This window comes from Tardiphaga sp. 841_E9_N1_2 (genome assembly GCF_051811065.1).
GTDB classification, from domain to species: domain Bacteria; phylum Pseudomonadota; class Alphaproteobacteria; order Rhizobiales; family Xanthobacteraceae; genus Tardiphaga; species Tardiphaga robiniae.
This window is the reverse complement of the sequence record NZ_JBPWQC010000001.1, coordinates 2,880,474-3,335,885: the sequence shown is the minus strand read 5'-3', so window position 1 is coordinate 3,335,885 and position 455,412 is coordinate 2,880,474. Positions and strand designations below refer to the sequence as shown.

Sequence of the window (455,412 nt, the reverse complement as noted above, 5' to 3'; positions counted from 1 at the left end):
TTCAATGTCGCACCGGCGAGTTTCACGGCTCTGCTCGGCCTCAATGGCGCGGGCAAGAGTACGCTGATAGCGCTGATCACCCGGCTGTTCGGCATTCAAACTGGACGGATCAGCGTATTCGGCCACGACATCTGTGATGCGCCGAGCGATGCCTTGCGGCTGCTGGGTGTGGTGTTTCAGCCGCGTACGCTCGATCTCGATCTGTCTGTCATGCAGAACCTGCTCTATCATGCGGCACTGCAAGGCATCGCGCGGCGCGAGGCTCGCGTGCGCGGCGACGAGGTGGTCGCGCGCATCGGCCTTGCCGACCGGGTGAACAGTCGGGTGCGCGATCTCTCCGGCGGACAGATGCGACGTCTCGAGATTGCCCGCGCATTGCTGCACCGGCCGCGGCTGCTGTTGCTGGACGAAGCGACCGTTGGCCTCGACGTGCAGGCGCGCGCCGATATTCTTGCACATGTCCGGATGCTGGTCGCCGAACAAGGCATCGGCGTGCTCTGGGCAACCCATCTGTTTGACGAGATCACCGCCAGCGACGATCTCGTCGTGTTGCATGGCGGTCACGTGCTCGCGCGCGGTTCCGTCACGCAGATCCTGGGCGAAACCGGCGCTCCCAATTTCGACATGGCTTTCCGGGGCATGACCGAGGCGGCCGATCGGGGCGGGAGGTCATCGTGAGTACGACATTCGTCACGCATGAGTGTCGCAAGCTGGGTTTCGGCAATTATGTCACCTGCCTCAACGGCATCCTGTGGCGCGAGGCGTTGCGCTTCCTGCATCAGCGCGAACGTTTCGTTTCGGCGCTGGTGCGTCCGCTGGTCTGGCTGTTCATTTTCGCCGCCGGCTTTCGGCAGGTGCTTGGTATCTCGATCATCCCGCCTTACGAGACCTATATTCTCTACGAGGTCTATATCGCGCCCGGCCTTATCGCGATGATCCAACTGTTCAATGGCATGCAGTCCTCGTTGTCGATGGTCTATGACCGCGAGATGGGGAACATGCGGACGCTTCTGGTCAGCCCGCTGCCGCGCTGGTTCCTGTTGGTCTGCAAATTGCTGGCCGGGACCGTCGTCTCCCTGCTGCAGGTCTATGCGTTTCTCCTGATCGCATGGTTCTGGGACATCGCTCCGCCGCTCATTGGCTATCTCACTGTTCTACCGGCACTGATCCTGTCCGGATTGATGCTGGGATCGCTGGGCATGCTGATCTCGTCGCGCATCAAGCAATTGGAGAATTTTGCGGGGGTCATGAACTTCGTGATCTTCCCGATGTTCTTTGCGTCGTCCGCACTCTATCCTTTGTGGCGCGTGCAGGAGGGCAGCCCGATGCTCTATTATCTCTGCCTGTTCAATCCCTTCACCCATGCGGTCGAACTGATCCGCTTCGCGCTCTATGACAAGGTCAACTGGGTCTCCCTTGCCGTTGTCGCGGGCTGTACCGCCGTATTCATGATCGGTGCAATCATTGCTTACGATCCCGGCCGCGGCCTTGCCCGCCGGGCACCAGCCGGGGGCGAGACATGAACAGACCGATCGGCATCATCACAGCACTCTTGTTGATCTGGTCGGGCACGGCGCAGGCCGCCGATCCGCGTTATCCCGACTGGCCGTGCGTTCAGGCTAAGGTGCCGGAAATCTCGCTGGCTGCCGTCTGGGCCGGACCGTCGATCGATGATGTCGCCAGCGCCTGGAAGGACGACGCGGAGGTCAGTGCGCTTGTCGAACGTCTGGCGACACGGCGCGTACCCGTTGAGGAAGCGCAGAAGGCGATCACGGATTTTCTCTCGCGATCGCCGGACAAGGCCAGGTCAGGCAAACTGGTCTTCGCCGGGCTGTTCGACAGTCTGAACGCGCAGCGCGCGACGGTGCTGGCCGGTCTCGAACGCGTCACGCGCAAACAGCGCGAAGCCGCCGATCGCGTCCGCGCCGACACGGCCATGCTGCAGTCGCTGCAGAGCGCATCGCCACCCGATCAGGCGAAGATCGACGAACTCAACAACAAGCTGCTATGGGAAGCCCGCATCTTCGACGACCGGCGCCGCGTCGTCACCTTCGTCTGCGAGGTGCCGACGCTGATCGACCAGCGGCTATTCGCGCTCAGCCGCACCATCCAGCAGGAGATGGAATAACATCGCGTGCCAGGGCGTGGACTCATTTGAGTGTAGCCAAATTCGGATTGATACGGGTTTGACGAACGCCAGATAGTTGGCTGTGAGTTCGTCGTATCAGGTCGCGACGCGCCGATATTGCTCCGGTTTGGACGCTCGAAGCACGTCTAAGCCGGTGCCTTCAACCGGCAAAGAACGGAGGACCGTACTTCCGCGATCACCCCGTAAGCGGACATATCCCGGACATGCCAAAATCGACGTGAATGACCGAACTCGGACATGGCGGCCTGTCCCTACAGCGACCAACGTGCTTTGATGATCACCATCGAAGCGTCGCGACTTCTTACCCTGCCCACACCGGCAATCCATGTCCCACAATCCAGCAGCTGAAAGCATGTCCAGGTCTCGTGTCCGGCGGCTTTGAGGGGGAGCGAGCTTGAAGCAGATCGGCCTTTTCGAAATGCGCCGATTGGAGGCGTTGAGCAACACCATCTTCGGCGTTGCGATGACGTTGCTCGCCTACGATCTGCCGAAGGCCAGCAGGTTCACAAAAGCGCCGGCCTGGATGGAGCTTGTCGGTGCCTACGCACAACCTGTCATCGCGCTGATGATCAGTTTCATCGTGGCCGGCGTGTTCTGGCTCAGCCATCATCGGCGACTCACTTTCGCGCCGGAAGGCAGCCGCGGCGAAGTCTTCCTCAATCTGGTCTTCCTGCTGTCGATTGTCATGCTTCCGGTGACGAATGGACTTTACGGCGCGTATCGGCTCGATAGTGTCGTCGCAGTAAGCTACGGCTTCCATCTGACAGTCATTGCCAGCTTGAACGCGCTGCTATGGGCTCTGGCGCTGCGAGGTCGCCGCAATTCCGAGTTGCTGGCAATCGCGGTCTTTCCGGTCTTTGCACTCGTGCTCGCAACGGTGATGGCCGCCGTCGCTCCGTTCGTTGCGCAATTCATGTGGTGCCTGGCCTTTGGCGCGCCTCTGGCGGGCTGGTTGGCGGCCCGGCGCTGGCCGCCGAGAACGAATTAGCCAGCTCGATCTCCGCCAAGGCTTCCTCGTATGCAATGGCTAACCGCCCTGCGATGGGCGTCTTCCGTTCGCTCCACGTTTATGAGTCCACGCCCTAGTTCGCCGGCGGCCGCGGTTCAGGCTGCGCATCCGCCAGCGGTAGATCCTCCAGCTCCCAACCATCGGTGCCTTCCGGATACCAGACGACATTGCTGTACCCGTAAGACACCGCGCGCTTTGCGGCATTCCACGACATCCAGCAATCGGCTTGACAATAGATCACGAGCAGCGCGTCTCGCCGGCCGGCAGATGCGCGCGCGAGACCATCCCGCAGATAGGCCTCAGTCTCGGTGGCCAGCCTGCCGTAGCCGGTGTCGGGCAGCCACAGGCTGCCCGGAATGTTGTGCCGCGGTTTGTCGCGCCAGACTGTTTCCGGCGGCAAATTGGCCGGCTTCGGTGGACGCGGCATGACATCAATGAAAGCGCCACGTTTGTCGCGCCAGATCGCCTCGGCGTCTTTCGTCGTGATGACGCGTCCGCCTTTCAGCGTCGCCGGCACCGGCGTGCGATAATTGTCGGTGCGATAGTCATCGGGCTCGGGGACGATATCCTGGGCCCGGGCCGACGTGACCATCACCAGTGCCATCGCGAGAAGGATGGCGTAACGCATGGTCACGGCGACTTGGCTGCCGCCTCCGGCCCGATCGGACGATTGTTCTCATCGAGAATGGGAACGCCGAAATCGAGCAGGACCTTGTTGATGGCCGGCTGGTTTTCCTGAATCAGCCGGTTGAGTTGCCGCTTCCAGTTCTGATCCGCGGAGCGCACGCCCATGCCGATGCGATAGACGAGGCGCGGCCCGGTGGTTTCCTTGACCAGCGGCGTGACATGAAGCGGAGGATTGGCGTTCTTGGCGTAGAAGCCCGCCATGGGCCCCCACAGAATCGCAGCGTCGATATCGCCGGATGTGAGGTCCTTGATCATGGCCAGTGCCGATGAATCAATGCGGGTATCGATCACCAACGGATAGGGCTTCGCATTCACCATCAGGCCGTTGACCGCCATATTGGTGGCCGGCGGCGTCCCAGCCACGATGCCGATATGTTTGCTCTTTAACCTGGCGTCATCCAGTGTCGTGACATCATCGAGACCGGTGCCGGTCTTCGACACCAGCGCATAGGCCGTCCGGTAATAGGGATTGGTCCCCTGGACGAGGTCGTCGCCCTGCGGGAAGCCCATGATGACATCGCAACGATGCGCGCCGAGAGTCATGCGAACGAAGCCCGTCGCCTGCGGGAAATAGACGTAATCGAGCTTCTTGTTCAGTTTGGCTGCGAACAGCTCGGCGAGCTTGTTCTCCAAGCCCTCGCCCTTCTCATTCGAGAACGGCATGTTACGCGGATCGGCGCAAACACGCAGCGACTGCGGATCGACCAGTTCAATCGAGAGATCGTCGGTCGCAGCAGTCTGGCCAAGCGCGGTGCATATGCCCTCAAGCAACAGCGTACCTGCAAAGAGCGACGTGAGTAGCGCGCGACGTGTTCCGGATCGTTCCGCTCGGTGCTGCATGCGCTACCTGCCGTTCACATTTGATGGGTGACACGACAAAAACCTAGGCCTCTCGTTTTAAGCGTGCAAGATGCAATGGAGCGCTTCCGATGTTGCGCCGCACTTTCCGGGTGATTGCAGGATCGCTGCTTGCCCCGGAGTGATATGGAGATGCAAATGACATCTCGCTTTGCGATGCATGCAGCGCTCATCATGCTGGCAATGCTCGCGTCTGCTCGCGCGCAACAACAGACTTTGGCGATCAGTGAAATCGCACCGGGCGTCTTCGTGCATCAGGGGCGCATCGCCTTGATGTCGTCGGACAATGACGGCGCCATCGCCAATATCGGCGTCGTGATCGGCGAGCAGGCTGTTGCCGTGATCGACACCGGGGGCAGCGTGCGGGAGGGGCGACAATTGCTGGCTTCTATCCGCGCGCGCACAGACAAGCCCATTCGCTACGTCATCAATACCCATGGTCATCCCGACCATATGTTCGGCAACGCCGCCTTCGTCGCTGACGGAACCGAGTTCGTCGGCCATATCAGGCTGCCGCAGGCACTGGCTGCACGCGGACAGTATTATCTCGACGCCTTCAGGCGCAGCATGGGTGATGCACTGATCGATGACGTCCGTATCGTACCGCCAACCCGACTCGTCGATGGAGAGCTCGTCCTCGATCTCGGCGGGCGCACACTTATCGTGAAAGCCTGGCCCACCGCCCATAGCGATAGCGACGTCACGGTATTCGACACGGCGACGAAGACGTTGTTCGCTGGAGATCTGGTCTTTCTCCGCCATATTCCGGTGCTCGATGGCAGCATCCAGGCGTGGCTCAAGCTGCTGGACGATCTCGCGGCGCTGCCGGCCGAACGCGTCGTTCCCGGCCATGGTCCAGTGAGCGATTGGCCGCAAGCCCTCGCGGGCGAACGCCGGTATCTCGAAACACTCGCGTCCGGTATCCGCAAGGACGTCATCGACGGCAAACCGATCGCGGTCGCTACGAAACATGCGGCAGAAGCCGAACGCGGCAAATGGGAGCTTTTTGACGACTATAACGTCCGCAACGCAACTGCAGCATACTCACAATTTGAATGGGAATGACCGCCGGTTGGGGTAGTATCAAGCGCGTCGCTTCTTCCCTTGCGAGGGCCGTACCATGCCGGAATTTGCAATCCGCAGCGTCTGTGCCGCCATCCTGCTGAGCGCCTTACTCAGTCCGCATTCTGTGTCCGCGGCCGGTCCGGAGCCTTACGATCCATGGCCGGGGCTGGTGCAGGATATTTTCGACGGCCGACCGATGGAAGACGGCAGCAACCTGATTGCACTCGAGATGCCGACGCGCGCGGAGGATGCCGCGATCGTGCCGGTGACGTTGCGCCTCAAGCCGATATTCGACGCGCGCCCGCGGGTGGTGACGATCACGCTGGTGATCGACCAGAATCCGGCGCCCATGGCGGCGAAATTCAAGCTCGGAGCGGACGCAAATGTCTCGGAGATTTCAACCCGTGTCCGGATCAACAATTACACCAACGTCCATGCCGTCGCTGAGACCGGTGACGGCAAGCTCTATGTGGTGCAAACCTATGTGAAGGCATCCGGTGGCTGCTCTGCGCCTGCGGCGAAGAATGCCGAAGAGGCCAAGGGCCGGTTGGGTCAGATGCGCTACAGGGAGTTTGCCGGAGCGCAAAACGAGGAAAAAAGCGGTACGCGCGAGGCGCAGGTTATGATCGGCCACCCCAATAATTCCGGCCTGCAGATGGATCAGGTCACGCAACTCTATATCCCGGCCCTCTATGTCGACCGGCTCCAGCTTTGGCAGGACAACAGCCCGGTCCTGTCGGTGGAGGGCGGGATCTCGATCTCCGAAGACCCGAATATTCGATTCACTTACGTCTCAAATGGCGCAAAGACGTTCCGCGCCGAGGCCAAGGACACCGATGGACATCAGTTCAGGCATGAGTGGAAGGTTAATGGCTCCGGCATGTAACGCAGCGCATCATGCAGAGCATAGCGCTAGAAGCAGCGCACCTCAGCCTCGGCCTGGGCGCGCCTGACATCATTGATGGCGCTGTTGGCCTGCTCCGAGGTCCGGAACTGGGCGCTCAGATTGCCGCGCACCTGCGACATGCTCAGCGCCGTTTCCGCCGTGATGTAGCGGGTATAGGGCACCAGCGACGCCACGACATCGATCGAGCATGAGCATTGTTCGATCGATTGTCGGGTCTCGCCATTCGCTTTCATGCAGCCAAACACATATTCGGCGCGGGCGGAGGTCGGATAGTCATTGACCTCCGCGGCTCTTGCCGACCCCGACAAAACGGTAACGGCCGCAAACGCGACGAGATATCCTGTCATTCGATCGGGTCCCACGAGAGCCTCGCAAAGCTGGCGAAGACGACTGGCAAACTATACTAAGAAAACGAAACGGCTCAATAAGCCGAACAGATATGGAGGGGACATGTCACGCGCATCTCTATCGATGGCTGTCATATTGTTGCTCATGGCAAGCCAAGCTCATGCTCAGGGCAAAGCCGGCAAGGGCATTCGGCTCTGGAACCTGACGACATCAACCATTACCGGGTTCCAGCTATCCCCAGCTGGAAAGCAGCAATGGAGCGCCAATCTGACATTGGCGGACAAGGATAAGGAAGTCGATCACGACGAGCGGCTGCGCATCACGGGGATAGAGCCCGGCAGTTACGACGCCAAGGTCAGCTATTCCGAGGCGCGCCAATGTCTGGTCAGGAATATCGAGATCAAGGCCGATGCGGTATTCTCGATTGCGGACAAGGACCTGCAGGACTGCAACAAGTAGCGATCATGCCTTGTCGTGGCTATGCGGATATTCGCAGCGCCACTTCACCGCGGTCCATTTCGGATGTTCGCCGATCCACTGGGCGATGTAGGGCGGCGCCGCCATCGCGCATTGATGCAGCGAGAAGTCCGCCGTGAACGACAGGTTCCGCTCTTCGCAGGTGTTTGGCGACATCACCGCGCAGACTGTCAGGACCAGATTGATCATATTCATGTCGGCATCCCAGATCGTTCACCGGACGATAACATCTGAAATACGCGCCCGTCAGCGCGAAGTTTCGGCGATTTCCAGGCTAAAAATTGATCCCGTAAACCAGACGGGCCTGGTGACGCTCAAAATTGACCAGATCCAGCGACGATCCCGGCACCTCGGAGCGGCCCCACACTTGCGTGCTCCAGCTTGCGGTCAGTCGTGATCGGTCCGAAAGCTGGACATAGGCGGTTGGCCCGACGAACAGCGCCTGACCGGACAGTTCGCCAAGACCGATCCCTTCATATCGGCGCATATAGCGCGCCTCGCCGCCGAGAAGGATGCCGGGGCGCACCTGCATCATGACGCCGAGCGCCGCTCCGATGCTCGCCTCGCGTTCCCGCGTTCCGGTATCGACATAGCGCGTCCATTCCGGCTGATAGATCAGATTGAGTGCCGCAACAGCAACGTCAGGGACGATCTCTCGATCGAAGGCCAGCGTCAGCCCGGTGCCGTAGCTCCTGACCCGCGCTGCGCTCGTCTCGTCGATCCCGTTGAACTGCGCGTCGATCGCCAGCGTCATGCCGACGGGGGCCGTGTCGCGATCGAGAAATCTGTAGCGAAAGTCCAGCGATGCCCCCTGCCAGGCCAGCGTGCGCTGATCGGCGAATCCGGGAACACCAGTGATCCGATGGGCCGAGAAACTGCTGCCGATCTCGATGCGGATGTCCTTGGCGGGAACGAACTCCAGTTCGAATTCCTGCTCGCCCGCGCGATAGCGACCGCCGGATTTGCCGAATCGCCCGGTCGTCTCGCTCTGGAATTCCCGCTCGCCCACCCGGCCGACGTCACTGCCGATCATGAAGCCGAAAATATGCTCGGTATCGATGTCACCGGCCTGTGCGCGCGGCACGGCCAGCGTGCTGAATGCAAGAATCGCCGCGTAGACTGTCCTGACGCCGCGCTGCACCTGCATCCAATCCTGTCATCGAAGAGAGGCGTATATATAGAGATAACGCACCGCGCGAGCCTAGCCGAAATTGGCTCAGCCGCGAAGACGCCCTGCGATTGACTTGAACATCGCACCAGGATCGGCTGCTATACGCATGCGGCGCGCCGTTAGTGCCAATAGTCAGGGAAGGATATGTCCATGGCGAGACTCCTGGTCCTCTACAAAACACCGAAGAAGCCCGCAGCCTTCGACAAATACTATCAATCTGTACATATCCCGCTGGCAAAGAAGATTCCGGGGCTGAGACACTATGGTGTCAGCACAGGGGGCGTCACAACGCCGACGGGAGACAGCGATATTCATCTGGTCGCGGCGCTGGATTTCGAAACGGTTGCGGCGCTCAAGCTTGGCCTCGCCTCGCCGGAAGGGCAGGCTGCAGCAGGCGACCTCGCGAATTTTGCGGATGGCGGCGTAGATCTTTTGATCTTCGATACGAAGGACGCCTGATAGCCGCAACGCGGGTTCAGCGGCCTCTGCCCGGCTCACAAACCGCAGTCTGCGAGCCGGGAGAGATCGATCAAGACGATCAATCTGTTACTTACGGGCCGCGCAGGCGTACATGTTGATTTCCATGCCGACCTGCACTTCCACGATCTTCGGAGTCTTCCAGCTCATCTTGGTCTCCTCAGAGTTTGCGCGATGATTGCGCCGTCGCACGATAAGCAGTGAGGCGACGTCTTTCAACTTAACTCATCAGGTTGCGGCGCGAAATGTGCACGTGCAACCGAAGTGAAACTACACTTCCTCGGTGAGCGCAGGCCTCTGATGGCCGTGATGCGCCTTGTGTATCGCGGATGGAGCCACGCCAAAATATTTCCGGAACACGCGACTGAAGTGCGAGGAACTTGAGAAGCCCCAGGAAAATGCGACGTCCGTGATCGTCTTTCCGTTCTGCGCTTCCAGCTCCTGCCGGCAATTCTGCAGCCGCGCCTGCCAGATATAGTCGCTGACGGTTATTCCGCGGTCGCTGAACAGCATATGCAGATAACGTTTGGTGCAGTGCAGTGCAGACGAAATCTGATCGATGCTGAGCTCGGGGTCCCGCAAGTGTTCCCGAATGAAACCCTGCGCACGGACATACATGGCTTCCGGCCCGACACGATCAAGCGTCATGTCGACTTCCCGCAGCGGCAACAGCAACAGATCAATCAGTGAATCGGCAACACCGATGGCACTGTTTGGCGATAGTCTGGTCGCTTCGTGGAAAGCGGCCTGTACGAATTCGTGTGCGATGCGCCCGGTGCCGGCGCGCGCCGACAGTTTGCAGGCGGCCAGATTTCCCGCACCGAGGCCGCGCTCATGCAGCAACTCCTTCGGTACGATCACGACGTCATGGCGTGTAAAGGCCGGGCTGACGATGGTATGCGGGCACGACACGTCATAGACGAGGCAATCGCCAGGCCCGATATCGATCCGGCGACTGTCCTGTTCGAAATGCGAAACGCCATAAGTTTGGAACACGATCTTCACGTAGGGATGGTCGCTTTGCCGAATTCGCGGGGCCGCGTGGCCGATTCGATGCTGGCTCGCCTCGATGTGACACAATTTCAGCCGCGAAACCGATGTGCAGCTGATCAGCGCATCGAATGTGGATGCTTCCAGCGGATCGATGTCAAAACGCCCGCACAGATCGGTCAGGGCATCTGACCAAACCTGGATCTGCCTTGTCGGCGTCAATCCGGATGTGCTGAGAGAACTAAGCGTATCGGACATGAACAATTCACCGATGAAAGGTCATCACGTAACAATTCGTCACGAGAAGAACTATACTTACAGAACGAAGCACATATCGAACGAAGCACATATGGAAAAATGTGCGAAACAATATGTAACGGCACAGCCCGCAGCTCGTGAATTGTGGTCAGAGTAACTCACTTCTCCTTGTCGATCCTCTGACTCGATACCAGCCCCGTCAAGTGAAACATCACCCTTAGGTCGCAGTGCGGCGATCCGTGTGCAGTGCGAAAGGCGCGGGCTTTCCAGATACCTTTCAGATTTTTCGTCAATGTACGAGAAAATTATCTTGCACGGGTTCTCTGTCGAGCAAGCCTGCTTCGCTCTTGGGCAAGTACGCAGCAGCGGATCTTGCTACTCATAGATACCAAAATGAAGCTGGGCCGCTTGACGAGACCCGGCATTATGTCTGGGAGGACATCACGATGCGAAAGGTGCTGCTTGCGACCTGTCTTGGCACAATGGCGGCCTCTGCCGCAGGCGTTGCCATCGCCAATGATGAACTGACAAAGATGGCGCAGAACCCGAAAGACTGGGTCATGCCAGCGGGCGACTACGCCAATACGCGCTATTCGAAGCTGAACCAGATCACGGCGGCTAATGTCGGCAAGCTGCAGGTGGCCTGGACCTTCTCTACCGGTGTTCTGCGCGGCCACGAAGGCGGTCCGCTGATCATCGGCAACATGATGTATGTGCATACGCCGTTCCCGAACAAGGTCTACGCAATGGACCTGTCGCAGGATAACAAGATCGTCTGGAAGTATGAACCGAAGCAGGATCCGAACGTCATTCCGGTGATGTGCTGCGACACCGTCAATCGCGGCGTCGCCTATGCGGACGGCAAGATCTTCCTGCACCAGGCCGATACCACGCTGGTCGCACTCGACGCCAAGACCGGCAAGGAAGTTTGGACCGTCAAGAACGGCGACCCTGGCAAGGGTGCAACGGGCACGTCGTCCCCGCTCGTGGTCAAGGATAAGGTCCTGATCGGCATCTCGGGCGGCGAATTCGGCGTTCAATGCCACATGACCGCCTATGACCTGAAGACCGGCAAGCTCGCTTGGCGCGCCTTCTCGGAAGGACCGGACGACCAGATCATGGTGGATCCGGAGAAGACCACCGCACTCGGCAAGCCCGTCGGCAAGGACTCCAGCATCAAGACGTGGCAAGGCGATCAGTGGAAGATCGGCGGCGGCTGCACTTGGGGCTGGACCTCCTACGATCCGGAGCTGAACCTTGTCTATTACGGCTCGGGCAATCCCTCGACCTGGAATCCGAAGCAACGGCCGGGCGACAACAAGTGGTCAATGACCATCTTCGCGCGCGATGCCGACACAGGCATGGCCAAGTGGGTCTATCAGATGACTCCGCATGACGAATGGGACTATGACGGCGTCAACGAAATGATCCTCAGCGATCAGCAGATGAACGGCCAAAACCGTAAGCTGCTGACGCATTTCGATCGTAACGGCCTCGCTTACACTATGGACCGTGTCACCGGCGAATTGCTGGTTGCCGAAAAATACGATCCGAAGGTGAACTGGACCACCGGTGTCGACATGAACAAGTCGTCGCCGACCTACGGCCGCCCGAAAGTGGTCGATCAGTACTCGACCGAGAAGCAAGGTGAAGACGTCAACACCAAGGGCGTCTGCCCGGCGGCACTCGGCACCAAGGATCAGCAACCCGGAGCCTATTCGCCGGATACCCAGCTGTTCTATGTGCCGACCAACCATGTCTGCATGGACTATGAGCCGTTCAAGGTGAACTACACCGCGGGCCAGCCTTATGTAGGTGCAACGCTGTCGATGTACCCGCCCCCAGGCGAAACCCATATGGGCAACTTCATTGCCTGGGACAACAAGACCGGCAAGATCGTCTGGTCCAACAAGGAACAGTTCTCGGTCTGGTCGGGAGCGCTCGCCACTGCCGGTGGCGTGGTGTTCTACGGGACGCTGGAAGGCTACCTGAAGGCGGTCGATGCCAAGACGGGTAAGGAACTCTACAAGTTCAAGACTCCGTCCGGCATCATCGGCAACGTCACCACTTACGAAAACAATGGCCGGCAGTATATCGCCGTCCTGTCAGGCGTCGGCGGCTGGGCCGGCATCGGTCTCGCAGCGGGTCTGACGGATCCGACTGCCGGTCTCGGTGCCGTCGGTGGTTACGCAGCCCTGACCAACTATACCGCACTCGGCGGCGCGCTGACGGTCTTTGCACTCCCACAGTGAACTGACGCATCAGTCACCGGCGCATGGCTTCGTCCATGCGCCGGTCTTTTCTGAAATCGAATGCCGAGGACAAGCTATTGCGTCACATCTGGTCTGTCATTGCCACGATTGTTGTCGTGGCCTCCGGGAATACGAGCTTCGCCGAGAATGCCGGCGATCCGAAAGCCGTTAAATCCGAAGACGGCAAGTATTTGGACAAGGAGGGCAATCCGACCTTCAACGTTTCCGCCGATGGCACCATCGACTGGTACACATATTCGGGTTACCGGCGCTATCACTCGGAATGCCACGTTTGTCATGGCCCGGATGGGATGGGATCGACCTACGCACCGGCACTGAAGGACTCGCTGAAAACGATGAGCTATGGCGACTTCCTCGGTGTTGTCGCCAGCGGTCGCAAGAATGTCAGTACGTCGCAGGAAAGCGTCATGCCGGCCTTTGGCGATAACACCAATGTCGCCTGCTATATGGACGATCTCTACGTCTATCTGCGTGCGCGCGCCAATGATGCAGTCGGCCGTGTGCGCCCGGGCAAGCGTGAGGAAAAACCCGCAGCCTATACCGAGGCCGAGAGCGCCTGCATGGGGAAACCACACTGATGCGGATCACAAGCGATCCGCTGACCTGCAGTCCCGGATGACGCGGGCTCGGACCGCACGGGACCGGATGACGCAAGATCAAATGACCGAGGGAGTTGAGAATGAAGACCCGCGCCGCAGTCGCCTTCGAAGCAAAGAAACCGCTTGAGATCGTCGATATCGATCTCGAAGGGCCGAAGGCAGGCGAAGTTCTGGTCGAGATCAAGGCGACCGGCATTTGCCACACCGATGCCTATACGCTCGATGGTTTCGACAGCGAAGGCATCTTTCCTTCCATCCTCGGCCATGAGGGCGCAGGTATCGTGCGTGAGGTCGGTCCCGGCGTCACCTCGGTCAAGCCCGGCGATCATGTCATTCCGCTTTACACGCCGGAATGCCGGCAATGCAAAAGCTGCCTGAGCCAGAAGACCAATCTCTGCACCGCGATCCGCGCCACCCAGGGCAAGGGCGTGATGCCGGACGGGACCTCGCGCTTCAGCTATCAGGGCAAGCCGATCTACCACTACATGGGCTGCTCGACCTTTTCGAACTTCACGGTGCTGCCGGAGATCGCGGTGGCGAAGATCCGCGACGACGCCCCGTTCGACAAGAGCTGCTATATCGGCTGCGGCGTCACCACGGGTGTCGGCGCCGTGGTCAATACGGCGAAGGTCACGCCGGGCTCCAATGTCGTCGTGTTCGGCCTCGGCGGCATCGGCCTCAACGTCATTCAGGGCGCACGGATGGTCGGAGCCGACAAGATCGTCGGCGTCGACATCAATGACGACAAGGAAGAATGGGGCCGCCGCTTCGGCATGACCCATTTCGTCAATCCGAAGAAGGTCGATGGCGACATTGTTCAGCATCTGGTGGGGCTGACCGATGGCGGCGCCGATTACACCTTCGACTGCACCGGCAATACCACGGTCATGCGCCAGGCGCTTGAAGCCTGCCACCGCGGCTGGGGTGTTTCCGTTGTCATTGGCGTCGCGGAATCAGGAAAAGAGATCGCGACCCGGCCATTTCAGCTCGTCACAGGTCGCGTCTGGAAAGGCACAGCCTTCGGCGGCGCGCGGGGTCGTACCGACGTGCCCAAGATCGTCGACTGGTACATGAACGGAAAGATCGAGATCGATCCGATGATTACGCATGTGCTCAAGCTGGAAGAGATCAATAGGGGATTCGATCTGATGCACGAAGGAAAATCGATCCGATCGGTGGTCGTGTTCTGAATGCAGGCTGCAACACCAGAGTGCCAATACAACAATGCTTCACACAAGTGACGCATCATACCAGGAGGATAGACTGATGACTGTTCATATCCACCCGTCCGTTGACGGCGGTGTCAAACAAGGTTCGGGCCATTTTGCCGGCGGAACGCTGGTCTGCAAATGTAGCGACAAGCCGGTCAAGGTTGGTGTCAAAGGCGACGTCGCTCATAACCACGCCTGCGGCTGCACCAAATGCTGGAAGCCGAGCGGCGCGACGTTCTCTGTCGTCGCGGTGGTTCCGCGCGAAAACGTCACGGTACTGCAAAACGGCGACAAGTTGCGCATCGTCGATCAGGCCGCAACCATTCAGCGCCATGCCTGCACCGGATGCGGCACCCACATGTTCGGCCGCATCGAGAACAAGGGACATGCGTTCTATGGCCTCGACTTCATTCATCCTGAATTATTCGAAGAATCCGGCTCGGCCGCACCGGGCTTCGCCGCCTTCGTCTCGTCGGTGATTGAATCCGGCGTGAAGCCGAGCGACATGACCGCAATACGGTCACGCCTCAAGGAACTGGGACTCGAGCCTTATGATTGCCTTTCGCCTGCGCTGATGGATGTCCTCGCCAATCACGTGGCAACGGCCAAAGCGGCCTGAGTCAACACAGGATATGAGCATCCGCCGGTAGCGACATGTCGCCACCGGCGTTGCTATTGGTGATTTGCTCCGGCAAGGGGCTTCGACTTTGTGGGTCACCCGAATAATCGCGCTTCGGCCTCGATCCGATCGGCCCGCTGCATTGTGCGACAATACTCACAGCATTTGACTGCACGGCGGAGTCGATGGCTCGACGACCGCTTCTGGCGGGCAGCCGACATGCGGCGGGCCTCGCCGCCCATTAATGTGGCAGCTCTGCCCAAATCATGGGAGCGGACGATCCAAATTATTGTACGTCCCGGGACAAGCTTTCTGCGGACATGCGCCCGTAGGCTTCTTCGAGGTTAGGAACATGGTTCAGGCCATGACAACGTCGAAGGAGCGATCGAATGGTCAAGTTGCATTTTGCTGACATCCGTAGGCTTTGGCCTGAAACGGGCGCGATGACCGGATGGCGTGCGGCGGCAGTGGGCGCGCTATTGGCGGTCGGCACCTTTGTTCCGATGTCCGCGCAGGCGGCCGTGCCGGCGGCTTGCGCGGAATTGCAGGCAAAATTTCCGGACTGGAAAGGCAAGACACTCGTCAACGCCATTAATCCGCATACACCGGGCTATGAATCGATCGACCCCAAGGATCCCAACAAATATATCGGTTTCGATATCGATCTCGGCGAGCAGATCGGCGAATGCCTTGGCTTCAAGCTGACCTACAAGGCTGTGACCTTCGCGGCCTTGCTGACCACGCTGGCATCGGGTCAGGCCGACATCGTGATTTCCGACATCTATGCCACCGAGGAGCGCGCCAAGGCCGCCGACTTCATCACCTATTCCAAGGTGTTCGACGGCGTGCTCGTCGCCAAGGGTAACCCCAAGAAGATCACCGGTATCAACACCTCGCTGTGCGGCACGGCTGCGGCGGAAAACACCGGCTATGTCGAAGTGCCGCTGATCCAGGCGCTGGGGCCGGAATGCAAGAAGGAAGGCAAGACGGAGCCGACCATCCAGCTCTATGACAACAATGCCAACTGCATCCAGGCGATCCTTGCTGGCCGCGCTGATACCTATATCAACGACGTCAACACCGTCGACAACGCGGTGAAAGCCTATCCGGACAAGCTCGAGAAGGCGGTCGCGGTGACGATCCCCTATCAGGTCGGCATCGCCGTGCCGAAGGACAAGCCCAAGTTCCGCGATGCAGTGAAGGCCGCACTCACCGAGATCTACAAGTCCGGTGATCAGCTCGCGCTGCTGAAGAAGTGGAAACTCGATCCGGAAAACCTGATGGAGCCCGGCCTGCTGACGGTGAAGTAACGCCGGCCCGCAAGCAAGGATCACTCTCACGTAAGGGCTTTCTGCCTCCATGGAGCTGTTCCTCCACTATCTCAGCATGCCGTATATGATCGAGGGTATCCAGGCGACCTTGCAGGTCACCGCCCTCGGTCTGTGCGGCGGGCTGATCCTCGGTGTGATCCTGGCATGGATGCAGCTCAGCAGGTTCAAGCCGCTGGCATCCTTCGCCCGGGTCTATGCCGTGATCTTTCGCGGCACCCCGCTGATCCTGCAGATGGTGTTTGCCTATAACGCCCTGCCGCAGATTGGCATCAAGCTTCCCGCCATTCTCGCCGCTGGCCTGGCGCTGGCCTGCAACGAAGCGCCGTTTATCGCCGAGATGCTGCGCTCCGGCGTGCTCGGTGTTGACCGCGGCCAGGTAGTGGCCGGCCAGGCGCTCGGCATGACTCCGGGCGTCCTGATGCGCCGGATCATCGCGCCGCAGGCGATCCGGTCGATGATCCCCGCTTTCGGCAACGAGGCTGTCAGCGCGCTGAAGAACTCGTCGCTGGCTTCCGTCATCGCTGTGCAGGAGCTGACGCTGCGCTCGACGCAACTGGCGTCCTCGACCTTCGATTTCTTTTCGATCTTCTTCGCGTCGGGTTTGATCTATCTGCTGCTCACAGCGGCGATCGCCGGAATCCAACTGCTTCTGGAATGGAAGTTCGACCTCGATCGCACGACCAGGCAGAACCAGTTCATGCGCTTCATGCCGTGGTATCGCGCGCCTGGCAGCGACGATCCGCTGGCGCCGCAGGCCGACATGTCGCCGGAAATCCTGCCCGACGGCGGTGTCGCCGAACTGCCGCCGCCGCGGATGCGGCCGGAACGCGCCGATCGCACCAAACGCACGGAGATGCTGGCGCGCAACAATGTCGCCGTCGAGGTCTCCGATCTCCGCAAGAGCTACGACAGGAACGTGGTGCTCGACGGCGTCGACATCACGGTCAGGATTGGCGAAGTGATCGCGCTGCTCGGACCAAGTGGCTCTGGCAAGAGCACGTTGCTCCGCTGCATCAACAATCTCGAACTGTGGAACGGCGGCGCCATCAAGGTCGCCGGCCGCCAGCTCGGCTTCAACGCGCATGGCAAGCCGCTGTCGCCGCGGCTGCTCGCGAATGCCCGCGCCGAGGTCGGCGTCGGCATGGTGTTCCAGCAGTTCAACCTGTTCGGCCACCTCACGGCCAAGGAGAACATCGCCGGCCCGCTGCGCTGGGTGCACGGCGTCGCGCGCGCCGATGCCGAGCGCCGTGCCGATGAACTCCTGGCGCGCGTCGGGCTCAGCCACCGCGCCGATGCGCTGCCGCGGCATCTGTCCGGCGGCCAGCAACAGCGCGTCGCCATCGCCCGGGCCATCGCGCCCAATCCAAGCGTGCTGTTGCTGGACGAGCCGACGTCGGCGCTCGATCCCGAATTGGTCAACGAGGTCCTCGAAGTGATCCGCAGGCTCGCCGTCGAGGACGGTCTGACCATGATCATCTCGACGCATCAGCTGCGCTTTGCCAGCGAAGTGGCCGACCGTGTGGTGCTGCTCGCCGGAGGCGCGATCATCGAAGAAGGCCCAGCCAGCGAAGTCCTGACCAATCCGCGCAATCCCGTCGCGCAGCGTTTCCTCAATGCGATGGAGGCGGAAGTCTCGTGATCGTGATGCGTCGCAAGTTCGTTCAATGTCTATGAGGGCCTCAGCATGAAGCATCATCTTCTTCCAGTGTCGCCGAAGACCGTTCACTGGGGCTATTTCAGCAAGATCGTGACGCCCGCGCTGACGCTGAAGTCGGGCGATCGCGCCACCATCGAGACGCTGACGCATCACGCCAATGATGATTACGAGCGCATGATCGAAGGCGATCCCGGCGCCGAAAGCGTGTTCAAATGGAGCCGCGAGCACAAGGCGGTGGTGCGGCGCGGCTCGGGCCCGACCGAAGGCCCGTTCATCCGCGGCTCCGGCGAAGGCGTCGGCGTGCATCTGCTCACCGGGCCGGTGGCCATCGAAGGCGCGGAGCCGGGCGACGTGCTGGAAGTGCGTATTCTCGACGTGCGCCCGCGGCCGGCCTGCAAGGCCTGTCATGCCGGCAAGTGCTTCGGCTCCAACGTCGCCGCGAATTGGGGCTTCCACTATCACGACCTGATCGAGGAACCGAAGCCGCGCGAGGTCGTGACGATCTTTGAGCTGGATACATCGGGCGAACCCTTCGCCAGGGCGGTCTATAATTATGTCTGGACGCCGCAGATTGATCCCGATGGCATCCTGCATCCGACCATCGATTATCCCGGCGTACGCGTCGATCACGCGACCATCAGGAAACGCGAAAACATTCTGCCCAATGTCAGGGTGCCGGCACGGCTGCATTTCGGTACCATGGGCCTCGCGCCATCCGAGGAGGATTTCGTGTCGTCGATCCCGCCGAGTTACACAGGCGGCAATATCGACGACTGGCGCGTCGGCAAGGGCGCCAAGATGTTCTATCCCGTGGCGGTGCCCGGCGCGTTCTTCTCGGTCGGCGATCCCCATGCCGCGCAGGGCGACAGCGAGCTCGGAGGCACGGCGATCGAGACGTCGCTGACCGGCGACTTCGAATTTATTCTGCACAAGCATCGCGACCTCGGTGGGACACCGCTGGAGGGCCTGACACACCCGATGCTGGAAACGCCCGATGCCTGGTCGGTCTATGGCTTTACGTTCCCGAACTATCTCGCCGAACTCGGCGCCAATGCGCAGCTCGACGTCGCCAATCATTCCAGCCTCGATCGGGCGATGCGCGATGCGTTCCGCAAGCTCAGGCGTTTCCTGATGACGGTGCACAAGATGAGCGAAGACGAGGCGATTTCGCTGATGTCGGTCGGTGCGGATTTCGGGGTGACGCAGGTGGTCGATGCCAATTGGGGCGTCCATGGCACAATCCGCAAGAACGTCTTCCGCTGCGACTAAGCGGATGAAATTGCACTGAATTCGGCTATGGGGATGATGGCGCGGTGATCGGGGAAGTTGCAGGGCAGGGCGCTGCGTCCTTCGGGATGGCACGGAGGTTGCTTCGCTTCGGCTATGAAGGTCGATGCATGAGCCTCCGTCCGTTCACCAGCGAATCCTACTCTGAAGACGACCGCCCCGAAGCATGGCGCGACGTCCTGAGTTCGATTGGCCTGCAGCCGACGGCTGCGACGGCCACGCATCACGGCCACGCCACTGCAGTTCGTCGCACCTTCGAAGGTATTGCACTGGCCAAATTGTCTGCTGGCGCACAGGCGATCTCGCCGCTGTCGGATCTGGCCAGCGACCATCCCCTGGTGCTCCTGCCGCTTGAGGATGGCGTCGCGCTAAAGACTGCAGCGGGACATCAAATCGTGGCCGCTGGACATCTGCTGCTGTTGCCGCGCAAAGGGGACTGGAGCGTCGCATTCCAGCGCGACATGCGCGCGGTGGTGCTCTCGGTGACGTCCGATCTGCTGCACAGCCGCCGCGCCAGTGCACCCGCCATCGCCGATGTCCAGATCGTAGGCCCCGGCGGCTTCGGCGACGTGTTCGCGCGTATGATGGAACAGGCGGCCCACAACCTTGAAACATTGTCCGATGCCGAATGGTTGGCGATCGCACAAAGTCTTGCCGATCTGTTGCCGACCTTTACACGTCAACTGGCCGAGCCGACGGCCGATCTCAACAGCGGCACGGCGACCAAGGCTGCGACCTTGCATCGGCTGTGCCAGACCATCGAGCGACGCCTCGACGATGCGGATCTGACCCCGGCCAAGGTGGCGCAGGCCGAGGGCATCTCCGAACGTTATCTGCAGAAACTGTTCGAAGGCACCGGCAGCAGCTTTACGCATTACCTGCGCGAACGCCGGCTGCAGCGCACCTGGGCCGATCTGTCGAATCCGTCCGAGGCGCATCACTCGATTTCCGAGATTGCCTTTCGTGCCGGCTTCAATGACTCCGCGCATTTCAGCCGCACGTTCCGTCACCGCTTCGGCCTGTCGCCGCGCGAATTCCGCCAGAATGAAGCCGAGCGCTTGACGGCGTCGGCCACGGCGGCGGGACAACGCGGATGGCCGCAGGAAGCGCTGGCGCAGTTGCGCAGCCAGCACGCGCCGTCGACCACGGGGAAGATTGCGCAGCCGGAGCCGGCCGAGACGATCACGCACGGCATCGCGGATGCTTCGAAGAATCTCCGGCACCATCATCTTGCCGCCGATGCATCTCGCGTGCACTGGGGCTATTTCAGCCGCTCGTTGCCGCCGCAGATCGAGATCAATTCCGGCGACACGATCACCATCGAAACACTGACGCAGCACGCATCCGACGATCCCGAGCGGATGATCAAGGGCGATATCGGCGCTGAGAGCGTGTTCTGCTGGACGCGCGATCAGAAGAATGTCGATCGCCGCGGGGCCGGTCCGATGGACGCCTCGATCTATGGCCGTGGGGCCGGTGAGGGCTTTGGCGTCCACATTTGCACCGGGCCGGTGGCGATCAGGGACGCGCAGCCCGGCGATGTGCTGGAAATTCGCATCCTCGACATCGTGCCGCGCGCCAGTCGCAATCCGGATTTCGACGGTCAGGTTTTCGGCAGTAGCGTCGCGGCGTGGTGGGGCTATCACTACAAGGAATTTCTCGCCGAGCAGAATGCGCGTGAGGCGGTGACGATCTACGAAATTCTCGATCACGACGACGTGCCATATGCGCGCGCGCTCTACTCGTATCGCTGGGAGCCGCAGACCGATCCGTTCGGCACCGTGCACAATACCTACGATTATCCGGGCATTCCGATTACGCCGGCCTCTGTGCGGCGTCGGCATGACGTGCTCGACGGCATTCGCATTCCTCTGCGTCCACATTTCGGTGTCATTGCCGTGGCGCCGCGAGAGGCCGATCTCGTCGATTCAGTGCCGCCAGCCTATTTTGGCGGTAATCTCGACAATTGGCGGCTCGGCAAGGGATCGACGGTCTATCTTCCGGTGTCGGTGCCCGGCGCATTGCTGTCGGTCGGCGATCCCCATGCCGCGCAGGGCGACGGCGAACTCGGTGGCACGGCGATCGAATGTTCGATGACCGGAACGTTCCAGGTGATCTTGCACAAGAAGGGCAATCTCGCCGGCCAGGCGTTCGCCGACCTCACTTATCCGCTGATCGAGACCGAGAGTGACTGGGTGTTGATGGGCTTCAGCCATCCGAACTATCTCGCTGAATTCGGCGCCAAGGGGCAGAGCGAGGTCTATGCGACCTCGTCGCTCGATCTCGCGATGAAGGACGCCTTTCGCAAGATGCGGCGCTTCCTGATGAACATCAAAGGTCTCACCGAAGATGAGGCGATCGCGTTGATGTCGGTCGCGGTCGACTTCGGCGTGACGCAGGTTGTCGACGGCAATTGGGGCGTTCATGCCATTCTGAGCAAGCGAGTGTTCGACCACACGTCAAAATCATAAGGTCCAGGAGACGCGCTGTTGCAATTTCACATGATCACCGGCGGGCCGAAGCCGGTCGCGCCGTTCAGCCATGCTGTGGAGACCGGCGGCTTCGTGTTCGTCACCGGGCAGATGCCGGACACGCCGGCGATGCCGGGCGTGCTGCCCGATGGCATCGTGGCTCAGACCGAAGCGGTGATGGAAAATCTGCGCGTGGTGCTCGCGGGGCTCGATCTCGGCTTCGAGCACATCACCATGACGCGGATCTATCTCACCGAATTCAAGCGCGACTACGTGGCGATGAACGAGACCTATCGCAGCTATTTTCCGCCGGATCGCCTGCCGGCGCGGACCTGTATCGGCGTCACGGGCCTCGCTTATGACGCTCTGATCGAAATCGACCTGGTCTGTCGACGGCCCATATAATGGTCGGTGCGAAGAGATGGAAAACCTAGTTCGCCTTTTCGATCAGGCTTTCCAGCAGGCGCTTCAGGTCGGCCGTTGCCTTGTTGCCGTAGTTCTCGGCGATATGGGCCTCCTGGCTCAGCGCCAGCGAGTTCAGCCGCTGGGTCAGAGTCTTGCCACGGTCGGAAATGAACATCACCACCTTGCGGCGGTCGTCGGGGTCCTGCACCCGGTAGACCAGTGCATCAGACACCATCCGATCGACCATCTTGGTCAGGGTCGGATGATTCAGCAGAACCGCATCGGCGAGGTCGCCCATGGAGTGGCCCTTGCCGTCGGACAGCACTTTCAGAATGCGCCACTGTTCGACCGGCACGCCTTCCTTCTTGAAGCGCGCATCGAGCTGGCGATTAATTTCCCGGTTCGCCTGCGCCAGCAGATAAGCGAGGTGTTCGGTGATGGGCGTGCTCGGCGTTCTGGCCACGGTTGGGAAACTTTGCTGGAAGGGGTGATGAATATTAAGCGACTTTGCCTGATCCATATGCACGGGAATCGTTGAATATTCAATATTTTCCTCTACGATATTTTCTTTCGCACGATTTTACTGCCGATAAATTGACGCCGCACCGCCGCTGACAACGTCGAAAGGAGAGCGACATGCTCTCGTCACTGCAGATTGCAACGACCGGCGCGCTGCCGATGCCGGCGCCATGGTTGCTGAAGGGCTTTCAGGACAGGGGAGGAGGTCGTGACGCGATTGCACGTCCCGATCTGTTTCCGCGGCGTCGCAATCGCGAAAAGCTGCGCGTCGTCAATTTTATCGGCCTGTCCGGCCCGGCCGGGATCTGGGGCCTGGCGGGCACCAATAGCATGATGCTCGCGGCATCGGAGATCAATCGGCGCGGCGGCATTCTCGGGCGCGAGATCGAGCCGGTGTTTCACGACGCCGGCGGCGATATCGATGGCGTTGCCCGCACGGCAGCCGACATGATCGCGGCTGGCGATGTCGATGTCATCATGGGCTCGCATATCAGCGCGGTCCGCGTCGCGTTGCGCAAGGTGATCGCCGGGCGCGTGCCCTATATCTACACGCCTGTCTATGAGGGCGGAGAACGCACGCCCGGCGTGATGGCGATCGGTGAGACGCCGCGCGATCAGTCGCGCCCGGCCATCGAATGGCTGGCGAATGAAAAGAAGGCGAAGCGCTGGTATCTGATCGGCAGCGATTACGTCTGGCCGTGGCTGGCCCACAAGGCCACCAAGACATACATCGCCGGCGCCGGAGGGCGCGTGGTCGGTGAGGAATTCGTGGCGCTTGGCGAGCAGAATCACGATGCCCAGATCGCCCGTATCCGGGCGGCCAAGCCGGATGTCGTAGTCATCTCGCTGATCGGCACCGACAGCATCGTGTTCAACCGCGCCTTCGCCGAACATGGTCTGTCTTCGAAGGTTCTCCGACTGGCGGGGGCCATGGATGAAACGCTGCTGCTCGGCATGGGCGCGGATAGCTCCGAGGGGCTCTATTGTGCATCGGGCTATTTCGTCGACCGTGCGTCGGCGGCGAATGATGCATTCCGTGCGCAATATGAAGCATCGTTCGGACGCTGTGCGCCTGTGCCGGGATCGGTCGCGCAGTCGAACTACGAGGGGCTTCGGTTTCTCGAATCCGTGGCGACCAAGGCAGGCTCATTCGACGTCCGGCCGATGCTGAACGCGGCGTCCAGCGTGGCCTATCACGGCGCCCGCGGTGAGGTCAGCATGCGCGGCGGGCGGGCGAAAATGCCGATCTATCTTGCTGAAGCAGACGGTCTGGATTTCAGGCTCATCCGGACATTCTAGGTCAGTCGCAGACTCGATCAGGACGACCCTGAAAAATAATACTTGAAAAGGAAAATATTTCTCTTTCTAATGATGCGCGAAAGGCGACACCGTCGTCGCCTTGACGGCATGGGCATCCCGAAGAAATGCCGCGCCGGTTGCATCAGGAGAAATCATCGTGGCCGTTTCACTTCCCACTCCCGATCAACTCCTCGCCGTCGCAGATCAGTGCGGCCTCGCACTATCCGCGGAGGACGTCACCTCGTTCCGCGCGCTGATGCAGGGATCCGTCGATGCCTACAACGTCGTGGCGGCGATGCCCGACGAAGTACCCGAGGTGAAATATCCGCGTACGCCTGGCTATCGGCCCGCGCCGGAAGAGAACACGCGCAACGCCTGGTATCGGAAGTCCGTGGTGAAGGGTGCGCCCAGCGGCAAGCTCAAGGGCAAGACCGTCGCGCTGAAGGACAACATCATGCTGGCCGGCGTGCCGATGATGAACGGCTCCTCCACGCTGGAAGGCTATGTGCCGGATTTCGACGCCACCATCGTCACGCGCATGCTGGACGCCGGCGCCGAGATCATGGGCAAGGTGCATTGCGAATCCTTCTGCATGTCCGGCGGCAGCCACACCAATTCGACGGGCAACGTGCATAACCCGCACAAGATGGGCTATTCCGCCGGCGGGTCGTCGTCCGGCAGTGCGGTCGTTGTCGCGCTCGGCGAAGTCGACATGGCGATTGGCGGTGACCAGGGCGGTTCGATCCGCATGCCGTCGTCCTTCTCGGGCACCTATGGCATGAAGCCGACCTGGGGTCTGGTGCCTTATACGGGCATCATGCCGATCGAGATATTCGTCGATCACACTGGCCCGATGACATCCAATGTCGCTGACAATGCGCTGCTGCTGGAAGTGCTTGCCGGCGATGACGGCTATGATCCGCGGATCAAGTCGCCGGAAGTGCCGGAATACACCAAGGCGCTCGGCACCGGCGTCAAGGGCATGAAGATCGCCATCGTCAAGGAAGGTTTCGAGCAGCTCGGCGCCGAAGACGCGGTCAATCGCAGCGTTCGCGAAGCCGCTAAGCGCTTCGCCGATCTCGGCGCGACAGTGGAGACGATCTCGATCCCGATGCATCTCACCGCGGCGGCGGTGTGGACCCCGATCGGCACCGAAGGCATGACGCAGACCATGATGGTGGGCGACGGCTATGGCCTCAGCCGGTCGGATCTCTATTCGACGTCGCTGATGGACGCCCATCGTGGCTGGCGCGGGCAGGCGGACTCGCTGTCCGAAACCACCAAGCTGCTGCTGCTGTTCGGCACCTATATCAACAATAATTTCGGACCGCGCTTCTATGGCAAGGCGCTGAACATCTCGCGTCGCGTCACGGCTGCCTATGACAAGGCGCTGGCGAGCTATGATCTGTTGCTGATGCCGACTACGCCGATGAAAGCGACACCGCTGCCGGCGCCCGGCGCGCCGCGTGAAGAAGTCGTCGGCCGCGCCTTCGAGATGATCTCCAACACCTCGCCCTTCGACATCTCGCATCATCCGGCGATGTCGATCCCCTGCGGCATGGTCGATGGCCTGCCCGTCGGGTTGATGCTGGTCGGCAAGCATTTCGACGAGATGACCGTCTATCGCGCGGCTCATGCCTTCGAGCAGTCCGCTGATTGGAAGACGATGTGAGGCATCCATGCAGAAGCGAGGATCGGTGATCACGCATGGATAATCTGATCATGGCGGTCTTCGAGATCGCCAGTTTCGGGGCGATCGTCGTGCTGGTCGTGCTGGGGCTGGGGATCATCGCCAGCATGATGGGTATCTTCAATTTCGCGCAGGGCGAGTTCGTTCTGCTCGGGGCCTATGTCACCTACATTGTTCACACCGCGGGTTTGCCGGTGTGGGTCGGTATGGTTGCGGCGCCATTTGTCGTCGGCGCGCTAGGCTTCGTGCTGGAACGGCTCATCGTCCGGCGATTCTATGCTGCGCCGATCGTGGCCATGCTCGGCACCTATGCGCTTGGGCTGATCATCCGCGAGATCGTGCGTGGCCTGATCGGCGGACTGTATTTGTCGGTGCCGGAGCCGGTCGGCGGTTCGGTGACCATCGGCGGCATGCATTTCTCAACCTGGCGTCTGGTGATCATCGTGATCACCGCGCTGGTGATGGCAGGGAGCTATCTGCTGCTGGCGCGCACCGCGTTCGGCCTGCGCATCCGCGCTTCGCTGGAGAACCCGGCGCTGGCGCGGGCCTCCGGCATTTCGACCAACGCAATCTATGGCGCAACCTTCGCCTTTGGTGCCGCGCTCGCAGGTCTGGCCGGCGCACTGATCGTGCCGGTGTTCACGCTGTTCGCCGATCTCGGCATTCGCTTTCTGATTCAGGGCTTCGTGGCCGTCATGGTCGGCGGCATCGGCTCTTTTGCAGGTCCGGTCGCCGGCGCCGGCCTGATCGGCACGCTGAGTGCGGCGCTGCCTTGGGTCATCTCGCCCGTTATCGCCGATGTCGCCGTATTCGTGCTCGCCATCATCTTCATCAAATTCCGGCCGCAGGGCCTCGTTGCAGGAAAAGGGGTTTAGTCCGATGTCTCAAGACGCCAACACTCTCAGCCGTCGCCGCTTTCTCGGCAATGCGGCGCTGTTCGGTACGGCCATCGCCACTGGTGTCGGCAGTTGGGTGATCCGGCCGGACTGGGCCAACGCGGCTGCCGGACCGATCAAGGTCGGCGTCGGCACCGATCTCACCGGGCCGATGGGCTATGCCGGCAATGCTGACGCCAATGTGGCCAGGATGGTGATCAAGGACATCAACGATGCCGGCGGTTTGCTTGGCCGACCGCTGGAACTGTATATCGAGGACACCGCGTCCAATGAATCCGTCGCGGTCGGCAATGTCCGTAAGCTGATCCAGCGCGAAAAGGTCGATCTGGTCATAGGCGGCATCACCTCGTCGATGCGCAACGCCATCAAGGACGTCATCGTCTCCCGCGGCAAGACGCTCTACATCTATCCGCAGCTCTATGAAGGCAAGGAATGCACGCCCTATCTGTTCTGCACCGGGCCGACGCCGGCGCAGCAATGCGATGAATTCATCCCCTGGCTGATCAAGAATGGCGGCAAGAAGTTTGCGTTGCCCAGTGCCAATTATGTCTGGCCGCATACGCTGAACGTCTATGCCCGCAAGGTGATCGAGGCCAATGGCGGCGAGGTCGTGTTCGAGGAGTACTACCCGCTCGACCAGATCGATTTTTCGTCGACCGTGAACCGCATCATTTCGAACAAGGTGGATGTCGTCTTCAACACCGTCATTCCGCCAGGTGTAGGGCCGTTCTTCAAGCAGCTCTCCGAAGCAGGCTTCCTCAAGAATGGCGGGCGGCTCGCCTGCGTCTATTATGACGAGAACACGCTCAGCATCAATCAGCCTGCCGAGATCGAGGGCCTCGCAAGCTGCCTCGATTACTTCAAAGCGCTGACGCCGGAAGATCCGTTCAGCGCCAAGCTGCAAGCCGCCTATGAGAAGCAGTTTCCCGGCAACTTCCTGTTTGCGGCTGGTAGCGCCGCGACCGGCACCTATCGCGGCCTGAAACTGTGGGAGGCGGCCGTCAAGGAAGCCGGTAGTGTCGATCGTGATGCAGTTGCCAAGGCGCTCGACCATGCCAAGATCGCCGAAGGCCCGGGCGGCCCGGCCGAGATGGTCCCCGGTCAGCGGCACTGCAAGATGAAGATGTACACGGCGGTGGCCAAGGGCGGCAAATATGAGGTCGTCGCGCGCAGCGCCGGTCTCGTCGATCCCAAGGAATGCTAAGTCGATAACCGAACCTCGCGGGAGTGGCCGATATCACTCCCGCTTCTCTTTCTCTCATGCCGGCGACCTGATGACCGAGACGACGCCACTCTCTGCCGTATCTCTGACGCGAGGCATCAGCGCATCGCGCCAATGGCGCGTGCTGCCGATGATCGAGATCGCAGTGCTGGTCATCGGCCTGCTGCTGCCGCTGGTGCTGCAGGACTATCTCACCGTCTATGCCACGCGCGTGCTGATCCTCTGCCTGTTCGCGCTGTCATTCGATCTGGTCTGGGGCTATGCCGGCATCATGAGTTTCGGCCAGGCCGTGTTTTTCGGCTCTGCCGGGTATGGCGTGGCGCTGCTGGCGCGCGATCTCGGCATCACTTCGATCCTGCTCGTCCTGCCTGCCGGCCTTCTGATCGGCTTCGCCTTCGCGCTGCTGCTCGGCGGCTTTCTGCTGCTTGGTCGCCATCCCGCCAGCGTCATCTTCGTGGCACTGGGCACACTGACCGGCTCCTATGCCTGCGATCGTCTGGCGCGGGGGTGGTACTATCTTGGCGGCCAGAACGGCATTCCCTCGATCCCGCCGATGACAATCGGCAGCTATGAGCTCACAGAGGGACCTGCCTATTACTACATGGCCATCGGTTTCCTGATCGTGGTCTATCTGCTCTGTCGTTTCCTGATGCGCTCGCAATTCGGCCTCGCGCTGGCCGGCCTGCGCGAGAACGAACAGCGCATCGCCTTCTTCGGCTACAAGGTGCAGCACCTCAAGGCGATGATCTTCTCGCTGAGCGGGGCTATCGCCGGGCTCGCCGGCAGTCTCTATGCGTTTCACGAAGGCTTCGTCTGGCCCAACATGCTGGGCGTCGTGATTTCCACCCAGGTCGTGCTCTATGTGTTGTTCGGCGGCTCCGGCACACTGATCGGCGCCGTGATCGGCACGGTCGTCATTGAGGCTGTCAGCTTCTGGCTGTCGAACAGCTATCAGGACATCTGGCCGATCATTCTTGGCGTATTGCTGCTGCTGGTCATCCTGTTCCGTCCCGCAGGACTGGTCAGCCTGTTGTTGTCAGAGCGCGAGCGCGTCGGCAGCTTCGGCCGTCCGGGGAAGCGATAGTCATGGCGCTTCTGGAAGCAAAAGGCCTCGTCAAGATATTCGGCAAGCTCACGGCGCTGAACGGCGCCGATCTCACCATCGCTGCCAATGAATTCCACGGCCTGATCGGACCCAATGGTTCCGGCAAGAGCACGCTGATGAAATGTATCGCCGGCGCCGAGACGCCGACGCAGGGCACCGTCACTTTCGGCGGCCACGATATCACGCAGGCCTCGCCGGCCGAGCGCGCCCGTGCCGGCATGAGCCTGAAATTCCAGATCACCAGCGTGCTGCCGGCGCTGACGCTGTACGACAACATCCTGCTGGCGCTGCAGGCGCAGACATCGCTGCTCAATCTGGCGCTGTCGCGCACCCGTGGCGTGCTGCACGACAAGGTCATGACGATGCTCGAACAATTTCGCCTTGTCGATCGCGCCCACGAGCCGGCCTCCGCGCTGTCGCACGGCCAGCAGCAATGGCTCGAGATCGCCATGGCGCTGGCGCCGGAGCCGAAACTGTTGCTGCTCGACGAGCCGACCGGCGGCATGAGCCTGGAAGAACGCCGCGTCACCGGCGAATTGCTGCAGCCGATCAAGGCGCGCTGTTCGCTCGTCATCGTCGAGCACGATCTCGATTTCATCCGCGACATCTGCGACCGCCTCACAGTGCTGGATCAGGGCCAAATCCTGCAGACCGGCACGGTGCAGCATGTGCAGTCGTGCCCCAGGGTCCAGGAGGTCTATCTCCGCCGTGCCTGACGATAAATTGCTCGATATCCAGTCGCTGGATGCCGGTTACGGCCGCAGCCAGGTGCTGTTCGGCGTTACGGTCAGCGTGCCGTGGCGCGGCGGCGTCGCCATTCTCGGCCGCAACGGCGCCGGCAAAACCACGCTGATGAAGGCTATTGTGGGTGAGTTGCCGGTGCTCGGCGGTGCGGTGAGCCTCGATGGCCGCGATGTCGGCAAACTGCCGACCGAGCAGCGCATCCGCCGCGGCGTCGGCTATGTCCCGCAGGAACATTCGGTGTTCGCGAAACTCTCGGTGCGGGACAATCTCGCCGTCGGCGCGCTGACCAATCGCGACAGCGGGGCAGTCAACCGGGTCCTGGAGATTTTCCCCAAGCTCGGCCAGCGGCTCGACCAGTTTGCCGGCACATTGTCCGGCGGTGAGCGCAAGATGCTGGCGATCGGGCGCGCCATGCTGTCCGATCCCAAAATCCTGCTGCTGGATGAGCCGACTGAAGGCGTCTGGATCGGTGTCATCGAGGAAATCACCGAGCGCCTGATCCTGCTGGCGAAGGACATTGCCGTCGTCATCGTCGAGCAGCATCTGGATCTCGCGCTTCGGGTCGCGAGCCGCGCTTACGTGCTGGATCGCGGCCGGGTTGCGCTGACAGGTTCGGCGCAGGAAATCCGCAACGATCCACGATTGTTGCAGTATCTAGCGCCCTAGAACTGAGTGAGATCGTTGGCGCACGCCTTTGCAGCCCTTGCTTCAGAGTGAACGCTTTTGGCGTCTCGCATATTGCGGGGGCCGGTATTTCGATCGGGATTTTAACGCGCTGGAAGCGTCTTGGCTCGGATCTCAAACCGTGTGCAGGGCGCGTGGCAAGCTCCGCCATTTGGGCTGTACGCTGCGATGTGGACGTCCAGCCTTCCGTGCTGTTACGTGTTCGGTCGCATTCATCTCGATCGTTTGTCCGGGCCCCGTTTCGCATGCAGAATTCCACTGGCCAGAGGAGACGGGTGTCGCTCGCGGGCATCCGTCTTGACCGGGCTTCGTCAGTGGCATTGCCCCAGCAGATCGCGGCGCAGATGCGCGAGGGGATTCTGCACGGGACGCTGCCGGCGGGCACCCAGTTTCTCGGTTCGCGGGAGATTGCGCGCGAACTCGGTTGCTCGCGTATGGTGGTGCTGAGTGCCTGGGACATCCTCTACGCCGAAGGCTATCTGGAATCGATGCCGCGCGGCGGTGTCTCGGTCGCCGCAGTCAGCCGCAGCGCGGCATCGCCGGCGGGCGCGTCTGCGGATACGTCTCGTATCGCCGGTCCCATCTCTCAGCGCTGGCAGTCGCTGATTGGCTTCACCTACGAGACTAATTGGGCGTCCGATTTCAGCCCCGGTGCGCCCGATATCTCGACCTTTCCGTTCGGCGACTGGGCTCGGTTGCTGCGTCAGACGTCGCTGCACCCCGACAAGGAGGAATGCCTCGATTTGTCCCCCGCCGGGCTTCCCGAGCTTCGGCGCGAGATCGCGGACTTCCTCGGCGCGGTACGTGGTCTCGTCTGCACGCCCGAGCAGATCGTCGTGACCTCGGGCACTTCCAGCGCGCTCGACCTGTGCAGCCGCATGATCCTCGATCATGGCGACGAAGTCTGGGTGGAGGAACCGGGCTTCGTCGAGGCGCAGTGGTCGCTGACAGCGGCGGGCGGTAAATTGGTGCCGATACCGGTGGACGACAAGGGGCTATGCGTCACCGAGGGCATTCGCCGCGCGCCGAATGCGAAGCTGATCGTGGTGACGCCGTCGCATCAGTATCCGCTCGGCGTCAGCATGGGGTTGGAGCGGAGGCTGGAATTGCTTGACTGGGCCAATCGCAACGACGTCTGGATTGTCGAGGACGACTACAATTCCGAGTTCCGGCATCAGGACAGTATGATCGCGTCGCTGAAGTCGCTCGACCGCGAGCAGCGCGTGATCTATCTCGGCACTTTCTCCAAGATCATGATGCCGAGCTTGCGCCTGGGCTATATCGTCGCGCCGGAGCGCTTCGTCGAGATCTTCACCAAGGGCCGTGCGCGTATCGACGTGCACAGTTCCGGTATCGGTCAGCGCGCGCTCGCTGAATTCATGCGCGAGGGCCATCTGCTGCGCCATCTCCGCCGCATGCGAAAAGTTTATGCGGAGCGGCAGAAGGCCCTGATGGATGCGATCCGTCAGTATTTGCCTGATGATCTCACCGTCGCTCCCTGCGCAACCGGTCTTCATCTCGTCGCTCTGTTCACCGAGCGCCTGAAGGCGCGGATGAGCGATGTGGAGGCCGCCCGGCTGTTGAAGCAAGCGGGTCTCCACGTGCAGCCGCTATCGCAGAATCATCTGGAGACGCCGATCTATGCCGGCCTCGTATTGGGTTATGGTCGCCTCAAGCCCACCGATGCGACGCGTCTGATCGCGAAAATGGCGCAGATTCTCGGTGTGGAGCCATCTGCGGCAAAAAAATAATTCGATCCGCCATATGCGTTTCCCGGCAATGGCCGCGCGCCTGCGAATTGATCAATCGTCGGCGGGGAGCCCCCCGCCGCCGCCAAGGCGCGATCTCGTCGACCCATCGACGGCGCGACAACTGCCGCACATCCTGCATCTGAGCGCATAGGCGCGTCGATGAAATCTTTGCTGCATTTGCGTGCAGCGCTTGCACTGTAACAAAGCACCTTGGCGCCTCGCTCGCGCGTTACCCTGCGTCCAGCAATCTGGCCTAGTCGTTTCCAGTGAGTCTGGCTCTATCCGGATGCGCGCGATGCGCCAAGATTTTGCAGAACGAGGTTCGACAGGGGACGGTGGCAGATGACGGCTGATCGCGGGCGTTTGTTGAGATTGACGGGCAGCGTACTGCTGATGGCGCTCACGCCAGCGGCGGCACAGGCGCAGACGCGGGCCGAGACCCTGCGCCAGGTGACCGGCAACAATATCCCGACGCTAGACCCCACCACGCCGGGCGCGACACGTGAGGCCTTTGGCGTCTCGACCAGCATCTATGACCGCCTTGTGGCCTTCGACCGCAAGCGCGACGAAAACGGCGTCTGGGTATTCGACCGCAGCAAGATCCGCGGCGAACTGGCCGAGAGCTATGAGGTCAGCCCGGACGGGCTGAAGATCACCTTCAAGCTGCGCGATACCAAGTGGCACGATGGCACGCCCGTCACCGCAGAAGACGTGAAATGGTCGCTCGATCGTGCGGTCACGGCCAAATCCATTGCCGCAGGGCAAATGGGCACGGGATCGCTGACCAAGGCCGAGCAGTTCGCGATTGTCGATGATCGCACGATCACTGTAACACTACCCAAAGCGGATCGTCTGGCGCTGGCCAATCTCGCCACGCCGCTGGCGCCGATCTTCAACAGCAAGCTCGCGAAGCAGCATGCCACCGCCGAGGATCCCTGGGCTCAGGAATGGCTGAAGACCAGCACCGCCGGCTCGGGCGCCTACACGGTCGAGATGTTCAAGCCGGGTGAACAGTTGATCCTGAAACGCAACGACAACTGGAAGAGCGGTCGTGACGGCAAGCTGCCTTACTTCAAGCGCGTCATCGAACAGACCATCGGCGATCCCGCCACGCGCGCCAATCTGATCGAGAAGGGCGATGCCGACATCGCCATCGATCTGCAGGCCAGCGACGTGCCGTCGCTGCAGCAGCGCGGCAAGGTCAAGGTGGAGTCGTCACCGCAGACCAACGGCTTCACCATGATTGCCTTCAACACGCAGATGGCGCCATTCGACAATCTCAAGGTCCGTCAGGCCATCGCCATGGCGCTGCCCTATAACGATATGTTCAGCGCAGCAATCTTCAAACGTGGCTTTCCGCTGTTCGGTGCATCGTGGACGTCGCCGCCGAATGGCGACTTCCCGCAGCCGATGCCGGCAAAGACCGATATGGCCAAGGCCAAACAGCTCCTGACCGACGCCGGCTTTCCGAACGGCTTCAAGACCACTTTCAGCATCAATGTCGGCTCCGCCGCGGTCACCGAGCCGATGGCTGCGCTGCTGAAGGAGGCGCTGGCGAAGCTCAACATTGAGGTCGACGTGCAGAAGCTTCCGGACTCGCAGATGTCGACGCAGATCACCGAGAAGAAGTTGCCGTTCTTCACCGAAGGTTCCACCGCCTGGCTGCCGACCACCGATTACTTCTTCCGCAATTTCTTCACCGGTAACCAGCGCTGGAATTACAGCTCCTGGAATGACGAGCTGGTGGTGAAACTGGCCAATCAGGCTCGGTTCGAGCAGGATCAGGCCAAATATGACGAGATGGGCAAGCAGATGATTGCGGAATACGTCAAGGAAGTGCCGCTGGTTCTGCTGTGGCAGGCCAATCAGGACGCCGTGATGATCCCGCAACTCGATGGCTACACCTACTGGTTTCACCGCCAGGTCGACTTCCGCGATCTCGCCCGCAAGTAAGCGAAGACGAACGACCCGACGATGTAGCCCTTGTGCTGCATCGCCGGCCCTGAACGAAAGCGGGACCAACGCGCGTGACGAATATCTGGGAAATCGGAACCGACATCGGTGGCACCTTCACCGATATCATCGCCATCCGGCGCGACACGTCAGAGACGCGGATCGCCAAAGTGCCGTCGCGCCCACATGCGCCGGTCCAGGCGATGCTGGAAGCGATCGAGGCGGTCGGCCTGCGCAAGAGCGATGTGAAGCGTTTCATTCATGGCACCACCCGGATCACCAATGCGATCGTCGAGGAGCGTCTGCCCAGGATCGCCCTGATCGCGACCAAGGGGTTCGAGGACGTTCTGGAGATCGCCAGATATCGCCGCCGCGATCTCTATCGTCTGGACATCGCGCCAAAGGCCAAGGCGCTGGTGCCGCGTGAATTGTGTTTCGCGCTCGATGAGCGCCTTGATCACGAGGGCCAAGTGCTGAGGCCGCTGGCCGAAGCCGAAATCAAGCGCCTGATCGCTTGGCTGAAGGAGACCGGCGTGGAAAGCGTCGCCGTCTCGCTGCTGCACGCCTATGCAAATCCCGTCCATGAACAGATGCTGGCCGAACGGTTGAAGGATGTCGTTCCGCATGTCTCGCTGTCGCATGAGATCAATCCCGAAGCGCGCGAATATGAGCGCACGTCGTCGACGGCGTTCAATGCGGCGGCGATGCCGATTGCGGTGGAATATCTGAGCGAGCTTGAAGAGCGTCTGCCCATCGGTCCGGGCCTGCAGGTGTTTCACTCTGCCGGCGCGATGATCCCGATTTCAGCCGTCAAGCGCCGCCCGCTGGTGATGGCCATGTCCGGCCCGGCCGCCGGCGTCGCGGCCTCGGTCAGCATCGCGCGCCAGCTCAAGAAATCCCGCGTGCTCACTTTCGATATGGGCGGCACGACGACTGACGTCTGTCTGATCGTCGATGGCCAGGCGGAGATGGCCGACGGCAAGATGCTTGGCGATCGTCCGCTGCGTCAGCCGATGCTGGCGGTGCATTCCATTGGCGCTGGCGGTGGCTCCATCGTGCGCGCCGGCGCAGGCGGTCTGACCGTCGGGCCGGAAAGTGCCGGCTCGGAGCCGGGCCCAGCCTGCTATGGCCGTGGCGGCACCAAGCCGACCATCACCGATGCCAATGCGCTGCTCGGCTATCTCAACCCTGAAACCAAGCTCGGCGACCGCATCGGTATCGACGTCGATGCTGCAGCCCGCGTCATCGAGCCGATCGCGCAGGGTCTCGGGCTCAGCCTTACCGAGACTGCGCTCGGCATCATTCGCGTCGCGAATGCCACCATGGCTCGCGCGCTGCGCCGCGTGACGGTGGAGCGCGGCATCGATGGTCGCGACTGCACGCTGCTGGCGTTTGGCGGTGGCGGCCCGATGCATGCGGCGGGTCTCGCCGAACTCTACGGGATCACGGAGATCGTGGTGCCCGCTGCGTCCAGCGCCTTCTCCGCGCTGGGATGTCTGACTGCGGATTTCAGCTTCCTGCAGCAGCAGACGTTGCGCGTGGCGCTGGACGGCATCGATCTGGCCAAGGTCACGCAGCGCATCGAAGCGCTGGTCGAGCAGACCCTCGTGCCTCTGCTCGCCAATGCGATCCCGCGCGACTCCATCCAGATCGAACTGGTCGCGCTGATGCGCTATGCCGCGCAGGCCGATGCGATCCCCGTGCCTTTCACGATGCCGCTCGATGTCGATAGACTTCGGCAGGACTTTCTCGTCAAGCATCGCGAACTGTTCGGCTATGCGACCAACGAAAGCTGCGTGATCGAATCCGTGCGTGCGCAGGCGCGGCAGCCCTCGACCACCGAAGTCAGTCGCCCGTCAACAGTGTTGCGCGCCGAATCTGCTCCGAAGCGCCGTTGCTCGTTCGATGGCGCGCTGGATGTGATGACCGATGTGATCGATCGGAGCGCCATGACTTCCGTCGTGTTTGGTCCGGCGATCATCGAAGACGCCTGGTCCACCGTGGTGCTGCCGCCGCAATGGCAGGCGACGCCGGACAGCAACGGCAATCTTTATCTCGCGAAGGTGGCATCATGAAGCTCGACCCCTTTGCCGTCGAAGTGATCCGCCATGGCCTGTCGGCCGCGGCGGAAGAGATGAGCCTGGTGATGACACGCTCGGCGCGTTCGCCGCTGCTCCGCGAAGCCGGCGATCTATCCTCGGCGATCACCGACGCGCAGGGCGAACTGGTCGGGCAGGGCCGTGACATCCCCGTGCATCTCGGCGCCATGGCCTATACGATCCGCGAATTACTGAAAGTCGTGCCGGCTGCGACGCTGAGCGAAGGCGATGTGCTGATCTACAATCTCGGCGCGCTCGGCGGCAATCACCTTAACGACGTCAAGGTCGTCCGTCCGGTATTCTTCGAGGGTGACATCGTTGCCTTCGCCGTCAGCCTCGCGCATTGGCCCGATATCGGTGGCTCATGGCCGGGCAGCTATCTCGCCAAGGCTATCGATACCTTCCAGGAAGCGCTGCGCGTTCCACCGATCAAGATCGCCACCGCGGCGGGTGTCAGCGATGCCATCGTCCAGTTCCTCAAGGTCAATGTCCGCGATCCGGAATCCTGCGAGGGTGATTTGCTCGGCCAGATCGCCTGCACACTGGCCGGCGAAAAGCGCATCGTCGAATTGTGCAAGCAGCACGGCAAGGCAATGTTCGTGGCGGCGCTGTCGCGGCTGCACGATCTCTCCGAAGCCGAGATGCGCGAAGCCATTCTCGGGCTACCTGACGGCGTCTATGAAGGCGAGGATTTTCTCGACGACGGCGGCCCCAATGATGAGCCGGCCCGCATCCATGTCAAGATCACCATCAAGGGCGACGAAGCGACGTTCGATCTGTCCGGCAGTTGCGACCGGGTCTCGAATTTCTGTAACACCACGTCCTTCATCGCGAAATCCGCGGTGGCCTATAGCGCGCGCATCATGAGCGGGCGCGATATGCAGCAGAATGGCGGCGCGTTGCGTCCGCTCACCATCATCACTCGGCCGGGCTCGATCTTTGAACCCGGTCTCACCGCACCGGTGGCGGCAGGCAATCACGAGACGTCGCTGCGCATCGTCGATGCGATCTTCCTGGCCATGCAGGATGTGATACCGGAGCGGCTGTCGTCGGGCGGCGCCACCACGTCCGGCATGCTCTCTTTCGCCGAGCCGCGGCAGGATGGCTCCTGGAAGATGCTGTACGAGGTCCATGCCGGCGGCGAGGGTGCGCGGCACAATCGCGCCGGCTGCGCCGCAACCCGCGTGCACCTGACCAACACCTCCAACACGCCGGCCGAGGCCATCGAGGCCAACTACAATATTCGCGTCGAGCAGCAGGCGATCCGCTGGGGCTCCGGCGGGGCAGGCGCCTATCCGGGCGGTGACGGTGTCGTGCGCAGCTACCGGATTCTCGCACCCAGCATGCATCTGACCAGTTGTGTCGAGCGCAAGATTATTCCCCCGTTTGGCTTGAAGGGCGGTGCACCCGGTAAGACCGCACGCCTCACGCTCACGCGCGGCGACGAGGTGATCGATGTCGAGGGCAAGTCGAACCTCGTGCTGCAACGGGACGATGTCATCACCATCGAGATGTGCGGCGGCGGCGGCTATGGCCGCGCGTGATGCACCTCCGCAAGGACAAAAAGGATAATCGATGAGCAGACTTTTGCGGACGGGCCTCAATGCCGGCGATAGCGCACCCCTGACCGTGGTTGGCGGCGAAGGCGTGTATTTCCATCTGCAGGATGGGCGTCGCCTGATCGACGGCAGCAACACCGGCGGCGGGCTCGGCCATCGCCACCCGAAAATGGTGGAAGCCATTCGTGCAGCCGCGGATACGCCGGTCGTCAACGAAGGCTGGACCTGGATCGGCCGCGAGAAAGCCGCCGATGATCTGATCGGCACCGCCTTTGCGGGCGAAGAGGATTGGGTCGGCGGGGTACGCTTCTGCATCAGCGGCAGCGAGGCCAACGACATGGCGTTATCGCTGTGTCAGGCGCTGTCGCAGAAGACGGCATTGGCGACGCGCGAGCGCGCCTATCATGGCCTCGTCGGTCTGTCGCGCAGCATGACCGTGCAGCCGCACTGGCATGGTGGGCTTGCCGTGCAGGCCGGCGGTTCGCGTCTGCCGGCCCCGATGGCGCCGGTGAAGATCCTGCCTGCACCTGACGGGGCGATCTATGGCGCGCCGCTGAGCAACCAGCCAGTCAAGGACGTGCTCGCCGATGCTGGCACTATTCTGGCGGATACGGCGGCGACCATCATCGACTACACGCAGGGCGGCAATTACTACGACGGCGACTATCAGGACGAAGTCGCCGATCACGCCGCGAAAGCAAATTCGATCTGGATTGCCGACGAAGTCGTCACGGGCGCCGGACGCTCCGGCCGCTGGTTCGCTTTCCAGGGTGCGCAGAGCCGTCCGGATATCGTGACCATGGGCAAGTCGCTTGGCGGCGGGGCTGCGGCGGTCGCGGCCGTGGTCGTGTCCAAGAAGATCGTCGAGCAGCTCAAGGGATCGAGCTGGCAGAATTACGGCACGCTGCGCGGCCATCCGATCAGCATGGCCGCCATCAGTGCCTATCTCAATGTGGTGACGGAAGAGGATATTCTGGCGCGCGTGCGCGCCATGGAAGTGTTCTTCACCAAGCGCCTGCTGGAAATCGCCCGTCGCCATCCGAGCGTCAGCCGCGTTGCAGGCCGGGGCCTGCACTGGACCGTCGAACTACACGGGCCCGACTGGCGTTCATGGGCTGCCGACACCACGGAAAATCCGATTGCCTCGCGTGTTGCCGCGCGGGCGATGGAAGCCGGAGCCGTGATCGGCACCAGCGGCGAGCAGACCTCACTGTTCCTGGCGCCGCCGCTGATCATCAGCGAGCAGGATGCCGAGCGGCTGCTCGAAGCGCTCGACCACGGACTCGAACTTGCCGACCAGGAACATGCGCGTTCCGGCGGCCTCAACTGACATACGCGACAACCGAGACTTGAAGATGCAAGACGAACAGGACATCCGCGCCGTCATCGCCGGCTATTTCGAAGCGCTGTATCACGGTGATGTCGCCGGCTTCCGTCGGGTGTTGCACCCGCAGGTGCGGCTATCCTCGGCAACCGATGGCACGCTCGTCAATCTCGATCTCGAAACCTATATGGGCATGGTTGCCGCGCGGCCGTCATCGGCGTCGCGGGGCGACCCGCGCGAGGACGAGATCGTGAGCGTGTCGGTGGCATCGCCGACAACGGCCCATGCCCGCGTCAGGGACATGTATCTGCCGAAGCGCTTCGTCAACGAACTCTCCTTCATCAAGATCGATGGCCGCTGGCAGATCATTGCCAAGGTCTGGCACTTCTTCGCCTGATTAATTGCTGAAATGTACCTGTCAGGAGGCTTGCCGTGAGTGACGTCTCTCCGTTCTGGCCACCCGACGAGCCGCACACGCTGCCGTTGCCCGAGGGCGTCCTCTACAACGCGCTGGTGCGGGCCGCGACCGCACGGCCGGATCACCCGGCCACACTGTTCTATGGCGGTGTTGTCACCTATGCGGAATTGCTGCGGCAGGTCGACGCACTCGCCGGCTATCTGCAGAACATCTGCGGCGTGAAGCGCGGTGACCGCGTCATGGTCGCGCTTCAGAATTCGCCGCAATATGTGATCTCGTACTACGCCGTCATGCGGGCCGACGCGGTCGTGGTGCCGATCAACCCGATGAACAAGACCGCCGAACTCGACTACATGGCGTCCGACAGCGGCGCGAGCGTGGCGATCATCGGTAGCGATCTTGTCGATGTCTTCGCGCCGCTGGTCGGACAAGCCATCAACAGCATCATCGTCGCACACTATCGCGACTACGTTCCCGAAACCACGCCTTACGCGTTGCCGGCCTGCGTAACGCAGAACGGATCATGCCCCACCGTACCGGGCTGGCGTGCATGGGACTACGTGTTGTCCCGCAACGAAGTGCCGACGCCGATGACCGCGACGTCCGCCGACCTCTGCCTATTCCCTTACACATCCGGCACGACAGGCAAGCCGAAGGCCTGCATGCATCTGCACAGCAGCGTCCTGTTCACGGCGGTGTTGCAAGCGCGCTGGTACCGGCTCGGTGGCGACGACGTGCTGACTGGCGTGCAGCCGTTCTTTCATGTGGCGGGCATGCAGGGCTCGATGAATGCGGCGATCTCGATCGGCGCGACGCTGATGCTGATGGCGCGCTGGGATAAGGACCTGATCCCGCCATTGTTCGAAGCCCATGGCGTGACGTTCTGGAACGCGGCGCCGACCATGATCGTCGACGTGCTCTCCAGCCCGACATTCCGCGAAGAATGTTTTACAAAGCTCAAGGTCATCACCGGAGGTGGCGCGGCGATGCCGGTGGCGGTGGCCGAGCGGCTGAAGACCCGCTTTAGCCTCGAATTCGTCGAAGGCTACGGCATGACCGAGACCATGTCGCCGACCCACATCAATCCGATGGAAGCGCCAAGGCGCCAGTGCCTCGGCATCGCCGTGCACCAGACCGACGCGCGGATCATCGATCCCGACACGCTGACCGAGCTCGGCAGCGACGCAATTGGCGAGATCGTGGTCAACGGCCCGCAGGTGCTGCAGAACTACTGGAACAAGCCCGAAGCGAACGAGGCCGCATTCGTCACGCTGGGTGGCAAGCGCTTTCTACGTACGGGCGATCTCGGCTATCGCGACCGCGACGGCTATTTCTTCGCTGTCGACCGGCTGAAGCGGATGATCAATGTCAGTGGCTTCAAGGTTTGGCCGGCGGAAGTCGAATCCATCATGTATGGCCATCCCGCCATCAAGGAGTGCTGCATCATTTCGACGCCGGACAGCTATCGCGGCGAGTCGGTGAAGGCGCTGGTGGTCCTGCATGATGCGGCCAAAGCGTCGACAACGGCAGACGACATCATCGGCTGGGCGCGTGGGGCCATGGCCAACTACAAGACGCCACGCTCGGTGGTGCTGGTCGATAACCTGCCGCGCTCGGAGAGCAACAAGATCAACTGGCGGTCGCTGCAGGAAGCGGAGTGGACATGACGACAGCAACCTCGCCGGCGACCGGGCTTGGTCCCGAAGGACAGTTCTGGGCCCATCTGCGCGCGGGCAGACTGATGATCCAGCGTTCGCGCTCGACCGGCGAATATGTGTTCTATCCGCGCTTGATCGCGCCCCGCAGCGGCGCAGACGATCTCGAATTCGTCGAAGTTAGTGGCTTCGGCACGGTCTATTCGACCACCATCATGCGGCGGCCCGCGAAGCACGGCGGCGACACCAACGCCTGCGTCGTCGAACTCGATGAGGGCGTCCGCATGCTTAGCCGCGTCATCGCGTGCGCGCCGGATGAGGTTCATATCGGCATGCGCCTGCAGGCGGTGATCGCGCCGGTGGATTTCGGCACCTATGCCAATAGCGAGCAGCCCATCGTGCTGTTTCGTCCCGTGGGAGCCGCGCCATGACCGCATCCTCGTTGCGTGGCAAGAGCGCCATCTTCGGTATCGGCACCTACGGCCTCGGCCGTGCGCCGGGGGATGTCGGCGATGGATCTGATGGCCGGCGCCACTGCGCGCGCGGTCGCCGATGCGGGTCTGCAGTTGAAGGACATCGATGGTATCTGCGGTGGCACGCTGTATCACATGTTCCCGACGCTCTCGATGGGTGAGTATCTCGGCATCCGCCCGAAATGGGCCTGCTCCGACATGACCGGCGGCTCGTCCTTCCTGTCACATCTCCTGCAGGCGACCATGGCCATCGAGGCAGGGCTCTGCACCACGGTGCTGATCGCCTATGGCTCCAACCTCAAACAAGCCGGCACCTTCGGCATCCACGAACTGCCGACCTTCGAGAAAGTCTACGGCCTGATGTCGCCGCTGCCCGGCTACGCGATGTGCGCCGCGCGGCACATGTATGAATATGGCACCACGCGCGCGCAGATGGCGGAAGTTGCCGTGGCCGCGCGGCAATGGGCACAGCTGCATCCCGATGCGACGATGAAGGCACCGCTGACCATCGAAGACGTGCTGGCATCGCCGCTGGTGGCCGATCCGCTCTCGCGGCTGGATTGCTGTCTGATGAGTGATGGCGGTGCGGCGGTCATCGTCACCAGTCCCGATCGAGCGAAAGCGCTGAAGCACAAGCCGGTCTATTTCCTCGGCGGCGCCGGGGCGAGCTGGAGCCGCGAGGTCTCGCAGATCCCGGATTTCTGTACGACGCCGACGGCCGAATGCGCGCCGCGCGCGTTTGAGATGGCGGGCATCACCACGGCTGATGTCGATGTGTTGCAGCTCTACGACGCCTTCACCATCAATGTCATCATGTTCCTGGAAGACATGAGATTCTGCAAGAAAGGCGAGGGCGGCGCGTTTGTCTCCGGCGGTCGGATCGCGCCGGGTGGCGCTCTGCCGGTCAATACCAATGGCGGTGGATTGTCGTTTGCACATCCAGGCATGTATGGGCTGTTCACGCTCATCGAAGCGACGGAGCAATTGCGCGGCAATGCCGGCGCACGGCAGATCGCGGGTGCCGAGATCGCGATCGCTCATGGCAATGGCTGCACCTTCTCGCATGAATTTACGGCCGTGCTTGGCGGCGCCAACACGCTGTAATGACAGATCTGTTGATGTTCACACTTTGTGGATAATGGGCGATCATGTGTGACCACACGCGGTGTCGCCGATAGTGCCCTTAGTTCTTCCTATCGATCGTGAAGTCGAAATTACAGTCTTCATCGGCTTGCGTCGCCGTCTGGCGAAACAGGTACACGTGGCGTTCAAACGGGCCGAGCCATCGCATGTTTAGCCGTTATGGAATTGACGAAAAAGCGCCCTCGCAGGCGCTCTTTTTTGGCTCAATCCGAGAACGTTCTGACAACAGTTTTCCGGAATGGGCAGGGACCACTTTCCGGAATGGAATAGCTCTAAAACTCAGGTGGTTGATTTTATTGTTGAATTTGGCTGGGGCGGGAGTGCCGTTCGCACCTGTCTCCGTGTCAATTCCCTGCAAACAGGGTATTTTACAGGGAATTTGCGATTTTCGACACCGGTGTTCATTTTCGACCCATCCATTCAGCGGATTAAAGGGGAAAATCGTCGAATTCCCTGTGCCATCGAACAGGGAATTCATTTCGAATTGCAGGCAATAATGAAAATGGATCAGGGAAGACAAAAGCTGCTCTTCATGCGAGGGCTAGCTTGAACCTTTTATTGGGAGTGCTCGGACCAGGGCGACGCATACGACGATGAGATTGCATCGTTGCGGGACTACAGTCGAACCGACCGAACGTTGGCGTCGCCGTCTTGGATAGCCAGTCTGTTGCGTTTCGCGTGCGTGAACCCAGGACATAGTCGTTCCAGAATAGCCAAATGGCAGCTTTCGGCGCAAAGCGGACACGATGTGAGTTGGCAGTGCCTGTGCCACTTCGGGAGCCAACATGCTTGTTGTGAGCCATTAGAAAAGCGCACCGCCATGTGGGCCGTTGTCCACATGGTGCTATTTGACTTCGGAACGCTGTCGCGAGAGAGATTTTATCTAACCGCGGCGCGAATTTCGGCGGCGACCCGTTTGGGGTCCTGGAGATGGGCGTAGTGGCCAATGCCAGAGAGCACGGTGAAGTCGGCCTTTGCTTTCGTCGCAAACTCGATACCCATCTGCTTGCCGATGTAGATGTCCTTCTCACCCCAAACGACTTTCACCGGGGTTGTGAGCCGTGAAATATTGGCCTCAAGATATTCCTCGTCGCGCGTGAAGTGCGAATAATAATGATAGAAGGCATCGCCAGAGGTCAGCGCGCCCTGACTCCACCCCGTCAGCATATCCTGCTTGAAAGTCGTTGAGATGAAGAACTGCGATTCAATGGGCAGTCCGCCCTTGAAGGCGTTCTCGATAACCTGGCCGCTATTCTGGTAATATCGAGTACGGATCTGGTCCGACGTCGCGGGCGCCTTCAGGTCGCGCAGGCGTTCATGCATATATTGTGGGCGATTGAACGGGGCGAAATCCCCGACAATGATCGTACGTGCAATGCCGGGCTCTTCAAGCGCCGCGAGAAGTGCGGGCAGGGCCCCGATGTCGGTCGCATAAATGATTAGCTTCGACGATTCGATGCCCGCCTTAACGATATATTCCTTCAGTACGCGCGCGTAGTCGCTGGGCGCGTAGGAGAACTTGTCGGTCGACGGCCGTGAAGACTGACCATAGCCTGGCCAATCGAATGCATGGACTTCGTATTCATCAGAAAGGGACTCGGCAACGGGTTGCCAGGTGTGGAGCGTTTCGGGAAAGCCATGCAGCAAAAGCACGACGCCCTTTGATCGTGGGTTGCGGATCAGCATCTGTCGCACTGTGATGTCCTTGTTGAGTGTGACAAAGCCGATCTCGGCTATTGGTCGAGCTACATCTTCATGTGTGGCCGCGGGAGAGATCGAAGCGCCAAGCGTGAGGGTCGCTGCGGTGATCATTGGGAGCAATTTCGACATGGTTCATTCCTTTCATGGTTTCGCGTCAAGACGCTCGATGTGTTGCCATTCGGCTTCATTCGTAAGAACCAAGAACTGCCTTGTGCACTGGGCCATGACCGCTCCGCGGTGCATGGATCACACGACCATCGGCGCGTGTGTCGGCACACTGCCTGACTGGGCAAAGTAGCTCTGAAGCGCCTGATCAGTTGTGGTCCTGGCGTCGGCCAAAGTATCCGGCGCGAGTGCCGTGCCTTCGATGGCAAAGAAGACAAGGTCGCGCAGCCCAATGGTACCGAGGCTCGCTCGAAGATAAGGCGTTAAAAAATCCGGCTGATGCGCCCTTTGACCTGAATATCGTCCGCCTGACGATACGGCCACGAAGACCGGGCGGTCCCGGAGCAGCCCGACATATCCATCTGGGGTCGCCCGGAACGTGCGACGGACGCGCACGACATGATCGATCCACGCCTTCAGCGTTGAGGGTACGGTGAAGTTATGCATTGGTGTCGCAATGACCACGCAATCCGAACTCTCGAGCTCGCGAATGAGCTCATCGGATTGCGATATCGATCCGCTCGGATCCCTTTCGGCGGAGGATTCTTGCGTAGAGCCAAGAGCCGTCGCGTAACAGCTGTCGATGTGCGGCAACCCGCCGCCGCCAATCTCGCGATTGACAACCATCGCGGTTGGATCGCGTTTCAATAGGAAATCGATAATCCTGCGCGAAAGCTTGCGGCTCTCGGAGGCATGCCCGCGCGGACTGCAAATCACATGAAGGATTTTCATCTTCCGTTTCTTTCGGTGTTGGAGAAATGCGGTCTGGGATGTCGCGATCATTGCAGGCCGCTCGCCCCGCATCCAAGGTCCATGAAACAATCGCGTGACTAGGCCATGATTGTCGTTCGGACTAATGCTATCGTCGAGCAAACGCATCCGCAGAGTCGGCGCCATGACCATTTTGAAGGCCGGCAAGTTCTCGCCGCTGGATCCAGCCGCGGCGGAGCCGTTCTATCGCCAAATCTACAATCGGGTCCGCAATGCAATTGCTAGCGGTTCATTGAAGCCGGGCGACCGCATTCCTTCTGCTCGGGCTCTGACCAAGGAACTTGGGTTGGCGCGCGGGACGATCGAGACCGCCTATTCGCTATTGGCCGCCGAGGGCTACATTCAGGCCAAGGGACAGGCCGGCACCATCGTTACGCCCGGGCTCAAGCTGCAAGCCCCCGTTCCGAGCCCAATCCGTCAGGTTGATACTAGCCTCGCTGCAACGAGCTTTCGCCCGGATACGATTTTGCCGTTTCAGATGGGTCTGCCGGCACTGGACATGTTTCCACGCAAGATCTGGGCTCGTCTCGGCGCACGCTGCGTACGCGCGATGCAGCCATCCGCGATGGTGCATCCCGCGATCTACGGGCTGCCGCCCCTGCGTGCCGAGATCGCAGCGTATCTCCAGGTCTCGCGCGGGATCGACTGCTCGCCCTCCCAAATATTCCTGACATCGGGATATCGCCACACCATTGAACTGATCGGGCATGCCTTGTTGAAGGCAGGCGATCGCGTCTGGGTCGAAGACCCCGGCTATCCGCCGACGCGCGAGATCCTACGTCATATGAACACGACGACGGTGCCGATCCCAGTGGATCGCGACGGCATGATGGTTTCCGATGGCATCAGGCTCGCACCGCGCGCGCGCGCAGCAGTAGTTACGCCGGCGCATCAGAGTCCTCTATGCGTGTCCTTAACACTGCCACGGCGAATGGCGTTGCTAGACTGGGCGACACGGAACAACGCGTGGATCGTTGAGGACGACTATGACGGCGAGTATCGCTATGTGAGCCGTCCTTTGCCCGCATTGAAGAGCCTCGATCGGGACGGGCGCGTTCTTTATGCAGGAACCTTCAGCAAGGTGCTGTTCCCCAGCCTTAGGCTCGCCTATCTGGTCGTGCCGCCGTCACAGGTCGAACGCTTCGAACAGATCAGTCAGGTGTTGGCTGCTGGCAATCCGGAGCTGACACAGACGATCGTCACGGCTTTTATCACCGAAGGCCATTTCGCCCGCCATATTCAGCGGATGCGCAAGCTCTATGCCGAAAGGCGTGAAGCAACAAAAGCCGGTTTGGAGGGCGTGCTGGGGAAATACGTGCGGATCGACTCATCGCCTGGCGGAATGCATCTGATCCTGCGTCTACAGGGCCAGCGCTCTGACAGTCGGCTTGTTACGCGCATGCGAAAGGATGGGCTGTATGCAGAGGCGCTGACGGACTGGATCTCCGGCGAGCAGACCGCCTCGGCGCTGCTTCTCAATTTTACGAATATTGATTCACAGCGCACCGCCGAAAACTTCGGCAAGCGTATCCTGACCTTGATGTGATCGTCATGAAAACCGTCTCTGATACGTGTGGGACGCATCGGCCGGGCGACGATCTTGGCCCAGGCCGTAAGCCATAATATGGACCTTCTGACATAGGCCACGATAACGCACGATGGAATCCTTCAACCAACACTTGAAAGGAATTCATCATGACCGACCGTATCGACTACGCAAAAGCCTCGCCTGAGGGGTACCGGGCATTCGGAGGCGTCTATATCTATATTCAGAAAAGCGGCCTTCCGACGGAATTGATCAATCTCGTCTATCTCAGGGTCTCGCAGATCAATGGCTGCGCCTATTGCGTCGACATGCATACCCGCGACTTACTCAAATCCAGCATTGCGATCGAGAAGCTCGTGCTGGTGCCAGTATGGCGCGACGCTTCAGCGTTGTTTACACAGCGTGAACAGGCCGCGCTTGCGTGGGCGGAAACCGTGACGCGCGTGGCTGAGACCGGCATTCCACAGTCCGACTATGAGGCTGTCGCCGCGGAGTTTAGCGACAAGGAAATCGCCGATCTCAGCTATGCGATCGGTCTGATGAATGCCTTTAACCGCTTCGGCGTCGGTTTCCGCTCTATTCCCGCCGCAGTGGCTGCTGTCGCCGGAGCCTGAATCCGTATCGCCAGCGCGGGGCCGCTATCTGCGCCGCAGCGCTGGCGATTGATCACCGAACCTTGCTTGGCCGGAGTGGCTGGCAAATCAATCAACGGAGTATCCGCCATGGCATGGGCCATTCTCGGGGTCGCCGGCGTTCTCGAAATCGCTTTCGCTATCTGCATGAAATGGTCTGACGGCTTCACACGGCTCGTACCCAGCGCGCTGACCGTCGCGACCGGTCTATCCAGCGTCATTCTGCTGTCAATGTCGCTCCGGGCATTGCCAATGGGGACGGCCTACGCGGTCTGGACGGGCATTGGCGCTGCCGGCACTGCGGTATTGGGTATCGTGCTGCTCGACGAATCCGCCTCGCCGACGCGGCTGCTGTGCATCACGCTCATTCTGGCGGGTGTGATCGGGCTCAGATGGGTATCAGAGGCCTGAGGATTGGGTGCGGAATTCAACGACGTCGAGCTCGGGTATCGGCGACGGTGTTAATGAGCTGCCACGAAGGCTCGGCGGCTCGCAGCCTCCACGGATCGCCCAAGATATTTTCAAATGACAAGACTAGCCACAATGCACGGACGCCTTCTAAAGGTGCAGTTCTTGCGGTCGGCGGAGAGCTATAGAATCGTAGATCCGCTTGTAGCGTGGTAAAGCGGACCTTGGATTGAGAAGGCGTCTGAACAGCAACGTTGGCTATGGCCTGTGAGGCTACTCAACGACATCATCGGCGCCGATGGCAAGCGACAACGGAAACTCGCGGCCAAGCTGGACGGCAGTCCTGAGGTTGATCACAAGCTCGACTTTGGTGACCAGTTGGACGGGAAGGTCGTGAGGCTGCTCACCTTTGAGAACGCGTCCGGCATAGACTCCTGCCCGTCGATGGGATTGAGCAAAGTCGCCTCCGTAGCTCATCAGGCCGCCCGCGATTGGGAAGTCGCGCGATTGGGTGATCGCCGGTATGCGATACTTGAGCGCAAGATGTGCGATGGGGCGACTCCTGAAGGCAAAGTATGGATCCGAGGTGAAAACGACACCGCTGATTGCGTTCTTCGCCAAAGTCGCAAAAAGAGGATCGAAATCGCTCTCTGTTTTGGCCTGAACGACATGAAGCTTGATATCGAGCGTGTCCGCGGCAGCGGTCATGTTCTGTAACTGCGAGGCTGCTGTCGGGCTGGCTGGATTCACCGCAACAGCTAGCGTACGGGCATTGCGATCCATATCATGCATCAGTTCGAGGCGTTTAGGCGACACATCTACGCTCAGGCTGGAAATGCCTGTTATGTTTCCACCAGGTCGGGAAAGACTATCAACGACACCGATTTGCACAGGATCTCCACCCATTTCGAACACAATGGTCTTCGTCGTGGTGGCCCCTTTGGCTGCAAGGGCTGCTTGCGCGCCTCCTGCCGCGACGATCGCATCGACCTGTCGGTTCACCAAGTCGGCCGCAAGTCTGGGCAGATGCTCGTACTGGCCGTTTGCCCACGCATAGTCGATCCGAACGTTTTCGCCCTCGACAAAGCCTGCCTCCTGCAACCCGGCCCGGAATGCAGCGAGTCGACTGGCGAACAACTCCGGCGTTTCGGGGCAAAGATATCCAATGGCAGGAAGAGGGGAGGCATTCGCAGGCTTCGGGCGACCCACAAGTGCCGAACATGCAAGAAGGCCCAGGACGTCTCGCCGGCGAAGGAGCCTTGTTGCGCCATCCGGTGTCTGTCGAAGACCGGGGGAAAGCGAAGCGGTGATTGTGCGGGTCATGCATCACCGTTCGGTGTGATGGAGGCGCATAATTCGTGACATTCGTCGTTCCGTCGACCAGCTTTGTTCATGGCAGGTTTGCCGCGGGGGAAGGCCACGTTGAATACCGGGACAGCGTCCCCGAATCCCTTCAGTCGTCGATTGCCTCGCGCTGAGATCGCGCGCCGGCACCCTATCGCTTCGGCCAACTCGGCATTCAGCAGGATTTCTCCATCAGCCGCCGATGCGCACAGCCGCGATGCCAGATTAACGACACTGCCGATAGCCGTGTAATCGAACCGATCCTGGTAGCCGATACGGCCGACCGTGGCCGCCCCACTCGCGAGGCCGACGCCGAACCCGATATTGAATCCACAAATCCGCCAGTCGTTCATCAGCAGCTGCACGGTGTTTTGCATCTCGATTGAGATATCGAGCGCCTTTAGCTCCGGCTCGGAAACAGCGACCGGGGCGTTGACGAGCACCATCAGTCCGTCACCCGTGAAGTTGATGAGTGTTGCCTCATGTTGAGTGATTACACGCCCAACGGCTTCGTAATAGTCCGATAGCACCTGAATAACCTGTTCAGGAGCCGCCTCGGCGGAGAACGCTGTGAACCCGCGAAGATCGCAAAAGATCACAACTACTTCGGTCCGCCGGCCATCCAGCACGCTATCGTCGCCGGATTTGTCGATGAGATCGGCAACCTGGGGCGCGAAAAAACGCTTCAATCGCTCGATTTGCTGTTGATGCTGTTGCGCCAGCGCGAGCTGCGATGACATCTGATTAAAGGCATTTGCGAGACGCTGGAATTCGTCACCGGTTTGGATGGAAATGCGATGACCGAAATCGCCGGAACCAATCCGTTTGGTGCCCTCCTCGAGAATCCTGATAGGTGAGGTCATCTTTCGGGCAAGTGCGTAGGCGAGCAGACCGGCAAATAGCGTGCCTATCACGAGGAGACTGATCGTCCTCCAGAACGCGCGATAGATCGGCGCGAAGGCCTCGGATAGCGGCTGTTGCACGACCACCGTCCAGTCTGGCCCGGCGACCTCAGCTGCCACGGCGGCGACTGCGTCGCCGCGCAGATCGACACCGGTTGCCAGACTCGGGCCCGCATTGCTGATCTTATCGCGAATGGCGCGAAAAGGCCTGGAGGTGGCTTCCTCTGCACCGCGGAGTACCAGGCTTATGTCAGGGTGGGCGATCAACCATCCTGCGCGGTCCAGGACAAACGCGTGGCCGGCATTTCCGACCTTGATCGCAGCGATGACGTTCCAGATGAGTTTGAGGTTGACCTCAGCAATGATCCCGCCGACCGCGCGGCGATTGCCGACAACAGCGATTGTCATGTACGGCTCCGAGCCCCGATTGAGGCTGATGGCGCTGAACGCGATCCTGTTGGATTGCGCCGTCCTGACTAATGGATCGTCAGAGCGATCTATCTGGCTATCGATGCGATTGAGGCCGATACGGGCGACATGTAAGCGCTCTTTGAAATTGTTGTCCAAGAGGGTCAAGCTTACAACAGCCGGTGCTTGGCGAAACAACCGTAGCGCGTCGGTCTTGCGACCCTCATCGGGTTGGCTCGTCCATGGCGTCTGGATTAGCCAACCGAGCTGATCTGCAATACCGAAGATGAAATCGTGTATCTCGGATGCGGCACTGGCGGCCTGCACGCCTAAAAGCTGGTCTAGCCGTGCGCGCTGATCCCAGTAACTGAACCGCGCCTCGACGAGCCCGCTGATGGCCACGGGCGCAGAGACCGCGACAAACAGGATCAGAAAATACTTTCTGAAAAGTCCGCTGAGTCTGTCCCGGACAATCATGCCTCCGCATCCTGTCAAATGTCGTGTAGGCCATTCTCGGCGATCACGCGCGTCGAACCCCGGTGATGCCGCGCTTTACGCGCTGCGCCTCTGCTGTCTCTAAATGCTCAGCAGCCTTCAGCGAAGATGCGCTGTGCTATCCTGGCTCGCGTAATCCGGTGAGGAGCGGCATTGGCCGCCGGGCCATAGCTCTGTGTGTTAGTCCGATCGTGTTTCATGCCGGTTGCGTCGCTTGAAAGAATGGTTTCGTCAGCGGGAACAATTGTTTCGTGCAGCCCCTTGGCACGAAACAACCGTACGTCTTCATGGGACATGCGGTCGTCTCACCAAGGTCGCCAAGCGGAATAGCCCTGACAACGTTACCGAAATCGCTGAACGCGACGGCGGAACTGGAAACAATATTTTCGATTGCGCTAGAAAGAAGCCGTTCTCAATCCAACCGTCCAAATTTGCAATGACTGCACGTAGCGCAAAGCGGAAAATCGCCTATCGCTATCGTGGAATAAGACGATCAATCAGTTTTTCTTCGCGATCATGAAATCGAAGTCGCAGCCTTCGTCGGCTTGGGTCACCGTCTGTTGAAACAGGCGAGCGTATCCGCGGTCAGGCAGATTTGCATGAACCGTTGACCGTGCCGCGCGGCGCCTGTCGAGTTCGGCTTCATCGACCAGGAGCCTGATGGACCGCCCATCGACGTCTAGCTTGATCTGATCACCGTCGCGGACCAGCCCGAGCGGGCCGCCCACCGCGGATTCGGGCGTGATATGTAGCACGATGGTGCCAAATGCAGTGCCGCTCATGCGGGCATCTGAAATGCGCACCATGTCCTTCACACCCTGTCGGCCGAGCTTTTTTGGGATCGGCAGGTAGCCCGCTTCCGGCATGCCCGGTGCGCCTTTGGGTCCGGTGTTCAGCAGCACCAGAACGTCGTCGGCCGTTACGTCGAGATCGGGATCGTCGATCCGCAGTGCCATGTCCTCGACAGAGGTAAACACCACGGCGCGGCCGGTATGCTGCAACAGTCGCGGCGTCGCGGCCGAGCGCTTGATGATCGCGCCGCCTGGTGCGAGGTTGCCGTACAGCACGGCCATGGAGCCTTCGGCCTTGATCGGATTGCTGCGCGGCCGGATGACGTCCTGACCAGGGACGATCTCAGCTTCGGCCGCGATCTCGCCGAGCGATTTGCCTGCGATCGTCGGCGCACTGCCATCGATGAGATCGCCGAGCTCAGCGAGCAATTTCGGAACGCCGCCAGCATGATGGAAATGTTCCATATAGTGAGCGCCCGAGGGTTTCAAATCGATCAGTACAGGTGCAATGCGACCGATCTCGTCGAGCATGTCGAGATCGTAACCATAGGGCGTTCGGTTGGCGATCGCGGTGAGATGAATGATGCCGTTGGTGGAGCCGCCGATCGCTTGCATGACAACGGTGGCATTACGGAAAGCTGCAGGTGTCAGCAATTCCGAGGGGCGTGGTCCGCCGCTTACCGCCATTTCGGCCGCGCGCTTGCCGCTTGCTTCGGCGAGACGGAAACGTTCGGCGTGCGGGGCAGGGATGGTCGCGCTCATCGGCAGCGACAGGCCCAGTACTTCCGTGACGCAGGCCATCGTGCTGGCGGTACCCATCACCATGCAGGTTCCGACGGAGGGCGCGAGGCGTTCGTTGACTATCTCGATTTCCTCGGCGTCGATCTCGCCGGCGCGGTGCGCGCTCCAGAGGCGGCGACAATCGGTACAGGCGCCGAGCACCTCACCCTTGTGATGACCGACGACCATGGGGCCGACAGGGATCACCACCGTCGGCAGATTGACGGATGCCGCGGCCATGATCTGGGCCGGCAGCGTCTTGTCACAGCCGCCGATGACCACGATGGCGTCCATCGGCTGCGCGCGGATCATCTCCTCGGTGTCCATGGCCATCAGGTTGCGCAGGAACATCGAGGTGGGGTGCGCAAAACTTTCGTGGATCGAGATGGTCGGGAACACCATGGGCATCGCGCCGGCCAGCATCACGCCGCGCTTCACCGCCTCGATGATGGCAGGGACGTTACCGTGGCACGGATTGTAGTCGCTGTAGGTGTTGGTGATTCCAACGATCGGGCGCTCCAGCGCATCGTCGGAATAGCCCATCGCCTTGATGAACGCCTTGCGCAGAAATAGCGCAAATCCCGCGTCGCCATAGTTTGTCAGCCCTTTGCGAAGCCCTTTGGACATGTCGTTTCCCCTGCGGCCACCAAAGCCGATTTTCTTCGTTACATCGCCGGCGCCGTTGGAATTGTCAATAATCCTATTCGATACAGCGGATATAATCGCTGATAACGCGGAATTTGATATTTATTATTGACAATATACCTGGACCTGTTCCAGGGTCCGGCCCAATAAAAAACAGACATCCGGAGGAGATCACCATGACGGCACGGAGAATTGGACTGGCTGCGGTTGTCGCGGCGGCCACCATCGCGAGCGCTGCTCCCGCTTTTGCGCAGGCCACGCAGATCACGATGTGGAGCAACTGGCCCGACGAGCCCGCCAAGAAGGATTGGGTGACGACGCGGGTGAAGGACTTTGAGGCTGCGAACAAGCAGTGTTCGGTCAAGCTCAGCTTCATCCCGAAAGCGGATCTCTACACCCAGGCCAAATCAGCGGTGCGGACCGGGCAGGCGCCCGACATCTTCTACATGGAGCCGGATCAGCCGGAATTTCTCGCCGGAGGCTTCCTCGAACCGCTGGATAGCTATGTCGATCTGGCGCAATACGAGGACTGGTCGAAACCAGCCTGGACATCGAAGGGCAAAGTCTACGGCCTGCCGGTCGAGGCCTATACGGTCGAGCTCTACTACAACAAGGACGCGGTCAAGAAGGTCGGCGTGGATGTACCGGCGTCGTTCCAGCTAACGCAGGAGCAGTTCACCGATCTGGTGAAGAAGGGCGTTGCCGCCGGCATCACCCCGGTGTCGCAGGGCGTCGGCGATCGTCCGTTCCCGGGTGGCTTGCTTCTGTTCGAGTCGCTGCTGCGTAAGCTCGGTATCGAGGACTATGGCAAGCTGCTCAATGGTGGGCTGTCGTTCAAGGATCCGCGCGTCGTTGAAGTCATGACCTGGATGAAGGGGCTGGTCGATGCCGGTGCCTATCCGAAGAGTTTTTCCACGCTGAAGCTCGGTGAGTCCCACTTCTATTTCTACAACACGCCGGGCGCGCTGACCTTCCCGGATCCGAGCTGGTTCACGGGTCGCGCCTTTGCGCCACCGGAAGGTGGTGGCATGCCGGCCAATTTCCCGCTCGGCATCATGCAATTTCCGGCAATGGACAAGGGCGCTTGTCCGGACTGCAAGACGCTCGCCGTCGCCGGCAGCTTCGTGATGTATTCAAAGAGCAAGAACAAGGATTGCGCCGGTGCGCTGATGAAATCCATGGCCACCGTCGAGAATGGCACCAAGTGGATGGAGCAGGTCTCGCTGCAGACCGGTCTGAAATCCGACCCGGCCAAGATCAACAGCCCGCGCAAGGACTACTTTGCGGAGCTCAACGCACGCAACAAGAACGTCAAATACTTCTTCGGCACGCCGCTGCTGTATTACCGCGCCAAGTGTGCGGAGACCTACACCCAGGTGATGAACAACGCTTTTCCGGCTGGCCTTCTGAGCGTTCAGGAAGCCGCGGAGAAGATGGACAGCGCCTGCTTCAAGAGCTGAGTACTAACAATGACATCGATCAGCATTCCATCCGCTGCCGAGGAGGGGGCTCAGCACGCAGCCCCCTCGCTGGCCGATCCGCGCCGGGCGAGCTGGTGGGTGCTGGCCGTCTTTCTGGCGCCGGCTTTGGCGGTGTATATCGGACTGACCGCCTATCCGGCGTTTCGAACCTTCTATGACAGCTTCTTCACCATTGAAGGTCTCGATGCGACCTTCGTCGGCCTGGATAACTATCGCGCGCTGATGTCCGACGAGACGTTCTGGGTGTCGGTGCGGAACACATTCATCTGGTCGTTCATCGCGCCCGTGCTCGATGTTGTGACAGGCCTGCTGCTCGCACTGGCGCTATATGCGGGCGTTCCTGCCGCGCGCTTCCTGCGGGTCGCGTGGTTCACTCCGGTCCTTCTATCCTATGTCGTCGTCGCGATCCTCTGGATGTGGATATTCAACTACGACTGGGGAATCCTCAATGCCATGCTGCGCGCCGTCGGGCTTGGGGCACTGGCGTCGTCCTGGCTCGGTGATCCAAATTTGGCGCTCGGCGCACTCATCGTGACCCATGCCTGGAAATGGGCAGGCTTCAACATGGTGGTCTGTCTCGCCGCGATCCATTCGCTGCCCCGTGAGGTGCTGGAAGCATCCGAACTCGACAATTGCGGCTGGGGCGCGAAGTTGCGCTACGTCATTGTGCCGATGCTGCGGCCGACCTTGCTGAACCTCTATATTCTTGCCTTCATCGGCAAGATGAAGATCTTCGACCTGGTCTGGATCATGACCCAGGGCGGTCCGCTATGGGCGACCGAAACCGTGTCCACCTACGTCTATAAGCGCGCTTTCAACTGGAACACCTTTGATCTCGGATATCCTTCCGCCATCGCGTCGGTGTGGTTCGTGGTGGTCTGCGCCGCTGTCATCATCCTCAATCGCCTTCTGGCGACCCGCGAACGTCTGGAGTACTGATCGTGGCTGCCATGCTTGCGGAGCGCGCGCCATTGCCGCGTTTCTTCAGCCGCGGAGCGCTCGCTCTCGTGCTGGGCCTCTACACCATCTACACGCTGGGCCCGTTCTTATGGCTGGCAACGATGTCGGTACGGACCACCGCCGAAATCAGCGCCGACCACTATGCGTGGCCCAAAGTGTTCCACTGGGAGCAGTTCCGGATCGCCTGGGTCGATTCCGATTTTGCGACCTATTTCTGGAATTCGACGATCGTCGTGGTGGGCGCCGTCGCCGTTGTGACGCTGCTTGGCGCCGCAGCAGCGCATGCGCTGGCGCGCTATCGTTTCCGGGGCAACCGGCTGGTCTACGGCATCCTGTTCTCGTCGATCATTTTCCCGCCGCAGATTACGTTGATCTCGCTGTATCAGATCCTGGTCGACTACAATCTTTACAACAGCCTGCTCGGGCTGACGCTGGTCTATGTATCGCTGCAGCTGCCGCTGACAGTCTATCTGCTGGAAGGGTTCTTTGCGCGCATTCCGCAGGATCTATTCGACGCTGCCAAGATCGATGGCTACGGCGATCTCGAAATTTTCCGGCGCATCGTGCTGCCCATCGGCATGCCGGCGATTGCCACCACGCTGATCCTGAACTTTATCCAGCTCTGGAACGAGTTTCTGTTTGCCGTCGTGCTGATCACCGATCCTGACAAGCGCACGCTGCCGGTCGGCATTCGCGCCTTCATGGGCGATCATTTCCAGGACATCGGCATGATCGCCACCGGCGTCATGATCTCCGTCATTCCGGTGATCATCGTCTACGTCTTCTTCTCCGAGAAACTCATTCGCGGCATGACTGCCGGCGCAATCAAGTAAGAGGCAGCCATGGCCGTTGTCACCCTCGACAAACTCTCCAAACAGTATGGGCCGACCGGTCCGGTGGTCGTTGACAAGGTCGATCTTCATATCGGCGACGGCGAATTCATGGTTCTGCTCGGGCCCTCAGGCTGTGGCAAGTCGACGACACTGCGCATGATCGCGGGCCTGGAAGAGATCAGCTCCGGCAAGCTCTCGATCGGCGATCGCGTGGTCAATCAGGTGCCGGCCAAGGACCGCGACATCGCGATGGTGTTTCAGTCCTATGCGCTCTATCCGCATATGAGCGTTGCGGACAATCTCGCCTTCGGTCTGCGCCGGCGCAATTTCGCCGCTGCCGAGATCGAACGCCGGGTGCAGGATGCGGCGAATATTCTTGGTCTGACGCCGCTGCTGACGCGCAAGCCCAGCGCGCTGTCCGGCGGCCAGCGCCAGCGTGTCGCACTCGGGCGCGCCATGGTGCGCGAGCCGATGGTGTTCCTATTCGACGAACCGCTGTCCAACCTCGACGCTGCGTTACGCGTCAACACCCGCAGCGAGATCATCAAGCAGCACAAGCGGCTGGGATCGACGATGATCTATGTGACCCACGACCAGGTCGAGGCCATGACCATGGGAACGCGGATCTGCGTCATGAATGCCGGTCGCGTTGCTCAGATCGGCGCGCCGCTCGACGTCTATTGGGAGCCGGCGGACACGTTCGTCGCCCGATTCCTGGGATCGCCACCGATGAATCTGGCGACGGCGGTTGTCGCTTCGGCCAATGAAAGCTCTGTGGCACGAAGCCAGAGCCTTGAGACGGCGCTGACGCGCTGGACGCCTCAGTTATTGGGAAAGCTGGTAGATCAAAAAGTGACAATCGGCGTGCGCGCCGAGGATTTGCATATCAACAAGGCGGCGTTGGGCAGCGAGCCTGCGGGCCATGTGCGGGGGCGTACGATCGCGGTGGAGCCGTTGGGCGCGGAAACCTTGCTGTTGGTCGAAATCGAACCCGGCGTGGAGTGGACGGCGCGATTGCCGCGTCATGTGCCTGTCGCCATCGACGAGACCGTCGATCTGTATTTCCCGGTCAATGCGGTCTTCGTGTTTGACGCAACGACGGGCCGGGCCGTCATCGGCGAGAAGCGTCGGGATATCGGGCAATGAGCAAGCCGTTGCGGATCGGATTGATTGGTGCGGGGTGGGTCACGCAATATCATCTGCTGGCATGGCAGAAGCTCGAGGGGCGTGCCGCGGTCGTCGCGATCGCCGATCCCTCGTCGGAGAATGCTGCTGCGCGCGCCCGGCAGTTCGGTATCGGGCAATGCTTTTCGCGCGCGGAAGACATGCTGGCGGCATGTGAACTCGATGCGGTCGATATTGCTGCGCCGCGTGCCTTCCATGCGCCTTTGGTACGCCTCGTCGCCGATCGTGGTCTGCCGGTGCTTTGCCAGAAGCCGCTCGCCCCGACACTCGCAGAAGCCGAGGCGTTGGCGCGTGATGTCGAGGGTCGCATCCGGTTGATGGTGCATGAGAACTGGCGCTTTCGTGCATACTATCGCGATGCCGCATCCTGGATCAGGGACGGTCGTATCGGGGCGGTGACAGCCGCCCGTCTGACGCTGCTGACATCGGGCACGATTCCCGATGCAAACGGCCAATATCCTGCGATCGAGCGCCAGCCGTTCATGCGCGGCGAGTCCCGCATGCTGGTGGCTGAAGTGCTAATTCACCATCTCGATGCTTTGCGCATGCTGCTAGGCCCGCTGGATGTGATCGCGGCGGCGCTGACCCAAACATGTCCGGATATTGCGGGTGAAGACGGTGCCGTGATCCAGATGCGATCCCGCGGCGGCGCCGGTGTGTCGTTGTTCGCGAGCTTTGCAGCTCATGGCGCGCCGATATCGCAGGCCGATCAACTCGAAATCCTTGGCACGATTGGCTCAATTCGGCTCGAAGGTACGCAGCTGAAGCTGACGGGCGCGCAAAGCGAGATCCGCGCCTACGATCTAGCTGCGACCTATCAGGGTTCCTACGATGCGACCATCGCGCATTTCATCGATGCGCTGCAAAGCAGCGCGCCTTTCGAGACCTCTCCCGCGGACAATCTGCAAACCCTGCGCCTTGTCGAGGATTGCTACCGGTTGTCAGGGCGCGAAGCATCTCGAGGCAATGCCAGATGACCGTCACCAAAATTGCGTCACGCGCCGATGAACAGGCCGAGATCATCCGACGTGTCGAAGAGGATATCATCTTTGGCCGATTACCGCCCGGCGCGCGGCTGATCGAAGACAACCTGATGGAACGCTATGGCGCCTCGCGGCACTTCGTGCGCCAGGCGCTGGTGCATCTCGAGCATACCGGCATCGTCCAGAGGGAGAAGAATGTGGGCGCGACGGTGCGTTCCTATTCGACGGCCGAGGTGAAGCAGATCTATGAAGTGCGCGAGATGCTCACGCGCCAGGCCGCACTGATGATCCCGTTGCCAGCCAAGGCGTCGCTGATCATGGAGCTCGAAGCCATTCAAGCAGAATATGTGCGGTATGCCGAGCGCGGCGATTTGCGCGGCATTCACGACACCAATGACGCGTTCCACATCGCTCTGTTTGCGGCGTGCGGAAACCCGTATCTGGTGCGATCGCTGCAGGATTACATGGGCCTGACACTGCCCATGCGTGCCAAAAACCTTGCCGATCACAACGGGCTGCAGGTGTCGATCCAGCAGCACGATATGATGATTTCACTGCTGCGTGGCAACGACAATTGGGCGCTGTCGCAGCTCTGCGTCGAGCACATGCACTCCAGCAAGGCCGATTACCTGCAACGCGTGGCCGTGCCCGGCCCAAATCTAGGGCCGGACTGACAGGCCAACACGCATATCGATTCAGCATTTCGACAAAGGACAGGACATGGATCTCGGACTTCAGGGCAAGGTCGCGCTGGTGCTTGGCGCCGGCGGCGGCCTTGGAAGCGCTATCGCGAAGGCGCTGGCGAGTGAAGGCGCGCGTGTCGCGCTTGCCGACATCGACGCGGCCGCGCTCGATCGTGTCGTCGCGGAGATCAAGCAGGATGGAGGCGACGCGATGGTCGCCGCTTTCGATCTGGCCGATCGTGCCGCGATGGATGCGCGCGTCAGTGCCATCGAGACAGCGTTCGGCCCCATCGACATCCTTGTCAACAATACCGGTGGGCCGCCGCCGACGCCTGCTGCGGGGCAGGACCCGGAACTGTGGAGCAGGAGCTTCGAGCAGATGGTGCTGTCGGTCATCACGCTGACCGATCGTGTATTGCCCGGCATGCGCGCCCGCAAATGGGGACGTATCGTGACATCGACATCGTCTGGCGTGGTGTCGCCGATTCCCAATCTCGGCATTTCGAATGCACTGCGATTGTCGCTCGTGGGCTGGTCGAAGACGCTGGCCCGCGAAGTTGGTCGTGACGGCATCACAGCCAATATCGTGCTTCCAGGCCGGGTTGCCACCAGTCGCATCCGTTTCCTGGACGAGCAGAAGGCAAAGCGTGAAAGCCGCTCGGTCGAAGACGTGTCTGCGGAGAGCACCGCCAGTATTCCGGCCGGCCGTTACGGCGAGCCGCAGGAATATGCAGACGTCGTCGCCTTCCTCGCCAGCACCCGCGCATCTTACGTCAACGGCTCGGTCATCCGCGTCGATGGTGGTCTCATTACTAGCATCTGAAGGATCAAATCATGGCTCTCGACGCAACCGCCTCTGGCGTCTTCCCAATCGCCCCCACCCCGTTTCATCCCGATGGTCGTCTTGATGAGGCCTCGCTCGGCACATTGATCGACGGATACCTCAAGGCTGGCTCAACCGGCGTCACGGTGCTTGGCATCATGGGTGAGGCGCCGAAGCTCGAGCCCGAGGAATCGATCGCGATTGCCAAGCATTTCGTGAAGGGCTTCGGAAAACTGCCGGTGATCGTCGGCGTTTCGGCGCCCGGTTTCGCAGCGATGCGTGCGCTGTCGCGGACCGTGATGGAGAACGGTGCGGCGGGTGTGATGATTGCTCCGGTGCCGAGCCTGCGCACGGACGATCAGATCATAGGTTATTATCGTCAGGCTATTGAGGCAATCGGCGCCGACATTCCGTTCGTGATCCAGGACTATCCTTTGACACTGTCGGTGCAGATGACGCCGAAAGTCATCCGCCAGATCGTCCAGGAGAACCCGTCCTGCGTCATGCTCAAGCATGAAGATTGGCCGGGTCTTGAAAAGATATCGACGCTGCGTGCGTTTCAGGCTGAAGGGTCGTTGCGGCCGATCTCGATTCTGACCGGGAATGGCGGACTGTTCCTCGATTTTGAAATGGAGCGCGGCGCAGACGGCGCGATGACCGGCTACGCGTTCCCGGACATGCTCGTCGAGCTGGTCAAGCTGCAGAAGGCCGGCAAGCGCGACAAGGCGCATGATCTGTTCGATGCGCACTTGCCGCTCTTGCGATACGAACAGCAGCAGGGCGTTGGCCTTGCCGTGCGGAAATATGTGATGATGAAGCGCGGGTTTCTGGCGTCGGACGCCCAACGCAAGCCCGGTTCCGCACTGTCAGCGAAGGCGCGCGAGGAGATCGATTACATGCTGCATCGCCTACAGCGCGGGGTAGCGTAAAGCGCCCACGAGCGAACGTCAGCTCCCGGCGCAAAGCGGACGTCTATTGGTCCCGCCAATACCGCCAAGGCGGCGGATCGGGTAGTTTCGTCTTGAGGAAGTCTAAGAAGACCCTGACACGGTTACTTACCAGTCGGCGGCTCTGATACACCGCATAGATGGGATGTTCCTCCGGGCACTGATGTTCCGGAAAGAGCTCGACCAAGCGGCCTTGGGCGAGATCGTCGGCGATTTGGACTTCGACCAATCGCACGATGCCGAGGCCAGCGCGCGCGAACTCGATAAGGATCGAAGCCTGGTTCGAGCGTACACGGCTCTTGACGGCGAGCGGTGTGGACAAGCCATCGGCACCGCGAACGGTCCATGTGCTGGCGGCAATGGACGAATGAAAATTGAGACAGGCGTGGTCCGTCAACTCGTCGGGATGTGAAGGCGCGCCATGCTCGGCCAGATAGCTCGGCGACGCACAAATGATCCATCGCGTGCTCGTAAATCGCGTGGCCACGAGCGAGGAGTCATGGAGGTGGCCAACATGAATCGCGACGTCCGTTCCCTCGTCGAGTAGCGGCCCGGGATCGATCCGCAGCTGAAGTTCGACCTGAAGGTCGGGATGCTGCCGGCAGAACTCCGGGAGCTTCTTGGCGAGGATGACCTGCCCGAAGATCGGCATTGAGCGAATGCGCAGGGTTTCGCGACCGAGCTTGCCGCTGAAGATCGTCGCGTCAGCGGCCTCGACGGCTTCGATGGCTGCAAGCGCCGCCCGATAGAAGACCTCTCCCTCCGGCGTCATGACGATGTTGCGGTGCGCACGGCGGAATAGCAGCGCGCCCAACCGTTCTTCCATCCGCGTAATCAGCTTGCTGACTGCGGACGGCGTGATGGCAAGGTTTCGGGCCGCTGCAGAGAAGCTGCCGTCTTCCGCGGCCCTGACGAAAACCTGCATCTCTGTGTAGCGGTTCACGTTTTTCTCTTGTGACGGAAATTCACATCAGGTTTGAACGATAGAGTATGGAAAGCAATCCGGCAAATCTCTAGCCTTCGAGGCAATAGCGCGGCATGCGAAGCCGCACATGAACGAACGGGGAGACGGTCGTTGGCGAGCAATGAGAGCACTGCTTTTGCAGTGAACGAACAATCGAGCCATGCCTGTGACGCGATCATCATCGGCGCCGGATTTTCAGGCCTTTACCAGTTGCACAAATTACGGGACGAACTCGGCCTCGACGTTGTCGTGCTCGAAAAAGGCGATGGCATCGGCGGTACCTGGTTCTGGAACCGCTATCCGGGCGCCCGCTGCGATTCCGAGAGCTATTACTACTGCTACTCCTTCAACAAGGAGATCGAGCAGGAATGGAGCTGGAGCGAGCGTTATCCCGAACATCCGGAGATCCGAAAGTATCTGAATTTCGTCGCCGACAAGCTCGATCTCAAGCCCGATGTCCGACTGAACACTGAAGTCACCTCGGCCGCGTTCGATGACGATGCCAATCTCTGGACGGTACAGACGAAGAACGGACAATCCTTTGCCGCTCGATTCCTGATCACGGCAGTGGGCTGTCTCTCGACCGCCAATGTGCCTGATATCAAGGGCCTCGATAGCTTCAAGGGCCAATGGTATCATACTGGCCTGTGGCCGCATGAGGGCGTCGATTTCAGCGGCAAGCGTGTGGGCCAGATCGGAACCGGATCGACCGGGATTCAGACCGCACCTGTTATTGCCGAGCAGGCAAAACATCTCACGGTTTTCCAGCGTACGGCAAATTACAGCATTCCGGCGCGTAACGGCCCGGTGACGGCGGACGACATCAAGCATACAAGGGACAATTACGACGAGATCTGGCGGCTGGCACGCGCCGGTACCAACGGACATCCGTTCACGATCTCGACGCGTTCCGCGTTGTCGGTGTCCGATGCGGAGCGGGAGGAGATCTATGAAAAGGCGTGGGAGCGCGGCGGATTGCGCTTCCGTGCATCGTTTTCCGATGTCCTGCAGAATGTCGAGGCAAACCTCACGGCCTCAGACTTCCTCCGCGACAAGATTAAGACCGTCGTCAAGAATCCGGTGGTCGCAGAGATGTTGACGCCACGCGATCATGGATTCGCGACCAAGCGTCCGCCGATCGACAGCGGCTATTTCGAAACGTTCAATCGGGACAATGTGCTGCTGGTGGATCTCAAGGCAGAACCGATCGTCGAGGTGACGGCGAACGGCATCCGCACGACGAAGCAGGACTACGTGCTCGACATCATCGTGTTCGCGACAGGCTTCGACGCACTGACGGGACCACTCGTCAATCTAAACATCAGCGGCAGCCAGGGTATCAAGCTGAAGGATGCCTGGGCGGCCGGCCCGCGCACTTACCTTGGCCTGCAGTCGCCGAAATTCCCGAATCTGTTCACCATCACCGGTCCTGGCAGCCCGTCGGTGTTGTGCAATATGCCGATTGCCATCGAGCAGCATGTAGACTGGATCACCAATTGCATCCGCGACATGCGCGCGAACGGCCAAAAGCGGATCGAGGCCAATACCGACTCGACCGAAAAGTGGGTCGCGCATGTCAACGAAGCCGCGGATGCGACGCTGCTGCCCATGGCAAGTTCGTCCTGGTATCTTGGCGCCAATGTACCGGGCAAGCCGCGTGTCTTCATGCCCTACGCCGGTGGATTGGCGCGCTACACCTCGATCTGTGACGACGTTGCGCAAAGCGGTTATCGCGGCTTCGCGCTGAGCTAACTGCCCATGCCGCGGCCGACGGAGCGAAAGCCGTGGGCAAAAAGCCGCGGGCAAGAGGAGTCGGCGCCGCAGCATTCCCGACCTCGCTGCGGCGAATTTACGCGAGGCATTCGGAAAGTCCGTTGGACAGCGCGCCGTTCCTGCTGCACGATCTTCGTATTGCGCTGATCGACCAAAGGACCGAGTGAGGAGCGTAAGCCACCAAGACGACGCTGATCTGGAAATAATAAAATCTGTACCGGCAAAGCCGGACATCAAAATCAGGGAGGGTTCAATGACCAAGACGACCAAGGGCATTTCACGCCGACGCGTCCTCAAGGGCGCTGGCGCCATGGCAGGCCTTGCCGCATTCGGCGCGCCGCATATCGCCGGTGCACAGGCGAAAGTCATCAAGATCGGCCTGCCGACGATCCTGTCGGGACGCGTTGCAATCCTCGGCACGTCCAGTCGGTTTGCAGTCCAGCTCGCTTTCAATCAGATAAACGAAGCCGGCGGCATCAATGGCCGCAAATTCGAAGTGGTCGACCGCGACTCCAAGGGGCGTCCCGACGAAGCCGCCAAGGTCACGCGTGATCTCATCAATAATGACGGTTGCGATATCATCGTCGATGGCGAGGCGTCGTCAGGCAGCTTCGCGGTGCATGAGGTCGTGCGCGATCTCGGCATCCTCTGCCTCCATACCTGCAGCGAAACCTCGTCGCTGACGGCAGACCCCAAGCAGTTCAGCAAGAATGTGTTCAGATGCGCCCGACAGGGCATCCATGATGCCGTCGCAGGTGGTAGCTACGCAGCGAAGATTGCCAAGGAGAAGGGGCTCAAGAAGTGGGCGACCTGTTCGCCCGATTACGCCTATGGCCGCGACAACACCGCGGAATTTCTGCAATACGCCAAGGTGTTTGAGCCGTCGATCGAAGTGGTCGATCAGCTCTGGCCGAAACTGTTTGCGCCCGATTACACCGAGAGCATCACCAAGCTGATGCAGGTGAAGCCGCAGGCGGTCTATTCGGCGCTGTGGGGCGGCGATCTCGTCGCGTTTATCGAGCAGTCGAACCTGTATCGCCTGTTCCAGAACACCGCCTATTTCTCCGGTGGTCTTGGCGATCCGCCGATCCTGACGGCCATCAAGAACCTGCCGCAGGGACTCAACACGGCCTATCGGTATAACAACGGATTTCCGAGCTCACCCGAGAACACCGCCTTCTGCGATGCCTATGTCAAGGTGGCGCCGCACGAGCCGACCAACTGGGCGTGGCAGAACTACGCGGCGTCGCAATTCATTATCGAGGCGCTGCGTCGCACGAACGGCAATACCGACAGTTCTGCGCTGGCGAAGGAAATCTCCGGCATGACGGTGAAGAAGCCGTTTGGCGGTGCCGGCATCACCATGCGTGACAGCGATCATACGATCATCAATTACCCCGTCGCATGGGGCAAGACGGTCAGCAAGTCACCCTGGGTGGTCGATTACGTCGATACGGAATGGTCGAAGATCGTCGAGCTCGAGAAGGAGTGGAAGAAGGAAAAGGGTTACGCCTGAGCTGTCTGCGGGCATCGTCGCTAGATGACGTGGCCCGTCGCATGGCGACGGGCTCGGCCGCTCCGTCGCACATCCGGCCTGCCGTTCGCGTCGGCCGGAACAGGCTCGTTCAGACCATCGAAGGTCAGACCATCAAAGGACTGCGCTGTGAACCTCGAAGCCCTTGCCTCCTGCCTGTCATCGTCAGCCTGCGCCGTGACGCAGATATCGACGGCGCTCATCATCGGCATGCTGCTGTTCATGGTGGCGTCCGGCCTGTCGCTGATCTTCGGCGTGCTCGGCGTCATCAATTTCGCCCATGGCGCGTTCTATATGGCTGGCGCCTATATCGCCTTCTTCACCTATCAGGCGACATCGAGCTTTTTACTGGCATTCCTGGCCGGCGCGCTCGGGGCAGGCCTGATCGGGGTCATCTTTGAGCGGTTCATCATCAGCAAGGTGTATGGCAAGGACATCCTGATGCAGTTGCTGGTTTGCTACGCCATCATCCTGATCTTCGACGATCTGGTGAAGATCATTGCCGGCCCGGAATACAAGATGATGGGCATGCCCGACGTGTTCGCGCTCCCGCCGCTTGAATTCGCCGGCGGCTTCGTTCCGGCCTATTACGTCTTCATGATCGTCGCGAGCCTGTCGATCGGCGCGATGCTCTGGCTCGCAATCGAGAAGACCCGGATCGGCAAGATCATCCGCGCCCTCGCCATCAATCCGCAGATGGTCGGCGCACTCGGGATCAACACGACGCTGCTCTACGCGGCCGTGTTTGGCGTCGGCAGCATGCTGGCGGGTATCGCCGGCTCCCTCGCGGCGCCGACACGCACATTGACGCCGGGTATGGGTCTATCGATCCTGATCGAAAGCTTCATCGTCACCGTGATCGGCGGGATGGGATCGATTGTCGGCGCGCTGATCGCAGCGTTACTCATCGGCTTCACGCGGGCCTTCGGAGCGATCGGCTTCCCGCTCTTCGTTGACGGGATCATGTTCGGCATGATGGCCGTCGTTCTGATCGTCAAGCCCAGCGGTCTGCTCGGCCGGGAGATCGCGCGATGATGAAAGCGGGGTTCCTGCGCGATCTGCTCTTTGCGGCTGCCGTGCTGATCGTTTTGATTGTCGTACCGTTCATCTTCACCAAGCCATCGCTGCGCGACTTCCTCATCTATGTGATGGCCTATGGCCTGCTGGCGATGTCGCTGAATCTCCTCGTGGGGCTCACGGGGCTGGTCTCGTTCGGACATGCGGCCTTCTTCGTGTCCGGCGCCTATATGTTCGGTCTGCTGATGCAGTCGGGCCGCGTGTCGATCCCCGTTGCAATTCTCGTCACGGTGCTCGGCACTGCGACGCTTGCGCTGGTGATCGGTGCGATCTGCGTGCGACTCAAGGAAATCTATTTCTCCTTCATCACGCTGGCCTTCCAGATGTTCATCCACTCGATCATCCTGACATGGGTCAGCTTGACCGGCGGGGATCAGGGCTTGCGCGGCGGCATTCCGCGGCCCCCGTTCTTCGGCATCGATCTCAGCAGCGGTGTGTCGCTTTATATCTTCTCGGCTTGCGTCTTCGTCGTCTGTATCCTGATCATGCGTCAGGTCTGGCAGTCGCCGTTCGGCTACACGCTGCGCTTGATCCGCGACAATCCGAACCGGGCCAATTACCTCGGCGTCGATATCGTTCGCATGAAGCTCGGCGTGTTCATCCTGGCCGGTGCGATGGCCAGCGTTGCCGGCATCCTGCTGTCGCTGTTCGTCTCCGGCGCCTATCCGGAATTCGGCTTCTGGACGACCTCGGGCGAGGCCATCTTCATGATCATGCTCGGCGGCTCGCAACTGTTCGTCGGGCCGATCATCGGCGCCATCCTGCTGCGCCTGCTCGAGCATTTCGTATCCATCTACACAGAATATCACGGCCTGGTGCTGGGCATCGTCATTCTGGCCATCGTGCTCGGTCTGCGGCAGGGCATCGCCGATTACATCGTCGAATTTCTGCAGCGACGCAAAGAGGCCAGGGCGGCTCCTGCCCAGGACGCTTCCGCCAAGGATGCCGCCTTCGCCAGGGAGAGGATTGCCTGATGCTCTCGGTGCAGAACCTCGACAAACGCTTTGGCGGTGTTCACGCCACGCGCAATGTCTCGATCGATTTTCCCGACGGCTCGCTCACGGCGATCATCGGACCGAATGGCGCAGGCAAGACCACTTTCTTCAACCTGATCTCGGGCGCGTTCCGGCCGAATTCGGGGAAGGTCATTTTCGACGGTCAGGATATCGTTGGTAAATCGAGCCTCGAGGTCGTGCGGCTTGGCATGACGCGGGCGTTCCAGGTCGCCGAGATCTTCCCCAGCCTGACCGTCACCGAGGCGATCATGGCGACGGTGATCTCTCATTTGCGCAAGTCATGGACCTTTCTGCGGCGGTTTCCTGTCGCGGAAGCCAAGGCGCGGACGGAAGAGATCATCGAACTGCTCGGGCTCGCGGACAAGGCGGGGACGCTCTCGCGCAATCTCTCCCATGGCGACCAGAAGCTGCTCGATATCGGCCTTGCGCTCGCCATGGAGCCAAAGGTGCTGCTGCTCGACGAGCCGACCGCGGGCATGGGGCCGGACGAGCGCTGGCGCATGATCGGCAAGGTGCAGCATCTGTGGCAGGTCAAGAAGATGACGGTGCTGTTCATCGAGCATGACATGGATATCGTCTTCAAGATCGCCCAGAAAATCCATGTGCTGAAATACGGCGCCGTGCTCGCGCAGGGCACGGCCAACGAGATCCGGCGCAATCAGGATGTCATCGACGCCTATCTCGGTGCCGATCACCATCTCTCCGCAGCAGTGGGAGAGGCATGATGACCAACCCGTTCCTCCATGTCGAAGCGGCAGACGTCTATTACGGTGCCAGCCAGATCCTGTTCGGCGTCGATCTCGCGGTCGAGCAGGGGCAAACCATGGCGCTGCTCGGCCGTAACGGCGCCGGCAAGTCGACCACGTTCAAGATGATCGCCGGCCTTGCGCCGCCACGCCGCGGCAAGATTGCGCTCGCAGGGCAGGGGCTGGCTGGTCGGCCGTCGTACAGGATCGCGCGCGCGGGGATCGGCTACGTTCCGGAGAACCGGCAGGTGTTCCCCGACCACACGGTCGATGACAATCTCATCGTCGCCGCCAAGAAGGGGCCGCGCGGCGACCATCACTGGAATCGCGAGCGCATCTATGAGGTGTTTCCGATCCTCGCCTCGATGAAGGACCGCCTGGCCGGCCGGCTGTCGGGTGGCGAGCAGCAGATGCTGACCATCGCCCGCACGCTGATGGGCAATCCCGATGTGTTGTTGCTCGACGAGCCCAGTGAGGGCCTCGCGCCGATCATCGTCCAGGCCATCGGCGAACTTATCAAGACGCTGCGCGGCATGGGCGTCACCATTCTGCTGGCCGAACAGAACATGCATTTCTGCCTGGGTATCGCGACCCATGCCACGGTGATCGACAAGGGCCAGATCGTGTATCGCGCGACCATAGATGAACTCAGGCACAACGAGGACATCAAGCAACGCTATCTTGCGGTCTAGCGCCGTCGCCATCGTCAAACGCGCAGCTTTGCTGCGTGCAACAAGAAACGGACAACGGGAGTGCAGGATGAAACGAGACGAGGGGCGCGGCCGCATCGCCGTGGTGACGGGCGGAGCAAGCGGAATCGGCCTAGCCACAGCCGGTATCTTGATCGAGCGCGGATGGCGCGTCGTCATTTCCGACATCAATGCGAAGGCCAATCAGGAATCTGCAGCGAAGATCCGCGCCGATTCAGTGCCGTTCGACGTGACTGATGAACAAGCGACCGAAACGGCTTTCGCGGATATCGAGGCGCGGCTGGGGCCGATCGAGGCGCTGTTCGCCAATGCCGGCGTGATCCAGTCCGGCGGCCGCGCGGAGAACCTGCCGCTCGCCGAATTCGACAAGGTGATCGCCGCAAATCTGCGCGGCGTCTACGTGTCCTGCCTCGCGGCCGGCAAGCGGATGGTCACGCGCGGCCGCGGAGGCATCGTGATCACCGGCTCGGTCACCGCGTCGCGCACAGCGCCGTTACACGCCTATGCGCCCTCAAAGGCTGCGGCCGTTCATATGGCGGCGTGCCTCGCGGCCGATTGGGGCCGTTCGGGTGTGCGCGTCAACGCAGTGTCGCCCGGCTATGTGGGAACGCCACCGGTGCTCGCCAACATCGAACGCGGGACGCGCGATCCGAAACTGCTGATCGAAGGCTCCGCGCTGGGACGCATGGTCGATCCGGAAGAAATCGGACGCGGCGTCGCGTTTCTACTGTCCGACGATGCGTCGGCGGTCACCGGGATCAATCTTCCGATCGATGCCGGCTGGCTCGCGAGTTCGCATCTGACGACCTATGGCGGCGTGCCGCCGGCGCGCTGATCGCCGTTACGTCAACCGAATTGAACACCGTACCCTGCGTGGGTTTGCAGAGGTGTGGCATCACAAACGGGAATTATCGTCATGCCGTCTTCTGAAAAATCCCCATTCGATCTCACCGGACAGCGCATTGTGATCGCGGGCGCGGCCGGCGGCATCGGCAGCGCCACGGCGAAGCTATGCGCACAGCAAGGCGCGACGCTTGTGCTGGTCGATATCGCGGGAAAAGATCGCATCCGCGAACGCGTCGGTGCCGAGCTTGCGGACCGCTCTGACATTCACAGCCTCGATACCGGCTCGCGCGCGGACGTCACCGCGCTCGCGAAGCAGACGGGCTCCGTCTATGGACTGATCGATACCGCAGCGATCGCGCCGCATGACGACTGGATGGCGGAAGACTGGGACGAGTCGCTTGATCGCGTCATTCGCGCCAATGCGAAGGGGCCGATCAATCTAACCCGCGCCTTCCTGCCCGGCATGATGGAGGCGGGCGAAGGCCGCATTGTGCTATGCGGATCGGTCGCCGGCTGGATGGGCGGCCTGCGCACCGGGCCGCATTATGCCTTTGCCAAAGGCGGCATCCATTCCTTCGTGCGCTGGCTGGCGAGCAAGGCCGCACCGCGCAACGTCCTCGTGAACGGCATTGCGCCGGGGCCGGTAGAGACCGCGATGACCGAGGGCAAAGGCTATGACACGTCGCTTTATCCGTTGAAGCGCATGGCGAAGGCGGAAGAGATCGCCGCGACCGCGGTGTTTCTGTGTGGCGCTGGCAGTGGTTACGCCTCCGGTGCGATTTTCGATATTAACGGGGCGACCCACTTCCATTGACTGCTGCGGGCGCTGATCGCCTGCAGGACGCGGCGGATCTGCGCGCTGCGCCACCCACGATAACGCGGCCTGGCGTGTCATCAAGAAGATAGGGCGGCACGCATTGTTTCGCCGCAATAGGTGCGGTCACATCCGCCGATCCGCCGGCTTGCGAGACAAAGGGATGTCACCTATTCGCTTGCAAGGTCTATGTCCGCTCATGGCGCAAAGCGGACATAAGCTTTCTATGCGGTCGCCGAACTCGCACCTTTTAGTCACATTCGTTCATCGTTGCTTCTTTGGCTGAAGTGAGCCTTCCCGATCGGCGCACGACATCCACCAACAGCTGACATTCCATATCGCCCATTGTGCGAATACGGTGAGAATATCTCTTCAGTTGTCTTCTTCAGAATGTCCGGTTAGTCTGCTATTAGCAAACGCGCTTTGGCTTGCCCTTGCGCTGACTTCGCTAACCGAGTCTTGCCGGCGATGCCGGCCTTTCAAGTCTAGAGCGGATCGCTCGGCTTGCGAGAATCTATCAGCACACGCGATGCGGTGCAGATGTGAGTGACTTGCTTCTACCTCCCCTCAATTTATAGCGCGCAGAGAGCCTTTCTCTGCCGAAGGAGAAGCTATGTCTTCCGAACGCAAAACTATGTCTACTATCGGCCCGTGCATCGATATGCCCGTTGCCAGTCTCAAACCAAATGGTCACAATGCACGAACGCACTCCAGGAAGCAGGTCAAGCAGATTGCGCGGAGCATCCAGGAGTTCGGTTTCACAAATCCGATCATCGCTGACGAAAGTGGAACCATTATTGCTGGACATGGGCGGCTTGCGGCCGCGCAGACTCTCGGCCTGAACCAGCTCCCTGTCATCACGGTCTCCGGGTTGTCCGAAGCTCGTAAACGAGCCTTGATTCTGGCGGACAACAAAATCGCCAGCAATGCTGGCTGGGATCGCGAGAAGCTCGCGATCGAGATTCCAGAACTGACTGCGCTGCTCCAAGCCGAAGAAATCGAGATCACTGTGACTGGCTTTGAAGCCCCGGAAATTGACCAACTGTTGGTCGATTTCGACGAAAACGGAAGCGATCCGATCGACAACATCGAGGCAGAACTCGGCAAGCCAGTTAGTCGAGAAGGAGATCTGTGGACCCTCGGATGCCACCGTTTGCTCTGCGGAAATGCCCGGAGTGAAGACGACATCGATCGATTGATGGCCGGCGACCTCGCCTCCATGGCATTTTTGGATCCACCATATAACGTTGCCGTTCACAGCGTTGTTGGGCGGGGCCAGACAAAGCACAGAGAATTTGCCGAGGCCTCGGGCGAACAGAGCTCGAGCGAATTTATTGCTTTTCTCCAGACGGCTTTGAACAACGCCAAACGAGTTTCGCGCGGCGGCGCTCTCCACTACGTATGCATGGACTGGCGGCATATCGGCGAGCTCATCACAGCCGGCGCCCTCACTTACGACGAGCACGTGAACACCGCGATTTGGGTCAAAACGAATGCCGGCCAGGGCAGCTTCTATCGCAGTCAGCACGAAGAAGTGCTGGTGTTTCGCGTGGGAGAAACGCCGCATCTCAACAACGTTGAACTCGGACGTCACGGCCGTTCGCGCAGCAACGTGTGGACATATCCCGGCGCGAACACTTTCCGCAAAGGGCGCATGGATGATTTGCGAAGTCATCCGACTGTGAAACCCGTTCAACTGATCAGCGATGCCATGCGAGATTGTACGAAGCGGCGCGACATTGTGCTCGATACGTTCTGCGGGTCGGGAACGACTATCTTGGCGGCTGAACGGGTGGGGCGGCTCGCTTACGCGATGGAGATCGATCCCATTTACGTGGATGTCGCCATCCGTCGCTGGCAAGCCCTCACCGGTAAGGATGCGGTACACCACGACACCGGCCGGACTTTCTATGAACTGACCGTCGACGATAGTTGTGATCTGAAGGTTAAATAAGGAACCGATCATGAGCGAACAAGACAATGATGGGCCGTTCGGTGACGACGACAGCAAAGCCGGATACGGGAGGCCGCCGAAGCATTCGCGATTCAAAAAGGGGCAATCGGGAAACACCCGTGGCCGCCCCAAAGGGGCAAAGAACAAGCCGCCCGCCCCGGATGATCTCGCCAAGATTGTCGCCGAAGAAGGTTCTCGGCTCATGAAGGTCAAACGAGATGGCGAGAGTGAAATGATGTCTACTGCTCGGCTCATCACTCGAAAGGTTATGATGGACGCGGCGGCCGGCAATCATCGCTCACAAAAGCTCGCACTCACTTTGATGGCGCAGTCACGGGATAAGCGGCTCGATAGAGATGCGGCCACATTCGCCGAGGCATTCAAATACAAGACTTTCTGTCAAGAACGGATCGCGGAGGCTCAGAGATCAGGAAAGCCGTCCCCCCATTTTTCCCCGCATCCCGATTCAATTGTTTTGGACTTCGAAACTCAAGAGGTACGCTGCCTTGAGTTGATGCCGGATGCCTACGAACTGATGCGCGGTTACGAGCATTCGCTCGCGTACTTTCAGACAGCGGCCTACGATATTTGCAAAGGTGGTTACGACGCGGACCACGGTCAGATTCTCTTCGAAGAACTGGTGCACGTCTTTGAACAAATGAAAATCGTTTCGAAGGCACTCGGCATTCCCTGGAGCGAGAACGAACGCAGAGGCCCCGACTTCAAGCGCCTTCGACGGCTCAAAGACAAAGTGCTGGCTGACGTTACGTAAAGTGGACAAAAGGGCGGCGGACGGTCGTTCACCGCCCTTCAACGTTCCAAATTGACGGGGTTTTTGAAGAGCTCGGCCTGCCAAATATCGCTCTGCTGCATACCTGACGATAGTCCGCTCCTATCGTCATCAGTAGGTGATCCGATTGCCGTTCGGCAGAGTGAACGAAAATATATAGCCCCAGAGTGTCGCTCCGGTTCCATTCGGAAGACGCAGACGAACCTTCCAAGGCTCCGTCTGGCTGTTCTCGACAGGCTCGATTTTGATCACATCGATTCCAGCCGGGACGCTCCAGCAGTTCAAGCTTTTTAGCCAGGCCTCATCCGTTAAAGCTGCCACAGCTTCTTTCAGATCGAAGGGGTTCACGCAAAGGACCGCCGCCGTTGACGTCTTGAATTTCACACTGAAATAGCCGTCCTCGTTGCCTGCAATCAGAACAACGCTAGCCCTTCTTTCCGTCAGATAATCTGGATGCTGGAGAAGAGAAGACTGGCCAGATCGAATACAGATGACGCCCAGGCCGATCCCGGCCTTTTTCAATCCATCGATGTACGCAGCGACGAATGAGTTTTCGTCTCCGCTATAAGTAAATTCCTTGTCAGTCTTTGTATGCAGGTGGAAATCTGCCCGCAGCCATGTGCTGCCGTTTGCAAAGGGACCAAGATCGTCCATTGCCATGTAAATCCTCATTTAAGTATACACGCAGGGGTAGCATGGAACTGCCTAAAGACCAAAATCTCTGAGCATGGTGCACTGCGGCGAGAGGGGAAATCTCTACATCTCGCGCCTGGTTTAGTAGCCAAACGCTGACCAGCTCACGGGTAGGGGGCTTCCTCTCACCCGCAAACGCTAGTCCATGGTTCGATGCCGGCGGAGCGGGAAGGCATCAAGCTCGGCTCGTGGATGTCAAAGGGCGGCGAAACGCCCTTCGGTCGATGGGTACACGGAGAGCGGAAGTCTCCCGCGCGTGGTTCGGGCGGCATTGGCGATCGAACGGGTCTCCAACCGCAATCTTCCCAAAATGGTAATTTTCAAACTGTCGGCCGGAGACTTTGGGGAGTTTGGCGGTGCGCAGGGTCGATCGCGCCAGCCAGAGACTTATCCAAATGCATCAAAGCCGGCCAAATACCGGCCTTTCTCGTCAAATCCGGCGATCTGGCTAAACGCCCGGACTGCTTGGCTGGGGCGGGAGGATTCGAACCTCCGCATGGGGGAATCAAAATCCCCTGCCTTACCACTTGGCGACGCCCCAAAGGCCAAGGCGGTAAAGGGCCGGCTGGGCCCACGGATCGCTTTGGCTCCGCCGGTCTATAGAGAGAGCTCCGCAATTTCAACCACCTGACAGCGGTGTTCCCCGCTTCTGGAAGCGACTGACTTTTGTGCAATTGGGGTGTCGGCGTCTGCCGGCGCGCGTGAGCCCCTGACGCACTGAATTTTCCGATTTTCGCGGTCGCATATTGGGCGATAGGGCCTGTGAGCTGGCGCGAAGCGAAGTTCCCAAAGCTTGTCCGCGGGCGGGCTCTCGCCCAACACGCTATAGAATGTGTTCGGAACGACCGTTCTAGAGTTGTATATGCGGGATGTGCTTGAGCGAGACCTCGTCGACGGCCTCGCCATACCCCGCATCCGCGTAGCGGATGACGCCGAGGCCGGTGTCGTTGTCGAGGCTCATGGCGAGTCGTTCTGCCGCGGCGGCCGTGCCGTCGGCGATCAGGGTGACGCCGGCGCTGGTCATGTAGCCGGCATAGCCGCCGCCGCCGGAATGAACGGCGACGAGATCGGCCTGGGATGAACACAGCGCCATCGCGTCGAGCAGCGGCCAGTCAGCGATGGCATCCGAGCCGTCGCGCATGTTCTCGGTCATGATGTTCGGATGCGCCATGCCGGCGGCGTCGAGATGATCGCGCGAGAAGGCGACCGGTCCCTTGAGCGTGCCATTGGCAACGAGTTCATTCACGCCCAGCGCCAGTTCACTGCGCTCGCCATGACCGAGCCAGGCGATGCGTGCCGGCAGGCCTTCGAAAGGCACATACTGGCGAGCGAGCTTGATCCAGTTCGAGACGATCTGATTGTTGCCGAACAGGCGCAGCACGAGATCGTCGATGGCAGCGATATCCTTGGGGTCGCCCGAAAGCGCCATCCAGCGGAACGGACCGATGGCGCGCGCAAAGAGCGGGCGCAGATAGGCTTCCGTGAAAATGGGGATATCAAAGGCATTTGCGACGCCGCCTTCCTTGGCGTGAGTGCGAATGAGATTGCCGTTGTCGAACACTTCCGCGCCGCGCGCCTGAAAGGTCAGCATGGCGCGCACATGGTCGACAATCGACGCGCGGCTCTCCGCCATCAACTGTTCGGGCGCGGTCTTGCGCATGGCACGCGCCTCGTCGAGCGATCGGGTCCGAGGTACATAGCCGAACACCAGATCGTGGGCCGCGGTCTGGTCGGTCACCACATCGGGGGTGATGCCGCGCTGGGCGATTTCCGGATAGATATCGGCGGCATTGCCGACAAGGCCGACCGACAATGCGCGACGCTTGGCCTTCGCGACGGCGATCATGTCCAGCGCAGAATCAAGATCCGGCGCGATCACTTCGAGATAACCGATCTCCTTGCGCTTGCGCGCGCACTCCGGATCGATGTCGACGGTGAGGATCGCCGCACCGGCCATGCGGCCTGCGAGCGGCTGCGAACCGCCCATGCCACCGAGCCCGGCGGTGAGGATGAAGCGCCCCGCGAGCGTGCCGCCAAAACGGCGCTCAGCGATACGCATGAAAATCTCGTAGGTGCCCTGAATGACGCCCTGCGAGCCGATATATTGCCAGGCGCCGGCGGTGAGTCCGCCCCAGCAGATCAGACCCTTGCGTTCGAGTTCGTAGAAGATCTCGGCCTTGGCCCATTGTCCCACGATGTTGCAATTCGCCATGATGACCAGCGGCGCCTTGGCGTGCGTGCGCAGCAGGCCGACCGGCTTGCCGGACTGGATGACGAGCGTCTGGTCTTCCTCCATGGTCGTCAGCTCCTGCACGATCGCCTTGTGTGCTGGCCAGTTACGGGCCGCGCGCCCCAGCGCCGCATAGACGACGAGGTTCGACGGATCCTCACCGACCGCGAGCACGTTTTCCAGAAGGCGCAACAGACCTTCCTGCCGCCAGCCCTTGGCGCGCAGCTTTGGGCCGCCAGGAATCGGAAAATCGGGGTGCCGTGGATTCGCTGATGTCATGGCGGACTCCTGTCGTGTCTCAGGCCAGTGCGTAGCGTGCGATCTCGATGCCCATGGCGCGTTCGACGGAGGGATAGACCGCCGGATCCTTGACGCTGGAGGCAAGCGGAATGATCGTCTTCGGCACATGGAACAGATGCACGTTCATGCCGACTTCGAGATGGCCGACGCTCATCGGCTCGGCCTCGTCGGACAGCGTGGCGATGATGTCCGGGAAGGTCGCGAGACGCTTACCATTTGCATCGACGATGGCCATGTATTCGTTCATCACATGCAGCGTGATGGCGCGGTCGCCTTCGCCGATGGTCAGGGTGCCGATGTCGAAGGCTTCCGGTGTGTAGACCACATTCTTTGCGGTGATCTTGCCGCTGCCGAGGATGGAGCCGCCGGTGTCCTTGCAGATCGCGTCGATCACGGCAGTCGCTCCTTTCGGCTCGGCGGCGAGGATGGCTTCACCGAGGCGCAGCGCTAGCGAGATGCCGCCGAGAGCAGCGTTGTCGCGCACATAGGACGCGCGCACCGGATTGCGGCAGGAGGCAATGAAGCCGCCAGACATGTCGCCGGCCGTACGCAGGATCGGCGACACCTTGGCGGTGGCGCCGCGCACTGTGAGTTCGATATAGCGGTTCTCGGCGCGGTTGCCGCCGGCGGCTGTCTGGATCATCGGCTCGGGCGAGCCGGCAAGGCCGATCGATCCCATGTCGCCGGTCGGATGCGCGCGCATGTCGCCGACGGCATCGACCACCTTGGTGCCGAGCAGTGCCGATGGTAGCCACGCATTCATGGTGGACGACTTGCCATTCTGGCCGATGATGAGGCCTTTCAGCGGTTCACCCAGCGCGTCCTGCAGCAGTTGCACCGCGCGGACGTAATCCTTGCCCTGCATCTCCCAGGCGGTGGTCGATGCCGGCGCGCCGATCGCAGCGGCTGTGGCGACCCAGTCGTCATCGTCGAGTTCGTCGATCGACACGAGTTCGGGCTTGCCGACGAGAATCGCAGCGCGGCCGAGCATGCGCCCGTGATCCGCCCAGCCGCCGCCACCGGCAGCGTAGACACCGCCGCCGCGCACGGCGGCTTCAATATCGCGTTCGGTCAGAATACGTCCCATCGGAATGTCTCCTCGGCAGATGTTCTTGTGTTCGATACGTGGTCGGTGATCGGAACGGCGGGCGTCACGCCACCGGCAGTCGCTCTGAGAGAAGCAGCGGTGGCCGCACGAATTGTCCGCTGCCAGGTTCGGCGAGAACCTTGCTGCCATCGAAAGCAAGCTGGCCGCGCACGTAGGTCGCAGCCACGGTCCACGGCAGCGTGATACCGTTATAGGGGGACCAGCCGACCACGTTGTTGCCGCTTGCGGCACCGTCATAGACGATGGGCTTGTCCACCAGCACGGTGATGTCGGCGTCTAGGTCAGGCGCCAGCGCGCCCTTGCGATCGTCGATGCGGAAGTGCCGCGCCGGATTGAACGACATCAGCTTCGCGGCATGGGTCAGCGGCAATTTGCGTTCGACGAGGCCCTTTACCAGCAGCGGTACCATGGCTTCGAGGCCGGGGACGCCGGACGCGTTGGCGAGCATGTCCGGATTCACCTTGCGGTCCTCCGACCAACTCACGTGATCGGTCGAGACCAGCGAGACGCGTCCGGCTGCAAGCTCTGCCCACAGCGCCTCGACATCGGCGCGGGGGCGCACCGGCGGATTGATCTTGGCCTTGCCGCCGAGGCGGGAGACGTCGTTCTCCTCGTCGAGCACGAGATAGTGGATGCAGCATTCCACCGTGGCGTGATGACCCTCGGAGCGATACCACGCCGCAATGTCATAACCGCGTGCGACAGAGCAATGCACCACATGGGCGGGACAACCGGTCTCGGCGCCGGTCTCATAGATCTGCAGCATCGCGAGGATTTCGGCGAGCGGCGGGCGCGACATGGCATGGGCGCGCCAGTCGGTGACGCCCTTGGCCTTCACCTTGACGACGGCATCGCGGATGAATTCGTCGTCCTCGTTGTGAACGCCGGCGGCGAGGCCGGTCGGCGCAATGGCGGCGAAGCAGTCGGCGAGCAGCGGCGCGGGGATGCGTGGAAAGCGCTTGGGGTCAGTGCCGAAGGTGGAGAACTTGAAGGCGGCGACGCCGGCCTTCGCCTGTTCGGCGATGCGTGCCGGACCCTCTTCGGGGTCGATGGTGCCATAGAGCGCGAAATCCACGCGCGCCTGTTTGCTCGCATGGGTGATCTTGCGCTCGACCGCAGCAGCGGAACAAACCAGATCGCCTTCGTCATAGGGCATGTCGACGATAGTGGTCACACCGCCGGCTGCGGCGGAGCGCGTCGACCAGACGAAGTCTTCCTGGTTGCGCTGTGACAGCGAGTGGACCTGTGCGTCGATGGCGCCGGGCAGGATCATGCCTGACTTGAAATCCTGCCGCTCGCGCGCGGCCGGCGGCGTACCTTCACCGACGGCGCCGACGCGCCCGTCGCGGACCGCGACCCAGCCGTTCTCGATGATGCTGTCGTGACCGATCACCTTGCCGGTAAGAACCAGATCGAAATCCATGTGCAACTCCACATTCGCCGCCGGCGAGCCGGCTTGTCGTGATGGCCCTGCCGGACCGTATGTTCTAGAGCCTGTGTTCCAACCGCGCGATCAGGCGCACGACCGGCAACAGCAAGAGCAGATAGATGATGGCCGCGAGGATCAGCGGCGATGAGTTGTAAGTGAGCGAGCGCGCCAGATTGGCGGAATGCAGCAGCTCCGGCACCGAGATGACGCTGGCCAGCGTCGTGAGCTTCACCAGCTCGACCGTGTTCGAGAGCAAATCGGGTAGCACGTTGCGGATCGCCTGCGGCAGCGTCACGTAAAGCAATGTCTGTGTGGCGGAGAGTCCGGTCGACCGCGCGGCCTCGCGCTGGCCCTTCGGCACGCTAACCATGCCGGCGCGATAGATCTCACCGTAGTAACTTGCCGAATTGATCAGGAAGGCAACGGCGACTGCTACCAGCGCGGGCACGCGCAGTCCAATGAAGGGCAAGCCTGCATAGACGAAGACCAGCAGCACGAGCGGCGGAAAGGCGCGGAAGAAATCGACGGCGGCGATCGCCGGCCAACGCAGCAGGCGATAGGGGCTGGTGGTCAGCAACATCACGAGGATACCGCTGACGAGGCCGATCGGGATCAGGAACGAGCACAGCAGAAGCGTCTGCAGCAAGCCCTGCAGCAGGAACGGTGCCACCTTCGCCATGACGTCGAGATTGAAGAATTCCTGCGTGAACTGTTCCATCAGTGCTCACCCCACCGATAGTTGCGTTCGAGCGTGCGAGAGGCGATCACCAGTGGAATGAAGACCAGCACGTAAAGTAGCGCGCCCATGGTCAGCGGCGTCGCATTGGCGGACATCGACAGTGCGGAATTGGCGCGGCCAAGAATCTCGTTGACACCGATGGCGCTGCCAAGCGCGAGGTTCTTGGTGATGGAGATCGCGCGGTTGGTGAGCGGCGGAATGCCGAGGCGGACCGCCTGCGGCAGGATCACATAGCGCAGCGTCTGAGCGAAGGTGAGCCCTGTTGAGCGCGCGGCCAACCACTGGCCCTTCGGCACTGAGGTAATGCCGGCCCAGAAGATCTCTTCGGCAAAGGCCGCAAGCACCGCGCCGAGGGACATCCACAGCACGATGAGGCTGGGCAGGACGATGCCGATATTTGGGAAGCCGAAGAATAATACCAGGATGATTGCGAGCGGCGGCAGGGAGCGGAAGATATCGACGAACACGATGATGAGAAAATTGACCGGCTTCCAGCCGATCGCCCGGAGCGCCGCGAGGCCGAAGCCGGCGCCGATACCGGTGATGACCACTGCGAGACCGGCAAGAATGGTAACGCCGGCGCCCTGCAAAATCTCCCAGCCGTACTTCATCGCGATATCCGCATTGAAGAAGGTGAAGACGAAACGGTCCCAGTTGCTCATCGCGTCGGCGGCGGTCATGACCTAGTGCCTGATCTGCGCGAGGAAACGTTTGGTGCGATCTTCCTGCGGCCGGAGGAAAACGTCTTCGGCACTGCCTTGCTCGATGACGAGACCGCCATCGAGGAACACGACCTTGTCGGCGGCCTCGCGGGCGAAATTCATCTCGTGGCTGGCGATCACCATGGTGATGCCGCGGGCACGCAGATCCTTGACGACGGCGAGCACGCTGCCGACGAGTTCAGGGTCGAGTGCCGAGGTCGGCTCATCCATCAGGATGATCTTGGGATTGAGCGCGAGCGAGCGCGCAATGCCGATGCGTTGCTGTTGGCCGCCGGAGAGCTGCGCGGGATAGGACGCGGCCTTGTCAGGCAGGCCCACCAGCGCCAGCATCTCCGCGGCACGGGCATTGGCGTCGGCTGTGCTCATGCCGGCGACCTTGCGCAGGGCCAGCGTGATGTTCTTCTGCACGGTGAGGTGCGGATAAAGGTTGAAGCTCTGGAATACCATGCCGATCTGTCGCCGTGCGGCATTGATATCGGTGCGCGGCGACAAAAGGTCGACATTGTCCATGATGATGGAGCCGCCATCCGGCTCCTCCAGACGATTGCAGCAGCGCAGCAAAGTGCTCTTGCCCGAACCGGATGGGCCGATCAGAAAGACCAGCTTGCCCGGCTCAACCAGAAGATCGACGCCCTTCAGGACTTCGGTGGTGCCGAAGCTCTTCCGGACGCCGCGTGCTTCAAGCAGATAGCGGGGTACAGGCGCTGCTGCTGCCGAACTCATGAACAGGTCGGCTTCTGCTCGGTCGCGTCATAGCCGGCAACGCCTGGTGCGCCATAGCCGGGATAGATGGTGGTGGTCGCTGAACCGGCCTCTGGCTCGACACCGAACCACTTCACGTAGAGTTTCTTCAACGTGCCATCCTGCTTCATGCAGACCAGTGCGTCTTCGAGTTTGTTGCGCAATTCAGTATTGCCGTTGCGCAGCGGCATGCTCCAGACGAGGCCCGTCTTGTAGAGAAAGGCATTCTTCAGCCGCGGATTGTTCTTCACGATCCAGGCGACGACGGTGGCGGCCGAGATGTTGGCGTCGGCACGGCCGGCGAGCACGGCCTGCGCCGCGTCGGTGCTGGTGGCGAAGGATTCCGACTTCCAGCCATATTTGGCGGCGTTGTCGTTGACCCATTTCTCGTAGATCGCGCCTTTCTGCACGGCGATGGTCTTGCCGGAGAGATCTTCGAGCTTGGTGATGGGAGGTGCCGAAGCGAGCGTCATGAAACGATAGTCGGCGTCGACGAAGCCTTCCATGAACAGCAACTGCTGCGCGCGCTCGGGCGTGACGGTCACCACAGCGGCGAGGAAGTCGTAGGTGCCGGCCTGAAGTGCCGGAAGGAGGCCTGCGAACTGCGCGCCTTCCACCGTGATCGGGCGTTTGATGCGCTTCGACATTTCATCAACGACGTCGATATTGAAGCCTTCAAGGCCGCCTGACAGTTTGGGCATGGCATGCGGCGCGAAGGTCGAGTCGATCGCGGACTTCAGTTCCTGCGTCTGAGCGAATGCGGGGCTGGCCAAAGCCAGAAGCCCGGCGGCAAGGATCATTGCTTTCATCGAACACCTCCATTGGTGCGGCCAGGCCAAGCCGGCAGCTGGCTCCGCGGTCCTTGTCATGAAGGCTAACGCAATTGCGCATCGGGGGGATATCCCATTTGATGGACATCCTATACGCTCTCGCTGCAGCGCGGAAAAATCGACTACAGACCCGGATGACAATGGAATGGACATTGCGACCTTGGTGATGACAGCCGTGGTACTTCGTTGCGGCAATGTGCGCGAAGCCGCGCGTCAACTTGGACGCGCACCCAGTACGCTCTCGGCAGCGGTGAAACGGTTCGAGCGCTCCATTGCGGCGCCGTTGTTGAATCGCGTGGGTGCCGCGAGCTTTCTCACGCTCGAGGCACGGCGAATGCTGGATGAGATTGAAGCCGCAGCGGATATCGCGATGGGGATGATCGCGCCCGATAAGGCAGGCGATGCAGCACGGGCTTTCTGCGCCGAGTGTGATGTCAGTCTCACGGCCTTGCAGCGTGTCGCATTGGTTGCGGAAACCGGCAGCGTTCGTCGTGCCGCACGCATCATCCGTCTCGGTCAGCCGCAACTCGCGCGACAGATTGCACGCGTTGAAGATGAACTCGGCAGCGTGTTGTTTCATCGCTCCCGTATCGGTGTCACGCCGACGCCGGCATGCCAGTTGCTGGTCACGTCGCTGGCTGAACTTGAAAAAACCATGCAGCGACTGTCACGGCGCGCGCGTGAGCGTTTTCGTTCGACCAATGCCACCATCAGGCTCGGGGCGGTGATGCCGCTCGGCCATGAAAGCAATGTCGCGCGGCTGCTGGCCTTTCTCGTCGCCGCCTGGCAGCGGGATCGGCCGACGCAGCCGCTGTTTGTCACCAATGGTACGGCCGAGGATCTGCTGACCGGCCTGAAAGACAAACGGTGCGACGTCGCGTTGATCGACAGCGACACGATCCCCGCGGATGTCTCGTCCCGCGCGCTGGTGCGATCGAAACTTGTGGTCGTTGGCGCGCGCGAGGTGCTGGGTGACCAGCCCGATGTCATGCAGGTGCTTCGGCAACAGCCGCTAGCGCTACCCAGCCGACGCACCGGGCTCGGCCAAGCCGCGCACAAACTGCTGGCGCAATTGCTGCCTCAGGCAGAGATCGATGCGCTGACAATCACGGAAATCGACTCGATCCCGATCATTGCCAACCTGATGCTGGATTTCGGCTTCGTGTCAGTACTCCCTGAAAGCGCGCTCGTCTCGTTCGATGCACGCCTCGTGGCGCTGCCGGTTGATCCCGGGCTTGAGCTTATCCTGTCGCTGGTCTGGGTACAGACCGAAGGCGCGCGGCGCGGCGCCCGCTCCATTCTTGCTGCCCTGCGCAACTATGCGCCGGCAACGCCAGCAGCCGCCATGATGGTCAACAGCGATTGATTTGAATGAGCGTGGCTACTCCGTTGCAGCTGATCATGAATTATAATTCTTGATTTTTTCCAATTTCGTGCATTATGCTGCAGAGATGCGAGCGCGGGTAAAGGGCAATGCTCCCACCTGGCGTCAATTTGCATTGGTAGGCCGGATCAACCGGTCATCAATTATTCCGAGGGGAGACGAGCCGATGACCACCAAGGGGTTTCTGCGTCCGTTGACGCGGCGCGCGATGCTGTCCGGGACCGCCGGTGCAGCAACATTCGTTGCGACGTCGCCGCTTCATAGCCCGGCCATCGCGCAGAACGCGCCATTGAAGGTGGGGATGATGCTTCCCTACACCGGGACCTATGCGAAGCTCGGCCAATTCATCGATGACGGCTTCCGTCTTTATGTCGAGCAGAAGGGTGGCAAGCTCGGCGGGCGCGACATTGCGTTCGTGCAGGTGGACGATGAATCGAAGCCGGAAGCAGCCACCGACAACATGAACCGGCTGGTCGGCCGCGAGAAGGCTGACGTCGTTGTCGGCACCGTTCATTCCGGCGTGGCCATGGCGATGGTCAAGGTCGCGCGCGACACCAAGACGCTGCTGATCATTCCGAATGCCGGCGCCAATGATGCGACTGGTCCTGCTTGCGCGCCGAACATCTTCCGCACGTCGTTCTCGAACTGGCAGAGCACCTACCCGATTGGCAAGGTGATGGCCGATGCCGGCATCAAAAACGTGGTCACGATCACATGGCGTTACACGGCCGGTGCCGAGATGATCGGCGCCTTCGCTGAAAACTTCACCAAGAACGGTGGCAAGATCGTCGCGGACCTGACGGTGCCATTTCCGGAGGTGGAATTTCAGGCACTGATCACGCAGATCGCGCAGCTGAAGCCCGATGCCGTGTTCAGCTTCTTTGCAGGCGGTGGTGCGGTGAAGTTCGTCAAGGACTATGCGGCGGCGGGCCTGAACAAGACCATTCCGCTTTATGGCGCGGGCTTTCTGACCGACGGTACTATCGAAGCGCAGGGTGAAGCCGCCAAGGGCATCAGGACGACGCTGCATTACGCGGACAATCTCGATAATCCCGCCAATCTCGCCTTCCTCAAAGCCTTCAAGGCCAAGACAGGCAAGGACGGCGATATCTACGCCGTACAGGGCTATGACGGCGCGGCGCTGCTGGATATCGGGCTGACCGCCGTCGGAGGCGACTTCAATGCGCGCGACAAGATGATCGCGGCGATGGGGGCTGCGAAGATCGACAGCCCGCGCGGGCCGCTGTCCTTCAACAAGGCGCATAACCCGATCCAGAACATCTATCTGCGCGAGGTCCGCAACGGGCGTAACGAGATGATCTCGGTCGCCCAGGCCGATGTCGACGATCCCGCGCGGGGCTGCAAGATGACCTGACGCATCGTTGCGCGGTCTTTTGATGGAGATCGAATCGTCGAAGCCTGTTGCGTGCAAGGCCGTCCGTGAAGGAGGTGGCGCAGCGCAGCCAGGTCCGGCCTCATGCTTGATTGCGCCGGCGACTGAAGGTGGCCCGCCGTGGTTGGATTGATCTGATGGACCTCATCACACTAGGCGTTCAGTTGCTGAATGCGGTTCAGTATGGCGCAGTCCTGTTCCTTGTCGCGAGCGGCCTGACATTGGTGTTCGGCATCCTGGGGGTCATCAATCTCGCCCATGGCGCGTTCTATATGCTCGGCGCCTATCTGGCTTACTGGATCACGTTGATGACCGGCAGTTTTGCCGTCGCCCTGCTTGGCGGCGTGCTGATTGCCTTTGTCGTCGGCATTCTGCTTGAGACCGTCTTCGTTCGTCTTCTCTATGGCCGGGATCATCTGGCACAGGTGCTGCTCAGCTTCGGTCTCATTCTGGTCATCGACGAAATCAGGCAGTTGCTGTTCGGCAAGGACGTGCATGCGGTTGCTCCACCCGCATGGCTGTCGGGATCGATCCAGCTTACCGACAACTTGTCCTATCCGGTTTACCGGCTGGCGATCTGTGTGTTCTGCCTGATGGCGGCACTCGTCATCTTCTTCGTGATCACGCGCACCAAAATCGGCATGATCGTGCGGGCAGGTTCGGAAAATCGCGAGATGGCGCGCGTGCTCGGCATCAAGTTCGACCGGGTCAATCGCTACGTCTTTGCCGCCGGCATTGCACTGGCGGCGCTCGGCGGGATCCTGATCGCGCCAATCTCAACAGTGTTTCCCGGCATGGGGGATGGCATGCTGATCCTGTCCTTTGTCGTGGTCGTGCTCGGCGGCATCGGTTCGGTCGCTGGCGCAGCCGTCGGCGCACTGCTGATCGGCCTCACGGATACGTTCGGAAAGGTGTTCTTTCCCAGTGTGTCCAGCATTCTGATCTATGTGGTGATGGCAGCCGTGTTGCTGTGGCGGCCCAGCGGAATTCTCGGACGCCAGGATGCTTGATATGAGCATGCCCAATCTGCGGGTCCGATTGTTCGGCATCGCCTGCCTGGCTATGGCGATTGCGCTGCCATTCTGCGTATCGACCTATTACACGCAGTTTTTTGCCAAGGCGCTCATCATGGGCATGCTGGCCATGTCACTGAATCTCGTGGTCGGCCATGGCGGCTTGGTGAGCCTGTGTCATGCCGCCTTTTTCGGTCTCGCAGGATACGTGCTTGCGCTATTGTCGCCTCGTTATGATGCGGCGTCGCTGTTAACGACGCTTCCAATTGCGATCCTGTGCTCCGGCACTGCGGCCCTGCTGATAGGCGCACTGGTACTGCGCACCCGCGGCGTCTATTTCATCATGGTGACGCTCGCCTTCGGCGAGATGCTGTTCTTCTTCTTCCACGATACCAAATTCGCGGGTGGATCGGACGGTATCTCCATCAATATCCGGCCCGAGATCGCCATTGCCGGCCGCCAATTGCTCGATCTCGACAAGCCCATGACTTTCTACTTTGTCGTGCTGGGTTTCCTGGTGGGCGTGATCGCTTTGCTCACGATGGTGGTCCGCTCAGCGTTCGGGCGGGCGCTGGCGGCAGCCCGGGACAATGAGCGCCGGGCACGGTCGCTCGGCTTTCCGATCTTCCGCCTCCGCCTGACGGCGTTCACCCTGTCTGGCGCGCTGGCGGGCGTTGCCGGTTATCTGGCCGCGGCCCAGTTCGGCTTCGTCGCGCCGCAGATGCTGGGATGGCACCAGTCGGCGACAATCCTGGTCATGGTGCTGATCGGTGGCCTGCGCTCGGTCACCGGGCCGCTGGTCGGTGCGCTGGTTCTGATCGGTATGGAAGAGGTGCTGAAGGCGCATCTCGACAACTGGAAGCTTGTCGAAGGCTTGATCATCATCGGCATCGTTATCCTGCTACCCAACGGTGTCCGGCAGATTTGGTTGATGGTGTTCGGGGCGTCGCCGCAACGCGCGGCCGAAATCAAGCCTGCAGCTGCGGAAGCTCGTCATGCATAACATTGCGCTGCGTGCCGTTGGATTGCAGAAGCGCTTCGGAGGCCTGCTGGCCGTTTCCGATGTGTCGATCGACATTCGCGCCGGCGAGATCCATGCGGTGATCGGCCCGAACGGTGCCGGAAAATCCACACTGATCAATCTGCTGGCCGGCGAGCTTCTGCCAACCTCGGGTGAGGTCTTGCTGAATGGCGTGGATATCACCTCCTTATCGCCGGACCGCCGCGCACGCGCCGGCCTCGGCCGCGCCTATCAGAAGACGACCTTGTTTGCGCAATTCAGTGTGCATGAGAATGTGCGTCTTGCGGCGCAGGCCCGTTCAACCGCGCCGCTCCGGATGTTTGGCGGCACGCGGTGCGACCGGCCATATCTCCAGTTGGTCACCGACGCGATCGACCGGGTCGGGTTGTCCGCACGGTCGCAGATCATTGCCGATAAACTAAGTCACGGCGAACAGCGCCAGCTCGAAATCGCGATGGTGCTGGCGACCAATCCGCAGGTCATTCTGCTCGACGAGCCGCTGGCCGGCATGGGACCATCGGAAGCGCGAGGCATCATTGGATTGATCGCGTCGCTGAAGGCAGATCGTGCGCTGCTGGTGGTGGAGCACGACATGGATGCGGTGTTCGAACTCGCGGACCGGTTGACGGTGATGCAGGACGGTCGTGTCATCGCCACAGGTTTGCCGCAGGGCGTGCGCGTGGATCCCGGCGTGCGCGCCGCCTATCTCGGTGCTGATGGAGGCATCGCATGACGGCCTTACTGCAGGTGGAAAAGCTCGATGCGTTTTATGGCGCCAGCCAGATTCTGCACGGCATCGACCTGACCTTCGCGCCGGGCGAGCAGGTCGCGCTGATCGGCCGCAACGGCATGGGCAAGACCACGCTGCTGCGTTCGCTGATGGGATTGATGCCGCTTTGCCGCGGCAGCTTGCGTTTCCACGGCCGCGATATCCGCAATGCAGCGCCTGAAACGATCGCGCGATGCGGCATGGCGCTGGTGCCGGAGGGGAGGGGCATTTTCGGCTCGCTGTCGGTCACCGAAAATCTGGTGATGGCTGCGCGACCGGGAAATCACGGCCGGCAGTCCTGGACGCTACCAAAAATCTTCGAACTGTTTCCGCGACTGCATGAACGCCGCAATAATGGAGGGCATCAATTGTCGGGCGGCGAGCAGCAGATGCTGACTATCGGTCGCGCACTGATGACCAATCCCGATATGATCATGATCGACGAAGCCACGGAAGGTCTGGCGCCGCTGGTGGCGCAGTCGATCTGGCAAACGCTGGCGATCGTCCGGGGCGAGGGCATAGCGACCATCGTCGTCGACAAGGATTTTCGGAGTCTGGCGAAAGTCGCCGACCGAATGGTGATCCTGTCGAAGGGCTGCGTGGTGTTCGACGGAACGCCGGCGGCATTGGCCGCGCAGCCGGACGTGCTGGAGCGCCATCTCGGCGTTTGAGCGATCAGGCCACGACGACGGTCAACGCATCGTTATTGGCCGCAAGAATATTGTCGGAAAGCGGCTCCGGCCATTGCACGACCAGACGGCCGAACAGATCGTTGAGTTCTTCCCGTTCAATGGCGTCGTAAAAACAGGGCGTCGTTGCGCGCGCGATGAAGCTGTGCAGCAGGTGCGCGGCGTCGTAGTCATAGACGATGTCGCCGGGAACGCTTCCCGGCTTGCGCAGCAGAAAGGTTCGCAGGCCTGTCAGGCGTGCCTGCCCGCCGTCTGTTGCGGCAAAGGAGAGCACGGCTGCCTGATGCGCAATGCGTGGGCCGTCCTGCATCCGGTCATACATCGGCAGCGCATTGGCACTGATGACATCGGCGAGATCGCGGAAATCGTTTGAGACGTCTTCGGCATGCAGGGTATTGCGGATCGCCATGACGCCGACGGGATCGAAGCCGCGTGCTTGCAGAAGCTCGCCCAATGTCACGACGCAGCGCTTCTCAGCCCGAAAGCCTGGGCATTGCTGTTCAACACGCGCGACACCGCGCCGACCAGTTGCGCGGCAGCCTTGTCCTTGCTGAGGCCGGCCGTATCGACAATGGCGGATGCGCGGGAATAAAGCGGTTCGCGGCTCAGCAGGATTGTGCGCAATTCCTGCATGGCGGAGCGGTCGTCGGCCATCGGGCGCAAGTCACCCTGGCGGCGGACGCGCGCCATATGCTCTTCGGGCTTGGCCTTGAGCCAGATTGTGTAGAACGACGACAATACGCGATCGAAGGTCACGGGTTCCGAGACGATGCCGCCGCCGGTCGCAAGGACGATGGGCTCCTTGCGTCCCAGCAGGCCGTTCAGCGCGGCCTGTTCCATGCGGCGAAAGCCCTCCTGCCCGTAGAGCGCGATGATCTCGGCGACCGATAGTCCGTTGTGCTGCTCGATCTCCTTGTTGAGCTCGACGAAGCTCCAGCCGATCTTGTCCGCCAGCAATTTCCCAAGCGTCGATTTTCCGGCGCCGCGCAGCCCGATTAGGGCGATGCCGCTGAATGACATATAATTCTGGAACTGACCGTTCCCGCGTCCGACGAGAACGTCCTTTGCCTGGGCGATCTGGTTCGGTGTCGCGTTGCGAACGAGGTCGCGAATGACCGGCCACTCCGTTGTCGGTTCGTCCGCCGGAATCAGATCTTCGAGATGGGCACCCATGGCGCCGGACACCCGGCGCAGCAGCACGATAGACACGTTGCCCTTGCCGCTTTCCAGTTGCGCGATGTAGCGCTCCGAAATCCCGGACACTTTTGCCAGCACCTTTCGCGACATGCCGCGCAGGCCGCGCATGGTGCGGACACGCTGACCGAGCTGTTCAAGAAAGGCGGTTTCGGGATCGGCCTGGTCGATCATGTGGCGTGCGTGCTCGCAGAGGATTTCAGGAAAGATAATTCCGGATGCGATTGACAGCAACCGGAGTTGGTGACTTTATATGAATTATAATTCAAAAAAGACGATAGGGAGAGCACCGTGAGCAACGGTTGTGGAATCGCCCAAGGTGCAGACGCATCATGAGTGGGCCGTCCAGTTCTTACAATGCGGTGACCTGGCTTCTCGACCGCAACATCGATGAGGGCCGTGGCAGCAAGCTCGCCTTCACCGATACCGTGACCGAACTGACCTATGGCGACCTGCAGGTAAAAAGCTGCCAACTGGCCAATTTACTGAAGCGGCTCGGTGTCCGGCGCGAAGAACGCGTCGCGATGATTATGCTCGACACCGTCGACTTTCCTGTGGTGTTCCTCGGCGCGATCCGGGCCGGCATCGTCCCGGTGCCGCTCAACACTCTGCTGACCTCGGACCAATATGCCTATGTGCTGGCCGATTGCCGGGCGCGCGTGTTGTTCATTTCCGCGGCGTTGTTGCCGGCGGTCGACGAGATGCTCGGTCGTTTGCCGGATCTTGAGCATGTGATTGTGGTCGGTGGCGCTGGCAATGGCCGCAAGAGTCTGGCTGACGAAGTCAGGAATGAGAGCACAAGCTTCGCCACGGTCGCGACCCATGCGGACGAACCTGCCTTCTGGTTGTATTCGTCCGGATCCACGGGCATGCCGAAAGGCGTTCGCCATCTGCACGCCAGCCTGGAAGCAACGGCGACCACCTATGGCAAGCAGGTTCTCGGCATCCGCGAGGACGATGTCGGACTGTCTGCGGCCAAATTGTTCTTCGCCTACGGCCTCGGCAACGCCATGACATTTCCCATGTCGGTTGGCGCCACGACGGTGCTCAATCCGGAGCGACCCACGCCGGCCACCATGTTTGGCCTGATGCGCCGATATCAGCCGAGCATCTTTTTCGGGGTGCCGACATTGTTCGCAGCGATGCTGAACGATGAGGGGTTCAAAACGGAGGCTCGCCTCCCGCGCCTGCGCATTTGTACCTCGGCTGGCGAAGCACTTCCGGAGCCGGTGGGGAACGGCTGGAAGAGCCGCTTCGGCGTAGATATTCTCGATGGCGTCGGCTCAACCGAACTGCTGCATATCTTTCTGTCGAATGCTCCCGGCGATATCAAATACGGCACGTCCGGCCGGCCGGTGCCAGGCTATCGTGTGCGGCTCGTCGATGATGCGGGCCTCGATATTGCCGATGGAGAAATCGGCGAGTTGCTCGTCGATGCTCCGTCTGCCGGTGAGGGATACTGGAATCAACGCAGCAAGAGTCGTCGCACCTTCGAGGGGCATTGGACACGCACCGGTGACAAATATGTCCGCGATGCCGACGGGCGCTATACGTTCTGCGGACGTGCCGATGACATGTTCAAGGTGTCCGGCATCTGGGTGTCCCCTTTCGAGGTCGAGAGCGCGCTGATCGCGCATCCCGCCGTATCCGAAGCGGCGGTCGTACCGGAGGCCGACGCCGAGGGGCTGTTGAAGCCGAAGGCCTTCGTGGTGCTGAAGCCGAATGCCGTGGTCGAGGGCCTACGCGAATCCTTGAAGGATCACGTCAAGCAACGGATCGGTCCGTGGAAATATCCACGCTGGATCGAGGTTGTCGATTCCCTTCCCAAAACAGCCACCGGAAAAATCCAGCGCTACAAATTGCGCGACGGAGCGGCGGTCTGAAACCGAGAGATGGATGACAAGATGAGCGCATTGCAATCTGCGGGACGGCTGACCATCGGTGCGTCCGAACTCGAATATCGCATGATCGGTCCGCAACCCGACGCGGCGCCGACAATCGTGCTGCTGCATGAAGGGCTGGGCTCGGTCGCGCTGTGGGGCGACTTCCCGGACAAGCTTCAGGCGGCGACCGGCGCAGGCGTCTTCGTCTATTCACGCGCCGGCTACGGGTCCTCGACATCGGTGACGTTGCCGCGGCCACTCGATTACATGCATGTGGAAGCGCTGGAGGTGTTGCCGCGACTGCTCGATGTCATCGGCTTTCGCCGCGGCTTGCTGGCCGGTCATTCCGATGGCGGATCCATCGCGACAATCTATGCCGGCGGCATTCAGGACCATCGCATCCGCGGCGTCTCGATGATCGCGCCGCATTTCGTCGTCGAGGATATTTCCGTAGCGTCCATCGCCGATATCAAGAGGGCGTACGAACAGGACGACCTGAAAGCCAAGCTCGCGCGCTGGCACGATGACGTCGACAACGCGTTTTATGGCTGGAACGGCGCATGGCTCGATCCGCAGTTCCGCGACTGGGATATTTCCGACTATCTCGCTTATGTGCGCGTGCCCGTGCAGATTTTGCAGGGAGCCGACGATCAGTACGGCACCAGGAAGCAGATCGAGATAGCCGAGGTCGAATGCTATTGCCCGGTGGATGTCGAGATCATTCCCGGCGCTGCGCATTCGCCCCATCGCGAGGCCCCCGAGGTCACGCTGAATGCCGTGGCGGATTTCGCCAATCGCTTGCTGCATTTTCACGGCGAGGGTGAATTACGCGCTGCGTAAGCGGGCACGATCGTGACTGTCACTCCTTCTCTTGCGATGCCGCGCTGGCCCTATCGGCTCGGCAAGCAGACGAAGGCTGATCACGACACGCTGACGCAGGCCAAGGCGCTGGTCCCGCTGCGCTATGCCCGGTTCGTCCCGGCGGATGATCCGGCGTTGCGCTACGGGCTCGCGCTCAACGATGCCGGCTTCTTCTGGGAGGCTCACGAAATTCTCGAGGCTGTTTGGAAGGTCGCGCCGCAAAGAGGGCGCGACCGGATTCTGCTTCGCGCCTGTATTCAGGTTGCCAATGCCAATCTGAAACTCAGTCTGCAGCGGCCGCGCGCGGCACATCGATTGCTACAGGACGCACTGTCCGAACTCGATGAACTCGCCATGCGCCCGCCGGCGGGTATTGCCGGACGCTTTTCCGAGCACTTTCCGGTCGCGATGCTGGCGTCTGCGCTCGCGCATCAACTGGCGGTCGACGAGGCCGAGCGGGGTCCGGTCAAGATCACCGGGGCATGAAAGAAAATGCATAATTCTATGGGATTTCCCTAGACGCCCCCAATATCATGAATTATTGTGCATATAACCAAGGCGCACGGCGCATAAATCAAGACTGTCAAAGGGTGGAGCATGGCCGCAGAGCAACGCGTTCTCTCGAACGGCGCCAAATTTATCGACTTCCAAACCGATCCGTCGCGCTACCGCCACTGGAAGCTCAGTGTTGATAACGACGTGGCGACGCTCACCATGGATGTCGATGAGAATGGCGGTCTGTTCGAGGGCTATCAGCTCAAACTGAATTCCTACGATCTTGGCGTCGATATCGAACTGGCGGATGCCGTGCAGCGGCTTCGTTTTGAGTATCCCGAGGTCAAGGTCGTGCTGCTGCGCTCTGGCAAGAACCGCGTGTTCTGCGCTGGCGCCAATATCCGCATGCTGGCCGGCGCTACTCATGCTCACAAAGTCAATTTTTGCAAATTCACCAATGAGACTCGCAACGGCTTTGAAGACTCGAGCGAAAATTCCGGCCAGCGCTTCATTTCGGTGATCAACGGGACAGCTGCAGGCGGCGGCTATGAACTGGCGCTGGCCACCGATCACATTATCATGGCAGACGATGGATCGGCGGCGGTGGCGCTGCCGGAAGTGCCGTTGCTGGCGGTGCTGCCGGGCACTGGCGGTCTGACGCGCGTGGTCGACAAGCGCAAGGTGCGCCGCGATCACGCAGATTACTTCTGCACGATCGAGGAAGGCATCAAAGGCAAGCGCGCAGTGGCGTGGCGGCTGGTCGATGACATCATTCCGAACAGCAAGCTTGAAGCCAAGGTCGCGGAGCGGGCCAAAGAGTTTCTGGCGACGTCGAAACGCAGTGGCGCCGGCGATGGTCTCAAGCTGGCACCGCTGAATCGCCGCTTCGATGACAGCGGTATTCGTTACGGTCTGGTCAATGTCGATATCAATCGCGCAGAGCGAATTGCTACCATCTCGATTAAAGCGCCCGAAGGCTCGGCGCCGGCAGATATCGAAGGGCTGATCGCGCAGGGTGACAGTTTCTGGCTGCTGCAGGTGGCGCGCGAGCTGGACGACGCCATCCTGCATCTGCGGATCAATGAACTTGAGACAGCCATGCTCGTGTTCAAGTCGCATGGCGAAGGCGCCAATGTGCTGGCTCATGACGCCTTCCTCGAAACGCACAAGGCGCATTGGCTGGTCAACGAGATCCGGCAATACTGGAAGCGGGTGTTGAAGCGCATCGATGTGACCTCGCGCACGCTGGTGACGCTGGTCGAGCCGGACTCGTGCTTTGTCGGCACGCTGGCCGAACTCGTCTTCGCTGCGGACCGCTCCTACATGCTGGTCGGCCAAAAGCAGGGCGACAATCGCGCGCCGCCAGCTATCGTGCTGAGCGCGATGAATTTCGGGCCTTACCCGATGAGCCACGGGCTGACGCGGCTGCAGTCGCGCTTCCAGGCCGATCCGGAGGATGTCACCCGCGCGGAAGCGCGGATTGGTGAGCCGCTGGATGCGGAAACCGCCGAGCAGCTCGGGCTCGTCACCTTCGCGCTCGATGACATCGACTGGGATGACGAGGTGCGTGTGTTCTTCGAAGAACGCTGCAGCTTCTCACCCGATAGCCTCACGGGCATGGAAGCCAATCTGCGATTTGTCGGGCCGGAGACGATGGAATCGAAAATCTTCTCGCGGCTGACCGCCTGGCAGAACTGGATCTTCCAGCGGCCCAATGCGGTCGGTGAGAACGGCGCGCTTGGACGTTACGGCACCGGCCAGAAGGCGCAGTTCGACATGACACGCGTGTAGCGTCCGCAACTGGAACAGCGCGGCCATGTGTCACTCTTTGGATAAATGCAAGTCGGTGGCTTGCCCAATTCGAACGATGAGAAATACAGCGGGAGATCCCAGCCATGAACATCATGAATGTCGACTACAGCACGAAGATTCCGAACAATGTGAATCTGGCCGAGGATCGCCAGGTGCTCAAGGCGCTGGAGGGATGGCATCCCGGCTACCTCGATTGGTGGAACGACATGGGGCCTGAAGGTTTTCAGGAATCCCTCGTCTATTTGCGCACCGCGATATCGGTCGATCCCAAAGGCTGGGCCAAGTTCGACTATGTGAAGATGCCTGAATATCGCTGGGGCGTGTTGCTGGCGCCTCAGGATACTGAGCGCAAGGTGAACTTCGGACGACACATGGGCGAACCCGCCTGGCAGGAAGTGCCCGGCGAATATCGAGCGATGCTCCGTCGTCTCGTGGTGATCCAGGGCGACACCGAACCGGCCTCGGTCGAACAGCAGCGTCATCTCGGTCAGACCGCGCCGTCGCTCTATGACTTGCGCAACCTGTTCCAGGTCAATGTGGAGGAGGGGCGCCATCTCTGGGCGATGGTCTATCTGCTGCAGAAATATTTCGGTCGCGACGGCCGCGAGGAGGCCGACGATCTTCTCCGCCGCCGCTCGGGCGATGCCGATGCGCCGCGCATGCTCGGTGCGTTCAATGAGGCGACGCCGGACTGGCTGTCCTTCTTCATGTTCACCTTCTTCACCGACCGCGACGGCAAGATGCAGTTGGAGAGTCTGGCGCAATCCGGCTTCGACCCGCTGTCGCGCACCTGCCGCTTCATGCTGACGGAGGAGGCGCATCATATGTTCGTCGGCGAGACCGGCGTCGGGCGCGTGTTGCAGCGAACCTGTGAAGCGATGAAGGCGGCGGGGATCGAGGATCCCAACGCCATCGAGAAAATCCGTGCGCTCGGCGTGATCGACCTGCCGACCATGCAGAAGAAGATCAACCTGCACTATTCGCTGTCGCTCGATCTGTTCGGCTCGGAAGTCTCGACCAATGCCGCGAATTTCTACAATTCCGGACTGAAGGGCCGCTTCCAAGAGACCAAGATCGAGGACGATCACCAGCTCACCAACGACATCTATCAGGTCCTGAAATTCGTCGATGGCGAAATCAAGCTGGTCGACGAGCCGGCGCTGACCGCGCTCAACATGCGTCTACGCGACGATTACACCGCGGATTGTGCCAAGGGCGTCGAGCGCTGGAACAAGATCATCGAGAAAGCCGGCGTCAATTTCCGTTTCGATTTGCCTCACACCGCATTCCATCGCCAGATCGGTGAATTCCGCGATGTGAACGCCTCGCCGAAGGGCATCATCATGAGCGATGCCGCCTGGGCGAAAGCCAGGAACGACTATCTACCGTCCGTTGACGACGGTGATTTCATCGCGTCGTTGATGACGGCGGTCAGCGAGCCGGGCAAGTTCGCCAGCTGGATATCGGCGCCGAAGGTCGGCATCGATAACAAGCCGGGCGACTTCGAATACGTAAAGATTGCGGCCTGAAACGAGCGGACGCGGCGGAGGGATTTCCAGCTCCCCCCGTCGCTGTCAGTCCTCGATGGCACGTGCGGGATTTGCCATGAACGCCCCTTTCAAACAGCATCTGATCGATCCGGAAATCTGCATCAGGTGCAACACCTGCGAAGAGAGCTGCCCGGTGGGTGCGGTGACGCATGACGACAACAACTATGTCGTCAACGCAGAGATCTGCAATTACTGCATGGATTGCATCTCGCCATGTCCGACCGGCGCGATCGACAATTGGCGCGTCGTCGCGGCGCCATATTCGCTCGACGAGCAGTTCTCCTGGAGTGACCTGCCGGCGCAGGAAGAGATCGCGGACAACGGCGCTGGCGCCATCGAGGCGCTCGAGGATGAGATCGGCGCGTTGCTCGAAGAAGCACGCAAAGGGCTAGGCGGTAAGCCCGTCGCGCCGTTGTCATCGAGCAAGGCGTCGGTCAATCTTTATAACCGCGGCAAGCCCGCACTGGCCACGGTGACCGGCAATTTCCGGCTCACCCACGCGACGGCCGACTCCGACGTGCGCCATATCATCTTGGATTTCGGCGAACAGCCGTTTCCCATCCTCGAAGGCCAGAGCATCGGCATCGTCGTGCCGGGCCTGGGCGCGGACGGCAAGCCGCATCAGGTGCGACTCTATTCGATCGCCAGTTCGCGCGATGGCGAGAAGCCGAACACCAACAATCTCGCGCTAACCGTGAAACGTGAGTCCGGCGGGCTGTGTTCGAATTACCTGTGCGATCTGCCGCGTGGCGCAAAGGTCGAAGTCACTGGACCGTTCGGTGCCACCTTCCTGCTGCCGAACGATCCTTCGGCGAATGTTCTCATGGTCTGCACTGGCACGGGCTCTGCGCCATTCCGCGGCTTCACGGAGCGCCGCCGGCGCGCGATGCCTGGCGCGCCCGGGCGGCTGCTCCTGTTCTTCGGTGCGCGCCGTCCTGAGGAACTGCCCTATTTCGGTCCGCTGCAGAAGGTTCCGGAGGAGTTGCTGGGCAAGCACTTCTGCTACTCGCGCGTGCCGGGCGAGCCGCGGATCTATGTGCAGGATCGTATCCGCAGCGAAGCTGCTGCGATCACGTCGCTGCTGCGCGACGTGCAGACCCACGTCTATATCTGCGGGTTGAAAGGCATGGAAAGTGGCGTTGAAGAGGCCTTCGCCGATATTTGCCGCGCCGCATCGATGGATTGGTCGGATCTGAAAGCGGCGATGCGCGGCGGTGGAAGATATCACGTCGAGACTTACTGATCGATGTTGCATCCGATCCGAGCCGGCAACGACCGTTTCGATTGAATAGCCCGAATAAGAACAAAGACGGGTACGTTATGGGGGAGAGAAGCGATGGTTCTGGACCGCGACAATGCGGCTGGCTCAGGCAGTCCATTTTTTCTGACGCCGTCGGTTGACGCAGAACAGCGATCCGACGGTACGATCCTTCTTCGATCCGATACAGCACTGCGCCCTTATGCGCGTTGTGTCGGGGACTGGCTGGAACATTGGGCGCAACGGGCGCCGGAGCGGATCTTTCTGGCGGAGCGGTCCAGTCCGGATGTGCCTTGGGTGACGCTAAGCTATGCCGAGACGCTTCGACGGGTGCGCGGCGCGGGTAGCTGGATTCTTGCACAGGAGATGAGTGCGCAGCGGCCCCTCGCAGTGCTGTCGGACAACGGCATCGAGCATGCGGTTCTGGCCCTGGCAGCGATGCATGTCGGTGTGCCCGTTGCCGCGATTTCCCCGGCCTATTCGCTGATGTCGAAGGATTTCGAAAAGCTGCGTGGCGCGATCCAGCTTCTTGATCCCGGTGCCATCTACGTCTCGAACTTGCATCAGTTCGGTCCGGCCCTCGCTGCGATAGGCCCGTTTCACACTGCCGCCATCATCGGCGGTGGCGCGGCTGCCGGAGCGGGATACTCATATGCCGATGTGATCACGACGCCGGTGAGCGCAGCGATCTATCATGCCTTCGCAGCGGTCGATGCCGATACGATCGCCAAGTTCCTGTTCACGTCGGGATCGACCGGCGCGCCGAAGGCGGTCATCAATACCCAGCGCATGCTGACCGCAAGCCAGCAGGCCAAGGCACAGACCTGGCCGTTTCTCGAAACTCAGCAGAGCGAACTCGTTCTTCTCGACTGGCTGCCCTGGAGTCATACCTTCGGCGGAAATCACAATTTCAATATGGTGCTTCGCAATGGCGGAACGCTGTACATCGACAGCGGCAAGCCCGCGCCCGGACTGTTCGCGACGTCCATTGCCAATCTGCGCAGCATCATGCCGACGGTCTATTTCAACGTGCCGCGCGGCTTCGATATGCTTATCGCCGCCCTGCGGAAAGACGACCAGTTGCGAGAGCGATTCTTCAACGAGGTGAAGTTCGTCTTCTATGCCGGTGCGGCTCTGCCGCAGAGCACGTGGTCGGCGTTGGAGACACTTTCCATCGAGACAATCGGGCGTCCGTTGCCGATGGTTTCCGCCTGGGGATCGACGGAAACATCGCCGCTTGCGACCGATTGTCATTTTCAGGCGCCAAGATCAGGCAATATCGGCGTGCCGATTCCCGGTACGGAGCTAAAGCTCGTACCATCTGACGGCAAGTTCGAGGTGCGGGTGCGCGGGCCCAATGTGACGCCGGGCTACTGGAAGGCGCCGGACCTCACCGCGAAAGCTTTTGATGCGGACGGCTTCTATCTGATCGGCGATGCCGTTGCATTTGCAGATCCGGCTCATCCCGAGCAGGGCTTGCTGTTCGACGGGCGCATCGCCGAGGATTTCAAGCTGACATCAGGCACATGGGTCAACGTCGGAACGCTGCGCGTGGCGGGAATCTCTGCATTGGCGCCGCTGGTTCAGGATATTGTCGTGGCCGGCCATGGCGGCGAGGATGTGCGCTTTCTTCTTGTTCCCAATCTGGCTGCCTGCCGCGCGGTGTCCGGCCTGCCGGAATCAGCGAGCATCGATGTCGTGCTTGACTGTGAAAATGTGCGTTCGTCCATAGGGGAAGGGCTCGCAAGACTGAAGGCGGCAGGCGGAGGGTCTTCCACCTATGCAACTTGCGCGCTTTTGCTGGCAGAGCCGCTATCTGTCGATGGCGGCGAGATTACTGACAAGGGCTACGTCAACCAGCGCGCCGTTCTTGCGCGCCGTGCAGTCGACGTCGAAGATCTGAACAGAGGGGTCTCGGGTCGCCTGATAATCTGCGCGAGTGTCGAGCAATACGCCCGTCATGCCTAGGACGTTCAGAATCCCAACGATGCATCGGGATAAAAAATATTGCGTTGATGGAAGGCATCAGGTCGAACGACCACACGCAAGACTCAGCCGATGCGATCAACTGTCACATGCCGTGTCATGCCGTCGTCACACACGAGCGCGAGCGCCGTGGTCAAATATGGCGCTCTTCCCCAGAGCACATGGACCGGCGCGAGGGCATTCGCGCGCTCCACGAGGTCGCCTTTCCCTCCAGGAGGCGACCTCGTTTGTTTCCGATGAACGGCTCATGCGGATTGTTCGCGAAACGTGTCCGATCCGCATGCGTGTTAAATTGCACTGAGTTCTACTCCTGGTGCAGACCGGACTCTTCTCACACAGTGAGATTTCACACGACACACACGGCGACTCCCGGCGCTGCACGTCGTTGCATCATTCTGGTCTGTCAGGACCCAACGAAGAAACGTTGATGCGACGGATCGGAAAATTTGAAATCCTATTCCGCCGATCGCTCGAACTATGAAGTTTCTTCTCAGGCAAACTGAGTATGATGACCGCGATCCGCAATCGGATTGCGCGGTGCCGATGCTATCGTTCCGTCAAGCACATCGACTGGACAGAGCGAGCAATAGTAATGCGGACGATTGGTTTGATTGGTGGAATGAGCTGGGAAAGTACTGCTGTTTACTATCGCCGGCTGAATGAGCAAGTCCGCGCCGAACTCGGTGGGCTCCACTCCGCGGATATTCTGATGCGTTCGATCAACTTCGACGCGATTGTCAGCTTGCAGAAACAAGGGCGTTGGGACGAGGCCTGTCAGGTTCTCGCTGACATCGCACGCGATCTGGAAGGAGGCGGTGCTGGTTGCATTCTGATCTGCACGAATACAATGCACAAGCTTGCCGACGAAGTGCAGCAGGCAGTGTCGATCCCGCTTCTTCACATTGCCGACGTTACCGGCGCTGCCGTGAAGGCTGCAGGGCTGCAGCGGCCGCTACTTCTGGCAACGCGCTACACGATGGAACAGGACTTCTATGTGACGCGATTGCGCGAGGGGTTCGGGCTAGATCCCGTTATTCCGGCTGAGGCCGATCGTGTGTTCATTCACGACATCATCTTCGATGAACTATGCCAAGGCGTTGTTCGCGAGGATTCGCGCCGTCTCTATCTCGATGCGATTGCACGAGGAAAAGAGCGTGGCGCTGACGGCGTAATTCTTGGTTGTACCGAGATCTGTCTCCTGGTCGGCCCCGAGCACATCGATCTTCCAGTCTTCGATTCAACGATTCTTCATGCGGATGCGGCGCTCGCCTTTTCCATGGCGAAGGAAGAACCGCGACCACGTGCTGCATGACATCGGCGTGATTGTTCTTTGGATTGGCATCGATCTTGCTGGTCTCCCTAACCTGGAAGGCAATGAGGCTTTCGTATGAGTGATATGCGTGCCGTGCAACGGAAGATCTCGCCGGTCCTCGATCACGTTGTCATTAACGTGATGGGCCAGCTTGATGAGGCTGCTGCGCAATATACTCGCCTCGGCTTTCAGTTGACGGAGCGCGGTCACCATACGCTCGGCTCCAGTAATAACCTGGCAATCTTCGGCACGAACTATCTCGAATTGCTTGGCTACCTGCCGGGGCGCGAAACGATGCGTGCTGATCTCTGGGCGCATCCACCAGGATTGAGCGGTCTGGTTTTCAAGTCTGTCGATGCCGATCTGGTTTATGCGACACTGAAGGACAACGCCGTTCCCGTCATGGAGCCAATGAGCTTCGCGCGGCCGGTCGAATTGCCGGGCGGCGCCCAAGACGCGCGTTTCAAGGTCATCCGCGTGGCGGGCGACGAAGTGCAAAACGGCCGCACGTTCTTCTGCCATCATGATACGCCGGAACTGGTGTGGCGCCCCGAATGGCAGACGCATGCCAATGGTGCCACTGAAATCGTCGAATTTGTCATCGCCTCGCAGCAGCCGGCGCGAACTGCAGCGCTCTATGAACGCATGTTCGGCGCACCGCTTCTGACGCCGACGGATGGCGGCTTTTCGTTCAATGCCGGCGCCGCAACGATTGTCGTGCTCGATCCTGCAGCGGTCGCGGATCGCTATGCCGGTGCGGCGCTTGCCAGCGAGGATGGCACTGATCGCATGGTCGCGCTGGTGTTCAAGGTCGCGTCGCTCGACACGCCGCGCGCCGTGTTCGATGCGGCCGGCGTTTCCTTCAAGCCCTATGCTGACGGAATCATTGTGTCGCATGCCGACGCAGCCAATGTCGCTCTGGGGTTCACGGCGTGATGGTAGCGCTCCCCAATGATTTCACTCGGAGTTTTGCGCTCGACTATGACGGCGCGCGCGTGAAGTTTCGCAACGCTGCGAATGACATCGGCGCTGCGTTGACCACCTACACCCATCCGGCGCTCAAGGGTCCGAATGGCCAGGATCTGTGCATCGATGTGGCGCGGCTCGGCGATCCGCGCGCAGCTTCGCAACTGGTGATCCTCAGCGGTACGCACGGCCTCGAAGGCCTCAGCGGTTCGGCGGCGCAGATCGGCTGGTTGCAGAGCAATTTTGCACGCGCTCTTCCGCGCGGCGTGTCGATTCTCTTCGTTCACGCGATCAATCCCTACGGCTTTGCCTGGGGTACGCGGACCACTGAAAACAATGTCGATCTCAATCGCAACTTCATCGATTTCGCCGCTCCCCGTCCGGCCAATCCGGGCTATGCAAAGCTCTATCCGCACCTGCTTCCGGAGGACTGGACGCCGGCAGCCCTGCAGATCTACGCCGAGGCCGTCGAAGCTTTCAAGGACGCGCATGGTGACGACGGTCTATTCGACACGCTGGCGCGCGGGCAGTACGACTTCCCGGATGGTTCCAATTATGGCGGCTCCGGGCGTGAGTGGTCCAATCTGACTCTGGAGACCATCGTTGCCGATCATCTCGGCGCGGCCGAGCGTGTCGGCTTCGTCGATTGGCATACTGGCATCGGTGATTTCGGCGAGTCCTTCTTTCTGTGTTTCAACCCTGAAGGTGGCGCGCTTCATGCGGAAGCTGTGCGCTGGTGGGGGCGTGACCGCATCGTCGGCCAGAAGCCGAACAATTTTGCACGGCCCAATTATCAGGGACTCGTGTTTCACGGCATGACCAGGTTTCTCGGCGCGCGACCGATGGTCGGCGCTGTGATCGAATTTGGCACGCGTGGTACCAAGGTCCGCCGCGCCTTGCAGCTCGATCTCTGGCTGAAGTTCAAGGCCGAGAAAGATAGCGAGCGCGTTCGCATGCTGCGCGCAGACCTGCACGATTGCTTTGTCCCGGTGTCGTCGCACTGGCGCGAAGAAACCACCGAACAAGCCATTTCCATCACTCAACAGGCGGTGGAGGGGCTGGCAAGCTGGTCCCTCTCCGTCGCAGCCTGAATCAACGGAGCGAGATAGATCATGCGAGCAGTTGTCCTTTACGAACACGGCGATAACGATAAGCTGCAATTCACGGCGGATTATCCGACGCCGAAGGCCGGCGAGGGCGACGTTGTCATCCGCGTGCGGGCATCGTCGATCAACTATCACGACGTTTTCACCCGCCGCGGTATGCCCGGCATCAAGGTGCCGCTGCCTGTCATCATTGGCCTCGACGTGGTCGGCGAGATTTCGGAACTCGGCGCCGGCGTCACCGGCTGGAACATCGGTGATCGCGTGCTGATCGATCCGGTCAACCGCGTCGAAGGCGGCCTGATGGGCGAGACCCAGGACGGCGGCCTCGCCGAATTCTGCCGCGCCAAGGCGCATCAGCTCGTCAAGATTCCGGAAGGTGTCAGCTTTGAGCAGGCGGCCGCGCTGCCGGTCGCCTATGGCACCGCAATCCGCATGATGAACACCATCGGACAGATCAAGGCCGGCGAGAAGGTTCTGATTTTGGGCGCCAGCGGCGGCGTCGGCGTGTGTTGTGTTCAGCTCGCCAAGCTGGCCGGCGCCTACGTGATCGCCTGCGCCGGCAGCGAGGAGAAGGGCAAGAGGCTCACGGAGCTCGGCGCGGACGAGATCATCCTCTACACCCAGTCCGATTTCATGAAGACGATCTATGAGCGCCACGGCAAGCCGCATCGTCGTCGCTTCGTCGAAGGCGGCGGTGTCGATGTGGTCGTCAACTTCACCGGCGGCGACACCTGGGTCAAATCGCTGCGTTGCCTCAAGCTTGGTGGCCGCATCCTGACCTGCGGTGCCACGGCCGGCTACTCGCCTACTGAAGATCTTCGCTTCATTTGGACCTTCGAACTGGAGATCAAGGGCTCCAACGGCTGGGAACGTGACGATATCACAAAACTGTTCGATCTCGTCGCAGCCAAGAAGCTGCAGGTACTGATCGACAAGACCTATCCGCTGGAAGAAGCGAAGGAGGCTGTGCGCGTCATCGAGGACCGTGCAGTATTCGGCAAAGTCGTGGTGACGCCGTGAGCAAGCCCGACGTCAAGATTCTGACGGCTGCCGAGATTCAGCAGATGCTGGACGTGTCGCCGTTCAATCTGTTCCTCGGCCTTGAGGTGATCAAGGCCGATCCGGCAACGCAGGAAGTGACGATGCGGTCGCCGATGCGGCCGGAATTCGAACGTCGGCCGGGCTCCAAGCAATGGCATGGCGGCGTCATTGCCTCGGTCATCGACACCGTTGGCGATTTCGCCGTCGGCATGATGGTCGGGCGCGGCCTTCCGACCGTGAATTTCCGGGTCGATTACCTGAAGCCGGCTGTCGATACCGCCTTGGTTGCCGTGTCGCGGGTGCGCCGTGCCGGCAAGAGCGTCGGCGTCGCCGACGTCGATGTGTTTGACGAGAAGGGGGCGCTGCTCGCCATCGGTCGCGGCACCTATTCGACGCTTGAAGCAAAATAATAGCAGGACCGGGCGGCGCACGATGGCGGACCGGTTCCTGTCTGCAACAAAGGAAGAACAATGAGCGGTTTTAGCAGACGTGATTTTTTGATGACGACGGCCGGTGCTGCTTTAGCCTCCGGCCTTGCCGGGTCTTCCAAGGCGGCAACCGGAGCGCCGAAGCGCGGCGGCACGCTGGTCGGCACATGGGGTGGATTTGAGCCGCAATCCCTGTTCGTTCCAGCGGGTGGCGGCTCCAGTCCGTATTTCACGTCGACCAAGGTGTTCGAGCGGCTGATCCGCCTGACCGCCGATCTCAAATTCGAACCGGTGCTAGCTCTCGGGATCGAACCGGCAGAGGATTTTCGCAGCTACACGATCAAGCTACGTCCGAACGTCACTTGGCATGATGGCAAGCCGCTGACCTCGGACGATCTCGTCTTCAATGCGATCCAATATTGGAAGCCGATCTCCGCTGGCGTCACCCTCGATGCGCTGCAGACTGCAGAGGCCGTCGATCCGCTGACCGTGGTGCTGAAATTCAAAGTGCCGGTGCCAGAGTTCTTCCTCAAGTCCGTGCTGGCCGGCAAAGCCGGTCTCGTCATACCCAAGCATATCTATGACGGGTCGAACATCATTACCAATCCGATCAACAATACGCCGATCGGCACCGGTCCTTTCAAGGTCAAGGAGTGGGTGCGCGGCAGCCATGTCGAATATGCCCGCAATGACACCTATTGGAATGCTGGCAAGCCCTATCTCGACAAGCTGGTGATCCGCTGGTGGCGAGATCCGGCGTCGCGGTCGGCTGCGTTCGAGGCTGGCCAGCTTGATATAGGCACATTCAATCCGATTCCTGCGCCGGACATCGCGCGCCTGACGGCCACCAAGAAGTTCGTTGCCGAGACCAAGGGCTATTCGAATTCGGCGTGGATCACGAGTGTCGAGTTCAACCAGCGTCGCGAGATCTTCAAGAAGCGCGAGGTGCGTCAGGCCCTGCTTCATGCGATCGACCGCAGCTTCATCGCGGATACGGTTTTCTTCGGTCGCGCGCGTCCCTCGCTTGGTGCTCTCCACTTCTCGAATTCGATCTTCTTCACCAAGGACGTTCAGGATTATCCGTTCGACGTTAAAAAGGCGGCCGCGTTGCTCGATGCTGCCGGCTATCCGGTGAAGGCCGGTTCGCGCTTCAAGATGAGCCTGGTATCGGCCGGGTGGTTCGAGGAAAACGTCAAGATCGGTCAGTATCTGAAGCAGGCCTTCGAGGACGTCGACATCACCGTCGATCTGGCGATCCCCGATCGCGCGACCTCGCTGAAACGCATCTACACCGACTATGACTATGACGTCGCGGTGTCGAACAATTCAGCCAGCATCGAGCCGATCCCGCAGACAACGCAATACTACACCACCGACGGTATCGTGAAGGGGGCGGCCTTCCGCAACGCCACGGGCTATTCCAATCCGAAGATGGACGAAACCGTCAGCAAGATGGCGATCGAGACCGATGAGAAGAAGCGCGTATCCTTGGTGCACGAGTTTGACAAACTCGCAGCGAGCGACGCGCCGGTCCTTCCGATGGTCGACCTTGAACCCGTGACGATCGCTCGTTCTGATGTTCGCGATCATTCGCTGACCGCTGACTTCATGGGTGAAAGCTGGGCCGAGGTCTGGCTGGACCGCTGAGAGCGGAGGCAAACGTGCGTCGCATCATCATCCGCAGGCTCGTGCAAATCATTCCGCTGATCTTCGCGGTCATTGTGATGAATTTTGTTCTAATCCATCTGGCGCCTGGGAGTCTGTTCGACGTCATGACGTCCGAACAGCAGATCACCGACCCGAAGATGCTGGATCAACTGCGTCACACCTACGGCGTCGATCAGCCGGTGTCGGTGCAGCTTGCCAAATATATCTGGTCGGTGATGCGGCTCGATCTCGGCTATTCGTACCGGCAGAACGCGCCGGTGTTTGATGTGATCATGCAGCAGCTTCCGGCGACCTTGATCCTGATGCTGGCGGCAATCGGAATTGCTTTGCTCGTTGGCGTCACGGCCGGCGTGCTGGCGTCGATCAAGGTCAACACAATCTGGGATAATCTGATCTCGCTCGGTGCGGTATTCTTCTTCGCTGCACCGAGCTTCTGGCTTGGCATCATGATGACGGTGATGTTTGCGGTGAAGCTCGGCTGGTTTCCGGTGGGCGGCATGCGCACCATCGGCGTCGACGAAAGTGCCTTCGGTGCCGTTCTGGATGTGATGCATCATCTCGTCCTTCCCGCAACGGCACTAGGACTGTTCTACGCTGCGACCTTCGCGCGCGTGATGCGGGCCTCAATGTTGGAGGTGGCCCGGCTGGATTTCGTGCGGACGGCGCGTGCCAAAGGCCTGTCGGGCGGTCGTGTGGTCATGGCACATGTGATGCGCAACGCGATGTTGCCGATCGTCACGCTGCTCGGATTGCAGCTTGGCACCATGCTTGGCGGCAGCGTCGTTATCGAAGCGGTCTTTAGCTGGCCCGGCATCGGCAGCCTGCTGTTCGACAGCGTGATGAGTCGCAATTTTCCCATGGTGCTCGGTGTGCTCGTCCTCGGTTCGCTGCTGGTCGCGGTCTGCAACGCGACCGTCGATCTGCTGTATCTGCGGCTCGATCCCCGGATCAAGGCGAGGTAGATCATGCTGACATTGTTCTTCGACTTCGCCCGGCGCTTCGCCCGCAACCGCGCGGCGCTGGTCGGTCTGTTTCTCGTCCTGGTCGTCGTCGGTGTTGCTATTGCCGCGCCATGGTGGTTCCCGCGCAACCCGCTTCGTATTGTCGGGCGGCCGGAGATCTGGCCCTTCATGTCGTCGCGTTATCCGCTTGGCACGGATTCTCTGGGTCGTGACATTGCAGCGATGATTGCCCACGGCGCCCGCACCACGCTTCTAATCGGCCTCTGCGCCAGCCTGACCGCCACTATCATCGGCATCACTGTTGGCGCCACTGCGGCTTATGTCGGCGGCTGGGTCGACGAGCTATTGATGCGCCTGACCGAATTGTTCCAGACCATCCCCAACCTGATCTTCGTGCTGACCATCGTGTCGATCCTCGGGCAAAAGATCGAATATGTCACCATCGCCGTGGGCGTCGTGACCTGGACGCCGATCGCACGGCTGACGCGCGCCGAGTTCATGTCGCTGCGCGATCGCGAATTCGTGCAGGCCTGCCGCGCCATGGGGATGGGCAGTCTGCGGATCATGTTCGGCGAGATACTGCCGAATGCACTGCCGCCGGTGATTGTGCTGTCGTCGCTGGTCGTTGCGGGCGCCGTTCTGTTCGAGTCCGCTGTGGCATTCCTCGGGCTCGGCGATCCCAATGTCACCAGTTGGGGACAGCTGATCGGGGACGGCAGGACGCTCATCCGCTCGTCCTGGTACATCTGCGCGGTGCCGGGTCTCGCGATCATGCTCACTGTGCTGGCGCTCAACCTTGTGGGCGATGGCCTCAACGATGCGCTCAACCCCAAACTGCGGGACCGCTGAGATGATCATGGGCAGCAAAGCCGGTCCAGCGCCGATCCTCTCCATTGAGAACCTGCAGGTGTCGTTGTTCACGCGCCGTGGCGTGTTGCCTGCGGTCGATGGTCTGTCGCTGACAGTCTCGGCCGGCGAGACTCTGGCCATCGTCGGTGAATCCGGCTGTGGCAAGTCGTTGACGGCGCTGGCGATCATGCGGTTGTTGCCGAACCCGCCGGCAAAGATCGTCGGTGGCGCCGTCCGCTTCATGGGGCGTGATCTCGCTGCCTTGTCCGAGCGCGAGATGCAGCGGGTCCGCGGCAAGGACATCTCGATGATCTTCCAGGATCCGATGACATCGCTGAACCCTGTGGTCGCGGTTGGGGATCAGCTGATCGAGGCAATCAGGCGCCACAATGACGTGTCGCGTCACGAGGCGAGAGACCGCGCGGTCGAGTTGCTGCGCCGGGTGCGTATCCCGGATGCGGAACGCCGCTTCAACGATTATCCGCACCAGATGTCCGGCGGCATGAGCCAGCGCGTCATGATCGCGATGGCGATTGCTTGTGGGCCGAAGCTCCTGATCGCCGACGAGCCGACGACTGCGCTCGACGTCACGATCCAGGCGCAGATCATCGAACTGATGAAGGAGCTGCAGTCCTCATCCGATATGGGCCTTATCATTATCACCCATGATCTCGGCGTGGTTGCCGAAGTCGCCGACCGGGTGGCCGTGATGTATGCCGGCCGCAAGGTCGAGGAAGCGCCGGTGGAGGCATTGTTCGAGCGGCCGCTGCATCGCTACACGCGTGGGCTGCTGGGGGCGACGCCGTCGGCACAGCGCCGACGTGGCAGTCGTCTCGTCGAAATTACGGGCAACGTGCCGGCGCTGTCCGATTTGCCGCAGGGCTGCGCCTTCCAGAACCGTTGTCCCGATGTACTCGATCGCTGCCGTGCCGAGCGACCACAGCTGGCGCCGTTGCTGCCGCACCGTTCCGCTGCCTGTTTTGCTGCCGAGAAGGAGTTATCGCGCGATGCCGCTGCTATCGGTGCTTAGTCTATGTGTTCAATACCAGAGCGCACAGGGCGTCGTGCGGGCGGTCGACGATGTGAGTTTCGACCTGGAGCCCGGCGAGACTGTGGGGCTGGTCGGGGAATCCGGCTGCGGCAAGTCCACGCTCGGCAAGGCGATCATGCGCCTGGTGCCGACGTCCGACGGACGCGTCTTCCTCGATGGTGACGATGTCACGCGGATGCAGGCAGGCGCGTTGAAGGCCTCGCGGAAGTCGATGCAGATGATCTTCCAGGATCCTTATGGATCGCTCAATCCGCGCCATGACGTCGGCACCATTGTCGGGCAACCGCTCAGCGTCGCCGGCTGGTCGCGCCGTGATATCAAGGATCGTGTCATCGAGCTGATGGGACAGGTGGGCCTGCCGGCCGATGCGATGCGGCGCTATCCGCATGAGTTCTCTGGCGGCCAGCGCCAGCGTCTCGGCATTGCGCGTGCACTTGCGCTCAAGCCCAAGGTCATCATCTGCGACGAGCCGGTATCTGCGCTGGACGTTTCGGTGCGCGCGCAGGTCATCAATCTGCTCGAGGACCTGCAGCAGGCAACGGGCGTGTCGTATCTGTTCATCTCGCACGATCTTTCGGTCGTCGAGCATATTTCGGACCGGCTGATCGTGATGTATCTCGGTCGGATCGTCGAAACAGGCCGCAGTGAGGATGTCTGGGATAGACCGGTGCATCCTTATACGGAGGCATTGCTCGCCGCCGCGCCGATCGCCGATCCGCGCACCGCGCGGAGTCGCACCCGCAGCGTGCTGCAGGGTGAGTTGCCCAGCCCGCTCAATCCGCCGCCAGGCTGCAGCTTCAGTACGCGCTGCCCCTACGCTCAGACGCTTTGCCGCGAGGAGCGACCGATGCTGCGCGATGTCTCCGATGGCCGCAAGGTGGCCTGTCACTACGATCTGCTTGAACAACCCGCGGCGCTGCCGCGTGTCGCGCGAGTGGCCAATTGAGTTCTCAGAAGTGGAGTATTGCCAATGCGATGGAATAATCTCGGTGACCTGATCGATCGCAGCGGTGACCTTGATCGGGAGGCGGTCATCGATCTGATCGATCCCGCGCATCCCAGGCGCTACACGCACCGCCAGATCGACGAGATGGCAAACGGGGTCGCCCAGTATCTTGTCGATAGTGGTTACAAGCGCGGCACGCATGTCGCGATTCTGTCGTTTAACCGCGCCGAATACATCATTTGCTATTTCGGCATTATGCGCGCCGGATGCATCGCTGTTCCGGTCAATATCAAGGCTGCGCGCGACACCGTCGATTTTGTGATGGACGACGCGAAGATCGCGCTGGCATTTGTCGACAATGCCAACCGACCGATGGTGCGCGACGGCATTCCCGTCATCAATTTCGACGACAGCGGCCCAAGCGGCTTTACTGCGACGATCAAGCCCGCAGCGTTCACCGCGGTCGAGACGACGCGGGAAGAGGTCGGGCAAATGCTCTACACCTCCGGCTCCACCGGCCGGCCCAAAGGCGTACCGCTATCGCATTACGGACAACTCTGGGCGATCTCGACACGGACCAGCGGTGCGCTCAATCAGGATGATCGCTACATCATCGCGCAGCCACTGTTTCACATGAATGGCCTGTTCGCCATCAAGACGATTTTCGCTCAGAATGCGTCTGTGGTGGTGCTGCCGTCGTTCGAGACCCGCAGTTATATTGAGGCCATCGCCAAGTACAAGGTGACCGCCGCCACGGCCGTTCCCACCATGTGGGCTCGTGTCGTCAAGGAAACGGAACTGCTAGCGAAGAATGATATCACCTCGGTTCGTCGCCTGATGCTTGGGTCGGCGCCGATGACCATGGGTCTGTGGGACAGGATCAAGCAGGCGCTGCCCAACGTCGTAATGACGATGGGCTACGGCACCACGGAAGCGGGGCCGGCTGTGTTCGGCCCGCATCCCGACAAGATCCCGACGCCGCCGTTAGGGTTGGGCTATCCGATCCGCGTGGAGGACGTCCGTCTCGTTAATGGAACCGAGAATGAAGGTGTGCTGTTGATGCGCAATCCGGCGGTGCTGGATCACTATCACAATCTGCCGCAGCAGACCGCCAAGGTGCTGACCGATGGTTGGTATTACAGTGGCGATGTGATGCGCCGCGATGCCAACGGCTTCTATTTCTTCGTGGGCCGTGCGGATGACATGTTCGTCTGCTCCGGCGAAAACATCTATCCGGGCGAAGTCGAAAAGCTGTTGGAGCGTCACCCGCAGGTCCAGCAGGCGGCGGTGGTGCCGTTGCCCGACGAGGAACGGAGCCACGTGCCGGTTGCGTTTATTGTCACGCGGGAGCAGCCTACGCCGAGCTTCGACGATATCCGTCAGTTCGCCATCGCCAATGGTCCGGCATATCAGCACCCGCGCCGCGTTGAGTTCGTCCATGAATTGCCTTGGGCGGGCACTAACAAGATCGACCGCAAGGCGCTGATCGACCGGGCGCGAAGCCTGGAAGCCAGTCACGGCTGGTCCGCATGAGCGGGCTAACAGGGAAGATCGCGCTGGTCACCGGTGCAAGCCGGGGGATCGGTCAGGCTATCGCGCTTCGCCTAGCGAAGGACGGCGCAACCGTCGCGATCCATTACAACGCCTCGGTCGATGCGGCGAATGAGACTGTGGCGGCCATTGTCGCTGCTGGGGGCAATGCCTTTGCCATCAAGGCCGATCTCTCGGAACGCAGTGGCGCAACTTCCCTGGCCGCTGGTCTAGGTGCCGAACTGACCAAGCGTTATGGCAGCCCTGCATTCGATATTCTCGTCAACAACGCCGGCGTCGGAAAACGCGCGACCATTGAGGATGTTTCCGAGGACGACTTCGATCTTCTGCTGCAGACCAATCTGAAATCGCCGTTCTTTCTGATCAAGGCACTGATGCCACATCTTCGCAATGGCGGACGTATCATCAATATCTCGTCGATGGGGACGCGTTCGGCCTATCCGACCATGGCCGCCTATGCGCCCGCCAAAGCGGGTCTGGAAGCGCTGAGCCGCTTGCTGGCCGTTCATCTCGGTGGTCGACAGATCACGGTGAATTCCGTGATGCCCGGTGCGACCGCGACGGACATGAACATCGTCGCGCGCGATCCGGTGGCCAGCCGCGCAGTGGCTGAGACAATCGCGCTCGGCCGGGTCGGGCAACCCGACGATATCGCAAGGGTCGTCGCCTTTCTCGCGTCGGACGAAGCGGGCTGGGTCACGGGCCAGCAGATCGATGCCAGCGGTGGCCAGCGACTGTAACGGGCCACGCGTTCAATCAACAAACCGGTATGCGCGACGCGCGGTGGCGGATTCACCTTAGTGCCGCGTCAGCGAAGGCGTCGCTTTTGACGCCAGGCTGCTGCTCGAATGCGCAGCGGTGACAATTGTTTATGCTCGCGAACTTCCAAATCTCGCAATACCATTGCGTCACGATGGCAATGAACGGCAGAAATATTCTGCGTGCACCCTTCATCGGAGGCCAACATGCTCGACGAGCTCGACCGCAAAATTCTCGCGGCACTCCAGGTAGACAGTAGCCTTTCCATGCAGGACCTCGCCGATCGCGTAGGTCTGAGTTCCACGCCGTGTTGGCGTCGCATCCAGAAGCTCGAAAGCTCTGGCTACATCAAGCGACGCGTTGCACTTCTCGATGCAGACAAGTTGAATCTGGGTGTCAGCGTTTTCATCGCTGTGCGAACGAACCAGCATAACGCGGAGTGGGTTCAGCGTTTCCGGAAAATCGTCGTCAGCTTCCCCGAGGTGGTCGATTTCTATCGCCTGAGCGGCGACGTGGACTATCTGATCCGGGCTGTGGTCTCGGACATCCGGGCCTACGACGATCTTTATCAGCGGCTGATCGCCAAGATTGATCTGCATGACGTGTCGTCGATGTTCACGATGGAGCAGATCAAGTCGACGACCGAATTGCCGCTCATGAATGCTTTAGTGAAGCAGGGGCGGGGCGATATATCTTCGGCGGCGCATTCCCTGTCGCATTGAGAGGCCGCGGCTCCGAAGCTGCCGCATGGAGTGTAATCGTTCGTGTGCTGCGGGCAGCACCGTTCCACGATTTCCGGCTAGAGCGGTACGTGCCGGCTGATCGCATCTGCGTCTTCTAGGGTGCGACGGGGGTCGGCAGAGGCATTATGTGCGCCAAACGAAAAACCCGCCGGTTAGGGCGGAATTCAGCGGTCATCTCGATTTTGGTCCATCATTCAAAGCCACAAGCGTAGCGCCCCCGCGAAGGGGGCTGTTTCAAGTTCGTTTGAGTCCGGTGATACGTCTGCTTATGCCGGGCGATTGGAACGGGCAGGGAACAGAGCCCCGGATATTCCCGTATTGAACCGCGATTTCGCGTTCTGTTCTCCCGTGAGCCGCCTGATTGTCAGGTGCTGCGGTCGGGAGAACTTATTGATTTAACAGGGGAAAATGGTGCTGCCAGACAGGATTGAACTGTCGACCTCTCCATTACCAATGGAGTGCTCTACCACTGAGCTACGGCAGCATGCTGGGTGCAGGAATCAGCCTCGAGGGCGCCTACCAAGCGGGGCGATCCTTGCCACAAGGTCACGGGCGGCGCAAGCGCGGGTGGCACTTAGAATGCATCATTATAACAGGGGTGTGGTCGGCCTGTTGCGGTTGCAGCCACCTTGCGCTTCGCCATTGGCGAGTCGATCCGGTTCCCCATGGCCTCGATAACCGCCGGCAGAGCCTTCATTGGCCGGATCATCACCTCGAAGTCGATATCTCGCGTGATCCGTTGAAGGCGGTTATGTATGGGGTCACAGGATCCAATCTGGCGCATCTGTGCACGCCATTCGATCGACCATGACCGCCATGACCGATACGCCGAGCAAACCCGCCAAGGAAAGTGCAGCTGCCCGTCAGGACAGGCTGCGCCAGGCGCTGCGTGAAAATCTCAAGCGCCGGAAGGTGCAAATGCGCGGGCGCGCCAGTCAGGCCGGCGATGCCGTCGCAGTCGAGGCGTCATCGGATGCCGATAAGATACAGGACTTCTGTTCAAGACCCGTCGATCCCGATCGGGATTGATGGCACCTGTCCGCCGCGTGAGCATGCGAGTTTAAATGTCGTCAGAATCCCAGGCATCATCCAGCGCCGAGTTGCCGGCCTACGCGCCGCGGGCGGCGCTGCCGCGCCACGATCAGACCTTTCCTGTGCTGACGGCGGCGGAGATCGAGCGGATGCGCCGCTTCGGTGAGATCCGACATTACAAGGATGGCGATTGCCTGTTCGAGACCGGCAAGCCCGGTCCCGGCATGTTCGTGGTGTTGTCCGGACATGTGGCGATCACCCAGCGCGACGGCTTTGGCCGCATCACGCCGGTGGCCGATCAGTGCACCGGACAGTTCGTGGCCGAGATCGCGCAACTGTCGGGCCGCGTCGCGCTGGTTGACGGTCATGCTGAAGGCGATATCGAGACACTGCTGATTCCGCCGGAACGGCTGCGCGCGCTGTTGATCGCGGAAGCGGATCTGGGCGAGCGCATCATGCGTGCGCTGATCCTGCGTCGGGTGAACCTCCTGCAGGGCAGCGCTGGCGGTCCGGCTTTCATCGGCGCGGCCAATTCCAGCGATGTCATCCGCCTGCAGGGCTTCCTCTCCCGCAACGGCTATCCGCATCATCTGCTCGACCCCGCAACGGACAAGGACGCCGCCGATCTGATCGCGCGCTATACGCCGTCGCCGGAGGATCTGCCGCTGGTGGTGGTGGCCGACGGCACGGTGCTGCGCAATCCGTCATTCTCCGAACTCGCCCGCGCGATGGGCATGATCAGCCATATCGCCAAGGGCAAGACCTATGACGTCGCTATCGTTGGCAGCGGGCCTGCGGGCTTGTCCACCGCGGTGTATGGTGCGTCCGAAGGTCTCTCGATTGCGGTGTGCGATGCCAAATCGTTCGGCGGGCAGGCCGGTGCCAGCGCGCGGATCGAGAACTATCTCGGTTTCCCCACCGGCATCTCCGGGATGGCACTCACGGCGCGTGCCTTCAACCAGGCGCAGAAGTTCGGCGCCGATATCATGATCCCGGCGGCCGTGAAGTCGCTGGACTGTTCACGCAAGGACGGACTGTTCGCTCTTGAACTTGACGACGGCGATGTCATGCGTGCCAAGGCTATCGTAGTGGCATCGGGCGCACGCTATCGCCGGCCGGATATCGAGCGGCTCGCCGATTTCGAAGGTCGCGGCGTCTGGTACTGGGCATCTCCGATCGAGGCCCGGCTCTGCAGGGAGCAGGAAATCTACCTGGTCGGCGGTGGCAATTCGGCAGGTCAGGCGGCGGTGTTTCTCGCGAGCCATGCCAACAAGGTGCATATGGTGATCCGCGGTGGCGGCCTCGGCGCCAGCATGTCGCGCTATCTGATCGAGCGCATCGAGGCGACACCGAATATCGAGCTGGTCTTCAACACTGAAGTCGTGGCGCTGGAGGGGACGCAGGAAGTGGGGCTCGAACGGATCTGTACCCGTAGTCGGCTGTCCGGCGAGGAGTCCTGCGCTGACATCCGCAATCTGTTCCTGTTCGTTGGCGCCGATCCCGCCACCGAATGGCTGGCGGATTGCGGCGTCACCCTCGATCGTCATGGCTTCATCATCACCGGCATTCCCGCCAATGGTCGCAGCGTGCAGGCACTGGAGACGTCGGTGTCCGGTGTCTTTGCGGTCGGTGATGTGCGCTCGGGTTCGGTCAAGCGCGTCGGCGGCGCGATCGGCGAGGGCGCCCAGGTGGTAGCGGCGCTGCATGGTTTTCTCGGCGATACGGCCACGCCGACCCTTTGAGCCGATAACGGGAGATCATCATGCCCAAAGGCTGCACGCATATTTCCGGCATTCGCGACGTTACGCCGAGCGCACTCGGTTGCGAGGAATGCCTGAAGACGGGCAGTATATGGCTGCACTTGCGGATCTGCCGGACCTGCGGTCACGTCGGCTGTTGCGACGATTCCCCGAACAAGCACGCGACCAAGCATTTCCATGCCACGAAGCATCCGATCATCGAGGGCTACGATCCGCCGGAAGGTTGGGGCTGGTGCTATGTCGATGAAGTGATGTTCGATTTGTCGGATCGAAAGACTCCGCACAACGGGCCGATTCCGCGCTACTACTGAGACAATCGTCCCGACGCGGGCGACGTTCAGTGGGGACTTCATGCACATTTTTACGATCGGACGCCGGGCTTTGTTGGGTGTGCTGCTGGCCGTCCTGGCAGCGCCGTTTCTCCCCGTATCCGCTTCAGCGCAAGCTCCGCAAAGCCGCTTCGCCACCATCAACGGCGTCAAGCTGCATTATCTCATTGCGGGCAAGGGCGATCCGATCGTGCTGCTGCATGGCTATGCCGAGACCAGCCATATGTGGCGCCCGCTGATCGCGAAACTTGCGGCCAGTCATACGGTGATCGCGCCAGATCTGCGTGGCTTCGGCGATTCCGACGCGCCGGCTGATGGCTACACCAAAGCGGCGATGGCACGCGATATCCATGCGCTGGTGGCCGGCTTGAAATATCCCAAGGTGAAAATTGTCGGCCACGACATCGGTCTGATGGTCGCCTATGTCTATGCTGCGCAATATCCGAGCGAAGTCGATCGTATCGCGTTGATGGATGCCTTTTTGCCTGGTGTTGGCGACTGGACGCATGTCTGGCTGTTGCGCGACCTCTGGCACTTCCATTTCTACGGCAAGACGCCGCTGGCGCTGGTCGCGGGCCGCGAGCGCATTTACCTTGAGCACTTCTGGAATGATTTCGCCGCGAACCCGAAGAAGTCGGTACCGGAAAAGGACCGTGTGTTTTACGCCAAGGTCTATGCGAAGCCCGGCCATATGGCAGCCGGTTTCGAGGTCTTCCGCGCTTTTGAGAAAGATGCCGCCGAGTTTGCCGAACTTGCCAAGACCAAACTGCCGATGCCGATGCTGGTTCTCTCCGGTGAGAAGGCCGGTGGATCCTTCCTGATCGAGCAGGGGCGCCTCGTCGCCAGCAATGTGGACGGCGTTATCGTCAAAGGCTCAGGCCATTGGCTGATGGAAGAAGCCCCCGATCAGGTGATCCCGAAACTGGTTGAGTTTCTCAACAAGTAGGATTTCGCGGCTCTATCGATCGAACGCGAAAGTCTTGAACGAAACGGCGCCTTGCACGCAAATGTATATGATGACTATCAGCCAAAAACTATTGGCAAGTTCCCGCGCTGCACCCTAAGATTTGAAAAGTTCCAAAGCAGGGGTGCATCATGGTCCTAGGAATGAGCTTGGCAACGTTCACGTTGCTTCATGTGGTGGTCAGCCTGATCGGCATCGTCGCGGGCCTAGTCGCAATGGTCGGCCTGCTGAAGTCAAAGTCGCTGCCCGGCTGGACCGGTCTGTTTCTGCTGACGACGATCCTGACCAGCGTGACCGGCTTCTTCTTCCCGGTCGAGAAATTGCTGCCGTCGCATGTCATCGGCATCATTTCGCTGGTGCTGCTGGCGATCGCCTGCCTGGCGCTCTATGGCCAGAAGCTGGCGGGGCGCTGGCGCTGGATTTACGTGCTGACTGCGATGATCTCGCTTTATCTCAATGTGTTCGTGCTGGTGATCCAGAGCTTCCTGAAGGTGCCGCCCCTGCACGCGCTGGCGCCGAGCGTGCCGCCGAGTGAGCCGCCTTTTGCGATCGTTCAGGGCATCGTGCTGGTGTTCTTCGTCGTCACGACCTTCCTTGCGATCAGGAAGTTTCGCCCGCTGCCGGGCGGCTTCGCCTGATCGCCGGGCGGCGATCTCCCGCCGATAGCCGCTAGGCTTTGCCTTTTCGGGCGGGCGATTCCCGAAGGATCGCCCGTATCTCGCCGAAGGTGCGCTTCACAAGCGCCTCGGGTCTTTCGCCTGCGTCCTGCGCCAGCCAGATCTCGCCGCCGATCCGCATCGCGCCTGTCGTGATCATGGCGACCAGCCGCGCCTGCAATTGCCCGGATTTGTCTTTGGCGCGGTTGCCGAGCGCGGCAGCGATGGCGCGCTCCATCTTCTCGTATTTCACGTGGTCGCGCGCGCGCAGCGCGGGATTGCCGTGCTTCAATCGCGCAATGGCGATTGCTTCGGAGCTCTCGAGCTGCTGTGCCATCGAGAGCAAAGCATTTTCCGCGGCCAGCAGCATCGGCTCGTCAGCGGGCCTTGCGGTGATCGCGGCCACAAGGAAATCTGTGCTGGCATCCTGCCACGCCAGAACGAGGTCTTCCTTCGACGCGAAATAATGGAAGAAGCTGCGGCGCGAGATCTCTGCGGCGGCCGCAATGTCGTCCAGCGTCGTTTCCTCGAAACCGCGCTTAAGAAACAGCTCCATCGCGACCTTGGTGAGCCGCTCTCGCGTCTGCTGGCGCTTCCGTTCGCGCAGGCCGGTCGGCGGCGCAGCAGGAAGCGCCGCAACCAAATCCGCGTCTGTTTTCCTCGGCTTAGCAGGTATCCTGGCGGTCACAACAATCCTCGATCTGCACCTATTGCAAGTTTGCACTGAGTGCACATTTATCTCCAGCGGCCGCGCCGCGCAACGATTCTCGATCCTGGGGAGATATAAGCATGACGGACTGGAGCATCGACCATATTCCGCCCATGACCGGCAAACTGGCCGTGGTGACCGGAGCGACAGGCGGCCTCGGCTTCGAGACGGCAATGGCGCTTGCGGGAGCCGGCGCCGAAGTGGTGCTGACCGGCCGTAGCGACGCCAAGGGGAGTGCTGCGATCGAGCGCATCTGCGAGCGACATCCCGACGCTATCATCAGCTATGAGCACCTCGATCTCGCCAGCCTGGACTCGGTCGCTACTTTCGCGCGCCGTTTCGATGCGATGTACGCGTCGCTCGATCTCCTGATTAACAACGCCGGCGTGATGGCGCTGCCGACGCGCCAGACCACCGCCGACGGCTTCGAGATGCAGCTCGGTACCAATTATCTCGGTCACTATGCGCTCACGGCGCGTCTGCTCCCGGTGCTTCGCCGCAACAAGGCGCCGCGTGTGGTCAATCTCAGCAGTCTTGCGCATCGTTCGGGCCTCATCGATTTCGACGATCTCCAGGGCGCGACATTCTACAAGCCGTGGAAAGCCTATCAGCAGTCGAAGCTCGCGATGCTGATCTTCGCGATCGAGTTGCAGCGGCGCAGCGATGCCGCAGGCTGGGGTCTGATGAGCAATGCCGCGCATCCCGGTTTCGCGCTCACCGATCTCATTCCGAACGGCCCCGGCAGCGGTGGCTTGATGGGGCTCGGAAGCCGGTTGCTGCGTCCGCTGAGCCATTCAGCCGCCGCCGGTGCCTTGCCGACATTGTTTGCAGCCACCTCACCCGATGCGAAGCCAGCTGGCTATTACGGCCCGAACGGCGTCTACGAAATGAAGGGGCCGCCGGCTCCCGCGAAGATCATGCCGCGAGCTCAGGATGCTGCCGTCGGCGCGCGGCTGTGGGAGGTCTCAGCTGCGCTCACCGGCATGTCGTTTGATCAGGTCGCAATTGCCGCCTGATTGCGTCGCGCGATCGACTGTCAGTCATCCAAAGGAAGTCTCATGAAAGTCATTCTGTTCGGTGCGACCGGCATGGTCGGGCAAGGCGCGCTGCGCGAATGCCTGCTTGATCCCGATGTCGAGGCCGTGCTCGTGGTCGGCCGCAGTCCTACCGGGCAATGTGATGCCAAGTTGCGTGAGATCACGCATACGGATTTTTTCGATCTGTCGGCCATCGCGCCCGACTTGACGGGCTATGGCGCCTGCCTGTTCTGCCTTGGCGTCTCGTCGCTGGGCATGAGCGAGCCGGACTATCGCCGGATCACCTACGACATCACCCTCGCGGTGGCGAACACGCTGGCGCGGCTCAATCCTGGCATGACCTTCGTCTACGTGACCGGCCAGAGCACCGACAGCACCGAGCAGGGCAGCGTGATGTGGGCGCGGGTCAAGGGCAAAACCGAGAACGACTTGCTCAAGCTGCCGTTCAAGGCGGCCTATATGTTTCGCCCCGGTGGCATCCAGCCGCTGCACGGTGTGCGCTCGAAGACGGCGTGGGTTCAGGCGATCTACACCGCGACCGCGCCCCTCTGGGCGCTGCTGGTCCGGATCGCGCCAAAATACGTCACCACGACAGAGAAAGTCGGCCGCGCCATGATCCGGGTGGTTCGTAACGGTTATTCCAAGCCAATCCTGGAAACTCCGGATATCAATCAGGTCGGTGCGTAAATGGGCCGATTCGGCCCTTTTCAGATTTACTGCCGGCCTCATCGAAAAACCGCAAATTTCGACGCTTTTGCTTTAAAGAGGCCATCCGCCCTATAGTCGGGGCACAGCAATCAGCGGGAATCGGTATGGATCGCATTCGCATCGTCGGCGGCAGCAAACTCAATGGCACGATCCCGATTTCGGGCGCCAAAAACGCGGCGCTGCCATTGATGATCGCCGGTCTGCTGACCGACGAGACGCTGATTCTCGACAACGTGCCGCGTCTGGCCGACGTCGCGCAGTTGCAGCGCATTCTCGGCAATCACGGCGTGGACATCATGTCGGCCGGCAAGCGCCCGGGCGACCATGAATATCAGGGCCAGACCCTGCATATCTCCGCCGCCAACATCATCGACACGACAGCGCCCTACGAACTGGTCTCGAAGATGCGCGCGTCCTTCTGGGTGATCGCGCCGCTGCTGGCGCGTATGCACGAAGCCAAGGTATCTCTGCCCGGCGGCTGCGCCATCGGCACCCGTCCGGTGGATCTCTTGATCATGGCGCTGGAGAAGCTCGGCGCCGAGCTGACTATCGACGGCGGCTACGTGATCGCCAAAGCCCCCGGCGGCCTGAAAGGCGCCGAGATCGATTTCGCCAAGGTCACCGTGTCCGGCACCCATGTAGCGTTGATGGCTGCGACGCTGGCCAAGGGCACGACCGTCATCAACAATGCGGCGTGCGAGCCGGAAATCGTCGACGTCGCCGACTGCCTGAACAAGATGGGCGCGCGCATCTCCGGCGCCGGCACCCCGACGATCACGATCGAGGGCGTGGCCAAGCTGAATGGCACGCGCCACACCGTGCTGCCGGATCGCATCGAGACTGGTACCTATGCCATGGCCGTGGCCATGACCGGCGGCGATGTGCAACTTTCAGGCGCACGGCCTGAATTGCTACAGTCGGCGCTCGACGTACTGGTCGAGGCCGGCGCGACGGTGACGCCGAACAACGACGGCATCCGCATCTCGCGCAACGGCGCGGGTATCAAGCCGGTGAACGTGTCGACGGCACCATTCCCCGGCTTTCCGACCGATCTGCAGGCGCAACTGATGGCGCTGATGACGACAGCCACGGGCTCCTCGCGTATCACCGAAACGATCTTCGAAAACCGCTTCATGCATGTGCAGGAGCTGGCCCGCTTCGGCGCGCGCATTCATCTCGACGGTGAAACCGCGACCATCGACGGTACGGCCAAGCTGCGCGGTGCGCCCGTGATGGCGACCGACCTGCGCGCCTCGGTCTCTCTGGTGATCGCCGGCCTCGTCGCGGAAGGCGAGACCATGGTCAACCGCATCTATCATCTCGATCGCGGCTTCGAGCGGCTCGAGGAAAAGCTGTCCGCCTGCGGTGCCACCATCGAGCGCATCAGCGGATAGGATTCTCTCAAAGGGGTCGCCGTGACGGGTCAACGCAAGCTGATTGCACTGGATGCCGACGACCTCGCGGTGATTTCCGCGCATGTTCAGGATGCGGCTGTCAATGTCGGCGACATTATCTGGCGGCAGAGCGAGAAGCGGCTCGTGGTCGGCATGAGCCGGCTCGACTGGGATCAGACGATTTCAGGGGAAGTCACGCCGCGCCGGCTGGTCTCGGCGCTGCGCTTCGACCGCGTGCTGGCCTGCAAGTCCCGCGATATCGATCTCGAAACGCCCGACATCGCGCTGGAACTGTTCGGCATCGAATTCCATGCCGCCGAGCCTCCTGGCGGTAGCGTCGTCCTGATCTTCGCCGGTGGGGGCGCACTCCGGCTGGATGTCGAGTGTCTCGAGGTCGAACTGGCCGATCTCGGCCCGGACGATCTGACCAGCGATGCCGGCACCGAGGCCTCCGGTCTGGACGCCTGATCCGCTATTCATCCTTTCCATGGCAGCACAGGGTTGACGGCCCTTTGCCGCCGCGCCATTGAGCAGGGGGCCTTGGCCGGCAAGGCCCCGCCGGAACACCAGAATGCCAATTCGTATCGATACCGCCAGCGCCGATTTCACCCAGCGCTTCAATGCCTTCCTGACCATGAAGCGCGAAGTCGCGGCCGATATCGAGGCTGCCACGCGCGCCATTGTCGATGACGTCGCCGCTCACGGCGACGATGCGCTGTTGGAGGCGACCCGCAAGTTCGACCGGTTGGACCTCAAGGCCTCCGGCCTGCGCGTGACCGCGGCCGAAGTCGATGCCGCCGTGGCTGCCTGCGATGCAGAGACAGTGGATGCCCTGACATTCGCTCGCGACCGCATCGAGCTGTTCCACAAGCGCCAGCTCCCCAAGGACGACCGTTTCACCGATGCGCTGGGCGTCGAGCTCGGCTGGCGCTGGAGCGCCATCGAGGCTGTTGGCCTCTATGTGCCCGGTGGGACTGCTGCCTATCCCTCGTCGGTCTTGATGAATGCCGTGCCGGCCAGGGTCGCCGGCGTCGAGCGCGTGGTGATGGTGGTGCCGTCGCCGGACGGCAAGCTCAACCCGCTGGTGCTGGCCGCGGCGAAGCTCGGCGGCGTGTCCGAGATCTATCGCGTCGGTGGCGCGCAGGCCGTGGCCGCTTTGGCTTATGGTACCGCGACCATCGCGCCGGTGGCCAAGATCGTCGGTCCCGGCAATGCCTATGTGGCCGCTGCCAAGCGCCAGGTGTTCGGCAAGGTCGGCATCGACATGATCGCCGGTCCGTCGGAAGTCCTGGTCATCGCCGACGATACCGCCAATGCCGACTGGATCGCCGCAGACTTGCTGGCGCAGGCTGAGCACGACGTCAATGCGCAGTCGATCCTGATCACAGACAGTGAGCGCCTTGCGGACGATGTTATCCTTGCCGTCGAGGCCCAGCTCACCACACTGCCGCGCGCCGAGATCGCGCGTGCGTCGTGGGAGAATTTCGGCGCTGTCATTCTGGTCGATAATCTCGATAACGCCGTGCCGCTCGCCAACGCCATCGCCGCCGAGCATCTCGAAATCATGACGGCCGATCCTGAGGCGTTCTCGCTCAAGATACGCAATGCCGGCGCCATCTTCCTCGGTGGTCATACGCCGGAAGCGATCGGCGACTATGTCGGCGGCTCGAACCACGTGCTGCCGACGGCGCGCTCGGCGCGGTTCTCCTCGGGCCTCGGCGTACTTGACTTCATGAAGCGAACATCGATCCTGAAGTGCGGGCCGGATCAGCTGCGGGCGCTGGGACCGGCTGCGATGACGCTGGGCAAGGCTGAAGGCCTCGATGCCCACGCACGTTCGGTCGGATTGCGCCTCAATTTGCGATGAGTAATGCCCCTCCACCAGAGGATGACAGCAACAACCGCATCGTCGCGGTGACACTCGATGAGGAATCGATCGGCCGTTCCGGGCCGGATATCGAGCATGAGCGCGCGATCGCGATCTACGACCTGATCGAGCAGAACCTGTTCGCGCCGGAAGGCGCGCATGTCGGCCCGTTTACGCTGCATATCGGCATCACCGGCAGCCGGCTGATGTTCGACATCCGCCGCGAGGACGGCACGCCTGTCGTCGCGCACCTTCTGTCGCTGGGGCCGTTCCGCCGCATTGTGAAGGACTACTTCATGATCTGCGACAGCTACTATCAGGCGATCCGCACCGCTACGCCGGACAAGATCGAAGCCATCGATATGGGCCGCCGCGGCATCCATGACGAAGGCTCGCGGACGCTGCAGGAACGCTTGGCCGGCAAGGTGCGGGTCGACTTCGAGACGTCGCGACGGCTGTTTACGTTGATCTCCGTCCTTCACTGGAAAGGCTAGTCGCTGATGGCCGCGCCGCCACGCGCGCGTACGCCGCAGGCGGTGTTGTTTGCCTGTGGCCAGAACAGCGTGCGTTCGCCGATGGCCGCCAGCCTGCTGCAGCAGATGTTTCCGCAGGCGCTGTATGTGAAATCCGCCGGGGTGAAGAAGGGCGAGCTCGATCCTTTCGCAGTGGCCGTGATGGCCGAACTCGGCCAGGACATCTCCAGACACAAGCCCATGACCTTCGAGGAACTCGAAGACTGGGAAGGGCTCAATTTCGATCTCATCATCACGTTGTCGCCGGAGGCGCATCACAAGGCGCTGGATCTGACACGCACCGATGCCGCCGAGGTCGAATACTGGCCGACGGTGGATCCCACGGGAACCGAAGGTAACCGCGACCAGAAACTGGCGGCCTATCGCGAGGTCTGCGATGGGCTGCTGCTGCGGATTCGCAAACGTTTCGCGAAAGGCGGCGCCGCCAGCGGCTAAATAACCGCACCGCGGTTGTCGAAGCAGGGGGCTTCCGATAGGTTCCGGCCGCATTTCCAGGATCATCAGCCCGCATGCTCGGCCGTCCCAAATTCGTTCTCGCCTCCGGTTCGCCCCGCCGCCTCAGCCTGCTCAACCAGGCCGGCATTGAGCCCGATGCGCTGCGTCCCGCCGATGTCGACGAGACCCCGAAGCGGGGCGAGCTGCCGCGCGCCTGCGCCAATCGGCTGGCGCGCGCCAAGGCGGAAGCGGCGCTGAAGTCGGTCCAGCTCGACGACGAACTCCGCGGCGCGTTTATTCTCGCGGCGGATACCGTGGTCGCCGTCGGCCGCCGCATCCTGCCCAAGGCGGAACTGGTCGATGAAGCCTCGCAGTGTCTGCGGCTGTTGTCGGGCCGCAACCACCGTGTCTATACGGCGGTCTGCATCGTCACCCCCAAGGAAAGCTTCCGGCAGCGGCTGATCGAGACCAAGGTGCGCTTCAAGCGCCTCAATGAAGAAGACATCTCGACCTATATCGGCTCCGGCGAGTGGCGCGGCAAAGCCGGTGGCTATGCCGTGCAGGGCATTGCCGGCTCCTTCGTGGTCAAGATGGTCGGCTCCTACTCCAATATCGTCGGCCTGCCGCTCTATGAGACAGTCTCCCTGCTGGGCGGCGAAGGCTTCCCGATCCGTTTCGGTTGGTTGAATGCAAGCTAAAGTGTCCAAATCCGGCGAAAAACCGTGCCCGATCTGCGGCAAGCCCGCGGTGGAGGCCTCCAAGCCGTTCTGCTCCGAGCGTTGCCGCGACGTCGATCTCAATCGCTGGCTGTCGGGTTCCTACGCGATTCCCGGCAAACCGACGGATGACGAGGACGCCGAATAGGCTTGACGGGCATTCGCGCTGTCCAAGCCGGTCCGAAGCGATCATTTCCTATTGTTTTGACGGGAAAATCTTCGTTCACAGAAATGCCGTCGGGCGGGTGGACAGGGCCGATTTGCCTGACTATAAACCGGCGCTCCCTGGACCTGATCCGGGGCAGCGCCCAGGTAGCTCAGTTGGTAGAGCATGCGACTGAAAATCGCAGTGTCGGTGGTTCGATCCCGCCCCTGGGCACCATTTGTTGTCCCCCAGCTTCCTCCTCTGTCCGTTGATGTGCTATAAGTGCTTGAATTAGAGCGCTTTCGCGTTCGCTGACATTCGCGATCGTCCGCCGGCAGCCGGTGTTTTTGTTGGTATCGCTGTTGGTATCCCGTCGATCGTGTGTTGGTAGATTGACTGCGGGGACCTAATCGATGCCGCTTTCGGATGCCGCCTGCCGTGCCGCCAAATCCGCCACGAAGCCCTACAAAATCAGCGACGGAGGCGGGCTGCATTTGCTTGTTGAAAAGAACGGGTCGCGGCTTTGGCGGCAGGCGTATCGGTTCGACGGAAAGCAGAAGCTGATCGCGCTGGGCGCCTATCCGGCGGTCAGTCTCGCCGACGCCCGCGCCGGTCGGGACGCGAACAAGACGCTTCTGGCCAAGGGCATCGATCCGTCCGCGCAGCGCAAGTTGGATCGCAGCGCGGCGCGCATCGCGCGCAGCAATACGTTCCGGATCGTCGCGGACGAACTGATCACGAAGTTCGAAGCCGAGGGCGACGACCCAAAGACAATTGAGAAGAAAAAATGGCTTCTCGGCTTCATCAACGCCGATTTGGGCGATCGACCGATCGCCGAAATCAAGGCGTCGGAATTGCTTGATGTACTTCGAAAGATCGAGAGGCGAGGGCGATATGACACGGCCCGACGCGCCCGCAGCATTAGCGGTCGTGTCTTCAAATATGCGATCAGCACCAATCGCGCCGAGCGCGACCCATCGGCTGACCTAACGGGGGCCCTCATAGCGCCAAAGGTCAATCACCGGGCCGCCATCACCGAGCCGAAGGCCGTCGGCGCGCTTCTCCGCGCGATCGACGACATGGACGGTCAGATCACAACACGCGCAGCGTTGCAGCTGATCGCCCTTACCTTCGTTCGGCCGGGCGAACTGCGGCACGCGGAATGGAAGGAATTCGATCTGCGGGACGCCGTCTGGAACATTCCGAAGGAAAAAATGAAGATGCCGCGGCCACACAAAGTGCCGCTGCCTCGACAGGCGATTGCGATCATCAATGACCTTCGCGAAGTCACAGGCACGTCGCCCTACTTGTTTCCGCAGATCCGCTCGTGGCATCGTCCGATTTCCGATGGGACGCTAAACGCTGCGCTTCGCCGGCTTGGGTACACGAAAGCGCAAGTGACCGCGCATGGCTTCCGGTCGACGGCATCGACACTGCTGAACGAAAGCCGCCGCTCGGATGGCAGGCGCCGTTGGGATAGCGATGCTATCGAGCGTCAACTAGCGCACCAAGAGGAAGACGAGGTTCGTGGTGCCTATAATGGCGCCGAATATTGGGAAGAACGCGTCCCGATGATGCAGTGGTACGCAGATTACCTGGATGACCTCCGCAGGTCCGGAACCGTTCTGTCGACCGCGAAGGCCCGGCGATCCCGATCGTCGTCAGCATCCTAGCCGTCGAACCTACCGTACTAGCTAGACAACGCCGCTTCAATCGGTCGCGGCGCCGCTTTGCTGTACCGGCGCACTGGATACGCGCCGTGATGACCGTCGAAAGTGCCGGTGACCCGCGGGCCAGATCGCCAAAAGGTGCGATGGGATTGATGCAGATCATGCCCGAGACCTGGGCGGACCTGCGCGCACATCGCCGCTTCGGCAACGATCCCTACGATCCCCATGACAGCATCCTGGCCGGTGCTGTGTACCTCCGCAACTGCACGACCGCTATGGCTCGCCCGGTTTCCTCGCCGCGTACAATGCGGGCCCGTGCCGCTACGAACACTATCTCGCGGGCCGTCCACTGCCGGCGGAGACCCGCGCCTATGTGGCAAAGATTACTCTTTTGTTGGGTGGCGGTGAACTCGCCGGTCCGCTCTCCGTCGCTGCTGTTCATTCGAAGTCATGGACCGAGGCGCCGCTGTTCGTCGGGCGATCCGAACGCGCAACCGCTGCCGATCAGGTGTCGGCTGAGCGTCGATCGAACCGCGCTTCGACGAGTGATCCGATGCGCGATCTCCCAGCAATCGTGCCGCAAGCGCGCAGCCTGTTTGTTGCTCGATCCAATGCCGGTGGCCAGTCATGACGGGATGTGCAGTCTCGCGCGCCATAGCGTGCTTCGGGATAGAACGGCTGGGGGGCGAGAGCAGCAGGGAAACACGACGACGGCTCTTCAAATCGGGCTTCGAGAAACCGGTGCACGAGAATAGCACGGCCGTGGCGGAATCCGAAGCGTGGTGCAACGACTTATGTGGTCGTTCACACAACGGAGAGCTCCAATGAAACTGTATGTTGGATTGGACGTCGGCCTTGAGGAAACCAGCCTTTGCATCGTCGATAGTGAGGGTCTTACGGTGCGCGAGGTAAAGATCAACACGGAGCCGGCGGCGATCCGCTTCGCTCTTGAAAGCTACGCGGATCGCCTCGATAAGGTCGGTGTCGAAGCGTCGTCGCTCGGCATCTGGTTGTACCGTGAACTTTCAGCCGGCCGGGGTCCCGATCATTGTTGTCGAAGCGCGCCATATGCGTGTCTCGCTGTCGACGATGCGCAATAAGACGGACCGTGACGACGCCCGAGGCATTGCGCAGATGATGCGCCTGGCCTGGTACCGCGCGGTCCATGTCAAGAACATCGAGATGCAGAAGATGCGCTCGTTATTAGCCAACAGGAAGCTCCTCAAGCGCAAGCTGATCGACATTGAAAACCGCATTCGTGGTACGCTTAGGGCTTACGGTCTGATGGTTGGAGCAGTCGGCCGCGGGGGATACGAAGCGCGAGTCCGCGAGTTGATCGAGCACGGCGATCCGGTATTTACCATGATGATTGAAGCTATGCTGGAGGTGCGGCGAGCGATCTTCGAAGGCTACGAACGATTGCATAAGGTGCTCCTGCAGGTAGTCCAGCATGATGCGATTTGTCGTCGGTTAATGACCGTACCCGGCGTCGGTCTCGTTGCGGCCCTTTCGTTCAAGGTCGGTGTTGATGGTCCTCTTCGTTTTGCGCGATCTCGGACACTTGGTGCGCATTTTGGCCTGACGCCGAGACGGCACCAGTCTGGAACCTCCATCGACTATGAAGGCCGAATTACGAAGCAGGGTGACGTCGCGGTTCGCGAGGCGCTCTGCGAGGCGGCCGCAAGTCTTCTGCTGCGGGTCAGGAAATGGTCGGCGTTGCGGGCGTGGGGCCTGCGGATAGCCAAGCGGTCAAGCATGCTGTGCGCGATCGTCGCGGTCGCGCGCAAGCTCGCGGGCATCCTGCATCGAATGTGGGTCGGCGAAACGGATTTCCATGTCGGCTTTGGTGCAAAGGCGACGCAGCGACTGCGATTGAAGCCTGCAAAGTAACTGCTGCAGGAGCACGAAAGCTTAGCGCTGGTGTTGCACCCGGCATGTTGAGGAGGAGCAAAGATTAGAGATCCGCGCGCGCGTTGAGCGTCCGCTGGCGGGGCCGTGAAACGGGGAATGTCCGCTATCTCTTGCCTGCTTCCGTCCACGTGAGGAGAGCGCCGGACTGCTTGGACAGCCCTGTTTACGAACCTGATGAAGAGCGTGCGACAGCCAAGTGCTGAACGCGAAGGAACGCATGGACCCCGCCTGGAGAATGCAGATCGTGCACGTGGTTGTGGCGGACTCTGCTCACCATCAGCGCAGAGAGAAAGGAATTGGTGATATGCGGAAAATCGCGAAAAAGCGTAGCGAAGTGTTGACTTTGACCGCCCGATTAGGAAGGCGAGATAAAAGAGGCTCGCCGCTTAAACCACAAGCCATTGGAATGGCTTGGGTTCGGGCGTGCCGTCGGTCGGGGCGCGTGCCGCGCCTGATGCTTTCGCCAATGAATTCAACAGTGTTTTCGGCACTGCCCGGCATTCCCTGTTCGTGGAGCCTTTGCGATGAGCGCGGGCGACAGCGATTTACGCATCCGGGCTGGCCGCATTCGCGGCACGCGAGCGCCGAAGCCGAAGAGCTTCATCAACTAGGTGCTGCCTGCGCCGGCCGGAGGCTTCAACCTGACAATGCGGTTGTACGGTTCCCAAACTCCGATACGGATCGTACCGGCTCCTGCGGTCAGTAAAGTGAACTAGCGAAGGCGGCATGAGCGGCTACGACGTTTTCGCTGCGCTGGTGAGACAGCATACGCACGGCTTATCGCGATCTGCGGGAAGGTGAGAACGACCGCTTCTGGCGCTAAGGCGCCATTTAGCCCTATAGCGTAGATTCCTCTTGCTCGATGGGAGCGGTGGGGCTGGGACGGGTGGCATGGAGCCTGGCTATGCCTGTCTGGAATAAGGGGCAGATCGTTGGTCAAAAACTTCCGTTAAAACCGAAAGAAGTCTGGGGAATACGAACCAGATTGGAGGTTGCCTCGAATCTCCGAGAGCTTGCTCTCTTCAACCTTGCGATCGACAGTAAGCTTCGCGCTTGCGATTTGACGTCGATCAAAGTGAGCAATTTGACGATATCGGGCGTCCTACGCGATCGGGCGACGGTCATCCAAAGAAAGACCGGACGGCCGGTCCAGTTCGAACTCTCCGAGCACACAAGGTCCGCATTGGAGAAATGGATCGTTGAACGAGAACTGACATCGGCAGACCACCTGTTTCCAAGTCGGATGTGCTCAAAACTTCATTTGTCCACCCGACAATACGGGAGAATCGTAGATCGATGGGTCACCAGTATCGGGTTGGACCGAAGACGCTATGGGACGCATTCGATGCGTCGGACAAAAGCATCTCAGATTTATAAGAAAACCGGAAATCTTCGAGCGGTGCAATTGCTCTTAGGCCACACAAAACTCGAAAGTACGGTGCGGTATCTTGGAATTGAGGTAGATGATGCACTTGTCATGTCTGAGCAGGTGGACCTCTAAAGGAATCTAAGGCGCATCATGCAGTGACGCGCCTTTTTTGGCGCGAAGCAGCCACTACGAAATAGTCGCTTGTGAATCAAGACGGGGATGCAGCTCAATCCGTCTTGAATTCATTTGAAGGAAGCGGAGGCCTCGGCGCGAGGTTCGAGCTGTCCTGGAGTTGGCACAACTTCGGTCGGTAATTGTTCGCGCGGTTTGGCGAGACACGATAGACCGCAGTAAGTCGCCTACGACATAGTGCCGTGACCGATCATTCAAAGTCGATGACTTCCAGACAAGACGCTGTCCGCCATTCTCGCGCACATAGCGTGGAGACTTCGCGCTCCAGACCGGTCGCTCGTAAAACCAGAAGTAGCGCCCGTCATCAGCTGAAGAACATTCGCCTGCGGCGTGCGCGAGTTTGAAATCGTCACAATCCTTTCACGGAGAACCAGAATGTCATTTCAGGAAATGCTGACCTCGCAGAATAGCGCCATCGCGCTGATCGATTTTCAGCCCGCGATGTTCCAGGGCGTCCAGTCGCACGATCGCCTTGTCACATTGAACAACGTCCAGATTCTTGCAAAAGCCGCGAAGCTATTCAAGATTCCGACCGTTCTGACAACCGTTGCGGCAGAGTCGTTTTCCGGCCCGTTCATCCCCGAGGTGGTGTCGCTGTTTCCAGGACAGGAGATCATCGATCGCACCTCAATGAATTCGTGGCTCGATCCGAACTTCCGCAAGGCCGTCGCCGCCACCGGCCGCAAGAAATTCGTGATCGCCGGTCTGTGGACCGAAGCCTGCGTGATCTTCCCGACCCTAGACATGCTGCGCGAAGGCTTTGAAATCTACATTGCTGCCGACGCCTGCGGCGATCTCTCGCCGGAAGCGCATGAGCGCGCCATGCAGCGCGCCATCCAGGCTGGCGCGGTGCCGATCACGTCCTCGCAATACGCTTATGAGCTGCAGCAGGATTGGGCGCGCAGCGAGACCTATGAGGGCATGATGGACATCCAGCGCGCGCATTCGCCTTACGGCATCCAGATCCGCTTCTCGAAGTGGGCGCTCGGCGAGCACGCTTCCGAAGGCGGCCCGGCCAAGTAAACCATCACGTCACACAACCGAGGACAACGACATGAAAGCACACATGATCTCGCTGGGCGCAGGCCTGCTGGTGGGCGTCATCTACAGTCTGATCAATGTGCGCTCTCCGGCGCCACCGGTGGTGGCGCTGGTCGGCCTGCTCGGCATTCTCGTCGGCGAGCAATTGCCGCCGTTGGTACGCAGCCTCTGGCAGAAGGAGCCGGTGGTGCAGTCCTGGCTCGAACAGGTGAAGCCACACATGTTCGGCCATCTGCCGAAGGGCCAGCGCTCCGATACGCGTGTCGTGGCCGAGAAGGCGCCGCAGCCGCCCGCCGGCGGTTAGTCTCCGGCACCCGCCTCACGATCACATCGCCTGTTCAATTCACTATCGCCGAAGGAACTTCCCATGACCGAGCCGCAGACCCCCGATCTCATTCTCCATCGTGGCCTGTTCACGACGCTCGATCGCTCCAATCCCGTCGCCAGCGCGGTGGCCATCAAGGATGGTCGCTTCACCCATGTCGGCCATAACGCGGACATCCTGCCCCTGGCGGGACCGAAGACGAGGGTCGTCGACCTCAAGGGCAAGCGCGTGCTGCCCGGCCTGATCGACAATCACTTGCACATCATTCGCGGCGGCCTGAACTTCAACATGGAGCTACGCTGGGATGGAGTGCGCTCGCTTTCCGACGCCATGAACATGCTGAAACGTCAGGTCGCCATCACCCCGCCGCCGCAATGGGTGCGCGTTGTCGGTGGCTTCACCGAGCATCAGTTTGTCGAGAAGCGGTTGCCGACAATCGACGAGTTGAATGCCGTCGCGCCGGATACGCCGGTATTCCTGCTGCATCTCTATGATCGCGCACTGCTCAATGGCGCCGCGCTGCGCGCCGTCGGCTATACGAAGGACACGCCAAACCCGCCAGGCGGTGAGATCATTCGCGACGCTAACGGCAATCCGAACGGGCTGCTGCTGGCCAAGCCCAATGCCGGCATTCTCTATGCGACGCTGGCCAAGGGGCCGAAGCTGCCATTCGACTATCAGGTCAACTCCACCCGCCATTTCATGCGCGAGCTCAACCGCCTCGGTGTCACCGGCGCCATCGATGCCGGCGGCGGTTTCCAGAACTATCCCGAGGATTATGCCGTCATCCAGAAGCTGCATGACGAGAATCAGTTGACGATCCGTCTCGCCTATAACCTCTTCACCCAAAAGCCGAAGGGCGAGAAGGACGACTTCCTGAACTGGACCAAGACGTCCAAATACAAGCAGGGCGACGACTATTTCCGCCATAACGGCGCTGGCGAAATGCTGGTGTTCTCTGCTGCCGATTTCGAGGATTTCCGCCAGCCGCGCCCGGATATGGAGCCGGAAATGGAAGGCGAGCTCGAGGATGTTGTGCGCGTTCTGGTCCAGAACAAATGGCCGTGGCGTATGCACGCGACCTATGACGAGACCATCAGCCGTGCGCTGGATGTGTTCGAGCGCGTCAATCAGGAGATGCCGCTGGAAGGGCTAAACTGGTTCTTCGACCACGCTGAAACGATTTCGGATCAGTCCATCGACCGTATCGCGGCCCTCGGCGGCGGCATCGCCGTGCAGCACCGCATGGCCTATCAGGGCGAATATTTCGTCGAGCGTTACGGCCATGGCGCCGCTGAAGCGACACCGCCGGTGTCGAAGATGCTCGCCAAGGGCGTCAAGGTTTCCGCCGGCACCGATGCGACGCGCGTCGCGTCTTATAATCCCTGGGTATCGCTGTCCTGGCTGGTCACCGGCCGCACTGTCGGCGGGATGCAGCTGTATCCGCAGCGCAACTGCCTCGATCGCGAGACGGCGTTGCGGATGTGGACCGAAAACGTGACGTGGTTCTCGAATGAAGAAGGCAAAAAAGGCCGCATCCAGGTCGGCCAGCTCGCCGATATCGTCGTACCCGATCGTGACTTCTTCTCCTGCGCGGAGAATGAGATCGCCGACACGAGCGCAGTACTGACAATCGTCGGCGGCAAGGTTGTCTATGCCGTCGGTGATTTCGCCAAGCTCGACGAGAATGCGCCGCCGCCTGCCATGCCGGACTGGTCGCCGGTGCGCACCTTTGGTGGCTATGGCGCGTGGGCCGCTCCCGATGCGAATGGACAGGTCGTCGCGCAGAAGATGGCGATGAGCTGCGGCTGCGCGAATTCATGCGGCGTGCATGGCCATGATCATGCCACGGCATGGTCCAGCAAGCTGCCGATCGCCGATCTCAAAAGCTTCTGGGGCGCTCTCGGCTGCGCGTGCTGGGCGGTATGATCACGAATCTCGCACGTCGCGTGATCGGGGCGCCCATTATGCATTGGCTGGGTTTGCTCTGCCTGTGTGCAGCCTATCTGCAGGGCGGGCTCGTCAAGGCGTTCGACCTTCCGGGGGCGATTGCCGAGATGAACCATTTCGGACTGCAGCCGGCGGCGCCCTTCGCGCTGGCGACGATCGGGCTCGAACTGGTTGCCTCGCTATTGATTCTTGGTGGCGTGTGGCGCTGGCTCGGTGCACTCTCGCTGGCAGGCTTTACGCTGATGGCGACATTTCTGGCGAATCGGTTCTGGGGGCTGGCTCCGCCAGAGCGCTTTATGAGCGCCAATTCGTTTTTCGAACATATCGGCCTGTGCGGCGGCTTCCTGCTCGTCGCATGGCATGACCTTAATGACCGGGCCAGGAAGGCAAAACCATGAGCGGAGCCGCCGAGCCGGCCAAGGCAACCAGCGCCTTCGCGCCATTCCGCCAATCCATCTTCGCGGTGATCTGGGTCGCGACGGTGATGGGCAATACCGGCAGCTTCATGCGCGACGTGGCGAGCTCCTGGCTCGTCACAGACCTGTCGGCGGCGCCCGCAGCGGTCACCATGATCCAGGCCGCGGGCACGCTTCCGATCTTCCTGTTTGCGATCCCCGCCGGGGTGCTGTCCGATATTCTCGATCGCCGCAAATTCCTGATCGCGGTGCAGGTGCTGCTCGCCTTGGTGAGCGCGACGCTGATGATGCTGTCCTATTACGGGCTGCTGACGGTCAATCTGCTGATCGGGCTGACCTTCATCGGCGGCATCGGCGCCGCACTGGTCGGGCCGACATGGCAGGCGATCGTGCCGGAGCTCGTGCCGCGGCAGGACATCAAGAGCGCGGTCGCGCTGAATTCACTGGGCATCAATGTCTCGCGCTCGATCGGCCCGGCCGCCGGCGGCATCCTGCTGGCGACATTCGGCGCCGCCGTCACCTATGGCGCCGATGTCGCCAGCTACATGTTCGTCATCGCAGCACTGCTGTGGTGGCCGCGCGCCAAGGCCGACAAAGACGTGTTGTCAGAGAAGTTCTTCGGCGCGTTCCGGGCCGGATTGCGCTACACGCGCTCTAGCCGTGAACTGCACATCGTGCTGCTGCGGGCAACGATCTTCTTTGCATTCTCCAGCTCGATCTGGGCTCTGCTGCCGCTGGTGGCGCGTAATCTGCTGGGTGGCGATGCCAGTTTTTACGGCGTGCTGCTTGGTGCGGTTGGTGCAGGCGCGATCGGTGGCGCGCTGGTGCTGCCGCGGCTCCGCGCGAAGCTCGACTCCGACGCGCTGCTGCTGATCGCCGCGCTGTTGTCGGCGTGTGTGATGGCTGTACTGTCCTTCGCGCCGCCGAAATGGGTTGCGCTGCCGGTTCTGCTGCTGCTCGGTTCTGCGTGGATCACGGCGCTGACGACGTTCAGTGGCGTCGCGCAGGCGGTGCTGCCGAACTGGGTGCGTGGTCGCGGTCTCGCTGTCTATCTGATGGTGTTCAACGGTGCCATGGCTGCTGGAAGCCTCGGCTGGGGCGCGGTGGCCCAAGCGCTGAGCCTGCCGGCGACGCTGCTGGTTAGCGCATGCGGTCTCGCCGTCGCCGCCTTCATCATGCACCGGGTGAAGCTGCCGACAGGCGAAGCCGATCTCGCGCCGTCCAATTACTGGCCGGAGCCGCTGACGTCGGACGAGGTCGAACATGACCGCGGGCCCGTCCTGATCCTGATTGAATATCGAATCGCGCGTCAAAACCGCGCGCCGTTCTTCACCGGGCTCAAGCGCCTCTCCGAAGCGCGTCGTCGCGATGGCGCTTATGGCTGGGGCATCACCGAGGATGCCGCCGATCCGGAGAAGATCGTCGAATGGTTCCTGGTGGAATCATGGGCGGAGCATCTGCGGCAGCATCACCGCGTCTCGAAGGCTGATGCCGATGTGCAGCGCGAGATGACGCAATATCACATCGGGCCCGACGCCCCCGTGGTCCGGCATTTTCTGACGCTGGATCTGAAAAACCCGACGTCGAAGCCCGAACTGGTCAACCAGCACTAGTCGCCACAAGGACTGCCATGATGCGTTTGTTCAAATTCACCGCCGCCATTCTTTCCATCGCGTTGCTATCGGCCGCGCCGCAAGATGCATGGTCGCGCGAGGCGCCGGCGAAGGTCGGCTTTGCTGTCGGCGCGCAATATGACACGACGCACGTCTATGTTGCGCCGGACGAGGTCGATCGCTTTGTCGAAAGCTTCATCGCGACTTTTGGTGGCAAGAGCACCAAACAGGTAGTCGCGACAGTGACGCCGACACCGAGCAGCACGACGTCGCAGCTTCTGCTGACCCCGGCAGGGTCGGTCTCGGTGTTTGGCTTCAAGACTCCGATTCCCTATCCATTCGGCCATGAGCGCACCGGCTATCTCGTTACAGATATCGATGCCGCCGTCAGAGCCGCGCAAGGCGCGGGCGCCGACGTGCTGGTCAAGACGTTTCCCGATCCGATCGGCCGCGACGTCGTTGTGCAATGGCCGGGCGGCATCAACATGCAGCTCTATTGGCACACGACGGCGCCGTCCTATCCGGAACTGCAGACGGTCCCGGAAAACCGCGTCTACGTGCCGGCCGGCCGGGCCGACCAGTTCGTGAAGAGCTTTGTCGCTTTCTCGAAAGGCAACGTTGTCTCCGACACGGCGAAGGCGCCGGGCATCGAGATCGGCCGCCCCAGCGATACCTACCGTCGGGTTCGCATCACGTCGAAGTTTGGCAAGATGACTGTGCTGGTGACCGACGGCGTGCTTCGTTATCCTTATGGCCATGAGCTGACCGGCTATGAAGTGCCGTCGCTCGACGAGACGCTGGCCAAGGCGAAGACGGTCGGTGCCACGGTGCTGGTCGAGCCCTATGTCGCGGATGCGCGCCGCGCAGCGCTGGTAAAATTCCCCGGAGGCTATGTTGCCGAGATTCACTCTGCCGTCGGCAAGTAAGGCTTGGATAGCCGCGACCGCGCTGGCCTTTAGCGCGGTCCTGCTGCCGCCTGCGCATGCGGACGATTCAGCGGTAACGCCAGCGCGCCCGAAGCTTCTAACCAATCGCTGGCAGGAAGACTGGTCTGCGCTCGCCACTTCGGCGTTGCGCACCGAGCCATTCGACGCTCTGAAATATATCCCGCTCTTTGTCACCGATCCGAAAAGCTATATCTCGCTAGGTGCTAGTCTGCGCGAGCGATTTGAGTTCAACGACGCTCCGAATTTCGGCGTCGGCAATACGCGCGGCGATTCCTATCTGCTGCAACGGCTGCAGATACATGTCGACATCCGGCTGAACGAGAACTGGCAGATCTTCACGCAGCTGGAGGATGTCCGCACCATTGACAAGGCGAGCGTCTCGCCGGCCGACCAGAACCAGCTCGATCTGAGACTGGCATTTATCGCCTATAGCGGTGCGCTGGGTGACGGCATCTTCAAGGCGCGCGTCGGCCGGCAGGATTTTGCCTTCGATCTGCAACGCTTTGTGTCCTCGCGCGACGGGCCGAATGTGCGGCAGTCCTTCGATGCGGTGTGGGCGGATTACGAGACCGGGTTGTGGCGTTTCATCGGCTTTGTCAGCCAGCCGGTGCAATATCGCTTTGGCGATGTGTTCGACGACTTCTCCGGCCAGAATTTCCGCTTCAGCACTGCGCGTATCGAACGCAAGGTGTTCGGCGACAACGAACTCTCCGGCTATTACTCCCTGTTCGAGCGGTCGTCTGCGCGTTATCTCGACGCCCTGGGCGAAGAGACGCGGCACATCTTCGACGTCCGCTTTGCCGGTAATGCCAATGGCTTCGATTGGGATCTCGAGGCGATGGGGCAGACAGGGCATGTCGGGCCTAAGGAGATCGAGGCCTGGGCACTGGGCGGCCGCACCGGTTACACATTCTCTAACGCCGCATGGACGCCAAGGATCGGCTTGCAGGCGGATGCGGCGTCAGGTGACGGGCGTGCGGGTGACAACACGATCGCTACGTTCAATCCGCTGTTCCCGAACGGCTACTATTTCTCGCTGGCAGGCTATACCGGCTACGCCAACCTGATCCATCTCAAGCCGACACTGACGGTGAAGCCCATTGCCAATCTGACGGTGACCGCCGGGCTCGGCATGCAGTGGCGCCAGACGGTTGCCGATGCCGTTTATGTTCAGCCCAACGTTGCCGTCGCGGGCACGGCTGGGCAGGGCAGCCGCTGGACGGGGGTCTATTCGCAGCTTCGAGCGGATTACGTCTTCAACGCCAACCTGACCGGAGCCGTCGAGGCGGTGCATTACGCCATTGGCGACACGGTGCGGAACGCCGGCGGGCACGACAGCAATTATCTGGGTTTGGAGCTCAAATATGGGTGGTAACCGCACGTCCGGAGGCCATGGGGCGTGGTTTCATTTTGTGCCGCGGCGGAATAGGTTACACGCTCGCCCGCCATCGGTCCCGTTTTGGCGTGATGGTTCGGATGACGCCGACATAAGTGCCTGACATGTGGAATGAACGCGATCGCATCGCGGCCTTGCATCGATACGATATTCTCGATTCTGCATCTGATGTGGATTTCGCAGACTTCGTGCAGATCGCGTCGGATATCTGCGATGCGCCGATCGCGGCCATCAATCTGATAGATGGCGACCGGCACTGGACCCTTACCGGTATCGGGCACGGCGATCGGGAACTGCCGCTCGATCATTCGATCTGCGCGCAGGCGATCCGCCAGACGGATCTTTTCGTGATCCCCGATCTGTCTTCGGATACACGCTTCCAGCATAATCCATTGGTGAGCGGGGGTCCCAGGCTCCGCTTCTATGCCAGCGCGCTGCTGGAAACACAGAACGGACTGCCGATCGGTACCGTTTGTGTGTTGGATCACACGCCGCGCCCGGATGGTCTGTCGACACGCCAGCGCTTCACGCTGCAGGCGCTCGCGCGGCAGATCATGAACCAGCTCGAGCTCCGCCGCGCGATGATGGACATCACAACCGGAAACGCTGCACGGGAAAGACTGGAAGCATCGCTGAACGAAAAGGAAGCGCTGCTCAAGGAAGTGCATCACCGCGTCAAGAACAACCTGCAGCTTATCAGTAGTCTCCTGAACCTGCAGGCGTCGCGCATCACCGACCCGATCACCGCGGCGCTGTTTGCGGATAGCCGCAACCGCGTGCGGTCGATGGCGCTGGTGCATGAAAATCTGTATCGTGCCGGCAACTTCGCTGAGATCCAGATGCAGACCCATGTGCTCAGTCTGTGCACGCATCTGCGCCGCGCCTATGGGCGGGCTCGCGTCGAGATCACGGCCGAAAGCGATGACGTCACACTGGATATGGATCGCGCTGTCTCCTGCGGCCTCATCATCAACGAGCTCGTCTCCAATGCGTTCAAACACGCCTTTCCCGGCGAACGCAGCGGATATATCAGGGTCAGGTTCGGCCGCAGCGACAACGGGACATGTATTCTGACCGTCGCGGATGACGGCATCGGGATGCCCGAGCAGTTCGACTTCATCGAAACCAGATCACTCGGTCTGCAGCTGGTGCGCGATCTCGTCGAGCAGTTGCATGGCACGTTCTCTGTCGATCGCACCGGCGGCACCACTTGCACCCTTACATTCCAGGCTGGCCGTAGCGCGAGCCTCGCGCCATGACAACGCGCGCCCGCGTGATGGTGGTCGAGGATGATCGCATCGTTGCCCGCGATATTAGCGAGCAGCTCGGCCGGATCGGTCATTCCGTGATCGGGGTGACCGCCCGCGGCGAGGCGGCCGTTGAGCTTGCGATCAGCAATCGTCCCGATCTGGTGCTGATGGACATCCGTCTGGAAGGCGAGATAGACGGCATCGATGCCGCCCGGCAGATCCGCGCCAGATGCCAGATCCCGGTAGTGTTCCTCACGGCCTATGCCGATGACGAGACGGTCAGGCGCGCCAGTCAGGCCGAGCCGTTCGGCTATCTGCTCAAGCCGTTCGAGGATCTGCAACTGCGCACTGTGATCGAAATGGCCCTATACAAGGACCGCGCCGACCGCAAGCTGCGCGAGAGCACGGCGGCGCTTCAGGTGGCGCATGCGGAGCTGGCGCGCATGTCGCGGATTACCACGATGGGGCAGCTCACCGCGTCTATTGCGCATGAAGTTAATCAGCCGCTGATGGCCGTTGTCATGAATGCCGAGGCCTGCGTGCAATGGCTCAAAGGCGAGAAGCCCAATGTTGGCGAAGCCCGCGCCGCCGCGGAACGGGCAATCGCGGAGGGGCATCGCGCCGGAGCGATCATCCAGCGCGTCCGCGCGATTGCGCGCAACGCGCCGGTGGTGTTCGAAGAGCTCGACCTGAACGAGATGATCGAAGGCGTCCTATCGATCGTGCAGCCGGAACTGTCGCGGCAGGGGATTGCGCTGGGAGCCGATCTTCAGCCCGACCAGCCATCGATCGTTGGTGATCGGGTGCAGCTGCAACAGGTGATGTTGAACCTAGTGTCCAACGCGGCGGATGCCATCAATTCATCGGAGAATCAACAACGGCGCGTGACTGTCGTGTCGGCGATGGATCCACTGGGAGAGGTCTGCGTCACCGTCGAAGATGCGGGGGTGGGTATTAACCCCGATCATCTCGATATGATCTTCAATCCGTTCTTCACGACCAAGCGGGATGGCATTGGCATGGGGCTGTCGATCTGCCGTTCCATCATCGATGCCCACGGCGGAAGGCTCTGGGCGGAGTCACGCGTGCCCACTGGCACGCGCCTTCGCTTCACGCTGCCGCCACGTACGCTGCAGGTGACACCGTGATCGCAAATTCGGAGCCAGTCACCGCAGTTGTCGCCGTCATTGACGATGACAAGGGTATTCGCGAGGCCCTGGACGGCATGCTGCGCTCTGTCGGTCTTCAGGTCGAGTGCTTTGCCTCGGCGCAGGAGTTCCTGGCCAAAGACGACCGGGACAAATTCGGCTGCATCGTTCTCGACGTGCATCTACCCGGCCGCAATGGTCTCGATTTTCTCGACGATCTGGCTGCCCTGCATGTCACGACGTCGGTAATCGTGATTAGCGGCTTTGCCGATGTGCCGATGTCGGTGCGGGCAATGAAGGCCGGCGCCATCGAATTCCTGACCAAGCCCGTTCGCGCGATGGATCTTCTTGCTGCGGTTGAGACGGCCGTGAAACGCGACCGTGCGACGAAGCAGGCGGCCGAGAAAATCGCTGGCCTCAAGGCGGATTTCGAGACCTTGACGGTGAGGGAGCGCGAGGTGTTCGCGTATGTCGCCGCCGGCTTGATGAACAAGCAGATTGCGGCTGCGCTGGACCTGAGCGAAGCCACGATCAAGCTCCACCGCGGCACGATGATGCGTAAGATGCGGGCGAACTCGCTCGCTGACATCGTGCGGATGGCCGACCGGTTGGGATATGAGCCGCCGTCGCTCGCCTAGACCAAGGTCTAGTCAGCCTCCACCATGCTCCAATTGTCTGTCCGCATACAATTCCGCATTCTGGAAATCATGGAGCCGCAGCCATGTGCAACCATGTGCGTGGCTAAACTGAAATCTGAGGTAGTTCGTTGGGACGCATGAGAACGTCCGGGCGATCTGCAGCGTGCAGCGATGGGGGTATATGATGGCGGGTACCCGAATTCCCGACGGTGCATCATATGCGGGACCGGTCCACATGCTTGAGCCGCTGCCTGTTTCGCCGAAGCCGAAATCGAAGATCGATGTGTTCGGCTGTCCTGCCAGCAAGCTCCACAAGGATCAAGAACTGCGCGGCGCCGGGATCAAGTTTTTCCGCAAAGGGAGCGACGATCCGCATCTTGGCCAGGTCTTGACCGCAGCCGACGATCGCGGTTTCCTGATCGGCATCTCGCAAAGTGGTGGTCATCGGCGGCGTATTTTTCACGAACATCGCGCCACGAGCCATGAATTCGAAGAAGGCTCGATCTATATTCGCAACCTCGCGGATGATTATCGTGCCGATCTGCGCGGTGCGTTCGATTTTCTCCTGATGGAGGTGTCGCGCCCGTTCCTGATCGAATTGGCGCAGGAGCACGGGTGGCGCGGCGCGGTCGACCTTGCGTGCCGCGCCGGTGACACCGATCCCGTCTTGTTGCGGCTCGTCAGCGTGGTCGAGCCCTTGCTGCAGAAAAGTAGCGAGGCGAGCCCGTTGTTCCTCGACCAGCTTGGAACGACGATCGGCATACATCTGATCGAGCGATACAACCGCGCGACCAACCTTGAATCCGCATCGCAAGGCGCCGCGCTGTCGCGGCCGCAACTGGCGCTCGCCGTCGACATGCTGAGCAGCAATACTGCAGGCAATGTACGGGTTGCAGATGTCGCACAGGCCTGCGGGTTGTCGCGCGGCTATTTCATCCGCGGCTTCAAGAAGGCGACGGGCAAGGCGCCTCACCAGTGGATCCTGTCCCAGCGCGTCGAACAGGCCCGTGGCCTTCTCATGAAGACCGGTATGTCGTTGGCCGATATCGCACTGATTTGTGGCTTTGCAGATCAAAGCCACTTCACCCGCGTCTTTTCCGCTTCGACTGGGCTACCGCCGGGGGCCTGGCGCCGCGCAACTGGCAATGCAGGTTCTTCAGCGCGATTTTCTGAATGTGAGAAATAGTTTGAGTGAGGCGGCGTGCCGCGCGTCCATGCTACGCGCCACCGACAATGTCAGCTCCTGGCGCAAAGCGGACATGGATGAGTTTTGCGGAAGTTCCGCTTGGGGGGCGGTGCGGAGGCGTGGATGCTCTTAAACCTGCTTCTTTGTATGGTTGTCGCGAGCGCCACGATCGTCGGGGGCGGCGCGTAGGCATCAAGATCCGGAAGGAAGGCCGCGGCCGGCGCGTCACCTGCACGCGCGGCCGTAGCGTTCTACAGGTCTACGATCTCGGTGCGAGCTGAGGCGCGCAGGCTGGGGTGACCTTTCCCCACTCGCAGGCCCGGCGCTCGCCGAAGCTTCCGTTTGCATGACAACTTCTCGCCACTGACCCACTTCGCGGACGATGTATTTTTGGGAGCGGTACCGTCGCTTAAACCAATCGCACGAGAGCAGATCGTGTCGGTAAATTGCACCCGTGCGACTCTGGTTCTTCAAAAGTCGTTTGAAGAACCAGAGTGCTTCCCAGCCTCCACCAATGTCTCACGCAAATTTATGCGACACGTTCTTCGTCACCGTGTAGCAGGCGAGGCCCTCGGTACCGCCTTCGCGGCCATAGCCTGAGTCCTTGACGCCGCCGAACGGGGTCTCCGCTGTGGATGCGACGAAGTGGTTGATAGTGAGGTTACCGGTTTCCACGTCGTTGGAGATCCGCTGCACGTTGTCGGCTGACTTCGTGAAGGCATAGGCGGCAAGGCCGAACGGCAATGCATTCGCCTTGGCGATGGCTTCGTCGAGATCGCGCACCGGATTGACGAGAGCGAGCGGACCGAACGGCTCCTCGTTCATCGCCAATGCATCGTCGGGCACGTCGGCGAGCACGGTGAGTGGATAGAAGTAACCGCGATTGTTGATGCGCTGGCCACCCGCGAGCACGCGCGCGCCGTGGTCCTTGGCGTCCGACACGAGCCGTTCCATGGCGTTGACGCGTCGTGAATTCGCTAAAGGCCCGAGCTGCGTGGATGGATCCATGCCATTGCCGATCTTCAGCTTGGCGGCGCCTTCGGCAAAACTCTTTGCGAAGATCTCAAAGTTCTTCTCGTGCACGAAGAAACGCGTCGGCGCGACGCAAACCTGACCGGCATTGCGTGACTTGGTGACGACCGAAGCCTGGGCGGTGGTGACGGGATCAGCATCGTCGCAGACGATCACCGGGCCATGTCCGCCGAGCTCCATGATCGCCGGCTTCATGTGCTGACCGGCCATGGCGGCGAGATGTTTGCCGACCGGCACCGAGCCGGTGAAGGTGATCAGGCGGATGGCCTGATGCGGCACCAGATAGCCGGAGATTTCGGCAGGATCGCCGAACACGAGATTGAGTACGCCCGCGGGCAAGCCTGCATCATGGAACGCGCGCGCCAGCTGCAGCGCGCCGGCCGGGGTTTCTTCCGAAGCTTTCAGGATGATCGAACAGCCCGACGACAGCGCGCCGGCCACCTTGCGCGCCGGTGAGCTCATTGGGAAATTCCACGGCGAGAATGCTGCAACGGGGCCGATCGGCTGGCGATACACGGTGTGTTGCAGACCGGGACCGGCCGAGATCACGCGGCCATACATGCGCATGCCTTCGGTTGCATCCCATTCGATGATCTCGCAGCCGCGCAGGATTTCGAGCTTCGCCTGATCGAGCGGCTTGCCTTGCTCCAGCACCATCGCCGTCGCCATCTCGTCGACGCGCGAGCGGATCAACGTCGCAGCCTTCAGAATGATTTGCGCGCGCGCGTTCGGTGCCGTCTTGCGCCAAACATTGAAGCCGCGCACCGCCGCATCGAGCGCATCGTCGAGATCGGCTTTCGTCGCATGCGGCACCGTCCCTAGTACGCTCTCGTCGGCGGGATTGATGATCGGCGTGCCGGAGGCCCGGCGCCAGTGTCCGTCCACGTAAAGCTCGATGTTGGGATAGGTCATGTCGAAGTGCACTTTCTTGGTCGTCGGAAGCGGTTGACTCAGCCTCACTTGCGCGGCATCCAATCATATGTTGATATAATAGAACAATAGTTCTGTCAGGCAGAACGTTCTGGGATTGAATGAGATCGAAGATGCGTACGATTGGACGATGCGAGATGGCGGAGAACGCAGCGGCAGATGCCGCGGCGCGCGCCACTTGCGTGTCGGTCATCACGCGTCGGGCGCGCTGAACAACAAAATCATCAAGAATATCGATTGGGAGTTGAAACATGAGAGAGCAGTGGGCTGCGGCGTGGTCGCTCACGCGGCGCGTCGCGATGGCAGGCATGCTGGCGGCGACGGCAGCGGTGTTCACACCGGCGCAGGCGCAGGACGTCTATCCGAGCAAGATGATCCGGCTGCTGGTGCCGTTCCCGGCCGGCAGCGCCACCGATGTGGAAGCGCGCTTCCTCGCCGAAAAAGTCGGCGCCGTGCTGGGCCAGAAGATCCTCGTCGACAACAAGCCGGGCGCCAACGCCAATATCGGCGCGGCCGAAGTCGCGCGCGCGCCGGGCGACGGCTATACGCTGTATCTCGCGACCAATTCGACCCATTCGGCCAATTTGCATCTCTACAACAAGATGCCTTTCGATCCCGTCGCTGACTTCACGCCGATCGCGCGGTTGACGCGCAACCCGCTGGTGATGGTGGTCGCCAAGGATTTTCCGGCGAAGGACCTCAAGGAGTTCATCGCTTACGCCAAGGCCAATCCAGGCAAGCTGAGCTATGGCAGCGGCAACACCGGCAGCATGGCGGCGGCGCAGCTCGTCAAATCGATGGCGAGCATCGACGCCGTGCGCATCTCCTATCCCGGCACGCCGCAGGCGATCACCGATCTGCTCGGGGGGCGCATCGAATTCGTCATCACCGACGTCGCCGTGACGCGCGAATTCATCAACAATGGCAGCCTGCGCGCGCTTGGCGTGACGACGGCGCAGAAGGTCGCCTCGCTGCCCGGCGTAGCGCCAATGGCGGATGTTGGTCTGCCCGGCTATGACTTCGCCGCCTGGAGCGGGTTGTTCGCGCCGAAGAACGTCCCTGCCGACATTGTGCAGAAGCTCAACAAGGCGTTCCTTGAGGTGATGGCGACCGACGAAGCCAAGAAGTTCTTCGCCGATATCGGTCTCGAGCCGGATGTCAGCACGCCCGAAGGCCTCGCTGAACACGTGGCCAAGCAGACCGAATTGTGGGGCCGCATCATCAAGGAGTCCGGTCTTGAAAAAATCTGACCCCGTCAGCGACCTGTTCTCGCAGCTCCCGGCACTGCTGGAGAGTGACACTGCGCTGATCCAGCGCGGCCGCTTTCTCGATGTCGATTGTCTGCTTGGCTCGACCGAGCAGGCGTTTCACGTCGCCATCCGGGCCGGCCGCATCATCGACATGGTGCCGGCGCCGGTGCTGATGCGGTCGTGGACTTTCGGCTATCGCGCAACGCCTGACGCCTGGACCGCATTCTGGCAGCCGATGCCGAAGGCGGAGTGGCACGATCTTCTGTCGCTGACCAAGCGCGGCGAAGCCAAGCTCGAAGGTGACATCAAGCCCTTCATGACCAACCTTCAGTATTTCAAGGATCTGCTGGCACTGCCGCGCAAGTCGGGAGCTGCATCATGACCGGATATATCGAACCGATGATCGGGCGTTACGTGCATATCGATATCGACGGCATCACGCACCGGATCTATTTCGAGGAAGCCGGCCAAGGCATTCCGCTGGTCTGCCTGCACACCGCCGGCTCGGACAACCGGCAATGGCGCTATCTCCTTGCGGATGAACAGTTCACCAAACACTTCCGCATCATCGCCTTCGACATGCCCTGGCATGGCAAGTCGAATCCGCCAGCGAATTGGGACGGCAGCGAATATCAGCTCACCACCGCGCGCTATACGCAGACGATCCGCGCATTCAGTGCGGCACTCGATCTCGACAAGCCCGTCGTGATGGGCTGTTCGATCGGCGGCCGCATCGTGCTCAATCTCGCCATCGATCACGCCAGCGAATTCCGCGCCTTGATCGGCCTCGAAGCCGCGGACTTCCAGGCGCCGTGGTACGACACCACCTGGCTTAATCGGCCGGATATCCATGGCGGCGAAGTCTGTGCCGCGCTGGTATCCGGTCTCGTTGCGCCGCAGTCTCCTGCGGAGGCGCGGATGGAAACCCTGTGGGCCTACAAGCAGGGCGGCCCCGGCGTGTTCAAGGGCGATCTGTATTTCTATCGCGTCGACGGCGACCTGCGCGGTCGCACCAAGGCGATCGATACCAAGATCTGTCCGCTCTATCTGCTCACCGGCGAGTACGACTTCTCCTGCATGCCCGAAGACACCGTGCGAACGGCCTCCGGCATCGCGGGCACGGAAGTCACCGTGATGGAGCAGCTGGGCCATTTCCCGATGAGCGAGAATCCCGCGCAATTCCGGCGTTACATCGCGCCGGTGCTTGAGAAAATCAAACAACAACAGAAAATCTGAGGAGAGGGCATCACATGACAACCAGGGCATTCACGAAAAGTCTTTATCTATCCGCCGCACTCTTTCTGTCGGCGCAGGTCGCCAGCGCTGCCGAGACCATCAAGATCGGCGTGTTGAACGACCAGTCAGGCGTGTTCGCCGACAATGGCGGCGTCGGCTCGGTGGCCGCGGCCAAGCTTGCAGCTGAAGATTTCGGCGGTGAGATCAACGGCCAGAAGATCGAGGTGGTCACCGCCGATCACCAGAACAAGCCGGACGTGGCTGCGGCCACCGCGCGCCGCTGGTTCGATACCGAAAACGTCGACATGATCGCCGACGGCGCCGCATCGTCGGCCGGCTTCGCCATCCTCGAAGTGGCAAAGCAGAAGGGCAAGATCTTCACCATCAGCGGCCCGGGATCGTCGGACTTCACCGGCAAGGCCTGCTCGCCGGTGAGCTTCCATTTCAACTACGACACCTATGCGCTGTCGAAGCTGACCTCTGAGGCCATCACCAAGGCCGGTGGCAACACCTGGTACTTCATCTCGGCCGACTATGCTTTCGGCCATGCCTTGCAGCGTGATGCGACGAAGTTCATCGAGGGCGCTGGCGGCAAGGTGATCGGTTCCTCCGCACATCCGCTGGGGACCACCGACATGGCGTCGTTCCTGCTGCAGGCGCAGGGCTCCAAGGCCAAGGTCGTCGGTCTCGCCACCTCGGGCGCCGACGTGCAGACCGCGATCAAGCAGGCCGGCGAGTTCGGCATTGTCGAGAGCGGCCAACAGCTTGCCGGTCTCCTCGTGTTCATCACCGACGTCAATGCGCTCGGTCTCAAGGCGACGCAGGGCCTGCAGGTCACGACCTCGTTCTACTGGGACCTCAATGACGAGACCCGCGCCTGGACCAAGCGCTATTTCGCGATGACCAACAACAGGGTCCCCAGCATGGTGCAGGCCGGTGTGTATAGCGGCGTGCATCACTATCTCGCCGCCGTGAAGGCCGCGGGCACCAAGGAACCGGCCGTGGTCGCCAAGAAGATGCACGAGATGAAGGTCAACGACATGTACAACAAGGACGTCACTGTGCGTCCCGATGGCCGCGTGTTGCACAACATGTATCTGGTGCAGGTGAAGAAGCCGGAAGAATCGAAGTACAAGTTCGATTACTACAAGGTCATCACCACCTCACCCGGCGAACAGGCGTTCCGGCCGATGAGCGAAGGCAACTGCCCGCTGGTCAAGGGCTAGGCGAACCACGACATCGCGGGTGTAGCCCTGGCTGCGTCCGCTTCTCGATCTCTCTTGGAATGAAGACGAAGGAGTCCGGCATGGTGACTGCCATTGGTTTTATCGGTCTTGGCGTGATGGGCGAGCCGATGTGCCGCAATCTGGCCCGCAAGTCGGGCGTGCCGGTGTTCGGCTTCGACCGCGCCGCTGCGCCGCTGCAGCGTCTCGCGGAAGCAGGCGTCAAACGCGCAAACTCGCTGGCCGAACTCGCCAAGCAGTGCGACGTCATCTTCATGGCGCTGCCCAGCGGCAAGCATGTGCAGGCCGTGTGCGAGGGCGATGACGGGCTGCTCGCGCATGCCGATGGGCGCCACACCGTCGTCGATCTCGGCACCTCGCCGGTCGAAGCCAGCCGCGAACTCGCCGAGCGCTTCGCCGCCAAGGGCGCGGCCTATGCCGATGCGCCGATCGCGCGGACGCGACAGGCCGCGGAAGAGGGCACGCTGAGCGTCATGGTCGGCGCCAGCGCGCCGATCTTCGCCAAGCTGCAGCCGCTGATCGCCACTTTCGCCACCGACATCACCCATTGCGGCGATATCGGCGCCGGCCAGGTGGTCAAGATCCTCAACAATATGGTGCTGATGGAAACCGTCGTCGCGCTCGGCGAGGCGCTGGAAACGGCCAAACGGGCCGGGCTCGATCCCAAGCTGGTGTTTGAGACGCTCGCCAAGGGCTCGGCTGACAGCTTTGCGCTGCGCAATCACGGCATGAAGGCGATGCTGCCCGACACCTTCCCGGAGCGGGCCTTCTCGACTGAATATGCTCGCAAGGACATCTCCTACGCGCTCGATCTTGCCAAGTCGGTGAACATCAAGCTGCAAGGCGCGGAACTTGCCGACAAGATCCTGGGCGAGGCGATTGACGCCGGTGATGGCGACCTCTACTGGCCGGTTTTGGCGCGCGTCATCAAGGCGTCGCGTACGGCCTGATCGGAAGCTCCCATGAAGAAGCCTGCGACCAAACCTGCAACGACGGACGTCCCGGTGCGAGAAGCCGGCGAGGGCGTCGCAGCCGTCGAGCGGGCTTTGTCCATTGTGGCGGCGCTCGAAACCGCTGACCAACCGATGATGCTGGCCGAACTCGCTGCTCGTACCGGCTTCTACAAGAGCACCATCCTGCGCCTTTTGAGCTCGCTGATCCCGACCGGTTATGTCACGCGGCTGCCGGATGGTAGCTACGACCTCGGGCCGACCGCATTTCGGCTTGGCGTCGCTTTCACACGCAAGAATGCGCTCGGCCATCATGTGGTGCCGGCGTTGCAGGAGCTGGTCGATCGCGGCACCGAGAGCGCGTCGTTCCATGTGCGGCAGGACGCCGACAACCGCGTCTGCCTGTTTCGGGTGAATTCGCGTCACGCGACGCTTGACCGCGTCGAGGCCGGTCACAGCTATGCACTACTTCGCGGCGCGGCCGGACACATCATTCTCGCTTATGCTGGCAGCACCGGCAAACGCTATGACGCCGTTCGCGCCACTGGTTTTGATGTCTCGCTCGGCGAACGCGATCCGAGCTGCGCGGCGGTGGCCGCACCTGTGTTCGGGCCGCGCGGCATGCTCGTCGGCGTGATCTCGCTGTCGGGGCCGCGCGAGCGCTTCGGCGAGGTAGAGATCGCTGAGATGAAACGCGTACTGGGCCCCGTTGCCAAAAAGCTCACAATCAATCTGGGTGGCGAATGGCCGGCCTATCGACGCTGACAATTTTACACGCGGCGCGAAGCTGCGCAGGAATGGCCTGATCCATGGCAACATCTTCATCCCCACCCGACGTGCTCGTCATCGGTGGCGGTAATGCGGCTCTCTGCTCGGCGCTGATGGCGCGTGAAGCGGGCGCATCGGTACTGATGCTGGAATCCGCACCGCAGACGTGGCGCGGCGGCAATTCCATGCATGTGCGCAACCTGCGCTGCATGCATGACGAACCGCAGGATGTGTTGGTCGAGGCCTATCCCGAGGAAGAATATTGGCAGGATCTCCTCAAGGTCACGGGTGGACTGACCGACGAATCGCTGGCGCGCATGGTGATCCGCCATTCGTCGCGCTGCCGGCCGTGGATGCGCAAGCACGGCGTGCATTTCCAGCCGCCTCTGTCGGGCGCGCTGCATGTGGCGCGCACCAATGCCTTCTTCATGGGCGGCGGCAAGGCGCTGGTGAATGCCTATTACCGGTCAGCCGGGGCGCTCGGCGTCGCGATCCGCTACGATACGCCGGTGAAGAGTCTCGAACTCAGGGACGGCGAATTCGTCGCCGCTGTCACCGAGTCGGGCGAGCGCATCACTGCCAAGAGCTGCGTGCTCGGTTGCGGCGGCTTCGAGTCCAATCTGGAATGGCAACGCGAGGCCTGGGGCCAGAACGAGCGCGGCGAATGGACGGCGGAGAACTTCCTGATCCGCGGCACTCGCTTCAATCAGGGCGTGTTGCTGAAATTCATGATCGATGCTGGTGCCGACAGCATCGGCGATCCGACCCAGGCGCATTGCGTCGCCATCGACGCGCGCGCCCCGCTCTATGACGGCGGCATCTGCACGCGCATCGATTGTGTCTCGCTTGGTGTCGTCGTCAATCGCGAGGCCAAGCGATTCTATGACGAGGGCGAGGACTTTTGGCCCAAGCGCTATGCGATCTGGGGCCGTCTCGTCGCCCAGCAGCCGGGCCAGACCGCATGGTCGATCATTGACCAGAAGGCCATCGGTCGCTTTATGCCGCCCGTGTTCGACGGCACCAAGGCCAATACGCTGGAAGAACTCGCCGTGAAGATCGGCGTCGATCCCGCCACCTTTATGGAAACGCTGAACGCCTATAATGCGGCTTGCCAGCCCGGCACCTTCGATCACACCGCGCTCGATGATTGCCGCACCGATGGTGTCGTGCCCGCCAAGACCCATTGGGCGCGCGTGATCGACACAGCACCTTTCTATGCCTATCCGCTCAAGCCCGGCATCACTTTCACTTATCTCGGCATGAAGACCGATGCGACGGCGGCCTGCCGCGTCAAGGGCGTTGCGAGCAGCAACCTGTTTGCCGCCGGCGAGATGGTGGCCGGCAATGTGCTCGGCAAGGGCTACACCGCCGGCGTCGGCATGAGCATCGGCACCGCGTTCGGCCGCATCGCCGGCGTCAATGCGGCGGCTGCGACCGGGCATCGCCATCCGACATTCCACGAGGAGCTTCGCTATGCCGCCGGTCACTGAGTTGGAAGCGCCCGTCGCCGGCGGCGCCTGCGAAGGCGGCGTGAACTTTGCCGATGCGATGACTGTGGGCGAGGCGGAGATCGCCCGCGTCATGCAGATCTGCAACGCATGCCGTTATTGCGAAGGATTTTGCGCCGTCTTCCCGGCGATGACGCGTCGGCTCGAATTCAACGCGGCCGATACGCATTACCTTGCGAATCTCTGTCACAACTGCGGCTCGTGCCTTTATGCGTGCCAATATGCGCCGCCGCATGAGTTTGCAGTCAATGTTCCGCAGGCGATGGCGAAGGTGCGGGTGCGCACCTATCAGGACTATGCATGGCCGCGCGCGTTCGGCCGGCTCTATGAGCGCGCCGGGCTGACGGTGGCCTTCGCGCTGTCGGGTGGTCTGGCTCTGTTCATGATCCTTGCGGTTGCGATGAACGGCCGGCTTATCCATGAGCCGCTGGCGGGCCAGTTCTATGCGATCTTCCCACACAACTTCCTGGCGCTCTTGTTCGGCGCCGTGTTCCTGTTCGCAATGCTGGCGCTCGCCATCGGCGTGGTCAAATTCTGGCGCGAGGTCTCGCCGACGAAGGACGGCAATCCCGCCGACATCAAGGCGGCCGCGCAGGCGCGCGTTCCTGCGGTGGCCGAAGCCGTCCACGACGTCGCGCGGCTGAAGTATCTCGGCGGCGGCCATGGCGAGGGCTGCAACGAGGACGATGATGCCTTCACGCCGTGGCGGCGGCGCTTCCACCATTTCACGCTCTATGGCTTCCTGCTGTGTTTCGCGGCGACCTGCGTGGCGACGCTCTATCACTATCTGTGGAACCTGCACGCACCCTATGCCTTCACCAGCGCGCCGGTGATTCTCGGCTCACTCGGCGGCATCGGCCTGATCGTCGGGCCGGCCGGCCTGCTGTGGCTGAACCTGAAGCGCGATGCGCTGCGCGCCGACGTCAAACAGAACGCCATGGACCGCGGCTTCATCATGCTGCTGCTGCTGGTCAGCGCCACCGGCTTCGCGCTGCTGCTGCTGCGGGATACCCGCTTCATGGCGCTGTGGCTCGCGATCCATCTCGGCACCGTAATGGCGCTGTTCCTAACGCTGCCTTACGGCAAATTCGCCCACGGCATTTTCCGTTCCGCGGCATTGCTCAAGTTCAACATTGAGAAGCGCATGCCGAACCGGCTGGGGCTTGGCGGAGAGTAGGCAGAATGTCTGAATGTCGGCTTCTGGTGCAAAGCGGACGTTGATGGTGTCACAATGCGGACAGTAATTTTCATCGACCGCTCGATCCCGCGTCAAACTGTCGCGACGTTGAGCGCAGCTCGCTGGAATCTTCAGTAGAATACGCAATGCCGCGCATCTATTCACGTACGTGAATTCATTCTGGTCAAATTCTAAATCGCCTCCGTTGCCTCCACACTTTCGTTTTCCTAGTCAAACAGCGTCAGACATAGACTGGGTGAACTGGGGACGTTTGTGAGCAACTCGAAGAAGTATAAGAGCCATTTGTATGCTGGCGTTGCGGCGAGTGCTGTGTTGCTGGGCCTAACAGGTTTGGGATCTTCTCGAAGTTGGGCGCAAACAGCCTTGCCTCCCGTGTCCGTCGATGCGCCACAGCAGCGCGCGCGAGTTGCTCCCATCGCGCGGACTCGCGCTACACCTCAGCGCTCTACCCGTTTAGCTCCTCGGCAAGCCGAACAGACTCCTGCGCCGACTGCGCCCGTCACCACAATGGGTTCGACCCGGACGATCGGAACTCCGGCGCCGGCCTATGCCGGCGGTCAGGTGGCAACGGGCGGTACGCTTGGCTTGCTTGGCAGCACGAGCGTGATGAATACGCCGTTCAGCACAGTCAATTACACGGCGCAATTGATCGAGAACCAACAGGCGCGGACGATCGCCGATACGCTGATCAACGATTCCTCGGTGCGGCTGACCACGGCCGGCAACGGCTTTAGCGACGATTTTACGATCCGTGGCCTGCCGGTGGCATCCACCGACGTCGGATTCAACGGCCTTTATGGGTTGGTGTCCTCCAGCCGCGTTCCTGCCGAAATCATCGAGCGGATCGAGGTTCTCAAGGGGCCGGGCGCACTCATCAACGGTATTGCGCCGGGCAGCAGCGTCGGCGGCGCCATCAACATCGCCAGCAAGCGGGCGGGCGAGGTGCCCTTTGCTCGGCTGACGCCGTTCTTCATGAGCGCCGGCAATTACGGTCTGCATCTCGAGACCAGCCAGCGCTACGGCGACAACAAGGAGTGGGGCGTTCGCTTCAACGGCGTCGGCCGCAATGGTGAAGCCACCATTGATGGCGGCAACTGGCGTACGGGTCTCGGTGCGCTCGGCATCGATTATCGCGGCGAGCGGCTGCGATGGACCGTCGATGCGATCTCGCAGAATGACGACACCAAGAACTTCCGCCCTCAGATCGGCATTCAGGCGACGGTGCCCTTCATTCCCGCACCGCCCGACGCGCGTGGCAATTGGTATCCGGGCACGCAACTCACGCAGCGTGACAACACGATTGCCTCGGGCCTCGAATATGATCTCACCGACTCGCTGACCGCCTATGCGGGCATCGGCTATCGTGAAGGTACCAACTATCAGACCTTCCCGGATTCGCGCGTCACCGGATTCACCAGCGGTGTCGATCAGCTCGGCAATTTCCGGCTCATCAACGCCTATTACGATTCCTACAGCAAGACTGTCAGCGGCAATGTCGGCCTGCGCTCGAAGTTCGACACCGGTTTCATCAGCCATGCGGTGAACGTCGCTTATACCGGCTACAATCAGGAAAACGGCAACGCTTACGTCGCCAACACGCCGGCGCAGTCGTTGCCGTCGAATATCTATAACCCGACTCCGTTGCAGACGGTGACGGGCGTGCGCAACGGGCCGAACAAAGCGGCCGATATCACGCTGCAGAGCGTCGCGATCGCCGACACGATGTCGTTCCTGAACGACCGGGTGCTGCTCACTGTCGGTGTCCGCCAGCAGAACGTGAAACAGGACAGCTTCAGTACCGCGACAGGCGCGCTGACCGGCGGCTATGATGCTTCCGCGACGACGCCACTGGCCGGCATCGTCGTCAAGCCGTGGCAGAACGTATCGCTCTACGCGAACTATGCGGAAGGTCTGAGCCAGGGGCTTGTCGTTCCGGCTGGCTTCGCGAATTCGGGCGCCGTGCTCGCGCCGTTCAAGTCGAAGCAGCAGGAAGCAGGCGTCAAAGTCGACTGGGGCACCATCACGACAACGGCTGCGGTGTTCCAGATCATGCGTCCGAGCATCATCACGACCATCACAAATGAGCGCGCCTATGATGGCGAGCAGCGTAACCGCGGCGTTGAACTCAATGCCTATGGCCTGTTGCTGCCCGGCCTACGCGGTCTGGCTAGCGTCACCTACATAAAGCCGGAATTGACGAACCCAGCCGTCGCGGCGCAACGTGGCAACGACGCTGCCGGCATCCCGAACTGGACAGCATCCGCCGGCCTCGATTGGGATACGCCGTGGGTCTACGGCCTGTCGCTCAACGGACGCGTGATCTATACTGGTGGCTCCTACCTCACGACTGCCAACCTGCCGAACCAGAGATTCGACGACTGGACCCGCCTTGATATCGGAGCGCGCTATGTGACCACGGCGCTCACCGGCAAGCCTGTCACGTTCCGTGCCAACATCGAGAACGTGACTGGCGAGAACTACTGGATCACCAGCGGCGGCTTCCAGACCGTTGGCAATCCGCGCACCTACATCGTGTCGGCTGCATTCGATTTCTGATCGAACGTAACGATACGCAGTCAAATCGTCCGACGCGCGCTATGTCGATCGACTGACAGCGCACGCGTCGGACTACGTGTTTGTGAAACCCATTGAGGTGTTCGTCATGACGAAGCTCCCGCTTGCCTTTATTTCCTTGCTTGCATCGATCGTGTCCGCACAGGCGCACCAGATCTGGATTGAGCAGGCCGACGGTCAAAATGCCGTCATTCGCTTTGGCGAGTTCGGCGAGAACCTCCGCGAGACGTCGCCGGGGCTGCTCGACAAATTCGGCAAGCCGACAGGAACGCTAGTCTCAGCCAAGGGCGAACAGAAGTCTGATGCCGCCAAGGCCGCGAACGGCTTCACGCTTCCCTTTAAAGCGGCTGGCGGCGACAGCGTGGTGGCAGAGGATGCGAGCTACCCGGTCTATACATCCAAACAGCAAGATAAGCAGATAACCGGCTGGTACTATCCAGCCGCGCGCTTAATCACGAGTTTTGCAGAGCAGAAGCCAAGGCTTGTTCTCGATCTCGTGCCGACCGGTCAGGAGGGTCAGTTCAAGCTTGTTTTCAAGGACAAGCCCAAGGCCAAAACGAAAGTGACGCTGGTCACGGAGTCCGGTTGGTCCAAGGATGCGCACACGGATGAGCATGGCCTCGTCAAATTCGAGATGCCCTGGAAGGGTACCTATGTCGCTGAAGTCAGCTTCAACGACCGTAACGCAGGTGAGCGCGCGGGCGCGAATGGCGCCGAGAAGTACGACGCCGTGAGCTACGCCACCACGGTGACCTATGTGAATGCCAATGGCCTGCCGCCGCTTCCTGCCGGCCCGCCGGCAACGCCGGGCAAATGAACGCCATGATGCATCGGGTCCGCGCCACGGGCCCGCTGATTTCGCGCATCATCGCTGCCCTGTTCGGCGGCTATGTGCTGGCTGCGCTCAGCAGTGTCGCCGTGCTCGCTTTGCCCATGAGCAAGCCCCAGGCTGTCCTCACCGGCATGCTGGCCAGTTTTGCCGTCTATACCGGTGCCGTCGTCTGGGTCTTTGCCGCGCGCAGCGCACTGAAGGCTTGGGCGGGTCTGATCATCGTGGCTGTGCCGTTGTTGCTGGCAGCCTGGTCTGTTTCCTGACGAAGGGCTGACGCGTGACAACGGACAACGATGTGCGAGCTGCTGGCCAGGGCATTCGGCAAAGCATGTCGAGCCTCCATACATGGGTCGGCCTTCTGCTCGGCTGGGTTCTCTATGCCATGTTCCTCACGGGCACAGTGTCCTATTTCAAGGACGAGCTCTCTCAATGGATGCGACCGGAGCTGGCACGCCTCGTCGAAGTTCCCGATCAGGCCGTGGTGGCCCAGCGGATTGCAAACGAACTCGGCGACATCGCGGCAGGTACCTCGCAGTGGAGCATACGGCTGCCTGACGCGCGCAATAACAGTGCCTACGCGTTCTGGCGCACAGCGCCACGCGGCACGGGCCAGCGCGCATTCGGCGAAGGCAATTTCGATCCGGCGACCGGGCAGAAAGTCACCTCGCGCGAGACACTGGGCGGAGAGTTCTTTTACCGCTTTCACTTTCAGTTCCACTATATGCCGGTGCTTTGGGGCCGGTGGCTCGCGGGCGCAGCGGCGATGTTCATGCTCATCGCTATTGTGAGCGGTGTCATTACGCACAAGAAGATCTTCGTCGATTTCTTCACCTTCCGCTGGGGCAAGGGGCAGCGCTCGTGGCTCGACGCGCATAACATCCTGTCGGTGTTTGGGCTGCCGTTCCATCTGATGATCACCTATACCGGCCTGGTGACGTTGATGGCGCTGTATATGCCCTGGGGCGAGCGCGCGGCATTGAAGACGTCGGCGGAACGCCAGCAACTTGCAGCCGAGCTCAGTCCTTTCATCCAGCCGGGTAAGCCAAGCGGCCAGAAAGTGCCGCTAGCCTCGGTCGAAGACATGGTGCGGCAGGCCCAGGAGCGCTGGGGCCGGGACAACGTAGGGCGCGTCAACGCCGCCAATCCCGGAGATGCGACAGCGCGCGTGGCCGTGACGCGCGGAGATCCGGGCCGCGTGTCCATGAGTCCGCAATATATGGAATTCGATGGGGCCACCGGCAAACTGCTGACGGTTCGGGACGGCGTCGGCGCCGCGGCTGAGACGCGCGGCGTCCTTTATGCGCTTCACCTCGGACGCTTCAGTGACACTGTCACGCGCTGGCTCTACTTTCTTGTCAGCTTCATGGGTACGGCAATGGTGGGCACAGGCCTCGTCATGTGGACCGTGAAGAGGCGACAAAAGCTGCGAGATCCCGATCGTCCCTATTTCGGCTTCCAACTTGTTGAGCGGCTGAACATTGCGAGCATCGCTGGCCTATCAGTTGCCATGACCGCGTTTCTATGGGGCAATCGCCTTCTGCCATTCCCGATGGAAGGCCGTGCTGATCTAGAGATCAACCTCTTCTTCAGTGTCTGGGCCTTCACGCTCCTGCACGCCTTGGTACGTCCATCTAAGGCGGCCTGGGTCGAGCAACTATGGGCGGCGTCCGTGCTGTTGCTCCTCCTGCCGATCCTCAACGTTTTGACGACGCAACGTCCGCTATGGCACAGCCTGGTCGAGGGCGATTGGGTCTTTGCCGGTGTTGATATCATGTGCTGGGCGCTCGCTTTGCTCCATGCCGTCTTAGCGATACGGACCTGGCGCGGGCGACGCGTTCGGTCCAAGCGTACGACAAATCGACGGGTTTCGATCGCGGTCGCGTCCCGTGAGGAGGCGGTGTGAATCATCTTCTCGCATTCGGGCTGTGTCTGGCAGGTTTTGCTGCACTGGCGTTTGCCATGCATCGCCACCAGCGCGATATCATGGGCAGGCCGCTACCCGTAACCACAACGCGAGTGCTTCGCATTGTCGGCGCCTGCGCTCTGCTTTTCGTGCTCGGCGTTCTTGTCACTGCGTATGGCTGGGGCTTAGGCCTTGTAATGTTTAGCGGCCATACCAGCATCGCTGCGGGTGCCGTCTGTAGCGTGCTTATCGTCTTTACGGCAATAAATACGCGCAGATTGCGGCACCGATAGCCTTCTCGCGTATTAAGCACGAAGCCTGGCATTCCCCTCGTTAGCATCTTTCACAATCCGAAGAGCATTTGGCGTAGCCTAGGATGCGCTGATAACGATTTCCGCAGTGACGGCTCGACGTCGATATCTAGCGCAAAGCTGACCTTTGCTAGCAGTGCCGCAGTCTTCATCTTGAGTCCTGCATTATTCAGCTCGCGCTGTCTCGATACTATTGATGGTCCCGCCAACTGCGCGACAGTACAGTGAAGGGATGCACGTGACTGGCACGTTTTCGGAGAACTCGGATCAACCCAACGAGGACCAGTGGATCGCCCAATTGCGATGTTGAGATCTAGTTCATGACGAGCATGATGCGATGTCGTCATTAAGTGACGTTGCAGTCGAAGTCGGAAGCATAGCGGAATCCGTCCAATTAACCTTCTTCTAGTGGAACATGGCCGTTATTCCAGCTAGACACCGGGTCCGCGATCGAAGGCTGCCATCCTGCATCAGGTCTCACGTATGGAAAACAGATCTGCTCCCGTAGCGCACATACTACGCACCTATTCTCATTCGGACTGGAAATCTCTCTCAGCCGTTGCGATCGCGACGCTGATCTCCGGAGTCGCCGCCGTGGCGGCTCCATATCTGTTTTCCCGCTCCATAGATGCCTTGACCCAGCGGCGGGAAGTCGAGGAAATCCTGTACGGGCTCCTTTGCTACGCTCTGCTAATCGGCTTCGCATCCGCCTTGACTAGGGTCGTTCAATTTCTCTCCGTCGTGGCGGCGGAGAATCTTGGCTACATCGTCAGCACCGAGCTGTTCACGCGGATCTTGACGAAGCGGGCTGAATTCTTCGTCGAGCACAATCCGGCGGAGATACAGAACGCGGCCGCTCAAGGACGCGGCGCGTTCACGACCATCTTGCAGATTGTGCTGATCGCCTGGGTTCCGGGCGCAACCCAGGTTGGGCTCACTCTCTTTACGCTCGGTTATCTACTGAATCTGCAAATCGTTGCCGCTGTCGTCGCGTACGGTACCGTCGTAATTGTCGTGACCGTGCTGTCGACGAGGCGCTCGCAGCAGCTTCTGGAGACGGCGATGTCTGCGAGCCAAGACAACGCTCGTTTCGTCGGTAATGCCATGAATGCGATGGAGACGCTGCGGCATCTCAGGGGATCGGAGTGGATGAGCAAGCGCTTCGCCGCGCGTGCCCACGCGGTTAAGAACGGATGGCGGAGCTACATGCTACGAAGAGCTCAATCGGCAGGTTTGCTTGGTTTCGGACTGGCCGCTCAATTCGCAATCAACTTTACACTTCTGCTGCCGAAATATCGGATGGGCGCAGTGAGTATCGGAGACATTGTGTTGTTCAATGCCCTTCTTCTGCAATTGAACGCCCCGTTCGATATGATTGCTCAGACCATGGACAGCTTCGCGAGGTCGCGGGCGCAGCTTCAGCCGTTGTCGAAAATTTGGTGCGCCCCGGAGGAGGACGAAGATCCCTCGGTCGCTTCGTTCACCATCGCAGCTGGTGAGATGATATTTGAGGACATCAGCTATGATTACGGCAACGGTCGCGGGATCACGGGAATCACCTTCGCCGCCCGGCGCGGCGCCATTACGTACATCGTCGGTGAGACAGGATCGGGAAAGTCAACAATTTTCAAGCTCGCCTTACGATCCATCAACCCGCGGCGCGGCAGGATCACCGTCGATGGAGTTGACATCCGGGCTATGCCACGCGCCGTTTGGTGCAAGACGATCGCTGTTGTTCCTCAGGACGTGGTCCTGCTGAACGAGAGTTTGGCCGACAACATCCTGCTCGGACGAGACAGGGATGAGGCACGTCTGCGCGACGTCGCCGCCAAAGCAGCCATACTCCCATTCATCGAATCCTTGCCTGATGGATTCGGGACAACGGTCGGAGAGCGAGGATTAAAGTTGTCCGGCGGCGAGCGGCAGCGGATAGCGATTGCCCGTGCGCTCTACGGCGATCCGGCCATCCTGCTTCTCGACGAGGCAAGCTCCGCGCTGGACGCCGCCACGGAGCGCGATATTATGGACCATATCCGCACGCTTGCTGGCGAAGTCACGATTTTGGCGATAACGCACCGCCGTTCGTTCTTGTCGACAGGCGACAATATTGTGGATCTGCCGCGAATGCGCTGAGACTTTGGCAGCCTCGAAGCATGACTCAGTTGGCCCACTTTCGGCCGCGTACGTGTTTATGAATCCTTTGCGGGATCACTACGGCCAGCGATCCCAATGCGGCAACTTAAATTTCCTGAATGGCGGCTCATGGCGCAAAACAGTCGTTCATGCTCGCGCTCGTGTGTGAATTGTGAAAACCTCCTGGGGCGAAGCGATTGACACATCTCCAGCGCCGGCGCGGCGCGTACAGGAATTTCGGATTTGTGCTCAGTTACAGACTTCGAAGTTTCCGGCGTATCCGTTGCGCGTCTGCACTAGTTTGCATCCCTTGCCGATTGGGCGGCAGCCACCATTACCACAAATGATTTGCGCGGACGGCGCTGCGGGCGCCGCTGCCTGGGTCGTTGAAGGGGCGCGCTTAGTCGGCGGCTTCTTGACTTCGATTTTTTCGCAAGCGTTGTTGTCTCCAACCTCATAGCCGGCGCGGCATGTTACTTTCGTGCAGCGATCGCCATCGGCCTTGTAGCCGCTTTCGCAGACCAACGGGCAGATGCGGCCTGTTTTACTTTTGACTAGATCGAGCGCATCAAGACTTGCAAGTTTCACATCTAGGGTGGTGCCGGCGTGCTTGTTAAAGAGACCGAGTGCGCGCTGGGCGGCGCCGTTCCACTCGCTGGTAACGGCTCCGGTGTTGCAACCAACTCTACGCAGCTCTGCTTGTACTTGACGAGGTATATCAATTGCATTTTCGGGAGATCGTGATGAAGTTTCGAACTTCGAGTCGGATGCAACGCTGGCCACCGGCCCAGTAGGTCTGTCCGTATCCAAATTCGGCGAGATCGCCTGGCGTCCGTCGGCCTCGCGCTTCTTCTCCGATAGATTCGGGCCATCGGTAGCGTTTTTCTTCTCCGCCGCAACGCGTGCTTCTTCCGCAGCCTTCGCTACCGCGGCGATCTTGGCGCGCTCTGCTTCGGCCAACTTGGCGTCTTCCGCCGCTTTTTTCTTTTCCGCTGCAACGCGCGCCTCTTCTGCAGCCTTCGCTACGGCGGCGGTCTTGGCACGCTCTGCTTCGGCTAGCTTGGCGTCTTCCGCTGCTTTTTTCTTTTCTGCAGCGATCCGAACCTCGTCGGCTGCCTTCGCGGCTTTCGCTGCTTTCGCTTGTTCCGCCGCACGCGCACCGTCGGCAGCGAGCCGGGCTTTCTCTTCGTCAGCAATACGTGATCGCTCGGCCGCGGCGCTGCGAGCTTCCTCGGCCAATAACTTTGCGCGCTGCGCCTTGGCGAGCTCCGTGTATAGGCCTCTCGGATAATCGACAATAAACGCCTCCCAAACTGCTTGGGTACCGATCGTCACTGCGGCGTCGTAATCACGCCGGGCATCGGCATTGGTGGAGCCTGGCAATGAAGATGGGGGGGCAACTACAGTCGGTAGAACCGCACCCGACGGCACTAGCGACACGTCGTTGCCACCGAGGGACCCGTAAACATAGGGCTCTTGCTTGTTGTCGGTAGCTTTCATCACATCGTCGCGAATGAAGCCGAAAGCCTTACGCAGGTCCAGTCCGGGTTTAGGCAGGTGATCCACGAGTGCGGTGGCGAACGGGCTATTGCGGCTCGTGCCGTCTGAAGCGGTCGAACCTGCTTTGGCGGCGAACGCAATCATGGTATTGGGCGTGGTAGGCTCAACCTTTGCCAAGCCTCGGCCAATCGCGCGAGAACCCAACGTACGCTTCATGGTCTTGGCGAACGGGTTGTCGCGACAAGCATCAAGGATTACCAGCCGCAGCTTTTTGGCGGGCTCAACAGCGACAAGGATACGGTCGAGCGAGACCGCTTCATCGTAGATATCCGTATCCTGCTCAAGAGTCGCGTCGATCGGAATAATGTAATTGATGCCGTCGACTTCAATACCGTGTCCCGCGTAATAGATAACGGCTACGTCTGCATCACGCGTCTTTGCCGTGAAGTCCCGCAGTACTTTTCTCGTGTCACTTATGGAAAGATCACGACGCGAATCGACCGTATCGAAACCGGCTTTTCTCAACACTGTTTCGATGGCGGCCGCGTCATTCGCCGGATTCGCAAGTCTTCCGACATGACTGTAGGCGGAGTTTCCCACGATCAACGCGACTCGTTTTTCTGCCGCCGCCGCTGTAACCAACGTGCAGTAGAGCCCAGCCGCGATCAAAAGGCGTATGACGATCACTATCAAAATTCCAAAAAGTATAACTTAGATTGCTACAGAAGCCCCCTGTTGGGTAGCGTAAAATTCGTCTGGTTAGCTTGGACTACCTGGCAGGCAACAAAAAAGATGGCGACGGTCGTTACTGCGTTCACCATCAACCTCCGTGGCGATCGCCGCTAATGGGATTAACCAGATACCGCTGTAATTTACCGTACCGGAACTGCCCCGCCAGAGCGGGTAGGGTCCTTAAGATCCGATTGTATTGAAAGGAAATCGTTCGAACTACCACCTCTCGCCAATCCTGAACGGTTGCAGTCAGGGCGCCTCGCAGATGCAAGTCCTTCAGTGTCGGAGGAGCGGGGGGCAATTCCTGTGGAGAGAGTCTGTCACCACAGTTATTTGCCCCGGTGCGGAGCGGCTAGGAATTGAAATAACCGCTTGGATGAGTCTGTCGTGACGTCCTGTCTAAACTTATAAGAAACTAGGTTCCCGCGTAAATCCGTCTTGCTACGACCGTCGAGTTGCCGGCAGTCCCAGCAGTGGCCAGTGTCAGGGTAGACATGCCATTCTACGGCTGAGCCAGCCGACTTGGCTTCATGTAGTTTTTCAACGCATTCGCTGGCGGGGGTTTCATTGTCGGTGGCGCCCATGAGAACCAGTGTCGGCTGCTTCATGTCATCGCTGACGATGTCAAAGCTCGGCGTATTTGGCCGCGAAACGCGGAAGCACCCGGGATAGAAACTTGCAACGGATGCGAACGGGCGACCGCCCAGCGCTTCCGCGTACCTTGCGCTGGAGACGATAAGGCCAACCATCGCTCCCCAAGAGAACCCGACGAATGATAGCCGAGTCGGGTCCACGAACGGATATTGACGGAGATGGTCCGCCGCTTGAAATGCGTCCTTTGCTCCGCGGAATAGATTGACGCCGTTTCGCGGCCCGAAGCACAACGTGCTAACCTGCCGAGGCGTCAGACTGTCGATCAGGAGAACGACATAGCCAAGGCTGACAGCTTCGCGCGCCCAGAGGACGATCGCTTGGTTCACGCCTGCGCACTGATGGACCATCACCAGCGCAGGAAACGGGCCATCGCCGTCAGGCTTCAGAAACGCAGCTTGGGACGAAGTCAGTTCATCTCCCGCCTTGACCGGCTGCGGAAAGGTGAGATCCTTCGCGAATGACGCGGCGCGGCTGGCGATTTCAGAAGGAAGCATACGTAACGGCGGGACAAAATCTTCCGCCAGAGAGCTCGTCAACAGCCCGGCGGTACCTGCGATCAACACTAGTGCAACGTAAGACACTCGGCAAATGGTCGCCATCTCGTCTCCGAGCGTTACTACAATGAACCTGGTTCCATGCGGAACCTGTCTCAACGCGCTTGTCGATCAAATTGGTTTGCGGCTAGGATCACGTCATATTTTGATAAGTTATTTTGGAGCCGTGATCATGCAAGCGGTCATTTCCAAGCGATTGATAATTCGGCATGTGGCTTTATGCGCATCGGCGACGCTCTTCATCAGCGCGGCGCTCGCGCTGTTGTCGCAGGCGGCATTTGCGCTCACGCAGGAAGCTGCGATCGAGCAGTGCCGGATGTCGGTTGGAAAGCCAATTGTGATGTCCTGCATGCGCGGTGGCGGCGGCAGCCTAGAGGCATGCCGGACGAAGGCCACTCCCGCAGTACGCTCTTGTGTGATGTCGAGACTGAACGCGGCAAACGGGCGTGCCAATGTCGCCGTCGCCGTCCCCGCCGATGTCACGCCGAAGATCGCACCGGAAACGGCATTGCCGGTCGGCTTTGTCGCACCGCCGCGCTCGATCTCCGATATCACGGCGATCCTCGATACCGAGAAGCCGGACGAGAAAAAGATCGAGCAACTAAGGGCCGACGCAGACGTGAAGCCTCCCGGCGGAGCTTCGCGCGTCTCGCTTGCGCAGTTCTATCTCGACCGTGCGGGCGCAAGAAGCCAGCTCGGTCGGCTAACGGATTCCATCTCCGATCTTGAAAAAGGGATTGAGGCGGGCCGCGGTGCTGCTCCGCCCGGACTGATGGCGCGCCTGGTTCAACTAGTGGCTGTCCAGTACGGCAGTGCGGGCGATCCGAAGAAGGCGCTCGAAACATATCAGCGGCTACTGCGCGACACCGCGAACACGCCGGGTGCGAAGGGGTTCGTACATACAGCTAATCGCTCGATTGCCAATTCGCTGATCCAGATGGGCGATATCGTTCAGGCAGAAGGCTACATGCGCCGCAGCCGCCCGGCGATCGAGGAGGCGCGAACGAGTGGCCATCCTTCCATGCGCGCAGCGTATGCGCGTTACGGCCAGAATTGGGAGGCGGAGATCGAGCTCGGGAATGCTGCCATTTTCGAGGCACGTGGACAGTTTAAGGAGGCTGAGGCTTCGCTTCGCATTGCGGAAGCCCGCAAGCGCGCAGGCATGAAGGGCCTTCTCAGTGGCGAGAATCCGCCGACGGAGTCGGCATTGCTTCAATCCATCGATTTTATCACGCTCAGTCTTGCACGGACGAAGGCCCGGCAGGGCCGTCTTGCGGAGGCCGAATCCGATGCACGTCGCGCGCTGTTGTCCCGGTTGAAGGACCAAGGCAAATATCATTACGCGACGCCGCGTTTCATTGCAGGTCTTGCGGGCATCCTGGTCGAACAGGGGCGCCATTCCGACGCCGAAAAGCTGCTGCGCGTGGCACTCGATATCGGCAAGACGACGGGCGTTCCGGATGAAGCGCCACAAACCGTACAGATGCTTTCACAGCTTGGCGGCGTCCTTAACTTGCAGCGCAAGAGCCGTGACGCCGTCGCGGTTTATGCCCAGATCGACAGGGCAATCGCCAACTGGGAGCCGATGCGGCGTCAGGTATTCGAACTGAACGGCTCGCGTATCGCATCGCTCTATGCTTCGGGCCAGATCGAGGCGGGCATTTCCGCGGCTGACCAGTTGGTCAAGAAGCAGATCGCACGCGTAGGCGAGAGCCATTTTGATACGGCGTCGGCGCGCGGAACCCTTGCTATCGGCTTGATGCGAGCAGGACGCGATGAGGAAGCTATCCGCGAATTCAAGACCGCAATACCAATCCTAGTCGCATCGTCGCGAGAGAATGCAGACGGTGACGACACAACCGTCGTTGCGGCCAAGAATCAACGCTTCCAGGCGATCATAGAAGCCTATTTCAGAATGTTGGCCAGGCAGAAGAGCCGGTCCGCAGATATCGGTGTCGAAACATTCAGCTTGGCGGACGCCGTCCGTGGCAGCTCGGTGCAGCAGGCCTTGGCGGCTTCGAGCGCGCGTAGTTCAGTCAAGGATCCCGCGCTGGCCGAGCTGGTGCGCAAGGAGCAGGATCTGTCGAAACAGATCAATGCGCAAATCGGTACGCTGAACAATGTGTTGTCCTTGTCATCGGCTGAGCGAGATGAGAAGGGCGTGCAGACGCTGAATGTGTCGATCGCCAATCTGCGCAGCGCGCGGACCACGGCGCGACAAGAGATCAATCGGCTTTTTCCGGCTTATGCAGATCTGGTCGCGCCAAGAGCGCCATCCGTGGACGAGATTCGCGATACGCTGGCGCCCGACGAGGCGATGCTATCATTTTACTTTGGTCAGGACGCGAGTTTCGTCTGGGCGGTTCCGAAGACCGGTGCGGTTGCCTTTGCTTCAATCGGGTCCAATGCAGCGGATGTCCAGACCAAGGTAGCTCAGTTGCGCGAAGCGCTCGAGCCGCAGGCGGCTATGATTTCCGATATTCCCGCTTTCGATGTGGCATTGGGATATGACCTGTATTCGTCGCTCCTTAAGCCCGTAGAAGCCGGCTGGAAGCCGGCCAGGAAACTGATCGTCGTCACCAACGGCGCGCTGGGTCTGCTGCCACTCTCACTACTGCCGACGCAGCCGTCGGTGATCAAGAAGAATGAGGAGGTTCTGTTTGCGAGCTACAGGGATGTGCCCTGGCTGGCGCGCACCCATGCGGTCGCCATGGTTCCGTCCGCAGCCGCATTGCGCACTTTGCGGCAGCTACCGCCCGGCAAGTCCGACCGTAGCGAGATAATCGCGTTCGGAGATCCGTATTTCAACACCGAGCAGCAGGCCGAGGCCGAGCAGATCGATGCAAAAATACGAATCGCCGATGCCGCCGACGCCAATACCATGCGCGGTGTGCCGCTGAAGCGGCGCAACAGTCCGAAGCTTGACGGCGTGGATAGCGCGGAGCTTGGCTTGTTGCCGCGGCTTCCGGATACGGCCGACGAATTGCGCTCGATCGCCTTGGCGCTGCGGGCCGACCCGTCGAAAGTCTTGAATCTAGGCAAGGGAGCGACGGAGAAAGCCGTTAAGTCGATAAATCTGTCCGGCTTCAAGATTATCGCGTTTGCAACGCATGGCCTCGTGCCTGGCGAATTGAATGGGCTGACCCAGCCGGCGCTTGCATTGTCCTCGCCGACTGTGACCGGTGAAGAGGGCGACGGCCTATTGACGATGGAGGAGATACTCGGTCTCAAACTCGACGCGGACTGGGTCATTCTTTCGGCCTGCAACACCGGTGCGGGCGCCGGCGCCGGCGCAGAAGCCGCCTCGGGCCTTGGCCGGGCGTTCTTTTACGCGGGCACCCGCGCTCTTCTGGTCACCAACTGGTCGGTGCATTCACAGTCCGCGCGAGAGTTGATGACAGATCTGTTTAAGCGGCAGGCCGACGATCCAAAGCTGGCACGCGGCGAAGCTCAGCGTCAGGCCATGATGGCTTTGGCTGACGGACCCGGCTATCTGAATGCCGATGGAAAGACAGAGTTCGCTTACGCACATCCGTTATTCTGGGCGCCCTACTCCATTATAGGGGATGGGGGCACCAGATAAGTTTATAGATCGCGTTGGGGGGAATGATGCGACGTCGTATAGGAATTTGCTTTACGTTCGCCTGCCTGATCGTGCTGTGTCAATCCGTGCCGTCGCGGGCCGCGGGGGTATTAATCACACAAGAGGAGGCCTCCTTGCCGCCGCCGAAAGGTGCAGTGGTCGTCGATCGGCGCGGTGTCACGCGTGGCCCGAAGATCGAGCTCCTTTCCGGCAGCGATAACATCCAATCGCCGACTCACTTTCAGCTCAAGTTCCTGTCATTTGGTGGAGCGACGATCGATGTTACCTCCGTAAAGGTCATTTATCTTCGTACGCCGAATGTGGACTTGACGGAACGGTTGAAGGTGTTCGTTCAACCGGCTGGCATCGATATGCCGGATGCGTCTCTACCTCCCGGCGAGCACATGCTGCGCGTGGATCTCAAGGATTCTGATGGGCGCCCCGGCAGCACGAGTTTCGTCCTCAAGGTCGCGCGCTGACGCGATGGCAATCATTTGTCCGTACTGTCTTCGAGAGAACAGCGATCTCGTACTGGTCTGTGGCTGGTGTTCCAGAGACATCGCCGTTCCCGAAGCACTGGCGAGGGAACGCAAGGACCTGATTGCCAAGCGTGATGCAGCAGTGGCTAAACTTTCCCGGATCAGAACCGAGATCGCGTCCATCCGTGCGAAGCGGAAGGGCTGAGGCGTCTTATGGAATGCCCGTTCTGCACAGAGACAATCAGGGATGAAGCCATCGCGTGCAAGAACTGCTCGCGTGACCTGCGTTTCGTCCGTCCGATCCTGCTCGAGGTCCAGGACCTTGTCAGTGAAATCGACAATCTAACGCACGCGCTGGATCGGGCCGAGGTTGCGCTGGCGCGGCTGACCAGTCCGCTCCGCTACTACGTAATTCACTTTGCGGTCTATGTACTGCTGCCAGCCGTGTTACTTGTAGCCGCCCACATTGTAATCACCATCGTCCTCAATGTTGCACCGCTATATCTGCGTCTTGCATCGATCGTGATCCCGTTGCTGTTCGGAATTGCTTCGATGCCCTTCAATAAGCTTGGGCCACTCGGCGCTTGGCTGGTGGGGTTGATCACGGCCATCCTGAGTGTAGGGTGCATGTTGGTTGTTACCGGAATCAACGACAGCGTGCCGATTGTCCCGGCATCGGTCGTCGAGTGGCGTGAGGTCGGAGAATATGTAGCCAGCATCAGTTTGGCATTCCTGTCCGGCAATGTCCTCGGGATGGTTATTTTTCGAATTTTGCCGAACACATTGGCGCAGGGTGGCAAACCCAATGCCATTGCCTTTAAGGCTGCCCGCCTGCTCGGAGAGCACGTTGGCGGAGAGCAGATGAGACGTCGTGCAAGATTGATTCAGGAGTTTGCGCAGACCGCGGGACCACTGCTCGGCGCAGGTGCCGGCGTGGCTGGGTCTCTTTATACCGGACTCAAAGGTGTGATTGGATCCTAACTTCCACAAGCCAACGTGTGTTCCGTGCCGTTGGCCAAACGCGCGCCAACTCCGTCAGCTGAACAATGTTTGTTGGCCGCTCCGCAACCGTCCGCTTCTGGCGCAAAGCCGCCGTTCATAGGGCTCGCTGTCGGGGAGCGAGGACTTCTATTTCACCACGCGATAGGCCGCTCCGGCCAAATCCGTCTGGTGGCTCGCGTCGCCTAATTTTTAAATGGAGAAGCTCCGCCGGGTCTGACGTTTATGTTTTTTCCCCGTCCGTATTTGGGTTAGTGGTGCTCAATATCCTGAGGAGATAGAGCCTCCAGTGCTCCTAAGACCGCTACCAGTTTCGGCAGCGTTCGTTTCGAGCGCGGTGTCTACGTCCAAATGACGGCGATCGATGGTTCGTGGCGCCGCTCATGCGTCATGAGGGATGTATCGACATACGGAGCCACGCTGACGACTAAGGCGTCGATCGAAGGCCTTAACCTCTGCGAATTCTTCCTCCTATTATCCACTACCGGACTCGCTTCTCGCAGGTGCGAATTAGCTGGCGTCAAAGGCGATGTTTTCGAAAGGGGCGAAGAAGAAGCCTCAGTCGGTTAAAGCGGAATGGCGCCAGCAACCGATCGACCACGATGGCGCGCAGGATGGCCGCGCCCGACCAATTGCAAAGGCTTGAATAAGGATCAACTCCGGGGCGATGAAGTATGTAGTCGCTATGACAAACAATGCTACCGGCCGGAAGCTCCGTGTGGGGAACGGAACTCGTCCGCCAAAGTTTCATCTGCGGTTGATATCACACGCCAATTTGCGCGGAAGGGCAAGATGCACGCAGGAAGAGGTGGTTCGTACGGTGCCGACTCGGCCGTCGATGAGGGCTTCGTGCGTGTTCGCGGAGCTCGCGAGCACAATCTGAAGAATATCGACGTCGACATTCCCCGCAATGCACTTGTCGTTTTTACAGGGGTGTCGGGATCGGGCAAGTCCTCGCTGGCCTTCGGCACGCTCTATGCCGAGGCGCAGCGGCGTTATCTTGAGTCGGTGTCCCCTTACGCGAGAAGATTGTTCAATCAGATGTCCATTCCTGAGGTGGACGAAATCGAAGGTCTACCACCAGCCGTGGCTTTACAGCAGCAACGCGGATCTCCGACGACACGCTCGTCGGTCGGCAGCGTGACCACATTGTCGAACCTGCTGCGCATGCTGTATTCGCGCGCCGGCGACTACCCGCGTGGACAACCACTGCTCTATGCCGAGTCATTTTCGCCCAACACTCCCGAAGGAGCTTGTCCTCACTGTCACGGAATCGGTCGGATCCACGATATTACCGAGGCCTCGATGGTCCCCGATGACAAGCTCACCATACGGGAGCGAGCCGTGGCGGCTTGGCCGAGTGCCTGGCAGGGACAAAATCTGAGGGACATCCTGGTAACTCTCGGTCATGACGTAGACACGCCCTGGCGCAAACTGCCGAAGAAGACCCGCGACTGGATACTCTTTACCGAGGAACAGCCCACCGTCCCGGTATATGCAGGCTACACGCCAGCTGAGGTGAGGCGAGCCCTCAAACGCAAGGAAGAGCCGAGTTATCACGGCACCTTCACCGGCGCGCGCAAATACGTCTTGCAGACGTTCGCAACAACGCAGAGCGCGATGATGAAGAGGCGGGTTTCGCAATTCATGCTGAGCGGCCGTTGCCCGGTATGTCGGGGAAAACGGCTTAAGCCCGAAGCTCTCTCGGTCAAATTCGCAGGCTTGGATATTGCGGAACTGTCTGAGCTTCCTTTAAGGGGCGTTCGCGAATTGATCGTGCCGTATCTCGAAGGCAAAGCTCATACGCCCAAAGACCATCCGGAAAAAGCTCTCGTGGTCCAGCGCATCCTGGAAGATCTGAACGGGAGATTGGCGGTTCTGCTCGATCTCGGCCTGGGATATCTCGCCCTCGAGCGTAGCACGCCGACACTGTCCCCCGGCGAATTGCAGCGGCTCCGGCTGGCGACCCAAGTCAGGTCGAACCTGTTTGGCGTGGTGTATGTTCTGGATGAGCCCTCCGCTGGGCTTCATCCAGCCGACACCGAAGCTCTCCTGCGAGCGCTGGACCGGCTCAAGGCAGCAGGCAATTCGCTTTTCGTCGTCGAACATGAATTGGATGTCGTCCGCCACGCGGACTGGATAGTCGATGTCGGCCCCGCCGCGGGCGTTCACGGGGGCGAGGTGCTTTACAGCGGTATCCCTAAAGGACTTGCCGGCGTCGAGGCGTCTCAAACAAGGCGCCATCTGTTCGGAAACGCGACGGCCATCGACCGCACGCGCCGTCTCCCGCGAGGTCAGCTACAACTTCGCGGTGTCACCCGCAACAATCTCAACGACCTCGACGTCGACATTCCTGTCGGTGTGTTTACCGCGGTGACCGGCATCTCGGGGTCGGGCAAGTCCAGCTTGATCACTCAATTTCTGGTCGAGAAGGTTGGGGAAATATTGGGGCACAAGAGCGGCGAAGAGGACCGGGGCGCTCCGGACGAAGGAGACCTTCTGGAAACCGCCATTCAAACGCTTGGCGGCAACATCGTCGGGGGCATGGAGCACGTAAAACGTCTCGTTGTCGTCGATCAAAAGCCGATCGGGCGCACCCCGCGGTCGAATCTCGCCACCTATACAGGGCTTTTCGATCACGTCAGAAAGCTGTTCGCGGCCACGAAGCAGGCCAAGACACGGCACTATGATGCCGGCCGCTTTTCTTTCAATGTCGCCAAAGGACGTTGCGAAACCTGTCAGGGGGAAGGCTTCGTCACCGTCGAATTGCTTTTCCTCCCGTCAGTCTACGCGCCATGTCCGACCTGTCATGGGTCGCGCTACAACGCGAAGACGTTGGAAATCAAGATCCGGGACAAATCCATTGCCGACGTGTTGGGCATGACGGTGGACGATGCGCTCGCGTTTTTCGAGAAAGATGCGCTACTCGCACGTTCGCTCGGTGTCATTCGAGAGGTCGGCCTCGGTTATATCAAACTCGGTCAGTCCGCAACGGAACTCAGTGGCGGCGAAGCCCAACGGATCAAGCTCGCTACCGAATTGCAACGAGCTCAGCGGGGGGCGGCACTATATGTACTGGATGAGCCGACGACTGGATTGCATCCCTCAGACATCGAAAAGCTAATGCTGCAGCTTCAAGGCCTGGTGGATGCCGGTAACACGGTGGTCGTCGTCGAACACGATATGGCAGTGGTCGCCGAAAGTGATTGGGTAATCGATATGGGCCCCGGCGCAGGCAATGAGGGCGGATCCGTCGTGACCGCTGGCGAACCGCAACATGTTGCGCGCAACGCCGAAAGCCGCACGGCCAAATTTCTGGAAGCCTCAATCGGTTAGAGACCCGATCAACTTACTCCCGTCTTTCTGAAGAAGCCGGCGCCAGACATGGCTTATCGCAACGTCACCGGGATCGTACCGTAAAATGGGGTGATGCGGGCATTGAAGCCGCCGTGGTCATGGACAAGTCGGCGGGCCAACCGTCAAACTTGATGACACCTGTTCCGGTGAGCTCAGGGGCGCGGCCGGTCAGGGGAGGCGTGATCGTCTACGGCACGATTGAACTCTTTTTGGAACCCGGCGTTGACGGGTATGGAGGTCGTTCGTGTTTCGAATTTTGTATCTTAGCACTGCAAATGAGCCATTTTCATCCGGGGATCTTTCCGAGCTACTGCAAAAGGCAAGGGCCCGGAATGATGCGGCGCATATAACAGGCATGCTTGTCCATTCGGACGGCGACTTTCTTCAGGTGCTTGAGGGAGAGCCGGATAATGTAATCGAAGTTTACAGCCGCATCAGCGTCGATCCGCGGCATCGAGATATCAGCTTGCTCCAGCGCGGCCTTGCATATGGTGATCGACTGTTTCCGAACTGGGCAATGGGCTTCAAGCGGGTGCCGGATCAGACATTAGTTAACGAGGCCGTTGGGTTGAACGGCCGTGTGAAATTGCGATATCTAGATGCTATGTCGGCTCTGGATTTCCTGTTGGCGTGCAGCCAAAACCAGACCTAAACAATCCCTCAGATGGGCGCCCTGAACTTGAGATGGACCTCCAACCTGATGTCTGGCACCTGAGGGGAAGCGCCGAAGCCGCGTGCGTCTCCACGAATGATGGTCCCGGCGAAGCTCAGCGTCGCCTCGTCCAGCCCGAACAGGGACGGGATTTCGTTGGCGTGACGCGATGTCCGCACAGTCGCTTCGAACTTCCCGTCTCGTTGCGAGTAAGCGCCTTTGTACAGCAGAGAAGAATCGCCCCCAAGCAAAACGCCGTCACAGAGCACGACGACGCCGGCACCTCCGGACCCACCGAGACCGGCATTGAACGCAATGCTATAGAGCCCATTTTGTAGCAACGACCTACGCCCTTTGGCCGCGGTGGATAGCTACTTGCAATCGCTCAACTCGCTGTCTGGTTCCATCGACCCGAGGCTTTAGAACACGCCTTCGAAAGTCCGGCGACCGCCGGTATCGCCGATTGGTGGCGGAAGCTCTGACGCAAGGCATGGTGAATGCCTTTCCGACCGAGAAGGAACTCAAGAATAGCTTAGCTGTTTTCAAGCCGTGCCCGACGATGACAACATTCTCGAATGTCAAAACACCGAAACGGCATGTCTGATTTCCGGTCAACGCCAAATCCCATTCTCGGGACGAAATTCCCTAGAGAGACGCGACTATGTCGAAGAACACGAACGACGCCGAGACTCTATCCATATGGGCGACGGATATCCTCCTTGAGGCCCACGCCATCGCGCCCTGTCCGGATCACGGCTATCTGCGCCTTCGTCACAGCCACCATGCCGTGGATTATGCAAGATCGATCGCCGAACATCGAAAGTTCTCCGGTAAGAACAAGGAGCAACGGGTGAAAGCCATCGAGAAAGTACTCGATGGCCTAGCGGACACCTGTCCGGCCTGCGAGTGATGGCCCGGAAGCTCAAGACCTACCAGACATCGATCGGCTTTTTCGACCTGGCCGTTGCCGCGCCGTCCATGAAGGCCGCGCTCGAGATCTGGGGCGCCGACAGCAACCTGTTTCACCAGGGCTTCGCCGAGGAGACCGACGACCCTGCAATCGTCTCGGCAACAATCGCGCATCCCGGCATCGTTTTGCGGAGAGCAGTCGGCACCAATGGCGCGTTCAAGGAGACGAGCGAACTTCCGAAAGGCCTTGTGGCCGGCAAGAAAGTGTCAATTCCGCGGAAGCGGGTGGCTCCTCAGGCCAAAGCGACCAAAGTCGACAACGCGGAAGCACGTAGAGCCGCGGCCATCTTCGACAAACAGCAGCGGAAACGCGAAGCCGACCAGCGCAAGGAAGAGCGAGCCAGGATCAAGGAGCGAGACCGGAAAGCAGCGCAGGTTGCAAGCGCACAAGTAGCCTTTGATGCCGCTGAACAGGAGCACGACGCGAGAGATGCCGCGATACAGGCGGAACGCGACGAAATCGACAATCGCACGGAGGCCGAACGACGGCGCTGGGAGCAGCAACGGGAGAAGCTGGGCGCCGCGCTACGTCGGGCCAAGAAGGGCGGCGACTGAGGCGGGAATTGGAACGGAACTCAGATTGTTCGGTTTCGTAACCATGCAGCCTCGCAACATGGATACAATCTTCATTGCAACGGCTTTTCCACTGGCGCTTATTCTCCTCGCGATCGCGTACGCCCCGTTCTTATTTGGTTGGTTATGATGTGCGGGATCCCCCTGACCTTTGACTTTGCGCTGCGGCTCCATAAGTAGGTCGTAGATCCACAGCCTTGGTAGAATCCACTGTCCGACCAATTCAGTTTGTTTGCGGAAAACACGCCAGGTCCCGATGGACTCCGGTATGCCGAAGACTTCGTTTCGGCAGCGGAAGCGCTCGACCTTATAGCCCAAGTGGCCGACTTGCCCCTCCAGCCGTTTCAGTTCGGCCAGTATGAGGGCAAGCGTCGCGTAGCCTCCTTCGGGTTCAGCTACGACTATACGGCACGCCACCTCGTTGAAGCCGAGCCAATTCCTCAATGGCTCTCCGATGTCTCACATCGCGTCGAGACTTTCGGTGGACCCAGTACGCGAATACAGCAAGTCCTCTGCACCGAATACGACGTCGGCGTCGGGATCGGTTGGCACAGGGACAAGCCGCACTTCGACCGGATCTTCGGCCTGTCGCTGGGCGCGATATGCAAGTTCGGATTTCGCAGGCCCGCTTCGACCAAGTTCGAGCGTTTCACCCTCGAAGCGAAGTCTCGTTCGATCTACATGATGTCCGGCGAGGCGCGGTCGGTATGGGAACACAGCATTCCGGCCGTCGAAGCCAAACGCTACTCCATCACCTTCCGGACGATGGTCGAGCGTAGCCCCTAAATGGCAAAGAATCGGATATCGAGGACGAATGGCGAAACGGACCGGCAGCGCCGATCTTCCTTTGCATGGTGGACGGGTTCCGCCATGGCTGGCCTCGCGCATGTCAGCGCTCGGTGCCATCGTCACCCAGGCGATCGTCCACCATTACGGTCGCGACGAATTTTTGCGGCGGCTGTCCCATCCGTTCTGGTTTCAATCCTTCGGTGCCGTGATGGGAATGGACTGGCATTCGTCCGGGATCACGACCAGCGTCATCGGTGCTCTCAAGCGCGGCCTAGGTCCGCTGCAGGACGAACTCGGCATCCACGTCTGCGGAGGTCGGGGCCAGCATTCGCGGAAAACTCCTGACGAACTTCACGCGCTCGGCGACCGCATCGGATTCGACGGGGCCGCCCTGACGCGCGCGAGCCGTCTCGTCGCCAAGGTCGATAGCGCAGCGGTCCAGGATGGCTTCGATCTCTACCTGCACGGCTTCTTCGTCACCGACGAGGGCAAATGGACGGTGGTCCAGCAGGGCATGAACGGCGACAAGAAACAGGCCCGTCGCTATCATTGGCATTCCGAGAACCTGACGAGTTTCGTCGATGAACCGCACAGCGCCATCGATGGTCCGTTTCAAGGAAACGTCGTCAATCTGACGGATGGGCGCGCCGCGCCTTCCCGAACAGCGCAACTGGACCTGCTGATGGCTTTGGGGCCCGACGGCATCGTCGACGAGTTCGCGGCGCTGACTGGCAGCGCGCCTGCCCAGCCCCTCCTGCCGCATCTCGTCATGCCGGCGCATCACGATGTCCGCTCGAGCGATGTGTTCACCCGGCGCCTTCATGGCACGCTCGCCGCGGCTTCCGAGCGCGGGCCGCTCGACTTTCCCGAGCTACTGCTCACGCCGGGCGTCGGCGCACGGACGGTCCGCTCGCTTGCGATGGTGGCCGAGGTCGTCCATGGCGCGCCGTACCGCTTCCGCGACCCGGCGCGGTTTTCACTCGCCCATGGAGGCAAGGATCGTCACCCGTACCCGGTGCCGATCAAGGTCTACGACGAGACCATCCGCGTGCTGAAGACAGCCGTCCAGAACGCCAAGCTCGGCCGAGACGAGGAGATGCAGACTCTGAAACGGCTCGACGACCAGGCTCGCCGCCTCGAACAAACGGCAAGCGGTCCGTCCTTCGAGGATTTCGTGGATGGCGAATTACAGGCATCCTCCGCGCTCGGCGGTCGCTCGGTCTTCGGCTTGGAGGAGGAGCGATTCGGCGAGCGCTCGACAGCGAAATGAACACCCGGCTGCCGCGCGTAACGCCCCTGACGCTGAAGAGCAAGGACGCGCTCGCGCTTTCAGCCCTCCTGATGAACCCGCGGAACGCGCAAGCCTGTTTCGTCTTCGCCCACGGTGCAGGCGCAGGCATGACGCACCCGTTCATGGAAGATGTCGCTGCAAGGCTTTATGGCCATGGCATCGCGACCTTGCGCTTCCAGTTCCCGTTCATGGAGAAGGGCAGCAAACGCCCCGACACTCCGGCTGTTGCGCATGCGGCCATACGATTGGCCGTGGCGGACGCCCGCCGTCGATGCCGCGGCATGCCTATTATCGCGGGTGGCAAGTCATTCGGCGGGCGCATGACCTCGCAGGCGCAAGCAGAAGATCCGATCGAAGATGTGCGCGGGCTGGCCTTTGTCGGTTTCCCCCTACATCCGACCGGTAAACCTTCGATCACAAGGGCCGAACACCTTGCAGGCATTCGGATCCCCATGCTCTTCATCCAGGGAACGCGTGATAAGTTGGCGGAGCCCGTGCTCCTTCGCCAAGTTTGCAAGGGACTGAGATCGAGGGCAACCTCTCACCTAATCGATGGCGCCGATCACGGCTTTCATATCCCGGCCCGCAGCGGACGGACCGACCAGGACGTAGTGGCGGAAATTGCGCTCACCATCTCCCAATGGGTGGAGCGCTTGGAAAGCTAATGTCGCCCCCGTCGAGCCCGCTCGGATCGAATTACTTCGCGCCCATGTCTCCGGCCAGCAAAGCTGCATACGCCCGGGCCTTTTCGAGTGCCCTGACTTCCACCTGCCGCACACGCTCGCGTGACACGCCCAGTTCTGCGGCCAGGTCGTCAAGTGTAAGAGGGGTATCCGACAGCCATCGTGCTTCGATGATACGCTGCTCTCTCGGTTTCAGATGGGCGAGCGCTTGCCCGAGGATCTGCCGCCTCCAGTTAAGTTCGCTGCGTTCCGCGACGTCGTCTTCAAAATTCGACGTTGGGTCGGCCAAGCGCTCCTGCCACTCAGCGCCTTCTTCTTCGTCCACTCGTGAAGCCGCATTGAGCGACATGTCTCCGAGGAACCGCCGGTTCATCTCAATGACCTCGCGTTCAGGCACATTCAAGCGGCGCGCTATCGTTGCTACGTGGTCGGGCTGCATATCGCCTTCTTCGAGCGCTGCGATCTTGCTCTTCAAGCGACGCAGGTTAAAGAACAGCCGCTTTTGGGTGGACTTGGCGCTAATCTGGACGATCGACCACGACCGCAGGATGTAATCTTGGATCGTTGCCTTGATCCACCAGGTGGCGTAGGTCGCAAGCTTGAAACCTTTAGACGGATCAAATCGCTTCACGGCTTGCATCAGGCCGATGTTGCCTTCCGAAATGACATCAGCGATGGGCAGCCCATAGCCGCGATAGCGCATCGCCAATTTGGCGACCAGCCGGAGATGGCTGGTCACAAGATGATAGGCAGCGTTCCTGTCGCCGTGTTCGCGTAAGCGCCTGGCGTAGGCGAGCTCCTCTTCAGGTTTGAGGAGAGGAAACTGCTTGATCGCGGTGAGATAGTTTGTAAGGCCTTCTCCAGCGGCCAAGGCTGGAAGTGCGAACTGGGTCATCCCTGCCTCCTGTCGATTTCGCGAGTGATCAACGCGCCATGCCAAATGTCGCGCAAATCCGCGACGGCCGAAGCCATCGCGGAACGATTGCACGAAGTGATCGAATAGGCGTCAGGCCGCCTTGGCTTCAAGTTGCTCGACGTTTGAGCGCGGACCTGCGTTGATGGCGATCTTTCGCGGCTTCATGGCCTCGGGAATCTCGCGGATCAGGTTGATCTGCAGAAGGCCGTTCTCGAAAGTCGCGCCGGTTACCTGGACATGGTCGGCGAGGTTGAATTGCCGCTTGAACGCGCGACCAGAAATGCCCTGGAACAGGAAGTCGCGCTTCTGTTCGCCTTTGCGGCCCTCGACCGTCAGAACGTTCTGCTCTGCCGTCAAGCTGATCTCGTCCGGCGAAAAACCCGCCAGAGCAAGCGAGATGAGGTATCGGTCATCCCCGACACGTTCGATATTGTATGGGGGGAAACTGTCCTCGTTCGCGCGCTGAGCGGCATCCACGAGGTCAAACAGGCGGTCGAAGCCAATGCTTGAGCGCCAAAGCGGAGCAAAGTCGTAAGTCTTCATAGCCAAATCCTCCAATGAGCAAGATGGGTATGAGCGGGCGCCGGACACCCCCGGCGTCCGCCTCACGCTGGACCCAACCTCTGGCGTCCAGCGCACCTAAAATAAAAAAAACTGGCGGAAAGTTTCAAGGGGGTGGGGCAAATTTTTTTGGCTTCCGCGCGGGCGAATTCTTGACCGCCCAGTCGACCGCTCTACATCGCTGATCGCCGTCTCAAACAGAAAGGAGTGAAGGAGGCGACCACTAAGCTTACGTCGATCCATGACGCCTAGTAAGGGGCGATTAGCCGATCGCGGTCGAGACGACTGATCCCGCCAGATGCGGCGGGCTCCTAGCGCCGACGGGGGCGTTTCACCACTGGCTTTCCTTCTTCGACGGCAATGCCATCCGATGCCCAAGCGGTATGAACGCATTCCTTGTCTGGGATGAACGGACTCCTCAACTCTCTGACAGCCGCAAACCCTATCAGCTGAATATTTGGCAATCGCGGCGGTCAGCTAACCTGGCCAAACGGATAATTGGAACCTGACGGCCGGCAACGAATTGACCAAATTCCGAATTTTATTGAATTTATGGGGTCACGTGAGCCTTTTTCTCAGTCCCGTTCGAAACGCTTCGAGTCGTCGCGACCTTGTACAGCTGCCGCCAGCTGAGGCCTTCGCATGACGGCAATGATGGCTTCGGGGCTGCGCAGTGATGTGCTATCCGCATTGGGCGATCATATCCGCCAGATATCAGACCCTGACGATCTTGCGTACTCCGCCGCGGAGACCTTGGGGCGGGCTCTCGGTGTCAGCCGCGCGGGCTACGGCACGATCGACCTTTCCGCTGAAACCATTACGATAAGCCGGGACTGGAATGCGCCGGGCATAAAAAGCCTGGCTGGGGTTCTGCAATTCCGGGATTACGGCAGCTACATTGAGGACTTGAAGCGCGGCGTAACCGTGGTGTTCGCCGACGCCGAAAAAGATGGTCGGGTAGGACATCAGGCGAAGGCCCTTGAGCTTATTTCGGCACGCGCCTTGGTGAACATGCCCATCCTTGAGCCAAACGGCGTGGTGGCATTGCTCTATCTCAACAATGCCGAAGCACGAGAATGGTCAGACGCCGAACTTGACCTCATGCGGGAGGTCGCTGACCGGACCCGGACTGCGGTAGAACGGCGTAGGGCAGAGGCAACTATTCGGGCGAATGAAGCCCGTCTTGTCTTTCTGGATGACCTCGGCAAAGAAACTGCGAAGTGCCGGAGGGCCGACGAGATTCTATCAGTCACGACCCGGATGCTAGGCCAGCACCTCAATGTGTCTAACTGCGCCTATGCCGACATGGATGAAGATCAGGATGGCTTTACTATTCGCGGCGACTGGGCAGCACCTGGCGCGAAACACATCTTAGGTCACTACAGCCTTGCTGACTTCGGCAGAAAAGCTGTTCAGGAGCTGGGTAACGGCCGACCGCTGATCATCAATGACAATCTTGAAGACTTGGAGCCGGAAGAAGCCCGAACCTTCCAAGATATTGGGATCGGATCCACTATTTGCATGCCCTTCGTGAAAGAGGACCGCTTAACGGCATTGATGGCAATACATCATCAGGCCGCCCATCGCTGGGCGGCTGGCGAGCTGGCCCTGCTTGCGGAGGTTACCGAAAGGTCGTGGGCTCATATCGAGCGAGTCCGTTCAGAAGAAGCCGCGCGAGAAGCCGCAGAACGCCTCAGCCTAGCTAACAACGCAGCCGGTATCGGAACGTGGGACTTTGACCCGGTAAATAACGTCCTTCGCTGGGACGCGAGATGCAAAGCTCTGTTTGGCCTTTCATCCGAAGCCGAGATTTCATATGAAAAATCGTTTCTTGCGGGGCTGCATCCTGACGATCGCGAACGCGTTCATCGCGCGGTGACCAACACCTTGGACCCCTCCTCCTCGGCTGCATATCGCATCGAGTATCGGACGATTGGAATCGAGGACCGGATCGAACGATGGCTCGCCGCAACGGGTGACGCAATATTCGTCAATCACAACGCAGTGCGCTTTGTTGGCACTGTCATCGATATCACGGCGCGCAAGAAATCCGAACGACATCTCAGGATCTTGAATGACACGGGGGCAACCGTCGCCAGGGAACGCAATCTCGAGACCATCGTCCAGACCGTTACGGATGCCGGCCTGGAGCTCTGCGGTGCGGAATTTGGCGCGTTCTTCTACAATGTTCTCTCGCCCGAGGGCGAGAGCTACATGCTCTACGCGCTCTCCGGCGCGCCCCGGTCTGCATTCGCGAATTTTCCGATGCCGCGGAATACAGCAGTGTTTGAGCCGACGTTTCTTGGCACGGCGGTTGTACGATCAGAAAACATCCTCGCCGACCCGCGATACGGCAAGAACGCTCCCCGCAAAGGAATGCCCGAAGGCCACCTTCCGGTGCGCTCGTACCTTGCGGTACCGGTCATCTCACGCACCGGTGACGTTTTGGGGGGGCTGTTCTTCGGCCATCAGGAAATCGGCAAGTTCCAAGAAGAGCATGAGGCTGCTCTCTTGGGGATTGCGGGACACGCGGCGACGGCCATCGACAATGCGAGGCTGTTTGCGGCTGTCGAAAGGGAGCTCGCCGAGCGAAAACGGGCCGAGGCGGAGCTGCAGGCGCTCAATATCGATCTCGAGCAGCGCGTGGCCACAGAGATTGCCGAACGTTCGAAGGCGGAGGAGCAGCTGCGACAGGCCCAAAAGATGGAGGCGGTTGGCCAATTGACTGGCGGGATAGCTCACGACTTTAACAACATGCTCGCCGTGATCATCGGAGGCTTGAATCTAGCCCGCCGGAAGCTGGCAAAGGGTGACATTGACATCACCCGCTTCATTGACGGAGCCTTGGACGGCGCTAACCGGGCCGCTACCTTAACCCAGCGCTTGCTGGCTTTCTCCCGCCTGCAGCCCTTAGCTCCAGAAGTCATCGTAGTGAATCGTATGATCGCGGGTATGAGCGAGCTTCTCGATCGGTCGCTGGGCGAGACCATTGCAATCGAGACAGTGCTCGCAGCGGGGGTGTGGAACGTCCAAGCCGATCCGGCTCAACTTGAGAGCGCTTTACTCAACCTCGCGGTCAATGCGCGGGACGCGATGCCTCAAGGAGGAAAACTCACGATCGAAACGATGAACGCGTCTGTGGATGCGGCGTATGCCCGACAATACTCAATTGAACCGGGACAGTTCGTTCTCATCGCAGTGACCGACAGCGGTACCGGTATCAACAGCGATGTGCTGAGCAAAGTTTTTGATCCGTTCTACACGACCAAAGAAGTCGGAAAAGGCACGGGCCTTGGCCTTAGTCAAGTATACGGCTTCGTGCGTCAGTCGGGCGGTCATGTGAAGATTTATTCGGAACTTGATGTTGGCACCACCGTAAAAATCTACCTGCCGCGTTTCTACGGCGAGGTTACGACCGATGCTTCGACTGGCGCGGTGCGCGCAGACGTGGGGCAGCATCAAGAGCTGGTCCTGGTGGTTGAGGACGAAGAACGCGTGCGAGCGATCTCTGTCGAGACGCTTCGAGAACTTGGCTATTCGGTCATAGAAGCTGCAAGCGCGCGAGAAGCCATTCACCTCATTGAGAACGGCTCACGGCCCGATTTGGTTTTCACGGACGTTGTGATGCCCGAAATGACAGGCAGTGAGCTCGCAAAAGTCCTCCAACCGCTGTTGCCCGACGCCAAGATTTTGTTCACCACGGGCTATACGCGAAACGCCATAGTCCATAATGGCGTTCTGGATGCGGGTACGCATCTCATCTCAAAGCCTTATACAATCAACGATCTTGCAGAAAAGGTCAGGGCGTTGCTTGACGGCCTCTAAAACCAAAGCTGCGGCGTCTTAAGCTGAACGAAAACAACAGATACAGGAGCTCCGGCAGCCGACGTATTCCCCTCGATCGACGCGATCAATTGACGCTCCTCGGCTAATGCCCATCGGCCAGATCGAAGGTGCACGGAAGCCTCAATATCGGGAACAGACAGGAAATCGATTGGGATATCGCACTTGGATTATGTAAACAGAAGTGGTTGATTTGGTTCCGCTCCAAGATTGATGAGTGCAGATCAACAGGTCTCGCCGCGTCAGGTTTTTCGACGATTCCCCAATTTATTGCATCTTGACAGTGCAAGTCAGATCGAGGAAATGCGGCCTCCCGCCAAATTTCCGACGTCACGATGGTCAAATCCGAACTTGTTCCACGCATCGCTAAACATAACCCGCGCCTCTACCAGCGGGACCTTGAGAACATCGTGAACGCGATTCTCGATGAGATCGTCGCTGCGCTGGCGCGCGGTGATCGGGCTGAGCTTCGCGGTTTCGGCGCATTCTCGGTAAGGCATCGCCCCGCTCGTGCAGGCCGCAACCCACGTACTGGAAAACATGTTACCGTGCACCAAAAGAGCCTTCCGTTCTTCAAGGCCGGAAAGGAAATGCGCGAGCGCCTGAATCGCGAAAATGCTGCGCCGGAAATGAGCGCTGCCTCAAGACCGGCCGCCGGTTTTTCGGGGAGCTAAACCAGCTTTGTCTAATCGTAGGGGAAAGTCTGAAAGCATTTTAGGCGCAATCGCCAAGGACCGGCGCTCTCCTCACGCGCAGATTTTTTCCTGTCTGGGGAAAATGCATACTGCGTATCACAAAACGAGTAGGCGGAAACCTCAACGACATCCGCCACTTGAGCTATTTTTCGGACGGCGAGGTACGCATCACAGATACGCAACTGCGTACCGCGTACCGTAGGGTAAAGGTCTGGCGCCGGATGCCTTAGCGGCGCGTGCCTTTAATGAAGTTTTTAAGACGAGCTTCGAAAAAGGCCGTTCCGATACAGAAGCTACAGCTCACGAGATGTCTTTTGCTGTTTGCTATCGGACGCGTCCGTTTCTCCGCATTCCGCGCGCACGATGCCTATTGATCGTGAACGTTTAGCCACAACTGGATTGCTCGCGCGGCACGCATCCACTCGCTGGAGCTTTGGGGGACGCTTCGGCTGTGCTGATATCCAGCCAGATCGCGGATCGCAGTCAAAGCTACTCGTTCAGCCTCGGCCATCGCGGGAGAGGTGTTCGTGGTAACCTGCTCGGTGGCCAGGCCGTTCAGCAAAATGCGGGCTTCCTGCTCGGTGCTGATCGCGGCGACCTTCAGGATCGATCTGCAGTAACGGGCCTTGATCAGGCTTTGGTCGTCGCTCATTCGAGAGCGCTCGGCGGCTTGGGCATGTGGCAGCGTAGGAAGGTCAAACTGGTTGGTCTTGTTCAAGATGCAGCCTTGGTCGATGGGACCATAGAACAGGCAATCGCCGGCTTAGTTCCCGCCCGTGAAGGGAGGTCAAACTTCTTTCAGGAGGTAGCGAGCGCGGAGCTGCTTCTCTATTCGCACCACAGTCTTTGCCAGATCGGGATAGTGCCGGCGTTCGGTGGCATTCGTCAGCGCGGACCAATTGCCGTTACCGATTGGAATAATCGCAATCCCGGCATTGGGAAAGTTGGAGCCTGCAAGCTTCTCGTGAAAGAGCCAGATCAGCTCGTTGGCGGTCGCTTTCTTTTTAAGCATGGAGGTCAGACTTCAGGACGAGGTGGGAGTCTGACTTCCTGTAAGGGATCACTCCGGGGCGCGCAATTCATATTGATGGCGCAGTTTGTTTACGGTCATTTCCAGCGCACTATGCAAAGCACCCGGATCAATTCGGCCTTCTGTGAAGGCATACAGAGTCCAATTCGTATCGGCTCGAAGGTCACTGTATTGGACGTCGACTGCCTTCAGCGTCTCGCAACCTGGGCGTTTTCTCATCTCCGCGAGGGCTTCGCGCTCCAGCTCCTTTTTAGAAAGTATCACTTTCATCGATTGGCTCCGGCGAGTTTTCCAGAAAACAGCCGCTGTGGCGGATCGTTCCCGGTCGCGAAGGTTCAGCAATGAATGATCACTCTGTCGCCATGTTTCACGCCGCCCTTAAGGTGGTCATCAAACGTGCAATCATCGTGCTCGATGCGCTCGGCGACTCCGAGATGAGGTGTCAGAACCAGGGGCAGGTCTGGATAGGGCGATCAACGATGTGCGCTGGCTGAGGGTATATTGACTGACAACTCTCACCTTGATTGAAGAAATGCGCCCGCCACGGAGATGTCCGCGGCGGCCGTAATTGTTCTGATTGTCTCGCCAATCGTCTGGCAAATAGAAAAGGCCGGCATTCATTTGCCGGCCTCTCACTGACGTCAGTGTTTAGAAGGTGCCGGTGCCGAAGTTGCCCAGATTGAAGCGGTAGTTCAGGCCCGCTTTAATCGTGTGCTCGTCGTTTCGGAAGCCGCCGATAGCAAACGTCGGAGTGACGAAACTAGTCGTCCCGAAATCGTAGTACTGATATTCCACCTTGCCCGACCAATTCTGGCTGAACAGATATTCGAGACCGCCGCCAACTGTGTAGCCATCCCGGCCACCATCGCCGGTGAAGCCGTTGGTGAAGCGCGAGTCGGCCCAGGCGTAACCGCCCTTTACGTAAAGAAGGGACGGGCCCCATGTGTAACCGAGACGGCCGGTAACCGAACCGAGACCGCGGTTTGCAAAGCTGCTGCTGGTGTCGATGAAGCTGTAGTTCGCTTCCAGACCAAACACCCAGTTAGGCGCGAACTGCGTGTCCCAACCGATCTGACCGCCGCCCATGAAGCGACCGTCGTCACCGCCGCCGAGAACGTTGTTCGAATTGCCGCGGAAGGCGCCGCCGACGTGACCGCCGATATAGAAGCCGGTCCAATTGTAGATTATCGCGGGCGCCATTGCGGGCGCCTTGGTATAGGGACGTGCAGCCATGTCGGCAGCCGAGGCCGACGTTGCAGCGAAAAGTAGCGCGGCCGTTGCGAGTAAATACTTTTTCATGTGTCGCTCCATTTTGAATCTGTAGCGAGATCGTATGAACTAATACGCCCCACTACCGTCTCTCAAAAGGCACACACGGGGACGATCGCGCTGAAGTTGTGAGCGGCAGGCGGGAACAAATTAAAGCGTGCGGCACCCGCTACCGTCTGGTTCCATACGCAGGAAGAGCGACGTTGAGCATCCCGCTGATCAAGCAAGCCTTGATGGAACATGCCGGCGTGACAGGCCTGATCATGGGCACGGATCGAGGCGGGACACCGCCGGTATCCAGACTTCGGTATTGAAGCTGTCCGCCCGCTGCACCGGAGCGAGGCGGGTTTCGCATTCAATGGGCGAGTGATGTCGCTGCGGAGCATTTTTCTAACCCGTACTCTCGTTCTTCTGTCTATCGTCCTCGATTTTCGCGCTGCAGCGATCATGTCCTGTTGTTGCGAGTGTCGGCGATCCGCACCTGGATGCACTCGAAGTCCGTTTCTTCGGAATGTGGGCAACAAGCTCTACTGACCAATGGCAATCTGACTATTCGTTACGTTCGACCAGAGACGGGCTATCGCCTCGGAGAAGAGCTCGTGCTTCTTGGACCAGTTCGTTGGCGATCTGTTCGTTGATCAGAAAATCGTAGTGCCCATCTCGGGTGACTAACGTCAGAGTACCAAGGAGCGGGGAATCGTGTATCGACATCACGCCCACATCGAGGGCCAGCAGCGCTTCGAGGTCATCCTCGGCGGGCATGTTGAGTGGTTTGTCATGCAGGGAAGCCGCTGGTTTCTTTGTCATGCTTTGAGCTTACCCGAGCGCGGTACGACATTTGGAAAGTCGATGAGATCTGGCAAGCTGGGTGTCAGCATGCGGGACACTCATCACTCAGCCCATCGAGCACGCTCTCGACCGCCGCGATCCGCTCCTTTTTGCCCGAGGATGTTCGGTGTTCTGCCAGCGACAGAGCGTAGTCCACAGCGTGATGGCTGTGTCGCAAACGCATATAGCCGTGGTGGGGCATGGAGCGATCGCGTGCGCTTCCATCAGTAGATCTGCGGCCCACATCTCGAGTTCATGCTCAGTCATTCTCTTGGGCATGGTTAGGCCTTCTTGGTTCGTTTCGGCTTTGGAGGAGGCTGCTGCGGGATAGATCGAAATATTACGTCGCCGATGACGTGCCGCTCGGTCGTCTCGATGCTATCCGCTGCGAACGAGACGCGATCACGCCAATCCCGTCCCATGGGATCTGCTCTCGTCGCAATGGCGCGAGCCACCCCCTCGGTCTCGGCGGGGACGATGGCAATCTGTCTGCTCTTCTCAAGCAGATTCAATGCAGGCGTTAACCGCCACAATCGATTGGTTTCGGGGACCAAAACGGGCGGAGCGGCGATCTCGGTGACGGGCTCGTCTTCGTCGGACATAAGGGGAAAACGACAACCAGCGCGCCATATTCCTTGGAGAGATGGGGAGCAGCCGGGCGTGCGCTTGCTACCGGGATCGATGATCTGCGTAACCAGCAATCACGGCCCCTACGGCGATGCCGATAATGATGCCAGCGGTCACGTTCCTGATGGCAATGCCGAGGACAGCTCCAAGGCACACCCCTAACGCAATGCCTAGCCCCATCCTCGAAGGATGTTGTTTCATCGGATTCCAAACCAGTTGGGATAAGATAGCTTAGGGAATCGGCGCGCTGTAAGTCCAGATGTTTAGGGCCCCGGTCGGGTCTCTTCGTGGAAAAGGCAAACGCGGGGTCGAACCGGAGCGCAAATCTAACATCAGGCCTTGTGCGCCATCACCGCCACAAAGGAAGCGCCGTCCTCGAAGAACAAATCCTTCATCATCGAGGAGAAGGCCCCGAGATCGTGCGCCGCTATTGGGACTGGCATCACGTTCGCCTTGACAGGTTTTTGGAGAGCCGAATTCGTCCGAGCGCGCACGCTTAAAGAGGCGGCCCAGCGCCCGTTTGGACTCAGGCGCCGAGCCTAACCAACAGCCGCTGAGGAAAGCTGCCGGCTTCGTAAAAAATCAACGCAAACCTAATTCGTTCCTCGGGGAAGATCGGCCCGACGGCGGATGGGATCGGCCGCCGGGCCGCCTCACTGAACTCGGTGCGGAATGATCCCGAGCCCGGTGATGGAAATTTAGAGAGGCCCGGCGGCGGTCGAGTTGGGTGCAAGGGTACGCCGCCGAGCCCGGAAGGCAGCCCACGACAGAAACTGCCGACCGCGGAAAAAATTGGCAAAAACGGATTTAGTTCCAACCAAGCCCGGCAGCGAAATGGCCCGACCTCAACCGAATCCATGAGCGCCGGGCCTGGCCTAAGCGTGGCTTCTAGGGTCACGCCGACCATCGACCTCTAGCATCGCAACCCAAGGAAACTCATTGATCCGCCTGTTCTCCGCGTGCGTTTTGCTGTGCGCATTTTTTTCAATTCACCGGCGTTTGCCCAGAATTTTCTCGAAGGCGTTGTCTCGATTGGCGTCAAGTTGACCAAGGAAGAAACGTGCGTCGCCAGCCAGTACGGCGTTGGGGATGGCTACCACGGCCGTAGGACGGCTTCGGGCGAACGGTTCAATGCTTGCGCCCTGATGGCCGCGCACAAGAGCCGGCGCTTCGGTAGCCACGTCACGGTCACGAACAAGAACAACGGCAGATCGGTGCGGGTCCGCATCACGGACCGGCCCGTTCATCGAGGGGCTGCATCGACCCGTCTCGAGCAGCAGCCAACGCAATCGGCATGGGCGGGATCGCGCGCGTAACCGTTCAGTAGCCCACGAGGCCCGAGAGGGCGACCCGGATGACCCGGTCTTGTTTACGGAGCGATTCTCAGCCGGCGAGAAACTAAGCGACTTGAGACAGAAATCCGGTTATCATTGACGTCGCCGGCTGCGGGCGGGGAGAATACCGTTTCGACGTCGAAGCTCGTGTACATGCGGCGAAGAGCTAAGGTCCATGAAGCATGGAGGCCCTGCGATGTGGATAACATTAATGGCTTGCTTCGCTTGTTTTCTGATCGGCGGATATGCGGGCCTCTGCCTTGGTTACTACTCGGGTACGGAAGTGGTCCGGCAAGAGGTGCGAGAGTTGTTGGACAGACGGTGGCCGATCGCAGAAGGTCAGTCGGCAGTCATTCAGGACAACGGCGGCGCCTTCTCCGCAAACTGAACGACGGCCTGTCGTCAGGCGTGCCCCCATTTAAGTACACTCCGGCGCGTTCCTCAACTCTCCGCGCTCGTTCCTGGTATTTCACCGCCAGAGCATTTAGCCGGTCGGACACTGATCGATACCCGCCGAATTTCGCAAACTCTTCGCACCTTCGAGATATCGCTCTCAGTCGTGCAGCCGTTGCGATCGCTTCTCGTTGGGGCGTCGTCAGAGCCATCGACGCACTCGGCACAGCGCTACTAATCGATCCACAATCTCGAAAGTGGTCTTTTGCGCAATTCGATGCGCTCTCCACCTTTGGCAGACGTGAGTCTGGCCCTCAGCAAGCAAGACCGAAAATATGATTGAACCGCCATGTTGCGGCGCATAATCTTTTTTTGCCGGGAAGGTAGCGTCGGTATGGAGGATGGAAATGCCGCACGAATATCGGGTGTGGACCGATGATGATATTGCAAAGTTACGAGATCCGGCTGGCAGCCGATCTCCTGACGATATTTCCAGAGAGTTGGGACGGACGCGAGCGGCAACTGTGTGCAAAGCTCACCTGCTTGGTATTTCAATGCGTAGGCCTGCAAATGCAGGACTTCCACGAAATTGGTATAAGCAGCCGCAGGAACGTTCACCTAGACTTTAGTTTACTATGGCCGGACTTATCCTGAGGGACAGCTGGCCATTTTTATTCCACGAGCCGAAGGCGCCCGTAGCCCTTGCGCAGCCGCTCCTGTGCAGCGCTCACGTCTTCGTGGTCAAGTATTTCGAGCATGCGTTGTAAGACGAATTGCGGGCTCCGCGGTCCCGGCCACATGAGCTGTGTAAGACGGCCCGAGCGTCATCCATGGCGTCGTTGATGGTGTCGATGTCGCGCATCATTGATCCCTCACGAGCTTGTAGCGGTTGCGCCACTTCGGATCCTTGTCGACGGAGTGGTAAACCGGCGTGCCTCCTGGAAAGAGTGCTTGCAACATGCCGAGGCGTGCGAACTCGATCGGCCCGTCGTACTCGGCGGCCTGTATCAACACGTGCATTGCGTTCTGCCACGGTGGGGCGTCGTGCATCTGCTTCGGCAGGCGGGTGATGTATTCGCCGGCATCCTGCAGGGTGGCCAGTTTACCGCCAGCGGGGAGGGCAATGGGGTCTGGAAAACGCGTCGACCATGGCATAACTCAAATCCGCAACTGAACGGCAGATTCAAACGTCCTGTTGCGGATTAGTTCCGGTCAAGCGCTCAGGCTTCTCCCACAGACTATCGGTGTCGAAGGTCTTCGATAGCGCCTTTGGCTCGCAGGTCCGCCCTTACCTTGCGGACGCTTGGCAGCGAAATCCCCAGATCGCACGCCTTCCTTTTGACTGACGTAATGGGCCGGCCGAGCGCCGCTGCGGCACGTAGAGCAGACGCTCCGCTGTCGACTAGCTCTTTCAGCTTGGCGACGTCTTCCGTATCCCATGGTTTCGCAAGCAGGCGCCTTGTCACGGTTATTTCTCCAGCGGTCGCAGCTCGCCGTTCAACCAGCCCTCGGCCTGGATCACTGGATCTGGCCCAACAGCGGCATGGATGAAGCTGCACTTTGGACATTCGTAGGCATGGATGACCATGCCCTTGTCCGCCGGAGTAGACCGCAGCCAAGCAGTGACAGATCCGCATTTCGGACAGATCGGCGTTTGGGTCTGTGGCATAGCGGTGACAAATTATCAGAAATGGTCAGTCTGAAAAGTGAATTGCGCTTGAGATCAATCGAGCAGCGGGGGTACCTCGCAATAATTCGGCCCGACGTCATCGGGGGCAATGTCGTCGGGCCTCACCGGATTATCGACCTTGGAGAGATGGTGTCCGGCTGCTCCAACAAGCAACGTCAGGGAACATCGTTCCTTAAAGGGCGCGCCGCGATATAATGTGGGATGAAACCAACGAAGTCGCTCAGGAAGCAGGCTAAGAAAGCCGAGGCTGTAGCTCTGCGCTCGGAAGACACCGAGCACGCTGAACGCATGCACAATCTAGCCGAAGCGTTCCGAGCTCAAGCTGAGGCGCTGAAACCTAAAAAGAAAGGGAAAGCGAAGAACAGCAGCGGAGATTAGTCGGCCAGCTTCTGGCAATGATTACGTCACTCTTCGGGCCGGCTGAAAGTTCGTCCTCTTGCCGTTCTTGATGCCTTCAACTTCCCATCGGCCATCGTCGGCCTCGAGCTTGGAAATCAGCGAGTAGCCGGACTGCAGCACCTTCGCGATCACTTGCTCCACTGGCATGCCAAAGCGTGCGAGACCTTACCTCGTTGCCTTGACAGTCACGAAAACCGATGCGTCATCGCCAAGCGGATTCTGCACCGCGTCAATGAGGGAGAGCGGACCTTCGTCGGCATGGCAGTTGCGGGGATAGCGGCGGTTGAAGGGCTACGGCGCGGCACCAACAGGTTTGAGCTACAGCATACCCAGAGCGGCTGGCTTTGTCGGTCTATAACCGTGGCTCTCTGGGCTTCGCTAAATCACACTGGAGCCACTCCGGAACGAATGACAGATTCTCCCGTTTTTATCGAGACTCAAACGAGGGAGAGCCGTTATGGCAAACGAAACGAGCAATCTGATCAGCAGCGAGAAGGTTGAAGGCACCGCCGTCTATGGTCCCGACAGCGAAAAGGTCGGCTCGATTGAAAGCGTGATGATCGACAAAGTCAGCGGCAAAGTTGCCTATGCAGTGCTGAGCTTCGGCGGCTTCCTTGGGATGGGCGATGAGCATTATCCGCTCCCTTGGCAGACGCTGAAGTACGACACCAATCTTGAGGGTTACGTTACCAACGTGACGAAGGCTCAGCTCGAGGGCGCGCCGAAATACGCCAATGACAGCGACTGGGACTGGTCGGACACCAACCGGGCTCGCTCGCTCAATGATTACTACGGCACTCCTTGGGTCTAGCTCCTCGATCGCGGCAAGTCGTGGCTCTTTGATCTTAAAGCAAGAAACTATTCTACTTTGGCTGAATTGTCTGACGCATACGCCGGGTGACAACCGGCCAAAACGGGGATGATGGACGCGGCGGTTTTGCCGGTTTCTCGTCACGACAGCAACGCATTGGTACGCGCGGCCATCTAACCCGTTCCCGGCATATGCGCTTAAGTACTTCGCTCGGTTCGCGGCAGAAGCGTAATGCTCATAGTCGTACTAGAAAAATGCCAGCAGCCGCGACGGCGATGATCCAGGCAACCAGCACAGCGATTGGCGCGATCCTTGAGGTGGGCATTAGAATTCTGCATGAGCGGAGCTCACAGAAACGCAAGTACGTTTGCGCTGGAGGCCTTTGAGGGAGCCGACGACCCTCAGTACCTTGCCGTAACTACAGCTGTTGTTCTGGACATAGACGACAGCAAAGGGGGGCAGGGTGTGGGGCTCACGGGCAAGGATGGGCTGAGCCGACGCGTCCGCGTCAAACAACAATGCGATACCGAAAATGAGCATACGCATAACACATCCCATCATCCAATAACCGCGTACAATACTTCTATTGAGATTTAGTTCGCTTTGCGAAAACGTCGCACCGCCCGTGGCACAGGGGGTAGCCACAATGGGGTACGAGTGTGCATGAGCCTTCTAGCCCGACGCCTAGCGCAGAAGGGAGCAAGGTTCTGCATCGCTCTTCCTATTTTTCTGTGTCAGTCGGAGCACTAGATTGCGAGGCTTCGGGGAGGTGTGCAGTCGGATTACTCCGTGCGGGGCATTTACACGGCTCGTTGACGTCGGAATGCTCTTGGCTCGATCAAGCCTTGTCATTCAAACGACGTAATAGGCAAAGGGAAAGACGCAATGTTGAACTTGACCCAGAGTGCCGCATTGCCTGCCGCAATTGCATCCCTTCATCCATGCAGGGAATCAATCTTCAACATTTCCAATCGCGCATCCCTCGTCAGGTCGGATGCTGATCCAGACAAGAAGCCTGACCTAGCTGGACAACGTGACGTACTACACGCGGTCCTGGCGCGAATTGGCTGCGGGCAAGTTCTACTCAAACGAGGCGGTTTGCTTGACGTGAGCGCAATCGGTCGTGCGATATTGGAACGCGAATGTGGCGCCGCGAGCGGGGAAACACTCTATCGCGCCGTCAAGCAACTCGTGAATCGCGCGGGAGCGCAAATTCCCGTTGGCTCGACATCATGGCTCGCGACTTCCTTCAGGGAAGGCGTCACCAGGCTTGTAAGCCAGATGATCAATGTTTGGACCGATGAAACCAGCACCATCATTCTGCTCGATCTTGACGCTCATCCAGAGCCGACGCCTGAGGCGCTGCGGCGCTTGTTCGGCCTTACAGCCGCGGAAAGCCAGCTTGCAGTCGAATTGGCGCGTGGTCATAATTTGCTTGACATTTCTCGCTCCCGGCGTCTGAGCCGGACGACAATCCGCTCACACCTGGCCTCTCTGTTCGTCAAAACTCAAACAAGGCGGCAGGCGGAGCTGGTTGCATTACTCGGGCGTGTCGCCGTCCTCCCGTCTCATGGCAATTGAGGTCGGCGATAGGCAGCCAGAAAGCCGGAGTGCGGTGCGATCGATGGAGAGATGTTGGAGCTGAAGGGCGTAGCTCCGCTTTGCGCGCACTAAGGGGATCAATCGCTATGGCTAACCTGGGGAAACCTATAAAGCCACGAAAGCAAACTTTCACCCAAACTAACGGGACGTCAACGAGCGTTAGCCTCGAGGATGCCTTTTGGGACGCGTTGACAGAGATTGCGAGCGAAGAAGGTATCTCTCGGTTAACACTGACTAGGCGGATAGATCGCGACCGAGTCCACTCCAACCTTACGTCAGCTATCCGAGTTTCTGTTGTGGAGCGTTTTATTGCTAAGTACCGCTCGGCAACTGGCGCCGATGCGGATAGGCAGCAAAAAGCCCGCCCCGGAGAGGGCGGGCTTTCTCGATAATTGCCGACATTATTTTTCCGGATGACCGGAGCCGGGCGGTGTCGTCTTCGGAGCCTTGCCATCTTCGACACGGCCTTCGTTGCGGAGGTCGCGACCTTGCTGGGCCTTCTTCTTGCTCTCCGCGTCCTTGCCGTGTTCGTTCAGCTCTTCCTTGACGAAGCCGGCACCTTCTTTGATTTTACCTTCCACGCTCATATTCATCTCCTGTGCTGTTAGCCATAAAAAACTCAGCTGGGGCAGTTTTGATCCGTCGCAAAAGCGATCTTCCGCAAGACGCCGGATAGGCACCGACGCCGAACCAGTCCGCAATTGTCACCGACACAGCCGAGCGCCCGGTGCAGGACCGGGGAGAAGCGATCACATTCACCGGCTCTTTCTGCTACCGCCGCCCTTGGAAACCAGGCCATCGCTTCCGCCGTCACCTGAAACAAAACAGCCCGAACTGCGTCATTGTCCCGGGAGCGACCATGACCGGGAAAGGACAGGCGATGTTACGGAAAACAGTAATCCTTGCAGTTGCTGTTGCCGCCATGAGCCTGCTTCCACTAACCGATGCTTCGGCTCGCGGCGGTTTCGGCGGCGGTGGGTTTCATGGTGGCGGCGGCTGGCACGGAGGTGAATGGCATGGAGGTGAGTGGCGCGGCGGTGGATGGCGCGGCGGCTGGGGGGGGCCGGCGTTCGTCGGCGCGGGATTTGGTCTGGGCCTGGCGAGCGCTGGCTGGGGCATTGGCGGTTGGGGTCCGGGTTGGCGTGACCCGTGTCTTCGTCATCGACAGGTTTGGACCCGTTGGGGTTGGCGGATTGTGCCCGTGAATGTTTGCTGGTGAATCCTGGTCGGCGCTGGGAATTTCGCCTGCTAGCGGCCGACTGCCATCACCACGTCGATTAAGCGCTGGGTATGACTGCTACCGCGCATGGTCTGAACTGAAACTTCGGAAACAGGCGGCTGCTGGTGCGCGGCCTCACTTCGCATCTTGGCTCGGAGTTTTGTCCCCAACCCGGCCGGCCGGAGCGACGCTGGCGCCGCTATTTCTCAAAGAAGGCGGCCCAGCGTTCGGATTGGCCATCACGCCCGTGTTGGTGCTGCTCAGCGAGTTCGTCGCAGCCGCGCCAGCCGGCGACTGTCCGTAGGTTTGCGAGCTGGTTGAGGACGATGGCGCCGCGGTGACGCTGTTGATGTTGCCGGTCCCGATGTTGCCGGAGTTGGCAGCGCCCGTAGCTCCGCCGGCACCAGCGCCAGACGATCCTGCGCCGCCAGCTGAAGACGCGCTGCCACCCGCCGAGCCGCCGCTAGATCCTCCCCCGCCGCCACCTCCACCACCTTGGGCGAAAGCAGGCGCTGAAATTGCGACAATTGCCGAGATTAATATCGCGACGGCTGTGGATGACATGATCGAGCTCCCTGTTGAGCCGGTTCAAAGCGAATGTTGGAGAACAGTTCCGAGACTGTTTGGAACGATATGCCGGATCGCAAGCTTGTGCTGCTGCAGCGAGGAGATCACGACATGACTGACAAAACGCTACCACCTGCAGAGCCGGCCGAAGATTTGAAAGATGTCGTCATCGACGGCGTCAAAGACGCCGCCGACCGGGTCAGCACAGCGATCGACGAGGGTCGCAAGCCCGGCAGACCGTTAGACATTCTGGCAAAGGTCACACGGGACGCGCCATTGGGGACCCTCTTAGTTGCTTTTCTTTTCGGAGCAGCAACGGCGCGGCGGCGCCATTGCTAGACAGATGAGTTACGATCCTGCTCGCAATATTGTCGACGGTTTGTTGAAACTAAGCGCGCTGAGCGTCCAGATAGGTGTCTTGATGGCTGAGGCGCTCCTCGCTGCGGGTGGTTCCACCAAAACGTTGCCAGCCGATGACGTTCCAGATCCGCCGCCTTCCCCCGCTCAGATTGAAGCGATTGCGCTAGCGCTCGAGCGGGAGATCCTTGGCAACTACGAACTCGGCTTCCAGGCTATGCTTCGGCTGAACTTTCCCCGGGATCGACTTCGAGAAATCGCCGTCACAGCGCTGAATGCGGCGCGCGGCGCCGGCCGCACGACCACCGGTGCAACTGCAGGGAACGATGCTGAATAGGAGATGTTCCAACGTAGTCCCGTCCCGTTTGAACGGGAGCTCATAAGCTGGGAGCCAACATGTTTGCATCTACTCTCGTCGCAATGACCGAAGCTTCCCTTCTCGGCTTCGAAGCAAGCCGGGTCGTCGCATTGCGTATGCAAGTTTTTATGCTGGGCGGGACGGCCGCATGGAATGAGGCTGATCTGATGGTCCGTGAAAAGACGAAAGCCTTCAGTCAGGCGTTCCGTGATCTTGCGGCTGGGTCATCCCGATCAGACGTCTACTCTGACCTCAGAGCGATAGTGAAAGAAAATTACGATCGGCTCTCCGAGCGGCATTAAGCCCTATGAGCAATGCCGTGTTCCAGAAAACAAGTGCTCCGACGATAGTAGGCATCGTGAACTCACCACCTTTTGGTCAGGAGCGCGGAAGCCTCTCGGCTTCCGTTGCTTGGGCCGGGCGTCACTCCAGCAATTCTTGCCGATGCAAGAAGGCGTCGATCAGGACAACTGCATGGTAGCGGATGGCGAATACCACAGCCGGCCTGTGTCGCGAAACGCGCGGTCCAAACCATCGACCGCATCATCACCGCACTGCGGTCGGGATCCTTCTTTAAGGTTCCTCCGATAGCTTCATCTCAAGCGGCACTGTAATGCCTACTGCTAGCTGGTAGACGAAACGACAGAGCCGCCGGAGCGACCCGGCGGGTTTTCTTTGGAGGCGGCAGTGGCACCAGCAATCGAGCTTATCGTCAGCGCATACATCCAGGTTGGTGATCGGGCGGCGCTGGTCGGTCTGCTGGATCATCGAAAGCGCATCGCTAAGGACCTGCGAAGCCGGACCGGTTTCGATTTTCGCGTGCCGCTGGATGCTGTCGAGAATGAAATCGAGGTCATAGAGGCAGGCGTGGCCACATTCGATAACTCGCCGTCCTAGTCTCTCGTGCGTGCTCTTCTTGACTCTCGGTGGCTTCATGCGACGTTGTGCCGATAGCCGTAGGGAGAGCGATGTGGCGACTGGTACCGTAAAGTGGTTTAACGCGACCAAGGGCTTCGGCTTCATTCAGCCGGACACAGGTGGCAAGGACGTGTTTGTGCATATTTCGGCCGTGGAACGGGCGGGGCTGAGCACGCTCAACGAGGGTGCCAAGGTCAGCTACGAAGAGCAGGAAAACCGCGGAAAGACGTCGGCAGAAAACCTGCGCGTCGGCTGATTGCGGCGAACTGACTGAAATATCGATCCGCCGGTTTCCCAGTCCCCCGGCGGTTCTCCTTTGCTCAGAAGAAACCCGGGCTGAGATCCAAGCCGTAGGTCATTGCAAGGATCGATACGAACAGTCCGGCCGCCCCGAACCAGACAAGATGCATCCAAGGCGACGTTGTGGGTGCTGTGACGATCGAGGGCGTTGGCTGCTTCAGTGCGACTGGCATGATGGCCTCCTGTGTTGCTGGCCTTCATAGGTGCGGCGAGCTGTCGCAGAGGTTCAGTTCTATTTTGCTGACGAGACGATAGCGGCCGCGCACGAACAGCGGGACCGTCGACAACCACGAAGACGGCCCCGCCACGCGCTCGAACCCTAGCCTTGGGGGGCATCGGGCCGTTCGGCGAACCTCAGGATGGATTGGTTTTCAGGAGGTGTCGTCACAGCATTTTGCCGCATCGACGGCGTTACCGCGCATAGAGCGATTCGCTAATACCGTATTGCGTGCACTCATCGTGACTAAAAGGGAAAGCCCGAATCGAAGGGGTTTAGCAGATACGAGATGCAGCACGTAAATCTGCAAAAGAACGAAGCCGATACCGAGCGAAGTAGCTGAATTTTGCTGGGCAATTCATGTTGGCCTCGGAGCGATTCGAACGTCCGCCCCTCAGAATCGAAATCCGGTGCTCGTTCATGGCATTGCAACATTTTCCCGATTGGAACTGAACGACAGTCTTTTTTGTTCTTCCCCGATAAACGGGGGCGTGATGGATGGTAGAAAAGGCCGGAACGGAAGCGTTGCGCAAGCGACGGATGGTGCACATCGAACAAGCGTCACCCAAAGCAGAGCGAAAGCCGCTACCTTTAGGAGCTGACGCGCGTAGGAACTCCCGGGTCGTGCTTGCCCTGGTCCTTTTCGGCCTCGGGACATGGACCGCCTCAGCTTTTCTGCCGGCCCTGATATGGGCCACCATTCTCGCAGTTGCCCTGTGGCCGCTGTATCTTAAGTTTGCGGCGCGCTTTTCGTCAGGTCATTCAAGTCTGGCAGCGTTCATCTTCACCGCAATCGTGGCTTTGGTGCTGTTCACCCCGCTGTCACTTGCCATCTACCAAATCGCGCAGCAAGGCGACGTTCTTGTGAGGTGGCTAAAGCAAGCCCGCGAGAGCGGTGTTGAGGTGCCGGATTGGGTCGCGCGTCTACCGCTCGTTGCGGAAACTCTGCAAACTTGGTGGCGCGCCAACCTCTCGGATCCAAAAGCTGCAGCGGCATGGCTTCAAACTGTTAACGCGGATAATGCGTCGGAGTTGTTTAAAACATTCGGCTCACAGCTGCTTCATCGTCTTTTTCTGTTGCTGTTCTCGCTTCTGACCTTGTATTTCCTCCTCCGTAATGGTCGCGCTGTCACGAGCCGTTTCCTCGAGACGTGCGACCGCCTTATCGGCGATCCAGGAGAGGGACTCGTCGAGAAAATGGTCGAAGCGACGCGCGGCACGGTCAACGGTACAATTCTCGTCGCTGTGGGCGAAGGATTGCTTATTGGTATCGGATTCTTGGTCGCCGGCGTACCGACCCCCGTGATGTTTACTATAATAACCATAGCATTCGCGATGTTACCGTTCGGAGCCTGGTTGGCTTTCACCGCGGCGGCATTAGTTTTGCTCTCCGGGGAAGGCAGTGGGTTTGCGGCCGCTGGGGTGTTTCTATGGGGTGCGATCGTTATGCTTGCTGGCGATCACTTCGTATGGCCCACTCTGGTCGGTGGTTCGGCGCGACTTCCCTTTCTTCTAGCATTTGTTGGTATCTTCGGAGGTATTGCTGCGTTTGGCCTGTTCGGCTTATTCCTAGGGCCTGTCATTATGGCAGCACTACTGACCGTGTGGCGCGAGTGGATCTTCCGGCCAGTGCCGCAGTAACTTTGTGATCCTTCTTGAAGGGCTCCGCAAAATGAAAGATTTCCATATGAACAACGCTAGCTACTAACAACCGAGGAGGTGCCTTTGCCGTCACAACATCAGTAATGGTCCAAAGATCGTGGTCCGCGGGAGGGGCCCATACGGCAGAAATCATTTTTAAGTCAAGGCGTTCTGCGCTGGAGTTAATTAACCTCTAGCCAATCCCCGGCATTGATGTAGTTCACCTTCAGCGCCGCGAAGCTCGCGCGCAGGCAACGAAATAATGAGTTGAGCCGCGTCTAAGCAAGAATTACTCGATTAGAGGGTTCACCAGATCGCGCCCGTCAGCAGTGGCGAATCCACGCGGCAACGAAAGGCAACTCGTCGTCTTACAACACCCGACCGGCGAAACGGCCGGTCTTGGCGCAAGGCCATTGTGAGGTTGAGGGCCTTGCTGTGTGTGACCTCCAGCCCGCATGTGGCTCGCGTAGACGGCTTGCTTCAGGTTTCGCCCACAGGCGTCATACGCGCCATCGAACGGCTTGGCCTAATAAATCCAAGCGAAATCTAAAGCCCCCGTCGTCCGCCTTAGCCGCTGTTCAGTACAAGACTTGCGGCAGCCAAGGTTAGCGAGAAGATCGGCGCATTCAATTCGATCTACTACGTTCCACCTAACTCACGCGACCTCACGTCGATAGGCAGCTCCAGATCCGCGAGCACCCATCCAATGCGGCATCGCTGCACCGTCGCGGTGGCTGCCGCCGACGCTGCCGGCGGCCACCGCGATCACCGCGCCCAGCAATATGGCCGCCGCGACGGAGAAGGCCAGGATCACTGAACTCCGTCGAGATTTGGCTATCGACGCTTGAGAGGTTGCAATCGCGGCATCGACCCGTTTTTCCGCCTCTGCGCCGGCGAGACCGGTGTTCGCGGCAACGAGTTGAGCAAGATAAGATCGATCCTCGCTGCTCATTCCCGAGTGGCTCGACGAGGTCAAGAGAATTCTTCCCGCCTCCGCACGTTCCTGCAGAAGGTCTACGTTTGCGGCGCGACGCAAGGGCCTGAACAGGCGGTCGATCTCGTAGCTTAGCAAAGGCTCCGCAGCGCTGGTGCGTGCTGACGATGAGTTACTGTTCGGCCGCGTTAGTGTCGCGCTTCCAATGAAGGCCGCAAGCGCTACGCCGAGAACAACGGCAAGCGCCCACGCAGCGAGTCCATGTAGACCATCGCGCTGTTCAATTTCGGCGGTATCCAAAGCAGCCAGACCGACATTTGTCCGCCCTGCAATATAGCCTCCCACTCCGAAACTCAGCGCGGCTTGGAGAATGAGATAAAGTCCCGACAATATCCAAAGCGCAGCGGAGGCGTCCCGCCAAGTCGGAGCCGTCGATGAAACGCCAAGTCCGATCGTTACGCCAAAGGCCAGCAGAATTGACGAAAGCGCGGTCGCTATGAGGGCACCGAGGATTACGGGCGTCCAGCTCAAATACCTTGAGGGGACTTCAACGGAAGCTGCGCCAGGTTCAATCGATTCAACCATCTCAGCGCAACCCGAAGAATGACAACACGGCCAAGATGACGACGATTAATCCCACCAGATAAATCAAACCATTCATCGTTCTTCTCCTCGTTTTGTTACCGTCAGAGCCTGCAGTCCTCACCGCTGTATTCAAAAGCATCGCTCGGCCGTCTGCTGCATGAATCGACTTTTTTGCCCTGCGTTTTCAAACTCTCGAATATTGCTTATTGTTCCCGACGCGTTGAGGCTCGCGGCCTTAAGTGACGGTGGCTCTACCTGCCGCCAGGGGCTGCGGCGCATCCTCATCGCTCGCTTGTGTCTTCTCGGCCTCCAACGTATTCCCCAACCGGGAAAAAGATGATTGTGGCCGAAGGCGCCCGTCGGGATGGCCTTCGGGCGGTAAAAACGACCTCGCGTCCAAACGGCGAATAGGCCTGCTAGCTCCTTGATTGATCGTTCGCGGCGGTCCTTAGCCTCCAGCACCACGGCGGCGCTTCCGGGCCGTCGAGGAGCAAAACGATGAGCTACCATCTTTCAAATGGATGCCCAGTCCGGGCTGCGGGACAAAAATGTACTGATCTATTGAACGTCAATTTACGGCGACACACCGCGCGCTTCTCCGCTATGGCCGACGTTTCGGGAAGAACTGGCAACTTTCGCCGTCGTGCTGAGTTGGCACCGACTGTAAGCAATCGCCGGAGCGAGAATGGTTGACGAAGTGGCGGTGAGAAGGGCGGCAGAGACAGCATGGACGGTGTACAGGGCGGCGCATCCCGACGTCGATACACAGGACAGCCGCCGCTGCCTGCTGGAGCGCTATCTGCACAGGAGTGGTGAAACGCGAGAAAGCGATACCGAAGAACTCGCCAGCTTCGGCATAGCGCACCTGCGCCGGCTTCCCCAAGACGAATGTTGACGGGCATGAAAATGCTCGCTGGATGGGCTCAAGGAAGCACAAGGCCGAATTGGACACTGCTCGCGATTTCATTCCTCATTTCCGCGACCATCGTGACAGTCCTGCGGTTCGTGTTCGGAGGCTAGCCGATGCGGATTGACCAACTTGCTTCGTTGTAGGTTGCGGCGAACTTGACACCCCGGCCCGTGAACGGGTCGGCAGGATGCCGAGCGTCGTCTAGTCCTGAGCCGGCGCATGGACATGCCGACGACGAAAGTTACGATGAGGGGGATTGCGAAGCCAGGACGGAACCCGCATCATCCGTCCATCAGGACCCGGCGGCGTCCGCGGCTTCGCGAGCTTTCTCGCCCATGCGTTGCACAGTCCTTTCACCGACCTTCTCGGCAGCAGCGCGTGCCTCGCACTTGGTCCGGATATCCTCTAATTCCTCGTCGGTCAGATGCTCGATGCCGACGAATGAGTTATGAGCGGCACTCGTTCGGATGAGTTCGTCTAGCTTCACCTGAATGGCGGCGCTGTCTCGGTTCTGAGAGTTCTGGATGAGAAAGACCATCAAGAACGTCACAATCGTCGTCCCCGTGTTGATGACAAGCTGCCACGTGTCCGAGTAACCGAACAGAGGACCGGTCACGGCCCAGATGATCACGACGGCGGCTGCGACGATGAACGTCGTGGCTCGACCCGCGAGTTGAGAAGTCTTGTTAGCAAGGTCTCCAAAAAAGCGGGAAAATCCGCTGCGACGTTCGTTGTTTGACACTATTGAATCCATTTGCCGGTGCGACCTTCCACAACATGCCGTGCAAATTCAAGGCGATGGTAATTTATTGCTCGAGCGCTCGGGCACGCCAGGCGCGACATTTCTTGGCACCCATGGATAACGTGACGCTCAATAGCCCAACAATCATTACGCGCAAACGCTGTAGCAAGCTCACCAGGTCAAGGGTAGTTGCTCGGAATCCTCACGTTGCATCACTTGTGGCCTTGAAATGCGCCGGCTTGCATAGTGCGGCGTCTGGCGCATCTTACGCCGGCGGGGCGTTTCTGTGACTTGGCGGAACTCAGTTGGCTTGCGCTCGGCGGTGTTTGTAGAGGCGAGGATAGGTGTCGGCTTCGCCGGCTCGACAGCAGCCGGTTGTAGGTGAACTTGACGCGGAGCGGATCCGCCGCCTTCGCCGCGCAGGCATTCTTCGGAGTAGTATGGCCAGTTTTGCTTTTCGCACACGCTATCGGCAGCAGTTTGCGAAACCCGTGCGGCGTCTTGGTCCATAGGCGCTCTGCCTAATGCGATTAGCGCGTCAGAAGCTCCTGCGGGGGCATTAGGCACCGCGGAGCCCTGGGTCGCAAATGCTAACGTGATGGAACCAGCGAAAATTATTAAGCCAGCTGCACGTCGATCGAATGTCTTTAGAAAAGTCATGCGGATAACCTTGTCAGAAAAGGAGGAGGTGGCCCATGCGGGCCACTTCCTAGGATCAATCCCAACGATGACGGCGCTGCTTAATCACTACCACCCGGTCGCGATTGCGCCAGCCGCGGTGCCATCCATGATCGCGGCGATATTCCGCGCGAGGGCCGCGGTAGCCGCGGTCATAGTCGCGGGACATTCCGTGATCCTCGCCGATGCGAACGCGCACGTCCTGCGCACTTGCAAAGGTCGGGGTAGTTATGGTCGCCACGACGGCAGCGGCAAATGCGTAAGTTGATAACTTCATCTTCAAGCTCCCTTGTTCAACCGAGACGCCAACGGGATAAAGTGGCAATCGTTCCGCTGTAGCTGCATTGATCCGCACAAGGCCAAAAAAAACTGCCCGCGGATGTGGACCCGGGGCAGTAGAGTGAACGAGGAACGAGTGTCTAGCGCCACAAGGCGGCGCCGGGCCTAACCTTCGATGATGTAGACGATCTCATGCGTCTGCGGTCGAAGGATAACGTAACGACCATTGACCAGAATGAAGTCGTATCCGCGCCATTCTGGATAGATTTCGATCACTCGCGTTGGGAGCGGGTGCACGCGCACTGTAGACGGTACCGTCACGCCTACTGAGATGTTGAAGTTCACATTGCGAACTTCCTCGACCTTTTCTTGCCGGATCGCACTAGTGATCTGCGTGCGCTTTTCAGCAGGAAGGGCAACGGTTGCAGACGTCGCGGCATTGCCCGTCGTAGACGCGGAGCCGGCCTTGCCGTCGCCGGTCTTAGCGTCAGTGGCAGCCTTGGTATCAGTTGTCGACTTGGTGTCCGTCGCGGACTTCGCGCCCTTTGTGTCGGTGCGCTCTTGCGCAGAGGTCCCGGCTTTATCCGACGGAGCGACGGCAGGCTTATCCTGGGCGGTCGTTGCTGGTTTGGTAGGCGCGGCTTTCTGGTCGGAGGCGGCCTTGGCATCAGGTGCAGACCTGGAATCGGTCATCGACTTGCCGTCACTTGCCGTCCCCTTTGCAGCGGGCATGTTGGTCGAAGGAGCCTCGCCGGCCCGCGGTGCTGATGCGGCAGGTGCATCGCCGCCCTTTGATCCGCTCGCGCCGCCGCCCTGCGCCAGAGCGAAAGCAGTCGTGGCAATCAAGGCAATGGCCGCAGCCGATCCCATCAATCTCCTATTCATTTTATGACCTCCACTGTCGAGACCGCTCATTCGGTCTTGCGCAACAGCAGCGAAAGCAGTTTCTTGGTTCCGTTCTTGGATGACGATTCCGGGTAAAAGAAGCAATACGGGCGGCGCCATATTCCAAAAAGATGCGCTGATGCCAGCTGTTGTCTTCGTAACGCCGAGCTCAGGAACCCATCGCAGCCCGGGAATTTGTGTCAACGGCCGCATGGTGCGGTCAAAGGAGAGCAATATGAAACGGATGATAATCGCCGGGGTCGCGGCCCTTTTGCTGACGGCGGGAAGTGGAGCGGCCGTGGCCGCTATGCCGCTAGCGCCGATGACAGCTTCGGGCGATGCGATCGAGATAAAGGGCGGCCACGGTCATGGTCATGGCCACATGCATCGTGGTGGACGCGGACATCATTACGGCTGGTCCCGCGGGCGCGGGCATCATTACGGCTGGAGCCGCGGCCGCGGTCATCGTCATCATTGGTGATAAGTCCGGCGGACGCGATTAAGCGTCCGCCACTCGTTCCGCGCCTGGCGCTGTTGTTGCGCTGCGCCCACGCACGCAATGCAGCAGCGTTTCCGCAATTTCGCGCGGATCCGGCGACAGGCGTCGCGCCTCCCTAAGACTGTGGCGGCACTTTCTCCCATGTCATAGGAACGCTAGCCACTTGTCGATCCACGTCCTTAGGCTTTAAGCCTGCGGCTGATGGGAGCTGTGCCGAAAGAAGCGGCCAAGACTTGATCGTGAAGAACTCTAATTTAAGCCCATCTCGACGGCTATACGGATAAGATCGGAGTGGTTCCGTGCGCCCAGCTTCTGCTTCAGTAGGGACGTGGTATTTGCTACCGTCTTGTAGGAGATGCCGAGCGCGTCGGCGACCTCAACGATCTTGTCGCCCCGGCCGAGGAGCCGAAGAATTTCCAGTTCCCGGGCCGACATGCTGGTGGCCGGATTTGCCCGGATAGCAGCGCCTGAGAACGTTACTGTCTTGGCGAGATGCGGAGAAATGAAGTTCTCACCCGCGGCCACTTTGCGTACTGCCTTGATGAGCAGGCGCGGATCGTCGCCCTTAGAGACATAGCCTTGGGCACCGAGCTCGATGGCTCGGACTACAAAGGCTGGATCGTCATTCATGCTGAACATGATAATACGCGCGTCGGGATCATCCTTGCGGATACGACGCATCAACTCGAAGCCGGAAAGATCCGGCAGATTGATGTCGATGATCGTCACGTCGGGTCGTTTAGATAGATAGGCGCGGTGCCCCGATTTCTCATCGACCGCCTCATCGATGGATATTGTAGGGTCCGACGCAAACAGCGAACGGCAGCCCGACACCACGACGGGGTGGTCATCGACAATCAGGAGCTTCACAGGCTGTGCCATCGGCGGGACAATCTCGCAATTATGCTATGCATATTGGATTTCAACGCTTTGACCAGAGGAATGGTGCCGGGTTGACCAATTTAATGATTCCAATGTGGACGACTTTGTCGCTGCGTGCACGCATTTGCGTGCTGCTGGGCGGCATGTTTCTGAGCGCCCTGATTGCCGGCCTCGCTTTGCTATGGATTTTCTCCTCGGATCAAATTTTGGAGGAAAACGAGCCATCGGCGCGGTCGGCGATCACCGTCGCGGCGGGTTTGAACGCCGCTCTCGCGGCCTCCACAAGACCCGACGCAATCCTCGCGGCGTTCGTCGATCAGCTCGGTTCGACACCTGCGGATGCGATCCGGTTTCGCCGTGATGGCGAGGTGCATGCACCGGAGCAGGGCAAGACGTCCGGCAGGGTCCCGGAATGGTTCGTGAAAGCGCTGTTCGTGCCTGACCTTGCGCAGCATATTCCCGTCCTGGTCCAAGGTCGCCGGGTCGGCGATCTTATTTTCGAACCAGATCTCTCTGCGCAGATCTACGAGAAATGGATCGGCTTTCTCTCGCTTCTCGGGTCACTCGTCGGCATGGCATTGCTTGCCGGCCTCTTGTCGTTTGTGACGATTGGCGCAGCGCTGCAGCCCTTACGCGATCTCGCTGAGGGGCTGGCACGGCTCCGCACTGGTGACTTCTCGAAGAAAGTCGATTGTTCCGGCCCCCCTGAAGTTCGGGAAAGCTGCTTGTCCGTGAACGAGCTTGCTTTGACTCTCGGTCGCCTCAGTTCAGAGAACCGAAGTCTATTACGAAAGATGATCTCCATCCAAGATGAGGAGCGACGTGACATCTCGCGTGAGTTGCACGATGAACTTGGTCCACTTCTGTTTGCTATCCGGGCTAACGTTACTGCTATGATCGACGACCGCGGCAGCGGCACCAACCGGTCTATGGGAGAGGAGCGCGTGCTGCAGGCGGTAGAGGCTTTGCAAATCGCCAACCGCCGCATTCTTGAGCGGCTGCGACCAATGCTCATCGAAGAGCTGGGTCTCGATGCTAGCATCCAAAAGCTTTTGCGTGACGTACACACGCAGGTGCCTGAAATGGCCGTGACATTCGAGATCGATCCCCGGATCGTCACGGCGGACAGTGTGGTCGCTCAGACCGTATACCGTTTGCTGCAGGAAGGCATCACCAACGTCCTGAAACATGCCGGTGCGTCTAAGATGAGCGTGAAGACCGAGGTGACGAACGAAGCTATTCTGGTCGAGGTTGCCGATAATGGTGCGAGGGCGCCCCTAGAGCCGAAATTCGGCCGGGGCCTGACGGGGATGCAGGAGCGCCTCCGCGCCTTAGAAGGAAAGTTTGACTACATCCGTGCCGACGGATGGACAACAATCCGGTGTAGCCTACCGCTGGCAGCGCCGGATTAGGTTGGACCGGCCGTCTTTGCCATCGGCGTGATCTCAAAACCGGCCAGCGAGAGAGCCGTGATCACTACCTTTGCAACGCAGGTCGCTTGCTCGCTCGTTATCGGCAATTTTTCTCCGTTGCGGTTCTCGATAGCACAAGTGCTAATAGCCTCGGCTATGATCGTCATTAGCTGGAAGTCATCCACCTCTAGCAACTCCTGAACAAAGCAACGACCTGCTTAAGTCTCTAGGAACGGCACGTTGAATAGACAGGGCTTGGGGCCTCCGATCTATTATTTGACGATGCGAAACGCCGCGTCCCGGGCACGTGGCGGGTCTTCCGGCTGACGATGATGCGCCATGCTGCGCAGTGAATCGGTGGGCCTCCAGCCCTTTGCGGAGGAGCTTTTTGTCGGAGAGCTGTCGCTTTCGCCGATGGCAAATAGAACTCCCAGCAGTACGGCGCCGACCCACACGAAATATTGAAATATGGGCAAGATGATCCTCCCACAAAGACGCGTCGAACTGGTCGAGGCGGCCCTTTCGGCCCGCCTCGAAAAGCGCGCTTAGTCGATCACTTCGACAATACGATGGGTGCCCGGGTCGACCAGTACGGTCCGATCGTTGACCACCGTGTAGCGATAGGCAGTGGAACCGTACTCTCGCGGAACTTCATAATAGGTGACGCCGCTGTCGGGCAATACGGCACCGACGCGTAGCTCGCGGTCATACCGGTATGACGGGTGACGACGCTCGGTGACGTAGCTGTGGAAGCGGGGACGGTTGGCCTCGGAAATGCCGCCTGCCGTGGCGCCGGCGGCAGCGCCAACGGCGGCACCGACAGGGCCGCCGACGGCGCCACCGACGATTGCGCCGCCGACGGCTCCGCCCGCCGCTCCATTCTGAGCGAGGGCAGGCGAGAAGTAGGCCAGCGAAGCGATTGCAATGGCAGCCGTGGAAATGAATTTCATGATCGTCCTCCTGGTGTGTTGGCGGAGTGAAAACTGCCAACGCTTAAGGTCGTTCCGTCGAATTGCCGCTTTATCCCGACATTTTCCATCGCCGTGTGGAAGGCGGGGAAACGGCTTCTAACCGAGTGATCGAGGACCGCGCGCCACGTTTGTACCCGTTAGTACATTGACTTATATGACCTATCATAACTATTGGATGTGATTCAGAAAGCGTGGTGCTGACTATTATGAGCCCTGGCGGAAATAGACGAGCGGGAAATCCTGGTATCTCGATTGCTGCCGAGGAGGAAGACAGCTGCATATAGAGCGCGGGGATTTGGACGCGCATCCGGCGTCGGAGGAATTGTTTGTCGACATCGCCGAGGCGGCTGACGCTCCATGCCGGGATTGACCGCTATGAGCTGGTGGAAGGTCAGATTTTCTGACGTTAGAAAATAGTGGGATCGATAGCCGACTAATGCATGACCGAACTATAAACAGAAATCCTAGGCGCGAAATGAACACAGACAATGGTGCGGACGAACACGTCATCTACCAAACGAGATTTCAGGGAAGGGTACTGGATTTCCGCGGGCGTCCCGTTTTCCTGAGATACGACTGCTGTGAGTTCGTCAAATGCCAGATACTGCTCGATGAGGGGACCACCAGCGTCGCTTTCACGTACTGCACGTTCGAAGATTGCAACATCGATGCAATCCAAGCCGACGAGCATCGAGGCGTGGTCGCTCGCGATAATATTTTCAAGCCGCCAATAGAAGATCGCAGGCTTAACTTAGAACGACGCTTAGCGTTGGCGCTCGCTGCGAGGGATGTGTCACGCGGACGGAGGTTCCCTTAATCGATCGATGTGCTCCTGAAATTGCAACAGAGGCGTGATGCCCACTCGATTAGCATTCGGCAACGGGACCCATTGAGTGATCGATTCATGCGTGTCCCGCTTTCCGCTACGCGCGAAGGCTGGCACTGCCATTCGCTAAGGCTCGAGCCGCGCCGACATGTGCTGCAAGCGCGAGACGTCGTGGAGCGCTGGACATGCGATTGCGCATCCTTGCGATTAGTCGCGTCGACTCTCGCTAATCGGAACCGCGATACCGTGACCGGTCGGCACAAGCACCCGTCACCGATCGAAGTGACGGGTGCTGACGCGCGTCAGTTCTCTGTGCAGACCTTCATGGTCTTCATGCCGGTTTCGGCTTCCGTTCTGGTCTTGAACGTTCCGTTGTCGACAATCGTCGTTGTCGTGGTCGTTGGCTTCTTATCAACGATCGTGCACTTCTTGGTGGTGGCATCGCGCACCACGTAGTAGTCGCTGGAAACCGTCGTCGTTTGAGCGAAGGCCGAGGTACAAGCGAAAGCAGCTAGCGTTCCGGCGAGATAAAGTGTTTTCATGGTGTATCCTCCAATTGCAAAATTTGCGAGACGCAAACGCGTCAATCAATCCGCGCAATTGCCGAAAGTTCCCGATCATGGTGTGGCGGTGGGTCAAACACAGGCACGCAAGCCGGCCATATGATCCGCCGTTACGGGAAAGAATGGCATAAGCAAGGGATGTCGCGCCGCTATCGTAGGTCCAGGCCTTTTTTCGGCAATCAATGGAACGCGTCAGCTAACAGCTTGTTGGAGGATCCCAAACACCAACCTATGAGGGACCTATGAAACGCGTTTCGACTATCTGTGTCGCCGCTCTCCTGATCTCGGGAGTAGCCCATGCCCAGAGCCCGGCGGCAAAAGATCGTCCGGGCAACAATGCCGTCAACAGCGAGCAGAAGAACTCCAATGCGCCGGTCGCCGGACGCAACTCCTTCACCGAGGGGCAGGCCAAGAGTGCCATCGAAAAGGCTGGCTACACGAACGTCACCGAACTGAAAAAAGACGACAACGGCGTATGGCGCGGCAAAGCGACCAAGGGTGGCTCGACCAGTGCGATCAGCGTCGATTTCCAGGGCAACGTCAACGCAGCAAAGTAACCGGAAGGTAATCTCATGACCGTGACCATTTCACGTTTGTACGACTCGTATACGGAAGCGCAGAAAGCTGTCGGAAGCCTTGAGGCCGCCGGCGTTCCTCATGGGGACATCAGTATCGTGGCCAACAACTCCGAGGGCTGGTTCGACGGCAAGAAGGACCGCGACGGTGATGGCGTCGATGATCGCGCCGAAGCAGCCGGCACCGGTGCGGGAATCGGTGCAGGGATCGGCGGCGCTGCGGGCCTTCTAGCCGGACTAGGGCTGCTTGCAATTCCTGGCCTTGGACCAGTTGTCGCGGCAGGATGGCTTGCCGCCACGGCAGTCGGCGCTGCCGCCGGAGCAGCAACCGGCGGCATTGTTGGTGCTCTGACCGAGGCTGGCGTCTCCAAGGAAGATGCACCGCTTTACGCGGAAGGCGTTCGCCGCGGCGGCACGTTGGTCTCGGCAAAGGTCAGCGAGGCCGATCGCGCGCGCCTCGAGGCGCTGATGAGCCCATCGTCAGTCAATCTCAATGATCGCCGTGTGGCCTGGGAGAAGTCGGGCTGGAGCGGGTATGACCCGGCAAGCCCGCCCTACGATGCGGGGCAGGTGCGCAAGGAGCGAGAATTGTACGGTCGTTCCCGATAACAACGATGGCCCGCTTCGGCGGGCCATTTTTTTCACCGGAGGTCAAGCTCAGCAGTCAGGGCGGAGTGGTGTGGCGTGTCAGGCGGCCGAGCGAGAAACCGGGCTACGCGACGGGGAATTATGAACAACCGGCGGGATAAATTGGCAGCACTAATGCGGATCAATGCAGCATCGTCGAAGCGCTGCGTCCGTCGTTGAAAGCTGATCTTGAGGGTTTTCGTGAGTCATCCGGCAGGGGGCGTATTGGCTGCCGCATTGAATGGTGACTTAGCGCCGTCGCACGGCGTGGACCGAGTGATTCAACGTCTATCGACAACCGGACAGCGCTATTTTTACTCGTTCTATGGTCAGTTCGCGCGCCGTCGACTGGCATTTGACACCGGCCGAGCGCGGGTTGGGAAACGCCAGCGTTTAGTGAGCTAGAGTCGGGAAACACCGGCAATCAAGGCAAGCGCAGAGCGCTGAATGTTCCAGCTCGCGGAACTCGATGGTGCAGCGCGTGTTATTGCCTATCACTCTGGCGTTTGGAGACACCTTGAACCGCAGACAACTTCTCGGCGCTTCGGCCGCTTTGCCATTGATGACGATTATCCCGCGCAGCGCCCGCGCAGCTCCCGGGCCTGTGCCGTTCGACGCCGCCGTGGTGCGGCAAATGGCGCGGGAAGCCGCCGCCAAGGCGTTCAAGGCGCCAGACAACAAGCTGCCAGACTCCCTCAAGGATCTGGACTACGACCGATACCGCGCGCTGCGCTTTAATCCGGAGAAGGCTTTGTGGCGCGGCGAGAAGCTGCCCTTCGAGGTGCAGTTCTTTCATCGTGGCTCGTTCTACACCAATCGCGTCGATATCTATGAAGTGGCCAATGGCCAGGCGACCCAAGTCCCTTATCAACCTGAGCATTTCTCCTTTGGCGCTACGCCGCCCCCGCCGGCCGGCGCCGACTTAGGCTTCGGCGGCTTCCGGCTGCATGCCCCGATCAACAAGCCCGATTACTATGACGAGGTCTGCGTTTTTCTCGGCGCCAGCTATTTCCGCGCGGTGGCCAAAGGCCAAGTATACGGCTTGTCCGCGCGGGGCCTGTCCATCAACACCGGCGAGGCGGCCGGCGAGGAATTCCCACAGTTCAAGTCCTTCTGGATCGAGAAGCCGGCGTCCAACGCCAACTCGATCGTAGTGCATGCGTTGCTCGACAGTGAAAGTGCCGCGGCCGCCTATCGGTTCACCATCCGGCCAGGCGATACGACCATTTTCGATGTAGAAATGGTCATTTACCCGCGGGTGGAAATAAAAAACACTGGCCTCGCGGCGATCACGAGCATGTTCTTCTTCGGTCCGAACGACCGTAAGGAAGTGGACGATTTCCGCCCTGCCGTGCACGATTCCGACGGTCTGGCAATTTTCAACGGGCGAGGCGAGCAGCTCTGGCGACCCCTGCATAACCCGCGCGATCTGCAGATCAGCTCTTTCGGAGACCGAAATCCGCGCGGCTTTGGACTGATGCAACGGCAGAAGGACTTCTCCGACTACCAGGATCTCGAATCAAGTTTCGAACGGCGCCCCAGTCTCTGGGTGGAGCCGATTGGCGATTGGGGCGAGGGATCGGTGCAACTGCTGGAAATTCCAACCAAGGAAGAGATTCACGACAATATCGGTACCTTTTGGCGTCCGAAAAACCCGCTTCCAGCAAAGGGCGAGCTCGCGTTTACCTACCGCCTGCATTGGGGGCCCGATCAACCGAAGCCGTCGGCGCTGGCGATCTTTTCACGCAGCGGCATCGGTGCGCGCGGGGACGATACCAAGCTATTTGTGCTCGATCTGATTGGCGACAAGCTCAAATCCATCGATCCCACCAAGATCAAAGGTGTTGTCACGGCCGAAAAGGCTGAAATCCGCAATATCGTAACACAGCGGAATCCGCAAAACGGCGGCTGGCGCCTGAGTTTCGAGATGCCGGTCAAGAGTAAGGCGCCGGTCGAATTGCGCGCTTCTTTGATGCAGGACGATCAGGCGATCTCCGAAGTTTGGGTCTATCGATGGACACCATGAATGTGAAGAAACAAATGCCGTTGGTTACCGTGCCTGCGGCTACGTTGCCGGCCGGCGCGGGCGAGAGGTTTCTACCGCCAGAGATGCCGTTGACGATGATATCGGATGGGCTCGCAGGGCCAGCTTCCTCCCAACGACGCGCGCAGTTCAGGCCCATGCCGACTGTTCTGCGGCGCGCTTACATCCTCCTCGGCACCGTGGCCCTGACCGCGGCCGGCGGCTACGAGATGTTCGAGGTGCTGAAGGTCGGCGGCGTGACCATCCTCGAAGGCATGGTACTGGCGCTCTTCGTACTGCTGTTCGCCTGGGTCGCGTTCTCGTTCATGTCGGCACTGGCCGGCTTCGTCCTACTGTTGATGCGCGCACGGGATCCGCTCGCCATAGAACCGCTTACGCCACTTGCGATGATCTCAAGCCGCAACGCGATGCTGTTACCGACCTATAACGAAGATCCCCATCAGATCACGGCGCGGTTGCGGGCGATGTGGGAATCTATATCGGAGACCGGTTACGCCGCGCAGTTCGACTGGTACGTGCTGAGTGACAGCACTGACCCTGCAATCTGGGTGGCCGAGGAAAAAGCCATTTTGAAACTGCGCCGCGAGACTGCCAGCGATCGCATCTTTTATCGCCATAGGATGCGCAACACCGCGCGCAAATCGGGAAATATTGAGGATTGGGTCAAGCGGTTCGGCGCTGGGTATGATCACATGATCATCCTGGACGCCGACAGCCTCATGACTGGTGACACGATCGTGCGCCTGGTCGCCGGCATGGAGCAGCATCCCGGCGTCGGTCTGATCCAGACGCTGCCTATCGTTGTCAATGCGCGGTCGCTATTCGCACGGATGCAGCAATTCGCTGGCAGGCTTTACGGCCCGGTAATCGCCTCCGGAATCGCTTGGTGGCACGGCTCGGAAGGCAATTACTGGGGACACAACGCCATCATCCGCGTGCGCGCCTTTGCAGAACATGCCAGCCTGCCCGAACTTCCCGGGCGCAAGCCGTTCGGCGGCCATATTCTCAGCCATGACTTCATTGAAGCAGCTTTCATGCGGCGCGCCGGATGGGCGATCCACATGGCACCGAAACTGGGCGGCAGTTTCGAGGAATGTCCGCCGTCGCTCCTCGATTTTGCAGCGCGCGACCGCCGATGGTGTCAGGGCAATCTGCAGCACCTGGCTGTGCTGGCAGCGCCGCGGCTTCATTGGGTCTCGCGGTTGCATCTCCTGACCGGCATCGGTTCTTATTTAACTGCGCCGCTGTGGCTCATGTTTCTGGTGCTCGGGATTCTCATCTCGCTGCAGGCCCAGTTCGTGCGTCCGGAATATTTCGCAAAGGGATTTTCGCTGTTTCCGCAGTGGCCAGCCCAAGATCCGGTTCGCGCGGCCTGGGTCTTCGCCGGCACGATGGGTCTTCTGATCGTACCAAAACTGCTTGCCTACGTTTTGCTGCTCACCCAGGCCGAAAATCGAGCGCGGTTCGGCGGCGGCTTTCTTGCTTTGTCCGGCATCATCGTCGAGACTTTGCTGTCCGGCCTGATCGCGCCAGTGATGATGATCTTCCAATCGTCGGCGGTAGGCGAGATTCTGCTTGGTCGGGATGCCGGCTGGCAGGTCCAGCGCCGCGACGACGGCGTCGTCCCGATCCGCGAAGTGGTCAGAAAGTACGCGGTACCGACCGTGTTCGGTGTACTGATGGCGATTAGCGCTTATGCGGTGTCGCTACCGCTATTCCTGTGGATGACGCCGGTAATCGTAGGTCTGTGGCTGTCGATGCCGCTGGCCATCGTGTCGTCGCGCGCTCTGCAGCCAGGCCAGCACGCCGGCTTATTCGGAACTCCCGAACAGAATCTACCGCCGAAAGTACTGATTCGCGCAAAAGAGTTGGCCTTGGCGGCACCGATCTACGGCGCAAGCTCGCTGCACGAATTGCGTAAGGACATGGATCTGTGCGCGGCCCATTTGAGATCGCTGGTTGATGAGCCACGCAGCCGTGGCCAGATCGATTCCGACCTCGCCATCGCGCGAGCAAAAATTGTAGAAGCTGAGGATTTTGACGAAGCCGTCAGTTTTTTCAGTACGCGCGAGACTTTTGCGGCGCTGAACAGTCGGGTCGCGCTTCAGCAATTGGCTGCACTGCCCGATAAGGCACACGCCACGAAGTCTGAGTAGGACCTGCCAAAATATAATACGGAAAAGTGCGCGAGCCCCCATATGACAGCCATCGCACCCGAGGTTTCGGCCTTTGTAATGACATTGCGAAAAAGAGGCGGCCCGTTGGCCGCCTCGATTCACTTTGTGAAGTCGTGTCAGTCAATTTCGTCGATCACCACGCGCTCTCCGGGGTCGACCAGATAGGTGCGATTTTCGCGGTGGATGTAGCGGTAGTCGCGCAGTGAAGGAGCTTCTCGGTAAACGACGTCGGGAAATTCTTCAATCTCGACCGTTTCCGGTAGACGCTCGCCGCGGCGGATAACCGTCTTGGCCGTACTGCCGGTCGTTTGGCGCTCGGTTGTCCTCGTCTTGACGTGCTTGCGCACAACGTCCCGGTCCTTGTCGGTAAACGAGACCTTGGAGCGGGCCGGTGCAGGCGCGGCGGCCGTTGATCCACCGGAGCGCGGCAGCACAGTTACGATTTGCAAGGTCGAAGGTTCGACGATGACGATTTCGTCGCGCACCACAAAGAAGCTGTAGCCTCGATATTGCGGTACGACTTCGACGACCTCAGAGGGAAGCGTCTGCAGACGGGTGTCGCGGGGAACAGAGGTGCCCACGGTCAGGGAAAAATTAACGTTGTTAAGAGGCTGCACGTTGAGCCGAGAAATCGACTGGGTAACACGCGTGCGCTGCTGGTCATTGATATTGACGGAAGCATTGACGCTGGTCGATTGCGACTGCGCATTGTTGTTCGTCGAGGGAGCTTGCGCCGCGTTGTTAGAAGGAGACTGCGCCGTACTACTCGTTGTCGTTGGCTGCGCTGCAGCGTTAGTACCGCCGCTGGTCGGAGCCTGCATCTGGCCGCCGGCCGTTGCGGGCGGCGTGTTGGTCTGCGCCTGCGGGGGCTGCGATGTCGAAGACCCGGCCGCCGACGATGGAGCAGTCGTCTGCGCCTGCGAAGAGCTGGTGGATGTGCTTGGTGAGGTGGACGTGGACCGATCGTTGGTCGTATCGGGCGCCTTCTGAGTCGTAGGCGAAGAGGTGCTCGGGGACTGCGTTTGTTGTGTGCTAGGGGAGGTTGCTGTCGCGCTTGGCGACTGAGCAATTGCTGCGGTGGCGAACACCAAGCCGACCGCCGTGCTAAATAAGAAACGCGCCTTCATGATCAATTCCTCCATTTTTTGTAGTCATCGTGAACGAGGAAGACACACGGTAGTTCCGATAGAAGTCGGGAATAAGTGGCAAATTCTAATGACAAGGGGTCTCTTCTCGGTCGCGTAGGCACTGATGGCCGCGTGGCAGAGCCGGAGAGCGAGGGCCTGGTGCAATTGCACGGCGCCTGCTGATCTTAATGCGAGCTGCGGCATCGTTCTGCTCAACGCCGTCCCTGCGAGTTCAAGTCTGCTAACCGGCTCCCTCCTTGTATTCTCGCAAAATTCGCCGGACTGCTCCGGCAATCAAGCAACCATTGTAATTGGGGAGTACGTCAAGGCAGACACATGCTCGCGGCGCACCCGCGACGCTCGCAACGTGACGGGAACCGTATGGTGTTTTAGCGGGACCAAAATTATTTGTAGGCGGGACGCATTGCGGGCCTACCGGGAACGGCGTCTCAACGACTACCCGGCTTCGGAATTAGACGACCTTCAGCCGGTCCGCAGCGGGGTCGCAATTGCATACCTTTCCCACCACCAGTCGCTTGGAACAACGCTCAATTAGAGCTCTTGATCCCACGTCCTTGCATGCACGCAAACTCTTGCATAGACGAACTCGCCGCGCGGGCCTTTGGGTTGGCGCGGCTCCTTTATGTGATCGTAACGTTTTACAGAGCGCTAACCTGCGCGACTGGCGCCAGATGTGTCTGTAGCGGTCTTGGCGGGAACTTGATGCCGCTGTCCGCCGTTTAACACGCGAATCGAGGCTGTTATGGACGATCTTAAAAAAAACTCCGCAAGGTCGCAGCAAGAGTTCGATACTGGACCAAGCACCTCAAGGTTACGAAGGAGGAGTTGCAAAGCGTTGTCGAAAAAGTTGGCAACTCTGCCGCGACCGTGCGTAAAGAGCTCGCAATTTCATAACGGGAGGCGACCCTGACTACTGGCTCGCTCGCTGCGCTTCTTGATGAGTCCGTCGATATCGCTTTCGATTTTCTGCGGCGCTCGGGAGACTTGGAAGATGTTCGTGAGGCTAACCAGTTCCTCACATTTCACGTAGCCAGACTGATGCGAGAGGGCATCACGAGCCGTCTTCTGTTGTCCAATCGGGCTATCGCGGCATATCGATCCCGAGCGGCCAATGGCCCGCCAAGGGATGTCAAGCGCTCAGCGGGCTAGCGTGGAGTTTTACCGGTCCTACTTTCGCGCGTCGCCGAAGGTTTGACGCCGACTTGGCCTTCGCCAACTGGGAGATCCCCGGCTAAGTCCTCAGGCCAAGTCTGCGCTCATTCTGGCCGCAACGCTCGTTGGATGGGCCCTCATTCAACGTCGAGGCCAAGCTCACGCAACGCTCGGGCTGGCTCAACCGAACCGAATGCGTCTCGGCGCTCCTCGGGATCATAGCGTCCCAACCGAAATGGAGAGCGGCGACGCTTTTGTACCGCAGTATCCGGAATCCTATCGCCCAGATGAGATGGGAATGCCGTTCGACGAGGGGCCGAGGAAAGCTTCCGGCTCCGTGAAAAGTCAGCACAAACTAATTCGTTCCTCGGGAAGGATCGGCCCGGCGGCGGAGGGATTTCGCCGCCGGCCGCCTCACTGAACTCGGTGCGGAATGCCGCTCAGCTCGGCCAACAGCTTCTGCAAAAGCTGCCGGCTCGTGAAAATTGGATCAAATGGTTTCGTTCCGGCGGCGCTTCATCAAGCCCCCAATAATATAATGGAAGGCCCGGCCGCCTGAGGTTGAGGGACATGGTGAGCCGCCGAGCCCGGCGACAGCTTAAGGGATCATCTGCCAGCTGCCGGAAAGAACAAACTTCTTGGAATCCTTCCTGGGCCGACGGAAACCGGAGTGTATGACCTTGGAAGAACGACCATCGGCTCCTCAAATAATCAGATCTGATCGACAACGTTCCGGTCAACATCCGCCTAGCTTAGTGGGGCCGCTCATATTGCAATTGAGCGACCCCGTGCCACGCAATTGAAATGTTGCCGGTACGAACGACAAGTCCGGCAACGTCACGCGACACTTTTGACGCTAAGCCCTTCGTTCATGTGCACAACACAAGCCGCTCCTTAACCTAACTACTCAACCTTACCGGCGAAATTCGTTAGCTGCTTCTCACGGCTTGCGGAGCGGATTTCGCCATCGCCTGTCACCGGCGGCGCAGGGCACATCAGCTGAGTACAATCATAGGAGGCTCGGCGGCGTTGGGTTTTGGGGGTGGGGAAGCCGCCGAGCCCGGCCGACAGCACCATACAACTGCCGACCGCAGGAAAAAGCGGCAATAATAGATTTCGTTCCATCAAATAGCAGCCAATGAAATGGCCCGACGCTCAGCCGAATCCTTGAGCGGCGGGCCGACCGTCGCGTGTGCTTCCTGGGATCGCTCCGGCCGGGAAAATCTAGCATCAACACAAATGGAAACTCAATGACCCGCCTTTTAGCGGCAGCCTGGCTGTGCGTGCTCTCCGTCAGGCCTGCTGCTGCTCAGAACTTCCTCGAAGGCGTCGTATCCCTCAACCTCACCATGACCAAGGAGGAAACTGCATCGCTAGCCATACGGCGTAGGAGATGGCTATCACGGCCGCGGGACGGCCTCGGGCGAACGGTTCGACTTACGCCCTGGCGGCCGCACACCGCACCACGCGCTTCGGCAGCCACGTCACGATGATAACGCCAATGATCGGTCGGTAAAAGTTCGGATCACGGCTCGCGGCCCGTTTATCAAGGGTCGTTGCATCGATCTGTCTCGAGCAGCAGCCAATGCAATCGGCGTGGGTGGTATCGCGCGCGTCACCGTCCGGGTAGCCCCACGAGCGGGTGACCCGGTCGTGTTTGCCTCCGGAACTTGCCCGGCTGTCGAACGGAGGCCGGGCTTTTTGTAATCCGTCGCGATGGAGTGTCTAATAGCCGGACAGGCACGGTGCCGACAGGGAGGTTGCAATGCGCGAGCAAAATCCATCCCGGACGATTAACTTTGGTCAGGCCATCGTTTTAATCGTTCTGTTCGCCATGCTGCTCTTCGCAATTGTCTGGTCGATGATGGCATGGACGTCAGCTGAGGACGCTGAGATGTCGATCCATGGTTGGATCGCCTTGGCGCTCGGGACGGTTTTCTCACTCGTTATTGGATGCGGCCTGATGGCCTTGATGTTCTACAGTAATAGAAGCGGCTACGACGACACGGCAAACACCGATTGGCGCAGCGAAAAAAAACCGCCAGATGATGAAGTCGGGTAGGTACCCGCGATTAGCCTGCAGCCGCTCTTGCTCGGCGCCGGTGACCGGGCTTTTTATTCGACTAGCCTGATGACCCTCAGCGCGTTTGCGCGGTCAAGTGGCCCTAATTTGGCGGGCCGCATTTTTGGAAGGTGATCTGGCCAGCAGCATCAAATTCAAAGTCAGCCCGGATATTTGAGCCGTGGCAAACGTAAGTAATGGCAACGCCATCACGGGCCGGTTCGAGATTGTCCAAGTCCGCGGCCGGAGAATCTTTTAGGCGCTGCTCCCAATATGCACGTAAAGCCTCGCGACCATTTATCGTCGTGGCGCCGCCGCAACCACATTCGATCGTAGCGGCTTCGGCATAAAGGCCGAGAATACTTTCAAGGTCGCCTGAGCGATAGGCATCTAGCCAATCAACTACCGCGGCCATCGGGTCAAAGGACATTTTCTCACCTACTTGCCAAACGTATGCGTCTAACAAGCGATTTAGAAGTAGTCTAATGAATGCGTCCTGAATGGTTTATTCAGGGAAGTGGCCTGAAACCCACCGTGGACGGTATACCAGTATGTTAGTGGTGTTTGGTGATCGCCGTCCTCTTAGCACTTTGGAATCTGGGGATTGCTCCATGGTCGGATCGACAGCACGAGCGAGCGCATTAACGATGCGCTAACCAAGCTCGATCAGCCTATCCAAGAATGCGGCGGCACCGGACGGGGAGCCGGCAGCCCCATCAGGATGCCGGCCGGTGTCATGCCCGGGCGGCTTTTTCGTCATTCGATCAATCGGATCACTTTGCGCCGATTGAGCCGATCCAGCGTGGCAACGAAGTCCCGATCGTCGAGCACGTCGATCAGCCGATCGACTAGATCAACGGCACTTCGCGAGCCCGGCCCGATGTAGTCTTTCAAAAGATTTCTCGCCGCGGTCACAGAACGTATCAGATGATCGATCTCATCTCGCTCACTCATTGGTCCCTCGCCAGCTTGGTCGCGCCACGCCGGCTCCTTCTTGCCCTAGTGATAGACGGGTTCATCCATCGGAAAAGGTTTGCATCGAGCCAAGCCGAGCGAACATTTGCGGTCTAGAAACTGGCCCCCGACACCAACAGAACCGCACCAATTACCATTAGGAGAATGCCCGGCCAGTTGGTTCCGAGCCCCAAGAATCTCATGCCCCGCCGCGGTGGCTCCAGAGTGTCGCGAACTGGCCGGGAGGAATCTGGGCCGCTAAGCGATCCCCGCCAAATAGCGGCGCGTGCCATGTACAAGACGCCGCCTAGGACTAGCAGCGCGCCAAGGCCCATCAGGAACATTCTCGGCTCCGCATTCATCGCTGACACACGCACGGACCGGGATTTTAAGAGCCGGCGGAATAATTCGTTCCGGGCTGGCCGATCGACAGGCGAGGCAGATTGCTGACGAAGTATACGCTAACAAAAAAAGCCCGCCGAAGCGGGCCTTTTCTCAATCAGAGAGAACCATACAGCTGGCGCTCTCTGCGCATCTCGTCCGCATCGAAGGTTTGCTCGCAGGATCGTAGCCAGTCCAGCCGCTTTTCTGCCAGGCGGGCTCCTTAGAAAGTAGAGAGCGAAGACGCTCATCGATGCAATACGTTTCATGTTCTTCACGAGCAGGGGGCCCGTCCAACTCGCACGTGCGAATGGTGTTCCAATCCCATCGCGCTCGATGGTGCGGTGCGATCCGACCAAGTGGCCAGCCAGATGATGTTTCCAATTGGTGAGCCGTGGAGGAACAGAGCAAGGCGAAGAGCTGTTATCAAGGGCAAATAGGAGTTACTGATGACACGTTCGATCCTGTTAATAGCTGCGGCAATCGTATTCTCCGGCACAGCCCTTGCGCAAAGCAGCGGAACGCTGGAGGAGCAGGCTGCGTGCCGTGCCAGCGTGAAGCGCTATTGCGCACAAGCGATTCAGGGCGGGGATATGATAGTGCTTTCCTGCCTTCAGCAGAATAGGCCGCGCATTTCGAAAGCATGTCGGCAAGTGTTATTGAAGCATGGCCAATAGGCGTGCTCAGGCGAAGGGCCCCGGCACTTGCTCCGGGGCCCCAGCTGTCCAGTAGAGTACATCCGTCCAGCTGGACAATTAGTTCCCGCCGCCCGCGCCACCCCCGGCACCGCCGCCTGCGCCACCACCTGCGCCGCCTGCACCACCGCCCGCGCCGCCGCCGCTAGTGCGGCCTTGGTCAACGTTGTTCATTGAGTTGGCGCCGCCGGCTTTTCCTGCAGCTGCGTTCGAACCGCTGAGAGAGCTGGCGTTGTTGCCGCGTTCCGAGCCAACTGCGCCGGTCGTCCGGTCCGACGTTGTTGGTGCAGTGGGCGAGCTCGGCGTCGTCTGGGCGAGCGCCGGCGCTGCAATAAGTGTCAGTGCTGCACTTGCAATAAGAAGTTTTCGCATGTCGTTTCCTCTCGTGACGCCCCAACCGAGAAATGCAAACTAACAAAACCTGTTCCCGAACGACTTCACTTTTAGATGGGAACAATTTCTGGTTCTCGCATTTCTCAGAATGCCTCGCATGAGTGTGTCTTCGTAAGGCGTTCAATTTTCTGGTTGCCTCGCCGCGGCGCCTCGAACACCGGGGGACCCTTGAAAGTAGCCTCTATGTTGAAGAGTCCGCGACGATCCATCCGACCGATTTACGGCTACGCGCTCGGCTTCATCTTGTTGCTGGGTCTCATTGGAGGCGCGGTCTCGGTCATCAGAAACGAAGGTAAGGCACCTGTCGATCAGCAAACCAAAACGGTGAAATAGCGTGCCTCAGCCGAAAAGGAGAAAGCAGGGACTCGTTAAAGCCGACGGATCGAAGTCGAGCGTCAGCCTTGAGCCTGAGTTTTGGAGCGCTTTAAAGGAAATTGCCAGTGAACGAGGGACGAGCCCAGCAGCCCTTGTCAGACTGGTCGACCGCAACGGGCCTCAGGTGAACTTAACCTCGGCCGTCCGTCTGTTCGTCTTGCATCATTTCAAAGCCAAAATAAAGGACGGGTCTCCCGCGTAACTTAGCCGGCTGTTGGCAACGTTCGCATTGTGAAATTCAATGCGGTCATCAGCAACCGGCCGGTAATGCTCAATCATCGTCATGTATGCCTCCGCTGGAAAATCCGCGAAATAAGCGCGCGCTCGTTGTCTGGCGGCAAGACGGGGCCGGGTAAATGTCTCGGGGACGGACCCACTGTTAAGTCGAAGCTTTTCACGTCGTGATCGAAGCCGTTCGCTCAACGACCGGGGCTTCGTTTACGATCCTCAACTGGCCATAGCCCTTCTGCAAACTCTCCAGAGCGGCGATTTGCATCGTCACGGTCAGGTATTTCAGGCATGCACTGGAGAACCGACTGCGGGTGGCGACGCCTAGGCTCGATGTAGTCCCATAGAAGCCGCAGGTCCATTTTCAGATGCCAGACCTTTCCGGGTTCGCATTCCAGTCTTGCTGAGCGATGGTGCCGACGTCTACGTCGCCGTACCGGATGTCCATGTCTCGAGCAGGGCGGGAGAGCGATGGCGGGAGAGTTCGGGCGGGCATCACAGCGCCTTTGTGGCGTGCCGCCGTCCGGCGGCGACGATTTCGATGAGCGTCGGGATGGGCAAGCGGAACAATAGGCGCGAGTTGGCATTGCAACACAATGGAAGACAGACTCTACCGAGTCCTTCTCGCGTTAGGCATAGCCGGGCTGATTACTGCATTCGTGGTTTTGGTCCTCCTACTGCTTTATTGGGCAGTAGGTAGTATTTGAGCGGCCGCCTCAGTTGGCGGCCTCTTTCATTATGACTCGATGCGACGTCTGCGGATCGCGCCAAATCAAAACGCGGCTCCTACCTCTTTAGACGATGGCCGGTGGGTGTCGCCCTCGCGCATCAGAACGAGCCGTCATTTGGCTCCTGGTGTGTCTGAAGGATCAGCGCTATGCCGAAGAGTAAGATGCCCAACATTAGAAGATCGAAAATATGGTCCTGCATATCCCCATTTTATCCGATGGCGGGGAGGGCGTCACGTGCTGATGGGCGCCGCGTTCTGCGTCCCCGTTAGCTTGTTCGAAATCGTCGCGGGCTCGCGCATAAAAAACCGCCCGCATTTTCGCGCGGCGGCTACCGGAACTGCTCAAAATGGATCGGTAATAAAAACCTTTCCTCCTCCGGTCGGATGAGCAGATCAGATGCGAGAAACATACCGTTGATTCGTCGGGTCCCTTCTACAAGTTCACATCGGATGTTCGCGACGCTTGATTGGTTGAGCCTGCGTTTTAATAGCCTTTCAAACGTCTGATCAGAAGTTGCGCGTCAGTGGCACCCACTTCATAGGGAATCCTCGTGACGTTTCATTGAGTTCGTTCACTCAACCCAGAAATAAAATAAGCGTCAGCAAAGGGCATTATAAATTGCCGCTTGTTCCCGAATTGGAATCCTCGACACGATCGGACTGTTGTGGGTAACGGCCGGTGCCATGCTGCACGGCGTGCATCCCAGGTTTTTTTTGCCCGGTCGGCAATCTTTGCCGGCGCGCCGCGACGTCCCGGATGCCGCTGGGCTGAAACTCGTCGACTTCCGCGCCGTCCAGTTGCTAGCATTCTGTCATAGTCGACACTGACACCAAACGACAACTCCGCTTTATTCGCACATGCTGTTTATAAGGATCGCTGTGTTGACGGGAACCATTGATAGCACCAGCAGTTTAATCGACTTCATCCGCACGGCCAAAGTAATTGCGGCTCGTGTAGTCGATGGATCTTTCCTTCGCGTCGAGCTCTCATGGTTCAGGACTGAAAATGGCGTTGCGATTTTGGACGTGTGCGCCGTCGGCAAGCTCCAACGATTCCGAGTGAGTCCCGGCTGATCGACGCGACCCGGTTGCGACACAACCACGGACCAAAGGGCCACATGATCGACGACCTCTGGTACAAGAACGCCGTCTTCTACTGCCTCTCCGTAGGCAGTTTTATGGATGCTGATGGCGACGGTTGCGGCGACTTCAAGGGCCTGACGCGGCGGCTCGACTACATTCACGGCCTCGGCATCACCGCGATCTGGCTGATGCCCTTCCAGCCCTCGCCCGGCAAGGACGACGGCTACGACATCTCCGACTACTACGGCGTCGATCCGCGCTACGGCACGCTAGGCGACTTCGTCGAATTCACCCATGGCTGCCACCAGCGCGGCATCCGCATCATCATCGACCTTGTGGTCAATCACACCTCGGACCAGCACGCCTGGTTCAAGGACGCGCGCAGCGCCAGGGATTCGCGCTATCGCGACTGGTATGTGTGGTCGGACAAGAAGCCGCCCAATGCCAACAAGGGTATGGTGTTTCCCGGCGTGCAGAAATCGACCTGGACGCATGACACGACCTCGAAGTCCTGGTTCTTCCACCGGTTCTATGACTTCCAGCCAGACCTCAACACATCCAATCCCTATGTGCAGGCCGAGATCCTGAAGATCATGGGGTTCTGGCTGCAGCTTGGCGTCTCCGGCTTCCGCATGGATGCGGTGCCCTTCGTGATCGCCACCAAGGGACCGAAGGTCAACAAGCCCACCGAACAATACGACATGCTGCGCGCCTTCCGCGAATTCCTGCAATGGCGCAAGGGCGACGCCATCATTCTCGCCGAAGCCAATGTGCTGCCGGAAACCGACATGGAATATTTCGGCAGCGACGGCGACCGCATGCAGATGATGTTCAACTTTCACGTCAACCAGAACCTGTTCTATGCGCTGGCCTCCGGCGACGTGCGCCCACTGGCTGCGGCGATGAAGGTGACCAAGCCACGCCCGGCGACGGCGCAATGGGGCCTGTTCCTGCGCAATCATGACGAGCTCGATCTCGGCCGGCTGACCGAGGAGCAACGCCAGACGGTGTTCGCGAAATTCGGCCCGGACAAGGACATGCAGCTTTACGATCGCGGCATCCGACGTCGGCTGGCGCCAATGCTCGGCGGCGACCGACGCAGGCTCGAGCTTGCTTACAGTCTGATGTACACGCTGCCGGGTACGCCGGTGCTGCGCTATGGCGACGAGATCGCCATGGGTGATGATCTCACGCTGCCTGAACGCAACTGCGCGCGGACGCCGATGCAATGGTCGAACGAACCCCGTGCCGGCTTCACCAAGAGCGAGAAGTCAAAGAATCCTGTGATCGACAAGGGCCCCTACGGCTACAATCACGTCAATGTCGCCAAGCAGCGCCGCGATCCCAATTCGATGCTGAACTGGACCGAGCGCATGATCCGGATGCGCAAGGAGGTCCCCGAAATTGGCTGGGGCGACTTCACCATCATCGCCACGCGCAACCCTGCCGTGCTGGCGATCCGCTACGACTGGCGCAACAACTCCGTGCTGTTCGTGCATAATCTCGACGAACAGCCACGCGAAGTGTCATTTGCACTCGGCCTCGATGGCAAGCAGGGCGACCACCTGATCAATCTTCTGACGGAAGACCATAACCGCGCCGATGCCCAGGGCAAGCACCACCTGATGCTGGAAGCATATGCCTATCGCTGGTACCGCGTCGGCGGTCTAGATTATCTGCTCCGGCGCAGTGACATCGACAGTGATACGGATGCGCATCCGGCGTGAGGGTGCCTGCGCCCGGATCGCGGGACCAAGCCTGCGGCCATCAGCAAGTACGCCGACATCAGCGGAAGGCAGATGAAGAAGCTTCGCTCTAAAACCTGGAGAGCGATACGACCTGGAACATGGACAGGCCTTCGCGCCAGTCTCTTGATAGAGTAGCCGCTGCGGCCCAGCTGAGGGAACATGCATCGAACCTGGCGATTAGCAGGCGCACCTACGCCAGGACGCTCCGCCTTATGAATACGAACATCGAGCCTTTCGCGATCGTCACCATTCCGGCATGCAACGAAGCCGACCGGATCGAGCGGTGTATCGCTGCGCTGGCCGTCCAGCGCGACCGTTTCGGCGCGCCCCTTGCCGCGGACGCGTTCGAGATCCTGGTGTTCGCCAACAATTGCACTGACGGTACCTCGGGAGTCGCCAGACGTTTCGCCGACTCGGTCCCGCAGAGGGTGGTGGTCATAGAGGAGGAATTGCCGTCGGAGATGGCCAACGCCGGCTGGGCGCGGAAGCGTGCAATGGACCTTGCGGCCGACCGCCTCGATGCGCTCGGCCCGGGCGGTGTAATTATGAGCACGGATGCCGATAGCTGCGTCGGCCCCGCGTGGTTTTCGTCTAACCTCCATGAGTTGGCGAACGGTGTGGAGTGCGTGGCAGGCTACATCGATGCAGAACCGCTCGAGATCGTTTCGCTTGGACGGGATTTCCTGTCCCGCGGTAGGCTCGAAGATACTTACCTCAGCCTTGCCGCGGAAATCATCGCGCGCTGTGATCCGCGAGCCCATGATCCCTGGCCGAACCATCGTGTCTCTTCGGGCGCGAGCCTGGCCGTAGCCGTGGCGGCCTATCGGGCCATCGGAGGACTTCCTGCACGCGCTCTCGGCGAAGACGCCGCCCTTACGGCTGCGTTGGACGAGGCGGGATTCAAGGTTCGTCACTCGCTCGACGTCGTCGTCCAGACGTCCTGTCGGATCTTGGGGCGGGCGCCTGGCGGAGCGGCCGACACCATGCAACGCCGGCTCGCCGATTTGAATGCTCCTTGCGACGACGATCTTGAGCCCGCCTTGCAGATCGCCCGTCGCGCCATGTACCGATCGCTTTTCCGCCGGGCGTGGCAGAGTGCGCTCGAAGACGGTCCGATGTCCGCCCGGTTGTGCATTCCCTCCGACTTCGTTCGTCACCTCCGTGCAGAGGAGGCGACGCTTCGTGAGGCATGGGAAGCCGTATCGGGCAGAAGTCCTGTTCTCACGGTTCACCGGACGCTGCGCCCCTCGGAGCTGCCTCGGCAGATCGCGATCGCCAGAATGATCGTCGCAAGCCTGAGGGCCGCCGCAATCACGCGGACAGCCGCTCCAGGCGGTAGACTTCATCGCGAAGGATCCGGCGAGCCGGAACTCGCTTGACGACGGCGTCGGCGAAAGCGTCGCTGGCCTCCGTTCCCCTCAGCGGATAGTCAGTCTCGCCCAGCCAGTGGCAGAGGACGATCTCTCCGTCGGGAGCGAGGACCCTGCAGCAGTTTTCGGCCACCGAAAGGAGATCGGCCCGGCTGAAGTAGTACAGCACTTCAGACAGCACGATGAGGTCGAAGGCGCCGTCCGGGAATTCGGTCGGCAGCACACATTCCTCGAAGGCGACGTTCGGCGGCGCGTCCTTTCGCGCAGCTTCCAGCGCCGTGCGGGACGCGTCGATCGCCAGCAGTTCTCCGCCTCGCTGCGCGAGCCTTGCCGTCAGGACCCCGATCGAGCAGCCAACTTCGAGGATACGATCGTAATGGGCGCGCGTAAGAGCCGACAGAGTGCGGTCATATTTCTCCCGCTCGTAGGCGCTGGTTCGAAATCCCCAGGGGTCGATATCCTGCCGGTACCGTTCCTCGAAGTATGAAGCGGGCAAACTCTCTATGTGCCTCCTCATCGGGAGACCTCGTAAACGTACTCGTGCTCGCCAAGGAACGGCGCCAACGTCTCTTCGGTGAACCGGAAGCCCGTTGGATCGTCTTCGATAAGCGTGGACATCTGCGAAGCGTGGGCCGCGATAGCACGGTGCTTGAGATCACGTTCTCCAGCGATATCCAGCCGGTGGCCCCGCGGGAAGCCTGGGACATCGTCGTCCTGATCGAGGTGCCACCCCCAGATGGGGTAGGCCCAGAGCCTGACAGCTGGGTTGGCGACTCCGGCCGCCTTGGCGATGGCAGCGGCCGCCTGATGATCGCAATGCGGATCCCGATCCCACGTCACAAACAAGGCCTTTGCGCCCGTCTCCTGAAGAAGGTCGGACACGGCGCGGACCGCCGCGTCGAACTGGGGTCCCTCCAGAGGAGCTTGCGTGTCGGGGAGGTCGAGATGGCGTACGAACGCCGGATGGAGGCCCAGAATTTCGCCTGCCGCCCTGACTTCCGCCTTCCGGAGATCGACCAGCCGTTCCGGAGGGTACTGGACCGACCGGGGGTGCGAACCCGCACCATCGGTCAAAACCACGACGTGAACCTTCTGGCCTGCTTGGCAGGCCTGAGCGATCAGACCGCCAAGACCTAACGTCTCGTCGTCCGGGTGCGGCGAGAGAATTAAGAAGGGCGCACCCTCCGTCAGCGCCTCGCGCGAGATGATAGGAAGCGCCTTCGTCACTTCGAGATATTCCGAAACCTTCACTAAAAGTCTCCTGCCGACCGCGACGAACTCAGAAAGACCTGAGCCCCATCGCTCATGGCGCGGTCCGGCACCGGTTGCCGCAGATACGTCGCCAAGTCGCGGCAGATGCGCTCAACGTCGTGAGGACGCACAAACGCCCGAAGCCCGATGCCCCTCTGGACGGTCTCCATGACAGTCAGGGCGGATCGTTCGACAACCATCCGGGTGAGGTTGGCGAAAGCCACGATGCTTTCTGGATCATCTTCGACCGCCAGACGGCGCGCGGCGTCCTCCACCCAAAAGCGCGCCGTCGTCGCGTCGGCGACACAAGTCGCAAGGCGCTCGAGCTGATACGCGTCTTCGCCCCTTGCTGAGGAATTAAGGTGCTCTCGGAACAGGTCGACTAGCCGTTCCGTTGCGCCGGTATGGACGGCGCAGAAGCGCCATGCGCCGCCCGAGAAGTGCGGCTGTCGCATGAAGTCGCCGGGAGCGCCGATCCGCTCACGATCCGTGATGCGTCGCCCGGTGAAGTCGACCGTCCCGGTCGCCGTCGCGCGCATGCCTTGCGCCTGCCAGCTGGACGTGTCGTGCGCATATCCGATCTCGAGGTCGAGCAGGCACATCTGCTGCCCCTCCGGTGCTGATGCGGTAACCAGGGGACGCGTCACGAACCCGGCGCCCGACGCCAGGATCTTGCGGCCTTTGAGGACGTTGCCATCCCGCTCCGGGGTGATCCTCAGGCCCTGCGCGTCGTCGGCGCCCCATACTGCGGACAGCGCACCATCACGCACGCTTCCCGCGAGACCTTCGATCTGCGCTTGTGTTCCGTAACGGCAGACCAGCCCCACCGCGTTGACGTGGCCCTCAAATATACGGGCAAGCGAGAGGTCCGCTGCGCCGAGTAGACGCAGGATGGTGCAGAGTTCGGCGCCGAACCGCGGGTCCCAGAGACTGCTGCCGCCGAGCTCATGAGGCAGTGGGCTCATGGCCAATCCGCTGAAGCGGAAGTCCGTCCAGACGTCCGGTGCGATGTGAGCAGTTCTGTCCGTATCAAAGGCGCGGCTTGAGAGCTTCGCGGCGAAGGCCTGCGCATTCTCCAGCAGCTTATGACATTCGGAAGGGGCGAGAATGACGGTGTCCTCACGACAGTTGGCGAGCATGCGATGAAGTCCGCAGCGCACCGATAGTTCCGATCTGCTGGAACGACTCCTAATCTTGGCGTTGTCCTCGGGCACTCCTTTTGGACGAACTATATGGCGACCATCGAGCTGCAGCCACACAACGAGAACTCCCAGACGTGGCTGCTCGTCTGGGCCGAGCGTCAGGAGATCGTCGGACGCGTCCGACGGGGGGAGGATGGGTGGTTCCATATCACCGCTCACGGACCGCACTGGAGCCCCATGAAGAGTTTCGCCGGCGACAAGTTCGACGACCCGTCCGAGGCTCTGAAGCAGGCTCAGGCGTATTTCGGAAACCGGTAGGGCACTGTCCTACAATAAGCAGATAGGACAAAGGCCACGTCGTCATGGGCGATGCGGCCTTTCTTTTTAAGCATTATCTAGTCGATCGTTCGAAGGACCAACCGCACATGCGAAGGGCCGTAGGCGCCAGCGGGCCGCGGCCATCCTAATGCGGTTTGAATAAACTCACGACGAAGTCGTCGCCGACAAGGCGAAACGACGTTAGGTCCGTTCCAGTCCGGTCCATTTCCTCGATTGGAATCCGTAATGGACCGCCGCCAAGCCGCTTCAACATGACGATCAGCAACTGATCTTTGAAACGATCGACGAGACCATCGCCGTTAAGTCTCGGATCACTTCCTAGTGCAGTCTTCATGAAACGCTCCGCGGCCGCTTAACGGCCTTTGCTGGTGAATCGTGGGCAAAGACGCTGCCTCCAAGGAGATCCAAGCGAGTCATCGCCCAGGCGCAAGCACGCCGGAAAAGGTCGTTAGATAGCCAAGGCTCAAGGCGCGGAGAGCTAGGCGACCTTGATCGTTGAGACTGCGAAAGCGAGTTCAAGCGTCCGGCGACTTCACTGTATGACCAAGTGAAAATTGTTAGCGTTGTTCCCAAGATGTACCGCTGACATTGGTCCATCCACCGAGCAGAGCCGCCTGCCATGCAAATTATTACTACTGCCGCGGCGGCAATCAGGCCGACAGCGTCAACGTCACCAAGATCCGAAGTCCCGCCCCATTAAGGCAATCCGCTGGGCCCGCTGGCGTCCCGTTGCCGACCGCCGGCCGCAAGATGAGCGCAACCGGGCAGGCCGTGAAGGAGGGAGCGAGGCCTAGTCCTTCGCCGCCTTTGCTAGGATAGCCCGTGCCTGCTCCAAAATCCGACGTGCAATTTCAAGCTTGGCCACCTGCTCGGCGTCTATCCCGGGGATTGTGGTTCCGTCCCTTGTGACCATGGCAAACACTTCCACGCTGACGAACGCGAAAACAGTTTGATCTTCAAAAGCACGTTCCAAAGCTGGCGCGAAACGGCGCCGCGGCCCTCAAGGACAACGAACAAGGCGGCAAGCAAGACGATCTGCAACGTGGAGTCTGACAGAAGGGACATGGCGCCCTTACTACGTTCATTTCGCAGATGCGTTCCAATCTAAACTGCGTTCTCAACACTCTGCATTTAGATAAAATTACGGCCACGCAATCGAAGGCATCGTCGCATCGCGAACCCATGAGGGACCTTCGCCTTGCTCCATCGGCTCTCGCCATGGCAGGCAAAGTGTCATGAGCCGATGAGGCTGACGCTAGTCAAGACAGGTGGGCGTAAGATCCGGTGCATTGTTTGTGGTTCAATTTAATAGAGCGCCCTTCGATCTTTGGTGAAGGGCTGTCTGTAAGGCACTACTCAGCTCATGAAGCTCGTAAGGTTTTCGCAACAGCAAAAATTCAGAGCCCAGTTTCCGCGCTGCCTCACTGTAGCCCGTTGCGAGAACGACGGGGATGTTCGGGTAATTCTGCCTAAGATGTCGGGCCAGGCCGAGACCATCCATTTTTCCAGGCATCACGACATCGCTGAAAACGAGGTCGATGCCGTCGTGCTCGATCTCGCGCAATGCGGACTCCGCGTCCGGTACGCATTTCACGCGATATCCCAACTCTTCCAGAAATACGGCGCTGGCGGTGGCAACATCCGGATTGTCTTCAACAAGAAGGACATTGCCGGCGCCTTTGGCCAGAACCTCTGCTTCGTGCGCACCTGCATGGCCTTCGCCACGCGGAAGCCGAATGGTGATTTCCGTACCAGCGCCGAGCTTGCTTTGGATTTCGACACGACCGCCGGCCTGGTTGGCAAAGCCATGCACCTGTGAGAGTCCCAATCCTGTTCCTTTGCCGACGGGTTTGGTCGTGAAAAACGGATCGAACACCTTCGCAATGACGTCCTCGGGAATACCTGCGCCGGTATCAGCCACCTTGATCTGCACGTACTCGCCTTTATCCTCTCCATCCCTGACCCGGTAATTTGCTGCCGTAATCGTCAAGGTGCCCCCGTCGGGCATGGCGTCACGAGAGTTGATGCTGAGATTGATGAGTGCAGTTTCGAGTTCGGTTGGATCCGCGAAGATTGGCCAAACTCCGGCCGGTACGGAGATTTCGAGCTTGATCGCGCTACCCAGAACGGTAGCCAAGACCTCGCGTACAGCTTGCACGGTCTCTTCAAGATTGAGCAGCGTCGGAGCGACTTGCTGACGCCGCGCAAACGTCAGCAACTGACGAGTAAGTGCCGCGCCGCGACGAACGCTTGCCTCAATCGCTCCTGCTGCCTCGATCACGCGGGGGACAATGGCATGCCGTTTGATCAGCCGAACGTTACCCGTGATTGCCATAAGGAGGTTGTTGAAGTCATGAGCCACTCCGCCGGTCAGCTGACCGAGCGCATCCATTTTCTGCGCTTCCGCCAGCTGCTTTTGCATACGTTCAAGTTGCTGCGTTGCTTGACGTCGCTCTGTGATGTCGCGCGTGATCTTGGCAAACCCGATCAGCTCGCCTGCGTCATTGCGGACGGGATCAATGACCACACTCGCCCAAAAGAACGTGCCGTCTTTGCGGACGCGCAAGCCTTCTTCTTCGTAACGGCCCTTTTCACGTGCAATGCTGAGAGCACGCGCTGGTTTTCCAGCGTCCCGGTCGCCGGGGGTATAAAAGCGCGAAAAGTGCTGACCGATAATCTCGTCAGGAAGATAGCCTTTGATCCGCTGACCGCCGAGGTTCCAGCTGGTGACATGACCTTCCGGATCAAGCATGTATAACGCATAGTCCGTGACATTGCTCACCAACAGGCGAAAAAGATTTTCGCTTTCGCTCAATGCGGAGCGGGCTTGCATCCGTTCGGTGATGTCCCGCGTGATCTTGGCAAAGCCGACAAGGACATCGTTTTCATAGATGGCGTCGATAACCACGGACGCGAAAAACCGCGTACCGTCTTTCCGCATCCGCCAGCCTTCCGCTTCGAAGCGCTTATTCCGGCGTGCGGCCTCCAATGCGGTGGCGGGAAGTCCGGCTTCGCGATCCTCCGGCGGATAGAACACCGAGAAGTGCTGGCCCACGATTTCGTCGGCGCCATACCCTTTGATCGTCTCGGCGCCTGCATTCCAGTTTGATACGATGCCGTTGGGGTCGAGCAGATAAATCGCATAATCTGTGACGCCTTGAACGAGAAGTCGGAAGGCGCGTTCGCTTTCTAAAAGATTGCGGTCGTTTTTTGTTTTTGGCATCATTCACTTTCCGCGAACCAATCCCTCTGGTAGAGGCGATAACTGCCATCGTTTAGCGGCACGGGAGTCGCAGGTCAGAGTAGGCTCCCCCACATACGCGGCACAAGAACACTTTTACCGTCAGATTTGGAACCAAAGTTTGCTTTAAGGATTGTCTCTGCCTTCTCAGATTAGCCGCTCGTTACGGCGATAAATTCAAATTTCTAGAAGAGGGCAAGGCGACCGGCCGGAGGATCGCCTAAGCCGCGACCTTGTGCGGGCACGGGCTCTGTCGATGAGGATCAGGCTTGGGTCTGAGAACGGCGCTCAGTTCAGCTAGTTGGTCTGAAGGGCGGCCCGCTCGCAGTGCCTTTTGCTGCACGGACAAATCTGTTGTGCCGTCCCCAACGGGACGATTCGCCGTCGATAATCGCTGACTTGGTTTTTAAATGCCACGCGTCGGTTGCGATCTTCTTAAAGCGTCCCCGCCAGTCGTGAAGAAGTAAGGCGATGCTCCCTAGGCCCAACATTCTCGGCGCTGTAGCCCTGCCGTTGCTACCCGGCAGAGCGCTTATTCTGCGTGACGCCGGCTCGCGCGAACCGCCCGACCAGGTTTTCAAAGCGCAACGGGAATGATCTTGGACCGGGAAGAACCGTCTTGCCCGGAACAATACTCATAGTGAGTGCTTGTGCAACGACCCGATGAGGACGCGCCATGACCGATCAAGAGACGCCATGTGTAAGTGACCAATGGTCTGATCTGAAGGCCACCGTGGCGGATGGTGTCAAAGCCGTCGCATCAACAATGGGAGAAGCAATCGAGGAAGGCAAAAAGCCCGGCAAGCCGCTCGACATACTAAGCAAGCTTACGCGTGAAGCTCCGCTCGGTATGTTGTTGGCAGCATTTCTCATTGGCCGGGCACTGGCACGGCGGCAATGATTAGGCCCGTTGCCTTTTGAGATCGCCGAGCACGACGCTTTTGGCAGACATGAATCTAGCAGTGGCTTGTGACCGACAGTTATTCCGGAGGACACTATGGGTTTAGCAACTTATGCCGTCATCGAATCTAACGATGGCTGGGGCGTTCTGCACGATGGAGACGTGGAAGGGAAATTCCTGACCAAAGAGTCTGCTTTCGAAGCAGCCGTGGCTGCAGCGTCTCTTGCGATCCGCCAGGGACACGAAGTCCATGTCAGCGCCCCGAGCAGCGAAGCCGGAAACAAGACAGCGCTTGGCGGTCCAACAAATTGACGGGGGCTCAAGCTGCGTGAAAGGATATGAATTGGGACGAGATGATGATGGCGCCGAAGTAAAGTCAGCGCGCAAAGCACGCGGCGCCGAGCCAGGGCCGTCGGTTCGCAACGTTTTAATTTGGAGCCTTGGCTTAGTTGTGGCCGCCTTTGCCGTTGTATATTTCCTGTTTTTCAAAACCTAGCCGACCGTCAGCTGGTGGCGACGTACCCGCTTGGAGACGCCGATCAGGTTGCCGCCTGTTACTTAGAAACGACTTACATTCCTTCCTCTTTTGAGGTTGAGCGTCCTGTTCGCATGGTGGCCGTTCCGATGGCCCTGCCATCGCTCCAAACGTGGCGGAGCTTTTGCTGTCATAGCCGTTGGTATGCAGTAGCCGGATGAACTCGTCCATCGAGGCATTAACTGTTGGTACGCTCGGCAGCTTCCGGTGTGAGGGTGAGGCCAAAAAGCCGGCTGATGGATTCGCGAAAAGCCATGCGAGTCCCCTTTTTTCGTGACAGCGCTTTGCTGCGCGGACGAGAGAAAGGTTCATTCGGGAGCGACAGTCCTAACGGAATATTCTTGGACGGGGAACTGGTCGCATAGTGGCGTCTTAAGCGCACAAGCAATTATAGCGATCGATGCGCTCGCCTGCATGACTGTACCAAAGCGATTCGCCGCCGCAATTATCCGTTTTTGAGGAGAGGCCGATGCCCCGATACTCTGAAGAACAGATCCGAGAGTACGCTCACAAACTTTGGGAAAGGGAAGGTCGCCCGGAAGGTAAGGCCGATGACTTCTGGCACCAGGCCAAAAGCGAGCTCGAAAGCGATGCGCCTGGCGACGAAGACCCGAAACCGGTGCCAGAGTAGGAAAAAGCGCTGCCCAAGCGCCCCTTCGTCATTGGGCGGGCGATGTCGCCACCGGCGGAACGCTGCATCCGATCAAGCGTTTTCGATTGGCACTTATCTAGGAGCTGGTTCATGCCCCATTCTTATCCCGCGCCTCCGTTTGCTGCCCAGAAACAACCGATGCCCGGCCGAACGGAGGCCATGCAGCCTCGTCCCGATCATGGCGAGAGCAGTTACAAGGGGGGTGGTCGATTGCAGGGCATGAGAGCGGTAATTACCGGTGGCGACAGCGGGATCGGCCGCGCTGTCGCGTTGGCCTACGCACGCGAAGGTGCCGACGTCTTGATTTCTTATCTCGATGAGACCGAGGATGCCCTCGAAGCTAAAGCTTTAATCGAGCGCGAAGGCCGCAAGGCCATAATGGTCCCAGGTGACATCCAGCATCGGCGCCATTGCGACGTGATTATCGATAAGGCGGTAAGGGAATTGGGCGGGATCGACATCCTCGTTAACAACGCCGCGCATCAAGCGACCTTCAAGGACATCGGCGACATTTCCGATGACGAGTGGGATTTGACGTTTAGGACAAATATCTATGCAATGTTCTACCTGACAAGGGCCGCCGTGCCTCACATGAAGCCGGGAAGTGCGATCATCAATACCGCGTCGGTCAATTCGGATATGCCGAACCCCACCTTGCTGGCCTATGCAACGACGAAGGGGGCCATTCAGAATTTCACCGGCGGCTTGGCGCAGATGTTGGCCGATAAGGGCATCCGCGCAAACGCGGTGGCACCGGGACCGATTTGGACGCCGCTCATTCCATCCACTATGCCAGACGAAGCCGTTAGAAATTTCGGCAAGCAGACGCCGATGCAACGTCCCGGACAGCCCGCAGAGCTTGCAACCGCCTACGTGATGCTCGCAGATCCACTCTCAAGCTACGTTTCCGGGGCCACGATCGCCGTTACAGGCGGCAAACCTTTCATCTAATCGGATCGAGCGTTTCGCGGCAAAGCAGTGGGGTCTCATCGGTGTCCAGCATTTTGCCGTGGGTGGGAGGGTTCGCCGCTGTCCTGACTTCGCTGTCGTACATTCCCCAGGTCCGGAAAGCATTGCACCGGAGCTCAACCAAAGATCTGTCGCTCAAGATGCTTGTGGTGCTGACATCAGGCCTGGGTCTGTGGATCGGCTACGGTCTACTCAAGGGCGACTGGATCATCGTTCTGGCGAACAGTATCGGCTGTGCGCTGACAGCAACCGTGCTCGGCTGTAAAATACGAGACATTCGCGGGGAGGACTCTGCATAGGGAGCGGAACCTGGCTGCATGATCAGGGTTTAGAGTGCGTGTTATCTAGGTGTCATACGGAGATGCCATGCGGCCAATAATGGTACCACCCACTCTCCTTGATCGCGAGGTCGCAGCAACCGCCGTTCGGCACGCACATGCCGCAAGCGAACAAGTGGCCGAAGCTCTGACGTGGGGCGCGGACGAGCATGTTCTCGTTGTTGCTGCAGCGGCCTTCTGGCTCCTGTCGCGTAGCGGCTCCCCCCGGAAGCGAACTGTCGGTACGCATTTTCTGGCGGCCTCGTTGGCCACGGCCGTTGTGCCGCATGCACTGAAGCATGTTTTCAATCAACGTCGACCGGATAGGCTCACCATTCTTGGCCATCTACACGGAGTACCGATCTCAGGCCGCCCGAATGATGCGTTCCCCTCGGGGCACGCGATGCATATGGGGGCTCTCGCGAGCGCAGCATCCTCATTCGATCGGCCGTATCGCGAGCTGACCTGGACGGCTGCGGTCGGTATCTCGCTGACGAGGATCTATGTTCTCGCGCACTGGACGAGCGATGTGGTCGCGGGCTTCGCCAGCGGATATCTGATTGATCGGCTATTGAGACGCTGGACCGGCTACGGCAATGGGACGACGACGCCATGACGGATTACGCCTTCCGATTTTTCGTTGGAGGGGCAGTCGTCTCGATATTCGCGCTGCTCGGAGACGTGTTACGGCCTAAGTCCTTCGCGGGACTGTTCGGCGCCGCGCCATCGGTGGCCCTGGTTTCGCTCGCGCTCGCAATCTCCAGGCACGGACCGGACTACGTCTCTACGCTGGCTGCTTCGATGATGGCCGGCGCGACCGCTCTTCTCGTGCTCAGCTTCGTGACGTGCCGTTTACTCAAACGCACGGGGTTGTCAGTTCTATCTGTTACCCTGCTCGGGTTTCCCCTGTGGCTGGTAGTCGCGTTTGGCCTCTATGGGATGGTGGGCTGAATGTTTGTTCGAGCCTCATTCTCGTCGTTGAGCGATGGTCGCTGGTACGAATACATCGTCCGGTTCCTGCTGGGCGGAGCATCGACTGCAATAACTGGCCTGATCGGCACACGTTGGGGTCCGGGCGTCGGAGGTCTGTTCCTGGCATTTCCAGCCATGCTCTGCGCCAGTGCCACGCTGGTCGAGGCGCACGAAAGGCGCCGCAAAAGGGAAATTGGCCTGCAGGGCAAGAGACGTGGTGAAGACGCCGCTGCGCTCGAGGCCGCTGGAGCGGCTCTGGGAAGCATGGGCCTCGTTGCGTTCGCTCTCACAGTCTTCCTCGTAAATGCCGCGGCTCCCTGGAGCAGCTTGGCGCTGGCATCTCTGGTATGGGCGGCGACCGCAGGTTCTTGCTGGTGGACTTACAAGAGACTTCGCAGGACGTGGACCTGAGATGGGCGAGCTCCGATCAAGAATAGACACCAGTCGGGCAGTGCACTTGTGTCTGGACATGCAGAGGCTGTTCGGTCCCGAAGGGCCTTGGCCGACACCTTGGCTCGAACGTGTCATGCCGGCGGTGGAAAGCCTCGTCCAACGTGACCCGGCACGGACTGTCTTTACGCGCTTTATTCCCCCGGCGTCGCCCGAGCATGCAAATGGGATGTGGCAGAGCTACTTCCGAAAATGGCGGTTGGTCACGCGCGAACGTCTGGACCCGCACCTCCTCGAGCTTATGCCGCCTTTGCAGCGACATGTCCCACCGGCGATTGTCTTCGACAAGTCTGCGTATTCTGCGTTCTCGAACGGAAGGCTTCACGATATTCTGCAAGACGGTAACGTCAATACCTTGATTGTGAGCGGCGCGGAGACTGACGTCTGCGTTCTCTCAACCATCTTGAGTGCTGTTGATCTGGGCTATCGCATCGTCGTTGCGCAAGATGCGATGTGCAGCTCAGCTGACGAAACTCACGATGCCTTACTTGGCTTGTACGCCCGGCGTTTCGACCTACAGATCGAACTGGCAGATTGTGCCGAGATCCTTGAAAGATGGTCGCAGGCTTGAATGCAGTCAGGGCTAGGCTGGGCGGGCGAAGTGTTTGGCGCGCGCGCCACAGGCGCGGGCGACCAAGACCCACAAAGAGGAGACCCCGATCATCGGGGTCTCCTTCTGGTTGGCATCACGCGCTAGTTGCCGCCGCCGGCACCACCACCAGCGCCACCACCACCACCACCAGCACCGCCGCCCGAAGTGCGACCTTCGGCAGAGCTGTTAGACCCGGTAGTTCCAGTCGCTGCATTCGATCCACTAAGGGAGCTGGCATTGTTGCCAGTCTGCGATCCTGCAGCGTGCGGCGCCGCGTGTGGAGTGCTCGAGGTCGGGCGATCGACTGCCGTCCCCGTACTGGTAGTGCCGGGCTGTGTAACGCCATTGCCTGCGGAATTGACCTGAGGCGCGCTCGGATTTGCACCGCTCTGCGCGAATGCGGCAGGAGCAGTCATCAGTGCCGCTGCCGCAACTGCTATCAACGTCTTCTTCATATTGTCCTCGTTCGTTGTCATGCCCCGAGCTGGATGAATTAACTTGCTCGCTTGTTGTTCCTGGCGAGAAATCGCGCAACAGTGGAACAACACTCGCTTCTCCTCACCCATTTGCCCGAGGCGGTTCCCCGACAGCATCCTGGCGGCCTTCCGACGGCGCGCCTGAGACGCCAGAAGCGGGAAGGTTGGCCTCGCCGATCGGTGCGGGCAAGCCGATCCTGAGGGCGGAAGAAAACGGAACATCCTACGATTAGAATGGTTCTGATGGCGAACGCATAGCGAGGCGCCCCGTGAACCAGATCCCACATCACCCACAGATCCCAATTTGCCTGACGATCAACGGAACGTTGCACGAACTCAAAGTAGAGCCGTGGGTGACGCTGCTGGACCTGTTGCGCGAGCGCCTCTCGCTCACCGGGACTAAGAAGGGATGCGATCAGGGACAATGCGGCGCCTGTACCGTGCTCGTCGATGGCAAACGCGTCAATTCGTGCCTGGCACTCGCGGTGTCGCGCGACGGCGCCGAGATCACCACTATCGAAGGGTTGGCTCAGAATGGCGAACTGCATCCGCTGCAGGTCGCCTTCATGGAGCGCGACGCGTTTCAATGCGGCTACTGTACGCCTGGCCAAATTTGCTCAGCGGCGGGTCTGCTGGCGGAAGGCCACACCCGTAGTCGGGCCGAGATACGCGAGCATATGAGCGGCAATCTGTGCCGCTGCGGCGCCTATACCAATATCGCCGACGCGGTCGAGGACGTGCTGATGCCGCGCATCGCGGCGAAGGAGGCCGCCGAATGAACCGGTTCGAATATATCCGCCCGGCCACAGTGGCCGATGCCATCGCGGCGCTGAATGAACCTGCAGCGCGCGCGCTGGCGGGTGGCACCAATCTCGTCGACCTCATGAAATATGATGTGGCGCAGCCGTCGCGGCTGGTCGACATCAACCGGCTTCCGCTCAAATCGATCGAAATCACTCCCAGTGGAGCGCTGCGCATCGGCGCGCTGGTCACCAATACCGATCTGGCGTGGCATCGAGACGTTCGGGAAAAGTGGCCGATACTGTCAAGCGCCATTCTTGCCGGCGCATCGCCGCAATTGCGAAACGCAGCTACAGCCGGGGGAAACCTGATGCAGCGAACCCGCTGTTATTATTTTTATGATCCGTCGACAGCCTGCAACAAGCGACAGCCCGGAAGTGGCTGCTCCGCCATTGGCGGCGTCAATCGCATTCACGCCATTCTCGGCGCCAGCGATAGCTGCATTGCAGTCCATCCGTCGGACATGTGCGTCGCGATGGCTGCACTCGATGCATCCGTCGAAGTCGAGGGGCCGGACGGCAAGCGATCGATTCCGATGTCTGGTTTCCACCGCCTCCCCGGCGGAGAGCCCGAACGCGACAACACGCTGAAGGGCGGCGAGCTCATTACATCGATCATTATCCCCAAGCCCGACTTCGGTGCCCATCACACCTATCTCAAGATCCGGGACCGGCTCTCCTATGCCTTCGCGCTGATCTCCGTCGCCGCCGCGCTGCGTGTGGAGGAGGGCATCATCCAGGACGTCCGGATCGCGCTCGGCGGGGTCGCGCATAAGCCGTGGCGGGATTTTGACGCAGAAAGATCGCTGAAAGGCGAGCGAGTCGGGACCCAGAGCTTTAAGCAGGTCGCTGATTTCATTCTTCGTGATGCGAAGGGGCAGGGCGACAACGACTTCAAGATCGAGCTTGCTCGCCGCGCTATCGTTCGTGCGCTGGAGCAGGCGGCTGCGGGCACACCGCAGGATCAGGCCGACAAATCGATCCACTAGAAAGTTAACGGGACCATCGCATGTCAGTTGGTGAAATCACGCATATCGGACGTCCGACCAACCGGGTCGACGGTAAACTGAAGGTGACCGGCCAAGCGCACTACGCGGCGGAGTATCCTGCTGACGATCTGCTCTATAGCTACATCGTTGGTAGTACGACCGCCGCTGGACGGATCGCGGCGATGGACTTGGATGCAGCAAGGCAGTTTCCAGGCGTCGTCGAAATCTTCACGCACGAAAATCGCAGCAAGGCGGCATGGCTTGATCGTAGCTGGCGGGACGAAGTCGCGCCTCCTGGCCATCCGTTCCGGCCGCTGAATTCGGACCGTATCCTGTTTGACGGTCAGCCGGTCGCGTTGATTGTCGCCGAAACGTTCGAGGCCGCGCGCGATGCGGCCTCCCTGGTTCGCATTGCCTATGATGTCGATGCGCATTGTACCGAGCTTGAGGCGAAGCGGGCAGAGGCCTATGTGCCTCCGAAGAAGCGTAGCGGTATTCCGCCGCCACCGGACCCGCGCGGCGATGCCGAGCAGGCGTTTCAAGATGCGCCCGTCAAGATCAGCCGCGATTACCGGATCAATGCCGAGCACCACAATCCGATGGAGATGTTCGCCACCACCTGCGTGTTCGAGGGCGACGGCAAGCTGACGATCTATGACAAGACGCAGGGCTCCCAGAATGCGCAGGGCTATGTCACCTCAGTGTTCGGCCTGCGCAGCAAGGATGTCCGCCTGGTCAATCAATATGTGGGCGGGGCATTCGGCGCCGGCTTGCGGCCGCAGCACCAATTGTTCTTCGCCGTCATGGCCAGTCTCGAACTCGAACGCTCGGTGCGGGTGTCGCTGACGCGTGCTCAGATGTTTCATATCGGCTACCGGCCGGACAGTTACCACACCGTCTCGCTCGCCGCCGATCGCGATGGGCGGCTGCAGTCGATCATGCATGATGCCGTTGCCTCGACCTCCCATTACGAGGATTATCAGGAGGCTGTCGTCAATTGGTCGGGCATGATGTATCACTGCGACAACGTCAAGCTGACCTATCAGCTTGCCAAGCTCGATACGGCCACGCCGTGTGACATGCGCGCACCCGGCGCAGCCATCGGCGTGACAGCGCTCGAATGCGCGCTCGATGAACTTTCATACGAACTCGGTATCGGTCCGCTCGAAATCCGGCGGATCAATTTCGCCTCGAAGGACGAAAACACCAACAAGCAGTTCACATCCAAGGCGCTTCTGGAATGCTACAGCGAGGGCGCTGCGGCATTTGGATGGGAGAAGCGAAGCCCCAAGCCGCGTGCCATGAAGGAGGGTCGCGAGCTGATTGGATGGGGCGTCTCAACGGGAATGTGGGACGCCTTCCTGCAAAAGGCCCAGGCCACTGCGACTCTCAAGGTGGACGGGACGCTGGAGGTGGCAACGGCGGCGTCCGATATTGGCACTGGGACCTGGACAATCCTGACGCAGATCGGCGCCGAAGCGTTCGGATTACCACTCGAAGACGTTCAGGCCAGGATCGGCGATTCGACTCTGCCGATGTCGCCGGTCGAAGGAGGTTCGTGGACCGCAGCGTCGAACGGCTCGGCAGTTCAGGCCGCATGTGAGGCGGTCAAGCATTCTCTGTTCAAGCAAGCCAGGAAGATGGCCAATTCGCCTCTTGCGGATGCAAGTTTCGAAGACGTCGAGGTTCGGGATCGACGCATCTTCCGGAAGGATGATCCGGCGCGCGGGCTTTCCGTTTTCGAAGTCATGCACGCCGCCGAACTCACGGAAATCACCGAGCAGGGCAAAGTCAGCCCGAACCTGCGACAGATGCTGAAATATATCAGCTACACGAATTCCGCGGTGTTCGCGGAAGTGCGCGTGGATGAAGATCTGGGGGTCGTTCGCGTGACGCGCGTCGTGTGCGCGGCGGCGGCGGGCAAGATCCTTAATCCCAAGACGGCCCGCAGCCAGATCCTAGGCGGTGTGGTGATGGGAATCGGCATGGCGCTTCACGAGGAAGCCATGACGGATCATCGCCTCGGCAAGATTATGAATGCCAATCTCGGCGAATATCACGTTCCGGCCCATGCCGACATCGAGGATATTGAAGTGATCTTCGTCGATGAAAAGGACGACAAGGTCAGCCCTCTTGGCGTCAAGGGCCTGGGCGAGATCGGCATCGTGGGAACCGCGTCTGCCGTCGCTAATGCGATCTTTCACGCAACTGGTGTGCGGGTGCGTGATTTTCCCATCACGATTGACAAGATTTTGAATGCTCCACGACCGTCCTGAGTTCATCTCGTACAGACCCAACGGTGGCATACGCCGATGGGGCTTCACTTGTCGGCTTTGGAGCCCGGGCCTCTGCATGACTGAGCTAAATGTCCGTAAGCCTCGGATCAGGAGAGCGCGTGAAGATCGCTACCTTCAACGTGAACAATATCAACAAGCGATTGCCCAATCTGCTGGCATGGTTGAAGTCGTCGAAACCGGATGTGGCCTGTCTTCAGGAGTTGAAGGCCGCCAATTCCGAATTCCCGGAAAGTGCGTTGCGTAAGGCGGGCTATTTTGCCGAGTGGGTTGGGCAGAAGACTTGGAATGGCGTCGCAATCCTCGCTAGAGAATCCAAGATCGTGGTAACGCGCAGGCGGTTGCCTGGTGACGAGAGCGACGAGCAAAGCCGATACATCGAGGCTGCCGTCGACGGCGTTCTCGTTGGCTGCGTCTACGCACCCAACGGCAATCCGCAGCCGGGACCGAAGTTCGATTACAAGCTCACCTGGCTGAAGCGTCTGAACGCCCACGCCGGCAAGCTGCTCAAGTCCGGTGCTCCTGCCGTTATCGCCGGCGACTTCAACATCGTGCCAACGCCCTTCGACATCTACCCGACCAAGTCGTGGGACAAGGATGCGCTCGTGCAGCCGGAAAGTAGGGCGGCGTTCGGCAAGCTCCTCAAGAAGGGGTGGATCGATGCACTGCGCGAACAGCATCCGGATGAGCCGATGTATACGTTCTGGTCGTATTGGCGGAACCGCTACGAGCGTGACGCTGGCCTTCGCATTGACCATCTGCTTCTCAGTCCTGCGCTGAGCCCGCGGCTTGCGCAGGCCGGTGTCGACCGAAAGGTGCGCGGCAAGCTGGATCCAAGCGACCATGCTCCAGCGTGGATAGTGCTGAAGTAGCGCTACGCCTTACTTTTTTGCTTTCCGATCGACCCGGACGTCGCGGAATTCCTCGGGCCCTTTGAGCAGGCGCCGCTTCCGACTGGCCTGATCGTCCGCACTGGCGCCCTTGTCCGTCAGCTTGTCAATTGCGCCGGCGGCCATCTCACTGGCACGGGCTCTATGAGCGACGTTCTTTCTGCGAGACGGTTTAACGGTAAGGCCCAGTTCGACAAGGCGGCGCACAGCTTCTGAGAGTTTCGGAGTGTCCGGCTGAAACTCGGCCCAATGAACAATCCTGCCGCGTAGTTCGTCTGCGGCGCGAAAGCCGAGCATTGGCGTTTGGCCGGTCGCAGGTCGGCCTTTTGATTTTTGCTTTGCTACTGTCGTTTTCTTCATAAGATAATGTTTAGCATAAATGCCAGACCGCGAGAAGTTGGAACTCTGCGTCATGTTATTGAGTTGCGATCTCCGAGGGCACGCTGTTTTAGCGGACTTTCCCCCTGCGCCTTGCTAAACAGTGTGAGAGCGGCCGACCGCCGCATGATGGCGAGGAAGCCGTGGCGAAAGAACTGACAGCGTCCGAACAGGCCCTGCGCGATCGGGAAAGCGAACTCGCGGAGGTCCAACGGATCGCGAAAGTCGGCGGTGTGATCGTCGACCTGCGCGATGGATTTCAGAACCGACGATCACCTGAATATCTCGCCATACACGGGTTACCCCCTGAAGCTGCAAACGAGACACATGAAGACTGGGTCGCCAGGCTTCATCCGGACGACCGGGAGCGCGCTGAGCGGCAATTTCTGGACCTTCTGAATAGCGATGCGGAACGTTATTCTTCGGAGTATCGCATCATTCGGCCCAGCGACGGGGAAATTCGCTGGATCGTAGCAGAGGCGCGTATCGAGCGTGATCCAGAAGGCCGACCGCTGCGGATGATCGGCGCTCATATCGATATCACGGAACGTGCGATCGCCAGAGAGGCGCTACGCGAGAGTGAAGAGCGGTTCCGATTGATCGCCGACAGTGCGCCAGTCCCGATGTGGGTGACACGTCTTGATCGGACGCGGTCCTTCGCAAACAAAGCCTACCTGGAATTTCTTGGCCTTGAATATGAAGAAGCGTTGGCTTTCGATTGGAGGACCATCCTTCACCCGGACGATATGGCGCGCGTCGTGCGCGAGAGCATTGCAGGTGAGGCATCCCTAAAGCCGTTCGTGCTGGAAAGCAGATATCGACGTGCGGATGGCGTGTGGCGTTGGGTCAGATCCGAATCGCAACCCCGATGGGACCCGGCGGGTAAGCATATCGGCTTTATTGGGGTTGCCCACGACATCACGATTGCAAAAGAAGCAGAGATCGAACTGCGTGGGTTGAATGAGGTGCTTGAACGGCGGGTTGAAGAGCGAACCGCGCAACTTCATACCCACGAGGCTCATTTACGAGCCATTTTGGAGACGACCAACCAGTATCAGGGATTGCTCGCGCTGGATGGTACGCTCGTTTTCGCCAATGCGGTCGCACTTGCCGCCATCGCGGTCGAAGCGAAGACAGTGCTCGGGATGCCGTTCTGGGATACGCCCTGGTTTACTGCGACGCCCCGTATGCCCGAACGAGTTCTCAGCGCGTTTAAAACCGCACTGAGCGGCGATGCGTGGCGCGCCGAAGTTCAATTGAACCTATCCGGCGCGGGGCGGCATCTCGACCTCGCCATGCGCCCAGTATTTGGCAGTGGAGGTAGGATTACAGCCGTCTTGGCAGAGGCCGTCGATGTGACCGAGCGTCGCCGGAACGAGGACGCTCTGCGCCAGGCTCAGAAGATGGAGGCGGTCGGACAACTCACCGGAGGCGTGGCGCACGACTTCAATAATCTCCTGACGATTATCAGGTCAGCCACAGATTTTCTTCGTCGGCGCGATCTTCCAGAGGAGAGACGAGGGCGGTATATCGACGCGATTTCCGATACAGTTGACCGTGCGGCCAAGCTGACCGGACAGTTGCTTGCATTCGCTCGCCGACAGCCGCTTGCTCCGCGCGTCTTCAATGTTTGTACGCAGGTCGCGAGCGTGGCGAATCTGATCCGACCACTGGTCGGCGGCCGGATTCAGATTGATCTGGAAGTTCAGACTGCCGACCAGTTCGCCATGGCCGATATAACGCAGTTCGAAACCGCGTTGGTCAATCTCGCTGTTAATGCACGCGACGCCATGAACGGCGAAGGGCGCCTCGTCATTGGTGTCGCGGCAGTGGGTTCGATCCCGGGGATGCGTTCTCATCCTTTGAGGGAGGGCGACTTCATCGCGGTTTCCGTAACTGACTCTGGCGTCGGCATAGCTAGCGAGTACCTGGATGCGATCTTCGAACCATTTTTCACGACCAAGGACGTGGGAAAAGGAACGGGCCTCGGCTTGAGTCAGGCCTTCGGGTTCGCCAAACAGACGGGCGGCGAGATCGGCGTCAGCAGCACGCTTGGAGCGGGCGCGACGTTCACAATTTATCTGCCGCGGGCCGAAACTGGCGCCGAAGTCGAAAGCAGCGCGCCGCCATTAGCAAGCGCAGCGACAAGCGGGCGGGGGCACCGCGTTCTTGTTGTCGAGGATAATACGGATGTCGGGGGATTCTCGACAGAGCTTCTGCAGGATCTCGGATACGCAACCGACTGGGTGACGTCAGCTTCCGCGGCACTGGACGTTCTAGCCAAGGATGAATTCGCATTCGACCTCGTGTTTTCGGACGTCATCATGCCCGGCATGAACGGGGTGGAGATGGCCACGATTATCCGCGACCAATACCCTGGATTGCCGGTCGTTCTGACAAGTGGCTACAGCCACGTTCTAGCCGAAAACGCCCATACAGGCTTTGAACTCATCCAGAAGCCGTATTCGGTTGAGCTTTTGTCGCGCACGCTGCGCAAGGCGATCACTGATCGACGGACTGAATCGGCTTAGCGCTGCTAGATTGGTAATTGGAACTGGGATTGCGCGTCGTCCCCCTTCGTCTGAAGTGTCGATAGCGAAACACCGAGAAGCCGCACGGCTTTCGGCAGTGGCATCGAGCGTTCGAGAAGTGATGCCGCGACCCGTTCGAGCTCTTCGCGGTTTGATACGGCTGTCGGCATTGATTGGCTTCGTGACATGATCTCGAAGTCAGCGTACTTCACCTTCAGCGTGACGGTTCGTCCGCGGTTCCCTGTGTTCGCACAGTGTTGCCACACTTTGTCGACGAGGGGCTGCAGCGCGGCAATCATGGCGTCGAACTCGGTGAGGTCGTCGGAGAAAGTGTTCTCGGCGCCGACGGATTTCCGCATGCGGTTGGCGCGGACAGGACGCTCTTCGATGCCGCGTGATATCCAGTAGTAATAGGTCCCGGCTTTGCCGAAGTGTGCCTCCAGGAACGTCAGCGACTGGTTCCGGATGTTTAGTCCTGTCTGGATACCCAATGCGTTGAATTTAGCCGCAGTCGCCGGTCCGATGCCGTGGAACTTGCCGACGGGCAGGGTCTCCACGAAGGCCGGGCCCATCTCCGGAGAGATGACGTACTGACCGTTTGGCTTGCGATGGTCGGAGGCGAGTTTGGCCAGGAACTTGTTGTAAGAGATGCCGGCGGAGGCATTGAGCCCTGTCTCGGCTTTGATTTTAGTGCGGATCGCCAGAGCGATGTCGCGCGCCAGTGGGATGCTCTGAAGGTTCTCGGTAACATCCAGATAAGCCTCGTCCAGCGACAGCGGTTCGATGATCGGCGTGTGCTCGGCGAAGATCTCTCGGATCTGCTGGCTAATAGCCTTGTAGACCTCGAAGCGCGGTTTCACGAAGATTAGATCTGGACACTGACGTTTGGCTATAACGGACGGCATCGCCGAGTGGACGCCGAACTTGCGGGCTTCGTAACTCGCTGCTGCCACGACCCCGCGCTCCTGAGAGCCGCCGACGGCGACAGGTTTGCCGCGAAGCTCTGGATTATCCCGCTGTTCGACTGACGCGTAGAAGGCATCCATGTCGATATGGATGATCTTACGCTGTCGGATTTCCGGCGCGACGTCGTTCGTCACCGGGCCATCGGTTTCCATTTGCCATCTCTGATCGCCAGCATCGCCTTCGCGACCGGAGTGGATGCGCGATCGGCCGCTCCATCGGCCGCCGCCTCGACGGCGCGCCAGTCGATCAGAACGGTGCCGTCCGGAGCGACCTCATAGAGGCCGACGCCCACTGGAGTGCCTGAGATGCGCTCGGTTCGGACGGGGCGCTGCGTGATGTCTTGCGCCAGCGCGGCAGCGGGCAGCACGATGGCAAGTAAGGCGATCCACATTTTGCGCATTTGGTGCATCCTTCTTTGGGCCTTGGACTACGATCTTTCAGGGCAAGCAGATCGGATCGCCAACGGCCAAGGATATGGCGTCTCGAACGCGGGTCAGCAACCATTGTCCTCTCGGCTGCCGGTCGGTTCCTGGCAGGTGCAGGAGGCGCATATCCGGGCAATCTGGGAAGGGCGCGCTCCGACGCCTAGTCCACCAAACGTTTCATTAAATGGACCTGTTTGTCCAATACGGTGCTGGGCAAACGGAGGAGCTTACGATGAACAACGAGGAACGGGAAATGAAAGGCTCCGATCTGCTAGTGGCGGCTCTCGAAAACGAGGGCGTCGACCGCATCTTTGGCGTTCCCGGCGAGGAGAACCTCGACGTCGTCGAGAGCCTGCGCAAGTCTTCCATCGAGCTGGTCGTCACGCGTCACGAGCAGCCCGCCGCCTTCATGGCTGCGACCCACGGGCGTCTCACAGGGAGGCCTGGTGTCGCGCTCAGCACTTTGGGGCCCGGAGCCCTGAATCTCTCTACAGGGGCTGCTTATGGACTCCTGGGAGGCATGCCGATGGTCCTGATCACTGGCCAAAAGGCGATCCACGCCAGCCGACAGGCGCACTTCCAGATCGTGGACGTCGTCGCGAGCATGAAGCCGCTCACGAAACTGTCGCAGCAGATCGTAAGTGCGTCTTCCATCGCGACTGTCGTCCGGAACGCTTTCCGGATTGCGATGGAGGAGCGTCCCGGACCCGTGCACCTGGAGCTTCCGGAAGATGTCGCGGCGGAGAAGGTGTCCGGCGTTTCGGCCGTCCCGGTCCACCCGACCGATCTCCCGGCGCCCTCGATGGACGCCGTCCGGAAGGCGGCTGAGCTCATCCTCTCGGCAAAATGCCCGTTGCTCATGTTCGGTGCCGGTGCCAGCAGGCCCAGGCTGGCGCCCGCGCTCTCCGAATTCGTCCGCCGGGTGAAGATCCCATTCTTCAACACGCAGATGGGGAAGGGGGCCGTCGGCGGGGCGTCCGACTACTATGTCGGCACGGCGGCGCTGAGCGAACGCGACTACGTCCATCGCGCGATCGACTGCGCCGACCTGATCATCACCATCGGCCACGACACCATCGAAAAGCCGCCATTCATCATGGGGCGTGGCCGCCATCAGGTGCTCCACATCGGCTTTACGCCGGCGGCGGTCGAGGAGGTTTACTACCCGCAAGCTGAACTTATCGGCGACATTGCGAAAGGTCTCGACATGCTGGCGGCCGAGCTCGATGGGAAGCTCAAGCAGACCACGCAGTGGGACGGCGTGCGCGCGGATATCCTGCGCCACATCGGCGACCGGGCCAACGAAGACCGCTTTCCGCTGACCCCGCAGCGGATCGTCCACGACGTCCGCCAGGTCATGCCACTCGACGGCATCGTCGCGTTGGACAACGGGATGTACAAGATATGGTTCGCGCGTAACTACCGCACGGACGTCGCCAACACGCTGCTGCTCGACAATGCGCTTGCGACGATGGGAGCGGGGCTTCCGTCGGGCATGATGGCGGCGTTGCTGAATCCGAAGCGCCGTGTGCTCGTTGTCGCCGGCGACGGCGGTTTTATGATGAATTCGCAGGAACTGGAGACCGCGCAGCGTCTGAAGCTCGATCTGGTCGTGCTCGTCATCGAGGATCACGCCTACGGGATGATCAGGTGGAAGCAGGCCGTCGACGGTTTCGCCGATGCGGGGATGACTTTCGGCAATCCGGATTTCGTTGCCTACGCGCAGTCCTACGGTGCCCAGGGTCATCGCGTGACAGAGGCGGGCGGTCTGGCACCGACACTGGAGAAGGCCTTCGCGGCTGGTGGCCTTCACCTCGTAGTGGTGCCGGTGGACTACAGCGAGAATGTTCGTGTTTTGGTGGATGAACTGGCCGACATGCAGCAACAAGAATGAAAAACCATTCGACAACTGAAACGGGTTAGGCATTTGCAGTGCGAAGGGACATCAGGCCAATTCGTTCCCCTATTCGTTTGAACCCAGTTTTGGTGCTGGCCTGTTTTTGGCCGCAGTGGCCTATTCTGGCCGCGCCCTTATTTCGGAGGTTCTAGAGAACCAATTTCTCCGTCCCGCGTAACGATATCGGCGGAGGGTGGAATGCATACACGACGTACAGTCGGGGAGCTTCGAGAGAAGGTAGATAAGTATCGGGCCATGGCCCGGATGACGACCGATCCTGAAACGGCCAGACGTATTATCGAGCTTACTGACGAATTGGAACAACAGGCCCGCGATATCGAGCGAGGAAAGTAAGGCCTCAATGGGCGGCCTCTTTCGTCAATGCGGTCTCATGCCACGTTGTCGCTAATTCATTGTAAGAATGCGAGCATTGAGTGCAGCCGCAAAAAGTATCCAAGCGAGATAGGGCAAAAGCAGCAAGGCGGCGGTGCTGTCGACGCCCAAGCCTATGATGACGGTCACTCCTATTGCCGCGAACAACAGCGAAATAACAATCATGCCAGACCGCAGATCGTGGCGACCGAAGAAGAGCGGCGACCATATCGCGTTCAGGGCGAGCTGGATGCCGAATGCGCCAAGAGCTGCGGTTCGAGCGGGCGAAGGAGGCGCCTCCCAGAACATCCACACGGACAGCGCCATGAGGAAATACAGGATGGGCCAGACGATGGGAAACGCGATGCGCGGTGGTGTCCACGATGGTTTCGCCAAACTCGCGTACCAAGTCGGAATCTCAGGCGTCGTAACCCGAGCGCCGATAAACGCGACGCTATAACAAATCCCAAGTGAGCAGAGTAAGGACGCGACCGAACTGTTAGTCATGCACCGTTAAGTCCTTGCGTTCTCGCCAGTTCCCCGGCCTCAGACGACTTCCACATTAACGTGGCGCCGCGCTCGTGCATTTCGATGATGCCGTCGGAGACGTCTTGTCGCGGTCGGCCGTGTAACTCCGACACTCCCGGCCTTCAGGAGTGTGCCGTTCCACTCGCCAACGGGCATGCGGCCAGCCATCGCGTCCAGTGCTTGCTTTCAGGTCGCAGAATGTTGGTAGTGCATTGTCCGGCTTTTTCCGGAGTTATTCCCCGGTGGCGTACTGCTTGCCCTAGGCGTCCGGCTTGTCGGTGCGCTCCTTTGCCTTCTTGGAGAAGGCATCGCTCGACGACGGCATCCCCAGCGTAGCACGGCCAACTCACGCCATCTTCCTTTCGGCGGATGAGGTAACGCTCTCCCAGATTTGGCTATCGGAGGACATTTGTCGTGTCCTTCGTCAAATGGGGGGCTGCTTCGAGATCGCGGCCGAGTGTTATCGGTCGATCGGGGGGAGAAGGGTGGTGATGCCGGCGAATGCCCTTGAGCCAAATCAGCAGTGCTTCCCAGTGGATGCCTGCGATCACCTTCAAGGTCAGCAGGGGGTAAACGCAGAAGGCGTGCGCTAGAGCTGCGTCGGTCAGATTCTGGCGGGTTGCAGCGAGCTTGGCGATGAGCAGCGGCCCTTGTGCATCGTGACCGATGACCGAAACCGTCAAATTCTTTCCCGGAGGGACGACAGAAAACGAATAGACCATGTCGGTGCTCATGAAGGGGGAAACGTAGAAGGACTTCTGGCTTTTCTGGCGGATTGGCACTTTCGTGTCGCGGGCAACGGGAATGAGATAATTGTGACGCTCACCGAACGTATTGCTGACCTCGTATAAGATCGCCGAAATCGAGTTGTCTCGCCTGTAGCAGAAATAGATGCTCAGCGGATTGAAGGCGTATCCCAGGATGCGCGGCATGGTGAGAAGCCGGAGCGGGCCGCCGGCTTCGATGCCGGCCTCTTGCAAATGCCGCTCGATCCTGGCCCGCGGCGACGTGGTCTCTCCCTCGCCGTGATCCCGATCATGGAAGCTGAAGAGGTTGAAGCGGTTGTGCGAGAAGAGGTGCAGCCTGCCTGCCAGCATATCGACTTCATCAAGATCGAGAAGCATGTAGAAAATGCTGTAGCGCAGCCGATGCTCTCTTGGCCGCAATCGGTGATGCATCACTGAGCCGGAGTAGAGGGCCGAACGAAAGCCCGACATCAGGCAGCCTCCGTTTCAGGCGTGGCGAGCACAGTCTCATGAACATGGATGCGGCCGGATTCGTCAGCGACTGTCCAGGGGCGCCGCAGGTCCCCGAGGGCTTCAGCGACGGCAAGCCCGGCTTGTAATCCATCCTCGTGGAAGCCGGCGCCGAAGTAAGCCCCGCAAAACCATGTATTGCGCTTGCCCTGCAACGACCAAAGCTCTCTCTGCGCTTGCATCGCCTGCGCATCGAAACGGGGATGGCTGTAGCGCATTTCCCTGAGAATAGCGTTGGGTGCGATCTCCCGGTGGGGATTGAGCGTGACGAAAAGCGGTCGCTCGCTTTCGATTTCCTGAAGACGGTTCATCCAATACGTCACGGCGAGCTTGCGACCGCCATCGTCGTCCCTCGCCATGTAGTTCCAGCTCGACCAGACCCGGCGGCGGCGCGGCATCAAGCGAGGGTCCGAATGAAGGACTGCATCGTTGTCGATATAGTCGAACGCGCCGAGCAATCGCCGTTCCTCGCTGCTCGGATCAGCAAGCACTTGGAGCGCTTGATCCGCGTGAGTGGCAATCACCACCTGATCGAAACGGCGACGATCACCGTCATATCCGACGACCTCGGAACCGTTCGTGGTGCGAACGATTGTACGGATCGGATAGTCAGACACCACTTCGGCTATGGCGTCAGTAAGCACTCGCACATAGGAGCGGCTGCCGCCGCACACGGTGCGCCAGATCGGGCGACTAGACAGTTTCAGGAGGCCGTGGGTGTCGCAAAATTTGATAAATGAAGCCGCTGGATAGGCCCCGATCTTTGCAGCAGGCGTGGACCAAATGGCCGCCGCCATCGGATAGAGATGATCGTTGCGGAATCCTTCTCCATAACCGGCGGCGTCGAGATACTCATCGAGCGTAATCAGGCCCAAGGCCGCCACATTGCGTGGCGCCTCGCGATAGAAGCGCACGAGGTCGCGCAGCATCCGCCAGAATCGTGGGCTGATGGCGTTTCGACCCTGCGCGAACAGGCCCAGAAGGCCGGTTCCGGAGTATTCGAGCCTGCCATCGTCGAGCGAGACGGCAAATGACATGTCGGATCGCTTCGTGGCGACGCCGATATGCTCAAAGAGTGATGTCAGGTTTGGATAGGTGGATTCGTTGAAGACGATAAAGCCGGTATCGATCGCGGCGCCCGCGGCATCGACCGTGTGGCTGTGCCCACCCAGGCGGCTATCGGCTTCATATAGAACAACCCGATGTCGTTTTGAAAGCAGCCACGCTGCGGACAGGCCGGAAATACCACTCCCAACAACGGCTATGTCGAGGCTTCCGCTATGTGCCGCGGCGTTAAGGCTGTTCATTCTATCACTCCCAGCAATCTTTCTCGTCAAAAGACTTCCCTCCACGCGCCAAGCTGCCAATATTTACGGAACCCAGCGCGCATTGGATCACTTGAGGCGTGATCCAATTAGGGGGAGGGCGCGTATGAAGGGCAAATGGATGCTGCAAGATTACATCTCGACATCAGGCGCACGCGGGATGTCGGTCCGGCGGCGAGGCTCATTGTTTTGAACGAGGGCATTCAAAAAGAGGTGCTGCCCTCTCCTGTTGAGTTGATCCGCCTGATAGATGCCGTTGCACAGGCGCAGGATCGCAAGGCGTTCGCGCAGCTCTTCGCCTATTTCGCGCCGCGTGTGAAAGGCTTCCTTATTCGGACCGGTCTCGCGGAGTCGGTTGCCGAGGAGGTGACACAGGAAGTCATGATCGCGGTATGGAGAAAGGCGTCCTATTTCGATCCCAGCCGGGCGGGCGCGTCGACATGGGTGTTTACGATTGCTCGTAACCAGAGGATCGACAGGCTGCGCCGCTCGCGCTCCCGTACGGCCGATCATCTCTTGGATCTGAGTGACGAACCGGACACGCCACCGTCGGGCGAAGATATCGTGATCATGGCAGAGCGGGAAGAAGAGGTCCGGAAAGCGCTGGCGACCCTATCAAATGAACAGGCAACCATCGTGAAACTCTCTTTCTTCTCCGAAGCGCCGCATGCGGAGATCGCTCGTGAGCTGGGCATCCCGCTCGGCACCGTAAAATCCCGCGTCCGGCTCGCATTGAACCGGCTGCGAACGCTATTGGACCGCGATATATGACGATTAACCATCACCCCAGCGACGAAACGCTTCTGCGTCTTGCGACCGGAGCATTGGGCGCCGGCCCGGCGCTAGTCATTCGCGTCCACCTCGAAGGATGTGCCGTTTGCCGCGAGCGCTTAACCCGGTTCGAGGCTGTGGGCGGGGCGATCCTCGACGAGATGCGCTTGGCTCCGCTTGCTGAGGATTTGTTCGGACGGACCATGGAGCGGCTGGAAAGCATTCCATCCACGTTAGTGAAAGAACCCAGGCCGAGGAAACAGCCGGACCTGGGCATCGAGCTCCCTCATGCGATGCGCCACTGCGAAATTGGTCCCTGGCGATGGCTTGGCCCCGGCTTCAGATGGAGCAAGGTCCAAATTGCCGGAAGTCCAGATGCCAAAGTCATGATGATTAAGGGTAAAGCGGGGCTTCATCTGCCTGCCCATGGACACACCGGCATGGAGTTTATGCAGATTCTATCTGGATCTCTGTCGGACGAGCGCAGTCAATATTTTCCCGGCGATCTCGACGAAGCCGATGATGAAGTCAATCACCGGCCCCTTGTCGGCGAGAAGTCGGATTGCGTCTGTCTCGCTGCTTTGGAAGGAGATACGCGCCTTCATGGATTTCTGGGGCGTCTCCTACGTCCGATCGTGGGATTTTGAACGATGGCGGCGGCACAGCCGATCAGATTCCTTTGGCTAGCCTCGGTCGGCCTATGAAGATGTTTCATGAGGTCGTGTAATTGGCCTTGCGAGAAAGCCGTCGCGAAAATTGTGCCAGTTTGGACGGTACGGGACAGAATCGCATGACACTGGTCATCGCAGTCGTTGCGCTTGCGATTTTCCTTTCACTGACCATGGCGGGAGCATGGTTGGTCGCGCTTCGAACCGGCCAGTCAGGATGGATCGACGCGATATGGTCGTTTGCCACCGGCGTGTTCGGCGCTGCCGCCGCTCTTCTCCCTTTCGCCGGGGGGGAAATTTCATCGCGTCAGATACTCGTGGCAGTGCTGGCGCTCTTGTGGGCACTGCGTCTCGGCATCCACATCGTGGCGCGCACCGCGCGGGGCGGTGATGATCCGCGCTACCGGCACTTGCGCGAGCAGTGGGGAAGTGCCTTCAGATCGCACCTGTTCTGGTTCCTGCAAATCCAGGCATTGGCTGCGCTGGTACTCGTCCTCTCTATCATGATCGCGGCGCAAAATCCGACTCCTGGCCTGAGGGTCCTAGACTGGCTCGGAATTGCCATCCTGATTGCGGCCGTTGTCGGGGAAACGATCGCGGATCGCCAGCTGTCCACCTTTCGCCTAGACCCCGGAAACCAGGGAAATGTTTGCGACGTCGGGCTTTGGGGTAGGTCACGCCACCCAAACTATTTTTTTGAATGGTTGGGATGGCTGGCTTATGCCGTGATCGCGGTCGATCTCACAGGCGCCTATCCGCAGGGGTGGCTGGCTTTCGCCGGGCCATTGCTGATGTATTGGCTCCTCGTCCACGCCTCCGGCATTCCGCCCCTGGAAGGGCACATGTTGCGCTCGCGCGGCAAGGCCTTCCGAGAATACCAGCACCGCGTCAACGCATTCTGGCCCGGCCCGCAGAGCGGCGCTGGCGCCGCCGGCAACAAAGAAGACCTTTGATGAGCCTGATTTCCTCGGCGATACGCGTCGCGGAGTGCCGTCCGCTTCCCGACCCAATGACGCGAATGGGCATCGAGTTTCTGGTCGGGCGCACGAGAAGTAAACTTGCCGCTGCAAGCGATCGCGAGGAAGGCGATTTCGCGCGCGCCATGGCAGAGTACCCGATCGCAGAACATGCGAACGCCGCCAACGCACAGCACTACGAATTGCCGCCCGAATTCTTTGCCCTTACGGTCGGCCCACGTCGCAAATATTCCTGTTGCCTCTATTCGACGGGTCACGAATCGCTGGCCGATGCCGAGCGCTTGGCGCTTGAGGAAACGGTTGCGCATGCCGGTATCGCCGACGGACAGTCGCTCCTGGAACTCGGCTGCGGCTGGGGCTCGCTGACGCTGTTCATGGCTGAGCGGTTCCCTCGCACTAATATCACCGCGGTTTCGAATTCGACCCCGCAACGGCTTCACATCGAGGCGGAGGCCGTGGCCCGCGGTTTGGGAAATATCCGCGTCGTCACTGCCGACATGAACGCTTTCGAACCGGACAGCACATACGATCGGGTCGTGTCGGTCGAAATGTTCGAGCACATGTCCAACTGGCGGAGTTTACTCGCGCGCATCAAGACATGGCTTGTACCCCAACAGGGGCGGGTTTTCGTTCACGTCTTCAGCCACAGGCGCAGTCCCTATCGCTTCGATCATAACAACGATGCCGATTGGATCGGGCAGCATTTCTTCACTGGCGGAATCATGCCGAGCCATGGCCTTATCCGGCATTTTCCGGACTGCTTTGCCGTTGAACAAGACTGGCGCTGGAACGGCCTTCATTATCAGAAAACCGCGATCGACTGGCTGGCTCGCTTCGATGCAAACCGCCCTCACATTGATAGCATTCTGAGTAGAGTCTATGGACCGGACGCGGCGCTTTGGCATCAACGCTGGCGGCTTTTCTACCTGGCGACGGCAGGGCTCTTCGGGCATGCCGGCGGTGAAGAATGGGGTGTGAGCCACTACCTCCTGCGCCCGGCATAACGCATGGCGTTCGTGATTCTAGTCCGGAACATCTGGCGGCGAGTTGCCGCTTATGCCGCTCACGATGATCCGATGGTCGCGACCTGCAACTTGGTCGCGCTTGTCGTCGCCTCCAACCAGCCCTTCTATCCGCTCTATGTCTATTGGGCCGTCAGCGAACACATTTGGCCGACCTTCTTCACGTTCCTGTCGACGCCATTTTTCCTCGCGGTACCCGCACTGGCTAGGCGATTGCCAACGGCAGGCCGTGCGCTTCTCCCACTTACCGGCATCGCCAATACGGTTTTGAGCGCAAAAGTGTTCGGGCAGGCATCGGGCGTGGAGATTTTTCTCATCCCTTGTGCGCTGATTGCCGCGACCTTCTTTCGACCATCTGAAAGGTTGACCGCCCTCATTCTGGTTGGGCTGGCGATAATGGCTTACCTTGGACTCGATGGCGCGTATGGCGCCCCCGTCCACCTCTACGCGGTCTCAGAATACCGTGCTTTCCTCAGATTGAACGTCATGAGCGCTGGCATCCTCACCGTGTTCATCGGACTTGTCGCATCGGAAATGTTAAGCCGACGTGCTTAAGCTCGTCAGGATGAAGCTGTGAAGGCGCGCGTGATCAGAAAGCCGATGGTTGCGGCAGAGGCCGTCAGCAACGTTCCCCAGCATAGATCTGCGATCGTCACCGCCACCGGCCAGTTCCGCAACGTCGCCTGGTTGGTCAGATCGTAGGTCGCATACGCAACGAACCCGAGGAAAGCACCGTTGAGCGTGGCCGTTGTCAAACGCTCGCTGGCAATGGCCGGTGCAATGGCGAGCACCACGATGCCGGCAACGTAAATCAGATAGAAGAGCATCGCCGGTACCAGCCGGAAGCTATCAAGCAGCATCTCGCCCATCAGCGGTCGATACAGCCGCTGCGACGCAAGCGTAAGCCAGATCGCGTCCATTCCGAGAAATACCAGACCCGTCGCGACATAGGCGATGCCATAAGTTTTCAATGTAATTTCCTTTACCGAGTCGACGCTGAAGATTTTACGCGCGAGCGAGATGGTCGGATCACTCTGCCGCATGACGGCAATGTCCAACATCAGAAACAGATTGATTTCCCGTAGAAGGAATCAAAGCCGGCGCGTGCTGCGTCGAGGTCCGGGGCCACTCTGAAACATTTGTCGGGATTGAGCGTAAAAGCCGCAAGGCCATTTCCAGACGCCAGACCGCTCCGGGTTCGGATCCCAATCCTGCTGAGCGATAGTACCGACGTCAACGTCGCCGTACCGGATTGGATGATGGGCGATCGTCTTGAGTTGGCTGATCGTTGCTCGAGGGGCTTAGCGTCTTTCTATCAAGCTCGTCGTCCGCCCACCTTTGCGCAATCGCTGAAGACAGGCGAATTCGCCTTCGCGGGCGGAACCATACTATTGAATGCACATTGTGTGGGCATCGGTATCTATTCCGGAGCCGCTCCAAGGGGAATTTCAGAATGATTGATACTGTTGTCGTGCAGCCAGCTTCCCCTGGCGTAGACGAGCCTTCGGTTGCGGGTGTCTCGTGGGCTGCAGTCGCGGCTGGTGCCGTCGTCTCGCTCGCGTTGACACTCGTTCTTATTGCTTTCGGGGCAGGGCTTGGTTTGTCAGTCGTGTCGCCCTGGTCGTCCAGCGTATCGGCTACGACATTCAAAATCACGACGGGAATCTATCTGATCGTCATCGCCATGATCTCGTCGTCGATCGGCGGATATCTCGCTGGTCGTCTGCGGTCGCGCTGGATTGGCGTTCATGCAGATGAGGTCTATTTCCGCGACACCGCGCATGGGTTTCTGGCATGGGCATTTGCAACGGTGCTCGGTGCTGTACTCCTAGCTTCGCCCGCGACGACCGTTTTAAGCGGCGCGACGTCGGGAGTCTCTGCTGGTGCGACGGCGTCTGCGGCGCAGGCGGGACCGGTCGAAGGCTTCATCGACGCACTATTGCGTCCATCGACACCATCTGGCGATGGCAACAGTGCTGACGCGCGCGGTGAACTGTCCCGCATAATGGCCTCTAGCCTCCGAGCCGGTGAGCTGAAGCCAGCCGATCGCGCTTACGTCAATAAAGTCGTGGCCGCTCGCACCGGTTTGAGCGAACCTGATGCTGACAAGCGCGTTACCGAAGTCACCAATGATGCAAAGGCCGCTGCCGATAATGCTCGAAAGGCTGCAATGCAGCTCGCCTTTTGGCTCACGGCATCACTTTTGATTGGCGCCTTTTCTGCGAGCCTGGCGGCGACCGAGGGCGGTGGACTTCGAGACGGAACTTGGAAAGCGCGTCGCACGCGATAAGGAGAGAACAATGCCTATTCTGCTATGGCTACTTGGAATTCCACTGCCGCTGATCATTCTGGTCCTGCTGCTTCGATGAATAAAGGCCCCGCGGTGCGGGGCCTTTATTCATTGCGTAGGAGTGCAGGGAACAAGAGCCGGGCGCATTACTTGACCTTCATCGCTGCTCGGATTTTGGCTAATAATCAGTGATGAGAGCATAGCTCCAGCCTGAAATGGGAGCGCAATATGTGTACCAAGTGCATCGGACTGGAAGATCAGATCGCCCGATATCTTGGTTTTGCCAGGCGCGTAAACGCTTTGACGAGGGGGCGCATCTACGATCTGGTTTTGCATCTCCAGAATGATAAAGAAGCGATTGTACACGGCCAGGATGCTCTTCGGCCGCGCCTTCTTGTGTAGCTCACCTTGCCTGCACGCTTCTCGTTAGTTTATCTGACCGCCACGAGAAGAGCTTGGCGGGCCGGTTCGGGGATTGCCACGAGGCTGTTAGTGGGGGCCCGGCGCGGAACGAGTCAGGCAGCGCCACGTTCGACTGACAAGGGCTTCATGAACAGATTGGCTTTGGTTCAATGCAAAAGATTATAACGATCAGCGCTACAGCGCTTCTCCTCGTCGGTGCCACGATGTCGTCGGCGTCCGCCGAAAAGTCCCGCCGGCACCACACTCAGCAGGGCGTCACCTCCGGTCAAGGCATGACCACCGGTACCGGCCGCACATATACTGGCGGCAATACCGCTCTGAAGGGCAACAGCGGCAATTCGGGGCAAGGGGACAACTCGCTGGGCAACATCAAGGGCGGCAACATCGGCGCCGGCAAGTAGCATTTCGGAGGGACCATGAGCAAAGAAAATCCCAAAGATGATCCCCGCACGGAGTCAGATTGGGCTCCGACGAAACAGACCGACAAGCCCTGGAAAGGCGTGCCGGAAAAGGAACAGTTTGCTCAGGACCGGGAAAAGCCGGACCTTGAAAAGTGGAAAAGGACCGACACTCATTGACGTTGCGGCGGACGTGCATCGATCTTTTCGATGGGTCGACGATTGAGCCGTCCGAGCAATATGCTCGGGCGGCTTCTTTGCGAAAATGTTTTCGCGTCTTATGGATGGATGTCCGCTAAACGGCGGCGTCGATCCTCTCCTACGGTCTGGCCCACGGCTCGGACACGTATGGGTGCTTTCGGCAACGGCATTCGCGACGTCTTCGGTGGGGGACCGTCATCCTCATCAAGGGATCGGAGAGCTGCGAGAATATCACCGATCCTAACAGTCTCATGGGAGCCTGGAATTTGGCGTAGCCATGGCTTCCCTTCGACAGTAAACGCATCCGATGCCCAAACGGCTAGGATGCATCGCTTTTGCAGCGTGTCTAAGAAGGGATTGGCAAGAACCTCCCGCGGGTGCGAGAAGGTGCTGGCGAGTAGAGAATTTGCGTGGATTTCATTCATCGACATGGCAGCGCTTGTCATGCTGGGCCTCCTAACTCCTTTCGTTTAAAGGCGATTATCGATGTAGATTTTCGCTGCTTTCGGTCAAGGGGTGACGCTAAAAATTTTCGGGGCGCTTCTCAGACTGCCGGGCGCTGTCTTAGTGTCGCACGGGAAACAAAGACCTGATCACGACGTTCATCCCACTAACAAGGGAGAGAAAAAATGGATTGGAACAGGGTCGAAGGAAATTGGAAACAGATGAAGGGCAAGGTCAAGGAGCAGTGGGGCAAGCTCACTGACGATGACCTCGACGTCATCAACGGCAAACGGGAGCAACTCGAGGGTCGTCTTCAAGAGCGTTATGGCTACGCCAAGGACCAGACCACGAAGGAAGTCGACGACTGGTATGGACGTCAGAGTTGGTAATCAGAACGTACTTCGCTCCAAAGTTGTTCCACGCTTTTCGAGAACAGGATTGAGCGAGTTGCCTCAATCTAACGGCTGATGGATTTGCGGTCGGAGTTAACGCAGGATGACAGCGACCGAATCTTGACCCCAGAAGCCTCGCTTCGGTCGGCCCGGCGGTAGAGCGACCTACCCGCCAGGCCTTTAAGCAGCAATGTTCCCTAACGTTGCTGTTCGAGCAACCAGACAACACCCTCCAGTATCGACAAGCCGGTCAGGCCCGACGCGCACTTGCCTAGCTCCCAAGGACGTCAATCTTCGATCGCAGGCTTCTGCTGCCTCAACTTGCGCGTTGAGCCTCGGTCGATGACACTTCGGAAGTCTGACATGGAAGGCACCAGACGCGATTACATCGCCAGCATGGTGGAGACGACGCCGTGGGTGGCAAGGATCCGGGTGCCAAAACGGCGAAGGTGCACCGCAAAAAAACATTGAGATCCGCTCTCGGTAAATTCGTCTCAAATGAGACGATGTCACCTCCTGGCTTGTGGTTCCATCCCGAGGAACCGTTGAAGGAACCGACATGAATGAGCGTCAGCTGATAACCCGCGCATGGCAAGATGCGGACTTGGAGAAGCTCAAACAGTTGCATGCAGAGGGGGCTACGCTCCTACGAGCATGTGCGGCTATGAAGCGACCAATGGCTTCCGTCAAAAAACGTGCTCGTGAACTTGGCCTGCATTTCGCAAGTGTTCGAGAAGTTCGGCGAGAGATCAGCGCTCGCGAGCAAACCCAATGACAGTTATTGGGTCTTCAGCGCCGAAATGCCCAAAGTGCAATCGCAAGATGACGTCATCTGAAAAGGGAGATTCGGAGTTTAGATGCGCGAGGTGCGAGGTCGATCCGATGGAGCGCAGCAAGGGTTGGCTTTCGAGCGAGTTGAAGCCACCGTCAAGATGACTAGGATGCTGAGCGCAGCCGAACAGGTTCAGCCGCGTAGGAGGCTACAATCGACCCTCTAGTCGTCCTTATAAAAAAACTGAAAGAGCACTCGCACCTGAGCCAAGAGGACCTTTTGGAGGTCCGCCGCCTGCCGTGCTCTGTCCGCGAATTGGATAGTCATGAGGACTTCATTCGGCAAGGCGATCGACCCAAGGTGTCCGCAATCGTCGTCGAAGGAATGCTGGCTCGCTATCATCTCCTGCCGAACGGCGCACGCCAGTATTTGTCCTTTCATCTCGCTGGCGACATGCCGGATTCACAGTGTCTGTTCATCGAGGTGATGGATCATGCCGTCTGCGCGATCGGCAAGGCCGTCGTCGCCTCGGTCCCGCATCGGGACTTGATGAAGTTATTCGATAGTAGACCAAAGGTTGGCGCTGCAATCTGGCGTGAAACCCTGATCGACGCAGCCATCTTCCGTGAAGCGATCACGAACAATAGCGCGCGGTCCGCCCCTGCCCGCATGGCTCATCTCTTCTGCGAACTCTTCTACCGATCGCGGGCTTCCGGCTTGACGCGTGACGATACGTGTATTCTGCCGATAGGTCTTAATCAGCTGGGAGAGGCTCTCGGGCTGTCGCTAGCTACCGTAAACCGCGCTTTGGCCAACCTTCGAGACACCGATCTTGCCGACTTCAAGAGCGGGTCTCTCACCATCAGAAATTGGGCGGGTCTGGCGGACTGCGGCGAGTTCAATCCTCGCTACTTGCATCTGCGACGCGAGCCGTTCTGACATCGCGAATGTCAACGAACAGCACAATAGCGGCACCTATGCCAATCTCAAGACCGCTGTCGAGTTTGTAGAGAGGCTGCACAACGCGATCACGGTTCTTAGCATCTCGGCGGTCGTCGCGGTCTGACCGACACTAGCCTCTGACCAAATCCCGGTAACGCCTTCCCGGCATTGGCGGAGATTATGCGTAGGCAGGGAAAAGGCCCGGCTTTCGCCGGGCCCCGGTCTGTTGAATTCAGTGTTGGGACTTAGAAGTTTGAGCCGCCCCAGTTGAAGTGATAGTTGATGCCGCCCTTCACAGTGTGGGTGGTGGCACCAAGCTCCAGACCGCCCGGAGCAAATGCAGTCAGATAACGTTCGCTGCCATAGTCGGCGTACATGTACTCACCCTTGAGCGACCAGTTGGGGGCGAACATGTATTCCACGCCAGCGCCGACGGTCCAGCCCGACAGCACTTTGCTCTCGCTGAAGCTGCCGCCCAGGCCGGCGATCGAAAAGCGATTATCGGCCCATGCGTAACCGCCCTTGGCGTAGAACAGCGCTGCGCCTGACGTCACACCGATGCGACCGGTGACACTCCCGAATGAACGAATCTTATCCTCAAGCGTGACCGGAAAAATGCCGAACAAGCCGGTCTGGCTATATGAGATGTCTGACGCTGCCGCGTCTGCTTCAAGACCCCAGACCCAAATGCTACCGGGCGTCTGCCAGTTATAGCCTATAGTGCCGCCGCCGAAGCCGCCCTGCAGGTCGCTGCTCGTGGTCGTGACACCGCCGACGTTGACGCGATCCGACCAGCCGTAACCACCCATGACACCGAGATAGAAGCCCGACCAGTTGTAGCCTACCGGAATCGGAGCGGGCGGGGCTTTAGTGTAGGGACGAGCTGCCAGATCGGCGGCAGAAGCCGAAGCTGCGCCCAAGGTTAGAATGACAGCGGCCATCAGAATCTGTTTCATGCGGACTCCCCTGTGAAAGTTCGGTGATCACAATCCTATGTGCACGCGCATCTCGAAGCTGTCACCGTTTCGCCACACGCGCGAGTTTTTACCGCACCACAACCTCACCCCGATACCAGCCGATATGCTAAGTCGACTGCGGCAATAACCGATAACAATGTCTCCACGCTGCAGGGTAGCCATCCCTTGAAGCGAGAGTTCTTTGAGAAACTGGAAGGACGATTTCGAGCTCGACTGGACGCTCCGCGACATCCACGGCGGCAGGCTGAAGCTGTCACCGATCGCGGAAGACCAACTGAGCGAGCTATTGGAGATGGGCCTCGTGAGGTAGTGAACGATCAAGTGAAGCTCACCGAGACGGGATACCAGAAGATCCACTAGTGGAGCCATGGCAAGACGCCGATTAACAGGACCTGGACTCCAGAAGTCATTGCTCGATTGATCAGCCTTGCCGACAGCGGCGCAACGGTGTTGCGAGCCGCTGCCGCCCTCGGGCGGCCGGCGACAGCGGTGCAAACAAGGCCCGCGAACGAGGGAAGCCGTTGGTAGGTGTTCGGGACTCCAGGGCGGCAATACGAGCCCATATCGAGGCCAAGTGAATGTGGAGAATGTTCATCGCAAGCTACCTTGTTCTGTGTGAGCCAAATCAGAACACCAGAAGATCGTCCTTCGGTAGGAAGGCTTCACTGGATCTTCCGATTTCCGGCCTCCGTCAGTTTGACCTGGTCGTCCACGATTTCGACGAGGCCCATCTCCAGGAGTTCGCTGAGTTGGTCTTCCGTGATCGGGGACAGCTTCAGCCGGCCGCCACCGATATCGCGGAGCGTCCAGTTGAGCTCGAAATCGTCTCTCCAGTATTTCATCTGATGGGGCCGTCGCCGGCAGAGGTTGAAAAATTAAAAGCCCGCCGGATCGTCCACGGGGGCTTTCACTATCTAATGCCGAAAACCAACGTAGAGACCAATCATGGTAATGGCCGATACCAAGATGAAGCAAAAAAGCCCCCACGCAATAATAGTGGCTTCATCTGGGGTATTCCGATTCGTCTTCTGAAGAACGTTCAATGGTCTCTCCCTGTAATCTCTGTCATCGGCGCTCGCATCTTGAGGCGAACTTGTGCAAAGCGTAGCGACGGTAGATCGCAGGGTCCAGAATGAATTGATGGTGCGCTGCAGCGCGGCGCGTCACAGCGGGTTGCCCATTTCGGTAGCTGCCGTAAGCACCGCAGCTCCCATTGAAGGAACTAAAACACCAAATGCACGATATAGGAGAAAACAAGGGAGGTCGTCATGTTGATGGAAGATGGAATTGCAGGACGGCCAGTCGCCAGCGCACCGCCATTGGTCGCGCAGATGGTCGACAAGCGAACAATTCTTGAGATGGAGATAGCCCTTACCAAAGCGTGCGAGGTCTTGCCGCGCGAGTTGGACAACCACAAGAACCGCTGTTTCGTCGCCAAGAAAATACTGAAGCGCGTGAATGCGGGTGAGCGCACGTTCGGCGGCATGATGTCCGCGGGGATGGCGGCAGTGGAGACGCTACGGCGCAGGCAAGAGCAGGTTTGACGGCGTTTCCTGAACAATCATTCAGGAAATTTATCCTGAGACGACGGAACGGCCCCTATAGTCGCGCATTCAATCTCCGCTCATTCAAAGGAGAAGATAATGCGCAAAGTTCTTTTGGCTATCGCTGCCTTCGCTACCATCGGCATCGCTGTTCCTGCCGCTACTTCACAGGCTGATGCTCAGACCGTAGTGGTGCGGCATGGCGGCGGCCATCACGGCGGCTACCATCGCGGTCATCGTGCCAACAAGGTTGTTATCGTGAAGCGCGGTCATGGTCACATGCATCGTGGAATCCACCACGGCCATCGCTGAACGCGTTGCTCTTCAAAACAAAAGGCTCCCTCCCGGGGGCCTTTTTCGTTGGGCGCTATCAAGGGCAACTGAACAGAGGCCATCGCGTTTTGGAAAGAAGAGCGCAGCTCCTCATCGGAACTTAAGTTCCAGCGGTCTGTTGGGCTGGCGTGATAAGCCGCCCCAGCTCACCGGCTACTGGAGGAAATTTCCCATGGCCAAAAAGCCGAAGCTTCTTGCCGACCTTTTCCATGACACGCTCAAGGATGTCTATTTCGCCGAGAAGAAGATTCTCGCCACGCTGCCGAAGATGGCAAAAGCCGCACAATCGAAAGAACTCAAGGCCGCCTTTCTGAAGCATCAGAAGGAGACCGTTGGTCAGATCAAGCGGCTCGAAGGCGTGTTCAAGATATTCGGCAAGAAGCCGACCGCCAAGAAGTGTGAAGCCATCATGGGTATTACCAAGGAAGGCGCAGAGATCATGACCGAATACAAGGGCATGCCTGCTCTCGATGCCGGTCTTGCTGCCGCGGCACAGGCGGTGGAGCACTATGAGATCTCCCGCTACGGAACGCTGGCGACTTGGGCGAAGGAGCTGGGGATGCCTGAAGCTGTCTCGCTTCTCGATGCCACGTTGAAGGAAGAGAAGGCCACCGACGTTGCGTTGACCGCGCTGGCCAAATCTGTCGTCAACGTCGAAGCAGAGCAAGATCTCTAAGGCTAAATGTCCGGCTCCGTCACTGGAGCCGGACTACGTAAGTCCTCCCACCCGTCGAAGAAACCTTTAGCGCAACAGTGGCTTATGTTTTCGCTGAAATGGAGAGCGAAAATGCGCCAAGGTACGTCGTTTCGGTTGATGGCATCCGATGCAGCGAGACAGGCAAAAGAAGCCACGGACCAGGCTGAAGCTCTCCGGCTTTTACAGATGGCACACTACTGGATCTCAGCTGCAGACAACGAGGACTGGCTGAATGCCAACTCGATCCATCATCCGGTAAGATCACCTAGCTCCGACTGAAAACTGAGAAATTTCGGAACGATAGGAAGTAGCGGGACTTGACTTCGACAACTGTCGCACATGGCGACGGTGAACGGGTGGCTGTGGCCATCAGAAAGCTCGCCATGAACATCCCGGCCGTCGACCGCGCCATCGATATTTATGGCGCCCTCTCAGGACATTCGGAAGCACCGGGCGTCCGCGCGCAGCTTGCCCAGCATCTTGACCAACTGCACAATGAGGGGGAGACCGATCATCACCGCCTTACGGTGCATGGCCTCTCGTTCCTTCGGCAAAACGATCTTCAGCGCAACAGCTAGCCGCGCTGCATAGCTCGCTGCTTCTGCAATGATTTACGGAGCGTCGCTTTCGCAGAGTGAGCACGTTCCTTGTCGCTCGCCGATTTCTTGATCGGACGAAATGGGCCGGTCTTGGAATTTCCGGCCATCGGCATTGCCGGCATCATCTGCGAGCAGGATTCCGACTGGGAAGGTTGAAGGCCCATAGGGGCCGATGTCCGTGTGCGTTTGGGCATATTTCTCAACCCGCCACTCAACCCAAAGTTCATTCGTGCAGATCAAGCGGCGGCAAAAAGACACCTCGTCCCTTTAGAAGGCCGGCATCAGTACCGCGAAGAGGCGCGGCGACCTACCGCGGCGGCTGCCTCACTGGCCGCGCCGGAACAAGAAAGTCAGAAATGCGTTCCTTTAGGCATCAAACACTGGAGGATGCCATGGACGATCTGAAGAACAAGGGGCAGCCGGATCGCAGCAAGATCAACATGCACGAGGCGCATGAGGTCAAGTATTGGACCAAGGAGCTCGGCGTGGATAAAGGCAAGCTGCAGAAGACGGTCGCCAAGGTCGGCAACTCAGCCGCCGCAGTTCGCAAGGAGTTGGCAGCCTGAGCCAGTCAACGGAATCCCTGCACGAGCAATCTGTAAAGATCGCGCTGGATTACCTGGCGGGGGTTGGCCGCTTGCGCGACCTGCAAGAAGCGTTTGAATTTATTGGAAAGCATGTCGCGTACCAGATCGGGCAGGGAGTCGTCAGTCCTCTGCTGCTGTCGAACCAGGCGATTGCAGCCTACGAGCGCCACAGGGAAAAGACGCCGCTTCGGTTGGTGGAGTATGAGTGATGATGCCACTAATCCGGCCTTGGTCGGCCGAAGAAAGTGAAAAACTTAAAGCCATGGCTGAAGCGGGTGCATCGCCGATCAAAATTGCTGCGGCCATGAAACGTAATGTGCAGGCCGTCAGACGTCAGGCGAATCGATTGGGGATCTCTTTGCCCACAACGCGAGAGACGCGCAAACGACAGCGTGCGTTAGAGGCGGAAGCCACAAGGTCTTCAGCATGACATCGCAAATGGGAACAAGCTGCGCGTTCCGTAGTTGCTAGGGAAATGGAGGTTCCCATGCTTACAGACGATCAACTGATGGTTCTGCGGGAAATCGATAACGCCTTTGCTTTTGACGATACAGCGAAGGCAGAAGAGTTGGTGCTGGACGGCTATGTCCAGAAGGACGGCGACCTTTATCAGCTCACGCCGAAGGGTGAGAAAAGCCTGCTCGACAATGGCGTCTCGGCATAGACTGCATCGTGAAGGGATTCCAGACCTCACATAGAAGCTCAGGGAGGACGACGAGGCGCTCCGGGACCGGTCGTCGCTCCAGAGGCGTCAAATTACATCGCACAATTGAGGGACATTGAGCCAACTGAAAGCTGCCGGGTTCTGCGACTATGGCTAAGCACGATGTTGCCGACGATAGGTTTAGTTTGCCCCCTGCACCGTATCGGTCACAACTAGCCCTCCGCAACTTCACAGGAGGCTGTGAGATAGCATAGATCTCGGTAAGCAAGCATGGCAGCCGCCATGCCCGCCGCGACTCATTGTTGTGGCTGATGCGGTCAGTGAAAATTCACCTCACCGCCGTTGATGTCCGGATATGCTCGAAAAGTCCGTCGAAGCACGCTGTTGTACGCAAGGGCCCTCGCTTGCTCGCATTGACGTTGCTCGTCGCGCGGTCAACTCTCGCCATCGAACGCTTTGCGATTGGGAGGCTTCGTGAGATACAGACGTCGAGAGAAGAACGGAGGACAGCAGCCACAGGCTACTCCATGCCTTCCAAAATCTGCTGAACCGCAGACGATTGCATTCTCCCAGCGGTTCACCTGTACGATCGACGAAGCATGTGAGGCGACCGGTTTGGGGCGCACGAAGCTTTACGAACTGATAGGAGCGGGACATCTCGCGACCACAACGGTCGGACGTCGGCGACTTGTGGCAGTACAATCACTTCTGTCGCTTCTTAAAGCGAACATGTCGACGTGATGAGGCTACTTAAGTGGCGCGGCTACATTTCGGTTCGTGTTTTCCTTCACACTCTCACTCTGAGGACGCGACCGTTCTCCCTCAACAGGTCAAGCGCGTCGGCCCAAAAACGCATCATCCGAACACGCTCCTGCCAGAATTCGACGGCGTGGGTATAGGCGCTACGGATTTCGTTCGCGCGGCAGAGCCAAATTTGTAGAGGTCGATTCTCGCCTATTTTAAATCAGCGTCGCGGGTGCTCGGCCAGGATGGGTATTAGGGCGTGGACTCATAAGCGCGTAGCCAAATCCGAATGGCTGCGAGCTTTATGAAGGCTAGGTAGTTTGCGGCGAGTTTGTCATACCGGGTAGCGACGCGCCGGCATTGCTTGATCCTGTTAAAGAAGCGCTCTACCAAATTGCGCGCCCGGTACAGACATGGGCTAAAACAAATTGGGTCTTTGCGATTTCGCTTCGGAGGAATGCAGGCCCACGCACCGTGTTCACCGGCGAATGCTCTGATCCAGTCGGCATCGTATCCTCGATCAGCAAGCAACATCGCGCCTGGTTTTAGATCAGACAACAGCTCGGTGACGAGTCGATTATCGTGGGCCTCACCAGTGGTCAATTCAAGGCGGACGGGCATACCGTTGGTATCGACGCAAGCGTGTATTTTGGTCGTTAGCCCGCCTCTCGACCGCCCCATCAACCTCGTTTCGGCTCCTCCCGCGGAGCCGCCGTGCTGATGGACGCGGACAATGGAAGTGTCGATCATCTGGATGGAACTGTCATGGGTTTCGGCGAGCGCCTCCATAATCAAGTCCCAGATGCCAGCCATCCGCCAACGAACAAACCGATTGTAGCAGGTCGTGTAGGGCCCAAAGCTATCCGGCAGATCACGCCATGGTGCGCCTGACCGCAATATCCAGAAGATGCCGTTGAGGACACGTCGGTCGTTGACCCTCGGCACGCCGCGCGGCTTGGTCGGAAGGAATGGTTTGATGGCAGTCCACTCAAAGTCCGTGAGTTCGTATCTCATGATTCGAGGCCCCGGTTCGAAAGCTTGAATCATCCCAGTATCGGTGTTCGTAACGCGAATTGCAGGTTTGAGATGGGCCGGACAGCGGACATGCCGGAGATATGTCAAAAACGACGCGAATGGCCCAAGCGCACCATCGGGGCTGACAAAGACCCGGTCTGGTTGTATGCTATCCGCACTCGCCGTACCGTAGGCCCGCCAGTGTAGAGTGCGCCATGACGTTGATGCCAGCCGACACGGGGCAAAGCCATCGGTCATCGCAAGATGATGCGAACAAAACCACGGTTTGGATTCCCACTGGCACTTTCCGCATGGGCTCCAACGACCACTATCCCGAAGAAGCGCCGACGCATCGGGTGACGGTGGACGGTTTCTGGATCGACCGCCCCCCGCAACCAACCGCCAGTTCAAGGAGTTCGTAAACGCGACTGGTCACATCACGTTCACGCAGCGTTTATGGACTATTGCGAGTAGCGCGGGCTGCGCGATGATCCTCGAAGAAGAAGCTGCAGTGCCTCTCTGGGCCAGTCGGCCTCCGTCGAAGTCGAAAGGGTTGGCCGGATGAAACTCTATGAAACGGCATGCAGCCGGATCGTCGTCGCCGCAACCACCGTCTCTCTCGCGTGCGCTCCTGCGGCATCGCGCGCTGACGATAGCGGGCTCTCGTTCTGGCTTCCCGGCCAGTACGGCAGCCAAGCGGCGACGCCTTCGACGCCGGGCTGGTCCTTGGGCACGATCTACTACCACACCAGCGTGGACGCGTCGGGCGCCGCCGCCGCCGCGCGCGAGGCACAGGTCGGCAGGTTCTCTCCGACCGTGAACGTCAACCTGAACCTGTCGCTGAGCGGCCAGGGCGATCTGATCTTCGTCGCGCCGACCTACACATTTGCGACGCCCGTGTTCGGCGGCCAGCTATCTGCGACATTGGCAAGCGTCTATGGGAGGAGCAGCGCCAGCATCGCCGGCACACTGACGGCTGCGGCCGGTCCGCTCTTCACTACCAGGCAAGGATTCCTCGAGGACACGCTTGTCTCCTACGGCGACCTCTATCCGACGCTGAAGCTGAAATGGAATAGCGGCGTCCACAACTACATGGTCTACGCCGCCGGCGACATTCCGGTGGGAGACTACGACCCCGGCCGCCTCTCCAACGTAGGCATGGGGCACGGCGCAATCGACCTCGGTGGCGGTTACACCTACTTCAACCCGGCGGCGGGCATCGAATTTTCGGGGGTCGCGGGGGTCACCTACAACTTCAAGAACCCGGATACGCAGTACCAAAGCGGGATCGATTTCCACTTCGACTGGGGCGCCTCGAAGTTCCTGTCGAAGCAGGTTTTCGTGGGCGTCGTCGGATACGCATACCAGCAGGTGACGGACGATTTCGGCCAGCCAACGGTGCTCGGCGGATTCCGATCGCGCGTTCTCGGCGTCGGCCCCCAGCTCGGATACGTGTTCCCCGTTGCCGAGATGCAGGGATTTCTCGGCGTGAAGGCCTACGGAGAGTTCGCTCAGGCCAACAGGCCGGCGGGTTGGAATACGTGGTTGACCTTCTCGATCTCGGAAGAAGCGCCGAAAGCCGTGACGCCGACGAAACATCTGGTGACGAAGTAAGCATGAAGATTCCGCGCCGAAATCCTCGCCGTATCCGTTCTTAACGCCTCAGGAGCCATCAGGATGATTTCCAACGCCAGACTGTCACTAGCCGTCTTGTTGAGCCTTTCCGGACAGGCGTTCGCGCAGTCGCAAACGGGCAATCCCGTTCCGGTCACGGTAGAGAATTTCACCCGCGCCGAGAGCGACGTCTATTTCGCAAAGCTGGTCAAGGAAAGCGGCGGACTGAGCAAGTATCACCATGCCCGCGAGCCGGCCTCGATCGATAACCAGACCGTGATCCGGATGAACCGCGACACGCTGTATTCGACCGCGGTGTTCGACCTCGATGCAGGACCGGTAACGATCACGCTGCCTAATTCGGGCAAGCGCTTCATGTCGATGCAGGTGGTCAATGAGGATCAGTACACGGTAGAGGTCGTATATGGCGCCGGGTCCTACAAACTAACCAGGCAGAAGGTCGGCACGCGCTACGCCGCGACCTTCCTTCGAACTCTGGTCGATCCTGCCAACCCCAAGGATGTGGAACAGGTCCAGGCCCTGCAGGACGGCGTCAAGATCAGACAAAAGGACGTGGGCAAATTTGAAATTCCCAACTGGGAGCCTGACAGCCACAAGAAGGTGCGCGAGGCCTTGCTGGTACTTGCCGCGACCCTGCCTGATTACAAGAGGGCTTTCGGCACCAAGCAGTCCGTGGACCCGATCCGCTTCATACTCGGAGCCGCCTCGGGTTGGGGAGGTAATCCTGACAAGGACGCAACCTATGTCTCGATCATACCACCCAAGAACGACGGCGAGGGTGTCTATAAGCTCACTGTCAAGGACGTCCCGGTGAACGGCTTCTGGTCCGTCAGCGTCTATAACGGCCAAGGCTACTTCGAGAAGAACCCGTACAACGCCTATTCGATCAACAACATCACCGGACAGAAAAACCCTGACGGCTCGATAACCATTCAGTTCGGCGGTTGTGACGGCAAGGTCCCGAACTGCTTGCCGATCATGAAAGGCTGGAATACCGCCGCGAGACTCTACCGGCCGCGCGACGAGATATTGAAGGGAACGTGGAAGTTTCCAGAGATGAAGCCGGCGAGCTAGAGGGAGACCGGGGACCGGAGATCCAGCATGGCAATCATCGCGATCGTGTATGCACTGATCGTCTGGCTCGTCTTTGCCAAGCTGAAATGGCTTCGCTGGGGATGGGGGATTGGAACGGCGACCGTGCTGGTAGGGCTGTTCATTGCGGCGCTCTTCGCGGGCTGTTTGAACTACCTGGCACCCACCGGCCGGGTCGTCGTGATCAGCCGCGTGGTCGAGGTGACGCCGAACGTCACCGGCCAAATCACGGAGATCTCGGTGAAGCCGAACGCGCCCGTGAAGGCCGGGGCGGTGCTGTTCAGGATCGACCCGGCTCCCTACGAAGCCCAGGTCCGTCTCGTCGAGGCCCAGCTCGGATTTCAGGAGCTTCGGCTCTCCCAGATGAAGGATCTCCAGGCCAGCAGTGCCGGCCGGGCGTTCGACGTGCAGGAGCGCCAGTCCGAGGTCGACCAGCTAAAGGCGCAACTGGACAAGGCGAAGTACGACCTCGCGCAGACGACTGTCAGCGCACCCGCCGACGGCTCCGTCGCCAACCTCGCTTTGAGCAAGGGCGACCGGGCAACGTCCTCGAAGGCGGTCCTGTCGTTCCTCGTCGCCGACGCAGTGCAACTGGTCGGCATCTTCTCGCAGAACGGATACCAGGCCATCCGGCCGGGGGCGCGGGTCCAGTTCGCGCTCTCGAACAATCCCGGCCATCTCTACACCTCGACCATCGGCGAGATCGTCAGCGGCGTCGGTGAGGGGCAGATTGCCTCGTCAGGAGAACTCACCCGCGTAACGTCGCTCCCGATGACGGCCGAGTACCCCGCGCTGATCGATCGGCCCAAGGAGATCGATGCGGCGGCGCTGCGGCCCGGGATGTCCGGCACCGCGACCGCCTATGCAGCAAATTCTGCACCCTTTGATTTCTTTGGTTGGGTGCTGCTCTACGGTAGAGCCTTGGCGCTTTATCTCTAGACTTTGCAAGGAATGGACATTTCCGATCAATCTGAGGAGCAAACGAATGTACAAACTTATGCTTGCTGCTATCGTATGCCTCGTCTCTTTTGCCGCGACAGCAGAAGAGGAATCAAAAATCGCAGTCAGGAAGTGGCGGACCTGCGCCGACGCCTCAGCGACACGATACGCAAAAACTACAGAACCCGCTCTGGTGGTCTCACGCCTGGCAATATTGTCCTGTCGTGACGAGAAGCAAGCGGCCTGGCAAGCACTGTCACAGGAAAGCGGGGCACACTTTGCGGACGATTGGGTTGAAACGATGGAACGTCGCTACACCGATTTGCTGGCAATCCAGGTCATAGAATTGCGGCTGAAACATTGAATTGAACGCGGGAATGAAAGTACGTCCGTTATTGCAATTGACGCATCTAAGGCGAATTCCGGATGCAGTCTGCAATACGCCGGATAGCGGAAATAGTTCGAGCGCTCCGAACCTCAATTTATGAGTACACGCCCTAGTTGATCAAGATATCGGGCAATGTTCACAGGCCCGTCGTGTCCGAAGCTGCGAAGTATGCTATCCTACCGAAGCCAGTTGGTGGGTCTGAGCCTGTCCAACGCTTCGAGTATGCCACGAGCGCTACTGGACGCGGCGGTGATCGGGGGGCGCCACGCCTCCCCTTCGAAGTGCTGGTCCACCTTGTTACTGAAGCCGTCCCAAGTGACCTGATCGGCCTCCTTTAACTGTTCGCTGCTATCCATATCGAAGCGGTTTTTGGCGAAGCACGCTCCCAGGTGATCGGTCTCATCGAAAAGCAACGCCCTACCCATATCGGGAATGGTGCCGTAGTCTGCCTGCCGGTGGTGCTGGTCGACGATATCCGCCCGCTGGCGGCCGGGCATTCGTTGTCCCGGCAAAACTCAGTCAACATTCGCAAATTGTTGGTATCGACGTTGGTAGCGTCTCGGATCAACCAAAAAAATCATGTGTCTTGTCAATATTATAGCTTTGCAATGCGGAGCCGCCCCTGGGCACCAAAGGTCCCGGGCCAGCCGATGGTGCTGGCAAAGCCAGCGAGCAATGTAATTCCCGTAATCGCACGGCACGCTTGCCGAGTTTGACCGTCTAGGCCCTCTCCCGTCGGGCGGCGAGCGCTTTGACCGTTCTCGCTCAGGTCGTCCATTTCGGATATTTGAGAAAAGCGAGTAGTGGGACGTCCGCTCCCCGCGGTAGAACGTCTCGCTGTTGTGCTGGGAAATTCCTCATGCGGAAGACTATGGCGCTCGATCGACGAAGTGTTCTTGCGTTTGCTGCGATCTTGGCCCTGCCGCGCCTGGCAGTCGCGCAGGTGGCGCCCGAGCGGCGGCGCGTCTCATTCCTACTGAGCACCGCCTATGACGAGCCTATGACCGTTGCACGCCTGGCAGCGATGAAGGCCCGACTTGCCGAGCTTGGATGGGTCGATGGGCGTGTGATCGAGTATGAAGCGCTGTCGTGTCTGAACGATCCGGTCCAACGCAAGGCGATGGCCAAGCAGATCGTGGCACGGACGCCGGATCTCATCATCACGGGTGGCGTGCTCGACGCCCAAGCCATTCTGAGCGAGACCCAGACCATTCCGCTCGTCTTCTCGACGGCCGCGGATCCGGTTAGCAGTGGATTTGTGCAGAGCCTGGTGCGCCCGGGGGGAAATGCCACAGGCTTCACGACCAGCCACCCATCTATGGGCAGCAAATGGCTGGAGATCCTTTTGGAGCTTGCACCTCGCGTCAAGCGCGTCGGTGTGATCTTCAATCCGCTCTCCGCGCCCCGCAATGGCGACTACTATCTCGATCCGTTGAGGGAGATGGCATCATCTTTCGGCGTTGACATCATCCCGCTTCCGATTTCGGATTCGGACAACATATCCGCGCAAATTGCCCGGCTCGGCGGTGCACCGGCCGGCGGGCTTGTCGTGACGCCGGATGCGTTCACCGTCCTCAACCGCAAGGCGATCGTATCCGCTGTCGCGGCAAATGCGGTCCCGGCGGTCTATTCCTATCACTTCTTTATGACCGAAGGTGGCCTGGTCTCCTACGGGTTCAAGTATGAATCGGCGGCGTCGGAGCGCTCGGAGCTGGTGGAGGCGATGGTCGAATATATCGACCTGATCTTGCGCGGCGCCAAGCCCGCGGAGCTGCCGGTGCGATCGCCGCGCACCTATCAGCTGATCATCAATCTCAAGACTGCGAAGTCACTGAACCTGACGGTGCCGCCGGTGCTGCTGGCCCGCGCGGACAAGATCATCGAATGAGCGCGATCGGCGCCGATCGCGATACACGACCACCGGTACGCGGCGGTCTGTTCCGCAAGTATCTCGTTTCCTTTCTGGTGGTCGTTTCGGCAGCGCTGATCGCCAACAATGTGATCGATGCGATATTCTCCTATCGCGAGCAGCAACGCCTGCTGATCGCCGTGCAACGCGAGCAGGCCGGTGCCGCGGCGGACAAGATCGATCAGTTTCTCAAGGAGATCGAGCGGCAGCTCGTCTGGTTGTCCCAGCTCTCGCTACAGATGCTTCCGCCAGAAGAGATGCGCGTCACCGGCATTCGTCTGCTACGCCTGACGCCGGCGATCTCCGAGATCGCTCAGCTCGATCCGCAAGGTCGCGAGCAATTGCGGGTATCGCGCTATGTGCGTGACATGGTCCGCAGCAATACGGATCTTTCGCAGTCTCCCGCATTTGTCGATGCGAAGGCGCGCGGCATCTACTATGGGCCGATCTTCTTTTTCCGCGAGACCGAGCCCTATATCACGGTTGCCGTGAGCGGCGCGGATGGCGGCGTGATTATCGCCGATGTCAATCTGCGCTTCATGTGGGATCTCGTCTCGCAGATTAAGGTTGGCAATGAGGGGAATGCCTTCGTCGTCGATACGAGGGGGCGCCTGATAGCCCATCCCGATCTCCGCCTTGTGCTGAAGAACACCGATCTGTCGGGGCTTCCGCAGGTTGCGTCCGCTCTCGCCGGTAACGCCGACAGTGACGCAGGTTCCGTCGTCACCGATCTCGCGGGGAAACGCGTTCTGTCCGTTCACACATCCATCGCGCCGATCGGCTGGAAGGTGTTCGTCGAACTGCCAACTCACGAAGCCTATGCGTCGCTTTACGCGTCGATGCTCAATTCGGCACTGCTGCTGCTTGTCTCGCTATTCTGTGCGTTTCTCGCGGCGCTGTTGCTCAGCCGCCGTATGGCAGATCCCATTCGTGCGCTGACGGAAGGCGCTGAACGCATCGGAAGTGGTGATCTCGATCAGAGACTCGTCATTCGGACGGGTGACGAACTGCAGACCCTGGGCGAGCAATTCAACCAGATGGCAGAGCGCCTGCGGGAGTCATACCTGACCCTCGAAGGACGGGTTGCGGCGCGGACGACCGAACTTGCACAGGCGCGCGATCAAGCGATCGAGGAACGGGCAGAAGCGCATCACGCGCGACAGGCGGCCGAACTGGCCAATGAAACCAAGTCGCGCTTCCTCGCCGTGGTCAGCCATGAACTGCGGACTCCACTCAACGGCGTGATAGGCGTGCTGCAATTGCTCGATAATAGCCGCCTGGACGAGCGTCAGATCCGCTTGCTCACGGCCGCCAAGGTCTCGGGCGATACCCTGCTCGCACTGATCGAATCGATTCTCGACTATGCCCGCCTCGAAGCAGGCGCCGACAAGCTCGAATTCCGCAGTTTTCGCCTGGATCAACTGATCGAAGCAGATCTGGATCTGTTGAGGGAGGAGGCGGAGGCGAAGGGATTGACGTTGAGCCTGTCGATGCGAGGCGATGTGGCCGCGGATGTCGCCGGCGACCCGATCAAGCTGAATCGATTGGTGCTCAATTTACTCGGCAACGCTGTCAAATTCACCGCGCGAGGTAGCGTCCAGGTCGATCTCGCATTCGATACACTGGATGCTCCCGGCATGCTCCATCTGTCGGTTACGGATACGGGTATCGGAATCGCGCCGGATATTCAGGAGCGCATCTTCGAAGACTTCGTGCAGGCTGACAGCGATATCGAGCGTCGGTTCGGCGGGACGGGGCTTGGCCTCGCCATTTCCCGCCGGTTGGCGCGGCTGATGGCCGGCAATCTCTCGGTCCGCAGCGAACTCGGCAAGGGAAGCACGTTTACTCTGTCCATTCCCCTCGATCGGGCGCAACTGGTGCCGGCCGTTGTCGAGACGAGACCTCCGGCGACGAAGCTGTCCGTGCTGCTCGTCGATGACGATCCGGTCAATCGCGACGTGGGGCATGCCCTCCTTGTTCGTCTCGGTCACGAGCCAGTCGTAGCATCGAGTGGGGCCATGGCTCTGGAGCTCGTTCGCTCAGGTGCCTTCGACGTCGTACTCATGGATGTGCATATGCCGGAGATGGACGGCATTGCCACGGCCAGGCTCATTCGGAAACTGCAGCTTGATCGATCGCCACGGATTATCGCACTGACAGCCGACTTGTCGGATCGCACACAGGGACGGCTCACTGCCAATGGCATCCGCGCGCGCGTCGGCAAGCCGATCACGCTACAGGCGCTGCAATCAGCCTTGCAGGCGGGTGTCGACGATCTGCCAGGCGCCCCGGTTGGTGCGTCCGAGCTAACCGCTGGTTCTCTCATCGATGACGATTTCTTTAACGATCAGGAAGAACTGCTAGGGGTGCCCCGGTTGCGTGGTCTGCGCACCATCTTCCTTGACACCTGCCTTCCGCTGACGCGGAGCATGGTGGAAGCGGCCAGCATGGGGGATCGGCATCACATGCAACGCCTGGCGCATCGGATCGGCAGTGCGGCCAGTGCGCTCGGTCTCGAACGTCTGTTCTTCCAATGCAACGGGATCGAGGCTGATGCGGCGCGATTGCCGGCAGATGCGCTTGAAGCTGTTGCCGTCCAGCTGGAGGCAACCTGCCGTGAATCTATCGCTGCGCTCAATGAACGGTTGCGAGAGTCCGAACAGGCCTAGCGCTTTGATTCGAGCATGAGTTTGTAACCTATGCCCGTCACGGTCGTGATCAGGGGCTGGTTGCTGCCGCTGGCGAGTTTGCGTCGGAGTCTGGCAACGAGGGCGTCGACGGTACGTATATCGACATCGGTCTGCCGATTGCTGACGACTTCGATCAGATACTCCCGGCTGAGCGGCCTTCCGTCGGCGCCGACCAGCGCTGCGAGCAGATCAAATTCGGCGCGCGTGAGATGCACCAGCTCGCCGCCGAGCGTGGACAGTTCGCGTCGCACGAGATCGATGATCCAGCGTCCGAAGACGATCGTGGTGCCGGCGGTCGCGGCGTCACGCTCGATCGCGCGGCGCCTGAGGACCGAGCGAGCGCGCGCGAGCAGGTCGCGCAGGTTAATCGGCTTCGTGACGTAGTGATCGCCAGCCACCTCGAGGCCAAGGATCCGATCAACTTCGGTATCGCGGCGCGTGACGAATATGATGCCGGCCTGGCTTACGCTCTGGATCTCTCTCGCGAGTTCGAACCCATCGCCGTCCGGAAGCTGAACGTCGATGAAAACGAGCTCGGCGCCGTTCTTCCTGATCTTCTGACGGCACTCAGCGCAATTTGCCGCTTCGGCGACGTCAAAGTTGTGATCGGTGAAGTAACCGGCCAGCATGGCCCGCGTCACGGGGTCGTCCTCGACGATCAGGAGCCGGTCGCGGCGCTGCGAATCTCGGTTAAATGAAGGGACCGGCGCCGACATCTTGTGCTCCTGCCGTATCAATGGAATGGCATCTGACCGAAAGCAAGTGATCTGTCCGTTGTTGCCATCTCTGGAGTCTAGTAGCGGATCGAGCCGCCGGCGAACACCATCCAGCCGTCGAGGCTGGAAGCGCTGGCGCGTCGTTCGCTCAGCTCCACGAAGCCGGACAGCGACGGGGCGTCGGGTGCCTGCGGCGCGAGCTGGAAGCGCATACCGCCACCATAGTTGTTCGCGCGAATGACGGGGATTTCCAATACGGTCGGCATTTCATAGCGGCGCTCGCCAGTAGCTGCAAAGACGTAAGGTACGATTGCATGCGGTTCGGCGATGAACGGGAGCTGGGTGCTCCAGCCGAACTCTCCGCGTCCCACCCAGCCTGTATCGCCGGCGAGCGTGCCGGCGGCGAAGCCGGACAGCATGTTGGTGCCAATGATCGGAAACTGCTCGGATGTGAGCATCGGGCGACCGAATGATGTCTGGCCTGCGAGTCCTGCCGAGAGAAAGAGATTCTCGGGAAACGTTTGCATGACGTCGATGCGACCGTCGAGCTTGCTGAATTCGGCGTCTGCGCCTTGCCGCGAAAGTGGGAGCAACGGCGTTGCATCGGCTATGGAGCGGGCCCCAAGCGCATTGATGCCGTGAGAATAGGTTGCCGTGTAGTTGAGGGTGGTTCCGCTTTCGCGTAGTCGCAGGATGCCGTCGAGGCCGACGCGTGGCACGCGCGTACGGTCAAGCGATAGCGGCGTGGCCGGTGTCGTAATCAGCGTGCTGACCTGTTCCTCTGTGAGATCAAATCGCGCATTGAAGCTCAGTTCGGTGTCGCGGCGTTTGACAATATCGTAGGCGAGTTTTGCGCGCCCTTGCCGGAAAACACCCTGTGATGCGAATATCGCATCAACCCGCGGGGTCGTGCGACCATCGGTGACGCCGAGTTCGAACCGCCAGCCGTCGATACCGAGTGGGACGGCGAGGTTTGCACCGAGATAGCGGCGCGTAGGATAGGGCGTCACGAAATCACTGTCGGGCAGTCCGGCGATGGAGATCGAGATCTGTTCGCCAAATCCCGTCAGATTGTTGAGCGAGAAATACGTTGCCGCCTGCCACTCGCCAAAGGATTTGGGCATGCCATTGTCGAGATAGAGGCTCGCCGAGACTGGCCTGTACCGGCCGCTAAGCACCAGAACAGAGCTGCCGACGGCCGAGCCGGAAGCAAAAGTGGCATTGAGAACGAGACCCGGTGTATCGCCCGCAATCAGCAATTGCCGTTCGAGTTCGCTCTGCGTGAGGCGTCGCTTGTTGAGCAACGGCGCCAGCACGGCTGCAACGCGAGCAGCCGATGTTCCGGACAGGGTGCTGGTATCGAATTTCTCGACATAGCCGTCAATGACGCGCAGCTTTACACGTGCGCGCCGATCAAGTTCCTGGGGCAGGATGACGACGCGCACGAGCGGGTAGCCTGCGCGCACATAGGCTTGCTGCAACTTGTCGGCAAGGCCGAACAGATCTGCGACCGTAACGGACCTTCCCAGCAACGTCGCCGCGGCTTCTTTTCTCGCTATGGCGATCTCATCAAATTCGCCTTCGATGTCGATCCCGGTTAGGATGAAAGTCAGCTTTTTGGCAGCGTCCGGCACGGTTGAGCCGGCGGCGATTTGCGGCAAGGTAATACGCGTCGATGCGGGCGGCGTGGCAATCGTGGGTGGTTGTACGAGGCTTGGTGCGGGAGCGGGGGATTGAGCGAGCGCGCCGCTGCACGGCGATCCCAAGGCGATTGCGATCAACGCTAAGGATTTCTTTGTCGAACGAATAGACATCAAGACAGCCCCAGAACTTCCCACGTGCAGTGCGCATGCATCCGTCGGTCATGCGCAATCCGACGACTGGCATCGTCAGGCTGCAGCGACGCGGCGCATATATGCATGGATAGTTTGGGCATGCATCAACCATAACGGTCGTTGATGGCCGATGTGAACGAGCGTTCACACGGTGTTCGAAACTGATTGCATCCAGCCCCTAATAAGACGCTGGTATCATGGGCATCGGCCGCGTTTGCGCAGCCCGGGGCGGTTCTGCGCTCAACCGATGCAATTGATCGCTTAGGAGTTGAGCAGGTGAGAGATCGTTTCGGCACTTCCATTCGTTGTGATTCCGCTTCGCATGCGCTCAAGCGCGCGATGGCACGGTTGATCCTCGTTGCCGCGATTGTCGCGGGCGTGGTCGATGTTTTGCCGGCCCGGGCGCAGCAGGAAGCACCGAAATATGAAGTCACCGGATTCCGCGATGCCCGTTTCGGCATGACGGAGGCGGAGGTGCGGGCCATCGTGACGAAGGCATTCAATGTCAAGGGGACCGACATCGCGAGCAGCGTGAACAGCATCGAGGGCACGAATGTCCTGACCGTCGCTGTGCCGTCGCTCGATCCTGGTCCGGGCGCTGCACGGGTCGCCTACATCTTCGGCAACAAGTCGAAGAAGCTCATTCAGGTCAATGTCGTCTGGGGCGAGGTCGCCTCCACGCCGCCGGTCGATCCCAATGCGATGATCACTGCCGGCACGCGTCTTGAGCGCTATCTCGCAGGCTTTGTCTGGAAGAAGGACACGCTCCGCTCCGGCATTCCCGTTGGCGACAATACGATTGTGCTGTTCGCCGGCGAGGATGAGAAGAAGGGGGCGGTCCGGCTGATCGCCGATGGCGTCAAATACCAGATGCAGCGCGAAGGCAATCAGACCACGTCGCCGGACCCGAAGGGGCCGCCGAAGCTGATCATCAACTACATCGCTGAACGCGACGATCCCGACATTGCGCGGATCGAGCGCGGCAAATTCTAAACAGGGCAGACAAGACGACCTCGGGAGCGCCGGTCAACGGCGCCCGTGCAGGTGACAGGAGCTGGGCATGACACAGACATATGACGTGACGCCGATCCGCGGCAGCGTGAGGGCGGCTTTCGCACCGCTGGTGTTCGGCTGCGTGGTGTTCAGTGGCAGCATTGCACTGGCGCAGACGCTGCCGGGCGGAGGCACCGTGACCCATGGCGCCGCGAGTATCGCCGCGCCGTCGAACGGGACGCTGAACGTCAACCAATCCTCGAACAGCGCCATCATCAACTGGAATTCGTTCTCGATCGGTGCCGGTGGCACCGTCAACTTCAACCAGCCGAGCGCGGCGGCTGCCACCCTCAACCGCGTTACGGGTACCACGCCCTCCAGCATCGCCGGCACGATCAACGCGCCCGGCACCGTGCTGCTGGTTAATCCGAACGGTATCGCGATCACTAATACGGGTGTCGTCAATACTGGCTCTTTCGCGGCCTCAACGCTCGACATCAGGAACGAGGACTTCCTATCGGGCAAATACAAGTTTACCGGTAACGGCTCGTCGGCTGTTGTCACCAATGCCGGCCGCATCAACGTGTCCGACGGCGGCTTCGCAGCGTTGCTCGGTGGCCGCGTCGCCAATGACGGCGTCATTTCGGCGCGGCTCGGCAAGGTCGGTCTCGGCTCCGGCGAGATGATTACGCTCGATCTGTCCGGCGACGGCTTCCTGTCGGTCGCTGTACCGTCCAACCAGCTTGGCAATCTCGTCGATGGCACCGGCAAGGCGCTGGTGACCAATAGCGGAAGGATCCGTGCCGATGGCGGACAGGTGTTCCTCAGCGCCGCCACGGCGAACAACATCCTGCGCGATGCGGTGAACGTCCCGGGCACGATCCGCGCCAATTCGGTCGGCACCCGCGCCGGGCGCATCGTGCTCGGTGGCGGCGAGGGTGGCCGCGTCAACGTGTCCGGCCGTGTCACGGCGACCGGCAAGTCGCGCGATCAGGTGGCTGCCAAAAAGACAGGCGGCCAGATCGACATCAGCGGCGCCGAGATCGCGCTGGCCGGTGCGCGCATCGACGCGTCGGGCGCGGCCGGCGGCGGCGGCGTTCGCATCGGTGGCGATGCCTATGGTCGCGGCGATTTCCAGCATGCCGTCAAGGTTACGGCGGATTCGGCGACGGTGATCCGCGCCGACGCGCTGGACAGCGGCAAGGGCGGCAAGATCGTGCTGTGGTCGGACGGTCTCACCAGCGTGCGCAGTACGTTGTCGGCGCGCGGCGGTGTCAATGGCGGCGACGGCGGCCTCATTGAGACCTCGGGCAAGCAGCTTGATTTCGCTGGCATCCGCGTCGATGCGTCAGCGCCGAAGGGCCGCACCGGCGACTGGCTGCTCGATCCGGTCACACTGACCATCGATTCCGCGGCGGCGGCGACCATCGGCGCCAATCTCGGCGCGGCCAATGTCACGCTGATCACCACGGCATCGTCCGCGAGCGGCCCGGGCAACCAGACGCAGGGCGCCGGCGATATCATCATCAATGCGCCGATCTCCTGGACATCGGCCAATACGCTGTATCTCAATGCCTATCGCGACATCCAGATCAACGGCACGATATCCGGCCGCAACGGGACGCTGTGGCTGACGTCGCCCGGCAGCATCTCGCAGACCGCGCCGATCATGGTGTCTAACCTGGTGCTCCCGATGACGTTCACGTCGGTATCACTGACCAGCGCCGGTAATGTCGTCGGCCGGCTGTCGAGCGATACAGCGAGTGTGGGCTGGGGGAACGAAGACCCGCAGCCGTTTACTCCCGGTTCGGTGGCCTTCACCAACAACGGCAATCTGGTAACCGGCGACCTCATTGGGCGCGATATATCGCTGGTGATCGGCGGCTCGCTCACTTTCGAAGGCAGCATTCGCGCAACAGGGACGGCGGCCTCGACCTCGACATCGATCGTGGCGTCGGGCGACGTCACTGCCGGAAGGATCGGCAGCATTGTCGGCGGCAATATATCGATCACGTCGGGTGGTGCGATCACCACCAACTCGCTGGGCTCGTTCGGCACGATCAATCTGCGGTCGGCCGGAAATATCCAGATCAACGATCACATTTCCAACTTCAACAGTGCGCTGACTTCGGTGACGCTCCGCTCCGACAACGGCCTCGTCAACTTCGCGTCCAATGCGCGGGTGAATACGGCCACGCCCGTCGAAATCTTTTACAATCCCTATGCGGCAACCGGCAGCTACGCCAATACGATCAACTATTCCAGCATCACGCAGAGCGGCTACGGCGCGACCGTGGCAGCGTATATGCTGGTGAATGATGTCTACCAATTGAAGGGAATCGAATCCAATCTCGGCGGTAACTACGCGCTGGGCCGGGACATCGATGCCAGCGTGACGTCGACCTGGACCTGTCTGAGCGGCATCTGTCGCGGCTTCGATCCGATCGGTGCGTTTGGAGATGGTCGCCCCTATCAGGGCTTCACCGGTACGCTCGATGGCCGCGGCTATGCGATCCTGAACATGTACCAACGCCGCGGCGAAGGGCAGGTCGGCGGTGGCGATGTCGGCGTGTTCTACCGGAACAATGGCACGATCCGGAATGTCGGTATCATCGGCGGTTCGTTCAGTGGCAATGCCAGCTATGTCGGTTCGATCGCCGCAGAGAACAATGGCACGCTGACGAATGTTTATTCGACGGCGAGCGTGACCAACATCGCCAGTTCGCTGGGCGCGGGCGGTCTGGTGGCACGCAATAATGGCATCATCAATGGCGGCTCCTATTCGACCGGTGCCATCCGCGGCTATGTTGTTGGCGGCATCGCCGGCTACAATTACGGTACCATCCAGGACTCCTATTCGGCCGGCTCGGTCACCGGCGCGACGGCAGGTGGCATTGCCGGCATCAATGGCGAAGGCGCCATGGTCCGCTGGACTTATTCGCTTGCCAGCGTGAACGGCACGAGCTGGACCGGCGGTCTTGTTGGCGAAAATCAATGGAGCGTGATGGGCTTCGCGTCGCTTCAAGATTCGTATTTCGCGGGCGTGGTGTCCGGCACCAATGTGGGTGGCATCGTCGGGCGCAACCAGTTCCGCGACTGGGATACGATGGAAAGCTTCAATTCCCAGCACAGCCAGTCAGCACGCATCTGGCATGTTTACTGGGATCAGGCCACGTCCGGCACCAGCCGCGCCTTCGGTCGCTCCTATCACGACATGCCCGGCGGCTGGACGTCGGAGCAGATTCAATATGTTGCTGCGCTGAACACGAATTCCGACAACAGCCCGTATTCGCTTAACTCCTACAGCAATTTCAACGACCCGAACTATCTCAATGGATACCAGGAAGGCAACTTTCACTCCCACTGGTACATGGTGGACGGCTATACGCGCCCGTTCCTGAAGGCCGAATATTCGACCAACATCCAGAACCTGCACCAGTTGCAACTGGTGAATATGAACGGTGCTGCCAGTTACAAGCTTGCGCGCGACATCAACGCGTCGGCAGACTTGTCCACCGGGATGTGGAAGGGCAACGCCTTCTCGCCGATCTCGCCGATCAGCTATAGCGGTTACACGACGAAGTACTTCATGCGCCTGCAATTTGGCGAGAATCGACCGTCCGATTCGTATGAGGTCTGGAACAATGGAGTGCGCGAGGTCTACACGACTGTTTATACGCTGGGCGAGACAGGATATTCGCAGTCGGGACAGTTCGCCGACTACGCGAAAACAGCAGCCTCGTTCACCGGAACATTGGACGGCCAGGGTCACGCGATCAGAAACCTCTTCGTGAATATGACCGACGGCAATCATGCGGGCGTGTTTGCCTATCTGGCATCCGGCAGCGTGGTGAAGAATCTCGGCGTCGTCGATAGCAGGATCATAGCCGACTGGGGATCTGCCGGCTCGATCGCTGGCGTGAGCGACGGCACGATCTTCCGCTCATGGGCGTCGCGCAGCGATGACGCGAGCGGGGTCTATTCGAACTGGGCCGCCGGCGGCCTGGTCGGCTACAATCGCGGCACGATCGAAGAGTCCTACAGCACAGTCGCGGTCGAGGCTGTTGGCCAGCAGTCTGATTACGTCACCTTTGTCGGCCAAGGGGGCGGCCTCGCCGGCGTCAACGTGAACGAAAACGGCGGACCCGGGCGGATCGTCAATTCCTATGCGACGGGCCTCGTGCGCGGCAATGGCACGATCGGCGGTCTCGTCGGTACCAATGCGACCAATGACGGCACGGGCACCATCATTAATTCCTATACGACCGGGCGGCTCGACCGAGCCTGGAACTATGGGGTGCACTTTGTCGGCTCGGTCGTCGGGCGCAATGTAAGCGACAACGGGCGGACGGGAACGGTCACCAATACGTATTACGATTCCAGCGTCTCGAATCCGTCCTGGCTCAATCCCAATCGTGGCCAGACCTTCGTCGGCACCGGCCTGACCACGGCGCAGATGCAGGATCTCAACACGTTCCGCACCGTCTATACCGGCTGGGATTATCGCAATGTCTGGATTCCGTCGAACAGCGCGGGCCAGTCGGATGGCGTCGCGCGCTATCCGGAATTCTACTGGGCGAATCACGTCGCCGTCGTCGAGACGTCGAACGCCACGCGTATGTATGGCGATGCCAATACGACGCTGGCGGCGATGATCTACGGCCTCAAAAACTATGATACGTCGAATGTGATGCCGATCACTGTGAGCTCGACCGCCAACCAGTCGTCCGGCGTCGGCACCTATGCCGTGTCGGCAGGCTTGACCGTATTGCCGCCGCAGGTTGTTGGCGGCGGCGCTCCTGGTCAAACGGGCATCTATCAGCAGTACGTGGGTATGCGGATCAATAACGGGTCCGACATTATCTGGGATCGGGCCTCGACAGCACAACAGATCGCAGACCGCATCAACCAGTTCACTGGGCAGAATGGCGTCACAGCGGCAGTCAATGGAAATGGCGCCGTCGTTCTCACTGGTACCAGCACGTTCTCGCTGGTTCCGATGGGGGTGACGATTGGCGATGGCGTGGCCTGGCTGCATCTGACGCCATATGTCCAGATCACATCGACCCAGCTTCAACCCGTCAGCACCGACGGGGCGCGCTACCGCATTGTCAACCTGCCGAGCGGGCAATTGACGGTGACGCAACGTGCGATCACGGTGGCCGCCGATGCCGGTCAGGGCAAGACCTATGGCGACACAGGTTCTGCCCTCACTTGGCAGGTGACCAGTGGATCGTTGGTGAATGGCGACAGTCTCACCGGCACGATCGGCCGCGCCGCGGGCGAGAATGCCGGCAACTATGCCATCAATCAGGGCTCGCTCGCCGCATCCTCGAACTATCGGGTGAGCTTCGTCGGGACCGATTACAGTATAGCCAAGCGCACCGTCACGCTGTCGCTCACCGGCACGGTGGAGAAGCAGTATGACGGCACCAACACCGCCGCGCTCGGCACCAGCAATTTCACGCTGAGCAATGTGGTTGCGGGCGATGCCGGGCTGCTATCGGTGGCGAACCTGCCGACCTCGGGCAGCTATGACAATGCCAATGCCGGAAGCGGCAAGACCGTCACCTTCAATCTCGGTTCCGGCGGCCTCGCCGGCAGCGCGGCCGGCAATTACACGCTAGTCGTCACGAACAGCCGCAATATTGGCAGTGTCACCAAGGCAGCGCTGACCATCACGGCGAACGACCAGTCCAAGACCTATGGCGATACGCTCGCCCTCGGCAGCACCGGTTACAGTGTCGGCGGCACGCTCTATGGCACCGACCGTGTGACGGGTGTGACACTGGCGAGCCTCGGCGCGGACGCACTGGCGAATGTGACCGGCGCGCCTTACGGGATCACGGCCAGCAATGCACTCGGCAATGGCCTCGGCAATTACACCATCAGCTATGTCGGCGGTTCGCTGTCGGTCGCTGCGGCGGACATCATCGTGTCGGCGAATGGTGGCAGCTCGGTCTATGGCCAGTTGCCGTCCAATCCGGGCCTCTCGGCGAATGGTTTGAAGAACGGTCAGGATGTCGATGTCCTGACCGGCCTGAGCAATTCATTCGGCATCCTGCCGACGACGGGCGTGGCTGGCGGTCCGTATACGCTCAGCGTGGCGGGAACACTGACCAATGCGAATTATCGTGTGGCGGCGCGCAACGACGCCAGCTGGACCGTCACACCGGCGTCTATCGTGGTCACGGCCAATGGCGGCACATCGGTCTATGGCAGCTCGCCGCTCAATCCTGGTCTGTCGGCCACCGGCTTGCAGAATAACGAGGGCGTCGACGTTCTGGCGGGCCTTCGCAACTCGTTCGGCATTACTGCGACCAGCGGCGTGGCTCATGGGCCATATGCGCTCAGTGTGCTCGGCACGCTGGCCAATCCAAACTATCAGGTCTCCGCATTCAATCCGGGCAGTTGGACCGTCACGCCGGCCTCCATTGTTGTCACGGCCAATGGCGGCACATCGGTCTATGGCAGTTCGCCGCTCAATCCCGGCTTGTCGGCCATCGGTTTGCAGAACGGTCAGGGGATTGAGGTTCTGACCGGGCTCGTCAATTCGTTCGGCATCACCGGCCGGACCGGCGTCGCGGGCAATCCCTATTTGCTCGACGTAGCCGGAACGCTGACCAATCCGAACTATGCGATCTCGGCCCGCAACAGTGGCGTCTGGATCGTGACGGCCGCGCCGCTGACAGTCACCGCAGATCCCCAGAGCAAGATGTTCGCAGAGCTTGATCCGGCGCTGACCTATCGTCTCACCGGCGGCACGCTGTTCAACGGCGATCGCTTCTCCGGCTCGCTGGAGCGCGCGCTGGGTGATGTGGTGGGCGACTATGCCATTCGGCTAGGCTCGCTCGGCGTTTCGCCTAACTATGCGCTGAGCTATGACGGGGCAGTTTTCACAATCAAGTCGTTCAACGTCTCGCTCGCGCCGAGCCCCGGTCTGATCGCCGTGGTCAACCCGGCGGCGCCAACGACCAATACGATGTCGCCGTCTCCTGTCGGCAGTCCGAAGTCCTCCTTCGATAACCTCTTCCAGGAGCCGCCGAGATCGCCGGCTCCAACCGGAATCGTCGCCGGCAGTGCTGGCGGGAGAACCAACACTAACGGATCGTCCAACGATGACGTGACGAACTCCATCGGTGGTGAGCGCGGCGGCGACAGAAAGCGGAGGAACGGTCGGTGAAACAACTTTCGCCGGCAGCTCAGCGTCTCTGAATTGCTCTCAAATAAACGGATAGTTGTGATGAGAGACGTGTGCTGAAAGAAAGGATTGGAACTCTTGGCGCCGCGCGATCGCTCTTAGCTCACGCCAAGCTTAAAAGCACTAGAGTTGCCTATGCGTGCGGATACGACAGCATCGCAACATTCTATCGCGTGTTCCGAAATGCGACGGCGATGACGCCCAACGACTGGCGTGCGATGCATCGCAAGATCTAACCCGCAGTTGCTCTAAGAACGATCATGCCATGGGATGACCGCTTGTGGCGCAAAGTCGTCCTTCGATCCCTTTGCCATTCCATAAGGGGAGTGTCGGGGATGCGCATATGACTCGCATTCCGCCGACCTAGTACGCGAGATGACGCCGCGTCTGACAGCAACGCTGTCAATTCTCGTCCTCAACGAGCTATTGCAAGCCATCCAACGATGCAGCAACGCGTGTTTGCGAGAAGCAAGCGCGAGCGAACCGGGCCCAGTCCTTTATGACGCAAAGCGAAGGATGCGCTCGGCCATTCTCACATTGGCGAGATCGAGCATCCGGCCGTCCAGTGTCACGGCGCCGTGCCCGTCCCGTTCGGCGGCGCGCATCGCTTTGATGACACGTTTCGCCGATGCGATGTCGCTGGCTGACGGGACGAATGCGGACCGCGTCGGCTCGATCTGGTCGGGATGGATCACCTGCTTGCCGTCATAGCCCATGCTTGCCGCCTTGACCGCGGAGCCGAGCGTGCCTTGGTTGTCCCGGAATGCGCCAAAAGGCCCGTCGATCGCCCTCAGCTGGAAGGCGCGCGCCGCGATCAGAATCCGCATCATCGGATAGGCGAAGAGGTCGAGCGCTGTTTCCCGGTGCTCCTCCGCTGAGGAGGCGACGTGCCTGTAGTCGCGCGGGGACAATCCGATCTCGTCGCTGCGCGCGCCGATCGAGGCGCTGAAATCGCCGACACCGAAATGCAGCGCGGCGACCGTCGCATGCGCAGCGGCGAGGGCATCGACATTGACCACGCCGAGCGCGGTTTCGATCAGGAGCTCAAGCTCCAGCGGATGGCTTCGGTCTTCGCGATGCTGCGACAGCCGCTCGCCGATGCCGATCACATCGGTCACGCGTTCCGCTTTCGGCAGCAAGACGGCGTCCAGCCGTGCGAGGCCGGACAGTTTTTCGACTTCCTCCGCGATGGACGGGCTGTTGATCGCATTGATGCGAACCGTGACGGTCTTCTGCCCCCAGTCCAGCCGCGTGATGGCATCGATCGCCGTCCGCAGGGCGGCGTTCTTTTCGCCGACGGGAACAGCGTCTTCGAGGTCGAGAAACACGGCGTCCGCTGCAGATCCCGCGGCGCGCTCGATCATGCGTTCGCGATGCGCCGGCACGGCAAGATAGGTCCGCGTCAGTCGAGGGGCGGTCATAAGCGGGCTCGTTCTCGGAGTTCAGAGAGGATCGCGTCGGTGTGCTGCCCGACCGCGGGGACCGGACCCATCTGCGGCGTCAGGCCGGGGATCGTGATGGCCGGGAGATAGCTGGTGACAGCGCCATTCGGCGTACCGACATTGACGACGCGATGACGACTATGCAGTTGCGGGTGATCGAGAAATTCCTCGACGCTGTTGAGGCGCGCATTGGCGATCGAGGCCTGCTCTAACTGGGCCAGCAACTGGTCGCTGGTGGTGCCGGCAATGCGGCTTTCGATCAGACGTTCGAGCTCGTCGCGGTTGATCATACGATCCGGATTGGTCACGAATCGCGGATCGATGGCGAGATCGGCATCGTCCAGCACGTTCGTGCAGAGCGAGAGCCATTCGCGTTCGTTCTGGATTCCGAAAAACACCGTCTTGCCGTCGCCGGCGCGAAACGGACCGTAGGGCGCGATCGTGGCGTGGCGCATGCCGGTCCGTTTCAGCGGCTTTCCGGCGCCCGCTGTATAGAGCGAGGGATAGCTCATCCATTCGGTCATCGCATCGAACAGCGACACCTCGAAGGCGGTGCCGCGCCCGGTGCGTTCGCGCGCATAGAGCGCCATCAGAACGCCGTTCAGCACATACATGCCGGTGGCGATATCCGCGATGGCGATGGCGCCCTTGGCGGGATGGTCTTCTGAACCGTTGATCGAGAGCAGGCCGGTCTCGCATTGCACCAGCAGGTCATATGCCTTTTTGTCGCTATACGGCCCGCCCGATCCGTAGCCGGAGATGTCGCAGGCGATCAGGCGGGGAAAGCGCTCAACCAGCGCCTTGGCATCCAGCCCGAGCCGCTGCGCCGCTCCCGGCGCCAGGTTCTGCAGAAAGACGTCGGCACCGGCGAGCAGGCTTTCCAGCGCGGCGCGGTCCTGCGGCTGCTTGATGTCGAGCGCCAGACTTTCCTTCGACCGGTTGGTCCAGACGAACTGGCTCGACATGCCATTCAGGACGAAGTCGTAATCCCTGCAGAAATCGCCGCGTCCCGGCCGCTCGATCTTGATAACGCGGGCGCCCCAATCCGCCAGATGTCGGCTGGCCAAGGGCGCAGCAATCGCCTGTTCGAGCGATACCACGGTGACGCCCGACAGGGGCAAAGCGCGCTTTTCTTGGTCCATCTGCTGTCCCGACAGTTTTGCTCCGCGCACTCTTAGCCGCGTCGGTGCACGCAGGGGGCATACTGGTTTGCCATCGCAGGTATAGGCTGAACCAATGGCGAGTCAGTCGGTGGCCTTGTCCCAGATCGCCGCATGTTCGCGCGCCAGTGTGCGGATGGTCTCCTCCGCAGCCAGTGCGGCCGCGGTCTGCGGAATGCCGGTGGGCAGGCAGAGCCCCACTGTGCGATTGATGGCGGGGTTCACCAGCCGTCTCGACAGGATGGGTGTTTCCGCGACCCTGGCGACCCCGGAGGAGTTGATCGTCGCCGCGGTGCCGTTGCGCACGAGTTTCATCATAACGGGCAGGGAGTCGATGTCGGACATCACATTCAGCGGTACGCCGGCTTCCAAGAAAGCTTGCTCGACCAGCAGGCGCAGCCCGTTGGTTCTGTCCGGAAGGACCATTGGGACATCGGCCAGGGATGCGAGATCGCAGGTCGTCGCTTCGGGATCGCCTATGCCTGGGGCGCCGAATACGGACAATTGCTCGGTAAACAGCGGCCTGACGGTCATGCCCGGCGCGTCGGAGCCGCGAAACAGGATGGCCATGTCGAGGCGGCCATTGGCCAGCAGCTCGTTGAGATAGCCGCTGAAGCTCTCGAAGAGCTGGAGCTTCACGCCGGGATGGTCGTGCCGCAGGCGCTCCACCAGCGGCACGGCGAGCACTGAAGCGATGCTGGTGGGAAGGCCGACGGCCACGGGTCCGACGGCGCCGCTGCCCTCGTCAGCAATGTCGGCCGTGAGCTCCTGCATCTGCCGCAATACGATGCGGGCATGACGATACAGTTTGGCGCCCGCATCGGTCGGCTTCACGCCCGTCGCGCTCCGCAGCAGAAGCGGCACGCCCAGATCGTGCTCCATCGCGGCGATCTGCTGGCTCAGCGAGGGCTGCGACACCGCGAGCAGCACCGCAGCCTTCGACAGGCTGCCCATGTCGACCACGTTGACGAAATAGCGAAGCTGTCTCAGTTCCAAGGCATCGATCCAGTGAAGATGCGGGCAAGCTCATTTGCTTACACCGAACCGCACTTCGCTGGCCATTGCCAGCGGTGGCGATGGGGCCGGCGCCTGATCTTATACCCCTCAGAGCAACAGCCTATGGGACGGAGCCCCGGCGAGTATGCCAGAAGGACAACAAAGGCGCGCGAAGCGCTGCATCGACAAATATCAAGGGGAGGCTCCACGTGCGCCGTCTGTTTATTGCACTGCTCTGGATCGCAGCTTCGCTTACGTCTGCACGGGCGGACAACTATCCGGACCGCCCAATCACGCTGGTCGTGCCCTATGCGGCCGGTGGCACCACGGACGTGCTGGCTCGCATTCTCGCCAAGGCGCTCGGCGCCGAACTCAAACAGACGGTGATCGTCGAGAATGTCGGCGGCGCCGGCGGCACGATCGGCACCCAGCGCGTGGTTCGGGCCAAACCCGATGGCTACACGCTCAATTTCGGCAATATGGGCTCGATGGCGGCGATCGTGCCACTGTACCCGAATCTGGGCTTCGATCCGCGCAAGGACCTGACCGGCATCGGCGTGTTCGCGAATGTCCCGATGATGCTTTCGGTCAGCAAAAAGAGCGGCATCGAGAATCTGAGCCAACTGATCGAGCGCCTCAAGGTGCCGAATAACCGCATCACCTTCGGGCAATCCGGGGCGGGCTCGACCGCGCAGCTCGCCGCAGCGATGTTACTCTATCTGACGCAGACCAACGCGATGCTGGTGCCCTATCGTGGCTCGGGGCCTGCCATCCAGGATTTGATCGCTGGCAATATCGATGCGGTGATCGACCAAACCGTCACGATGATTCCGGCGCATCAGAACGGGCTGGTGCGGGCCATCGGCGTCACCGGGCCGCAGCGACTGGTGCAGGCGCCCGACGTGCCGACCTTCGTCGAAAGCAATCTGCCGAAATTCGATCTGCAAGTGTGGAATGCGCTGGCGGCCCCTGCCGGCACGCCACCCGAAGTGATCGCCAGATTGGAAGTTGCGCTCGCCAAGTCGCTCGAGAATGAAGACGTTAAGGCGCGCTTCGCCGAACTGGCGGCGCAGGCGCCATCTGCGCAAGGCCGCACGGCCTTGCAGCAACTTATCAACTCGGAGGTCGACCGCTGGTCGATCATCGTGAAGGAAGCGAAGCTCGAACCCTGACACGCGCGAGATGAATTTATCTCTCGCGAGATCGCCGCGCGGCTAGGCGGGATCGATGACTATCTCAAGGTTAAGTGTCTTTGCATGGGCGGGATCTGATTGGCACCGTTGAGCCCGAATGCGCGTCCGCGAGCAACTTAACGTCACGCTTAGGCACTAAGTTATTTTGAATTGGATAGGCTTATTGTGGCGCAGAGCGGATATCAAAAACGTCAAGCCGGAGTATTCGCGTTACGCTTCATCAGCAGATTAGGCGAGCTCAGTTGGTCTTGAGGTTGTAGAGCTTGCGCAATCTTTCTTGCGTGCCGTCAATCGCGCGGACTGTATTGAGCTCTGCAGTGAGCCTCAATTGCACGTCGGCTGCGCGGTGAAGTGAGAGAATGCCCCAATTCGTCTCAAAGCGAGGGTCTGCGATCTCGTCAATGATCACGGCCGTGACATCTTCGCACCCGTAGCAGCTGCGGATTTGCAGCAATGCCGCATGTTCGAGGTCGTGTCTGGAAAGCAGCGACTTCGCCATAGTGGGTATTCCCTTGCGTCCAACCCTGAAGATCAGATCAGGCCTTTAGTTTCGCAGAAACGGCAAGTATGGCGGGCGACTCTTAAATCATCACCAGCTTGATCTCACCGTCGTTGGCTGCAACCAGTTCCATCTGCTCGCGCGCCAGTTTTTCGATCAGCGGCCTGTTGGCGTGGAAGTACCTTTTGGCCTGATCTTTGGTTGGAAACTTGGTCGTCAGGGTACACGCAATTCGGCGGTTGCCGTGTCTTATGTCGAACGCCACGCGCTGAAAGTCATCAGGCGCCTGAACCTGTGTCGAAATAGCAATCATGTTTGGATCCATAAAGCTCGGCGAAAGCCCGAACTCCAGGAACATTACGACGTCTATGTGTTCAATATATGTGGACGAGGGCGGCAAACAGCCTGAAGGCGATCTCGCTCTCGCTGCGGTTCTCCATCGGTTAGCCCAGGATAGATTGGTATAGAGCCAGGTAGCGATCTGCCATTCTATCGAAGGTAAAGTGCTCAGAAACCGCCGCCCGGCAGGCGCGTCTATCCAGTTCACCAATGCGCTCAACGGCTTGAACAGCTTCGGGGGCGCTATTGACCAGGAAACCTGTCACGCCATCTGTGATCAATTCGGGCATCGATCCGCGGTTACGCGCGATCACCGGTGTTCCGCAAGCAAGCGCCTCAACAACTGATAACCCGAATGGTTCGTCGAAATTGATCAGGTGAAGCAATGCCCGTGCGGATCCCAGAACACGTGTCCGCTCCAGACCTCCGACCGGACCGAGATAAGTCGCGGACCTTCCCAGTGCTGGCACCACATGACGTCGATGATAGTCCGCATCCTGAACGATACCGGCCATGATGAGGTGGCGGCCAACCGCTTCGGCAGTTGCTATCGCTTCCGCAGCCCCTTTATCGGGATGAATGCGACCGAAGAATAGAAGATCGTCGCTGCCAAGCGGATCGAAGGGAAAATCGTCGATTGGAATGCCGTGATGGATCGTTGCCGCATAGCGAAGGTCGGGATGGCGATTGGCATCGCTGATTGCGACATAATGGACACGATCCTCATACTCCTTGAAAACCGGAACAATACGGGCTGATGAAAAGCCGTGAATGGTTGTGACGACTGGCGTGTCCACAAGGCGAGAGAAGCCCAGCGGTACAAAATCTGCCTGATTGTGGATGATGTCGAATTCGCCGGCCCGCTCGAAGACATTTGCAACATGCAGGAGTTCCCACGCCTTGGCGTCGAGCGACGAGTCTTCAGAGTATGGTGCCGGGACGACACCGGCGAGATTTCCCGACGTCAAACTGTCCTTGGTGGCAAACAGTGTGACGTCAACTCCCCGCAAGAGCAGTGCCTCCGTAAGCAAGCTCGTCACGAGTTCCCACGGGCCGTAGTGTCGGGGAGGAGTTCGCCAGGATATAGGCGCTAACATCGCGACGCGCATCGTGTTTAGCCTCGCAGGATGGATGGCGGATAATCAGCTACGTCAATCCGGGCACGGCGGATATATGGCCGACGGATTGGTGGATTGGATTGACGCGACGACTCAGGAGCGCATGGTGAATGTCATCGATGCTGGTTCGATGGTGTCATCATCACTGCAGAATGAGAGGCGCTCCGCCCGTCATCTGTCAAGAGCAAGCGCCCCGATCGCTGCAGAACGGCGCGCGGCGCCTTCGATAAACAGGCGGGAAGCGACCTTTTGTAAATGCTGTTTCGAAAGTGAGGCTCGATATGGTGGCTATGTATCGCCAACCAAACCTAGAAGTCACAGTCACTCCACATCCCCTGCTTTTCTGGGAATGGCAGGTGCAGGACGATGGTGATCTGTTCAACAGTGGCTTCAGCAGCACGCGATGGAAGGCTCGGTATGATGGAAACGCAGCGCTTTTCGAGGTCCTGGCAGCCGGATTTTACTCTGAGCCTCTGTTTGACTGATTGTTAAAAGTGCCGCAACGCGGTCTTGCCCGCAAGGCAATCCGATCTTGCTGGGCTAGCGCGGTTCTTCAATAGGCGCCCAGTGCGTGGGATCAATCCGGGTGACGTTGACGCATCCTGCCTCAGCCAGGGTAATAATCCAATCGCCGTCGTTCCACCACGCGCGGCAGGCGGTTCGCATTTTTTCCGCCTCGGATTCCATGGCATGATCCGAATTATCATCGTATCCGCCAGCCAGGAATATTGGCGTTCCGTCCTGTGGTGCGGTGTCTATAGGTAGCCAATTCAACGGTTCATGTCCTTGCAGTGGTGGAAGAAATAAAGCTGATGTTTGTCCGACGCGATGACTATGTGCCGCGCACGCGTTTCACGTTGATTTTGCGACAATGTGGGGTGGACGTCGGTGTTTGAAGGCTGAGATGCAGAGGATTCCTTTCTCGGCTTCGTCGGCAAGAAGCATAAGTAGCCGGTACACCTCGGGACTGCTTTGGGCGGCTGCCAAACGTCTGTACCGAGCAGCATACGCGCCGTTCATGGAAAGGCCGTCGTCAGATGCTGCGTGTCTGCCAGCTTGATGGAGGTCATGTGGTCGTTCGAGTGACTGGTTGCGAAGCGATAATGGCATCGAGTGCTGCTCTACCGAGTTGCCGCGCTTCATCTTCGTAAAGCGGTGATGGCATGTCGCCCATCGTATCCCAGGTCTTTCTGAGTGCCTTCGCAGCAACCTCGACTGCAGCATCATATTCGGACTGCTCGTTACATCTGGCGTGCTGCGGCGTGTGTTGAAGGTCATTCACGGCACTGAATTCCAGCTCTGACATTGAGAAACCCTCTCAAGTTGAGATCGTGCAAGATCTGCTTCCGTTCAATCGAGGAGTTGGCGTCACGCAGATTATGACGCGTTCTGACCGGAGGTGATTTAGCCCTGCTGAATAACGACGGCGGCAACAATTAAGAAGAGCTAAGAGGAGGGACAGTAATACCAAAGGCAGAGGCCGATTGATCGTCCAACGCTCTGATATGGCCAACCCTTGTTAAGGGGGAAACAGTGCTCACAGACGCCGGTAGAAGCCGTGGTTCTTGCGATGATCTTCAGATCTTACGCTTCCAGTCGGAAATTACGAATGGAAGATATTATTTTGGAAGCACGAATTGTGTCGCCGCCAAAGCGCCGATCGCGAGTTAGTAGCTGGATTACTGGATAGGTCTTCACACTTCCGGTGTTTGTAGCCGATGCTTCTTCGCATCGGCGATTAGTTGCAGTTGTCCAGCTTTTCGCATGGCAAGCGTTCGCTCGTCTCCGTGAGGGAGTTGAGCAGCTATCGCAAGCGCGATCATCGCGGCGTGCTCAGCTTCGAGGTGAGAAGCTTTCACTGTCCGGACCTGTGTTGTTGCGATTCCAAAGTACATTCGGAGGTAGGCATGGCAGTCCCGAGACTTGGGCGGGAGCGCGACCGAACTCTCTGTCACCGGTGAATGCCAAGGGCGGTCGATGATGCGGTGCAGTAGATTCCCTTTATGTTCGGGAGTCGACCTAATTTGAAGGTTCTGATTTGTCGCCGGAATCGCTGAGGTCAATCCACTGGACTGCCCGTGCCTTGGGTGGCTGGCTCAGGAGAATAGGAGGGGCCTACGGATACATACGGCTGCGGTATGGCGGGGTTGAAAAAAGCCGGATGTCGTCGTGCGGGTCTGCGTCCGGCTCTAGGCGGAGCGGCGCAGGCGATATTTTCTGTCGACGACAGGTGGCGTTGCAACGAGCTTTACAGTCCACTTTGCTGCGGATGCATCCATCACGACGGATCTCACCGATCCCGTGACTGTTTGACCGTTCAGCTGAAGTGCGCGCGGCAGCCCGTGATATTGAGCCAGACGAGCGCGCCTGGCCTCGACGAGGTCCGTGATTTCGATGACCTGCATCTGCGACTCCAGAGTTGGCGCGGTGCGCTCGACAAGACCCGCGCTACAGGACGGGTAGCATCGTATGGTTAATGAAATGCGTCAGATCGTCTTCAGCAATTCCGATGCTGAAGGCAAGTCAGCGGGCGGGATTGCCATCCAGATTTTGGGACCCCGTATGAGCGCTCGCGGCCCTTCATTGTCGCAAATGAGCCACTCGGTTTCGTCCCAGATGACGAGGCATGGAAATGTCTGAGGCAGCTTGTCCTTGTTTCCGCGTATCCATGTTCCACCCGCAACGATGATCCTTTCATCGTCCTTCGGTGCGGTGCTGATTGGTTGCCACCCGTCGCCCATTTGATCGCCCCTTTGTCTGCGCCTCAGTGCGACTCAAACGCGAGGCCGCAACGTCCAGTTAAAGCGTGCAGACCTTGGCTGCCACATGAAACTTGCTCCCGATTGGCAGGCAGCTAGGCGATTACGGAAGGGCTGTGCATCAAGTCGCATAGTGTCGCGACGAATTTGATTGACCGTCACGGGCATAGGCGCATGGTTCCACCATGGCCTTCAATTTCACCTCCGACGTCAAATCCAAGCAAAAAGATTGCTGGCTAATTTTGAACTTCAGCGGAGAGGAGATTTCTCTGTCGTTCGACGATGCAATCGAGCTTAAGATCCAAATCAATCACGTCCTGGAAACGGGAACTCCCAACGAACGGAAGATCGTGAGCGAAGCTGACAGCTGGTCGGCGCTGTGTGTGCCAAATGCGGGCGGTTTCGGGGTTGCCTTTGTCCTGTCGGCGACGTCGACGATAAAACTATGGCTGGATGCCAGGCAGGCCGAGCGCTTTTCTGCAGAGCTTCAGACGTTTATCGATCTGGTTGGGAGTCGGAGTTGAAGGGCTTCTGGCATGGCTATGTCGAACTGGTATTGGCCGGTGTGACGTACGAAGCCGGTTACGACATCCTGGATGGCATGGTTCAATTGACCATTGGCCAGTTGATCGTAGTCGCAGAACCGCTGCCGGGTGCGACGTATGAGGAAAGTGCGCTCTACGCTTTGGAACAGTTCGCGACCGGAAAAATCGTCGCGCGGGGCTAGAGCCGCTCCCCGGGTGCTGGGTCAGCTCGCTGCCACTTCGCCTGCTTTTGTCGTCTCATAGGCAATGTCTGTCTTGTTCATGATGAGGGGCGATAGCCACCCGAGATCGACAAGGCGCTGGTATTTGCTGCGATCGATATTGCCAGCCGTATATTTTGCGCCGCCGTGCAGGACGATCTCACGGATCAGTTCCAGGTCTTCATGTGTCATGATTGCTCCATCTGGCATGATCGCCGATGCGCGTCGGAGCGCCCCGGAAGGGGATTGGACATTTTGATTGAATTTTCTGGTTCTCGATCACTGCGAACGCGGTAGCGCTATCGAGCGCATGGATCATGCGTCGGGTGCCCGTGACCTCAGATGCTGCAGCTATGCTGGCGATGCGCTCTGTTCGACTATTTCTTTCGGGGCTTTTCCGCCTCGGGGTGCATCAGGCCCTTCATGGTCGGAGCTGCTGCGATCGTCTTGGCCTTGTCCTTCTTGGGCTTCTTTACTTCGCGATTGTTCCGTTGTTCGCCTTTGGCCATGGTTTGGTCCTCCGCCCGCACTGGGCTTCGGTGACATTAGCACGTCGGTTGGGTCTCCCGGAGATTATGTTGCCTAAAGCCGCTGTCGCACCGCGGCAGTGCGGGCGGACGACCGCCACCCGTCGTCCTAGCAGCCGACAGCCGCATCAATTCAGGAGATGGAAGTTTGCTTGATTGACTCCTCCTTGAATTCAGGGTTGCTATCGTTGAGAGACAACCGGGAGAACTGAAGTGACCACTGGCGTAGTAAAATGGTTCAATGCGACGAAGGGCTTCGGCTTTATCCAGCCGGACGATGGCAGCAAAGACGTCTTTGTTCACATCTCGGCCGTCGAGAAGGCGGGGCTGAGCACTTTGAATGAAGGGGCCAAGGTCAGCTTTGAGGAAGTGGCCAACCGTGGCAAGACGTCGGCAGAAAACCTTCGGGTTGGCTGATCGGGCCTCTTTTGCCTGGCGCCGCAAGTCTGGTGGCGCCCGGCTGTCGGCCAAATGACCACATAACTGGCAGCCCGTCGGACTTGTCCCGGCGGGCGTTTCGCGATGATTTCAGCGGCCGGTTGGTGTCGCGTCGGCTTTCGCGAATGATGGTCAGGAATGCTCGTTTGGGCCAAGTAAATTCAGGCTGCCGTGCAGCTATCCATATCGTTGTGCATGATTGTCTGACTGGCGCGGCTATCCCATTTGACCGTGACGCTACTCCAGTCCTTGGCGATGACGGTGCCAAAGTCATTTTTATCGTTCTTCCAAAAGACTGTCGTTCCGAGAACGAGCGCCCTTGATTTTTCACCGGTCACTGTGCGTCTCCCAAAAGTTCTACTTGCCGTTTGGTAAAAGGTGCCAACCACGGACGAGCTGGGCGTGCTGAGAAGCCACGTCCGATTGCCTCTACGGTAAAGCTAAGTCAGCTCTTATTTGTCCATCGCTGCGAGCAGGCTTCTTATATCGATCGTCGCGATGTTCGAGTAACTGTCCGAAATCGCATACGGGAAGATAATTTGATCGCCATGCCGCATTGCGCCGCATGTATAGACGACGTTCGGCACATATCCTTCGCGCTCGGACGGCGCAGGCCGAAGGAGCGGTTCGTCCAGGCGCCCCAGCACCTTCGTCGGGTCGTTTTTGTCGAGCAGTGCTGCTCCTATCGAATACTTGCGGACCGGGCCGACACCGTGGGTCAGCAATAGCCAGCCCTCATCTAATTCGATAGGTGAGCCGCAGTTGCCGATTTGAATGAACTCCCAAGGGGCGGCCGGCTTCAGGATCGGCGTGCCGCCATCCCATGTATAAAGATCATCCGAATAGATCAGGTAGAGGTTTTCATTGTCTTGCCGCGCGATCATCGCGAACCGCCCGTCGATTTTCCGGGGGAAAAGTGCCATGCCCTTGTTATGTGATGCGCTGCCTCTGAGGGCTGAAAAGCGAAACGTGACGAAGTCGGACGTCTCGATGATCTCCGAGCGGATCGCCCTGCCGCTATAGGCCGTGTACGTCGCGTAATAGACCGTTCGCTCGGAATGCTCGAATTTCACGAAGCGCGCATCCTCGATGCCGTTCGATTGCGAATCCGTAATCGGAAAAATGACCCGCTCGCTGATATCCTCGCTGCTACGAAACGTGACGGCGACATCCTCGCCGCCAGGCCCAGACCCGAGGTGTTGAACTGCTGGATTTGATGCGAGGCGTGCGGTCGGATCGATGCTCACGGTCCCGTCGGTATCTACAAGGCCGGTGCGAAATGTCAGGGATGACACATGGCCTTCTCCGACGGCGCGCAGGCTGAGGATGAAGCGCAGGGCGCCGGCTGTCGTTCCCGATTGATCGGGGTGAGGCACGATGCTCGGATTGAAGAGTGCCGATGCTTCAAACGAGTATTCACCCAGGAAATAGGCGCCGACTAGCTGACGCTGAATCGTCGTGAACCGGCTATGGCCGTGGAATGCATCTTCCATTTCGTCAGCGCGGGCCTCGAATGTCTGAAGCAGATTCCGGTGGCGACCCAGAAAGTTTTCAAGCACGTCGGCCAACTGATGCTCTGCCTGCTCGGGACTGAGCGCAAGAATCCGGTCGACAATATGATTGGCGCGCGTCTTATCTGTCGGATTGAGATCGCGTGGCTCCGTCGCAGGTTTAAACGGCCGTACGATGACTCGGGACGCGTCGGGCCGGAGATAGAGCGCCTGGCGATTCAGTATCGGAGATGAGGGCAAAAGGAATCTCAATGGTCTGCTGAGAGGGGGAGCGCAACGTGATCAGGCCACGCGGGTCGCGGATTTGGATTGATCCTCGGCGATACGTGCCATGTGCCGAATTTCGGATAGTCCGAGCAGGTAGGATACGACTGACTCGCCGCCGCGGTTCTCATTAGCACGGTCTGGATGCAGTCCGTCACGACAGCTTCCTGTCTCCAGATCGACGAGCGGGATAGAAAGGTCATTGCTGCCGAGGAACCATGCGAAGACCCGGGCGGCTTCGCTCTTCCATTCAATGTTCTGGTCGGCGCGCCACGCTGCAAGGCTGGCCGCGATGGTGGCAGCAGCCTCGACAGGCTGTTGGTCGAAGCTGCGTGGCTGGCGCCGGATGTCGTGAAATCCCTCCGTGCCCACCGGCCTGAACTGACCGCTGGCTGAGGTCTGCTGTGTCAGCAGCCAGCGCAGGCTTCTCAGCCCGGCATTGAGATAGTCCGGCCGTTTGATCGCAGTGCCGGTGAGAATCAAAGCCTGGCAGAGTCTAGCGTTGTCATAGGAAAGTCCGTTTTCGAACCACACCCAATCGCTCGTCTCGACTTTCTCAAGAAGCGAGACGAGCCTGTCGGCCAGAGCCGTCCGGATTGCATTGGCACGGCTATTGTCGGTGACGGTCGTGCAATACGCATCGAGTCCCAGCAATACGAACGCCCAGGCACGGGGCGAGAGGAAATCGCCGACCTTTGGTAAGGCCTCCGCAAAGAGTGCTGCGGCCCAGGTCCGCCGAGAGGGGGTCGCATCCGAAAGAGCGCAAACGCCCAGTGCCCAAAGCGTGCGCCCATGACTGTCTTCCGATCCGCTTTCTTCCAGCCAGCTGCGATCGAAAGCCATGAAATTTCGAAACCGGTGCGTTTCGGGATTCCACGCATGCTGGACGAAAGCTGCAAAGCGGGAGGTCAGGACCTCCGACAGACGTAGTTCCCCGGGCGTGTTCAACGCGCATGCCAGCAGTAGCGCGCGGGCATTGTCGTCGATGCAATAGCCATGCAAGCGATCCGGAACACTGTGAACCGCATGCTGGAACAGTCCGGTGTCGTCGCACATCGACAGGAAGTGACCAATCTGCATCTCGGGAGGCGCGCGACTATCTCGCAGGAGCGTACTCGTATCCGACTTTGCAATGGTCTTGAGCCGGTGGCGACGACCCGCGTTCTCGAAAACGGACATGTATCGCTCGGCCGTCCGTTCCCAGGTCATGGAGCGGCTGCTGGCATAGGCGCGCTTGCGCATCGCCTGGCGCAGTGGTGCGTTGATCAGAAGCTTTTCGATCTCAGTGCCGATCGCATTCGCATCCGCGAACGGGACGATAATGCCGCGGCCGTCGGCGAGCAATTCGCGAGCATGCCAATAGGGAGTCGATACCACGGCCTTTCCCAAGCCAAAACTATAGGCCAGGGTGCCTGACGTCATCTGAGATTCATTCAGATAAGGCGTGACGTAGACATCGCACATCGAGATGAAATCGAGCAAGGTCTCCTGATCAACGAAGCGATCAAGGAAGACAACGTGATCTGCGACGCCAGCTTCGCGGGCCCTTGCAATGAGGGATTCGCGATAGGTCTCGCCTTCGTCATGTACTAGATTTGGATGGGTTGCACCCAATACGACATAGACCGCACCCGGACAGGTGCTCAGAATGGACGGCATCGCATCGATCATGAATTCGATGCCTTTATTGGGCGAAAGCAGGCCGAACGTCAGAATGACAGACCTGCCGGCAAAGCCGAGCCTCGTTTTTGCATCGTCGGGCTCCACAAAAGCGAATTCCGGAATTCCATGTGGGATGATCTCGATCTTCTCTTCGGCGACCTGATAGATGGTCCGAAGCAGTTCCCGACCTTTCTCCGCCATCACCACCACTTTCGACGACATCTCGACAACGCGTGTGAAGACATCTTTTTGTGCGGCGGTGGGCTCTGCAAGAACGGTATGGAGTGTCGTCACGATCGGCATCTTGAGCAGCGAGAGAAGCTGGATGATATCGCTTCCGGCTTCGCCGCCGAAGATACCGAATTCATGTTGAAGTGACACCACGTCGAAATGACCGTTGTTCAGGAATTCCGCTGCACGTATGTAGTCGTTGATCAGCTCGTCATTGATCTGAATGCCAACGGTGGCTGGATAGTCATAGAAATGACCATGATCAGTCATCGCCACGATGACGGTTTTGGAGTCTGCGCGGGCGGCTGCTACTGCGCTTTGCAGATCGGTAGTGAACGTGGCGATCCCACATCGGCGTGGAAGTGAATTGCCAATGAATGCAATGCGGCTGAACACCGTCAATCTGCTGCCTCGCGATTCCAATGTTGAAAGGGCAATCGCTCAAAATTGGCAATGCTGCGCCAGCCGCGGCATATCGGACAATTTCGTGACAAAAGCAGCGCGCGCTCGGCAGGGACCATCAGGGTCATCAATGCGCGCGAGCGCAGGGTGCGCTCTTTCTTCGCGAATAGCCATCAGTATCTTCGAGGGCTGGGAGTTGGAACAAGTCGGTGGGAGGTTGGCGAGAGAGCGGTGATAATAAATCGGTCTTTCAGTGCCAGCCGTGGTAACGCTCGGGCTCACATAGCGGGAGTACGATATGGCCAAGGGAAATCGCGAAACCAAGAAACCGAAGAAGGTGCCGGTCAAGACGATCGCTGCTGCAGAGAGCCTCAAGGGCGGCGGTCCCAAGATCATGCCGGCACTGGGGGCGGTCAGAAAGAAATAGTACCACTCCTCGCGCGGTAGCACTGCACGCTTCCCATCCGGCGTTGAACAGAGGGCTCGCTCACGCGGCGACGATGCGCCAACGTTACGTCATCGAAATGTTCACAGATCGAGGAAAGACATGTCGATCAAGACGGCCATTCGAGATGCGTACGGCACACCAGCGATGTTCGCCGGCTCCAAGACAGGGCAGGAAGATGCACCGTTTGTTTTCATCAATGTTGGCGGCGAGGAACGTCGGATGAGATCTGCCGAGTGGGAAGCGCTGCCGCCATGGCTAGGCGAGCGCCCGGCCTGGGCAGGCAAAGGCTGACATTCGAGGTCTTTCCTCGCCTGCTGGAACATAAATCCTTACGGCGACTTGTCGGGCGTGAATAACCTCAACCAGAGAATGCGAGGCCCCTGCATCAGCGGGGGCTTTTTATTGGAGAAACCCCATGGCCAAAAAGCCCAAGCTGCTCGCCGACCTTTTCCACGACACCCTCAAGGATGTGTATTTCGCTGAGAAGAAGATCTTCGCAACTCTGCCGAAGATGGCGAAGGCCGCTCATGACAAGGGTCTGAAAGCGGCCTTCCTGAAACATCAGAAGGAAACCGCAGGTCAGATCAAGCGCCTTGAGAGCGTGTTCAAGATTGCAGGCAAGAAGCCCGTCGCGAAGACCTGTGCAGCCATCATGGGCATCACGAAGGAGGGTACCGAGATCATGACCGAGTACAAGGGCATGCCCGCGCTCGATGCCGGCCTCCTTGCTGTCGCTCAGGCGGTGGAGCATTACGAGATGTCTCGCTACGGCACGCTTCGTACATGGGCGCAAGAACTTGGCATGTCGGATGCGGCCTCTTTGCTCGACGCGACGCTGAAGGAAGAAAAGGCTACGGACGCTGCGCTGACCAGTCTGGCAAAGTCGGTCGTCAACGTCGAAGCTGAAGCCGAGATGTGACACAGATACCCGGCTGCTTCGGCGACCGGGATCTACCGGTGTTTGAGAAAATCTGGAACATTTGGCGCTGGCGAGCTTTACATTGGACAAACGCCGCACTGCGCGTCAGATACAGATGGCCTCTGCCATCATAAAGGCCAGCCATGAACATCCAGGCCGTCGATCGCGCCCTCGACATTTACGGGGCGCTCTCAGGTCATCCCGAGGCGCCCGGGGTTCGGCAAAAGCTTTCCATGCACCTGGACGAGCTGGTGGGCAGCGGCGAGAAAGATCACCACCGTTTGACGGTGCACGGTCTGACATTCCTTCGCGAGTTCGACCGACGGCGCAACAGCTAGCTTGTCTGAAAAGCTGCGATGATTGTAGCCGCTATCGTCGAGATGATGATCGCGGCGATATCCATAGGGCTTAACATGCGCCATGCGGACACTCTGCGTGATCTGCAGTCGGTCAGACCAATACAGAAGATGCGCCCAGGACTTAAACGGTCTGCAGAAGTTGCGGGCCCAGCCGAACTGCGAACTTAGAAATTGGAGACTGCTTTGCAGTCTCGTCAGTTGGCTTGCTCGAGTCTTGAGCGTCGACGGCTAGCCCAGCATTTGGGTGTCGCCGCAGATCGAAATAGCCTGGCCCGAGATCGTGCGCCCGCGCGGGCTGGCCAGGAACAGGATCTGGTCGGCGATCTGCTCTGGCGTGACGTAATCCTTGATCGACGTATAGGAGAACGCCGTTTTCTCCATCTCCGCAAAGGAAATGCCGCGCTGCTGCGCCTTGGCTTCCAGCACGCGTCGCTGGCGATCGCCGGCGACGAGGCCAGGCAGGATCGCGTTGACGCGGATGTTGTCGGGGCCGAGCTCGATGGAGAGCGACTTCGTGAAACCGATGACGCCCCATTTCGCTGCGGCATAGGGCGAGCGCATCGCGAAGCCCACGCGGCCAGCCGCCGAGGACAGGTTGACGATGGAGCCGTTGCTGCTCTGGCGTAGCAGCGGCACGGCGAGGCGCGTGCAGTTGAACTGGCCGGTCAGGCAGATGTTCAGGCAACGATCCCAGTCATCGGGATGCATCTCTTCGACCTTGGCGGTGGGGCCTGCAATGCCGGCATTGTTGACGAGGACATCGAGGCCGCCGAGTTTGGCTGTTGCCTCATCGAACAGCCTTTGAACTGACGCACGATCAGCAACGTCGCAATGGGTCTGGGTGATTGTGGGATCACTCGCTGTGAGTGTGGCAAGAGCAGCCTGGTCCACATCGCAGACATGAACGCGTGCGCCTTCACCGGCAAAGGCGCGTGCGATGGCCAGGCCGATTCCGTTGGCGCCCGCGGTAACGATGACGCGCAAACCCTTGATGTTGAGATCCATGGTGGCTCCGGGGACTTTGTGAGGACTAGGCGGCGAGGCCGCCGCGCGACAGGATGAAATTGGCAGCGCTGGTGATATCGGCAGCGATCCCGACTTTGGCAGCTTCGGCATCACCGATCTCGATCGCCTTGCGAACGTCCGCATGAAACCGGATGGCTTCACCCTTGGCGAGACGATCGGGATTGCCGCGCAGATCGAGATTGATGACGGGGCCAGCCTTGAGCCAGAGCGCACGGATGATCTCGACCAAGATCGGCGATTGCGCGGCCTCGTAAACGGCAAAGTGAAATGTCTTGTTGAGTTCGACGGCGCGCGGCAGGTCGGGTGCCTTCATTTCGCTTTCTGCGCGCATGGCTGCTTCTGCGATCGCGATGGAAGCGAGATTGCTGTCGCCACGTAGTCGCGCTGCTTCTGTTGCGGCATGACCCTCGATAGCGATACGTACCTTCGTCAGATCGCGAAACTGCATGGCCGACATCACGGGCACGCGCACGGCACGGTTTGCCGCGACTTCCAGCGCCTTGTCGGCGACGAGGCGGGACACCGCTTCGCGCACCGGCATGATCGACACGCCGAGCACTTCGGCGGCCGTACGCAGCGACAGCTTTTCGCCAGGCGCGAGCCTGCCCGAGATGAGCAGATCCGCCAGTTGCGCATAAGCGCGCTCGCCCAGGGTCTGGCGGTCGAGCGGCTCCACAAGGGTCAGCGCAGTCGGCAGGTTCAACGCGGTCTCCGGGTATCGTCGCGAAATTGCAGGGAGGGACTCGACAAAGTCCCTGTCTTTTGCAACTATAACTGTGATCACAGATCACGGCAAGCGGACAAAGCCCTCTCAACAGAAGAGCGCAGCGCCTGCCGGAGGGGAAACAGCCGCGCCGCGCGGCCGTATCAGGGAGACGAATCTGATGTCGAACACCAATCAATTCACGCGCCGCAGTCTGCTGAAGACTGCGGGCGGTCTCGCACTTGCTTCCGGCCTCTCTGCACCATCGGTCCTGAGCGCGCAGACCTCCGACGTCATCCGCATCGGCCATCTCACGCCGCGTACCGGCTTTCTCGGCCCACTCGGCGAATATGGCGTGATGGCCATCGATCTCGCTGTTGAGGAGATCAATGCCGCTGGCGGCCTGATGGGGCGCAAGGTTGAACTGCTCAAGGAGGACTCGATCAATCCTCAGACGGCCTCGACCAAGGCGGAGCGCATGATCGAGCGCGACAAGGTCGCCTGTATCATCGGCGAAATTTCTTCGGCATCGTGTTTGACCATCGCGCAGGTCGCTACGCGCAACAAGACGCTGTTCATCAACACCGGCGGAAATTCGGATGCGCTACGCGGCAAGGACTGCCAGCGCTATATGTTCCACGTCGAGTCGCAGAACTCGATGTATGTAAAGACGGTCGGCCGCTCGTTCCTGCGCGATGGTCTCGTGAAGGGCAAGAAGTGGTACTCGCTCACGGCCGACTATGCCTTCGGCCATGACCTGCTAAGCGTATCGAAGCGCTTCATGCAGGCCAATGGCGGTAATTTCGCGGGCGACGACCTAGTGCCCACCGACGCCACGGACTTTTCTGCCTATCTCCTCAAGATCCGCGAGGCCAAGCCCGATCTCGTGGTGATCAATCTTGCGGGCAACCAGATCACCAACTTCCTCAAGCAATATGCCGAATTCGGTCTGACTTTCCCGGTCGGCGGTTTCGGCTTTGACACGGCTCTGGCCTGGGCTGCAGGGAAGGGCAATTTCGTCGGCACCTGGCCTGTGGTCTGGCACCATCTGCTGGACACGCCCGGCAGCAAGGCCTTCGTCGCGGCCTTCACCAAGAAGTACAACAAGCCGCCGGAGAACCAGGCCTGGGGCGACTACATCGCCACCAAGATCGTGGCGCAGAGCATCAACGAGCTGAAATCGGCCGAGTCGCCGAAGATCATCGAGCATTTCGAGAAGGGCGCGAAGTTCGATCTGCTGAAGACGCGTCCCGGCTACTTCCGCGCATCAGATCATCAGCTGATGCACGAAATGTATGCGGTGACGGCGCTGCCTGCGGACAAGATCAAGAACCAGTGGGACATCTTCTCATCGAGCCCGGCCGTCCCGGGGCCGGATGAACCGCTCGAAGTGATTGCGTCCACCGCGGAAGAGAACGTCTGCAAATTCCCGAGCTAGCAACAATGTCGGCGTTTCGCCTTCGGGCGAGACGCCGACATTCTGCTCGCGAATTTGCTTTCGTCTCGTCCTTCCGACCCCTGTCAGATGCGCATCAGCGCGCGACTGCGGAGCCCATATCATGTCCGCCATGTTGCTCACCCAGCAGATCCTCAACGGACTGCTTGATGGTGTCTATTATCTTCTGATTGCGCTCGGCCTGTCGCTGATCTTTTCGCTCGGCGGCATCGTGAATCTCGCGCATGGCGCGTTCTATGCGATCGGCGCCTATCTTACCCTCGTCATTTCGCCCTATCTCGGCTTCGGTGGCGCATTCGTCGTGGCCCCCGTTGTCGTTGCGCTGCTCGGTGTTGTCATCGAGCGGACGTTGTTCCGGCGCTTCTATCGGTCAGATCCCATTCTCTCGCTGTTGCTGACTTTCGGGCTCGCGATGGTCGCCGAGCAGGCCTTGCGCATGATCTTCGGCGCGCCGCCTTTGTCCTATTCGATCCCGCCAGGGCTGCGAGGTCAGGTCGCGATTGGAAGCTTCATCTATTCGTTCTATCGCGTGGTGTTGCTCGGCATTGCCGTGGCCTGTGTGGTCGGGCTCTGGGTGCTGCTGCAGAAGACCTCATTCGGCCGTGTGGTCCGGGCCGGCGTGCAAAATCCGGACATGGTCGGAGCGCTCGGTATCTCGCTGCAGCCCTATATGTCGGTCGTCGCAGCCCTGGGTATTGGTCTGGCGGGACTCGCGGGCGTGTTGCTGGCGCCGATCTATTCGATCCATCCGGCGATGGGGCAGGAGATCATCACCCCCGCCTTCGTGGTGGTCGTGATCGGTGGCCTCGGCTCGTTCTGGGGCGTGGTAATCGCTGCGCTGCTGGTCGGATTGGTCAAGGGCGTCATGGTCGGCATCGGCTATTCGGCGGCGTCCACGGCGGCGATCTATTTGTTGATGCTTCTGGTGCTGCTGTTCCGGCCGCGCGGCTTGTTCGGCGAACGCATCATGCGGTTCGAGTAAGGCGATGCCAATGTTGAATCGTCTTCCCGTTCCATTGCTGATCGCGGGCGTCGGCTTGCTCATCCTGCCGCCGATCTTGCTGGCGCTCGGATTGACTGTGACGTCGGCGACGGAGATCGTCGTCTTCGCACTGGCCTGCATGGCCCTGAATATCCTGGTGGGGCACACCGGTCTCGTCTCGTTCGGTCATGGCGCCTGGTTCGGCCTTGCCGCCTATGCTGCAGCGCTGATCCAGCGCAACTGGATGCCGAATTCATTCGTCGGGCCGACGCTGCTTGCGCTTGTCGTGGTGGCCATCACGGCGGCTGCCTTCGGCTACCTGATCCTGCGCCGCCGCGGCGTGTATTTCTCGCTGCTGACGCTGGCGCTCGCGGCCATGCTCTACAGCGTCTCGTTCCGCTGGACTGACGTCACCGGTGGCGAGAACGGCCTTGGCGGCATCACCCGGCCGATGCTGCTCGGCTTCGACCTCGATGCGGGTGCGACCTATTATTGGTTCGTGGCGCTGATCGCGTTTCTCGTGCTGATCCTGCTGTGGCGCTTCCACAATTCCACGGTCGGTTCGGTGCTGGTGGCGATCCGCGAGAACGAACAGCGCGCGCGCTTCCTCGGCTATCCCACCAATCGCTACAAGCTCGCCGCCTTCGTGCTGTCGGCTACCATCACCGGGCTGGCCGGCATTCTGCTGCTCTACAAGAACCGTATGACGTCGGCGGATCCCATTTCGGTGGCGTTCTCTGGCGAGCTTCTGGCCATGGTCGTGATCGGCGGCATGCGCAGTTTCCTCGGGCCGGCGCTCGGTGCGCTGTTTTTCATTCTGTTTCGTGAGTTTCTCGGCATCTATTCCGAGAACTGGTTGTTCTGGTTCGGTCTGGTTTTCGTTGGCTTCATCATCTTCTCGCCTACCGGCCTAATCGGTATGGGCGAGCGGCTGATCGCGCCATTCCGCAAGAAAGTGGAAGAAGACGCGGCAATGTCGGCGCGGCGCATCGAAGTGCTACCACTGCCGGAGTTTTTGCGACCGAAGTCGTCAGTCGACGGAGCGGTACTCGCTGCCAGCCATATCGTGAAAAGTTTCGGTGGCATCAAGGCCGTGCAGGGCGTCGATATCGCCATCGCCGATCGCACGCTGCATGCGCTGATCGGCCCGAACGGTGCCGGCAAGACCACGGCGTTCAATTTGCTGTCGGGTATGTACAAGCCGGATCAGGGAAGCGTGTCGCTGATGGGCATGCCTATCGCAGGCCATACACCGGAAGATATTGCCAGGGCCGGCATTGGGCGTTCGTTCCAGATTACCAACCTGTTTCCCGTGCTCAGTGTTGGCGAAAATATCCGCCTCGCGGTGCAAGCACGGCATCCGCGGCGCTTCGATCCCGTGACCAACGCGCTATCGATTAGCGCAATCAACGCGGAGACCGATGCGGTGATCCGCTATCTCGGCCTCGCTGGAATCGAGAAGGCAGAGGCAGGCATGCTGTCTTACGGCGGCCAACGCCTGCTCGATATGGGCGTCGCGCTGGCTACAGCGCCGCGCGTCCTGTTGCTTGACGAACCGCTTGCGGGCCTCGCTGCTGCCGAACGTGAACGTATCGGTGCGATCATCAAGCGCATCTCGACCGATTTACCGGTCCTGCTGGTCGAGCATGACATCGATCGGGTGTTCCAGCTGGCCGACCACGTCACCGTCATGAATGAGGGACGCGTATTGCTGGATGGCTCCGTCGAAGAGGCGCGGTCCAGCCCGAAGGTGCAGGAAGTCTATATCGGGTCGGGCACGACGGCTGTGGCTGCGCGCCCCCGCGAGACCGCGGCGGGGGCGAAGCCGCTGCTGACGGTGAAGAATGTCGATACGTTTTATGGCAAGAGCCATATTCTCAACGACGTCAATTTTACCCTGCACGAGAACGAGATCATCGCACTGCTCGGGCGCAATGGCGCGGGTAAATCGACCTTGCTCAAGTCGTTGATCGGGATCGCGCCTGCATCGAATGGCTCTATTCAACTGGCAGGCAGCGAGTTGATCGGCCTGTCGTCTGCGGAAGCTGCGCGGCTCGGCATCGGCTACGTACCACAGGGACGCGCCTTGTTCGCAGGCATGACCGTCGAGCAGAATCTCGAACTTGGTGGTCTCAAGCGGCAGACTGGCAATGGTGTGCATTGGACCCGCGAGCGCATCTACGACTATTTCCCCCGCATTCGTGAGCGTCTCGACAGTCCCGCCGATTATCTGTCAGGCGGCGAGCAGCAGATGGTAGCCGTGGCGCGCGCATTGTCGGGCGACGTCCGCGTCTTGTTGCTGGATGAGCCATTCGAAGGATTGGCGCCCGCGGTCGTGGAGCAGTTGTTTGAAACCTTTGACCGGCTCCGCAAGGAAATTGCCATCATCATCGTCGACCATAATCTCGATCTGGCTTTGGCTTTGTCCGATTCGACGGTGGCGCTGGAACGGGGCAAGGTCATTCATCAGGGGCCGTCGAAGGCCCTGCGTGACGATCTCGATCTGCGCCGCAAGGTGCTGTGGCTGTGAGAACATCAATGACACTAAACAATCGACATGTAGCGATCGTCGGCGTTGGCTTGATCGGACGCGCCTGGGCCGCGATTTTCGCGCGCGCAGGATGGACCGTGCGGCTGACAGATCCGCATCGCCCGACGCTGGATGCTGCGCCCGGGCTTATTCGCGATGAGCTGCATGCGCTCGCCCGCCACGGACTTGCCAATGACCCCGACGGCGCCGCCGCGCGCATCTCGATAGCGGCAAGTCTGGCCGATGCGGTGAAGAACGTTTCCTTCGTACAGGAGAACGGCCCGGAGAACGTCGATCAGAAGATCGCCATTTTTTCCGAGCTGGATCTTCTCACGCCTCCGGATGCACTGCTCGCGTCATCCACCTCGGCCATCGTCGCCTCTCGCTTCACTGAAATGCTTCCGGGACGTGCGCGATGCCTTGTCGGTCATCCCGTCAACCCGCCGCATCTGGTGCCGCTGGTCGAACTATGCGGCGCATCCTGGACCTCGCACGAGACTATCGACCGCGCGCGTGAGATCTATCGCGAGATTGGGCAGGTCCCCGTGACCGTCAACCGCGAGATCAACGGTTTTATCCTCAATCGGCTGCAGGGCGCCTTGCTGGCGGAAGCGTTCCGTCTGGTCGGCGAAGGCTATGTCTCCGCGGAGGATCTCGATCACACTGTGAAGGACGGTCTCGGTCTGCGCTGGTCGTTCCTGGGCCCGCTGGAGACCATCGAGCTCAATGCGCCCGGCGGCATCCCCGATTACTGCGCGCGCTACACCGGTTTCTACAAGGAGCTGGCCGCTGCATCGGCAGGGCCCGAGGTTTATCAAAGCCCGAATGTCGACCGGGTGATAGCGGCCTGGCCACATCAGCCGTCGCCCGACCGGATTGCGGCGCTCACACAGCAACGAAACGAACGCCTCGCTGCGCTGGCGGCCCACAAGGCCGCGCAGGGCGGCAAGTCCTGACTACACCATCTCTTAACAGCAAGACGGAGACTGACATGAGCCGCAAAGTCATCATCACCTGCGCCGTGACGGGCGCTATTCATACGCCCTCGATGTCCAAGGCATTGCCGGTGACGCCGCAGGAAATCGCCGACGCTGCCGTGGATGCGGCGGAAGCCGGCGCCGCCATCGTGCATCTGCATGCGCGCAACCCGAAGACCGGGCAACCCGATCAAAGTCCCGAAGCCTTTGCGCCGTTCCTGAAGATCATCAAGCAGCGCACCAATGCGGTGATTAACCTGACTACCGGCGGTGCGCCCACCATGACGGTGGATGAACGCGTACGGCCTGCCGCGGTCTACAAGCCGGAAGTGGCGTCGCTCAATATGGGCTCAATGAATTTCGGGTTCTTCGGCATGCTGAACCGCTTCAAGAAGTTCGAACATGATTGGGAATTGAAGCACCTGCAGAACAAGGACATCGTGTTCCGCAACACGTTTCAGGACATCGAGTACGTCCTGAAAACACTGGCCGAGACGGGCACACGCTTCGAGTTCGAATGCTACGACACGGCGCATCTCTATAATCTGGCCTACTTCCTCGAACAGGGGCTGGTGAAGCCGCCATTGTTTATCCAGACGGTGTTCGGCCTGCAGGGCGGCACAGGTGCACATCCCGAAGACGTGCTGCACATGAAGCGCACGGCGGATCGGTTGTTCGGCGACAAGTATGTCTGGTCGGTGCTCGGTGCCGGTCGCAATCAACTGCCGATCGCGGCGATGGCTGCGGCCATGGGCGGCAATATCCGCGTCGGTCTGGAAGACTCGCTGTGGGCGGCGCCAGGTCGCATGGCCTCTTCGAATGCCGAGCAGGTCACCCTTGCGCGCAAGATCGTCGAAGGCCTCGGCCTTGAAATTGCAACCCCGGATGAAGCGCGCGAGATGCTTGATCTGAAGGGTGGAGACAAGCTGGAGGTCTAAGCTATCCCTGGAGGAGGCGGACAGTGCAAGAGATGTCCGCCTGCTCTGCTTTAGGGGAACCCTGCTGGCGAATGCCGCTTCTGACACAAAGTCGATGGGTTACCGCTCCTGGCGCAAGGCGGACATTTGGCGCGCTGGACGTTGCGCGGATCGCATACTTTATCATTCATGAATTTGGCATTTCTCAACCAAATCTCTCCGTATGGTTCTGTTCACCATCCGCTTTAGGGAAGCGAAGAGCCGCATAAGAGATGCTGTGCCATGTTCGAAGATCAACTTCGACAAGGAGGCGTCAATGGCCCTTATCATTATGCCGTTTTTGGTGACCGCAGCGGCTGTCGGTATGTTTGTCCTGGCGACCGAGCGCACCGATGACAAACAATGCTGTTAGGCGCGGGGCTGGTCAGATTTAGAAACTTCCGGCTGATCGGAGAGCAGCTGAACAGCCTGCGAGATCAACAAGGCTACATCGCTTAGATCCAGGCGTTGGGCCCGGCCTCGCATGATGTGCAGATCGTTTTTCAACAGAATAAGTTGAGCGCGGCGAGAAACATCATGCATCTTGGGTTCCCTAGCGTGGGAACCGCCCAGCTTCATTATATGGAATGTGGAATAGCGCCGAATTACTGCACATGAATGTTCAATGCATCCCATATGACGTCAGATCTGTCATGCAACTCGCTCCGGTCTGATCACTCGCTTGTTATCGTTTGGGCGTAGTCGCTTCTGGATTTGCCCGAATTAATAAGGAACGTCGGGGCGTTTGCCGGTATGCGAGTCCGCCCTTGTTCAAAGCGAAGGGGCGCAAACCAGAATCACGCTGGCTCAATTAATCAGATCCAACGCTGGCTTATCGCGAGATCCTTGGTGGCTGTGTCGAGCGGCGCACGACGAGCAGGGGCGCTGTGACAACATAAGGCGCATCGCCGCGGACGCCTTCGATCAGGTCGAGCAGGAGTTGGCCGGTCTGTTCACCCATCTCGCGGTGGCTGATGCGGATCGTGGACAGCGGCGGATCCACCAGATCCACCAGCGGCATGTCGTTGTGACCGATCACTGACAGATCTTCCGGACATCGCCGGCCCGTTTCGCGCAACGCTTCATAGATGCCGAGCGCGAGGAGATCGTTGGCTGCGACGATGGCGGTGGCCTCAGGCTGTCGTGCGAGCAGTCTGAGTGCGGCAGCGCGTCCTGCCTCGCGCGTGAATGCTTCAGCCTCTTCGATATCATTGTCGGCCGGCGCGAAACCGGCTTCGTGCATTGCCTCCAAGAAACCGCGGCGGCGAAGCGATCCGGTCGATAGCATTTGCGGGCCGGCGAGGTGGAGGATGTGGCGATGTCCAAGTTCGAGAAGATGCGCAACCGCGAGCCGCATGCCGGCCACATCGTCCGAGACCACCGAAGGCACACGCGCCTCAGCTTCCGCGCGATTGACAAGCACGACAGGGACTTTCCAACTCAGACAACGCTCGATCGAATTATCCTTGAGCGCGACATTCGCCAGCACGAGGCCATCCACGCGGCGCGCCACGAGCCGTTGAACGATGTCGTCGGTGCCCGTCCGTTGCGGTTGCGGGTCGGCGACAATCAGCGCGTAGCCGCGCGCCGATAGCACGTCTTCGAGGCCGCCGATGATCGGCGAGAAGACGGGGTTCGCGATGTCCGGGACGATGATGCCGACCATGTTCGAACGGCCACTGCGCAGACTAGCGGCCACCGTGTCCGGGCGGTAACCCAGCCGCTCCGCTGCTTCCAGAATCCGGCGCACGACCGGCTCGCCGATCCGTCCGCGGCGGGCTGGGTCGAGCGCGCGCGACACGGTGGAGGGGTGCACTCCCACCTCGCGCGCCACGTCTTTGATTGTCGTCATCCCTGCCACGATCTCCAAACTAGCTGGTGCGGTTGACTTGCGCAATCGATTGCACTAAATGTGCAATCGATTGCGCAACATGATAACCGAAAAATCGCAATATGAGGGAGTGTCGATGATCATCACGCGTCAGGAGGATGTGACCGACGTTGTGCTTGCCGCGATGAGCGGTGCGCCGAACGAGCGGTTGCGCACGGTCATGGCCGCTTTCGTTCGTCATCTGCACGAATTTGCCCGCGAGGTCCGGCTGACCGAGGCGGAGTTCGAATTCGCCATCGATTTCCTCAACCGGATCGGCCAGACCACCAACGACAGCCATAACGAGGGCGTGTTGTTCAGCGATGCAGTCGGGCTCTCGACATTGGTCTGCCTGTTGAACAATGGTCAGGACGGAGCGAGCGAGACCGCCGCAGCTTTGCTAGGGCCGTTCTGGCGGGCGAACGCTCCGCGCGTGGAGAATGGTGCCTCGATCTTGCGTTCGCCGACGCCCGGTGCACCACTGTTCGTCGATTGCCGCATCACCGACGCGCTGGGAGCGCCGCTCCCGGGTGTCAGCGTTGATGTCTGGCAGGCCTCGCCATCGGGAATGTACGAAAACCAGGACGCGGGTCAGGCTGACATGAATTTGCGCGGCGTGTTTGAGACCGATGCGAATGGCCGTTTCGCGTTCCGCTCGGTCAAGCCTGCTGGCTATCCGGTGCCGACCCATGGTCCGACCGGGGAGATGCTGGCCGCGCAGCGCCGGCATCCGTTCCGGCCGGCGCATCTGCATGTGCTTGCCTTCAAGCCAGGCTTCAAGACGCTGATCACGCAGATCTTTGTCGATGACGACGAGCATCTGGAGAGCGACGTCGTATTCGGCGTGACGCGTGCGCTGATTGGCGATTTCCGCAAGGGCGAAGGCGCGTCGCCAGCGCCGGATGTCGCTGGCGAATGGTTCAGCCTCAACTACACATTCGTCATGGAGCCCGGCGAAGCCGTGCTCCCGCATCCTCCCATCAAGTGAGCTGTCGATGTCGGATATTCTCGCGAACAAGATAGCCGTGGTGATCGGCGGTTCGGGCGGCATCGGGGCCGCGGCCGCGCAAGCCTTGGCAGCCGAAGGCGCCCGTGTCATCGTGACCTGGCGCTCCGGCGAGGCAGCCGCCAACGCGTTGCTGGCTGGCCTTCCGGGCGAGGGCCATCTCGCCAGACGCGCGGTAATCGAAGATAGCACAACGCTGACGGCGCTCGCCGGCGAAGTGGAGCGAGCGTTCGGTCGCTGCGATATTCTCGTCAATACCGCGGGCTACACCAAGCCGATCCCGATCGGCGATCTCGACGCGCTGACCGACGAGTTCATCGACGACATGTTCAAGGTGAACTGGCGCGGCCAGTTCGCGGCCATCCGCGCTTTCACGCCGCTACTCAAGGCGAGCGGCGACGGGCTCATCGTCAACGTTTCCTCGATTGCGGGGCTGAATGGCGTCGGCTCCAATCTGGCTTACGCTGCGATCAAGGCGGGCATCGACACCATGACCAAGTCGCTCGCGCGGGCGTTGGCGCCGGCAGTGCGCGTGATGGCGGTGTCGCCGGGCGTGGTGGCCACTGACTTTGTGCCGGGCCGTGATGCGGCCGCGCTTGAAAAGGTCGCGGGGACCATTCCGCTCAAGCGTGTTGCGACGGCCGAGGATGTCGGCCGCGCAATCGCGGCCTGCGCCACCCACCTGACCTATTCCACCGGCTCGCTGATCGTCGTTGACGGCGGCCGAGCGTTATAAGGAGAGATTGATGCGCCCGATGCTCGACAAGATCGTCATCACTTGCGCCGTCACCGGCAATCTGACGCGGCCGGACCAGACCCCGCATCTGCCTATCACGCCGGAAGAAATCGCCGACGCCTGCCTCGGTGCCGCAGAAGCCGGCGCGGCAGTCGCGCATATCCATGTCCGCGAGCCCGGCACCGGCGCGCCGTCAATGAAGCTCGAATATTATCAGGACGTCGTGGCGCGCATTCGCGCGCGCAATCGCAACCTGATCCTGAATATCACCACCGGTCCCGGCGGTCGCTTCGTGCCTTCGCAGGACGATCCCAAGGTCGCCGCCGCCGGTACTACGCTGATGAACCCGGAAGAACGCGTTGCCCATATCACGGCGCTGAAGCCTGACATCTGCACGCTCGATCTCAACACCATGAATTCCGGCGGGCAGGTGGTGATCAACACGCCCGGCAATGTGCGCCGCATGGCCAAGGTCATCCGCGAGGCCGGCGTGAAACCCGAGATCGAACTGTTCGATTCCGGTGATATCGCGCTGCTGCACGATCTCCTCGTCGACGGTACGCTCAGCGGCCCGGCGCTCACCTCCTTCGTGATGGGGGTGAAATACGGCTTCCAGCCGTCGCCGGAAACGGTGCTGTATGCGCGCGGTCTGCTGCCGCGGGATGCGCATTTCACGGCCATTGGCATCGGCCGTTCCACATTTCCCATGGTGGCACAATCGGTGCTCGCCGGCGGTCATGCCCGCACTGGTCTGGAAGATGCGGTGATGCTCGGCCGCGGCGTACTGGCGCCGTCGAACGCCGTGATGGTGGACAAGGCACGCCGCATCATCGAGGAACTCGGCGCGCAGATCGCGACGCCTGCTGAAGCACGCGCACTGTTCGATTTGCCGGGCGCCGCATAACACAGCATTCGAGGACTGAAATGACTGCAGCCGCCAAGAACTCCTCCAGCGTCACCGCAACATGCCTGCGGGTCGCCGCCAAGGCTGATCGCATCGAGAATGTGGCGCTCGGCATCGAGCAACGCACACTCGCCTGCGCCAGGTCAGGCGATGCGCTGGTCGAGATAAGGGCCGCCGCGATCAATCCGTCGGACGCCAAGGCGACGCTCGGTTTGATGCCGCATGCGGTCTTCCCCCGCACGCCCGGCCGTGACTTCGCCGGAGTCGTGATCGATGGGCCGACCGACCTGATCGGCAAGGAAGTATTCGGCTCGTCCGGCCAACTCGGGATCGGCCGCGACGGCACCCATGCCACGCATCTGGTGGTGGAAGCGTCTGCGCTGGTCGAGAAGCCGATCAATATCAGCCTCGCGGAGGCGGCCGGCATCGGCGTGCCCTTTGTCACCGCGCAAGAAGGCTTTCGCCGCAGCGGCATGCCGAAGCCCGGCGAGACGGTGTTGATCCTCGGTCTGAACGGCAAGGTCGGTCAGGCGGCGACGCAGATCGCGTCATGGCAGGGCGCTCGCGTGATCGGCGTCGTCCGCAAGGACGAGCTATATGCTGGCCATGCCCATGGCGAGGTGACCGTCGTCGATTCCAGCCGCAATGACGTCGCTGCGACGGTGCGCGAACTCACCGGCGGCAAGGGCGCGGATATCGTCTACAACACCGTCGGCGAACCCTATTACGACGCCGGCACGAAATCGCTCGCGCATCTCGGCCGTCAGATCTTCATTGCCTCCACCAAGGCCACCGTGCCGTTCGACATCTTCGCGTTCTATCGCGGCAAGCACACCTTCTTTGGTGTCGACTCGCTGTCGCTGTCATCGCCGGAAGCCGGCGAGATCCTGCGCGAATTGGTGCCGGGTTTCGCCAGCGGCGCGTTGAAGCCGTTTCCGATCAAGCCGGACGCGATCTACCCGCTGGAGCGCGCTGCAGAGGCCTACGTCGCCGTGCTCGGCTCCTCGCGCGATCGTCTTGTTTTTCAGCCTAACGGGTGAAGCCATGCATGTTGTCCGCCTGAACGATGCCCCGCGCTACGAAGCCCCTGGCCACAATGACATGCGGATGTTCCGCCTGCAGGGCCGCGACGCCGGGCCAGGCGATGTGATGTGGCTCGGCATGAGCCAGATCCTGCCGGGCGGCGGCATTACGCCCTCGGTCTCGCCGGAGGAGAAGTTTTATGTCGTCCTCGAAGGCGAAGTAACCTTCGAGACGCCGTATGGCATCGCCACTCTCGGCATCTGGGATTCCTGCCGCATCGCGCCCAACGAGACGCGCGCGCTGCGCAACGAGACGAAACGACCGGCGGTGGTGTTGCTTGCAATGCCGCTGCCCAACACCGCCAGAGGCTGAAAGCCCGGCACTTGGTTCTTTAAGGGAGAAAATGATGGATCGCCGACACTTCATGATCGGCTCTGGCCTCGCCGCGACTGCGGCGCTGATGGGCAGCGGAGCCATTGCACAGACTTATCCGAACCAGCTCGTGCGTATTATCGTGCCGTTTTCGGGTGGCAGCCTCACCGACATCCTTGCCCGTTCGGTGGCCGAGAAGCTTGCTGCGAAGTGGAAGCAGCAGGTCATCGTCGAGAACAGGCCCGGCATCGCCGGTGTCAGCAGCGTCGCCAAAGGCCCGACCGATGGCTCGCAGATCATGCTGACCTCGAACGGCCACAGCGTGATCGGCGTGGTCAACAAGAACCTCAACTTCGATCCGATCAAGGATTTCGCTGCGATCAGCCGCGTCGGATCGACGCCGTCCATCCTGATCGTGCCGCCGGATGCGCCGTTCAAGACGCTGGCCGAACTGATCGTTGCGGCAAAGGCCAAGCCGGATTCGCTGAGCTACAGCTCTGCCGGCGTCGGTAGTTCCACCGGTATCGCCGCCGAACTGTTCAGGCATCTCACGCAGACCAAGATGGTGCTGATTCCGCATCGCGGACTGCCGGAATCCCAGATCAGCATTATGCGCGGCGACACCTCGGTTGCCTTCACTTTCTTCGGCGTCGGTGGCGACCTGATCCAGTCGGGAAAGTTGCGCGCACTGGCAGTCACCGGCAAGAGCCGCATGGCGCAACTGCCTGATGTACCAACCTTCGCCGAGGCAGGGCTCCCCGAATTCACCTACGATAGCTGGTTCGGCATGCTCGCCGCCGCGGCGGTGCCGAAGCCCATCGTCAGCCAGATCGCGCGCGATCTCGCCGAGGCGCTCAGCGATCCGGCCCTGATCAAGCAGTTCGCCGCGCAGGGCGCCGACATCGCCAGCTCGACGCCGGAAGCGTTCGAGGCCGAATTGCGCAGCGATGCGGAGCGTTATGGCAAGCTCATCGCGATGTCGACGGACGGGGCGGCCAAGTAGGAAGGCAGGCCTGCAGCACGCGACGCGTCTGCAGGCCCGTTAGCGCTACTTCGCGATATACGCGTCCGGCGTCGGGCAAGTCCGGTCCTTGTAGGGGATGAGCCAGGGCGCATAATTGGCCTTGGTGATGATCGCACCGGGGATCGTGATCTGCTTCGGCGCACTCTGGCCGCGAATGGCATTCAGGCCGACAGCGGTGGCGACGCAGCCGATCTTGAAGCCGTCGAACTCCGCGATTGCCAGCAGGCTGCCGGCCTTCACGGCTTCGACAGCCTCCGGCACGCCATTGATCGAGACTACCGCGACGTTCTTGCGGCCGGCTGCATTGAGCGCCTCGATCGCGCCGAGCGCGGACGCGTCGGCAGCGGCGATCACGCCGTCGATGGTGCTGAACTGCTGGATCAGGTTCTCCATCGTCTGCATGCCGAGCAGGCGCTGGAAGTTGGCGGGCTGCGAGGCCAGTACTTTGATATTCGGATAGTCCTTGGCCGCAGCGTCGAAGCCGCGCTTGCGCTCGTCGCCCGTGGTCGAGCCCTTGACGCCTTCGAGGATCACCACATTGCCCTTGCCGCCGAGGTGGTCGAACAGGGTCTTGGCAATGTCATAGCCGAGCTTGTAATCGTCCTGGCCGACAAAGGAGAGATAGGGGGCGTCGCCGCCGCGGTCGTTGTAGTTGATGATCGGCAGGCCGGATTCGATCAGGCGCTTGATCGTCGGCAATTGCGCCTTGGCATCGATCGGCATGAACAGCATCAGATTGGGCTTGGTCACGCCGACGTCTTCGAGCTGCGACATGCCTTCGGTGATATTGTTCGGCTTGGTCGGCGTGTAATATTTGACCGTCGCGCGCATTTTCTCCGCCATCTGCGCGACGCCGGCGCGCACACCCTCGAAATGCGGGTCCACCTGGTTCTTCGTGAAGGCTGCAATCACTTCGCCATCGGCGCGCACCGCCGAATTGAACAGGGTGCCGCAAATGACGGCGGCAAGAACGCATCGGATAGATCGGGTGGTTCGCATGATGGCCCCTCTGGTTGTGAATGACGAGACGTGTGGTGAACTGGTGATGCCGGGTCTATCCGCTCCCTGATCGGCGTCGGCTGATGACGAGATCCGCAATGATGGCGACCAGGACGACGGCGCCGTTGACGAAGGGATGCCAGGTCGCTGCAACATTCAGCAGATTGAGCCCGTTGACGATGATGGTGAGCAGGATGGCGCCAAGCACGGTGCCGACGATGTTGCCGTTGCCACCGAACAGGGATGTGCCGCCGACCAGAACTGCGGCGATAGCAGGAAGCAGCAACGGCTCGCCGATTCCGGGCTCGGCGGCATTGAGGCGTGCGAGATAGACGAGAGACGCGATGCCCGCCGTCAAGCCGCTGAGCACGTAGAGCAGCAGCCGACGACGCTCGACCGGGACGCCGGACAGCAGCGCGGCGGTCTGATTGGCGCCCATGAAATACGCCTCGCGGCCGAAGGTCGTGCGGTGCAGGAGGATGCTGCAGGCGAGACAGACCACAAGCGTGATCCAGATCGGCAGCGGAACGCCGAGGAAGAAGCCAGTGCCGAAATAGCGAAACGACATCGGCATGCCGTAGATCGTCTGCCCGGCCATGAACCAGTAGGCGATGCCCTGCGCCACCCACAGCATGCCGAAAGTCGCAAGGAAAGGCGGCAGCTGCAGGCGGTTGATCATCAGCCCGTTAGCGTAACCGATCAGCGTACCGGCGCCGATGGCGACCGCGACGCCGTACCACGGATTGCCGGTGGTCTTGATCGCGGCTGCGGCGAGACAGGCCGACAGCGTCAGATTGGCGCCCACCGACAGATCGAGCCCACCGCCGATGATGACGAGTGTGAGGCCGGACGCGACGAGAAACAGCAGGCTCGCCTGCCGCAGCATGTTCAGCAGATTGCTCACCGACGCGAATCCCGGATCGACCGCGGTCAATGCGCCGGCGATCAGAACGATCAGCACGAACCGGCCGAGCAGGGCCGCAGCGTCGGGCGACAGGGACGATGGGCGGATATCGAGCGTTGCCGTGATCGTCATGCCGTACGCCTCACGAATTGCTTGCGCGCCTGGTCGATCAGCAACGCGAGGATGAGCAGGATGCCGATGCACACGACCTGCAGCGATGAGTCGATGGACAGAATGTTGAGTCCATTGCGCAGCACGGTGATGGCAAGCGCGCCGAGCACGGCACCGAACAGCCAGCCCTGTCCTTTTTCGAAGGAGGTGCCGCCGAGCACGACTGCGGCGATCGCCTCGAACTCCATGCCGATGCCGACGGTCGGATGCGCTGAATTGGTGCGTCCGATCAGCAACACCGCCGAAAGGCCGATGATCGTGCTGCCGAGCACATAGACGGCGAGGTGGACGAGATTGGCGCGAATGCCGGCGAGACGCAGCGCGTCCTTGTTGCCCCCGATGGCGATCACGTAGTTGCCGAGCCGAGTGCGATAGAGCAGTAGCCACAGCGTGGCATAAAGGGCGGCCGCGATCACGATCGGCGTCGGAATGAACCAAAGCTGGGAGCGATAGAAGGTTTCGATGGCAGGCGTGAAACCGCCGACGGGATCTCCATTGGTGAGCACCAGCGCAATCCCCTGCATCAGCCCCATGGTGCCGAGGGTGACGACGAAAGCGGGCAGCGTCAGATAGGCGATCAGGACGCCGTTGAGGGCGCCAAAGGCGGTGCTGATCGCGAGTGCCGTCGCGCAGGCAGCGAATACGCCCCATCCGGCGAGAAGCGCCTCGGCGACGATGACGCCGCTCAGCCCGAGCAGAGCTCCGGCCGACAGGTCGAGGCCCTCGGTCATAATGATGAGCGTCATCGGCAGGGCGAGCATCAGCAGTAGCGAGGTCTGCAAGCCAACATTGATGAGGTTGGTCTGGGACACGAATCTCGGATTGACGATCGTGAACAGCACCAGCATCAGGATCAGCAGGAGGCCGGCGCCGGGGATTGCGCTGAGGAACTGGCCCATGCCGGACCTGCGTTGCAGCTGGATCGTCATGCTCATTGATGCACCGCCAGTTCGAGGATGGCCCGCTCGGTTAGCTGGTCGCCGGCGAGATGCCCGACGATGCGATGGTCGCGCATGACATAGGCGCGGTCGCAGAGCTGAACGAGCTCCGGCAGTTCCGAACTGATGACGACAACACCGGCCCCGCCATCGACCAGTTGATCGATCAGGCGATAGATTTCGGCCTTGGCGCCGACATCGACACCGCGCGTCGGTTCGTCCAGCAGAAACAGTTTGGCTCCCGCGGCCAGCCATTTGGCCAGCACGACCTTCTGCTGATTGCCGCCGCTGAGGGTGTGGACGCTCTGGCGCGTGCCATGGGCGGCAATGCCGAGCTGTGCGATCAGCCCGCGTGTGTCCCGCTCGGCTTTGGCCGGTGAGAACCAGCCGGAGGCGAAGCTGCGCCACAACGAGGCGACCGTCGCATTGTCGCGGACATCGAGTGGCAGCGCCAATCCCTCCCGTTTGCGATCTTCAGGGAGCAGGGCCATGCCCGCACGCACCCGTCTGTCCAGTGTGGCCGGCGCGCGCGATCCGAACAGAGCGATCTCGCCGCTGGCGATTGGATCCGCGCCGAACAAGGCGCGGACCACTTCAGTCCGGCCGGACCCGACGAGGCCGGCAAGCCCCACCACCTCGCCGGCGAGAATTTCGATGGAGATGTCCGACAGTTTGGCCGTGTTCACATCCCTGGCGAGCAGGACAGGCTCGCCGGGCGGGCGCGGCGTCCGTGCGAGTTGCGATCCCGATGGCCGTCCGATCATCGCGCCGACCATCTCGGCCTGGCTTTTCTGATCGCGCAGCACGCTGGTCACGACGGCCCCGTCGCGCAGGATGGTGATGCGATCGCCGAGCATCTGCACCTCCTTCATACGATGGGAGATGTAGACGATGGCGACGCGCTTTTCCGTCAATCGCGCGATGGTTTGAAACAGGCGATCTGATTCACGCTCGGAGATCGCCGCTGTCGGCTCGTCCATCACGAGCACCCGCGCGTTCTGCGAAAGCGCCTTGGCGATCTCCACCATCTGCTGCTGGGCTACGCCGAGATCGGCGGCGTATGCGTGGGTGTCGTAGTCGAGGCCGAGATCGTCGAGGATGGTGCGTGCGGCTGCATGCATGGCCGCGGAATCGACGAGGCCGAAGCGACTGAATGCGGCTTCGCGACCGAGAAAGATGTTCTGCGCGATGTCCAGATACGGGATCAGCGAGAATTCCTGGAAGATGACGGCGATACCAAGCGCGCTGGCATCGGCGGGGCGGGCGACGGCGACCCGCCGGCCCTCGATCTCGATATAGCCGCGATCGGCCGCATAGGCGCCGTACAGCGTCTTGATCAGCGTCGACTTTCCCGCGCCATTCTGACCGAGGATGACATGGACCTCGCCGGCATAGACGTCGAGCGATACGTTCTTGAGCGCATGCACACCGGGAAAGGATTTGTCGATGCCGACCAGACGCAGCAGCGGTGCATCGGCCTCACTTCCGGGCGCCCGCGACGCAGACCCCTTTGGGGTGTGCAGCGAGCGGTCCCCTTGCTCATCTTGATTTTCAGTGCCGTGCATCATTGTCGGCCTCGTTCGGCCCGATGACCCGGGGCCGGCGGGAGGTCACATCCGGTCTATTTTTGCACGGGAATGGCGGCGATCATGTCCAGCTCGACACGGGCGCCCTGGGTCGAGAGCTGGTTGATGCAGATGGTGGTGCTGGCCGGCGTCCAGTCGCCGAAATATTCCTTCATCACCTTCACCATACCGTCCTGGTCCCGGATGTCGGTCAGGTACTTCGTCACCTTGACGATGTCGGTCCAGGTCAGCCCTTCGTGATCCAGGATCGACTGGATCGTCTGCATGGCGCGGTGGGTCTGGTCCTCGATCGAATTCGGATGATCGTGCTCCTCCAGAACGTGGGGATGCTTGTGATAGAGCGGCGAGGGCGTTGCTCCGGAAATGAACAACATCCCGCAGGGCACTTCGACACGGATCGCTGGCGCATAAGGCATGTCCGGCTTCCGCTCCGGCATCGTCTGGATTTCCTTGACGTGCGGATTGGTGGGCGAGGTCGCAAAGGCCGGCTTGGCTGTCATGATCATTTCCTCGATGGCGGGCGTTGGTAAACCTCGTGACCTTCTCGCGAGGTGGCATCCGGTCAACCCGTCACGAAGCGTGAGGTCAAACTATCTTTGAGTCAAGATAAAATATCTTGGCGCAAAGATAGATGAATTTGCATATATTCGGTGCCCCGTGCCTATATGCTGATCAGCATGACTACCGATTCGATTGATGAGATCATTGCCGGCTGGAGCCGGCGGCGGCCCGACCTCGACGCCGGTCACCTCGACGTCGTCGGCCGGATTGTCCGGCTGTCCGTGCATATGCGCAGCGCCATCGAGCCCGCACTCGAGGAGCAGGGCTTCAATTGGGAATTGTTCGACCTGCTCCTGACGGTCTACCGCCGCGAGGCGGATAGCAGTACCGGTGTTCGACCGACTGACCTCTATGCGGAGTGCCTGCTGTCGTCGGGCGGGCTCACCGCGCGGCTGCGGCGTGCCGAGCAGGACGGCTTCATCGTCAGGCGCCAGGATCCTGAAGATGGCCGCGGCGCGCGGATCACGCTTACGGCCAAGGGGCGCAATTCCGTCGACAAGGCGATTGCCCAGCACTTCAAGCTGTCCCGGTCGGTCGACGAGGTGCTGACGGCCAACGAACGTCAAACGCTCACGCGGCTGCTGCGGAAACTTCTGATTTCGGTCGAGAAGCCAGATCTGTAACGGATCGCGTCTGAGCGCCCCGTTCTCGGCAAACTCGGATCAGTCGCCGACACTTTTCCATGTCACCGCCGCAGCGTGCGTCAGGTTTGGCTTAGCTTTGTCGGTGCTGTATTCTGACTTCTCTTTTGGCCGCGTCAGAAAAATCTGACGAACGTGTCCTGGTCGGCAGCTTGATCGCGGCGACAGAATCCCGCGCAAGCAAAACCGGCTTCAGTACGATCCGATCGTTTTGAACCGGCGTTCCCTTGATCATCGCAATAAGAATGTGAGACGCCTGCGTTCCCAGTTCCGCAGTCGGTGTACTGATGGTCGTCAGCGCCGGTGCTATCGCATCCATGAACAGCATGTCGTTCATGCCGACCAGCGAGATGTTGCCGGGACATGAAATGCCTTTGTTTCTCAGGTGCCGAAGGCAGCCTACGGCCAGCATGTCGTTGCCGGCCACAATCGCCGTAATATTGGGGTTCTCCGTCAGCAAACGCTCGCAAGCGAACTCGCCTTCCTCGACCGTAAAGGCCTCACCGAAGACGGCAGTGGGCGCAACTCCGTCTTGAGCCAGGGCTTTGCAAGCGCGCCGGAAGCCGCGATAGCGGTGGTAACCCGTCGACACGTTTTGCGGGCCGCCAACATGAGCAATTTGCCTGTGCCCACACTCGGCGAGATGATGAACCGCCAGTTCCATTGCCTTCGCGTCGTCGACCCGGACGCTCGGAATGAATTCGCTTTCAGGATCGCGAAACACCGCGACGACTGGAATGTTCGCCTCGACGCAGGCTGCGATGCCGGGATCGTTTCGCTCGAAGGTCGCGACGATCAGCCCCTCGACGCCTTGCTGGATGAACCGTTCGATCAGCGCGGCCTGCCTGAGCGGATGGTTGTCGGTGTTGCCGACAATGGTGACGTATCCAATCTCGGCGAAACTGTCTTCGATCGCGCGGACAATCGGCGGATGCACGGGGTCACCCAGATTTGAAACGATGACGCCAACGGTACGAGAGCGCTGCGTGCGAAGCGCCGACGCCATCGCGTTCGCGCGATAACCGAGTTTCTTCGCGCAAGCCTCGACGCGCTCGATCATTTCTGGGGAGATCAGGTGGCGCTTCTCGGGATTGAGCCCGCGCGACACCGTTGACCAATGGACGCCAGCACACTTCGCGACATCAATGATTGTTTTACGCGACGACCGCTCCTGAAGCGCGGGTGACGTCTTCTTGGTGTTCTTGGTTTTTTTGGGCATCGCCATCCAGCCTGCTCGCGCGCGTCGTCGTATCCGCTAACGATCACGTGAGAATGCCTCATCTTGCACAAATTGACAAACGTGTGCAGAGTTTCTTGACAAACGTGTGCACGGGAATGATGGTAGCGAAAATCCGCTGCATGCCTTGGTGCTATGCAGCAGAAGCGCCCTAACGGCGTCGACGATCAGGGATGGAATGATGGAGAGCTTCGTCTATCAGGCGGCGCCCATGCGGGTCGTCTTCGGCTCGGGACGGCTGGCAGATCTGGCCGCCGAGCTCGACCGACTCGGCGTTAAGCACGCACTCGTTCTGACGACAGCCCAGCAGAAATCTCACGGCGAGCAGATTGCCGCCCTGATCGGTGACAGAGCGGCGGGCGTCTATGCCGGTGCGGTGATGCATACGCCGGTTGATGTGACCGAACTTGCGATGCAGCAGGTCAAGGCTCTGCAGGCCGACGGCATCGTCGCGGTGGGCGGTGGTTCGACCATCGGGCTAGGCAAGGCGATCGCGCTACGGACCGACCTGCCGCAAATCGTCGTACCGACCAGCTATGCCGGGTCCGAAATGACGCCGATCCTGGGTGAGACCCGCGAGGGACTGAAGACCACGCAATCGAGCCCGAAGATACTCCCCGAAACGGTCATCTACGACGTCGACCTGACGTGCACATTGCCGCCTGCGTTTGCCGTGACATCGGGCGTCAATGCAATCGCTCACGCTGTCGAAGCGCTCTATGCGCGCGACGCCAATCCGGTCGTGTCGTTGATGGCGGAAGAGGGCATTCGCCTGTTCGCCGGCGCGCTGCCGAAGCTTGCGGCTGGCGAGGACAACGCGGCGGCACGCGATGATGCCCTGCGCGCTGCCTGGTTGTGCGGCGCCTGTCTCGGCGCCGTCGGCATGGGTCTGCATCACAAGCTCTGCCATACGCTGGGTGGCACGTTCAATTTGCCGCATGCCGAAACCCACACGGTGATCCTGCCGCATGCGATGGCCTATAATGCTCCCGCAGTGCCGGTCGCGGCGGCTCGCGTCGCGCGCGCGCTCGGCGCCGGACAGGCGGCGCAGGGACTGTTCGATCTCACGCAGCGCCTTGGCGCCAAAGTCGCGCTACGCGATCTGGGAATGCCGAAGGACGGCATAGAACACGCCGCCGACCTTGCCGTCAGCAATGCCTACTGGAATCCGCGGCCGCTGGAACACGATGCCATCCGCGATCTGATCGCGCGGGCCTGGGCGGGCGATCCTCCGGTCATGGCGGAGGCGTTGCGATGACGGCGATGCGCACGCTCATCAAATCCGCCACCATCCTGACGATGGATGACACGATCGGCGACCTCGCGCAGGCTGACCTGCTGGTTGATGGCGATCGCATCGTGGACATCCGGCCAGGCCTAGATGCCGCTGATGCAGAGATCGTTGATGGTCGTGGCCGCATCGTCATTCCCGGCCTCGTCAACGCGCATATGCACACGTGGCAGACCGCCTTGCGCGGCTTCTCCGCGAACTGGACGCTTCCCGAATACTTCCGCCGGATGCATGCGGGACTGGCCACGGTCTTCCGTCCCGAGGATATTCATATCGGCACGCTGATGGGCGCGCTGAACCAGATCAATTGCGGCACCACCACGCTGGTTGACTGGTGTCACAACAACCCAACGCCTACGCACAGTGATAGCGCCGTCGCGGCGCTGAAAGAGAGCGGCATCCGTGCCGCCTTCTTCCACGGCTCGCCGAAACCGGAGGCGGCGCCGGGGCAGCCGCACTTCTCTGAAGTTCCGCATCCGCGCCATGAAGTCGAGCGCTTTCTGGCAGGGGCACTGTCTAGCCGCAGTGATCGCGTCACGCTCGGGCTCGCGATTCTCGGCCCGCATTATTCGACTATGGATGTTGCCATCCATGATTTCGAACTGGCGCGTGAGTTCGATCTGATTGCCTCGATGCATCAGGGTGGAGGCCCGGCCAAGACGCCGGGTGGCTGGGCGAAGCTGATTGCAGCCGGTCTGGTCGGTCCCGGCATCAACATCGTGCACGGCAACGATCTTCCCGACGATCTGCTGCATCAGCTTGTCGATCTCGGCGTGTCGTTCTCGGTCACGCCAGAAAATGAAATGAATCAGGGCCACGGCTACCCGATCACCGGGCGGCTGTTGAAGCTGGGATCGCGGCCATCGCTCGGGGTCGATCTGGAATCCGTGCTGCCTGGCGACATGTTCAACGTTGGCCGCATCGCACTGTCGATGCAACGCGCGCTGGACAACGCCGAGAGTCGGCAGGCCACGGGCGCCATTCCAGCGGTGACGACAATCACGACGCGTGAGGCCTTGCGCTGGATCACCATCGAGGGCGCGCGCATGCTCGGAAGTGAAAGCAGCGTCGGCTCGCTCACGCCGGGCAAGAAGGCGGATCTGGTCGTCATCAATGCCACGGACCTTAACCTCTGTCCGGTCCATGATCCGGTTTCCACGGTCCTGATGCAGTCCAGCATTGCCAATATCGAGGCGGTCATGATTGACGGCATCTGGCGCAAGCGAGGCGGACGCCTGCTGGCGGAGAACCTCGACCACAAAAAGAATGAACTCGAGCGATCAGGCATGCGCATCGTCTCCGAGATCGAACGTCAGGAGAAAGCGGCATGACAACCCCGTCGAGAGATCAAGCACAGGCCGTGGCCTGGATCGGTGTTGGCAAGATGGGCTTGCCGATTGCCGGGCGCATGGTGGAGGCGGGTATCCGCGTCACCGGCTACGACCCGGGCCAGCAGCGCATGGCGTTGGCGCAGCAGCTTGGGCTTCAGACGGCTAACTCCGCGGCGGACGCCGCTGCAAACCACTCGATCATCTTCACATCGTTGCCCGACGATGCGGCGCTGCGTTCCGTGGTGCTCGGACCAGACGGCTTGCTGAACAAGCTGACACGTGGTGCGGTTCTGATCGAGACGAGCACTGTCAGCGCCGAAATATCAGCGGAGGTTGGTGTCGCGGCGGAGGCAACGGGTATTGCCTATCTGCGCGCTCCGGTGTCCGGCAATGCAGCGATCGCGCATACCGGCGCGCTGACCTGCTTCGTGTCGGGGCCGCGCGAAGCGTTCGATGCGGTTCAGCCGGTGCTGGCGACGTTCACACGCGCGCAAACCTATCTCGGCGTGGCTGAAGAGGCGCGATTTGCCAAGCTCGCGGTCAACCTGATGATCGCGGTGTCCGCCGGAATGATGGCCGAAAGCCTCGCGCTGGCGCGCAAGGGCGGAATCTCCTGGCCGGATATCCTCAAGGTCCTGGACGATAGCGCGATCGCCTCGCCGATGGTCAAGTACAAGACGCCGCCGCTTGCCACGCGCAACTTCGAGTCCACTTTCTCGTGCCGGCAGATGGCCAAGGATCTCGACCTCATCATCGGGGCGGGCCATCACGTCGGCGTGCCGCTGCAACTCGCAGCGCAGGTGCGGGAAATCTACGGATCACTTATCGCACAGGGCGATGGCGAATCCGACTTCATCGCCACCGTGCGCCATGTCGAGCGACTGTCGGGTCTCGGCGAGCCGAAGCTTGGGTGAGGGAAGGCCATGCGGAATTTCAACGCGAACACCATCACCGACGCCGTGCTCGATCGCATCACGGATGCTGGCCAGCCGCGGATCAGGCAGATCAGCGAGGCGCTGGTACGCCATCTGCATGCCTTCGTCCGGGAGATTCGGCCGACCCAGAGGGAGTGGGAGCAGGGCATCGAATTCCTGACGCGTACCGGTCACATGTGCGACGATAAGCGCCAGGAGTTCATCCAGCTTTCGGATACGCTCGGGGTGTCGATGTTGGTCGATGCTATCAATCATGGTGCCGAAAAAGGTGTGACGGACACGACCGTGCTCGGGCCGTTCTTCGTCCAGGCGGCCCCGGAGAAGAAGCTTGGCGAAGACATCTCCGGTGGCATGGAGGGCGATCCGATGATCGTGACGGGATCGGTCTCGACGCCGGATGGCAAGCCGATCGCAAATGCGACAATCGACGTCTGGCACTCCGACGACGACGGGTATTACGATGTTCAGCAGCTCGACAAGATCGGTGATCTAGCGATGCGTGCGCGGTTTCATGCCGATGCTGAGGGCCGTTTCCGGTTCTGGTCGATCAAGCCAGCGGCCTATCCGATCCCGCATGACGGGCCGGTCGGCGATATGCTCACGGCTCAGGGGCGTCATCCGTGGCGGCCCGCCCATGTTCACTTCATGATCTCGGCGCCTGACTTCGAACAACTGGTGACGCATGTGTTCGTCGCGGGCGACAAGTATCTCGACTCCGACGTCGTCTTCGGCGTCAAAGATACGCTCATTCGCGAATTCGCCCGGAAAGATGCCGGCGAAGCTCCCGACGGGCAGATGCAGAACACGCCTTACTATCATTTGAATTACGATTTCGGTTTGAAGCCAGACGCCAACAAGGCGCATGCTGTCTAGCTAACAATGCGCATCACGGGCCGCAGAGCCTGAGCGCTGATATGGAAGGGGAGGATGCTATGGGAGCGCCAGTGAGCGCCGAGACGGCCGTGGTCCGTCTGAACGAGATCATTGGGGCGCGCGCGACGATCGCGCGCGGCGTGCTCGATGATCACGGCCGCAGCGAGGCCTATCACGCCAGTCGTCCGCCGGATGTCGTGGTGTTTCCGGAGACCACGCAGGAAGTCGCTGAGATCGTGAAGCTCTGCGGCGAACTCCGCATGCCGGTCGTTCCATTCGGCGCGGGTACTTCACTCGAAGGCAATGCAGCATCGGTGGCTGGCGGTGTCTGTATCGATTTTGCGCGGATGAACCGCGTGCTCCGGGTGCATGACAAGGACCTCGACGTCGTCGTGCAGCCTGGCATCACCCGCAAGCAGCTCAACGCGCATCTGCGCGACACCGGATTGTTCTTTCCGATCGATCCCGGCGCCGATGCGTCGATCGGCGGCATGACCTCGACGCGCGCGTCAGGGACCATGGCCGTCCGCTACGGCACCATGAAGGATAATGTGCTGGCGCTCGAAGTCGTGTTGCCGGATGGGCGGGTGATCCGCACCAGCCAGCGCGCCCGTAAATCGTCAGCCGGTTACGATCTCACCCGGCTGTTCGTCGGCTCCGAGGGTACCCTCGGCGTGATCACCGAAATCACGCTGAAACTTCATCCCTGGCCGCAGGCGATCTCGTCCGCGGTCTGCAGTTTCGGGCGGCTCGATCAAGCCATCGATGCCGCGATCGAAGTGATCCAGTCGGGCATTCCCGTCGCGCGGATGGAACTGCTGGATGAAGTCATGATGCGCGGCATCAATGGTTATTCCAAACTTGGCTATCGCGAGGCGCCGACGCTGTTCTTTGAATTCCACGGCACCGAGGCGAGTGTCGCGGAGCAGGCCGAACTGGCGGAGGCGATCGCCGCCGAACATGACGGCCAGGGCTTCCAATGGGCGCGTGCGGCGGAAGACCGGACGAAGCTGTGGCATGCCCGCGATAACACGCTTTATGCGGGTCTCAGCCTGAAGCCGGGCGCCAAGGCCATGATTACGGATGTCTGCGTGCCGATCTCACGGCTGACGGAATGTCTGACCGAAACCCGCCGCGACATCGATGCCAACGGGCTGATCGCGCCCGTGGTGGGCCATGTCGGCGACGGGAATTTCCATCTGCTGATCCTGATCAATCAGGATAATGCCGACGAGGTCGCGCGTGCCAAGGCGCTGCACGCGCGGTTGGTGGCGCGGGCGATCGCGATGGAGGGCACCTGCACCGGCGAGCATGGCATCGGCACCGGCAAGATCGGTTTCCTCCAGGACGAGCTCGGCGACGCCGTCAATATCATGCGTGGCATCAAGGCGTCGATCGATCCGAAAGGCATGATGAACCCCGGCAAGATCTTCTTGCCCAATGCAGCGGTGCTGGCATGACGCAACTTGCACAGTCCAAGGCTGCCGTGTCGATCGTTCAGGCGGCGCCGCCGCTGTTCGAACTGCGCGGCATCTCCAAGGAATTCCCGGGAGTGAAGGCGCTCGACGATGTGTCGTTCTCGGTCTGGCCAGGCGAGGTGCATATGCTGCTCGGTGAGAACGGAGCAGGAAAATCGAGTCTGATGAAAGTGCTGTGCGGGGCCTATCGCGCCGATAGCGGCTCGTTCCACTACAACGGCGAGACAGTTGAGATCGCGTCGCCGGCCGATGCGCAGAAGCTCGGCATTGCCGTCATCTTCCAGGAATTCTCGCTGGTCCCCTATCTCGATATCGCGCAGAACATCTTCCTTGGACGCGAGCCGGCAGGACGTGTTCCCGGCACGATCGATCGCAAGAAAATTCTGGCTGATGCCAAGCGCGTGCTTGCTTCGATCGGATTCGACATCGATCCGTCGATCCGGATCGAGAAGCTGGGCGTCGCCCAGCAGCAGATGGTGGAAATTGCGAAGGCCATCAGCCAGAACGCGCGAATTCTCGTGATGGATGAGCCGACGGCGGCGCTGTCCGATCGCGAGACGGAATTGCTGTTTGCACTGATCGCGCGGCTCAAGGCGGACGGCGTCGCCATCATCTACATCTCGCACCGCATGGCGGAGGTGTTCTCGCTCGGCGACCGCATTACGGTGCTGCGCGATGGGCGCCGTATCGATGAGGTGCAACCCGGGGCCGTGTCATCGGACGATCTGGTCCGGATGATGGTCGGTCGCAGCGTCGATATGAGCTATCCACGGACCTTCGCCCAGGCCCCCGGCAAGGTCATGCTCGAGGTGAAGGGTCTCTCCTCTGCCTCCGGCATTGCGGGCATCGACCTGGTGGTGCGGCAAGGCGAGATCGTCGGGCTGTGCGGGCTGGTCGGCTCGGGGCGCACCGAAGTGGTGCGGGCCATTTTCGGAGCCGACAGGGCGACCGCGGGACAGATCCTGTTCGACGGTCAGGAGAAATCCGGTGGTCCGGACGAAGCTGCCAGACTGGGGCTCGCGCTGATTCCGGAAAGCCGCAAAGCCGAAGGTCTGGCTCTGATCCGCTCCGTCGGAGACAACCTGATCGTTTCCGCGCTACGCAAGATCTTTCCGCGTGGCTTCTTCGATCAGGGGAAATCCAGGCAGGTTGCCAATGATCTGATCCGGCAGTTGAGGATCGCGACCCCATCGGACAAGCAGGCCGTCGGCCTTCTATCCGGCGGCAACCAGCAGAAAGTCGTCATCGGCAAATGGCTGGCCGCTGGCGCCAAGCTGTTCATCTTCGACGAACCGACACGCGGCATCGACGTCGGAGCCAAAGCCGAGATCTTCGCGCTCATCGACCGACTGGTCGCGGATGGTGCCGCTGCGCTGATGATCTCGTCGGAGCAGGCGGAAATCTGCCACGTCTGCGATCGCGCCTATGTCATGTGCGACGGGCGGATCGCGGGTGAACTGGCTCGTCACGAACTGAGTGAGGAAAACATCGTGAAGTTGGGGATGCATCATGCGTGAACAAGCGATGGTATTGAACACCAATCCGTTTCAGCGGATTCCCGGCGTTGCCGTCATGCTGGTGCTGCTATGTGTCGTCTTCAGCCTGATGACGCCGGGCTTCCTGACGGTGCCGAATATTTCCAACGTGCTCGTCCAATCGACGATCCTGCTGATGCTGGCGCTGCCGATGACGCTGATCATCATGACCGAAGGTCTCGACCTGTCGATGGGCGCGGTCTTGACGCTGACCTCGCTGATCGTCGCCATCGTCGCTTTGGCCACAGGCTCGTTGCTGCTCGGCCTGCTTGCGGCTCTGGTCGTCGGAATCGTGTTCGGGACGGTCAATGGCTGGCTGGTGGCCGTTGTCGGTATTCCTCCTTTTGTTGCCACGCTGGGCACGCTCGGGATGGCGCAGGGGCTCTCGCTGATCGTCAGCGATGGCCAGAGCGTCGTCGGCATGCCGGCCGCCGTTCGTGGCGTCTATTCCGGAACGCTCGGCGGCGTCCCGCTTCCGATCGTGTTGGGGCTGGGAAGCTACCTTGGCTTCCACGGATTGCTCTACCACACGCGTTTCGGGACTTATATTTTCGCGCTCGGCGGCAACCGTGAAGCGCTGAAATTCGCCGGCATCTCGGCCCGACGCTTGCTGATCCTCGTCTACGCGCTCGGCGGCGCCATGGTCGGTCTGGCCGGTCTCCTGATGACCGCGCGCATGAACTCCGGGCATCCAACCGCTGGTCTCGGTCTTGAGTTCGATGCCATTGCAGCGGTTGCCGTCGGCGGCACGTCGTTCGAACGCGGCAATGGCTGGCTGCTCGGCACCTTGCTCGGCGTGGTCACCGTGGGCGTGTTGCGCAACGGATTGAATCTGCTGGCGCTGCCGTCTTCGATCCAGGTGGCAAGCGTCGGCTTGCTGGTGATTGCAGCCTTGTTCGTCGATGGATTGCGGAGCCGATCATGACCGATATCTCAAAGCCGATCTCAGGCGGCAGAATGTTGCTTTCTGACGAGATGATCCAGGTGTTCTATCGCCTGCTCGCTGCGTTTCTGATCTGTGCGGCGCTGACCATCCTGACCAACTCGTTCTTCAGTCTCGGCAACATCCTCAACGTCCTGCGTCAGGCGAGTCTGCTGTTCTTCATTGCGTCGGGTCTGACTTTGGTGGTGCTGACAGGTGGCCTCGACCTTTCGATTGGTGCCAATGTCGCCATTTCCGCCTGTATTGCCGGAACGGTGATTCATCAGACGGGCTCGCCGACCTTGGGGGTACTGACAGGCATCGGCGTCGGGGGGGCGGTGGGGATGCTGAACGGCGTGATGGTGACGGCGCTTCGAATCCCATCCTTCATTGCGACCTACGGGATGCTGTGGGTGCTGCATGGCATCACCTACTGGTACATGGGCGGAGAGACCATGCACGGCTTCCCGGCTGGCTTTCGTCAGATCGGCAGTGGCTATTTTCTCGGTCTTCCGATCCCGGTCTATCTGTTGCTGGTCTTCCTCGCCATCGGAACCATTTTCGCGCAGCGCACCACGTGGGGACAGGAAATCTATGCCATCGGCGCCAACCCGGTTGCGGCGCGGTTGTCGGGTATTCCCGTCGCTCGCCGGCTTCTGCTGGTCTACACAGTGTCCGGCGCGATGGCCGGGCTCGCCTCGATCATCTTTCTTGCGCGACTGAACTCTGCCGAAGCCGACATCGGAGAAAGCCTGACACTGCCGGCGATCGCGGCGGTTCTGATCGGGGGCACCTCGCTGTTCGGCGGTCTCGGAACGGTGTTTGGCACGTTCGTCGGTGCACTCATTTTGACCCTGGTCCTCAATGGCATGAACCTTTTGTCAGTCAACGCGAGTTGGCAGCCACTGGTAACCGGCGTCATCGTCATTCTGGCAGTATGGCTGGATATGAAAACACGGCGCCGTGCGGCGTAAGTGTTCGATCTTAAAAAACAAACGGAGGGAACGACTATGAAGAAGGCCTATGGCGCGCTTGCTGCACTGCTTCTGACGACATCACTCTCATCCCACGCGTTCGCTGACGGCGAGACGATCGCGGTGTTTACAAAAAACCAGACCAATCCGTACTTCCAAACAGTACGAGTTGGGTCCGACGCAGCCGCCAAGGCGATGAAGGCAAAGACGCTGCATTATATCCCGACCAAGCCGGACAGCATCCCGGAGCAGCTCAGCCAGATTGAGGACGTGGTGGTGAAGAAGCCGTCGGCGATCGTCTTCATCCCGGTCGACTACAAGGCGATGGTCCCCGGCGTCGAGAAGATCAATGACGCAAAGATCCCGGTTGTGAACGTGACGGATCGTTCCGCCGGCGGCAAGTTTGTCGCCTTTGTCGGTGCCGACGATTATAGTCTGGGTCTCGAGACCGGGCGCTATCTGCTGAAGACGCTTGGCGGCAAGGGCAATTTCGTGATCATTGAGGGCGTCAAAGGGTCCTTGACGAGCATCGACCGCGTCCGCGGCTTCAACGACGCCCTGAAGGAAAACCCGGGGGCCAAACTGCTTGCGTCGCAACCAGGCAACTATCAACGGCTGCAGGCGCTTCAGGTCATGGAGAATCTCATGCAGTCGAATACTCAGATCGACGGTGTGTTGGCTGCCAATGATGCGATGGCGATCGGTGCGATCGAGGCGCTCGATGGTGCCAATCGCAAAGCCCAGGTCATCGGCGTCAATGGCACCAAGGAGGCAATCGACGCGATTAAGTCCGGGAAATTGCTGGCGAGCGGCGACTACAATGGCTTCATGCAGGGATGCCTCGGCATGATGATCGCCATTCGTTCGCTGCGTAACGAGCCGGTGATCACCGAGATCGTTCTCAAGCCCACGGTGATCGGCAAGGAGAACTATCAGCCCTACGACGTGCCGCTGGAATCGCGGACCTGCCCGAGCTGGGACGAGGCTGCTAAGCTCGGCACCAAGTAATATCTTCGACACTTCAGGCGGTCGTCGCAGGTCGGCGGCCGTCTTCTGTCTTTCAGGAGCTACGCATGCTGTTTGCCATCCATGCCGTCGATCATGCCGGGGCGCTCGACAAACGCTTGTCTCACTACGAGGCTCACAAGGCCTTTTTGTCCGACACCTCGGCCTATGACGTGACGATCGTTATGTCCGGTCCGCTGACAGCCGATGACGGCCAGACCATGATTGGCAGTCTGTTTCTCGTCGAGGCCGCCGACCGCGCGGTGGTCGAAAGATTTCATCACGCCGATCCGTTCTTTGCCGCCGGCATTTGGCAGACGGTCACGATTACCGGCTTCCTGCGCCGACAGGGATAACCGGAATGGAGGCCGGCGCCCTGCCTGTCGGTGAGGCAGTCGTTCGGCATTTGTACACCGACAACGACATCAGCCCGGGGTCTGATGAGACCCCGGGCTGGTTTTACGATGAGCTGAACCGTAACGATTAGCCGAACTGGTTCATCGTGTTGTGCGCGCCGCCCGCCTTCAGGGCTGCTTCACCGGCGAAGTATTCCTTGTGCTCGTCGCCGATGTCCGAACCAGCCATGTTCTGATGCTTCGCGCAGGCGATGCCTTGACGGATTTCCGCGCGCTGGACGTTCTTGACGTAGCCCAGCATGCCCTGTTCGCCGAAATACTCCCTGGCGAGGTTGTCGGTGGACAGCGCAGCCGTGTGATAGGTCGGCAGCGTGATCAGGTGATGGAAGATGCCGGCACGCTTGGCTGAATCAGCCTGGAATGTTCGGATGAGTTCGTCGGCTTCGACCGCCAGCGGCGTGCTGTCGTACTCCACCTTCATCAGCTCGGCGCGGTTGTACTTGCTGACATCCTTGCCGGCTTCCTTCATCGCGTCATAGACCTGCCAACGAAAGTTCAGCGTCCAGTTGAACGACGGCGAGTTGTTGTAGGCCAGCTTCGCATTCGGGATCACCTCACGAACGCGATCAACCATCTTGGCGATCTGCTCGATGTTCGGCTTCTCGGTTTCGATCCACAGCAGATCGGCGCCGTTCTGCAGCGAGGTAATGCAGTCGAGCACGCAGCGGTCCTGACCGGTGCCTTCGCGGAACTGGTACAGGTTGCTGGCAAGACGCTTCGGGCGCATCAGCTTTCCATTACGCGTAATGACGACGTCGCCGTTGCCGATCTTTGAAGCATCGATTTCTTCGCAATCCAGGAAGCTGTTGTACTGGTCGCCGAGGTCACCGGGCTTGTGGCTGACGGCGATCTGCTGGGTCAGGCCAGCGCCGAGCGAGTCGGTGCGGGTGACGATGACGCCGTCTTCGACGCCCATTTCGAGGAAGGCGTGCCGGCAGGCGCGGATCTTCGCGAGGAAGACTTCGTGCGGCACGGTAACCTTGCCGTCCTGATGGCCGCACTGCTTCTCGTCCGAGACCTGGTTCTCGATCTGCAGCGCACAGGCGCCGGCTTCGATCATCTTCTTGGCGAGCAGATAGGTTGCTTCCGCATTGCCGAAGCCGGCATCGATATCGGCGATGACGGGTACGACGTGGGTCTGGAAGTTGTCGATCTTGTTGATCAGTTCTTCTTCCTTTGCCTTGTCGCCAGCCTTGCGAGCGGCGTCGAGGCTGCGGAAGATGTCGTTGAGCTCGCGCGAGTCAGCCTGACGCAGGAAGGTGTAGAGCTCCTCGATCAGAGCCGGGACCGAAGTCTTCTCGTGCATCGACTGATCCGGCAGCGGGCCGAATTCCGAGCGCAGCGCCGCGATCATCCAGCCCGACAGATACAGATAGGTGCGATCGGTGGTGCCGAAATGCTTCTTGACCGAGATCAGCTTCTGCTGCGCGATAAAGCCGTGCCAGCAGCCGAGCGACTGGGTGTACTTGGTGGTGTCTGCATCATAGGCGGCCATGTCGGCACGCATCAGCGATGCCGTGTAGCGTGCAACGTCGAGACCGGTCTTGAAGCGGTTCTGCAGGCGCATGCGTGCGACCGCTTCGGCGGTCACGCCGTTCCAGGTGTCCTTGGTCTTGAGCAGCGCCGACGCCGCCTCGACTTCGCTCCGATAGGAGCCGGTGCCGAGGATGGTCTGGTTGCTGATCCCGCGTGGCTGGAAGTTCATTGTCTCGATCCCTTTGGCTGACGAAAACCTGTCCTTGGTTGTAATCGCGGGATCGCCAGCCGCTAGACGGAACGCAGATAACTTGTCATACTTTACAAACTGAACGTGTAAGGCTGTAAAGTAGTTACAAGGTATTGGAGTGTGCGATGGCCGCCTCGGCAGGTCGTTCGGTGTTCATGGGGCCGCGAATCCGGCGGCTTCGGCGCGATCTGGGCCTGACCCAGGCCGATATGGCGGCCGATCTCGAGATTTCCGCGCCTTACGTCGCGCTGCTGGAGCGCAACCAGCGGCCGATGACGGCGGACATGCTGCTGCGCCTGGCGCGCACCTACACCATCGATCTGGCCGATCTCGCCGGCGATGGCGGCGCCGACAATACGGCGCGGATGCAGTCGATCCTGAAAGAGCCGATGTTCTCGGACATCGATATCCCCGCGCTCGAAATCAGCGATCTCGCGGTGAGCTATCCCGGCATGGCCGAGGCTTTTCTGCGCCTCTACACGGCCTATCGCGAGGAGCAACTCGCGCTGGCGGACCGACGCGCGCCGGCGCTCGCGGGCGGTGCATTGCAAGCGGGTAGCGAGAGCTATGATGCCAACGATCCCGTCGCCGAGGTCCGGCGTTTTCTCGCCGCACGTCGCAACAATTTCGCGGGTCTCGACGACGCGGCCGAGCGTCTCGTGCAGGCGACGTCGGGCCCGAGCGGTTTCGTCGAGCGTCTCAAGACCCGACACAGGCTGCAAGTGCGCTATCTGCCGCCGGACGTCATGCTCGGCTCGGTGCGACGATTGGATCTGCATCGGAAACAATTACTACTTGAGGACTCGCTCGACACCGCAAGTCTCAATTTCCAGCTGGCGCAGCAACTCGTCTATCTCGAAATGGAAAACGAGATCGGCACCGCGCTCGAAGACGGCCAGTTCACCACCAAGAGTGCCGAACTGCTGGCGCGCCGGGCGCTCGCAGGCTACGCCGCGGCTGCGCTCATCATGCCCTATGCAGCCTTCGCGCGTGCAGCCGAGACACGGCGCTACGATCTAGAAGCGCTGGCGCGCCAATTCGGTGCCAGCTTCGAACAGACCGCGCATCGCATCACGACCTTGCAGCGGCCGGGTGCCGAAAAAGTCCCGTTCTTTCTCATCCGCGTCGATCCCGCCGGCAATATTTCCAAACTGCTCGACGGTGCAGGCTTTCCGTTCGCGAAGCACGGCGGTGCGTGTCCACTGTGGTCGGTGCACGACGTTTTCAAAACGCCGCGCCAGATCGTCACGCAGTGGCTGGAATTGCCGGATGGCCAGCGCTTCTTTTCGATTGCCCGTACCGTCACGGCTGGCGGTGGTGGTTACGGCGCACAACGCGTCGAGCGCGCCATCGCGATCGGTTGCGCAGCCGAACATGCCGGCCAGTTGATCTATACGCGCGATGCGTCGGCACCGCGTGCGGATGCGCCCACGCCGATCGGCGTCGCATGCCGTGTCTGTCACCGTCCAAGATGTGCTGCGCGCTCGGCGCTTCCGATCGGGCGCGAGCTGCTGCCGGATGATTTCAGGACGCTGAACGTTCCGTTCGGCTTCTCGGCGGACTGAAACGGCTCAGGCCTGCTCGGCCGCAGCTTCCTCGGCATTGGGATCGCCGGGTGCCGTCGCCCAGGCCAGTTCAACGAGCGTCACGATGCGCCGACCGGCGCCATCAAGCTGGCACACGATGAGACCTTGCTCCTCGATATAGTTCAGCAGGCGCTGTGCGCGGCGTAGCGAATGCGAGCCGTAGGCGCGGGCGATCGCGGCATTGCTTGGGCAGGGCCAGCCTTCCTTGGCGGCGCGGGCGATCATCATGAAAACGCCCTGCATATCCTCCGGCAGAATCGAGGCGCGGACCGAGACGTCTTGCCAGCCGTCATCGTTGGTCATGTCGGAGCCGAGCCCGGCGCGGGCGCGGGTCAGCATGCGGCGGAAGTCGTCGAGGTCCGGCACGGCGGCACCGAGACCCTCGATGCGGCAGCGGACCACGAATTCCTGATAGAGCACGCCGACCACCCGGAAGCCTGCATCGGGCTCCGCCATCAGGGCCTGCAACACGCGGTCGACGCGCATGCGCCGCTCCGCCAGTTCCTCGGCGCTGATCGGCGTCTCCGCCACGTCCGGCCGAATTTCCAGCGCTGCGGACTTCGCCGCCATGAGCTGGCCAAGCAGATCCGGCGATGACGGTGCGCGGCGCTGCGGCCGGACCGGCTCCGGCGGGGGCGCTGCGAGAATCGTGGCGCGGACGTCGTCGAGTGTCGCTTCCGGCAGCGGTATCAGGCGTGGGGTCGCATTGCGCGGACTTGTTTCGGTGACACCGATGCGCAGGCCCAGCGGACGACGGGAGAGGGCGGGACCCAGCGCCATGAACTGGCCGCGCTCGAGGTCGCGGAAGGATTCGGCCTGCCGTCGCTCCATGCCGAGAAGATCGGCGGCGCGTGCCATATCGATATCGAGGAAGGTGCGGCCCATCAGGAAATTCGATGCTTCGGCCGCGACATTCTTGGCGAGCTTCGCCAGTCGCTGTGTCGCGATGACGCCGGCAAGGCCACGTTTGCGGCCGCGGCACATCAGGTTGGTCATGGCGCCGAGCGATAGTTTGCGCGCTTCGTCGGACACCTCGCCGGCAACGGCCGGGGCGAACAGCTGTGCCTCGTCCACCACCACGAGCATCGGATACCAATGGTCGCGAGGCGCGTCGAACAGCCCGCCCAGAAAGGCGGCGGCGCGGCGCATTTGATTCTCGGCATCCAGCCCTTCGAGATTGAGCACTGTGGAGACGCGGTGCATGCGCGCGCGCTCGCCGGCCACCTGCAACCCGCGTTCGGTATGCGCCTCGGCATCGATCACCAGATGACCGAATCGCTCCGCCAGCGAGACGAAATCGCCTTCAGGGTCGATGATGGTTTGTTGCACCCATGGGGCGCTCTGTTCGAGCAGCCGGCGCAGCAGATGCGATTTTCCGGAACCCGAATTGCCCTGTACGAGCAGACGCGTCGCCAGCAGTTCCTCAAGGTCCAGAGCCGCCGGGGCGCCTGACGTCGTATGCCCCATCTCGATCGCAACGGTCATGTCTCGACTCAGGTCTCCTTGTAGAGAGGGCTTACCAACCCGGCCACAGCGCGTCGAGCGGCGCACGGCTATCATCCCGTGTTCCGCGCAACTCTCACCAAGTAAATCGCGACAGCGAATCGGCGATGTTCTGCACACGGCGGTGCCCGGTTTTGCCAATGGCAATCTCAGGCGGTTTCCTTGCATGATCGCATTGTGTTCGACCCGCGGTGATAGAGCGTCAGCAAACAGAAAATCCCGCGTGACGTAACTGTGACGTCAGCAAGGCAGGGACATCGCTGGAATCTTCGGGCGCCGCAGTCACCAAACATTTGATTTGGAATTCTTCCAGTTTCAGGGGAGGTTGCTGCAACGGCGATATGCGCCACGACCCGGGGAAATGCGATGGCAAGCCTCACGATCAATGGACGAACCTACGAGATCGATGCAGAACCGGACACGCCATTGCTATGGGCGATCCGCGAAAATGCCGGGCTGACAGGGACAAAATACGGATGTGGCGTCGCCCAATGCGGCGCCTGCACCGTTCATGTCGATGGCCAGCAGGTCCGTTCCTGCAGCATGGCGCTCAGTGAGGCGATCGGAAAGCAGATCACGACGATCGAGGGCCTTGCGTCCGAGGGGGCCGTGCACAAGGTGCAGCAGGCCTGGATCGATCATGATGTGCCGCAATGTGGTTACTGCCAGAGCGGCATGATCATGGCAGTTGCAGCGCTGCTGGAGACAGTGCCGCAGCCGACCGATGAGGATATCGACCTCGCCATCACCAATATCTGCCGTTGCGGCACGTTCCAGCAGGTCCGTGAAGCGATTCACGCCGCTGCAAGCGCTTGAGGAAGATGGTCATGGGTCATGCTCCGCAACTCAATCGCCGTTCGTTTGTCCTGGGAACTGCTGCTATCGGCAGTGGCCTCGCGCTCGGTATTCCCTTTGGCGGGCCGACCGCAGTCTATGCGGCCGATGGTACGCCTGAGGTCAATGCCTGGGTGGTGATCCGGCCTGATGAGACCGTTGTCGTGCGTATCGCGCGGTCCGAGATGGGGCAGGGAACGCTCACGGGTCTGGCGCAATTGGTCGCTGAAGAACTTGAATGCGACTGGTCCAAGGTGACGACGGAATATCCTACGCCCGGGCAAAGTGTCGCACGCAAGCGCATCTGGGGGGACTTTTCCACCGGCGGCAGCCGCGGAGTTCGCACTTCGCATGAATACGTCCGCAAAGGCGGCGCGGCTGCGCGCCTGATGCTGATCCAGGCTGCTGCCAATGAGTGGGCCGCGCCCGTGTCGGAATGTGCCACCAGCAAGGGCGTCATCACCCATGTCCCGTCGGGGCGCACCATCACTTACGGCAAGGTCGCGGAAGCGGCCGCCAAGCTGCAGCCGCCGGCCGACGTCAAGCTGAAGGATCCCAAGGACTGGACCATCGCCGGCAAACCGCTGAAGCGGCTCGATACGGTCGAGAAAACCAACGGCAAGATGGTCTACGGCGCCGATATCAAGCTGCCGGGAATGCTGAATGCCGCGATCAAGGATTGCCCGGTGTTCGGCGGCACGCTGAAGAGCTTCGACGACAGCAAGATCCTTGGCATGAAAGGCGTCAAGAAGGTCGTGCGCGTCGGCGAGAGTGCCGTGGCTGTGGTCGCCGATACGTGGTGGCACGCCAAGTCGGCGCTGGAGGCGATGCCAGTCGTCTGGGACGATGGCAAGAACGCCAGCGTGTCCAGCGAGTCCATCGGCAAGTGGCTGCAGGAAGGCCTGGACGCTGCGCAGCCCGCTTTTGTCGGCAACAAGGCTGGCGATGTCAAAGCAGCGTTTGCGGGTGCTGCGAAGACGGTGGAAGCGGTCTACGCCTATCCCTATCAGAACCACGCCACCATGGAGCCGATGAACGCGACGGTGCTCTATACGCCAGAGAAGTGCGAGGTCTGGACCGGGACGCAGAACGGCGAAGCCGTGTTTGCGGCCGCAGTCGAAGCGTCAGGCCTGCCGAGCGACAAATGCGAGGTCTACAAGATCATGCCGGGCGGCGGCTTCGGTCGGCGCGGCATGACCGATTACGTCCGTCAGGCGGTGGCCATCGCCAAGCAGATGCCCGGTACGCCGATCAAGCTGATGTGGTCGCGCGAAGAAGACATGCTGCACGGCCGCTATCATCCGATTACGCAAAGCAAGCTGGTCGGCGCCTTCGATGTCGATAACAATCTGATCGGTTTGCACATGCGGATCTCAGGCCAGTCGATCCTGGCCAGTGTGCGTCCCGAGGGTATGCAGAACGGGATGGATCCCGTCACTTTCCAGGGTCTGAATGCCAGCGGTGAGGCAGCGATCGGCTACACCGTTCCGAATTTGCTGATCGACCATTCCATGCGCAATCCGCATGTGCCGCCGGGCTTCTGGCGCGGCGTCAACGTCAACCAGAATGCGATCTATCTTGAGAGCTTCATGGATGAGCTCGCGCATTCGGTCGGTCAGGATCCGCTCGAATTCCGCCGCAAGCTGATGACCAAGCATCCGAAGCATCTCGCGGTGCTCAATGCCGTCGCAGAGAGGATCGGCTGGACGACGCCGGCGCCGCAAGGCGTGTTCCGCGGCATCTGCCAGCACATGGGCTTCGGCAGCTATGTCGCGGCCGCGACGGAAATTTCGGTGACGGGCGGCAACAAGATCAAGATCCATCGCATCGTTGCCGCCACGGATCCCGGTTACGCGGTGAATCCTTGGCAGATCGATCGACAGATCGCCGGCTCGTTCGTCTATGGCCTCTCGGCACTGTTCTATGGCGAATGCACTGTGAAGGGTGGTCGCATCGAGCAGGAAAACTTCGACACCTATCAGTCGATGACCATGAAGGAGATGCCGAAGGTCGAGTCGATCCTGATGCCATCGGGCGGCTTCTGGGGCGGCGTCGGCGAACCGACGATCTGCGTGGCCGCGCCGGCCGTGCTGAATGCCTATTTTGCCGCGACCGGCAAGCGCATCCGTTCCGTGCCGCTGAAGAATCACGACATCATCTTTGCGTAACCGACGCGTCGCCATGCTTGCTGCCCATCACTGGATTTCGCTCATGAAGGCACTGCGTACCTCACTTGCGATCGGGCTGATCGTCGCCTCGGCGGCGCCGGTCCGGGCGGCATCGGCGCTGCCGCCTGGCGCGGCGTCGTGCTCCGGCTGCCATGCGGCGACATCGCAGGCCATCCCGAACATCTATGGGCGCGATGCCGATGCGACGCGCTCCACATTGCTGGCCTTTCGCAATGGATCGATGCCGGCCACGGTGATGACGCGGATCGCCAAGGGCTTCTCCGAAGACGAAATCGGGTCGATTGCGGCCTGGCTGGCAACGCAGAAATAGCATGACCCACAAAAATCATACCTCACGACGGGAGTTTCTTCGCACTGCCGCTGCCGCGACGGCATCCCTTGCGCTGGCATCGCCAAGCCTGGCGCAATCGCCTGCGCGGGTCGTTGTAATCGGCGGCGGCTTCGGTGGCGCCAGTTGCGCCCGCGCGCTTCGGCAGCTCGATCCGTCGCTGGATGTCACGCTGGTGACGGCCGATCGCCAATATGTCGCGTGCCCATTCAGTAATGAGGTCATCGCCGGCGACCGCGCCATTGAAGCCCAGCAATTCGCCTACGAGAAAACCGCTGCCGCCGGCATCAAAGTCGTCGCGCAAATGGCGCGGACGATCGACCCGCAGGCGCGCACGATCGGTCTCGCCGATGGATCGACGTTGCGCTACGACCGGCTGGTTCTGTCGCCCGGAATCGATCTGCGCTTCGATGCGCTACCGGGCTATGACGAGTCTGCAGCGTCGCGCATGCCGCATGCCTGGAAGGCCGGTGAGCAGACGCTGCTGCTGCGACGCCAGTTGGAAGCGATGGACGATGGCGGCGTGGTTGCGATCGTCGTTCCCGCCAACCCCTTTAGGTGTCCGCCGGGCCCGTACGAGCGCGCGAGCCTGATTGCGCACTACCTCAAGACTCGCAAGCCGCGGTCGAAGCTCATCATTCTCGACTCGAAAGACGCGTTCTCGAAGCAGCGGCTGTTTCAGGCCGCGTGGCAGGAGCTGTATCCGGGATTGATCGAATGGGTCGCGCTGTCGCAGGGCGGCAAGGTCACGTCGGTCGATCCGGCGACCAATACGCTGGTGACCGATTTCGCGACACATCACGTTCAGGTGGCCAATGTCATTCCACCGCAGCGCGCCGGACGCATCGCGGAGATTGCCGGCGTCACCGATAAATCCGGCTGGTGTCCGATCAATCCCGTCAGCCTCGAGTCCACACAGGTGCCGAACATCCATGTGATCGGCGATGCCTGCATTGCCGGTGCCATGCCCAAATCTGCATTCTCGGCGAATGCGCAGGCGAAGACCTGTGCCGGCGCGATCGTGGCGTTGCTGGCGGGGGCGACGCCGACGTCGCCGAAGCTGATCAACACTTGCTACAGCCTAGTCGCGCCCGACTACGGCATTTCCATCGCGGGCGTCTACCAGCCCCGCAACGGCCTGTTTGCGGATATCGAAGGCGCGGGCGGTACGAGTCCGCTGGATGCGCCACGTGATGTCCGGGCCCGCGAAGCGATCTATGCACGGTCCTGGTTCGAGACGATCGGAGCAGAGGTCTTTGGTTAGTCGCCGCCGCGCATCGACACTGTTGTCGGCGAGCGTGGCGACGCTGCTGCTGACTGCTCCGGTCCGCGCGGGTGAACTTGTCCCTTATGCGGTGGTTGGCGATGCGATTCCGCTCCCCTTGGCGGGCGCGGTTGGTGACGCATCGGCGGGCAGGGCGATCGTCGTCAACCGGATCTATACGTGCCTGCTCTGTCACAGCGGTCCATTTACCGAACAGAGATTCCAGGGCGATCTTGCGCCAAGCCTTGCCGGCACCGGCAGCCGCTGGTCGGAAGGCCAGTTGCGGCTGCGGCTGGTGGATGCCTCCCGCCTCAATGCCGCGACCATCATGCCGTCCTATTATCGTGTAGATGACTTGCAGCGTGTCGGTGACGCATGGCTTGGCAAGCCGATCCTGTCGGCGCAACAAATCGAGGACGTCGTCGCTTACCTGACAACGCTGCAGAACCCATCATGACGAAAGCAATCCATGGCTGAGCCCGATCGAACGACGCGTCGCCAGTTCCTGGCGACCGCCGGCGGCGCAGCGCTCGGCGCGGTGTCACTCGTGCATGTCGGCCCGGCCCATGCGACGCCGGACACCATGAAGGCGGCCATCCGCGATATCGTCAACGGCGCCGGCGTGCGCCCCGGCAAAGTGAAGCTCGACGTCCCGCCGCTGGTCGAGAACGGCAACACGGTGCCGCTCACGGTCACGGTGACGAGTCCGATGAGTGATGCGGATCACGTGGTCAGTATCCACATTTTCAACGAGAAGAACCCGCAGCCCAATGTCGGTAATTTCTATATCTCCCCACGTGCAGGCCGTGCGCAGATATCGACGCGCATCCGGCTCGCCGACACGCAGACACTGACGGCCATCGCGAAACTCTCCGATGGTTCGTTCTGGTCGGCGACCGCCGACGTCGTGGTCACGCTCGCCGCATGTACCGAGGAGGCAACCTGATGGCGTCCGCGCTGATCAACGTTCCGTCTACGGCCAAGCGTGGCGACATCATCGAGATCAAGACGCTGATGTCCCACATCATGGAGACCGGCTTTCGCCATACCGTGACCGGCGAGGTTATCCCGCGCAACATCATCACCAATTTCACCTGCCGCTATAATGGCGAGGAAGTGTTCCGGGCCGATCTGTTTCCCGCGTTCTCCGCCAATCCTTTCATCTCCTTCTTTACGGTCGCCACCGAGAGCGGAAAATTCGAATTCCAATGGATCGGCGACAACGGATTTCAGGAAACTGCGTCGGCCAGCATCACGGTCACATGAGGCGACTGCGAAATATCAGCCTGTCGTTGCTGGCAACCGTCGCCTTCACGTCGCTTATCGAAGCGGCGGAGATCGCGCCGGGCGAACGACGCTCCGGTGCCAGTTTCATGTCCGTCGAAACCCAGGCCATGCAGAACGACGCCACGGCCAATCCCGGCATGCTGGGGGTGCTGGATGGCGAGGCGCTGTGGACCCGAAAGCCTGTTGCCGGCCGTGCTTGCGCGGATTGCCACGGTGATGCCAGCAGCATGCGCGGCGTCGCTGTGCGATACCCGGCATTCGATGACAAGCTCAATCGCCCGGTCGATCTCGAACAGCGCGTCAATCTCTGCCGTGTCGATCATCAACAATTGCCGCCGCTCGCCGATGAAAGCCGTGATCTGCTGGCGCTGACCGCATTGATCGGCCGGCAATCACAGGGGATGCCGATCGAGACGGGCGCCGATTCACGTCTGCAAGCATTCATCGACAAAGGCCGCGATGCCTTCATGCGGCGTCAGGGGCAGTTGAATCTGGCATGCACGAACTGTCACGACGACAACTGGGACAAACGTCTCGCCGGCTCCGCGATCACGCAGGCCCATCCAACGGGCTATCCCGTCTATCGGCTGGAGTGGCAGGGGCTTGGCTCTCTCAAGCGCCGCCTGCGCAATTGCATGATCGGCGTGCGGGCGCAGCCTTATAGCGCCGACGCGCCTGAGATGGTCGAGCTTGAGCTCTACCTGATGTCGCGCGCGCGGGGCATGGCAAGCGAAACTCCCGCTGTCAGGCCGTGACGTGTCGAATTTCCGTCAGAGTGCCCGCGGGCTCCAGGTCAGGCCGCGTCCTTCGGAATCTCGAACACCAGACACGTCGTGGTGGCATGGGCGATGAGTCGGCCCTTGGAATCCGTGATGCGCGCTTCGGCGGTGGCGGCTCGGCGGCCGACATTCAGCGTCTTGCCTTCGGTGCGAACGGCGCCAGAATCCTTGCTCATCCCGCGGATGAAGCTGATCTTGAATTCCAGCGTGGTGTAGCCGGTGCCGACAGGCAGCATCGAATGCACAGCCAGTCCCATCGCCGAATCCAGCAGGATCGCGGCGTAACCGCCGTGCACCGAGCCGATCGGATTGTAGTGCCGGAAGCCGGGGACGCTGTGAAACACGACAACGCCAGGTTCTGCGGTCGAGTCGAACGGCTCGACATTCTCCATGATCGGCGGCTGCGGCAGCTCGCCGGCGAACATCTTGCGCACGAAATCGAGCCCGGACATCGAGGCCATCAGGCTGGTGGGCACGACGTCGTAACGGGGTGTGGGTGCGTCGGTCATGGATCATTCCCGGCAATTTTGATGATGATCATCATACAAAAGGTGGCGCCGTGTGTCATCTTCTCTGCGTCCAGAACGAAAATGGCCGGGATGATCCCGGCCATGGCGTCTTGATTCCGCAAACTGAAATGAGAGCTACGACGCCTTGTTCGCCCGCATCAAATCCGCGAACCGCTTGAACAAGTAGTGCGAGTCGCGCGGACCGGGGGAAGCCTCCGGGTGATACTGCACCGAGAATACCGGCTTGCCGTCGAGCTGGATGCCGCAATTGGATCCGTCGAACAGCGAGATATGGGTCTGCGTCGCGCCCTTGGGCAGCGTCGCTTCATCCACCGCGAAGCCGTGGTTCATCGAGGTGATTTCCACCTTGCCGGTGGTCTCGTCCTTGACCGGATGATTGGCGCCGTGATGGCCCTGATGCATCTTCTTGGTCTTGGCGCCCACTGCAAGGCCGAGCATCTGGTGACCGAGGCAGATGCCGAATGTGGGCACGCCGGAATCGATCACCTGCTTGATGACAGGCACGGCATATTTGCCGGTCTCGGCGGGATCGCCTGGGCCATTCGACAGGAACACACCGTCCGGCTTCAGCGCCATGATCTCTTCGGCCGAAGTCGTGGCTGGAACGACCGTGACCTTGCAGCCTTCGCCGGCCAGCAGGCGCAGGATGTTGCGCTTGATGCCGTAATCGATAGCGACGACGTTGAATTCAGGGGTGGTCTGGCGGCCGAAGCCCTTTTCCCATTCCCAGGGAGTCTCGTCCCACGTGAAGCGCTGGGCCGACGTCACCATCGGCACCAGGTCCATGCCTTCGAGACCCGGCCATTCGCGCGCTTCTTCCTTCAGGCCATGCAGGTCGAATTGGCCGTCCTTCGCATGCACAAGCACCGCATTGGGCATGCCCTTGTTGCGGATCAGCGCGGTCAGGGCGCGGGTGTCGATGCCGGAAATGCCGATGATGCCGCGGGCCTTCAGCCAGGCGTCGAGATGCCGGGAAGAGCGGTAATTCGACGGGTCGGTGATCGCCGAGCGCAGGATCACGCCGCGGGCGCCTGGCGTCGCCGCCATGTTCACCGTCTCGATATCCTCGTCGTTGGTGCCGACATTGCCAATATGCGGGAAGGTGAAGGTGATCAGCTGCCCGGCATAGGATGGATCGGTGAGGATTTCCTCATAACCGGTCATCGCCGTGTTGAAGCAGACTTCGCCCACGGCCTGGCCTTCCGCGCCGAGGCCGAAGCCCTCCAGCACGGTGCCATCGGCGAGCACGAGGAGCGCGGTCGGTTTGTGGTCCGGCCAGGCTGAAGATGTTTCTGAGGGGGTCATGAGGGGACTACATAGTCCGCGCATCCGCCGCCGTCAAAGCCGGAAAGGCCGGATTCACACGTCAACCATGGCCTGGCAGGTTCGCAATCGGCGCTTTGCCCGATCAATGGGCCCGGACAGAGCTTCATTAAGGAATAATATCTTATCTGGCAGAATTGTGGTGTTCCGGTTGTCCGGCGAAACCTGCACGCCGATAGCGCGTAATTTGCAGAATGAGATGTAAAATCAACTAATTATAATTACGGATGCTTGCCGGAACTCACTTTCGCCGGTAGCAAGCTACGACTTCCCGTATTTCCGGATATTTCAGTGCAGTTGGACTATTTCGCCAAGATGGCCGCGCGCTCGGCCGTCGCGCCTGCGCGATGGCGCAGGCCTTTTCTGACCTTCCTCGATGGGATCGAGAAGGGCTGGACGATTCCTGTGCTGATCGTCGGCTTCGCGGGAATCTGGCTGCTGTTTCTGGTGATCGCCTATCAGAGCGGCGATCTACATGCGGATGCGCTGGAAACCTGGACGCTTGGGCGCGAATTCGCATGGGGTAATCCCAAACATCCGCCCTTGATGGGCTGGGTCGCGCGGCTGTGGACGCTGGTTTTCCCGCTGACCGACTGGTCGTTCCAGTTGCTGTCGATGACCAATGCCGCGGTGGCGCTCTGGGCCGTCGATCTGATTGCGCGCCGCTTCGTGCGCGGCGATTCGCGAGCCGTCGTGCTGCTGCTGCTGATGCTGCTTCCGGCCTACCAGTTCCATGCCCAGCGCTTCAACGCGAACACGGTGCTGCTCGCGGTCTGGCCGCTGGCGACCTATTGCTTCCTGCGCTCCTTTGAAACGCGCGCTATCGGCTGGGCTGCCGCCGCCGGCGTCCTGTCCGCGCTGGCGATGCTCGGCAAATATTATTCGATCTTCCTGATCGCCAGCTTCGCGCTGGCAGCGATCGTGCATCCGCAGCGGGCGGTCTATTTCAGGTCCTGGGCACCGTGGGTCTCGACACTTGCCGGGCTCATTGTCCTTGGGCCGCACATCCATTGGCTCGTGACGACCGGTGCTGCGCCGTTCACCTATGCCATGCAGGTTCACGGCGGCATCGACTTCGGTCAGTCACTGATCGAAGCCAGCATGTTTTTGCTCGGTCTCGCGGCGACGCTGGCGCTCCCGGCCATTGTCTGGGTTTTATCGGCCGAGCTGCGCCTGAAGTACTTTTCGGCCGATTTCCGTGCCATGGGTCCAGGATTGCTGCTGCTGTTCTGGGTGTTTATCGGCACCGTGCTGCTGCCCGTTATGACAACCGTCACGCTTGGCACCGACATGCCTTCGCTATGGGCGCTCCAGGGCTTGTTCCTGCCTGCCGTTTTGATCGTCTGCGGTGCCCGCTTCACGCTCGAACGCCTGTATGTGGTCAATATGGTGGTGTTCGTTGCCGGCATCGCCATCATCGCAACCGTTGTGGCTGCTCCGATCCATGCGATTTACCGCAACAGCATCAATCCTAACGAGCGGACTTACTATCGGCTGGCCGCTCAAGAGCTGACTGACCGGTGGCACCAGATGACAGGCCGGCCGATGCCACGGATCAGTGGCGACGACGGACTGGCATTCGCGACGGCCTTTTACAGCCCTGACCATCCCGTCTACAGCCGCCCGTTCCAGTTCCAGTACACTTGGGGCATGCCGCGCGCGACGACGCTGCAGAAGGGGTGGGCTTCGATGTGCTTTGCGACAGATAGCGATTGCCTGATGTGGATGGGCAAGGTCGCGATGCTCGAGCCGCGGCACGTCAGGTTTGATTTCGAGGTTCAGCCCCGGCTATGGGGCCATGCCGGTATTCCGGCCACCATATCGGCGTTGATGGTTCTGCCATACGTCGCTGGAGCCGGCGCGCCCGGGCCGCTATCTGCAGGCGTGGAGGATTTCAGCTCCAGCCATCGGCAATAGGTTTGGGCAGTAGGTCGGGCAATAGCTCCGGGCGGCGTCCCCGAGAATTGGCGGGTGCAGTTGTGCATACCCCTTAAAACGCTTAGATCGGGGCCAACCGAGTTCCGGCGCTGCGATTGGCGGCCGCAAGAGGAGACGCAGATGCTGCGCGATGACATCAACAACGCCGTCAAGGACGCCATGCGGGCCAAGGACGAGCGCAAGCTTTCGACGCTTCGCATGGTCAATTCGACCATCAAGAATGCCGATATCGAAGCGCGCGGCCAGAGCAAGCCGCCGCTGTCGGATGCCGACCTGCTGAGCCTGCTGCAGAAGATGATCAAGCAGCGCCAGGAATCGGTGGAGCTCTATGACAAGGGCGGCCGCGCGGAGCTCGCGACCCAGGAGCGCGAGGAAATCGCGATCATCTCCGCCTATCTGCCGCAGCAGATGTCGGAGGACGAGACCAAGTCCGCCATCGCAGCCGAGATCGCAGCGACCGGTGCGGCCGGCATGAAAGACATGGGCAAGGTGATCGCCGCGCTGAAAGCGAAATATGCCGGCCAGATGGACTTCGGCAAGGCCAGCGGTCTGGTCAAGGCTGCGCTCAACGGCTGAGGCTCTCTTTAACCTCTCCCCGCCCTTTGCGGGGAGAGGTCGCGCGCACCTGGCGCGCGGGTGAGGGGCCAAGCACGCTGCTTCAACGCACGCAATCTATCGGTTCGGATCAATCCGAGGTCTTGCGCAATTCCTCATCGATGAGCGACAGCACGCCTTCGATATTTGACAGCACATCGTTGTTCCAGAAGCGAAGCACGCAATAACCTTGCTCGCGCAGATATCGATCGCGCATGGCGTCCCGTTGCGACTCCAGATGCTGCCCGCCATCGACCTCGATAACGATCATCTTCTCCCGACAAACGAAGTCGCAGATATATCGCACGATCGGCTCTTGGCGAATAAATTTGCAGCCGGCAATCTGCCTGTTGCGCAGACGATTCCACAGTTTCGTTTCGGCGTCGGTGGAGTTGGCGCGTAATTCGCGCGATCTGTTGGCAATGCGAATGTGGCCACGCATGTGCCATGCCCCTCACCCGACCGGCTTCGCCGGTCGACCTCTCCCCGCGAAGGGCGGGGAGAGGTTAGGAACGCTGTCGCTCTTGTCAGCTAAGCCGCCGCCGTCGGCAGGCTATACGTCTTGAACTGATCGCGCAGGGCGGTCTTCAGGATCTTGCCGGTGGCCGTGTGCGGGATCGCATCGACGAACACCACATCGTCCGGCATCCACCACTTGGCGATCTTGCCATCCATATATTTCAGGATGTCTTCGCGCGTGGCGGTTTGATCCTGCTTCAGTTGTACGATCAGCAGCGGGCGCTCGTCCCACTTCGGATGATAGACGCCGATGACGGCGGCTTCCGCCACCTGCGGATGACCGACGGCAAGGTTTTCCAGATCGATCGACGAGATCCATTCGCCGCCGGACTTGATGACGTCCTTGGAGCGGTCGGTGATCCGCATATAGCCATGGGCGTCGATGGTCGCGACGTCGCCGGTGTCGAAATAGCCTTCCTCGTCGAGGATCTCGTCCTCGACGCGGAAATAAGCTGATGATACTGACGGGCCGCGCACCTTGAGACGGCCGAAGGTCTTGCCGTCCCATGGCAGGTTCTTGCCGGCGTCGTCGGTGATCTTCATCTGGACGCCGAACGGCGGATAGCCCTGGGTCTGCAGGATATCCAGCCGCTCGTCGCCTTCGAGCTGGTCGAACGGCGGCTTCAACGCGGCCAGCGTGCCGATCGGGCTCATTTCGGTCATGCCCCAGGCATGACGTGCACCGATGCCCATATCGACGAACGCCTTGATCATCGAGCGCGGCATCGCCGATCCGCCGCATACCACCATGCGCAGGTCGGGCAGTTTCAGATTGTTCTGCGACATGTAGTTGAGCAGCATCAGCCATACCGTCGGCACGCCCGCGGTATGCGTCACCCTCTCGGTGGAGAGCAATTCGTAGATCGAAGCGCCGTCCATCTTGGCGCCTGGCAGCACGAGCTTGGTGCCCATCGACGGCGCGGAGAACGCGATGCCCCAGCTATTGGCATGGAACAGCGGGACTACCGGCAGCATGGTGTCGGCGGCATTGGCGCCGAGCGAGTCACCGGTATTGGCCATCAGCGCGTGCATCACGTTGGAGCGGTGAGAATACAGCACGCCCTTCGGATCGCCTGTTGTTCCCGATGTGTAGCACATCGCCGCTGCGGTGTTCTCGTCGAACTCCTTCCATTTGAAGTTGCCGTCGACCTCAGCGATCCAGTCCTCATAGGCCACGGCGTTTTTCAGCGTGGTCTGCGGCATGTGTGCCTTGTCGGTGTAGATGATGTAGCGCTCTACTGATGGCAGCTGGTCGGCGAGTTTCTCGAGGATCGGGACGAAGGTGAGGTCGGTCATCACGATGCGATCTTGCGCATGGTTGATGATCCACGCGATCTGATCCGGGAATAGACGTGGATTGACGGTGTGGCAGATGGCGCCGATGCCCATGATGCCGTACCACGTTTCCAGGTGCCGCCACGTGTTCCACGCGATGGTGGCGACGCGGTCGCCCATCTTGATGCCCTCGCGGTCGAGACGCTGTGCGACCTTCAGGGCACGGGTACGAATTTCGGCGTAATTGGTGCGGTGGATGGGACCTTCGACTGATCTGGTCACGACCTCGCGCTCGCCGTGGACTTGGGCCGCATGATCGATGATCCGATGACACAGCAAAGGCCAGTCTTGCATCAAGCCACGCATTTGATCGTTCCTCCGTCTTGTGATTGGCGTGCCGGCTCCCCGATCGTTGCCGGGGAACTTCGACCCTGTTCTTGCTTTAGGTCTTGGCATGAAGTTTAGCGCGGGGAAAGCGGCCCGGAAATGGACTTTTGGCCTATCCGGCTGCGACCAAAGGACAATTGGGGTGGTTCTGGCGTTGCTGCTGGTTGCCGCGCCGGCGCAGGCCTATCTGACGACATCGCGTGTGCCGCTGCCAAAGCCCCGCCCGGCAGAGGCGCCGGCGATCGAGCCGGCGCAAAATCCCGGTGAGGAGCCTGCGAGATCGGAGCAACCCGCTGAGCCTGAGAAGCCTGCTGCGGAAGCGCGTCCGCCGGAGCCGCCGCCGCCTTCAGCCTGCCGCTTGGCGCTTACCGATGCCATCGCTGTTGCGCCGAGTATTCCCGACATCAAGGGGCCGGGCGCCTGCGGCGGACCCGACATGGTGCGGCTGGAAGCGGTTGTGCTGCCGGACAAGACGCGCGTGCCGCTGAAGCCGGCAGGAACGATGCGCTGCGCCATGGCAACGGCGGTGGCCGAATGGATTCGCGCCGACATGGCACCGCTCGCGACCAACCTCGGCACCAAGCTTCTTGAGCTCGATAATTTCGACTCCTTCGATTGCCGTGGTCGCAACCGTGTCGTCGGGGCGAAACTGTCAGAGCATGGCCGCGCCAATGCGCTGGATGTGCGCGGGCTGAAACTCGCCAATGGCCGCTCGATCGCGCTCACCGAGCGCAACACGCCGCGTGAGCAGCGCGAGGCCGTGCTGCATTCGGTCTGTACGAGGTTCACCACCGTATTGGGGCCGGGCTCCGACGGCTACCACGAGGATCATATCCATCTCGATATCGCCGAGCGGCGCGGCAACTACCGGATCTGCCAGTGGGACGTCTGGGACGAGTGGCCGCGCATCGCACCGCTGATGCCGGCCGTGCGTCCGGACGAAGCACCGCCGCGCGAAGTGGCCGAGGGCAAGCCGGGGGAGGCGAAGCCTGAGACGGCGAAGCCTGCAGAGCCTGCGGCGGCTCGACCGGCTGCGACGGAGCCCGAACCGGAGCCCGAAGCAGAAGCCGCGCCTCCACAAGAACAGCCCAAGCCGAAGCCAAAACCCAAGCCGAAGAAGCGCCGCGCGCCGCCATCGCCGTTCAGCTTTTTGCGGTGATCTGAAAAGGAGTGGGAGAGCAGGCGTGAGGCTGCAATAGCCTCTCAGCTGTCATCCCCGCGAAGGCGGGGATCCATAACCGCTATCGGGTGTAGTGGGGGCGGTCACGGAGCCGCATCTGCTGTGCTTCGTCAGTTCTCGGGAGTGTATGGATCCCCGCCTTCGCGGGGATGACACCGGTGTTTGGGGTAATAGCCGGGCAACCCGATATCCACCCAACAAAAAAGCGCCGGATCAACCGGCGCTTTTTCCATCTCATAAAACCTCAGCTCAGTATGGCGTTCCGCCGCCGCCCTGCAGGGCCAGCTTCGAATTATACGGCGAGTCGCCGGCCTTCGGCTCGAGCACGACGACCACAGCGCCGGGCTTGACGCGGCTATAGAGGTCGATGACGTCTTCGTTGGTCATGCGGATGCAGCCCGACGAGATCGAGGCGCCGATATATTCCGGCTGATTGGTGCCGTGAATGCGGAACAGCGTGTCCTTGTTGCCCTGATAGAGATAGAGGGCGCGGGCACCGAGCGGATTATCGACGCCGCCGGGCACCTGGGCCGGCAGGCCTTCGATGCGGGCGTGAATGTCCTTGGTCGGGGTCCACTTCGGCCATTCGGCCATGTTGCCGACGCGCGCGACGCCCGAGAAGGCCAGCGCTTCTTCGCCGACGGTCACGCCATAGCGGATCGCCTTGCCGCCGTCCTGGACGAAATAGAGATAGTGGTTGTCGGAATCGACCACGATCGAGCCCGGCGCTTCCTTGCGGTGGAAGTCGACGATGGCGCGGCGGAACGGCTCGGCGACGGCAACCTTGGCGTAACGTGCCTTGGCGAGCTGTGCCTTGTCATTCGGCTTGAGGCTGGCTTCCGGGGCGGCCTGGAATTGCGTTGCGGTCTGCATGCAGCCCGACAGCATCAGGCCGGCGGCGACAATCAATCCAAGCTTAATCTTGAGCGGCGACATGTCATTGTTCCAATTGCGTGAGGTCCGAATTCAGACAGGCTGGTGCAAGGAAACGCACCCAAAATAGCCCGCGAACGCCACGATTCCGTTAAAGCTACTATCGCTGAAATCCGCTGCAATTCCAGCGGTTAGATGCGCTGCGCATCATGCAGCGCACAACCTGTGTCATATTTGCCGCAGAATTTTCGACCCTCCGGCCAAATCCTGTGCAGAACCGCAACGCCTCGCGAAGCCGTGATGCGCGCGTGACAATTTTGTCAGATCGAGACCATGGAACGCGCGATCTTGCGGGAAAAATTCCCCGGGTTCGGGTGGGGTTGGCGCGCCGCACAAAGGCTGTCATGACGGCTGCATCCGCATCGGTCATGGTCGGTCGCCCCTGCCGATTCTGTCCGGATCGTCCGTATTGCAGTGTCCCGCCTTTTCAATGTCCCGGAGTTGCCATGCTCGCTGTCTTCACCCCTGCCGACCACGCCTTGAGAAAATCCGAGCCAACCGATCTCGAAGCGTTGCCGGACAATGCGGTGTGGATCGACATGGTGAAGCCGTCGCCAGCCGAAGACAAGGCGGTGGAGAAACTGGCGGGGGTGGAAATTCCGACCCGCGAAGACATGCAGGAGATCGAAATCTCCAGCCGTCTCTATATCGAGAACGGCGCCCGCTATATGACCGCGAGCTTGATGTGCGGCTCCGACACGGAGTCGCCGCGGATCACGGCGGTAACTTTCATCCTCACCCGGCAACGGCTGGTGACGGTGCGCTACGACACACCGCGTCCGTTCGCGTCCGTCGAACTGAAGCTTGGCCGCAACGCGCCGCCCGGCGCCAATGGTGAAACCATTCTGCTCGAACTGCTCGACGCGGTGATCGATCGGTGCGCCGACATTCTCGAACGCGTCGGCGCCGACGTCGATCAGGTCAGCCACGACATCTTCGAGCCGGATGAGTCGCTGCGGACCGGCCATGCCAAGCGTTATTCCGAAATTCTGATCACCATCGGTCGCAAGGGCGACCTGACCTCGAAAGTACGTGAAAGCCTCGTCTCGATCGGCCGCGTCGTCACCTTCATCACGGCGGAAGCCGAAGGCGTGAAGTGGTCGAAGGACATGCGCGCGCAGCTCAAGACCATGCAGCGCGACGTGGTGTCCCTGACCGATCACGCCTCCTATCTGTCGAACAAGATCACCTTCACGCTCGATGCGATGCTCGGTGTCGTCAATCTCGAACAGAACAACATCATCAAGCTGTTCTCGGTCATGGCCGTCGTGCTGATGCCGCCGACATTGATCGCCTCGGTCTATGGCATGAATTTCAAGGCGATGCCGGAACTGCAATGGGATGTCGGTTACCCCATGGCGCTGATCATGATGCTGTTCGCCGCGGTGCTGCCTTATATGTTCTTCAAGTGGAAGAAGTGGCTGTAGGGCACGTAGGGCGGCACTAACCTCTCATTTGTCATTCCGGGATGCGTCACGCCGGCGAAGCCGGCGGGGTGCAGGCCCGGAATCCATAAGTTCGATCGTGGTTATGGATTCCGGGTTCGCGCAAGGGCGCGCCCCGGAATGACAAATGAGGGATAGCAGCGCCCAAACATTTTTTCCTAGCTACTATTGACAATATACCCATAAGGATTATCCTCCGTTCATCCGGTTCACGAGGGGCGCTTCATGAGGCGTCTTGAAGTGGGACAGGGATGCGGCGCCTGCGGGTGTGGGGTGACGTACCCCGCGCACTCGGGAGGCCTTGGGTCACCGTCCGGCCCCACTACGGGGGTCTGCCACTCATGCTGGCTGGACGTGGCATTGGTGAACGGCGGGAAACCGTCGGGATCAGCGGAGTGCGGAGCTCTGCGCCTTTGCCCGGAAGAACGGTCCCGGGGACAGAAATCGCCGCGGTGGCGCGCCGGATGGCGTTGCGCGGTTGCAGCTTGCCGGCGTTCCGGCGGAGCGGATCGCGAAAATTACCACCATTTCGCGTCGTCAGGCGCGCTGCCACCCCTCATGTTTCACGAGGGGACACCGCTTAGACAACCCCGAGCATGCGCTCGCGGGATCATAAAGGCGCGGGTGTCTGAATCTTTTTCCAACTATCAAAACGCATTCATGATGCGTGTTCGAAAAGCCCAATGATCATAGGCTTCGCGCGATTCTCGCCACAATTTATCCGGTAAAATTCGAGCGTTCCGCTGAACGGTTGCGCTAATGGTTGCTGTCATAACGCTGTCAGAAGCGATGAGGACAGCAATGGTTGACAAAACAGAAACATCGGGACGGAACGTCGTCGATCTCAGGTCCTATCAACAGGCGCGCATGGCCAACGGTCGGGCGCAGGCGATGTCTGCGCGTACCTGCCGGCATTGTGGTGCCGGGTTGATGGACGGCGAATCCGAAGACGATTGTTCCAGCGCGGGGATCAGCGCGGCTGCGCCGATGCCGCGGAAATTTTACGCGGACTAGAAAATCCCGCGCTTTTCGAGGAGCGCCAGAATGGCGCGGTCCTCAGCATGACTATTCCCCACCCGTTACCGCTGATCAGACGTGCTGGCCGCCATTGATGTGGATCTCGGCGCCGTTCACGTATGAACTCGTTTCCGTACACAGCACATAGATGATCTTGGCGACTTCGTCGGGCGTGCCGAGCCGATGCAGCGGGATCTGCTGATCGACGATGGTCTGCGTGCCCGGCGAGAGGATCGAGGTGTCGATCTCGCCCGGCGCGATGGCGTTGACGCGGATGCCGAGGCGGCCGAAATCCGACGCCATTTCGCGGGTCAGCGACGCCAGCGCCGCTTTCGATGTGGCATAGGCCGCACCGGCAAACGGATGCACGCGCGAGCCGGCGATCGAGGTGACATTCACCACTGAGCCCTTCGCAGCCTTCAACTGTTCGATCAGCCCGCGGGCCATCATGATCGGTGCGAAGAAGTTGACGTTGAAGACATGGCTCCAGGTCGCGACGTCAGTATCGATCGAGCCCATGCGCGCGCCACCTTCGGCCTTCGGCGAGATGGCGGCATTGTTCACCAGCGCATGCAGCGCGCCGCCGTTCAGCCGTTCCTTGATGTCGTCGATGGCGCGGACGGTGTCGTCATGGTCGGCGAGGTCGACCTGGATGTGATCTTCGGGGCCGGCATCCCATGGGCAGACTTCCGGAAACGGATGCCGCGAACAGGTCAGCACACGCCAGCCGGCGCTTGAAAAGCGCATCACGGTGGCATGACCGATGCCGCGGCTTGCGCCGGTGAGCAGCATGGTGCGCTTGGGCGCGTTCGATCCTGGATGGCTCACGGGTCTGGTTCTCGTCTCGTTGTCGGCGTTCACGGATACAGTCTCACCTTGGTCCAGGACGTATCTGGTGCCGCGGTGTCGCGGCGGAATTCGATGCGGTCGTGCAGGCGATACGGGCGGTCGTGCCAGAACTCGAACCGCTGTGGCGTAATGCGCCATCCGCTCCAGCCTGGCGGACGTGGCACGCTGCCGATCAGGTGCTTGGCGCCTTCCTTGGCGATGGCCTGTTCAAAGGCAAAACGGCTTTCCAGCGGCTGCGACTGCTTGCTCGCCCAGGCGCCGATCTGCGCCTGTTTCGGGCGGGTTGCGAAATACTCGTCGGCCTCGGCATCGGTCACGCGGGTGACGGGACCGCGAATGCGGACCTGCCGGCGCAGCGACTTCCAGTGAAACAGTAGCGCTGCCTTGGGATTGGCGGCGAGCTCCTGACCCTTCTGGCTGGCGATGTGGCTGTAGAACACGAAGCCGTCGGTGTCGTAGCCCTTCATCAGCACCATGCGGACATCCGGCAGGCCGTCGGCGTCGACGGTGGCCAGCGCCATCGCGTTCGGATCGTTGGGCTCGGACGCCTTCGCCTCGGTAAACCACTCGGAAAACAGCGCAAATGGTTCCGCAGCGGCCGTAAAATCACCTGACGTTAACGGAGTTGAGTCTTTGATGGGGGAGGTCGTGTCGGTCATGTCTGGAGTTCCGCTTGCGTTGGCCTGTTGTAGAGAGCTCGCTGCTGCCCCTGCATAGGCAAGACCTATATAGGATACGGCAACGCATTGGCCTATCGGCCATCTGCCCGCTCGGTGCGGCTTTGACAGCAATTCTTATCGGCAGCACCCTCGGTGGTTGCAGTATGGGCCGAAACGAGTCCGCGCTGGCCAGGATGGAGGGCGGCGATGTCACCGGTTCGATTTCGCCGGCATCCGTCCAGGCCACCAATTACGAGCCTACCGAAGCCGATCTGGTCCTGACGCGTACGGCTGCCTCGGATGTGCTCACCAAGGGCAGCAAGGATTCCAGCCAGCCGTGGGAAAACCCGTCGACCGGCGCGCGCGGATCGGTAACGCCTCTGTCCAGTGCCTATGTCGCGGAAGGTCGCACCTGCAGGGATTTTCTGGCCAGCTATGTCAACGGCACCAGCGAAAGCTGGATGCAAGGTGCGGCCTGTAAGGGTGACCGCGGCAGCTGGGACGTGCATACGCTGAAGCCGTGGAAACGGAGCTAGTTTTCACCGGCGGGCCGCTTGCGGCCGAGTTGCAAAAATGACACGAAGTCACCAGATGAAGAAGCAGGCGGGCCCTGGCCCGCAAACCCAACATGCGGGCCGATTGCCCGCCTTTTAGTTACCTGAAGGAGAGACGACGGATGCGCGACCCCTATGAGGTCTTGGGGGTGCAGCGGGGCGCCAGCGCTGCGGCGATCAAGAGTGCCTATCGCAAGCTCGCCAAGAAGCATCATCCCGACAGCAACAAGGACGATCCGAAAGCCGCCGACCGGTTTTCGGAATTGAATGCGGCCAACGAGATCATCGGCGACGAGGACAAGCGCAAGCAGTTCGACCGCGGCGAGATCGATGCCGAGGGTAAAGCACGCTTCCAGGGATTTCCGGGCGGCGGCCGCGCCGGCGCGTCGCAGCGCGGCTTCGAGCACGCCTTTCGGGGCGGTCCCGGTGCGCAGCAGGGCTTTCCCGGCGGTGCCGGTGGCGGTTTCGAGGATATCCTCAACAGCATGTTCGGCGGCGCCAGCCCGCGCGGCGCGCGGCCGGGCGCGCAGGGCTTTGAGTTCGATACCGGTGGCTATGCCGGCGGGATGCCCGATCTGGATTTGAACGTCGCCATGACGGTGACGCTGGAAGAATCCGTGAAGGGCGCCGAGAAGCGCGTGCGTCTGCCATCCGGCAAGGAATTGAACGTCAAGATACCGGCCGGCGTCACGTCGGGCCAGCAGATCCGGCTCCGCGGGCAGGGCGAAAGCGCGCCAGGACATCGTCCCGGCGATCTGATGATCACCGTCACCATCGCTCCCCACGCCCACTTCAAGGTGGATGGCAACGACCTGCGCGTCGATCTGCCGATCACGCTGTACGAAGCCGTGCTGGGGGCCAAGGTGCGCGCGCCGACACTCACCGGCGCCGTGGAGCTTTCAATTCCGAAGAACACGTCGAGCGGACGGGTGTTTCGCCTGAAGGGCAAGGGCCTGCCGCTGGCCGGAGGCGCCGCGGGCGATCTCTACTTCACCACCAGGATCATGCTGCCGGACGGCAACGATGCCGAGCTGGAAGCCCTGATGGAAAAGTGGCGAGACGGGCATCCGTATAATCCGCGGAGTGATTTGGGGTAGGTTCGGATGAGCGGTGCGGTATTGGCCGCGCCGCTCTCGATCAATCTGCTGCTAACCTTGCGGGCAGATCAATTCGGTCAACGTTTGATTGTGTCGATGCTGATGCACTATAAAACCGTGCATGGTCATCACCTATCCAACCGCCAGACTGGTTTTTCACTCTGTATGGGATGGCGGGCGTCTCGTCTTTCGCCAAGCGCCGTATTTGGTCCTGATCGCGTTTTCGATCTATGTGCTGATCGATCTCTCCAAGCTCGTAGTCGCATCCAGCGACATCGGCAGTAAAACATTTCGCCTCTTGCTCGACGGCATGTCGACGATCCTGCTGGTGCCCTTTCAGGTCGGCGCATATCGTCTGATCATTCTGGGCGAGCAGCCCGCGCACTATCTCGCGTATTTTTGCGATCGGTTCCGCCGCTATTTTAAATGGGTGGCCGTGCTCTGGGTACCGACGCTGGTCGGCGAGATCATGCCTGAGTCCGGTTTGATGAGTATTCTCTTGCCGATCGGTTTGGCGATTATCGTCATCATTGTGTCGGTCCGCCTGGTGTTGCTGTTTCCTGCTTTGGCCGCGGGCCCGGTCAATGTGACGGCTGCAGATGCATGGCACGATAGTCGAGGACGGATCTGGCTGATCGTTCGGACCATATTGGCAATCGTCATTCCGTTCACGGCGGCGCTGGTGGTGTGGATTGCTTGCATCATGATGTTGGGCCTGATGGGAAGCACGGCTGATCTTCCATTCTGGAAAGCGATGTTGCGGGCCGTTACGGACAGCACGATGGGAGTTATCGCAACCATTGTAATGATCGCGAATACGGCACTGTTATTCGATGTGATAGGTGACCGCGTCAAACGCGAAAGTTCTTTCTTGCCGGAGGCAATGCCAAACGCCTGACAGCCCGGATTCTGCTTCGCTCCATCCGGGCTACAGTGTAGCTATCCCCCGATCTTCTCCGTCTGGTCATAGATCTGGCGCGCGACCTGGTTGAGCCGGTCTTTGTCGGTCGGGCCTGACACGACATAGCCGACGCCCTTGTCAGCCCAGAACATGGCGCCGTCCTTGTCCTGCGCGGCATAGCGCATCTGGGTCGCGTCAGCCTTTGCCGCCCGCGATGTGTAGAGCGTGTAGCGCTCGCCCGACGGGCTCTCATACATGAAGAAGGCCGCAGGCGCTTCGGGGCCGGGCAGCAAGCGTCCGCCGACCAGCTTCAATCCGGCCGCATCGAGTTCGGGCGCCTTGATCTCGTAGCCGACGCGCTTCGACAGCCACTGCTGCAGGTGTGCACGTTCATTGGCTGCGACTTCGACCGGATGACGGACTTCGACCACATAGGTCCGGTGCGCACCGAGTGCGTCCACCGTGAAACTCCGGAATATCGACGGCGTGGTCGCTGCGCCGCGTGCGACCCAGCCCGCGCTGCCACCTGCAATGAAGGCGACAAGCGTGGCCGCGACGGCGCCGTAGATCCAGCGCCGCGGCTGCTGAACCAGTCGCTCGATTTCCAGCCGCTGCGGCACGGCTTCGTCGGCAATCGCATCGTAGCGGGCATGCAGCAACTCGGCCATCGCGCGCCATGATGCGACGCGCTCGGCATCGTCGGGATGTGTCGTAAGCCATGCCTCGACATCGGCGCGGCGCTCAGCCGGCAATTCATTGTCGACGAAGGCGTGCAATTCGTCTTCGGTCACGGGAATGTTCGGTCCGGTCATTATCATCTTCCCTTTAAATCATTTGACTGCGCGCAGCGCCGGGCGCTCGCCGTCGAGATAGGCTTTGACATGGGCGCGGGCGCGGGCGAGGCGCGACATCACGGTGCCGATCGGCACGCCCTGGATGTCGGCGACTTCGCGGTAGCTCAGGCCTTCGAGCATCACGAGCAGCAGCACCGAGCGCTGCTCTTCGACGAGGGCGGCAAGGGCGCGCGAGATGTCGCGCCCTTCGGCTTCGGTCCCGCTGGCATCCGGATTGTTGTCGAACAGCTCGGTGAAGACTGGTTTGCGTGCCAGCGACCGCCGGCGGTTGCGGTTCAGATTGGTCAGGATCGTATAGAGCCAGCTTCTGAGATCGCCGCCGATGAACAACTTCTCTGAGCGCAGCGCGCGCACCAGCGTGTCCTGAACCAGGTCGTCTGCGATGTCGGTGTCACGCGCCAGCGCCCGCGCATAACGGCGCAGCGCCGGAATCATGCTCTCAACGCTCTCGCGAAAGGCGCTCATGGGGCTCGTGCCATCCGTTGCAATCCTGACGGTATCTTGGGCGGTCCGCAATTGCGCCGCATCTATCATAACACCTTGGCGGACCGTCTATTCCGGCGTTAAGCCCGGACGGTAAACAGCCACATAACCGGGCTTTTGGACTGTACCGGACGCAAGTGCTGGTGTACCCCCAAGGTCAGATCGGCATGGACTGCCAAGTTATCAGCCAAGCAAATAGGATGTGATATGAGTGAAGTTTCAGGCCTGATGAAGGGCAAGCGCGGCGTCATTCTCGGCGTCGCCAATAACCGTTCCATCGCCTGGGGCATTGCCAAGGCGTGCCAGGCGCAGGGCGCCGAGATCGCGCTGACCTATCAGGGCGATGCGCTGAAGAAGCGCGTGGAGCCGCTGGCGGCGGAACTGGGCGCGCTCGTGCTTGGTCATTGCGACGTCACGGATGCCGCGACCATCGATGCGGTGTTCGACGAGCTCAAGGCGAAGTGGGGCAAGATCGACTTCGTCGTCCATGCCATTGCGTTTTCCGACAAGAACGAGCTCGAGGGCCGCTATGTCGACACCACGGCGGAGAACTTCAGCAAGAGCATGCTCATCTCCTGCTATTCGCTGACCGCGGTTGCGCAGCGCGCCGAGAAACTAATGACCGACGGTGGTTCGATCATCACGCTGACTTATTACGGCGCCGAGAAGTGGATGCCGAACTACAACGTGATGGGCGTCGCCAAGGCCGCGCTCGAAGCCAGCGTGCGCTATCTGGCGGCTGACCTGGGCGAGAAGGGCATCCGCGTCAATGCGATCTCCGCCGGCCCGATCAAGACGCTGGCCTTCGCAGGGATTGCCGACTCCCGCTATCTGCTGAAATACAACGAGGTCAATGCGCCGCTGCGCAAGAACGTCTCGATCGACGAAGTCGGCCAGAGCTCGATGTATTTCCTGTCTGACCTGTCCTCTGGCGTCACCGGCGAAGTGCATCACGTCGATGCTGGCTATCACGTGCTCGGCACCAAGGTGCCGGATGCGCCGGATATCTCGATGGGCGGCAAGGACTGATCGCTTAGTCCATGCCGAAACCAACGATCTATTATATTCGCCACGGTCAGACCGAATGGAATGCCGCCGGTCGCTTTCAGGGCTCGAAGGACATTCCGCTCAACGATCTCGGTCGTGAGCAGGCGGCGCATGCCGGTGGTGTCCTTAAAGATCTGCTGGCGCGCGACGGGCGCACCAACGGCGATGTCGCATTCGTCTCCAGTCCGCTCGGCCGCGCGCGCAACACCATGGAACTGGTGCGCGGCAAGCTGGATCTGCCGCATGACGACTACGGCCTCGACGATCGTCTGCGTGAGATCGGCTTCGGCCACTGGGAAGGATTCACGTTGGCCGAGCAGGAAGCTGCGCATCCCGACATCTTTGCGGCACGTCTTCTGGACAAATGGAGCCTGCCGGCGCCGGGCGGCGAGAGCTACGCTGAGGTGCAACTCCGGATGCGCGAATGGGTTGACGGCCTGACGGGCGATACCGTTGCCGTTGCCCATGGCGGTACGGCGCGGGCGCTAATGGTGGCGCTGGGCCTTGAGACTCCGGACGGGGTCAGTGAGCTGCCGATCGAGCAGGGCGCGGTCTACGTGTTCAACGCCGACGGGATGGACAAGTTTAGTTAAGCATTGCGGCTGACCGGGCGATTTGACCCCTCGGACGGCCCGCGTTACGACATCTGCTCAAGCAGCGAGCGCCCCATGTCCCACAACACCTTCGGCCACATGTTCCGCGTCACGACCTTTGGCGAGAGCCACGGGGTGGCGATTGGCTGCGTGGTCGATGGCTGTCCGCCGCTGATTCCGCTGGATGTTGCCGAGATCCAGGCCGATCTCGATCGCCGCCGTCCCGGCCAGTCGCGCTTCACCACGCAGCGCCAGGAGGCCGATGCGGTCAAGATCCTGTCCGGGGTCATGGCGCATCCGGAAACCGGTGTGCAGGTCACGACGGGGACGCCGATCGCGCTCTTGATCGAGAACACCGACCAGCGCTCGAAGGACTATTCGGACATCAAGGACAAGTTTCGGCCGGGTCACGCCGACTTCACCTATGAGGCCAAATACGGGTTGCGCGACTATCGCGGCGGCGGTCGCTCGTCGGCCCGCGAGACCGCAACGCGCGTCGCCGCTGGCGCCATTGCGCGCAAGATCGTACCGGGCATGACGGTGCGTGCGGCGCTGGTGCAGATGGGACCGCACAAGATCGACCGCGGCAACTGGGACTGGGATGAGGTTGCGCGCAATCCGTTCTTCTGCCCGGACAAGGACAAGGCTGCGTTCTTCGAAGGTTATCTCGACGGCATCCGCAAATCCGGCTCGTCGATAGGCGCGGTGATCGAGGTGGTCGCCGACGGCGTGCCGGCCGGGTTGGGCGCGCCCATTTACGCCAAGCTCGATGGCGATCTGGCAGCGGCCCTGATGAGCATCAATGCGGTGAAGGGCGTCGAGATCGGTGACGGTTTCGGTGCGGCGGAATTGTCCGGTGAAGACAATGCCGACGAGATGCGCATGACCAATCACGGCCCGTCATTTCTCTCAAACCATGCTGGCGGCATCCTCGGCGGCATTTCCACAGGCCAGCCGGTCGTGGCACGTTTTGCAGTGAAGCCGACTTCGTCGATCCTGTCGCCGCGCAAGACCGTCGATCGCAATGGCGCCGATACGGACATCCTGACCAAGGGTCGTCATGATCCCTGCGTCGGCATCCGCGCCGTGCCGGTGGCGGAAGCCATGGCCGCTTGTGTGCTCGCCGATCATTTCATTCGGCATCGCGGACAGGTCGGCTAGAGTAAGTGACTGACCGAAGCCCGCGTTCGCGCGAGTTTGAAAGTGCCAGCCGTGTTGCCCGACAAGCTCAGAGAGATCATCGACTGGCTCAGTGACGGTGCGCGATCCGCGCCGACGCCATCGCGCATGATGGCGGAATGTTGCGAACGGCTTGTCGCTGCGGGGCTGCCGCTATACCGCGTCGGCATCTTCATCCGCACCCTGCACCCGGAAATCTTCGGCCGAAATTTCATCTGGCGTCCGGAGACCGGGGTGGTCCTCAGCTCGGTTGATTTCGACATTCAGGAGGCGCCTGAATTCCTCAGCAGTCCGCTTGCGCTGGTCTTCCGTGAAGGTGTCGAGGTTCGCAGCCGACTTCATGAGCCATCAACCACACCCTTTCCTTTTTTCGACGATATGCGCGCCGAAGGCGTTACCGACTACATCGCGATCCCGCTCACCTTCGTCGACAACATGCTCCACGCATCAAGCTGGACCACGAAGCAGCCTGGCGGTTTTACGGACGAGCAGCTTGCTGCCTTGAAAACGGTGCTGCCGACATTGGCGCGGTTGATCGAGGTCATCGGCATACGACGAGTGACTGTGACACTGCTCGATACCTATGTGGGCAATCGCGCTGGCGGACGTATTCTCGGTGGTCAGATCCGACGGGGCCACACCGAGACCATGCGCGCAGCGATCTGGTTGTCGGATCTGCGCGGCTTTACGGCGCTGTCGGATCGATTGCCGCCGGAAAGCGTCGTCGAGATTCTCAACCTTTACTTCGATTGTCAGGTGCCTGCGATCCTCAAGCATGGCGGCGAAGTGCTCAAATTCATGGGCGATGGCCTGCTGGCCGTGTTTCCCATTGCTGAGGATGATACGGATCGTTCGATGGTTTGCGGTCATGCGCTGGAGGCTGCGCGTGAAGCCAGCGCTGCCGTTGAAGCGCTGCGCTGGTCGGATGCGGCAGGCGCAGAAGAGCGCTTTCGCTTCGGTCTGGCACTGCATGTCGGCAAGGTACTTTACGGCAATATCGGCGGCGGCAACCGGCTCGACTTCACCTGTATCGGCCCGGCGGTGAACCTCGCCGCACGTCTGGAGAAGATCGCGGGCAGGCTGCATCGTACAGTGGTCGCGTCGACCGCTTTTGCTGGTGCGACAGACGCCGACTGGGCCGATCTCGGTGAATTTCCCATCGCTGGCTTCGCCAAGGCCGAGCAGGTCTATGGATTGGGCGATGAAACCGCGGTCGCCGGCTGAGGTCAGTCGCCGCGCAGATGGGATTGCTTGAGGGCCGCGGTCAGGATCATCAGGGTCACCCAAAGCCGCAGCATCGCGAAGCTGAAGATAAAGACGAAGAAGATCAGGTTTCGGATGAAGGTGTTCGTCGTCGGCGCCTGCCCGTAGATCGCAATCGCGTTGCGAACGAGACCCTGGACAAAACCGAGGCCGAAATAGGCGGCGGTCAGGACCAGAAGGCCCACGCCGAGCCACGCGCTTCGCCTGGCGAATTCACGGCAAGCCGCGAAGAAACGAACCCTGTTGTCATGGCGTTCGACGCCGACGATCATCAGCAAGATCAGCGTGGCGATGGAGGCATTCCAGATCTTTCCGGCCGCCGTCGGCTGATCGAACGCCATGCCATCGATGCCGCCCATGAAGTTCAGGTCCAGCGGCGAGATCCCGAGCGATACAGAGATCATGCTTGCTACAAGCATCAGCGCGCCGATACGCGCCAGAATGCGCAGCGATATTCGGAATTCATCCTCGAACGTCATCGCTCCGAGATGGGTCTCGCCGTCGGCAAGCTCGATCGACCGCCGTGCGGTCACCAGAAACGCGAGAAGAACGGCAACCGTGGCGACGAAGATGGCCGGCAAGGCGATAACGCCACCGCTGAACGCGATCACGCGCATTCCCGCTGCCAGCACGAGCCAAGGCAGGCATTCGATGAAGCGCAAAGGCCCGAACGACAATGCCGGCCGGGATACATATTGCTTGCGGAGTGCAATCGACATCTGGCGAGCATGCCACATGCCGCCCAACCTCGGATTGAGCCGATCGTTAAATTTTTATCGTCTTGGTGGCTAAAGCAGAAGCGCCACGTCCTATTCTTCCGGCTCGGTCGTGAACAGAAGCGGATAGCCCTTGGCGCGGCCGGCATCTGTCGCGCGGGTCGCCTTGGTCTCGGCGACGTCACGGGTGAACACGGCGACGACGCAGACGCCGCGTTGATGCGCCGTCATCATTACCTTGGCGGCTTGATCCTCGGACATGCGAAATTCCGCCTTCAGCACCCGCACGACGAACTCCCGCGGCGTGAAGTCATCATTGACGAGGATAACCTTGTACAATTTAGGCCGCTCGACCTTCGGCTTGGTCTTAGTCTGCGGGGCGGTGACACTCTCGGGCATGCACACTCATCCGGACGATCGCGCTCTGTGGCGGCGACGCGACGATGATCACTCGGCCGGACAATCCTTGAGGCGTTGCACGGCATCCTGATCGCCGCGCTGCACGGCCATTGGTTTCAGTTTACAGGCTCCGGGGACGTCGCGAAACTGCGGGTTCTGCGATAGTTTGAGATCGACCAATGCGGCAAGTGCGTCAGGCTCGCCAAGTTCCGCAGCCTGAATTGCCTCATACAGAACGATGTTGAGCGAAGAGATCTGAACCTGTGGATGGCTGGCCAGCAACCGCAGGGCCTTCAGTCTGGATTCGTAATCCCAAACCCCAGCAGTGATCAGTAAGTCGATCCCCTTTGACACGTCGCGTGGCACCAGCTTTCCATCGAGATAAAGCTGGCCGAGCAGGCCACTCGCGCTCGCCTGATGGCGCTGGCTTTGCAAGATCGATAATGCGCGCTTCGGATCGGCCGGGCCGCCCTCGCTATCGAGCAGCATCTGCGCCAGCTCGGTATCGCCTCCCAGATGATCGCGCGCAGCCTCTTCAAATAGTTTGCGGGCGCGCACGGGATCGTTGGGACGCGTGGCTTCAGCCAGCGCCGCCTTGGCGCCAAACGAGCCGCCTTGGGCGAGACGTGCGAGTAAATCCCGGCCGAGGGTCTGCTCGTCCGGCTGCGGGGATCGCGCGAGAAGCCGGGCAAGCCTGATCTGCTGGTCCGCACGGGTGACGTTCTCCGGCAGCGGCAACCGAAGCGCGCGCTCGGTCCAGTATCGTTCGGCCGAGGGGGCCCGCTTCACGATGCCGCCACGGCCATAGAGGATGGCGAGCCTGTTTACCGCTGACGGGTTGTCCAGTTCGGCTGCCTTGATCAGCGCGTGCTGTGCCTCGTCGCGCGCAATCAGTTGCGGGCGATCAAGATGATAGTCCCATGAATTGTGCGACTCATAGATTGCGTAATTTGCCTCGCTATCGTTCCGGGCTGCGGCCTCGCGCAACAGTGCGACCGCCTCGGCGCGCCGTTCATGCGGCAGCGATTGAGCGAAGGCCACCTTGTTGCGGACATCGTCCGGAGCTGTAGCGAATGCTTCGCTGCAGGCGGCTTGGCGCATCCGGTAACGCAGCTTCTCTTGTTGCTCGGGGAGGTATTCGGTGGCGTTCCGCAAAAGACGGCGGCATTCGTTGGCTGCGTTGGCGCCGAACGGCTGAATAGGTTCATCGTGTTCGGCGGCCCCTGTCTTGCGCTGTTCGGCAGGTGCTGAAACGAACAAAGCGATCGCTGCGCCGATGCAAGCGAGCAGTACGGCCCATACGATTGGGTGCCGCGCTGCGGGCTGGCGGCCACCGTTCATCGGCGCATTCAAGGCGGCACTCATGTCGGCCATTCCGGTCGGCAATGGTGGATGTGGCGTTGGCGACATCCTGCGCTAGCTTTGTCGCGCGAACGTGCAAACCGTTCAAATCCGGGGGCAGGCGCCCGTTAACTCTGCCGCAGCAGCAGAGCCGCCATGACCGGATTGTGAACATGCCTGCAGGTTCCTGCTTTGCGGCTCGTCATTTGCATGTCACCATTCGATTCTCAACGGGAGGGCCGCTATGCGCTGGTGTGTCTCGATTGGAGCGGTACTCGTCGCGGGAGCGATGGCCGGCGGCGACGTCGCGAGCATGGCGGCGACGGGCCCGAAAGCGCAGTTTGCCCAGAGCAAGCAGGACCCCGTAGTCGATGTCGAACTGGTGCTGGCGGTCGACGTTTCCTATTCGATGGATATGGACGAGTTGGCGATCCAGCGCGAAGGCTATGCCCAGGCCATCGTCTCCAAGGAATTTCTTACCGCGCTCAAAAGCGGCCCGACAGGCAAGATCGCGGTCACTTATTTCGAGTGGGCGGCATCGTCAGACCAGAAGCTGATCATTCCCTGGCGTGTCATCGATGGTCCTGAATCCGCCGACGCGGTGGCATCCGAAATCATGAAGACACCGATTCGCCGGGCGTCGCGGACGTCGATCTCGGGCGCGATCTACTACGCCATGCCGCTGTTCGATGAAAATGCGCTGCACGGTCTGCGCCGGGTCATCGATATTTCGGGCGATGGGCCGAACAACAATGGAGGACCGGTGACGGTCGCGCGCGACGAGGCAGTCGCGAAAGGTATCGTCATCAACGGCCTGCCGATCATGGCCAAGGAACTGTCCTACTCGACCATGGATATCGAAAACCTCGATCTCTATTACGAGGACTGCGTGATCGGCGGCGCGGGTTCCTTCGTGGTGCCGATCAAGGAGCGCGACAAGTTCAAGGAAGCGATCCGCACCAAACTGGTGTTGGAAGTCGCAGGATTGATGCCCGAGCCGCGCGCGATTCCCGTCGCCAACACGACGAAGGAGCCGCGCGTCAATTGCCTGATCGGCGAGAAGATCTGGCAGGATCGATGGGGGCGTTAGTTCCGTTAGCCATCGACCCGCGCAATCGCGTGGAAAAACGTGCCGGTGACATGGCCGCGCCGTCCGCCGCGTTCTGCCATGGGTTCGGCCTGCGCGTTGCGGAGATCGACCAGCGGGTCGTCGCTGCCCGGATCAATCAGTGACGCGTAATGGAATTCGTGGCCACGGATGAGCGATCCCTTTGGTCCGATAGGACTGTCGGATAGCAATTGCGCCTCGCGATAGCCGAGATGCAGGCGCCGCTTGTGGAAACTCGTCGTGTGGCTGAGCAGCCCCGTCATCGCATGCCGGTTGCCGTCGGCGTCTTCCAGGCCTTCACCGAGGACCATATAGCCGCCGCACTCGCCATGGATCGAACGTGTCTGTGCGAAGCGCACCAGCCCGTCGCGGAATTTTTGCGCGGAGGCAAGCGTCGCCACGTGAAGTTCGGGATAGCCGCCTGGCAACCAACAGCTATCGCAATCATCCGGCGGAGCTTCATTGGCCAGCGGTGAGAAGCGGACGATCTCTGCGCCCGCATTGCGCCAGCCATCGATCAGGTGCGGATAGATGAAAGTGAATACGGCATCGACGGCGAGCGCAATGCGCTGACCAGGCGGCGGCAATGCTGGCGTGGCAGCGAGCGTGGGCTGCCGCTCGATGGGGGCGGCCAGCGCGATGATGGCATCGAGATCGAGGTGCTTCTCCGCCATGTCGGCGAGTACGTCCATCCGCGTGGCAAGGTCGCCGTGTTCGCCAGCCTGGATGAGGCCGAGATGACGCTCTGGCAGCGCCAGTGCGGCATCCCGCGGAATGGCGCCGACGACGGGGATGCCGAGCGGCGCGATGGCGTCCGTGATAAGGCGGCGGTGGCGATCGCTGCCGACGCGGTTCAGGATCACGCCGGCGACGTGCACGTCAGGACGATGACTGGCAAAGCCGCGCACCATAGCGGCGGCGGATTGCGATTGCGCGGTCACGTCGAGCACCAGCAGCACCGGTAGATTGAAGCGCGCGGCGATACTGGCGCTGCTACCGTCTCGGTCGGCGACGCTGGGCACACCGTCGAACAGGCCCATAACGCCTTCGACCACCAGCAGATCGGCGGCTTCGGTGGAGCCAGCCATCAGCGCCTGCAGCAGCGAGGGCGGCATGGTCCAGCTATCGAGATTGATGCAGGGAGCGCCGGTGGCGACCGCGTGAAAGGCAGGGTCGATATAGTCGGGCCCGGCCTTGGCGGCACGCAGTACCATGCCGCGCCGCCCGAGCGCGGCGAGCAGGCCGAGCGTAACCGTGGTCTTGCCCGCGCCGGAACGTGCTGCGGAGATCAGCAGGCCGGCGGTCATGATGGATGAACTTGCGACATCACGGCGGATTACCGCGGCGACTGCAATGCCGCAAGGGCGAGGTCTAGGCCGACGCCTTTTCCTTCTTCGGCCAGTACTTGTCCCGCAAATGGCGCTTCACCAGCTTGCCGGTCGGCGTGCGTGGCAGTTCGGCCTCGAAGTCGATGCTCTTGGGGCATTTGATCGGGGACAGATGCTTGCGGCAGTACAAGATCAATTCGGCCTCCAGCGCCTTGCCGGCGTGGCTCATGTCGTGCGGCTGCACCACGGCCTTGACCTCTTCGCCCATCTCCTCGTTCGGCACGCCGAACACCGCGACATCGGCGATGTCCGGATGGGTGATGAGAATGTCCTCGGTCTCCTGCGGGTAGATGTTCACACCGCCGGAAATGATCATGTAGGACTTGCGGTCGGTGAGGTATAGGAAGCCTTCGTCGTCGAGATAGCCGACATCGCCGAGCGTCGACCAGCCGCGCGCGTTATAGGCGCGCTTCGTCTTCTCGGGGTCGTTGTGATAGCTGAACTGCGGCGTATCGGCGAAATACACCGTGCCGATTTCGCCGGTCGGCGCTTCCTGGTCTTCTTCATTGACGATCTTGACGCTGCCGACCACAGCGTTGCCGACGGTCCCGCGATGCGACAACCACTGCTGCGAGTTCGACACAGTGACGCCGTTGCCTTCGGAGCCGGCGTAATATTCGATCAGGATCGGTCCCCACCAGTCGATCATGCGTGCCTTGACGTCGACGGGGCAGGGGGCTGCGGCATGGATCGCGCCGTTCAATGAAGAGACGTCGTATTTCAAACGGACTTCATCCGGCAGCTTCAGCATGCGGACAAACATGGTTGGCACCAGTTGCGACTGGGTGATCTTGTACTTTTCGACAAGCTTGAGGAATTCCTCGGCGTCGAAATGCTCCATGATCACCGACGTGCCGCCGAGCGTGATCGCCATCATGTTAAAACGTAATGGGGCCGCGTGATACAGCGGCGCCGGTGACAGATAGATCGAGTCCGATGTCATGCCGCACATGTTCGCGCAGAGCAGCTTCAGGAACGGATTGGGCACGTCAATCGGATTGTTCTCCGAGGCGCGCTTGATGCCCTTGGGGCGGCCCGTCGTGCCCGACGAATACAGCATGTCGTAGCCGGCAACCTCGTCGGCAATCGGCGTGGCGGGCTGAGCGGCGAGGGCACTATTCCAGTCGCGGAAACCGGGGCGCGAACCGTCGACGATATAGAACATTGGCTCCGCGGCGTTGGTAATCAGCGGCGCAACCACATCGGCGCATTTCTCGGAAGTGATGACAACCCGTGCGCCGCAGTCTTTCACGATATAGGCGATTTCGTCCTGCGTGAGGTAGCGGCTGATCGCCGTGTAATACAGCCCACTGCGCTGGGCAGCCCAGCAGATCTCCATGAAGTCGAGGCGATTCTCCATCAAGAGCGCGACGTGATCGCCGGCCTTCAGGCCGAGTGAGCGAAACAACTGCGCGCCGCGGTTGGAACGTTCGTCGAGTTCGCGATAGCTGAGCGCCTGGCCGGAGCCGGCCATGCGGTAGGCAATCTTGTCGGGATTGGTCTTCGCGTGAATCGACGGATGCGTCATGGAGAATTCCTTGGTGTTTCCTCGAAGACCGGCGGATTTTTCCGCTCGTGGTGTGGTTCGGTAGGCTCTCTCAGTTGTCATCCCCGCGAAGGCGGGGATCCATAACCTCCTTCAGTTGAGATGGCACGCGGCGGCCTCCGCGTTCTTGCTATCTCGATCGAGAGTTATGGGTCCCCGCCTTCGCGGGGACGACACCATTGTTGTCGGAGTGCTTACAATCGCTCTACGATCGTCACATTCGCCATACCACCGCCTTCGCACATGGTCTGCAATCCATAGCGCTTCTTGTTCTGCTGCAGTGCGTGCACCAGCGTGGTCATCAGCTTGGTGCCGGAGCCGCCGAGCGGATGGCCGAGCGCGATGGCGCCGCCATTGACGTTGAGGCGAGCCGGGTCGGCGCCTGTGGCCTTCAGCCAGGCCGTTGGAATCGAGGCAAAGGCTTCGTTGACTTCGAACAGGTCGATGTCGTCGATCTTCATTCCGGCCTTTTCGAGCGCGCGCTTGGTGGCGGGCAGGGGCGCTTCAAGCATGATCACGGGATCGCCGCCCATCATGGTCATGTGGTGGATGCGCGCGAGCGGCTTGATGCCGAGTTGCTTGAGGCCCTTCTCGTTGACAACCATCACGCCCGACGCGCCATCGCTGATCTGGCTGGCGGATGCTGCGGTGAGCTTGCCGTTCTCGGCGATTAGCTTGACGCCCCTGATGCCGTCGAGCGTGGCGTCGAAGCGGATGCCCTCGTCGATGTGATGGGTGTCCGTGGTGCCATCGGCGCGGGTGATCTGCAGCGGGATGATTTCGTCCTTGAACCGGCCGGCCTCGGTCGCGGCAATAGCGCGCTGATGGCTCTGGAAAGCGTATGTGTCGAGGTCATCCTTCGACAGTCCGTATTTCGCGGCGACCATCTCGGCCCCGGTGAACTGATTGAACTGGATATTGGGATAACGCGCTTCCATGCCCGGGCTCTTGTAGTGGCCCATGCCGGCCTTGGACGCGAGGATGCTAGGCGAGCCCATCGGCACGCGAGTCATGCTCTCGACACCGGCGGCGATCACGATATCCATGGAGCCGGCCATCACGGCCTGGGCCGCAAAATGCAGCGCCTGTTGCGACGAGCCACACTGACGGTCGATGGAGGTGCCGGGCACGCTTTCCGGAAGCTTCGAGGCCAGCACCGCGTTGCGCGCGACGTTGACGGCCTGCTCGCCGCCCTGGCCGACGCAGCCCATGATGACGTCTTCAACCGAGGCGGGATCTGCGCCGGTGCGTTCAACCAGGGTGTTCAAGACTGAGGCTGCGAGATCGACGGGATGCCAGCCGGCGAGTCGTCCGCCCTTGCGGCCACCTGCGGTCCGTGCGGCGGCGACGATATAGGCCTCGGCCATGCGTGATCTCCCCTTTTTGCCTTGTTTGGCGGCGTTTTTCGTGGCGTTGAATGCGCGGGATTTAAGTGTCCGCGGAGAGTTTAGTCAATCGGTCAATTAACTCTTGAGTGCGGCCGATTGTTCGTATTATCTGCGCTCCGAATGGCACCGACTTTGAACCCCAGCACCTCTGTGAAATCCGCCGCTGCCCGTAATCCGACGGCCGACAAGCTGTTGCTCGCGGCGAGCGAGCTGATGATTGCCAGCAACTCCATCGAGGTATCGCTGAGCGAGATTGCGCAGCAGTCCGGGGTCAATGCAGCGCTGGTGAAATATCATTTCGGCAACAAGGACGGGCTGCTGCTGGCGCTGCTCGCGCGCGATGCCGCCACCGAGATGACCAATCTGGAATATCTGCTGGCACAGCCGATCTCCGCCACCGCGAAGCTGCGGCTGCACATCGCCGGCATCATCAAAGCCTATTACCAGTTTCCCTACATGAACCGGCTGATCCACTACTTGCTGCATGAGAGCAGCAACGAGGCGGCCGATGAAGTCTCGAAGTTCTTTGTGGGGCCGCTGCTCGGCTTCCATCGCCGCCTGCTGGCCGAGGGACTCGAATCCGGCGAATTCCGCGCGGTCGATCCGGTGCTGTTCTACACCAGCCTGATCGGTGCCTGCGACAACCTGTTCTTCAGCCGTCATGCCATGTCGCGCGCCATTGGCGTCGGCCCGGTGACCGATGAAGTCTGCCGCGACTACGTCGCCCATATTGAAGCGATGCTGCTCGGCGGAATCCTCACAAACAAGAAGGCCGCCAAGGCCTGACATCACGAGCTCAGAAGAAACGGCCCAAGGAAAACTGCCAAGAAAATTCAAAAACGTCGGGAAACGTCCAAGGAACCAAATTCAAGAACCAAAAATAAGAAACGCCCAAGGATCAGTTCCAAGAACAACAACCAAGAAAACGCCCAAGGACCACTTCTTCTTTTTCTTCTTCGTCGCGACTCAAAAATTCAAGAAACGATCAGAAACGCCCAAGGAAAGGCTCTATCCATGCAGTTGAAAGACGTAGCCGTATTCATCACTGGCGGTGGTTCGGGCCTCGGTGCCGCGACTGCGCGCGCGATGGCTGCCAAGGGCGCCAAGGTCGCCGTGTTCGACCGCGCGCAGGACAATGCCGAGAAGGTCGCTGCCGAAGTGAAGGGCGTTGCTACCGTCGGCGATGTCACCAGCGAGAGTGACGTGAAGGCGGCGCTCGCCAAGGCAGCGGCTGCGCATGGTACCGCGCGCGTGCTGATGAACTGCGCCGGTATCGGCGGTTCGCAGCGCATCGTCGGCAAGCAGGGCGTTTATCCGCTCGAGAAGTTCACCAATGTCATCATGGTGAACTTGATCGGCACCTTCAACTGCCTGCGTCTGTTCGCCGAGCAGCTTGCCACCGCCGAACCGATCGGCGAGGAGCGCGGCGTCATCATCAACACCGCCAGCGTCGCCGCCTATGAAGGCCAGATCGGCCAGATCGCCTACTCCGCCTCGAAGGGGGGCGTTGTGGGCCTCACGCTGCCGGCCGCCCGCGATCTCGCCTCCAGCAAGATCCGCGTCAACACCATCGCGCCGGGCCTGTTCCTGACGCCGCTGCTGATGGGCCTCAACGAGGAAGCCCGCGCCAGCCTGGGCGCGCAGGTGCCGCATCCGGCCCGCCTCGGCGACGCCTCGGAATACGGCAACCTTGCGGTCCACATCGTCGAGAATCCGATGCTGAACGGCGAAACCATCCGCCTCGACGGCGCCATCCGTATGGCGCCGCGGTAGTACTTGTCTTCCCCTCTCCCCCAGCGCGGCGTAGCCGCGCGCCGCGGGAGAGGGTGCCTGAGCAAGCGAAGGCGGGAGAGGGCTCGTTGTGGCGCCCCTCTCCCAAGTGAGTTTGTTTCTAACTCCTGCGCTGCCCTCTCCCGCAAGGGGAGAGGGCGCGGCAATGAGCGTCGGCAAGGCGCCAACGAGTGAAACGGGAGAGCGCGTGTGTCTAATCCACTGCTGATCGAACACGACGATGGCGTGGACCGGGTGACGCTTAATCGTCCGGACAGTCTCAACGCGCTCGATCCTGCTCTGATCGACGCACTAAACGACTATTTCGAAAGCCTGCAGCGCAATCGCAAGACACGCGTGGTCGTCCTCAAGGGTGCCGGCGCCAATTTCTGCGCTGGGCTCGATCTCAAACACGCAATGGCCGCGCGCTCCGGGCAGAATGCGCCGCGCACAGTCACCGAGTCGCTCGATTCTCAGCGCCGTATCGCGGATATCGTGATGCTGATGCGCCGCTGCCCGCAGCCGATCGTGGCCCTAGTGCAGGGTGCAGCCGCTGGCGGCGGTTTCGCGCTGGCGCTCGCCGCAGATATCCGCATCGCCGCCAAGTCGGCGCGCATGAACTGCGCCTTCATCAAGCTCGGTCTCGGCGGCTGCGATATCGGCTCCAGTTATTTCCTGCCGCGTCTCGTCGGTGTCTCCGTCGCCTCTGAACTGATCCTCACCGGCCGCTTCATCCATGCCGATCGCGCGCTGGCTGTTGGGTTGGTGTCGGAAGTTGTCGACGACGGTCAACTCGAAGCCGCCGCTGTGCCCTATGTCGATGCGATGATGACCGCGTCGCCGGTAGGGCTGCGGCTGTCGAAGGAATGCATCAACATGTCCGTCGATGCCGGCTCGATCGAGGCCGTGATCGCCATGGAAGATCGCAATCAGGTGCTGTGCAGCCGCTCGGAAGATTTCGAGGAAGGCATTCGCGCATTCATCGAGAAACGAAAGCCGGTTTACGTCACACGTTGAAGCGTGATCTCACGCACCGAATACAAGGTCCGACAAACGAGACCATGGTTCGACAAGAACGGTTTTGGGAGAAACCACATGAACGCCCAAGCTGCCGCGGTGCTGACAAAGCCCGCCTTCCGCAAGATCCACTGGATGGAGCGCGACATCGATGTCGAGCGCCGGCCGGACGGCGTCGTCGTCATGAAGTCGCTGATACCGTTGATGCCCTATGAGACGCATCTGCCGGCGTCTCTGGCGAAGTGGGCCAAGGAGCGTCCCGATCACACCTGGCTGGCCCAGCGCGCCGGCGATGACCGGCAATGGCGTCGGCTCAGCTATGGCGAGGCGAAGCGGACCGCCGATGCGCTGACCCAGGCGCTACTCGACATGAAGCTCGCGGCCGATGGACCGGTTGCGATCCTTTCGGGCAATTCCATCGAGCATGCACTAATGACCATGGCGGCGATGCAGGCGCGGCATCCGGCAGCGCCGGTGTCGCCGGCCTATTCGCTGATGAGCCAGGATCACGCCAAGCTCAAATATCTGTTCGACCTGATCAAGCCTGTCGCGGTCATGGTGCAGGACGGGCCGACCTTCCAGAAGGCGTTGGATGCGCTCGATCTCACCGACATCAAGATCATCCATGTGGCGCGCCCGCCGGCGGGGATCGCCAGCACCGCCTATGCCGACATGGTCGCGACCATGGTTACGCCCACGGTCGACGCATCGCTCGCGCAGATCATGCCCGATACGGTCGGCAAGCTGCTGTTCACCTCGGGCTCCACCGGCATGCCCAAGGCGGTCATCAACACGCAGCGGATGATGACGGCGAATGCCGCGATGATGATGCAGACGCGCCCGCGCGATCCGAACGCGCAGCCGCCGGTCTATCTCGACTGGATGCCGTGGAATCACACCATGGGCGGCAACGCTTTGTTCAACCCGCTGCTGATCGATGGCGGAACGCTCTATATCGACGATGGCCGTCCAATGCCGGGCATGATCGACGAGACATTGCGCAATCTGCGCGAAATCTCGCCGACCTATTACGCCAATGTTCCCGCCGGCTATGCTGCCATCGCCAGCGCGATGGAGAAAGACGATGCGCTGGCGCGCTCGTTCTTCAAGAACCTGAATCTGATGGCCTATGGCGGCGCGCGTCTCCCTGACGATCTCTATGATCGTATGCAGGCGCTGGCCGTGCGCGCCACCGGCGAGCGCATCGTGTTCTATACCGGTTGGGGCTGCACCGAGACGTCGCCGACCTCCACCGGCACCTATTGGGACACCGAGCGCGTCGGCCTGATCGGCCTACCGTTCCCCGGTGTCGAACTCAAGATGGTGCCGGTGGATTCGAAATATGAATTGCGCTTGCGCGGCGTCAACGTGATGCCGGGCTACTATCGCCAGCCGGACCTCACCAAAGCGGCCTTCGACGAGGAAGGCTTCTACAAGATCGGCGACGCCGGCATTTTCGTCGACGACAATGACCCCGTGCAGGGCCTGATCTTCTCCGGCCGCGTGGTGGAGGACTTCAAGCTGACGACCGGCACCTTCGTGCATGTCGGCTCGTTGCGCACCGATGTGATCGCGGCGGCGACGCCGGTGGTGCAGGACGCGCTGATCACCGGACAGGATCGGCCCTATATCGGCGTGCTCGCGTGGCCCAACCTGCCGGCCTGCCGCATCATGATCGGCGAACCCGAGGCGACGTTCGCGGATGTGGTGAAACATCCCGCGGTTCTTGCCTGTCTGAAGAAGGGGCTGCAGGCACATAATGCGTCGTGCGAAGGCGCCAGCAGCCGGCGCATTGCGCGCGCGATGTTTATGGTCGAGCCGGCGTCCATCGACGGCAACGAACTCACCGAAAAGGGCTACATCAACCAGCGCGCCGGCCTCGAACGCCGCGCGGCACTGGTCGCCCAGCTTTACGCCGAGCACCCCGGCGAAGACGTCATCATCCTCAACTAGACTTTCCATCGATCAGAACAGAGTACACCGCCATGAACTTCGATTTCTCCGACGACCAGAAGCAGCTCCGCGATGAGGCTCGGCGTTTTCTCACCGAGAAGTGCCCGCCGAAGGCTGTGCGCGCCGTGATCGACGGCAAGGCGCCCTATGATCGCGAGCTCTGGAAGGGCTTGGCTGACATGGGCTTCCTCGGCGTCGCCATCCCGGAAGCCTTCGGCGGCTCGGGTGCCGGTCATCTCGAACTCTGCGTGATCGCCGAGGAAATGGGCCGTGCACTCGCGCCGGTGCCGTTCTCGTCCACGGTTTATCTCGCCGCCGAAGCGCTGTTGCTCGCCGGCTCCGATGTGCAGAAGCAGAAGTGGTTGCCGGCCATTGCGCAAGGCAATGCCATTGGTACGTTGGCGCTGTTCGAAGGCTCCGGCAATCCGTCGCCGAAGGCGATCAAGCTCACCGCCGCGAATGGCGTGCTCAACGGCACCAAGAAGCCGGTGGCTGATGGTGCCATTGCAGACTTCGCCATCGTCGCCGCACGCACGGGCTCGACCGGTCGCGACTCTGACATCGCCCTGTTCCTGGTCGATCTCACCAGCGAGGGCGTCGAGGCGAAGGCGCTGACCTCCATCGATCCGTCGCGCAATCAGGCCGAGATTTCGTTCAAGAACGTCAAGGCCGAGCCACTCGGCGCTGCCAATGAAGGCTGGAGCATCCTCTCCCAGGTGCTCGACCGTGCCGCCGTGTTGATCGGCTTCGAACAGGTCGGCGGTTCCGACCGTGCGCTGGAAATGGGCCGCGACTACGCGCTGGATCGTATCGCCTTCGGTCGTCAGATCGGTTCGTTCCAGGCCGTGAAACACATGCTCGCCGACATGTATGTCTCTGCCACGCTGGCGCGCTCGAATTGCTATTACGGCGCCTGGGCGCTCTCGACCAACGCGTCCGAACTGCCTGAAGCCGCCGCAGCTGCGCGTATCAGCGCGACGCAGGCGTTCCAGCATTGTTCGAAGAACAACATCCAGGTCCATGGCGGCATGGGCTTCACCTGGGAGTTCGACTGCCATCTGTATTACCGTCGCTCGAATGCCGTCGCGGTCGGGCTCGGCTCACTGTCTTATTGGGAAGACCAGTTGATCGAGCGCATGCGCCAGAAGAATGCGGCGTAAGGATCAATCGAGATGAATTTCGATGACACCCCGCAGGAGGCCGCGTTTCGCGCCGAGGCGAAAGCCTGGATCGCGGCCAATGCGCCGAAGCAATATGAAGACGAGCTGAAAAAGGCCGCGCTCGGCCGCATTCAGCTCAAGAGTGCGAATATTCTGGAAGTCGCGAAAGCCTGGCAGAAGAAGAAGGCCGATGCCGGCTGGGCCGTACCGCACTGGCCGAAGGACTATGGCGGTCGCGGCGCATCGCCCATCGAGCGGGTGATCTGGCAGCAGGAAGAGGGCGTGTTCGGCAAGCTCGGCGCGCTCTTCATCATCGGCCACGGCATGTGCGGCCCGACCATGATGGCCTATGCCGCCGAGGAGCATAAACGGCAGTATCTGCCGCCGCTGGCCTCCGGCGAGAAGATCTGGTGCCAGTTGTTCTCCGAACCCGCCGGCGGATCCGACGTCGCGGGTCTGCGCACCCGTGCGGAAAAGGACGGCGACGACTGGGTCATCAACGGCCAGAAGATCTGGACCTCCGGCGCGCATTACTCGGATTATGGCATCCTGATCACCCGCACCGATCCCACCGTGCCGAAGCACAAGGGCCTCACCATGTTCTTCCTGGACATGAAGAGCCCGGGCGTCGAGGTGAAGCCGATCAAGCAGGCCAACGGGCAGGCCGAGTTCAACGAGGTGTATTTCACCGACGTGCGGATTCCCGATGCGCAACGGCTCGGCGCCGTCGGCGATGGCTGGAACGTGTCGCTGACCACGCTGATGAACGAGCGCATGGCGATCGGCGCCAATGTTGCCACGGGATTCCCGGAGCTGTTCGAGTTCTGCAACGGCCTGATGCTCGATGACGGTCCGGCCATCGACGATCCCGCCGTGCGCTCCAGGCTCGCCAACTGGGCGGTGCGCGCCAGCGGACTTCGTTACACTAGCTTCCGCGCTATCTCGGCGCTGTCGCGCGGCGAACGTCCGGGTCCGGAAAACTCCATCGGCAAGCTCGTTGCCGGTGCCATGCTGCAGGATGTCGCGACCTATGCGCTCGATCTGCAGGGTGCGGCCGGCGTGCTCAACGGGCCGGAGGATGCGGAAGTCGCCGGCAAGTTCCAGGCAATGCTGCTGCGGTCGCCCGCGACGCGCGTCGAGGGCGGCACTGACGAGATCCTGCGCAATATCATCGCGGAACGCGTGCTCGGTCTGCCGGGCGACATCCGCGTCGACAAGGACGTGCCATTCAACAAGATCCCGACCAAGGGACGATAACTGGCGACCAGGGTGGCTTGCTGCCCTGGTCGCAGTTTTTCTTTTTTCGTAGAGGACGACTGCCATGAATTTCGATGACACGCCGCAGGAAGCCGAATTCCGCGCCGTCGCGCGCAAGTGGATCGATGCGAACGCACCGAAGGAGCTGGAAGCTGAGCTGACCAAGCCGTCGGCCAAGCGCGCCTCTGAGAAGCGTGACGCGATGCTCGATGTCGCCAAGGCGTGGCAGAAGAAGAAGGCCGATGCCGGCTGGGCCTGTCTGCATTGGCCGAAGGAATATGGCGGCCGCGGCTCGACGCCGATCGAGCGCGTGATCTGGCAGCAGGAAGAGGGCGTCTATGACAAGCTCGCGCGGCCCTTCGCCATCGGGCAGGGCATGTGCGGCCCAACCGTGATGGCCTATGCCTCCGAAGACCAGAAGCGCAAATATCTGCCGCCACTGGCCTCCGGCGAGAAGGTCTGGTGCCAGCTGTTCTCTGAACCCGCCGGTGGTTCCGACGTCGCTGGCCTTCGTACCCGTGCGGAGAAGGATGGTGACGACTGGATCGTCAGCGGCCAGAAGATCTGGACCTCCGGCGCGCACTACTCGGACTACGGCATTCTCATTACCCGCACTGACCCGAATGTGCCCAAGCACAAGGGTCTGACCATGTTCTTCCTCGACATGAAGAGCGAAGGCGTCGAGGTGAAGCCGATCAAGCAGGCCAATGGCATGCAGGAATTCAACGAGGTGTTCTTCACCGATGTGCGGATCCCGGATAGCCAGCGGCTCGGCGCCGTCGGTGACGGCTGGAACGTGTCGCTGACCACGCTGATGAATGAGCGTATGTCGATCGGCTCCCGCGTCGCCACGGGTTTCCCGGAGCTGTTCGAGTTCTGCAGCAACCTGATGCTGGAAGACGGTCTCGCCATCGACGATCCCAATGTGCGCTCCAAGCTTGCAAGCTGGGCGGTGAAGAATTCCGGCCTGAAATACACCAGCTATCGCTCGATTTCGGCGCTGTCGAAGGGCGAGCGTCCGGGTCCGGAGAACTCCATCGGCAAGCTGGTCTCCGGCATGATGATGCAGGACATCGCGATGTTCGCCGCCGATCTGCAGGGCGCTTCCGGCGCGCTGGTCGGCGCCGATGCGGAAGCAGCCGGCGAATTCCAGGCGACCATTCTGGGCTCGCCGTCCATGCGTATCGCCGGCGGCACCGACGAGATCCTGCGCAACATCATCGCCGAGCGCGTGCTCGGCCTGCCGGGCGACATCCGCGTTGACAAGGACGTGCCGTTCAACAAGGTCCCGACCAAGGGACGGTAAGCTCTTTCTTCCCCTCTCCCCCGTGCGAAGCGAAGCTTCGCTAGGTGGGAGAGGGTGGCCGCGCGAAGCGCGGACGGGTGAGGGGTGCCACAAGCTCCGAGCCCAGCCGTACCCCTCATCCGTCACGGCCTTCGGCCGTGCCACCTTCTCCCACAAGGGGAGAAGGAAGAAGTCGCGACGACAGAGGCTCCCATGACCGACTCCATCGACACGCTCGAAACCCTTCTGGCGTCACGTTACTCCTGCCGTGCCTACAAGACCGAGCAGGTGCCGCGCGCCATCATCGACCGCATTCTCAATGCCGCGCAAAAGACCGCGTCGTGGTGCAACAGCCAGCCGTGGCAGGTCACGATCACGTCGGGTGAAGCCACCAAGAAGTTTCGCGACGTGCTCTATCCCGTCGCGGCCGCGGGTACGCCGAATTCGGGCGACTTCCCCTTTCCGCGCGAATATCGCGGGGTCTATCTGGACCGCCGTCGCGAAAGCGGCTTCCAGCTCTACAATACGCTGGGCATCGCGCGCGGCGACAAGACGGCCTATGCCGAGCAGGCGCTGCAGAACTTCAATTTCTTCGGCGCGCCGCATGTGGCGATCATCACGTCGGACGAGGCGCTCGGCGTCTATGGCGCAGTGGACTGCGGCGGCTATGTAAACAATTTCATGCTGGCTGCGCAGGCGCTCGGCCTCGCGACTGTGCCGCAGGCGGCGCTGGCATTTCATTCCGCCGTGGTGCGCCAGCATTTCGGCATGAGCGACGACCGCCGCGTCGTTTGCGGCATTTCGTTCGGCTATCCGGACCGCGAGCACAAGGTCAACAGCTACCGAACCAACCGCGCGCTGTTGGGCGACGTCGCGACGTTTGTGGAGTGATCTTGGCTGTCATTCCGGGGCGCCGGAATGCGGCGAAGTCGCATGCAGGCGGACCCGGAATCTCAGCATGGCTGAACACTTCGGGATTCCGGGTTCACGCGAGCAAGAGCTCGCGCGCCCCGGAATGACGAGTGAAGCCTAAAACCGCGGCGCCCGTTTCTCCGCGAACGCCTTCGTCCCTTCCTTGATCTCATTGCCGCGCATGCTGTCCCGCGCGCGCTGATCGGCGGCAGCTTCGTCCAGTTCACCGCGGGCGAATTCGTTGATGGCCTGCTTCATGCCGCGCATGGCGATCGGGGCGTTGCCGGCCAGAATCATGGCGAGCTTGTCGACTTCCTCGTCCAGCGCCTCGGTCGGCACCATGGCGGTGAGGTATCCGATCCGCAGCAGTTCGCTGGCTTCCAGCTTCTGCGCGGTGAGAAACAATCGCTTGGCGTTGTCGACCCCGAGCCGGCTCACATAGCGTTTGATGCCGCCCTTGTAATAATGCAGCCCGAGCCGGGCGGCCGGCATGAACATCTCGCAGGTGTCGACGCCGATGCGGAAGTCGCAGGCGAGTGCCAGGTCGGTGGAGCCGCCATAGACGCCGCCATTGAGCCGGCAGATCGTCGGGAGCGCCAGGTCCTCCAGCCGGTTGGCCACGGCCTCAAAGGCCGATCCGGACGAACCTTCGGCCACGGGCTTGGGCGCGCTGGCAGCCCGTTCGGAGATCGCATTGAGATCGAAGCCGGCGCTGAAAGCGCGGCCGGTGCCGGTGAGCACCAGCACCCGGACGGCGCGATCGGCCTCTACGCGATCGAACAGCTGTACCAAGGTGTCCAGGTCGAGCTGGGACAGCCGGTTCAGCTTCTGGGGGCGGTTCAGGCGGATGGTGGCGCGGGGGCCGTCGATGGTCAGAATGGGGGGCGAGGACTGGTCAGATGCGGTTTCCGTCGTTTCCGACATGTTGTTCTCCTTTGGGATGCGAGCGACGGTGCCCGCACCGGCGGATCGCGTCAATCTGCGCACGACTCCGTGATTTTTGCGGGTCGCAACACGGGCTATTTTAACCAGATGGGCTATATTGCGGCTGCAAAGGCCCGGTCATTCGCGCTTCATAGTCGCGGAGGACGGTGCGGCCGTTCCTGGAAACCCGGTTTGCTCCCATGGATATGTCCTATCTCCATCACTTTGGCAGCGCCGCCGCCACGATCTTCGTGGTCGCGACCGCCACGATGCGGACGATGATTCCGCTGCGGGTGTTTGGCATCATGGCCAATGTCCTGCTAATCGCGATCTCGATCCCGACCCACAACTATCCGACCATGGCATTGCATGCGGTACTGCTGCCACTCAACATCTACCGCCTGCGCCAGATGCTGCAATTGGTCCAGGATGTGAAAAAGTCGGTGAACTCGGACCTGTCGATGGAATGGCTGAAGCCGTTCATGACCAAGCGTCCCTGTAAGGCCGGTGAGGTGTTGTTTTACAAGGACGAGAAGGCCGAAGACATGTTCTACATCGTCAGTGGCCGTTATCGTCTGGTCGAATCCGGGATCGAATTGCCGGTCGGCGCCATTGTCGGTGAACTCGGCATGCTGTCGCCCTTGAACGAACGCACCCAGACGCTGGAATGTATCGAGCCCGGCATGGTGCTCAGCGTCAGCTACAGCCAGGTCGAAGAGCTGTACGTGCAGAATCCGGAATTCGGTTTCTTTTTCCTGCGTCTCGCCAGCGCGCGATTGTTCGAGAATATCGACAAGCTGGAAGCGCGTCTGATGAAGCAGGACGCGCCCGCATTGCCCATGGCGCCGCAGCACGCATAAGCATCAGGACGTCCCGTGGCAGGTTTTATTAACGTCATCCGCTCCACGCTCGCCGAGCTGGCGAACAGGAGCGAACCTGCAGCGCCGGTTTTGCCGGTGGGGCTGCCGGCTGCGGTGCGTCCTGTGGCGGAAGATGGCGTGGCCCTGTTGATCAACTATCAGAGCGCAGTCTACGCGCAGCTCTACAGCGACCGGCTGCGTCGCTTTGTCGGACGGCGCAACGTCAGCGACGAACTGTTTAGCGAGATTGCGCGGCTGCTCACGATGCGCATGAGCTATCACGATCCGATCCGCATCGCGCAGCTCAAGCTGCAGGAACCCGTGATGCCCGGCCGGCCGCCCGTCGTCGACAGGCGGCGTTTTCGCCTCGACGAGTTGGTGTCGGCATTGCCGGAGATCGTCGGCGATCCCCTGATGTGGGCGCTCGAGCGCATCTATTGTGCGCATCGCACGGTGCCGATCCGTTTCAGCAAGGCGAGCATCTGGGGCATCAAGCGCCTTGAGTTCGAATCCTGGCTGCGACGTTGGCGCCTGTTGTCGACGCGTTATGAAACCGAGCGCGTCTGGGTCGAACGCTGGCTGCACATGATTGATCGGGCACTGACCAAGCAGCCGGACGCGGCAATGGCCATCGTGCAGACGGCAACCATGATCGAAGGTTACGGCACGGGCTATCGGCAGGGCATGGCCGCCTGGCATCAGATCATCGACGGACTAGCCAAGCCGGCTTTCGATGGGACGCTGGTTATCACCGACCTGGCAGACGCGATCACGCGTGCTCGTGCGGTGCCGCGCGATCCGAAAGGTGACCAATTACGCAAGGCGATCGGCGAGCTCCGGGCGCATGCCGTTCTGAACTAGCGAGAAAGTGGAGCGTGCGCAGTGTTTTCCCGTCCAGGCTGGCTCTGCAGGAAGCGGTGGGTTTTCGGTTCCGCGGCGTGCATTCCCGGTTTCGGAGTGTCATAAATAGGGCGAGTGATCGGGCCGGCTAAGCGGGCCAGCCTGTCGTGACCGGTGAGAGGGACGTCAGCTTGTTGTTTCCTGCAATGTCGTCGTCGATTGCTCTGGGCGGGCTCGTCGGGTGGATGCTGATCCTCACCGTCAAGCACGTGATAGCTGATTTCCTGCTGCAGAATGCCTGGATGGCAATGGGTAAGGACCAGCGAACCGGATGGGCGCTGCCGCTGCTGGTTCATTGCGCGATCCATGGCGTCCTCACGACATTGTTTGTGGCCGTCTTGCAGCCGAAGCTCTGGTTCCTCGGACTGGTCGATTTCGCGATCCACATCACTATCGATCGCGCCAAAGGACTCTGCGTATCGCATTTCGGTGTGACGCAGGGCCATCGCTGGTTCTGGTGGCTGATCGGCATCGATCAGGCGCTGCATCACCTGACCGACTTCTTCCTGGCCATCTTCATCGTCGCCAACAGCTGATGCGCGTTTGAACGCATCGAGTTCCAATGTGGCGGTAGCAGGGCACGGCTGCCACATTTCAAACTGTTACTCAAGAGTCGCACGCGGCCATTAAGGCTGTTGGTTAACCCTGCGTTAGGAAATTCAACCGCATCCTCATTAACGAGGAGAAACCCCATGCGGTCCAGCCGTCAAGCTTTTGAGAACGATTTTTGCCCCGTCGAGGAAGATCTGCTCGGTGCAATGTATCGTGCAAATGAAAATGGCCTGCCCCATCTCGTGGCCAGCGTTTCATCCGATGTCCGCGCGATGCTGGCTCTGTTCTGCTATCGCCGCAGTCATCTTCACGCTTTGGCAATTTCGATCGCATCGAGCTGCAGCGAGCGTGAGCTGATCGAATTCGGTGGCCGCGTTGGTTCCACGCTCTACGCGCTGTCACACGACACGGCCGTGGCGCGTCCTTCGGTGTCGGCCTATCACAACCGCAAGGCCATCACGCTGTCGACCAAGCCGCTCTCGACGCTGGCGCCGATGGATGATGATCTCGACGACGAGCTGGATGACAAGGAATTCGCTCACGCCGTCACGGCGTAAGCTGACATCAACTACTCTGCGGCTGCCAGAATTGGCAGCCCGTGCCGGCGCCGCGCCATGGCGCATTCGGGATCGCCGGGCATGCAGGTCCGGCACACGTCCGGTCTGACAGCGTAAATCCCGCAGGCTGTGGCCTCTCCAACCTTACCGGTCAACGCGCTGCAGCGGTCTCCGTCGCAGCGCATTCCCGATTCACGGTCGTTGACATATTTGGCCGGGATCAGATCGAGATCGGCATCGTCCTCGATGGTGAAGCGCGGCCAGTTGCTGGAATACGAACAGCACGCACCACAGGCCTGGCATGGGCTGGCTTCGCTGATCGTGGCTGCGTGGCTTGTCATGCCGCGGTTTATCCCGATCGGACCGGTTTCGCCAGCCGTGCAGATGCAGGTTCGGCTGTTTCAGGTATCCTGTGGCCGCTCCCAGCTCAGCGTCTTGCGCCATTTGCTGCGCAATGCTTCACGCCGCTCCGGATACTTCTCATCGAGGAAATGGGCCTCGATTGCGCGATCGGTTCGAAAACTGCGGAAATCCTGGCGGAGCTCGCACCACGCCGCCAGCAGCCGCACCGCTTCCAGATAACCCACCGCGATCGGCCAGACGATGCGCTCGCTGTCGCGACCGGCTTCGTCCCGGTAAAGCAGCCGGACCTTCTTGCCCGCATGAATGTGCGCGCGCATCTGCACCATATCCATGCTGTCGGCGGTGCCGCGGAAATGCGGCCGTGCGCGGCTCGCGGGTTCCAGCACGAAGGGGCGCAAGCGCTCGGGCACGGTGTCCGCGATCTTCGCGATGAGATTCTGTGCCGCCTTGGCCAATGCCGGATCGGCGTGCCCCATCACCCATTGCGCGCCGAGCACTGCGGCTTCGATCTCGTCGGGTGTCAGCATCAGCGGCGGCATGTCGAAGCCGCGTTCGAGGATATACCCCATACCGGCTTCGCCGCGGATCGGGACGCGTTGCGCCATCAGTGTCGCGATGTCGCGATAGATCGTCCGCTTGGACGTTTCCAGTTCGGCTGCAATGGCATCCGCCGTCAGCGGCTTCCGCGTGCGCCGAAGCACCTGGATGATCTGAAACAGGCGGTCGGCGCGTCTCATGGTCGTCCCTCTATCTTTGTTGGCAGATGTCGATGCTGACAGCATGTTGGCAGCAGGGGGCAGTCATACAGGGTCCAGGTTCAAACGAACGAAGGATTCTGCAATGACCGCTTTCGATAGCCTCGCCGTCTTTTCGCATGATGACCGGCTCTGGCGCATCCGGGCATGGCTGCTGGAACGCGCCATTCTCGCCCTGTCGGGCGACCTCCGCTGGGCCCTGATCGGGCTCGGCTGGCGCATGGTCTCCACCGCGGCGGTCCAGGCGCGCGCTTGGGTCGCCGGCGTCATCCGGCGTGACGGCTGCTGACACCACGGTGGCAGCAGCGACTGCCTAGTCTCTTGTCCTTATCACTTGGAGAAACCACATGATTGTCCTTCACGGCGCAGGTGCAGGCTTTGGCCTGCCGGAAATCAGCCCTTTCGTTACCAAGACGGAAGTCCAGCTCAAGATGGCCGGCTTGCCCTATGAGAAGCAACCGGCACGGCCGCAGGATTCGCCGAAAGGGCAGATGCCCTATATCGATGACGGCGCAGAGTGCATTGCCGACTCCACGTTTATCCGCGCCTATATCGAACGCAAATATGACGTCGATTTCGATAGGGGTCTCGATCTCGCCCAGCGCGCTCAGGCCTGGGCGATCGAGCGGATGATCGAGCATCACCTCTACTGGTCGCTGGTCGGCGTTCGCTGGGTCGATGCCGATAATTTCGCTAAGGGACCATCGCATTTCTTCGACGGCATTCCCGAAGCGCAGCGCGACGAGATTCGTGCATCCGCCCGCAAATCTGTCATTCAGAACCATCTGGCGAACGGCCTCGGCCGGCATCCTGCCGATGAGGCGCTACAACTCGCGGATCGTTCGCTGATGGCGCTATCGGTGCTGCTGGCCGGGAAGTCTAACCTGATGAGCAACCGCCCGGCGGGTGTCGATGCGACCGCATTCGGCGTTCTGGCCGGGATCATGTCGCCGTTGTTTCCGTCACCCCTGCAGCGTCAGTTGCGCCGCTACGGCAACCTCGTCACCTATGTGGATCGGATGATGGCAGAGTATTATCCCGAACACGTCTGGCAGTGCAGCGTCGCGGCGTGACGCTCTACTGCCCTCAATGCGGCGACGCTGAGTCCTTCAGCGTCGCTAGCTCGGCTTCCAGCTCCGCAATCCGCGCATCGCGCGCTGCCAAGACTGCGGCGACATCGGCGGCATCGAATTTCTGCGGGATATGCTGCGGACAATTGGTATCCCATGCAGCGATCGTGAACAGGATGACCTGCTCGGGCTTCGCACGATAACCTTGTGGCATCAGCGAGGCCAGCAGCGCCGGATCGTCCTCGACCACCCGCGCGGTGCCCCAGAGCTTGACGCGTCGGCGATGCGCGTAATCCATGATGAATATGTTGGCCTTTGGATTCTCGGCCAGATTGCCCTGGGTGATGTATTGCCGGTTGCCGCTAAAATCCGCAAAGGCGAGCGTCTGTTTGTCGAGCACCTTCACGAACCCCTTCGGCCCGCCGCGATGTTGCATATAAGGCTGGCCGTCAGCGCTGGCGGTAGCCAGAAAGAAGCTGTTCGCCTCGGCGAGAAACGCTGCGAGATTGTCGTCGATCTCGGTGCGCCAGCCGCCGTTTTCCTCGACATGCGCGTAGCCGGAACGCGACCCCTTGCGGGTCTGGATCGCCTTGACGGTCGGCGTGAAGGCAATGTCGCTGGAATAGGTGTGGATGTCTGACATGACTTACTCCCTGATTGGAGCTCGGAACGGGATACGTCCCCGCTACCCCCAAGGTGGCTCTTTCCTCGCATAAGAACAATCATCGGAATTGACACTTCATTGTTGCGGGATATGAAATGGTGTGATGGATCGCATCGAAGCCATGACCGTCTTCGTCGCCGTGGCGGACCTGCAGGGGTTCGCGCCCGCGGCCCGCAAGCTCGGACTCTCCGCGTCGGCGGTCACCCGCATGGTGGCGGCGCTGGAGGAGCGCCTTGGCGCCCGCCTGCTGCAGCGGACCACGCGTTCGGTGATGCTGACCGATGTCGGCGCGCGCTATCTGCAACGGGCGCGCCAGATTCTCGCGGATATCGAGGAGGCCGAAGGCTCCGCGCAGGCCGAACGCGCTAGGCCGAGCGGGCGTCTGGTCGTCTCGGCGCCAGTCGGCTTCGGGCGGCTGCATGTGACGCCGCTGATCTCGGCCTATCTGCAGCGCTATCCCGATGTCTCGGGTGAATTGCGGCTGACCGATCGCATGGTCGGTCTGGTCGAGGACGGCATCGATGTCGCGGTGCGGATCGGCGATCTCGCTGATTCCAGCCTCGTGGCGCGCAACCTCGGCACCATGTCGCGCATCGTGGTGGCGTCGCCGGATTATCTGGCGCAGCGCGGCCAGCCGACGGTACCGGAGGATATCGCAAGGCACGACACGATCCAGTTCGGTTCGATCGCGTCAGCGCCGGAATGGCGCTTCGTGCGTGATGGCCGGGATGTTCGCATCACGCATACGCCGCGTTTCACCACCGATGTCGCCGATGCCGCCATCTGGCACGCCGAGCACGGTGGCGGCCTGACTCGCGTGCTGGCCTATCAGGCCGCGGAAGGGCTGGCGGCGGGACGGCTGAAGCGCGTGCTGACGAAGTTCGAGCCGCCGGTGGTGCCGATCCACATCGTCTATCCGACGTCGCGGTTGCTATCGGCTAAAGTGCGCGTCTTCATCGACCTCGCTGCCGAAACCTGCCAGTGGGATTTCAGCAAGCGATAGCTTTCGCTACACTTTTGGTGGGGCCACGCTGAACGTGCCATTCGCTCGGGCGCAAGGCTCGCCATCCGCTGATATCAGCGCCTGCGCAAAGCAGAGACGTTTGCCGGTCTTGATCACCTCGGTGTCGATCTGCAGCCATTGCCCGATCTGCGCGGAACCGAGAAAATCGGCGGACAGATTAACAGTCACCAACCGTGTGCCGCCGCCGAGTACATGTCCGCAACTTAGGCCCATCGCATTGTCGGCCAGCGCCGTGATCAGCCCGCCATGCGCCATGCCGCGCGAATTGGTATGCGCTTCAGCAATGCGGAGGCCGAGGATGACATTAGTCTCCGTCACCTTTGAATAGATCGGTTCCCACGGCGCGGTGAGGGGGCTCTTGCGATAGTGTGGCGCGAAGCCGTGGGGGATAGCGGTGTCGGTCATGGCACATCCATCTGGATTGTTTGCGCCATAGAAGCGAAAGCACGCGCAAAGGACAGGCCAACAAAGTTTCAAACAACCTTTTCCGGCCGTTCAAAACAACGCGGCGCCTACGATCCTAATACGGCAGTCCCACATAATTTTCCGCCAGCGACGCCGTCGCGACATCCGAATGTACGACATAATCCAGCTCGGCCTGCTGCAGCTTGGTGCCGAAGCCGTCATTGTCGGGGAAGCGATGCATCATCGAGGTCATCCACCACGAGAAACGCACCGCTTTCCACACGCGCTTCAGCGCGATGGCCGAATAGAAGTCGAGACCGCTCGAGGATTTCTCATCGTAGAATTCGCGCAGTGCCATCGACAGGTAATGGACGTCGGAGGCCGCGAGGTTGAGCCCCTTGGCGCCGGTCGGCGGCACGATGTGGGCGGCGTCGCCGGCCAAAAAGAGCCTTCCGAAGCGCATCGGTTCCGCGACAAAACTACGCAGCGGCGCGATGCTCTTTTCCAGCGACGGGCCAGTGATGAGGCTTTCGGCGGCCTCCGTGTCGAGGCGGCGGCGCAACTCATTCCAGAACATGTCGTCTGTCCAGTTCTCGACTTTTTCGTCGAGGGAGCACTGGACGTAATATCGGCTGCGCGTCATCGAGCGCATCGAGCACAGCGCGAAGCCGCGTTGGTGATTGGTGTAGATCAGCTCATGCGACACTGGCGGCGTATCCGAGAGCAGGCCGAGCCAGCCGAACGGATAGACGCGCTCGAAAGTCTGCATGGCGGAGGCCGGAACGCTCTGGCGCGAGACGCCGTGGAACCCATCACAGCCAGCAATGAAATCGCAGGCGATCTCGTGGCTTGCACCGTCCTTGACGTAGCGGACGCGGGGGCTTGTGCCGTCGAAATCATGCAGCGAGACATTGTCGGCATCATAGACCGTGGTCAGCCCGGCCTTGTCGCGGGCGTCCATCAGGTCGCGGGTGACTTCGGTCTGGCCGTAGACGGTAACGACCTTACCGCCGGATGCCTTCTTCAGGTCGAGGCGGTGGCGAATTCCGCCGAATAGAAGTTCGATCCCGTCATGGATCAGGCCTTCGTGATGCAGGCGCTCGGTAATCCCCAGCTTTTCCAGCAGGCCAACGGTGCCCTGTTCGAGCACGCCGGCGCGGATGCGGGCGAGGACATAGTCGCGATCCTTGCGCTCCAGAATGACGTTATCGATCCCATAGGCGTGCAATAGTTGCCCTAGCAACATTCCAGCCGGACCAGCTCCAATGATGGCAACTTTTGTTCGCAACGCTTGCTCCCGCGGTTGATATAGGCTCTGTCGTCCGACTGAGTTGACAAGTCAAGCGGGGTCGCGACACTGGCTCGGTAACGCGTGCTATCGCACCGCTTGCAAGGATGATTATAACATATAACAATATTCGCAAAGGGCCATTCAAGGTCCGGTGAACAGGTTCGAGAGAACACGTCCAAACGGGCGTAGAGGGAGAGACGTCGATGAAGAGGGCAATCTTTGCATTGCTGGCGGCTGGCTGTCTGACGACTGCAGTGAGCCCGGCGCAGGCGCAAGACAAAACCGTCAATATGAAAGTATCGCTGTGGGTGCCGCCGGCGCATCCACTGGTGCCGGCCACGCAGGCCTGGGCGGCCGATATCGAGAAAGCCTCGGGCGGCAGCATCAAGATGTCGGTATTCCCTTCGGAACAGCTAGGCAAGGCGTTCGACCATTACGACATGGCGCGCGATGGTATCGCCGATATCACCTATGTGAATCCCGGCTATCAGCCCGGCCGTTTCCCCATCGTGGCCGCAGGCCAGCTGCCCTTCGTGTTCTCGGACGGCAAGAAGGGTACCCTCGCGCTCAACGAGTGGTATCAGAAATACGCCAAGACCGAGATGAAGGACACGAAGCTGTGCTTCGCTTTCATCCACGATCCCGGATCGATCCACGGCAAGAAGAAGATCGTAGTGCCGTCAGACCTCAACGGCGTGAAGGTCCGCCCGGCGCAGAGCACCATCGGCGAAATGGTCAAGCTGTTCGGCGGAACCAATGTGCAGGCCTCGGCGCCGGAATCGCGCGATGCGATCGAGCGCGGCGTTGCCGACGAGATCGCGTTCCCGTGGGGCTCGATCTTCCTGTTCGGCATCGACAAGGTGGTGAAGTATCACATCGACGTGCCGCTCTATTCGACGGTGTTCACCTACAACATCAACCTCGCCAAGTATAATTCCATGTCCGCGGCGCAGAAGAAAATCATCGACGATCACTGCACGCCGGAATGGGCCTCCAAGGTCACCGATCCCTGGGTCGACTTCGAAGCCAATGGCCGCACCAAGATGAAGGCGCTTCCGGATCACGAGGTCTACAAGCTGACGCCCGAGCAGCTCGCCGAGTGGAAGAAGGGCGTCGCGCCGCTCAATGCCGCATGGGCTGCGGCCGTGAAGAAGGCCGGCGGCGATGCCGATGCCATCGACGCCGACCTCAAGGCGATGCTGAAGAAGCACGACGCGGGGCTGTAGTTTTCCGCCGAGTCCGTTGATCGCACGGACCTCTCACCACGTCATGGCCGGGCTTGATCCGGCCATCCACTTTCCTTCGCCACCCAGAAGATGAATGCCCGGGTCATCTAGTGAAGTTCGCTTCGCGCTGCCCGGGCATGACGATCGAGAGGGCGGAGGCTGGCTTCTCCTCTTGAGCATTGTGACATCGACGATGACCGCCACGTCCGAAATCTCCCAATCCAGCGCCCTCGGCATTCCGCCGGAGCCGCCCCGCAAGAACGTGATGGATCGCTTTATCGATTCCATCGAGTGGATCGCCGCGTTCTTCGTAGGTATCGTCGCGCTGAATACCTTCATCGCGGTGTTCATGCGCAAATTCTTCGCAGTCACGATCCCCGATTACTACAATATCGGCCAGTTCATGCTTGGCGTGCTGATCTTCTGGGGCATCGCAGCGACGTCCTATCGCGGCTCGCACATCACCGTCGATCTGGTCTGGGCCAATGCCACACCAAAGTATCAGCGCTGGATCGACGTGTTCGCAACCTTGGTGCTGCTGTTCGTCGTGACCGTGCAGACCTACACGCTGTTCGACAAGGTTGTGGACACCTATTCGAGCCACATCGTCACCATGGATCTGCAACTACCGGTCTGGCCGTTCTTCCTGCTGTCATGGATCGGCGACGTTTCGGCGGTGCTGTTGATCGCGATCCGCACTTACAGGCTGATCTTCCATCCGGAAGAGATGCATGAACCCGAAATCAAGACGGCAGAGTAAATCGCATGGATCTCAGTAACGAAGCGGTTGCCGTCATCGGCTTTGTCAGCCTGTTCGTGTTGATGCTGTTGCGCGTGCCGGTGGGTATGGCAATGGGGCTCGTGGGCATCACGGGCTTCGGCTATCTCACTGGTTTTGCGCCAGCGCTGAAACTGGTCGGCCAGACTACCATGCGGACAGTGACGGACTATTCCTTTGGCGTGATCCCGATGTTCCTCTTGATGGGTGCCTTCGTCTCGGTGTCGGGTATCAGCCGTGAACTGTTTCGCGCGGCCAACACCTTTGTTGGCCACTGGAAAGGTGGGCTGGGCATCGCGACTATCGCCGCCTGCGGCGGCTTCGCTGCGATCTCCGGCTCGTCGGTGGCGACGGCTGCGACATTCTCCGCCGTTGCCTATCCGGAAATGCGCCGTTTCAATTATCCGCAGAGCTTCGCCACAGGCGTCATCGCCGTGGGCGGCACGCTCGGCGCGATGCTGCCGCCGTCCACGGTATTGGCGGTTTACGGCATCATTACCCAGCAGGACATCGGCAAGCTGTTCATCGCCGGCATCGTGCCGGGCCTGCTCGCTATCGTCATGCACATGATCACCATTGCGATCATCGGCGTGGTCAAGCCGGGCTTCCTGCCGGCTGGCCCGAAAGCCTTGTGGCGCGAGCGCGCGGCGGCGATCCGCGACGTCTGGTCGCCATTGCTACTATTCGTCTTCGTCATCGGCGGCCTCTATGGTGGCTTCTTCATTCCGACCGAAGCCGGTGCGGTCGGCGCGGTCGGTGCCTTCATCATCGGCGTGCTGCGCGGCAAACTGAACAAGGACGGCATCCTGCAGTCACTACTGCAGGCGACGCGGACCGCGGCCGCCGTGTTCACCGTGCTCATCGGTGCGCTATGCTTTGGCTATTTTCTCACGATTACCCAGACCCCGCAGCACGTCACCGAGTTCCTCACCGGCCTCGGCATCGGCCCCTACGGCGTGTTGGCGCTGATCCTCCTGATGTATCTGGTGCTGGGCTGCCTGATGGATGCCATGGCCATGGTGATCCTCACTGTGCCGATCGTGTTTCCGGTGATCATGGCACTTGGTTTCGATCCGATCTGGTTCGGCATCGTCATCGTCATGACCGTCGAGCTCGGCCTGATTCATCCGCCGGTCGGCATGAACGTCTTCGTCATCAAGAGTGTGATCAAGGACGTCAGCATGTCGACGATATTCAAAGGCGTACTGCCATTCGTGGTTACCGACCTGATCCGTCTCGTGCTGCTGATCCTGTTCCCGCTGATTGCCACCTGGCTGCCGATGCGGATGATTGGATGACATCATGACGACACCGCAGCTTGCGACGAAGTATGTCTTCAGCCTGTCGATCAAGGTCGGCACGCCGATCGTGGCCGGCGATCTCGGATATGGCATCCGCCGGGTCATCCCGGTCCTTGGCGGCACTGTGCAGGGCGAGGGCATCAAGGGTACGATCCATTCGGGCGGCGCCGATTTTCAGATTATCCGTCCGGATGGCTTCACCGAGCTGGAAGCGAAATATACGTTCGAGCTCGACGACGGGGCCTTGATCTATATCGAGAATATAGGCGTCCGCTTTGGCCCGAAGGAGGCGCTTGATCGCATCGCTCGGGGCGAGGCGGTCGATCTCACCCTGATCTATTTCCGCTCGGTGCCGAAATTCGAGACAGGGCATCCCAAGTATCGTTGGCTGATGCAGAACCTGTTCATCGGCGTCGGCGCACGGCATCCCGATCGCGTCGAACTCGCGGTGCATCAGGTGCTGTAGGGCTCTATCCTCTCCGCTGTCATTGCGAGGAGCGAAGCGGCGAGGCAATCCAGTTCTTGGCTTTCTGGATTTGCTTCGCTTCGCTCGCAATGGCGGAGGTGTCAGCTTACTTTCTCCGCAATTTCTGGTGTTAAATCTCCATCGACCGGCAAAAAGCCGGCGTTACACAGGGAGGCGACGATGCTGAGAGCTTGGGTGCTTGGATCTGCGATTTCGCTACTGATGGCTGTGCCTGCCCTGGCGCAGGACTGGACCAAATCGAAATGGGGGCCAAACGACGAGATCGGCGCCGCCAACTACATGAAACCGGATCTCGTGAAGTCTGCCGCGCAACTGGTGAAGACCGGCAAGACCTATGCGCTCGGCATTCCGGTGGGTGCGGACACGCCGGCCTATCCGCCCCGCGGTTTCAAGATCACCGTGGTACAGCCCGGTCAGGCCGGCAACCCCGGGCTCGGTCCCAATCACGCGACCTACAACGATGACATGCTCAACGGCTGGGTCGGCGTCGGCAGCCAGATGGACGGGCTCGGCCATCTCGGCGTCAATCACGTCTACTATAACGGCAACAAAATCGCAGACTTCGGTGACGCCACAGGCCTTAAGAAGCTCGGCATCGACAAAGTGCCGCCGCTCGTCACCCGTGGCGTGCTGCTGGACATGGCGGCTTACTACAAGACCGACATTGTCAAGGAAGGCACGGCTTTCAACGTCAAGGAAATCGAGGAGGTCGCCAAGGCGCAGGGCGTTGAGATCAGGCAAGGCGACGTCGTGCTGTTCCACACGGGATGGCTCAGCCTGCTCGGCAAGGACGATAAACGCTACAATGCCGGCGAGCCCGGCCTTGGCGCCGAGGGCGCTAAGTATCTAACCAGCAAGGGTGTCGTCGCGGTCGGCGCCGATACCTGGGGCGTCGAGGTGCTGCCGTTCGAAACCGGCAATGTATTTGAAATCCACCAGATACTTCTGGCGATGAACGGGACCTACATCCTCGAAAACATGGACACGTCCGAACTCGCCAAGGACAAAGGCTACGAGTTCCTGTTCGTGCTCGGTCAGCCCCGCTTCAAGGGTGGTGTACAGAGCATGATCAACCCGGTGGCGATCCGCTAACCATCGTAGGAGACGCGATCCGGTCTGTTCTGCGGGGCAGGCGAGACCGGATCGCTGTCGCACCGGAATACCTGACTTTATGCGGGACGAGATCAACCTATTGCACCGCAAGATTGACTCATGCGCTATTCGTTATAAGATATAATTATTCTAGCCAGGACCTAATCGCGCTCATGAACCAGGCCGTCGCCGCTACCGCTGCCATGCTCCAGATCGAAACCCAAGGCCGCGTGCTGATCGTGGGCCTGAACCGTCCTGCCAAGCGCAACGCGCTGAACGATGGACTGATCCTGGACATCGAGCGTTGCTTCGCGTCGCTGCCCGAGGAAATCGGTGCCGTCGTCGTCCACGGCATCGGCGGGCATTTTTCCGCGGGTCTCGATCTGTCCGAACTCACCGAGCGCGACGCGACAGCCGGCTTGATGCATTCGCGGATGTGGCACCGGGTGTTCGATATCATCCAGCATTGCCGCGTCCCAGTGATCGCCGCACTACAGGGCGCAGTGATCGGCGGTGGGCTTGAACTGGCTTGCTCCGCGCATATTCGCGTTGCCGATCCCTCGGCCTATTACGCGCTGCCGGAAGGCAGCCGCGGTATCTTCGTCGGTGGTGGCGGCTCGATGCGTCTGCCGCGCCTGATCGGTGTGCACCGGATGGCCGACATGATGCTCACCGGCCGTGTTTACAAGGCGGAGGAGGGCGTGGCGCTCGGCTTCGCGCAGTATCTGACGGAAGCCGGCGGCGCCTTGCCCAAGGCCATAGAGCTTGCCGAGCGTGTCGCGCAGAACGCACCGTTGACAAATTTTGCCGTGCTGCAGGCCTTGCCGCTGATCGCCGAAGCCAGTCCGCAAACAGGCCTGATGCTCGAAGCGCTGATGGCCTCGGTGGCGCAGAGCGATCAGGAGGCGAAAAATCGCATCAGGGATTTTCTGGAGCGCAAGGCCGGCAAGGTGAAGCCCGGCTAATCCTGCAAGACGACAACGAACAAAAATAAAAGCAACAATCGGGACGAATACACAGGGCGGAAACAATGTCTGCAAGTGCCGACAAAATCGATCAGACAAGGCGGGCGATAACCGCGCATCCGCTCCGGCCGATTTCCTATGGCGATCCCGCGGTCACCATCGAGCGCCACGACGACGGCACCATCTATCTGCGCCCGACCAATGCGATCGGCGACTATCCGGAACGCGTCACCGATTATCTGCATCACTGGGCCAGGGAAGCACCGGATCGCGTCTTCATGGCCGAGCGCGCCGAAGGCGGCGGCTGGCGCGAAGTCACTTATGCGCAGATGCTGGATGCGGCGCGCCATATCGCCTCGGCACTGCTGGCGCGTGGGCTGTCGGCCGACAAGCCCATTGTCATTCTCTCGGGCAATTCCGTCGATCACGCACTGATCGCCTTCGGCGCGCTCTATGCCGGCATTCCCTACGCTCCGGTGTCGCCCGCCTATTCGCTGGTCTCGAAGGATTACGGCAAGCTCGGCTATCTCATGAAGCTGCTGACGCCGGGGCTGGTCTTCGTCGATGACGCCAATGCGTTCACGAACGCCATTCACTTCAACGTACCGGCCGATACCGAAGTTGTCGTTTCCACCGGCGCTCTGCCGGACCGGCGCGTGACCAAACTCTCCGATCTGCTCGTGACGCCGGAGGCCGCCAATCTCGACGCTGCGAACGCAGCCATCGGTCCGGATACCATCGCGAAGTTTTTGCTGACCTCAGGCTCCACTGGCAATCCGAAGGCTGTGATCAACACCCAGCGTATGATGTGCGCCAACCAGATCATGCTGCGCGATACGCTGGCCTTCCTGAAGGACGAGCCGCCGGTGATCATCGACTGGCTGCCATGGAATCACACCTTTGGCGGTAATCACAATATCGGGCTGACGCTGTTCAATGGCGGTTCGATGTATCTCGACGACGGCAAGCCGACGCCCGCGGGTATCGAACAGACAATTCGTAATCTCCGCGAGATCTCGCCGACGGTCTATTTCAACGTCCCCAAGGGCTATGAATCGCTGCTGCCCTATCTGCGCGAAGATGCAGAGCTGCGTGAAAAATTCTTTGCACGACTGCATGCGATGTTCTTTTCAGGGGCAGCGCTGTCCGCCTATGTCTGGGACAACCTCGATGAATTGTCGGTGCAGACCACTGGTGCGCGCGTGCCCATGCTCACCGGCCTCGGTGCCACGGAAACCTCGCCGTTCTTCATGTGCGTCAATCCCGTCACCAGCCGCTCCGGCCATGTGGGTCTTCCCGTCCCGGGCAACGATGCCAAGCTGGTACCGAACAACGGCAAGATGGAAGTCCGCGCCAAAGGGCCGAACATCACGCCGGGCTATTGGCGCGAGCCGGAACTGACCGCGAAGGCGTTCGATGAGGAAGGTTACTATATCTTCGGCGATGCGCTGAAGGCCGTCGATCCCGATGATCTCTCTGCCGGCTTTGATTTCGACGGCCGCATCTCCGAGGATTTCAAGCTCGGCAGCGGCACCTGGGTCAGTGTTGGCCCGCTGCGCGCGCGCTTCGTCGGTACTTGTGCGCCGCTGGTGCGCGATGTGGTCATCGCCGGCATCAACCGCGACGAACTCGCAGCTCTCGTTATTCTCGATCTCGATGGCTGCCGTGTGATCAATCCCGATCTTCCTGCGGGCGACCTCGCTGCGGCAGCCAATGATCCGATCATCCGCAACGCGTTCCGTGAGGGCCTCGCACGTTTCATGGCTGGCGCGACGGGGTCCTCCACGCGGATTGCCAAGGCGGTGCTGCTCGACACACCGCTGTCGATCGATCGCGGCGAGGTCACGGACAAGGGCTCGGTGAATCAGCGCGCGGTGCTGGAGCATCGCGCCAAGCTGATCGACGATATCTATGGGAATCCGGAAGTCGCGAAAGTGATCGCGATCTAGTTGAAAGCCGCCAATGAACGGCAGAAAAATCAACACAGGAGGAACACCATGCAACTGAAGAACCAATCCGCTATCGTCACCGGTGGCGCTTCCGGTCTCGGCGCTGCGACCGCCCGTAGGCTCGCCGCGCAGGGCGCGAAAGTCGCGCTGCTCGATCTCAACACCGCCCTCGCCGAAACCGTTGCCAAGGAAATCGGCGGTGTTGCCATTTCCTGCGACGTGTCCGACGCCGCCTCCGCCGAAGCCGCGGTCGCCGCCGCCGCCAAGGCGCACGGTCCGGCGCGTGTGCTGGTGAACTGCGCCGGCATCGGCGTCGCCAAGCGCGTGATCGGCCGCGATGGTCCGATGGCGCTCGGCGATTTCGACAAGGTCATCCGCGTCAACCTGATTGGCTCGTTCAACATGATCCGCCTGGCAACGGACCCGATGTCCAAGCTGGAGCCGCTGGAGACCGGCGAGCGCGGCGTTGTGATCTCGACGGCCTCGGTGGCGGCCTATGACGGCCAGATCGGCCAGTCTGCCTATTCGGCCTCCAAAGGTGGCATCGTCGGCATGACGCTGCCCATTGCCCGCGAAATGGCCCAGTTTGGCATTCGGGTGCTGACCATCGCGCCGGGCCTGTTCATGACGCCGCTTTTGGCGGGCCTGCCGCAGGAGGCGCAGGACAGTCTTGCCGCAGCGATCCCGTTCCCACGCCGGCTCGGCCATGCCGACGAATTCGCGTCTCTCGCACTGCACATGATCGACAATCCGTATCTCAACGGTGAGGTGGTCCGGCTCGACGCCTCGCTGCGCATGGCGCCACGTTAAGCCTGCGGCAAAGCATCAATGCGCCAGCCCTTTACCGGTACGGGCGCACTGACCTAAAGAAGGGGCTGATCAACCAGCCGAACTTTGATTTAGCTGAGAACATAAAAAATAACCTGGAGGGAGAGACCCATGACCAAGCATCACTTGGCGATCGCGGCCGTTGCCGCATCGCTGGCACTCGCCGCACCGGCTTTTGCGCAGACGTCCGACATCACTATCGGCATCACCACGTCGACCACGGGCCCCGCGGCCGCGCTGGGCATTCCCGAACGCAACGCGCTGGAATTCGTGCCGAAGGAAATCGGCGGCGTCCCGCTCAAGATCATCGTGCTCGACGATGGCGGCGATCCGACCACCGCGACCACCAATGCCCGCCGTTTCATGACCGAATCCAAGGCCGACCTCATCATGGGCTCGGCAGTGACGCCAACCAGCATTGCGGTGTCCAATGTGGCCAACGAAGCCGGCATCCCGCATTTCGCGTTGTCGCCGCTGCCGATCACGCCGGAACGCGCCAAGTGGTCGGTGGCCATGCCGCAGCCCGTGCCGATCGTCGGCAAGGTGATGTACGACCACATGAAGTCCAAGGGCATCAAGACCATCGGCTATATCGGCTATTCCGATAGCTACGGCGATCTGTGGTTCAACGATCTCAAGACCCAGGCGGTGCCGATGGGCATCAACATCGCGGCGGAAGAGCGTTTTGCCCGTCCGGATACGTCGGTCACCGGTCAGGTGCTGAAACTGATCGCCGCCAATCCGGACGCGATCCTGGTCGGCGCCTCGGGCACCGCGGCAGCGCTTCCGCAGACCGAGTTGCGCGAGAAGGGCTATAAGGGCCTGATCTACCAGACCCACGGCGCCGCCTCGATGGACTTCATCCGCATCGCCGGCAAGGCCGCCGAGGGCGTGCTGATGGCCTCCGGCCCCGTGATGTATCCGGAAGGCCAGGCCGACACGGCGCTGACCAAGAAGCCCGGCATGGCGCTCAACACCGCCTATGAGGCCAAATATGGCCCGAACAGCCGCAGCCAGTTCGCGGGCCACTCCTATGACGCCTTCGAGGTGCTTAAGCGGGTGATCCCGACGGCGCTGAAGACCGCAAAGCCGGGCACCCCCGAGTTCCGCGAGGCGATCCGGCAGGCGCTGCTCACCGAGCGTGAGATTGCCGCCACCCAGGGCGTTTACAACTTCACCGAAAAGGATCGTTACGGCCTCGACGAGCGCTCGCGCATCCTGCTGACGGTGAAAGACGGCAAATACGTTCTCGCCCAGTAATGCAGATCTGACGGAGGGCAGGGGCGCTAAGCGCCTTTGCTTTGCCGGCATTTTTCGATAACAAGGCCGGCCCTCGCCAGAGGGTCGGCTTTTTGCTGCGCGCGAGCCTTCGCGCGGCCACAACCAGCGCCACGTCTGCCGGTATCGCTGCCGCTTTCGGCGCTCTCTGCGTCCACACGAGAAAGATACGACATGTCCAAGCTTCATCTGGCGATCGCGGCTGTTGCCGTCTCGCTGGCGATTGCCACCCCCGCCGAAACCCAGACCGCAGAGATCACCGTCGGCATCAGTATTTCCACCACGGGCCCTGCGGCGGCGCTGGGCGTGCCCGAGCGCAACGCGCTGGAATTCGTGCCCAAGGACATCGGCGGCGTGCCGTTGAAGCTGATTGTGCTCGACGACGGCGGCGATCCGTCCATCGCCACCACCAACGCGCGCCGGTTCGTGTCGGAATCCAAGGCCGACATCATGGTCGGCTCGTCGATCGTACCGTCCTCGGTCGCAATGTCGGCGGTCGCCAACGAAGCCGGTGTGCCGCATTTCAGCCTATCGCCGATGCCGTTTACGCCAGCGCGTGTGAAGTGGTCGGTGGACATGCCGCAGCCAGTCGAGATCGTCGGCAAGGTCATGTACGATCACATGAAGGCCCATGGGGTGAAGACGATCGGCTATGTCGGCTATTCGGATTCCTATGGCGACCTCTGGTTCAACGACCTCAAGGCTCAGACATCAACGATGGGCATGTCCATCGTTGACGACGAGCGTTTCGCGCGCCCGGATACGTCGATCACCGGTCAGGCGCTGAAGCTTATTGCTGCCAATCCCGATGCGATCCTCATCGGCGCCGCCGGTACCGGCGCCGGCATGCCGCAGTCCGAGCTGCGTGACCGCGGCTACAAGGGACTGATCTATCAGACCCACGGCGCCGCCTCATCAGACTTCATCCGCATCGCCGGCAAGTCCGCCGAAGGCGTGCTGATGGCTGCCGGTCCCGTGATGTATCCGGAAGGCCAGCCGGACTCGGCGCTGACCAAGAAGCCCGGCCTTGAACTCAACGCAGCCTATGAAGCCAAATACGGCGCCAACAGCCGCAGCCAGTTCGCCGGTCACGCCTATGACGTGTTCGAAGTGCTGAAGCGCGTCGTGCCCGTGGCGTTGAAGACCGCTAAGCCCGGCACCCCGGAATTCCGCGAGGCCATCCGCCAGGCGCTGATGAGCGAGAAGGAAATCGCGGCCACCCAGGGCGTCTACAACTACACCGAAAAGGACCGCAACGGCGTCGACGACCGTTCGCGGATCCTGCTGACGGTCAAGGACGGGAAGTACGTTCCGGCGAAGTAAGCGCTGAACTCAAGAAACGAAAAAGCCGGTTGTCGCGAGACAGCGGGCCTTTTGTATGGGTGCGTAGCGAAGCTGTTAGTCCAGCGGCCGCCGTTTGCGCACGTCAGCATCGGACGGTTGGAATGCCGCGCCATCCTTATAGACCGTGTCGGTCATCACGCCTTTGCCGTCATTGACGCCGGTGTGTCCGACATAAAGACCGAGGGTCGCCTGATGATCGATACCTCGGAAGGTGATCGGTCCGGCGGGGCTATCGAATGTCAGATCGGCAAATGAGGCGACCAGCTTCTCGGACTCCGTCGATCCTGCCTTCTTGATGCCTGCGGCCAGCGCCTTGCCTGTCGCATAGCCGACCAGTGACGCCATTCGCGGATAGTCTTTGTACTTGGCCTGATAGTCTTTCAGGAAGACCTCATGTGCGGGCGTCTTGATCAGGTACCAGGGGTAACCTGTGACGATCCAGTTCTTGGGAGCGTCGTCTTTCAGCGGATCGAGATATTCAGGCTCGCCGGTCAGCAGGCTGACGACCTCGCGCTTTTCGAATATGCCGCGCGTATTGCCCTCGCGGACGAATTTGGCGAGATCGGGCCCGAACAGAACGTTGAAGATCGCATCAGGCTTGGCATCGTCGAGCGCCTGAGCGACTGCGCCAGCTTCGATCTTGCCGAGCGGCGGCGCTAGGTCGGCGACGAATTCGACATCGGGCTGCTGTTGTTTCAGCAAGGCCTTGAAGGTGGCGACGGCAGACTGGCCGTATTCGTAATTCGGATAGACCATCGCCCAGCGCTTCTTCTTCAGCTTCACCGCGTCCGGCACCAGCGCAGCGGCATGCGCATAGGTCGAGGGCCGTAGCCGATAGGTGTAGCGGTTGCCATTTTCCCAGATCAGTTTGTCGGTGAGAGGAGCCGAGGCGAGAAAAAACATTTTGCGCTGCTTGGCGAAGTCGGCGACGGCAAGGCCGACATGGCTGAGGATGGTGCCTGTCAGGATATCGACATTCTCGCGTAGGATCAGTTCTTCGGCCGCCCGCACGGCTTCATTGGGATTGGCGCCGTCGTCGCGATAGACCATTTCGAGCCTCTTGCCGAGTACGCCGCCCGCAGCATTGGCTTCGGCAATCGCAAGGTCGAGACCGTTGCGATAGGGCTGCGTATTGGCGACCATTGCCTTGTAGCTGTTGAGATCGCCGATCTTGATCGTATCGCCTGCCTGCGCAGCCGTGGATGCTGATCCCAGCAACAGGAGCGTCAGTAACGTTTTTACCCGAAAGGCCATTTCTGTCTCCTTGTGTTGATCTGGAAGAGTGGGGCGGGTATCCGCCGCGCGGCACGGCGTCGATTCAGGCGATGGCGGCTATCGCAACATCCTTGCGCTCGGCTTCGATCATGCGCTCGACCATTTGACGCATGCGGATCGGTGCGCCATCGATGGCGATCCGTAGCGGGCGCCGCGTGCGCGGTTCGCGTTCGTTCTGGTGGATCGCTTCGAGGATGTCCTTGTCCTCCTGGAAGGCGATCCGGAATTGGTCCGACAGACGCTTGTTGGTGTCGTCGTCGGCCTTGAAGTTTTTCACGTGTAGCCAGTGGTCGATACAGTTGTTTTCATCGACTGGCGTGATGAAGTGGCATGCGAAGATCTGGATGCAGTCGTCGCGCTTGCCTTCGGGCGCGCCCGTGCCGGTGGCGGCACTGCCGAAGTCGATCACCGCGATGCTTGGCGCGTGATAGTGGTAATAATGCCAGCGATCGACATGGCCGGTGAAGCTGCCGAATTTCTGGAACAGCGGGATGGCCGGTGCATCGATGATCCATCGCCAAGTGACGAGATAATCGTCGCCGCGCTTCTCGGTTTCGACCGGCACTTCCTCGCCGGCTGAATTACCCAGCGTCGAGAGGTGCACGAAGCTGACATGGGCAGGGTCGCACAGATTGTCGGCGAGATTGAGATAGTTGCAGCTGATGTGCAGTGCATCGCCTTCCACCGCACTCCATTCAGGGTCGGTAAACTGTGGCAGGTCATAGATTGTTGCGGGATTTGCCAGCGTCGCATCGCCCATCCAGATCCAGATCAGGCCCATTTTCTCGAAGACAGGGAAGCTACGCACCTGAGCGTTAGCGGGGATGTTGTTCTGGCCAGGGATACGCACGCAGTGGCCGGTCGTGCCATCAAAGGTGAGGCCATGATAGCCGCACTCCAGCATGGAGCCCCTGATCCGTCCCATCGACAGCGGCGCCAGTCGATGCGGGCAGGCGTCTTCCAATGCGTGGATATTGCCGTCTTCGCCGCGATACAGCGCGACGAGTTCACCGAGGATACGTCGCTGCACCGGCTTGTCGGTGACGTCGCGCGACCATGTCGCGGGATACCAGGTGTCGCGGACATAGGAGGCTGGCTGCTGCTGGTCTCGTTCGATCATCGCCATTACTCCGGTAAGGGAAGAACGTTGTCAGATTTATTGAAGTAAATACTTAACGAATATAGATCCGATCTAAATCAGACGTCCAGCTTAAGATTTATTCGAAGCTGCGCAGGCTTGTGGCAGCCGTTGCGGCGGCGCATAGAATGTGCCGATGAGAGCAAGGGAATCGCTTTAAATGGCTGAAAAACGCGCCGTGGCCGCGCGAACCGCCACGCGCGGCGCACCAACGACGACGGCCGGGTCAGTCAGTCAGCCGGACGACGGGATGCCGGGGCGCAAGGCAGCCGTGCCCAAACGCGCGCCACGGGGGCGGCCGAAACTCGTTGATGGCGGGATCATTCGCAAGAATATCCTGGACGCCGCGATCCGGATCTTCGCCGAACGCGGACTCAGTGGGGCGCGCATCGCGTCGATCTCGAAGCTGGCGAAATCCAACGACCGGATGATCTATTACTACTTCGGCAGCAAGGAGAAGCTGTATATCGCGGTGCTGGAAACACTGTACGTCAACATGACGGATGCGGAGCGCGAACTGGCGCTCGATCTGACTGATCCGATGGATGCGCTACGCCGGCTCGCGGTTTTCACCATGCGACACTATATCGAACATCCCGAGATGATCACGGTACTCAACAACGAGAACCTGCATCGCGGCCGGCACGTCTCGAAAGCCAAGAGCCTTAAGCGGCTTTCATCGCCGGCACTGGAAATGGTCGAGAAGATCGTCAGCCGCGGTATCTCCGAGCGTGTGTTCCGCGCCGATGTCGAGCCGCTGCAGCTCTACATCGCGATCATGTCGCTGAATTATTTCTACGTCTCTAATCGCTGGACGCTGACGGCGTTTCTCGGCCGCGACCTGATGGACGCGGGCGAGCTCTCGCGCTGGCAGGACTGGGTCTGGAAGATGCTAGAGCGGTCCGTCGCACGCTAGAAGGCGCGCGCATCCCGACTAGATCGCGCTCTCGCCTTCGTGCTGGAAACCCAGATAGCTCGCTACTACGCGTTGGTTGTTGGCGATATCGCTGGCGGCGCCATCCAGGATGAACTCGCCGAGCTCCATCACATAAGCGCGGTCGGCGATCTTCAGTGCCGCCTGCGCATTCTGCTCGACCAGCAGCACTGAGACGCCGGCAGCCTTCAGCTCGCTGACGATGCGGAAAATGTCGGCGACGATGATCGGGGCGAGGCCGAGGCTTGGTTCGTCGAGCATCAAGAGCTTTGGCGCGCCCATCAGAGCACGGCCCATGGCCAGCATCTGCTGTTCGCCGCCCGAGAGTGTGCCGGCGAGCTGCTTGCGGCGCTCCTTCAGGCGCGGAAACAAATTGTAGACGTGCTCGAACGAGCGGGCGGCGGTGGCCTTGTCGATGCGGAAGGCGCCGAGCAGCAGATTGTCTTCCACATTCATCGTGGCGAACAATTCGCGATGTTCGGGCACGAGGCTGAGGCCGGCAGCGACGCGGTCCTCGATGTCGATCTTAGAGACGTCCTGTCCGGCGAATGTCACGCCACCCTTCAGCGGAAGGATACCCATCACCGCATTGAGCAGCGTGGTCTTGCCGGCGCCGTTGGCGCCAATGATCGTGACGATCTCGTCGGCGCGAACCTCGAGATTGACCGCACGCACGGCCTCGACCTTGCCATAGGCGACATGCGCATCGGTGACTTGCAGCAATGCGCTCATGCGACCGCTCCCAGATAGGCCTTGACGACGTCGGGATTGGTCTTGATGTCGGCAGGCGTGCCCTCGGCGATCTTGGTGCCGAAATCGAGCACTACGATGCGATTGGCGAGATTCATGACGAAGCCCATATCGTGTTCGACCAACAACACCGACATGCCGCCGTCGCGGAGCTGGCGCAGCAGCGTTGCGAGCTGTTGCTTTTCCATGTGGCGCAGGCCGGCGGCAGGCTCATCCAGCAGCAGCAGCATCGGATCGACGCACAGCGCCCGGGCGATCTCGACGATGCGCTGCTGGCCGAGTGACAGGGATCCTGCGAGTTGGTTCATCTGGTCACCGAGGCCGACGCGTTCGATCTGCTTGGCAGCTTCCGCGAGCAGCTTCGCTTCGTCGGCGCGGTCAAGCCTCAGCATGCTGGCGATGGCGCCCGAACGTCCGCGCAGATGCGCACCGAGGGCGACGTTTTCTAGCACGGTCATGTCGGGCACCAGCTTCACATGCTGGAAGGTGCGGGCAATGCCGAGCTTGACGATCTCCTGCGGCGGTGCGCCGGACACACTCTTGCCGAGTACCGTGACCTTGCCGGCGGTTGCGGCCAGGACGCCGGTGATGAGGTTGAAGGTCGTGCTCTTGCCGGCGCCATTGGGGCCGATCAGGGCCACGATCTCACGCGCCTGCACATTGAACGACACGTCGTTGACGGCGACGACGCCGCCGAACTGCTTGCGCGCCTTGTCGACCTGCAGCAATACGCCGGTATCCGGACGATGGTCGTTGCGGGCGGGCAGTGCATCGGCCGGTGCGGGGCGCTTGCGGCTGTCGCCAGCCGGGAGCCACGCGGTCAGCCACGGCCACATGCCAGTCGGCGCGAGCTGCAGCAGCGCCACGAGCAGGATGCCGAACACGATGGTTTCGAGCTGGCCACCGCCGCCGCCGAAGATCAGCGGCAGATAGCTCTGCAGGACTTCCTTGAGGATCACGACCACGGCCGCACCGAGCACACCGCCCCAGACATAGCCGGCGCCGCCGACCACCGCGATGAACAGATATTCGATACCGAGATGCGGTCCGAACGGCGTCGGATTCGCAGCGCGTTGGAAATGCGCATAGAGCCAGCCGGACAGGCCGGCGAGAACTGCTGCGTAGATGAAGACCAGGAGCTTCGCGCGCGCCGTCTGCACGCCGAAGGCTTCGGCAGCAATATGGCCGCGGCGTAGCGCGCGGATGGCGCGGCCGGTCCGCGAGTCCAGAAGGTTCATGGACAGCAGCGCGCAGATGATGACCGCGATCCAGATCGGGAAATAGATCGAGCCGGGATCCAGCATCTTCCAAGTACCGATCGACAGTGGCGGGATGCCCGAAATGCCGTCGTTACGGCCGAGGAATTCCAGCTTGCTGAACAGATAGAACAGGCTGATGCCCCAGGCGATGGTGCCGAGTGGCAGATAGTGGCCCGACAGACGCATGGTGATGATGCCGAGCAGTACCGCGGCGAGGCCTGAGACGATCAGCGACATCGGCAGCGTCAGCCACGGCGACATTCCATAGGCGGTGGTGAGATAGGCCGTTGTATAGGCGCCGAAACCGCAGAACGCCGCCTGGCCGAATGACGTCAGGCCGCCGACGCCGGTGAGCAGCACGAGGCCCATGGCGACGAGCGCGGCTAGGCCGATATTGTCGAGCAGCACGATCCAGAATGGCGGCACGCCCGGCACGAACGGGATCGCAGCCATCACCAGCGCGAAAACGAGAATGGGAAGGAGACGCTGTTGCATGGCGCTTAATCCTTCTCTTCTTCGACTTCAGGTGCGGCGAGCGAGCGCAGCACCAGAACCGGAAGGATCAGCGTGAAGACGATGACCTCTTTGTAGTTGCTCGCATAGAACGACGAGAACGCCTCAACGCAGCCGACCAGGATCGCGGCGGCAGCCGTCAGCGGATAGCTGACGAGGCCGCCGATGATCGCGGCGACGAAGCCCTTCAGGCCGATCAGGAAGCCGGTGTCGTAATAAAGCGTGGTGATCGGCACGATCAGGATGCCGGAAATGGCGCCGATGACCGAGGCCAGCAGGAATGCGATCTGACCCGACAGTGAGGTGCGGATGCCGGCGAGGCGAGCACCGAGGCGGTTTACCGCCGTGGCGCGCAGTGCTTTGCCATAAAGCGTGTAGCCGAAGAACAGCCACAACCCGACGATCAGAGCGATGGTGATGCCATAGACGGCGATGCTCTGGCCGGTGAAGCGCAGCGCGCCGATGGTGATGGCGTCAGACGAGATCGCAGGGCCGCGCTGGCCTTCGGCGCCGAAGAAGACGAGGCCAAAACCCTGCAGCGCGAGGTGGCAGCCCACCGAGGCGATCAGCAGTACCAGAACCGATGTGTGGGCGATCGGCTGGAACGCGATGCGATAGAGATAAAGGCCGATGGCGGCGACGATCAGCAGCGACAGCGCGATGTTGAGGGCGATATTCCCCGGCCGTCCACCCAGCGCCCACATCACGCCCCAGATCGCCAGCGGGAACACGATGTTGACCGCAATCGAGCGCAGTACGCGCTTGGCATGGAGCGCCTTGCGGAAGGTGAAGAGATCGAAGGCAAAGGCCACGACGCCCATGGCGACGGCGAGCTTGATGGTGCCCGGCATCTGGCCGGCCGAGAGGCTGGCATAGGTCAGCGCGCCGAAGGTGATGAATTCGCCTTGGGGGATCAGGATGATGCGTGTGACCGCAAAGACCAGCACCAGGGCCAGCCCGAGCAGCGCATAGATCGCGCCATTGGTGATGCCGTCCTGCAAAAGGAACAGCAAAATCGTCGTATTCAAAGCCGCGCGCTCCTCCACACTGTCTGGCGCGCCGGATACCACAGGCGCGGGACGATCAACAATGGCGGTTGAAACCCGCCGTCTATTTGATATACTTCATAACGATTATTGAACATAATCTCAAGGCCCGTCGCGCGTCGACCGGGTGTTTCATTCAAGCCGCCGGGTATCGCGGAAAGCGAGCGATGACTGTTTCAAAGATGACGTCCCAGGATCAAGCCAAGCAGGTTGCGCCCGTCGGGTTCGACGAGGAGGGCGGTGCGCTGCAGCTCGGCGAACTGTCCGAACTGCTGGGCTATTCGCTGAAACGTGCGCAGTTGAAGGTGTTTGAAGACTTCCTGCGCTGCATGGCGCCGCTGCAGCTGACGCCGGCGCAGTTCTCGGTGCTGCTGCTGCTGGACAAGAACCCGGGCCGCAACCAGACCGAAATCGCCAATACGCTCGGCATTCTCCGTCCGAATTTCGTTTCGCTGCTTGACGCTCTGGAGAGTCGCGACTTGCTGACGCGGATGCGCTCGCCGAGCGATCGCCGCTCCCATGTGCTGATGCTTACCGACAAGGGGCGTGCCACGCTGGCCCGCGCCAAGAAGCTGGTGGCGACGCGGCATGAAGCGCGGCTGATCGAGGTGCTGGGGCCGGCCGAGCACAAAGCGCTGCTTGGGATGATGGCGAAGATTGCTAGGGAGTTTTAGCCAAACACCCGTCATTCCGGGGCGGGACCGGCGCCGCAGGCGACGGGACCGAGCCCGGAATCTCGACATGTTCATCACTCCTGGATTCCCCGCTACTCCAAATGGAGTGGCTGAGGTTCGCCAGCGCCAAGTGGGTGCCCGCGCCCGGAATGACAGTGTGTGGTTAGTCCACCAAAATCACCCTGATATCATTCACATTGGTCAGCGTCGGCCCGGTCTGCAGCAGATCGCCTATCGCGGTGAAGAACGTCGTCGCGTCGTTATTCGCCAGCGTTGCCTTCGCATCGAGCTTCTGTGCGCGCATTGCCTCGAACGTACGCGCATCGATGACCGCGCCGGCGGGATCGCTGGCGCTGCCGGCGCCGCCATCAGCGCCGTCGGTGTCGCCGGCGAGCGCGACGATGCCGGTGGTATCCTTGAAAGCATCCGCGAGCGCTAGCGCGTATTCCTGGTTCGGGCCGCCGCGGCCGTTGCCCGTGACGGTCACAGTGAGTTCGCCGCCGGAGAGGATCGCGAGCTTCTTGCCGTCGGCCTTGGCCTTAAGCGCCAGCTTCGCATGCTCGGCGGCAACCTCGCGCGCTTCGCCTTCGAGATCGGCGCCGAGATCGACAATCTCATAGCCGGCATCACTGGCCACCTTGATCGCGGCATCGAGTGACTCGCGCGGACGCGCGATCAGCTCAAAACGCGCACGTGCGAATGCGACGTCGTTCGGCTTCACGCTTTCATTGGCCTCATCGCTGAGCGCCGCCCGTACCGCGTCATCGATGGCGAGATTGAATTTCGCGATGATGGCACGGGCATCGGCCAGCGTTGTTGTATCCGGCACCGTCGGTCCCGATGCGATCACGGCGGGATCGTCATGCGGCACGTCGGAAATCGCCAGCGACACGATCTCGGCCTTCTGCCCAGCGCGGGCAAGGCGGCCGCCCTTGATACGCGACAGATGCTTGCGCACGGTGTTGATCTCGCCGATCACCGCGCCGGAGCGAAGTAGCGCGCGGTTGAGCTGCTGCTTCTGCTGGAAGGTGATGCCCGCCACAGGCGCGGTCCAGTTGGCGGAGCCGCCGCCCGAGATCAGCACCAGCAACAGGTCGTCGGCAGTGGCTTCCGCCGCGAGCTTGAGGCTGTCATCGGCACCCTTGAGGCCTGCTTCATCGGGCACGGGATGGCCGGCCTCGACCACGCGGATGCGCCGTGTCGGCACCCCATGGCCATGGCGCGTGGTGGCGATGCCGGTGAGGCGCGCGGGATCTAGTTTCAGCGTGTCGAGATAGTGCTTTTCCGCGGCGGCAGCCATGGCGGCGGCGCCCTTGCCGGCGGCCAGGCAGATGATGCGGCCCTTCGGCGGCGCCGGTAGGTGGGCGCTGAGGATGACATCGGGATGGGCCGCAGCAACTGCGGCATCGAAAATTGCGCGGAGCAGGGGGCGTTTGTCGGTCATGTTCGGGGTTATGCCGCTCATTCGCGGAGGCGGCAAGCGCTTCCCCTCGCCCCCGGACGCGGCGCAGCCGCGACTGGTGGGAGAGGGTGGATCGAACCGCGGAGCGGTTCGAGACGGGAGAGGGGGGCTTAAGAAGCAAGGAGCCCCTCCCGCCTTCGCTTCGCTCAGGCACCCTCTCCCGCGGCGCGTAGCTTCGCTGCGCTGGGGAGAGGGGAAGTAAGAGCTAACCGCCCTTGCCGCTTTCGCCGAGTTCACCGGTCAGGACGTCGCCGAACAGTTTCCAGTTCTCGCCCTCGAACCGCATCAGCTGCATCTGCTCGATGGGCGAGAAGTCGGTGGGCGAGGTGTTGACCTTGACGCCAGGCAGCAGCGTCGACTGCTGAACATCCTTGAGGTTGGCCGCTTGCTTCATCACATTGGCGCGGGTGAGGTCGTCACCGCACTGCTTGAGTAGGATCGCCATGGTCTCGGCGATATTGTAGCCGGACATCAGCGAGCTGTCCGACGGGTTGCCGTCCGGCACATACTTGGCCAAGAACTCACGGTAGGCCTTGATGCCCGGATCGTCCTTCCACTGCGGGTCGGTGGCGTCCTTGGAGTAATGCGCGGACAACAGGCCCTGCGCGTTCTCGAAGCCTGCGGGACGCAGCACCTGACCGATCGAGACGCTGACGCCCGGCACGATCATGGTCGGCTTCCAGCCGAGTTCGGCGATCTTCTTGATGGTCTGCGCGGCAAACTTCGGCGTCGCGAAGATGATGACAACGTCGGGATTGAGCGACTTCATCTTGACGATGTGGGAATCCACAGTCGGCTCGGTGAGTTCGTAGCTCTCCTCGATGACGATGGAGGATGCTTTTTCGCCAAGCCCGTCCTTGACGCCCTTCAGGTAGTCCTTGCCGAAGTCGTCATTCTGAAAGAGCACGCCGATCTTCGCGCCGGCCTTTTCCTTCAAGAGGTACTTGGCATAGATGCGGCCTTCGCTCTGGTAGCTGGGCAGCCAGCCCATGGTCCAGGGGAAGTTCTTCGGATCGGCCCATTTGGTGGCGCCAGTGGCCAGGAACAGTTGCGGCACCTTCTTGGCGTTGAGATATTTCTGGATCGCCGTATTGGACGGCGTGCCGAGCGCCGAGAACATCAAGAGCACTTCGTCGGACTCGACGAGCTTGCGGGTCTGCTCGACAGCCTTCGGTGGCGAATAGGCGTCATCGTAGGAGATGTAGTTGATCATGCGGCCGTTGATGCCGCCCTTGTCGTTGATCATCTTGAAATAGCCGGCCTGTGCCTTGCCGACGGCGCCATAGGCCGAGGCCGGTCCGCTATAGGGCACGATGTTGCCGAGCTTGATTTCGGTGTCGCTGGCGCCGGTGTCGTATTTCTTCTGGGCGAGGACGTGGGTCGAGGAAATGGCGAGCAACATGGTGGCGGCCGAGAGCGACAACAGCCGCGCGGACGTGGCAGACATTTGAGTTCCTTCCCTTGCTTGCAAGGCGAGATTTTCTTGTTCTGCAGGCTCTTTTGCGCCTGCGAGATAGTCATACCGCGATTGCACAATGGCTCAAATGGAAAGCGACCAGAAACGCAACAAGGCCCGCGCTGTTTTTGACGCGGGCCTTAGTATTTTCCGTTATGTGGAATGAAGGCGATCAGCCACCAACGTCAGCGCTAATGACCTCGCCGAACAGCTCCCATTTATCGCCCTTGAAACGCATCAGCTGAAGCTGGCTGATCGGCGCAAAGTCGGTCGCAGATGTGTTGATCTTGATGCCGGGTAGCAGCACCTCGGTTCGGAAGTCCTTCAGGCTGGCCGCCTGCTTCATGACGTTTTCGCGGGTCAGGTTGTCACCGCACTTCTTGAGAACCTCAACCAGCGTCTGGGCGACCCCATAACCGGTAACGATCAATCCATCGAGCTTGTTGCCTTCCGGAAAATCCTTGTCGAGGAAGGCGAGAAATTCCTTCATGCCGGGGTCGTTGTTCCACTGGGTGTCCGCGACGTCCTTCAGATACGCAGCGGAAATAATGTCCTGCGAGTTTTCGAAGCCGGCCGGCTTCATCACGCTGCCGATCGAGTTGGACACGTTGTTGAGGAAGTGCATCGGTTTCCAGCCGATCTCGGCGGCCTTCTTGATAGCCTGTGCCGCAAATTTCGGCGTCGTGATATTGACGAACACGTCGGCGTTCAACGACTTTAGCTTGACGATGTGATTGTCGATGGTCGGCTCGGAGGTCTCGTAGCTCTCCTCCACCACGATCATCGAAGCGGCCTTTGCGCCAAGCCCGTCCTTCAGGCCCTTGAGGTAGTCCTTGCCGTAGTCATCGTTCTGGTAAAGGACGGCAATCTTCGCGCCGGGCTTTTCCTTCAAAAGATATTTTGCATAGATCTGCGTCTCGCTCTGGTAGTTGGGCTGCCAGCCCATGGTCCAGGGGAAGTCCTTCGGGTCGTTCCACTTGGTGGCGCCGGTGGCCACGAACAGTTGCGGCACCTTCTTGCTGTTCATGTATTTCTGGATCGCCGAGTTCGGCGGTGTGCCGAGCGAGTTGAACACCAGCAGAACTTCGTCCGATTCCACCAGCTTGCGCGCCTGCTCGACGGTCTTTGGCGGCGAATAGGCATCGTCATAACTGATGAAGTTGATCTTGCGGCCGTTGATGCCGCCGGCAGCATTGATCTTCTTGAAATAGGCTTCCTCGGTTTTTCCGATCACGCCATAGGCGGAGGCGGGTCCGCTATAGGGCATGATGTTGCCGATCTTGATTTCGGTGTCCGAGGCGCCGGTGTCGTATTTTTTTTGGGCGAGCGCGCCGGTGGCGGATGCGGCGAGCAAAGCCAAGCCAGCCAAAGAGGCAGCCGGAAGTGCGGCCAGGCGCAGATGGATTGCGGGCATTTCTGATCTCCCTGATCAATTGTGATGTGTCGTGTTTCTTGACGTGGAGCTCTGCGGCTCCTGACGACATTCAACACCCGCGCGGGATCGCCAGCAAGAAAAAGCCCCCGCGACGTGGTCGCGAGAGCGGTATAATTCGTGTTCGCTGATGCAGCAGAGCTGCAGGCGCTGCAGAGTTATTGTGTGACGGCGTCGGCGCTGAAGATCTCGCCGAAGCGCTCCCATTTGTCGCCCTTGAAGCGCTGCATCTGCAATTGCGAGATCGGCGCGAAATCGGTGGGCGAGGTATTGATGGTAATGCCCGGCAGTAGCGTGTCCGGCGTGAAGTCCTTCAGGCTGGCGGTCTGCTTCATGACATTCGCCCGGGTCAGGTCGTCGCCGCACATCTGCAGCACCTTGACCAGCGTCTGCGCAGCACCATAGCCATAGACTGTGCTCGAATCCGCCTTGTTGGCGTCCGGCATGTACTTGTCGAGGAACGCGTTCCACTTCTTCATGCCGGGATCGTCCTTCCACTGCGAGTCGGTGCCGTCCTTGGTGTAGGAGGCCGACAGCACGCCTTGCGCATTGTCGAAGCCGGCGGGCTGCATCACCGCTCCCACGGAGACGCTGACATTGGCGAGAATCTGTAGCGGCTTCCAGCCAAGCTCGGCGGTCTTCTTGATAGTCTGTGCCGCGAATTTTGGCGTGGTGAAGATCATCAGCACGTCGGGGTTCGCAGCTTTCAGCTTCACCACATGGGTGTCAATGGTCGGTTCGGCGATCTCGTAGCTGTCCTCGATGGTGATCATCGATGCTGCCTTGTCGCCGAGGCCGTCCTTGAAGCCCTTCAGATAGTCCTTGCCGAAATCGTCGTTCTGGTAAAGCACGCCGATTTTCGCATTCGGCTTCTCCTTCAGAAGATACTTCGCATAGATCTGTGCTTCGCTCTGATAGGAGGGCTGCCAGCCGATCGTCCAGGGGAAGTTCTTCGGATCGTTCCATTTGGTGGCGCCGGTGGCAACGAAGAGCTGCGGCACTTTCTTGCCGTTCAGATATTTCTGAATCGCGGTATTGGACGGCGTGCCGAGTGGGTTGAACACCACCAGCACCTCGTCGCTCTCCACCAGCCTTCGCACCTGCTCGACGGCCTTCGGCGGCGAGTACGCGTCGTCGTAACTGATGAAGTTGATCTTGCGTCCGTTGATGCCGCCTTGGGCATTAATCATGTTGAAATAGGCAGTCTCGGTCTTGCCGATCGTTCCATAGGCGGATGCCGGGCCGCTATAAGGGATGATGTTGCCGATCTTGATTTCGGTATCGGTGGCGCCGGTGTCGTATTTCTTTTGCGCGAGCGCGCCGGACACACTGGCGGCCAGAAGCGCCATAGCAGCAGGCAGTGCTGCAAGGCGCATGGATCGTGCGAGCATCATGGATCTCCGTGATCATTTCTTCCCAGGTCTTTGGTGGAGTTCTGCGACTCCTGTCCGCATTGAATACCCCTGATGCGCCAGTCACAAGAATAAGCCCCTGCGACCAAATCGCAGGGGCTCCGTTATTTCAGTGGTGCAGTGCAAAGTGCTGCGGCACTAGTCCGGCGCAGTTGTATCGGCATTGATCACGTCGCCGAACAGCTCCCACTTGTCACCCTTGAAGCGCATCATCCGCAACTGCGCGATCGGCGCATAGTCGGTGGCCGAGGTGGAGATGGTAATGCCCGGCAGCAGCGTGTCTGGCGCGAAGTCCTTCAGGCTTGCCGCCTGCTTCATGACATTCTCGCGGGTCAGGTTGTCACCGCACATCTCGAGCACCTTCACCAGTGTCTGCGCGGCGCCATAACCGTAGACGAGGCTGTTGTCGGTGCGATCGGCACCCGGCATGTATTTGTCGATGAAGGCCGACCATTTCTTCATGCCCGCATCGTCTTTCCATTGCGAATCCGCGCCGTCCTTGCGGTAGTCGGCCGACAGGACGCCCTCTGCATTGGCAAAGCCTGCCGGCTGCATCACTGCTCCGACGGAGACGCTGACATTGGTCACGAGCTGCAGCGGCTTCCAGCCGAGTTCACCGATTTTCTTGATGCCTTGAGCCGCGAATTTCGGCGTTACGAAATGGACGACAACATCAGGATTGAGCGACTTCACTTTCACGATGTGGGAATCGATGGTCGGCTCGGAAATCTCATAGCTCTCTTCCGTAACGAGCATTGTGGCGGCCTTGGCGCCCAGCGCTTCCTTGAACGCCTTCTGGTAGTCCTTGCCGAAGTCGTCGTTCTGATAGATCACTGCGACCTTGGCGTTCGGCTTCTCCTTCATCAGATATTTTGCATAAATCTGTGCTTCGACCGCGTAGCTTGGCTGCCAGCCCATCGTCCACGGGAAGTGCTTCGGATCGTTCCACTTGCTGGCGCCGGTAGCGACGAAGAGTTGCGGCACCTTCTTGGCATTCATGTATTTCTGGAACGCGGTATTCGACGGCGTGCCGAGCGAATTGAAGATGAACAGTGCCTCGTCGCTTTCGACCAGCTTGCGGGCCTGCTCGACCGCCTTCGGCGGCGAATAGGCGTCATCGTAGCTTATGAAATTGATCTTGCGGCCGTTGATGCCGCCCTGGTCGTTGACCATTTTGAAATAGGCGGTTTCAGTCTTGCCGATCAGTCCGTAGGACGAGGCAGGGCCGCTATACGGCATAATGTTGCCGATCGTGATTTCGGTGTCAGTGGCGCCGGTGTCGTATTTCTTCTGGGCCAGCGCGCCGCCGCTGGCTGCGACGCTGAGGGCCGCGGCAACCGACAAAGCCAGTGCGCGCGATCGGATCGAAGGCATTTCAGAACTCCCTGATTTTTATTCGTCTTGTTTTGCGGGCCTTTGCGGCTCCGGCCGGATTGAACACCGTTCGCGTGTATGCGGCAACAAAAAGCCCCTCGCGACGACACCGCGAAGGGCTGCTTTATTGGGCAATGGATATGCCGTCCCCCGGCATAATTCAGCGGCTGATCTCGCCCGAGATTACAGGGCCAAATAACTCCCATTTGTCGCCCTTGAAGCGCATCATCTGCAACTGTTCGATCGGGTAGAAATCATCGGCGGCGGTATTGAGCTTGACGCCTGGCAGCATCGTGTCCGGCGCGAAGTCCTTCAGGCTGGCGGCTTGCTTCATCACATTGTCGCGGGTGAGATTATCGCCCGCCTGCTGCAGAACCTGCACCATGGTCTGCGCCGCGCCGTAGCCATAGACCACGGAGATGTCGTTGCGGCGGGCGTCCGGCGCGTATTTGGCGAGAAACGCGTAGAAGCGCTGCATGCCGGGGTCGGTGTCCCATTGCGGATCGGAGCCGTCCTTGGCGTAATAGGCCGACAGGATGCCTTGCGAAATCTCCTGTCCCGCCGGTTTCAGCACGGAACTGATCGACGCGCTGGCATAGCCCTGGATGTAGAGCGGCTTCCAGCCGAGTTCAGCCACCTTGCGGATACTCTGGACCGCCGACTTCGGTGTCGTGACGCTGATGAACGTATCGGCGCCAGAGGCTTTCAGATTGATGATGTGGCTATCGATGGTCGGCTCGGTGACCTCATAGCTTTCGGCGGCGATCAGCATGCCTCCAGCTTTGTCGCCGAGACCATCTTTCAGGCCCTTCAGCACGTCCTTGCCGAGGTCGTCGTTCTGATAGAGCATCGCGATCTTCGCGTCGGGCTTTTCGTTCAGCAGATATTTCGCATAGATGCGGCCCTCGCTCTCATAGGGCGGCTGCCACGCTATGGTCCACGGGAAAGCCTTGTGATTTCCGAAATAGGTCGCGCCGGCGGCGACGAACAGTTGCGGCACTTTCTTGATGTTGAGATATTTTTGGATCGCCGCATTGGACGGTGTGCCTAGTGGGTTAAACACCACGAGCACCTCGTCCGATTCCACCAGCTTGCGGGCCTGCTCGACGGCCTTGGACGGATTATAGGCATCGTCATAGCTGATGAAATTGATCTTGCGGCCGTTGATGCCGCCCTGATCGTTGATCATCCGGAAATAAGCGGCCTCGATGATGCCCGCGATGCCATAGGCCGAAGCCGGCCCGCTATAGGGCATGATGTTGCCGATCTTGATCTCGGTGTCGGATGCGCCGGGATCGTATCGCTTCTGCGCGAGGGCATGGCCGGCGCAGGCGATGCTCAGTGCGGCGGCAAGCGAGATTGTTCGTGGTCGAAAGGCAGGCATCCCGGGTTGGTCCTCGTACAGCAGTCGCGAGGCGTTAATGGCCTGTGCATCAACAAATCCCCAGCGATGTGAGCGCGAGGGGCACTTTCTGTGTGGCAGAAAGATGGTGGCGGTTCCTTCGCCCCGATTGCGGAAGAGTCGGCGCGCTGCTGATACACGCATACCAACTCGCACAAAAAAAGCGGTCACCGAAGTGACCGCTTGTCTTGCCTCAATTGTCGGATCGAACTAACCGCCCGATCCGCCGATCACTGCGCGGACGGTATCGTCCGGGCCGAAGTCTTCCGCGCCATCCACATAGAGAAGAGCGCTGAGCTTCGAACGCGCGCGGTTGACGCGGCTCTTGATGGTGCCGACGGCGCAGCCGCAGATCGTGGCCGCGTCCTCATAGGAGAAGCCCGATGCGCCGACGAGAATAAGCGCTTCGCGCTGATCCTGCGGAAGCTTCTCAAGCGCCGCGCGAAACTCCTCAAATTCCAGATGGGCGTTTTGTGCCGGCTGGGTCTTCAGAGTCTTGGCATAGCTACCGTCCGCATCCTCAACTTCCCGCCGCCGCTTGCGATAGTCCGACCGGAACAGGTTGCGCAGAATGGTGAACAACCACGCAGGGAGATTCGAGCCGACCTGGAAGGAGTCGATATTGGCGAGAGCGCGCAACAGCGTTTCCTGAACGAGGTCATCGGCCCGGTCGCCGTTGCCGGAGAGCGAGATCGCGAAGGCGCGCAGGCTAGGCACCGACGCCAGAATGTCGTCGCGGAGTGAGTCTGTGAGAGGCATTATTCCCCTCCTTCATTTTTGCCAGGATCGCCAGCGATCTGGGCTTGAGCTTCAGCCCCGTCCAGCTTGCGGATCAGCTCCGCAAATCGGTCCGGCACGCCCTGTCGCACGACATCGTCGTACATGGCGCGCAACTGATGCCCGATCCGTGACTGGATTTCGGCGTTTAATCCGCCCTTTGGCTTCACATCTTTCATGACCCGTTCCACATTCCCCAGAAGACATGTCCCTGGAATTTGAGAAATTTTCTTGATTTTTGAAGCCTTTGCGGCGTCTGTCGGCGATCTAATGCGGAGCGTGGCCGAAAGTTCCGACCCGATGGAACTTTTGTCTGGCTGGGGCGTAAACAAGCACAACGAGGGAGCCGGATTGTATCCGAATACCCCTTCGACTTTGACGTAGAGTCGTCTTTGACCAGACAGGATGGAGTGGGGATGTCCCGATCACAGCTCGTAGCTGAACACTTGCCGCTGTTGCGGCGCTATGCCCGCGCCCTCACAGGTAACCAGGCCTCAGGCGATGCCTATGTAGGCGCCATGCTGGAAGCGTTGCTGCAGGACCAGTCGTTGCTCGACGAGCAACACGGAGCCCGTGCCGGCTTGTTTCGCCTGTTCACCCAGATTTGGAACTCTGTCGCCTTGAACGACAATCCGGACGTCGCGCCGCTGCAGGCCGCCTCCGAGAAGCGCATTTCCAACATCACCCCGCTGCCACGACAGGCCTTCCTGTTGCTGTCGCTCGAAGGCTTCTCGGAAGAGGAAGTCGCCTTCGTACTCGACGCTGATGTGGCGGAAGTGCGTACGCTGGCCGATACGGCCGGCCGAGAAATGGCCGCCGAAATCGCCACCGACGTTCTTATCATCGAGGACGAGACCTTCATCGCGATGGATCTCGAAAGCCTCGTGAAGAATCTCGGTCATAACGTCATCGGCGTTGCACGCACCCATGCAGATGCGGTTGCGCTCGCAAAGAACAGGAAGCCCGGCCTGATCCTCGCCGATATCCAGCTCGCCGATGGCAGCTCGGGTCTCGATGCGGTGAACGAGTTGCTGCGCATCTTCGAAGTGCCGGTAGTCTTCATCACCGCCTATCCGGAGCGTTTCCTGACTGGCGAACGTCCGGAGCCGGCCTTCCTGATCTCGAAGCCGTTCCAGCCCGCGATGGTCTCGGCCGTCGCCAGCCAGGCACTGTTCTTCCAGCGCAACTCAAAGAACAAGACAGCCAAGGCATCCTGATTTCAAGGCGCCCTAACTTCGGGCGTCCTGATCTCGCTGGTATTGATTGACATCGAAGCGGCTGGGCCATGTGCCCGGCCGCTTTCGTTTGGCCAGAAGCCATCCAGAGCGCGCCGGATGATACCTGCTCAATAAGTCCTCTTCGCTTGCGCAAACTATCAGCGGGCAGAAGGAGGGGGCTGACAGTATTGTGTTGATGCAGCGATCAATGCCGATATCATCCCTCGATAAGCGGCAAATTGCCACGTCCCGCAGAACTCATAGGCTTTGACGGGCTGGCGGGGCTGCGTGACCCTTCTGGTCGAACCGGTGCGCATGAACTCAACTGCCGACGCTGAACCTCATATCTATCAATCCACAGTGACACGCCCCGTTGCGGTCGATGTCAGCAAGGTGTCGCTCACTTTCGATACGGCCGACGGCAAGGTCGAAGCGCTATCCAATGTCGATCTGCAAATCAGTGGTGGGGAGTTCGTCTCCTTCATCGGTCCCTCCGGCTGCGGCAAGACCACGCTGCTGCGTGTGATCGCGGATCTGCAGCAGCCAAGCTCTGGGAACGTCACTGTGAATGGCATGAGCGCCGAGCAGGCGCGGCTCGGGCGCAATTACGGTTATGTATTTCAGGCGCCGGCGCTGTTTCCCTGGCGCAGCATCGAGGCCAATCTCAAGCTGCCGCTGGAGCTGATGGGCTTTTCGCCGACCGAACAGAAACAGCGCGCGGCGCGTTATCTGGCGCTGGTCAATCTCACCGGCTTCGAGCGGAAATTCCCCTGGCAGCTCTCCGGCGGTATGCAGCAGCGGGTCTCGATCGCACGTGCGCTGTCGTTCGATCCCGAATTGTTGCTGATGGACGAGCCGTTCGGAGCACTGGATGAGATCGTACGCGATCATCTCAATGAACAGCTCCTGCAGCTCTGGGCCAAGACCCGCAAGACGGTGTTGTTCGTGACGCATTCGATTCCCGAAGCGGTGTTTCTTTCCACCAAGATCGTGGTGATGTCGCCGCGGCCGGGCCGTATCACTGATATCATCGACTGCAATTTCCGGCGCGACCGCACGCTGGAAATTCGCGAGACGCCGGAATTCATGGCGATCGCGCAGCGCGTGCGCACCGGGCTGCGCGCCGGACATTCCTATGACGAGTAGCACGGTAGAGACGATGCCGGTCGCGCGTGCGGCATGGCGCACGCATCCGCTGGTCAAGCGTAGCGCGCCGGTGGTGACCATTGTCGCGGTGCTGATCGTCGTCTGGTACATCGGCGCCGTGCTGATGAACCTGTCGCTTGTGCGCGGCGGCTTCGAGCGCGAGGAAGCGCCTTACACGACGATGGAATTGCTGGAAGGCACCATGAGCGCGGAACGGCCGCTGCTGCCGGCGCCGCATCAGGTGGTCGGTGCTTTCATCGACGGCGTGTTCGGCTATGCGCCGACGGCGCCGCGTAGTCTCGTCTATCATTCCATGGTGACGCTGTCGGCGACGCTGCTCGGCTTCGCGCTCGGCGCGCTGCTCGGCATCGTGCTGGCGCTCGCCATCGTGCACAGCCGCGTGCTGGAGCGCAGCCTGATGCCGTGGATCATCTGCTCGCAGATGGTGCCCATATTGGCGCTGGCGCCGATCTTCATTGTGGTGCTCGGTGCCATCGGCCTACAGGGCCTGCTGCCGAAATCGATTATCTCGGCCTATCTGAGCTTCTTCCCCATCACCATCGGCATGGTGAAAGGCTTCACCTCGCCCGATCCGATGCAGATGGATCTGATGCGGACATGGTCGGCGACATCTAGGCAGGTGCTGTCGAAACTGCGCTGGCCCTCGGCGGTGCCCTATCTCTTTGCCAGCCTCAAGGTCGCCATCACCATTTCGCTGATCGGCGCCATCGTCGCGGAATTGCCGACCGGCGCGGAAGCCGGCATCGGTGCACGCCTGCTGGCCGGCTCCTATTACGGCCAGACCATCCAGATCTGGTCGGCGCTGGTTGCCGCAGCCGTTTTGGCTTCTGGTTTGATCGCCATCGTCAGCTATGCCGAGCGCAAGGTGGCGCAGCGGATGGGCGCGCGGTCATGAACCGCCGCCAGATCTGCCTCGGCTTCATCATGTCGGCCGTCTGCGTCCTGATCACGCTGATGCTGCCGCTGCCGCTGGCCGGCACGCCCGTCGCAGCACTGATGGCGCGGCCGCTGACCTTCCTGCTCACCGGCGTGATCGTGCTGGTCTTCGCTTTCGCTGCCGGCTTCCGTGGCCTGCCTGCTATTGTGATCGGCCTTGTCGGGGCAGGTATCACGGCGGACATGACGTTGACGCTGTTGCGCGATCCCTTGATTGCTGGCGATGCCGCGTCAGGCTTCTGGATGGTGGTGATCGGCGTCTGGCTGGCGTCGTGGATCTGTGTCGTCGCGCTGGCCGGGTTGAAGCCGCGCAACAGCGCCTTTCGCAAGGTCATCGATCTCGCCATTCCGCTGCTGTTCGGTGCGGCAGTGTTCTATCTCTGGGAGGTCGTGGTGCGCGGCGCCGGCGTGCCGCCGGTGCTGCTGCCGTCGCCGAGCGCGGCAGCTGCAAAATTCATCGCGTCGCTGCCGATATTGGGCGCGGATTTCGTGCAGACCTTCATCCGTGGTGTGTTGATCGGCTATGCCATCGGCTGCGGCGCCGGGCTTCTGGTGGCGATCCTCGCGCATCGCTTTGAATTTCTCGGCCGCGGGCTGCTACCCTTGGGTAACTTCTTCTCGGCGCTGCCGCTGGTTGGCGTCGCGCCGATCATGGTCATGTGGTTCGGCTTCGACTGGCCGTCGAAGGCCGCGGTCGTGGCGCTGGTGACATTCTTCCCGATGCTGGTGAATGCGTTGGCCGGTCTGCAAGCTGCCGGCGATATTGAGCGTGACCTGATGCGCTCTTACGGCGCGAGCTATGCCCAGACTCTCATCAAGTTGTATCTTCCCGCTGCTCTACCTTTCATCTTCAATGCACTGAAGATCAATGCCACACTGGCCCTGATCGGTGCCATCGTCGCGGAATTCTTCGGCACGCCGACACAAGGCATCGGCTTTCGAATTTCCACCGAAGCCGGGCGTATGGCGCTCGATATGGTGTGGGCGGAGATCGCGCTGGCCGCGATCGCGGGAATGGCATTTTATGGACTTGTTGCGCTCGCCGAGCGCGTGACGACGTTTTGGCATCCATCGATGCGGACCTAGTTCGGCAGGTTCGCCAATTCTGGAGTTGAGCATGAAGAAGATCATGGCATTCGGCGCAGCGATGGCTCTCTCGCTCGGCTCCGCGCAAGCGGCGGACAAGGTCACCATCCAGCTCAAATGGGTCGCGCAGGCCCAGTTCGCCGGCTACTTCGTCGCCAAGGAGAAGGGCTTCTACAAGGACGCCGGGCTCGACGTGACGATCAAGCCGGGCGGTCCCGATGTCGCCCCACCGCAAGTGATCGCGGGCGGCGGTGCCGATGTGGTGGTGGACTGGATGCCGTCGGCGCTAGCCTCGCGCGAGAAGGGCGTGCCGCTGGTGAATATTTCGCAGACCTTCAAGAAGTCCGGGCTCGAACTCACCTGCCGCGCCGAGACCGGCATCAAGAAGCCGACCGATCTGAAGGGCAAGGTCACCGGCGTCTGGTATGGTGGCAACGAATATCCGTTCCTCTCCTGGATGTCGAAGCTGGGCTACAAGACCGACGGTTCGCCGGCCGGGGTGAAGATCATCAAGCAAGGCTTCAATGTCGATCCGCTGCTGCAAAAGCAGGCCGATTGCGTGTCGACCATGGCCTATAACGAATACTGGCAGGTGATCGACGGCGGCTACAAGCCGAGCCAGCTCACCGTGTTCAAATATGAGGACGAAGGCGTCGCCACGCTAGAGGATGGTCTCTGGGTGCTCGACAAGAACCTCAAGGATCCCGCCTTCGTCGCCAAGATGGCGAAGTTCGTGAAGGCGTCGATGAAGGGCTGGGACTATGCCAAGGCTAATCCGGACGAAGCCGTGAAGATCATCCTGGCTGGCGACTCCACGGGCGCCAAGACTGCCAAAGACCAGAAGCGCATGATGACCGAGGTCAGCAAGTTGCTCGGCGATGCCAATGGCAAGCTCGACGTCAAGGACTATGATCGCACGGTTGCGACGCTGATGTCTGGCGGTTCGGATCCCGTGATTACCAAGAAGCCGGAAGGTGCCTACAGCTTCGCAGTCTATGACGCGATGAAGTAATCGCGGGTATCAGCGGCGCGCGAATAACGGCTGCGCGCCAATTGACTTGGCGAGGTGATCGCCAAAGGCTTCACTGATCGGCGGCAGCGTGCGGCCGGCCTTCTTGATGATGGTGATGGCCCGCGAGAAATCCGCGACGTCGATCTGCCGCGAGCGCAGGTCCGGCTCCGCGCCGATTTCGCGTGCGGAGCCTGGCAGGATGGTGATGCCCAGCCCGGCGCGCACCATGGCGATGGCCGTCATCATATAGGTCGCCTCGCAGGTCGGCTGCGCGACGTGTCCCGCGGTCAGGAAGGCGCTGTCGACGACCGCGCGGACGCTGGTCGCGGGATCCATCAGCACCAGCGGATATTTCATCAGATCGTCGATGGTGACCTTGCGGATGCCGCCGATCGGGTGCTTCGCCGGAAACACCACATGCATGCGGTCGCGCACTTCGAGCAGCACTTCCACGTCGTGGCCGGTGACGCTGCCGCCCATGATGCCGAGATCGACCTCTTCTGAGCGGACGAGGTCAAGGACGCGGTTGGCGATCACGTCCTTCAGGACGAAAGATGTGCCGGGCTGCAACTCGCGAAACGACTTGATGGCCTCGGGCAGGGCACCTGCGGCGACTGAGGGAAGCGCCGCGATCCGGACGATGCCCCGGCGCTTGGCCGCGATATCGCGAGTATCCACGACGACGGCATCGAGATCGCGGATCATGCGCTGAAACACCGGCAGCAGTTCGCGGCCGACCCGCGTCAGTTCGACGGAGCGGGTGTTGCGATCGAACAGTTTCACCTCAAGGGTTTCTTCGAGGCGCCTGATCTGAACCGTCAGCGTCGGCTGCGCCAGATGCAGCAACTCCGCGGCGCGGGTGAAGCTGCCAGTTTGGGCGACGACGACGAAAGACCGGATCTGCCGGAGATTCACATCCATAGAGAACTTCTATCAATGGGATAGAATTAATTCAATTGAATAGAGAGAAGCTTCTGGCTTCAATGCCCGAAAGCGACATGCGCGTGATCACCTGCTCGGGCCTGTGGCGTGTCCGTCAAAAAGCGATCGGGAGATGGGCATGCGGCGATCGCGTTATTCGCGATGTGACTGCAGGCAGGTTTGATCCAGGGAGAACTGCTCGTGCGCACCATCAGGATCGGAGCTGGTGCCGGCTATTCGGGTGACCGGATCGAACCGGCAATCGAACTCGCCGAAAGCGGCAACCTCGATTATCTCGTCTTCGAGTGCCTTGCCGAACGCACCATCGCGCTAGCCCAACAAGACCGCTTGAAGGATCCGCAGGGCGGCTTCGATCCGCTGCTCGCCGACCGCATGAAGGCGGTGCTCCCGATCTGTCGAAAGAATGGCGTCAAGATCGTCACCAATATGGGCGCGGCGAATCCCGTCGCGGCGGCGCAGGCGACGCGTGACATCGCCAGGGCGCTCGGTCTGCCCGGTCTTAAGGTTGCGGCAGTAACGGGCGACGATGTGCTGGAACAGGCGCGCGCGTCCGATGTCGCGCTGGACGAAGGTGGCTCCGTGAAAGCGCTCGGCAACCGCGTGATCTCTGCTAATGCCTATACTGGCGCAGCTCCTATCGCCGAAGCGCTCGCCGGTGGCGCCGACGTCGTCATCACCGGCCGTGCGGCCGATCCGGCGCTGTTTCTCGGGCCGTTGGTTCATGAATTCGGCTGGGCGATGGATGACTGGGAGCTGCTTGGCAAAGGCACCATGGTCGGCCATCTCCTGGAATGTGCTGGCCAGATCACCGGCGGCTATTTCGCCGATCCCGGCGTGAAGGATGTGCAGGGTCTCGCGCGACTTGGCTTTCCGATCGGCGAGGTGCGCGAAGACGGCGATCTCGTCGTCACCAAGGTTGCGGGTTCGGGCGGCCAGATCACGCGCGCGACGGTGGCGGAGCAGTTGCTCTACGAAATTCATGATCCGACCCGCTATTACCAGCCGGATGTGGTTGCCGATTTTTCGCAGGTGCGTGTCGAGGAGGTCGGACCGGATCGCATCCATGTCACAGGTGGAAGCGGAGCGCCGAAGACGGGCTTGCTGAAGACGTCTGTCGGCTATCTCGACAGCTATATCGGTGAGGGCGAGATCTCCTATGCTGGTGCCAATGCCGTGGCGCGGGGGCGTCTGGCGCTTGAGATTGTGCGCGAACGCCTCACGCTCACCGGCGTGAAGATGACGGAGAGCCGGTTCGACCTGATCGGCGTCAATGCGCTGCATGGTGACACCCTGCCCGAAGGCCACGATCCCTATGAAGTCCGCATCCGCGTCGCGGGGCGCACAGACTCTCTCGCAGAGGCCGTGAAGATCGGCAATGAGGTCGAGACGCTCTACACCAACGGGCCTGCCGGTGGCGGCGGGGCCTGGAAATCGGCGCGCGAAATCGTCGGCGTCGCTTCGGCTTTGCTGCCTGAAACTGTCGTGACGTCATCAGTCACATTCATGGAGGCCTGACCATGAAACTCCGTGAGATCGCGCATTCACGCAGCGGCGACAAGGGCGACACGTCCAACATTTCTGTCATCGCTTTCGATATGGGGGACTTCGTGTTTCTGGCCGAGCATGTGACCGCCGATTGCGTCGCGGACCATTTCGGCGACACCATCACCGGCACCGTCACGCGCTATGAATTGCCGGCGCTCGGCGCGCTAAACTTCGTGCTGACGGGCGCGCTCGGTGGCGGTGTTGTGCGATCGCTCGCGCTGGATACGCACGGGAAATCATTCAGCTCTGCGCTGCTTGAATTCGAGCTGCCGGCCAAAGGAGCGTCATCCGGCTCACCATGATCTTCGTCACAATAGGACGACGATACTTTCATACCAAAAAACCAAAAACGGGAGGACTATTGATGAAGCGACGTACATTCCTAGCTGGCCTCGGTGCAACTGGCGTCAGCGCTGCAGTTTTTTCTCCGGCGATCGTTCGTGCCGCTGCGGATACTCCACTGAAGTTTGGTGTGCTGTCCGACATGACGGGTCTGTTCGCTGACAATGGCGGGCAGGGCTCGGTAGCGGCAGCGCAGCTCGCGATCGAGGAATGCGGCGGCAAGGTGCTTGGCAAGGCGATAGAGCTGATCCAGGCCGACCATCTCAACAAGCCCGATGTCGGCGGCAATATTGCGCGCCAGTGGTATGATCAGGAAGGTGTCGACGTCATTCTGGACGTGCCGGTGTCGTCTGTTTGCATCGCCGTGCAGACCTTCGCCAAGGATCGCAACAAGATGTTTATCACGTCGGCGGGCGGTTCGGCGGATCTCAGCGGCAAGTTCTGTTCGCCGAACTTCATTCAGTGGACCTACAATACTTACGCGCTGGCCAATGTCGCCGGCAAGGCGATGCTTCAGCGCGGTGGCGACACATGGTTCTTCGTTGTTGCGGACTATGCCTTTGGCCAGGCACTCGAGCGTGACGTGACGGAAGTTGCCGTGAAGGGCGGCGGCAAGGCGCTTGGCCGTGCGCCGCATCCGATCAACACCGCGGATTTCTCCTCGCAGCTTCTGACGGCCAAGTCGTCGGGCGCCAAGGTCATCGCCATCGCCAATGCCGGCAGTGACACGCAGAACGCCATCAAGCAGGCAGAAGAGTTCGGTTTGATGGGCGGTGATCAGAAGATGATTGCGCTCTTGATCGACGTGAATGACATCCGCAGCGTTGGATTGAAGAGCGCGCAAGGCCTGCTGGTGACGTCCGGCTTCTACTGGAACATGGACGACCGCACGCGTGCATTCTCCAAGCGCTACGCTGCCAAGATGGGCAAGCCGCCGAGCATGATGCAGGCCGGTGTCTATTCCTCGACGCTGAACTACATCAAGTCGGTGGAGGCCGCGAATACCAAGGATCCTGCCGCTGTGGTCAAGGATCTGCAGGGGCGTACCTTTGACGATGCCTTTCTGCGCAACGGCAAGCTGCGTCCGGACAATCTGATGGTCCACGACATGTATCTCGCCGAGGTCAAGAAGCCTTCCGAGGTCACCGATAGCTATGACGTGTTCAGAATCCTCGCCACGGTGAAGGGCGAAGACGCGTTCTCGCCGCTCTCGGCGAGTGCATGCCCAATGGTGATGAGCAAGAAGTAAGCCGAGCAGATAACTCTATGAACCGAGCATCGCGGGCAGGCAAATACCTTTACCCGCGATTCTTTCGAAGGGTGAGAGAGCCTTACCTATCCCTCAAAAGAATGCGGGGTGCAGCTGGCATCACCACAGCTCCACCCCGCGTCGCCGGTCAATTGGGGCAGGGGACGACCGGCTTCCGGGAAGACGCGCGAGGGTGAAAAGCGTTCCCGCGGGCGTCAAATTATTTAACACACGGTTAAGTGATCGCCGTTCTTGAACCTCGAGCCTTGACGCACGTTCCTATTGTGAGCGCCACGCAACGACGCGGTGCAGGGCAGGCGAGGCTCACATGTCAAAGGTATCCAGCTTGGTCTTGGGAATGGTCGCTGGAGCGACCATGTTCGGCGCCATCCAGTATGCTTCCGGCAATGATCTGCGGGGCACGCTGACCGATTCAGACAAGGCTGCGTCCACCGGCGTTAACCGGGCTGCCAAGGGCGACCGGGCATCACTAATTACCACACAGAACGAGCAGAGCCAGACTCTCTCGTTCCGCGTTCAGGGGCTGTCGGATACGTCCGTCCTTCTGCGGATGGGCGTCGCGCCCGTGGTGGCTCCAACCAAGAATGAAGCCGTCAATATCCGGCCCCTCCCCATGAATGCCAAACCGCAGCGTGCGGCGGTGGGCTGCGAACCGCCTGTGAGTGTGCTCAGCGAGATGGCAAAGATGCTGCAGCCGGGTCGCTGTGTGACCTGATCTTCACGCTGACAATTTAAATCAATCGTCGGCGACCTCATCGGGGTCGCCGGTCTCGTTCGTATCATCATCTGCCGCAGCGCTGCTGCGATTGGCCATATAGCCAAGTGCGACGCCGACCAGCGCTAGCAGCGGAATAACCTTCTTGAGGCCGAGCGTGCGCGCGATCTGAATGCCGGTCGCCACTAGCATCGGATCGATCAGCGGCGCATTCGCAGCAGCTCTGGCCGCTGCGCGCGCCGCGGCTGCTGCGCGTTCGCGGGCCTGCTTCTGCTTGGTCGCATAGATCTGTGCGAAGATCGCCGCGATGACCAAAAAGATGCCGGCGATGGTGAGGCAGGCCTCAATGACGCCGTAGCGCTGCATCACCGTGATGAAAGCCGCCGCACACAGGAAGCACAGTGCCACAAAGCCAGCAACACCAGCCAGCGCCATGAGTGAAGTCATGCGCAGGCTGTTGCCTGTGCTGTTCTTCAGATCGTCGATGATACTCTTCAGCATGGAAGCCCCCGAACCCGAACTCTAAAATACAAAGAAAACTGACGGCACCCTCGGGCACCGCCAGTCATCACATCTCAACTCTGCGCATGTGCTCAGCGGCGCCAGGCCATCCCGATCAGCACGCCTAAGCCGAGCGCCAGTCCGACGGCGGCCAGTGGCCGCTGGGTAATGCTGTCTTCCAGCGTTTCCTCCAGTGAATAGGCTGCGTCATGCGCAGCATCATAGGCCGCGCTGCCGCGCTCCCGCATGTCGGACATCATGTCTTCGGCGTCGGCACGGGCTTGCTTGACGCCGCGGCGGGCTTGTTTAGTAGCTTGGCCGGTAAAGGCATTAAGCGCGTCGGTGATCTGTTCGGTCAGGGCGGCAACATCGTTTTTCACGGCGGTGAGATCCTTCTGAAGGCGGCTATAGGTTGCTTTGTCGGTCAGTTTCTTGAGTTCATCCAGGCCATCGATATCCGCCATGCGAAGCTCCCCTGATACTGAAAATCCAATGCAGAAACGCCCGGTTAGACCGTAGGTTCCATCAGTAGAGCTGGATTAATCCGGCGGCAACTGCGGCGAATTGATCGGCATCAAATGCTCTTTCAGGATCAGCCCGACGATCAGGATCGGCGCCGCCAGGAAGCCGCCCATCGGGCCCCAGAGCCAGGTCCAGAACGCCAACCCGATGAACACCGCCAGCGCGTTGAGTTGCAATTTGCGTCCGATGATCGTGGGCGTGATGAAGTGGCCTTCCATGAAGGTGAGGCCGACGAACAGCAGCGGCGCGATCATGCCCGCTGCGATCGTCTCCGACGAAATGATACCTACCGCGACCAGGATGACGAACATGGCGACGGGGCCGATGATCGGGAAGAAGTTGAGCGTGGCTGCCAGCGCGCCGAGGCCGGCCGGGTTGGGCATGCCGGTGGCCGCGCAGATCACGCCGGTGGCAATGCCGACTCCGAAATTGATCATAGTGACCATCAACAGATATTCGCCAAGGCTAGTCTCTATCGCATTGAGAATGCGCAGCGTCCGCAGCCGCCATTCGTGATCGGCGAAGTTCATCACCAGCGCGCGGCGCAGGTCTTTCCAGCTTGCGATGAACAGCACCAGCGTGGCGAAGAACAGCAGGAATTCGGTGAAGGTTGGCGACAGGAATTCGACGGTTGGCTGCACCCAGTCGATCTTGGGCAATTCGAACTTTGTTGTCGCAAGCGTTTCGGCGCTGCTGAACATGCTCTGTATCTGGTGCCAGAGCGCCAGCGGTCGGTCGAAGACATGCAGCTTGTTCTTGAGCAGCGAACCTAGTTCGGGGAGCCGCGTCGTCCATTCCATCAGCGGGGACGAAATAAGCCCCACGATGAAGGCGAGCCCGGCGCAGACCAAGATAACGATCAGGACTGCGGAGACGGATCGCGGAATGCGGCGCTTTTCGAGAAAGCTCGCTGCGGGCGACAACATGGTGCCAATGATGAAGGCTGTCACGATTGGCAGGAAGAATGCCTTGGCGACATAGAGCACCGTAATCACGGTGATCACCAGCATCGATACCAGCGTGAAAGCAACCACTTCGGCACGACGGAACACCGGCGGCTGCTCGATCTTGCTCTCGGGCACCGGCGTGCCTGCAGGCTTTTCGGGGAGAGCGCGGACTTCACTCATGAGCTGTCCCGACATGCCGCCATTTGGTCGCGCAGACCGCGTTCGCGCGTCAGATCGCTGACATGCGATCGGGCTTTACAACACGAGCATACCGCAAAAGTTCCGTCGCGATTTCGTGATGGTTCCTTGGTTGACAAATCATTCGGTGAACGCCCGCGGGGAGGGAACCGTGAGGCTTCGGCGCAGTTGGTTGCGGTCATCACGACGATGACGCGTCGCCAAGCGGGGCAGTCACATGTCACAGGCATCATCTGGAAACCGCAAGCTGTCGCTGCGTCTCACAAGCGCGCTCGTTGTTGCAGCCACTCTGATCGTTGCTCCGCCGTTCATCTCCAGCGCATCGGCGCAGGTGATGAACTATGCACCGGCTGCGCAAAGCGCGTTTCCACCGGACGACGACGTGATGGCTGCACCGCGGGTGCGGGAAAATATGGATGCCGCTCTCCCCGAGCGCCTGCGCCGCGCTGAAGTCGGCTATATGACCCGCGAAGCGCCGGGCACAGTGATCATCGATACCGGCAATACCCAGCTTTATTATGTGCTCGGCAACAACCGCGCGATTCGCTACGGCGTCGGTGTTGGCCGCGAAGGATTCACCTGGTCCGGAACGCAGACTGTCACGCGCAAGGCGGAATGGCCGGATTGGCATCCGCCGCAGGAAATGATTGCGCGCCAGCCCTATCTGCCGCGCTTCATGGCTGGCGGCCCCGGCAACCCGCTCGGTGCCCGCGCGATGTATCTCGGCTCCAGCGCTTATCGCATCCATGGCACCAATGATCCGTCAACCATCGGCAAGTTCGTGTCGTCGGGTTGTATCCGCCTGACCAATGAAGATGTGCAGGACCTTTTCAGTCGCGTCAGCGTTGGGACCAGGGTTGTGGTGCTGCCGAAGTCCGTTGCCCCACACTATGAGGCGCGCACGGCTCCGGCGCCGCGCAGCGTCACATCGATCTCGGTTCGCCCTGCCGGCGTGCAGCAGGCTCCGGGCCGTCAGGCGATGAACCTTTCCGCGTCGTCGCTCTACTGAGAGTCGATCATTCTGCTTTGATGCCGCGTTGGAGGCCCCATGACCCGATTTCCAGGACAACGGATGGCTCTCGGCGCGGTTACGGCGATTGTCATGCTCGGTGCCGCCCCAGCGCAGGCACAGGATTTCTTCTCGGCATTGTTCGGCGGGATGGCGCGTGGTCGTGGCCCGGATATCTCGCTCCCTTTCGTCAATGAAGGTCCGCCGGTACAGGAGCAGCGCCCTCGCGCAGCAAGCGGCGGGCGTCAGGCTTTTTGCGTGCGCACGTGCGATGGGCGTTACTTCCCGATATCAGCGACCGACAGTCAGAGCCGCGCGGCGTCGTGCAATAATTTCTGTCCGGCGAGCGATACCAAGGTTGTTTATGGCAGCAGTATCGACACGGCTGCGACCGAGAGCGGCAAGCCCTATTCCGAGCTGCCGAATGCATTCAAGTACCGCACCGAACTGGTGGCCGGTTGCACCTGTAACGGTAAGGACCAGATCGGTCTGGCGCCGGTGAAACTCGAGAACGATCCAACACTGCGCAAGGGTGATATCGTCGCCGGTGCCGATGGGCTGATGGTCACAGGCCGCGGCGCTGACAAGCGCGGCGCGTCGCTGCAGATGTCGCCAGTCTCGCCATCGGTGCAGGCGAAGTATGAGCGCATGCCGGTCGTGGCGCGGGAATAATCCGCGCCAAGTCATCGATTGCGCTTAAGCCGCACGGATCTTGCCGAGGAAGTCCGTCACCTGAGTGCCGAGTTGGCGTGTCTGCGTCGCCAGGGTCTCTGATGCCACCTTCACATCCTGAGCGGCTGCACCGGCTGCGTCGGCATCAGCACTGACTCCGCTGATATTGTCGGACACGTTGCGGGTGCCATCGGCCGCCTGTTGGGTGCTGCGGGTAATTTCCTGCGTCGCTGCGCCCTGTTCTTCGACTGCAGCCGCAATCGCGGTGGCAACTTCATTCACTTCGCCGATAATGCCGCCGATCGACTTGATGGCTTCGATAGCCTCATTGGCGACCTTCTGGATATCCGCGATCTGTTCGGAAATATCCTCGGTCGCCTTGGCCGTCTGGCTGGCCAGCGACTTCACTTCGGACGCAACGACCGCAAAGCCCCGTCCCGCATCGCCGGCGCGCGCAGCTTCGATGGTGGCATTGAGTGCTAGCAGGTTGGTCTGCGAGGCGATGTCGTTGATCAGCCCGACGACTTCGCCGATCCGGTTCGCTGTCTGGGCGAGGCCCTGAACGGTATTGTCGGTCTGCTGTGCCTGGCTGACGGCGCGGCTGGCGATGCCGGCCGCATGCGATGCTTGGCGGCTGATGTCGTTGATCGAGGCACTCAGCTCCTCCGCCGCAGCGGCAACGTTCTGCACATTCGCTGAGGCTTCGCCGGAGGCGCGCGCAGCATCTTGCACGCGGGCATTGGTCTGGCTGGACACAGTGGCCATGCCGTCAGATGTCGTATTCATTTGGTCAGAGGCGCTGCCAAGGGCGCCCAGCGTGTCGCGCATCTGGATCTCGAACATGCCGATATACTGCTCGACGGCCTGCTGGCGCTGGCTCGCATTGGCATTGCGATGGCGTTCCTGCGCCTCGATCTCGGCTTTTTCCATCGCCTGCTTTTTGAAGGTCTCCAGCGCACCGGCCAGCCCGCCGATTTCATCCTGGCGATCGGCATAGCCGGCATCGACGGTGAGATCGCCGCCCGCCACTTTCAGCATCGCGTCGCGGATGGTGAGCAGCGGCGTGGTGACACGGCGCGTGATAGTGACTATGGCGCCAACGACGAGCATGATGGCGGCCCCCAGTAGCACCAGTTGCAGGATCAATGAGCGTTGCGCAGCAGACCACTGCACAAGGCTGTGGTTCTTGGCCTCGTCCAGCGCGCGTTCGGCTACGACCACGGCTGTGCTCATCTTGTCGACGGTGAGCGGTGTCCAGGCCGTCGCCGGCATTTCGGGCTTCTCGCCGGTTGCGACAGCCTGAATCAGGCGGTCGCGCAGTGCCAAGTATTGAGGATCGAAATAGGATGCTTTCGCTGCGGCAAGGGCCGTGATGAGACCTTGCGGCAGTTCAGTTCCCGACGATGCGATGTCCAGCGCATTCCATCCAGTTTCGATGCCGCCCGTCAGCTTCACATAGCTTCGCTGCAGCTCCGGCGAGATCTTGTTGACCGCGAGCGCGTTCGACACAATGACGGAGGCGTCGCCCGATGTGTTGCGCATCAGCCAGGCCATCTGCTTGATCGACAGCAATTGATCGATCACCGGATCGTTGTGGGTTACGGCGGCGGTGAGGGCTGACGAGACTTTTTCAAGCATGGCCAGAACGGAATCGACATTGTCCTGGAATTCCTTGGCAAGGCCGGCGCGGCGCGAGGCCTTCGGCTTGCTCATCTGGTCCCAGGATTCTGTCTGCAGCGCGATCAAGGCCTGCATCAGCCGGTTAAACTCGGGCACCAGCGTTGCCTTGCCGGGGAAGTCGGCGGTGACCAGCAATTCTCCTGCTGCTTTCATTGCCGGCATTTCAGCGCCGCGGATACGGCGCAGATAGGCCTCGGTATCGGGCTGGATCACGACATCGGCGTTCAACGTGCGGAACGTCGTGGACCGGTCGGTGCGCAGATTGTGCATTGCCTTGAACACATGGCCGGATGCCTCGGCGATCGTCGACATGCGCCCCGCGACGTTGAGGCGCCCATATGATTCCCACGCGCTGAGAACGAGGAATGTGACGACACAGACCGCCATGATGGCGATCACGGACTTGAGCAATGCGGAAACGGTCAATCGATGAAGCACAATGAATCCCCCAAAAAATATTTTGGTATTTAAGGCTGCAATTGGTAAATATTCACGCTCATGCTCGTTCTGATAAATTCTTTTCTAATATCGCCACTTAAGGTAGAAGATTGTCGTGCCCGGCGCTGCTTCAACAAAAAAAGCCCCGACAATGCCGGGGCTTTTGATACTTGTCAGGGCTCGATGACGTGACTGATGAGGCCTGCCTAGGCAGCCCGGATCTTGCCGAGGAAGTCCGTCACCTGAGTGCCGAGCTGGCGCGTCTGCGTGGCTAGCGTTTCCGAGGCTACCTTCACATCCTGCGCGGCAGCGCCAGCGGCGTCCGCATCGGCGCTCACACCAGCGATGTTGTCCGACACATTGCGGGTGCCATCGGCGGCCTGCTGCGTACTTCGGGTGATCTCTTGTGTCGCGGCTCCCTGTTCTTCGACGGCTGCGGCGATGGCGGTTGCTACTTCATTGACTTCGCCGATGATGCCGCCGATCGACTTGATTGCCTCGATGGCCTCATTGGCGACCTTCTGGATATCTGCGATCTGCTCGGAAATATCGTCGGTTGCCTTGGCGGTCTGGCTGGCCAGTGACTTCACTTCCGACGCGACGACCGCAAAGCCGCGTCCGGCCTCGCCAGCGCGCGCGGCTTCGATAGTGGCGTTGAGCGCTAGCAGGTTGGTCTGCGAGGCGATATCGTTGATCAACCCGACCACCTCGCCGATCCGGTTGGCGGTCTTGGCGAGGCCTTGGACGGTGCCGTCGGTTTCCTGCGCCTGATTGACGGCGCGACTGGCGATTCCCGCGGCGTGCGCGGCCTGCCGGCTGATATCGTTGATCGACGAGCTCAGCTGTTCGGCGGCCGAGGCGACATTCTGCACGTTCAGGGAGGCTTCGCCCGAAGCTTTTGCTGCGACCTGCACGCGGGCATTGGTCTGGCTGGATACGACCGCCATGCCATCCGATGTGGTGTTCATCTGATCGGACGCGTTGCCGAGCGCGTTGAGCGCATCGCGCATCTGGACCTCGAAGGTCCCGATGTGCTGTTCGATGGCCTGCTGCCGCTGGGTCGCGTCGGCGTTGCGATTGCGCTCCTGCTGTTCGATCTGTGCTTTCTCCTTGGCCTGTTGCTTGAAGGTCTCCAGAGCGCCGGCGAGCGCGCCGATTTCGTCTTTCCGTTCGGAATAGCCGGCATCGACGACGAGATCGCCTGCGGCGACTTTCAGCATCGCATCGCGAATGGTGTGCAGCGGGGTGATGACGCGGCGGGTGACGGCAACCATGCTGCCGAATGCTATGCCGAGCGCGGCTGCGAGCAGCGCCAGTTGCAGGATCAACGCGTGCTGCGCGGCAGTCCACTGCGTCAAGGTGTGGCTTTTTGCTTCATTCAGCGCTCGTTCGGCGACTGTAACCGCACTGGCCATGCGATCAACGGTGATTGGAGTCCATTCGCTCGCGGTGATTTCGGGCTTTTCGCCGCTCACGAGTGCATTCATGACACGGTCACGAAGAGCCATATATTGCGGGTCGAAATAAGCCACCTTCGCAGCAGCCATGGTTGCAGCCAGGTTGGGCGGCAGCTGCATTCCAGACGCGGACAATTCCAGCGCATTCCAGGCAGCGTCGATGCCGCCAACAAACTTGGTGTAGGCGAGCTTATTCTCAGGTGTGGCGCGCCCGACAGCAAGGCCGTTCGCGACGAGGAGGGATCCTTCGCCGGCGGTGTTGCGCAACAGCCAGGCCGCCTGTTTGATCGACAGTAATTGATCGATCATGGGATCGTTGTGGTTCACCGCGGCGGCGAGCTGGGCCGACACCTTTTCCAGTGTTTCAAGCAGAGCTTGCGTGGTCTCCATATACTCCTTGCCGAGGGCTGCACGGCGCGACGCCTTCGGCTTGCTCATCGCGTCCCAGGATTCGGTTTGCAGAGCGGTCAACTTGTCGACCAGCTGGACCAGCGTCGGGTGCAGCGTCTTTTGATCGGCGAATTCGATGGTGGCAATGAGGTCAGCCGCTGCTCGCATCGCCGGCATCTCGGAATCGCGAATGGAGCGGAGATATTTTTCTCCGTCCGGCTGAATGACTGTCTCGTTGTTCAGGTTTCGGTTCGTCGATGCACGGTCGGTGCGCAGATTGTGCATCGCCTTGAAGGCATTCGCGGAGGCGTCCGCAATTACCGAGATGCGGCTGGCTGAACGTAGCCGCCCGTAGGAGTCCCAGGCTGTCGTTGCCAGAACGGCGACCACACAGAGCGCCATGACCACGATGACAGATTGAAGCAATGCGGAAACGGTCAATCGATTGAACATCATGAATCCCCCAAATATTTGATTTAGTAAGGCTTCAAATGGTAAATATTTCCGATTGCACACGTATCATGAAATAGGTTCGAATGCGGCTACTTTAGGTGGTTGGTGCGTAAGCGTTCTTGCGGCACGGCGAAGGACGATGCCCGGCGATTGATCGGTTCTGCTTCTCCGCACGGGTTCGGCACTCCGCTGTGGCGCGGATTCTACGTGATCGTCGGTGACCTGAGAGCCAGCTTGCGTGCCTAGTTTGGCGAGGTTCTTTTGTTCCGGTCCGGGAACCCAATGCTCTCGCCCACGTTGGATCACTGTTGAGCAGCTGCGGCGATGGCCGGGGCTGCTATTCATTTCCATTGAGTCTGGGGGGATACGCACATGCTCGTCGGCGTCTTGATCACTTTTCTCGTCGTCATTCTCATTCTGTACTTGATCAATCTGTTGCCGATCGACGGCCGCGCGAAGCAGATTTGCCGCGTCGTCGTGATCATTCTCGGTGTGATCTCGTTGCTGAAGTACATCGCGGTTTTCTAGCGAGATGAACTAACAAAAAAGCCCCGGCGGTTTGCCGGGGCTTTTTTGCTTGCAGCCGATGCGATGGACATTCTCTCATTCGTCATGGCCGGGCTTGTCCCGGCCATGACGACAGAGAGTGTATCAAGCCAGCGCCTTCGCCTCGCGGCGGCGCGCCGTGAGGATGTATTCAGTATAGCCGTTCGGCTGTGTGCGTCCCTCGAAGATCAGGTCGCAGGCGGCCTTGAAGGCGACGCCGTCGAACGAGGGCGCCATGTTCTGATACAGCGCGTCGCCCTTGTTCTGCTCGTCCACCACCACAGCCATGCGCTTCAGCGATTCCATCACCTGATCCCTGGTAATGACGCCCTGATGCAGCCAGTTGGCAAGGTGCTGGGCGGAGATGCGCAGCGTGGCCCGATCTTCCATCAGGCCGACGCCATGAATGTCCGGCACCTTGGAACAGCCGACGCCCTGGTCGATCCAGCGTACGACATAGCCGAGGATACCCTGGCAGTTGTTGTCGATCTCCTGCTTCACATCATCCGGCGCCCAGTTCGACTGCGACACCGGAATGGTGAGGATGTCGGTGAGCTTGCCGCGCGGCCCGCCCTTGGCGAGATCCTTCTGGCGCGTGGCGACATCGATCTGATGATAGTGCAACGCATGCAGCGTCGCCGCGGTGGGCGAGGGCACCCATGCGGTGGTGGCGCCCGCCTGCGGATGGCCGAGCTTCTGCGTGAGCATGTCCGCCATCTTGTCGGGCGCGGCCCACATGCCCTTGCCGATCTGGGCATGGCCCGGCAGGCCATCGATCAGGCCGACATCGACATTCCACTCTTCATAAGCCTTGATCCACGGCGTCGCCTTCATGTCGTTCTTGCGGATCATCGGACCCGCTTCCATCGACGTGTGGATCTCGTCGCCGGTGCGGTCGAGGAAGCCGGTGTTGATGAACATGATGCGCTTGGATGCATTCTGGATACAGGCCTTGAGGTTCACCGTGGTGCGGCGTTCCTCATCCATGATGCCGACCTTCATGGTGTTCTCGGGCAGCGACAGCAGCTTCTCGACGTGCGCAAAGATTTCGCAGGTCAACGCCACTTCATCGGGGCCATGCATCTTCGGCTTGACGATATAGATCGAGCCGGTGCGGCTGTTGCGGATCGGGCCTTTGCTCTTGAGATCGTGGATCGCGATCAGGCCTGCAACGGCAGCGTCGAGCAGGCCCTCGGGAATTTCCTCGCCAGTACTGTCGAGCACGGCGTCCGTGAACATGTGATGACCGACATTGCGCATCAGCATCAGGCTGCGGCCATGCAGGGTCAGGTTCTTGCCGTTGATCGTCTTGTAGACACGGTCTTCATTGAGTGCGCGCTTCAGCGTCTTGCCGCCCTTTTCGAAATCGGCCGAGAGCGTGCCGTTCATCAGGCCCAGCGTGTTGCGATAGACCAGCACCTTGTCGTCGGCGTCCACGGTGGCGACGCTGTCTTCCATGTCGAGAATGGTCGAGACGGCCGACTCCATGATCATGTCGGCAACACCAGCGGAGTCGTCCTTGCCAATGGTGTTGGTTCGATCGATCTTCACTTCGATATGCAGGCCGTTATTGACCAGCAGGATCGAGGTCGGGGTGGCGAGCTCGCCGAGATATCCAGCGAGCTGGGATTCGTTCTTCAGCGCGGTGAGGTTGCCGCTCTTTAGCTTGGCCGAGAGCTGGCCCGCAATGATGCTGTAGGCCGTGACATCGGTGTGGCTGCCGGTGGCGAGCGGCGCGGCCTGATCGAGGAAGGCTTTTGCCTTCGCGATGACTTTGTCGCCGCGTGCCTTATTGTAGCCTTTGCCACCTTCAGACGGATCATGCGGGATTGCATCGGTGCCGTAGAAGGCATCGTAGAGGCTGCCCCAGCGCGCATTTGCGGCATTCAGCGCGTAGCGCGCATTGGTGAGCGGTACCACGAGCTGCGGGCCGCAGATCTGGCCGATCTCGATATCGACATTGGCAGTCTCGACCTGCTTGGTCGCGGGCTCCGGGAGGAGGTAGCCGATTTCCTTGAGGAACGCCGTATAGGCGTTCATGTCGAAGGCGCCCTTGTTGGCCAGATGCCAGGCATCGATCTTGGCCTGCAGCGTATCGCGCACCTTGAGCAGTTCGCGGTTCTTCGGGCCCAGGTCCTTGATGAGAGCGGCGACGCCGGCCCAGAACGCATCTGGCTGGATGCCGGTCCCGGGGGCGGCTTCCTTGGCGATGAAGTCGAACAGGACGGGGGCGATCTGCAGTCCGTGGGCGTCGATGCGTTTCATGGTGTCTTTCTCGCGAGAAGCGGCAATTCTGCTCTAATTTCAGGGAGTATAAGCATAAACGGCGCCAAACCGCGGCGCCCATGGGACCTTTTAACGCCAAACGCTACCCGGTGAGAAGTCCCCTAAAGGGATCAGTGGCCGGGCGGCCGGGCCGGGGCCTGCGCGTGATCTGGCGAGATCCGCTCCAGCGCCACCTTGATCACGATGGTGAGCAGTGCCACGGCCGTCAGCACCGTTGCCGCTGCGAAGGCGCCGGCGACATTGTAGTCCTGATACAGAAGTTCGATCTGCAGCGGCAGCGTCGTGGTCTGGCCGCGGATGTTGCCGGAGACGACGGAGACGGCGCCAAATTCGCCCATCACGCGCGCATTGCACAGGATCGCGCCATAGAGCACCGCCCAACGTACGTTGGGCAGCGTCACGCGCAGGAAGGTCGCAAAGCCGGAGGCGCCGAGCGTCACTGCTGCTTCCTCTTCATCGGTGCCCTGCACCTGCATGAGCGGGATCAACTCACGCGCCACGAAGGGCGCGGTGACGAACATGCTGGCGAGCACGATCGCCGGCAGTGCGAACATCACCTTGATGCCCATGGCCTCGATCAGCGGGCCGAACAGGCCCTGCGAGCCATAGACGAAGATATAGGCGACGCCGGCGACGATCGGCGAGATAGAATAGGGCAGTTCGATCAGCGAAATGAGGAGCGTGCGGCCTGGGAAGACGAACTTGGTCACTGTCCACGCCGCGGCGAGGCCGAACACGATGTTGATCGGCACAGCAATCAGCGCGGTGGTGACTGTCAACAGAATGGCATGCTGCGTGCCGGGCTCGGTGAGGCTGTTGAAAAACGTGCCGATGCCTTGCGACAGCGCTGAACTGAAGATCAACGCCAGCGGTGCGATCAGGAACAGCAATGTGAGGATCGCGACGATGCCAAGTACCACGCGGCGCGTCACCGGGCCGGCACCGACGGGCGTCACCATCCATTCGGTATGGGCGCGTTCACTCGTCGGATGCGACATCACACATCTCCCCGGCCGAGATAACGCAGGTTCCAGGCCTGCACCGCGTTGGTGACAATCAGCATGGCGAAAGCCATCGCCAGCATTACCACGGCAATCGCGGCGGCAGCCTGGTAGTTGTATTCCTCGAGCCGAATATAGGTCAGCAGGGCAACGATCTCGGTCTTCATCGGCTGGTTGCCGGCGATGAAAATCACCGCGCCGAATTCGCCGAGGCTGCGCGCGAAGGACAGCGAGCAGCCGGCGAGGAAGGCCGGAAAGATCGCCGGGAAGATTACGCGCCAGAGAATCTGCAGATCATTGGCGCCGAGCGAGCGGCCGGCTTCCTCGACATCGGAGCCGAGGTCTTCGATCACCGGCTGCACCGTGCGCACCACGAAGGGAATGCTGGTAAAGGCCATCGCGATGGCAATGCCGAGCGGTGCGTAGGCGACCTGGATGCCAAGTGCATCGAGCGGTGCGCCGAACCAGCCTTTCTTGGAAAACAGCGCCGTCAGCGCGAGGCCGGCCACGGCGGTCGGCAGCGCGAAGGGCACGTCGACCAATGCGTCGAGAATGCGCTTGCCGGGAAATTGATAGCGCGCCAGTACCCAGGCGAGCAGCAGGCCGTAGATGGCGTTGAATGCGGTGGCCGCCAGCGCCATCGTCACGGTGACGCGGATGGCCGACAGTGTGCGCGGTGACGACAGGATGCCCCACAATTGCGCAAGCCCGACGTCCGAGGCTTTCAGGATCAGCGCGCAGAGCGGCAACAGCACGATCGCTCCGAGATAAAAGAGCGTAATGCCGAGCGAGAGCCCGAAACCTGGAATGACGCTACGTCTCAAGGGAAGGTCCGTGTGTGAAGCCGTTGGGGCTTCTCTTAGACGATTTGCGCGGAAAGGGAATGCGGCGAGGTCGTCTAATGCAGGCGCCCGTCCTCTCCCATGTCATGGCCGGGCAAAGCGCGAAGCGCCGCTTCGCTAGATGTTCCCGGGCATCCACGTCTTTAGTTCATTTGCAGCGAAGACGTGGATGCCCGGGTCAAGCCCGGGCATGACGGAGTTTGTGGTTCACTTCCCGCCGAACAGCGTGTCCAGCTTCGCGCCGGGATTGAGGTGTTCGGCATTCAGCTTATCCCAGCCGCCGAATTCGTCCTCGACGCGGTACAGCTTCACTTCCGGGAATTTGTCCTTGTATTTTGCCATCACGGTCTTGTCGGTGACGCGGTTATAGCCCTTGGCTTCGATGTCCTGGCCTTCCGGCGAATACAGGAATTCAAGATAGGCGGTCGCGAGGGCCTTGGTGCCGTGCTTGTCGGCATATTTGTCGACGACGGTCACCGGGAATTCGGCGAGCACGCTGGTCGGTGGCACCACCACTTCATACTTGTCCTTGCCGCCGGCATCTTTGCCCGCGAGGTCGCGGATCGACGAGGTCTCGGCCTCGAAGGTGATCAGCACATCGCCGGTACCGCGCTCGACGAAGGTCGTGGTGGCGGCTCGGCCGCCGGTGTCAAACACCGGGACATTGGCGAACAGCTTCTTGATGAAGTCATCAGCCTTGTCGGCACCGTACTTGTTCTTCGCGAAGGCATAGGCAGCCAGATAGGTGTAGCGCGCATTACCCGAGGTCTTTGGGTTCGGGAAGATCACCTGTACGCCGGGCTTCACCAGATCGTCCCAATCCTTGATCCCCTTTGGATTTCCGGCGCGCACCAGGAAGGCCGGCAGCGAGTAATAAGGCGAGGAATTATTCGGCAGCCGCTTGGCCCAATCGGCCGGAATGAGCTTGCCGCGATCATACAGTACCTGCACGTCGGTGACCTGGTTGAAGGTCACCACATCGGCCTCGAGTCCTTCGAGGATCGAGCGCGCCTGGCGCGACGAGCCGTTATGCGACTGGTTGATGGTGACGTCCTGGCCGGTTTTGGCCTTCCACTGCTTGGCGAAAGCAACGTTGATCTCGGCATAGAGCTCGCGCGAGATGTCGTAGGAGACATTGAGCAGCGTGTTCTGCGTCTGCGCCTGGGCGGGTGCGGTCGCGAGAATGCCGAGTCCGGCGGCGAGAGCGATAATGAAACGGTTCACGTGTAGTCCCCTGTGAGTGAGAGCGATCGGATGGCCGGGAGCGGCGGCTGCGGCGTTTTGCCCGGCAAACGGTCCGGAATTTGCTGCGCAACGGGGGCGGGCACGGGTGCGATTTCGCGCCACTCCTGCGTCGGCCGACCGTTATTGAGAAGAAGCATCTACGACGCTTGGTGTTTGAGGACAAAAATTCTATAGTTAGAACGCCTCGAAGAAGATAAAATCTTCTCTTTGCGCCTCGTTATCGAGAGATATATAGAATATAATTCCAGTCAACCCCCGAATTTCGGGGCAGCGGAGTATGTATGCGGTTTCTGCCTGTCTTCCTCGATTTGCAGACCGGGCCGATCATTCTTGTCGGCCAGGGCGAACTCGTGCGCGCCAAGCTGAGGCTGCTGCTGGCGGCCGGTGCGCAGATTCGCTGGTACGCGACGGACGGCAATCGTGACACGTCCGGGCTCGATGCTGAGGGCGTGGCGCGCATTGAGCATGTCGAGGGCGATCCGGTGACCGCCGATCTTTCGGGGTGCATCGCGGTGCTCTGCGCCGGCGCCGGTGAACTCGGTCACGCGGTGGCTGCCCGCGCCAAAGCGAGCGGCGTGCCCGTCAATGTAATGGATGAGCTTGCGCACTCCACTTTCATCTTTCCAGCCATCGTTGACCGCGGCGATGTGGTCGTCGCCGTCGGAACCGGCGGTGCGTCGCCGGTGGTGGCGCGGCGTGTACGCGAAAAGATTGAGGCGATGCTGCCTGCGCGGATCGGCGATCTCGCGGGCTTCATCGGGCGCTGGCGCAAACCGATCAACGACAAGATCGCCGAGGCTCCGTTGCGTCGCAGGTTCTGGGAGCGCATCGTCGATGGTCCGATCGGCGCGTTGGTGCTGGCGGGGCGCGGTACCGAGGCCGAGAAGGCGCTGACGGAAATCGCCGATCTCTCGATCTATGCGGGTGCAGCGCAGGCCGGCGTTGTCGAAGGTCACGTCACGCTGGTGGGAGCTGGGCCGGGCGATCCGGATCTCCTGACCATCAAGGCGTTGCGCGCGCTGCAGGACGCCGACGTTGTATTTTACGACGAACTGGTGTCCCCCGAAGTCCTCGACCGCATCCGCCGGGATGCATCGCGCATTCCCGTGGGTCGCCGGGTTGGCAAGCCCGGTATCGGTCAGGATGCGATCCACAAATTGCTGATCGAAGCCGCGAAAGCCGGGCAACGCGCCGTGCGCTTGAAGGGCGGCGATCCCTTCATTTTCGGGCGCGGTGGCGAGGAGATCGAAGCGCTGCGCGAAGCGGGTGTTGCTTACTCAGTTATTCCCGGCATCACCGCAGGCCTTGGCGCTGCGGCTATGTTCGAGGCGCCGCTGACCTATCGCCGCGAAGCGCTGCGCATCACCTTCCTGACGGCTCACAAGGAAAAGGACGCCGACAAGGTCGACTGGTCGACGCTCACCGACGAGAAGATGACCGTCGTTGTTTATATGGGTATGACCGCTGCCCCCACGATCCGCGCTGGATTGCTCGCTGCCGGGCGCTCGCCACAAACGCCGGTTGGCGTGTTTGCGCGCGTGACGCGTCCGGACGCGCAAGCGGCGGTGGGTATGCTCGACGATCTCCCGGCGCTGGTCGACCAGATCGATGGCGGTCCGGCGGTTCTCATCATTGGCGATGTCGTGGCGCATTCCGCGCCGTGGCGGGCCGCTCAGATCAACAAGCTCGTTTCAGATTTATTGGTGGCTGCCGAATGACCTCTCCGCTGCAACAGAAAATCAAGATCACCGGCCCGTCGGTGGTGACTGCCAACCGTACCTGGGACGGCGTGGTGATTTATCGCGATGCCCATAAAGGCTGGACCACCGACCTCGCAGAGGCTGCCATCGTGCGCACTGCCGATGATGCGCGTGCGCTGCTTGCTGAATCCACAGCCGATGACGTTGGCGCCATCGGTCCCTATATCGCGCCGGTCGCCGTGAACGACAACGGCACCGTCGAGCCCGGCAATCTCCGTGAACAGATTCGCCGCAAGGGCGTCACCATTGACCTTCCGGCTTCGGCTTAAGGCACCTGAATTATGTATGCTTATGATGAAATCGATCGCACGCTGATCAACGAGCGTGTCTCGGAATTCCGCGATCAGGTGAAGCGCCGCCTCGCAGGTGAACTCACCGAAGACGAGTTCAAGATGCTGCGGTTGATGAACGGCGTTTATCTTCAGCTTCACGCCTATATGTTCCGCGTCGCCATTCCCTATGGCACGCTGTCATCGCCGCAACTGCGCAAGATGGCGCATGTGGCGCGACGCTATGACCGCGGCTATGGCCACTTCACCACACGGCAGAACATCCAGTTCAATTGGATCAAGCTCGCCGATCTGCCGGATGCGCTGGAAGATCTCGCTTCGGTCGGCATCCATGCGATGCAGACATCGGGCAATTGCACGCGCAATGTCACCACCGATCAATGGGCAGGTGTCGCGCCGGGCGAGGTCGAGGATCCACGCATCTGGGCGGAATTGCTGCGGCAGTATTCGACCATGCATCCGGAATTCTCGTTCCTGCCACGCAAGTTCAAGATTGCGATCACTGCGTCGGCCCATGATCGCGCGGCGATCAAGGTGCATGACATCGGTCTGCGAATTCACAAGAACGAGGCCGGCGAAACTGGCTTCGAAGTGCTGGTCGGCGGTGGCCTCGGTCGCACGCCATTCATCGGCAAGGTGATCAAGCCGTTCGTGCACGGCCGCGACATTCTGAGCTACGTCGAGTCCATCCTGCGCGTCTACAACCAGTATGGCCGCCGCGACAATATCTACAAGGCGCGCATCAAGATTCTGGTTCATGAGCTGGGCATCGAGAAATTCGCCGCCGAAGTTGAGGATGAGTGGCTGGCGACGCGCGAGAGTGCGCTGACGCTGGACAACGAGGTTGTCGAGGATATCCGCTCGCGCTTCAGCTATCCGCACTATCAGAAGCTCTCCGACACGCCGGACGAGTTGGCGGCCGCGTCGGCCGATCCGCATTTTGCGCGCTGGCTCAAGAACTCGGTCGCGCCGCATCAGCGGACCGGCTACGCCATCGTGACATTGTCGTTGAAGCCGGTGGGCGGCCCGCCCGGCGATGCCACGGCCGACCAGATGGATGCGGTTGCCGATCTTGCCGACAAATACTCGTTCGGCGAAATCCGCGTGGGCCATGAGCAAAATCTAGCGCTGCCGAGCGTGGCCAAGCGTGATCTGCCCGCACTGTGGCGGCAGCTCGACAAGCTCGGCCTCGCCACGCCGAACGTCAATCTGGTCACCGACATCATCGCATGCCCTGGCCTGGACTACTGCTCGCTGGCTAATACGCGTTCGATCCCGATCGCGCAGGAACTAACGCGGCGTTTCGCCAATAACGATCTCGCGGAGCTGATCGGTCGGCTGCATATCAACATCTCCGGCTGCATCAATGCCTGCGGCCATCACCATGTTGGCCATATCGGTATTCTCGGCGTCGAGAAGAACGGCGAGGAATTCTTCCAGATCACAATCGGCGGCCGTGCCGACGAACATGCCGTGGTCGGCACCCTGATCGGACCGGCAGTGCCTTTTGCCGAGGTTGCCGACGTCATCGAGGATATCGTTGAAGCCTATCTGGCACTGCGTGCTCGGCCGGATGAATTGTTTGTCCAGACTGTCGAACGCCTCGGCGTCGAGCCGTTCAAGGAGCGCGTTTATGCCACTCGTTAAGCAAGGCAAGATCGTTGCCGACGGCTATATTCACGTGGCCGACGATGCGGAGATTCCGGTCGACGGAGCGGCGTTGGTTCCGGCTGCGCGTTTTCTCTCCGATCCGGAGGCGCTGCTGAAGCGCAGCAGCCCGACCGGTGTGATCTGGCCGAATAACCGCGATCCGGAAGAGCTGGTGCCTTATCTCGACAGGCTCGCGGTGGTCGCGCTGGTCTTCCCGTCGTTCCGCGACGGCCGAGCCTACAGCCAGGCGCGCCTGCTGCGTGAACGCTACAAATACAAGGGCGAATTACGGGCAACCGGCCAGGTGTTGCGCGATCAGTTCGTCATCATGCTGCGCGCCGGTTTCGATTCATTCGAAGTGAAGAAGGATGCCGATGCGGAAGCGTTCGCGGCTACGGTGAAACGCTACACGGTGTTCTATCAGCCGACCGGCGATGGTCGCATCACGGCGCTGCATCAGCGCATGCAGTTGCGTCATGCGGAGAACGCGCGCTAATTCGCCGCATGTCGACGGCTTTCGCAGCGTTGGTTGATGACAAATGACCAGCGCGCGATACGGTCTCCATACGAAGGCATATTCATAGCACATTGCTGCCGTCATGCCGCCAACATTGGAATCTGGTTTCGTTGACTTAGCGGTGCTTCTTCAAGATTTTGCCCCCACCTCATGACGATCGTGTTGTGAGGTTGGATGGAGATCAAAATGGTCCGTCGTATTCTTCCCGTCATTGCGGGTCTCTTAATTGCAACATCGGCGCACGCGGCAGACATTTCGCTGCTCAACGTGTCGTATGACCCGACGCGCGAGCTGTATGTCGATTTCAACAAATCATTCGCTGCTGCGTATCAGAAGGAAACCGGCAAGAGCGTCGAGATCAAGCAGTCGCATGGCGGCTCGGGGGCGCAGGCGCGCTCTGTGATCGATGGTCTGCAAGCCGATGTGGTCACCCTCGCGCTCGCCTACGACATCGACGCAATCGCCAATAAGGGCCTGCTGGCGAAGGACTGGCAGAAGCGCCTGGCGCAGAATTCATCACCCTATACGTCGACCATCGTGTTCCTGGTGCGCAAGGGTAACCCCAAGGCCATCAAGGACTGGGACGATCTGATCAAGAGCGGCGTCAGCGTCATCACGCCAAATCCGAAGACTTCTGGCGGCGCGCGCTGGAACTATCTCGGCGCCTGGGGCTATGCTCTGAAGAAATATGGATCGCAGGACAAGGCA

437 protein-coding genes, 3 tRNA genes and 6 pseudogenes (2 of these 446 running past the window's edge) are annotated in these 455,412 nt (G+C 60.4%); 302 read left to right on the top strand and 144 right to left on the bottom strand.

The features are described from left to right. The 4 genes from AB8A50_RS16105 to AB8A50_RS16090 form a co-directional block, all read left to right on the top strand. Positions 1-678, top strand: the 3' portion of a protein-coding gene (locus tag AB8A50_RS16105; protein ID WP_439078282.1) for an ATP-binding cassette domain-containing protein. It extends 144 nt beyond the left edge of the window; 678 of the gene's 822 nt are visible here — the last part of the coding sequence; its start codon lies off the left edge, out of view; its stop codon occupies positions 676-678. Continuing rightward, entirely contained in the window at positions 675-1,523 is an 849-nt protein-coding gene (locus AB8A50_RS16100; protein ID WP_439078281.1) for an ABC transporter permease, read from the top strand. Before AB8A50_RS16105 ends, AB8A50_RS16100 begins: the two co-directional genes overlap by 4 nt. After that, on the top strand, positions 1,520-2,128 hold the full coding sequence (locus tag AB8A50_RS16095) for a hypothetical protein (protein WP_439078280.1): 609 nt from the start codon (positions 1,520-1,522) through the stop codon (positions 2,126-2,128). The genes AB8A50_RS16100 and AB8A50_RS16095 overlap by 4 nt, the downstream gene beginning before the upstream one ends. A 439-nt stretch (positions 2,129-2,567) precedes the next feature. Next, positions 2,568-3,137 carry a TMEM175 family protein gene (locus AB8A50_RS16090; RefSeq protein WP_439079983.1) on the top strand — a complete coding sequence of 190 codons (570 nt, stop codon included), beginning with the start codon at positions 2,568-2,570 and terminating at the stop codon, positions 3,135-3,137. A gap of 94 nt (positions 3,138-3,231) precedes the next feature. Here the strand turns inward: AB8A50_RS16090 and AB8A50_RS16085 are convergent, their stop codons facing one another. Continuing rightward, the gene (locus AB8A50_RS16085; RefSeq protein ID WP_439079982.1) at positions 3,232-3,786 is read right to left on the bottom strand and encodes a PQQ-dependent catabolism-associated CXXCW motif protein; all 555 of its coding nucleotides are present in this window, start codon (positions 3,784-3,786) and stop codon (positions 3,232-3,234) included. Positions 3,787-3,788: 2 nt separating this feature from the next. Then, entirely contained in the window at positions 3,789-4,685 is an 897-nt protein-coding gene (locus tag AB8A50_RS16080) for a substrate-binding domain-containing protein (RefSeq protein ID WP_439078279.1), read from the bottom strand. A 156-nt stretch (positions 4,686-4,841) separates the two neighbouring features. Between AB8A50_RS16080 and AB8A50_RS16075 the strand changes: the two genes are divergently transcribed. Next, positions 4,842-5,768 carry a quinoprotein relay system zinc metallohydrolase 2 gene (locus AB8A50_RS16075; RefSeq protein ID WP_439078278.1) on the top strand — a complete coding sequence of 309 codons (927 nt, stop codon included), beginning with the start codon at positions 4,842-4,844 and terminating at the stop codon, positions 5,766-5,768. Between the two features lie 55 nt (positions 5,769-5,823). After that, complete coding sequence (locus AB8A50_RS16070; protein WP_439078277.1) at positions 5,824-6,654, top strand: quinoprotein dehydrogenase-associated SoxYZ-like carrier; 831 nt, start codon at positions 5,824-5,826, stop codon at positions 6,652-6,654. A 26-nt stretch (positions 6,655-6,680) separates the two neighbouring features. Here AB8A50_RS16070 and AB8A50_RS16065 read toward each other — a convergent pair whose 3' ends face one another. Then, complete coding sequence (locus AB8A50_RS16065; protein WP_175366352.1) at positions 6,681-7,022, bottom strand: hypothetical protein; 342 nt, start codon at positions 7,020-7,022, stop codon at positions 6,681-6,683. Between the two features lie 103 nt (positions 7,023-7,125). Between AB8A50_RS16065 and AB8A50_RS16060 the strand changes: the two genes are divergently transcribed. Further along, a complete protein-coding gene (locus tag AB8A50_RS16060; RefSeq protein WP_231079391.1) occupies positions 7,126-7,482 on the top strand; it encodes a hypothetical protein in 357 nt (118 codons plus the stop codon). 3 nt (positions 7,483-7,485) lie between these two features. Here AB8A50_RS16060 and AB8A50_RS16055 read toward each other — a convergent pair whose 3' ends face one another. Together AB8A50_RS16055 and AB8A50_RS16050 are read right to left on the bottom strand one after the other, a co-directional pair. After that, entirely contained in the window at positions 7,486-7,695 is a 210-nt protein-coding gene (locus AB8A50_RS16055) for a hypothetical protein (RefSeq protein WP_068734580.1), read from the bottom strand. A 79-nt stretch (positions 7,696-7,774) separates the two neighbouring features. Then, positions 7,775-8,647 (bottom strand): hypothetical protein, encoded by an 873-nt coding sequence (locus AB8A50_RS16050; RefSeq protein WP_439078276.1) that lies wholly within the window; start codon positions 8,645-8,647, stop codon positions 7,775-7,777. A 174-nt stretch (positions 8,648-8,821) separates the two neighbouring features. On the opposite strand from AB8A50_RS16050, the gene AB8A50_RS16045 reads away from it, so the two are divergent. Then, on the top strand, positions 8,822-9,130 hold the full coding sequence (locus tag AB8A50_RS16045; RefSeq protein WP_231079394.1) for an EthD family reductase: 309 nt from the start codon (positions 8,822-8,824) through the stop codon (positions 9,128-9,130). 87 nt (positions 9,131-9,217) lie between these two features. Here the strand turns inward: AB8A50_RS16045 and pqqA are convergent, their stop codons facing one another. Both pqqA and AB8A50_RS16035 read right to left on the bottom strand, forming a co-directional pair. Continuing rightward, positions 9,218-9,298 (bottom strand): pyrroloquinoline quinone precursor peptide PqqA, encoded by an 81-nt coding sequence (gene pqqA / locus AB8A50_RS16040; protein WP_081421972.1) that lies wholly within the window; start codon positions 9,296-9,298, stop codon positions 9,218-9,220. A gap of 120 nt (positions 9,299-9,418) precedes the next feature. Beyond that, positions 9,419-10,396, bottom strand: coding sequence for a helix-turn-helix domain-containing protein (locus AB8A50_RS16035; RefSeq protein WP_170849575.1), 978 nt, complete (start codon positions 10,394-10,396; stop codon positions 9,419-9,421). A 446-nt stretch (positions 10,397-10,842) separates the two neighbouring features. On the opposite strand from AB8A50_RS16035, the gene xoxF5 reads away from it, so the two are divergent. The 9 genes from xoxF5 to AB8A50_RS15990 all read left to right on the top strand — a co-directional run bounded on the left by xoxF5 (position 10,843) and on the right by AB8A50_RS15990 (position 22,249). After that, positions 10,843-12,648 (top strand): lanthanide-dependent methanol dehydrogenase XoxF5, encoded by a 1,806-nt coding sequence (gene xoxF5 / locus AB8A50_RS16030; RefSeq protein ID WP_093757023.1) that lies wholly within the window; start codon positions 10,843-10,845, stop codon positions 12,646-12,648. Between the two features lie 107 nt (positions 12,649-12,755). After that, complete coding sequence (locus AB8A50_RS16025; RefSeq protein WP_231081034.1) at positions 12,756-13,247, top strand: c-type cytochrome, methanol metabolism-related; 492 nt, start codon at positions 12,756-12,758, stop codon at positions 13,245-13,247. A 101-nt stretch (positions 13,248-13,348) separates the two neighbouring features. Next, entirely contained in the window at positions 13,349-14,458 is a 1,110-nt protein-coding gene (locus AB8A50_RS16020; protein ID WP_089266009.1) for an S-(hydroxymethyl)glutathione dehydrogenase/class III alcohol dehydrogenase, read from the top strand. A 76-nt stretch (positions 14,459-14,534) separates the two neighbouring features. Beyond that, positions 14,535-15,098: an S-(hydroxymethyl)glutathione synthase gene (gfa, locus tag AB8A50_RS16015; protein WP_093757021.1), complete on the top strand. Its 564-nt coding sequence runs from the start codon at positions 14,535-14,537 to the stop codon at positions 15,096-15,098. 443 nt (positions 15,099-15,541) lie between these two features. Beyond that, the gene (locus tag AB8A50_RS16010; RefSeq protein ID WP_439078275.1) at positions 15,542-16,408 is read left to right on the top strand and encodes an ABC transporter substrate-binding protein; all 867 of its coding nucleotides are present in this window, start codon (positions 15,542-15,544) and stop codon (positions 16,406-16,408) included. 49 nt (positions 16,409-16,457) lie between these two features. Further along, positions 16,458-18,068 (top strand): amino acid ABC transporter permease/ATP-binding protein, encoded by a 1,611-nt coding sequence (locus tag AB8A50_RS16005; RefSeq protein ID WP_439078274.1) that lies wholly within the window; start codon positions 16,458-16,460, stop codon positions 18,066-18,068. Between the two features lie 45 nt (positions 18,069-18,113). Continuing rightward, positions 18,114-19,355, top strand: a complete 1,242-nt coding sequence (locus tag AB8A50_RS16000) for an acetamidase/formamidase family protein (RefSeq protein WP_439078273.1) — start codon at positions 18,114-18,116, stop codon at positions 19,353-19,355. A gap of 128 nt (positions 19,356-19,483) precedes the next feature. Continuing rightward, a complete protein-coding gene (locus AB8A50_RS15995; RefSeq protein ID WP_439078272.1) occupies positions 19,484-21,844 on the top strand; it encodes an acetamidase/formamidase family protein in 2,361 nt (786 codons plus the stop codon). Between the two features lie 18 nt (positions 21,845-21,862). Then, positions 21,863-22,249: a RidA family protein gene (locus AB8A50_RS15990; protein ID WP_439078271.1), complete on the top strand. Its 387-nt coding sequence runs from the start codon at positions 21,863-21,865 to the stop codon at positions 22,247-22,249. Between the two features lie 25 nt (positions 22,250-22,274). On the opposite strand, the gene AB8A50_RS15985 is transcribed toward AB8A50_RS15990, so the two are convergent. Beyond that, on the bottom strand, positions 22,275-22,712 hold the full coding sequence (locus tag AB8A50_RS15985) for a MarR family winged helix-turn-helix transcriptional regulator (RefSeq protein ID WP_068735340.1): 438 nt from the start codon (positions 22,710-22,712) through the stop codon (positions 22,275-22,277). A gap of 173 nt (positions 22,713-22,885) precedes the next feature. On the opposite strand from AB8A50_RS15985, the gene AB8A50_RS15980 reads away from it, so the two are divergent. The 17 genes from AB8A50_RS15980 to AB8A50_RS15900 all read left to right on the top strand — a co-directional run bounded on the left by AB8A50_RS15980 (position 22,886) and on the right by AB8A50_RS15900 (position 43,333). After that, on the top strand, positions 22,886-24,067 hold the full coding sequence (locus tag AB8A50_RS15980; protein ID WP_439078270.1) for a substrate-binding domain-containing protein: 1,182 nt from the start codon (positions 22,886-22,888) through the stop codon (positions 24,065-24,067). Positions 24,068-24,224: 157 nt separating this feature from the next. After that, on the top strand, positions 24,225-25,739 hold the full coding sequence (locus AB8A50_RS15975) for an amidase (protein WP_439078269.1): 1,515 nt from the start codon (positions 24,225-24,227) through the stop codon (positions 25,737-25,739). Between the two features lie 35 nt (positions 25,740-25,774). Continuing rightward, complete coding sequence (locus tag AB8A50_RS15970; RefSeq protein WP_439078268.1) at positions 25,775-26,632, top strand: branched-chain amino acid ABC transporter permease; 858 nt, start codon at positions 25,775-25,777, stop codon at positions 26,630-26,632. A 4-nt stretch (positions 26,633-26,636) separates the two neighbouring features. Further along, complete coding sequence (locus tag AB8A50_RS15965) at positions 26,637-27,857, top strand: substrate-binding protein (protein ID WP_184511885.1); 1,221 nt, start codon at positions 26,637-26,639, stop codon at positions 27,855-27,857. A gap of 70 nt (positions 27,858-27,927) precedes the next feature. Continuing rightward, positions 27,928-28,959: a branched-chain amino acid ABC transporter permease gene (locus AB8A50_RS15960; RefSeq protein WP_439078267.1), complete on the top strand. Its 1,032-nt coding sequence runs from the start codon at positions 27,928-27,930 to the stop codon at positions 28,957-28,959. Positions 28,960-28,961: 2 nt separating this feature from the next. After that, positions 28,962-29,696 carry an ABC transporter ATP-binding protein gene (locus AB8A50_RS15955; protein WP_439078266.1) on the top strand — a complete coding sequence of 245 codons (735 nt, stop codon included), beginning with the start codon at positions 28,962-28,964 and terminating at the stop codon, positions 29,694-29,696. After that, on the top strand, positions 29,689-30,390 hold the full coding sequence (locus AB8A50_RS15950; RefSeq protein WP_439078265.1) for an ABC transporter ATP-binding protein: 702 nt from the start codon (positions 29,689-29,691) through the stop codon (positions 30,388-30,390). The genes AB8A50_RS15955 and AB8A50_RS15950 overlap by 8 nt, the downstream gene beginning before the upstream one ends. Positions 30,391-30,722: 332 nt before the next feature. Then, a complete protein-coding gene (locus AB8A50_RS15945; protein WP_439078264.1) occupies positions 30,723-32,159 on the top strand; it encodes a PLP-dependent aminotransferase family protein in 1,437 nt (478 codons plus the stop codon). Between the two features lie 342 nt (positions 32,160-32,501). Beyond that, positions 32,502-34,112 carry an ABC transporter substrate-binding protein gene (locus AB8A50_RS15940; protein ID WP_439078263.1) on the top strand — a complete coding sequence of 537 codons (1,611 nt, stop codon included), beginning with the start codon at positions 32,502-32,504 and terminating at the stop codon, positions 34,110-34,112. 74 nt (positions 34,113-34,186) lie between these two features. Beyond that, the gene (locus AB8A50_RS15935) at positions 34,187-36,187 is read left to right on the top strand and encodes a hydantoinase/oxoprolinase family protein (protein ID WP_439078262.1); all 2,001 of its coding nucleotides are present in this window, start codon (positions 34,187-34,189) and stop codon (positions 36,185-36,187) included. Then, the gene (locus AB8A50_RS15930; RefSeq protein ID WP_439078261.1) at positions 36,184-37,755 is read left to right on the top strand and encodes a hydantoinase B/oxoprolinase family protein; all 1,572 of its coding nucleotides are present in this window, start codon (positions 36,184-36,186) and stop codon (positions 37,753-37,755) included. The genes AB8A50_RS15935 and AB8A50_RS15930 overlap by 4 nt, the downstream gene beginning before the upstream one ends. Positions 37,756-37,786: 31 nt before the next feature. Then, the gene (locus tag AB8A50_RS15925) at positions 37,787-39,100 is read left to right on the top strand and encodes an aminotransferase class III-fold pyridoxal phosphate-dependent enzyme (protein WP_439078260.1); all 1,314 of its coding nucleotides are present in this window, start codon (positions 37,787-37,789) and stop codon (positions 39,098-39,100) included. A gap of 25 nt (positions 39,101-39,125) precedes the next feature. Continuing rightward, positions 39,126-39,491: a nuclear transport factor 2 family protein gene (locus AB8A50_RS15920; RefSeq protein WP_439078259.1), complete on the top strand. Its 366-nt coding sequence runs from the start codon at positions 39,126-39,128 to the stop codon at positions 39,489-39,491. A gap of 35 nt (positions 39,492-39,526) precedes the next feature. Beyond that, positions 39,527-41,179, top strand: coding sequence for a long-chain-fatty-acid--CoA ligase (locus AB8A50_RS15915; RefSeq protein WP_439078258.1), 1,653 nt, complete (start codon positions 39,527-39,529; stop codon positions 41,177-41,179). After that, positions 41,176-41,598: a Zn-ribbon domain-containing OB-fold protein gene (locus AB8A50_RS15910; protein ID WP_439078257.1), complete on the top strand. Its 423-nt coding sequence runs from the start codon at positions 41,176-41,178 to the stop codon at positions 41,596-41,598. The genes AB8A50_RS15915 and AB8A50_RS15910 overlap by 4 nt, the downstream gene beginning before the upstream one ends. 81 nt (positions 41,599-41,679) lie before the next feature. After that, a complete protein-coding gene (locus AB8A50_RS15905) occupies positions 41,680-42,744 on the top strand; it encodes an acetyl-CoA acetyltransferase (protein ID WP_439078256.1) in 1,065 nt (354 codons plus the stop codon). Between the two features lie 322 nt (positions 42,745-43,066). Beyond that, on the top strand, positions 43,067-43,333 hold the full coding sequence (locus tag AB8A50_RS15900) for a hypothetical protein (protein ID WP_439078255.1): 267 nt from the start codon (positions 43,067-43,069) through the stop codon (positions 43,331-43,333). A gap of 329 nt (positions 43,334-43,662) precedes the next feature. Here AB8A50_RS15900 and AB8A50_RS15895 read toward each other — a convergent pair whose 3' ends face one another. Both AB8A50_RS15895 and AB8A50_RS15890 read right to left on the bottom strand, forming a co-directional pair. Next, positions 43,663-44,613 (bottom strand): alpha/beta fold hydrolase, encoded by a 951-nt coding sequence (locus AB8A50_RS15895; RefSeq protein WP_439078254.1) that lies wholly within the window; start codon positions 44,611-44,613, stop codon positions 43,663-43,665. Between the two features lie 117 nt (positions 44,614-44,730). After that, positions 44,731-45,432 carry an FMN-dependent NADH-azoreductase gene (locus AB8A50_RS15890; protein ID WP_439078253.1) on the bottom strand — a complete coding sequence of 234 codons (702 nt, stop codon included), beginning with the start codon at positions 45,430-45,432 and terminating at the stop codon, positions 44,731-44,733. A gap of 112 nt (positions 45,433-45,544) precedes the next feature. Between AB8A50_RS15890 and AB8A50_RS15885 the strand changes: the two genes are divergently transcribed. The 3 genes from AB8A50_RS15885 (at position 45,545) to AB8A50_RS15875 (ending at position 48,009) form a co-directional block, all read left to right on the top strand. Further along, the gene (locus AB8A50_RS15885) at positions 45,545-46,966 is read left to right on the top strand and encodes a PLP-dependent aminotransferase family protein (protein WP_439078252.1); all 1,422 of its coding nucleotides are present in this window, start codon (positions 45,545-45,547) and stop codon (positions 46,964-46,966) included. Positions 46,967-47,115: 149 nt separating this feature from the next. Beyond that, the gene (locus AB8A50_RS15880; protein ID WP_439078251.1) at positions 47,116-47,580 is read left to right on the top strand and encodes a carboxymuconolactone decarboxylase family protein; all 465 of its coding nucleotides are present in this window, start codon (positions 47,116-47,118) and stop codon (positions 47,578-47,580) included. Between the two features lie 108 nt (positions 47,581-47,688). Beyond that, a complete protein-coding gene (locus tag AB8A50_RS15875) occupies positions 47,689-48,009 on the top strand; it encodes a DMT family transporter (RefSeq protein WP_439078250.1) in 321 nt (106 codons plus the stop codon). Between the two features lie 270 nt (positions 48,010-48,279). Here AB8A50_RS15875 and AB8A50_RS15870 read toward each other — a convergent pair whose 3' ends face one another. The 4 genes from AB8A50_RS15870 to AB8A50_RS15855 all read right to left on the bottom strand — a co-directional run bounded on the left by AB8A50_RS15870 (position 48,280) and on the right by AB8A50_RS15855 (position 53,353). Continuing rightward, on the bottom strand, positions 48,280-49,329 hold the full coding sequence (locus AB8A50_RS15870; RefSeq protein ID WP_439078249.1) for an ABC transporter substrate-binding protein: 1,050 nt from the start codon (positions 49,327-49,329) through the stop codon (positions 48,280-48,282). Then, entirely contained in the window at positions 49,326-51,137 is a 1,812-nt protein-coding gene (locus tag AB8A50_RS15865; protein ID WP_439078248.1) for an adenylate/guanylate cyclase domain-containing protein, read from the bottom strand. Before AB8A50_RS15865 ends, AB8A50_RS15870 begins: the two co-directional genes overlap by 4 nt. Before the next feature lie 107 nt (positions 51,138-51,244). After that, entirely contained in the window at positions 51,245-51,451 is a 207-nt protein-coding gene (locus AB8A50_RS15860; protein WP_439078247.1) for a hypothetical protein, read from the bottom strand. A 201-nt stretch (positions 51,452-51,652) separates the two neighbouring features. Then, entirely contained in the window at positions 51,653-53,353 is a 1,701-nt protein-coding gene (locus AB8A50_RS15855; protein ID WP_439078246.1) for an IlvD/Edd family dehydratase, read from the bottom strand. A gap of 194 nt (positions 53,354-53,547) precedes the next feature. On the opposite strand from AB8A50_RS15855, the gene AB8A50_RS15850 reads away from it, so the two are divergent. Genes AB8A50_RS15850 through AB8A50_RS15815 form a run of 8 tightly spaced genes read left to right on the top strand, consistent with a single transcriptional unit; the run spans position 53,548 to position 61,248 of the window. After that, positions 53,548-54,831 (top strand): ABC transporter substrate-binding protein, encoded by a 1,284-nt coding sequence (locus AB8A50_RS15850; RefSeq protein ID WP_120288873.1) that lies wholly within the window; start codon positions 53,548-53,550, stop codon positions 54,829-54,831. Positions 54,832-54,840: 9 nt separating this feature from the next. Next, positions 54,841-55,791, top strand: a complete 951-nt coding sequence (locus AB8A50_RS15845; RefSeq protein WP_093760900.1) for a carbohydrate ABC transporter permease — start codon at positions 54,841-54,843, stop codon at positions 55,789-55,791. 11 nt (positions 55,792-55,802) lie between these two features. After that, positions 55,803-56,645 carry a carbohydrate ABC transporter permease gene (locus AB8A50_RS15840; RefSeq protein ID WP_093761187.1) on the top strand — a complete coding sequence of 281 codons (843 nt, stop codon included), beginning with the start codon at positions 55,803-55,805 and terminating at the stop codon, positions 56,643-56,645. A 9-nt stretch (positions 56,646-56,654) separates the two neighbouring features. Next, a complete protein-coding gene (locus tag AB8A50_RS15835) occupies positions 56,655-57,791 on the top strand; it encodes an ABC transporter ATP-binding protein (RefSeq protein WP_439078245.1) in 1,137 nt (378 codons plus the stop codon). Beyond that, positions 57,788-58,807 carry a Gfo/Idh/MocA family protein gene (locus tag AB8A50_RS15830; RefSeq protein WP_439078244.1) on the top strand — a complete coding sequence of 340 codons (1,020 nt, stop codon included), beginning with the start codon at positions 57,788-57,790 and terminating at the stop codon, positions 58,805-58,807. The genes AB8A50_RS15835 and AB8A50_RS15830 overlap by 4 nt, the downstream gene beginning before the upstream one ends. Beyond that, positions 58,804-59,487, top strand: a complete 684-nt coding sequence (locus tag AB8A50_RS15825) for a GntR family transcriptional regulator (protein WP_093760894.1) — start codon at positions 58,804-58,806, stop codon at positions 59,485-59,487. Before AB8A50_RS15830 ends, AB8A50_RS15825 begins: the two co-directional genes overlap by 4 nt. A gap of 46 nt (positions 59,488-59,533) precedes the next feature. Next, positions 59,534-60,319, top strand: coding sequence for an SDR family oxidoreductase (locus AB8A50_RS15820; RefSeq protein ID WP_439078243.1), 786 nt, complete (start codon positions 59,534-59,536; stop codon positions 60,317-60,319). An 11-nt stretch (positions 60,320-60,330) separates the two neighbouring features. Next, a complete protein-coding gene (locus tag AB8A50_RS15815; protein ID WP_439078242.1) occupies positions 60,331-61,248 on the top strand; it encodes a dihydrodipicolinate synthase family protein in 918 nt (305 codons plus the stop codon). A gap of 43 nt (positions 61,249-61,291) precedes the next feature. Here the strand turns inward: AB8A50_RS15815 and AB8A50_RS15810 are convergent, their stop codons facing one another. After that, complete coding sequence (locus tag AB8A50_RS15810) at positions 61,292-62,209, bottom strand: LysR family transcriptional regulator (protein ID WP_439078241.1); 918 nt, start codon at positions 62,207-62,209, stop codon at positions 61,292-61,294. A 132-nt stretch (positions 62,210-62,341) separates the two neighbouring features. Between AB8A50_RS15810 and AB8A50_RS15805 the strand changes: the two genes are divergently transcribed. The 10 genes from AB8A50_RS15805 (at position 62,342) to AB8A50_RS15760 (ending at position 73,472) form a co-directional block, all read left to right on the top strand. Beyond that, complete coding sequence (locus AB8A50_RS15805; protein ID WP_439078240.1) at positions 62,342-63,982, top strand: flavin-containing monooxygenase; 1,641 nt, start codon at positions 62,342-62,344, stop codon at positions 63,980-63,982. A 274-nt stretch (positions 63,983-64,256) separates the two neighbouring features. Next, positions 64,257-65,519 carry an ABC transporter substrate-binding protein gene (locus AB8A50_RS15800; RefSeq protein ID WP_120288860.1) on the top strand — a complete coding sequence of 421 codons (1,263 nt, stop codon included), beginning with the start codon at positions 64,257-64,259 and terminating at the stop codon, positions 65,517-65,519. Positions 65,520-65,666: 147 nt separating this feature from the next. Continuing rightward, positions 65,667-66,572 (top strand): branched-chain amino acid ABC transporter permease, encoded by a 906-nt coding sequence (locus AB8A50_RS15795; protein ID WP_089263793.1) that lies wholly within the window; start codon positions 65,667-65,669, stop codon positions 66,570-66,572. After that, the gene (locus AB8A50_RS15790) at positions 66,569-67,588 is read left to right on the top strand and encodes a branched-chain amino acid ABC transporter permease (RefSeq protein WP_439078239.1); all 1,020 of its coding nucleotides are present in this window, start codon (positions 66,569-66,571) and stop codon (positions 67,586-67,588) included. Before AB8A50_RS15795 ends, AB8A50_RS15790 begins: the two co-directional genes overlap by 4 nt. Continuing rightward, positions 67,588-68,355 (top strand): ABC transporter ATP-binding protein, encoded by a 768-nt coding sequence (locus AB8A50_RS15785; RefSeq protein ID WP_120288862.1) that lies wholly within the window; start codon positions 67,588-67,590, stop codon positions 68,353-68,355. Before AB8A50_RS15790 ends, AB8A50_RS15785 begins: the two co-directional genes overlap by 1 nt. Further along, a complete protein-coding gene (locus AB8A50_RS15780) occupies positions 68,355-69,068 on the top strand; it encodes an ABC transporter ATP-binding protein (RefSeq protein ID WP_439078238.1) in 714 nt (237 codons plus the stop codon). The genes AB8A50_RS15785 and AB8A50_RS15780 overlap by 1 nt, the downstream gene beginning before the upstream one ends. 67 nt (positions 69,069-69,135) lie before the next feature. After that, entirely contained in the window at positions 69,136-69,921 is a 786-nt protein-coding gene (locus tag AB8A50_RS15775; protein ID WP_175368207.1) for an SDR family NAD(P)-dependent oxidoreductase, read from the top strand. An 81-nt stretch (positions 69,922-70,002) separates the two neighbouring features. Beyond that, positions 70,003-70,746 (top strand): SDR family NAD(P)-dependent oxidoreductase, encoded by a 744-nt coding sequence (locus tag AB8A50_RS15770; RefSeq protein ID WP_439078237.1) that lies wholly within the window; start codon positions 70,003-70,005, stop codon positions 70,744-70,746. Between the two features lie 613 nt (positions 70,747-71,359). Continuing rightward, positions 71,360-72,700: a site-specific DNA-methyltransferase gene (locus AB8A50_RS15765; RefSeq protein WP_439078236.1), complete on the top strand. Its 1,341-nt coding sequence runs from the start codon at positions 71,360-71,362 to the stop codon at positions 72,698-72,700. Positions 72,701-72,710: 10 nt separating this feature from the next. Then, on the top strand, positions 72,711-73,472 hold the full coding sequence (locus tag AB8A50_RS15760; RefSeq protein ID WP_439078235.1) for a DUF5681 domain-containing protein: 762 nt from the start codon (positions 72,711-72,713) through the stop codon (positions 73,470-73,472). A 129-nt stretch (positions 73,473-73,601) separates the two neighbouring features. Here AB8A50_RS15760 and AB8A50_RS15755 read toward each other — a convergent pair whose 3' ends face one another. The 9 genes from AB8A50_RS15755 to AB8A50_RS15715 form a co-directional block, all read right to left on the bottom strand. Continuing rightward, positions 73,602-74,150: a hypothetical protein gene (locus tag AB8A50_RS15755; protein WP_439078234.1), complete on the bottom strand. Its 549-nt coding sequence runs from the start codon at positions 74,148-74,150 to the stop codon at positions 73,602-73,604. Positions 74,151-74,649: 499 nt separating this feature from the next. Next, positions 74,650-74,724, bottom strand: a tRNA-Gln gene (locus tag AB8A50_RS15750). Positions 74,725-75,033: 309 nt separating this feature from the next. Beyond that, positions 75,034-76,692: a urocanate hydratase gene (locus AB8A50_RS15745; protein WP_439078233.1), complete on the bottom strand. Its 1,659-nt coding sequence runs from the start codon at positions 76,690-76,692 to the stop codon at positions 75,034-75,036. Positions 76,693-76,711: 19 nt separating this feature from the next. Further along, entirely contained in the window at positions 76,712-77,800 is a 1,089-nt protein-coding gene (locus tag AB8A50_RS15740) for a DUF917 domain-containing protein (protein ID WP_439064917.1), read from the bottom strand. 64 nt (positions 77,801-77,864) lie between these two features. Next, the gene (locus AB8A50_RS15735) at positions 77,865-79,244 is read right to left on the bottom strand and encodes a dihydroorotase (protein ID WP_439078232.1); all 1,380 of its coding nucleotides are present in this window, start codon (positions 79,242-79,244) and stop codon (positions 77,865-77,867) included. A gap of 64 nt (positions 79,245-79,308) precedes the next feature. Continuing rightward, positions 79,309-79,968 (bottom strand): amino acid ABC transporter permease, encoded by a 660-nt coding sequence (locus AB8A50_RS15730; protein WP_089266064.1) that lies wholly within the window; start codon positions 79,966-79,968, stop codon positions 79,309-79,311. After that, entirely contained in the window at positions 79,968-80,669 is a 702-nt protein-coding gene (locus AB8A50_RS15725; protein WP_199711958.1) for an amino acid ABC transporter permease, read from the bottom strand. The genes AB8A50_RS15730 and AB8A50_RS15725 overlap by 1 nt, the downstream gene beginning before the upstream one ends. A gap of 3 nt (positions 80,670-80,672) precedes the next feature. Then, complete coding sequence (locus AB8A50_RS15720) at positions 80,673-81,434, bottom strand: amino acid ABC transporter ATP-binding protein (RefSeq protein ID WP_120286992.1); 762 nt, start codon at positions 81,432-81,434, stop codon at positions 80,673-80,675. Further along, positions 81,431-82,261 (bottom strand): transporter substrate-binding domain-containing protein, encoded by an 831-nt coding sequence (locus AB8A50_RS15715; protein WP_439078231.1) that lies wholly within the window; start codon positions 82,259-82,261, stop codon positions 81,431-81,433. The genes AB8A50_RS15720 and AB8A50_RS15715 overlap by 4 nt, the downstream gene beginning before the upstream one ends. A 166-nt stretch (positions 82,262-82,427) precedes the next feature. On the opposite strand from AB8A50_RS15715, the gene AB8A50_RS15710 reads away from it, so the two are divergent. The 6 genes from AB8A50_RS15710 (at position 82,428) to AB8A50_RS15685 (ending at position 88,533) form a co-directional block, all read left to right on the top strand. Further along, positions 82,428-83,648 carry a LysR family transcriptional regulator gene (locus AB8A50_RS15710; RefSeq protein ID WP_439078230.1) on the top strand — a complete coding sequence of 407 codons (1,221 nt, stop codon included), beginning with the start codon at positions 82,428-82,430 and terminating at the stop codon, positions 83,646-83,648. A 184-nt stretch (positions 83,649-83,832) separates the two neighbouring features. Then, positions 83,833-85,041, top strand: coding sequence for an ABC transporter substrate-binding protein (locus AB8A50_RS15705; protein ID WP_439078229.1), 1,209 nt, complete (start codon positions 83,833-83,835; stop codon positions 85,039-85,041). Between the two features lie 155 nt (positions 85,042-85,196). Then, on the top strand, positions 85,197-86,069 hold the full coding sequence (locus AB8A50_RS15700) for a branched-chain amino acid ABC transporter permease (protein ID WP_093756986.1): 873 nt from the start codon (positions 85,197-85,199) through the stop codon (positions 86,067-86,069). A 1-nt stretch (position 86,070) separates the two neighbouring features. After that, positions 86,071-87,075, top strand: a complete 1,005-nt coding sequence (locus AB8A50_RS15695; protein WP_439078228.1) for a branched-chain amino acid ABC transporter permease — start codon at positions 86,071-86,073, stop codon at positions 87,073-87,075. Further along, positions 87,068-87,826, top strand: a complete 759-nt coding sequence (locus tag AB8A50_RS15690; RefSeq protein ID WP_439078227.1) for an ABC transporter ATP-binding protein — start codon at positions 87,068-87,070, stop codon at positions 87,824-87,826. The genes AB8A50_RS15695 and AB8A50_RS15690 overlap by 8 nt, the downstream gene beginning before the upstream one ends. After that, positions 87,823-88,533, top strand: a complete 711-nt coding sequence (locus AB8A50_RS15685; protein ID WP_439078226.1) for an ABC transporter ATP-binding protein — start codon at positions 87,823-87,825, stop codon at positions 88,531-88,533. The genes AB8A50_RS15690 and AB8A50_RS15685 overlap by 4 nt, the downstream gene beginning before the upstream one ends. 4 nt (positions 88,534-88,537) lie before the next feature. Here the strand turns inward: AB8A50_RS15685 and AB8A50_RS15680 are convergent, their stop codons facing one another. Further along, on the bottom strand, positions 88,538-89,011 hold the full coding sequence (locus tag AB8A50_RS15680) for a hypothetical protein (protein ID WP_439078225.1): 474 nt from the start codon (positions 89,009-89,011) through the stop codon (positions 88,538-88,540). Further along, positions 89,008-89,919 carry a helix-turn-helix transcriptional regulator gene (locus AB8A50_RS15675; RefSeq protein ID WP_439078224.1) on the bottom strand — a complete coding sequence of 304 codons (912 nt, stop codon included), beginning with the start codon at positions 89,917-89,919 and terminating at the stop codon, positions 89,008-89,010. Before AB8A50_RS15675 ends, AB8A50_RS15680 begins: the two co-directional genes overlap by 4 nt. Positions 89,920-90,077: 158 nt before the next feature. Here AB8A50_RS15675 and AB8A50_RS15670 point away from each other — a divergent pair, with 158 nt between their 5' ends. The 20 genes from AB8A50_RS15670 (at position 90,078) to AB8A50_RS15575 (ending at position 112,951) form a co-directional block, all read left to right on the top strand. Then, positions 90,078-91,628: a benzoate-CoA ligase family protein gene (locus AB8A50_RS15670; RefSeq protein WP_093756980.1), complete on the top strand. Its 1,551-nt coding sequence runs from the start codon at positions 90,078-90,080 to the stop codon at positions 91,626-91,628. A gap of 21 nt (positions 91,629-91,649) precedes the next feature. Further along, positions 91,650-92,468 carry an alpha/beta fold hydrolase gene (locus tag AB8A50_RS15665; RefSeq protein WP_439078223.1) on the top strand — a complete coding sequence of 273 codons (819 nt, stop codon included), beginning with the start codon at positions 91,650-91,652 and terminating at the stop codon, positions 92,466-92,468. Positions 92,469-92,504: 36 nt separating this feature from the next. Next, positions 92,505-92,975 (top strand): DUF309 domain-containing protein, encoded by a 471-nt coding sequence (locus AB8A50_RS15660; RefSeq protein ID WP_439078222.1) that lies wholly within the window; start codon positions 92,505-92,507, stop codon positions 92,973-92,975. Positions 92,976-93,086: 111 nt separating this feature from the next. Further along, positions 93,087-94,775 carry a 2,3-epoxybenzoyl-CoA dihydrolase gene (gene boxC, locus AB8A50_RS15655; RefSeq protein WP_439078221.1) on the top strand — a complete coding sequence of 563 codons (1,689 nt, stop codon included), beginning with the start codon at positions 93,087-93,089 and terminating at the stop codon, positions 94,773-94,775. Between the two features lie 104 nt (positions 94,776-94,879). Next, on the top strand, positions 94,880-96,325 hold the full coding sequence (boxB, locus tag AB8A50_RS15650) for a benzoyl-CoA 2,3-epoxidase subunit BoxB (RefSeq protein ID WP_120286981.1): 1,446 nt from the start codon (positions 94,880-94,882) through the stop codon (positions 96,323-96,325). A 76-nt stretch (positions 96,326-96,401) separates the two neighbouring features. After that, positions 96,402-97,589, top strand: a complete 1,188-nt coding sequence (gene boxA, locus AB8A50_RS15645; protein WP_439078220.1) for a benzoyl-CoA 2,3-epoxidase subunit BoxA — start codon at positions 96,402-96,404, stop codon at positions 97,587-97,589. 93 nt (positions 97,590-97,682) lie between these two features. Further along, positions 97,683-99,572, top strand: coding sequence for a feruloyl-CoA synthase (locus AB8A50_RS15640; RefSeq protein WP_439078219.1), 1,890 nt, complete (start codon positions 97,683-97,685; stop codon positions 99,570-99,572). 610 nt (positions 99,573-100,182) lie between these two features. Beyond that, positions 100,183-100,902, top strand: a complete 720-nt coding sequence (locus AB8A50_RS15635; RefSeq protein WP_320447867.1) for an aspartate/glutamate racemase family protein — start codon at positions 100,183-100,185, stop codon at positions 100,900-100,902. 75 nt (positions 100,903-100,977) lie between these two features. Then, positions 100,978-101,838 (top strand): VOC family protein, encoded by an 861-nt coding sequence (locus tag AB8A50_RS15630; protein WP_439078218.1) that lies wholly within the window; start codon positions 100,978-100,980, stop codon positions 101,836-101,838. Then, entirely contained in the window at positions 101,838-102,959 is a 1,122-nt protein-coding gene (locus tag AB8A50_RS15625; protein WP_439079981.1) for a M14 family metallopeptidase, read from the top strand. The genes AB8A50_RS15630 and AB8A50_RS15625 overlap by 1 nt, the downstream gene beginning before the upstream one ends. A 21-nt stretch (positions 102,960-102,980) precedes the next feature. Then, on the top strand, positions 102,981-103,994 hold the full coding sequence (locus tag AB8A50_RS15620; RefSeq protein ID WP_439078217.1) for a quinone oxidoreductase family protein: 1,014 nt from the start codon (positions 102,981-102,983) through the stop codon (positions 103,992-103,994). After that, entirely contained in the window at positions 103,991-104,425 is a 435-nt protein-coding gene (locus AB8A50_RS15615; RefSeq protein ID WP_093756972.1) for a PaaI family thioesterase, read from the top strand. The genes AB8A50_RS15620 and AB8A50_RS15615 overlap by 4 nt, the downstream gene beginning before the upstream one ends. 90 nt (positions 104,426-104,515) lie before the next feature. Continuing rightward, complete coding sequence (locus tag AB8A50_RS15610; protein ID WP_439078216.1) at positions 104,516-106,090, top strand: ABC transporter substrate-binding protein; 1,575 nt, start codon at positions 104,516-104,518, stop codon at positions 106,088-106,090. Positions 106,091-106,104: 14 nt separating this feature from the next. Beyond that, positions 106,105-107,073 (top strand): ABC transporter permease, encoded by a 969-nt coding sequence (locus AB8A50_RS15605; protein ID WP_093756970.1) that lies wholly within the window; start codon positions 106,105-106,107, stop codon positions 107,071-107,073. Positions 107,074-107,076: 3 nt separating this feature from the next. Next, positions 107,077-107,922: an ABC transporter permease gene (locus AB8A50_RS15600; RefSeq protein WP_093756969.1), complete on the top strand. Its 846-nt coding sequence runs from the start codon at positions 107,077-107,079 to the stop codon at positions 107,920-107,922. Positions 107,923-107,929: 7 nt separating this feature from the next. Next, positions 107,930-108,952: an ABC transporter ATP-binding protein gene (locus AB8A50_RS15595; RefSeq protein WP_439078215.1), complete on the top strand. Its 1,023-nt coding sequence runs from the start codon at positions 107,930-107,932 to the stop codon at positions 108,950-108,952. Next, positions 108,930-109,919: an ABC transporter ATP-binding protein gene (locus AB8A50_RS15590; RefSeq protein ID WP_439078214.1), complete on the top strand. Its 990-nt coding sequence runs from the start codon at positions 108,930-108,932 to the stop codon at positions 109,917-109,919. The genes AB8A50_RS15595 and AB8A50_RS15590 overlap by 23 nt, the downstream gene beginning before the upstream one ends. A 24-nt stretch (positions 109,920-109,943) precedes the next feature. Then, positions 109,944-111,452 (top strand): class I adenylate-forming enzyme family protein, encoded by a 1,509-nt coding sequence (locus AB8A50_RS15585; protein WP_439078213.1) that lies wholly within the window; start codon positions 109,944-109,946, stop codon positions 111,450-111,452. Next, entirely contained in the window at positions 111,449-112,210 is a 762-nt protein-coding gene (locus AB8A50_RS15580) for an SDR family NAD(P)-dependent oxidoreductase (RefSeq protein WP_439078212.1), read from the top strand. Before AB8A50_RS15585 ends, AB8A50_RS15580 begins: the two co-directional genes overlap by 4 nt. A 225-nt stretch (positions 112,211-112,435) precedes the next feature. After that, a complete protein-coding gene (locus AB8A50_RS15575; RefSeq protein ID WP_089266090.1) occupies positions 112,436-112,951 on the top strand; it encodes an Lrp/AsnC family transcriptional regulator in 516 nt (171 codons plus the stop codon). A 430-nt stretch (positions 112,952-113,381) separates the two neighbouring features. Here the strand turns inward: AB8A50_RS15575 and AB8A50_RS15570 are convergent. Continuing rightward, positions 113,382-113,456: transfer RNA gene (locus AB8A50_RS15570), tRNA-Thr, on the bottom strand. A 323-nt stretch (positions 113,457-113,779) separates the two neighbouring features. Here AB8A50_RS15570 and AB8A50_RS15565 point away from each other — a divergent pair. From AB8A50_RS15565 to AB8A50_RS15545, 5 genes are all read left to right on the top strand, one after another. Beyond that, the gene (locus AB8A50_RS15565; protein WP_439078211.1) at positions 113,780-114,001 is read left to right on the top strand and encodes a hypothetical protein; all 222 of its coding nucleotides are present in this window, start codon (positions 113,780-113,782) and stop codon (positions 113,999-114,001) included. 35 nt (positions 114,002-114,036) lie between these two features. Beyond that, the gene (locus AB8A50_RS15560) at positions 114,037-115,746 is read left to right on the top strand and encodes an FAD-dependent oxidoreductase (protein WP_439078210.1); all 1,710 of its coding nucleotides are present in this window, start codon (positions 114,037-114,039) and stop codon (positions 115,744-115,746) included. Between the two features lie 20 nt (positions 115,747-115,766). Beyond that, positions 115,767-116,075, top strand: coding sequence for a UBP-type zinc finger domain-containing protein (locus tag AB8A50_RS15555; RefSeq protein ID WP_068734755.1), 309 nt, complete (start codon positions 115,767-115,769; stop codon positions 116,073-116,075). Between the two features lie 40 nt (positions 116,076-116,115). After that, positions 116,116-117,039 (top strand): alpha/beta fold hydrolase, encoded by a 924-nt coding sequence (locus tag AB8A50_RS15550; protein ID WP_439078209.1) that lies wholly within the window; start codon positions 116,116-116,118, stop codon positions 117,037-117,039. Between the two features lie 149 nt (positions 117,040-117,188). Continuing rightward, on the top strand, positions 117,189-117,695 hold the full coding sequence (locus AB8A50_RS15545; protein ID WP_439078208.1) for a hypothetical protein: 507 nt from the start codon (positions 117,189-117,191) through the stop codon (positions 117,693-117,695). A 31-nt stretch (positions 117,696-117,726) separates the two neighbouring features. Here the strand turns inward: AB8A50_RS15545 and AB8A50_RS15540 are convergent, their stop codons facing one another. Continuing rightward, a complete protein-coding gene (locus tag AB8A50_RS15540; RefSeq protein ID WP_439078207.1) occupies positions 117,727-118,356 on the bottom strand; it encodes a TetR/AcrR family transcriptional regulator in 630 nt (209 codons plus the stop codon). Between the two features lie 146 nt (positions 118,357-118,502). Between AB8A50_RS15540 and AB8A50_RS15535 the strand changes: the two genes are divergently transcribed. From AB8A50_RS15535 to AB8A50_RS15410, 26 genes and pseudogenes are all read left to right on the top strand, one after another. Continuing rightward, positions 118,503-119,438 (top strand): SDR family oxidoreductase, encoded by a 936-nt coding sequence (locus tag AB8A50_RS15535; RefSeq protein ID WP_439078206.1) that lies wholly within the window; start codon positions 118,503-118,505, stop codon positions 119,436-119,438. Positions 119,439-119,480: 42 nt separating this feature from the next. After that, positions 119,481-120,146 (top strand): epimerase, encoded by a 666-nt coding sequence (locus AB8A50_RS15530; RefSeq protein WP_439078205.1) that lies wholly within the window; start codon positions 119,481-119,483, stop codon positions 120,144-120,146. 125 nt (positions 120,147-120,271) lie between these two features. Further along, positions 120,272-121,561 (top strand): UDP-N-acetylglucosamine 1-carboxyvinyltransferase, encoded by a 1,290-nt coding sequence (gene murA, locus AB8A50_RS15525; protein ID WP_439064891.1) that lies wholly within the window; start codon positions 120,272-120,274, stop codon positions 121,559-121,561. A gap of 21 nt (positions 121,562-121,582) precedes the next feature. Further along, the gene (locus tag AB8A50_RS15520; protein WP_089266100.1) at positions 121,583-122,029 is read left to right on the top strand and encodes a DUF2948 family protein; all 447 of its coding nucleotides are present in this window, start codon (positions 121,583-121,585) and stop codon (positions 122,027-122,029) included. A gap of 103 nt (positions 122,030-122,132) precedes the next feature. Beyond that, positions 122,133-123,428 (top strand): histidinol dehydrogenase, encoded by a 1,296-nt coding sequence (hisD, locus tag AB8A50_RS15515; RefSeq protein WP_439078204.1) that lies wholly within the window; start codon positions 122,133-122,135, stop codon positions 123,426-123,428. Continuing rightward, the gene (locus AB8A50_RS15510; RefSeq protein ID WP_089266102.1) at positions 123,425-123,922 is read left to right on the top strand and encodes a UPF0262 family protein; all 498 of its coding nucleotides are present in this window, start codon (positions 123,425-123,427) and stop codon (positions 123,920-123,922) included. Before hisD ends, AB8A50_RS15510 begins: the two co-directional genes overlap by 4 nt. Before the next feature lie 6 nt (positions 123,923-123,928). Continuing rightward, positions 123,929-124,396, top strand: coding sequence for an arsenate-mycothiol transferase ArsC (locus AB8A50_RS15505; RefSeq protein WP_068734774.1), 468 nt, complete (start codon positions 123,929-123,931; stop codon positions 124,394-124,396). A gap of 74 nt (positions 124,397-124,470) precedes the next feature. Beyond that, on the top strand, positions 124,471-125,094 hold the full coding sequence (locus tag AB8A50_RS15500) for a Maf-like protein (RefSeq protein WP_093756955.1): 624 nt from the start codon (positions 124,471-124,473) through the stop codon (positions 125,092-125,094). After that, positions 125,084-125,260 (top strand): DNA gyrase inhibitor YacG, encoded by a 177-nt coding sequence (gene yacG / locus AB8A50_RS15495; protein WP_093756954.1) that lies wholly within the window; start codon positions 125,084-125,086, stop codon positions 125,258-125,260. Before AB8A50_RS15500 ends, yacG begins: the two co-directional genes overlap by 11 nt. Before the next feature lie 158 nt (positions 125,261-125,418). Beyond that, positions 125,419-125,494, top strand: a tRNA-Phe gene (locus AB8A50_RS15490). A gap of 176 nt (positions 125,495-125,670) precedes the next feature. Further along, on the top strand, positions 125,671-126,930 hold the full coding sequence (locus AB8A50_RS15485) for a tyrosine-type recombinase/integrase (protein WP_439078203.1): 1,260 nt from the start codon (positions 125,671-125,673) through the stop codon (positions 126,928-126,930). 89 nt (positions 126,931-127,019) lie between these two features. After that, a pseudogene (locus tag AB8A50_RS15480) lies at positions 127,020-127,148 on the top strand (lytic transglycosylase domain-containing protein); the annotation flags it as partial. Positions 127,149-127,300: 152 nt separating this feature from the next. Then, positions 127,301-127,558 (top strand): hypothetical protein, encoded by a 258-nt coding sequence (locus tag AB8A50_RS15475; protein ID WP_439080064.1) that lies wholly within the window; start codon positions 127,301-127,303, stop codon positions 127,556-127,558. 193 nt (positions 127,559-127,751) lie between these two features. Next, positions 127,752-128,817 (top strand): annotated as a pseudogene (locus tag AB8A50_RS15470) (IS110 family transposase). A 925-nt stretch (positions 128,818-129,742) separates the two neighbouring features. Further along, positions 129,743-130,339 carry a tyrosine-type recombinase/integrase gene (locus AB8A50_RS15465; protein WP_439078202.1) on the top strand — a complete coding sequence of 199 codons (597 nt, stop codon included), beginning with the start codon at positions 129,743-129,745 and terminating at the stop codon, positions 130,337-130,339. 435 nt (positions 130,340-130,774) lie between these two features. Further along, on the top strand, positions 130,775-131,422 hold the full coding sequence (locus AB8A50_RS15460; protein ID WP_439078201.1) for a hydrolase: 648 nt from the start codon (positions 130,775-130,777) through the stop codon (positions 131,420-131,422). A gap of 31 nt (positions 131,423-131,453) precedes the next feature. Then, positions 131,454-131,744, top strand: coding sequence for a XapX domain-containing protein (locus tag AB8A50_RS15455; RefSeq protein WP_089267974.1), 291 nt, complete (start codon positions 131,454-131,456; stop codon positions 131,742-131,744). A 63-nt stretch (positions 131,745-131,807) separates the two neighbouring features. Beyond that, entirely contained in the window at positions 131,808-133,694 is a 1,887-nt protein-coding gene (locus AB8A50_RS15450) for an amidohydrolase (protein WP_439078200.1), read from the top strand. Continuing rightward, on the top strand, positions 133,691-134,113 hold the full coding sequence (locus tag AB8A50_RS15445) for a DoxX family protein (RefSeq protein ID WP_439078199.1): 423 nt from the start codon (positions 133,691-133,693) through the stop codon (positions 134,111-134,113). The genes AB8A50_RS15450 and AB8A50_RS15445 overlap by 4 nt, the downstream gene beginning before the upstream one ends. Further along, positions 134,110-135,744 (top strand): MFS transporter, encoded by a 1,635-nt coding sequence (locus AB8A50_RS15440; RefSeq protein WP_439078198.1) that lies wholly within the window; start codon positions 134,110-134,112, stop codon positions 135,742-135,744. The genes AB8A50_RS15445 and AB8A50_RS15440 overlap by 4 nt, the downstream gene beginning before the upstream one ends. 20 nt (positions 135,745-135,764) lie before the next feature. Continuing rightward, a complete protein-coding gene (locus AB8A50_RS15435) occupies positions 135,765-136,670 on the top strand; it encodes a glyoxalase (protein ID WP_439078197.1) in 906 nt (301 codons plus the stop codon). After that, the gene (locus AB8A50_RS15430; RefSeq protein ID WP_439078196.1) at positions 136,636-138,066 is read left to right on the top strand and encodes an alginate export family protein; all 1,431 of its coding nucleotides are present in this window, start codon (positions 136,636-136,638) and stop codon (positions 138,064-138,066) included. Before AB8A50_RS15435 ends, AB8A50_RS15430 begins: the two co-directional genes overlap by 35 nt. Positions 138,067-138,191: 125 nt before the next feature. Then, positions 138,192-139,346, top strand: coding sequence for a sensor histidine kinase (locus AB8A50_RS15425; protein ID WP_439078195.1), 1,155 nt, complete (start codon positions 138,192-138,194; stop codon positions 139,344-139,346). Further along, a complete protein-coding gene (locus AB8A50_RS15420; RefSeq protein WP_439078194.1) occupies positions 139,343-140,485 on the top strand; it encodes a sensor histidine kinase in 1,143 nt (380 codons plus the stop codon). Before AB8A50_RS15425 ends, AB8A50_RS15420 begins: the two co-directional genes overlap by 4 nt. Then, complete coding sequence (locus AB8A50_RS15415; RefSeq protein ID WP_439078193.1) at positions 140,482-141,123, top strand: response regulator transcription factor; 642 nt, start codon at positions 140,482-140,484, stop codon at positions 141,121-141,123. The genes AB8A50_RS15420 and AB8A50_RS15415 overlap by 4 nt, the downstream gene beginning before the upstream one ends. 235 nt (positions 141,124-141,358) lie before the next feature. Further along, positions 141,359-142,309, top strand: a complete 951-nt coding sequence (locus tag AB8A50_RS15410; RefSeq protein WP_439078192.1) for a helix-turn-helix domain-containing protein — start codon at positions 141,359-141,361, stop codon at positions 142,307-142,309. A gap of 519 nt (positions 142,310-142,828) precedes the next feature. On the opposite strand, the gene AB8A50_RS15405 is transcribed toward AB8A50_RS15410, so the two are convergent. Continuing rightward, positions 142,829-144,253 carry an NAD-dependent succinate-semialdehyde dehydrogenase gene (locus AB8A50_RS15405; RefSeq protein ID WP_439079980.1) on the bottom strand — a complete coding sequence of 475 codons (1,425 nt, stop codon included), beginning with the start codon at positions 144,251-144,253 and terminating at the stop codon, positions 142,829-142,831. 269 nt (positions 144,254-144,522) lie between these two features. Here AB8A50_RS15405 and AB8A50_RS15400 point away from each other — a divergent pair, with 269 nt between their 5' ends. From AB8A50_RS15400 to AB8A50_RS15335, 14 genes are all read left to right on the top strand, one after another. Next, on the top strand, positions 144,523-145,521 hold the full coding sequence (locus AB8A50_RS15400) for a Bug family tripartite tricarboxylate transporter substrate binding protein (protein WP_439066721.1): 999 nt from the start codon (positions 144,523-144,525) through the stop codon (positions 145,519-145,521). Next, positions 145,508-145,903, top strand: coding sequence for a hypothetical protein (locus AB8A50_RS15395; RefSeq protein WP_439066722.1), 396 nt, complete (start codon positions 145,508-145,510; stop codon positions 145,901-145,903). Before AB8A50_RS15400 ends, AB8A50_RS15395 begins: the two co-directional genes overlap by 14 nt. Further along, positions 145,900-146,757 carry an alpha/beta fold hydrolase gene (locus tag AB8A50_RS15390; RefSeq protein WP_439066723.1) on the top strand — a complete coding sequence of 286 codons (858 nt, stop codon included), beginning with the start codon at positions 145,900-145,902 and terminating at the stop codon, positions 146,755-146,757. The genes AB8A50_RS15395 and AB8A50_RS15390 overlap by 4 nt, the downstream gene beginning before the upstream one ends. 14 nt (positions 146,758-146,771) lie before the next feature. Beyond that, on the top strand, positions 146,772-147,983 hold the full coding sequence (locus AB8A50_RS15385) for an ABC transporter substrate-binding protein (RefSeq protein ID WP_439078191.1): 1,212 nt from the start codon (positions 146,772-146,774) through the stop codon (positions 147,981-147,983). 80 nt (positions 147,984-148,063) lie between these two features. Then, on the top strand, positions 148,064-148,951 hold the full coding sequence (locus AB8A50_RS15380) for an NAD(P)-dependent oxidoreductase (RefSeq protein ID WP_439066725.1): 888 nt from the start codon (positions 148,064-148,066) through the stop codon (positions 148,949-148,951). Positions 148,952-148,963: 12 nt separating this feature from the next. Continuing rightward, positions 148,964-149,716, top strand: coding sequence for an IclR family transcriptional regulator (locus AB8A50_RS15375; protein ID WP_439066726.1), 753 nt, complete (start codon positions 148,964-148,966; stop codon positions 149,714-149,716). Positions 149,717-149,760: 44 nt separating this feature from the next. Further along, positions 149,761-151,209, top strand: a complete 1,449-nt coding sequence (tcuA, locus tag AB8A50_RS15370; protein ID WP_439078190.1) for an FAD-dependent tricarballylate dehydrogenase TcuA — start codon at positions 149,761-149,763, stop codon at positions 151,207-151,209. Then, the gene (gene tcuB / locus AB8A50_RS15365) at positions 151,193-152,404 is read left to right on the top strand and encodes a tricarballylate utilization 4Fe-4S protein TcuB (RefSeq protein WP_439066728.1); all 1,212 of its coding nucleotides are present in this window, start codon (positions 151,193-151,195) and stop codon (positions 152,402-152,404) included. Before tcuA ends, tcuB begins: the two co-directional genes overlap by 17 nt. A 273-nt stretch (positions 152,405-152,677) precedes the next feature. Beyond that, entirely contained in the window at positions 152,678-154,981 is a 2,304-nt protein-coding gene (locus tag AB8A50_RS15360; RefSeq protein ID WP_439078189.1) for a TonB-dependent receptor, read from the top strand. Positions 154,982-155,087: 106 nt separating this feature from the next. Beyond that, a complete protein-coding gene (locus AB8A50_RS15355) occupies positions 155,088-155,816 on the top strand; it encodes a cobalt ABC transporter substrate-binding protein (protein WP_439066730.1) in 729 nt (242 codons plus the stop codon). Next, on the top strand, positions 155,813-156,094 hold the full coding sequence (locus tag AB8A50_RS15350; protein ID WP_439066731.1) for a DUF3649 domain-containing protein: 282 nt from the start codon (positions 155,813-155,815) through the stop codon (positions 156,092-156,094). Before AB8A50_RS15355 ends, AB8A50_RS15350 begins: the two co-directional genes overlap by 4 nt. 65 nt (positions 156,095-156,159) lie before the next feature. Continuing rightward, a complete protein-coding gene (locus AB8A50_RS15345) occupies positions 156,160-157,734 on the top strand; it encodes a PepSY-associated TM helix domain-containing protein (protein WP_439066732.1) in 1,575 nt (524 codons plus the stop codon). After that, positions 157,731-158,027, top strand: coding sequence for a DUF3325 domain-containing protein (locus AB8A50_RS15340; RefSeq protein WP_439078188.1), 297 nt, complete (start codon positions 157,731-157,733; stop codon positions 158,025-158,027). Before AB8A50_RS15345 ends, AB8A50_RS15340 begins: the two co-directional genes overlap by 4 nt. Before the next feature lie 501 nt (positions 158,028-158,528). Then, positions 158,529-160,178, top strand: coding sequence for an ABC transporter ATP-binding protein (locus AB8A50_RS15335; RefSeq protein WP_439078187.1), 1,650 nt, complete (start codon positions 158,529-158,531; stop codon positions 160,176-160,178). A gap of 249 nt (positions 160,179-160,427) precedes the next feature. On the opposite strand, the gene AB8A50_RS15330 is transcribed toward AB8A50_RS15335, so the two are convergent. The 3 genes from AB8A50_RS15330 to AB8A50_RS15320 all read right to left on the bottom strand — a co-directional run bounded on the left by AB8A50_RS15330 (position 160,428) and on the right by AB8A50_RS15320 (position 163,969). Further along, entirely contained in the window at positions 160,428-162,365 is a 1,938-nt protein-coding gene (locus AB8A50_RS15330; RefSeq protein ID WP_439078186.1) for a caspase family protein, read from the bottom strand. Between the two features lie 374 nt (positions 162,366-162,739). Beyond that, entirely contained in the window at positions 162,740-163,663 is a 924-nt protein-coding gene (locus AB8A50_RS15325; protein WP_120286833.1) for a dienelactone hydrolase family protein, read from the bottom strand. A 108-nt stretch (positions 163,664-163,771) separates the two neighbouring features. Beyond that, positions 163,772-163,969 carry a hypothetical protein gene (locus AB8A50_RS15320; protein ID WP_244628280.1) on the bottom strand — a complete coding sequence of 66 codons (198 nt, stop codon included), beginning with the start codon at positions 163,967-163,969 and terminating at the stop codon, positions 163,772-163,774. Between the two features lie 67 nt (positions 163,970-164,036). Here AB8A50_RS15320 and AB8A50_RS15315 point away from each other — a divergent pair, with 67 nt between their 5' ends. The 11 genes and pseudogenes from AB8A50_RS15315 (at position 164,037) to AB8A50_RS15265 (ending at position 176,975) form a co-directional block, all read left to right on the top strand. Beyond that, positions 164,037-167,201: a CHAT domain-containing protein gene (locus tag AB8A50_RS15315; RefSeq protein ID WP_439061894.1), complete on the top strand. Its 3,165-nt coding sequence runs from the start codon at positions 164,037-164,039 to the stop codon at positions 167,199-167,201. Between the two features lie 134 nt (positions 167,202-167,335). Further along, positions 167,336-167,680 carry a hypothetical protein gene (locus AB8A50_RS15310; RefSeq protein ID WP_315843502.1) on the top strand — a complete coding sequence of 115 codons (345 nt, stop codon included), beginning with the start codon at positions 167,336-167,338 and terminating at the stop codon, positions 167,678-167,680. 213 nt (positions 167,681-167,893) lie between these two features. Continuing rightward, positions 167,894-168,661, top strand: a complete 768-nt coding sequence (locus AB8A50_RS15305; protein ID WP_120286831.1) for a hypothetical protein — start codon at positions 167,894-167,896, stop codon at positions 168,659-168,661. Positions 168,662-169,030: 369 nt separating this feature from the next. Continuing rightward, positions 169,031-169,210 (top strand): annotated as a pseudogene (locus AB8A50_RS15300) (PilZ domain-containing protein); the annotation flags it as partial. Between the two features lie 261 nt (positions 169,211-169,471). Then, positions 169,472-172,015 carry an excinuclease ABC subunit UvrA gene (uvrA, locus tag AB8A50_RS15295; RefSeq protein ID WP_120286830.1) on the top strand — a complete coding sequence of 848 codons (2,544 nt, stop codon included), beginning with the start codon at positions 169,472-169,474 and terminating at the stop codon, positions 172,013-172,015. A 265-nt stretch (positions 172,016-172,280) separates the two neighbouring features. Beyond that, entirely contained in the window at positions 172,281-172,688 is a 408-nt protein-coding gene (locus AB8A50_RS15290; RefSeq protein ID WP_120286829.1) for a BLUF domain-containing protein, read from the top strand. 661 nt (positions 172,689-173,349) lie between these two features. Beyond that, complete coding sequence (locus tag AB8A50_RS15285) at positions 173,350-173,598, top strand: hypothetical protein (protein ID WP_120286827.1); 249 nt, start codon at positions 173,350-173,352, stop codon at positions 173,596-173,598. Next, a complete protein-coding gene (locus AB8A50_RS15280) occupies positions 173,598-174,212 on the top strand; it encodes a cell envelope biogenesis protein TolA (RefSeq protein ID WP_439078185.1) in 615 nt (204 codons plus the stop codon). The genes AB8A50_RS15285 and AB8A50_RS15280 overlap by 1 nt, the downstream gene beginning before the upstream one ends. A gap of 246 nt (positions 174,213-174,458) precedes the next feature. After that, on the top strand, positions 174,459-175,016 hold the full coding sequence (locus AB8A50_RS15275) for an alpha-ketoglutarate-dependent dioxygenase AlkB (RefSeq protein ID WP_120286825.1): 558 nt from the start codon (positions 174,459-174,461) through the stop codon (positions 175,014-175,016). A 28-nt stretch (positions 175,017-175,044) separates the two neighbouring features. Further along, positions 175,045-176,289: a DUF763 domain-containing protein gene (locus tag AB8A50_RS15270; protein ID WP_120286824.1), complete on the top strand. Its 1,245-nt coding sequence runs from the start codon at positions 175,045-175,047 to the stop codon at positions 176,287-176,289. Next, the gene (locus AB8A50_RS15265; protein ID WP_439078184.1) at positions 176,286-176,975 is read left to right on the top strand and encodes an alpha/beta hydrolase family protein; all 690 of its coding nucleotides are present in this window, start codon (positions 176,286-176,288) and stop codon (positions 176,973-176,975) included. The genes AB8A50_RS15270 and AB8A50_RS15265 overlap by 4 nt, the downstream gene beginning before the upstream one ends. A 31-nt stretch (positions 176,976-177,006) precedes the next feature. Here AB8A50_RS15265 and rpoH read toward each other — a convergent pair whose 3' ends face one another. Both rpoH and AB8A50_RS15255 read right to left on the bottom strand, forming a co-directional pair. Further along, on the bottom strand, positions 177,007-177,888 hold the full coding sequence (gene rpoH, locus AB8A50_RS15260; RefSeq protein ID WP_439059641.1) for an RNA polymerase sigma factor RpoH: 882 nt from the start codon (positions 177,886-177,888) through the stop codon (positions 177,007-177,009). Positions 177,889-177,999: 111 nt separating this feature from the next. Continuing rightward, entirely contained in the window at positions 178,000-178,452 is a 453-nt protein-coding gene (locus tag AB8A50_RS15255) for an Hsp20 family protein (protein ID WP_439062685.1), read from the bottom strand. A gap of 660 nt (positions 178,453-179,112) precedes the next feature. Between AB8A50_RS15255 and AB8A50_RS15250 the strand changes: the two genes are divergently transcribed. Both AB8A50_RS15250 and AB8A50_RS15245 read left to right on the top strand, forming a co-directional pair. After that, positions 179,113-182,295: a GAF domain-containing protein gene (locus tag AB8A50_RS15250; RefSeq protein WP_439078183.1), complete on the top strand. Its 3,183-nt coding sequence runs from the start codon at positions 179,113-179,115 to the stop codon at positions 182,293-182,295. Between the two features lie 353 nt (positions 182,296-182,648). Next, the gene (locus AB8A50_RS15245) at positions 182,649-182,987 is read left to right on the top strand and encodes an integration host factor subunit beta (RefSeq protein WP_120286819.1); all 339 of its coding nucleotides are present in this window, start codon (positions 182,649-182,651) and stop codon (positions 182,985-182,987) included. A 388-nt stretch (positions 182,988-183,375) separates the two neighbouring features. On the opposite strand, the gene AB8A50_RS15240 is transcribed toward AB8A50_RS15245, so the two are convergent. The 6 genes from AB8A50_RS15240 to AB8A50_RS15215 all read right to left on the bottom strand — a co-directional run bounded on the left by AB8A50_RS15240 (position 183,376) and on the right by AB8A50_RS15215 (position 186,737). Then, positions 183,376-183,726 (bottom strand): hypothetical protein, encoded by a 351-nt coding sequence (locus AB8A50_RS15240; protein WP_068738777.1) that lies wholly within the window; start codon positions 183,724-183,726, stop codon positions 183,376-183,378. 69 nt (positions 183,727-183,795) lie between these two features. Beyond that, positions 183,796-184,020 carry a hypothetical protein gene (locus AB8A50_RS15235; RefSeq protein WP_068738776.1) on the bottom strand — a complete coding sequence of 75 codons (225 nt, stop codon included), beginning with the start codon at positions 184,018-184,020 and terminating at the stop codon, positions 183,796-183,798. 48 nt (positions 184,021-184,068) lie between these two features. Next, complete coding sequence (locus tag AB8A50_RS15230) at positions 184,069-184,308, bottom strand: hypothetical protein (protein WP_139069979.1); 240 nt, start codon at positions 184,306-184,308, stop codon at positions 184,069-184,071. Positions 184,309-184,686: 378 nt separating this feature from the next. Then, the gene (locus tag AB8A50_RS15225; protein WP_068738774.1) at positions 184,687-185,337 is read right to left on the bottom strand and encodes an outer membrane protein; all 651 of its coding nucleotides are present in this window, start codon (positions 185,335-185,337) and stop codon (positions 184,687-184,689) included. A 519-nt stretch (positions 185,338-185,856) separates the two neighbouring features. Beyond that, complete coding sequence (locus tag AB8A50_RS15220; RefSeq protein WP_120286816.1) at positions 185,857-186,114, bottom strand: hypothetical protein; 258 nt, start codon at positions 186,112-186,114, stop codon at positions 185,857-185,859. A gap of 302 nt (positions 186,115-186,416) precedes the next feature. Next, positions 186,417-186,737 (bottom strand): hypothetical protein, encoded by a 321-nt coding sequence (locus tag AB8A50_RS15215; RefSeq protein WP_120286815.1) that lies wholly within the window; start codon positions 186,735-186,737, stop codon positions 186,417-186,419. Positions 186,738-187,721: 984 nt separating this feature from the next. Between AB8A50_RS15215 and AB8A50_RS15210 the strand changes: the two genes are divergently transcribed. Continuing rightward, on the top strand, positions 187,722-188,078 hold the full coding sequence (locus AB8A50_RS15210) for a septal ring lytic transglycosylase RlpA family protein (RefSeq protein ID WP_439068593.1): 357 nt from the start codon (positions 187,722-187,724) through the stop codon (positions 188,076-188,078). A 1,272-nt stretch (positions 188,079-189,350) separates the two neighbouring features. Here AB8A50_RS15210 and AB8A50_RS15205 read toward each other — a convergent pair. Both AB8A50_RS15205 and AB8A50_RS15200 read right to left on the bottom strand, forming a co-directional pair. Next, complete coding sequence (locus AB8A50_RS15205) at positions 189,351-189,644, bottom strand: hypothetical protein (RefSeq protein ID WP_120286813.1); 294 nt, start codon at positions 189,642-189,644, stop codon at positions 189,351-189,353. 934 nt (positions 189,645-190,578) lie between these two features. Next, complete coding sequence (locus AB8A50_RS15200) at positions 190,579-190,725, bottom strand: PepSY domain-containing protein (protein ID WP_120286811.1); 147 nt, start codon at positions 190,723-190,725, stop codon at positions 190,579-190,581. Between the two features lie 310 nt (positions 190,726-191,035). Here AB8A50_RS15200 and AB8A50_RS15195 point away from each other — a divergent pair, with 310 nt between their 5' ends. From AB8A50_RS15195 to AB8A50_RS15185, 3 genes are all read left to right on the top strand, one after another. Further along, positions 191,036-191,389 carry a PRC-barrel domain-containing protein gene (locus AB8A50_RS15195; protein WP_120286810.1) on the top strand — a complete coding sequence of 118 codons (354 nt, stop codon included), beginning with the start codon at positions 191,036-191,038 and terminating at the stop codon, positions 191,387-191,389. Between the two features lie 885 nt (positions 191,390-192,274). Further along, positions 192,275-192,970, top strand: coding sequence for a helix-turn-helix transcriptional regulator (locus tag AB8A50_RS15190; protein WP_439059631.1), 696 nt, complete (start codon positions 192,275-192,277; stop codon positions 192,968-192,970). A 107-nt stretch (positions 192,971-193,077) separates the two neighbouring features. Beyond that, positions 193,078-193,383, top strand: a complete 306-nt coding sequence (locus tag AB8A50_RS15185) for a ribbon-helix-helix domain-containing protein (RefSeq protein WP_120286809.1) — start codon at positions 193,078-193,080, stop codon at positions 193,381-193,383. A 9-nt stretch (positions 193,384-193,392) separates the two neighbouring features. Here the strand turns inward: AB8A50_RS15185 and AB8A50_RS15180 are convergent, their stop codons facing one another. Beyond that, the gene (locus AB8A50_RS15180; RefSeq protein ID WP_068738891.1) at positions 193,393-193,578 is read right to left on the bottom strand and encodes a hypothetical protein; all 186 of its coding nucleotides are present in this window, start codon (positions 193,576-193,578) and stop codon (positions 193,393-193,395) included. A gap of 1,310 nt (positions 193,579-194,888) precedes the next feature. On the opposite strand from AB8A50_RS15180, the gene AB8A50_RS15175 reads away from it, so the two are divergent. The 5 genes from AB8A50_RS15175 to AB8A50_RS15155 all read left to right on the top strand — a co-directional run bounded on the left by AB8A50_RS15175 (position 194,889) and on the right by AB8A50_RS15155 (position 196,666). Next, positions 194,889-195,116 carry a hypothetical protein gene (locus AB8A50_RS15175; protein WP_439078182.1) on the top strand — a complete coding sequence of 76 codons (228 nt, stop codon included), beginning with the start codon at positions 194,889-194,891 and terminating at the stop codon, positions 195,114-195,116. Then, on the top strand, positions 195,070-195,471 hold the full coding sequence (locus tag AB8A50_RS15170) for a hypothetical protein (protein ID WP_439078181.1): 402 nt from the start codon (positions 195,070-195,072) through the stop codon (positions 195,469-195,471). The genes AB8A50_RS15175 and AB8A50_RS15170 overlap by 47 nt, the downstream gene beginning before the upstream one ends. Positions 195,472-195,530: 59 nt before the next feature. Next, on the top strand, positions 195,531-195,794 hold the full coding sequence (locus AB8A50_RS15165; RefSeq protein WP_147421558.1) for a hypothetical protein: 264 nt from the start codon (positions 195,531-195,533) through the stop codon (positions 195,792-195,794). 385 nt (positions 195,795-196,179) lie between these two features. Beyond that, positions 196,180-196,389 (top strand): hypothetical protein, encoded by a 210-nt coding sequence (locus AB8A50_RS15160; protein ID WP_120286841.1) that lies wholly within the window; start codon positions 196,180-196,182, stop codon positions 196,387-196,389. 73 nt (positions 196,390-196,462) lie between these two features. Then, a complete protein-coding gene (locus tag AB8A50_RS15155) occupies positions 196,463-196,666 on the top strand; it encodes a cold-shock protein (protein ID WP_068738889.1) in 204 nt (67 codons plus the stop codon). Between the two features lie 64 nt (positions 196,667-196,730). Here AB8A50_RS15155 and AB8A50_RS15150 read toward each other — a convergent pair whose 3' ends face one another. Continuing rightward, positions 196,731-196,883 (bottom strand): hypothetical protein, encoded by a 153-nt coding sequence (locus tag AB8A50_RS15150; RefSeq protein ID WP_158596709.1) that lies wholly within the window; start codon positions 196,881-196,883, stop codon positions 196,731-196,733. A gap of 668 nt (positions 196,884-197,551) precedes the next feature. Between AB8A50_RS15150 and AB8A50_RS15145 the strand changes: the two genes are divergently transcribed. Next, positions 197,552-198,568 (top strand): AI-2E family transporter, encoded by a 1,017-nt coding sequence (locus AB8A50_RS15145; protein ID WP_439068590.1) that lies wholly within the window; start codon positions 197,552-197,554, stop codon positions 198,566-198,568. A gap of 655 nt (positions 198,569-199,223) precedes the next feature. Here AB8A50_RS15145 and AB8A50_RS15140 read toward each other — a convergent pair. Then, positions 199,224-200,087, bottom strand: coding sequence for a hypothetical protein (locus AB8A50_RS15140; protein WP_120286805.1), 864 nt, complete (start codon positions 200,085-200,087; stop codon positions 199,224-199,226). Between the two features lie 685 nt (positions 200,088-200,772). On the opposite strand from AB8A50_RS15140, the gene AB8A50_RS15135 reads away from it, so the two are divergent. Then, on the top strand, positions 200,773-200,982 hold the full coding sequence (locus AB8A50_RS15135; RefSeq protein ID WP_120286804.1) for a hypothetical protein: 210 nt from the start codon (positions 200,773-200,775) through the stop codon (positions 200,980-200,982). A 307-nt stretch (positions 200,983-201,289) separates the two neighbouring features. Here the strand turns inward: AB8A50_RS15135 and AB8A50_RS15130 are convergent, their stop codons facing one another. From AB8A50_RS15130 to AB8A50_RS15120, 3 genes are all read right to left on the bottom strand, one after another. Further along, entirely contained in the window at positions 201,290-201,751 is a 462-nt protein-coding gene (locus AB8A50_RS15130) for a low affinity iron permease family protein (protein ID WP_068738758.1), read from the bottom strand. 703 nt (positions 201,752-202,454) lie between these two features. Further along, positions 202,455-202,694 (bottom strand): hypothetical protein, encoded by a 240-nt coding sequence (locus tag AB8A50_RS15125; RefSeq protein ID WP_081422159.1) that lies wholly within the window; start codon positions 202,692-202,694, stop codon positions 202,455-202,457. 167 nt (positions 202,695-202,861) lie between these two features. Further along, positions 202,862-203,794: a DUF1236 domain-containing protein gene (locus AB8A50_RS15120; RefSeq protein WP_439078180.1), complete on the bottom strand. Its 933-nt coding sequence runs from the start codon at positions 203,792-203,794 to the stop codon at positions 202,862-202,864. Positions 203,795-203,955: 161 nt separating this feature from the next. Here AB8A50_RS15120 and AB8A50_RS15115 point away from each other — a divergent pair, with 161 nt between their 5' ends. Next, positions 203,956-204,084 carry a hypothetical protein gene (locus AB8A50_RS15115; protein WP_286144418.1) on the top strand — a complete coding sequence of 43 codons (129 nt, stop codon included), beginning with the start codon at positions 203,956-203,958 and terminating at the stop codon, positions 204,082-204,084. A 245-nt stretch (positions 204,085-204,329) separates the two neighbouring features. On the opposite strand, the gene AB8A50_RS15110 is transcribed toward AB8A50_RS15115, so the two are convergent. Beyond that, positions 204,330-204,962 carry a response regulator transcription factor gene (locus tag AB8A50_RS15110; protein WP_081422136.1) on the bottom strand — a complete coding sequence of 211 codons (633 nt, stop codon included), beginning with the start codon at positions 204,960-204,962 and terminating at the stop codon, positions 204,330-204,332. A gap of 71 nt (positions 204,963-205,033) precedes the next feature. On the opposite strand from AB8A50_RS15110, the gene AB8A50_RS15105 reads away from it, so the two are divergent. Then, complete coding sequence (locus tag AB8A50_RS15105; RefSeq protein ID WP_158596707.1) at positions 205,034-206,374, top strand: ATP-binding protein; 1,341 nt, start codon at positions 205,034-205,036, stop codon at positions 206,372-206,374. Here AB8A50_RS15105 and AB8A50_RS15100 read toward each other — a convergent pair. From AB8A50_RS15100 to AB8A50_RS15090, 3 genes are all read right to left on the bottom strand, one after another. Then, positions 206,371-206,559 (bottom strand): hypothetical protein, encoded by a 189-nt coding sequence (locus AB8A50_RS15100; protein WP_139069975.1) that lies wholly within the window; start codon positions 206,557-206,559, stop codon positions 206,371-206,373. The genes AB8A50_RS15105 and AB8A50_RS15100 overlap by 4 nt on opposite strands. Positions 206,560-206,919: 360 nt before the next feature. Beyond that, positions 206,920-207,324 (bottom strand): DUF1236 domain-containing protein, encoded by a 405-nt coding sequence (locus AB8A50_RS15095; RefSeq protein WP_068738747.1) that lies wholly within the window; start codon positions 207,322-207,324, stop codon positions 206,920-206,922. Positions 207,325-208,473: 1,149 nt separating this feature from the next. After that, on the bottom strand, positions 208,474-208,713 hold the full coding sequence (locus tag AB8A50_RS15090; protein WP_068738743.1) for a hypothetical protein: 240 nt from the start codon (positions 208,711-208,713) through the stop codon (positions 208,474-208,476). A 263-nt stretch (positions 208,714-208,976) separates the two neighbouring features. Between AB8A50_RS15090 and AB8A50_RS15085 the strand changes: the two genes are divergently transcribed. The 4 genes from AB8A50_RS15085 to mdoH all read left to right on the top strand — a co-directional run bounded on the left by AB8A50_RS15085 (position 208,977) and on the right by mdoH (position 214,136). Then, positions 208,977-209,291, top strand: a complete 315-nt coding sequence (locus AB8A50_RS15085; RefSeq protein ID WP_068738741.1) for a hypothetical protein — start codon at positions 208,977-208,979, stop codon at positions 209,289-209,291. A 15-nt stretch (positions 209,292-209,306) separates the two neighbouring features. Next, positions 209,307-209,918, top strand: a complete 612-nt coding sequence (locus tag AB8A50_RS15080) for a hypothetical protein (RefSeq protein WP_120286800.1) — start codon at positions 209,307-209,309, stop codon at positions 209,916-209,918. A gap of 580 nt (positions 209,919-210,498) precedes the next feature. After that, complete coding sequence (locus AB8A50_RS15075; protein ID WP_309943909.1) at positions 210,499-211,962, top strand: glucan biosynthesis protein G; 1,464 nt, start codon at positions 210,499-210,501, stop codon at positions 211,960-211,962. Between the two features lie 14 nt (positions 211,963-211,976). After that, positions 211,977-214,136 carry a glucans biosynthesis glucosyltransferase MdoH gene (mdoH, locus tag AB8A50_RS15070; RefSeq protein ID WP_439065891.1) on the top strand — a complete coding sequence of 720 codons (2,160 nt, stop codon included), beginning with the start codon at positions 211,977-211,979 and terminating at the stop codon, positions 214,134-214,136. A 137-nt stretch (positions 214,137-214,273) separates the two neighbouring features. On the opposite strand, the gene AB8A50_RS15065 is transcribed toward mdoH, so the two are convergent. Continuing rightward, positions 214,274-215,284 carry a DUF1236 domain-containing protein gene (locus AB8A50_RS15065; RefSeq protein WP_439078179.1) on the bottom strand — a complete coding sequence of 337 codons (1,011 nt, stop codon included), beginning with the start codon at positions 215,282-215,284 and terminating at the stop codon, positions 214,274-214,276. A gap of 813 nt (positions 215,285-216,097) precedes the next feature. On the opposite strand from AB8A50_RS15065, the pseudogene AB8A50_RS15060 reads away from it, so the two are divergent. From AB8A50_RS15060 to AB8A50_RS15050, 3 genes and pseudogenes are all read left to right on the top strand, one after another. Then, positions 216,098-216,199 (top strand): annotated as a pseudogene (locus AB8A50_RS15060) (DUF3606 domain-containing protein); the annotation flags it as partial. Positions 216,200-217,867: 1,668 nt separating this feature from the next. Continuing rightward, positions 217,868-218,164 (top strand): annotated as a pseudogene (locus AB8A50_RS15055) (RlpA-like double-psi beta-barrel domain-containing protein); the annotation flags it as partial. A 58-nt stretch (positions 218,165-218,222) separates the two neighbouring features. Continuing rightward, the gene (locus AB8A50_RS15050; RefSeq protein WP_120286796.1) at positions 218,223-218,519 is read left to right on the top strand and encodes a hypothetical protein; all 297 of its coding nucleotides are present in this window, start codon (positions 218,223-218,225) and stop codon (positions 218,517-218,519) included. A 103-nt stretch (positions 218,520-218,622) separates the two neighbouring features. On the opposite strand, the gene AB8A50_RS15045 is transcribed toward AB8A50_RS15050, so the two are convergent. From AB8A50_RS15045 to AB8A50_RS15035, 3 genes are all read right to left on the bottom strand, one after another. Beyond that, positions 218,623-218,949, bottom strand: coding sequence for a nuclear transport factor 2 family protein (locus tag AB8A50_RS15045; RefSeq protein ID WP_439078178.1), 327 nt, complete (start codon positions 218,947-218,949; stop codon positions 218,623-218,625). Between the two features lie 326 nt (positions 218,950-219,275). Continuing rightward, positions 219,276-219,473, bottom strand: a complete 198-nt coding sequence (locus AB8A50_RS15040) for a hypothetical protein (RefSeq protein WP_147421557.1) — start codon at positions 219,471-219,473, stop codon at positions 219,276-219,278. Between the two features lie 1,136 nt (positions 219,474-220,609). Beyond that, positions 220,610-220,921 carry a hypothetical protein gene (locus tag AB8A50_RS15035; RefSeq protein WP_192855954.1) on the bottom strand — a complete coding sequence of 104 codons (312 nt, stop codon included), beginning with the start codon at positions 220,919-220,921 and terminating at the stop codon, positions 220,610-220,612. A gap of 355 nt (positions 220,922-221,276) precedes the next feature. On the opposite strand from AB8A50_RS15035, the gene AB8A50_RS15030 reads away from it, so the two are divergent. Beyond that, a complete protein-coding gene (locus AB8A50_RS15030; RefSeq protein WP_081422132.1) occupies positions 221,277-221,519 on the top strand; it encodes a ribbon-helix-helix domain-containing protein in 243 nt (80 codons plus the stop codon). On the opposite strand, the gene AB8A50_RS15025 is transcribed toward AB8A50_RS15030, so the two are convergent. Further along, the gene (locus AB8A50_RS15025) at positions 221,480-221,602 is read right to left on the bottom strand and encodes a hypothetical protein (RefSeq protein WP_439060590.1); all 123 of its coding nucleotides are present in this window, start codon (positions 221,600-221,602) and stop codon (positions 221,480-221,482) included. The two genes, AB8A50_RS15030 and AB8A50_RS15025, sit on opposite strands and share 40 nt — an antisense overlap. Before the next feature lie 1,791 nt (positions 221,603-223,393). On the opposite strand from AB8A50_RS15025, the gene AB8A50_RS15020 reads away from it, so the two are divergent. After that, positions 223,394-225,085: an alpha-amylase family protein gene (locus AB8A50_RS15020; protein ID WP_120286793.1), complete on the top strand. Its 1,692-nt coding sequence runs from the start codon at positions 223,394-223,396 to the stop codon at positions 225,083-225,085. Positions 225,086-225,318: 233 nt separating this feature from the next. Continuing rightward, positions 225,319-226,485 (top strand): glycosyltransferase family 2 protein, encoded by a 1,167-nt coding sequence (locus AB8A50_RS15015; protein WP_120286838.1) that lies wholly within the window; start codon positions 225,319-225,321, stop codon positions 226,483-226,485. Here AB8A50_RS15015 and AB8A50_RS15010 read toward each other — a convergent pair. The 3 genes from AB8A50_RS15010 to AB8A50_RS15000 are packed head-to-tail and all read right to left on the bottom strand — an operon-like array spanning position 226,418 to position 228,866. Beyond that, positions 226,418-226,972, bottom strand: coding sequence for a class I SAM-dependent methyltransferase (locus tag AB8A50_RS15010; RefSeq protein WP_244499902.1), 555 nt, complete (start codon positions 226,970-226,972; stop codon positions 226,418-226,420). The genes AB8A50_RS15015 and AB8A50_RS15010 overlap by 68 nt on opposite strands. 17 nt (positions 226,973-226,989) lie before the next feature. Next, positions 226,990-227,727, bottom strand: coding sequence for a PIG-L family deacetylase (locus AB8A50_RS15005; RefSeq protein WP_120286792.1), 738 nt, complete (start codon positions 227,725-227,727; stop codon positions 226,990-226,992). Further along, entirely contained in the window at positions 227,727-228,866 is a 1,140-nt protein-coding gene (locus AB8A50_RS15000; RefSeq protein WP_081422130.1) for an acyl-CoA dehydrogenase family protein, read from the bottom strand. Before AB8A50_RS15000 ends, AB8A50_RS15005 begins: the two co-directional genes overlap by 1 nt. A 93-nt stretch (positions 228,867-228,959) precedes the next feature. On the opposite strand from AB8A50_RS15000, the gene AB8A50_RS14995 reads away from it, so the two are divergent. After that, on the top strand, positions 228,960-229,187 hold the full coding sequence (locus AB8A50_RS14995; protein WP_068738721.1) for a hypothetical protein: 228 nt from the start codon (positions 228,960-228,962) through the stop codon (positions 229,185-229,187). Between the two features lie 145 nt (positions 229,188-229,332). On the opposite strand, the gene AB8A50_RS14990 is transcribed toward AB8A50_RS14995, so the two are convergent. After that, complete coding sequence (locus AB8A50_RS14990) at positions 229,333-229,542, bottom strand: hypothetical protein (protein WP_439078177.1); 210 nt, start codon at positions 229,540-229,542, stop codon at positions 229,333-229,335. 966 nt (positions 229,543-230,508) lie between these two features. Beyond that, entirely contained in the window at positions 230,509-232,434 is a 1,926-nt protein-coding gene (locus AB8A50_RS14985; protein WP_120286789.1) for a hybrid sensor histidine kinase/response regulator, read from the bottom strand. A gap of 691 nt (positions 232,435-233,125) precedes the next feature. On the opposite strand from AB8A50_RS14985, the gene AB8A50_RS14980 reads away from it, so the two are divergent. From AB8A50_RS14980 to xth, 12 genes are all read left to right on the top strand, one after another. Next, a complete protein-coding gene (locus tag AB8A50_RS14980) occupies positions 233,126-233,350 on the top strand; it encodes a hypothetical protein (RefSeq protein WP_147421556.1) in 225 nt (74 codons plus the stop codon). A 96-nt stretch (positions 233,351-233,446) separates the two neighbouring features. Further along, a complete protein-coding gene (locus AB8A50_RS14975) occupies positions 233,447-233,662 on the top strand; it encodes a hypothetical protein (RefSeq protein WP_081422127.1) in 216 nt (71 codons plus the stop codon). Positions 233,663-234,354: 692 nt separating this feature from the next. Continuing rightward, positions 234,355-234,516, top strand: a complete 162-nt coding sequence (locus AB8A50_RS14970; protein ID WP_120286788.1) for a DUF2934 domain-containing protein — start codon at positions 234,355-234,357, stop codon at positions 234,514-234,516. 111 nt (positions 234,517-234,627) lie between these two features. Continuing rightward, positions 234,628-235,488: an SDR family oxidoreductase gene (locus AB8A50_RS14965; protein ID WP_120286787.1), complete on the top strand. Its 861-nt coding sequence runs from the start codon at positions 234,628-234,630 to the stop codon at positions 235,486-235,488. Positions 235,489-235,529: 41 nt separating this feature from the next. Continuing rightward, positions 235,530-235,805: a SemiSWEET family sugar transporter gene (locus AB8A50_RS14960; protein WP_439078176.1), complete on the top strand. Its 276-nt coding sequence runs from the start codon at positions 235,530-235,532 to the stop codon at positions 235,803-235,805. Positions 235,806-235,872: 67 nt separating this feature from the next. Continuing rightward, a complete protein-coding gene (locus AB8A50_RS14955; protein WP_120286786.1) occupies positions 235,873-236,439 on the top strand; it encodes a phosphatase PAP2 family protein in 567 nt (188 codons plus the stop codon). Next, complete coding sequence (locus AB8A50_RS14950; RefSeq protein ID WP_120286785.1) at positions 236,436-236,774, top strand: DUF3147 family protein; 339 nt, start codon at positions 236,436-236,438, stop codon at positions 236,772-236,774. Before AB8A50_RS14955 ends, AB8A50_RS14950 begins: the two co-directional genes overlap by 4 nt. A gap of 433 nt (positions 236,775-237,207) precedes the next feature. Beyond that, the gene (locus AB8A50_RS14945) at positions 237,208-237,816 is read left to right on the top strand and encodes a cysteine hydrolase family protein (RefSeq protein WP_068738705.1); all 609 of its coding nucleotides are present in this window, start codon (positions 237,208-237,210) and stop codon (positions 237,814-237,816) included. Positions 237,817-238,582: 766 nt separating this feature from the next. Next, positions 238,583-239,092, top strand: coding sequence for a (2Fe-2S)-binding protein (locus tag AB8A50_RS14940; protein ID WP_439068588.1), 510 nt, complete (start codon positions 238,583-238,585; stop codon positions 239,090-239,092). Beyond that, complete coding sequence (locus AB8A50_RS14935; protein ID WP_120286783.1) at positions 239,089-240,102, top strand: FAD binding domain-containing protein; 1,014 nt, start codon at positions 239,089-239,091, stop codon at positions 240,100-240,102. The genes AB8A50_RS14940 and AB8A50_RS14935 overlap by 4 nt, the downstream gene beginning before the upstream one ends. A 20-nt stretch (positions 240,103-240,122) precedes the next feature. Then, positions 240,123-242,378: a xanthine dehydrogenase family protein molybdopterin-binding subunit gene (locus tag AB8A50_RS14930; RefSeq protein WP_439078175.1), complete on the top strand. Its 2,256-nt coding sequence runs from the start codon at positions 240,123-240,125 to the stop codon at positions 242,376-242,378. Between the two features lie 119 nt (positions 242,379-242,497). Next, positions 242,498-243,268, top strand: coding sequence for an exodeoxyribonuclease III (gene xth / locus AB8A50_RS14925; protein WP_120286781.1), 771 nt, complete (start codon positions 242,498-242,500; stop codon positions 243,266-243,268). Positions 243,269-243,277: 9 nt separating this feature from the next. Here the strand turns inward: xth and AB8A50_RS14920 are convergent, their stop codons facing one another. Next, positions 243,278-243,646, bottom strand: coding sequence for a hypothetical protein (locus AB8A50_RS14920; protein ID WP_120286780.1), 369 nt, complete (start codon positions 243,644-243,646; stop codon positions 243,278-243,280). A gap of 161 nt (positions 243,647-243,807) precedes the next feature. On the opposite strand from AB8A50_RS14920, the gene AB8A50_RS14915 reads away from it, so the two are divergent. Next, a complete protein-coding gene (locus AB8A50_RS14915) occupies positions 243,808-246,195 on the top strand; it encodes a PAS domain S-box protein (protein WP_120286779.1) in 2,388 nt (795 codons plus the stop codon). Positions 246,196-246,200: 5 nt separating this feature from the next. On the opposite strand, the gene dinB is transcribed toward AB8A50_RS14915, so the two are convergent. Continuing rightward, entirely contained in the window at positions 246,201-247,313 is a 1,113-nt protein-coding gene (gene dinB, locus AB8A50_RS14910) for a DNA polymerase IV (RefSeq protein ID WP_439078174.1), read from the bottom strand. After that, the gene (locus AB8A50_RS14905) at positions 247,292-247,561 is read right to left on the bottom strand and encodes a hypothetical protein (RefSeq protein WP_120286777.1); all 270 of its coding nucleotides are present in this window, start codon (positions 247,559-247,561) and stop codon (positions 247,292-247,294) included. Before AB8A50_RS14905 ends, dinB begins: the two co-directional genes overlap by 22 nt. A 257-nt stretch (positions 247,562-247,818) precedes the next feature. Between AB8A50_RS14905 and AB8A50_RS14900 the strand changes: the two genes are divergently transcribed. Next, the gene (locus AB8A50_RS14900; protein WP_439068995.1) at positions 247,819-249,480 is read left to right on the top strand and encodes an acetolactate synthase large subunit; all 1,662 of its coding nucleotides are present in this window, start codon (positions 247,819-247,821) and stop codon (positions 249,478-249,480) included. A 408-nt stretch (positions 249,481-249,888) separates the two neighbouring features. On the opposite strand, the gene AB8A50_RS14895 is transcribed toward AB8A50_RS14900, so the two are convergent. The 3 genes from AB8A50_RS14895 to AB8A50_RS14885 form a co-directional block, all read right to left on the bottom strand. Next, positions 249,889-250,362, bottom strand: coding sequence for a TspO/MBR family protein (locus tag AB8A50_RS14895; protein ID WP_120293167.1), 474 nt, complete (start codon positions 250,360-250,362; stop codon positions 249,889-249,891). A gap of 416 nt (positions 250,363-250,778) precedes the next feature. Beyond that, the gene (locus tag AB8A50_RS14890; RefSeq protein WP_120293169.1) at positions 250,779-251,600 is read right to left on the bottom strand and encodes a DUF1365 family protein; all 822 of its coding nucleotides are present in this window, start codon (positions 251,598-251,600) and stop codon (positions 250,779-250,781) included. Then, positions 251,600-252,946 (bottom strand): NAD(P)/FAD-dependent oxidoreductase, encoded by a 1,347-nt coding sequence (locus tag AB8A50_RS14885; protein WP_120293171.1) that lies wholly within the window; start codon positions 252,944-252,946, stop codon positions 251,600-251,602. Before AB8A50_RS14885 ends, AB8A50_RS14890 begins: the two co-directional genes overlap by 1 nt. Before the next feature lie 135 nt (positions 252,947-253,081). On the opposite strand from AB8A50_RS14885, the gene AB8A50_RS14880 reads away from it, so the two are divergent. The 5 genes from AB8A50_RS14880 (at position 253,082) to AB8A50_RS14860 (ending at position 256,957) form a co-directional block, all read left to right on the top strand. Further along, a complete protein-coding gene (locus AB8A50_RS14880) occupies positions 253,082-253,735 on the top strand; it encodes a sigma-70 family RNA polymerase sigma factor (protein ID WP_439059602.1) in 654 nt (217 codons plus the stop codon). Further along, positions 253,732-254,382, top strand: coding sequence for a ChrR family anti-sigma-E factor (locus AB8A50_RS14875; RefSeq protein ID WP_120293173.1), 651 nt, complete (start codon positions 253,732-253,734; stop codon positions 254,380-254,382). The genes AB8A50_RS14880 and AB8A50_RS14875 overlap by 4 nt, the downstream gene beginning before the upstream one ends. Before the next feature lie 143 nt (positions 254,383-254,525). After that, positions 254,526-255,356, top strand: coding sequence for a DUF1295 domain-containing protein (locus AB8A50_RS14870; protein ID WP_120293175.1), 831 nt, complete (start codon positions 254,526-254,528; stop codon positions 255,354-255,356). Then, positions 255,356-256,384, top strand: a complete 1,029-nt coding sequence (locus AB8A50_RS14865) for an SAM-dependent methyltransferase (protein WP_120293177.1) — start codon at positions 255,356-255,358, stop codon at positions 256,382-256,384. Before AB8A50_RS14870 ends, AB8A50_RS14865 begins: the two co-directional genes overlap by 1 nt. A 3-nt stretch (positions 256,385-256,387) precedes the next feature. After that, a complete protein-coding gene (locus AB8A50_RS14860; RefSeq protein WP_120293179.1) occupies positions 256,388-256,957 on the top strand; it encodes a hypothetical protein in 570 nt (189 codons plus the stop codon). Between the two features lie 5 nt (positions 256,958-256,962). Here AB8A50_RS14860 and AB8A50_RS14855 read toward each other — a convergent pair whose 3' ends face one another. Continuing rightward, positions 256,963-257,373 (bottom strand): DUF2177 family protein, encoded by a 411-nt coding sequence (locus AB8A50_RS14855; protein WP_199712142.1) that lies wholly within the window; start codon positions 257,371-257,373, stop codon positions 256,963-256,965. 482 nt (positions 257,374-257,855) lie between these two features. On the opposite strand from AB8A50_RS14855, the gene AB8A50_RS14850 reads away from it, so the two are divergent. The 5 genes from AB8A50_RS14850 to AB8A50_RS14830 all read left to right on the top strand — a co-directional run bounded on the left by AB8A50_RS14850 (position 257,856) and on the right by AB8A50_RS14830 (position 262,261). Then, positions 257,856-258,692: a hypothetical protein gene (locus AB8A50_RS14850; RefSeq protein WP_120293181.1), complete on the top strand. Its 837-nt coding sequence runs from the start codon at positions 257,856-257,858 to the stop codon at positions 258,690-258,692. Between the two features lie 572 nt (positions 258,693-259,264). Beyond that, on the top strand, positions 259,265-259,516 hold the full coding sequence (locus AB8A50_RS14845) for a hypothetical protein (RefSeq protein ID WP_184511612.1): 252 nt from the start codon (positions 259,265-259,267) through the stop codon (positions 259,514-259,516). A gap of 15 nt (positions 259,517-259,531) precedes the next feature. Then, the gene (locus AB8A50_RS14840) at positions 259,532-259,693 is read left to right on the top strand and encodes a hypothetical protein (protein WP_184511611.1); all 162 of its coding nucleotides are present in this window, start codon (positions 259,532-259,534) and stop codon (positions 259,691-259,693) included. A gap of 650 nt (positions 259,694-260,343) precedes the next feature. After that, positions 260,344-260,547 (top strand): CsbD family protein, encoded by a 204-nt coding sequence (locus tag AB8A50_RS14835; RefSeq protein ID WP_068738686.1) that lies wholly within the window; start codon positions 260,344-260,346, stop codon positions 260,545-260,547. Positions 260,548-261,535: 988 nt separating this feature from the next. Beyond that, positions 261,536-262,261 (top strand): Crp/Fnr family transcriptional regulator, encoded by a 726-nt coding sequence (locus AB8A50_RS14830; protein WP_120293185.1) that lies wholly within the window; start codon positions 261,536-261,538, stop codon positions 262,259-262,261. Positions 262,262-262,509: 248 nt separating this feature from the next. On the opposite strand, the gene AB8A50_RS14825 is transcribed toward AB8A50_RS14830, so the two are convergent. Continuing rightward, positions 262,510-263,220, bottom strand: coding sequence for an outer membrane beta-barrel protein (locus AB8A50_RS14825; RefSeq protein ID WP_120293187.1), 711 nt, complete (start codon positions 263,218-263,220; stop codon positions 262,510-262,512). Between the two features lie 202 nt (positions 263,221-263,422). Here AB8A50_RS14825 and AB8A50_RS14820 point away from each other — a divergent pair, with 202 nt between their 5' ends. Next, positions 263,423-263,551 (top strand): hypothetical protein, encoded by a 129-nt coding sequence (locus AB8A50_RS14820; protein WP_439078172.1) that lies wholly within the window; start codon positions 263,423-263,425, stop codon positions 263,549-263,551. A gap of 352 nt (positions 263,552-263,903) precedes the next feature. Here AB8A50_RS14820 and AB8A50_RS14815 read toward each other — a convergent pair whose 3' ends face one another. Further along, positions 263,904-264,083 carry a hypothetical protein gene (locus tag AB8A50_RS14815; protein ID WP_093760758.1) on the bottom strand — a complete coding sequence of 60 codons (180 nt, stop codon included), beginning with the start codon at positions 264,081-264,083 and terminating at the stop codon, positions 263,904-263,906. Between the two features lie 426 nt (positions 264,084-264,509). On the opposite strand from AB8A50_RS14815, the gene AB8A50_RS14810 reads away from it, so the two are divergent. The 9 genes from AB8A50_RS14810 (at position 264,510) to AB8A50_RS14770 (ending at position 268,406) form a co-directional block, all read left to right on the top strand. Then, positions 264,510-264,785 (top strand): hypothetical protein, encoded by a 276-nt coding sequence (locus AB8A50_RS14810; RefSeq protein WP_147421762.1) that lies wholly within the window; start codon positions 264,510-264,512, stop codon positions 264,783-264,785. A 99-nt stretch (positions 264,786-264,884) separates the two neighbouring features. Continuing rightward, entirely contained in the window at positions 264,885-265,097 is a 213-nt protein-coding gene (locus AB8A50_RS14805) for a hypothetical protein (protein ID WP_141137210.1), read from the top strand. Positions 265,098-265,290: 193 nt separating this feature from the next. After that, a complete protein-coding gene (locus tag AB8A50_RS14800) occupies positions 265,291-265,794 on the top strand; it encodes a YciE/YciF ferroxidase family protein (RefSeq protein WP_120293195.1) in 504 nt (167 codons plus the stop codon). 404 nt (positions 265,795-266,198) lie between these two features. Further along, a complete protein-coding gene (locus AB8A50_RS14795) occupies positions 266,199-266,393 on the top strand; it encodes a hypothetical protein (RefSeq protein ID WP_147421763.1) in 195 nt (64 codons plus the stop codon). A 413-nt stretch (positions 266,394-266,806) separates the two neighbouring features. After that, positions 266,807-266,980, top strand: a complete 174-nt coding sequence (locus AB8A50_RS14790) for a DUF3606 domain-containing protein (RefSeq protein WP_439078170.1) — start codon at positions 266,807-266,809, stop codon at positions 266,978-266,980. Between the two features lie 71 nt (positions 266,981-267,051). Continuing rightward, positions 267,052-267,210 carry a hypothetical protein gene (locus tag AB8A50_RS14785; protein ID WP_158596886.1) on the top strand — a complete coding sequence of 53 codons (159 nt, stop codon included), beginning with the start codon at positions 267,052-267,054 and terminating at the stop codon, positions 267,208-267,210. After that, positions 267,210-267,431, top strand: a complete 222-nt coding sequence (locus AB8A50_RS14780) for a hypothetical protein (protein WP_184511603.1) — start codon at positions 267,210-267,212, stop codon at positions 267,429-267,431. The genes AB8A50_RS14785 and AB8A50_RS14780 overlap by 1 nt, the downstream gene beginning before the upstream one ends. A gap of 57 nt (positions 267,432-267,488) precedes the next feature. Further along, positions 267,489-267,665 (top strand): hypothetical protein, encoded by a 177-nt coding sequence (locus tag AB8A50_RS14775; protein ID WP_172980498.1) that lies wholly within the window; start codon positions 267,489-267,491, stop codon positions 267,663-267,665. Between the two features lie 474 nt (positions 267,666-268,139). Beyond that, the gene (locus AB8A50_RS14770; RefSeq protein ID WP_199712138.1) at positions 268,140-268,406 is read left to right on the top strand and encodes a helix-turn-helix domain-containing protein; all 267 of its coding nucleotides are present in this window, start codon (positions 268,140-268,142) and stop codon (positions 268,404-268,406) included. Positions 268,407-268,661: 255 nt separating this feature from the next. On the opposite strand, the gene AB8A50_RS14765 is transcribed toward AB8A50_RS14770, so the two are convergent. After that, on the bottom strand, positions 268,662-269,423 hold the full coding sequence (locus AB8A50_RS14765; RefSeq protein WP_439078168.1) for an IS5 family transposase: 762 nt from the start codon (positions 269,421-269,423) through the stop codon (positions 268,662-268,664). Positions 269,424-269,647: 224 nt separating this feature from the next. Between AB8A50_RS14765 and AB8A50_RS14760 the strand changes: the two are divergent. The 5 genes and pseudogenes from AB8A50_RS14760 to AB8A50_RS14740 all read left to right on the top strand — a co-directional run. Next, positions 269,648-269,877 (top strand): annotated as a pseudogene (locus AB8A50_RS14760) (SUMF1/EgtB/PvdO family nonheme iron enzyme); the annotation flags it as partial. 107 nt (positions 269,878-269,984) lie between these two features. Further along, complete coding sequence (locus tag AB8A50_RS14755) at positions 269,985-271,037, top strand: SphA family protein (RefSeq protein WP_439078166.1); 1,053 nt, start codon at positions 269,985-269,987, stop codon at positions 271,035-271,037. A 63-nt stretch (positions 271,038-271,100) separates the two neighbouring features. Further along, on the top strand, positions 271,101-272,132 hold the full coding sequence (locus tag AB8A50_RS14750; RefSeq protein ID WP_439078164.1) for a DUF1254 domain-containing protein: 1,032 nt from the start codon (positions 271,101-271,103) through the stop codon (positions 272,130-272,132). 27 nt (positions 272,133-272,159) lie between these two features. Next, entirely contained in the window at positions 272,160-273,089 is a 930-nt protein-coding gene (locus AB8A50_RS14745; protein WP_439078162.1) for an efflux RND transporter periplasmic adaptor subunit, read from the top strand. Between the two features lie 46 nt (positions 273,090-273,135). Beyond that, positions 273,136-273,453, top strand: a complete 318-nt coding sequence (locus tag AB8A50_RS14740) for a hypothetical protein (RefSeq protein WP_439078160.1) — start codon at positions 273,136-273,138, stop codon at positions 273,451-273,453. A 200-nt stretch (positions 273,454-273,653) separates the two neighbouring features. Here the strand turns inward: AB8A50_RS14740 and AB8A50_RS14735 are convergent, their stop codons facing one another. After that, a complete protein-coding gene (locus AB8A50_RS14735) occupies positions 273,654-273,974 on the bottom strand; it encodes a hypothetical protein (RefSeq protein ID WP_184511600.1) in 321 nt (106 codons plus the stop codon). Positions 273,975-274,336: 362 nt separating this feature from the next. On the opposite strand from AB8A50_RS14735, the gene AB8A50_RS14730 reads away from it, so the two are divergent. Beyond that, a complete protein-coding gene (locus AB8A50_RS14730) occupies positions 274,337-275,365 on the top strand; it encodes an ABC transporter substrate-binding protein (RefSeq protein WP_439078158.1) in 1,029 nt (342 codons plus the stop codon). Beyond that, positions 275,362-278,055: an ATP-binding protein gene (locus tag AB8A50_RS14725; RefSeq protein ID WP_439078156.1), complete on the top strand. Its 2,694-nt coding sequence runs from the start codon at positions 275,362-275,364 to the stop codon at positions 278,053-278,055. The genes AB8A50_RS14730 and AB8A50_RS14725 overlap by 4 nt, the downstream gene beginning before the upstream one ends. Here AB8A50_RS14725 and AB8A50_RS14720 read toward each other — a convergent pair. Continuing rightward, positions 278,052-278,792, bottom strand: coding sequence for a response regulator transcription factor (locus AB8A50_RS14720; protein ID WP_093756926.1), 741 nt, complete (start codon positions 278,790-278,792; stop codon positions 278,052-278,054). The two genes, AB8A50_RS14725 and AB8A50_RS14720, sit on opposite strands and share 4 nt — an antisense overlap. A 77-nt stretch (positions 278,793-278,869) precedes the next feature. Continuing rightward, positions 278,870-280,453: a ShlB/FhaC/HecB family hemolysin secretion/activation protein gene (locus AB8A50_RS14715; protein ID WP_439078154.1), complete on the bottom strand. Its 1,584-nt coding sequence runs from the start codon at positions 280,451-280,453 to the stop codon at positions 278,870-278,872. Positions 280,454-280,966: 513 nt separating this feature from the next. Between AB8A50_RS14715 and AB8A50_RS14710 the strand changes: the two genes are divergently transcribed. From AB8A50_RS14710 to AB8A50_RS14700, 3 genes are all read left to right on the top strand, one after another. Then, positions 280,967-281,620 carry a hypothetical protein gene (locus AB8A50_RS14710; RefSeq protein ID WP_120293213.1) on the top strand — a complete coding sequence of 218 codons (654 nt, stop codon included), beginning with the start codon at positions 280,967-280,969 and terminating at the stop codon, positions 281,618-281,620. A 67-nt stretch (positions 281,621-281,687) separates the two neighbouring features. Beyond that, on the top strand, positions 281,688-288,803 hold the full coding sequence (locus AB8A50_RS14705) for an MBG domain-containing protein (RefSeq protein ID WP_439078153.1): 7,116 nt from the start codon (positions 281,688-281,690) through the stop codon (positions 288,801-288,803). Positions 288,804-288,874: 71 nt separating this feature from the next. Further along, positions 288,875-289,057, top strand: a complete 183-nt coding sequence (locus AB8A50_RS14700; protein WP_093756922.1) for a helix-turn-helix domain-containing protein — start codon at positions 288,875-288,877, stop codon at positions 289,055-289,057. A gap of 261 nt (positions 289,058-289,318) precedes the next feature. On the opposite strand, the gene AB8A50_RS14695 is transcribed toward AB8A50_RS14700, so the two are convergent. The 3 genes from AB8A50_RS14695 to AB8A50_RS14685 all read right to left on the bottom strand — a co-directional run bounded on the left by AB8A50_RS14695 (position 289,319) and on the right by AB8A50_RS14685 (position 292,419). After that, on the bottom strand, positions 289,319-290,242 hold the full coding sequence (locus AB8A50_RS14695; RefSeq protein ID WP_439078150.1) for an HpcH/HpaI aldolase/citrate lyase family protein: 924 nt from the start codon (positions 290,240-290,242) through the stop codon (positions 289,319-289,321). After that, positions 290,239-291,405: a CaiB/BaiF CoA transferase family protein gene (locus AB8A50_RS14690; RefSeq protein ID WP_439078149.1), complete on the bottom strand. Its 1,167-nt coding sequence runs from the start codon at positions 291,403-291,405 to the stop codon at positions 290,239-290,241. Before AB8A50_RS14690 ends, AB8A50_RS14695 begins: the two co-directional genes overlap by 4 nt. A 102-nt stretch (positions 291,406-291,507) precedes the next feature. After that, positions 291,508-292,419, bottom strand: coding sequence for a LysR substrate-binding domain-containing protein (locus AB8A50_RS14685; RefSeq protein ID WP_439078147.1), 912 nt, complete (start codon positions 292,417-292,419; stop codon positions 291,508-291,510). Positions 292,420-292,628: 209 nt separating this feature from the next. On the opposite strand from AB8A50_RS14685, the gene AB8A50_RS14680 reads away from it, so the two are divergent. Next, on the top strand, positions 292,629-293,591 hold the full coding sequence (locus tag AB8A50_RS14680; RefSeq protein ID WP_093756918.1) for a Bug family tripartite tricarboxylate transporter substrate binding protein: 963 nt from the start codon (positions 292,629-292,631) through the stop codon (positions 293,589-293,591). Between the two features lie 259 nt (positions 293,592-293,850). Here AB8A50_RS14680 and AB8A50_RS14675 read toward each other — a convergent pair whose 3' ends face one another. The 5 genes from AB8A50_RS14675 to AB8A50_RS14655 form a co-directional block, all read right to left on the bottom strand. Continuing rightward, on the bottom strand, positions 293,851-294,111 hold the full coding sequence (locus AB8A50_RS14675; RefSeq protein ID WP_089266051.1) for a hypothetical protein: 261 nt from the start codon (positions 294,109-294,111) through the stop codon (positions 293,851-293,853). 82 nt (positions 294,112-294,193) lie between these two features. After that, positions 294,194-294,469 carry a hypothetical protein gene (locus tag AB8A50_RS14670; RefSeq protein ID WP_246297440.1) on the bottom strand — a complete coding sequence of 92 codons (276 nt, stop codon included), beginning with the start codon at positions 294,467-294,469 and terminating at the stop codon, positions 294,194-294,196. 85 nt (positions 294,470-294,554) lie between these two features. Continuing rightward, positions 294,555-295,490, bottom strand: coding sequence for a glycosyltransferase family 4 protein (locus AB8A50_RS14665; RefSeq protein WP_439078145.1), 936 nt, complete (start codon positions 295,488-295,490; stop codon positions 294,555-294,557). A 1,144-nt stretch (positions 295,491-296,634) separates the two neighbouring features. Next, positions 296,635-296,874, bottom strand: a complete 240-nt coding sequence (locus AB8A50_RS14660) for a hypothetical protein (RefSeq protein ID WP_439078143.1) — start codon at positions 296,872-296,874, stop codon at positions 296,635-296,637. An 883-nt stretch (positions 296,875-297,757) separates the two neighbouring features. Continuing rightward, entirely contained in the window at positions 297,758-297,973 is a 216-nt protein-coding gene (locus AB8A50_RS14655) for a hypothetical protein (protein WP_147421564.1), read from the bottom strand. Between the two features lie 539 nt (positions 297,974-298,512). On the opposite strand from AB8A50_RS14655, the gene AB8A50_RS14650 reads away from it, so the two are divergent. Together AB8A50_RS14650 and AB8A50_RS14645 are read left to right on the top strand one after the other, a co-directional pair. Continuing rightward, positions 298,513-298,851, top strand: a complete 339-nt coding sequence (locus AB8A50_RS14650) for a hypothetical protein (RefSeq protein WP_068734854.1) — start codon at positions 298,513-298,515, stop codon at positions 298,849-298,851. Continuing rightward, positions 298,848-299,054 carry a hypothetical protein gene (locus AB8A50_RS14645; protein ID WP_439078142.1) on the top strand — a complete coding sequence of 69 codons (207 nt, stop codon included), beginning with the start codon at positions 298,848-298,850 and terminating at the stop codon, positions 299,052-299,054. Before AB8A50_RS14650 ends, AB8A50_RS14645 begins: the two co-directional genes overlap by 4 nt. 21 nt (positions 299,055-299,075) lie before the next feature. Here AB8A50_RS14645 and AB8A50_RS14640 read toward each other — a convergent pair whose 3' ends face one another. Together AB8A50_RS14640 and AB8A50_RS14635 are read right to left on the bottom strand one after the other, a co-directional pair. Then, a complete protein-coding gene (locus AB8A50_RS14640) occupies positions 299,076-299,264 on the bottom strand; it encodes a hypothetical protein (protein ID WP_093756915.1) in 189 nt (62 codons plus the stop codon). Positions 299,265-299,449: 185 nt separating this feature from the next. Next, entirely contained in the window at positions 299,450-299,581 is a 132-nt protein-coding gene (locus AB8A50_RS14635) for a hypothetical protein (protein ID WP_256461247.1), read from the bottom strand. Between the two features lie 231 nt (positions 299,582-299,812). Between AB8A50_RS14635 and AB8A50_RS14630 the strand changes: the two genes are divergently transcribed. Next, positions 299,813-300,016: a cold-shock protein gene (locus AB8A50_RS14630; protein ID WP_068734860.1), complete on the top strand. Its 204-nt coding sequence runs from the start codon at positions 299,813-299,815 to the stop codon at positions 300,014-300,016. Between the two features lie 182 nt (positions 300,017-300,198). On the opposite strand, the gene AB8A50_RS14625 is transcribed toward AB8A50_RS14630, so the two are convergent. The 3 genes from AB8A50_RS14625 to AB8A50_RS14615 form a co-directional block, all read right to left on the bottom strand. Continuing rightward, the gene (locus AB8A50_RS14625) at positions 300,199-300,375 is read right to left on the bottom strand and encodes a hypothetical protein (RefSeq protein WP_158596714.1); all 177 of its coding nucleotides are present in this window, start codon (positions 300,373-300,375) and stop codon (positions 300,199-300,201) included. A gap of 114 nt (positions 300,376-300,489) precedes the next feature. Next, complete coding sequence (locus AB8A50_RS14620) at positions 300,490-301,788, bottom strand: glycoside hydrolase family 130 protein (protein WP_439078140.1); 1,299 nt, start codon at positions 301,786-301,788, stop codon at positions 300,490-300,492. A gap of 42 nt (positions 301,789-301,830) precedes the next feature. Continuing rightward, positions 301,831-304,107 (bottom strand): glycosyltransferase family 4 protein, encoded by a 2,277-nt coding sequence (locus tag AB8A50_RS14615; RefSeq protein WP_439078138.1) that lies wholly within the window; start codon positions 304,105-304,107, stop codon positions 301,831-301,833. Between the two features lie 298 nt (positions 304,108-304,405). Here AB8A50_RS14615 and AB8A50_RS14610 point away from each other — a divergent pair, with 298 nt between their 5' ends. The 4 genes from AB8A50_RS14610 (at position 304,406) to AB8A50_RS14595 (ending at position 305,812) form a co-directional block, all read left to right on the top strand. After that, positions 304,406-304,534 (top strand): hypothetical protein, encoded by a 129-nt coding sequence (locus AB8A50_RS14610; protein ID WP_256461248.1) that lies wholly within the window; start codon positions 304,406-304,408, stop codon positions 304,532-304,534. Positions 304,535-304,654: 120 nt separating this feature from the next. Continuing rightward, complete coding sequence (locus AB8A50_RS14605; protein WP_068735371.1) at positions 304,655-304,846, top strand: hypothetical protein; 192 nt, start codon at positions 304,655-304,657, stop codon at positions 304,844-304,846. A 124-nt stretch (positions 304,847-304,970) separates the two neighbouring features. Continuing rightward, the gene (locus tag AB8A50_RS14600) at positions 304,971-305,474 is read left to right on the top strand and encodes a YciE/YciF ferroxidase family protein (RefSeq protein ID WP_439078137.1); all 504 of its coding nucleotides are present in this window, start codon (positions 304,971-304,973) and stop codon (positions 305,472-305,474) included. A gap of 143 nt (positions 305,475-305,617) precedes the next feature. Further along, on the top strand, positions 305,618-305,812 hold the full coding sequence (locus AB8A50_RS14595) for a hypothetical protein (protein ID WP_439078134.1): 195 nt from the start codon (positions 305,618-305,620) through the stop codon (positions 305,810-305,812). A gap of 249 nt (positions 305,813-306,061) precedes the next feature. Here AB8A50_RS14595 and AB8A50_RS14590 read toward each other — a convergent pair whose 3' ends face one another. Both AB8A50_RS14590 and AB8A50_RS14585 read right to left on the bottom strand, forming a co-directional pair. After that, positions 306,062-306,838, bottom strand: coding sequence for an SDR family oxidoreductase (locus AB8A50_RS14590; RefSeq protein ID WP_439078132.1), 777 nt, complete (start codon positions 306,836-306,838; stop codon positions 306,062-306,064). A 25-nt stretch (positions 306,839-306,863) separates the two neighbouring features. Further along, a complete protein-coding gene (locus AB8A50_RS14585) occupies positions 306,864-307,562 on the bottom strand; it encodes a GntR family transcriptional regulator (protein WP_439078128.1) in 699 nt (232 codons plus the stop codon). 181 nt (positions 307,563-307,743) lie between these two features. Here AB8A50_RS14585 and AB8A50_RS14580 point away from each other — a divergent pair, with 181 nt between their 5' ends. From AB8A50_RS14580 to AB8A50_RS14560, 5 genes are all read left to right on the top strand, one after another. Then, on the top strand, positions 307,744-309,000 hold the full coding sequence (locus tag AB8A50_RS14580; RefSeq protein WP_175366270.1) for an ABC transporter substrate-binding protein: 1,257 nt from the start codon (positions 307,744-307,746) through the stop codon (positions 308,998-309,000). 121 nt (positions 309,001-309,121) lie between these two features. Next, on the top strand, positions 309,122-310,000 hold the full coding sequence (locus AB8A50_RS14575; protein WP_439078126.1) for a branched-chain amino acid ABC transporter permease: 879 nt from the start codon (positions 309,122-309,124) through the stop codon (positions 309,998-310,000). Positions 310,001-310,010: 10 nt separating this feature from the next. Then, a complete protein-coding gene (locus AB8A50_RS14570) occupies positions 310,011-312,530 on the top strand; it encodes a branched-chain amino acid ABC transporter ATP-binding protein/permease (protein ID WP_439078124.1) in 2,520 nt (839 codons plus the stop codon). Between the two features lie 8 nt (positions 312,531-312,538). Continuing rightward, positions 312,539-313,486 carry a 3-hydroxyacyl-CoA dehydrogenase gene (locus AB8A50_RS14565; RefSeq protein ID WP_439078122.1) on the top strand — a complete coding sequence of 316 codons (948 nt, stop codon included), beginning with the start codon at positions 312,539-312,541 and terminating at the stop codon, positions 313,484-313,486. Positions 313,487-313,521: 35 nt separating this feature from the next. Further along, on the top strand, positions 313,522-314,445 hold the full coding sequence (locus AB8A50_RS14560) for a 3-keto-5-aminohexanoate cleavage protein (protein ID WP_068734883.1): 924 nt from the start codon (positions 313,522-313,524) through the stop codon (positions 314,443-314,445). A 387-nt stretch (positions 314,446-314,832) separates the two neighbouring features. Here the strand turns inward: AB8A50_RS14560 and AB8A50_RS14555 are convergent, their stop codons facing one another. Further along, positions 314,833-315,006: a hypothetical protein gene (locus AB8A50_RS14555; RefSeq protein ID WP_158596890.1), complete on the bottom strand. Its 174-nt coding sequence runs from the start codon at positions 315,004-315,006 to the stop codon at positions 314,833-314,835. Positions 315,007-315,295: 289 nt separating this feature from the next. Further along, a complete protein-coding gene (locus tag AB8A50_RS14550) occupies positions 315,296-316,324 on the bottom strand; it encodes a LacI family DNA-binding transcriptional regulator (protein WP_439079979.1) in 1,029 nt (342 codons plus the stop codon). Between the two features lie 106 nt (positions 316,325-316,430). Between AB8A50_RS14550 and AB8A50_RS14545 the strand changes: the two genes are divergently transcribed. Genes AB8A50_RS14545 through AB8A50_RS14520 form a run of 6 tightly spaced genes read left to right on the top strand, consistent with a single transcriptional unit; the run spans position 316,431 to position 321,377 of the window. Next, the gene (locus AB8A50_RS14545; RefSeq protein ID WP_439078121.1) at positions 316,431-317,321 is read left to right on the top strand and encodes a dioxygenase; all 891 of its coding nucleotides are present in this window, start codon (positions 316,431-316,433) and stop codon (positions 317,319-317,321) included. A gap of 7 nt (positions 317,322-317,328) precedes the next feature. After that, positions 317,329-318,075 (top strand): SDR family NAD(P)-dependent oxidoreductase, encoded by a 747-nt coding sequence (locus AB8A50_RS14540; protein ID WP_439078120.1) that lies wholly within the window; start codon positions 317,329-317,331, stop codon positions 318,073-318,075. 19 nt (positions 318,076-318,094) lie between these two features. Continuing rightward, positions 318,095-318,979, top strand: coding sequence for a 3-keto-5-aminohexanoate cleavage protein (locus tag AB8A50_RS14535; protein WP_184519807.1), 885 nt, complete (start codon positions 318,095-318,097; stop codon positions 318,977-318,979). A gap of 20 nt (positions 318,980-318,999) precedes the next feature. Next, positions 319,000-320,019, top strand: coding sequence for a quinone oxidoreductase family protein (locus AB8A50_RS14530; protein WP_439078119.1), 1,020 nt, complete (start codon positions 319,000-319,002; stop codon positions 320,017-320,019). Positions 320,020-320,023: 4 nt separating this feature from the next. Next, positions 320,024-320,374: a cupin domain-containing protein gene (locus AB8A50_RS14525; protein WP_439078118.1), complete on the top strand. Its 351-nt coding sequence runs from the start codon at positions 320,024-320,026 to the stop codon at positions 320,372-320,374. Positions 320,375-320,408: 34 nt separating this feature from the next. Then, a complete protein-coding gene (locus AB8A50_RS14520; RefSeq protein WP_439078117.1) occupies positions 320,409-321,377 on the top strand; it encodes a Bug family tripartite tricarboxylate transporter substrate binding protein in 969 nt (322 codons plus the stop codon). 45 nt (positions 321,378-321,422) lie between these two features. On the opposite strand, the gene AB8A50_RS14515 is transcribed toward AB8A50_RS14520, so the two are convergent. From AB8A50_RS14515 to AB8A50_RS14495, 5 genes are read right to left on the bottom strand one after another with little or no spacing between them, the layout of a single operon-like run. After that, positions 321,423-322,397: a sugar ABC transporter substrate-binding protein gene (locus AB8A50_RS14515; protein WP_093756899.1), complete on the bottom strand. Its 975-nt coding sequence runs from the start codon at positions 322,395-322,397 to the stop codon at positions 321,423-321,425. A gap of 55 nt (positions 322,398-322,452) precedes the next feature. Further along, on the bottom strand, positions 322,453-323,433 hold the full coding sequence (locus tag AB8A50_RS14510; protein ID WP_115030333.1) for an ABC transporter permease: 981 nt from the start codon (positions 323,431-323,433) through the stop codon (positions 322,453-322,455). After that, positions 323,430-324,407 carry an ABC transporter permease gene (locus AB8A50_RS14505; protein ID WP_439078116.1) on the bottom strand — a complete coding sequence of 326 codons (978 nt, stop codon included), beginning with the start codon at positions 324,405-324,407 and terminating at the stop codon, positions 323,430-323,432. Before AB8A50_RS14505 ends, AB8A50_RS14510 begins: the two co-directional genes overlap by 4 nt. Continuing rightward, the gene (locus AB8A50_RS14500; RefSeq protein WP_439079978.1) at positions 324,404-325,975 is read right to left on the bottom strand and encodes a sugar ABC transporter ATP-binding protein; all 1,572 of its coding nucleotides are present in this window, start codon (positions 325,973-325,975) and stop codon (positions 324,404-324,406) included. The genes AB8A50_RS14505 and AB8A50_RS14500 overlap by 4 nt, the downstream gene beginning before the upstream one ends. 56 nt (positions 325,976-326,031) lie before the next feature. Beyond that, positions 326,032-326,496, bottom strand: a complete 465-nt coding sequence (locus tag AB8A50_RS14495; RefSeq protein WP_158550404.1) for a RidA family protein — start codon at positions 326,494-326,496, stop codon at positions 326,032-326,034. A 165-nt stretch (positions 326,497-326,661) separates the two neighbouring features. Between AB8A50_RS14495 and AB8A50_RS14490 the strand changes: the two genes are divergently transcribed. Continuing rightward, positions 326,662-327,180, top strand: a complete 519-nt coding sequence (locus tag AB8A50_RS14490; RefSeq protein ID WP_439078115.1) for a MarR family winged helix-turn-helix transcriptional regulator — start codon at positions 326,662-326,664, stop codon at positions 327,178-327,180. Positions 327,181-327,271: 91 nt separating this feature from the next. Here AB8A50_RS14490 and AB8A50_RS14485 read toward each other — a convergent pair whose 3' ends face one another. After that, positions 327,272-328,423 (bottom strand): LacI family DNA-binding transcriptional regulator, encoded by a 1,152-nt coding sequence (locus AB8A50_RS14485; protein ID WP_439078114.1) that lies wholly within the window; start codon positions 328,421-328,423, stop codon positions 327,272-327,274. A 190-nt stretch (positions 328,424-328,613) separates the two neighbouring features. On the opposite strand from AB8A50_RS14485, the gene AB8A50_RS14480 reads away from it, so the two are divergent. From AB8A50_RS14480 to AB8A50_RS14435, 10 genes are all read left to right on the top strand, one after another. Next, entirely contained in the window at positions 328,614-329,693 is a 1,080-nt protein-coding gene (locus AB8A50_RS14480; protein WP_439078113.1) for a maleylacetate reductase, read from the top strand. Continuing rightward, positions 329,690-331,057 carry an amidohydrolase family protein gene (locus tag AB8A50_RS14475; RefSeq protein ID WP_439078112.1) on the top strand — a complete coding sequence of 456 codons (1,368 nt, stop codon included), beginning with the start codon at positions 329,690-329,692 and terminating at the stop codon, positions 331,055-331,057. Before AB8A50_RS14480 ends, AB8A50_RS14475 begins: the two co-directional genes overlap by 4 nt. After that, a complete protein-coding gene (locus AB8A50_RS14470; RefSeq protein WP_439078111.1) occupies positions 331,054-331,971 on the top strand; it encodes an NAD(P)-dependent oxidoreductase in 918 nt (305 codons plus the stop codon). Before AB8A50_RS14475 ends, AB8A50_RS14470 begins: the two co-directional genes overlap by 4 nt. Before the next feature lie 9 nt (positions 331,972-331,980). Next, on the top strand, positions 331,981-332,865 hold the full coding sequence (locus tag AB8A50_RS14465) for an intradiol ring-cleavage dioxygenase (RefSeq protein WP_439078110.1): 885 nt from the start codon (positions 331,981-331,983) through the stop codon (positions 332,863-332,865). Between the two features lie 59 nt (positions 332,866-332,924). Next, entirely contained in the window at positions 332,925-334,325 is a 1,401-nt protein-coding gene (locus tag AB8A50_RS14460; RefSeq protein WP_439078109.1) for an FAD-linked oxidase C-terminal domain-containing protein, read from the top strand. After that, positions 334,322-335,860, top strand: a complete 1,539-nt coding sequence (locus AB8A50_RS14455) for a sugar ABC transporter ATP-binding protein (RefSeq protein WP_439078108.1) — start codon at positions 334,322-334,324, stop codon at positions 335,858-335,860. The genes AB8A50_RS14460 and AB8A50_RS14455 overlap by 4 nt, the downstream gene beginning before the upstream one ends. Continuing rightward, the gene (locus AB8A50_RS14450) at positions 335,853-336,803 is read left to right on the top strand and encodes an ABC transporter permease (protein WP_439078107.1); all 951 of its coding nucleotides are present in this window, start codon (positions 335,853-335,855) and stop codon (positions 336,801-336,803) included. Before AB8A50_RS14455 ends, AB8A50_RS14450 begins: the two co-directional genes overlap by 8 nt. After that, complete coding sequence (locus tag AB8A50_RS14445; RefSeq protein WP_439072753.1) at positions 336,800-337,774, top strand: ABC transporter permease; 975 nt, start codon at positions 336,800-336,802, stop codon at positions 337,772-337,774. Before AB8A50_RS14450 ends, AB8A50_RS14445 begins: the two co-directional genes overlap by 4 nt. A gap of 36 nt (positions 337,775-337,810) precedes the next feature. Beyond that, positions 337,811-338,782 (top strand): sugar ABC transporter substrate-binding protein, encoded by a 972-nt coding sequence (locus AB8A50_RS14440; RefSeq protein WP_120293316.1) that lies wholly within the window; start codon positions 337,811-337,813, stop codon positions 338,780-338,782. Between the two features lie 65 nt (positions 338,783-338,847). Beyond that, a complete protein-coding gene (locus AB8A50_RS14435; RefSeq protein WP_439078106.1) occupies positions 338,848-339,135 on the top strand; it encodes a YciI family protein in 288 nt (95 codons plus the stop codon). Between the two features lie 127 nt (positions 339,136-339,262). Here the strand turns inward: AB8A50_RS14435 and AB8A50_RS14430 are convergent, their stop codons facing one another. Beyond that, on the bottom strand, positions 339,263-340,900 hold the full coding sequence (locus tag AB8A50_RS14430) for an isocitrate lyase (protein ID WP_439078105.1): 1,638 nt from the start codon (positions 340,898-340,900) through the stop codon (positions 339,263-339,265). Between the two features lie 146 nt (positions 340,901-341,046). Between AB8A50_RS14430 and AB8A50_RS14425 the strand changes: the two genes are divergently transcribed. Then, on the top strand, positions 341,047-342,486 hold the full coding sequence (locus AB8A50_RS14425) for a helix-turn-helix domain-containing protein (RefSeq protein WP_439078104.1): 1,440 nt from the start codon (positions 341,047-341,049) through the stop codon (positions 342,484-342,486). Positions 342,487-342,492: 6 nt separating this feature from the next. Here AB8A50_RS14425 and AB8A50_RS14420 read toward each other — a convergent pair whose 3' ends face one another. Continuing rightward, positions 342,493-343,992 (bottom strand): helicase HerA domain-containing protein, encoded by a 1,500-nt coding sequence (locus tag AB8A50_RS14420; protein WP_439078103.1) that lies wholly within the window; start codon positions 343,990-343,992, stop codon positions 342,493-342,495. Between the two features lie 384 nt (positions 343,993-344,376). Between AB8A50_RS14420 and AB8A50_RS14415 the strand changes: the two genes are divergently transcribed. Genes AB8A50_RS14415 through soxA form a run of 8 tightly spaced genes read left to right on the top strand, consistent with a single transcriptional unit; the run spans position 344,377 to position 350,667 of the window. Further along, positions 344,377-344,826 (top strand): (2Fe-2S)-binding protein, encoded by a 450-nt coding sequence (locus AB8A50_RS14415; protein WP_093756882.1) that lies wholly within the window; start codon positions 344,377-344,379, stop codon positions 344,824-344,826. 11 nt (positions 344,827-344,837) lie between these two features. After that, on the top strand, positions 344,838-347,012 hold the full coding sequence (locus AB8A50_RS14410) for a molybdopterin cofactor-binding domain-containing protein (RefSeq protein ID WP_439078102.1): 2,175 nt from the start codon (positions 344,838-344,840) through the stop codon (positions 347,010-347,012). Between the two features lie 43 nt (positions 347,013-347,055). Continuing rightward, entirely contained in the window at positions 347,056-347,343 is a 288-nt protein-coding gene (locus AB8A50_RS14405; protein ID WP_439078101.1) for a c-type cytochrome, read from the top strand. A gap of 1 nt (position 347,344) precedes the next feature. After that, a complete protein-coding gene (locus AB8A50_RS14400) occupies positions 347,345-348,625 on the top strand; it encodes an FCSD flavin-binding domain-containing protein (protein WP_439078100.1) in 1,281 nt (426 codons plus the stop codon). Beyond that, positions 348,618-349,082, top strand: coding sequence for a sulfur oxidation c-type cytochrome SoxX (soxX, locus tag AB8A50_RS14395; RefSeq protein ID WP_439078099.1), 465 nt, complete (start codon positions 348,618-348,620; stop codon positions 349,080-349,082). Before AB8A50_RS14400 ends, soxX begins: the two co-directional genes overlap by 8 nt. A gap of 12 nt (positions 349,083-349,094) precedes the next feature. Beyond that, positions 349,095-349,571 (top strand): SoxY-related AACIE arm protein, encoded by a 477-nt coding sequence (locus tag AB8A50_RS14390; protein ID WP_439072746.1) that lies wholly within the window; start codon positions 349,095-349,097, stop codon positions 349,569-349,571. Beyond that, positions 349,571-349,891 carry a thiosulfate oxidation carrier complex protein SoxZ gene (gene soxZ / locus AB8A50_RS14385; protein WP_439078097.1) on the top strand — a complete coding sequence of 107 codons (321 nt, stop codon included), beginning with the start codon at positions 349,571-349,573 and terminating at the stop codon, positions 349,889-349,891. The genes AB8A50_RS14390 and soxZ overlap by 1 nt, the downstream gene beginning before the upstream one ends. Beyond that, positions 349,888-350,667 (top strand): sulfur oxidation c-type cytochrome SoxA, encoded by a 780-nt coding sequence (soxA, locus tag AB8A50_RS14380; protein WP_093756876.1) that lies wholly within the window; start codon positions 349,888-349,890, stop codon positions 350,665-350,667. Before soxZ ends, soxA begins: the two co-directional genes overlap by 4 nt. A gap of 38 nt (positions 350,668-350,705) precedes the next feature. Here soxA and AB8A50_RS14375 read toward each other — a convergent pair whose 3' ends face one another. Then, positions 350,706-351,200, bottom strand: a complete 495-nt coding sequence (locus AB8A50_RS14375; RefSeq protein ID WP_439078095.1) for a PaaI family thioesterase — start codon at positions 351,198-351,200, stop codon at positions 350,706-350,708. Positions 351,201-351,335: 135 nt separating this feature from the next. Beyond that, complete coding sequence (gene carA, locus AB8A50_RS14370; protein ID WP_439078093.1) at positions 351,336-352,526, bottom strand: glutamine-hydrolyzing carbamoyl-phosphate synthase small subunit; 1,191 nt, start codon at positions 352,524-352,526, stop codon at positions 351,336-351,338. Between the two features lie 309 nt (positions 352,527-352,835). On the opposite strand from carA, the gene AB8A50_RS14365 reads away from it, so the two are divergent. Further along, positions 352,836-354,461: a glycosyltransferase family 39 protein gene (locus AB8A50_RS14365; protein WP_439078091.1), complete on the top strand. Its 1,626-nt coding sequence runs from the start codon at positions 352,836-352,838 to the stop codon at positions 354,459-354,461. A gap of 141 nt (positions 354,462-354,602) precedes the next feature. Further along, entirely contained in the window at positions 354,603-355,058 is a 456-nt protein-coding gene (locus AB8A50_RS14360; RefSeq protein ID WP_089265497.1) for a GatB/YqeY domain-containing protein, read from the top strand. A gap of 109 nt (positions 355,059-355,167) precedes the next feature. Here AB8A50_RS14360 and AB8A50_RS14355 read toward each other — a convergent pair whose 3' ends face one another. Both AB8A50_RS14355 and AB8A50_RS14350 read right to left on the bottom strand, forming a co-directional pair. Further along, a complete protein-coding gene (locus AB8A50_RS14355; protein ID WP_439078090.1) occupies positions 355,168-355,518 on the bottom strand; it encodes an endonuclease domain-containing protein in 351 nt (116 codons plus the stop codon). A gap of 89 nt (positions 355,519-355,607) precedes the next feature. Next, positions 355,608-357,236, bottom strand: a complete 1,629-nt coding sequence (locus AB8A50_RS14350) for a fatty-acid--CoA ligase (RefSeq protein WP_093756872.1) — start codon at positions 357,234-357,236, stop codon at positions 355,608-355,610. 88 nt (positions 357,237-357,324) lie between these two features. On the opposite strand from AB8A50_RS14350, the gene AB8A50_RS14345 reads away from it, so the two are divergent. Continuing rightward, complete coding sequence (locus AB8A50_RS14345; RefSeq protein ID WP_439078088.1) at positions 357,325-358,416, top strand: extensin family protein; 1,092 nt, start codon at positions 357,325-357,327, stop codon at positions 358,414-358,416. A 270-nt stretch (positions 358,417-358,686) separates the two neighbouring features. Here AB8A50_RS14345 and AB8A50_RS14340 read toward each other — a convergent pair whose 3' ends face one another. Next, a complete protein-coding gene (locus tag AB8A50_RS14340; protein WP_068734945.1) occupies positions 358,687-359,373 on the bottom strand; it encodes a L,D-transpeptidase in 687 nt (228 codons plus the stop codon). 443 nt (positions 359,374-359,816) lie between these two features. Between AB8A50_RS14340 and AB8A50_RS14335 the strand changes: the two genes are divergently transcribed. Further along, complete coding sequence (locus AB8A50_RS14335; RefSeq protein WP_089265493.1) at positions 359,817-360,797, top strand: magnesium transporter CorA family protein; 981 nt, start codon at positions 359,817-359,819, stop codon at positions 360,795-360,797. Between the two features lie 1,107 nt (positions 360,798-361,904). Here AB8A50_RS14335 and AB8A50_RS14330 read toward each other — a convergent pair. Continuing rightward, the gene (locus AB8A50_RS14330; protein ID WP_089265492.1) at positions 361,905-362,624 is read right to left on the bottom strand and encodes an SDR family NAD(P)-dependent oxidoreductase; all 720 of its coding nucleotides are present in this window, start codon (positions 362,622-362,624) and stop codon (positions 361,905-361,907) included. Positions 362,625-362,689: 65 nt separating this feature from the next. Further along, the gene (gene pdxH, locus AB8A50_RS14325) at positions 362,690-363,340 is read right to left on the bottom strand and encodes a pyridoxamine 5'-phosphate oxidase (protein WP_439078086.1); all 651 of its coding nucleotides are present in this window, start codon (positions 363,338-363,340) and stop codon (positions 362,690-362,692) included. A gap of 122 nt (positions 363,341-363,462) precedes the next feature. Here pdxH and AB8A50_RS14320 point away from each other — a divergent pair, with 122 nt between their 5' ends. From AB8A50_RS14320 to AB8A50_RS14310, 3 genes are all read left to right on the top strand, one after another. Further along, entirely contained in the window at positions 363,463-363,876 is a 414-nt protein-coding gene (locus AB8A50_RS14320) for an RT0821/Lpp0805 family surface protein (RefSeq protein WP_089265490.1), read from the top strand. Between the two features lie 140 nt (positions 363,877-364,016). Then, positions 364,017-364,991: a DnaJ C-terminal domain-containing protein gene (locus tag AB8A50_RS14315; protein ID WP_439078085.1), complete on the top strand. Its 975-nt coding sequence runs from the start codon at positions 364,017-364,019 to the stop codon at positions 364,989-364,991. Between the two features lie 121 nt (positions 364,992-365,112). Beyond that, positions 365,113-365,889 (top strand): hypothetical protein, encoded by a 777-nt coding sequence (locus AB8A50_RS14310; RefSeq protein WP_439078084.1) that lies wholly within the window; start codon positions 365,113-365,115, stop codon positions 365,887-365,889. 41 nt (positions 365,890-365,930) lie between these two features. Here the strand turns inward: AB8A50_RS14310 and AB8A50_RS14305 are convergent, their stop codons facing one another. Beyond that, entirely contained in the window at positions 365,931-366,704 is a 774-nt protein-coding gene (locus tag AB8A50_RS14305) for an anti-sigma factor family protein (protein ID WP_439078082.1), read from the bottom strand. Between the two features lie 18 nt (positions 366,705-366,722). Continuing rightward, positions 366,723-367,211 (bottom strand): RNA polymerase sigma factor, encoded by a 489-nt coding sequence (locus tag AB8A50_RS14300; protein WP_089265487.1) that lies wholly within the window; start codon positions 367,209-367,211, stop codon positions 366,723-366,725. A gap of 225 nt (positions 367,212-367,436) precedes the next feature. Between AB8A50_RS14300 and fabI the strand changes: the two genes are divergently transcribed. The 4 genes from fabI to AB8A50_RS14280 all read left to right on the top strand — a co-directional run bounded on the left by fabI (position 367,437) and on the right by AB8A50_RS14280 (position 371,272). Further along, on the top strand, positions 367,437-368,258 hold the full coding sequence (gene fabI / locus AB8A50_RS14295) for an enoyl-ACP reductase FabI (protein ID WP_093756866.1): 822 nt from the start codon (positions 367,437-367,439) through the stop codon (positions 368,256-368,258). 11 nt (positions 368,259-368,269) lie between these two features. Then, positions 368,270-368,869: a histidine phosphatase family protein gene (locus AB8A50_RS14290; RefSeq protein WP_184511549.1), complete on the top strand. Its 600-nt coding sequence runs from the start codon at positions 368,270-368,272 to the stop codon at positions 368,867-368,869. Positions 368,870-368,944: 75 nt separating this feature from the next. Then, complete coding sequence (gene aroC / locus AB8A50_RS14285; RefSeq protein ID WP_092145082.1) at positions 368,945-370,030, top strand: chorismate synthase; 1,086 nt, start codon at positions 368,945-368,947, stop codon at positions 370,028-370,030. Between the two features lie 51 nt (positions 370,031-370,081). Then, a complete protein-coding gene (locus AB8A50_RS14280) occupies positions 370,082-371,272 on the top strand; it encodes an adenylate/guanylate cyclase domain-containing protein (protein ID WP_175368409.1) in 1,191 nt (396 codons plus the stop codon). A gap of 2 nt (positions 371,273-371,274) precedes the next feature. On the opposite strand, the gene AB8A50_RS14275 is transcribed toward AB8A50_RS14280, so the two are convergent. The 3 genes from AB8A50_RS14275 to AB8A50_RS14265 all read right to left on the bottom strand — a co-directional run bounded on the left by AB8A50_RS14275 (position 371,275) and on the right by AB8A50_RS14265 (position 373,791). Then, complete coding sequence (locus AB8A50_RS14275; RefSeq protein WP_439078080.1) at positions 371,275-372,030, bottom strand: hypothetical protein; 756 nt, start codon at positions 372,028-372,030, stop codon at positions 371,275-371,277. A gap of 90 nt (positions 372,031-372,120) precedes the next feature. Next, a complete protein-coding gene (gene clpS, locus AB8A50_RS14270; RefSeq protein WP_089265483.1) occupies positions 372,121-372,426 on the bottom strand; it encodes an ATP-dependent Clp protease adapter ClpS in 306 nt (101 codons plus the stop codon). Between the two features lie 48 nt (positions 372,427-372,474). Beyond that, entirely contained in the window at positions 372,475-373,791 is a 1,317-nt protein-coding gene (locus AB8A50_RS14265; RefSeq protein WP_439078079.1) for a tetratricopeptide repeat protein, read from the bottom strand. A gap of 220 nt (positions 373,792-374,011) precedes the next feature. Between AB8A50_RS14265 and AB8A50_RS14260 the strand changes: the two genes are divergently transcribed. Beyond that, the gene (locus AB8A50_RS14260) at positions 374,012-374,857 is read left to right on the top strand and encodes a DUF1194 domain-containing protein (RefSeq protein WP_092145074.1); all 846 of its coding nucleotides are present in this window, start codon (positions 374,012-374,014) and stop codon (positions 374,855-374,857) included. A 5-nt stretch (positions 374,858-374,862) separates the two neighbouring features. On the opposite strand, the gene AB8A50_RS14255 is transcribed toward AB8A50_RS14260, so the two are convergent. The 3 genes from AB8A50_RS14255 to AB8A50_RS14245 form a co-directional block, all read right to left on the bottom strand. Continuing rightward, positions 374,863-376,182 (bottom strand): cobyrinate a,c-diamide synthase, encoded by a 1,320-nt coding sequence (locus AB8A50_RS14255; RefSeq protein WP_439078077.1) that lies wholly within the window; start codon positions 376,180-376,182, stop codon positions 374,863-374,865. A gap of 64 nt (positions 376,183-376,246) precedes the next feature. Further along, positions 376,247-377,791, bottom strand: coding sequence for an acyl-CoA synthetase (locus tag AB8A50_RS14250; RefSeq protein WP_439078076.1), 1,545 nt, complete (start codon positions 377,789-377,791; stop codon positions 376,247-376,249). Between the two features lie 212 nt (positions 377,792-378,003). Next, complete coding sequence (locus AB8A50_RS14245) at positions 378,004-379,176, bottom strand: acetyl-CoA C-acetyltransferase (RefSeq protein ID WP_439078074.1); 1,173 nt, start codon at positions 379,174-379,176, stop codon at positions 378,004-378,006. Between the two features lie 141 nt (positions 379,177-379,317). Between AB8A50_RS14245 and AB8A50_RS14240 the strand changes: the two genes are divergently transcribed. The 8 genes from AB8A50_RS14240 (at position 379,318) to AB8A50_RS14205 (ending at position 388,530) form a co-directional block, all read left to right on the top strand. After that, positions 379,318-379,983: a TetR family transcriptional regulator gene (locus AB8A50_RS14240; protein WP_439078073.1), complete on the top strand. Its 666-nt coding sequence runs from the start codon at positions 379,318-379,320 to the stop codon at positions 379,981-379,983. Between the two features lie 228 nt (positions 379,984-380,211). After that, complete coding sequence (locus AB8A50_RS14235) at positions 380,212-380,970, top strand: SDR family NAD(P)-dependent oxidoreductase (protein WP_093756859.1); 759 nt, start codon at positions 380,212-380,214, stop codon at positions 380,968-380,970. 207 nt (positions 380,971-381,177) lie between these two features. Continuing rightward, positions 381,178-381,984, top strand: coding sequence for an enoyl-CoA hydratase/isomerase family protein (locus AB8A50_RS14230; RefSeq protein ID WP_439078072.1), 807 nt, complete (start codon positions 381,178-381,180; stop codon positions 381,982-381,984). Positions 381,985-382,062: 78 nt separating this feature from the next. After that, a complete protein-coding gene (locus tag AB8A50_RS14225; protein ID WP_439078070.1) occupies positions 382,063-383,937 on the top strand; it encodes an AMP-binding protein in 1,875 nt (624 codons plus the stop codon). Positions 383,938-383,969: 32 nt separating this feature from the next. Continuing rightward, the gene (locus tag AB8A50_RS14220; protein WP_439078068.1) at positions 383,970-385,097 is read left to right on the top strand and encodes an acyl-CoA dehydrogenase family protein; all 1,128 of its coding nucleotides are present in this window, start codon (positions 383,970-383,972) and stop codon (positions 385,095-385,097) included. Between the two features lie 12 nt (positions 385,098-385,109). After that, positions 385,110-386,354: an acyl-CoA dehydrogenase gene (locus AB8A50_RS14215; RefSeq protein WP_439078067.1), complete on the top strand. Its 1,245-nt coding sequence runs from the start codon at positions 385,110-385,112 to the stop codon at positions 386,352-386,354. Between the two features lie 64 nt (positions 386,355-386,418). Beyond that, on the top strand, positions 386,419-387,660 hold the full coding sequence (locus AB8A50_RS14210; protein WP_439078065.1) for an acyl-CoA dehydrogenase: 1,242 nt from the start codon (positions 386,419-386,421) through the stop codon (positions 387,658-387,660). A 192-nt stretch (positions 387,661-387,852) separates the two neighbouring features. Beyond that, positions 387,853-388,530, top strand: coding sequence for a nitroreductase (locus AB8A50_RS14205; protein WP_439078063.1), 678 nt, complete (start codon positions 387,853-387,855; stop codon positions 388,528-388,530). Between the two features lie 138 nt (positions 388,531-388,668). On the opposite strand, the gene AB8A50_RS14200 is transcribed toward AB8A50_RS14205, so the two are convergent. Further along, a complete protein-coding gene (locus AB8A50_RS14200) occupies positions 388,669-389,475 on the bottom strand; it encodes an enoyl-CoA hydratase/isomerase family protein (RefSeq protein WP_439078062.1) in 807 nt (268 codons plus the stop codon). A gap of 200 nt (positions 389,476-389,675) precedes the next feature. Between AB8A50_RS14200 and AB8A50_RS14195 the strand changes: the two genes are divergently transcribed. The 4 genes from AB8A50_RS14195 to AB8A50_RS14180 all read left to right on the top strand — a co-directional run bounded on the left by AB8A50_RS14195 (position 389,676) and on the right by AB8A50_RS14180 (position 392,344). Further along, a complete protein-coding gene (locus tag AB8A50_RS14195) occupies positions 389,676-390,335 on the top strand; it encodes a Crp/Fnr family transcriptional regulator (RefSeq protein ID WP_089265467.1) in 660 nt (219 codons plus the stop codon). A gap of 15 nt (positions 390,336-390,350) precedes the next feature. Beyond that, entirely contained in the window at positions 390,351-391,196 is an 846-nt protein-coding gene (locus tag AB8A50_RS14190; RefSeq protein WP_093756853.1) for a DUF6537 domain-containing protein, read from the top strand. A gap of 170 nt (positions 391,197-391,366) precedes the next feature. Then, complete coding sequence (locus AB8A50_RS14185; protein WP_120291935.1) at positions 391,367-391,771, top strand: DUF3307 domain-containing protein; 405 nt, start codon at positions 391,367-391,369, stop codon at positions 391,769-391,771. Positions 391,772-391,927: 156 nt separating this feature from the next. Further along, positions 391,928-392,344: a hypothetical protein gene (locus AB8A50_RS14180; RefSeq protein ID WP_068735003.1), complete on the top strand. Its 417-nt coding sequence runs from the start codon at positions 391,928-391,930 to the stop codon at positions 392,342-392,344. A gap of 11 nt (positions 392,345-392,355) precedes the next feature. Here AB8A50_RS14180 and AB8A50_RS14175 read toward each other — a convergent pair whose 3' ends face one another. Together AB8A50_RS14175 and AB8A50_RS14170 are read right to left on the bottom strand one after the other, a co-directional pair. Beyond that, positions 392,356-392,685, bottom strand: coding sequence for a YkgJ family cysteine cluster protein (locus AB8A50_RS14175; RefSeq protein ID WP_439078060.1), 330 nt, complete (start codon positions 392,683-392,685; stop codon positions 392,356-392,358). Positions 392,686-392,745: 60 nt separating this feature from the next. Next, positions 392,746-393,444, bottom strand: coding sequence for a helix-turn-helix transcriptional regulator (locus AB8A50_RS14170; RefSeq protein ID WP_231079686.1), 699 nt, complete (start codon positions 393,442-393,444; stop codon positions 392,746-392,748). A 103-nt stretch (positions 393,445-393,547) separates the two neighbouring features. On the opposite strand from AB8A50_RS14170, the gene AB8A50_RS14165 reads away from it, so the two are divergent. Both AB8A50_RS14165 and AB8A50_RS14160 read left to right on the top strand, forming a co-directional pair. Next, positions 393,548-393,751: a hypothetical protein gene (locus tag AB8A50_RS14165; protein ID WP_093756851.1), complete on the top strand. Its 204-nt coding sequence runs from the start codon at positions 393,548-393,550 to the stop codon at positions 393,749-393,751. Between the two features lie 58 nt (positions 393,752-393,809). After that, complete coding sequence (locus tag AB8A50_RS14160; RefSeq protein WP_439078059.1) at positions 393,810-394,535, top strand: glutathione S-transferase family protein; 726 nt, start codon at positions 393,810-393,812, stop codon at positions 394,533-394,535. Positions 394,536-394,548: 13 nt separating this feature from the next. On the opposite strand, the gene AB8A50_RS14155 is transcribed toward AB8A50_RS14160, so the two are convergent. Beyond that, on the bottom strand, positions 394,549-395,175 hold the full coding sequence (locus AB8A50_RS14155) for a pyridoxamine 5'-phosphate oxidase family protein (RefSeq protein WP_439078057.1): 627 nt from the start codon (positions 395,173-395,175) through the stop codon (positions 394,549-394,551). Positions 395,176-395,299: 124 nt separating this feature from the next. Between AB8A50_RS14155 and AB8A50_RS14150 the strand changes: the two genes are divergently transcribed. After that, positions 395,300-396,199, top strand: coding sequence for a LysR family transcriptional regulator (locus tag AB8A50_RS14150; protein WP_120291810.1), 900 nt, complete (start codon positions 395,300-395,302; stop codon positions 396,197-396,199). 6 nt (positions 396,200-396,205) lie between these two features. Here the strand turns inward: AB8A50_RS14150 and AB8A50_RS14145 are convergent, their stop codons facing one another. Both AB8A50_RS14145 and pobA read right to left on the bottom strand, forming a co-directional pair. Beyond that, positions 396,206-396,625 (bottom strand): PaaI family thioesterase, encoded by a 420-nt coding sequence (locus tag AB8A50_RS14145; protein WP_439078055.1) that lies wholly within the window; start codon positions 396,623-396,625, stop codon positions 396,206-396,208. A 115-nt stretch (positions 396,626-396,740) separates the two neighbouring features. Further along, positions 396,741-397,913 carry a 4-hydroxybenzoate 3-monooxygenase gene (gene pobA, locus AB8A50_RS14140; RefSeq protein ID WP_439078054.1) on the bottom strand — a complete coding sequence of 391 codons (1,173 nt, stop codon included), beginning with the start codon at positions 397,911-397,913 and terminating at the stop codon, positions 396,741-396,743. Positions 397,914-398,119: 206 nt separating this feature from the next. On the opposite strand from pobA, the gene AB8A50_RS14135 reads away from it, so the two are divergent. From AB8A50_RS14135 to AB8A50_RS14090, 10 genes are all read left to right on the top strand, one after another. After that, a complete protein-coding gene (locus tag AB8A50_RS14135) occupies positions 398,120-399,142 on the top strand; it encodes a TRAP transporter substrate-binding protein (protein ID WP_439078052.1) in 1,023 nt (340 codons plus the stop codon). A 265-nt stretch (positions 399,143-399,407) separates the two neighbouring features. Then, positions 399,408-399,902 carry a TRAP transporter small permease gene (locus AB8A50_RS14130; protein WP_231081064.1) on the top strand — a complete coding sequence of 165 codons (495 nt, stop codon included), beginning with the start codon at positions 399,408-399,410 and terminating at the stop codon, positions 399,900-399,902. Between the two features lie 5 nt (positions 399,903-399,907). After that, a complete protein-coding gene (locus AB8A50_RS14125) occupies positions 399,908-401,218 on the top strand; it encodes a TRAP transporter large permease (protein WP_439078051.1) in 1,311 nt (436 codons plus the stop codon). A 4-nt stretch (positions 401,219-401,222) separates the two neighbouring features. Beyond that, on the top strand, positions 401,223-401,687 hold the full coding sequence (locus AB8A50_RS14120; protein ID WP_439078050.1) for a DUF3237 domain-containing protein: 465 nt from the start codon (positions 401,223-401,225) through the stop codon (positions 401,685-401,687). Positions 401,688-401,867: 180 nt separating this feature from the next. After that, positions 401,868-402,800, top strand: a complete 933-nt coding sequence (locus AB8A50_RS14115) for a cyclase family protein (protein WP_439078049.1) — start codon at positions 401,868-401,870, stop codon at positions 402,798-402,800. Between the two features lie 173 nt (positions 402,801-402,973). Beyond that, positions 402,974-403,765: a crotonase/enoyl-CoA hydratase family protein gene (locus AB8A50_RS14110; RefSeq protein ID WP_120291800.1), complete on the top strand. Its 792-nt coding sequence runs from the start codon at positions 402,974-402,976 to the stop codon at positions 403,763-403,765. Positions 403,766-403,830: 65 nt separating this feature from the next. Beyond that, positions 403,831-405,714, top strand: a complete 1,884-nt coding sequence (locus tag AB8A50_RS14105; RefSeq protein WP_439078048.1) for a feruloyl-CoA synthase — start codon at positions 403,831-403,833, stop codon at positions 405,712-405,714. Between the two features lie 48 nt (positions 405,715-405,762). Continuing rightward, the gene (locus AB8A50_RS14100) at positions 405,763-406,524 is read left to right on the top strand and encodes an SDR family NAD(P)-dependent oxidoreductase (protein WP_120291796.1); all 762 of its coding nucleotides are present in this window, start codon (positions 405,763-405,765) and stop codon (positions 406,522-406,524) included. Positions 406,525-406,653: 129 nt separating this feature from the next. After that, positions 406,654-407,802, top strand: a complete 1,149-nt coding sequence (locus AB8A50_RS14095; RefSeq protein ID WP_120291794.1) for an ABC transporter substrate-binding protein — start codon at positions 406,654-406,656, stop codon at positions 407,800-407,802. A 192-nt stretch (positions 407,803-407,994) separates the two neighbouring features. After that, positions 407,995-409,143 (top strand): ABC transporter substrate-binding protein, encoded by a 1,149-nt coding sequence (locus AB8A50_RS14090; RefSeq protein ID WP_439078047.1) that lies wholly within the window; start codon positions 407,995-407,997, stop codon positions 409,141-409,143. Positions 409,144-409,218: 75 nt separating this feature from the next. Here the strand turns inward: AB8A50_RS14090 and AB8A50_RS14085 are convergent, their stop codons facing one another. Together AB8A50_RS14085 and AB8A50_RS14080 are read right to left on the bottom strand one after the other, a co-directional pair. Then, a complete protein-coding gene (locus AB8A50_RS14085; RefSeq protein ID WP_439078046.1) occupies positions 409,219-410,418 on the bottom strand; it encodes an ABC transporter substrate-binding protein in 1,200 nt (399 codons plus the stop codon). A 64-nt stretch (positions 410,419-410,482) separates the two neighbouring features. After that, a complete protein-coding gene (locus tag AB8A50_RS14080; RefSeq protein WP_439078045.1) occupies positions 410,483-411,559 on the bottom strand; it encodes an aromatic ring-hydroxylating dioxygenase subunit alpha in 1,077 nt (358 codons plus the stop codon). Between the two features lie 178 nt (positions 411,560-411,737). On the opposite strand from AB8A50_RS14080, the gene AB8A50_RS14075 reads away from it, so the two are divergent. Further along, positions 411,738-412,493 carry a TetR/AcrR family transcriptional regulator gene (locus tag AB8A50_RS14075; protein WP_439078044.1) on the top strand — a complete coding sequence of 252 codons (756 nt, stop codon included), beginning with the start codon at positions 411,738-411,740 and terminating at the stop codon, positions 412,491-412,493. An 18-nt stretch (positions 412,494-412,511) separates the two neighbouring features. Here AB8A50_RS14075 and AB8A50_RS14070 read toward each other — a convergent pair whose 3' ends face one another. From AB8A50_RS14070 to AB8A50_RS14060, 3 genes are read right to left on the bottom strand one after another with little or no spacing between them, the layout of a single operon-like run. Then, the gene (locus AB8A50_RS14070; protein WP_439078043.1) at positions 412,512-413,243 is read right to left on the bottom strand and encodes an ABC transporter ATP-binding protein; all 732 of its coding nucleotides are present in this window, start codon (positions 413,241-413,243) and stop codon (positions 412,512-412,514) included. After that, positions 413,240-415,015: a branched-chain amino acid ABC transporter ATP-binding protein/permease gene (locus AB8A50_RS14065; protein ID WP_439078042.1), complete on the bottom strand. Its 1,776-nt coding sequence runs from the start codon at positions 415,013-415,015 to the stop codon at positions 413,240-413,242. Before AB8A50_RS14065 ends, AB8A50_RS14070 begins: the two co-directional genes overlap by 4 nt. A gap of 5 nt (positions 415,016-415,020) precedes the next feature. Next, the gene (locus tag AB8A50_RS14060; protein ID WP_184511522.1) at positions 415,021-416,061 is read right to left on the bottom strand and encodes a branched-chain amino acid ABC transporter permease; all 1,041 of its coding nucleotides are present in this window, start codon (positions 416,059-416,061) and stop codon (positions 415,021-415,023) included. A 185-nt stretch (positions 416,062-416,246) separates the two neighbouring features. Between AB8A50_RS14060 and AB8A50_RS14055 the strand changes: the two genes are divergently transcribed. Beyond that, complete coding sequence (locus AB8A50_RS14055; protein ID WP_081421958.1) at positions 416,247-416,753, top strand: MarR family winged helix-turn-helix transcriptional regulator; 507 nt, start codon at positions 416,247-416,249, stop codon at positions 416,751-416,753. Positions 416,754-416,916: 163 nt separating this feature from the next. Here AB8A50_RS14055 and AB8A50_RS14050 read toward each other — a convergent pair whose 3' ends face one another. From AB8A50_RS14050 to AB8A50_RS14015, 8 genes are all read right to left on the bottom strand, one after another. Further along, the gene (locus AB8A50_RS14050) at positions 416,917-418,197 is read right to left on the bottom strand and encodes a glycerate kinase type-2 family protein (protein WP_439078041.1); all 1,281 of its coding nucleotides are present in this window, start codon (positions 418,195-418,197) and stop codon (positions 416,917-416,919) included. Positions 418,198-418,420: 223 nt separating this feature from the next. Then, positions 418,421-419,662 (bottom strand): ABC transporter substrate-binding protein, encoded by a 1,242-nt coding sequence (locus tag AB8A50_RS14045; RefSeq protein ID WP_089265442.1) that lies wholly within the window; start codon positions 419,660-419,662, stop codon positions 418,421-418,423. 181 nt (positions 419,663-419,843) lie between these two features. Continuing rightward, positions 419,844-421,085 (bottom strand): ABC transporter substrate-binding protein, encoded by a 1,242-nt coding sequence (locus AB8A50_RS14040; protein WP_093756835.1) that lies wholly within the window; start codon positions 421,083-421,085, stop codon positions 419,844-419,846. 176 nt (positions 421,086-421,261) lie between these two features. Next, positions 421,262-422,497, bottom strand: coding sequence for an ABC transporter substrate-binding protein (locus tag AB8A50_RS14035; protein WP_439078040.1), 1,236 nt, complete (start codon positions 422,495-422,497; stop codon positions 421,262-421,264). A 156-nt stretch (positions 422,498-422,653) separates the two neighbouring features. Beyond that, entirely contained in the window at positions 422,654-423,889 is a 1,236-nt protein-coding gene (locus AB8A50_RS14030; RefSeq protein ID WP_439078038.1) for an ABC transporter substrate-binding protein, read from the bottom strand. Positions 423,890-424,049: 160 nt separating this feature from the next. Continuing rightward, positions 424,050-425,273: an ABC transporter substrate-binding protein gene (locus AB8A50_RS14025; RefSeq protein ID WP_439078036.1), complete on the bottom strand. Its 1,224-nt coding sequence runs from the start codon at positions 425,271-425,273 to the stop codon at positions 424,050-424,052. Between the two features lie 228 nt (positions 425,274-425,501). Further along, positions 425,502-426,050 carry a sigma-70 family RNA polymerase sigma factor gene (locus AB8A50_RS14020; RefSeq protein WP_068735058.1) on the bottom strand — a complete coding sequence of 183 codons (549 nt, stop codon included), beginning with the start codon at positions 426,048-426,050 and terminating at the stop codon, positions 425,502-425,504. After that, on the bottom strand, positions 426,050-426,247 hold the full coding sequence (locus tag AB8A50_RS14015; RefSeq protein ID WP_068735402.1) for a NepR family anti-sigma factor: 198 nt from the start codon (positions 426,245-426,247) through the stop codon (positions 426,050-426,052). The genes AB8A50_RS14020 and AB8A50_RS14015 overlap by 1 nt, the downstream gene beginning before the upstream one ends. A 237-nt stretch (positions 426,248-426,484) precedes the next feature. On the opposite strand from AB8A50_RS14015, the gene AB8A50_RS14010 reads away from it, so the two are divergent. From AB8A50_RS14010 to AB8A50_RS13990, 5 genes are all read left to right on the top strand, one after another. Continuing rightward, positions 426,485-427,285: a response regulator gene (locus tag AB8A50_RS14010; protein ID WP_439078034.1), complete on the top strand. Its 801-nt coding sequence runs from the start codon at positions 426,485-426,487 to the stop codon at positions 427,283-427,285. 315 nt (positions 427,286-427,600) lie between these two features. Beyond that, positions 427,601-428,431, top strand: a complete 831-nt coding sequence (locus AB8A50_RS14005) for an ABC transporter ATP-binding protein (protein WP_439079977.1) — start codon at positions 427,601-427,603, stop codon at positions 428,429-428,431. Continuing rightward, on the top strand, positions 428,421-429,347 hold the full coding sequence (locus tag AB8A50_RS14000; RefSeq protein WP_439078033.1) for an ABC transporter permease: 927 nt from the start codon (positions 428,421-428,423) through the stop codon (positions 429,345-429,347). Before AB8A50_RS14005 ends, AB8A50_RS14000 begins: the two co-directional genes overlap by 11 nt. Then, complete coding sequence (locus AB8A50_RS13995; RefSeq protein ID WP_439078031.1) at positions 429,344-430,474, top strand: ABC transporter permease; 1,131 nt, start codon at positions 429,344-429,346, stop codon at positions 430,472-430,474. The genes AB8A50_RS14000 and AB8A50_RS13995 overlap by 4 nt, the downstream gene beginning before the upstream one ends. Before the next feature lie 31 nt (positions 430,475-430,505). Then, the gene (locus AB8A50_RS13990; protein ID WP_089265437.1) at positions 430,506-431,486 is read left to right on the top strand and encodes an ABC transporter substrate-binding protein; all 981 of its coding nucleotides are present in this window, start codon (positions 430,506-430,508) and stop codon (positions 431,484-431,486) included. A 9-nt stretch (positions 431,487-431,495) separates the two neighbouring features. On the opposite strand, the gene AB8A50_RS13985 is transcribed toward AB8A50_RS13990, so the two are convergent. Continuing rightward, on the bottom strand, positions 431,496-432,407 hold the full coding sequence (locus AB8A50_RS13985) for a LysR family transcriptional regulator (RefSeq protein ID WP_439078030.1): 912 nt from the start codon (positions 432,405-432,407) through the stop codon (positions 431,496-431,498). 201 nt (positions 432,408-432,608) lie between these two features. Here AB8A50_RS13985 and AB8A50_RS13980 point away from each other — a divergent pair, with 201 nt between their 5' ends. From AB8A50_RS13980 to AB8A50_RS13965, 4 genes are all read left to right on the top strand, one after another. After that, complete coding sequence (locus AB8A50_RS13980; RefSeq protein WP_439078028.1) at positions 432,609-433,943, top strand: acyclic terpene utilization AtuA family protein; 1,335 nt, start codon at positions 432,609-432,611, stop codon at positions 433,941-433,943. Between the two features lie 2 nt (positions 433,944-433,945). Beyond that, entirely contained in the window at positions 433,946-434,275 is a 330-nt protein-coding gene (locus AB8A50_RS13975; RefSeq protein WP_439078027.1) for an AtuA-related protein, read from the top strand. Between the two features lie 62 nt (positions 434,276-434,337). Then, a complete protein-coding gene (locus AB8A50_RS13970) occupies positions 434,338-435,564 on the top strand; it encodes an ABC transporter substrate-binding protein (RefSeq protein WP_089265434.1) in 1,227 nt (408 codons plus the stop codon). A gap of 376 nt (positions 435,565-435,940) precedes the next feature. Then, on the top strand, positions 435,941-436,300 hold the full coding sequence (locus AB8A50_RS13965; protein ID WP_175368298.1) for a hypothetical protein: 360 nt from the start codon (positions 435,941-435,943) through the stop codon (positions 436,298-436,300). A gap of 21 nt (positions 436,301-436,321) precedes the next feature. On the opposite strand, the gene AB8A50_RS13960 is transcribed toward AB8A50_RS13965, so the two are convergent. The 3 genes from AB8A50_RS13960 to AB8A50_RS13950 all read right to left on the bottom strand — a co-directional run bounded on the left by AB8A50_RS13960 (position 436,322) and on the right by AB8A50_RS13950 (position 438,450). Next, positions 436,322-436,801 carry a hypothetical protein gene (locus tag AB8A50_RS13960; protein WP_175368299.1) on the bottom strand — a complete coding sequence of 160 codons (480 nt, stop codon included), beginning with the start codon at positions 436,799-436,801 and terminating at the stop codon, positions 436,322-436,324. Between the two features lie 92 nt (positions 436,802-436,893). Beyond that, positions 436,894-437,265 carry a DUF883 family protein gene (locus AB8A50_RS13955; RefSeq protein WP_175368300.1) on the bottom strand — a complete coding sequence of 124 codons (372 nt, stop codon included), beginning with the start codon at positions 437,263-437,265 and terminating at the stop codon, positions 436,894-436,896. A gap of 75 nt (positions 437,266-437,340) precedes the next feature. After that, positions 437,341-438,450: an AI-2E family transporter gene (locus AB8A50_RS13950; protein WP_120291925.1), complete on the bottom strand. Its 1,110-nt coding sequence runs from the start codon at positions 438,448-438,450 to the stop codon at positions 437,341-437,343. Positions 438,451-438,685: 235 nt separating this feature from the next. Here AB8A50_RS13950 and AB8A50_RS13945 point away from each other — a divergent pair, with 235 nt between their 5' ends. Both AB8A50_RS13945 and AB8A50_RS13940 read left to right on the top strand, forming a co-directional pair. Beyond that, entirely contained in the window at positions 438,686-439,477 is a 792-nt protein-coding gene (locus AB8A50_RS13945; protein ID WP_120291751.1) for a L,D-transpeptidase, read from the top strand. 39 nt (positions 439,478-439,516) lie between these two features. Beyond that, complete coding sequence (locus tag AB8A50_RS13940) at positions 439,517-440,149, top strand: DUF2865 domain-containing protein (RefSeq protein ID WP_439078025.1); 633 nt, start codon at positions 439,517-439,519, stop codon at positions 440,147-440,149. Positions 440,150-440,173: 24 nt separating this feature from the next. On the opposite strand, the gene AB8A50_RS13935 is transcribed toward AB8A50_RS13940, so the two are convergent. After that, positions 440,174-442,267: a methyl-accepting chemotaxis protein gene (locus AB8A50_RS13935; RefSeq protein ID WP_120291747.1), complete on the bottom strand. Its 2,094-nt coding sequence runs from the start codon at positions 442,265-442,267 to the stop codon at positions 440,174-440,176. A gap of 206 nt (positions 442,268-442,473) precedes the next feature. Further along, positions 442,474-444,567 carry a methyl-accepting chemotaxis protein gene (locus AB8A50_RS13930; protein WP_184511507.1) on the bottom strand — a complete coding sequence of 698 codons (2,094 nt, stop codon included), beginning with the start codon at positions 444,565-444,567 and terminating at the stop codon, positions 442,474-442,476. A 372-nt stretch (positions 444,568-444,939) separates the two neighbouring features. Between AB8A50_RS13930 and AB8A50_RS13925 the strand changes: the two genes are divergently transcribed. Beyond that, positions 444,940-445,095: a Thivi_2564 family membrane protein gene (locus tag AB8A50_RS13925; RefSeq protein WP_086937086.1), complete on the top strand. Its 156-nt coding sequence runs from the start codon at positions 444,940-444,942 to the stop codon at positions 445,093-445,095. 123 nt (positions 445,096-445,218) lie between these two features. Here the strand turns inward: AB8A50_RS13925 and AB8A50_RS13920 are convergent, their stop codons facing one another. From AB8A50_RS13920 to cysP, 4 genes are all read right to left on the bottom strand, one after another. Next, positions 445,219-447,378 carry a malate synthase G gene (locus AB8A50_RS13920; RefSeq protein ID WP_439078023.1) on the bottom strand — a complete coding sequence of 720 codons (2,160 nt, stop codon included), beginning with the start codon at positions 447,376-447,378 and terminating at the stop codon, positions 445,219-445,221. Between the two features lie 131 nt (positions 447,379-447,509). Next, positions 447,510-448,397, bottom strand: coding sequence for a sulfate ABC transporter permease subunit CysW (gene cysW, locus AB8A50_RS13915; protein WP_184511505.1), 888 nt, complete (start codon positions 448,395-448,397; stop codon positions 447,510-447,512). Continuing rightward, entirely contained in the window at positions 448,397-449,224 is an 828-nt protein-coding gene (cysT, locus tag AB8A50_RS13910) for a sulfate ABC transporter permease subunit CysT (protein WP_439072683.1), read from the bottom strand. Before cysT ends, cysW begins: the two co-directional genes overlap by 1 nt. A 225-nt stretch (positions 449,225-449,449) precedes the next feature. Further along, positions 449,450-450,466 (bottom strand): thiosulfate ABC transporter substrate-binding protein CysP, encoded by a 1,017-nt coding sequence (gene cysP / locus AB8A50_RS13905; RefSeq protein WP_309948462.1) that lies wholly within the window; start codon positions 450,464-450,466, stop codon positions 449,450-449,452. A gap of 302 nt (positions 450,467-450,768) precedes the next feature. Between cysP and cysG the strand changes: the two genes are divergently transcribed. The 5 genes from cysG to AB8A50_RS13880 all read left to right on the top strand — a co-directional run. After that, positions 450,769-452,205, top strand: coding sequence for a siroheme synthase CysG (gene cysG, locus AB8A50_RS13900; protein ID WP_439078022.1), 1,437 nt, complete (start codon positions 450,769-450,771; stop codon positions 452,203-452,205). Further along, positions 452,202-452,516, top strand: coding sequence for a DUF2849 domain-containing protein (locus AB8A50_RS13895; protein WP_089265421.1), 315 nt, complete (start codon positions 452,202-452,204; stop codon positions 452,514-452,516). The genes cysG and AB8A50_RS13895 overlap by 4 nt, the downstream gene beginning before the upstream one ends. A gap of 12 nt (positions 452,517-452,528) precedes the next feature. Continuing rightward, the gene (locus AB8A50_RS13890; protein ID WP_439078020.1) at positions 452,529-454,184 is read left to right on the top strand and encodes a nitrite/sulfite reductase; all 1,656 of its coding nucleotides are present in this window, start codon (positions 452,529-452,531) and stop codon (positions 454,182-454,184) included. Then, positions 454,171-454,683 carry a DUF934 domain-containing protein gene (locus AB8A50_RS13885; protein ID WP_439078018.1) on the top strand — a complete coding sequence of 171 codons (513 nt, stop codon included), beginning with the start codon at positions 454,171-454,173 and terminating at the stop codon, positions 454,681-454,683. The genes AB8A50_RS13890 and AB8A50_RS13885 overlap by 14 nt, the downstream gene beginning before the upstream one ends. Positions 454,684-454,890: 207 nt before the next feature. Further along, positions 454,891-455,412: the 5' portion of a sulfate ABC transporter substrate-binding protein gene (locus AB8A50_RS13880; RefSeq protein WP_089265721.1), read on the top strand. Its footprint extends 468 nt past the window's final position; only the first 522 of its 990 coding nucleotides appear in the window; it begins with the start codon at positions 454,891-454,893; its stop codon lies beyond the right edge, outside the window.

Excerpts from the sequence above, each read along its gene's own strand:
- AB8A50_RS15000 (WP_081422130.1), bottom strand. The coding sequence starts at position 228,866 with ATGCTCGCCAACTGTCGTGAGGACACCGTCATTCTCGCCCCTTCCGAA.
- AB8A50_RS15410 (WP_439078192.1), top strand. The coding sequence starts at position 141,359 with ATGCTTGAGCCGCTGCCTGTTTCGCCGAAGCCGAAATCGAAGATCGAT.
- AB8A50_RS14815 (WP_093760758.1), bottom strand. The coding sequence starts at position 264,083 with ATGAAATACTGGAGAGACGATTTCGAGCTCAACTGGACGCTCCGCGAT.
- AB8A50_RS14670 (WP_246297440.1), bottom strand. The coding sequence starts at position 294,469 with ATGTTCCTGGAGTTCGGGCTTTCGCCGAGCTTTATGGATCCAAACATG.
- AB8A50_RS15550 (WP_439078209.1), top strand. The coding sequence starts at position 116,116 with ATGCACATTTTTACGATCGGACGCCGGGCTTTGTTGGGTGTGCTGCTG.
- AB8A50_RS15840 (WP_093761187.1), top strand. The coding sequence starts at position 55,803 with ATGCTTGCGGAGCGCGCGCCATTGCCGCGTTTCTTCAGCCGCGGAGCG.
- AB8A50_RS16005 (WP_439078274.1), top strand. The coding sequence starts at position 16,458 with ATGGAGCTGTTCCTCCACTATCTCAGCATGCCGTATATGATCGAGGGT.
- AB8A50_RS14375 (WP_439078095.1), bottom strand. The coding sequence starts at position 351,200 with ATGACCGACGCACCCACACCCCGTTACGACGTCGTGCCCACCAGCCTG.
- AB8A50_RS14015 (WP_068735402.1), bottom strand. The coding sequence starts at position 426,247 with ATGAAAGATGTGAAGCCAAAGGGCGGATTAAACGCCGAAATCCAGTCA.
- dinB (WP_439078174.1), bottom strand. The coding sequence starts at position 247,313 with ATGGAAACCGATGGCCCGGTGACGAACGACGTCGCGCCGGAAATCCGA.
- AB8A50_RS15955 (WP_439078266.1), top strand. The coding sequence starts at position 28,962 with ATGGCGCTTCTGGAAGCAAAAGGCCTCGTCAAGATATTCGGCAAGCTC.
- AB8A50_RS15485 (WP_439078203.1), top strand. The coding sequence starts at position 125,671 with ATGCCGCTTTCGGATGCCGCCTGCCGTGCCGCCAAATCCGCCACGAAG.
- AB8A50_RS14540 (WP_439078120.1), top strand. The coding sequence starts at position 317,329 with ATGTCGGATATTCTCGCGAACAAGATAGCCGTGGTGATCGGCGGTTCG.
- AB8A50_RS15700 (WP_093756986.1), top strand. The coding sequence starts at position 85,197 with ATGGACCTCATCACACTAGGCGTTCAGTTGCTGAATGCGGTTCAGTAT.
- AB8A50_RS15270 (WP_120286824.1), top strand. The coding sequence starts at position 175,045 with ATGGCGAAACGGACCGGCAGCGCCGATCTTCCTTTGCATGGTGGACGG.
- uvrA (WP_120286830.1), top strand. The coding sequence starts at position 169,472 with ATGCACGCAGGAAGAGGTGGTTCGTACGGTGCCGACTCGGCCGTCGAT.
- AB8A50_RS14000 (WP_439078033.1), top strand. The coding sequence starts at position 428,421 with ATGACGAGTAGCACGGTAGAGACGATGCCGGTCGCGCGTGCGGCATGG.
- AB8A50_RS15725 (WP_199711958.1), bottom strand. The coding sequence starts at position 80,669 with ATGACCGCCGCCGACGCGATGAGCAACTGGGACCGTTTCGTCTTCACC.
- AB8A50_RS14710 (WP_120293213.1), top strand. The coding sequence starts at position 280,967 with ATGGCACGGTTGATCCTCGTTGCCGCGATTGTCGCGGGCGTGGTCGAT.
- AB8A50_RS15910 (WP_439078257.1), top strand. The coding sequence starts at position 41,176 with ATGACGACAGCAACCTCGCCGGCGACCGGGCTTGGTCCCGAAGGACAG.
- AB8A50_RS14895 (WP_120293167.1), bottom strand. The coding sequence starts at position 250,362 with ATGACTAACAGTTCGGTCGCGTCCTTACTCTGCTCACTTGGGATTTGT.
- AB8A50_RS15895 (WP_439078254.1), bottom strand. The coding sequence starts at position 44,613 with ATGTCGAAATTGCTCCCAATGATCACCGCAGCGACCCTCACGCTTGGC.
- AB8A50_RS14735 (WP_184511600.1), bottom strand. The coding sequence starts at position 273,974 with ATGCCCGGCCGCCAGCGGGCGGATATCGTCGACCAGCACCACCGGCAG.
- AB8A50_RS14755 (WP_439078166.1), top strand. The coding sequence starts at position 269,985 with ATGAAACTCTATGAAACGGCATGCAGCCGGATCGTCGTCGCCGCAACC.
- AB8A50_RS15925 (WP_439078260.1), top strand. The coding sequence starts at position 37,787 with ATGAGCAGACTTTTGCGGACGGGCCTCAATGCCGGCGATAGCGCACCC.
- AB8A50_RS15065 (WP_439078179.1), bottom strand. The coding sequence starts at position 215,284 with ATGAAGGCGCGTTTCTTATTTAGCACGGCGGTCGGCTTGGTGTTCGCC.
- AB8A50_RS14420 (WP_439078103.1), bottom strand. The coding sequence starts at position 343,992 with ATGACCGTTGCGATCGAGATGGGGCATACGACGTCAGGCGCCCCGGCG.
- AB8A50_RS14010 (WP_439078034.1), top strand. The coding sequence starts at position 426,485 with ATGTCCCGATCACAGCTCGTAGCTGAACACTTGCCGCTGTTGCGGCGC.
- AB8A50_RS15235 (WP_068738776.1), bottom strand. The coding sequence starts at position 184,020 with ATGCTTAAAAAGAAAGCGACCGCCAACGAGCTGATCTGGCTCTTTCAC.
- AB8A50_RS15455 (WP_089267974.1), top strand. The coding sequence starts at position 131,454 with ATGAAAGCACACATGATCTCGCTGGGCGCAGGCCTGCTGGTGGGCGTC.
- AB8A50_RS14135 (WP_439078052.1), top strand. The coding sequence starts at position 398,120 with ATGAAGAGGGCAATCTTTGCATTGCTGGCGGCTGGCTGTCTGACGACT.
- AB8A50_RS15245 (WP_120286819.1), top strand. The coding sequence starts at position 182,649 with ATGGTCAAATCCGAACTTGTTCCACGCATCGCTAAACATAACCCGCGC.
- AB8A50_RS14675 (WP_089266051.1), bottom strand. The coding sequence starts at position 294,111 with ATGGCGAAGTCGCTGCTTTCCAGACACGACCTCGAACATGCGGCATTG.
- AB8A50_RS15315 (WP_439061894.1), top strand. The coding sequence starts at position 164,037 with ATGTCGAGACTGAACGCGGCAAACGGGCGTGCCAATGTCGCCGTCGCC.
- AB8A50_RS15920 (WP_439078259.1), top strand. The coding sequence starts at position 39,126 with ATGCAAGACGAACAGGACATCCGCGCCGTCATCGCCGGCTATTTCGAA.
- AB8A50_RS15730 (WP_089266064.1), bottom strand. The coding sequence starts at position 79,968 with ATGGAACAGTTCACGCAGGAATTCTTCAATCTCGACGTCATGGCGAAG.
- AB8A50_RS15995 (WP_439078272.1), top strand. The coding sequence starts at position 19,484 with ATGAGCCTCCGTCCGTTCACCAGCGAATCCTACTCTGAAGACGACCGC.
- AB8A50_RS14610 (WP_256461248.1), top strand. The coding sequence starts at position 304,406 with ATGGCCAAGGGAAATCGCGAAACCAAGAAACCGAAGAAGGTGCCGGTC.
- AB8A50_RS15740 (WP_439064917.1), bottom strand. The coding sequence starts at position 77,800 with ATGGGACGTATTCTGACCGAACGCGATATTGAAGCCGCCGTGCGCGGC.
- AB8A50_RS15875 (WP_439078250.1), top strand. The coding sequence starts at position 47,689 with ATGGCATGGGCCATTCTCGGGGTCGCCGGCGTTCTCGAAATCGCTTTC.
- AB8A50_RS14055 (WP_081421958.1), top strand. The coding sequence starts at position 416,247 with ATGACTGTTTCAAAGATGACGTCCCAGGATCAAGCCAAGCAGGTTGCG.
- AB8A50_RS15200 (WP_120286811.1), bottom strand. The coding sequence starts at position 190,725 with ATGCCAGTGGAGCAAGTGATCGCGAAGGTGCTGCAGTCCGGCTACTCG.
- AB8A50_RS14990 (WP_439078177.1), bottom strand. The coding sequence starts at position 229,542 with ATGAAGACTGCACTAGGAAGTGATCCGAGACTTAACGGCGATGGTCTC.
- AB8A50_RS15770 (WP_439078237.1), top strand. The coding sequence starts at position 70,003 with ATGCCGTCTTCTGAAAAATCCCCATTCGATCTCACCGGACAGCGCATT.
- AB8A50_RS14350 (WP_093756872.1), bottom strand. The coding sequence starts at position 357,236 with ATGCGTGGCTTGATGCAAGACTGGCCTTTGCTGTGTCATCGGATCATC.
- AB8A50_RS14465 (WP_439078110.1), top strand. The coding sequence starts at position 331,981 with ATGCGGAATTTCAACGCGAACACCATCACCGACGCCGTGCTCGATCGC.
- AB8A50_RS15080 (WP_120286800.1), top strand. The coding sequence starts at position 209,307 with ATGACCGTGACCATTTCACGTTTGTACGACTCGTATACGGAAGCGCAG.
- AB8A50_RS14780 (WP_184511603.1), top strand. The coding sequence starts at position 267,210 with ATGATGCCACTAATCCGGCCTTGGTCGGCCGAAGAAAGTGAAAAACTT.
- aroC (WP_092145082.1), top strand. The coding sequence starts at position 368,945 with ATGTCCCACAACACCTTCGGCCACATGTTCCGCGTCACGACCTTTGGC.
- AB8A50_RS14495 (WP_158550404.1), bottom strand. The coding sequence starts at position 326,496 with ATGACAGCCAAGCCGGCCTTTGCGACCTCGCCCACCAATCCGCACGTC.
- AB8A50_RS14930 (WP_439078175.1), top strand. The coding sequence starts at position 240,123 with ATGTCAGTTGGTGAAATCACGCATATCGGACGTCCGACCAACCGGGTC.
- AB8A50_RS14505 (WP_439078116.1), bottom strand. The coding sequence starts at position 324,407 with ATGAGCATGACGATCCAGCTGCAACGCAGGTCCGGCATGGGCCAGTTC.
- AB8A50_RS14595 (WP_439078134.1), top strand. The coding sequence starts at position 305,618 with ATGAACATCCAGGCCGTCGATCGCGCCCTCGACATTTACGGGGCGCTC.
- AB8A50_RS15460 (WP_439078201.1), top strand. The coding sequence starts at position 130,775 with ATGTCATTTCAGGAAATGCTGACCTCGCAGAATAGCGCCATCGCGCTG.
- AB8A50_RS15830 (WP_439078244.1), top strand. The coding sequence starts at position 57,788 with ATGAGCAAGCCGTTGCGGATCGGATTGATTGGTGCGGGGTGGGTCACG.
- mdoH (WP_439065891.1), top strand. The coding sequence starts at position 211,977 with ATGCCGTTGGTTACCGTGCCTGCGGCTACGTTGCCGGCCGGCGCGGGC.
- AB8A50_RS13925 (WP_086937086.1), top strand. The coding sequence starts at position 444,940 with ATGCTCGTCGGCGTCTTGATCACTTTTCTCGTCGTCATTCTCATTCTG.
- AB8A50_RS14160 (WP_439078059.1), top strand. The coding sequence starts at position 393,810 with ATGATTGTCCTTCACGGCGCAGGTGCAGGCTTTGGCCTGCCGGAAATC.
- AB8A50_RS14235 (WP_093756859.1), top strand. The coding sequence starts at position 380,212 with ATGCAGTTGAAAGACGTAGCCGTATTCATCACTGGCGGTGGTTCGGGC.
- AB8A50_RS14050 (WP_439078041.1), bottom strand. The coding sequence starts at position 418,197 with ATGACCGACAAACGCCCCCTGCTCCGCGCAATTTTCGATGCCGCAGTT.
- AB8A50_RS15765 (WP_439078236.1), top strand. The coding sequence starts at position 71,360 with ATGTCTTCCGAACGCAAAACTATGTCTACTATCGGCCCGTGCATCGAT.
- AB8A50_RS14250 (WP_439078076.1), bottom strand. The coding sequence starts at position 377,791 with ATGACGCATCCGTCGATTCACGCGAAGACCAATCCCGACAAGATTGCC.
- AB8A50_RS14955 (WP_120286786.1), top strand. The coding sequence starts at position 235,873 with ATGCGGCCAATAATGGTACCACCCACTCTCCTTGATCGCGAGGTCGCA.
- AB8A50_RS15045 (WP_439078178.1), bottom strand. The coding sequence starts at position 218,949 with ATGTCCTTTGACCCGATGGCCGCGGTAGTTGATTGGCTAGATGCCTAT.
- AB8A50_RS15250 (WP_439078183.1), top strand. The coding sequence starts at position 179,113 with ATGACGGCAATGATGGCTTCGGGGCTGCGCAGTGATGTGCTATCCGCA.
- rpoH (WP_439059641.1), bottom strand. The coding sequence starts at position 177,888 with ATGACCCAGTTCGCACTTCCAGCCTTGGCCGCTGGAGAAGGCCTTACA.
- AB8A50_RS15505 (WP_068734774.1), top strand. The coding sequence starts at position 123,929 with ATGGCCGCGCCGCCACGCGCGCGTACGCCGCAGGCGGTGTTGTTTGCC.
- AB8A50_RS15610 (WP_439078216.1), top strand. The coding sequence starts at position 104,516 with ATGACGACGGCCGGTGCTGCTTTAGCCTCCGGCCTTGCCGGGTCTTCC.
- AB8A50_RS16075 (WP_439078278.1), top strand. The coding sequence starts at position 4,842 with ATGACATCTCGCTTTGCGATGCATGCAGCGCTCATCATGCTGGCAATG.
- AB8A50_RS14825 (WP_120293187.1), bottom strand. The coding sequence starts at position 263,220 with ATGAAACAGATTCTGATGGCCGCTGTCATTCTAACCTTGGGCGCAGCT.
- AB8A50_RS15580 (WP_439078212.1), top strand. The coding sequence starts at position 111,449 with ATGAGCGGGCTAACAGGGAAGATCGCGCTGGTCACCGGTGCAAGCCGG.
- AB8A50_RS15905 (WP_439078256.1), top strand. The coding sequence starts at position 41,680 with ATGGATCTGATGGCCGGCGCCACTGCGCGCGCGGTCGCCGATGCGGGT.
- AB8A50_RS14040 (WP_093756835.1), bottom strand. The coding sequence starts at position 421,085 with ATGCCCGCAATCCATCTGCGCCTGGCCGCACTTCCGGCTGCCTCTTTG.
- AB8A50_RS13970 (WP_089265434.1), top strand. The coding sequence starts at position 434,338 with ATGAAGCGACGTACATTCCTAGCTGGCCTCGGTGCAACTGGCGTCAGC.
- AB8A50_RS15785 (WP_120288862.1), top strand. The coding sequence starts at position 67,588 with ATGCTCTCGGTGCAGAACCTCGACAAACGCTTTGGCGGTGTTCACGCC.
- AB8A50_RS15820 (WP_439078243.1), top strand. The coding sequence starts at position 59,534 with ATGGATCTCGGACTTCAGGGCAAGGTCGCGCTGGTGCTTGGCGCCGGC.
- AB8A50_RS15600 (WP_093756969.1), top strand. The coding sequence starts at position 107,077 with ATGCTGACATTGTTCTTCGACTTCGCCCGGCGCTTCGCCCGCAACCGC.
- AB8A50_RS15220 (WP_120286816.1), bottom strand. The coding sequence starts at position 186,114 with ATGACAAAGAAACCAGCGGCTTCCCTGCATGACAAACCACTCAACATG.
- AB8A50_RS13895 (WP_089265421.1), top strand. The coding sequence starts at position 452,202 with ATGACCTCTCCGCTGCAACAGAAAATCAAGATCACCGGCCCGTCGGTG.
- AB8A50_RS13960 (WP_175368299.1), bottom strand. The coding sequence starts at position 436,801 with ATGCTGAAGAGTATCATCGACGATCTGAAGAACAGCACAGGCAACAGC.
- AB8A50_RS14695 (WP_439078150.1), bottom strand. The coding sequence starts at position 290,242 with ATGACCGCCCCTCGACTGACGCGGACCTATCTTGCCGTGCCGGCGCAT.
- AB8A50_RS14355 (WP_439078090.1), bottom strand. The coding sequence starts at position 355,518 with ATGCGTGGCCACATTCGCATTGCCAACAGATCGCGCGAATTACGCGCC.
- AB8A50_RS13955 (WP_175368300.1), bottom strand. The coding sequence starts at position 437,265 with ATGGCGGATATCGATGGCCTGGATGAACTCAAGAAACTGACCGACAAA.
- AB8A50_RS14690 (WP_439078149.1), bottom strand. The coding sequence starts at position 291,405 with ATGGACCAAGAAAAGCGCGCTTTGCCCCTGTCGGGCGTCACCGTGGTA.
- AB8A50_RS14730 (WP_439078158.1), top strand. The coding sequence starts at position 274,337 with ATGCGGAAGACTATGGCGCTCGATCGACGAAGTGTTCTTGCGTTTGCT.
- AB8A50_RS15390 (WP_439066723.1), top strand. The coding sequence starts at position 145,900 with ATGACCGGATATATCGAACCGATGATCGGGCGTTACGTGCATATCGAT.
- AB8A50_RS14305 (WP_439078082.1), bottom strand. The coding sequence starts at position 366,704 with ATGACCGGACCGAACATTCCCGTGACCGAAGACGAATTGCACGCCTTC.
- AB8A50_RS15185 (WP_120286809.1), top strand. The coding sequence starts at position 193,078 with ATGGCTAACCTGGGGAAACCTATAAAGCCACGAAAGCAAACTTTCACC.
- AB8A50_RS14125 (WP_439078051.1), top strand. The coding sequence starts at position 399,908 with ATGGATCTCAGTAACGAAGCGGTTGCCGTCATCGGCTTTGTCAGCCTG.
- AB8A50_RS14245 (WP_439078074.1), bottom strand. The coding sequence starts at position 379,176 with ATGGCCGAGGCCTATATCGTCGCCGCCGCACGGACCGCAGGTGGCCGC.
- AB8A50_RS13985 (WP_439078030.1), bottom strand. The coding sequence starts at position 432,407 with ATGGATGTGAATCTCCGGCAGATCCGGTCTTTCGTCGTCGTCGCCCAA.
- AB8A50_RS15380 (WP_439066725.1), top strand. The coding sequence starts at position 148,064 with ATGGTGACTGCCATTGGTTTTATCGGTCTTGGCGTGATGGGCGAGCCG.
- AB8A50_RS15075 (WP_309943909.1), top strand. The coding sequence starts at position 210,499 with ATGACGATTATCCCGCGCAGCGCCCGCGCAGCTCCCGGGCCTGTGCCG.
- AB8A50_RS14655 (WP_147421564.1), bottom strand. The coding sequence starts at position 297,973 with ATGCAGGTCATCGAAATCACGGACCTCGTCGAGGCCAGGCGCGCTCGT.
- AB8A50_RS14415 (WP_093756882.1), top strand. The coding sequence starts at position 344,377 with ATGGCAAGCCTCACGATCAATGGACGAACCTACGAGATCGATGCAGAA.
- AB8A50_RS15150 (WP_158596709.1), bottom strand. The coding sequence starts at position 196,883 with ATGCCAGTCGCACTGAAGCAGCCAACGCCCTCGATCGTCACAGCACCC.
- AB8A50_RS14095 (WP_120291794.1), top strand. The coding sequence starts at position 406,654 with ATGACCAAGCATCACTTGGCGATCGCGGCCGTTGCCGCATCGCTGGCA.
- AB8A50_RS14410 (WP_439078102.1), top strand. The coding sequence starts at position 344,838 with ATGGGTCATGCTCCGCAACTCAATCGCCGTTCGTTTGTCCTGGGAACT.
- AB8A50_RS14275 (WP_439078080.1), bottom strand. The coding sequence starts at position 372,030 with ATGTCGATTGCACTCCGCAAGCAATATGTATCCCGGCCGGCATTGTCG.
- AB8A50_RS14510 (WP_115030333.1), bottom strand. The coding sequence starts at position 323,433 with ATGACGATCACGGCAACGCTCGATATCCGCCCATCGTCCCTGTCGCCC.
- AB8A50_RS14575 (WP_439078126.1), top strand. The coding sequence starts at position 309,122 with ATGTCCGCCATGTTGCTCACCCAGCAGATCCTCAACGGACTGCTTGAT.
- AB8A50_RS15440 (WP_439078198.1), top strand. The coding sequence starts at position 134,110 with ATGAGCGGAGCCGCCGAGCCGGCCAAGGCAACCAGCGCCTTCGCGCCA.
- AB8A50_RS15965 (WP_184511885.1), top strand. The coding sequence starts at position 26,637 with ATGTCTCAAGACGCCAACACTCTCAGCCGTCGCCGCTTTCTCGGCAAT.
- AB8A50_RS14240 (WP_439078073.1), top strand. The coding sequence starts at position 379,318 with ATGGCACCGACTTTGAACCCCAGCACCTCTGTGAAATCCGCCGCTGCC.
- AB8A50_RS15860 (WP_439078247.1), bottom strand. The coding sequence starts at position 51,451 with ATGTCCCATGAAGACGTACGGTTGTTTCGTGCCAAGGGGCTGCACGAA.
- AB8A50_RS14150 (WP_120291810.1), top strand. The coding sequence starts at position 395,300 with ATGGATCGCATCGAAGCCATGACCGTCTTCGTCGCCGTGGCGGACCTG.
- AB8A50_RS14225 (WP_439078070.1), top strand. The coding sequence starts at position 382,063 with ATGAACGCCCAAGCTGCCGCGGTGCTGACAAAGCCCGCCTTCCGCAAG.
- AB8A50_RS15715 (WP_439078231.1), bottom strand. The coding sequence starts at position 82,261 with ATGAAAGCAATGATCCTTGCCGCCGGGCTTCTGGCTTTGGCCAGCCCC.
- AB8A50_RS14155 (WP_439078057.1), bottom strand. The coding sequence starts at position 395,175 with ATGTCAGACATCCACACCTATTCCAGCGACATTGCCTTCACGCCGACC.
- boxC (WP_439078221.1), top strand. The coding sequence starts at position 93,087 with ATGGCCGCAGAGCAACGCGTTCTCTCGAACGGCGCCAAATTTATCGAC.
- AB8A50_RS14515 (WP_093756899.1), bottom strand. The coding sequence starts at position 322,397 with ATGCGAACCACCCGATCTATCCGATGCGTTCTTGCCGCCGTCATTTGC.
- AB8A50_RS14065 (WP_439078042.1), bottom strand. The coding sequence starts at position 415,015 with ATGCAACAGCGTCTCCTTCCCATTCTCGTTTTCGCGCTGGTGATGGCT.
- clpS (WP_089265483.1), bottom strand. The coding sequence starts at position 372,426 with ATGCCCGAGAGTGTCACCGCCCCGCAGACTAAGACCAAGCCGAAGGTC.
- AB8A50_RS14745 (WP_439078162.1), top strand. The coding sequence starts at position 272,160 with ATGGCAATCATCGCGATCGTGTATGCACTGATCGTCTGGCTCGTCTTT.
- AB8A50_RS15090 (WP_068738743.1), bottom strand. The coding sequence starts at position 208,713 with ATGAAAACACTTTATCTCGCCGGAACGCTAGCTGCTTTCGCTTGTACC.
- AB8A50_RS15790 (WP_439078239.1), top strand. The coding sequence starts at position 66,569 with ATGATGAAAGCGGGGTTCCTGCGCGATCTGCTCTTTGCGGCTGCCGTG.
- AB8A50_RS14345 (WP_439078088.1), top strand. The coding sequence starts at position 357,325 with ATGAAGTTTAGCGCGGGGAAAGCGGCCCGGAAATGGACTTTTGGCCTA.
- AB8A50_RS14005 (WP_439079977.1), top strand. The coding sequence starts at position 427,601 with ATGAACTCAACTGCCGACGCTGAACCTCATATCTATCAATCCACAGTG.
- AB8A50_RS14835 (WP_068738686.1), top strand. The coding sequence starts at position 260,344 with ATGGATTGGAACAGGGTCGAAGGAAATTGGAAACAGATGAAGGGCAAG.
- AB8A50_RS15430 (WP_439078196.1), top strand. The coding sequence starts at position 136,636 with ATGTTGCCGAGATTCACTCTGCCGTCGGCAAGTAAGGCTTGGATAGCC.
- AB8A50_RS14100 (WP_120291796.1), top strand. The coding sequence starts at position 405,763 with ATGCAACTGAAGAACCAATCCGCTATCGTCACCGGTGGCGCTTCCGGT.
- boxA (WP_439078220.1), top strand. The coding sequence starts at position 96,402 with ATGAACGCCCCTTTCAAACAGCATCTGATCGATCCGGAAATCTGCATC.
- AB8A50_RS15320 (WP_244628280.1), bottom strand. The coding sequence starts at position 163,969 with ATGCAGGACATCACAATTGGCTTTCCAACCGACATCCGGCACTGCTCG.
- AB8A50_RS15845 (WP_093760900.1), top strand. The coding sequence starts at position 54,841 with ATGACATCGATCAGCATTCCATCCGCTGCCGAGGAGGGGGCTCAGCAC.
- AB8A50_RS15530 (WP_439078205.1), top strand. The coding sequence starts at position 119,481 with ATGAAAGTCATTCTGTTCGGTGCGACCGGCATGGTCGGGCAAGGCGCG.
- AB8A50_RS14660 (WP_439078143.1), bottom strand. The coding sequence starts at position 296,874 with ATGTCAGAGCTGGAATTCAGTGCCGTGAATGACCTTCAACACACGCCG.
- AB8A50_RS15720 (WP_120286992.1), bottom strand. The coding sequence starts at position 81,434 with ATGAGTTCGGCAGCAGCAGCGCCTGTACCCCGCTATCTGCTTGAAGCA.
- AB8A50_RS14875 (WP_120293173.1), top strand. The coding sequence starts at position 253,732 with ATGACGATTAACCATCACCCCAGCGACGAAACGCTTCTGCGTCTTGCG.
- AB8A50_RS15375 (WP_439066726.1), top strand. The coding sequence starts at position 148,964 with ATGAAGAAGCCTGCGACCAAACCTGCAACGACGGACGTCCCGGTGCGA.
- AB8A50_RS15350 (WP_439066731.1), top strand. The coding sequence starts at position 155,813 with ATGAACGCCATGATGCATCGGGTCCGCGCCACGGGCCCGCTGATTTCG.
- AB8A50_RS14600 (WP_439078137.1), top strand. The coding sequence starts at position 304,971 with ATGGCCAAAAAGCCCAAGCTGCTCGCCGACCTTTTCCACGACACCCTC.
- AB8A50_RS14450 (WP_439078107.1), top strand. The coding sequence starts at position 335,853 with ATGCGTGAACAAGCGATGGTATTGAACACCAATCCGTTTCAGCGGATT.
- AB8A50_RS15705 (WP_439078229.1), top strand. The coding sequence starts at position 83,833 with ATGACCACCAAGGGGTTTCTGCGTCCGTTGACGCGGCGCGCGATGCTG.
- AB8A50_RS14535 (WP_184519807.1), top strand. The coding sequence starts at position 318,095 with ATGCTCGACAAGATCGTCATCACTTGCGCCGTCACCGGCAATCTGACG.
- AB8A50_RS16045 (WP_231079394.1), top strand. The coding sequence starts at position 8,822 with ATGGCGAGACTCCTGGTCCTCTACAAAACACCGAAGAAGCCCGCAGCC.
- AB8A50_RS14110 (WP_120291800.1), top strand. The coding sequence starts at position 402,974 with ATGAACCAGGCCGTCGCCGCTACCGCTGCCATGCTCCAGATCGAAACC.
- AB8A50_RS15280 (WP_439078185.1), top strand. The coding sequence starts at position 173,598 with ATGGCCCGGAAGCTCAAGACCTACCAGACATCGATCGGCTTTTTCGAC.
- AB8A50_RS13950 (WP_120291925.1), bottom strand. The coding sequence starts at position 438,450 with ATGAGTGAAGTCCGCGCTCTCCCCGAAAAGCCTGCAGGCACGCCGGTG.
- AB8A50_RS14860 (WP_120293179.1), top strand. The coding sequence starts at position 256,388 with ATGGCGTTCGTGATTCTAGTCCGGAACATCTGGCGGCGAGTTGCCGCT.
- AB8A50_RS15745 (WP_439078233.1), bottom strand. The coding sequence starts at position 76,692 with ATGACATCAGCGAATCCACGGCACCCCGATTTTCCGATTCCTGGCGGC.
- AB8A50_RS14470 (WP_439078111.1), top strand. The coding sequence starts at position 331,054 with ATGACAACCCCGTCGAGAGATCAAGCACAGGCCGTGGCCTGGATCGGT.
- AB8A50_RS15175 (WP_439078182.1), top strand. The coding sequence starts at position 194,889 with ATGACTGACAAAACGCTACCACCTGCAGAGCCGGCCGAAGATTTGAAA.
- AB8A50_RS16090 (WP_439079983.1), top strand. The coding sequence starts at position 2,568 with ATGCGCCGATTGGAGGCGTTGAGCAACACCATCTTCGGCGTTGCGATG.
- AB8A50_RS14840 (WP_184511611.1), top strand. The coding sequence starts at position 259,532 with ATGAGCAAAGAAAATCCCAAAGATGATCCCCGCACGGAGTCAGATTGG.
- AB8A50_RS15165 (WP_147421558.1), top strand. The coding sequence starts at position 195,531 with ATGTTTGCATCTACTCTCGTCGCAATGACCGAAGCTTCCCTTCTCGGC.
- AB8A50_RS14200 (WP_439078062.1), bottom strand. The coding sequence starts at position 389,475 with ATGTCGGAAACGACGGAAACCGCATCTGACCAGTCCTCGCCCCCCATT.
- pdxH (WP_439078086.1), bottom strand. The coding sequence starts at position 363,340 with ATGACCGACACGACCTCCCCCATCAAAGACTCAACTCCGTTAACGTCA.
- AB8A50_RS15850 (WP_120288873.1), top strand. The coding sequence starts at position 53,548 with ATGACGGCACGGAGAATTGGACTGGCTGCGGTTGTCGCGGCGGCCACC.
- AB8A50_RS15960 (WP_439078267.1), top strand. The coding sequence starts at position 27,928 with ATGACCGAGACGACGCCACTCTCTGCCGTATCTCTGACGCGAGGCATC.
- AB8A50_RS15465 (WP_439078202.1), top strand. The coding sequence starts at position 129,743 with ATGCCTGTCTGGAATAAGGGGCAGATCGTTGGTCAAAAACTTCCGTTA.
- AB8A50_RS15325 (WP_120286833.1), bottom strand. The coding sequence starts at position 163,663 with ATGGCGACCATTTGCCGAGTGTCTTACGTTGCACTAGTGTTGATCGCA.
- AB8A50_RS14530 (WP_439078119.1), top strand. The coding sequence starts at position 319,000 with ATGACTGCAGCCGCCAAGAACTCCTCCAGCGTCACCGCAACATGCCTG.
- AB8A50_RS15025 (WP_439060590.1), bottom strand. The coding sequence starts at position 221,602 with ATGACGATGATTGAGCATTACCGGCCGGTTGCTGATGACCGCATTGAA.
- AB8A50_RS16070 (WP_439078277.1), top strand. The coding sequence starts at position 5,824 with ATGCCGGAATTTGCAATCCGCAGCGTCTGTGCCGCCATCCTGCTGAGC.
- AB8A50_RS15630 (WP_439078218.1), top strand. The coding sequence starts at position 100,978 with ATGAGTGATATGCGTGCCGTGCAACGGAAGATCTCGCCGGTCCTCGAT.
- AB8A50_RS15085 (WP_068738741.1), top strand. The coding sequence starts at position 208,977 with ATGAAACGCGTTTCGACTATCTGTGTCGCCGCTCTCCTGATCTCGGGA.
- AB8A50_RS15205 (WP_120286813.1), bottom strand. The coding sequence starts at position 189,644 with ATGCCATGGTCGACGCGTTTTCCAGACCCCATTGCCCTCCCCGCTGGC.
- AB8A50_RS14425 (WP_439078104.1), top strand. The coding sequence starts at position 341,047 with ATGGCCGCCTCGGCAGGTCGTTCGGTGTTCATGGGGCCGCGAATCCGG.
- AB8A50_RS14165 (WP_093756851.1), top strand. The coding sequence starts at position 393,548 with ATGACCGCTTTCGATAGCCTCGCCGTCTTTTCGCATGATGACCGGCTC.
- AB8A50_RS15565 (WP_439078211.1), top strand. The coding sequence starts at position 113,780 with ATGACCGCCATGACCGATACGCCGAGCAAACCCGCCAAGGAAAGTGCA.
- AB8A50_RS13995 (WP_439078031.1), top strand. The coding sequence starts at position 429,344 with ATGAACCGCCGCCAGATCTGCCTCGGCTTCATCATGTCGGCCGTCTGC.
- AB8A50_RS15020 (WP_120286793.1), top strand. The coding sequence starts at position 223,394 with ATGATCGACGACCTCTGGTACAAGAACGCCGTCTTCTACTGCCTCTCC.
- AB8A50_RS14180 (WP_068735003.1), top strand. The coding sequence starts at position 391,928 with ATGCGGTCCAGCCGTCAAGCTTTTGAGAACGATTTTTGCCCCGTCGAG.
- AB8A50_RS14565 (WP_439078122.1), top strand. The coding sequence starts at position 312,539 with ATGACACTAAACAATCGACATGTAGCGATCGTCGGCGTTGGCTTGATC.
- AB8A50_RS14845 (WP_184511612.1), top strand. The coding sequence starts at position 259,265 with ATGCAAAAGATTATAACGATCAGCGCTACAGCGCTTCTCCTCGTCGGT.
- fabI (WP_093756866.1), top strand. The coding sequence starts at position 367,437 with ATGAGTGAAGTTTCAGGCCTGATGAAGGGCAAGCGCGGCGTCATTCTC.
- AB8A50_RS15015 (WP_120286838.1), top strand. The coding sequence starts at position 225,319 with ATGAATACGAACATCGAGCCTTTCGCGATCGTCACCATTCCGGCATGC.
- AB8A50_RS15890 (WP_439078253.1), bottom strand. The coding sequence starts at position 45,432 with ATGATCGCGACATCCCAGACCGCATTTCTCCAACACCGAAAGAAACGG.
- AB8A50_RS14335 (WP_089265493.1), top strand. The coding sequence starts at position 359,817 with ATGCTCGCTGTCTTCACCCCTGCCGACCACGCCTTGAGAAAATCCGAG.
- AB8A50_RS15135 (WP_120286804.1), top strand. The coding sequence starts at position 200,773 with ATGGTTGACGAAGTGGCGGTGAGAAGGGCGGCAGAGACAGCATGGACG.
- AB8A50_RS14980 (WP_147421556.1), top strand. The coding sequence starts at position 233,126 with ATGACCGATCAAGAGACGCCATGTGTAAGTGACCAATGGTCTGATCTG.
- AB8A50_RS14500 (WP_439079978.1), bottom strand. The coding sequence starts at position 325,975 with ATGCACGGCACTGAAAATCAAGATGAGCAAGGGGACCGCTCGCTGCAC.
- AB8A50_RS15930 (WP_439078261.1), top strand. The coding sequence starts at position 36,184 with ATGAAGCTCGACCCCTTTGCCGTCGAAGTGATCCGCCATGGCCTGTCG.
- AB8A50_RS14970 (WP_120286788.1), top strand. The coding sequence starts at position 234,355 with ATGCCCCGATACTCTGAAGAACAGATCCGAGAGTACGCTCACAAACTT.
- AB8A50_RS14130 (WP_231081064.1), top strand. The coding sequence starts at position 399,408 with ATGGATCGCTTTATCGATTCCATCGAGTGGATCGCCGCGTTCTTCGTA.
- AB8A50_RS14475 (WP_439078112.1), top strand. The coding sequence starts at position 329,690 with ATGACGGCGATGCGCACGCTCATCAAATCCGCCACCATCCTGACGATG.
- AB8A50_RS16060 (WP_231079391.1), top strand. The coding sequence starts at position 7,126 with ATGTCACGCGCATCTCTATCGATGGCTGTCATATTGTTGCTCATGGCA.
- AB8A50_RS14035 (WP_439078040.1), bottom strand. The coding sequence starts at position 422,497 with ATGATGCTCGCACGATCCATGCGCCTTGCAGCACTGCCTGCTGCTATG.
- AB8A50_RS15385 (WP_439078191.1), top strand. The coding sequence starts at position 146,772 with ATGACAACCAGGGCATTCACGAAAAGTCTTTATCTATCCGCCGCACTC.
- AB8A50_RS15195 (WP_120286810.1), top strand. The coding sequence starts at position 191,036 with ATGGCAAACGAAACGAGCAATCTGATCAGCAGCGAGAAGGTTGAAGGC.
- hisD (WP_439078204.1), top strand. The coding sequence starts at position 122,133 with ATGCCAATTCGTATCGATACCGCCAGCGCCGATTTCACCCAGCGCTTC.
- AB8A50_RS14965 (WP_120286787.1), top strand. The coding sequence starts at position 234,628 with ATGCCCCATTCTTATCCCGCGCCTCCGTTTGCTGCCCAGAAACAACCG.
- AB8A50_RS15120 (WP_439078180.1), bottom strand. The coding sequence starts at position 203,794 with ATGCGGCCGTTGACACAAATTCCCGGGCTGCGATGGGTTCCTGAGCTC.
- AB8A50_RS15425 (WP_439078195.1), top strand. The coding sequence starts at position 138,192 with ATGTGGAATGAACGCGATCGCATCGCGGCCTTGCATCGATACGATATT.
- AB8A50_RS14570 (WP_439078124.1), top strand. The coding sequence starts at position 310,011 with ATGTTGAATCGTCTTCCCGTTCCATTGCTGATCGCGGGCGTCGGCTTG.
- AB8A50_RS14090 (WP_439078047.1), top strand. The coding sequence starts at position 407,995 with ATGTCCAAGCTTCATCTGGCGATCGCGGCTGTTGCCGTCTCGCTGGCG.
- AB8A50_RS14070 (WP_439078043.1), bottom strand. The coding sequence starts at position 413,243 with ATGAGCGCATTGCTGCAAGTCACCGATGCGCATGTCGCCTATGGCAAG.
- AB8A50_RS15885 (WP_439078252.1), top strand. The coding sequence starts at position 45,545 with ATGACCATTTTGAAGGCCGGCAAGTTCTCGCCGCTGGATCCAGCCGCG.
- AB8A50_RS15115 (WP_286144418.1), top strand. The coding sequence starts at position 203,956 with ATGGCCACATGCATCGTGGTGGACGCGGACATCATTACGGCTGGTCCC.
- AB8A50_RS15735 (WP_439078232.1), bottom strand. The coding sequence starts at position 79,244 with ATGGATTTCGATCTGGTTCTTACCGGCAAGGTGATCGGTCACGACAGC.
- AB8A50_RS15555 (WP_068734755.1), top strand. The coding sequence starts at position 115,767 with ATGCCCAAAGGCTGCACGCATATTTCCGGCATTCGCGACGTTACGCCG.
- AB8A50_RS13885 (WP_439078018.1), top strand. The coding sequence starts at position 454,171 with ATGCCACTCGTTAAGCAAGGCAAGATCGTTGCCGACGGCTATATTCAC.
- AB8A50_RS15670 (WP_093756980.1), top strand. The coding sequence starts at position 90,078 with ATGAGTGGGCCGTCCAGTTCTTACAATGCGGTGACCTGGCTTCTCGAC.
- AB8A50_RS15595 (WP_439078215.1), top strand. The coding sequence starts at position 107,930 with ATGGGCAGCAAAGCCGGTCCAGCGCCGATCCTCTCCATTGAGAACCTG.
- AB8A50_RS14800 (WP_120293195.1), top strand. The coding sequence starts at position 265,291 with ATGGCCAAAAAGCCGAAGCTTCTTGCCGACCTTTTCCATGACACGCTC.
- AB8A50_RS15665 (WP_439078223.1), top strand. The coding sequence starts at position 91,650 with ATGAGCGCATTGCAATCTGCGGGACGGCTGACCATCGGTGCGTCCGAA.
- AB8A50_RS13990 (WP_089265437.1), top strand. The coding sequence starts at position 430,506 with ATGAAGAAGATCATGGCATTCGGCGCAGCGATGGCTCTCTCGCTCGGC.
- AB8A50_RS14205 (WP_439078063.1), top strand. The coding sequence starts at position 387,853 with ATGACCGACTCCATCGACACGCTCGAAACCCTTCTGGCGTCACGTTAC.
- AB8A50_RS14360 (WP_089265497.1), top strand. The coding sequence starts at position 354,603 with ATGCTGCGCGATGACATCAACAACGCCGTCAAGGACGCCATGCGGGCC.
- cysG (WP_439078022.1), top strand. The coding sequence starts at position 450,769 with ATGCGGTTTCTGCCTGTCTTCCTCGATTTGCAGACCGGGCCGATCATT.
- AB8A50_RS13920 (WP_439078023.1), bottom strand. The coding sequence starts at position 447,378 with ATGAAACGCATCGACGCCCACGGACTGCAGATCGCCCCCGTCCTGTTC.
- AB8A50_RS14430 (WP_439078105.1), bottom strand. The coding sequence starts at position 340,900 with ATGAACTTCCAGCCACGCGGGATCAGCAACCAGACCATCCTCGGCACC.
- AB8A50_RS15980 (WP_439078270.1), top strand. The coding sequence starts at position 22,886 with ATGCTCTCGTCACTGCAGATTGCAACGACCGGCGCGCTGCCGATGCCG.
- AB8A50_RS14460 (WP_439078109.1), top strand. The coding sequence starts at position 332,925 with ATGGGAGCGCCAGTGAGCGCCGAGACGGCCGTGGTCCGTCTGAACGAG.
- AB8A50_RS15435 (WP_439078197.1), top strand. The coding sequence starts at position 135,765 with ATGCGTTTGTTCAAATTCACCGCCGCCATTCTTTCCATCGCGTTGCTA.
- AB8A50_RS16000 (WP_439078273.1), top strand. The coding sequence starts at position 18,114 with ATGAAGCATCATCTTCTTCCAGTGTCGCCGAAGACCGTTCACTGGGGC.
- AB8A50_RS14885 (WP_120293171.1), bottom strand. The coding sequence starts at position 252,946 with ATGAACAGCCTTAACGCCGCGGCACATAGCGGAAGCCTCGACATAGCC.
- AB8A50_RS14290 (WP_184511549.1), top strand. The coding sequence starts at position 368,270 with ATGCCGAAACCAACGATCTATTATATTCGCCACGGTCAGACCGAATGG.
- AB8A50_RS15225 (WP_068738774.1), bottom strand. The coding sequence starts at position 185,337 with ATGAAAAAGTATTTACTCGCAACGGCCGCGCTACTTTTCGCTGCAACG.
- AB8A50_RS14445 (WP_439072753.1), top strand. The coding sequence starts at position 336,800 with ATGACCGATATCTCAAAGCCGATCTCAGGCGGCAGAATGTTGCTTTCT.
- AB8A50_RS15510 (WP_089266102.1), top strand. The coding sequence starts at position 123,425 with ATGAGTAATGCCCCTCCACCAGAGGATGACAGCAACAACCGCATCGTC.
- AB8A50_RS14300 (WP_089265487.1), bottom strand. The coding sequence starts at position 367,211 with ATGAGCGCCTTTCGCGAGAGCGTTGAGAGCATGATTCCGGCGCTGCGC.
- AB8A50_RS15880 (WP_439078251.1), top strand. The coding sequence starts at position 47,116 with ATGACCGACCGTATCGACTACGCAAAAGCCTCGCCTGAGGGGTACCGG.
- AB8A50_RS16035 (WP_170849575.1), bottom strand. The coding sequence starts at position 10,396 with ATGTCCGATACGCTTAGTTCTCTCAGCACATCCGGATTGACGCCGACA.
- AB8A50_RS15825 (WP_093760894.1), top strand. The coding sequence starts at position 58,804 with ATGACCGTCACCAAAATTGCGTCACGCGCCGATGAACAGGCCGAGATC.
- AB8A50_RS13965 (WP_175368298.1), top strand. The coding sequence starts at position 435,941 with ATGTTCGGCGCCATCCAGTATGCTTCCGGCAATGATCTGCGGGGCACG.
- AB8A50_RS15970 (WP_439078268.1), top strand. The coding sequence starts at position 25,775 with ATGGATAATCTGATCATGGCGGTCTTCGAGATCGCCAGTTTCGGGGCG.
- AB8A50_RS14650 (WP_068734854.1), top strand. The coding sequence starts at position 298,513 with ATGGCCTTCAATTTCACCTCCGACGTCAAATCCAAGCAAAAAGATTGC.
- tcuA (WP_439078190.1), top strand. The coding sequence starts at position 149,761 with ATGGCAACATCTTCATCCCCACCCGACGTGCTCGTCATCGGTGGCGGT.
- AB8A50_RS14120 (WP_439078050.1), top strand. The coding sequence starts at position 401,223 with ATGACGACACCGCAGCTTGCGACGAAGTATGTCTTCAGCCTGTCGATC.
- AB8A50_RS15040 (WP_147421557.1), bottom strand. The coding sequence starts at position 219,473 with ATGAGTGAGCGAGATGAGATCGATCATCTGATACGTTCTGTGACCGCG.
- AB8A50_RS14265 (WP_439078079.1), bottom strand. The coding sequence starts at position 373,791 with ATGAGTGCCGCCTTGAATGCGCCGATGAACGGTGGCCGCCAGCCCGCA.
- AB8A50_RS14555 (WP_158596890.1), bottom strand. The coding sequence starts at position 315,006 with ATGCATGATGTTTCTCGCCGCGCTCAACTTATTCTGTTGAAAAACGAT.
- AB8A50_RS14590 (WP_439078132.1), bottom strand. The coding sequence starts at position 306,838 with ATGGATCTCAACATCAAGGGTTTGCGCGTCATCGTTACCGCGGGCGCC.
- AB8A50_RS15590 (WP_439078214.1), top strand. The coding sequence starts at position 108,930 with ATGCCGCTGCTATCGGTGCTTAGTCTATGTGTTCAATACCAGAGCGCA.
- AB8A50_RS14080 (WP_439078045.1), bottom strand. The coding sequence starts at position 411,559 with ATGATCGAACGAGACCAGCAGCAGCCAGCCTCCTATGTCCGCGACACC.
- AB8A50_RS14605 (WP_068735371.1), top strand. The coding sequence starts at position 304,655 with ATGTCGATCAAGACGGCCATTCGAGATGCGTACGGCACACCAGCGATG.
- AB8A50_RS14920 (WP_120286780.1), bottom strand. The coding sequence starts at position 243,646 with ATGAAGAAAACGACAGTAGCAAAGCAAAAATCAAAAGGCCGACCTGCG.
- AB8A50_RS15445 (WP_439078199.1), top strand. The coding sequence starts at position 133,691 with ATGATCACGAATCTCGCACGTCGCGTGATCGGGGCGCCCATTATGCAT.
- AB8A50_RS15545 (WP_439078208.1), top strand. The coding sequence starts at position 117,189 with ATGGTCCTAGGAATGAGCTTGGCAACGTTCACGTTGCTTCATGTGGTG.
- AB8A50_RS14170 (WP_231079686.1), bottom strand. The coding sequence starts at position 393,444 with ATGAGACGCGCCGACCGCCTGTTTCAGATCATCCAGGTGCTTCGGCGC.
- soxA (WP_093756876.1), top strand. The coding sequence starts at position 349,888 with ATGAGGCGACTGCGAAATATCAGCCTGTCGTTGCTGGCAACCGTCGCC.
- AB8A50_RS15230 (WP_139069979.1), bottom strand. The coding sequence starts at position 184,308 with ATGAAAGTGATACTTTCTAAAAAGGAGCTGGAGCGCGAAGCCCTCGCG.
- AB8A50_RS15855 (WP_439078246.1), bottom strand. The coding sequence starts at position 53,353 with ATGTCCAAAGGGCTTCGCAAAGGGCTGACAAACTATGGCGACGCGGGA.
- tcuB (WP_439066728.1), top strand. The coding sequence starts at position 151,193 with ATGCCGCCGGTCACTGAGTTGGAAGCGCCCGTCGCCGGCGGCGCCTGC.
- AB8A50_RS14340 (WP_068734945.1), bottom strand. The coding sequence starts at position 359,373 with ATGTCGCCGCTCAAGATTAAGCTTGGATTGATTGTCGCCGCCGGCCTG.
- AB8A50_RS14520 (WP_439078117.1), top strand. The coding sequence starts at position 320,409 with ATGGATCGCCGACACTTCATGATCGGCTCTGGCCTCGCCGCGACTGCG.
- AB8A50_RS14880 (WP_439059602.1), top strand. The coding sequence starts at position 253,082 with ATGGATGCTGCAAGATTACATCTCGACATCAGGCGCACGCGGGATGTC.
- AB8A50_RS15215 (WP_120286815.1), bottom strand. The coding sequence starts at position 186,737 with ATGTCCGACGAAGACGAGCCCGTCACCGAGATCGCCGCTCCGCCCGTT.
- AB8A50_RS15140 (WP_120286805.1), bottom strand. The coding sequence starts at position 200,087 with ATGGTTGAATCGATTGAACCTGGCGCAGCTTCCGTTGAAGTCCCCTCA.
- AB8A50_RS15110 (WP_081422136.1), bottom strand. The coding sequence starts at position 204,962 with ATGGCACAGCCTGTGAAGCTCCTGATTGTCGATGACCACCCCGTCGTG.
- AB8A50_RS15775 (WP_175368207.1), top strand. The coding sequence starts at position 69,136 with ATGAAACGAGACGAGGGGCGCGGCCGCATCGCCGTGGTGACGGGCGGA.
- AB8A50_RS14105 (WP_439078048.1), top strand. The coding sequence starts at position 403,831 with ATGTCTGCAAGTGCCGACAAAATCGATCAGACAAGGCGGGCGATAACC.
- AB8A50_RS14950 (WP_120286785.1), top strand. The coding sequence starts at position 236,436 with ATGACGGATTACGCCTTCCGATTTTTCGTTGGAGGGGCAGTCGTCTCG.
- AB8A50_RS15265 (WP_439078184.1), top strand. The coding sequence starts at position 176,286 with ATGAACACCCGGCTGCCGCGCGTAACGCCCCTGACGCTGAAGAGCAAG.
- AB8A50_RS14390 (WP_439072746.1), top strand. The coding sequence starts at position 349,095 with ATGGCTGAGCCCGATCGAACGACGCGTCGCCAGTTCCTGGCGACCGCC.
- cysW (WP_184511505.1), bottom strand. The coding sequence starts at position 448,397 with ATGTCGCATCCGACGAGTGAACGCGCCCATACCGAATGGATGGTGACG.
- AB8A50_RS15635 (WP_320447867.1), top strand. The coding sequence starts at position 100,183 with ATGCGGACGATTGGTTTGATTGGTGGAATGAGCTGGGAAAGTACTGCT.
- AB8A50_RS14890 (WP_120293169.1), bottom strand. The coding sequence starts at position 251,600 with ATGTCGGGCTTTCGTTCGGCCCTCTACTCCGGCTCAGTGATGCATCAC.
- murA (WP_439064891.1), top strand. The coding sequence starts at position 120,272 with ATGGATCGCATTCGCATCGTCGGCGGCAGCAAACTCAATGGCACGATC.
- AB8A50_RS14455 (WP_439078108.1), top strand. The coding sequence starts at position 334,322 with ATGACGCAACTTGCACAGTCCAAGGCTGCCGTGTCGATCGTTCAGGCG.
- AB8A50_RS15815 (WP_439078242.1), top strand. The coding sequence starts at position 60,331 with ATGGCTCTCGACGCAACCGCCTCTGGCGTCTTCCCAATCGCCCCCACC.
- AB8A50_RS14490 (WP_439078115.1), top strand. The coding sequence starts at position 326,662 with ATGCTGATCAGCATGACTACCGATTCGATTGATGAGATCATTGCCGGC.
- AB8A50_RS14195 (WP_089265467.1), top strand. The coding sequence starts at position 389,676 with ATGGATATGTCCTATCTCCATCACTTTGGCAGCGCCGCCGCCACGATC.
- AB8A50_RS15755 (WP_439078234.1), bottom strand. The coding sequence starts at position 74,150 with ATGGCAATGGACGATCTTGGTCCCTTTGCAAACGGCAGCACATGGCTG.
- AB8A50_RS15675 (WP_439078224.1), bottom strand. The coding sequence starts at position 89,919 with ATGATCGACCAGGCCGATCCCGAAACCGCCTTTCTTGAACAGCTCGGT.
- AB8A50_RS14215 (WP_439078067.1), top strand. The coding sequence starts at position 385,110 with ATGAATTTCGATGACACCCCGCAGGAGGCCGCGTTTCGCGCCGAGGCG.
- AB8A50_RS14025 (WP_439078036.1), bottom strand. The coding sequence starts at position 425,273 with ATGCCTGCCTTTCGACCACGAACAATCTCGCTTGCCGCCGCACTGAGC.
- AB8A50_RS15035 (WP_192855954.1), bottom strand. The coding sequence starts at position 220,921 with ATGCGAAAACTTCTTATTGCAAGTGCAGCACTGACACTTATTGCAGCG.
- AB8A50_RS15560 (WP_439078210.1), top strand. The coding sequence starts at position 114,037 with ATGTCGTCAGAATCCCAGGCATCATCCAGCGCCGAGTTGCCGGCCTAC.
- AB8A50_RS16085 (WP_439079982.1), bottom strand. The coding sequence starts at position 3,786 with ATGCGTTACGCCATCCTTCTCGCGATGGCACTGGTGATGGTCACGTCG.
- AB8A50_RS15255 (WP_439062685.1), bottom strand. The coding sequence starts at position 178,452 with ATGAAGACTTACGACTTTGCTCCGCTTTGGCGCTCAAGCATTGGCTTC.
- AB8A50_RS15660 (WP_439078222.1), top strand. The coding sequence starts at position 92,505 with ATGCCGCGCTGGCCCTATCGGCTCGGCAAGCAGACGAAGGCTGATCAC.
- AB8A50_RS14720 (WP_093756926.1), bottom strand. The coding sequence starts at position 278,792 with ATGTCGGCGCCGGTCCCTTCATTTAACCGAGATTCGCAGCGCCGCGAC.
- AB8A50_RS15710 (WP_439078230.1), top strand. The coding sequence starts at position 82,428 with ATGGACATTGCGACCTTGGTGATGACAGCCGTGGTACTTCGTTGCGGC.
- AB8A50_RS15695 (WP_439078228.1), top strand. The coding sequence starts at position 86,071 with ATGAGCATGCCCAATCTGCGGGTCCGATTGTTCGGCATCGCCTGCCTG.
- AB8A50_RS14255 (WP_439078077.1), bottom strand. The coding sequence starts at position 376,182 with ATGACCGCCGGCCTGCTGATCTCCGCAGCACGTTCCGGCGCGGGCAAG.
- AB8A50_RS15405 (WP_439079980.1), bottom strand. The coding sequence starts at position 144,253 with ATGACCTATCCCAACATCGAGCTTTACGTGGACGGACACTGGCGCCGG.
- AB8A50_RS15620 (WP_439078217.1), top strand. The coding sequence starts at position 102,981 with ATGCGAGCAGTTGTCCTTTACGAACACGGCGATAACGATAAGCTGCAA.
- AB8A50_RS14935 (WP_120286783.1), top strand. The coding sequence starts at position 239,089 with ATGAACCGGTTCGAATATATCCGCCCGGCCACAGTGGCCGATGCCATC.
- AB8A50_RS14315 (WP_439078085.1), top strand. The coding sequence starts at position 364,017 with ATGCGCGACCCCTATGAGGTCTTGGGGGTGCAGCGGGGCGCCAGCGCT.
- AB8A50_RS15450 (WP_439078200.1), top strand. The coding sequence starts at position 131,808 with ATGACCGAGCCGCAGACCCCCGATCTCATTCTCCATCGTGGCCTGTTC.
- AB8A50_RS15500 (WP_093756955.1), top strand. The coding sequence starts at position 124,471 with ATGCTCGGCCGTCCCAAATTCGTTCTCGCCTCCGGTTCGCCCCGCCGC.
- AB8A50_RS15345 (WP_439066732.1), top strand. The coding sequence starts at position 156,160 with ATGTCGAGCCTCCATACATGGGTCGGCCTTCTGCTCGGCTGGGTTCTC.
- AB8A50_RS15095 (WP_068738747.1), bottom strand. The coding sequence starts at position 207,324 with ATGAAATTCATTTCCACGGCTGCCATTGCAATCGCTTCGCTGGCCTAC.
- AB8A50_RS16055 (WP_068734580.1), bottom strand. The coding sequence starts at position 7,695 with ATGAATATGATCAATCTGGTCCTGACAGTCTGCGCGGTGATGTCGCCA.
- yacG (WP_093756954.1), top strand. The coding sequence starts at position 125,084 with ATGCAAGCTAAAGTGTCCAAATCCGGCGAAAAACCGTGCCCGATCTGC.
- AB8A50_RS14260 (WP_092145074.1), top strand. The coding sequence starts at position 374,012 with ATGCGCTGGTGTGTCTCGATTGGAGCGGTACTCGTCGCGGGAGCGATG.
- AB8A50_RS15625 (WP_439079981.1), top strand. The coding sequence starts at position 101,838 with ATGGTAGCGCTCCCCAATGATTTCACTCGGAGTTTTGCGCTCGACTAT.
- AB8A50_RS14220 (WP_439078068.1), top strand. The coding sequence starts at position 383,970 with ATGAACTTCGATTTCTCCGACGACCAGAAGCAGCTCCGCGATGAGGCT.
- AB8A50_RS14635 (WP_256461247.1), bottom strand. The coding sequence starts at position 299,581 with ATGGCCAAAGGCGAACAACGGAACAATCGCGAAGTAAAGAAGCCCAAG.
- AB8A50_RS16020 (WP_089266009.1), top strand. The coding sequence starts at position 13,349 with ATGAAGACCCGCGCCGCAGTCGCCTTCGAAGCAAAGAAACCGCTTGAG.
- AB8A50_RS14405 (WP_439078101.1), top strand. The coding sequence starts at position 347,056 with ATGAAGGCACTGCGTACCTCACTTGCGATCGGGCTGATCGTCGCCTCG.
- AB8A50_RS16065 (WP_175366352.1), bottom strand. The coding sequence starts at position 7,022 with ATGACAGGATATCTCGTCGCGTTTGCGGCCGTTACCGTTTTGTCGGGG.
- AB8A50_RS16095 (WP_439078280.1), top strand. The coding sequence starts at position 1,520 with ATGAACAGACCGATCGGCATCATCACAGCACTCTTGTTGATCTGGTCG.
- AB8A50_RS14985 (WP_120286789.1), bottom strand. The coding sequence starts at position 232,434 with ATGATGCCAAAAACAAAAAACGACCGCAATCTTTTAGAAAGCGAACGC.
- AB8A50_RS14810 (WP_147421762.1), top strand. The coding sequence starts at position 264,510 with ATGTTGATGGAAGATGGAATTGCAGGACGGCCAGTCGCCAGCGCACCG.
- AB8A50_RS14580 (WP_175366270.1), top strand. The coding sequence starts at position 307,744 with ATGTCGAACACCAATCAATTCACGCGCCGCAGTCTGCTGAAGACTGCG.
- AB8A50_RS15535 (WP_439078206.1), top strand. The coding sequence starts at position 118,503 with ATGACGGACTGGAGCATCGACCATATTCCGCCCATGACCGGCAAACTG.
- AB8A50_RS15640 (WP_439078219.1), top strand. The coding sequence starts at position 97,683 with ATGGTTCTGGACCGCGACAATGCGGCTGGCTCAGGCAGTCCATTTTTT.
- AB8A50_RS15800 (WP_120288860.1), top strand. The coding sequence starts at position 64,257 with ATGACCAAGACGACCAAGGGCATTTCACGCCGACGCGTCCTCAAGGGC.
- AB8A50_RS14765 (WP_439078168.1), bottom strand. The coding sequence starts at position 269,423 with ATGAGATACGAACTCACGGACTTTGAGTGGACTGCCATCAAACCATTC.
- AB8A50_RS14075 (WP_439078044.1), top strand. The coding sequence starts at position 411,738 with ATGGCTGAAAAACGCGCCGTGGCCGCGCGAACCGCCACGCGCGGCGCA.
- AB8A50_RS15125 (WP_081422159.1), bottom strand. The coding sequence starts at position 202,694 with ATGAAGTTATCAACTTACGCATTTGCCGCTGCCGTCGTGGCGACCATA.
- gfa (WP_093757021.1), top strand. The coding sequence starts at position 14,535 with ATGACTGTTCATATCCACCCGTCCGTTGACGGCGGTGTCAAACAAGGT.
- AB8A50_RS14775 (WP_172980498.1), top strand. The coding sequence starts at position 267,489 with ATGCTTACAGACGATCAACTGATGGTTCTGCGGGAAATCGATAACGCC.
- AB8A50_RS14480 (WP_439078113.1), top strand. The coding sequence starts at position 328,614 with ATGATGGAGAGCTTCGTCTATCAGGCGGCGCCCATGCGGGTCGTCTTC.
- AB8A50_RS15355 (WP_439066730.1), top strand. The coding sequence starts at position 155,088 with ATGACGAAGCTCCCGCTTGCCTTTATTTCCTTGCTTGCATCGATCGTG.
- AB8A50_RS14805 (WP_141137210.1), top strand. The coding sequence starts at position 264,885 with ATGCGCAAAGTTCTTTTGGCTATCGCTGCCTTCGCTACCATCGGCATC.
- AB8A50_RS14865 (WP_120293177.1), top strand. The coding sequence starts at position 255,356 with ATGAGCCTGATTTCCTCGGCGATACGCGTCGCGGAGTGCCGTCCGCTT.
- AB8A50_RS15335 (WP_439078187.1), top strand. The coding sequence starts at position 158,529 with ATGGAAAACAGATCTGCTCCCGTAGCGCACATACTACGCACCTATTCT.
- AB8A50_RS15690 (WP_439078227.1), top strand. The coding sequence starts at position 87,068 with ATGCATAACATTGCGCTGCGTGCCGTTGGATTGCAGAAGCGCTTCGGA.
- AB8A50_RS14975 (WP_081422127.1), top strand. The coding sequence starts at position 233,447 with ATGGGTTTAGCAACTTATGCCGTCATCGAATCTAACGATGGCTGGGGC.
- AB8A50_RS14115 (WP_439078049.1), top strand. The coding sequence starts at position 401,868 with ATGCTGAGAGCTTGGGTGCTTGGATCTGCGATTTCGCTACTGATGGCT.
- carA (WP_439078093.1), bottom strand. The coding sequence starts at position 352,526 with ATGACCCCCTCAGAAACATCTTCAGCCTGGCCGGACCACAAACCGACC.
- AB8A50_RS14705 (WP_439078153.1), top strand. The coding sequence starts at position 281,688 with ATGACACAGACATATGACGTGACGCCGATCCGCGGCAGCGTGAGGGCG.
- AB8A50_RS15575 (WP_089266090.1), top strand. The coding sequence starts at position 112,436 with ATGCTCGACGAGCTCGACCGCAAAATTCTCGCGGCACTCCAGGTAGAC.
- AB8A50_RS15420 (WP_439078194.1), top strand. The coding sequence starts at position 139,343 with ATGACAACGCGCGCCCGCGTGATGGTGGTCGAGGATGATCGCATCGTT.
- AB8A50_RS14905 (WP_120286777.1), bottom strand. The coding sequence starts at position 247,561 with ATGCGCAAAATGTGGATCGCCTTACTTGCCATCGTGCTGCCCGCTGCC.
- AB8A50_RS15760 (WP_439078235.1), top strand. The coding sequence starts at position 72,711 with ATGAGCGAACAAGACAATGATGGGCCGTTCGGTGACGACGACAGCAAA.
- AB8A50_RS14640 (WP_093756915.1), bottom strand. The coding sequence starts at position 299,264 with ATGACACATGAAGACCTGGAACTGATCCGTGAGATCGTCCTGCACGGC.
- AB8A50_RS14545 (WP_439078121.1), top strand. The coding sequence starts at position 316,431 with ATGATCATCACGCGTCAGGAGGATGTGACCGACGTTGTGCTTGCCGCG.
- AB8A50_RS16050 (WP_439078276.1), bottom strand. The coding sequence starts at position 8,647 with ATGCAGGTGCAGCGCGGCGTCAGGACAGTCTACGCGGCGATTCTTGCA.
- AB8A50_RS15190 (WP_439059631.1), top strand. The coding sequence starts at position 192,275 with ATGTTGAACTTGACCCAGAGTGCCGCATTGCCTGCCGCAATTGCATCC.
- AB8A50_RS15685 (WP_439078226.1), top strand. The coding sequence starts at position 87,823 with ATGACGGCCTTACTGCAGGTGGAAAAGCTCGATGCGTTTTATGGCGCC.
- AB8A50_RS15865 (WP_439078248.1), bottom strand. The coding sequence starts at position 51,137 with ATGATTGTCCGGGACAGACTCAGCGGACTTTTCAGAAAGTATTTTCTG.
- boxB (WP_120286981.1), top strand. The coding sequence starts at position 94,880 with ATGAACATCATGAATGTCGACTACAGCACGAAGATTCCGAACAATGTG.
- AB8A50_RS13930 (WP_184511507.1), bottom strand. The coding sequence starts at position 444,567 with ATGTTCAATCGATTGACCGTTTCCGCATTGCTTCAATCTGTCATCGTG.
- AB8A50_RS14085 (WP_439078046.1), bottom strand. The coding sequence starts at position 410,418 with ATGGCCTTTCGGGTAAAAACGTTACTGACGCTCCTGTTGCTGGGATCA.
- AB8A50_RS14030 (WP_439078038.1), bottom strand. The coding sequence starts at position 423,889 with ATGCCTTCGATCCGATCGCGCGCACTGGCTTTGTCGGTTGCCGCGGCC.
- AB8A50_RS14900 (WP_439068995.1), top strand. The coding sequence starts at position 247,819 with ATGAACAACGAGGAACGGGAAATGAAAGGCTCCGATCTGCTAGTGGCG.
- AB8A50_RS13945 (WP_120291751.1), top strand. The coding sequence starts at position 438,686 with ATGTCACAGGCATCATCTGGAAACCGCAAGCTGTCGCTGCGTCTCACA.
- AB8A50_RS14020 (WP_068735058.1), bottom strand. The coding sequence starts at position 426,050 with ATGCCTCTCACAGACTCACTCCGCGACGACATTCTGGCGTCGGTGCCT.
- xoxF5 (WP_093757023.1), top strand. The coding sequence starts at position 10,843 with ATGCGAAAGGTGCTGCTTGCGACCTGTCTTGGCACAATGGCGGCCTCT.
- AB8A50_RS15870 (WP_439078249.1), bottom strand. The coding sequence starts at position 49,329 with ATGACCCGCACAATCACCGCTTCGCTTTCCCCCGGTCTTCGACAGACA.
- AB8A50_RS14870 (WP_120293175.1), top strand. The coding sequence starts at position 254,526 with ATGACACTGGTCATCGCAGTCGTTGCGCTTGCGATTTTCCTTTCACTG.
- AB8A50_RS14310 (WP_439078084.1), top strand. The coding sequence starts at position 365,113 with ATGGTCATCACCTATCCAACCGCCAGACTGGTTTTTCACTCTGTATGG.
- AB8A50_RS14725 (WP_439078156.1), top strand. The coding sequence starts at position 275,362 with ATGAGCGCGATCGGCGCCGATCGCGATACACGACCACCGGTACGCGGC.
- AB8A50_RS13975 (WP_439078027.1), top strand. The coding sequence starts at position 433,946 with ATGAAACTCCGTGAGATCGCGCATTCACGCAGCGGCGACAAGGGCGAC.
- AB8A50_RS14790 (WP_439078170.1), top strand. The coding sequence starts at position 266,807 with ATGGACGATCTGAAGAACAAGGGGCAGCCGGATCGCAGCAAGATCAAC.
- AB8A50_RS15130 (WP_068738758.1), bottom strand. The coding sequence starts at position 201,751 with ATGGATTCAATAGTGTCAAACAACGAACGTCGCAGCGGATTTTCCCGC.
- AB8A50_RS14995 (WP_068738721.1), top strand. The coding sequence starts at position 228,960 with ATGGCGACCATCGAGCTGCAGCCACACAACGAGAACTCCCAGACGTGG.
- AB8A50_RS14525 (WP_439078118.1), top strand. The coding sequence starts at position 320,024 with ATGCATGTTGTCCGCCTGAACGATGCCCCGCGCTACGAAGCCCCTGGC.
- AB8A50_RS14795 (WP_147421763.1), top strand. The coding sequence starts at position 266,199 with ATGAACATCCCGGCCGTCGACCGCGCCATCGATATTTATGGCGCCCTC.
- AB8A50_RS14435 (WP_439078106.1), top strand. The coding sequence starts at position 338,848 with ATGCTGTTTGCCATCCATGCCGTCGATCATGCCGGGGCGCTCGACAAA.
- AB8A50_RS14850 (WP_120293181.1), top strand. The coding sequence starts at position 257,856 with ATGATTGATACTGTTGTCGTGCAGCCAGCTTCCCCTGGCGTAGACGAG.
- AB8A50_RS14750 (WP_439078164.1), top strand. The coding sequence starts at position 271,101 with ATGATTTCCAACGCCAGACTGTCACTAGCCGTCTTGTTGAGCCTTTCC.
- AB8A50_RS14485 (WP_439078114.1), bottom strand. The coding sequence starts at position 328,423 with ATGGCGATGCCCAAAAAAACCAAGAACACCAAGAAGACGTCACCCGCG.
- AB8A50_RS14440 (WP_120293316.1), top strand. The coding sequence starts at position 337,811 with ATGAAGAAGGCCTATGGCGCGCTTGCTGCACTGCTTCTGACGACATCA.
- AB8A50_RS15305 (WP_120286831.1), top strand. The coding sequence starts at position 167,894 with ATGGAATGCCCGTTCTGCACAGAGACAATCAGGGATGAAGCCATCGCG.
- pqqA (WP_081421972.1), bottom strand. The coding sequence starts at position 9,298 with ATGAGCTGGAAGACTCCGAAGATCGTGGAAGTGCAGGTCGGCATGGAA.
- AB8A50_RS15050 (WP_120286796.1), top strand. The coding sequence starts at position 218,223 with ATGCGCGAGCAAAATCCATCCCGGACGATTAACTTTGGTCAGGCCATC.
- AB8A50_RS15835 (WP_439078245.1), top strand. The coding sequence starts at position 56,655 with ATGGCCGTTGTCACCCTCGACAAACTCTCCAAACAGTATGGGCCGACC.
- AB8A50_RS14045 (WP_089265442.1), bottom strand. The coding sequence starts at position 419,662 with ATGTCTGCCACGTCCGCGCGGCTGTTGTCGCTCTCGGCCGCCACCATG.
- AB8A50_RS16010 (WP_439078275.1), top strand. The coding sequence starts at position 15,542 with ATGACCGGATGGCGTGCGGCGGCAGTGGGCGCGCTATTGGCGGTCGGC.
- AB8A50_RS14560 (WP_068734883.1), top strand. The coding sequence starts at position 313,522 with ATGAGCCGCAAAGTCATCATCACCTGCGCCGTGACGGGCGCTATTCAT.
- AB8A50_RS13940 (WP_439078025.1), top strand. The coding sequence starts at position 439,517 with ATGACCCGATTTCCAGGACAACGGATGGCTCTCGGCGCGGTTACGGCG.
- AB8A50_RS16080 (WP_439078279.1), bottom strand. The coding sequence starts at position 4,685 with ATGCAGCACCGAGCGGAACGATCCGGAACACGTCGCGCGCTACTCACG.
- AB8A50_RS14945 (WP_068738705.1), top strand. The coding sequence starts at position 237,208 with ATGGGCGAGCTCCGATCAAGAATAGACACCAGTCGGGCAGTGCACTTG.
- AB8A50_RS15940 (WP_439078263.1), top strand. The coding sequence starts at position 32,502 with ATGACGGCTGATCGCGGGCGTTTGTTGAGATTGACGGGCAGCGTACTG.
- AB8A50_RS13890 (WP_439078020.1), top strand. The coding sequence starts at position 452,529 with ATGTATGCTTATGATGAAATCGATCGCACGCTGATCAACGAGCGTGTC.
- AB8A50_RS14210 (WP_439078065.1), top strand. The coding sequence starts at position 386,419 with ATGAATTTCGATGACACGCCGCAGGAAGCCGAATTCCGCGCCGTCGCG.
- soxZ (WP_439078097.1), top strand. The coding sequence starts at position 349,571 with ATGGCGTCCGCGCTGATCAACGTTCCGTCTACGGCCAAGCGTGGCGAC.
- AB8A50_RS15585 (WP_439078213.1), top strand. The coding sequence starts at position 109,944 with ATGCGATGGAATAATCTCGGTGACCTGATCGATCGCAGCGGTGACCTT.
- AB8A50_RS14330 (WP_089265492.1), bottom strand. The coding sequence starts at position 362,624 with ATGCTGCTCACCGGCGCAAGCCGCGGCATCGGTCATGCCACCGTGATG.
- AB8A50_RS15180 (WP_068738891.1), bottom strand. The coding sequence starts at position 193,578 with ATGAGCGTGGAAGGTAAAATCAAAGAAGGTGCCGGCTTCGTCAAGGAA.
- AB8A50_RS14145 (WP_439078055.1), bottom strand. The coding sequence starts at position 396,625 with ATGACCGACACCGCTATCCCCCACGGCTTCGCGCCACACTATCGCAAG.
- AB8A50_RS15780 (WP_439078238.1), top strand. The coding sequence starts at position 68,355 with ATGACCAACCCGTTCCTCCATGTCGAAGCGGCAGACGTCTATTACGGT.
- AB8A50_RS15285 (WP_120286827.1), top strand. The coding sequence starts at position 173,350 with ATGTCGAAGAACACGAACGACGCCGAGACTCTATCCATATGGGCGACG.
- AB8A50_RS14175 (WP_439078060.1), bottom strand. The coding sequence starts at position 392,685 with ATGACAAGCCACGCAGCCACGATCAGCGAAGCCAGCCCATGCCAGGCC.
- AB8A50_RS14740 (WP_439078160.1), top strand. The coding sequence starts at position 273,136 with ATGTACAAACTTATGCTTGCTGCTATCGTATGCCTCGTCTCTTTTGCC.
- AB8A50_RS14400 (WP_439078100.1), top strand. The coding sequence starts at position 347,345 with ATGACCCACAAAAATCATACCTCACGACGGGAGTTTCTTCGCACTGCC.
- AB8A50_RS15400 (WP_439066721.1), top strand. The coding sequence starts at position 144,523 with ATGAGAGAGCAGTGGGCTGCGGCGTGGTCGCTCACGCGGCGCGTCGCG.